Below are 461373 nucleotides of genomic sequence, written 5' to 3' on the forward strand. Positions count from 1 at the left end.
GCCCGAACACACCATGCGCCACGTCGTACAGCGGCGTCAGGAAGTGCCGGCCCAAGCCCGGAATGTAGTCGCGCTCGGAACGCGACTTAGACAGTTTTTCGGTCATGTCGTCATTCTGACCGGGCCCGGGGCTGCGGACCTGTACTGATATGCGGCTTCCATGGGACGATTCGACGGTGCGGACCGTACGAAGGGCGCCCGCCAGGGGAAGACCGCCGACATACTCGATGCTGCCGACGCCCGGCGAACTGCCCGTGACGACCTGGCGGCTGGACCACAGCTGGGAGAACACCGGCACCTTCGAGGAACACGCCCACGACTTCCCGGGCCTGGCCTACTTCCCGACCGCGGGCGGGCTGCTGCGTACCGGCCGGCGGTCCTGGCCGATCGACGCCGGCGACCTGTTCGTCATCGCGCCCGGCGATGTGATGGGCCACATCACCGCCACCGACCTGGCCCAAGCCCGCGGCTGGGGCGTCTTCTTCACCGCCGACGCCTTCGGTCCGGGCGTCCCCGGCGCCCATCTGGCCTGGCGCACGCACCCCCTGCTGTTCCCGTTCGTCCGCGGTGGGGCGATCGGCGCACTGCACCTGCGGGTGCCCGAACCGGAGCAGCCCGAGTGGACCGCCCGCATCCAGGCACTGCACAACGAATTGACGAACCGTCAGGAAGGCTTCCGGGAAGCGGCTCTGGCCCACCTGACGCTGCTGCTGATCGGCGTGTCCCGCCTCGCCGCAGACATCGTGGGCGACCTCCGTGAGAACCGGGAACCACTGCTCGCCGAGGTGTTCCAGGTCATCGAAGAGCGCTATCCGCAGCCGCTGTCCCTGCGGGACGTCGCCGCGGCGGTGAACATCTCCCCGGGCCACCTCACCTCGACGGTACGCCGCCGCACCGGGCGGACGGTACAGGAGTGGATCACCGAGCGCCGGATGGTCCAAGCCCGGCGGCTGCTTGCGGCGACGGATCTGCAGATCGGCGAGATCGGCAGGCAGGTGGGCTTCCCTGACGCCGGGTACTTCGCCCGTACCTTCGGCAAGGTGCACGGGATGAGCCCCGCCCGGTGGCGGCGGGCCGGCACCGATCCCGCAGGCAGTCCACGATCCTGAGAGCGCCGTTCCGTGCCCGTTCCCGACCGTTCCCAGGGCGCGGAAGTCCACCGGCATCTCTGCCCGCCCGCGCAACGTGCCGCACCATGTTCTCTGGCGGGCTGTCAGCGGAGAAGGGCCTTGCGCCGGGCCGCCGCGCGCACATCGGCCCACGTGCCGGGAAGCTGCCGTTCACGGGCGTCGGCCGCGGCCCTCTCCTGGCCGTAGAGCACGCCGCAGGTGAAGCCGGGCTCGCCCGCCGCGTGCGCGGAGACGGCCAGACGGCGCAGAGCGTCGCGAGCCACAACACCGTCATGCTGCGAACCGCTCACCTGCTGGGCGGCCTTGGCGCGCTTGCCGAGACGCCGCGCGTGCTTTCCCAGGGCGGGTCGTGCCGCCTCCGCGGCATAGCGCAGCCTCTTGGCGGCCTTACGGGCGTGATGGATCGCGGCGTCCCGTTCGGCGCCGGAGGGCATCGGCAACGCACGGTTCATGCGCCGGTCCAACCTGCCGTACTCCTTGAGGAGCGCCTCGGCCAGCACCTTCTCGGGCTCACGGGCCGCCTTGGCGCGCAGCGGCGGCGCATCCGTCAGGGCCTGCAACTTGTCCAGCAGAGCCAGGTAGCGGGGCGAGGCGAGCGCGTCGAGGGTGCGTCGACGGCCTTCGGCCCGCCGCGCCACATCCCAGGCCTGCATCCGTGCGGTCACCGGGCCGAGCACCAGTTCGCCGGACAGATCCCGCACGCCGGAAGCAAGCCGCTCCCGGAGCACCTCGTGATCGCGTTCCGCTCCGAGCTCCCCGGCGAGCCACCTGAGTTCCCGCCGGACAGGGTCGGTGAACTCACGGCCGAGGACAGAACGGTAGGAGCGCAGGCAGCCGCGCAGACGGCGGGCCGTGGTACGCATCCGGTGCACCGCGTCGGGCAGGTCACGACGGACGGCCGGGTCGAGGTCCATCAGGTCACCGACCAGCCGGTCCGCATAGGCGAGCACGTGAGCGCCGGCCGACCCCGGGGTGGCCTGGACGCGCGCATCCGCTGTGCGATCCAGGAGCCCCGTCGTCTCCGCCAGAGCATGCACCACCTTGGAGGGCGTCTGTGTACGGTCGACTCCGTTCTTCCGCAACACCTTCTCGATGCTGTCCAGGAGGGCGGGGCCGCCGTCGCCGGCCGGCTCCACCTCCACCTCCGTCTGCGTCCACACCCCGTGCCCACCGCCGTCGACCAGCGCGTCGGCGCGCACCGCGTCCATGCTCAGCTCGGCCAGGACGTCGCCCTCGGCGTCCAGGAGATGGCGCAGGGAGCGGGTGGAACGGATCCGCATCACCGGCCGCACCGGTGCCCCGCGAGTGCGGGAGAGGGTCAGCTCCCGCAGTTCGCCCGGGGGAACGTCCTCCGACGACAGCGGGGCCCGGATCTCCTCCCGGCTGTCGTGCGGCAGCGGCAGCTTGAGGTGCCAGCCGGCATCCGTGCCGCCCGTCCTGCGCCGCAGAGACGCCCCGGTTCGAGTCAGTCGCAGATCATCGGTGTCGTAGTAGACGGCGTCCAGCTCCTGCACCCCGCTCTCGGCGAGCGTGGCGACCGGCTGCACCGCGGTCAGATCGGGCAGCCACGAGATCTCTGCGGGCGCCGTGTACGTGCGTTCTGTCTCTCGTATCGACTGGGCCATACAGTGCCCGTAGACGAAAACCCCGGCCTCAAACCTGTACGTACGCCGCCTTTGGTCACCCTGTACGTGTGGTTTGCCATGAGTGGCGAGAACGGGCAACGGGCCGACCTCTTCGACGCCGTTCAGGACGACCCAGCCCTCGACGCCAACGGCGTCGGACGGCGTAGAGCGACACTCGGTGCCGTCTGCGCCGACCGCCCGCCCCTGACGGGGAGACCTACCCAGGTGCGCGGGAGCCGGTGCTGCCGAATCCCCCTCTTGGGGCGTCCATGGCGCGATGTCCGGCGACTGATCGTGCCGTGGCTACAACTCGCACCATTCACCCAGATCGTGAGGCTCCCCAGTTTCGGCGAAGTGCTGCATGAGGTCCCACGCATGATCGGCACTCAGGGCAAAATGCCCGGTGAACACAGCCTCCTCGTCCATGATCGGGACGTCGATCACGGCATGCGCGGCGACCGAGCCGTCTCCGACCAGAAGCGACCCCGTTTCGGCGTCCTGGAACAGATGGATGACTGCGTGATTGCCTCGGAAGCCCATGGTCAAGAGGGGAAACTTGCCGGTGGGCAGCCTGACTTCGATGTATCCCTGGCCACGCGTGCGGAGCTCCTTGTGAAGGTTCGACAGTCCCTGCACGTCCGAACACTTCCCCACTGCGGAGAATCCCGCCGATCTCGGCGACGTCGCCGCCCATTCGGCGCTGCTCATCCCTTCACGTCCCCATCTGGCTTTGGTGCTCCTGCGATTCCACACTCTGCCGAGAAATCTTTGCCGTGCCACCCCGACACCGCGCCGGGCGCACCCTTCCGGCCGACCCTCAAATGGGTCGCTGTGAAGGGAAGCGTCTGGCAGGCTCGCGCCCCATGGTCGACGAACAGTTCTCCGATTCGCGAGTCGCCGCGTTGTACGACCTCTACTATCCCTCGGACGCCCGCGGGGACTTCAAGTTCTACCTGCCCCTGGTGATGGCAGCGGCCTCCGTGCTGGACGTGGGATGCGGAACGGGCGCACTCCTGCACAAGGCGCGGGAGGAGGGACACACCGGGCGGCTGTGCAGCCTGGACCCGGCCGTCGGGATGCTGGAGGTGGCCCGGACACGCATGGATGTCGAATGGATCCTCGGGGACCTCGCCGCAGCGCCGGGCTGGGACCGCGAGTTCGATCTGGCGGTGATGACCGGGCACGCATTTCAGCAGCTCCTCCGTGATGAGGAACTGCGCATCGCGCTGACCGTGATCGCTGCCGCACTGACCGACCAAGGCGCGTTCGTGTTCGAGACGCGCAACCCCCTGGTACGCGAGTGGGAGGACTGGCATGTGCGGTACTCAAGCGAAGCGCAGGACTCCACGGGGGCCGTGGTCCGATGCGAGTGCGAAGTCGAGACGCCCGTGCGGACCGAGCTCGTCTCGTTCACCCACACCTACACCAGCCCCGCATGGGACCGGCCCCGGCGGAGCCGAAGTACCCTGCGTTTCCTCGCCCCCGACGTGCTGTCGCGGTTCCTCGCCGATGCCGGAATGGTGGTTGCGGAACAGTTCGGAGACTGGGATCGCGGCCCGCTGACGGACGTGAGTCCGGAGATCATCACCGTTGCGCGCCGCCGCTGACGTACCCCTCACCACGCCCGGAGACCGGCCGCCCCTCGGCTGGACGTGCCGGCTCAGGCCGATACACCCAGGTCGAATTGAGTACCTGTGCTCACGTGCGAGACATCCCGCGTTGCCAGTATCGATGCTGGCGCTCGACCGAGGGCGCCGGCTCGATCCAGCTGAGACAGTTACGGAGAACACGCCATGTCCCGACGTATCGCCTTGTCCGTGGCAGCCGGTGTTGTCGTCCTCGGTGGCGCCGGAGCCTTCGCCTTGGCCTACGCCGAGGAGCAGCCCCCCGCCCTGGCGCACAGCACCGCCCGCTACACGGCCCCCGAAGGCGACCGCCAAGGCTCCTTCACCTTCACCACCGAGGTGACGGCGTCGCCGGGTCTGAAGAGCCTGAAGGTTCTGGCCTGGCCGGCGGACTCGTCCCTCGCCACGACGGAGCCGACGGTCAAGGAGATGGCCGGAGCCGAGGCGGCGACCTGTGAGCCCGCCGGTGCGGACACGGTGCGATGCACCTACAAGACCGGGGTGACAGGCGCAGAGGCCGAGGCGTCTCCGCGCGGTGCCTGGCACGTCGCCGTACTCGCCACCGCCGAGGACGGCACTACGACCTTGGACGACAAGGCGGCGGGATTCACCGTCGACTGAACACGACCCTCCGGGTAACCGACCGCTCGACTTGGTTGACCGGACCCGCCCTGAATCGGGTTCTGTCCGGTAGATGACGCGACTACCAGGCTGCCACGATGGAACGCGCAACCGACGTGCCCGAGGACCTCGCCCAGCCCGCAGGCCATTCCTCGACTGCTCTGCGATACACCGTCCCGCTGCGGGCGCCACCCTGCGCGACCGCGTTCGGCGCGCGGGGCGGCGATGCGCCGATGCCGTTCATGACCGCGTCGCACACTGCCGAGTTCGGGCCGTCGACGTCCGGCTCCGACAGTCGGCGACGGTGCACTCCTTGCGGTTCTCACCCGCTGCACGACGGCCGGCAGGAGTCCGTTCACGGCAGTTCCGGCCCTGGGAGCGCAAGCGTGCCGTCTTCCCCTCCCGTGGGCGGGGTCCGAAGGAGCAGACCCGCTTGTTCTTCCAGCAGAGCCACCGCGAGCAACTCGCCGTCGGCAGGCCCGAAGTGCTGACCTGCCTGCGCATAGAGACGTCGGACCGATTCGGTCACCGTGTGGGGTGTTGAGTTGTCCCGCGCGAGTGACACCACCATCGCCAGTTGTTCCTCGATGTGGTCGAGCCGGAAGGACGTCAAGTAGTCCCCGGCGAACAGCGCAGACAGATCAGTACGGATGAACGCACTGGAAGCAGGGCTGTCGGCGAGGACGTCGCGCAGCACGCCCACATCGATCCCCATGCGGCTGCCCACCAGCAGGGCTTCCGCCGTGGCGACGGCTTGCCCGAACCACAGCAGATTGACCAGGAGTTTCGCCGTGTAGCCAGCGCCGTGACCCCCGACATGCACGATCCGGTCGGGATCGGCGACAGCCTCCAGGACTTGCCTGTGCCGCGCGAGAAGGGCGGGATCACCGCCCACGAAAAGCCGCAGGCGACCTGCCTCGGCGTCCTTCGGGCCTCCGCCCATCGGGGCCTCCAGCACATCGACCCCGCGTTTGAGGACCCGCTCCCGGACGGGCGCCGACTGCGTCGGCGAGTTGCTTGTCATGTCGATCCAGGTCGCCCCTGGTGCGAGGGCGTCCACCACGCGATCGTCCATCACAGCCGCGACGTCGGACGGACCCGGCACCACGGTGAGGAGCACGTCGGCCTCGGCGGCGGCCGCCGCCGGGGAGGGGGACCAGGTCGCGCCCCTGGCCAAGGCGGTCTCGCGTCGCCCCGGGTCGATGTCGTGGGCCACCACCTCGTACCCCGCAGCGACCAGGTTGTTGCACATGGGGGCACCCATGCGCCCCAGTCCTATGAGCCCGATTTTCGACACGCCCCGAGCCTACGGGGCGTACGGCAAATGATCACGCGACCGATGCCCTGAAGGGATCCGTGGGGATGATCTCCGCCTTGTCGAAGAGCTGTTCCAGCGCCTCGTGTCCGTGACGCCTGCGGAACTCGATCTCGGCTGTTGTCACGGGCAGGGTCCACACGATCCGGGCGTCGCCCTCGGGCAGCGGACAGTGTTCGAGGTCGGGGCCGTGCAGATAGGGCAGGGTGACCAGCAGGTGATCGCAGGTCGAACCCGGCACCCATGGTTCGCCGATCGGCATGCTGTGTTTCAGGTCGAGTTGATGCCTTCCGCAGTGGTAAAAGGCGATCATCGCCATGAGTTCGATGAACCGCTGATCGCGGGCGCCCGCGGTCATGAGGAACTCAAGTCCATGGCCGTGCTTGTTCATCGAGGCCCAGCATCCGGCGGTCACATAGGCCCAACTGTCGCTGCGAGGGCCGGGACCCACGACGAGAACTTGTAGATCGGGCACCGACTCCCGTCGCTCCGGCCCGAGATCGAAGTCGACGGCCTCCACGCTGTGTCCCGTGAAGAACGCCCGGACATGTGACTCGACGGCCTTCGCGGCCAGCAGCCTTGCCTCGCTCACCGCGCCATCATCGCAGATCCCGATCGGCTGCCGGTCGCTGACACAGCGTCATGACGGGTTGGTTATCGGCCGTGTGGACCTGGCCGGCCGCTGCGCTGATCGATCGATTTCTGCGGGCAGGCGGTTGCCCGGCCTGCGCCCACGCCGGCAGGGGGCGCCGCGGGTTCTGCCCGGCTCAGCCGGGCGGAGTGGTGTGCGGCTGTCGATCCTCCAGGTGGAGGGCGGTGATGTCGCTGAGGACGAGATCGATCCCGGCACGACGGCGCAGAGCTCGGAACGGCCGTCGTCGCGCACCCCGATGACATCGAGGCCGCGCTCATCCAGTACGAGCGGTCACTCTTCCTCCGCGGCGCCGAAGCCGCCGCCGAGGCCGCCCGCGACTTCGACCTCTGCTTCGGCGATGATGCGCCCCGCGGCCTGATCCAACTGCTTTCCGGACACGAACGGACCCGGTGAGCCGGCCGGGCGTCGTGGGGGCGCAGGGGTGTCGAGGAGCCGGCCTGCGTCCGCTGCCGGGGCCGCCGTCCTTCGGGGAGGTGGACATCCGGGCCCGCCTTGCAGGTACTGAACCGCGCCGGCGAACCGGGCGGCGCACTGGTCGGACGGCGAGCGGTGTCGAGCACCGCCGCCGCTCCGTGCCGGGCCGGGAACCTGTGCCGGGGGAGAGAGGTGCTCCACTGGTGGCTCCAGTGATGCTAAATTTGGTGTCATGAGTGCCATCACATTGCGGATCCCCGACGCCATGGACAAACAGCTGCGTGATGCTGCCGCGGACGCTCCGTCACTGAACGACTACATCCTCAGAGCGGTACGTCGGCAGATGACCCTTGACGCGGGACGCAAGCTGGCGGCCGTCGAACCTCTCGACCTCGAGGGCGAAGGCGACGCCCTGTGACCGTTCGAAAGGGCGACGTCTTTGACGTCGACACCGGCAAGGGCGTGCGCACGGTCCTCGTCGTCAGCCTCGACGGGCTCGCGGAGGCGTACGGAGCAGTGGTCGCGCTCGTCCTCCATGCCCCGGCCGCGCACCCCGACACGGCGATGAGCGTGCGGCTGACCTCCCCCCTCGAAGCCTCGGTCGTCGCCGTCAACCTGCTCCAGCTCGCCGCCTCGCGGTTCGATACCGCCACGCTGCACGGCAACGTGGGCCCCGAACAGCAGGCGCTTGTGGACAACGCACTGCGCGCAGTACTCGACCTGTAGCGCGCCAGACGCCGACAGCACCCGACGGGCTGCAACGCCCGACGGGCCACAGCACCCACGTGGCATCCCCTCGACGGCGGAGCACGCGGCGGGCCCTCACGGCACTGGGGCATCACAGAGGCGCGTATCGCCTCGTCGCTGCGCTGCCACCGCTTCAGGAGATGTTTGCCCTGGGCCTGTTCGCGGCGCCACGCGGCAGTCAACGGGACCGAGGACGGCGGCGCCGTCGGGCAGCGTCGACGGGCACTTGGGCGAGGTAGTCTGCACAAGTGACATCGGATGTTCCCTTGAATCCCGTAGAAGAACGCTTCTGGCGTGCGCTGATGCGGGTGATGGTTGCACTGCCCAAGGCCTTGGACGACGATCTCCTGAAAGCAACCGGACTGACGATGTCCGAGTATGCGGTCCTGGTGCACCTGTCCGAGGCGGCCGAACGGGAGATGCGGATGACGGATCTCGCCGCGGCAACGGCTCTCTCGGTCAGTCGTATCTCGCGAGTGGTGAATGCGATGCAGACACGCGGCTGGGTGGAGAAGCGGCGCGATGTCCACGACGCCCGGGGGAGCATGGCAAGCCTGACGGCCGAAGGTCGGCGGCGACTTTTGGCCGCCTATCCGACAAACCTGGCGAGCGCGCGCAAGCGTGTCGTCGACCATCTGGACAAGAACTCGATGGCGGCCCTGGCCGAGCAGTTCGAGAGCGTCGCCGCTCGGCTCGACTGAGCGATCGCCGCGGGACTACGCGCGGAGCCGTCGGCGGCCCATGGCGTTCCGGCGGAGTGCCGTTGCCCAACGCGTAGGCCCGCCCGCGGTCGACGACCGGGCGAACGTCAGCCCTGCGGGATCCCCCGGAGCAGACGGCACCCACGCAACGAAGGTCAGGCGGGGACGGTGAAGATGCGGTAGTGGGAAACCGTCGTGAAGCCGAAACGTCGGTACAGTGGTTCACCCGCGGGGCTCGCCACGAGCGTGGCGAGTCGCATCCCGCGCGCACGCCCCACCTGAAGCGCCGCCGCCGTCAGCGCCGCGCCGATGCCTCGCCGGCGATGGGCTTCGGCCACATGGACGAGGAAGATTCCCGCCACCTCCTGTGCCGTGATCACCACGGTGGTACCGACAACACGGCCGTCGAGCACAGCGGCGAGACGAACGATGTCCGGGTTGTCCTCGCGCTTCGACTCGATCCGCACCATGTCGGCTTCAAGCCCGAGTGGGATGCCCATGGAAGTGCGGTACGTGCGCACCAGTTCCGTCAACCGGTCCAGGTCTCCGACCTCCTCGATACGAAGGTCGGTCGGTGCGTCGCCCTGTTCGGTGGCTCGGTCGAGTGGTCGCACCATCACGGGTACAACGGTCAACTCCGCCGCACCGCACTGCTCAAGTGCGGTCGCAGTGCCTTCGGGGCTGTCGGGACCGACCCACCACCACCAGGGCACGCCGGCGAGGTGAGTCCGAGTCGTGGCCACCGCCTGTTCGATCGAGCTCGAGGAACGGACACGGACCACACCGTTGAACTGGGGAGTGGCGAGCCCGCTGCGGAACCGGTCGACTTCGCTCGCTTGGGGCTGCGCCTCGCCCCACCCTGTGAGGTACTGACGAAAGTTGGCGAATACTCGCGCCGATATGTCGTCATCCCATGTGTTCACTTCTGCATGTTTCCGTTTCTTGTCGACCAGATGGACGCCGGCCGCGGAGCCTGAGCGGCAGCCTGGGGCCGGGGTCAGCGGCGGAATGCGCGGAGCACCATGTCTCCGTAGCGGCGCCAGGTCTGCGGATCGTGCTCCCTGTACCGGACCAGTTGCAGCGCCGCGCCGCACAGCAGCACACGAAGGTCCTGCTCTTCGACATCGTCGCGAAGCTCCCCGGCAGCCCGCGCGCTCTCCATCAGGTCCACCAACTTCTCCAGGATGGAAGCGGCCGCCGGAGACGCGGCGTCCGCCAGCCGCTCCGCCAGGAGGCGGTCACCTGCGAGAGTCTCGAAGAGTTCGGTGACGTAGCGGCGGAAGCCTTCGTAGGGACCGGTCTCGCGCAGCGCTTCTGCCGTGCGCAGCTCGAACTCCTTCAGGCACAACCGCGTGATCGTCTCGACGAGGCCTTCCTTGGTGGGGAAGCTGCGGTAGACCGTCGCCTTACCGACCTGCGCCCTCGCAGCGATCTGGGGGACGGTCGCTTGAGTGCCGCATTCACGGAACACCTCGACGGCGGCGGCGATCACCCGCTCATGGTTGCGGCGAGCGTCCGCCCGTTTCGGGGACGTGGCGGTTTGTTGGGCCATGGAAGCCTTCGAAGGGTTCATCGGTCGGGCTGTCTGCGCAGGATCCCGGTGCGCCGGGCCTCGTGACCGACCGGTGGTCCCGTGCTCCGCAGGGGCGGGACGGGACCGCTGGGAGCCTGCGGGAGTCAGCCGGAAGTGCCGTTGTCGGGGGTGTCCAGTATCGGTTCGTCACCATATATTTTGGTGACCTCGACGTCCAGCACGGTGGAGATGCGGCCGAACGTCCAGTAGTACCCGATCACCTGGAGTACCTCGACCAGTTCCCGCTCGCTGAGGAACACTCGTGCGGTGTCGAAGACGTCGTCGGCGATATGCGGCTGCTGCACGATGTCGGCTGTGAAACGCAGCAGCGCGCCGTCATGGGGGGACAGTTCGGCGTCGTCGAGTTGTCTGGAGCGTATGAGTTGCCGGGTTCGTTCGTCGACACCGGCCGCTTGCGACATGGGGTTGTGCTGGGCCGCGACGAACGTGCTGTCGGTGTATTCGGCCACCGTGAGAATCACCAGCTCTCGTGAACGGGCCGACAGCTGGAGTGCGGTGAATTGTGCCTTCGCGAGCTCGATGAACGGCTTCACCGTGCCCGTCGAATGGGACAGCATTTTGACCATCGGGTCGGGCGGCAAGGAGGTGAGAAAGTCGCGGACCTCGTCCGGGAACGAGGCGGTGTTCGGATCGGTCAAGCGGGGCATGTCACTCTCCGATGGTGTAGCCGGTTTCGTCCGGGTCGATGCTGAACCCGGTCTCGCTCAGGTGTCGGAACCGTCCGTCCTCGGCGAACGTGCCGAATATGGCGACTTCCCGGTGCTGTGAGGAGCCGTCTTTCATGGTGATGTGGAATATGTGCCGTTCGGCGTAGGTGTCGCCGCTGCGCATTTCGTCGAGCACGGTCACCGTGCCCTCGGTGATCTGACCGCGGATATGGGCGACCATGTCCGCGAACTCGTCACGCTGCTGTGTTTTTCCGTCACTGCGGTGTGTGTAGTCGGGGGCGTAGTACCGGTCGAGGATCTGCTGCAGATCGAGGCCGGGCGTGGGTTCGAAGACCAGGGCCCGGAGGGCTTCGCTGATACGGGCGTGACTCATGAGAAGTACCTCGGGGGGAGTGGGTAACGGACCCCAGGGTCCGTTTCTGGTTGGATGTTACCGGACCCCAGGGTCCGGTTGAGGGGTGAGCGTCGTCACACGGCGCTGGGACCCGTCGACCCCGGAGGCGGCAGATAGTTGCTTGCGTAGGCATCTATGTATGATGGCGGCGCCCTGGAGACAGGTGGGATCACGTTGTCCATGGCGGCTCCGCATCACGTAGGCGCTGGAGCGGTCTCAGCGGTCGACCGTGTCCCGAACTTCGGGCAGGCCCGAATGGCAGTTCGCCACCGCGGCAGCGCGAGTGACGGCTCCGCCGATCTGTTGCACCGGATCCAATCGATAGGAACTTCTGTGAAGTCAGCGGTCAGCGAGCGCATGGCGGATGTGCGGGACATGTACATGGCGCACATCATGATGCGTCGGGAATTCCGGCTGCTCCCGCAGCTGGTGCGTGATGTGACATCGGGTGACGTCAGGCGGGCGGAGGTGGTCGGCGCCCATGCGGAGCTGATGTGCCTGGTCCTGCACCTGCACCACGAGGGGGAGGACGTGGTGCTGTGGCCGCTGCTGTTCGAGCGCGGCGGCCAGGAGGCCCTGTCGATCGTTCCCACCATGGAGGAGCAACACCATGCGATCGAGCTGGCGTACGCGGAGGTGACGTCCCTGCTGTCCGGTTGGCGTGCCACGGCGCAGGGAGGGGACCGACTCGCCGATGCCCTGGAAGGTCTGCTGACGGTGCTCCTGGAGCATATGGCGCTGGAGGAGAAGGAGATCCTTCCTCTGGCCGCGCAGCACGTCACCGCGGTGGAGTGGGAGCAGCTGGGGCAGCACGGAATGGCCAAGAGCCCGAAGAAGACGCTCCCGCTGGCCTTCGGCATGGTGATGTACGAGGGTGACCCCGAGGTTGTCAAGGCGGTGCTGGCCCATGCTCCGCTCCCGGCCCGCCTCCTCATGCCGATCATCGGCCCGCGACTCTACGCCTCGCATGCCAAGCGGGTCCACGGCACGTCCAATCCGCCCCGCGTGGGCGCCAACTGAGCACGCCGATCCTTCCGTCCGACGTATCACGGTGCACCCCGGCTGTGGCGCGGCTTGCCGTTGTGCCACAGCCGGGGTGAGTTCTCCGAGGGTTCGACGTACCGCGGGAGCGGTACGGACCGGACGGATCCAGGGTCCGCCGTCCGACGCGGGTCGGTAGGCTCGCGTGGACCGACCCTGAGCAGATTGCGAGCCGCAGAGTGATGCGAGACCTCTACAACGTCCGGGTGCGGCAGGTGGAAGACGCCGAGGCGTCACTCACGGAAGAAGAAGAGCGGCGCTTCCAGGCTGTGTTGTTCAGCGAACTCGGCAACAAGATCGCTGACCAGGGGTGGGCACGTTTCCCGGCGTACACCCCGGAGGACCGCCGACGGCTGGTCGAGGTCGCACACCGCCTCAGTACTTACTGGGGGCAGCAGGTGTTCGTCGAAGCCGAGGACCAGTGTCGCCTGAGGCTGTATCTCACGGGATACGAAGTGCTGTCGGAACAAGGAAACGTCGCTCCCGGGGGGTGAGTGAGCCCGCGCGGCGAGAGTCGAGGGAATCCCGGCACGACGGTCGGACAGCGTGTTCCGCTCAACGCGTGCGGTCTGGTCGCCGACCGGGCCTCCACTTCTGTCCCGGTCCAACCCGGTCGGAGCGCCAAACCGATCAGCCACTGAGCCGGATCGTCGGCGTCGTGATCAGACCAGGTTGCCGGCCGGGATCCGTATCGGAGCGAACTGCTCCTGAATCCAGTTTGGGTAGGCGATCGACGGTCGGCTGACCTCGTCGAGTTCGGTGAGATCCTGCTCGGTGAGGATGAGGTCGCTGGCGGCGATGTTGTCGGTGAGCTGTTCCAGCTTGCGGGCGCCGACGATGACGCTGGTGACAGCGCGCTGGGCGAGCAGCCAGGCGATGGCGACCCGAGCGGGGCTCACCTCGTGCCGAGCGGCGACCGTCCGCAGCGCGGCGAGCACAGTGAAGCCCTTCTCCTCATCGAAGGGTACGAAGTCGAAGCCGTTGCGGGCCCGGCGTGAGTCTTGTTCTGTGCTCACACCGCCGCGGTCGAACTTGCCGGTGAGGAATCCGCCGACGAGTGGTTGCCAGACCGTCAGACTCAGCCCGGCGTCCTCGGCCATGGGCACCAGGTCACGTTCGGCGTCGCGCGACAGCAGCGAGTAGTGCGTCTGATTGGCGACGAACTTCGCCTGGTTGTGCAGCGCGGAGATGCCCAACGCCTTGCTGATCTGCCAGGCGGCAAGGTTGGAACAGCCGATGTAGCGGACCTTGCCCTGCTGTACTGCGTCGTCGAGCGCGCTGAGCGTCTCCTCGATCGGCGTCATGTGGTCGTAGTTGTGGATCTGGTAGAGATCGATGTAGTCGGTCTTCAGCCGGCGCAGGCTGTCCTCCAGGGCCCGCATCACGTGCAGACGGGAGAGCCCCTGGTCGTTGGGTCCTGGCCCAACCGGAGCCATCAGTTTCGTTGCGAGCAGCACGTCCCGCCGGTGCTGCGCGATCGCCCGGCCGAGCAGTTCTTCGCTCTCGCCGTCGGCGTAGACGTCAGCGGTGTCGATGAAGTTGATCCCGGCGTCGAGTGCCGTGCCGACGATCCGATCCACTTCCTCCTGCCCGAGTGCCCCATGGGTGCGATACACCGGGTGCTCCTTGCCGCCGAACGTCATCGCGCCCAGGGAGATCTCGGAGACCCAGACCCCGGTACGTCCCAGCAGACGATATTTCACCAGCTACTCCTTGCTTTCAGATACACCCGATCCACCGGCAGGCGACCCGGCGTCCCACGTCTTTCCGGTCGCCATGCCCGGACATCGTGTCCGGAAATTACGCTACACGGTGTCCGGGCGAGGTGTAGTGTGACGTGCACCGCAAAGCGACGACCCCAGGATCCGGACATGCCTTCGATCACCCGACGACGCACCGCGAAGGTCGGCCGCCCTACCTCGGCCGAGGAAGACATCCTGGCCGCGACCCAGCGTCTCCTGATCAACGGCGCGAACTTCACCGAGCTCGGCGTGCAGCACATCTGCACCGAGGCCGGCGTCGCCCGCTCGACCTTCTACAGCCACTTCCGCGACAAGGTCGACCTGCTCATCCGCCTGGCCACCGAACTCATGACCTCATCCTTCGATGTCACCTCGGCATGGGACCCGTCGGACGGCGTCGAACGGCTTGCAGACGCCTTCCTGCAAGTGGTGAAGGTCTATCGGAAACACGCCGCCGTAAGACGGGCGCTCGCTGAGGTCGCCACCTACGACGAGACCGTGCGTGACTTCTGGAGTGCGGAACTCAACCAGTTCACGGACTGGACGATCGCGGTGCTCCGCGCCGAGCAGGACGCGGGCCGTACCCCGGCCGACCTGGACCCGGTGAGCGCAACTCGGGTGATCGTCATGGGCGGCGAGCGGGCCCTCGTCGACCACGTCACCGCCGGGGATCCCGCCGGCGACGCCGCGTTCGCCCGCGAGCTAGCACTGACCTGGTGGTACGGCTTCTACCGCCGCCCGGCGGGCTACGGCACTTGACGTGCTCCCCGGCCTAAAGTCCTTCTAATTGCCGCATCTATTGTTTCGTTCGAATGGCAATGATTTCGTCGCAACGTCTCCTACGGAGGCGCGGGGAACATGCCGAACATCAGGTTCGAGATCAATCCGAACCTCACCGGGGCCCCGGCCAGTACGTACTCGTCGATGGTGTGGGTGCCGGGGCCGTCCCCTGTGGTGGATCGCTGGAGCCCTTACCTGGATGCCACGACGACCGGTAGGTGGTTCCTCACGGGCACCGCCGCCACCGTGACCGGCTGCACACAAGTCGCCCTGTGCATGTTCCAGCAGCTGAAGACCGCGCTCAACGACGGCGGCCCGCAGCCGACCATCTATACCGCCGCAGTGAGCAAGGGCCGCGATTCCATGTGGATCGGGGCTGTCGATGGTCTGCGGTTCAACCGGCCGTCTACGACTTCGAAGCCGACGGCGTGAAGACTCGTCGCGTCGGCTGAGAGCGAAACCGGCGGGGCCTGAAAGTCCATGTATCCCCGTACTCGGTGGTGCACTCACGCGAGTACGGGGACGCCTGGCTTGGAAGCGATTAGGAAGCGGTCGACCTGTTACCAGCACATGCCGAGGTGGTTGAGGTGCTGCTCGGTGAGCTTGGAAGCCCTACGTAGGGTCTGGCCCGCCTGCCCCGAGCCCGACAGGCGTCCGGATTGCTGGTGACCGCTACCAGTGGCTGGCCGCGTGGCAGGGATGCGTCGCTGCCGTACGGGATGCGGCGCTTCGTGCGCGCTGAAGGCCTGGATGGACGGCACACGCTGCCCCTCCAAGGCCAACCGGGAGCGGTGTCGACGGCCCTGCCGTGGGCAATCGGGGTCGTACAGACCCGTGACGGCCTCTGGGCACAGGACGGCCCTGAGCGGCACAGGCAGGAAGGCGGCAGTGGGGTGCGCACCGCTGGAGTGGAGGAGGAGCTTCTCCTCGTGGATCCGGACACCGGTGATCCGAAGGCGCTGTCGGCTGCCTCCGCGGTCCGTAGCGCTGAGCCCCTGCGGGAGCGTCCAGCCCGCTGCCCGTTCTCAGCGATGCAGCGGGCGATGTCCGTGCACCGCATGCGCCGATGGAGGTACAGCGCGGACCGGACCTGAAGGCCGTTTTCGACGGATGGACGGCAGCGCCGCGCCGGGCTGCGGGGTGTGTGAGAGGGGAAGGGGCAGCCGGATCGCGGCGTCTTACGGCCGTACCGCCGACCGCGGCTACGGCTGGGGGAGGGCGAGTTCGCGGCCGCGGTAGAAGCCCTCCCGCTCCTCGACGACATACGGGGCCATGGCGGTACGCCGCTGGGCCTCCGGCCCGGAGGCCCGCCAGGAGTCGCACGCCTCTTGGGAGTCCCAGAACGACACCCCGGTGATTTCCTGTCCGTCCTCGGACCAGTACGCGAAGGCGCGGCGCATGCCCTGCGGGTAGGCGGCCGGGCGCCATGCACGCTCGAACTCCTCCAGCGTGCCCGACTGAAGGCGGCGCGTCGTCACCCAGACGAAGTGATCCTCCATCGCAGTCTCCTCCGCAGCGCCGTTCGGTTACCTATCCCACTCGTCCCACCACCGTAGGTCCCCAGCACCCGTTCTGCCTGGGCAGCGATCGCAGCGCTGCCGAGGACCCCTGGTACGGTTCAGGGCCGCTCCGGCCTGGGGTCGTGGGACGGCTTCCGGCCGCGGGGGTGCCGGACGGACCATGGAAGGGGACCCGAACCGCGTTCGGGCCTACCCCCGTGTCTGTTCTCGGCGGTGATGGCGATGAAGGGTTCGATCCGGATCGGGAGCGTGCGGGGGCTGGAGCTGCGGGCGCACTGGAGCGTGCCGCTGATCATGCTGCTCTTCGCGTACGGCCTGGCCAAGCGGACGCTGCCCACCTACGCGCCGGGCATGGCCCCGGTGGTGTACGCGATTGCCGCAGTCGTCGGTGCTGTGCTGTTGCTCGTGAGCCTGGTGGTGCATGAGGCGGCGCATGCGCTGACGGCCCGCCGTGCTGGGATACCCGTACGGGACGTGACTCTGTGGGCGCTGGGCGGGATGACCCGGATGGACCAGCCGACCACGGCACGGGCGGCGTTCGCGGTCGCCGTCAGCGGGCCGCTCGCCAGCCTGCTGCTCGGCGGAGCCGCCCTCGGAGGCGCGGCCGGGGCGGCCGCGGTAGTCCATTGGCGGATACCGGTTGCCGTGCTGGGCTGGCTGGGCGGCACGAACCTGCTGCTGGGCGTCTTCAATCTGCTGCCCGGCGCGCCACTGGACGGGGGCCGGGTGCTCCAGGCGGTGCTGTGGTGGCGTACGGGGGACCGGGATCGCGCCCAGCGGGCGGCCGGTCGCGGCGGGCAAGTCGTCGGCATGCTGCTGGCCGCGGTGGGATGGTGGACGTTCGTGAAGGGCATGTCGGGCGGATTGTGGCTGATGGTCATCGGCCTGTTCGTGGCGTCCACCGCCGCGGCCGAACGACGGTGGGCCCAGCTGGCCACGGCCCTGCGCGGGGTACGGGTGGCCCAGGCGATGACCCGTCCGGTGGTCACCGGTCCCGACTGGCTGACCGTGGATCGCTTCCTGGCCGAGGCGGCAGCTCAGGTAGGGCATTCGGTGCTGCCGCTGCTGGACTTCGAGGGACGCCCCAGCGGTGTCGTCCGGCTGCGCCGACTGGCTGCCGTGCCGTCCGGGCGTCGGGAGGCGCTGCGTGTACGGGAGGTGGCCACCCCGCTGTCGCAGTGCACGATCGCCGCACCGGACGAGCTTTTGACCGCCGTCCTGGAGCGCCTCGGCTCCGGGGGCGGACTGCCCATCCTGGTCATGGACGGCGGTCGGCTCGGCGGGATCGTCACCACGTACGACATCGACCGGCTCTCCAAGAGGCAGAGGAGGGGCCCGGACCAGGGTGGCGCCCCTTCCGGCGGCGGTGTCGGCCGTCACGGGGGTGATGCGTAGCCGTATCTCATCGATTGAGCACCGTGATGGGCAGCGACCCTCTTTCCTGCCCGCGCACCGCACGCCGAGCGCAGCATGGTCGGCCCGACTATGAACCCGCTCGACGGCAGCCCTGCGGACGTCTTCTCGGATCGGGATCGTTAGTCAGAGTCTGAGTGGGTCGGGGGCGTGGCCGACGGTGTGGCCGGGCGTGCCGTGTGAGCTGACGGCATGCCAATCAGCACGATCGCCGCATCGCACCTGCCGGTTGCCGGCAGTTGCCCCCAGCGAGTGGCACGGCCTGGTGCTCGCCCCCGCTCGACGTACGTCGTGTCTCCCCGCTGTCGTGGGGCGAGGCGGCCCCGCATCATCAGCATGGTTTCGAGGCCGAGTCCTGGCGGCCGAGGACAAGGAAGCGTCGGTGGTCGTATTTCCACTGTTCGGTGACGCTGAGGGCAAGGTCCTCGGCGATCCTGTGGAGTGCGGGTGCTCCCAGACGTGCCCAGGGAAACGATGGGCCCTCTTGGCCATGGATGTCTTCGAACCGGGCGGTGCAGCGTTTCTCGACATCGTCGGGGTCGACTTCGACGAGGAGAAGGCCCGCCGGAGCGGTGAGCTGGATACAGCGGCCCAGCAGGGCGCGCGGGTCGCCGCCGATTCCGATGTTGCCGTCGATCAGCAGAACGGTCTGCCAGCTTCCTTGCCGAGTGCGAAGACTCCGCGACTCAGGAGTGCCCGGCACAGCCGGCCCGGTCCACGGCCGACGTCGAGAACGGGGCCGACGCAGCGGTTGAGTACTGATTCGTCGGCCACGGTGGGATGCGCATACCAGCGATGCACCGGCATCCGGATCCGACCCCCGTCCGCCAGCCGCAGGTACACCGGCTCGTCGCCGGCCTGCAGGGCGAGCGCAAAGGGGCCTCCTTTGACGCAGGGCGGACCGTCCTCGTCGGTCGTCACGATGTGGCGTCGTGACCTGGTGCAGGTCGTTCCTCGTCGGCGCGGGCGACCCGCCGGATGCGGCGGAGTTTGAGAGCGAAGGCCATGGCGGAGGCGGCGAAGAGCACCGCGGTGACGGCCAGCCATCGGCCGAGGTAGACGTCTATGGACAACCGGGTGGCGCCTGGGTAGGGGGCCGACAAGGCGAAGATGAGGGGGAACCAGACGAGCAGCAGCACACCGGAGAGAAAGGTGGGTACGCGCAGGTAGTTGATCCACGGCGGTTGTGGCATGTGGGTGGCGCGATGCCGCAGGACAGCGTGCGCCGACAGGTCGGCGAGCGAGTACAGGGGCAGCAGGATCAGGTCGTGGAGGATCGCCGCGCCGACGAACCAGATCGCGACCTCGAGCGGACGGACAGCGAACAGCCGCACCATGGCGTAGCCGGCGATCGCGAACGAGGCGATCAGGACGAGAAGGTGGAGGGGGCCCGAGCCGTACCAGCGAATGAAGCGCACCATGTCACGTCCTGAAGGTGAGCCGGTGCACCCACTTGGTGTTGTTCACGCCGGGGTTGGCCGGGACGATGACGCGGGCCGGGTAGCCGTGGTCGAGTGAGAGGTCCGCGCCGTTGACGCGCAGGGCGAGAAGCGATCGAAGGTCGTGGATCTGATTGCCCCGCAGGACCACCGAGCTGTAGGGGCCGGGGGGTTGGACGGATTGCACCAGGACGCTTCCGGCGTCGGGAAGGCCCGCCAGGGCGGCGAGGTCGGCCAGCCGAAGGCCCCTCCACTGCTGGTTGGGAGTGGACCACCCTTCCACGCAGGCGATCGGCAGTGCGGCGGCATGCTGGGGCATCGCCAGGAGCTGTGCACGAGTGAAGACAAGCGCCCTGCGGGGGCCGTGGATCTCCAGCCGCCAGCCGGGGCCGACGTGCACGGGAGCGACGCCGACGGAAGCTGCCGTCTTGTTGATCTGGAAGCCGTTCGGGCCGCTGCCCGGAGCACGGTTGTGCGGCGCGAGAAGGGCGGTGCTGCGCAGCCAGCCACCGATGCTCTGTCCTGCGGTAACCACGAGGAGGAGCAGCGATCCGCCCCCCACCATGGCGAGAGCACCGCGCCGGGTCATCGTCGGCGGCGCGGGGGTGGTCGGAACCAGGCCGTCGGGGTCCGGGGGTTCCGGCCGCGTGTGGGCGAGGTCGGTGCGCAGTTCCACGGCCAGGCTGCGGGAGCGCAGGGCACGGATCATCCGGCCGAGTCTGAGGCTGACGTGGACGACGAAGGCGGCGATGAACACCCAGGCGCCGTAGAAGTGCAGGGTGTAGAAGGAGCCGGGAAAGACGTAGAAAAGCTGGATGTTGATGATGCCGGTGGCGAATTCGAAGATCACCCCGCCGACCAGCATCAGCAGGGACAACCGCTCCAGTCCGTGGGCGACGGAGCGGACGGGCAGCCACTCGAACAGCTTCGGGATCACTGACCACAACTTGGCCAGCAGCACGGGCACGAGGACCACGCCGAGCGTCACGTGCATGCCCTGGGTCAGCCGGTACAGCCAGTACGGATGAGTGGGCCAGGCGAAGAGGTAGAAGCCCAGCAGGCCCTTGTCCGGGGTTTGATCGTTGATGCGGTCGAGTCCCGGGTTGTAGGAGACGTAGGAGAGCATCCCGGTGACGAAGATCAGTGGGATGCCGATCAGCAGCACCAGGCCGAACACGGACGTCAGCCAGGGCCCGCGGAGGGGACTGCGCCAGAAGCCGGGACGAAACGGCCCCGGAGGCGCAGGAGTCCGTTCGACCCGCCGCACGAGGGCCCGCGTACGAGCGGTCCCCTTGGTGGCCTGCGCCGCCACGGCAGCGCGAACGCGTTGCAGGCGCCCCCGCGCATGGCCCTCGTCCGATCTCGGGCGCCGCGGCTCGCCGGAGCTGGCGGCCGGCGGCCGTCCGCCACTGCCCATATCGGCCGTCTCCTCTGTCCCAGGCCGACTCTCAAAGCGGGGGATTGAACCCCACCGAGCCACCGGTGCCCGTTAAGTCGGCAGCTACAAGTTGGCACAGACCGGGTCGGCTTTCCGTGCCTGGCGTGCATGCGGGTGTTCACTGCCAGCCGAACGGTGGAACCGGCGCTCCGCCTGGCTCGACGGGTCGCACGGTGGCCTCATGATGGCGGAGTGCGACGTCTCACCGCACAGCACAGCGCCTCCACCCGGCCGGGCCGCCCCGCACTGACCAGGGAAGTGTTCTGGTTCGTCGTGATTGGTGTTGCCTCCACAGGTGCCCAGGCCTCGCTGTACTGGGTTCTGCGCCACTGGTCGTCGCCCATTCTGGCCAATTTCGCCTCCCTTCTTGTCGTCACCGTCCTCAACACGGAGGCCAACCGCCGACTCACCTTTCGCGGGTCCGCGGTCCGGGCCCTCCAGGCACATCTCGCCGCAGGCGGCCTGTTCGTCCTGGCGTATTTGATCACCTCGGGCGCTGTCCTGCTCTTCCGCCACTTCCGGCCCACCGCCTCACCGGCAGCGGAGACCCTGGTGCTTGCGCCAAGCTTCGCCTTGGTGACCGTGGTGCGCTTCACCGTCCTGCGAATGGTCGTCTTCAGACACCGCCACCGATGACTCCCTCGCGCCGGATGCGGCCGGCATCCCTGCCCACACGCACCATTGCGCCGCTTGCTTCCGCCGCTGAGCGCCCGCCCCCGGACGGCACCCGTCTCACCGCCCACGCCGCGCCGGTGAACAGCACTTTTGTCACCTGAGGATCCGCACGCACAGACGGGTCCGCTCGTCGGTGCACGTCGGCCCCGGCCCCGATGTTCGTGTTCCGTAAGGGGCTCGGGCATTCCCGGGCGGCCTCCGGATGGCTGTGATGGGAGGTATGAGATCGCGTACGTTTCCGCCGGTGTTCCGGGGCAGGCTGCACGACCCGCGCACGGCGACTTCGATCGGCAGATGGCTGGGTCTCGCCTTCGTCGTGTGTTTCGTCACCGGCCTGATCAGCCATGTGCTGCAGCATCCGCCCAGCTGGGCCGCCGATGATCTGCCGAGCCGTCCGGTGTGGGGTTACCGGCTGACCCAAGGGCTGCACGTCGCTTCGGGTATCGCGGCGATCCCGCTGCTGTTCGCCAAGTTGTGGACGGTCTATCCGCGGCTGTTCGCCTGGCCTCCGGCGCGGTCGGTGCGGCACGCCCTGGAGCGGTTGTCGGTGGCCGTGCTGGTCGGGGCGGCCCTCTTCGAAGTGGCCACGGGCCTGCTGAACACCGCGCAGTGGTATCCGTGGCCCTTCTCCTTCGTACCGGTGCACTACGCCGCGGCCTGGCTGGTGACCGGAGCCCTGCTCCTGCACATCGCGGTCAAGGCTCCCGAGATCCGGGCCCATTGGAGTCGCCGGTCGCCGGGCACCTCGGCCCTGCCGGTGGAGGACGGTCCCGACCGCCGCTCGCTCCTCGCCGTGGTGGCGGCGGCGGTCGGCGCGGTCACCGTGACCACCGTGGGTCAGTCCTTCACCCCCCTGAAGGACCTCGACCTGCTCGCCCCGCGCCATCCGGACCACGGTCCGCAGGGCCTGCCGGTCAACCGGACCGCCGTCGCGGCCGGAGTCGGATCGATTCCGGCCGAGCGCTACCGCCTGACGGTCGCCGGGCCGAGGCCGTACACGCTGACGCTGGACGAGCTGCGCGGCCTGCCACAGCATGAGGTGGAGCTGCCGATCGCCTGTGTGGAGGGGTGGAGCAAGTCGGCGCACTGGACGGGCGTACGGGTCGTGGACCTCCTGGAGCTTGCGGGTGCCCCGCCGCATGCGCGAGTACGGGTGCTCTCGCTTCAGACCCGGGGCGGCTACCGGGTCTCCGAGATGGGGCACGAACACGCCCGCGATCCGCTGACCCTGCTGGCCCTGCACCTCAACGGCGAGGAACTGTCCCCCGACCACGGATACCCGGTGCGTCTCATCGCCCCGAACCGGCCCGGTGTGTTGCAGACCAAGTGGGTCGGCCGACTGGAGGTGCTGTCATGAGGATGAACCTGGCGCGGCTGTTGGCGTGTGCGGCCGGGCTGGTGTTGTCGGGCGTGGGCGTGCATCTGCTGCTGGACGTGCGTGACCTGGCGGGTGTCCTGGTGTGGCTCGGTGGGGCGGTGGTACTGCACGACGCGCTGATCGCACCACTGGTGCTGCTCATGGGATGGGTCCTGGTCCGTGGGGGTGTGCGCGGGCCGGTGCGTGGCGCGCTGCTGGTCGCGGGGGCCCTGACAGCGGTCGCCCTGCCGGTGCTGCTGCGCCCGGGGAAGCCGGCCAACTCCTCGGTTCTGCCTCTGGATTATCTCCGCAACTGGCTGCTCGCGCTGGTGGGGGTGGTGGCGGTGGCGGTCCTTGTGACGGCCGCGCGAGTTGTTCGTCGCAAGCGACGGAGGCCGTCTCGACAGGCCCTCCAGAACTCCGAACGATAGAGCATCCTTACAGGTGTCTTACATGCCTGCTGCAGGGCCGGCGGCGGCTCGGTGCGCTCGTACGGTGGTGCGATGCGAACCCTTCGGACGACGGCCTTGGTGACCGGCCCGCCACTCCTGCTGGCCGCGGCGGGGGCGATGCACCCGCGCCACCTGACGGCGGCGACGGCCGGTCATTGGGCCGGTCTTCACATTGTTCTGCTGCCTGCCTTCCCCTTCCTGGTCCTGGGGCTGCTGGTGCCGTTGTGGGGGAGGCCGGGCCGCGATGTCGACGGTGCTCTGACCGTACTCGCCTGGATCGGGTGCCTCGGCTATGCCGCCTACTACACGGGGCTGGACGCGGTGGCCGGCATCTCCGCAGGGACGGTGGCGGCCACACCTGCGCACGGTGGCGTGGGGCGGCTGTTCGCGACGGGTGACGCACTCGGCCGGGCAGGGGTTTACGCGTTGGCGGTCGCCGCGCTCGCCACATGTGCCGTTCTTCTGCGGCGGCACGGCGCGCGGGTGCTACCAGGTGCCATCGTCGTGTTGGCTGCCTGCTGGTCATTCGTCGACAGCCATATCTTCTGGCCGCGCGGCGTGGTCACCATGCTCGGCTTCGCCGTGGGTTTCGGCCTGTTGACCGTCGCGGCCCCTCGCCTCAGAACGCCCCGGACCGCGTCCGTAGGTCTTACGAACCTCTGACGCGCCCGCGCCGTGCGCTCGCGCCGCGGGCCTGCGACCGTACCGTCGGTGGCATGTTGATCCTGGTCACCGGAGGCGCGGGCTTCATCGGCTCGCATGTCGTCGCCGCCCTCACCGGCGCCGGGCACGAGGTGCGCGTGCTCGACGCCTTGTTGCCCACCGCGCACCGCACGCCCCCGCCGATCCCGGACGGGGCGGAGTTCCGGCACGTGGACGTCCGCGACGCGGCGGTCGTGGCCGAGGCCCTGCGGGGCGTGGACGCCGTCTGCCACCAGGCGGCGATGGTCGGACTCGGTAAGGACTTTGCCGACGCCCCCGCCTACGTGGGATGCAACGACCTGGGCACCGCGGTACTGCTGGCCGGCATGGCCGAGGCCGGGGTGCGGCGCCTGGTGCTGGCGAGTTCGATGGTGGTCTACGGAGAGGGACGCTACGAGTGCCCCAGGCACGGTGTCGTGGGGCCGGGGCCGCGCCGGGTGGCCGATCTGGAGGCCGGGTACTTCGAGCCGCCGTGTCCGAGCTGCGGTGAGTCGTTGGTCCCGGGGCTGGTGGGCGAGGACGCCCCGCTTGATCCACGCAACGTCTACGCCACGACCAAGCTCGCGCAGGAGCACCTCTCCTCCGCGTGGGCGCGTGCCGTCGGCGGGCGGACGATCGCACTGCGATACCACAACGTGTACGGCCCCGGGATGCCACGGGACACCCCTTACGCGGGTGTCGCCTCGCTGTTCCGGTCCGCGCTGGAGCGCGGTGAGGCGCCACGCGTGTTCGAGGACGGCGGGCAGAGGCGGGACTTCGTGCATGTGCGGGACGTCGTCGAGGCCAACCTCGCCGCCTTGGACGGCTTGTCCGGCCTCCCGGAAGGAAGCGCGCGGGCGTACAACGTCGGCAGCGGCGAACCGCACACGGTGGGCGAGATGGCCGCCGCGCTGGCCGAGGCGCACAGCGGGCGGCCACCGGTCGTGACGGGGGAGTACCGGCTCGGCGACGTCCGCCACATCACCGCCTCCTCGCGCCGGTTGCGCGAGGAACTCGCCTGGAAGCCGCGGGTCGCCTTCCGGGAGGGAATGGCGGAGTTCGCCACGGCCCCACTGCGCGCTGTCTGACAATCCTTTTGGGTGAACGGCCGGTTCTCGGGCCCGGCCGAACGAGGAAGGGCCCGTCCGCATCGCCGTCAGGACGGGTCCTCCTCTTGTGGGCTTTTCAGACGGCGGCGGGCAGGCGGACTTCGAAGCGGCAGCCGCCGGGGACGTTGCACACCGCTGCCCGCCCCTGGTGGGCCTCCACGATGCCCCGCACGATGGCCAGTCCGAGCCCTGCTCCGGCCGGTGGGGTGCGTGCGTTGGTGCCGCGCCAGCCGGTGTCGAAGACGCGGGGCAGGTCCTCGGGGGAGATGCCGCCGCAGCCGTCGGTGACCGACACGACGACGCTGTTCTCTTCCCGGTGGGCGGTGACGGCGACGGTGCCGTCGGTGGGCGTCCGGTGGATCGCGTTGGTGAGCAGGTTGGCCAGTACTCGGGACATCTCGCGGCCGTCGACCTCGATGGGCACGGGCTCGACCCTTTCGCCGATGATCCGTACGCCGTGCTCCCTGGCCAGGGCGTCGGCCCCCGTGAGCGCGTCGTCGACGAGGTCGTAGACGGACATCCGGGTGGTGTTGAGGGCGAGGACTCCGGCTTGGATGCGGGACAGTTCGAAGAGGTCCCCGACCATCGCGGTCATCCGTGCCACCTCCGCGCGGATGCGGGCGTGGTAGACGCTGGGGTCGTCGACCATGCCGTCCTCCAGGGCCTCGGTCATGGCCTGCAGTCCGGCGAGCGGGGTGCGCAGGTCGTGGGAGATCCAGGCGACCAGTTCGCGGCGGGAGTCCTCCAGGGCCTTCTCCCGCTCCCGGGAGGCGGCGAGCTTGACACTGGTGGCGGCGAGTTCGCGGCCGAGTTCGGCGAGTTCGGCGGTGGGTGCGGCGGCGGGCGGGGTGAAACTGCCGTCGTCGCCGAGGGCGCGGGTGGCCTCGGTCAGGGCCCGGCTGCCGCGTACGACCCCGCGGCCGAGTGCCAGGGCCACGCAGAGGGAGACGACCGCCGCGATGGAGCAGACCATGGTCACGACCCACAGGTCGTGGTCGGACAGGAGCATGGCCCAGGCCACCAGCATCGTTCCGGCGAGCATCGCCGCGACCGTGACGGCGGCCACCACCGCGAGGGACAGCGTCACCGAGCGGTTGCGCAGCAGCCGCAGGACGCCCATGCCGAGAAGCCCTGCTGCCGCAGCGCCTATGGCCGCGTAGGCCACGATGAGGAGAGTGTCACGCAGCATCGTCGGCTCCGTCCTCTTCCAGCGGAGTGTCGAAGCGGTAGCCCACGCCCCACACGGTGCTGATCAGCCGGGGGCGCGCGGGGTCGTCCTCGATCTTCTCGCGCAGGCGTCGGACGTGGACGGTGACGGTCGACAGGTCGCCGAACTCCCAGCCCCACACCCGCCGCATCAGCTCCTCGCGGCTCGTCGCCTGCCCGGGGTTGCGCAGGAAGTATTCCAGCAGGTCGAACTCCCGGATGGTCAAGGGGAGTTCGGTGCCGCGGCGGGTGACGCGGCGGGCGTCGGGGTCCAGCTCGAGGGAGCCGGTGCGCAGCCGGGACGCGGCCCCTGAGGCGGGGGCTGCGGCCAGTGCTCCGGTGCGACGCAGTACCGACTGCACCCTGAGGACGAGTTCACGGGGGCTGAAGGGTTTGGTGACGTAGTCGTCCGCTCCGACCTCCAGGCCGAGGATGCGGTCCTCCTCGTCACCGCGCGCCGTCAGCATGATCACCGGAAGAGGGCCGTTCTCGCGGATGCGGCGGCAGACCTCCAGGCCGTCCATGCCGGGCAGCATCAGGTCCAGCACCACCAGATCGGGCGGCCGGACCCGGGCATGGGTCACGGCCGTGGGGCCGTCACCGGCCATGTCCACGGCGAATCCCGCTCGATCCAGATATCCGGCGACGACCTCGGAGACGGTGGGGTCGTCGTCCACGACGAGTACGCGTTTCACGTCACTGAGTCTCGCACCAGGGTTCGACGGTGGCTGGAAGCGCGGGCGGGCGTCAGAGTTCCGTAAGATCGCCAAAGCCCTTATGTCGCTTTTGTCTCCGTAAGGTGAGGGGGGTGACCGAGACATCCCCCTCTTCGCCCGCTCCTGTGGACGTGGTGCTGCCCTGCCTCGACGAGGCCGAGGCCCTGCCCTGGGTGCTGGAGCGCGTCCCCTCGGGCTGGCGCGCGATCGTCGTCGACAACGGCTCCACCGACGGCTCGGCGGACATCGCCCGAGCCCTCGGAGCGCATGTGGTCCACGAGCCGCGACGCGGCTTCGGCGCCGCCTGCCACGCGGGTCTGACCGCCGCCACGGCCGACGTCGTGTGTTTCTGCGACTGCGACGCGTCCCTCGACCCGGCGCTGCTGCCCGCCATTGCCGGGCCCGTCCTCGACGGCGCCGCCGACCTCGTGCTGGGCCGCCGCAGACCCGTCACACGCCGTGCCTGGCCTCTGCACGCCCGCCTCGCCAATCTGGAGCTGGCCCGCCTGGTCCACCGGCGGACCGGACTGCGGCTGCACGACCTCGGCCCGATGCGCGCTGCACGCCGCGAACCGCTGCTCGCCCTGCACCTGACCGACCGGCGCTCCGGCTACCCGCTGCAGATGCTGGTCCGCGCTGCCGACGCAGGCTGGCAGGTGAAGGAGACGGACGTGCCCTACCGTCCGCGCACCGGCCGGTCGAAGGTCACCGGCACCTGGCGCGGCACCTGGCACGCCGTACAGGACATGCGCGCCGTCCTTGCCGAACCTCCCGCCACCGACCGGGTGCACACGCACACAGCCAGAGGAGCCGGACGATGAGCGGCCCCCACCCGGCCACGCTGCTGGTCATCGCCAAAGCTCCCGTTCCCGGGAGGGTCAAGACCCGGCTCACCCCGCCGTACACCCCCGAGGAGGCGGCCGCTCTCGCCGAGGCCGCTCTCGCCGACACCTTGCACACGGTGCTCACGACCCCTGCCCGGCGACGCGTCCTCGTTCTCGACGGTGCTCCCGGACCCTGGCTGCCTCCCGGCTTCGACATCGTGCCCCAGGGATCCGGCGGCCTGGACGAGCGGATCGCGGCAGCCTTCGCCCACTGCGACCGCGGTCCGGCCCTCCTCGTGGGCATGGACACCCCCCAGTTCACCGCAGACCTGCTCAGGGGCGTCGGACACGACGGCAACGACGCCTGGTTCGGCCCGGCCGCGGACGGGGGATTCTGGGCGCTCGGCCTCGCGGACCCTTCGCGCGCCGCGGCTCTGGTGCCGGGTGTGCCGATGTCCACCGACCGCACCGGGGCGGTGCAGCGGCGCCGACTGGCCGAGGCGGGGCTGGCCGTGCGCGATCTGCCGGTACTCCGAGATGTGGACACCGCCGCGGACGCCGTCGCGGTCGCCGCCTGCTGTCCCCCCGGCTCGCGCTTCGCCGCCACGCTGAACTCGCTCGCGGAGGCCGGTCGATGAGCGGTACGACGAGCGGCACGGACCCCGCCATCGCCCGATGGACGACGCAGACCGCCGCCAGGCGTAGTCAGACGGTGATGGCGAGGCCCGCCCGGCTCCCTGCGCAGCCGCATCCCGCGGCCCGCCCGAGGCCGGGCGAGCCGTGGACGGACGACCCCTACGCCCACGCCCTGCGCACCGGACGCGGCCCGCTCTTCCTGCGTCGGCTGCGGCCGGCGGCCGACAGGGGCGCCGCCGGAGGGGAAGGGGAACTGCTGCCGCTGGACGTCGAACGGTGGTGTGCCGAACCCGACGCCGCCGACACCGGTGTTCTGCACCGGTGCACCGGCCCCGTTCTCGACGTCGGCTGCGGGCCCGGACGACTGGTGGCCGCCCTGACTGCCGCGGGCGTGCGCGCGCTCGGCGTGGACGTCAGCCCGGCCGCCGTGGCCCGGACCCGACAGCGCGGGGGCGCCGCCGTGCGCCGGTCCGTGTTCGATCGCCTTCCCGGGGAAGGCCGCTGGGGCACCATCCTGTTGATGGACGGCAACCTCGGAATCGGCGGCGATCCGGTCGCCCTCTTGGCCCGCCTGCGCACCGCGGTCCCGCCCGGCGGACGCCTGCTTGTGGAAGCCGCGCCGCACGACGTCGACGAGCGGCTCACCGTCCGGGTCGAGGATGCCCACGGCCGACACGGCCGCCCCTTCCCCTGGGCACGGCTCGGCACCACCGCCCTGCTGCACACCGCCGAAGCCGTGGGCTGGATCCTGACAGGCCGGTGGGATGACGAAGGCCGCTCGTTCGTCGAACTGCACCGGCCACGGTCCAGTCGGCACGACGCGCGCGCCTCGGCCGGCGGAAGGACCGAACAGCCATGAGCGACACCGCTGCCCCGCAGCATCAATCCCCCCAGCCGATGCCCGGCCGGGCCGGAGCGCCCGTGAACCGCACAGCAGCCCGTGTCAGCGTCGCCCTCACAGCAGTCCTGCTCACCGCGCTGACCGCCGTTGTCTACGCCACCGTCCGCGCCGGCCACAACCACAGCGCCCCCGGCCGCCTGCTGGCCGGGTACGGCATCGCCTGGACACTGTTCGCCGCCGCGGTGTGGGCCGTGCGCAAGGCCCCGACGCGCCTTGCGACCGGACTGGTTCTGACCGGTGCGGCCGCCATTGCGCTGGCCGCCCTCGCCGCGCCGCCCCGCACCAGCAACGACATGTTCCGCTATGCCTGGGACGGCCGGGTCCAGGCGGCCGGCATCTCCCCGTACGCCTACCCGCCCGCCGCACCCGAACTAGCCAAGCTGCGCGACGACTGGCTGTTCCCCACCGGAGGATCGTGCCGGGGCTGGGGACTGACCCGTACGGACAGCGGCCTGTGCGTCCGCATCAACCGTCCCACCGTTCCCACCATCTATCCGCCCGTCGCCGAGGGCTGGTTCTTCGGTGTGCACGCCCTCTCGCCGTCCGGCAGCCGCCACAAGCCGCTCCAAGTCGGCGGCGCCGTCCTGGCGTTCGGCACGACCCTCGCCCTGCTCGCCGTGGGCCGCCGACGCGGCGACCCCCGCCGGGCCCCCGCCCGTGCCGCCCTGTGGGGATGGTGCCCTGCCGTCCCCTTCGAGGCGGTCAACAACGCTCACATCGACACCCTCGGCGTCCTGCTCACCGTGCTGGCTCTCGGCACCGCCACCGCGGGGACCCGCCGCGGCGCCCTCCTCGGCGCCGCGATCGCCGTGAAACTGCTGCCCGTCCTGGTATTGCCCGGCGCTTTGTCCGGCCGGCGCAGTCCTGCACAGCTGGCACGCGTGGTGTCGGCCGCGATCGCCGTGTTCGCGCTCGCCTACCTGCCCTACGTCATCGCCTCCGGGGCGGGCGTCCTCGGTTATCTGCCCGGCTACCTCCAGGAGGAGGGCTACGAAGCGGGTGACGTGCACCGCTTCGCCCTGCTGCGACTGCTGCTGCCGGACGCCGCCGCAGGGGTGACGGTGATCGTGCTGCTCATCCTGACCGCCCTGTACGTGTGGTGGCGCGGCGACCCGGCCCGACCCTGGCGCGGCGCCCTGGTGCTGACGGGTACCGCCCTGCTGCTGGTCTCACCCAACTACCCCTGGTACTCGCTGCTCGTCGTCGGCCTGGTGGCCCTCGACGGCCGGTGGGAGTGGCTGACCGTCACCATGGCCGGCACCGCCCTCTACCTCGGCGGCTCCCCCTCGCACGGCTTCCCCCTCCAGGCCTGGGCGTACGGCACGGCCGCCGTATCCGTCACTCTCGGAGCCTGCCTGCGCACTGCCCCGGCACGGCATCTTCTCGACCGCCTCTACAGCGGATTTCCGCAGGGCACATGAGACAGTAAACGGGGACTGTTGAGGTAGGCAGAGCAAAGGCGTGCTGAATTAAGATGGCCGTCGACGAGACGGAATCTGTGGTAGTCACCGACGGCCAGAGTGACCAGGAGATCACGATGGGGGTAGGCAGGATTCGCGGTTCTCCACAGCAATGGGAAGAGAGTCGATTTCGCACGCGACTGCGGTCAGGAGCCAGGTTGCTCGTGTTGGCAGTCGCCCTCATTGCAGGCGTCGGCGCTGTCGGCCAGGCTATCGGCTGGGTGCTGCTCACCACGACTATCGGCCCGACGGCGTACCTGCTGCTTGTTCATCCGCAGTCAGAATCTGCTCGGCTTCGTTGCTGCCTTCTTGGCCACGCGTGCGCGACCGCCAGCGGTTTGGTGTGCCTAGCGGCCTTTGGGTTGTGGCATCATCCGTCTGCTATCGAACTGCACCGCGACAACTGGCGCCAGATCGCCGCCCAGACCTTGGCAGTAGGGATGACAATCCTGCTGCTCGTTCTCCTGAATGCCAATCATCCGCCGGCCGCGTCCACCGCGCTGCTTATCGCATCAGGGCTAGCCCGCCCTGGGCCGCCTTTGTACGGCATGTTGACTGGGCTCGTGCTCCTCTTTGTCGGGGTCGCTGTCGTGTCCCGCTTCTCAGCCCCTCCGGCTTCTGTCGGCGACGGCTGAAGAGCGGATCAGTAGTGATTCTTGAAAAGTTGGCCCCCTCTGGGGGCGGATTCTCTCGATCGTCACAACGTTTCAGGCCCATGGCCCCAGAGCGACGGCGAGCGCTTGAGCAACTTTCGTCCCGCGCTTCCAAACGGTCATAGAGATCCCGGCGAAACGCCGACGCAGGCGACCTCATCCAGCACACGCATTCACACGGCCGTTCTGTGACACTTCGAAGCTCGACACTCCGAAGAATCACGGGCGGCCGTGCCCTTTGTCAGGCGAACAACGAACCTCATCAAGTAGTGATCTTCGCGGGGTTTCAAACACCAGGCTCAGAGGCGAACCACGATAAGCGCGATGTCGTCGTCACCGCCGTGGGTGACCTCCATACAGTCGAGCAGAGCATCGGCGGTTTGTTCGTGGCCGAGGGTGCAGCAGCGGACAAGCTCTTCGATCATCAGGGCCAGGCCCGCGTCGATGTCCCGACCGCGTCGTTCGATCAAGCCGTCGGTATACATCACCAGGGTGTCGCCCGGCCTGTAGTCGACGCTCACCTGCGGGCGCGGAAGGTGCAGAGGTGCGATACCGAGAGGCGGCCCGGTGGCCTGATCCAACAGCTCGAAGCGCCCGTCGGAATGCATCAGCACCGGCGGTGGGTGCCCAGCGACGCTGTAGATGATCCTTCGGGGGCGCGCGTCGACGAGCGCGGTGGCGACGGTGGTGTTCAGCGCGCCGTCTATGGACTCCGCGTAACGGCCCAGCACTTCCAGCGCGCCCGCCGGGCTGTGGACGGCGCGGCTCGCACCGCTGAGTGCACTGCGGAGCATGCCCATGAGTGCGGCCGCTTGCAACCCGTGTCCGACAACATCGCCGATCGCCACCGAGCACCGGTCGGGTGGCACGTCGACCACGTCGAACCAGTCTCCGCCTACGTGCAGGGACTGGACCGCGGGGATGTAGCGGACAGTGACATTGTCGTGCCGAGAAAGGTCGGGGTCCTCGAGCATGGCCTCCTGCAACGTGACCGCGACCTCGCGTTCCCGAGCATGCGCCCGGCGCAGCTGATCGTTGCACCCTTGCAGTTCGCGTGTGCGGTTGTACAGGTCCGCCTCCACGGCTTCATCCTGGATGCTGGGCAGTGCGCCATGGCGGCGGGCGAGGACGTAATCGGTGACGTCCTCGGATTGCTGGATGATCCACTGCACGGTGCCGTCCGGTCCCGGAACCGGGACATGGGCCCCGTACCACCAGCGTTCTTCGTATGTGTCCCGGCTGCCAGGGGCGAGGATGTCGTACCTCTGCAAGGTCAGCGGATCCGGTTCGCCGGAGTCAAGAACGCGAAGCAGTGAAGCCTTGACCGGGCTCACGCCGTCGATGGTCGTGTGCGCGCGGATGTCCGGGAACACATCGAAGACAGACCGACCAACCAGTTCTCCCCTGGCACGCCCAGTGACCTGTATATAAGCGCGATTGGCGTAGCCGATCACAAGGTTCCGGTCCATAACCAGGTAAGGACTCGGTGCCGCATCGAACAATGTTTCGAAATTGATCTCGGGCATCATCACCGACCACCTGCAGGCCTTATATGCCCCCCGGATTCCAATCTACAAGACTGCTACCAGCACGCCTGGCTGCCGATGCCCCACCCGCACAGGCGCAGACGCGGCCTGGCAGTGCGCCAACAACCGGTCCGATGAGCAGTTGACAGCCTGTGCATGCCCCGTCGCCCCGACTGCCTCCGGTCGGGGCCCGACTTGTGGCAGCCGGCTCGGATACGGCAGTTCGCAAGTGAACGCGGGCGAGGCCGGATCGCGCGCGTCGAGCACAATCCGCAGGTCGCTGCGTCGGCGCTCCGGGCTGACGTCGCACAGGACGCAGGCGCATTGACGTGCTCCCTGGCCTAACGTCCAGTGGTTCCGGCCTAGATCGCGTGATCCTTCCGGAGGCCTCCTGCTTCAACGCGCTGTGCGGGCAAGTGCGCCCGTCTTACCGGCACTCCACAGGCGTTTGGCATCTCCGTCCGCCCGGCGGCGACGATACGGCGTCCCTCGAACAGGACGTTGCGCGCTGCGCTGTGATCGCGGTCGTGCACGGTGCCGCACTCCCCGCACATCCACTCCCCAACGAGCAGAGGCTTGGGGCCATGTGAGCCGAAGCACGATAGCTGTCACCACCGGCATCCGCCGAACTGCGGCTTCAGTCAGGCGAAGCACAGTGATTGTCACCGATACGGCGCGCCACCTGTCACCAGCAGCACGCGGAGCAGAGCCGATGTCACCGCCTCTGCGTCCCGCAGCCGGAGGTTGGTTGGGCGGATCACAAGGGTGGACTGACCTGGCGCAGTGACCGTCACAGGGCTCCAGCGTCCCGGGCCGTCCAGACGCTCGGGTAGATCGGCCGGAAGCCGAGCTCCCGGCGGATCCGCTGGTTGGACACGATCCCGAACCACGGGTCGGGGTCCGTGAGCTCGTGGACCCCGGCGGGCACCTCGACGCCGTTGAGCTGGTACAGCTCGACCGTCGTGACGGGAGCGTCATCGGCGATGTTGTAGATCCGGCCGGCGATACCCGGCGCGTACAGCAGACGCATCAGGCCCTGGGCGACGTCCGCGTGGTGGGCCATCTGCAGGCGCTGGTGCGGCGCCCAACGGGCGGCCCAATGCAGGGAGTTGGCGAGATGCGGGTCGCCCTCGCCGTAGACGAAGGGGAGCCGCCCGATGCGTACGTCCATGCCCTTGAGCGCGAGCAGTTCGCGCTCGGCCTCGGCCTTGGACTCGGGGTAGGCGCCCCACATTGCGCCGCCCGGCCGACACTCGTCCTCCTCGGTCAGCGGGCGGCCCCGTCCGACGCCGTACACATTGTTCGTGCTGACCTGCACGAACCGCTCCACGCCGGAGGCCTGCGCGGCGCGGCCCAAGGCCACCGCGGCGTCCCGGTTGACGGCCCACGCCTCCTCGTCCGGCACCCCGCGAAAGGAGGCGGCGACGTTTACGACGGCGTCCACGCCGGCGAGCGCCTTGCCGAGTGTCTCCTCATCGCGCATATCTCCTACGGCGACCTGGGCGCCCAGCTCCGCGAAGCGCTGGCCACGGGCCGCGTCCCGCACCAGGACCCGCACCTGCTCGCCCGGCTGTCGCTGGACCAGCAGCCTCGGCACGAAGCGGCGTCCAACCTGTCCCGTCGTACCGGTCACCAAGGTCAGCATGATGTGCTCCTCACGCACTGTGTCGCCTGTCGTTGATGACCAGCCTCGGCGGATGCGGGGACGACCGGGAGAGACCTCCTCATCAGGGGATCGGGAGTCCCTGGATAAGCTGGCCGGCGTCCCGCACCCTGGAGAGGTGAACCGAGCCGAACTCGCCGACTTCCTGCGCCGCGCTCGTGCCCGCTTGGACCCCTCCGACGTGGGTCTCACGGCCGGCGCCCGCCGCCGTACGCCAGGGCTGCGCCGCGAGGAGGTGGCCCAGCTGGCCGGCATGTCCGTGGACTACTACACGCGGCTGGAACAGTCCCGGGGCCCGCGCCCGTCCCGCCAGATGCTCACCGCGCTGGCCCGCGCCCTGCGCCTGACGGAGGACGAACGCGACCACCTCTTCCACCTCACCGGTGAAGAGCCGCCGCGCCGGGAGGCGACCAGCACGCACGTGCGCCCGGGCCTGCTCCTGGTACTGGACCGGCTGCACGACACCCCGGCGATGGTAGTGACCGACTGCGGCGAGGTCCTGGCCCAAAACGCGCTGTCGCGGGCGCTGAGCGGAGACGCTCTCGCCCGCCCGCCCCGAGAACGCAACATGATCCGCCGCTTCTTCCTGGACCCGGCGGCCCAGGAGCTGTTCCCGCCCGAGGACCGCCCCGAGCGCGCCCGCGAGCAGGTCGCCGGCCTGCGAGCGGTGGCCTCGGCCCGCGCCACGGACCCCGAACCCGCCGCCCTCGTCGCCGAACTATGCGCCGCAAGCAAGGAGTTCGCCCACCTCTGGGACGAACACGAGGTCGCCGTACGCCGCGCCGCCACGAAACGCTTCCGGCACCCTGCGATCGGCATCCTCGAACTCGACTGCGAGATCCTCGTCAACTCCGACCACAACCAGCAGCTCGTCATCCACACGGCCCGCCCGGGCACAGAGTCGTACGAGCGCTTGCAGTTGCTGCGGGTGGTGGGCTTGCAGGATCTGACGCCGACGAGCTCCTGACCCGTGCGGGGCCCATAAGTGCAGAATGCGAGGCGTCTCCGCGCACTGATCACACTAGGTTTGGGCCACCCAAGGGATGATCTTCCTGCGTTCGGAGGACGACGTTGGCCATGGTGGCGACGTGGGAGCTGGTGAGCGCGGCCCCGTTCCAGACCCGTACGTCCGCGAGGTTGCCTCGGAAGAAGGAGGCGCGCACGTCGTTGGAAAGGTCGTTGCCGAGAGTGAACTTGCCGGTGAAGCCGGAGACCGCGGTGTGGGAGCCGCGGGCCACCGGCCGGTCGTCCACGTACAGCGTCATGGCTTTGCTGGTGGGGTCGTAGGTGATGGTCAGGTGGGTCCACTGGCCGATGATGGCGCTGCCGCCGGCGATGCAGTCATACCCGCGGGTGGCATCCGAGGTGGCGAGGCAGAATGACCATTCCTTGTTGGACTGGGGGATAGAGCAGGAAGCCGGAGTTGTGCACGCCGTCCTGGGAGGCGATGACGCCGCCGACGGCGGCGGGTTTGACCCAGGCCGACAGGCTGAAGGGGCTCGACAGCGACAGTGCCGCGCTTGAGGTCATAGCACTGGTGGCGCCGTCCAGGGCGAGGTTGGAGGAGAGAAGAAGTCGTTGTCGTCGGTGTCCCAGGTGGCGCCGGTGCCGCCGGTGAGGTTCAGGCCAGCGGAGGTGTCGGTGGCCGTGGTCGCCCTCTGGACAGCGGGCTGGAGCCCGCCCTCGGCATCCTGACTGGTGCGGACGCGGCGCCTGCATCTCAGCGGGATAGAACTGACGCGCCGGGGGTGCGGACCTTGCGGCTACAGGCTGCTCGTGTCCAAGTCGATTCCGAACGGAGCGGGCAATTGCAGCCTCGCGCCGAAGGGGTGCGGTCCGTCCGCCTTCGTGTAGCCGAGGCGCCCGGGATCCGAGAACAGGGTGACGCTGCGCTCCATCCGGTCGACCAGGAGGTAGAGCGGCGCCCCGTATTCAGCGTACCGACGGCGCTTCACGATACGGTCCGTGTCCGCGTTGGACTCCGACGTCACCTCGACCACGAGAAGCGTCTGATCGGGCAGTAGGGCGCCGCCACCCTTGGCGGCGTCGAGCGGCACCACGGCGATGTCGGGCACGTACCAGTTCGCCGAACCAGGAAGGTCCAGATTTCCCGAGCCGGTGACGCAGTCCAGCTCCCGCACCCGCGGCTTGATCTGGTCACGGATGGCCTCGGCTGCCGCCTCGTGATCCCAGGTAGGTGACACGGGCTCGATGGCTCCTTCGATGATCTCGACGCGGTCGCCACGCATGTGTTGAACGGCGTACTTCAGGGCCCGCTCGGGGTCAATGCCCATCTCGTAGTCGGCGGCTGCACTCATGCGACGTTCCCCCCCTCGGGGGCCTGCTTTGCCCTGTAGGCGGCGACGAGTGCGGACGCGTGCTGCGGAGTCCAGCCGAAATGCCGGGCAACGGCGGACGCCCCGCCCCGTCCCAGGCCAATAGCGACCTGCGCGGCCAAGTCAGCAAACTCCTCACGCCGGATCGCGACCCTCCTGAGGGCCTTCTCAATGGCACCCTGTGCCTGGTCGAGTCGGCGCCGTTGCACCTCGCTCAGCTCGGCGAGCGGGGCGCGTGTTCGGGGTGCGTCGGTCATGCACACAGCCTGCCGGACAGCCCGATTCATTTCAAGTCGACACTTGCACTTGGGGGCCGACCGAAAGGAATGGTCAAGGATGAAATGGCAGGTCAGAAGAGTTTTCATCATCGTCGGAGATGACGGGATGACCGCCAGTGCGCGTCCTCCTGTACCGGCAGCCAGCACGACTGGATCACTCAGATCTTCGACGATGCAGGGATGCGCTTTGAACCCGGGAGAGCGAAGGCTTCGCTCTCCAATCCAACCTGTATGAATGCTGTCATCGCGCTTTACGGAGGTGATCCGCCTCCCATAGGCAGCAAGACGTGGACGACCTCTACCGCCAATGGAGGCGACCGCACCACCGTCACCCCGCCACAGGGCGGCATTGCCACCACGACCCCGATGAACACGCTCGGCCGTACCACTGAGATCCGTCAGTACACAGGGATCCCCCCACCCCCACGGTGTCGCCCTATGTTGCCACGTTGGTGGCACGCAGCGGGGACCTCAAGGGCGAACTGGTGGCCTACGCGCACAGTCCGCGTTTTGCCCGGCGGCTGGATGCCCGGCTCGATGAGGCAGCGGACCGGCTCGGCTTCCTGGACGAGGCGACCGCCATCGACACCATCGACCACTTCGTGCTGCAGCACCCGCTCGCGGACGGCTCCAGCGTCCTCGAGCGGTTTGTGGCCCAGCAGCGGCCGCTGCTGGGCCAGGACGAGCGGGCGATGCTGCTCGGCTGGCAGGTGGAGGGAGTCTTCGAGGTGCAGGGCTCCGCACCTTGCGGGGGGACGGTCTGGGTCGCTGCCGTGACCAGTCGCGGTCGTCACCGACGCCCACGATCCCGCCGTCGACGCCACCACCCACGCCATCACGCGCCGCCATCTCGACCCCTTCGACAACCCCCGCGGCCCCCAACCCGCCGTCGGCACGCGGCTGCGTGACAAGGGATTAGCCAACGGCATCCAGGACACACCCCCACCGGCCTCACCCACCTCGGCGCCCGAGAATACGACCCCACCATCGGCCGTCAGGAGTTTTGCTCGGTCCGATAAGTGGGTGAAGGTGATGTGTTGGGTGCCAGCGCCGGCGACGGGGCTGGCGTCCATTGCCTCCGGACCGGAAGGTCCGCCTCCTGATGGCTTGCCGGGGTGTGGGAAAGTGCCAGCACGACCAGATCGTCTTGGCGTTCGCCGTCGGTCCACCGCGAGACGCTTCGCACGAGCGCGTCGACGATGTCCTTGGGGTGCGCGCTGGTGCGTCGTGCCAGCATTGCTGTGGGGTCGTAGAAGGTCCCGTGCCGGTTGCGGGCCTCGAGTACGCCGTCAGTCACCATCAGGACGGTGGCGTCAGGAGGCAGGGCGAAGGCGTCCGGGGTGCTGCCCTGAGCGGCCTCGGGCAGGCCGGTGCCGAGCGGTGGCTCGGGCGTTGCCGGCTCCAGTTGAGTGACCTTCCCAGCGTGGAGAAGGTACGCCGGGGGGTGGCCCATGGAGAGCAGCGTGACGGTGCCACCGCTGGCCGGGAATTCGACAAGCAAGGCCGTGGTGCAGCACTCGGCGCCCTCTTCATTGGCGTGGCAGTCTCGCTCGAGGGCGTGATCCAGACGTTGTGCCAGCACAGTGAGGTCGGGAGCGGATTCTGCGACCTCGCGGAAGGTGCCCAGGATGGCGGAGACGGCAGGTACGGCGCCCATGCCTTTACCAACAACATCACCCACGATGGCGCGCAGCCCGAAGGGTGTCTCCTGGACCGCGTAGAGGTCGCCGCCGAGTCTGGCCTCCGCCTGAGCAGGCTCGTAGCGGGCGGCGACGCTGAAGGACCCCACACGGCCGGGCGGCGAGGGCAAAACTGCGCGCTGTGTCGCTTCCGCGATGTCGCGCGCCACAGTCAAGTGGCCGCGCTGCCGAGACATCACGTCGCTGACCCACAGGCCGATGAAGCCGATCAGACCGACTACTCCCAGGTCCACCAGCGTCGCGGGCGGTGGACGACCGATCCATAGATCGATGGCAATGCTGGCGAGGCAGGCCGCAACAGCGACACCGATGCTTGTCCGGAAACGCATGACGACACACCCCACAAGGGGCGCGGCGGCCAGCAACGGCAAACCCATATACGGCTCGGGAGCGAAAAGATCGGCAGCCATGCCACCGAGGATCAAGAACGCGGGGAGCAGACGGGCAACCCTCAAGGCGGCGGGATCCATGGTGGCGGCAGGAACGGGGGACATGGAGGGTCACTTCCTGTGGTGGGCGGCGAGGATGGCAGACCGACTGGTTTCCCAGGACACGCAGCCACTGGTGGGAGGTGCGCTAGGCGCCGCAGCGTGGGCTGTGCCCGGGCTTCTGAACGAGATGAGGGAACGCTCCGCGGGGACGAATTGCTCGCGGAGCGGCGGTTCGGTAAGGAAAGCGGTCCGCTCGGCTCGACCCTGCTACGCATCTGATCTCGCTGTTTGCCGTCTCAGGCACAGTAACTTTTGCCCGTTTCATAGATATTTCTTCTATATCAAAACATTTGCTTACTTTTTCAAGCTTAGTGGAGTTTATCTGCCGGTTTGGTCGGGTAAAACTGTCTGCCGTCGCTCGGCACTGGCATAACGAGTTGGTGCGCGATAGCGGGTGAGGTGTGCCTGGTCTGGTTGGGGGCTGTTTGATGCGGTGACGGTGCGGTCAAAGACGAGGTCGGCGATGGCGCGGTAGGTGTTGGGCAGACGGTCGCGTCGGCGGGTCCAGCGGGCCAGTTGCTTCCAGCGTTTGTGGTCAGCCAGGGCGTGTTCGACCGTGATGCGGTCGGACGAGCGCCCGTGACGGTCACGTTCCCACTGCCAACTGCGGAGCCGTACTGCCGCAGACTCCAAGCAACGTGCAGCGACCTGTCGAAAGATCCCGGGCAGGCCGGAGCAGCAACGCCGCTGCGGGCCGTACCCGCCCGTTCAATGCTTCATGTACGAGGAGCTGTCCATGATTCCCACCGCCGCAGCGCGGTCCGCCCTCGCATTAGGGCCCACGACGCATGACTAGGCGAGCTGGCGCGAGGGCAAGCTCAGTGCGCGCGTGCCGCACTCCCGCCGTCGCCTGCTGCTGACGGCCCTGCCGGTGCGCGCGGATCAGGGGACGGCTGCTGAACATGTGGCCAGGGCCTGTGTCGCAGCCCTTGACCGCCCCGGAGAGCATGCCGTGGATGAACTGCCGTTGGAAGCACACATACAGGCCTGCGACGGGGGCCGAGATCAGCACCGCAGCTGCTGCGGGTGATCTGTGCCATGTAGCGGCCGGAGACGGCGCCCAGCCCCAGCACATCATCGGTGATGGCCCGGTCGGAGGCGAGGACCAGGGAGGGGAAGTGGTCGTTGCAGGTCCCACATGTGCTGAGCAGGACGAAGGTGAGGATCGCGGGAAGCGCCCTTCGCCGCCGTGTGTCGATCAGGCCGGCACCGGCGGTGTCAACCCGGCAGGTTCTTTACCGCTCAACGCCAGCTGGATTCTGCGCAGTTGACCGGAGACGGTAGCCCGTCACCCCGCACGCATACGGCGACCGCCCAGGCCTCTTGCTTGCCGGTCTCGGTCAGGACCTTCGATATGGTTGACGGGCCCACAGGCGTCTACCGGCGGGCTCCCTTGCCCCTGGACGCGACGGATGTGGGGACCGCGGCACAGGAATGCGCGGGTGGGCGCAGTAGGGCGTGGCCGGGGCGGGACGGTGGTAGTCCGGCAGTCCTTCCGGCGCCGGCCCTGTTTGCGTGTAGACGACCGGTCGCCTAATCTACGAGCATATCCACGCTTCGAAGGGACCATCATGAGCACCCAGACTCGGAAGGTCGCAGTCATCACTGGTGCCTCGCAGGGCATCGGAGCCGGGCTGGTCATCGCCTACCGCAAACTCGGCTACGCCGTCGTCGCCACCTCGCGGTCCATTGCAGCGCCGCTGGACCCCGAGATCCTCACCGTCCAGGGCGACATCGCCGACCGTGCCACCGCCGAGTCCATCATCGCCGCAGGCCTCGAGCATTTCGGTCGCATCGACACGCTGGTCAACAATGCCGGGATCTTCATCTCCAACGCGTTCACCGACTTCTCCAGAAACGAGTACGACGCGGTACTCGGCGTGAACCTGACCGGCTTCTTCCAGATCACCCAGCTCGCGATTCAGCAGATGCTGACCCAGGGCAGTGGTCACGTCGTACAGATCACCAGCACCCTGGCCGACCGGGCCGATTCCAACGTGACCTCCGTACTCGCAGCGCTGACCAAGGGCGGTTTGCAGTCCGCCACCAGGGCCCTTGCGATCGAGTACGCCACTCGCGGTATCCGCAGTAACGCCATCGCTCTGGGTGCCATCATGACCCCCATGACCGAGGGGTACTGGGACGCGCTCGCCGGTCTGCATCCGGTGGGGCGCATGGGCGAGGTGAGCGATGTCGTCGACGCGGCGATGTACCTCGAGCGCGCCCCGTTCGTCACCGGCGAGATCCTGCACGTCGACGGCGGCCAGATCGCTGGCCACTGACCCTAAGGCTCGCCTGTCGGCCACTCCCCGATCTACCGGGGCCACGTCCTGTTCGGAATGGCGACAAAAAACTCCCAGCGCTCGGGATGATAAGCATTCAATAGACGACCGGTCTACATTTGAAGGTGAGAACATACCCATGGATCTGAAACTCGAAGCCGTCGTGCTGCCCGTCTCCGACGTCAACCGGGCCAAGGCCTTCTACGAGAAGGCGGGATTTCGCCTGGACCTCGACAAAGCCGCCAACGAGGACTGGCGCGGCGTGCAGCTCACACCGCCCGGCTCCGAGTGCTCCATCATCTTCGGCAAGGGGGTCACCTCCGCCACACCTGGCTCAGCCCAGGGCCTGTACCTGGTCGTCTCCGACATTGAGCAGGCACGCGCAGGGCTCATCGATCGCGGCATCGAGGTGAGTGAGATCTTCCACGACGCCGACTTCTTCTACCACGGCCACGAGGACGGAGAAATCACCCATCGGCTCCAGGGGCAGCAGCGACTGGCTGGCCCCCGACCCGAGCGTGCCTCCTACGGCTCATTCGCCACCTTCAGCGACCCGGACGGCAACGGCTGGGTACTCCAGGAAATCACGCAGCGGTTGCCCGGCCGCTGATGCCACGCGAGCCACCTAAGGGCGCGACGGGTCGTGGCCAACCCGGATGGCGGCCAACCCTTCCGTCCCTCAGCGAAGCACCGCCAGAGCTAAGCGGTCAGATCCCGGCACCGAGCACAAATGCTCCTAACCCTCCAGCTGTAGATCGCGATCTTCATGCTCGAGCGGCTTGTTGCTGGTAGTGGCTGGTCTGGGATCGGGCCTGGTGGCGACGTCGCCAATGGGACCAGAGGAGCCGGTGGGCCGTGTCGTGGACGAGCCGGACGACAAGCGCGTTGAACAGGCGCTGGACAGGTGAGCGGGATCAGCTCGTCCGGCCCGGGATGGCGGGCGTGTTCGTCGGCGCGGACGACAGCGAGGAAAGCATGCGCGAGCATCGCGAGAGTGACCCAGCGGTGCCAGGACGTCCAGCGTCTGACCTGATGTTCGTCCAGTCCGGCCAGGCCCTTGCCGGACTGGAAGGTCTCCTCAACCGTCCATCTGCGTCCGGCGACCTGCACCAGGGTGGACAGCGACACGTGGGTGGCTGAATAGCAGCGGTAGAAGGCGAGTTCACCGGTGCGCCGGTTGCGGCGCACGAGCAGCTGGTGGTGGCCGGGCCGGTCGTCGGCGATGTCGGCCAGGGCCCAGTCGTAACAGCGGTGGCCCTTGGTTCCGGCGGAGAGTTTCTGCCAGGCCCCCCTCGGCAGCCTCTTGACCAGGGTGTCGGCGCGGAACTTCCCTGCGTGGGTGGCGACCTGGTGGTCACGGGCAACGGCGAGTACGTAACCGACTTGCCGTTGCTCCAGTGCGGTCCGCAGGTGCGGGTCGCCTCCGTAGACTTCGTCGCCGGCTACCCAGGACGCGGGGACGCCGGCGTCCAGGGCGCGGCCGATCATGCGAGCGGCGAGTGCGGGCTTCGTGGCAAAGCCGACAGTGTCGGGTATCCCGGCGGCCTGGCAGCGTGCCGTGTCCTCGGTCCAGGAACGGGGGACATTCAGTTCCCGGTCGATCGCCGCGTGTCCGCGCCGGGTGGAGTAGGCGAGATAGACGGCGACCTGGCTGTTCTCGATGCGTCCTGCGGTCCCGGTGTACTGGCGCTGCACACCGACCGTGGCGGTGCCCTTCTTGAGGTCACCAGTCTCGTCGACGACCAGCACCGCCGCGGTGTCGTGCAGTTCCCCGACGACGAAGAAGCCACGGATGTCGTCGCGTACCGCGTCAGCGTCCCACTTGGCCCTCGACAGCAGGTGCTGCAAGCCGTACGGGTTTGCGTCCCCAGCGTGCTCGGCGAGCGTCCAGCAGTTCTTGCGTGGCAGGTCGGACAGCAATCCGAGCACGAACGCCCGTGCCCGGCGCCGTGGTTCCACCCGGACGAACTGTCCCGTGATACGGCCCATCAGGACCTCGAACGTCTCCTGCCAGCGGCCGGGATCTATGCTGTGGCCCGCGGTCGCCGTCTGATCTTCTGTCTTCACACACCGATGATCAACGGCGGCCGTACCCGCTGTCCCGTCGCAGAGGATCTGGTCCGCGGAACCGGCTCAGACCCGGAGCGACCAGATCAAGTGAGACGCGGAGGCGCCAAGGAATCTCAGGTGATCTGGTCCGAGGAAAGTGGATGCCCGTGGCCGTCTCAGCTGATCTGGTTCAGCTGAGGCGTTTCGAACTGGTGCCACGCCTGGGTGGTCAGTACGGGCGAGGGAGACCCGCTCCAGGAGCAAGACGGCGTCGATCGCCTTCGTGCCGGCCAGTCGCAGGATGGCCGCGTAGATCGTGCGCGGGGCGATATCAACCGCGATGGTGGTTCTACACACTGGGTCGCGACGCGCCCGTTTGGGGTGGCCGCTAAGTTTTTTTCTCGGATTCCCGCCGAGGATGTCGAAAACGCCGGGCGTGCTTCTACCTACCCGTGACAGCCCCCGCCCGGGGGCGGGCACGACGAACGAGGAGCAGAACCATGAAGTACATGCTGCTGATGCAGTTCAGCGAGAAGAGCGTCGACTTCCCCAAGCTCGACGAGTGGAAGCCCGAGGAGATCCAGGCCCACATCCAGTTCATGAAGCAGACCAATGCTGGCCTGGCCGCCGCCGGTGAGCTGGTCGACGCCCAGGGCCTGGCCATGCCGGAGACCGCCCGGATCGTGCGCTCCCACAGCGGCGGCGCGCCGGTCGTCACCGAGGGCCCGTTCCCGGAATCCAAGGAGTGGGTGGCCGGCTGGTGGATCGTGGACTGCGACACCGAGCAGCGGGCGATCGAGATCGCCGCCGCCGTCTCCGCCGCTCCCGGACCGGGCGGACTGCCGCTCAACATGCCGATCGAAGTGCGCCAAGTCATGGCGGCCCCGCCCACCGAGCTGTGAACACCCCCTATGACGACCTTCGAACCAGCCGTCGACGACCTGCTGCGCACGCTCGCGCCGCAGGTCGTCGGCGTGCTCACCCGCCGCTACGGAGACTTCGCCGCCGCCGAGGACGCCGTCCAGGAATCCCTGCTGGACGCCGCCACCCAGTGGCCAGCCGAGGGTGTGCCGCGCAACCCGCGTGGCTGGCTGGTTCAGGTCGCCAGTCGCCGGATGACCGAGCAGGTCCGCAGCGAGCAGGCCCGCAGTCGGCGCGAGGAGCTGGTGGCCGGGCAGATCCCGACCGACCGGCGGTCCGCACCGGGGGCCGACGCTGGAGACGAGGGTGCGCACGACGACACCCTCACGCTGCTGTTCCTGTGCTGCCACCCTGAGCTGTCGCCGGCCTCGGCGATCGCGCTCACCCTTCGCTCGGTCGGCGGGCTGACCACGGGCGAGATCGCCCGCGCCTTCCTCGTCCCCGAGGCGACCATGGGCCAGCGGATCAGCCGGGGCAAGCAGCGGATCAAGGCCTCCGGGGTGCCGTTCCGGATGCCGGATGACGCCGAGTGGCCGGCCCGGCTGGACGCGGTGTTGCACGTCCTCTACCTGATCTTCAACGAGGGCTACGCCAGCAGCACCGGCCCCGAGCTGCGGCGCGTCGAACTCTCCCGGGAAGCGATCCGCCTGGCCCGGGCCGTCCACACGCTGCTGCCGGACAACGCCGAAGTGGCCGGCCTGCTCGCGCTGATGCTGCTCACCGAGGCGCGCGGCCCCGCCCGCACCAGCCCCGACGGCGAACTCGTCCCCCTCGCCGAGCAGGACCGCAGCCGATGGGACACAGCTGCGATCGCCGAGGGCGTCGCACTGATCACCGCCGCCCTGCCGCGCGGCCCGGTTGGCCCATACCAGGTGCAGGCGGCAATCGCGGCCGTCCACGACGAGGCGCCCACCGCTGCCGAAACGGACTGGCCGCAGATCCTCGCTCTGTACGGGGTGCTCGCCCGTATCTCCGACAACCCGCTGATCACCCTGAACCGGGCGGTCGCCGCCGCCATGGTGGACGGCCCCGCCGTCGGCCTCGCCCTGCTCGCCGACCCACCGCCCGCGCTCGCCGGCCACCACCGGCTGTACGCCGTCCGCGCCCATCTGCACGAACTCGCCGGCGAGAGGGAGGCCGCCATCGCCGACTTCCGCACCGCTGCCCACCGCACCACCAGCCTCCCGGAGCGGCACCACCTCAGCCTGCGCGCCGCCCGACTGGCCGCGCGAGCGGGAACGGGAAGGTGAGCCACCGGTCAAAGCTCGGTGAGGCAGGACAACTACTGACGTCGGCGAACCAGGTCACCTGAGATCGCAAGCGAATCGGACCAGGTCATGTGAGACAGGGACCAGATCTCTGGAGACGGGACACCCGTTCACAGACTGGCCCCGACCAGCAAGTGGTGAAGTCGGCCCGGGGCGCGGTGCTGGTCTTTCGACCGGCCCGTTTCCCCGGAGCCGCTTCCCGAACCGGGCATGCGACTTGGCACCGCACCCGGCTCTCGACAAGCCTCGGAGGGGTTCGTGGTGGTTGTTCTCATCCCGTGGCGTCCCAGGGGGTGGGAATCGTCAGGCCCCGATAGGGGTAGCGAGTGGTGCCTACCGTGATCGGGTTGAACAGTTCCCGGGTCTCCCCGGTCCACCATGATCTGCGGCCGCAGTAGCGGCTGAAGATCTTCCTCCGGCCTGTCTTGGGGTGCTTGCGCTGGACCCATCTCCAGACCGTGTGCCACATGTAGTTGCGCGGGTAGGAGAAGGTTGCGAAGGACACCCCGGGCCGGAAATAGACGCACCAGCCCCGCACTGCCGGATTGATCCGGACAAGCAGGGCATCGAGCGGCTGGTTCGTGCCGACCTCTCGGCAGAGCGTCTTGACCTTGGCCATGATGGCCCGCAGGGCCTTCTTGGCCGGGTAGGTGTAGACGTAGTGCCGGTTGGTGCCTGGTTTCCGGTGGCGCTGGATGTGCCAGCCGAGGAAGTCCAGGCCCTGCTCGATGTGGGTGATCAGAGTCTTCTCCGGCGACAGGCGAAGGCCCATCATGGTGAGGACTTCCGCGATCTCGGCGCGTAGCGTTTCGGCGTCTGCCTTGGTGCCGTGGACCATCAAGCACCAGTCGTCCGCGTACCGGACCAGCCGGTAGTTGGGCAGACCTCGGCGTCGACGCCTTCGGCGCTCGTTGAGATCAGTTGGGCGATGTGCTCGTCCAGGACCGAGAGCGCGACGTTGCTGAGCAACGGCGAGAGGATCGAGCCCTGCGGGGTGCCGGTGTCGTTGTCCCGCAGCAAGCCGTCGTCGCTGAGGATGCCCGCCTTGAGGAACGCCTTCACCAGGGCCAGGACGCGTTTGTCCCCGACGCGTGCCCGCACCCGCTCCATCAGAGCGGTGTGTGAGATCTCGTCGAAGCAGGCTTTGATGTCGCCTTCCACGATCCACTCGTACTTCTTGGACGTGAGCAGACGCACCTCTGCCACCGCGTCGTGAGCCCGGCGGTTCGGGCGGAACCCGTAGGAACACGGGAGGAAATCCGCCTCGAAGATCGGCTCCAGCACCAGCTTCAAGGATGCCTGCACCACCCGGTCGGTGATCGTCGCGATCCCCAGGCGGCGCAGCTTGCCGCCCGCCTTGGGGATCATCCGCTCCCGCACCGGCATGGGCTGGAAACTGCGGTCCTTGATCTGCGACCGCAGTACGTCGAGGAACTCCTCGACACCGACCCACAGCGCGATGGACGACGCAGTGCGTCCGTCCACCCCGGCCGTGCGTGCACCCTTGTTACCCCGCACCCGATCCCAGGCCACCAGCAGAAAGCCCGGGTCGGCAACGAGATTGAACAGGTCGTCGAACCTGCGATGAGGATCATCACGAGCCCAACGGTGCAGCTTGGTCTGGATCTTCAGTACCCGGCGCTCCGCCTCATACAAGGCACGCTCCAGCTCGTCGGTATTTACCGGCGACCCTCCCGACATTCGAGTACTTCGGCCACTGACTTGCTGGCCCCCTTTGCCCTGCGACTGGCCTTCCCGATCTCCACAACGGGTCGTTACTCCCGCGACTACTACGGGGCCTCCGCCCCACCCACGGCCATCAGTCGGCAACGGACCTGCCCACCACCGAACCGGCTGTCCGGCGGCTCGGGCGACCGCGGATGGTTCCCACGTTCACCACACAATCGATCGGTCAGGGAGACGCCCAGCTCTACTCCGGCAGCATCGCCACGCCTACGCCGCAGGCTTTCAACGTGGCCTCCCCACCGGAACAGGAAATCCGGCTTCGGAGTTGACCCGCCCGTCCGAAGACACGCAGGTCACGCGCTGCATACCGGTCCGTATCCACCAGATTTGAGCCGGCTCGCTGCTTACGGAGCTTCAACCACTGGTTCGCTTTCGCTACACCTTCTGACCTTGCTAGACGGACCCGCACCGTCCGGTAGTCCCGGCACGTCCCGCCGTTGTCGGGGCTGCTTGCCGCCCTCCCCGGCGTTCCCCGGATCAGGCTGCCCCCAGCTTCACCGGGCCGCTGCGACGGCCCGGAGGTGGTGGTCTTTCACCTCCACTCGATTGCGTAGCGCCTCGTGGCGCACTCCTGTGCCCTAGCCCTGCGAGGTGTACTGATCCCCGCGCCTGCGGGAATGGACCGGAGCACTCTGCACGCTCAATCAACTGCGCAAGCGCCCTGCGCATGCGCATCCGAGCGGCTTCGCTCTAGGGATTCCGTTGGACCAGGTGCGTGGAATGGGACCTGACCCATGGGCCCGAGAGCCGTTATCGGGGCAGCCTTGCCTTGGACACGTACGTTCGCGCGAGGGGCAGCCTGATGGCCTTCATTGAGGAATCCAGCCGGCTGCCCCAATGCTCCCGCTGCCGCGGGAACCTGCTTATCAGTGCCGTGATGCCCCAGGACGACGACCAGGGATGGCCGATCCATCTGGAACTGTGCACGTCCTGCGACTCCGGTGATGCGACGCGGCCCGCGGCCGGCATCCTCGTTCAGTTCTTCGCCGACGGCGGCGGCCATGACGAAAGCCGGTCGCAGGAAGCCGCGCAGCTGCTGACGGAGTGGACCAGGGAAGCCATGGCGGCTCACGGCTGGTACTGGCATGAGAAGCCGCCCGACCAGCCGTGAGCCCGCGGTTGTCGGGTGAGCTGTAGGACGATGCCCGCCGAAGGCGGCAGCCCTTCTGCTCATATGTGCCCCTTATGGGAAAGCTTGGCGGGACTGATGCACGCTGGATCGGCCGGGTACGTCAGGATCCGATCCCATCGGGGCTAGCAGTCGATCAGCCCCGAGGACCGGCGGTTGCGCTGGTACGCCTTCTCGGGGCTGCTGTCAGCTCAGATCGTTGGTGTGTTGTCGATGGTTTCCTTGTGCGGTTCGACGACGAACCTCCAGCCAGCGCTGGGCTCCATGAACCGCACTCGGGTGGGGTAGATGTCCAGCGCACGGCGGTCGCGGATCTGGTTGTTCGTGTTCTTCCGCCCGCGGGTCGGCTCTTCGAAGAGGTCGACCTTGACGTCCGGCACCGCGACGACTTCCTCGTTCCAGCGCTGAACGAGTCCCGCGCCGAATGCCTCTCTTGCGGCGGTGTAGAGCGATTCCAGAGATTCGTTGTCCCCGCCTGGCACGAAGAGGGCGAGGTTCAGGAGGACGCCAGCACTCTGGAGAACCTCGATTTCTTCCCCTGCCTCGTCGGCAACCCAGATCCCGCGCTCCTCGGCATTGTCTGGAAGAACGTGAACTTCCTTACCGAAGATTGTCCTTGCGGTGAAGGATCCTCCATCGAAATATTTACCCGGCTTTGTGAGGGAGGCCGGGGCGTAGCAATCGAGAGGAAGATCGTCCATCTCTGCCGAGACGAAGATGTCCTCTTGGAGGCCCAATTCTGAAACCTCCTCGATCGTAAGACGTCGGGCCGTAACCTTTTTGGTGTTCACGCTATTTCCCTTTCTTCGTAGGGCCACGGGAAGTTCAGAGAGCAGGCCGCTGCTCGTGCTAGGCCAACGGCCCACCAGCGGTCTAGTGGTGGACCCCTAGGCGAGTGCGCCGGCGGCTGGGTTGCGTCTTGAGGTCGCCGCCCCGCACAAGATCGCAGACGCGGGACCCGGGCGGCAAATCTTCGTGGGGAAAGGCGGAAGCGGCAGCATCGCGCCGGGGCGCCGTGGGCTTCCCCGACCCCCCTCTGCTCAGGCACCCGCCCGTGACCCCTTACGGGTACACGGGTTATGCAGGGGCGCTGGTACATGCTCGCTCCTGCCCTGCTCTCTGCACCTATGTGGCGGGCCTTGGAGAGGGGAATCGGGGTTGAGTCCAGACCTCCTCAAGCTGTCTCTTGACGTATCCTCAGATTGTTTTCAGCAGTGGACGTTGGTGAGTGTGCGCCTCCGTGTTCTGGCATACGTCCACCGGCAGGAATCCGGAGTGCTTGCAGTACTCTTTCAACTGCTTCCATCTGGTGCGGCCGCAAGGTTACAGGGGCATATGAACTCCTATCTAACTCTCCAGAATTGCTGCTTTCTGAGGGCGTTTTATGTGATATCCAGGCCCTGGGTGGGCCAGGTTTTCCGGGTAGGGCTTGGGCTACACCAAGGCATCTAAGAGTGGGTCAGTCTGTCCAGCGGAACCCGATCTCTAGACGCCCGGATGCACGCCGGTACCTGACGTGACGGCGGTCCAGGAGGCTCTGCTTGCAGCCCGACGCGACCTGGCGGCGGCGATCAACACCTCCAGGCGGGCAAAAGAGCCGATCCAACACATTGCCCAGCGCACCGGCTTGGATGCGGTGACGATGCGAAACATCCTGGCCGTGGCCCCGGCCCAAGCGCTGCGCGCTCGTCCTCGCCGCACACGGTAGACACGCCGCCGAGGTAGGGGTGTACAGGGTGGTAGGAGTGGAGGAAGTCGAACCTTCACGCCCGCAAGGGCACCGGGAGGTCATCCCGAGCCGGCTCCCGCTGGGAAACGGGACCCACGGCCCATCGGCCATGGGCGCGACGGAGTCCTCGTCTTCCTACTTCTCGTGCCTCCAAGCCCTAGTCCAGGCCGTTTCCCATACAGACCAGTCCTCCTCCGGGACCTCACATGCCCTCAGGTAGGCCCGGAACTGGTCCAGGCTGTGCAGCACGGCCTGCCGGGTGATGACCCGGTACGCGGTACTGCGCGGCAGAACGCTGTACCGGCCCGCCCGCTGCTCCATGGTGCGCACAGACGAAGAGCCGTCCTTCTCGTACAGGTCCTGCAGCGCGGCACTCAGGTCAGCGACGTCACGGATGAACTCGGGACGCGGGGCGGGCAGACTGCGCCCGCTCCGGCCGCTACGCGATGGTCTGCGAGAGAGTGTCAGTTGAGCATCGCTATCTGAGTGTCAGTGGCGCTGGCTCAGTGACCTGGTGGTTGGCGCTGACAGGTGCTGCGCACCTGTTGCTGTGACCGTCAACGCCGTCCCCATGCCCCTTTGCGGCCAGCATGGAGGGGTTGGCGGCGAGCGTGGCCGCGTTCCGGAGCGCACGCGGCACCCTAAAGGGAGCGTTCCAGTTCGCAAGAACAAGGACGCCGCGGCTGCGAGCAATTGTCATTCCTGAAGGGGTGGGTTTCGTCATTCCTGAAGGGGTGGGTTTCGTCAAGGGCGGTATATCTGCTGGTTGTTGATGGTTCTGGGCAGCGTTGACCGGCTCGCGGGCAACGGGTGAGGTCGGCGAGCGTGTATGTGTGCTGTGGGGTTGTGGGTGTCGCTCGTCTCCGCTGTGTGATGCAGGAGGGCAGGGCCAGGGCTCGGCTGCCGGTCATTCCTTCGCGGCGTGAGGCCGCATGGAGCGGTGCGACGTGCGGCAGGCGGGGTCAATCAAAACCGCGACCGCGCCGGGTGGGGGTCAGACAATTGCCCGACCGCGCGCCTGCCGCCACCGAGCTGCTCACGCGGCCTGGCGGGCCAGGGCGCGGATGTGCCCGTCGCGCAGCCCGTAGTAGACCAGGGTGAGCAGTTTGCGGGCCGCGGCGATCTTCGCGATGTTCTTGCCGCGGCGGGCCTCGATCCGGGCCCGATCCTCCTTGATCTTGGGGGTGGTCTTGCGCTGGATAGCCTCCACGACCGCCCAGCGGACCAGCTTGCTGCCCTGTTTGGTGACGTGTCCGCGGCGTGCGACGGTGTCGGACTCGTAGTGCCGCGGGGTCAGTCCGGACCAGGAACACAATCGGTCGGCGGAGGGGAAGCGATGCACGTCGCCGATCTCGGCGACCAGCACAGCCGCCAGTACGGGCCCGATGCCGGGCAGCCACTGGATGGCCCCGCAGCCGGCGTGACCGCGAAGCCGTTCGGCGATGCGGCGGTTGAAGAGGTCTTCCTCCGCGTCGAGGATGTCGATCAGCTTCAGCAGGGACGCCACGCGCTGGGCATAGGCGCCGGACAGAGCGGTCTGCTCGAGCTGGGCACGGCCATCGACCCCGAACAGGTCAGACACCGCGATGAGCACGCCGGCCTTCGCAAGCACGGCATGTACCTGAGCCTTCAGCCCGGAGCGGAGCGCGACCAGCTTGGCCCGGTAACGCACGAGTTCGCGCAGTTCCCGGGTCTCGGCCGGGGCGATCCATGACTCCGGCAGCCGCCCCATGCGCAGCAGGTCGGCCAGGTCCGCGGCATCGCGGACATCGTTCTTGACACGCCGATAGGCGAACCCCTTCACGCCCAGCGGGTGCGCCAGGTGAACCTGTGCTCCGGCCGCCTGGAGCACGTCGGCCGCCCAGTACCAGGCGTAAGTGGCCTCCAGGACCACGTCCGGGCGGGTCCCGGCCTGCTCGATCTGCAGGCCCAGGGCCACCGGGTCGTTGACGATTCGTACCGCGCTCAGCTGCTCGCCCTGATCGGTCTGCCGCACGATGACGGATCGCCTGCGGTGCAGGTCGATGCCGACGTATTGGTGTCCGTCATACTCGCTCACCAGGGGCCTCCTTCGCCGTGACGAACGTCAGTACCTGGGACCTACCCCAGCAGCCCGCGGGGGCGAAGGCGCCCCGCCCCTTCATCGCATCAAGACCTGTGGATCAAGCGCGTGGCGAGCCCCCAGCCTCATTGAGCGGTGTGCATCGTGAAGTCGCAGGTCACGGGTCTGGTGTGAATGGTGAATTGGGTACTCGTGCCGGTCGGCGGCCGATGATCATGGCGTAGATCATCGGGCAGGTCTGGCTCCGGCGGGATGCAGGGTTCGGCTGCGCCCACGACCGGCCCCCGCCTACGATCTGTCGGCAGGTCGACACGCCGTGAGAAGGCGGGAGGGCGCGGGGGATGCAGGAGCGGCAGTGGATCACCGCCCGCCGGAGCGAACTGGACGCTCTCGCCGATGAGTTGGTCAAGCAACTCCAGGAGGTCCAGGCCGAGCGGGATGAACTGGCGATCGCGGAGCGGGTGCTGAACCGCGGCCGCGGCGTTGGACCAGGCCGTCAAGCTCACCGGCGACAGCAAGACCGACACCACCAACCGGGCCCTGCAGATTACGCCCACCTGGAGAAAGTCATCCAAGACGGCCGCACCCTGTACACCCGGCCGGCCGGCAGCGACGAGCTCGAGCGCCTCTTCTTCGTTTGAACGCCTTACCGCGGTTCTGTGGTCACGTACCGCCTGGCCGCCACCCCGCCCCGGCGGCCTGGCTCCATCCGAGCCGGTCGCCGGGGCGTTCGCCATCGTGACGGCACAAGGACATGCTCAGCCCTGATCCGGCTGGGTGGTCACCGTGCCGTCATCGGCTCCGGTGCGTTGTGGGCGCGACGGTAGGCCAGTGGTGACGGGCCCAGGTACGTGTGGAAGTGCTTGCGCAGGGCGACGGGGTCGCCGAAGCCGCAGACGGTGGCGATCCGTGCGACGGTCAGGTCGGTGGACTCCAGCAGCAGGCGCGCGTGAGCCAGCCGCCGCTGCGCCAGCCACTTCAGCGGGCTGCTGCCCACCTCGCTGCGGAACCGCCGGGTGAAGGTGCGCACGCTCATGTGCGCGTGCCGGGCCATGTCCTCCAGTGTGATCGGCTCGGCCAGCCGGTCTAGCGCCCACTGCCGGGTCGCCGAAGTGGAACGGTCGGTGTCTTGCGGAACCGGGTGCTCGATGAACTGGGCCTGCCCGCCCTCGCGCCACGGCACCACGACGCAGCGCCGCGCGGCGGCCGAGGCCACCGCCGCCCCGTGGTCCAGACGGACCAGGTGCAGGCACAGGTCGATGCCGGCCGCTCCGCCGGCGGACGTCAGGATGCGTCCGTTGTCGACGAACAATACGTCCGGATCGACGTCGACGTCGGGGAACAGCCGCGCCAGCGCGTCACACAGCGCCCAGTGGGTGGTGGCCCGCTGGCCGTCCAGCAGACCGGCCGCCGCGAGCAGGAAGGCCGAGGTGCACAGGCTGACGATGCGGGTTTGCGGCCCTATCCGGTCCAGGGCCGCGGCGAGTTCCTCGGGTAGCGCGCCGGTCGCGAGCAGCTGCTCGCTGGGCTCCTGCGTGGCCAGAACGACGGTGTCCGCGGTCTCCAGCACCGACTCGTCGTGGTCGACGATGATCCGGTAGTCCTCGTGCGTGCGCACCGGCCGGCCACCGAGGGAACAGGTGACGACGGAGTACAGACGGGTTCCATCCGGTTTACAGGCCTCGTTGAACACCCGGGCCGGGATGCCCAGGTCCAGCGGCTGGACTCCGTCGAGGGCGAGAACGACAACACGATGTGTCATGGCCAGAATGGTACGACGGATGTCCTCCCGGCCACTCACCCGCCTCCGCGAGCACACGCCACTGTTTCTTGTGCCGGGACCGCGGTCCCGGCACAAGAAACAGTGAGACGGACATGAGCGAGGACAACATGAGCGAGCACACCATGCAGGCAGTCACCATCAGCGAGTTCGGCGGAGCGGAGGTGCTGACCGTCGAGGAGGTCGCGCGCCCCGAGCCGCTGCCGACCGAGGTGCTGGTACGGGTGCACGCCGCCGGGATCAACCCGGTGGACTGGAAGACACGCGAGGGCCAGGGCATGGCGGGGCTGCAGACGCTCCCGCTGATCCTCGGCTGGGACGTGTCCGGTGTCGTCGAGGAGGTCGGCTTCGGCGTCACCACCCTGAAGGTCGGCGACGAGGTCTACGGCATGCCGTGGTTCCCGCGCGCCGCCGGCGGCTACGCCGAGTACGTGACCGCCCCGGTCCGCCAGTGGGCCCGCAAGCCGGCCACCCTCGACCACGCGCACGCGGCCGCCGTGCCCCTGGCGGCACTGACCGCCTGGCAGACCGTGGTCGACACCGCCCACGTCCAAGCCGGCCAGCGCGTCCTGATCACGGCCGCCGCCGGCGGGGTGGGCCACTTCGCGGTCCAGTTCGCCCGGCACCTGGGCGCCCACGTGATCGCCACCGCCAGCGAAGCACGCCACCCCTGGCTCAAGGAACTCGGCGCCGACGAGACCATCGACTACACCACCACCCGCTTCGAGGACGTCGTCAAGGACATCGACGTCGTCATCGACCTGGTGGGCGACGCCCACGACCAGACCAGCACCCGCTCGCTGAAGGTCCTGCGCCCCGGCGGCCTGCTGGTCGCCATCCCGGCCGGTGTCTCCCCGGACCTGGCCCAGGCTGCCGAGGCAGCCGGCGTGCGCGTCACTGCGTACCTGGTCGAGCCGGACGGTCCCGCGCTGGCCACGATCGCAGACCTGATCGACGCCGGTGAGGTCGCCGTCGAGGTGGAGGAGACCTTCCCGCTGGAACAGGCCGGCGCGGCCCACGCCCACGTCGAGGCCGGCCGCACCCGCGGCAAGGTCGTCCTCACCGTGACCGACTGACCTTCCCTACGAGCCTGCGGCGGCCGGCCTTTCGTAACACGGCCGGAGATCCGTAGCGTTCCAGCAGCCATGTCACGGCCTGATGGTCCAGACGCGGCCCAAGGACGCGTTCCAGGCTGGGGTGGAACTGGGTGAGCAGGCCGCGGATGCGGTTGGAGGTGCGGGTGGCCTCGGCCGCCAGGTCCTGGTCGAAGCCCACCAGCACGGTCAGTTCGGCGGTGATCTGTTCGGTGAGCTCCAAAGAGTGCAGGGTGTGCGGCATCGTCCGGGCGGCGTCTGCGATCACCGCGGCGTCCTTGGCGTCGGTCTTCGCCTCGCCCAGATACAGGTCGGCGATCCGCCGCATGGCCAGGCCCGGCAGGTAGGCGACCTTGCAGCCCGCGTCCCGGGCGACCGTGAGCGGGAGGGCTCCGATCGAGGCGGGCTGGTCGACGATCACCAGTACGGTGCCGAACTTCGCGGCCAGCTTGTCGAAGACGGCCCGCAGCTTCGGCTCGCTGTTGGGCAGCTGCTTGTCGAAGACCTTCTTGCCGGCCGGGGTCAGCCCGTGGCCGTGGTGGGCACTCTTGCCGACGTCCAGGCCGAGGAAGACGCCCACGTCGTCGATGTCGTACAACCCATCCTCCCGAACGAGGTTCGTGCGGTGCTGGCCAGGGCGTTGGCGTCGTATGCGCGCATCCACGTTATGCAGACCTGCCGCCCGCGGGATGCCGGGCATTGCGCCGGGCCGGGCGGCGGCCGGACCTCTGATCAGCGTCTCCAACGGCGCCTCTCGGGCCCGGTGACACCTCCTCATGTTGTTGTCAAGCCGCAGTGGTGACGTTGGATGTTGATTGATAGATCTCTCGGTCACGGATCATGGCGAACAGGACGTTGGCGCGACGTCGGGCGAGTGCGAGGACGGCGTGCTTGTGTGGCTACTTCTCGGCCCGCTTGCGGTCGTAGAAGGCCCGGGACTCGGGGCAGGTGCGGATGCTGATCAGCGCGGAGCGGTAGAAGACGCGTTGGAGGCCGCGGTGGTAGCGGCGGGGCCGGTGCAGGTTGCCGTTAACGTTGCCGGAATCGCGGGGAACGGGCGCGACGCCCGAGAACGCGGCGAGCCGGTCTGCGCTGGGGAACCGAGACAAGTCACCGCCGGTGGCAGCGAGGAACTCGGCGCCCAGCAGCGGTCCGATACCGGGCATGCTGGAGATCACCGGCGCGAGTTCGTGCTCGCGAAATCGGGCTTCGATGAGTTTGTCCAGCTCGTGGATCTTCTCGTGGAGACCGAGCAATTCCAGCGCCAGGTCGCGGACAACGTGGGCGATCGCAGCCTCGCCGGGAAGTCGCGTGTGCTGTTGTTCCGCGGCATCAACAGCGGCGGTGGCCAGGTCTTCTGCGCTGCGGGTCCTGCGGTTGCGCAGCCATGTCGTCAGCCGCCTGCGGCCGAGACGTCGTAACGCAGCCGGCGTCTGGTAGCCGGACAGCAGCATCAGCGGGCCTATGCTCGTCAGTTCCAGAGCTTGTTCCAGGGCCGGGAAGATGCTCAGCAAGTGCGCGTGCAGACGATTGGTCTTCCGTGTCCGTTCCTTGACTAGATCGGCCCGCCGGTCGGTCATCACCCGCAGTTCGGCGGTCAGCTCGCTCTCCGGGGTCAGGACGTGGAGGTCGCGGCGCATACGTGCCTGATCAGCGATGACCCGGGCGTCCTTCGCATCGGTTTTGCCCAGGCCGCGGTAGCCGGCCGATGCCCGATTCACCGCGAGGCCGGGCAGATAGACGACGGTCTGTCCATGGTTGAGCAGGAGGTTGACCAGCAGGGAAGCCATGCCGTCGGCTACGTCGACGGACCACACGACATCCTCACCGAGCGCCAGCACCTCGCTGATGAGACGCAGCAGGTCTGCCTCGTCGTTGACCACCTTCCGGGACTGCAGCACCTCGCCATCGTTGTTCAGGACAACGGTGTGGTGGTGAGCCTTGCCGATATCAGTTCCTGCCCAGTTCCAGGCCATGGTTTCTCCGGTCATTCGACGTACTTCGTACATCCGGACGACCCCTCCAGCATGGTCCTACTCAGCGATACCCGCGGGCCCGCAGCTCCTCATCAGTGGTCGAGTCGTCGTGCGGCCCCGGGCGGCCAGGCGTCACAGGAACCATTGAAGGCAACCACCCCCAAGCCATACCCGGGGCCACTGGATCCTCCGGACCGTACGACAGACCATCCGACCCATCAACAACGTAGGACCACCCCCCAGGTCATCCGTTCGACAGGGGGCAACAGCCATGCCGGGCCCGGAGGCCAGCGGCCCTCTTGCAGGACCGCAAAGAAGATAACTGTGAGAGTTCTTCTGCGGCCCGGGATGGGTTGCTGCCAGGCTCGGCGCTCGTGATCCGGCATGACTCGCAAAATAACTGGCGTCCCGTCAGGGACTGCCGTTCCCCCGAGATGTCTGCCGGATGAGGGCGCCGGCCTGGCCCACCCGTTGGCTTGATCAGCAGCTTGTCCGCCTTCCGGCGTGACTCATCACAGTTCCGCCACGTGGTGACTCCACCCAGGCCGACGCCGACCACGGCCCGTCCGCCCGGAGGAGAACAACCGCGTGACCATGCTCGCAGAACACGTCGACGGCGTCATTGGCGTCGACACCCACCGCGACACACTCGCCGCAGCCGCCGTCAGCCCCATCGGCGCCGTCCTGGAGACCACCGACGCGCCCGCCCATGGCCGCGGCTACCAGCGCCTTCTCGACTTCGCCCGGTTGAAGGTGCCTGGCCGCCGCTGCTGGGCACTCGAAGGAACCGGCAGTTTCGGCGCCGGCCTCGCTGCCTTCCTCGAGGACGCTGGCGAACGCGTCATCGAGGTCTGCCGCCCCAAGCGCCCTCCGGTCCGCGGCGGACGCAAGACGGACATGCTCGACGCCATTCGCGCAGCCCGCGAGGCCCTGGCCACCGAGCACCTCATCCAGCCCCGCAAGCGCGGAGAACGCGAGGCCATACGCGTGCTGCTGGCCACCCGACAGGGCGCGGTGCACGCCTCCACTGCGGCCATCAACCAACTCAAGGCCCTGATCATCTCCGCACCGGACGACCTGCGCACCGACCTGCGCCGCCTCAGCCGATCACAGCAGGTCAGGCGCTGCGCTGGCCTCCGCGACCGGCCCGCGCTGCCCGCCGAGCACCGCATGACCATCCGCGCCCTGCGTTCCACCGCCCAGCGCATCCGGCACCTCCAGGCCGAGGCCCGCGAGCTGGCGGACGAGCTCCATGAGCTCGTCCGCCAACAGGCTCCCGAGCTCTTGGCCTTGCTCGGTGTCGGCCCGATCACTGCAGCTCAGATCCTGGTCAGCTGGTCGCATCGGGGCCGATTTCGCTCCGAAGCCGCCTTCGCCTCCTTCGCCGGTGTCGCGCCGATCCCGGCCTCGTCAGGTCTGACCAACAAGCACCGACTCAACCGGGGCGACGACCGCCCGCTGAACCGAGCGATGCACACGATCACCCTGATCAGGATGCGGCTGGACCCCGCCACGAAGACCTACGTCGCCCGCCGCACCGGCGAGGGCAAGAGCCCTCGCGACGCGCAGCGATGCCTCAAGCGGAACGTCTGCCGCCAGATCTTCAAGATCCTCGAACGAGGGAACCAGCCGACCCTGGAAGAGCTTGCTCAAGCGGCTTGACACGACATAGCAGCCTCGGGGGGGGGCGGCGCCGGCGTGCCGTCCGCGATGAAATGCGGTGATCAGGCGATACGCAAGGACTGTGATGGCACCATCCCGCACTGATCAAGATCTTTTCCCGCGAGGCAGGTGAGACGACGGTACAGGGCTGATCACAGATGGCGACGCATCGCCGCGATACAGATGGCCCGCACACCGTTTGATCGGACCCGGGAGTAGGGGACGGCAACGCTTTGGGAAAGGCCGTGCGCGCCGGGAGGTCGCTCAGCTCCTCCGTGAGTTGCTGCCGAACGGAGGCCGATGATTCAGGACGCCGCCGGCAGCGGGGTCGAGCCGACCGGCCCCCTGTGTGTGGGATCAGCCGATCTCAAGCCGAGCTATCGATCCGTTCCGCAGGGTGATGCGCATGGTTCCGGTGCCGCTGAAGCGGCTGCTGGTCGCCTTGAGGTGGACCGCGTAGCTGTTCTGGCCGGTCGGCTCGTACGCGATGAGCTCGAAGCGCATGCCGACTCCGATGTTGTCGGTGCGATTCCAGCTGGCGGCGCCGTCGCGGCCGGTGGGGCAAGCCAGTGACCAATGCGGGACGAACTGGGGGCATGCCCAACAGCATCGCTCTTGCTCCGGAGGACCGCCACGGCCGGTTTGCTCCGGCTCACGCTGTCCTGCGGCAGGCCGGCCAGTCAGGCTCGCGGTGCACCCGTTCACCAGGTCTTCCAGTCCGAGAGGCCACCCTTCGGTCAACGGCGCACGCTGTGCCGCTCGTCACGAAGGGTGGCCCCTTGCAGTTTTCACCGGCCAGGAAAGGCTTGGCGGGGCGGGGTTCAGGAGACGGCAGAGGTCAGGTACGTCAGGTACACCCCTCCCTCGCAGTCGGACATCTTCCGCAGGCTCCAGCGGCCCTGGACGGTCGCGGAGGAGAAGTTCGACTCGGCGTCGTCCCTTTCCACTTCGCCCTCCTTGGGGATGTAGCCGGCCTTGGGGAGCCGCTTGTGCAGGAACGCCAGGGTGGTGTCGAAGCCGCCCCGTACGACGGTGTCGACGACGAGCCGACCGCCAGTGCGATGCTCCACCGAGGTCACGACCGCGCCGTCGGGCACCGGCAGGTTCTCCGGGAAGTCCTTGGGGAGCGGCAGTGAGGCGGCAGTGGGACAGCCGCCGGGCGCGGCAACGGCTGCAGTCCCGGCCGGCGGATCGGTTGCCTGCTCCGCCGCGTACGTCGCCCCCGGATGCTCGGCGTGCTCGTTCGCCGCCGAGCATCCAGTGATCGCGGCCAGGCTGAGGACGGCTCCCACCAGTACGGCAGCCGAGGGTGATGGCTTCATCTAGTGGCTTCCTTAGGGCTTCTTGTGCTTGCCGCGGACCACGGCGTCGTACGCGCCGTACAGCGTGTTGCCGGAGGACTGGCGGGCGATGGATGCCAGCGCGTCGTAGTTCTGCGCACCGCCGCTCGCGCAGGTGCCGGTGCAGCCGTCGGCGTAGGCGACGAGCACGCGACCCTGGGCGTCGGTGGTGACGTCGATGAAGTCCAGGAGGTTGCGGTCATTGCCGCATGTAGTGCCGCCCGTACAGATCGACCCCTTCTGAACCGGGTCGGTTGGGGTGGCGTCGACGGTGACCCAAGACTGACCGCCGTCGTAGGTGGTGGCCACGTACAGGTGCCAGACGCCCGCGAAGTTGGCCGCGTCCTGATAGTTGCCGCCGGTGGTGGTGCCCAGGAAGGCGAACACGGCGCGATTGTCGTCGCCCGCGGTCACGGCCGGGAAGACGATGTTCTTGATGCCGAGGGCCGCGCCGACGTTCTGGTCGTACAGCCACGTCTTGCCCTTGTCGTGGCTGACAGCGATACGCGCCGTGCCGTCGCTGTTCTGGTAGCCCATGTAGACGGTCCCGCCGGCCCCGATCCCCACGCTCGGGTCCGACTCACCGGGGGTGCTGGACGGGTTGTGACGGACGGTCCACGTCAGCCCGTTGTCCTCGGAGACAGCCACGGCCTGGTTGCCACCGCAGCCCTTGTTGGGCACGTACACCGTGCCGTCCGGGGCGACCTTCACATGCCCGTGCAGACCGCCGCAGTCCAGCAGCGAGTACATCGGAACGGCGGGCCCGTACGTCAGACCGCCGTCCCGACTGACCGCGCAGGAGGCATCGGCGATGTCCTGGGAACAGTAGTAGACGGCGTTCGGGTACGACGTGACGGCACCCGGCACGCCTGGGGCGAAGGGGCCGCCACCGATGGTCTGGTGGTCCACACCGGAGTTGATGCCCGAGCCTCCCGTCGGCGTCCACGTGTCACCGTCCTCGTCGGTGTAGCAGGTCAGGGCGGTCTTGCCGGCGAGCTGCGACTCGAAGGTGCGGTGGGTGACCGGGTCGGTGAACAGGATCGGGTCGAGGCTGGTGGTGCTGCCCTGGGGGCAGCCGTTGGCCGCGGTCGCGCTTTTGTCCTGCCATATGGCGGTACCGGCACTGTCGTAGGTGACCTTGAGCGTCGACGTGTACGCCTGGAACATCGCGGCGCCACTCGCACGGTCGACGCCGATCGAGGGTTCACCAGCGTTGTGCGCGTCCGCGATGCCGTCGGGGGCCCAGGAGTTCGCGTACGTCGGCGGTGTGGCCGTACTCGGCGGCGGATCGACCGGAGCGGTGATCAGACTCGCGGTGCCGGTGAAGCTGTCGCCGAGCGGCGCGTACGGCACCACGCGCACGGTGTATGACGCCGACACCGCCGGGAGCAGCACGGTCTCGGGGTCGCTGGAAGAGGCCGAGGTGGCCACCTCTCGGCCGTCCGCGTCGAGGACGTACAGGTCGAAGTCGGCGGCGGAGTCCGGCCATCTGACGTCGATGCGCAGGCTGTGACCGGCGTCGTAGCCCGCGGGCACCGACACCTTCAGGGCGTAGTCGTCGCAGGGTTGCGCATTCCCGCAGCTCACCGTCCCGGTAGTGCCGGAGACATTCGGGACGGTGAAGGGGTCGGCGCTCCACGTGGTCGTGGGCGCGGCGTTGCTGACCGATCCGGAGGGCGGGGTGGCGGCATCGGCAGTCACACTCGGCAGGGTTCCGGCGACGAGTGTCAGCAACCCGACGGCGAGACGCCCCCGCGACCGCGGATGGTGGCGAAGCCGGAGTACGGAGAAGAGAGCCACAGGTACCTCGTGGGTTCGCGAGTCGGACGAAGTGGCGGTACGGGTGATGCCTTCGTCTGCTCTACGGGGAGACAGGCGGCGTCCGTCGCGAGAAACGGGCCGGACGGGTGCTGAGGGGGTCGGCAGGAGTCGGTGACGTAGTTTGCTCAGGGGTGGCGGAGCTCCCCCCGGGGCCACCACAGCTCGACCCTCGTGAAGCCCGTCATCCCATATGGGCCGCACCCCATCTCCCACGAAAAAGTGCCCCCGCGCGCCTGCGCGACGGCACTTACGCCAGGCTTGTCAGAGGGCGTCGACGCCGCTCACCTTCCAGCCGTCGGAGGTGCGGGTGAGCGTCATACGCACCCGGTTCAGGTCCAACCGGGGCTCTGGGACCTGAGTGCTCTGGGTGACCTGGTTGACGAAGAGCAGGACGACGGCCCGGTCCGGTGTGGCCGACACAACGGAGACCGCGGGGGCGCCGCCGTCGGCGGGGGTGGCCACGGTCGCCTTCACCACACCGTGGTACTTCGTCGCGGTCGGCGCGACCACCGCCTTCGTGGTCTTGCCGTACTGGTCGCGGAAGTGCCCGGTCAGCAGGGCGCGGGCCCGGGAGAAGTCCCGGTCCAAGTGCCGATAGTCGTACGACAGCACGACCGGCGCCGCCTTCCGCGCAGCCGCGAGGGCCTCGTCGCGGGCCTGCTCCGCCTGCCGCCCCTGCTGGTAATGCCAGCCGAGCACGGCGGCCGCGACCAGGGCCGCGACGAGGACGACGCCCAGCACCGCGGTGAGCACGCTCCGCCCGGCCTTGCGGAGGGGCGTGCCGTCGTCCGGCTCCTCCTCGAACGACTCGGGCTCCGGCGGGTCCTCCCAGCCGTTCGCCGGGGGCTCGACGAGCAGGGTGCGCCCGGAGCGGGTCTGCTCTTCCTGGCGGGCGCCGCGCTCGGGGGGCGCGGGCCGCCCGGCGCGCTTGGCTGCCGCGCGGGCGGCCGCGGTCATGGTGCGGCGGGCCGGTGAGCCGGTGCCGCGGGTGCGGGAGGGCGGGTTCGCCACGGTGTCTCTCCTCATCGATGGCCTCACGGCTGGGTCAGCCCACGAACGCGACGTCGGAGGTCAGCCAGCGGCCGGCCACGCGCGTGAGGTCGAGCTGGAGCCGGTAGGTGCGCGCCTGGCCCTCGGGCGCGGCGGTGTTGGTCACCTTGCTGTCGGCCACGACCAGGACCCGGGCCGAGTGCGCGTCGGATCGCACGATGCCCGCTTCCAGGACCTGCCCCTCGGACACCGACTTGTTCTGCGCGACCAGCTTCGTCAGTTGTGCGGTCTGTGCGGCGAACTCCTTCTTGAACTCGCCGGTGGCGCCCTTGAGCACATTGCTGCCGTCCCGGTCGTAGTGCCGGTAGTCGAGCGAGGTGAAGCTCAGTGCCGACTGGCGGGCAGCCGCCAGGATGTCCTGACGGCGCTGCTCCTTCGCGTGCTGGTCGGACAGCTTCCAGCCCAGCCAGACACACAGCACGGTCGTCAACACGGTCGCGGCGATCAGCCCCGCCGACAGCAGCCTCATGCGTCCGCCTCTCACGCCATCGGCCCCACGAGCAGCCATTGCCACGACTCCTTTCCGAACACGGTCTGTTCCCCGCCCGTCGAGCCGATCTCGAGGGGCGTTCCGTCCGGTCCGGTCACGGTGCCGGTCTCCGGGTCGTAGGGGGCCACGAACGCGGCCTGGCCGGCGCTGTACCGGCCGGGTGTCGCGCCGGGCGCGTTCTGTGCTCCGCGCACCGAGGTCTTGCTGCCGCGCGGCAGGGTGCAGCGCGCGTCGGTGTTCGCCGGGCGTGTGCCGGTGTCGGCGGGGTCGCGCCGCTGGGTGTTGTAGCCCTGGGTGCACGGGGGAGGGTCGTCGGCGTTCACGGTCAGCCCGAAGTGGGTGGTGCCGTCGCCGGGGATGACCGTGTAGCTGCCCGCGACAGTGAGCGGGAGCGTGACCAGAGCCTGTTCGACGCCGGGCAGCCGGGCCACGGTGATCTGGCCGCCGCTGATGAGGTTGGCCAGCAGGACCGGCACGTGCGGCCGCGTGGACTTCAGCAGGGAGTCGACCTCCTGCGCGGCGAGCCCAGTGGAGCCGATCAGCCGGCGCAGATCGCCGTCGCTCGACTTCAGCTGCTGGGTGAGCGTGGCGAGATCGCGGGAGAACGACTTGATGGCCGAGCCCTGGTCGGCCTGTGTCTTGAGCACCTTCCGCGAGTCCTCGATCAGCGACACCGTTTGGGGGAGCGACCCGGATGCCGACTCCACCAGCGCGTCACCGGAGTCCACCAGCCGGCTCAGGTTCGGTCCGGTGCCTGCGAACGCCTTGCCCAGCTCGTCGACGGTGACCCGCAGATCGTCCTTGCCGACCGAGTTGACCAGCCGGTCGAGGCTGAGGACCAGGTCGGTGACCGGCAGCGGGGTCCGGGTGCGGCTGCGCGGGATCGGGCTGCCGTCCGTGAGGTACGGCCCGCCCGACCGCTGTGGCTGGAGGTCGACGTACTGCTCGCCCACCGCCGAACGGTCGGCGACCACCGCGAGCGTGTCAGCCGGGATCTTCGGGGCACCGTCCTCGATCTTCAGCGCCACCGAGATGCCGGACCCGGTCAGCCGCAGATCGCCCACGCGGCCCACCGGCACCCCCCGATAGGTGACCTCGGCGCCCGGGAAGACGCCCCCGGACTCGGCGAAGTCGGCGCGCACGGTGTACCCGCGGTGCAAAACATCGTCCACCAGGCCCGTGTACCGGGCGCCGACGTAGGACACACCGAGGGCGGTGACCGTCGCGAAGGCGAGCAGTTGCGCCCTGACCGTACGTGTGATCACGGCAGTATCCCCTTCAGCATCAGCTCGGCGAGGCCAGGATCGACCCCCGGCGGGAGGCGACGCGAGCCGCCCTCAGTGCCGTAGGCGGCGGTGCACACCGGCGGGCACAGCAGGGTGCTGCCGTCGGGAGGCGTCGAGGGCACGGCGGGCGCGGAGGGTACGGGCGGCACGGGGGGCACGTACGGGGTGCCCGGCAGGGATGGGATAGACGGGAGAGGGGCGGGAGTGGGGACGCCGGGAAGATGCGGTGTCCCGGGGGCCGGGGACTTCCCGCCCTTGCCAGGCTTGCCGGTGACGTTGCCGTAGAGGCCGGCCAGGTCGAGGTCGGCAGTGATCTTCAGGTTGACGTAGTCGCCCTTGACGGCGTCCGTCGCGTTGCGCGGGAACGGGTACGTGGTGAGGAGTTCGAGGGAGTTGGGCAGGTCGTCGCCCGCCTTGTTCAGCTCCTGCAGGATGGGCTGGAGCTTCTTCAGGTTGGCGACGGTGTCATCGTGGGAGGCGTTCACCACCTTGGTGCCGGTCTTGCCGAGCCTGGACAGGGCGGTGAGCATCTTCGTCAGGTCCTTGCGCTGGTCGGCGAGGGCCTTCAGGGCGGGCGGCATGGTGTCGACGGCCAGGGCGATCGTCTTCTTCTCCTTCTTCAGCCGCTTTGCGAGCCGGTCGACGCCCTGCAGCGCGCGCACGATGTCCGCCCGCTGGTCATCCAGGCCGCCGAGGAAGGTGTCGAGCTGCTTCAGCAGGGACCTGACCCGGTCCTCGCGGCCGCTGATGGCCTTGTTCAACTCGACGGTGATCGTCTTCAGCTGTGCCACCCCGCCGCCGTTGAGCAGCGCGGACAGGGCCGACAGCACCTCCTCGACCTCCGGGTTGCGGCCGCTGCGGGACAGCGGGATGCGATCGCCGTCGCGGAGCCGTCCGACGGGCCGCGTGTCGGCCGGCGCGGACAGGGCGACGTACTTCTCGCCGAGCATGCTGGTCTGCCTCAGATCGGCGACCGCGTTGCCGGGCAGTTTCACCGAGTCGGCGATCCTGAGCCGCACGCGGGCGTGCCAGCCGTCCAAGTCCATCTTCTCGACCGTGCCGACGGTGACGTTGTTGACCTTGACCGCCGACTGCGGCACCAGGTCCAGGACGTCCCGGAAGTCGACGGTGACGTGGTAGGCGTGACCGTCCGAGGCGCCGCCAGGCAGCGGGACGTCGTACCAGCCGTTGAACTCGCAGCCGGTCAGCAGCAGCGAGCCGACCGTTGTCCAGGCGGCCACCCGCCCCTTGCGCCGCACGCTCATGCCGGTGCCCCCAGAATTCCGCCGAGGGTCTTGTCGACCGTGCCCGTCGACGTCGGCGCCGAGGGAATCTTGGGCAGGGAGCCGAAGAGCTTCTTCAGCCGGGCACAGTTGTCGTGGTCGTCGCCGGTCGTCTTCAGGATCGAGCAGAGAAGGGATGACGGATCCTGCGGGGCTTGCGCGTTGTTGCGGGTGTCGAGGGTGCCGGCGGCGGGATTGTAGGCGTTCTGCAGGTTCGACAGGCCCATGGGGGCGACGCTCAGCAACTCCTCCAGAGCGGCCCGTTGGGTGATCAGGACCTTGGTGACCTTGGCCAGGCCCTTCACATCTGAGGTCAGCTCCTTCTTGTTGCCCTTCACGAAGCCGGACACGTCGCCGAGTGCGGCCGCCAGGTATTTCAGCGCGGCCGCGAGATCTTTACGCTCCCCGGCGAGCTGCCCGGCCACGTCGGCGAGGTCGGTGTTGAACGACCGCACGCTGGTGTCGTCCGCCGCCAGCGCGGCCGTGAACACCTGAAGGTTCCGCACGGTCGCGAACAGGTCACCGCGCCCGTCGGACAGCGTGGTGACCGCCTGGGACAGGTCCTGCACCGTCTGGTTGAGGTTCGCGCCCTGTCCCTTGAGGTTGTCCGCGCTCACTGCGAGCAGCCGGGACAGGGCACCCTGCTTGTTGGCACCGTTCGGGCCGAGTGCCTCGGCGGTGGTGTGCAGGCTGTCGAAGATCCGGTCTAGCTCGACGGGAACAGCCGTACGGGACTCGGGGATGACGTCTCCGTCCCGCAGCACCGCGCCCTTGCGGTACACCGGCAGCAGCTGCACGTACCGGTCGCTGACCACCGAGGAGTTGACGATGGCGGCCTGGGCGTCGGCGGGGACGTTGCGGCCCCCCCCGTATTCCAGCTCCACCCGTACTCGGCCGCCCTCAGGCGTGATCTTCTTGACCTCGCCGATGCGGACGCCGAGGACGCGGACGTCAGAGCCGGGGTAGATGCCGACGGTGCGCGGGAAGTACGCCGTGACGCGGACGGGACCGGGGCCCGGCCACAGGACGACGGCGACGCCGACGACGATCGCGAGCGCGGTGAACAGGGCCAGGAGTCTGCGGGTCATCGGGTGCCTCCCGTCCGTGGCGTGACCGGGGCGGCGACCATGTTCTGGATGTAGGAGTCGAACCAGCGGCCGTTGCCGAGGGTGTTGGTGAAGAGCCGCACGTAGGGGGCGAGCAGCCGGACGCTGCGGTCGAGGCTCGCCTGGTTGCGGTCGAGCATCGTCACGAAGGTGTTGAGGTTCCTCAGTGCGGGCCCGATCTCCTTGCTGTTGTCGTCGACCAGGCCGGACAGCTCGATGCCCAGCAGCGCGGAGCTCTTGAGCAGCTTGTGGATCGCCCTGCGCCGCTTGTTGATCTCCATGAACAAGGCGTCACCGTCCTTCACCAGCGCGGAGAAGTCCTTCGTGTGACCGGCCAGCACCTCGGTGACTCCGTTCGCATGGTCGAGGAGACCGTGCAGCGCCTTGTCACGGGCGGCGACGGTCCGGGAGATCCGCGACAGCCCCTTGATCGACACCCGCACCTCCTCGGGGGAGTCCTGGAAGGTGACGGAGATCGTGTCCAGTGCCTTCGCGAGCCGGCCGGTGTCGATCTCCTCGGTGGTGGTCGTCAGGTCGCTGAAGGCCTGGACGACGTCGTACGCCGACACGGTCCGCCGAAGCGGGACCTCGCTGCCCGGCTTCAACTGGCCGGGCCCCTTCGGGTACAGGGCCAGGTACTTCGCGCCGAGGATCGTCTTGACCCGGATCGAGGCACCCGTGTCGGTGCCGAACGCCGGGCGGCCTTTCACTTTGAAGGTCACCTTGACGTGGTCGCCGTCCAGGTCGACGCCCGTGACCTTGCCGACCTTGACCCCGGCGATCCGTACTTCGTCGCCCGGCTTGAGCCCGCCGGCTTCGGAGAAGGCCGCGCTATAGGTGTCGCCGCCGCCGATCAGTGGCAGGCTGTCGGCGTTGAAGGCGGCAACGGTGAGCAGCGCGAGGACGGTGAGGCCGACAGCACCGACGACGACCGGGTTGCGTTCGCGGAAGGACTTCAGGCGTGGGCGCTTGAGCCGGATCCTGGGCAGCTTGGGCGGCAGGACGCGCACCTTCACCAGGGGTTCGGGGCGGGGTGTGCGCTTGGGCAGCAACCTGGGCAGCTTCGGCGGCAGGACCCGGACTTTGATCAGCGGCTCGGGGCGGCGGACAGTGCGCCGCCTGATGCGCAGGCTCATCCGCCACACCTCGCCCGCGCCACATGCAGCTCCGGGGTGATCACCTGCTTGGTCTTCGGCAGCACGATCCGGCCGTCGAAGTCGCAAAGGTAGAAGTTGAACCACGAGCCGTACGAGGCGGTCCCTGTCAGCTTCTCGAGCTTGTTCGGCAGCCGCTTCAGGACACCCTCCACGGTGTTCTCGTTCTCATTCAGCGTTCCGGTCAGATCGCCGAGCCCAGTGATGTCGTCCTTCAGCGGTGGGCGCGCGTCCTTCAGCAGCCCCGACGTGACGTCCGTGAGGTCGCCGATGCTCACCAGCGACTCCCCGATGGGCCGGCGGTCGGCGGACAGCCCCGCAACCACCCGGCGCAGCTGCGTGAGCAGCGCGGAGAAGCGGGAGCCGCGCTTGTCGAGCGTCTCCAGGACGGTGTTCAGGTTGTCGATCACCGATCCGATCAGCTTGTCGCGGTCGGCGAGGGTGCTGGTGAGCGACGCCGTGTGTGCGAGCAGGCTGTTCACCGTGCCGCCCTCGCCCTGCAGGGTCTGAATGATCTCGGTGGCGAGCTGGTTGACGTCGCCCGGGCTGAGCGCGGCGAACAGCGGCTTGAAGCCGTTCAGCAGGGCGTTGAGGTCCAGCGCCGGCTGGGTCCGCGACAGCGGGATGGTGCCGCCCGGCCGCAGCAGGGCGGTGACGTCGCCGGTGCCCTCAGTGAGTGCGATGTACCGCTGCCCGACCAGGTTGCGGTAGCGGACGACCGCGTGGGTCCCGGCGAGCAGCGGACGGCCGGCGCTGACAGTGAACGTGACCTCCGCCAGGGTCCGGTCCTTGATGCGGATGCCCTCGACCTGTCCCACCAGCACTCCGGCCACCCGAATGTCATCGCCGCTCTCCAGCCCGGTGACGTCGGTGAACACCGCGTGATAGGTGTCCTTGGGGGTGAAGGAGACGTTGACGATGGTGGCGGCGAGCAGCGCCGTCGCCGCGATCGTGACCAGTGCGAAGAGACTGAACTTGACCAGCGGGGCGACGGTCTGCCGGGCTCCTGAGCTGCTCATGCGACACTCACCGCCGTTCCCCGCGCGAGCGGCCCGAACAGCAGGGTCGCCACGGGTGGCACCTGGTCCGCAGCCACGCCCATGACGGGGGCCACGAGTGAGTCGACGGCCCGCTGCTCGGCCCGGGTGGCGGACACGCCGACACCTCCAGGAAGTGCGTCGCCGGAACCCCCGGCCGACGTACCGTCGTCGAGATGGGGCTTCGGCCCGGGCACCTGCGGATGCGGCAGGCCGCGGCAGTTCGGGCCGGACCGCTCGCCGTACACCGGCTCCTCACCGGGCCGGTAGGCCCCCTGCGGCCGGACGACCTCGAGGGTGATCCGCATCTCGCCACCCCGGAACGCGTCCTCGGACGCCTTCTCCTGCCGGACCAGTCCCTTGAACAGGCACGGGTACTCGGGGGAGTAGCGGGCGAACAGCTCCAGCGTGGGGTGCGATACCCGGCCCAGGGTGATCAGCCGGTTGCCGTTCTCGGAAAGGAAGTCGTTCGCTGTGCCCGCCATGGAGGTCGTCGCGCGCAGAGCCGACGCCAACTGGTCCTTCTTCTCGACGATCGTTCGGCTGGTGATGACCGTGTTGCGCAGGATCCGCATCAGGTCGGGCGCGGCGTCGCCGTACACCTCGGCGACGTCCGCGAACCGTGTGATGTCCTCCTCGAGGGAGGGCATGTGCGGGTTGAGGCGGCGCAAATAGCCCTCGACCCGGGTGAGGTTGCCGCCGATCCGGTCGCCGCGGCCCTCCAGCGCGGTCGCGAACGCCGACAGTGTGGCGTTGAGTTCACCCGGCCGGACCGTGCGCAGCAGCGGCAGCAGGTCGTTCATCAACTGCTGTACCTCGATGCCGACCTTCGTGCGGTCCTGGGTGATGACGTCGCCCGCACGGATGGGCCGGGCCGACGCGTGCGCGGCGCCGGCGGGAGCGACGAGGTCGACGTACTTCTCGCCGAACAGCGTCTTGGGCAGCAGCCGCGCGTGCACGTCCGAGGGGATGTACGACACGTACTGCGGCTTGAGCGCGATGTCGAGGGTCGCCTTCGTGCCGTCGGCGTGCACCTCGCGCACCTCGCCGACCAGCAGCCCGCGCAGCTTGACGTCGGCGCGTGGATCGAGCTGGTTGCCGAGGGTGTCGGCCTCCAGGGTGATGGGCACGATGGAGGTGAACGCCTGCTGGTAGACGGCCACCGCGAGCGACAGCAGCAGCGCGAGCACGGCGAGGAATGCGATGCCGTACAGCCTGAGTCTCGTTCTGTGCATGCGCACCGCTCTCACCCCGCTATCCGTACGGTCGTGTTGGCGCCCCAGATCGCCAGGCTGAGGAAGAAGTCCAGGACGTTGATGGCGACGATCGAGGTCCGCACCGCCCGGCCCACCGCGACGCCGACACCGGCCGGGCCGCCGCTTGCGTGGTAGCCGTAGTAGCAGTGCACCAGGATGATCAGCAGGGCGAAGACGATCACCTTGCCGAAGGACCAGAACACGTCGACAGGCGGCAGGTACTGGTGGAAGTAGTGGTCGTACGTGCCGGTCGACTGCCCGTAGTAGCCGGTGGTGATGGTGCGGGCGGCCAGGTACGAAGACAGCAGCCCGATCACGTACAGCGGGATCACCGCGACGAAGCCGGCCATCATCCGCGTCGTCACCAGGAACGGCAGCGACGGCACGCCTATCACCTCCAGCGCGTCGGTCTCCTCGCTGATCCGCATAGCGCCGAGCTGCGCGGTGAACCCGGCGCCGACTGTCGCGGACAGGGCGAGCCCGGCCACCAGTGGAGCGATCTCCCGGGTGTTGAAGTACGCCGACAGGAACGCCACGAAGTTGGAGGTGCCGAGCTGGTTGAGGGCCGCGTAGCCCTGGAGGCCGACCTCGGTGCCGGTGAAGAAGGACAGGAACGCGATCACGCCGACCGTGCCACCGACGACGGCGAGCGCGCCACGCCCGAAGCTCACCTCGGCGAGCAGCCGCAGGATCTCCTTCTTGTAGCGGCGCAGGGTGCGACCCGTCCAAGCCAAGGAGCGGCCGTAGAAGGACAGCTGGGCGCCGAGCTCTTCGAGTGAACGCAAGGGGCGATCGAGGAGTTGTCGCGGTCTCATCGGCTAACCCCTCTGCGGGACGACCTGGAAGTACACGGCAGTCATCACGAAGTTCGTCACGAACAGCAACATGAAAGTGATCACCACGGACTGGTTGACGGCATCGCCCACACCCTTCGGACCGCCCTGCGCCGTCAGCCCCTTGTACGAGGCGACGATCGCCGCGATGGCCCCGAACACCAGCGCCTTGATCTCCGCCGCCCACAAATCCGACAGCTGCGCGAGGGTGGTGAAGGACGCCATGTAGGCGCCGGGCGTGCCGTGCTGGAGGACGACGTTGAAGAAGTAGCCGCCCGCGACACCGACCACCGAGACCAGGCCGTTGAGCAGCACGGCCACGACCATCGACGCCAGCACCCGCGGTACGACGAGCCGGTGGATCGGATCGATGCCGAGCACCTGCATCGCATCGATCTCGTCCCGGATCTTGCGCGCCCCGAGATCCGCGCAGATCGCCGTGCCGCCCGCGCCCGCGATCAGCAGCGCGGTGACGATCGGCGAGGCCTCCCGCAGCACGGCGAGCACGGACGCGGCACCGGAGAAGGACTGCGCGCCCAACTGCCGGGTCAGGCTGCCGATCTGCAGCGCGATGACCGCCCCGAAGGGAATCGACACCAAAGCCGTCGGCAGGATCGTGACGCTCGCGACGAACCAGGCCTGCTGGATGAACTCCCTCGCCTGGAAGGGCCGGCGGGGCAGGGACCGGACGACGTCCAGCGCCACCGCGAAGAGGCTGCCCGAGTGCCGCAGCGCACCCGTCGGAGAGAGCCTCATGCGTCCGCCACCCCCGTCCCGTGCAGCTTGGCCTCACGTCTCGCGATCGCCTCCCAGCGGGGCGGGCGGGTGATGCCGGGGCCGGGAAGCAGGCGGGGAGTCAGAGCATCGGCCGGGCCGCCCTCGTCGATCTGAGCCAGCTCCTGCTCGAGCTGGGCCGCGTCCTTCTCCTCCGCCATGCCGATCGGCCCCTGCATCCGGCCGTTCAAAAACTGCCGTACGACGGGCTCGTCACTGGCCAGCAGCTCCTCGCGGGGCCCGAACATCACCAGCTCGCGCCGGAACAGCAGCCCGATGTTGTCCGGGACCTGGCGGGCCGAGGCGATGTCGTGGGTGACGATCAGGAAGGTCGCGTTGATCTGTGCGTTGAGGTCGACGATGAGCTGGTTGAGGTAGGCCACGCGGACCGGGTCCAGACCCGAGTCCGGCTCGTCGAACAGGATGATCTCCGGGTCGAGGACCAGGGCACGGGCGAGCCCGGCCCGCTTGCGCATACCGCCGGATATCTCACCAGGCAGTTTTCCCTCGGCGCCGATCAGCCCGACCATGTCCATCTTCTCGAGGACGATCCGCTTGATCTCGCTCTCGGACTTGCGAGTGTGCTCGCGCAGCGGGAAGGCGATGTTGTCGTACAGGTTCATCGAGCCGAACAGCGCGCCGTCCTGGAACAGCACGCCGAACAGCTTCCGCACCTCGTACAGGTCATGCTCACGCAGGCGGGTGATGTCCCGGCCCGCGACCTTCACCGAGCCCTGCTCCGGCTTCAGCAGCCCCACGAGCGTCTTGAGGAACACCGACTTACCCGTCCCCGAGGGGCCGAGCATCACCGAGACCTCCCCGGCGGGCAGCGTCAGCGAGACGTCCTGCCAGATGACCTGGCGGCCGAAGGACTTGGTCAGCCCTTCCACACAGATCTCGACACCCATCCGGTTCCATCCTTCGCCCATGGAGCAGTTCCGACATCTGCTCTACGGGGAGGACAGGGGCGTCCGTCGCGGCGGAGAAAGAATTTTCCGCGGACGCGTGTACGGGGCGCTACGGCAGCTTCGGCAACGGCGTGCGTGAAGGCGTCCTCGGGGTGGGGACGGACAGCGGAGCGGCCGGCACGGCCGAGGCCGGGGGAAGCGACGGGACCGACGAGGCCGCCGACCCCCTCGGCAGGCCGGGCACGGCAGTCGGCAAGTCCGGCACCTTGGGCACCTGCGTAACCTGCGGCACCGACAACCCCGAGAGCGCCGACGCGGATACCTCCGGCGGGGACGGCACCGACACCCTCAGCGGCACGGATGTTCCCCCAGTGGGTGAGAGCGTCCGGCCCCAAGCCCCGGATGCCGAGGGCGAGGGGGCGGGCGTCCCGGAGTTGCGCCCCCGGCCCGCGGCCTCGCCGTCCAGGATCTGCGCGTCGCTGGACACGGCGGGCCGCGGCACCGGACCGTTTCCGTCTCCGCCCCCGTCGAGCGCGTACGGCAGCACCAACCCCGCCACCACCAGGGTCGCCGCCGTCGAAGTGACCACGAGCGCCTGCACATTGCCGCCCCCGCGCAGCCGCCCGCGCCCGACCAAGAACAGCACCAGCCCGAGCGTCCCGGCCAGCGAGGCGCGCAACGTCCGCCGAGCCCGGGCCAGCAGCGACTCGACAGTCCGGTAGCTGAGTCCCATCCGCACCGCGACCTGACTCACGTCCAAGTCCTCGGACCTCAGACGAAGCGCCTCCGCCTGCCGGGCGGGCAACTCACCGCTGCGCACAGCAAGCCACTTCGCCTCGGCCCGGTCGCACACCGCCTCCTCGACGGGTACCGGGCCCGGCGCGACGAGTGTGGGGAGGCGGCCCACCTCGGCCTCGCGGTTGACCTGCCGGTACCGGTCGACACACAGCCGCATCGTCACCGTCGTCAACCAGGCGCCCAGCCGCTCGTCGTCAAGGTCCGGGCGCTCCGCGGCGCGCAGCATCGCCTCGTGAACGGCGTCCTCAGCGTCCTCCTGGCTCATGGATCGCCGCCGAGCCACCTTGAGCAGCTGCTCGCGATGGCTCCACATGCGCTGCCAACGCTCGTCGGCGGCCGCTGTGTCCGCAGGCATGTCCGTCGCCAAGAGAGCCCCTTCGCACTCACCCGCCGGTCCTGTGCTTCCGTCGGTGGCGACATTACCGCCGAGTAGTGGCAGTTGTGGAGGGGGGAGTCGCCCATCGTGTTCAGCCGTTGCCGGCGGTCAGCGACCCCGCGTCGGGCAGCACACCGCCGCCGGGCAGCGTGAGGGTCGGCTCGGGGACCGGAACCAGCGGCGTCCCAGACTCCTTCGGGACGCCGGCCTTGAGGGACGGGCTGGGAGATGGTGAGGTGGGCGACGGCAACGGCGTGCTCGAAGGACCAGAGCCCGCCTTCCGCTCGTCCGACGGCTTCGACGGCGAGGGCTTCGGCCTCTTCGGGTGGGACGGCTCCGGCCGGGCCGACCGGGATCCGTCGGACACGTCCGGCACCAGGCGGTGTCGGGTCAGGTAGTACGCGTACCACGCCTTGACGGTGCGTAGATAAGCGTCCGAGTGGTTGTAGCCCAGGATCGCCCGGTCCAGGTCGACCGGGGTCGACAGGTCCCGGCCGCCCGCGCACAGGTAGCGGCCGGCGGCGAGCGCCGCGTCGTAGACGTTGTTCGGATCCATCCGGCCATCGCCGTTGCCGTCCGCTCCCCAGCGGGCCCAGGTGGACGGGATGAACTGCATCGGGCCGACCGCGCGGTCGTACACCGCATCCCCGTCGTACGTGCCGCCGTCGGTATCCGCCACGACAGCGAAGGCGCCGCCGGTCAGCCGCGGGCCGAGGATGGGCGTCACGGTCGTACCGTCCCGGGTCACCCGTCCGCCCCGCGCCTGCCCGGACTCCACCTGGCCGATCGCGGCCAACAGCTGCCAACGCAGCCGGCAGCGTGGCGCGCTCCGCGCCAGCTCCTCCTCGGCACGCCGGTACGCGGCGAACACGCTCGCGGGCAGGGCGCCGCCGCCAGTCATTCCCTGTGCCGAGCCCTTCTTCCGCGTCCGCAGCGGGGGAAGATCGGTGCGGTACGGGGTGTCGCCGGACACGCTGAGGCCGTGCTCGGCGGGTGCCGCCCTGCGCGCGGGCTCCGCGGCCTCGGCCGAGACCGCCCTCGGCGCCTGCGACGCGGTCAGCACGGCCATCGCCGCCGCCGCGATCGCCGTACCCCTGGCACCCCTCAGTGCCCCCTTGAGTGCACGCGCTGTCATCGTGCGGTCCCCTCCGTGGGTGAATCCGTCATCTGCTCTACGCGGCCGGAGGGCAGGTCCGTCGTACGGAACCGGGGGATCGGCGGACGCCTCTACCGGAGAGGAGTACGCATGCGTGTCTGTCAAGGGGGGCTGTGATTCGGCTCGGCGGCAGCGGCCTGGGAGCCGCTGTCGCTGGTCATGCTCCAGCTGGTGACGGGCTTAGACAGGCTTAGACCATCAATGCCGTTGCGTTACGGGCTTGTGGGTTGGGGCCTTGTGATGAGGACGGCTTGAGTACCGGTGCCGGTCGGCTGCGGCCAGAGACGGTGTTCGGTTCGTTTGAGGTGGTAGTTGGACATCTTGCGTTTCACGGCGCGGAGCTGGCTGCGGAGCCGTCTGACGGGCAGGAGTCGTTCCAGGAGGTCTTGCTCCGGTATCGCCAGAGCTCGCACTCCAACGCGACCGAGGACTGATGCGCGGGAAAGACCTACGCTGCTATAGCGGGTGCCGCGTTGGCCGATGTGCCGGTCGCGGCCGTGAGCCCGCCTGCTGCAAGGGCCGCTGCTGCCAGAACCGTGATACCGCGCGAGCGGATGTGCATGTTCCCTCCCGTTTGTGTCCGCCGTGCCACCCGACGCGGAGTGCGGGTAGGCGGGGCAAGAGACAGCAGCGTGCCACCCGAAACCAAACCCCTCATGTGCAAGCAGCGCACTCTGATTAACACAGGACTGAAGTTCCCCCACGACCTTTGGACACTCGTTTCTTACGCTGCCAGGGAGTGACCTCGCTGGTGTCGCTGCCGGATCTCGAGCGGCGTGAGGTAGCCCCGCTGAGGGTGCTTTCGTAGTCGCCGGCGGTTGTAGAAGGTCTCGACGTAGGTGAAGATCGCCGCTCGGGCGGTGGTCCGGTCCGGCCAGACGCGGAGGCCGATCTCTTCCTTGAGGACGGCGAAGAAGCTCTCAGCTGCGGCGTTGTCGTAGCAGGATCCGGTGCGGCCCATGCTCTGCCGCAGGCCCAACTCACTTATCGTGCAACGGAGTTCTTCAGAGGTGTATTCGCTGCCGCGGTCCGAGTGGGCGATGCAGCCGGGCTGGAGGTCGCCCCGGCCGGCGGCCATGGTGAGCGCGTCGACGACCAGTGAGGCCCGGTGATGGTTGGCCATCGCGTATCCGACGATCTCACGGGTTGCCAGGTCCAGCCAGGTCGCCAGATAGAGCCAGCCCTGCTCGGTGGGGATGAAGGTGATGTCGCCGACCAGCTTCACTCCGGGAGCCGGTGCGGTGAAGTCCCGGCCGACCAGGTCAGGGGCGGGCATCGCCCGTTTGGCGGGACGGGTGAGCGTTCGGCGCCTGCGGCGCGTGACGCCGGTGATGCCGCGCTCACGCATGATCCGCTCCACCCGTTTGCGGTTCACGTGGCGGCCGAGCCGGGTCAGTTCGGCGTGGATGCGCGGGACGCCGTAGGTGTGCTTGGAGGCGATGTGCAGCACGGGGATCTCGTGGGCCAGGACGTCGTCGGCCTCCTGGCGGCGTCGGCGGGCAGCCTCGCCCTTGGCCCAGGCGTAGAAGGAAGAACGGGCGACCTTCAGCAGCCGGCACAGGAGAGCGACGTTGAAGGTGGTCTTCTCCGCCTCGATGAACCGGTAGACGTCGGTCATCGATCGCTCTCCTTCGCAAAGAAGACCGCCGCTTTTCGCAGGACCTCGATGGTCTTGGCCTGCTCAGCGGTCTGCTTGCGCAGCCGCTTGAGCTCCTCGCGCTCGGCCGAGGTCAACTCGCTCGGCCGGCTCTGGCCCCGGTCGGCCTTGGCCTGCCTCACCCAGCCCCGCAGACCCTCCGCACTCACGCCGAGGTCACGGGCGACCTCGGTGACCGTCTTGTCGGAGGCCAGCGCCAACTCGACGGCGTCACGCTTGAACTCCTCCGTGTACCGCTTGCTGCGGTTGCTCTTGCTCAACCTGAACTACTTCCCCTGGGACCCATCCGTCCCAGTGTCCACGTGTCCAGGTCAACGGGGGAGCTTCAGGACGCCCGCAGCCAGCGGGCTACGTTCGACGCAACTCTTCTTTTGTCGGCGCGGGTCAATGAGCCCGCTGCGGCTACACCCCAGAACGGTGAAGCGGACCTGGATAGCCACAGCCGCCCTGGGGCGCCTTCCGCTATCTCAAGCGTGACGCTGTCGACCCACCGGCGCATCATGGCCCTGCGAGCGCGCCTCCCACTTGCGGATGGCCGTCCGAAGGGCGGTGGGCGGGAGGCGCGCTCGGCCTCGACTACCTGCGACCTGAGACGAGGACGCCAGAGCGCAGGGACGAATTCATCCTGACCCGGCGGCGTCGGGGGCGCGAGCAGTGGCAGCCATGCGGGTGGTAGAGAGCTGGAAGTGTGCGGAATCGGAATTCGCGGGCGAGGCTGGAGCCTTAGCCAGGTGTCGCGTGATCACCTACCGCGCCGACCGCGCCGCGGACCACGACGAGCCAGACGAAGGAGGGCGCAGCCGCTGACAGCCCCGTCGCCACGGCCCACAGCACAATGCTGCCGCCCAGCAGCCGGCCGCGGACCAGGTCAGTCAGCACACCGACCGGCAGCGTGAAGACTGCGCCGGTCACGGAGGTGATCGAGGCGAGCACCTAGACTCGTGGGGCCGATGCCGAGCTGCATGCCGCGCGCGTTCACCGCCAGAGTGCCCTTGTCGGCCATGTCCAGGTTGATCCCAGCCCGACGGGGCCCGAGTACCGCTCGCCCCCGACCCGGTTCGCTACGCCGACATGTTCCTGCTGGGCGCGGCCTTGGCGGGCAAACTCCTTGGCTGCAGCATGTCCGATACCACTCGATGCTCCGGTGACGACGACCATCTGTTCGGACAACGGCTCTGTTCTGACCGGCACCTGCGGCTCATCCCATCCCCGCGGAGTGTTCCCGGCACATGGAGCTTGCTGATGCCGGTGTTGCTCCGAGGCCGGGCCGAGCACACCGTTGCCAGAACCGCGCTCGCTCGACAGCCCTGCAGCAGCAGCCTTGCACAGGCCGGGCATGCTGCTGGTGTCCGCCAGGTGCTGTGCTTAGCTCCCTGCTGGATGTACTGGCAGCTGTGGCGAACGCGCTGGCTTCCGCGCTGCAGCGCAAGGCTGCGCGTGAGGAGCCCTCGGAGGAGAACCTGAGCCCGCGACTGGTGTGGCACCTCTTGCACCGTCCGGTGTGGTTCGGCGGGATCGCGTCGGTGATCGCGGGATTCCTGCTGCAGGCTGTCGCTCTGGGCAATGGCCAGCTCGCCGTGGTGCAGCCGTTGCTCGCACTGGAACTGCCGGCGGCGCTGATCTTCTCCGGTTTCTTCTTCGGTAGTCGTCTGGGGCGGCGCGAGTGGGGCACGTCGGCGGTCATGGCGGTCGGTCTGGCCGGTCTGCTCATCACGCTAGTCCCAAGCGGCGGGAAGACCTCCTCTATCACCTGGTGGGAATGGGTGATCGGCTGTGGCGCCAACCTGTTGCTGGTCGCGGCGGGCATCCTCTGGGGAGGCGAAGTGCATCGGGTGCGCGCCGGGGGGCGATCCTGGGCACCGCCACCGGCTGTGTCTTCGGCCTGCCCGCGGCGGTTCCCAGCGACGTCAGCTCCCCCATGTGCGATACCAAGACGGTTTTGAGCAACCCCAGGAGTCACAGACCCTGAAGTAGATATAGGCAGGCTTGCCGTTGATCGACTCAGCAACGTTGTGGGAGTACGTCACGTGCTTGTCTACCTCAGATCCAACGAGCTTCCACTTGTCACTGACGCCCTTATAGTTGTACTCAACCCAGACCATGTATCCGTCGTGCAGATTGTCCCAGATCTCGAACTTGTCCCCATAGGGGTGGAACACCACCCCGGCATGGTTACCTGCTATTTGCGACCAGTTCTGGTTCGGGTAGCTGGCAGCGCTGGCGGCCGGGGCAAGCGCGACAGCACCGCCAAGCAGAACCGCAGATAAGGTCGCGGCGGTGATGTGCTTTCGAACGTTCATGCGTCCCCCTCAAATAAGCCAGGCTCACACGCAGCTCGGGCTACCTTGCCGAGCGCTCGTTGCCGCATAACACGAGCGTAGACGCGGCACCATGGCAGTCCGGTTCCTTGGTGCAAGAATGGCAAAATCCCGTCTCTTTACCTTTCACTTGAGCCCACCACGGCCCATCGTGCACCTTGACCGTAGGACGCCTCACAAGTACAGACCGGACCATGCCCTCGCAACGGCACCGCCGATCTGGCAGTTCTCGGTGCGGCCGGCGGTTCCGGAGTACTGGTGCTGGACCCCGGCTGAGGTGGTGCCCTTCTTGATGAACCCGGTGTCGTCGATGATCAGAACGCCGTCGGCCTCGCCGAGCTTGTCGGCGACGTACTCCTGCAGGTCGTCGCGGATGTCCTCGGGCTCCCACTTCGATCCGGCGAGGAGGTGCTGCAGGCCGTCGGGCATGGGGTGGCCGGCTTGTTCGGCCAGCTGCCAGCTGTGATTGCGGGCCACGGGGGCGAGCAGCCCGCGTACGTAGTCACGCATGCGGCGGCGGAGCTCGACCCGGCCGAAGCGGTGCCCGATGGACAGGAAGAGATCGTCCAGTTCGGTCCCACTGCGCGGCGGCATGCTCGCTGATCACCCTCGGAGGCTGCCCCGCCGCTGTCACTACCTGCGGCGTTATCGCACGATCGAGGGGCGGTCTCCGTGAGACCGTCCCGCACGATCGAACTCCCGCTACACTCCAGCAGCCCAGCGAAAACCGCAGGCCAGACAACAAAGTCCTGCTGGAGTACGAGCCTGTCCGGTCGATCATGTGTGGAGCTAGATGACGGGGCCTGCGGCGGTGACGGTGCCTAGGTAGACGTAGCTCTCTCTCCACAGCACCCCTGGGTGCTCAGGATAGATCCAGCCCGGAATCGGACATGACCGACCGGACAGGCCCCGGAGGGAGAGCACAGGCCTCAAGGCCACGAAACACGCGCCGTCGCAGAGAAGTGCAGTGCGCCGCGCCATCAACTGCTCCGATCCTCGACCGGGCACCGTAGCGGTGCCCGGCTTCAGCTGACCGCGCCGCCGGCACAGTTCACGGGACTATGGACGTGGTCTCGACGTACCGGGTGTACCGGTCGCGGGGCAGCTTGCTGAACACGAGCCGGTAGAAGGCGCGATCTGGGGCGGAGGAGTTCCCGGCGAAGAGAACGCCGGGGGCAGCGAAACCTGCTGGCATGGAGGTCCCAGGGGGAGGCCGGCGGTTCGCTCGGCCCACAACCAGCAGCGTGCTAGGAGGACTAGCTGCTAGGCGCTTTCGCTGCGCCGAGACGAGCCTCCATCGGCACTGCATGGAATGGAGGAGGCAAAAGTTGACGCAAGGACCTGGTGTGGCTGATGAGTTCGCCTGTAGCGTCTGCAAAGCGTCATCCGTGGTGTCGTTAGGGGGAGCCATGCGAGTACGCTCATGCGCCGTTGAGCCGCAGTCAGCCGCGGTTCTGGCGGCAGGGATTTAGTGCGCAGCTCCACCAATGACTGCAATCGCATTTCCGGAGCCCTGCTATGGCAGCGCCGGGAGTTAAGGCACAGCACGCTGTCGCCTGAAGCAGGATTGATCGGTCGCACGCTCCGCCTACGGCACCAGCTCTACCCACATCTGGACGCCCAGCGACGGACAGGCCGCTTCCTAAGCGTCATGCCCTTGGGTCGCAAGTCCATCCGGGACCGACTGCAGGAGGTACAACAGAATGCGAACTCGGCGTTTAATGCCATTCGCAGGTGCAATCGTAGCCTTAGTGGTGGGTACAGTACTGAACGCGCCGGCAGCTGTGGCGAGCGGCGGCGTGTGCAATCCAGGCTGCTCCGCCAATGTGGAGTTCGAGTCGTACGGCGAGATACTCACCGTTCATGACTACTCGGCGGACGGCTTATCCGCAGTCGCAGAATTCGACACGCATCGCGACGGGTCAATCTCGTACTTCATCAACAGCAACGGCTACGACGCGCCGCCGAAAGTGTTCAACCTAGATCTGCCTGAGGGCACGCTGGTCCGCTACAGGGCGTGTCTGACGAACTCCGGCAGCGGCATCTACACCAACTGCAGCGGCTGGTACAACGACGTCGCCTGAACCGTAGACGCTCAAGCCCGACCTCACCGAGAAGGCAGAATAGCGCCCCCAACCGATCCAGATAGGGGCGCTTTGCGGACCGCGAGGGAGGACTCGACCCTCCAACCTCTGGCTACGGGAACCGGTGCTCCATCCAATCGAGCTGCCCGCGAATGTGGCTGTTACACCGAGAGAGATCGTAGCAGTTGCCCTGTTTCGCCCCACTGTGCCCGTGTGTGCGGGTGATGAGGGGTGGGCGAATGGCCGGGTGCTGGGGATTAGCCTCCCCGGCCCTGTTTGGTGATCGGCCGTCAGAACAGGGCGGGCGGGTCTTCCGGCTTCGGCTTGCCAGACCGGGTCGGCACGGCCCTGACGGGGCTGGGGAGTTCGGGGATGTCCCAGCCGTACTGCTGCTGAGCCCACTCCGCGTACCAGCGGCGGTGGCACTCCTCGACGAGGTCCGCCACTGCCTCGAGGCACATTAGGCAGGCCGGGGCCGGGGTACCGGCTGGCCAGCTCCTGGAGCGCGGCGAGGATCCCTTCGTCAGCTCGTGCGGGGCGAGTGCCTGGATGCTCTCGTAGCTGTAGCGGAGGAAGCGGGGCCGTCCTTGAACGCGGGCAGACTCCTGGCCACACAGCCCGGCCTGACCATGGCCGACCCGGTGGTGGCCATCTTGGGGGGAGTACTGATCTTCCATCGATTGCAGGAGAGAGCCAGTACTCGTCAGAACACGTCCTGGCAGTCCCTTGCCGCATCCGCCTGCGGCAGGTCGCGGGGCTGGCTCTTCCGCGCTTCCGCATACCTGGGTGCCGTTTGCCAATATTTGGGTGGTCGTGCTTCTACCAGCTCAGGCGGTCGCGGTCGCGGCTTTGCCGTCCCGTCGGGCGACGACGATGGCCATGTCGTCGTTGAGGTGGCCATTGGTGTATTCCTGCAGGTCGGTGACGACTTGGTGGAGCATGGTTTCGGGTTCGTGGTGGGCCCAGTTGGTAACCCGTTCGGCGAGTGGGTAGAAGACGCCGCTTTGGTCACGGGCTTCGGTGACACCGTCGGTGTACAGCATCAGCCGATCGCCTTCGTCGAACGGGAAGGTGGCCGGGACATACAGGCTGCTGGAGATTGCGCCGAGGCCGAGGGGCGGCGCCGGCTCGGGCACCACGAGCGCGCTCGCGGCGGGGGTGTCGCGGTGCAGCAGGAGGGGCGGCGGGTGCCCGCAACTGACCAGGTGTACGACCGGCTCGTCGTCCGGGATGTCCACGATGGCGGCAGTGACGAATCGTTCAGCGACGTCGTCCTCGGACCCGGAGAATTCCGCGAGGCCCCAGCGGATGGCATCGTCCATGTGGCCGACCAGTTGAGGCAACGGGATCTGGCGGTGGGACGCGGCTCGGAAGGCGCCCAGCACGACTGCGGTGTCACTGATCGAGGCCAGGCCCTTGCCGCGGACGTCCCCGATGAGCAGCCGGGTGGAACCGGAGGTGCGGGCCACGGCATACAGGTCACCGCCGATGCGCGCGTCGGCCTCCGCGCTGCGGTAGTGCGAGGCCAGCGCGATCGGGCCGGCCCGTTCGGGCAGGGGGCGCAGTAGGACGCGCTGTGTTGCGTCGGAGATGGAGCGGCACCGGAGGAGCTTCTGCTGGCTCCGGTCCCGCAGGTGTGTGAAGAGCACCAGGGAGGCGCAGAGTGCGGTAAGGGCGCCGAGTTCGACGATGACGCTCTCTGTGTTCAGAATGCTACGTTCCGCACCTGCCACTATCAGGGATAGTACGCTCAGTGAGCCGATAAGTGCGGTGAGGCGTGGGCCGGTGCTGAGTGCGACGACCGCCACGGCGATGTCCAGCACGTGCGCAACGTGGATATCCGGCGGCAGGAACGCATCGGCCACAGGGACAGCGACAATCACGGCCAGTGGCCCGAGCAGCCACATAAAATGCGGCGCGGCCCGGCACCACACCTTGGGACCCTCAGCCACCGATCCGATGCCGGTCACAACGCTCACAATGTGCTCCCATACTCGTCCCCCTTGCAGCAACGGCCGACCAGCGACCAGTCATCCCACCTGCCGAGAAGTACCTCTGTGCCTTTCGTCAACCGGGCGGGGGGTTCTGGGTTTATCGAAGGTGCCGTGCCGGAGCATTGCGAACCACGCTGATGCGGTGGCGGGCCAGGCGGAGCAGGGCCTGGGTGTGTGTCATCCCTCGGACCCAGCATTTGTCGTAGTAGGTGCAGGAGGCAGGATCGTGCGGGGTGGCGAACGCGGGCAGAGGCATCGCGCGCTTGAGCTGCCGGTTCCCGGCCGGTGGTGCGTGTTTGCCCTGGATCGACGTTCCGGACGACTTCATGGCCGGGGCGAGGCCGGCGTAGGAAGCCTGGTGGGTGGGGGCGGGGAAGCTGGCGCCGTCGCCCGCGGTGATCAGCAAGATGGTGGTTGTCCTGACCGCGTCCTGCGGAATCGAGGTCAGGACTGGGGAACGAGGGGAAGGCCCCGATCTTCGTCCCGGTGGGCGCTGTGGCAGTCATGACCTGACCGTATGCGCTTCGCTGTCCATGCGTGCGGCCCATTTTCGAGACGGAAAGGTGGACCACTTCGCGCCGAACGGTCAGTCGGGGCACCGCGTGCCGCCTGCTAGGCCAGCGCACCGCGAAGCCGGAGTGCCACGTCGCATATTCGGGAGCGGGTGAGTACTCCAGCTCCGTAGATCGCGATCTTGTCTTGTCCGCAGAATTGGGCTGGGAATCTGTTGGAGAAATGGACCACATTTCGGGGCAAATAGGTCAGTAGCTTGCAGGTGTGAACACGAACGAAGCACACGGAAGCCTGCAGCGCCCCTCGGAGCGCACGCCTCGTCTCGACTGGGCCAGGCTCGCCCGGGAGGCAGGCCATGATCCACCCGGACACGCGTGACGGACCCCCTGTGGCTTATGCCGGTCGATCGGCATAAGCCGCGCTCGTGCCCGCCCTTTCTGGTAGCCCACATCTGTCTTTGTAGCCGCCGAGGCTGGCAGCTTCACGGTCATCATGCGCGAGGTCAGTTTTTTTTGCTTGACTCATGCCCGCCGTACGCGTTGGTGTCTTGCGTCATCGGACTGTCCGTTGCGTTGGTGAGCGCTTCTCTGCGATCTCGTAGCGGGAGCACTCGATCAACTCCGCTCGCCAATTTGGTGGTGCCGCAGTCGCCGGGCTGACCACCGACCTGCCGGATCTGTCTGGTCACTCCGATTCTGGCGACTGGCTCTTAAGGGCCTGGCTGCACCGCCTTCTCAGCAGGTGGCGACTGACGCGTGAGGCGGGGTCAGAGCACGCGGGGCGTCACCGGACGGCAGTGCGGCTGACGTCGGCGTCAGCCGACGCCCCGTTGGCCGCGCCCCGGCCCCGACATCGGTCTCGGCTGAGCACGTCTGAGGGGCCGTGACCACCGCCGCAGCCGCCGTCGGGGGCAGCGGGAATGGGCTATGGACTGCCGTGCCTGGTAGCTCGATCACACCCTGTCTTGGAGCTATCCATCCATCCGACAGCAGAGCAGTTGGGCACCGCATCACCGGGGGACGCAGAAAGGAAAAGCGATGGGCAGTTCCGTAGACGCAGCAGTCTCCGAGGCTCAGTCGGCTATCGAGACGGTCAGCCCGGCGATAGCTCTCCTCGACGCGCAGGGGACGGTCGTCGGATGGTCGCAGGCCGCTCGACGGCTCGTGGGCTACTCGGCCGCGGAGGTGGTGGGGCGGTCGGCAGGTGTCCTGTTGGTGGCCGCTGACGATCGCGTAAAGGCTGCACAGGCCGCGCAAGAAGGCACCCTCTGGGGCCGCTGGTGCGACTTCGCGCGGGTGCGCCACCGCAACGGCCGCAGCATCGACGTCATCCTGTGCGTGTCATCGCTGTCCGGGCAGGACGGTCCGGACCGGTGGGTGGTCTGGGCGACCGACAAGGCCACGCTTCCCGCGTGGCCGGCCGGGACCACAGGGGTGGCGCCGTTCCTCGCTACGCTCATGCTGCCGAGCCGCCCTCCGATCGGAGTCGGCATACAGGACCCGAACCTGCGCTGCGTCCGAGCAAACGACATCCAGGGCTCGTTGGACGGCCTTCCTCTCTCCCTGCGGCTGGGCCGCAGGCTGACGGAGGCGGCGCCTGGGACGGGAGCCGAAACAGTAGAAGCAGTGATGCACCAGGTGCTGGAGACCGGGGACTCGGCGATGGACGTGGACTACCCGGCGTTGCTGCCGGCAAACGTGCGAAGCAACCGCATATTGACAGCGTCCTTTTTCCGCCTCGACGACGCACAGGAACGCGCGCTGGGCGTGTGCATGTGCACTGTGAGCGTGGACGTCACCGAGACCCGACGGGCGCGAGAGCGTCTGGCAATCCTCGGCGAGGCCAGCAGGCGCATCGGCACCACTTTGGACGTCATGCAGACCTCGCAGGAACTGGCCGACCTCGCCGTGCCGTTCCTCGCGGACTACGCCACTGTCGACCTGGCGGAGTCCGTCCCACTCGGCGAGGAGCCCTTGGCCCATCTCGGCCCACAGGACGGCCGCATCCCCGCCTTCCGCCGTGCGGGCCTGGCCTCGATCCACCCGGGATCACCGGAGTCCCTGTTCGCTCGCGGAGAGCCGGTCTTCGTCCCGCCCACGTCGCCCTTCACCAAAGTCCTGCGTTCCGGGAAATCCCACTTCGAGCCGATACTGGACACATCCCCGGGTACATGGCTGGACCGTCACGGTGCGCTGGCGGAGAAGTTCCGCGAGCACGCCATGCACTCGTTGATGGTCGTCCCCATCCGCGCCCGGGGCGTAGTGCTGGGCGTGGCAGTTTTCGTGCGGACGGAGGACCCCAGGCCGTTCGAGGTGGACGACCTGCTCTTGGCCGAGGAACTCGTCAGCTGGGCAGCGCTGGCCCTGGACAACGCCCGCCGATACGTGCGTGAACGCTCCGTGGCTCTCGCCCTGCAGCGCCTGCTGCACCCGCACCGCCCCACGGGCGGTTCCGCAGCTGATGTGGCCTGGCGCTACCTACCGGCCGACAGCTACCACGGCATCGGGGGTGACTGGTTCGACGTGATCCCCCTCTCCGGCGCCCGCGTCGCTCTGGTCGTCGGCGATGTGGTGGGACACGGCGTCAACGCGGCGGCGAAGATGGGTCAACTCCGAACCGTCATGCACACCCTCGCGGAAATGGACATGCCTCCCGACGAAGTACTGGCCCGTCTCGACGAGCAGGTCATCCGCCTCACCGAGGCGGAAGCCGACCCCTCGCCCTCGGGCAGTACCACGATGGCCGCCACGTGCCTGTACGCCGTCTATGACCCGGTCACCAGCACCTGCACCATGGCGCGGGCCGGCCACCCCCCGCCCGCGGTCATCGACCCGCACGGCCACGTCACCTTTCCTGACCTGCCCGCCGGAGCACCGCTCGGACTCGAACTGGTTCCCTTCGAGTCCGTAACTTTGAAACTCGCTGAAGGAAGCGTGCTCGCCCTCTACACCGACGGTCTGGTCGAGGCCCGCGACCAGGACATCAACGCCGGCATGAACCGTCTGCGCGCGGCCCTCGCACGGCCTCACCACACACTGGACGATCTGTGCTCTTCCACAGTCGACACACTGCGGGCCAAGCCGCCGCGCGACGATGTCACTCTCCTCCTCGCACGGACCCACGCACTGAACACAGACCAGGTCGCTTCTTGGCAGTTCCCCAGCGATCTCGCCGCCATCAGCCGGGCCCGAACCCTTGCTACCCGGCAGCTGACCCAGTGGGGACTGGAAGACCTGGCCGACTCCACAGAGCTGATCGTCAGCGAACTGTTCACCAACTCCATCATCCACGGCAACAGCAAGGACACCATCGATCTACGCCTTATCCGGCACGGGATGCTGACGTGCGAAGTCTCCGACGCGAGCCACTGCCACCCGCTTCTGCGGCACCCCAGCACCACCGACGAAGGCGGCCGCGGTCTCTTCCTCGTCACTCAACTGTCCCGCCGTTGGGGAACCCGCCACATCCCGGACGGCAAAGTCATCTGGGTGGATCAACAACTGCCAGCCCACGCGTGAAACCACCATGAAGCCGCGCCAGCGCAGCCAGCCGTCAAGAGGCGGACCTGTGAGCAGTACGGATTCCAAGGCAGGGGAGCGTCAACTCCTGTCCTGCGTGAGGTGGTTACGTTAGCAAGGTGGAGTGCTGCTGGGAGTTTGATGTCCTCAACGAACGCGGAGCAGGTTGCCGGGTCGCCGCCCGCAGTGATGAAGCGATCGCTGAGGTCGCTTACCGGTCGACCCCGCCTACCGCAAACGTCGGGTGGACACGGAGCTCATCTCCCGCGTGCTGGACGAGATCCGGGAGAGCGGGAAGAAAAGACAATCGTCTGCCCTGTCGTCGGTGAGTTCATCCACCGCAACCCCGCGTACGCCGACATCCTTGATAGAGCTCATCCCAGTGCTGGCACCTACCCCAAGCGCGGGGTGGTGGAAGGCGGTTACGAGCGGAGCTCACCACGGTCGAGCACGACCTGACGTAGCGGGGTTCAGACGTCGTTGCTTATCACGGCGTCCAAATCGCGGGACATTTTAGTGTGCAGCATGGCTAAGAAGGTAGTGCTGTGGGTCATTCACCCTAGATCGAGGCAGCGCTTCGTCGGCTCACCATCCTTAGCAGCACCGCCCTTTCGGCGTCGTACCACGTTCACCGGCGCGGATGGCAGGGGGAGGGCGGTGCCGAACCGGTGAGATCGCGGCGCTGTTGGTAAGACGGCGCCGAGGATCGAAGCTAATCAAACGAACGGTGACACCATGCGTTACGCCTTTTTGCTCACCGGAGGTTGCATGGTGCGCCATGTTGCCCGGAGCCTTCAGGAATTATGGGTGGAACGATAGACGGGCACGGCTCGATGCCAAACGTGGTGCCGGTGATCAACTGGACTCGCCAGGCATTCTTGCCCGCGGTGATCTCGTCGGTAGCCGCGATTGCCGCGCCAACCCCGCCCGATCGACAGACCACAGCCTTGCACGCCGGCACCGCGTACACGGCACCGAAACGACAAGCCGCATGCACTGAACGCTGAAACACACAGAGAAAGAACAAGAAAGTGAACGACACCGAGCAGTCCAGCGAAGATCTGGCGATCCTCGATCAGCTTAACAAGGACTACGTCAGCTCCGACCAGGCCAGCGATGTCAAGCGCTTTAGCGAGTTCCTCGCTGAAGACTTCATTGTGCAGACCCCGGGTGTTACCCGCAACCGTGCCGAGTTCCTCGAATACATCGCTCAGCCGCGGCCCTTCAAGGATCTCGCTGTACACGACGTCAATATCCGCATCCTCAGTGACGTTGCTCTGATCCACGGCCGCGCAACTTACACCATGCTCGCCAATGGAGCGAAGCAGGAAGCTCTGTACACGGACGCGTACCAGAAGCGTGAAGGCACCTGGGTCTGCGTGTCGGCCTGCGCGATCGCTCCGGGCACCTAACCGCCCCGCGAGACTACTGGTCGCGAAGCAACCCCGCCCTTGGGTTAAGGACCGCGCCAAAGAGCAAGTCACGAGACGCCAACAAGCCGAGACCGATTGGCAGCCTCGCTTTAGTAATCAGCCAGGCGAGAAGACCACGAACGAGACCAGCGGAATAGGCGCCGTTGTAGCCTCCGACATTGGAGGCTACAACGGTGCCGTCCGTGTTCTGGTTGACCACGACCTCGTGATCCTCTCTGACATGCCCTGCTTCCACTTATAACCATGGCGCTTCCGCTGAACGTCGCCGACTGGAGCCCTCGGGACAGTGTCACGGCGTGGGCCCTCGGCGCGGCCGGGCTGGGTGCGGACACGGGCTGACGGTCGCGCTGGTGTACCGCGTCCTCAGCTTCTCGCGAGCCTGCGGGGCGCCCGGAGCGGACGGCACCGGAGCACGTCGACGCTGGTGAGCGGATCCCGGCGTGGCACGGAGCGTACCCCTATCGCGCTCTGTGCCCCCGTGCCGAACTTCCCCTACCCGCGTTCGCCTCGCGTGTCGCGGGCGGAACCGAAGATGCGTCTGGACGCGGAGTTGGCCAAACCCGGCGCCGCCCTCGGCCTCGTCCGAAGCGACCAGGGAGAAATACGCCTCGAAGGAGTCGGTGAGGGCGGCGAGTAACCTCGCGGCCTTTCGTCTCGTACCGCCTGCGCTTACCAGATAGGAACAGATCATGACAGACATTGACGGCGTGCTCGGCGGGAATGCCCACCCCTCCGGGGTCACCCGAATCGCCAACGCCCCGACCGGGGTCACCCGGGTAGTGAACGCCCCCCTGCCCACCGAATACGGTGATTTCCAGGCCGTCGGCTATCTCGATCACGACCGCGGCGAGGAACAAGTGGCGCTGGTGTACGGCGACATCGAGGAGGAGGGGATGCTGGTCCGCCTCCATTCGGAGTGCCTGACCGGGGACGCCTTCGGGTCGACGCACTGCGAATGCGGTCCCCAACTCTCCACCGCTCTGCGGGAGATCGTGGCCGAGGGCCGGGGCATCGTCGTCTATCTGCGCGGCCACGAGGGCCGCGGCATCGGCCTGCTCGGGAAGTTGCGCGCGATGAAGCTCCAGGCCGAGGGCCTGGACACGGTGGAGGCGAACCTCGCCCTGGGCCTGCCGGTGGACGCGCGCGACTACCAGGTGGCGGCGGAGATCCTCCACGATCTCGGGGTGCGGTCGGTGCGCCTGCTCTCCAACAACCCGCGCAAGCGGGAGGCGTTGCTGCGGCACGGCATCAAGGCCGACAAGCAGGTCTCGCTGCTGATACCGCCGTGCGAGAACAACATCACCTACCTGCGCACCAAGCGGGAACGGCTCGACCACTACCTGCCGCATCTGGACGCTGTGATGCACTCGTCGTGAGCGGATACGCGGCGGCCGACCGCCGCCGGTGCTCTCGTCTACATCGTCGTCTCCCGCCAGAGGCGACCGGTGGACGACACCACGTAATCACCTGAGAGCGGGGCAATGGACCCGGCGGTGCCGACCGGGCGTCCTGCGCCTCGCCCGGTTCGATCACCAACCCTTGCTGAGATCGGCCCACGTTCATTCGGCGCTCAGTCTTTACGGACCCGTCGCGGGCCAGTCCAGAAGCCGTGCCCCGATGACCGCAGTCTGGAGCATGTACCGGTGGGTCGGGTCGGCCGGATTGGCCCCGGTGAGTTTGTGGATGCGTTCCAGGCGGTAGGTCAGGGCGCGCACGCTCAGAGACAGTCGGCGGGCCGCCTCGGTGGCCACGCAGCCGGAGTCGAAGTAGGCGGACAGGGTGTCGAGGAAGGGTTCGGCGCCGCCGCGAGCGGTGACCAGCGGCCCCAAAGTGTTCTGGACGAGGCCGGCCATGGCCCGCCGGTCGCGGGTGAGGACGGGGTAGACCAGGTCTGCGGCGCGCAGGACCTGTTCGTCGAGGTCGAGGCGCTCGGCCAGTTCCAGCGCGTTGAGCGCCTCCTTGTAGGACTGGACGACGCCACAGGGGCCGGTCTGGGGGCGGCCGATTGCGACCCGTCCGCCGTCGGCGGCGGCGTGCGCCTGTTTGGCGAAGTGCACGAGCACGTCAGCCTGGTGGCCCGGCGCAATGCACAGCAGTCGGCCTTCCTTGGTGGTGAGCAGGACACTGCGGTCGCCGAACCGCGCGATGACAGCCTGTGCCACCTGTCTGGGAACCGGCTCCCTCTCCCCGTAAGCGGTGACGCCCTTGGCGACGGCGACCGCGTGCGCGTGGGACAGACGCAGGCCGAAGCGCTCGGTGCGTTCGGAGAGACGGCCCAGGTTGCTGCGGCCGTAGAGAAGGTAGTCGATGAACTCCCGACGGGCCGCCTCCTCCTGGCGTACGGCCAGCCGCTGGGTGCGCTCGAAACCCTCTGCGAAGGCGTCGATGCCCTGCTGGACGGCGGCGAGTGCCTCGTCGGCGCGGCCGGTTGTCGCGGGCCAGGCTGAGCGGGCGGCCGTGAGGTGCGCGCTGACCAGGAACCTCGAAGATCAGCCGGTGGCCGTTCATCTATGCGGGCCTCATCCCAACGCCGGAGCAACCCCCCGGATCAGGTCGAACCCGTACACCACTTCCCTGGACGCGACCCCGGAGGACACTTTCCGCGGCCTGCTAAGCCGAGTCATCGAGCACAAAACCACTCCGCGAATGAGTGAGAAGGGGGTTTTGCAGTGGGGTCCTACAGAAGGTAAGTAGGGACGCGGGGGCCGTCATGTGCGTCGGATGATCAGCACGGCCACGTCGTCGAGGTGGTTTTCCGCGACCGCGTCGTCGAGGATGAGGTCGGCGGTCTCCTCGGCGTTCAGCCCGTCGTGGACGGCTTGGGCGGCCAGTGTTCCGGCTCGCTCCAGTCCGGCATCCAGTGTCAGGGTTGGTCCTTCGACCACGCCGTCGGTGACCATGACCAGCGCGGCGTTCTTGTCCAGTGTGAAGGTTTCTTCGGGGTAGTCGGCGTCGGGCAGGACTCCCAGCACCGGGCCGCCCGGCAGCTCACGGATGCTGTGGCTGCCGTCGTCGCGTGCGTACAGCAGCGGCACATGGCCGGCGCTGGCACCGGTGACCCGTCCGTCGCCCGGGTCGATATGCAGCATGGTGCAGCTGGCGAATCGTGCTGCGTCCATCGTGACGAGGAGCTCGTTGGTGCGCGTCAGCACGGTTGCGGGATCGGGTTCGTGGGCGGCGATCGCGCGCATGGAGGCGCGCACCTGTCCCATGGCCGCGGCGGCGTCCACATCGTGCCCTTGCATGTCGCCGATCTCCAGGGCGATGGCACCGTCGGGCATCACGAAGGCGTCGTACCAGTCTCCGCCGATGTCGAGCCCGTCTCGGCTCGGGCGGTAGCGGGCGGCGACCTCCAGGCCTGGGAGGTGCTCGGGCAGCGTGGGGAGCATGGTCTGCTGGAGCGCCGCGGCCAGCTCGACTCGTGCCTCTTGCAACCGGACGCGCTTCAGCGCCTGGCCTGCAAGGTCGGCAAGAGTGCACATGAGGGCCCGCTCATCCGGAGACGACCGGTGCTCGCTGTCGTAGGTCACCAGCCAGGCTCCGAGCGGCTGCTCACCGGCCGGGCTGAGGGGGGTGATCGAGATGGCGTAGCCGGTGTCGAGCTGGTCGAAGTACGGCACCATGGCCCCGTGCGGCCAGCGACGGATGTAGTCCGCCTGGTTGCGAATGAACTGCGGCTCGCCAGTGCGGATCACGTAGGGCAGCGGACTACGGGCGTCCAGCCGCAGGCTCTGCACGGCGGCCACCGGTAGTGGGATCCCGGCATCGGTGCAGATGCACAGGCGGTCTTTCGTGACGAGCGCCAGCGCGGCGCCGCTACCACCGAAGGTCGCGGCGAGCCGGGTCAGCACGACCTGCCGTACTTCTTGCTCCGTGACTGCGGTCATCACGGCGGAGGAGAAGGCGGCGATCTCGTCGGCACGCTGACGCTCAGCACTCAGCGCGACCAATGCTCTGCGCCGGCGCGCTTCCCTCTTGCTGTCGTCACGGATCACTCCGAAGACCCGCTCAGGGCCCCCATACCCCAGCAGGACACGACGGGTCTGGCAGACCAGAAGGCGCCAACCGTCGTACTCGGTGAAGAATCGCAACCTGATCCAGGGGGACCGAGCAACCATCGAAGGCACGAGCCGTCGCAGAGCCCCGCGGTCATCGGGGTGGACTCGTCGAACCACCTCGGACAACGAGATGAAGGCTTTCGGGAACAGCGCTGCCAAGGGGGGCGCGCCACCGAGCCACTCCAGCTCACGCTCCCGGGGTGAATACATGCACAGACCGAGGTTGGCGGCCCTGGCCGCCAGACGGAACGGGATCAACAGACCGCCCCGGTCGTTTCCCGCGTCCAACGAGTGCACCCACACCAGCGGCTCGCCACCTATGGGATCGTTCACATGTCGCGCCTCGACAAGGCAGACGACAGATGCTGCACCTGGCCCGGGGAACTCCAGCACTCGCATGGCGACCGTGTTCGTCCTGGCGGCGTGAGCTACGAGACTCTCGACCGCTGCCAGCTCGCTTGCGGGCAACAGATCACCGAAGCCACGGCCCACGCATTGTTCCACTGACCTGCCCAGTGCCCTGGCCATCGCCGCGTTGAGGCGGAGGATAGCTCCGCCCAGGGTCAAAAGAGCCGACGGCGTGGGTCTCCGAAGGAGTTCGTCCCAGGCGTCCATCTGTGGCTCCCTGACATATACCAAAACAGCCTCTTCAATGATATTCGGGATGTCTTCGTAACGAATGTGCATGACTGACTGCTTTGAGTGACGACGGCAGGGAAACCGCTGGAAACGGTAGGTAGCGGGCAAGCGAAGAAGAGCGCCATTGACTGTTCGGCGGTGTCCACCGCCGAAGCCTGACGCCGTCCTGCAACCCGGCACAGGGCGGGTAGGCCGGCTACCGGCCTTTTGACCTTCGGCGACGATCTGAAGGCCATCCCGACTGAGAGCTGAGAGCAATGCTCAAGACCTAATAGCAGTGCACGGCGCCGGGTGATCCCTTCTCAAGACCTGGAGCCGGACTGCTCTCCACAGGCAGAGGGCCTCGTCGCCGTGCGCCTGCCGGAGCATGTCGCACATGTCCACGATGACGTCATGATCGTGACCTGAGCCGTCCGTACGGGTACCTCTCCCTCGCTACGCGAGCGGGCGAGCTCCTTCCAGAGACCGGGGACCGTGCGGGGAGCTGGGGCTGCGAACTGCTCATCGGATATCGGGCCATCGAGCCTTCCTATTAGGTCGCGGCGTGCCCCTGCGAAGCTCACACACCGGGTGAGGACGAAGAGAGGGAGCTTGAGGTTGACGATCACGTGCGGGAGCGACTGGACGGAAGACCATGTGCGCCACGAGGCGTCTGAAGTCGAGCGGAGGTGAGAGACCTTCGACTCCTGACCGTCGCAGCGGTCGGGTGAAGCTGAAGGCAGCCTGAACCCACCAGCTCAAATCTGGCGGACATGGGCTGGTCCCGGCGCACACCTGCTGCATTCGGGCGGTCGGGGAACTCCAGACGGGGATGTGTCGAGCCGTTTGGAGGCCACGGTGAAGCGCCAAACCCGCCAGTAGTCCCGGCGGTCAGCTGGGCGGGCTGCGACGGGTGCGCAGCGCCAGTACCAGGCAAACCGTGGTCGCGGCGATGGCGAGTGAGGCGGGCAGACGTGCCCATGAGGTGCCCGCGACCGGCGCTTGGGCGGCGAGTAGTACCACTGCGGTCGCGGCGGCGGCCGTCAGCGCGGGTGTCGCCTGCGGGCGGCCGGGCGGGGCGGTGACACCGGCTGTCCACGCATCGGTGACGAGCAGATAGGCAAGCAGCAGGGCGGCGATGCAGACGACCAGCCAGACCGGGGGGCCGGTGGCCGCGGCGACCGCGATCGCCGCCGCCGGCAGCACGGTCGTCCTGCGGCGGGCTGCCAAGGTCCGCCAGCGCATGGAGGTCAAGACGGGGCGGGCGTCGACCATTGGAGCGGCCCACCACGCGGTCGTCGCCGCCCCCAGGACCAGCATCCTGACCAGCAGTGGTGCGTGCAGGGCGGCCGGCGGGTCGCAGGCGGCGACAGCAAGGGCCGTTCCGAGCACGCGGTCCGTGATGCGGGAGGTGAGACGTCCGATGAGCAAGGCGGCTCGGCTGTGGGCCGGGCGCGGGCCTGGCCGGGCAGGGGCCGTGGTCATCGGGTCCCCCCGTGGATGCGGGTGCGGAGCAGCGGCGCAAGGGTGAGGTCGAGGGTCTCGCCGGGCCGGTGGGCGACGACCCCGATACCGCGTTCCACCAAGGCGAAGCGCATGGCGTCGCGGTCGGCCCGCCACAGCCGCAGCGCAAGTTCACCTTCGGTGTCGCCGGGTTCCAGGACCGGCTCGCCGGTGGGTATCTCGACCACGACCATCGGGTTGGCCCGTCCGCGCACCTGGTGCAGGATGTCGAAAATCCGCTGGTCGGTCAGCGGCGTGATGACGTACACCAACGCTCCTTCGGGCAACGCGGGCGGTGGGAGCAGGCTGAGTCCCTCCGTGCGGTACGCGCGGTCCTTGCGGACCTCCAGCACACTCTCGACGATGCGGTAGAAGTACCCCTGGCCGCTGCCCGGTTGCAGCCAGCGGGTTGCGCCACCAACCGACACGACGCCGACCCGGTCGTGGGTGCGCAGGTAGGCGCGGGCCAGCCCGGCAGCGCCCCGGAAGGTCTCGTCGAGCGAGGACGTACCGGTGACGGGGTCGACTACGTCGGCGAGCACGTCAAGCAGCACCACGGTGTCGGCGGTGCGCTCCGAGGCGAACTGGTGGACCTGCAGGGTGCCGCGGCGGGTGGTGGCCGGCCAGTGGATCCGCCGCTGCCGTTCGCCGAGCACATACGGGTGCACGCCGGTGACCTCGACGCCCTCGCCGCGCTGCATGGCGGTGTGCTCGCCGAGCCGTTGCGGCAGCCGGACCGGGATGGGCGTGAGGCCGGCGTGTTCGGGCAGCGGGAAGACGGCGATCTCACCGAGCTCGGCTCGCTGGGTGCGCCGGGTCAGCCCGCCGGGGTCGTAGACGTCGACGTCCACCGTGCCGAGCGTCCAGCGGCCCCAGCGCTGGGCGGTCAGGACGAGATCGACGCGGTGCGGGCCGACCGCGAGGTGGTCGAGCCGGACCCCGTGGCCGAGGGTGACGCCGGGGTCCAGGCGGGCGGGTTCACCGTCATAGGACAGCGTGATCCGCACCGTCACCTGCTCGCCTTCGAAGCACCGCCGCGGCTCCACCTCGGCCTCGGCCGTCACCGCCTCCGGGCGCGGCCCGCTCGGCAGGGCGAGGGCGAGCAGCACCAGGGGCGTGGCGGCGAGAGCGAGTACCCAGGGGCGCCCGGTGACCAGCGCGGCGGCCAGCCCGACGACGGTCAACGTGCCTAGCCGCAAGGCGCGTTCACCGGCTCGCCAGCCGGGTGGAGGTGGCGGCGGGGGTTGGGTGGTCACGTCGTGGTGGCCGTCCAGGGCCCGTTGAATGGCGGCGGCCGCTCTGCGGGCCGGCACGGGCTTCATGACGCGATCGGCGTGCGCGGCAAGGTCTGCGGGGCGTGCACGGATTGCACGATCTCGCGCATCACGTCGTCGCCGTCGATCTGCCGGACCCACAGCTCTGGCTTGAGCGTGACACGGTGCGCGAGGGCCGGCACCGCCACGGACTTGACGTCCTCCGGTGTCACGTAGTCCCGCAGGTCCAGGACGGCACGGGCGCGGGCGAGTTGCACCAGGGCCAAGCCGCCACGCGGAGAGGCGCCGACCTGGATATGAGGGTGGGCCCGGGTGGCACGGACCAGTGCGACGACGTACTCCAACAGGTCGTCGTCCACCTCGACGCGTTCGACGGCGGCCCGCATGGCCAGCACCTCGTCCGGTCCGCTGAGCGTGCGCAGCACAGCCTCGGGTGCCGCCCGATCGACACGCGCGCGCAGCATGCCTGTCTCCTCGGACGCCGCCAGATAGCCCATGCGAACCCGCAGCAGGAACCGGTCGAGCTGGGCCTCGGGCAGGGTGTACGTGCCCTCGTACTCGATGGGGTTGGCGGTGGCGACGACCACAAAGGGCTTCGGCAGCGACCGGGTACTTCCGTCGATGGACACCTGGGACTCGGCCATTGCCTCCAGCAGTGCGGCCTGGGTCTTGGGCGGGGTGCGGTTGATCTCGTCGGCGAGCAGCAGGTGCGTGAAGACCGGTCCGGGCCGGAAGACCATGTCGGCGGTCCGTTGGTCGTAGAACGGAGCTCCGGTGACATCGGAGGGCAGCAGGTCGGGAGTGAACTGGATGCGGCAAAAATCCAGGCCGAGAGTGGTGGCGAAGGAGCGTGCCAGCAACGTCTTCCCGAGTCCCGGCAGGTCCTCGATGAGGACGTGCCCGCCGGCGAGGATGCCGAGCATCACAAGTGCCAGCGGTTCCGCCTTGCCGACCACGGCAGTGCGGATCTCATCGAGCACGGCCGCAGCCCGTTCGCCCGCCTGTCGGGGAGTCAGGGTGTCGTGGTCCGGGGTGGGTTGCGGGCTGGTCACGGTTGGTTCCTCACGCGGCAGGGGTCGGGGTGCGCGGGCTGCGGGGTCGGCCGCAGCGCCACCGGTCACAGGGCTTCCAGGCGGTCGAGCAGGGAGCGCAGGACGGGCTCGGGGAGAGTGGGCTGCGGAGCGGTCGCCTCGGGATCGATCCACGGCCACAGCTCAGCTCCGACCAGTGCCCGGGCCCGCTGTGGGTTCCGGTACATCGCCACGCCGTGCCGTTCGGCCAGCCGGGCGGCGAACAGCCGCTGCAACTGCGGTCGCATGACGGTGTCGAAGTGCGCTTTGCCGTCGCCCGCGAAGGTGTTGGCCACGATGCGCTGCCATATGCCGAGGGCCGGGGCCCGGCTGTCCAGCAGGCGTACCGGCTTGCGATAGCCGCTGTCCTGGGCGGCGCCGCCCGCGGCATAGCGCCCCAGGGCCAGCGCGACTGCGGTGATGAGGGCGAGGCCGGTGGCGGCTGCGGCGGCACCGTCGGCCAGGGCGAGCAGCACTTCGGTCGCGACCGCGACGGTGCCCAGTACGGTCAGTGAGTCGCGTACCGAACCGGGCTTGCCTAGTGCGGAGTTGACGATGGCCCGTATCCGGGCGAGCGCCTTCACGAGGTACCCGTCACGGCTTCGGGCCCAGGCGTCCGCGACCCTAGGCCGTCGGCGATCTCAGCGAGCGCGGCCGCGGCCCTGTCGCGGTGGCTACCGTCCATCGTGTGCGTGGAGTAACGGGCTTCGCGGAACAGCGCGGTGAGCACGGCGGCGGCCGCCCCCGTGGGCAGGCCGCCGGCGACGGCCCGCTCCAGCAGGTCCTGCGGGCTGTCCGAGGCGCGCCGGGTTACGCCGGAGTCGGCGAGCGACTCCTCCATGGCGGCATAGCAGGCGATGACGGCTGCGCGGGCCTCGGTTGCGTCCAGTAGGGCACGGCGCCCGGAGTTTACGGCCTGGGCCAGGCGTTCCTGCTCGTCGTCGAGCGTCGCGTGCGTCGCCGGGGCCTCGGGCGCCGGCGGCCGGGTCAGATACCGCCACAGATACAGCCCGGCAATCATGACGACCACAACAAGCAGGGCGATGCCGAGACCGAGCAGGATGCGCGTCAGCCCGAAGTGCATGCTGTGGCCAGCGTGCCCGGCATGCTGTGCGGTTGGCGGGGTGGGTACCGGGTTTTGCCGTGGCCTGGGAAGCGGTAACGACTCGTGGCCGCCCCCGTGGCTGCTGCCGGACGAACCGAACTGGTGCAGGACCATGACGAGCAGTGGGACGACCAGCGTCGCGGCCCGCAGGACGCGGCTCACGCTGTCAACCATCCGCTGTTCCACCGGGTTGAGTTCCCGGGCGGCGCCAACCTGCTCCTGGTACTTCTCGCGCAGCGCCAAGCCGCCAAGGAATGACAGCAGGGCGAGGCCGACCACGAGGACAGGGTTGCCGCCGAGCGGCCCGCGGCCCTTGGCTAACAGGCCCGTGTCGGGGTGCAGCAGCAGTGCTCCCAGGGCCGCTCCGCCCATCACCAGCACCGTCAACGCGGCAGGTGCGGCGCGGATCGTGCGCCATCGCCCGCCCGCCGTACGCTCCCGCCCCACCACCACACCCCTCCCTTGGGATCGGCAGCTTCGCACACCGGTCAACGGCGTGTCAGTAGGGGGTTACCGGCGAGGCGGCCGGGCGGGACCCTCAGCGCACCATCCGCCGCGTCACGTTGTGCGTGCGCTGCGGCCCGCGCCGCGATTCCCGGCTGTCGGTTGCACCAAGTGGCGAAGTGCATACTTCAAGAGTCTGAGCTGGTGTGTAGTGGAGTTTGGCACCCTCCTCAAGCCGCACGGCATGCTGATCCGACACACTGAGCCCGCGCGGGGCACGGCAACGGAGCGTGCTGAAGGACGCGGGCATCGACGTGCACCACTTCTTCCTCAAGGTCCCCAGACGTCCTGGTGAAGCGGATCGACAGCCGGAGCTGCACCCGAATAACCCCCAGCAGGACGAGTGGGTCCGGCGCTGGTGCAAGGACAGGATCGAACTGCGGAGTCCGGCTTGCTGGGAACTGAAGGACCAGCGCCCCTGACGCTCCGGGTCCAGAACGCGGATGTCCATGAGCTGAGTGGACTGCTGCCCATAGTGGACAGTGGTCTTGGAGACGTGCTGGTAGGCGTCGCAGCGTTCCTGCAACGCTCCATTGTCGAGCGAGCAGTGATCACGCAACGTCTCGGCAAGCGCGGCTTACTGGCCCACGGTGGGCCGCATGTTCACCAAGTTCCGGCGGAACGTCTTCAACAACGAGATGCTGACGTGCTGTGCAGAGATCACGCGGAGGGTCTGCGAGGACTTCGAAGCCGACATGATTGAGCTCAACGGCGAGGGCGATCACGTGCACCTGTTGGTGCACTACCCGGCGAAAGTCGCCCTCTCGAACCTCGTCAACAGTCTTAAGGGCGTCAGCTCACGCCGGTTGCGGCAGGAGTTCATCAGCAACGTGAACCGGGCGATCATGCCGGCCGCTTCTGGTTCGGGCTCCTACTTCGTCGGCTCCTGCGGTGGCGGACCGCTCGAGGTGGTCAAGGACTATGTCGAGAACCAGAAACGGCCTGGCTGAGCGCCACACAGTAGTGGGGCATTCCGGAACGATGCTGCGACGCTCCGCGCCGCAAGGCTCAGGATCGGACTCCCTCCCCGCCTGAAGGCGGTGACTGCCTCCGAAGAAGGGAGATGCGCCCTGCCCTGGCGTACTGCCTGTGCACTCACCGTCTACCACAGGTCTACTGGTCTTCCGCAGAGCGGCTCGACAGTGGAAGCTGGCAGCCCCGCTGACGCTCGCAAGGAGGACATTCCGTGGCGCTTGGTCTGCCCGACACGGTACGAGCCTGTCTCTTCGATCTCGACGGCGTCATCACCGATACGGCTGCTGTCCATGCTGCGACATGGAAAGAGACGTTCGACACGCTCCTGCACGAGCGCGAGGGCGCCGGTTTCCGCCCCTTCACCGTGGAGACGGACTACCGCGAGCTCGTAGACGGGCGGCCGAGAGCCGACGGCGTGCGGGCTTTCCTCACTGCGCGCCGTATCAAGCTGCCCGACGGGGTCCCCGACGGTCCTTTGGGGCTGGACACCGTGCACGGCCTGGCACACTGGAAGAGCAACCTGTTCGAGGCCAGGATCCGCAGCGAGGGTGCCTCCGTCTTTCCGGACACCATGGCCTACCTCGCAGCAGCGCGCGAGCGAGGACTGCTTACCGCGGTTGTTACCTCCAGCGCCAACTGCCTCCAGGTCCTGAGGGCTGCGGACGCAGAGAGCCTCTTCGATGCGTGGGTCGACGGCCTTGTAGCCGCGAAGCGGGGGCTGCGGGGGAAGCCCTACCCGGACATGTTCCTGGCCGCGGCTCGGGACCTGGGCCAGCGCCCCTCCGAGTGTGCGGTCTTCGAGGACGCGCTGGCAGGCATGGACGCAGGGAGGTCCGGGCACTTCGGCTGGGTGGTCGGCGTCGACAGGGTGAGCCAGGCCGACGCGTTGTACGCCCACGGCGCCGACACAGTCGTCGCAGACCTCGCGACCCTCATCGAACAGTCCGGACTCCAGCGCGGTGACCGGCAGTGAAGACGCGACCGCCTGCTCGCGCTCCGGCACCGCGACCGGCCGGGCCTTCGGCCAGAAACGGGGCCCTGCCCAGCAGGTGAGGCACGGGAGCCTATCAGCACCGACTGCGTGAAGCCCCTTCGGGGCCACGACGCGAGCAGAGGGCGACATGAACCGGCATACCAGATGAGCCGACGGGCGGCGTCGAGGAGGACTGCGCCTCGAATCCGGCGCGGGAGGTCTGCCCAGCCCGGCCCGACGGGGCGAGGTGGTTGTCCACGTCTCCCAGGCACAGACACCGCGAACCACGCCACGCTCAGTATTGCCGGCCAAGAACATCATCCTCCTCGCCATGGTTCAGGAGTGCCACTGAGGGTCGGACCGGGCAGCTCAGAAGACACTCCGGCAGACCTCGCCGAACGGATTCCAGCAGGATCTGACACCAGGCTCCCCAGGCAGCTAACCGCCCGGGGAGCAAGGCCGCATGGGCGGTTCCACCATTCGAAGGCGTGGCCCGCGCCCGTCCGTTGACTGTGTGTAGACGACCCGTAGATCGGCTGTTGGTTAGCTGGTGCGCAGCAGGCAGCAGGCAGCAGGCAGCAGGCAGCAAGAGAAGAGACAACCCGGAACCGACGCCGGCCGACGGGGCCGCGCAGTCGCCCGGACACACGGAGGCGCAGCGAATGGCGGCTGAGAACCTGGGAAACAACCCGGCAGCCGAGGCTCCAACCGCCCCTCAAGCAGTGCTGGAGACATCGGAACCCGCTGCGACATTCCTCCTTGCTACCTTGGACGACGGAGGAGATGAGCAGGCTCGTCAGCTGCTCCCTAAGCTTCCCTCGCTGGTACGCGCCGTCCTCTCACGGGCTTCAGACAGCCGCCTCACCTGTGTCGCCGGGATTGGGTCCGACGCCTGGGACCGCCTGTTCGCTGGTCAGCGCCCCGTCCAGTTGCACCCCTTCCGCGAGATTGCCGGGGACGGACGACGGGCCGTCGCCACCCCTGCCGACCTCCTCTTCCACATCCGGGCGACGAGCAGCGACCTCTGCTTCGAACTAGCGGTCGAAATCGTCAGCCGCCTGAAGGGGGTCGCCACAGTCATCGACGAGGTCGTCGGCTTCAAGTACTTCGGCGAACGAGACCTCTTGGGTTTCGTTGACGGCACGGAGAACCCCACAGGGCAGGCAGCCTCCACAGCCGTCCTCGTCGGGGACGAGGACCCACGCTTCGCGGGCGGAGCTTACGTCGTGGTCCAGAAGTACCTGCACGACCTCGACCGCTGGAACGCGCTGACTGTGGAACAACAGCAGAGAATTATCGGCCGCACAAAGACGACCAACATCGAACTGGACGACGCCACCCAGGAGCCCGCCTCCCACGTGTCTCTCAACAAGGTCCTTCAACCAGACGGCTCCGAACAGCAGATCCTCCGCTTCAACATGCCTTTCGGCAGTGCCGCGAAAAGGGAGTACGGCACGTATTTCATCGGGTACACACGTGCCTCCTCGGTCATCGAGCAGATGCTGCGCAACATGTTCCTCGGTACCACCACCGTCAGCCACGACAGGATCCTCGACTTCTCCCAAGCCGTCACTGGAGCCCTCTTCTTCGCCCCCAGCCAGACCTTCCTCGACAACTTCCACGGCCAGGCTGCTCCCAGTCGGTCAGCCGCACCGCCCGCCCCCGACGGAACCGGGCACGGCTCTCTCGGCATCGGCAGCCTCGGAAAGGTCCCTTCCGTATGAACAATCTGCACCGCCAGCTCGCCCCCATGTCGGATGCAGCGTGGGCTGATCTTGAAGCCGAGGCCCGCCGAACATTCAAGGCGCACGTCGCCGGCCGGCGCCTGGTGGACGTTCCCGAAGCGGGTGGAGTCGAACTGTCCGCTGTCCCCACAGGACACAGCGAGCCTGTCAGCACACCGGACGAAACGGTCCACGCCAGACTGAGGTGCTCAAAGCCGCTCGTTGAGCTGCGGGTACCCTTCAACGTGAGTCGCCAGCAGATCGATGACGTTGAGAGGGGAGCGAAGGACGCCGACTGGCAGCCCGTGAAGGACGCAGCCAGGCGCATCGCCTTCGCCGAGGACCACATAGTCTTCGAAGGACTCTCGGCAGCCGGGATCGAGGGACTGCGTAACGGCTCCCCCCATGCACCCCTGGCGCTACCCGTCGACGCGCACGAGTACCCCGAAGCGGTCGCAAGAGCAGTCTCCGCGCTCAGGCTCTCCGGCGTCGAAGGCCCATACGCGCTCGCCCTCAGCGCGAGCGCGTACGAAGCGGTCAGCGAGACGTCCGACCACGGCCATCCCATCCGAGCACATATTGCACGCCTGGTAGAGGGCGACATCGTCTGGGCGCCCGCCGTCGCCGGCGCCTACCTCGTGACGACCCGAGGAGGCGACTTCACCCTCCGCCTTGGACAGGACCTCTCGATCGGGTACCTCTCCCACGATGCCGAGTCGGTCCAGCTCTACTTTCAGGAGACGCTCACCTTCCTCGTACACACCGCCGAGGCAGCCGTCCACCTCACCGGCAAGTGACAGACCCAGCCAGAGCTGGGTCGAAGACGGATAGCGATAAACGCCCGGAGGGCAAAAACGCCTTGCCACCGAGGAGGCTGCCCAGGCCTGAGAGGTCGGCTTATGGCCATCAAGATCTACAACACGTTGACAAGACAGAAGGAAGAGTTCGCTCCGATGAGGGACGGGGCTGTGAAGATGTTCGTCTGCGGGCCGACCGTCTACGGCCCAACCCACGTCGGACACGCCAAGACGTACACGCAGTTCGACTTCGTTGCGCGCTGCTTCCGCAGGGCCGGTTACTCCGTCACTTACGCCCAGAACATGACCGACGTCGACGACAAAATTATCCGTCGTGCTGGCAAGATCGGAACCCAGCCGTACGAGCTGGCTGCAGAGTTCGAGGCGCGCTACCTTGCCGACATGACCGCGCTGCATAACGACAGCGTCGACACGTACGCACGCGCGCACGACCATATCGACGGCATCGTGGCCCAGGTGCAGGAGCTGATCCGGCGTGGCCACGCGTACCAAGTTGACGGTAGCTGGTACTTCGACCTGGCCACATTCCCCGCCTACGGGAAGCTTTCCGGGCGGAAGACCGCACGAGGAGACGATTCCGTATCGCGGATCGACGAGGCCGTCGGCAAACGAAACCCGGGGGACTTTGCCCTGTGGAAGGCCCGAAAGCCGGGTGAGCCGTTCTGGACCACCCCCCTCGGCCAGGGGCGCCCCGGCTGGCACATCGAGGACACTGCGATCACGGAAGCGCTTTTCGGCCCCCAGTACGACATCCACGGTGGCGTAGCGGACCTGATGTTTCCCCACCACGAAGCCGAGATCGCGCAGATGGAGGCAGCTTTTGGGAAGGCGCCCCTGGCTCGATACTGGATGCACACCGGTCTGCTCAGCACCGGCGGGGAGAAGATGTCGAAGAGCACCGGCAACAGCCTGTCCGTCCAGGAAGCACTCAGGGACAACAGTTACCGCACTTTGCGGTATGCATTCCTAAGCCAGCACTACCGGTCACCGATGGAGCTCAGCGATACGACGCTCAGCAACGCCCATGGCGCTCGCCGGCGGGCTGAAAACTTCTACCGCACCGTCGACCCATGCCGGAGAGACAGCCGGATGAGCGCCACACTGGCAGAAGAGGCCAAGAACCGCTTCTACGGCAGGCTCCACGACGATTTCGATACCCCGGGCGCGCTCGCAGCCCTATTCGGCTTCATCCGGGCCCAGAACCGCAGCAAAGAGGTGCCTGGTCCCGCGGCGCAGGGGCTCATCGAAAGCGTCGAAAGGCTCTTCGACACCTTCCTGCTCGACGGCAGGCCGCGCGGCAACGACCCAGAAATTGGCAGGCTGTTGGAAAGACGTCGACAGTTGAGGCAGGAGCGGAGATACGCCGAGGCAGACACTCTCAGGGACGTACTGCGGGAGCTCGGGGTGGTCGTCGAGGATGGGCCGCGGGCCACGCGGTGGCGGAGGACGTGACTCTCAGGTCCGATGCGTCGTTCTGACGGATATCGCCAAAGGGCAAGGCCGCCAGGACAGGAACCGCCCGGCGAGCGGATCGCCGCGGATGCCTCAACGCACGTCGACTTTACGACCTGAGCACCGGAGCGTGCGGCCTTGGGGGCCACGAGAGACTTTCTGCTGCTGGCGTCTCCTTTACGGTTCGACCACAGCCACCCTCGCACCCCTGAAGGCGAGAGGGCGCGAGTTTCCGCCTGACTGTGCCTTGGAGCCGCAGTAGGGCTTCCGGGCCGGGGGCTGCGCCCACGGGCTCTCAGGCGTCGGCGCAGTCCTTCGCCGACCTCGCCGACGGCGACCACCAATGCGATGGAGGCCGCGCACGCCGCGAGGGAGGCGGGCTGGCCCAGGGCCTTGCCCAGGAGCCACAGAGCGAGGGCCAGCAGCATCCACCAGGCGGTGACCCACCAGACGGAGCCCACCGGCAGCGCATATCCGTCACGACGCCGCTTTCGAGACCGAAGGATCGCGCCAGCCGCCAGAGTGCATCCGGCAACTGCTATCACGCCAGCGACGACAGTTGCTGCCAGGGTGATCGCGGGTGGGGCGTCGGCAAGGCGCGGGACCGTGTTGAGCGGGGCTGCGGCCCACAGGCAGAGCAGGGCCCAGCCACGCGGGGGCGCCGGCGCCAGGTGGGCGTGCAGGCGTTGCGGTATCCGGCCGGTCGGCATGGCCAGCCCGGCCGGATGCAGAGTGGGGGAGAAGACGACTAGGCCGGTGAAGTGCCAGATCACGGGTGCAGGGGCCCCTGCCGTCGGGGGGCGGGGCAGGGCGGGGTGAGGTCAGCTGTGACGGCCGACGGCAGCCATGGCCAGGCCGGTCGTCACAGCGGCAAGGCCGGTGACAAGGACGGGAAAGCCGGGGCCCGCAGGACGTACATAGCGGTTCCGGCTGCTGTGAGCACGGTGCCGATGCGTCGTTCGGGCATGAGGTTCCTCATCGGTTGGGCGGGCTTGGAAGGATCAGGGGCGGTCGGCTGTCTAGTACACCAGGCCGGGTGGGTGGGGAGCGCCCCGATGAGGCGTGCCCAGGCGGTAGCGAAGCCTTTGGCTTGTCGCCGTCGTCGTCCGTGGTCACGAAGGGATAGGGCTCGGCGAGATCCCGTGCACGCATCGCCTTACCCTCAGTCTCCGCCGCCGGCGTCGTCATCTCGTGTCTCCGCCTCCCACAGGCGGCGGTAGATCCCGTTGCGGCGCTTGATCAGTAGCGCGGCCGCCGCGGCGGCGATGAGTGAGCCGAGCAGGACGGCGGCCTTGATGTGCTCGGCGTCGGCCGGGTCGGGGAAGGCAAGCTCGCCGATCAGGAGGGCGACGGTGAAGCCGATCCCGGCCAGCGTCGCCAGGGCGAGCACGTCCGCCCAGGCCAGGTCTAGGTTCAGCCGGGCGCGGGTGAACCGGGCCGCCAGATAGGTGCCAACGAAGATCCCCACCGTCTTGCCCACGACCAGGCCGAGCACCACGCCCAGCGGCTCGGGGCGGGTGAAAACCTCACCCAGCGAGACGGCCGAGATACTCACCCGGGCGGCGAACAAGGCGAACAGGGAACCGGCCACGCCGGCGGAGACCGGCCGCAGCATATGCTCCGTGCGCTCCCCGGGCGACGCCTTCTCTCCCCGGACGCGGGTGGTGCGCAGGATCAGTCCCATCGCCACACCGGCCACCGTGGCGTGCGCCCCCCGTGGTACATCAGGGCCCAGATCGCCACCCCGAGCGGCACGTACCACCACCAGCCGCGCACCCTGAACCTTTGGAGCAGGTAGAAGACCCCTAGCCCCCCTAGCCCGGCCAGCGCTCCGCCAAGCGCCAGTGGGTTCAGGTCGGCGGTGAAGAACACGGCGATCACCAGGATCGCGCCGAGGTCGTCGACCACGGCCAGGGTCAGCAGGAAGGTCCGCAGGGCGGAGGGCAGGTGGGTGGACAGCACTGCGAGAACGGCGAGCGCGAAGGCAATGTCGGTGGCCATCGGCACCGCCCACCCCGTCCGGGAGCCGCCGCCGATACTGGTAGTGGCCAGGTAGAGGGCGGCTGGCAAGGCCATCCTGCACACCGCGGCGATCACTGGCAGCGCTGCGGTGGCGGGGGTCCGCAGCTCGCCGACCGCCAGTTCGCGTTTCAGCTCGATCCCGGCGACCAGGAAGAAGACAGTCAGCAGCCCGTCCGCGGTCCAGTGCCCCACCGACAGGTCCAAACCGAGCGCGGGTATCCCGAAGTGGAAGTCGCGCATCTGCTCGTATGCTCCACCGAACGGGGCGTTCGCCCACACCAGCGCCACACCGCCGCCGCCAGCAGCGCCAGCCCGCCGACCCTCTCCGTGCGCAGAGCCCGGGCCACCTTCACGCGCTCCGGCCAGGGCAGTAGAGCGAGGAAGACGGAACGCTCACGCGGGGGCAGGCATCGGAGACCTCCGAGGCATCGACGTGTGGGCACATGGGCCCCTTGACGCCGACCAGACTTCCCGGCACACCCTGCGTCTCTTGACGCGTTCTTTACACACTATCGGTCCCAGCCCTGCCATGACCAAATGAGCCCTCCTGGAGGGCGCTGTTCAGCCTCGGCGGCAGGCCGCAGGGTCGCGCTCGGCGACGTGCTGGACCACCGCGTCAACGCCTGGACGCGCGTACCGCTCCAGGGAACGGACGAAAGCGTGCCGGGAGCGCGCGAGCAGCATGGGGATGGAGGTGCCGTCCCCGGCGTCGTGGGTCAGGGCGCTGTGGCGGAGCCGGTGTAGTGTCCAGCCGTCCAGGTCCTCCACGTGGTCCGGGGAGGCAAGCGGATTGCGCAGCAGCCGGGTGTTCTCCTCGAGGATCTCCTCGGCTCGACGGTAGGACAGCCGGGCCCGCTCGGCCGCCGGCACACGTCCAGCGTCGGAGTCCCGGCCGGTGCCCTGCGGCTGGTGAGGAACAGCGGGCCGCAGGTACGGCGGCCGATCAAGCGGGGCAGGAGTTGGGCTGTGCCGGACCGTCAGTGGATCATCGCCCAGCCTTTCGCGGTGATCTTCCCGCGCTTGTCCTGCGGGTACAGATCCTCGACGTTCAGGCACAACACCTCATCCGGCCCGGGCAGCGGACTCGTAGAGCATCTTGCAGAACATCTTCTCTTGCAGGGAGACATCAAGCCGCCACAGGGCGACGATCTGGTTCTCGGCGAGGGGGCGATCTCCTTGGGTGCCCGAGACACCCCAGCTCCGAGCTGGCACCATGGAGATTTTGTACCGCCGTCAACATCCTCCGCTGCATCTTGTTAGCCTCACAACCGCGGGGCTCCTGCTCGACACAGCGCGCAGGAGCCCCCATAAGCAGCCGGCGGCTCTCTCCCTGCGCCAGTGGGAGTCGCCGAGGCCCAAAAACGTTCCCCGGATCGACGGCCACCGAGGTCACGTGCGCTGGTGTGCTGTATCGATGGCCAATCGGTGATCTCGGTTTTGAGGCTATGCCGTGAATTCGGTCGGGAGGGCGGGGTCGCCGGCTTCTGATTCGATCGGGCAGAGTCGGGCCTTGGCCCGCAAGCCCGTATGTAGCGAGGCCTTTGTTCACTCGTCGTTCTGTTCGGCCAGGATTGCGCCGACGAGGCGGATGAGTGCGGTGCGGGCGGGGCCGTTCGGAGACCGACCGTGGAGCTCTTGAGCGAACGTTGTCAGGTCCTGACCAGGCCGTCATAGAGAGGTTGCACTCGAGCGTGGCACGGGGAGTCAGGGATTGGGGAGCCCCGAATATCTCCTACAGCGGCCTATAAGGCGCCGTCTGGCGCGCACGGCCAGCTCCGTGGAGGAGCGGCGGCCGCAGGCAATCCACGAGCAGGGCGGGCCGCGGGCGCCACGTAGGCCATAACTCTCTGCTCATGTTGTCTTGTACCACCGCATGGCGCGCTCGACGCCTGCTGCTGACCAAGTGCACCGAGTACCGGAGTCAAGTGCTACCTGCTGCGAACTGCGTCCGCCGCCTAGCCCGCCAGCGGATTTACCTATTGGCACTGGACTCTGAGGTCCAGTATCGACCCTGCCAGCCTCCGCAAGAGTAACCTGGTCAACGTGGTGGGACAGGTGCGCGATAACGACGATCCTCGGCTGACCGAGCGAGGGCGGGCGACTCGAGAACGCATCCTGAGAGCTGCCGCGGACATGATGCACGTCAAAGGTGTCGCTCACACGACCCTCGACGATGTCAGGGCGGCGAGCGGAACGAGCAAGTCACAGCTGTACCGCCACTATCCGGACAAGAACGCGTTGATGCGGGACGTTGTCGCATTCCGGGCCGCGGAAGTGCTCGATCGCCAGCACCGGCACTTGCAACGACTCAACTCCTTCCGTGGACTAGAGCGCTGGCGTGACGCACTGGTCGAGCGCAACGCCCTACGCAATGGGGCCTACGGCTGCCCGCTCGGCTCCCTGGCAAGCGAGCTGGCCGATCAGGACGAAGAGACGCGGAAGACGATAGCTCGACACTTCGCTGACTGGGAAGGCCTCCTCGAGGCAGGGCTTTCAAGAATGAGAGACTCCGCGGTCCTCCGCGCAGACGTCGACGTGAGCAGACTCGCCACCGGCCTGATGGCCGCACTGCAAGGTGGGTATCTCCTTGCCCAGACAGCACAGGACGTCGAGCCAATGCGTATCGCCCTCGACATGGCCATCGCCCACGTCAAGACGTATGCGGCACCCGCCGGGAATACGCCGTCGAAGGCTGGCGCGAGCACGCGTTAGGGGTGCTACTCCGTGTCCGTAGAGTCTGTTGATTTTACCGGTTCCCTTGCAGAAAGCCCCGGCGTTCACGCTGTGGGACGCAAGACCTGGTCCAGCGAGCGCGAGGCCACCTTGACACGTTCCGCTGGCTGCACCGCTACAACCGCCGACGCTGTCACCCCAGCCTCGGACACCGCAGCCCGATCGCCTACGAAACCGCATCCCGAACAGCACCAACTACGCTGATACCAGCCGCATCGCCCGTGTCCAAGATTCGGGGTCAAGATCCAAGGCCGGGAAGTTAGTAATCTACCCTTGTTTGCAAGGCGGTTGGTGTCCAGGTCGTGGTTGCGTAGAGACCGGGGCCGATCTTGTGGATGAGTCCGCTGTCGGCCCATCGGGAGCGTTGCCGATACATGGTGTCCAGCCGGATGTCGCCGAAGCGGGCGGCGATCTCCGCAACTCGCCACAGGCGGGTCGGGCCGTCCTGGAGCAGGGCGAGGATGCGGTGCCGACGGCGCTGGGAAGGGACGGCGTTGCGATCGTCGCGCGAGAGAGCGGGCAGCGGCGGTTGTTCGGGTCCGGGTTCGACGACGGTGACGGCAAGCTGGGTGACGGTGCGGCTGCGGTCGGGGCGGCCGTCGTCGCGTCGCTCGCTGTAGCGGGACATCTGGGACTTGACCTTGCGGGTGCTGACCCGACGCCGACGGGACGGCAGGAGCCGTCGGCCGATCAGCCCGAGGCCGCCGGCCTCGTCTAGGACGATGCCGGCGGCCGGGACGACCTGGTCGCGGGCGGTCTGGAGGGCCACGGTGAAGCAGCAGCGGTTCGGGTCGGTGCCGGGTACGGACTCGGCGGCCTCCGCCATCACCGCCCGCAACGCCTGGTAGAGCGACAGCAGCGCCCACATCTCCTGGTCAAGTCCGGCCCGATCGTTCGAGCGCATCACGTGTCCGTGCAGGATCGTGTAGCGGAGCGCGTAGTACGCGCTCTCGTGTTCCCAGCGCTCGTGGTAGAGGCCGGTGAGGGCGGTAGCGGGGTGGCGGCGGGCGTCGGTCAGGGTGGTGACCAAGCGGTAGGAGCCTGTGAACACGGTGCCGTCGTCGCAGGTCACCGTGATCTCGGCGTCGATGACGCGGACCTTCACGGTGCCGATCACCGACAGGTAGGAGCCGTCGGCAAGGCGGGTCAGGACCGGGGTGCGGCGGTTGTTGCGGAGCCGGCCCAGTACCTGCGCGCCGGTCGCGGTCACCGCCGTGAGGAAGGCTTTGCCGTCGAACCCCTTGTCCCACAGCACCAGCATGTCCGAACTCAGCAGGTGCAGCAGACGGCAGGCATAACTGGACTAGCCCTCGTCGGTGGGGACGAACACGGCGCCGATCAAAGACCTGGTCCCGGTTTCGACCAGCGTCATCAACTCCAGGGTGGGATAGCCGTGATGCGCCGTCCGTCCCAGCCAGGCCCGGTTACGCGGCGAGTCCGGTACCCGCAGCGAGCTGCCGCCGTCGAACGACACTGTCCGGTAGCCACCGAACCGCACCCTCGGCGCCATCGGACGGTCCAGCGGCCCGCCACCAGGCACTCTGGTCGGGCGAGGCGATCGGCTGGTCCCGCAAAGGGTTGACCACGAAGATTCGATCGCCTGCGACGGACCGGGTCGGCCGCTGGCACTCGGTCTCACTGCGAGCAACGTGAACGGCTGGACCTAGTTCAAGCCTGACATGGCTGACGTGCCCGTCACCCGGAGCAGACCTGACTGGCCTCCATAACTGGACTATGTGGTCTGGAAAGGGCTACGTGCGTGAAGGTCCGCCTATCGGGTGCAGGTGTGGCATCGATGCTGCCGTAGGCGAGCGGATCGATCAGATCGACGGACGCATCCGAAGCGGCGAGGGTCCCTGCCGCCTCAATCGAGCGATCTGCCGACGATGCGACGTCGTCGAACGCTGGTTCAACCGACTCAAGCGAACAAGGGCCTTTGGCGCCGGCTATGGCAAGCGAGCTCGCCACTAAAAAGCCCTGGTCACACAGCCTCCGCATACCGGCCTCGGTGCGGATACGACGATCCGGCCGCGCCCCTCGGGTTCTGGCCCGCCTTCCGGGTCTGCCTATATCGAGTTACGGGCCCGGCAGGTGAGCTGTACCTGGTCCGAGCTGGCGAACTTCAGAGTCAGATCCGGGTGCCCCGAGCTGTTCCAGAGCGGCGGCTCCAAAACCAGAGGCGTTGAAGTTCCCGCAAGGAGCGGGTGCCTCCGGCCAGGAAGGGACCATTTAGTCCGGAAAATTAGAACGACCTGAGGTACATTTGGGGTAGGTAGTCCCCCACGGACAGTCAGGCAGCCCACTCTCACAAGGCCTCAGGGCGGTAGGAGCCATGCGCGCAGGCATCCAGTTCTCAGTCCTCGGCCCGGTTCGACTGCACAAGGAAGGAGTGGAGGAGGCGGCCGGCCAGCCGAGGCAGTGCGCGGTCCTTGCTTCGCTCTTGCTCAGAGCAGGCAGGCCAGTCAGCCTTTCGACGCTGGTGGACGATGTGTGGGGGGATGAAGCCCCTCCCTCGGCCGTCGGTTCGGTGCGCACGTACGTCTACCGCCTCAGGCAGGCCCTGGGGGAGCAGAGTGACAGCTACGTCCGGCTCGTCGACGGGGGCTATCTGCTCCACATCAGGCCCGACGACTTGGACCTGAATCGCTTCAAGCGGACGGCGGCCAAGGCGCGAGAGGCCCGCAGCAGCGGAGATCTCACGCTGGCGGCGGATCTTTTGTCCGAGAGTCTGGGCATGTGGAACGGTGTCGCCCTTGCCGGTGTTCCGGGACCGTATGCCAGCATGCAGCGCAGTGTCCTTGGTGAGCTCCGCCTTGCTTGCATCGAGGAACATCTGGCGTGCGAGGTGGACAGGGGCCGCTACGCCGAGGCCGCCGCCGAACTGTCTGCCCTCCTTGTGGAGCATCCGCTGCGTGAGCGTGTCTGCGGGCTCCTCATGACCGCCCTGTACGGCGCGGGCAGGCAGTCCGAGGCGCTGACGATCTACCACACGACCAGCCACCTGCTGCGTCAGCGTCTTGGCGTCAATCCCTCGCCGGAACTGCAGCAAGTCCACGAACGCATCCTCTCCGGGCGACTCCAGCTTCCACACAGCACCAGCCGTACCGTCGCGGGGCAGCACCCCGGCTCGGCTCAGGCGCCGGCGCAGTTGCCGGCCGCCTTGCCGAGTCTTGTGGGGCGCGAGAAGGAGCAGGAGCAGGTGGAGCGTTTGGCGGACGACGCTGACGCGTCGTCCTCGGTGGCCATCTGCGTGGTCGGCGGCATGGCGGGTGTCGGCAAGACGGCCTTTGCGACTGCCACCGGCCACCGCCTGGCGGGGCGCTTTCCCGACGGGCAGCTCTTTGCAGACTTGCACGGTGCGGGGCCGGGCGCCGAACCGAGGGACCCGGCGGAGGTCCTCTCAGACTTCCTGCAGTCTCTCGGGGTGCGGCCCGAGGCCTTGCCCGAGACCACGCAGGCCCGAGGCCTGATGTTCCGAGGCCTGCTGGCCAAGCGCCGTATGCTCGTCGTACTCGACAACGCCGCGAGTACGGACCAGGTCAAGGACCTCCTCCCGGGGAGCCCGGGTTCCATGGCCCTCATCACCAGCCGTATGCAGCTGCACGCACTGGTAGCCGCTTACCAGGCGCTGCCTTTGACGCTGCTTCCGCTGTGCCAGGCCGACGCGCGCAGCTTCCTCGCCCGCCGTCTGGGAGCATCGCGGACGGCGGCTGAACCCGAGGCCGTCGATCGCATCATCCGGTTCGCCGGATGCCTCCCCCTGGCGCTGGCCAACATCGCAGCCCGCGCGGCCTACCGCCCGCAGATGCATTTGGCGAGCCTGGCCGACGAGTACGCGCCGTCCGAGCACGACGTCCTGGACGCTTTCGCCAGCGAAGAGGACCCCGTGCTCGACGTCCGCGCCTCCATAGCCCGCTCGTACCGCCGGCTCGACCCAGAAGCAGCATCCCTCTTCCGCGCCCTGAGCGCCTGGCCCGGCGCCATGTTCGCTGCGTCCGACGCCGCAAACACAGCCGCACAGCCCGAACAACGGGTCCGCCAAACGCTACCGCGGCTGATCCACGCACACCTCATCTCAGAGGTCGGCCCCGGCAGGTACAGCTGGAACAGGCTCGTTGCCGCCTTCGCCGCGGAACAGGCCAGACCGGACAGACCCGAGGCACCCGACCAAGCTCTCACAACATGACACCTGCGAACCGGCTGCGCAGCTGCTCACAGCAAGGCCGGATCAACGGATGAGGTCGACCGGCTCCCGAAGGGGCGGTACACCTGACTGCCTCGCGCCATCGTATAGGGGCGCCAATGTACGAGAAGGCGCGCTAACACTGAAGGCGTCCACACCGTCCTCCACGGAGCACCCAGCGCCGGAGGAAAGCATCACGTTGTACAAGTCGCTTCAAACGGACGGCCGTTGAAGCAGTTACTGATTTCGGCATTTCGGGGTTTGGACGTATGTCGGGAACGGTGACGTGGGTCCGTCCTGGCTGGTACGCCGGAGGCATGCGGTATCCGGACGAGGGCGGGCTAACCGCCGACCAGCGCAGGCGTCGGGAAGAGGTACGGATGCGGGCCGTTGACCTCTTTGAGGAGGGCGTGGAAGTCCCGTGCATCGCCCGGGAGTTACGGGTGAGTGACAAGGCGGTCTACCAGTGGGGCCGCGCGCTTGGAGGACGGGCGGACGCGAGGTGCTGCTTGGTGTTCACACTATCGGGATTCCTCTCCGTGAGACGGTAGTCGCGGTTGCTGCGGACCGGCGCCGTGCCGGGAGCGGTCACTTCGAGGGAGAACTGTGATGGGCCACGGCCCCTCGAGGGCCGGGCAGGCTTCTTATCAGGCCCCCGAGGTGGGCCGGGTCGACGCCGGCCGTCCGCCGCTGTCGGACAGTTCATTGGCAAGGCACCTACGGGGCCATTGTTGTCACGAGTCACGACAGCGACGAGGCGACCGATGTCAATCCTGCCAGCCAGTCCTGGACCAGTCAGGTAGAGACTCACAGATGTTGTCAAGCCATCGCGGTGACGGGGAGGTTGGCTTGGTAGCGCTGTCCGTCACGGATGAGGGCCCACAGGACATTCACGCGACGACGGGCCAGGGCGAGAACTGCCTGGGTATGCCGCTCGCCTTCAGTGCGCTTGCCTTCGTAGAAACGGCGCGAGTCCTCGCAGCTGCGGATGCTGATGAGCGCAGAGATGTAAAAGACACGTTGCAGGCCGCGATGGAAGCGCCTGGGCCGGTGCAGGTTATCGCTGATGGTGCCCGAGTCCCGTGGAGCGACTCCGGCGAGGCTGGCCAGCCGGTCGGCGGTGCCGTAGCGGCTCATGTCGCTGGCGGTGGCCGCGAGGAACTCGGCGCTCAGCAGCGGACCCTGTCGCCGAGCACGTTGCCACGGATGTGGCCGCGACGTTTCTGGACGAGCTCGGCAAGCCGCACAACCGTGGAGAGCTGCACGCGTCATGACGGTCTCGCGCGCCCGCCTCATGAGTCGGATGCTCGACTGCCGGCTAGGGCCGCCGTCGAGGATACGACGCTTCTCACGTTCGATGGGCAGTCTCAGACCGTCGGCGGCTAGCGAACCTGCAGTACGTCGGTTTCCGGAGACCTCACGAAGGTCTGCACGTAATCGATGGCTGCCTGCAACGCGTCCTTCAGCGGGGTGATGTCCCGGGCGACCTGAGCGAGGAGGCTGCCGCCTTGGAATGCGGAGAGAAGCAGATTGGCCAGCTGCGTCGGATCCGCGTCAGTGCTGATGCAGCCGAGTCGTTGCATGTGCTGGAGCCCGTCGCGGAAGATGTCCCGCCACCGATCGAACGCGCTCGCGAGCTCATCGTGAACGTCAAGGTCGGTCTTGATGATCTCGCTCGCGAGGGAGCCGAGACTGCAGCCTTCCTGGTAGGCCCGCTCATAGCCGACGTAGAAATCCGCCCACTCCCGAAACGCGTCGAGATCGTCGAAGGAGGCGAATCGCTCGTCGCGGTGGAACGTGAGGACGCGATCGGCCTGCCATGCAATGACTGCCAGGACGAGACTCTCCTTGGTCGGGAAGTAGTGGTTGAGCTGCGACCCGCTGACGCCGGCTGCGCGACGGAGCTGCTCGTTGTTCGTCGCGTGGACACCCTTCGTGTAGATGAGTTCCGCGGCATGCCTCAGGATCCGGGCACGCGTCGCCTGGCCCTTGTCCGTGAGCTTGTGAGGCACCCGTGTTTCCGTCGTGGCTTCCATACGTCACACGATACCGCAGGGTGGGCTTGACAGCCCAATCCTGGTGGTGTTCACTCTGAGAAGTGGGCTTCCAAGCCCAAAAATGCTCGGCTTGACCTGAGCTCGCCGACTACTCGCACACCTACCGGAGGCTGATTCGCTATGTCACGACTGAACGCTCCCGCTCCCGAAGATGTCCCCGCGGGCGCGCAGAGCATCCTCGACAACATTGGCGCACAGCTCGGCTTCGTCCCGAACATGTTCAAGACCCTCGCGTCGAACCCGACCGTTCTTGAAGCCGTCACGACGCTGCAGGGCACCATGAGTCGCGTTCTGGACGCGAAGACGCGGCACACCATCGCGCTCGCGGTCTCGCAGGCCAACGGTTGCGCTTACTGCCTGGCGATTCACACGTACGTATCGTCCGAAGTCAGCGGAATGTCGAGTGACGACATCGAGCTGGCTCGTGCCGGGAGTTCGGTCGACCCCAAGCGTGCCGCGGTCGCTCGCTTCGTGCAGCAGGTGGTCGAGAGCCGCGGGCGAGTCAGCGACGCGGACCTCGCGGCTGTGCGAGGCGCCGGTTACACCGACCCGCAGATCCTGGCGATCGTCACGGTGGCGGTGCAGGCCCTGCTGACCAACTTCCTCAACAACGTCAACCAGACCGACATCGAACTCCCCTCCGCCAGCTCGGTCGGTACGCCCAGTTGAGCGCCGAAACCCCCCAGAGTGAAGATATGGCGGCCAGCCTGTACCTACCGTCGGCCGGATCGAGTGAAGAGTGCAGGGGGATTCCCAATGACGTTGTCAAACGGGTTGGGTGACGCTTCGTGAGCGGGTCAGGCCGCTGCGGCAGCAGGGGTTGCTTCGAACGTGCGGTGGTCGCGGATGAGCGCCCAGAGCACGTTCAGGCGGCGTCTGGCCAGGGCGAGGACGGCCTGCTTGTGGTTCTTTCCCTCGGCTCGTTTTCGCTGGTAGAACCGCTTGGACTCGGGGCAGTGGAGAGCTGCGACCTGGGCGGACAGGTAGAACATGCGCAGGAGTCTTCGACTGTAGCGGTAGGGCCTGCGGAGGTTGCCGGAGACTTTGCCGCTGTCTCGGGGGACGGGGGCGAGTCCGGCGACGCCGGCCAGGCGGTTGGGGCTGCCGAAGGCGGCAATGTTTCCGCCGGTGGCGGCGATGAACTCGGCGCCGAGCATGTCGCCGATGCTGGGCATGGACGTGATCACTTCGGCGTCGGGATGTTCGCGAAACCGGCCCTCGATCTGGGCTTCGAGTTCAGCGATCTCCAGGTCGAGGGCCATCACCTCCCGCGCGAGGGTGTGGGCCATCTTCGCGGCGCTCTTCTCCCCAGGCACCACCGTGTGCTGGGCCTCGCCCGCCGTCACCGCCGCGTCTGCGGCGTTCTTGGCAGTGGTGATGGTGCGGACGCCGTGGTTCTTCAGCCAGGTCGCCAGCCGGGCCCGGCCGACCCGTCGCAGGGCGGCGGGGGTCTGATACTTCGTGAGCAGGATGAGCGCGGTCTTGGAGGTGCTGTAGTCGAAGGCCCGTTCCAGCGCGGGGAAGTACTCCAGCAGCTGGGCACGGAGCCGGTTGATCGCTCGGGTGCGGTCTGCGGACAGGTCCATGCGCCGGGCGGTGAGGATCTTCAGGTCGACCGCGATCTCGCTGGTGGCCTGAAGCGGCTGCAGGTCGCGGCGCATGCGGGCGGTGTCGGCGATGACGAAGGCGTCCTTCGCGTCCGTCTTGCCACTGCCTCGGTAGGCAGCGGAGGCGTGGTGGATCGTGCGGCCGGGGATGTAGAGCAGTCGCTGATCGTGCTTGACCAGCAGAGCGATCCACAGTGCGGCATCGCCGGCGTTCAGGTCGACCGCCCAGGTGACGGGCTCGCCCTCTGCCAACTCCAGGACAACCGCGAGGAGTTCCAGCAAGTCGGCCTCGTTGTTGGGGACCCGGCGGGTGAGGAACATCGTGGCGTCCTGGTCGATCACCGTGCAGTGATGCTCGGCCTTGCCCGCATCCGTTCCGGCCCACAGTTCGGGCACGTCCACCTCCGAAGTCGTTCCGTCACCGATCCCAGCAGACGACCTCGCCGACGTGTCCATACGAAGCGATGCAGTTCGCGTATCCCAATGAGTGGCCGAGTCGTCGCGGGGTCCCGGGCGGCCAATCCCCCTGAGCCACAACAGCGGCAAACCATGAACAGCCACACCCAGGACCCCTGGGTTTCCCGATCTTACGAATGACCGGAACGAACCCAGGAAGAAAGGTATGGACAACCCTGAACGCAAGCGGAGTGTCCGGACCCGATGCGGACGTCGTCCTGCTGGAGGTGCCTGAGCCGCCGGCGCCTGGTGCTGGTCAGCTTCTGCTGGAGGTGGAGACGGGCGGTGTCGGTCCGTCGGATTAGTTGCTGAACGGTGTGGGCTGGAAAGTGGGCTGCGTTCGCCGGCGGCGCTGGGTGTAGAGGGCGTGGGCCGGGTTGTGGCCGTGGGTCCTGACGTCGAGGGCTTCCCTGTCGGTGACCGGGTGCTTGTGCATGAGGCCCCGTTGCCCGGTGGCAGTGGCTTCTGGGCTGAGCGGGTGCTGATCACTGCAGCCAGTGCTGGGATCTCCCGGCGGGGCTGGATTCGGTGCAGGCGGGGGCGCTGCCTGTTGCCGGGCTCACGGCGTACCAGTCGCTGGAGGCGCTGGGGCTCGGCCGGGGTAGCGGCTTCTGATCACCAATGGTGGTGGGGCGACCGGTGTGCTGGTGTTGCAGATTGCTGCTGCTCGGGGGATCGAGGTGACGGTGACGGCGTCCGCTTCGGCTGCTGAGCGCCTGCGTGGTTTGGGTGCGTTGGAGGTTGTCGACTACCACGACCCGGATTGGGTGGTTCGGGTTCGCGGTGGGTTCGATGGTGCGCTGATCGCTGCTGGTGGTACCGCGCAGGCCGCGCTGTCGCTGGTGCGGGACGGTGGGCGTCTGGTGTGGTTGACCTCGGACGCGCCAGCGGGAGAGCGTGGTGTCACCAGTACGGATCTCTACCTCCGGCCTGATGCTGCTCAGCTTGCCCATCTGGCGGAGGCGGTTGTGGAAGGGAAGCTGAAGCAGAACGTAGAAGCGCTCCCGTTGAGTGATGGGCCGGCCGCTTTCGCCCGGGTGTCCGCCGGGCAGGCCGGTGGCAAGAAGATCGTGCTCACCCGAGCATACCGACGACGGGGCGTCGCCCGACCCTGACACCGACTCACGGCACCTGCCGCACACGGCACGGCCGCGTGCCCAGGCGTGCCCACCGGGCGAGGGCGCATCAGGCGGTCGGGCCGGTTCACGGGGCACCACCGGGGGGCGGAGGGCGCCGACCGCAGGTCGGGCTCCGGGCTCCGGGGCACGGTCCCCGGAAGGGCCGTCCGCGCGGATGCGATCATAGACCGGGGTGTCGACGGACAACGGGCGTCCAACGCGATCGGGAAGCCCGCGCAACGGTGCAGAGGGAGCGGCCGGAGCTTCGGCGGACCAGGCCATCGGCCCGCTGTGCCGCGCACTCGAAAAGGGCCGCGTTGTGACTGGCCAGGAGGGCGGGGCACGCAGACGCGGCAGGAAAGGTTGAGGAGCGACGGGAATAATCACCGAGGACATGCGGCAGATCGTCACCAGCGCCGAGCTGGCGTTCGTTGCGACGGTCTGCGAGGACGGCTCTCCGAACCTCTCCCCGAAGGGGTCCGTGCGCGTCTACGACGACGACGATCACCTGGTATTCATGAACATGGCCTGCCCAATACGGTGAGAACCTGCGGCACAATCCGCGGGTTCAGGTCAACGTGATCGGCTTCCTGCTCCTGCGGGGATACCGCTGCAAGGGAACAGCCGAGATCCGCGGGGAAGGCGACCCGGTGTACGACTGGTCCCGCCAGTGGGTGCTGAATACCCACGGCGATCACGACGAACCGGGAGTGGTCGTCGATGCCGGTGACCATCTTGCACTCCCGCCCGTCGCCCAACGGCTCCCCGCCGAGCAGGTCCATCTGCCACGGGTGCATGGGCGATTCGCGCTGCCACCGGCGTACTTGCGCGGGTTCTGCTGTTCCTGGGTGCGGACCAGGCCGTTGCGGGACAGCACACGATGGACCGTGGCCCGCGAAGGCGCCGCCTCCAGTCCGCGGGCGGTCAGTTCGTGGGAGATCCGGCGGGCGCCCCAGCGGGGATACCGGCGACGCAGTTCACAGATCTCGGCTTCAACATCCGCAGACAGGCGCGTGGGACTGTTCCACGGGCGCCGGGAGCGATCCAGCAGACCGGGCGTCTGACGCGAGGTGCCGTACCGGGCCGCGACGTCACCGATCGGGAACCCACCGAGCACCTCGCGAACAGCCCGGTTCCGGTACTCGGCCAACTGCTGAACCTCCACGTCACCGACGGAAGCAGCCCTGCAGCATCGGAGGTCGGGAGATGGCGGACGTTCAGCCGAACGTGTCAACTATGTCCAGAGCACAAACGGTCAAGCATCACCTGAGACCTCACACAGCCCGGGCTCCCCGGAAAGGCTGGAGCACAGAAGCAGCTGCACCGCTCCCGCTGCTGATCAGCCGCTACTGACGGCCACGCCGGGACTGAAGGCCACATAGCCAGAAAAGTCTCGTCCTACGACCTCTATCGCACTGGCATGAAGTTCGGGATAGCTCCAAGCCACGTCGTCCACCCGCTTGTCGCCAATCGTGGCATTGAAGTACTGGCTGCGCCCCTTCCAGGGGCACGTGTACGGAGTGTCGCTTTCGGTTAAGAGGCCCGGCATCACTGTGTTCGGGGGGAAGTAGACATTCCCCTCGATCACGATCGTCTCGTCGTCGGGTGCTTCAGCAAGCACGTGCCCGTCCATGGTGGCTTTCATAAGGGGTGCCTCTCCATACTGCGCCGTCGCCGCGTTGCCTGCGAGGGTGCTCCGTCAGCCCCGGTTATTCTGAGGGCTTCTTCTTTAGCGCTGTGGGCAGTCGTGCTCTTACCCCGGCGCGGCGCCGGGAGCCGAGTTCTTCTGTCAGCCCTTGGGGTGTGGACGGGCCCTGTCTGCCTGTGCCGCCGCCGTAGGAGGGCGACAACAGGTGCCCGTGCATGACGGCGCGGTTGATCCGCCCGGTGAACTCCTGCCGGATCCGGCAGGCGGACACACCCTTGAGGCTGTTGACCAGCTTTGAGACGGCCACCTTGGGTGGGTAGTGCACCAGGAGGTGGACGTGATCGCTTTCACCGTTGAACTCCTTCAAGTCCCCTTCGAGGTCCCCTTCTGCATGATCTCTTCGCAGCGTGTCAGCAACCCCACGCCTGTACCTGGACTTTAAGCCAGGGAGCACGTCAAAACGCTGCTCGGATAGGGTCGTGGCACATGGGCGGCGAGGACAAGCGGATAGAGGTTGTGGTAAGACGGCCTGAAAGATCGACGCTCATGAAGGTAGGAGCGGGTCGCATCTGCTGTGGCTTGTTGATCGGCGATGTCCTCGGCGCGGACACGATGGGCCGGCGCCATCTGAGACCTCGGCACCGGCACCGCATAGGGGAAGTAACACTTCAGCTGGCTGGCTGGCTGGCTGGCTGGCTGGCTGGGCGTGCCCGACCGCTGACAAGACGAACGATTAGGAGGCAGCATGGCAGGCAGTACTGAGGGCATGGTCACCCTGACCGGCGCCGGACAAGACGGTGCAGACGTGGATTCGTTGGCAATAACCACGCCCGATACGGAAGACTTCATCATCATCGACAACAGCGAGGTTGGCATCTACGAGGCCGCATTGGGGGGTCGAACCGTCGCTGGACTCGTTTACAGCAAAGCGGGTAACCACGTAACACTGATGGCGACATCCGTGTTCCCGGAATACCGGGGCAAGGGGATAGCTGCCAGACTCCTTAGAGGCGTCTTGACCGAGCTGCGGAGGCAAGGAAAGACCGCCACGGTTACGTGTCCGTTCGCGGCAGCATTCGTCCGCACCCATCCCGAGTATGCCGACATCCCGACTCGGCCGTCGCGGTCAATGTCACCACAGTGATGGGTGGTTCTGAGCGATCGTGTGGCACGGTTCGGACCTTCACGACTCACCGCTTCACCCACAGACGAGTCCAGATGCCCGCCCACTTCCACACCATCGCAAGCCTCGTCTCAGACCGCACCGCACACGGCTCTGAGAGGGTGGTTCGTAAGACCTTTGAGTGGTTCTGTCATCGCCTGATGGTATGGATGGACGCGGAATCTTCCGGCCTGCACCCGTTGGCGTGATGCCGTGACGAGGTGAGTGAACGCAAACCGTATCCAAGCGACTTGTCCGATGAGCAGTGGTCGTTGACCGAGCCAGTGATCACCGCGTGGAAGCGCCGGCGCCGCTCGGTCAGCGGTCATTGCGGCGCCTACGACATTGGGTGACGCGAACCGCTCCCTGGCTGCAAGGCGGGCCACCGTCCAACTCTGCGCAGCGAACGAGCAGTTCAACGCGGAAGGTGCAGGGGCGGCCCTGTCTCAGCATGACCTAATCCGGCTGCTTGAGTCACTACGTTCGGCGGACGGGTTCGAACTCGTCCGCGGTGTGGCCGAGCGGATGCTCCAAGAGCTGATCGAGGCCGAAGCCGCAGCCCGGATCGGCGCGGAATGGAACGAGCACACCGAGACGCGCACCGCTCTCCGCAACGGCCACCGTGATAAGACGTTGACCACACAGGCCGGCGACCTGGACGTCGCGATCCCCGAGCTGCGGTCGGGGAGCTTCTTCCATGCGCTACTGGAGCAGCGCCGCCGCATCGACCAGGTCCTGTACGCCGTCATCATGGAGGCCTACGTCCACGGCGTGTTCACACGGTCAGTCGACGACCTGGTCAAGGCCCTCGGCGCGGACAGCGGGATATCCAAGAGCGAAGTCTCGCGGATCTGCCAGGACCTGGACGGCCAGCTGACCGCATTCCGCAGCAGGCCACTTGACCACGTCCGCTTCCCGTACGTGTACCTGAACGCGACCTACTGCAAGGCCCAGGTTGAGCACCAGATCGTGTCCCGGGCCGTGGTCATCTCCACCGGGATCACCGAGGACCGCGGCCGCGAGGTACTGGGAGTGATGGTCGGCGACAGCAAGACCGAGGTGTTCTGGACCGAGTTCCTGCGGCACCTGCGCGAACGCGGTCTGACCGGGGTCTGGCTCGTCATCGGCGGCCACCACTTGGGGCTGGTCAAGGCCATCCGGAAAGTCATGCTCGGGGCCGCCTACCAGCGCTGCAGTGTTCACTTCCTGGGCAACGTGTTCAGCGTGATCAACAAGGGAGCGGCAGAGATGGTCGCCGCGACGATCCGCACGATCTTCGCCCAACCCACCGCTGACGCGGTCCGTACCCAGCTCGACACCTCACCGACATGCTCGGCAAGCAGTTCCCCAAGGTCAAAACGACGATACGGCCACCTGCCGTCACTTAGCGTGCCTGGGTCACGGAGGAATTTGAGCCAGAGCCGGTTCCAGTGCACGAAGTCATGCCCAGGCAGGCTCCTCGCGCGGGGGACTGTTTCAGCCTGCGGCGTTGAGCAGGCCGTTGGCGACCAGCCTGGCCCGCAGCTTCTTGCGCGCGTCGAACATGGTCTTGTAGAGAGCGTTCCGGTTCGTTTTCAGCTCGTCGGCCAGCGTCTCTAGGGGGACGCCCCTGACGACGAGGGCAGTGAAGACCTGTCGCTGTCGGGCGCTCAACGCTGTCTCGACAGCCTCCCGGACGGCCTCGACTAGTTCCTGGGCTTGCCAGTGGCTGACGGGGTCGATGCCAGAGTGGTCTGTCAGCTGCGCCCACTCGTCTAGATCAAACCGGGCGGTTGAGGTGCGCCAGAAGTGGCGGCCGAGTTTGCTGGAAACTTCAAGCACCACGAACCGGAAGGCCCAAGTGGTAAACCTGGCGTCGCCCCGGAAGTCGTGGATCTTATGCGTAATCCTCATCAAGGCGTCAGCCGCTGCTTGGTGGGCGAGGTCGTTCAGTTCAGGTCCCGTGATCCGATAACGGGGTCCTCGGCGGAACACATCATCCATCGCGATCCGGACCAGCAGTGCATGCAGGCGCGCGCAGGCCTGCTCGTACTGCGGGCCGCTTCCGTCCTCCAATGCGGCGACCCATGCCGCGGATTCCGGGTCCAACTGTCCCGTCGTTCTGGAAATCCCTTTTTTCCGAGCCCCGTCGCTACTTCCGGCAGCGCTGCTTGGACCCGAGTGACACATTTCTTTGGCGTCCGTAGAGTGCATAGCTCTCAATCCCCAGGTCATCTCGTGCGAACAAGCTAACCACAGGGTTATCTACACACCGTCTACGCTAAATCGTCGCTTAGAATTGGAGGTACACGCTCTTTTCGCAGGTGCCGGGCCTCTGCGCAGTCACCGAGAAATGTTTGGCACTCCGCCAGGGCCTGGCGACACATCGGCCCGGACGGGGTGGCTCTGAAGCTTACGTGCCGAAGTTCTCTAGTGTGTGCCGCTCGGGTGCGTACCAGGCGGCAAGCCATGTAGCTGCCGGCGCCCTCTGTAAATGCGAGCATCACAGTTCCCACGGAGATTCTCGTAGTCTCTGCAACTTCGCAGTAAGAGAGCCCCGGCATCTACAACGTCGGCACCGAGACGGCGAGGGGGCGGGATTTTCCGGAAGTCCGCTTCGGGGTCAGGGTACGGGAGGTGTTCCAGCGTGTCGGAGTACAAGCGCCGAGGTGCGGCAACTACGGGTCCTCGAATTCCGGCGTAGGGCACTAACGCGACGACGCTGCTGCTTACGACAGGCGTTTATGTATTGATTGGCCATGATCCTTTTACTCAGGATCGGAAATTGGTGCCTGGCCGGAACTGGTCAAATGAGGCATAGGCTCGAACGTACGCCTACCTGTACCAGGTTTTCAACGTCTGCTGGGTTGCGGATAGGGCGCCTGGCGGCGGTGTGGAGGGCGCGACTGTACTAACCTCGATCGTTCATGACGGGCCGAGCGGCTTGCTGACGGGCCCTTTGTGGTGTGACTGGTGGTGGTTTCGGGATCCAGGCAGGCGGACGGCCCGGCTGCAGCGTCGGGTGGGCTCCGGGTTCCACAGCTCCGGTGGGGTTGTCCAGGCTCGTCGGGACGGTTGGGTCCGCTGGTCAGCCGGGGTTCGGCAGGATCTGGAGCCGGTCGAGGGCGTCGGTGATCACATCGGTCCAGGGCCAGGTGTGGGCGAGCCTGAGTCGGCAGCGCCGGCCGGTAGTGACCAACTGGCCGGCGGTGGAGAACAGCCGCAGACGGAGCTTTTTGACCTCCCAGCGGCGGGCGGCACCGGTCAGCGCGAGCATCGGCATCCAGGCGAGCAGGTCCAAGGCGAGCGAGACAATCTCCAGCCAGAGCTGGTTCTGCGCGAAGTCGTGCAGCGGCAGGTTGCGCAGACCGGTCGCGCGGGCGGTCCTGATGCGGTCCTCGCAGCGAGCCCGGCGGCGGTGCCGCAACTCCAGCTCGGCCATCACACCCTCGGCGGTGTTGGTGGCGAAACAGGTGAGCCGGTTGCCGTCGACATCAGTGAAGCGCAACTGGGCTCCTGGATGAGGCCGTTCCTTGCGGACGATCAGCCTCATCCCGGACGGCCTTCCCTTGAGAACGTCCCCGGCAAGTTCAGCGACCCAGGCACCGTCACGGACCTGACCGTCCGGCTCGATGGCCGGCGTCCACACCGATGCCGGGACCGTCAGCACCGCCTGGTGGATGGCATCGGTGATCGTCATCCCGACGGAATACGACAGCCACCTCCCAGGTGTGGAGAGCCAGTTGACGAACTCGTGGGTGCCACCGCCGGAGTCGGTACGGATCAGCGTCTGCCGCCCCCGCCGCAGCAGTCTCGGCAGCTGGGCCAGGGCGATCCGGGCAGCCTCGATGTGATCGGCAACGGTGTTAGAGCCGGCGTTGCCCGCCCGCAGCAACGCGGCCACCGGCTCCCCGGACCCCTGCTGGCCGTGGTCGACGAACGCCAGCAGCGGATGGTGCCCGAAGGACTTCTTCCAGGTCGGCGCCGCGTCCTGCTTCTCCGAGTGCGCGATGACGAGCACGCCGTCGATGTCCACCGTCGCCTGCCCGTCTGCAGCCGAGCTTCTTGTCCCGGCCAACTGCCACACCCGTTCGCGGACTTCAGCCCGGGCGGAACGGATCGCGGCAAGGGCCTTCGGGCCGGACCTGGCGAGCGTGGCGATCAGCCGGGAGACGGTGGGGTCGGAGGCCACCGTCCCGAACACGTCCGGCTCGGACCTCAGCATCCCGACATCGGACAGGCAGTCCCCGCCGAGTGCCACCGCGAGCGCGACATCGAGCAGGATCTGTCCTGGATCGTGGACCGCCCGCGGCTTGCGCCACGGCGCGAGCGCCGCCGATATCGCGGTGTCAAGGCCGCACCTGCGGACCGTCTCCACCAGCAGCACGGCCCCGGCCTGGGAGACCACCCCGCGACTGCAGCCCTCGACGCGGACACGCGGGTAGCACCCGATACGCTTCTTCACCTGAGAAGTGCTTCTTTCCTCACGACTGACTGGACCCTAGACAAGTCCCATCGTTGCAGGTCAGGGGCACTTCTTGCTTTTCTGATCAAGCCTCGGACAGCTCGTGCGGTGAACGGAGGCCAAGTCGTTGCCGGTCACGCGCGCAGCCAATCACGTCGCCATGAGGGAGCTGCCTCACGCCTGGGCGAGAGGTGCGACGGGCACGGTGGCGCCGAGCGCGGAGCTCTGCAGCGCCGTAATGCGCTCGATGACGAGCCCAAGCAGCACGGCTGCCGCGATCATGAGCGCCTCCGCCACCACGAGGAAGGCCATCGACCCCGGGGCCACCCAGCCCGCCACCACGAGCACCAGCGCGTGCGTGATCCAGGCGACCCACCACAGATTCACCAGTGTCGTGTCTCGCTTCTCCTCCCACGACGCGGAGCTCGCGCGCCCGATGTCGAGGACGAACCGGCGAGGGACAAAGAAGTGGACCACCGGTATGAACCACGCGCCGATCGTCCAGGCCCGACTCGGGAGCGAGGCCCGGGGGGACAACTCCTGGGCATTGCGCCGGGACCGGGCGAGCCACACGAGGAACAGCACGACCGCGAGATTCATCAGATAGACGAAGATCATGGAGATGAAGCCCGACTTGTGCAGGGACGCATCCGTGTGGTGCAGGTAGTGATCCCGGACTGCCGCCGCGCGGAACGCGTCCGCCACGGCGGCCACCGCTATCGCCACCTGCGCGGAGCGGGCAAGGATCCAGGGAGCTTTGCGGGCGGTGCGCGTCATCGTCTTTGGCCTGTCTCGGAGGCGTGTGCGGCCGCAGCGGACGCTGGGGCGCAGTGATCATAGGGTCTGATCGCCGCACGCGCGTACGACTTTCGGGTCCTCGGTCGCGGGATGCACCTCCCCGACAGCAGATGGCCGTCAGTGCACGGGGACCGGCTGCGGGCAGCACGCCGATCAGGCGGGATGCGGTCGAATCGGAGACAACCGGCCCACCGCGCGCCGATGTCCGCAAGGCAGTCCCCGCCCAGAGCACCGCCCTGCGAAACCATTCCACGGCCATCACCCTCGACGCGGACACGCGGGTACAACCCGACACTCTTCTTCACCTGAGGAGTGCAGCTTTCCTGACGACGAACAGGACCCTGGACAAGTCCCGTCGCCCCAGGTCAGAGGCACTCCTCGCTTATTCGATCACGCCTCGGATACCCCGGCTGGTGAAAGCGCGAGGCTAAAGAGCGCCTCACACGAACCTCGCTCGGCGTTTACGGGACCCCCTTCCTGCCCAGTGGCGTTCGAGCCCCATGAGCAACGCATCACATCTACCGGTTGCAGCACGTCCTCTGGGCTGCTGCCCGACCACACAGCCGCCCCCTTCTTGCGGCTCAGGTTGGGGCGGTCGGGAAGACGCTCAGGAGTCGTCGCTGGCGTCGGGCACGACATGGATAGCTGCCTCCTCAGCTGAGGCAGCGCCGCCGTCGATTCCTACGTCCCGTGCCCAGTAGTCGTCACCGTCATATCCGGTGGCGTCGATGCCGGTATCCCAGCTGAGCAGCCGTCCAGCGCGCTCATCGCCGACTTGGTCATCGATGAGCTCGCCATCCGTGTCGACCGTGTCGCCCAGTCCGTCGCCGTCATCTGACGTGCTCAGCTCCGGCACCTCCCGCCTCAGGCGGTGTGTGAGGTCTTCGTGGGAGGCGCCTTCTCTAGCGGTCAGCCCCCACTCGTCGACGGCTATGGGCGCTTCGGCAGGCGAGTAGCCGCGGTCCACGACGTCTTCGCCGAGCTCGTCCTCGTCGAATTCCTCTTGCGAGCGCAGGAGGCTGGAGGCAGCAAGGTCCTCGAAGCCCGGAAGGTCGTCAGCTGAGGTCATCTCGGCCTCCATGCCGTAGGTGTCTGGCAACGCAGGTGCGATGCCTTTGCTGGCGCTGTGACGCCAGAGGCTGTCATTCAAGCGGCTCGATGTGAATGAGGCATCTATCCGAGATAGTCACCGGGCCTGGCCGGCTTGTGCAGAGGCCGTGCCACCCGCCTCCCGCGTTCAGCTTCGTGTGCGACCCCAGCTGGTGGCTGGAGTTGATCAGCTGCACGTAGCCGGGGTTCTCTTCCATAAAGAGTTGGGCCTTGCCCTTCAGTCGCCTCGGACTTGACGTCGCGGTGGATGAGTGCTGTAAGGCGCGTCTTCGGGGGTGGTTGCGAGCAGTAGCCCATGCCTACCTGCGGACCGCGCCGCGGGGTGCCCGGGCTGCCGCAGTCGGCCGGAACATACGCCTTGCTTCGGCGTCGAGCCGTGTTCGATTGCTAGGCGCCTGGCGCCACTGGCCTAACCTGTTGCCAGGTCTCCTGGGCGACACAGCGTCTCGTGAGGACTGTCACTGCAACACCCTCGGGCAAGGTTCGCAGATAATCGTCGGCCCGGAGCGTGGCATTCGAGGCCGTCGTCAGCCCGGGCCGTCCGACGGCTCTTCCGACACGAGGCGTGGCGCCTGGGCCAACGCTGCAGGTGTTCCCTGGGGCCATCCGTGAGGAGCCCTGGTTCTCCTCCGCTGCGGTGAGGCGCACATAGCGACACGGTCGTTGGCTGGCAAAAGACGGGCGGCGCGTGTCCCGTCGCTCCGCCGTCCAACAAGCGGCTTGCCTCCTGCTTGCCTTCGAGTAGAGAGGTAAGAAATCTGCTGCTGAAGCAGCTAAGTGTGTGAGGGCGAGTCGTCCGCGTTTGGCTGGCGCCTTGAGGCCTCTCCCCGCAATCCCCTCCGACTTGGCTTTGTTGCCAGGCGAGTGCGGCTAATGGACGGCTGCGTCACGTCTAGGGACCGGGGCCCTCAAGCTCCAGGTTGAAGCCTTGTAGACAGGGAGTGTGTTGTGGTAGCAGAACGAGAAAAGGCAGTACTGGCCGGCGGCTGCTTCTGGGGGGTGCAGGAACTATTTCGTACGCTTCCAGGCGTTGTGGAGACGCGTGTCGGCTACACCGGAGGCGAGGTCGTTAACCCAACCTACCGAAGCCATGGAAGCCACGCCGAAGGGATCGAGATCACCTACGACCCCTCCAGGACAACGTACCGTGCTCTTCTGAAGTTTTTCTTCCAGATCCATGATCCCACTACGTTGAACCGGCAAGGCAACGACATCGGTATGAGCTACAGGTCTGCCATCTTCTACCTGAACGACGAGCAGCGCCGCGTAGCGGAGACAACGATTGCCGACGTCGAGGCGTCTGGACTGTGGCCCGGCAAGGTGGTTACTGAGGTGGTGCCTGCCGGAACCTTCTGGACGGCAGAGCCCGAGCATCAGGACTACCTCCAGCGCTACCCGAACGGCTACACGTGCCACTACATTCGTGAGGGCTGGCAGCTACCCATGACCCCCGCCTGACACGGAACGAGGCTGCTCCCATCGAGGCATGACGGGAGCAGCCTATTCGAAGCCTTGAGCTGGCCATGTGCCTAAAGGAATTCCCTCAGGTCCTGCTCAAGAACGGCCTTTGGCTGGGCACCGATCACCGTCTTGACCACCTTGCCGTCTTGGTAGATGTTGAGCGTGGGGATCGACCTGATGTCGTATTCCGCTGCAGTGCGAGGACTCAGGTCGACGTTCACTTGAACCACCTCGATCTTGTCGCTGTGCTCGGCGGCCAGTTGCTCCAGCACTGGTGCCACCATGCGGCAAGGCCCGCACCACTCGGCCCAGAAGTCGACGAGAACGGGCTTGTCGCTGGTGAGCACCTCCTCGGCGAACGTTTCGTCAGTGACGTCTCTCAGGTTGCCTGACATACGGTGCCCCTCTGTACGTGGGTATGGGTGGGTAAAGTTGCGGCGCCGCCCGCCCGGAGCGGGCCAGGGTGCTCCGGGCGGGACGTAACCAGTTGACCGTGGTTAGTTCCGGCCGGCCATGACTCCTCCGTCGACGTTGAGGATGGCGCCCGTCGTCCAACTCGATGCGGGCGAGAGCAGGAAGACGATCGCGGACGCGAGGTCCTGCGGCGTGCCAACTCGGCCGAGTGGGTGCAGATCGCTCAGCTGTTCCATCGCGCCGTCCAACTGCTCAGCGGGGAAGACCTTCTCGAAAAGGGGAGTCCGGGTGACCGCGGGAGCCACGGCGTTGACACGAATGCCGTCACCCGCCAGCTCGTAGGCCAGGTTGTGCGTGAGGGCATGTAGCCCTGCCTTGGCCATTGAGTAGGCCGACGAGGGCGTCAGGCCGATGGCCTGGTGCGCCCACATGCTGCCCACGTTCACGATCGCGCCGCCCTCCCCGCCTGCGATCATGCCCCGTACCACGGTCTGGGTCAGGAAGAACGCTGCCCTGTTGAGATCGTGGTAGGCGTCGTAGTCCGCGACTTCGTAGTCGAGGAAGGCTTTCGGGATAAAGAAGCCGGCGGCGTTGACGAGGAGGGTCGCGTCGGAGTGGTCCTCCGCCAACTGCTTCTGCGCTTCGACGACCTGGTCCGGATCCGCCAGGTCCGCGGCGACCGACCACGCGGCGCCGGATTGCGAGAGGCTCGACACGGCCTCGTCTAGCTTCTGGCCCGCGCGGCCGACGAGCACTGCGCTGCCGCCTGCCGTGACCACGTTCTCCGCGGTCTTGAAACCCATACCGCTGGCGCCCCCGATCACAACGATTTTCTTGCCTTCGAAGTCCGTGGCCACGCGAATCACTCTCCAATTTAACGCTCGAAATGGCTTCTTGTTGTGCAGTCAAAGTCCACTCTGACACGATCAGGTCTACAACAGCTCTACAGCGTGTCTACGATGCACACCACGGTGCAGGCGCTGGTCATGAAACCGCATTGCCGTGCCTATTACGCCTGACTACCAAAGCATTTGGTCGCTAACCTAAGCCCCTGCGGTAGTTGCGCGTCGAAATCGATCACGCCGCAAGAGCCCTTCTGGACGCTGTACGGTCTACTCGCCGAGAGCGCCAGAAAGAGTCGCCGAGGCGCCTTCTACCAGGCACTACCGACAGGTCAGGCAGGCACCTTCACCGACCCGCGGACCAGACCCGAAAGTTAGGTGAACGCACATGCCCAATCCCCCAAGTCCGCCGCATCGTGTGAGAGTCGATGGCTCGCGCATGGAGACCGAGCGGTTCGTGATGTGACGGTGGTCGACGAACGATGCTGCAGCGGCCCTCACCGTTTACGGCGAGGATGATGTGGCCTGCTGGCTGGCCCTGGCGATGACGAGGGTGCCCGACAAGCACGCCATGGGAGGAGTGCTCCGCCAATGGATTGAGCAGTGCTCGAGCCTCGAGCCTCCGGCAGGACGTTGGGCCATCGAACTGGCGGCGTCCGGTGACCTCGTTGGTGGAGCTGCGGTCCTGCCACTGCCACCCGACGGCATTGACCTCGAGATTGGCTGGCAGCCCGCGAGACCCTTCTGGGGCCGCGGCCTGGCAACAGAAGTCGCCCACGGCGCAGCGCATTATGCGTTCACGGCGGGGGCGGACGAAGTCTTCGCAGTGTGCGCCCCCGCAACACCCGTGGAATCACGACCGCACGGCGCTTGGGCATGGAGTGGGCTGGCGAAACAGACGAGTACTACGAACTCACCTTGCAGGTTTATCAGATCCGCGAGGGGGAGCTGGACGTCCCGCCCTTTCTCGAGCACCACTTAAGAACACAGCGCGAATGATCGGATGGCCGGTCGGCTACGAAGCGCGCTGCGGGCCCTGCCAGCATGCTCCGAGAGCGTCGCTGCGCGATGTCGCCTGGCCGTCAGGCCAACGGTGGTTCGTACGACCTGAAGGCCGACGATCGTGCCGGCCACGTGAACGAATCGTCCGCGGTCGAACCGGCCCGTACGTTGATCTGAGTCCCTCCGAGGGCCACGTTACCCACCGGTCCTTGGCCGGCATCTCCCGGCCCCCTCCGACCTCCGTCACAGCGCACCGAGCGCAGGAGCGGCGCGATGCCTGACACCGTCAGCGCGATCTGGGAAGGCTCAGGCTTGTGTCTGCGTACCTGGCCCCCGCCCAGCATCGTCCTGGGTCTGAAGTTGTTACGAGTGGGGGAGCAAGGAGTGGCGAACCGTGAGCGCTGCTGAAGGCGGTGAGCAATTCTTTGATGCAGTGACCGGGTGCGCAGGCGTGCTCCCCGACGGGCGCTGCCGGGGGGGTGCCCCTATCTGTTCGGTCAAGCCGGGTGAGGATGGTCGGCATGACGGATCGGGATCGGTTGGGGCGGACGGCGGTGCACTATGCGGCTGCCGATGGGGACGCGGATGGCCTGAGGGTGCTCTTGGCCGGAGGTGCCGCCGCGGAGGCAGTCGACGATGCGGGCTGGACGCCGCTGCATTTCGCGGCTCAGGCTCAAGCCCCATCGGTTGTCGAGGTTCTCCTAGCCGCAGGTGCGGCGGTTGATACCGCGGATCGTCATAGCAATACGCCGTTGTGGAGGGCGGTGTTCTGTTCACAGGGCGAGGGCGCGACGATCCGGCTGCTGCTGGAGGCCGGTGCCGACCCTGACCGAGACAACGGCCATGGCATGAGCCCGCGGGTGTTGGCGGGACGCATCGCCAACTATGACGTGGCTGCTCACTTGCCTGCCGGAGACGCGACTTCCTCCTAGGCGCCACCGCCCGTGGTGGCGGGCTGGGGCTCGTAGAAGGTCCCGTCACGGAGCATCGCGAAGAGGACGTCGGCTCGGCGGCGGGCCAGGCAGAGCAGGGCTTGGGTGTGGTGCTTGCCCTGGGTGATCTTCTTGTCGTAGTAGGCCCGCGATGCCGGGTCACCTAGGGCCGCGAACGCGGAGAGGAAGAAAGCCCGTTTGAGCTGCTTGTTTCCCCTGCGGGAGGGCTGTTCGCCGCGGATCGATGAGCCCGAGCTTCGGGTCGCCGGGGCAAGGCCGGCGTAGGCGGCGAGGTGGCCGGCGGTCGGGAAGGTGCTGCCGTCGCCGACCTCGATGAGGATCCGTGCGCCGGTCCTGACGCCGATGCCCGGCATGGACGTCAGGACCTAATTCGTTACTGACGGATCCAGCATCACCCACCACGCATGGGGTCTTGCTGGGCCTGTTCGAACACGGGGACCGTGACATCTGTTGCCACTCCGGCTGATAGAAGCCTCCGGATAGACCGGTGCTCGGTCCTGGTGTTTGTAGTGGTGGCGAGCCTGTGGGCGTCGCAGAGAGCCGCGACGCTCGACGTCTTCACGACCGCCACCACATCAGACGTTGGCGGGCCTGTGGACTGTTGCTGGATGCCTCGTCAGGACCGGGCGCAGAATGCCTCTTCCAAGATCGGCAGCACTTACGGCCACAGGCCCGTCAACACCGTCGGCTTGATCACTCGTTGGAGTTGGTGGTGCGAGCCCTCCGCACGTTGACCTCTTGATAGACGCGAGCCCGAGCTCCTGAGTAGACCGAGGCCCGCGGGGTGAGCTGGTGCCACGAACACGGCTGATGAGGTGTCGGACCAGCCCTGGCGGCTGAGCCCTGGAATTAGGTCGCTGAGTGGCCCGCATGCGCTCGTGACCAGCGCAAACACCCGCGCCATGGGGAGGGAACAACTTGATCTACTGTGGTACCGACTGGGCCGAACGCCACCACGACGTCGCTCTGGTCGACGACAGCGGCGAGCTGCTCGCCAAACGCCGCATCACCGACGACGCTGCCGGCTACCAACTGCTGATGGACCTGCTCGCCGAGTACGGCGACACGGAAGAAGCCCCGATCCCGATCGCGATCGAGACGTCCCGCGGCCTGCTGGTCGCCGTGCTGCGGACCGGCAGGCGCCAGGTGTTCGCGATCAACCCGATGGCAGCCGCCCGCTACCGCGACCGCCACTCCGTCTCCCGCAAGAAATCCGACCCCGGCGACGCCCTAGTCCTGGCGAACATCCTCCGCACCGACATGCACGCCCACCGACCCCTGCCACAGGACAGCGATCTCGCCCGCGCCGTCGCCGTCCTGGCCCGCGCTCAGCAGGACGCCACCTGGAACCGGCAGCAGAACTCCAACCAGCTCCGATCCCTGCTGCGCGAGTACTACCCGTCCGCCCTGGACGCCGTCGCCACCCGGCAGAACGGCCTATGCCGTCCCGAGGCACGCGAACTGCTCAAGCTCGCCCCCACTCCCTCGCAGGCCGCGCGGCTGAGCCGCACACAGATTCAGGCGGCACTCCAGCGAGCCGGCCGGAAACATGGCATCGAGGCCGAGGCCGACCGGATCCGCGAGGTGTTCCGCGCCGAGTGGGCCCACCAGCCGCCAATGGTCGAGGACGCGATCGGCAAGCAGATGCTTGCCCTCCTCACCCAACTGGAAGCTGCCTGCACGGCCGCCGACGACCTCGCGAAGGCGGTGGTGGAGGTTTTCCCTCAGCACCCGGACGCTGAGGTCATCCTCAGCTTTCCCGGCCTCGGCGTCCAGCTTGGTGCCCGGGTGCTGGCCGAGATCGGAGACGACCGGAGCCGTTTCGCCGACGCCCGCGGTCTGAAGGCTTATGCCGGCGCCTCTCCGATCACCAGGGCCTCCGGCAAGAAGTCGAGCATCATCCGGCGGAGGGTGAAGAACGACCGGCTCAACCATGCCGGCTATCTGTGGGCCTTCGCGGCCCCCAACGGATCACCCGGGGCCAAGGCCCACTACCGGCGCCGACGCGACGTCCACGGAGATTGGCACGCGGCCGCCCTGCGCAACCTCTTCAACTGGATGCTCGGCCAGCTCTATCGCTGCCTCCAGGAGCACACGCCCTTCGATGAGCTGGTCGCCTTTCCGACCCCGAGCCTGGAGGCAGAGAAGGCGGCAGCCTGATCTCCAACGGTCGAGAACTCCTTCTGTCAGTACGAGGTGGCATGCTCTCCCGCCATGAACAAGGAGCAGTTCTGGGAGCTCATCGCGGCGGCCCGCGACCGGGCGATCACCCCACACGAAAGCGAAGCGGTCGCCCACGAAGCGACCTCGCTGCTGGCCGCCCGGCCGGTCGAGGACATCGTCGCCGCTGAGTAGGTGCTGTGGGACCTGATGGTTGAGTCCTACACCAACCCTCTGTGGGCCGCTGCCTACATCGCCAACGGCGGATGCTCCGACGATGGCTTCGACTACTTCCGCGGCTGGCTGATCGCCCAGGGGCGTGACGTCTTCGAGCGCGCAGTCGCTAATCCTGATGCCCTCGCAGAACTGCCCATCGTTCAAGCCGCCGCAGCAGACGGCGACGACCTGGAAGGTGAGGACATGCTGGTCATCGCCTGGAACGCACACATCACGGCGACCGGTGACCAGCTTCCCGCGGGCGGACCCACCATCCGCTACCCGCAGCTGGACCCTGCCTGGGCCTTCGACTTCGACGACTCAGACGAGATGGCTCGCCGCCTGCCGCGTCTGGCTGCCCTCTACCTGCAGTAGTTCGAACACCGCAGCCGGCGCCTTGACGAGTTAGCACCATGAGGTGTCTTGGAAAGAGGGTGAGCCCCCAGCAGTTTCTCAATCCGCCCGGCCAGCAGCTTGCGTTGGTCAAGGACGGCGCTCAGCGATCTGGCCAGGCTCGGGACGATCAATGCGGCTGCCTCGGTGCCCGGAACGACGACGGTCTGCTCGTCCAAGGCGGCGAAGATGTCCTCGACCAGCCGTTCGGCCATCCTCGGGGCCTTCGGCCGTAACAACGTGACGAGGCGGCGTCGGCCGGCCTTGCGGAGCTGGGACGGAGAGCCGAACCGCTCCAGCAGGGCCAGGACGGCCGGGTGTTGCAACCGCGGTCCCAGCACCTTTTCCAGCGACGGATGGATTTGGGTCAGCAGGCCATGCAGGCGGTTCGCGACGCGGGTCGCTTCGCCGGTCAGGTCGTCGTCGAACCCGACGATCATCTCCAGCTCGGCGATCGTCTCGTCCTCGCCGTCGATCGCCCGCAGCGTGTGCGGCATCGCGCGGGCCGCGTCCGCGATGATGAACGCGTCCTTCGCGTCCGTCTTCGCCTCACCGGGGTAGAGATCGGCGATCCGCCGCATCGTCAGGCCGGGCAGATAGGCGACGGGGCAGCCCATGTCCCGTGCGACCGCCAGCGGCAGGGCACCGATCGAGGCCGGCTGGTCCACCACGACCAGCACGGTGCCGTGCTTGGCCTGGAGTTTCGCGAAGAGCTCGCGGAGCTTGGGTTCGGTGTTGGGCAGGCGCTTGTCGAAGGCTTTCTTCCCGGCCGCGGTGACGGCAGTGGCGTGGTGTTCGCCATTGCCGACGTCCAGGCCGAGGAAGACGTCGATGTCGCCGGTGTCGATCACGGGCAGGCCCCTCCATCACGCTTTTCGTCCGGCCTGCCACGGCATCGAGCTGCCACACCCACGTTACGGAGAGCTCTTCCGACTCGGGTGATGCCGGTGCTCAAGCCCCTCATCAGTGGTCGAGTCGTCGTGCGGCCCCGGGCGGCCAGGTGTCACAGGAACCATTGAAGGCAACCACCCCCAAGCCATACCCGGGGCCACTGGATCCTCCGGACCGTACGACAGCCCATCCGACCCATCAACAACGTAGGACCACCCCCCCCCGGATCATGAAAAACAAGGGGGGAAGTCATGCCGGACCCAAAGGCCGGAGGCCCCATTGCGGAGCCACGAAGACGGTAACGGGGGGGGCGGCACGTCGGGGGTCCTCGACTTGCCACAGCGGGAAGAAGAAGGGAGGCTCCCCGTCCAGGATCTGGATGAGGCGTTTGACATCTTCCCAAGGGGCAGTGGCGGTGCCAGCGAGGAGTGCTGCAACGTGGTCTTGGTCGAGGGTGTTTCCGCTGGTAATGGCGATGGCCCAAGGCGTGGGGCTGCCGACCTGTTGGTGCAGGAACCGCAGAGCGGTAGTGAGGGAGGCGTGCCGAAGCGTGTTGTCACAGCGCGCCGCCGAGTCCTCCCAGACCCTGCGCAGCACATCGGAGTCCGCGCCGCAGGCGCGGGCGATCGCGGCAACGTTCTTCCAAGCGGGGAAGCGTTCTCCTGTCAGCAGGCGGAAGAGGAAACCGGGCGATAGATGGCAGCGGCTGGCCAGAGCTCGTAGGCTCAGCCCGGAGGCGTGCTGGAGGCTGTTGAGTACCGTGGCCAGGTCCTGGCCGACGACCGGAGTCTTGAGTGTTCCGAAGGCGGCGGAAGTGGCGCCGTGGAGCGCTGGGGAGGCACAACTGGCGTCCGTACCGTTTGAGAGGTTACGGATGGTGGCGTCGTTGCTCGGAGACATGGCTGGTCTGGTCGGCAGATGATGGCTGGCGCGTGGACGGGCGAGGACCACTCCTTGCGGGCGGCTTCCTTACTCATGCGCAGCGGTGCGGCGATCTGTTCCCAAGATGCACCCCGCCGTCTCGTCCGAGCCACCATGTCCACGGTGAGGCGCTCGGACGTGACTTGCAGGTGGACCATGGATGCCAGGAACTCCTCGGCGAGTGTGTCGGGTTGGCCGACGGTAAGGAGGATGGCACGTACGGCGCGAGTGACCTCCTGGAGCCGAAGTCGAATGGCTTCATCGAGATCCTCGGTGCCGGGCGGGGTCGCAGCAGCCTGGCACTGCCGGTGGACAGCTCGACGGCACGGGGAGCTGCAGGAGTTGCAGGGGCGGTCGGTGGCCCGAAGGTGAGGTGGCTTGCCGCTCTCCTTGCACGTGAGAGGCAAGAATGTGTTGCCCATCGCGGAGCCTTCACCGGCCCGGGGGAATCAGCGTCGACCATGGAAACTCGCGTGATGTCGCCAGCAACGGTGGGACTGCGCTTTCCTGACGTGAACAAGCTCGGACTACTGATTCGACATGTCGTTGTCAACAGCTGCCCGCCTCGTGACTGCGGGCGTGATCTCAAGTCGGACGTGACCGAGGGGTACGCGGCCCAAGACCTCCGTTACCGACACCGTCGCGCGTCGCTGAAGGAGCTGTAGAGGTCAGCAAACGTCTACGAGCGACAGGACAGCGCCCTCGTCTAAAGGTCTGCAAGCGCAGCAGTTGTGCCGGGCATGGCCGTCATGGACCGGGTGGTCTGTGATGCCCGCCGGCTCACAGTGGACCTGATGGAGGAGCTGGCCATGCATGAGCCGACCCTCGGGACGTTGAGAGAGGTATGTGATGCAACCTGCGAGCGGCCGATCGTCGCCCGAGGTTTCAGAATGTGGTGAACTGCACCGGTTGGTCTTGGTCGCCAGGACGTTTCGATTGGTTCATCTTGTTCCGAACGATTTGTGACAATGCGTGGCTCCTTTACCGCCGCCAGTTCCTGGCCGTCCGCCGCCATCATCCGGGCGACTGCATGCCGCTTGTCGGCGCCTTGTACGTGCAGCGGACTGGCGTCGCCTCACTGCTGTGCCTGGGTCCGCACGTCGCGCGGCCAAGTGTGTCTGCCCCCTCCGTGTAGATGGGCCTGGTCGAGGCCACCCGGGCCTTCCTTTGGCATGCTCTACCGACTGGGCATCCGGGACGGGGTGTTCTTCCACGCCCTCACCGTCGCGGGCACTTGGCAGAACCGGTCGACCGCCACCGACCGCGGCGACCGCGTCTCTGGTGACACTGTCAACGACTGGGTGCCCTGCCGGACGTTCGCGGTCGCGGCTGCTTCGACAATCCACTGCCACCCACACGGCCGCACCACACGAGAACAACCGCAGAATCGATCAACGCGAAGCCGCCACATCCCGCACGGCGCATTGTCCAACAGGGTCAAAGCCTAGAGGAGGTGCCTGGTATCGGGCGTCCGCGACGATGAGGATGTCGGGGCCGCCTGTATGCCTTTGCCCGGCGGTGATCAGTCGCTGAAGCAGATCGCGCAGTTGCCGGGCGGTGATGGTGTCGGTCTCGTCGCCGGGCACCAGCTGGACCGTGTCCAGCGCTGCGGTCCATGAGCTGCGGCCAGCCTCGAGCGCGCAGATGATCGAAAAGGGCCGGCCGGGGATCGGAATGTACTGATCTTTGCCTCTGCCGTAGGTGTGGCCAGGATCCGTTCCGGTGAGGTGTGGGCGTCGGGTCGCAACCAGCAGGCGACATCGACGACCAGGACCAGCCAGTCGTCGGCGGCCCGTGGCAGTGGCGGCCAGCGCCCCCGGCATCGATGCCTCCACGAGCCACCGCTGCGTAGAGCCCTCCGCGGCGGTTTTCACGCACCAGCGACAGCTCGGCCAGCGACCTCACCGGCCCGTCGCTACACAGAACAGCGTTAGCCAGCTCGAACAATGCTGGGTAGGTGGTCGGCCTGGTCGTGGCTCGGCTGTCGCGTCGAGTGGGCCACTCTCCGTTCGTGGGTGTGTCGGGGTGGTGAGGCCCGGGGAGGTGGCTCCGGGCCGGAGGTGGCGAGAGCCGGGAAAGAAAAGGACCTTGAGGTCCACTCTGAATCCTGCTAGCCTCTGTACCGGTAATCTAGCCAATGTGGCGGAACAGGCGAGCGACAAAAATAGCTCCCGGCTGACTGAGCGCGGGCGGGCGACTCGAGATCGCATTTTGAGGTCCGCCGCCGACATGATGTACGTCAAGGGCGTGTCTGCGACGACTCTCGACGAGGTCAGAGCGGCCAGCGGAACGAGTAAATCCCAGCTCTACCGTCACTACCCCGACAAGGATGCGTTGGTGCGGGACGTAGTCGCGTTGCAGGCAGCAGAATTGCTCGAACGCCAGCACCAGCTACTGCGGCGGCTCAACTCCCTCCGCGGGCTGGAGCGCTGGCGGGACGCACTGATCGAACACAACGCGCTCCGAAACGGAGCGTACGGCTGCCCGCTCGGCTCCCTTGCAAGCGAGTTGACCGACCAGGACGAAGAGGCTCGCAAGGCGATCGCCCGGTACTTCGACACCTGGGAGGGGATGCTCGCGGCCGGACTCGTGCGGATGAAGGACTCGGGAGTCCTCCGTGCCGACGCCAACGCCGGAGAGCTCGCCACTGGCCTTATGGCCGCCCTTCAAGGCGGCTACCTCCTGGCGCAGACGGCCCGAGACGTCAAACCCATGAGGATCGCCCTCGACATGGCGATCTGCCAGGTCAATTCCTACGCCCTGCCTACTGAAGACGATAATTCGCCTGAAGAGGACACGAGAGGGCGCTAAAGCCGTCGGGGGACGTTGAGGAGTCCGGGTGCGGCACCATAGAGGGTTACGTCGCGTCTTTTCTACCCGTCGGACTTGACTGTCCTGGGTAGGCGACTGAGGGCGCGGCCGCAGGAGAATGTGTTCGTCTGCACGCCCCACCCGCCTGCTGCATGCGGCCCCCACCTGCCAACGAAAGCCGCTTCAACCGAAGAGTGGACCAATTAGTCCAGGAAACCGACCGACCTGTGGCACTTTAGGTAGTAAATGTCCCCTTGTGGGTGGTTAAGCCGTCGTGGCTCACAAAAATCCCCAGAACGGCACTCATCGTGTATGCGGGCATCCGGTTTTCTCGGCACTCGGGCTCGTTCGTCTACACAAAGTCAGGGTTGAGACGGAGCTTGCATCCGAGGCGGTACGCCGTGCTTCCTCCGCGAGTGCCGAGACGGGCAGGCCTGGAAGCCTCTCGTAACTGGTGGAGGACGTGCGGGCGACGAAGCCTCGCGGTCAGCCAAAGCTCCACGCGCCCTACGTCTACAGGTCAGACAGGCGCTGCGGAGTAAAGCGACAGCTTCGCATGCTTGGTCGACGGGAACTTTCTGCAGCATGGCCAACCGGAGTCTGTGGTCCTGAACATGTTTGTAGGAGGCGGCGGCAAACGTCCGGGAGGCGCGCAGATCGGCGGCCTGGCGTCCGCGGCTAACCTGCTGGCCGGGGGCCTCGCGGGGTGGAAACGGGTAGTTTTCGCCGAGACTTCGGAGCCGTTCCCGGGCCAGCAACGCAGCGTCCTCGGCGAGTTGCCTCGCCCGTGTCAACGAGCAGCTCGCCTACGAATGGAGAGGGACAGCTACGCGGGGAGCGTCGCAGGACTGTCTACCTTCCTTGTCGAGAACCCCTTCGAGGGTATGCGACCTCCGCGTGGCCGTACTCCAGGCGCGGGTCGGCAGCCTGAGGCCCTGACCATTTACTGATCAGTCGCCTGCTGTGTCAACTCCACTCGTCACGGTGGGTTTTCCGCCTAAGGTTTATCCTCCGCTCGGCCTTTTCGCAGCGATATGCTTTTCGGCAAGCCCGGCCTGGTCAGGTGGTTTTCGAGGCAGCTTCCAGCTTTTTCGGACGTACTGACTCATGCGCGCGTCCGGATGACGCTGTAGGTAGGTCTGAATGTGCCGGCCGGAACAACCCCCGTAACCAGCTTCCCCTGCCATAGTTCAGACGTATCGGAGTCTGTGATCACCACTCCTGCGATGCGTCGTTGCGCCTCGTCCAAGTAGAAGATGGCGGACCTGAAGGTCAAGCCAATGTCGTCGCTCTCCAGCCAGCTGATCAATCTAGCCCCTGCGAACCGTGGCCGACCCGGGAGGTACGAGTTCGGCAGGACAGCCCAAGGGGCTTGTTCGCCATTTGGCGGGCCGGCCGCCCAGGCGACTATGCCGGATAGACGCCTCGTCGACATCAGGCCGCTTAAATGGACTTCTCCCGTCGTCGCCGAGGCACCAACACCGAGATGCCGCGGGACTCCGACGGCATGGAGGCCATGATGACTTCACCAGACGATTTCCCGGCCTACGAGGGCCTGACTTCCTCCACCCCCGTGCCTGCGCTCTCAGGAGGAGTACGACGAGGCGAGCTGCGGGAGGACGTCCTGGGCCGGGGCTGCTCACACGCCAATGCACCCTTCGCCGCCACCGACTGGGGTGTCACTACGAGGGAGAGCGCGTCTCCCCAGGACCTCGCACATCGGCTCAGGCGCGAGGTGCAGGAAGCTGGTACACCGGATGAGAGCCACGGGCTGTGGGATGCGATCGGCGCGGACAGAGAACGCGTCGACGCCAAGGTCGGCCATGAGCGCGCAGGACGCCTCCCCAGCCGGGGCGCGGACGCTCTCGCTGAGGAGGCGGCTGTCCACGTGGTGCCCGCACCCGAGAGGACTCCTAAGCGACCGCCTGCCCCCTGGGGCAGGGGCGAGCCCGAACTGCACATCCCAGAGGGGCTGAGCCAGGGGAGGATTCCCGGCCGTCCCAGTGTAATCAGTCGGTGGGCTGTACGTCGGTTCGCCCAGGGGCATGCGCGGCAGACGCGCTTCGCCGAACCGGTCCGACAGCAGTTGTTGGGCCACGCATGTCAAAGCAGCTCCGACAAGCGATGGGCCGCTCGGATTCGCCGCTGCACCCAGACAAACGGGACGGCTGACATCAGCCGCGGTCGGCCTGTTTGAGCGCGAAGAGAGGCAGCAACTGTGACAACGATCCATTTCCCGCCGAATCCGGGCACCAGCGGCGAGCGGGAGACCCCCGCCCAACGCCGTGCGAGATTCGAGCAGGAAGCTCTCCCACATCGCCGTACCCTCTACGCCGCCGCCTGGCGCATGACTCGCCACGCAGCAGATGCTGAGGACTTGGTCCAGGATACGTACGCGCGTGCTTACGCATCGTTCGACCAGTTCCGGCCGGGCACGAACTGCGGAGCCTGGATGAAGAGGATCATGTTTAACCAGCACATTTCTGCCCATCGCAAGCAGCAGCGTAGACCGCGCCTGTGCTTTTCCTCCGAAGTCGAAGACCCGCAACTGGCGCGTCTTGGCGCCTATGCTTCCGGAGCGCTGAAGTCAGCGGAATCGGATGCGCTGGAGCGCATCGTGAATCCCGACCTCAAAGCAGCCTTTCGTCAGATTCCCCCTCCACGCCGCCTCGCTGTGTACCTCGCTGACATCGAAGGCCTCTCCTATCGAGAGATCGCGGAAACCATGGGGACTCCAGTGGGCACAGTGATGTCGCGCCTCCACAGGGGGCGTCGGCAGCTGCGCTGCCTGCTCCCGCAATACGCACCGGAGCTACCCGCAACCTGACAGCCCGCTACTGGGAGGAGGACCGCTCACCAGGCAAGCGCGGCAGTACGGAAAACACGTCCAGACCGCCCGTGAGTCGCTAGTGTGATGCGTCGGAAATCACTGCTCTAAGTTTCTGTCAGGTATCGGTGGTTGGTGGGTTGATTTTGGTGAGGTAGTCGGCGAGTGAGTTGAGGATCTCGTCGGCGGTCTTGGTCCAGGTGAAGGGTCGTGGGTTCTCGTTCCAGGTGTCGATCCATGCGGTGATGTCCTGCTCGAGGGCCTTGACGGAGGTGTGGACACCGCGGCGGATGAGTTTGTCGGTCAGCAGGCCGAACCATCGCTCGACCTGATTCATCCAGGAGGAGCCGGTGGGGGTGAAGTGGACGTGGAAGCGGGGGTGTTTGGCCAGCCACGTCTTGATCTCGGGCGTGTTGTGGGTGGCGTAGTTGTCGCAGACCAGGTGGATGTCGAGTCCGGCGGGTACGGCCTTGTCGATGCGGATGAGGAACTTCTTGAACTCGATGGCCCGGTGGCGTCGGTGGAGTTCCGATATGACAGTGCCGTCGGCGATGTTGAACGCGGCGAACAGGCTGGTGATGCCGTGCCGGTAGTAGTCGTGGGTACGGCGTTCGGGCATGCCCGGCATCATCGGCAGGACGGGCTGGGAGCGGTCCAGCGCCTGAATCTGGGCCTTCTCGTCCACGCACAGGACCACCGCTTTCTCGGGCGGGTGGTGGTACAGGCCGACGACGTCGACGACCTTCGCGACGAACTGTGGGTCGGTGGAGAGCTTGAAGGCGTCCTGGAGGTGCGGCTTGAGGTCGAACTTCTTCCAGATCCGCCCGATGGTGGACTTCGACAGGCCGGAGTGCTGGGCCATTGAGGCCCGCGACCAGTGGGTGTCTTTGCCCGGGGTGGATTCCAAGGTCGCGGTGAGCACGTCTTCGACCTGGTCGAGCAGGATCGAGGGCGGCCGGCCGGGACGCGGTTCATCGATCAGCCCGTCCAGCCGCGAGCGGATGAACCTCGACCGCCAGCGGTTCACCGTTCCGTGCGACACACCGAGTTCAGCGGCGATCTCCTTGTTCGTCCCGCCTTCCGCGCACCGCAGTACGATCCTCGCCCGCAGCGCCAGGAACTGCGCGGTCTTCGCCCTCTTCGCCCAGCGCGTCAACTCCGCCCGCTCGGCCTCGGACAGCACCAGCTCCGGCTTGCACCGACCCGACCGCGGCTCGTCCACCAGGCCCGACATCCTCCGGTCCGCGAACCGCGAGCGCCACTTGCGCACCGTCTCCGCACTCACCCCGAAGCCCGCTGCCACAGTGGTGTTCGACGCCCCGTCCGCACAGGCCAGGACGATCCGAGCCCGCTCCGCCACGCGAGCCGAGACCGCGCCGGCCGCCCAGCGCGACAACTCCGCACGCTCCTCCACGGACAGCACGACTTCGACAGCACGAGGACCCCGAGACACCATGAAAACAGGCTACAGACTTAGAGCAGTGATTTCCGGCGCATCACACTAGTATCCTGCGCCAGAGATCCGTCGGTAGAGGCGGGTGAGCGGGTCGAGGATCTCTTCTGCTGTCTTGGTCCAGATGAACGGCTTGGGGTCTTTGTTCCAGTCTTTGACCCATGCCCGGATGTCGGCTTCCAGGGCCTGGATGTTCTTGTGTGCGCCGCGGCGGATCATCTGGTGGGCCAGGTAACCGAACCACCGCTCGACCTGATTGATCCACGAGGAACCGGTCGGGGTGAAGTGGAGCTCGAATCGCGGGTGTTTGGCCAGCCAGGCCTTGATCGCAGGGGTTTTGTGGGTGCCGTAGTTGTCCACGATCAGGTGGATCTGCAGGTGCGCGGGTACCTCCTTGTCGATCCGGATCAGGAACTTCTTGAACTCCGCGGCCCGGTGCCGGCGGTGCAAGGCAGAGATGACCTGTCCGGTGGCGACGTCGAACGCGGCAGACAGGGTGGTGAGGCCGTTGCGGACGTAGTCGTGGGTGCGACGCTCGGGCATGCCCGGCATTATCGGAAGCACTGGCTGGGACCGGTCCAGGGCCTGGATCTGCGACTTCCCGTCCACCGACAGCACTACCGCACCCTCGGGAGGGTCGAAGTACAGGCCGACGACGTCGTAGACCTTCTCCACGAACAACGGGTCCGTCGAGAGTTTGAAGGTGTCCGCCAGGTGCGGCTTGAGCTGGAACTGCCGCCAGATCCGGCCGACCGTGGACTTCGACAGACCACTGTGCTCGGCCATCGACTTCCGCGACCAGTGGGTGGCGTTCTTCGGCACCTGTTCCAGCGTGGTGACCACCACCGCCTCCACTTGATCGACGCTGATGGTGGGAGGCCGGCCCGACCGGGGCTCATCGGCGAGCCCGTCCAGCCGCTCGGCGAGGAAACGCCGCCGCCACTTGCGTACCGTGTCCGCACTCACCTGCAGATCCCGGGCGACCGCCACGATCGCCGGCACCTCCGGCCCCGCGCAGGCCAGCACAATCCGCGCCCGCAGGGCCAGAGCCTGGGCCGATGTCGCCCGACGCGTCCATCTTTCCAACACCGCCCGCTCATCATCAGACAGCAGCAACGGTTCCAGCTTCGGGCCCCGACGGGGAACTGACGCACCAGCACCAGAAGTCACACACCTACTAACGATCAACTACTGGCGCAGGACACTAGTGTGATGCGCCGGAAATCACTGCTCTAAGTCTGTAGCCTGTTTTCATGGTGTCTCGGGGTCCTCGTGCTGTCGAAGTCGTGCTGTCCGTGGAGGAGCGTGCGGAGTTGTCGCGCTGGGCGGCCGGCGCGGTCTCGGCTCGCGTGGCGGAGCGGGCTCGGATCGTCCTGGCCTGTGCGGACGGGGCGTCGAACACCACTGTGGCAGCGGGCTTCGGGGTGAGTGCGGAGACGGTGCGCAAGTGGCGCTCGCGGTTCGCGGACCGGAGGATGTCGGGCCTGGTGGACGAGCCGCGGTCGGGTCGGTGCAAGCCGGAGCTGGTGCTGTCCGAGGCCGAGCGGGCGGAGTTGACGCGCTGGGCGAAGAGGGCGAAGACCGCGCAGTTCCTGGCGCTGCGGGCGAGGATCGTACTGCGGTGCGCGGAAGGCGGGACGAACAAGGAGATCGCCGCTGAACTCGGTGTGTCGCACGGAACGGTGAACCGCTGGCGGTCGAGGTTCATCCGCTCGCGGCTGGACGGGCTGATCGATGAACCGCGTCCCGGCCGGCCGCCCTCGATCCTGCTCGACCAGGTCGAAGACGTGCTCACCGCGACCTTGGAATCCACCCCGGGCAAAGACACCCACTGGTCGCGGGCCTCAATGGCCCAGCACTCCGGCCTGTCGAAGTCCACCATCGGGCGGATCTGGAAGAAGTTCGACCTCAAGCCGCACCTCCAGGACGCCTTCAAGCTCTCCACCGACCCACAGTTCGTCGCGAAGGTCGTCGACGTCGTCGGCCTGTACCACCACCCGCCCGAGAAAGCGGTGGTCCTGTGCGTGGACGAGAAGGCCCAGATTCAGGCGCTGGACCGCTCCCAGCCCGTCCTGCCGATGATGCCGGGCATGCCCGAACGCCGTACCCACGACTACTACCGGCACGGCATCACCAGCCTGTTCGCCGCGTTCAACATCGCCGACGGCACTGTCATATCGGAACTCCACCGACGCCACCGGGCCATCGAGTTCAAGAAGTTCCTCATCCGCATCGACAAGGCCGTACCCGCCGGACTCGACATCCACCTGGTCTGCGACAACTACGCCACCCACAACACGCCCGAGATCAAGACGTGGCTGGCCAAACACCCCCGCTTCCACGTCCACTTCACCCCCACCGGCTCCTCCTGGATGAATCAGGTCGAGCGATGGTTCGGCCTGCTGACCGACAAACTCATCCGCCGCGGTGTCCACACCTCCGTCAAGGCCCTCGAGCAGGACATCACCGCATGGATCGACACCTGGAACGAGAACCCACGACCCTTCACCTGGACCAAGACCGCCGACGAGATCCTCAACTCACTCGCCGACTACCTCACCAAAATCAACCCACCAACCACCGATACCTGACAGAAACTTAGAGCAGTGATTTCCGACGCATCACACTAGTTCAGACGCGTCGGAAACCCCGTCAGTGAAATCCCGGGATGTACGCGGACGAAAGCCCCAGTTGGCAGCCAGTGGACACTTCAGCGGCGCAGGCTGGCGGTGGACGACCACATCGGACCCGACAACGCTAACCAGGGTGCGCGCATCGCGACCACACACATCCGAGGCATCGGCAACCGCCCCCACAGGGATGGGCAAGAGGGGCTGCTTGGCCAGGAGTTCACGTCTCCGGGGCGTCCTAGGTAAGAAGTCGCCTCCCCCGGGCGCTCACCTCCAAAGGGGGCCGCAAGGGCCGCACTGGACGAAAAAGGACGGCGAGCATGGCGTTCATCTCGCGCGGGTTCCACGGGCGAAGGCCGCCGGCGGGCACGAAGCTGCCGCCCGGGCAGTACGCGACGACCGGCTTCCCGGTGCTGTCTGCCGGGCCCACCCCCCGCATCCGGCAAGACGACTGGAAGCTGTCCGTAACCACGGAAGCCGGGAAGCAGCATGTATGGGACTGGGCAGGCCTGATGGCACTCCCGGCGGAGTATCCGACTGTCGACCTGCACTGCGTAACGAAGTGGTCCAAGCTAGGAACCGAGTGGCACGGAGTGTCCCTAGATGTTCTGCTCGCGGACGTGGAGACGGCCGCAGAGCACGTCTTCGTCACGTCGTACGGGGGCTACACCACGAACATCCCCCTCGCTGACCTGGTCGATGGCAAAGCGTGGATTGTCTACGGCTACGGCGGCGGTGACCTGGCGCCGGAACATGGTGGCCCCGCTCGACTGCTGGTCCCACACCTGTACCTGTGGAAGTCCGCGAAGTGGGTCAGCAAGATCGAGCTGCGCGAGAGCGACGTGCCCGGCTTCTGGGAGAGCGCCGGTTACCACAACTACGGAGATCCATGGAAAGAACAGCGGTACCAGGGAGACTAGGCGACCGGCTCCGATGGCGGACCGCGGAGGTAACGGGTCGGCGCGTAGAGTCGGCGACAGCTGTCACCCTGACACTGGATCTGCCGGACTGGCCAGGGCACCTGGCCGGCCAGCACGTGGACGTCAGGCTGACCGCGGAAGACGGCTACAGCACCCAACGCAGTTATTCGATCGCCTCGGCTCCCAACGGCCGGAGCCTCGACCTGACGGTCCAGTGCACGCCCGGCGGGGAAGTGTCACCCTATCTCGTGGACGAGCTCGTGGTCGGGGACCAACTGGAGTTGCGCGGGCCTGTCGGCGGCTGGTTCGTCTGGAGGCAGCAGCAGACGGAGCCGATTCTGCTGGTGGCGGGCGGATCGGGAGTCGTGCCTTTGATGTGTATGGTCCGCGCGCGGGAGGCAGCCGGTAGCCGAGCCCCGTTCCGGTTGCTCTACGCGGCGCGGAGCCTATCGGACGTGCTGTACCGCTCGGAGCTCCGCCGGGGAGCGCCGGGGCTGGATACGACGTACTTGTACAGCAGAAAGGCTCCTGCCGACTCACCGCGCCCCCCGGGGCGCATTGATCCTCAGGACTTGGTTCGCAGCGGCTGGCCCCCGGACTTCGAGCCGACCTGCTATGTCTGCGGCCCCACGGCGTTCGTTGAGAAGACCGCTGCCTATCTGGTGCTCCTGGGACATGCACCCGAGCGAGTACGTACCGAGCGCTTCGGCGACAGTGGAGGTTGAGATGGCGCCCATAGAGGCCAGCGGCCCAAGCGCGGACGATGTCCACGCCGGGTATGTCGATGGAAACGCGCTGGCAGGGCCCCTGTCGGAAGTCTTCGCAGTTGATGTGACGGCCGCTACGAGCCAATGCGCCACCTGCGGTTGCACCGGCCCCCTTGCTCGCCTCCATGTGTACAGGCACGTACCCGGCCTGGTCGCACGCTGCCAGCAGTGCGGGAACGTCATGGTGCGTGCGACGCGCACGAGGGACTCGGTATGGCTCGACATGAGCGGCGTGGCCTCGCTGGCAATTCCATTGGGTGGGACTTGAGTTCTGGGATACTGCCGCGGTACTGACTCCCAATGTCGTTGTCGACGCCTCGCTCGTGACTGACCACAGCTGCCTCAGCCGAGGCTGACAGCGCGGGGCGGCCAGTTGCTTTCGAAGGGGTGACCGTCGCAGAAGAGTGCTCACGGGAGGTTCAGGCGGCGGCGTGCGAGGGCGATGAGCTTGCTTATGGCTCTTCTTCTCGGCCCTCTTACGTTCGTAGAACGCTTTGGAGACAGGGCAGGATCGGGCGGCGACCTCGGCCGACATGTAGAAGACCCGCAGCAGTAGCGACGAGGGCGGGTCTGATGCAGGTTCGGGTGACAGGTGCGGTCACGCGGCCTGGAGGGCCGGTGTGGTCATGACGGTCTCGAATTCGATGGGGGTCAGCCGACCGAGCGAGGCTTGTCTGCGGCGTCGGTGGTAAGTCCGCTCGATCCAGGTCACGATCGCGATCCGCAGTTCTTCACGGGTGGCCCAGACGCGGCGGTCGAGGACGTTCTTCTGCAGCAGGCTGAAGAAGGACTCCATGGCCGCGTTGTCGCCGGCAGATCCGACCCTCCCTATCGAGCCGGCCATCCGGTGGTGGTCCAGCGCCCGGACGAACTTCCGCGAGCGGAACTGCGATCCGCGATCGCTGTGCAGAATGCAGCCGTCGACGTTTCCACGCCTGGCCACGGCGTTTTCCAGGGCGGTCACAGCCAGGCGGGACTTCATCCGCTCGTCGATGGAGTAGCCCACGATCCTGTTGCTGAAGGCGTCCTTGATCGCGCAGAGGTAGAGCTTGCCCTCACCGGTGGCGTGCTCGGTGATGTCGGCGAGCCACAGCCGGTTCGCGCAGGTCGCGCTGAAGTCACGGCGGACCAGGTCGTCGTGCACCGGCGGGCCGGCCTTCTTTCCCTTGCCGCGCTTCTTGCCGAACACGCTCCACCAGCGGTTGTCCCGGCAGATCCGTCGATCAGGCAGTGCTGGCCTCGATCGACAAGTCCACGTCGGCAACGGCAAGGAACGTCCCGTAGTAGACGGACAGATCTTTGACGTCGCTGTTTCTCCACCTGCCCTCCGGCCTGCAAACGTCGAGAAAGGAGGACTATTTGGTTCGGAGCGTAGGAGCCTGCTCAGGCTGTGTGCAACTGTCATGGCGCTGGTCCCCGACCCGGCTTCTATCGAAGAATCCCATCCCGACCAGCGGAAACGGAAAGCGTGACAGCCCGGGGGAGCTCTCGGTCGCATCAAGGTTTTCCGCTGAGGCGCCGCCGCGCCTCGGTGTCTGCCATCCCCAACAGCGGTCGGTCAGGCCGCCATCTCTCGTATATGACGTTGGCGTTCACGGGTGCCAACCTATAAGTGCCTCGAGGGCCCAACGCTTTACCGGAAGGGTTGAGCGCGCTCGAGAAAAGGTCCGGTCAACGAGCAGGGCCAGGCCCAACGGGTTGCCGCGTATTGAGGCTATGCGCTGATGCAGGCGCGGCTCACCCGGTTGCGAAGGGTCTGCACCAGGCTGGATAGTGGACCCTAGAGTCCCGTCCGAAGCCACTCGTGCCGCTTGGTTCGGCATGCCGTGGCAGGGCAGGGGATGAGGTGTTCATGTGAAGGGGTGTCATGACCGAGGTCTTGTTCGACGACAGCGCACAGTGTGTCCGGGTCGTCGACGATCCGAAGGATCGTCAGTACGCGCTCTACGTTAACGGGGCACAGGCGGGGACGATGTCGTACCGCAACGTCGGGCAGCGGCGAGTGCTGGGCCACACAGAGATCGACGAAGCCTATCGTGGCCGAGGCCTGTCCCAGGTCCTCATCCAGGCGGTCCTCGACGACATGCGGGAGAGGCAGCAGAAGGTCACGGTCTACTGTCCTGCCGTCGATCGGTTCGTCAAGCAGCGCGTAAAGTACGCCGACGTCATTGATCCCAGTCACCCAGGCATTTGGTTCGCCTGACCTCCGCCGGCCGGAGAGCGCTGGGCCACACTCCACTTACCAGCAATATGCGGGGCGTCAGGGCCTTGACCCCGAATCTTGGACACGGGCTATGCGGCTGGTATCAGCGTAGTTGGTGCTGTTCGGGACGAGGTTTCGTAGGCGATCGGGCTGCGGTGTCCGAGGCTGGAGTGACGGCGTCGGGTGTTGTAGCGGTGCAGCCAGCGGAACGTGTCGAGGTGGGCCTCGCGCTCGCTGGACCAGGTCTTGCGGCCCTGGAGCGTCTCGCGTTTGAACGTCGCGTTGAAGGACTCGGCGAGTGCGTTGTCCGCGCTGGAGCCGATCGCGCTCATGGACTGGCGAATGCCGGCTTGGCGGCAGGCGTCGGCGAAGGCCCGGCTGGTGTATTGGGCTCCGTGGTCGGTGTGCATGACCGCTCCGGCGAGGCTGCCGCGGGTGCGTTCGGCGGCGGCCAGGGCGTCGATGACGATCACGGCTGAAGCTCCTGAGGCTGGTCGAAACGTGTCTGCAACGCCGCGGCGGTGCGCCGCTGGCCCCGGCCGGTGTCGTCTAGCCGAGATTTGCTGTCAGGTGGCAGGGCGCCCTCCCGGCCCAGGAGGGCGCCCTGTTGGGCTCACGCTGCGAGCTCGGTGACCGACTGGGGCCTTACGTGCTGGGCGACCAGCCACCAGGAGCGGCGGGAAGGTACTCGTTTCCGTCGCATTCCCGCACGCGGAAGATGCCGCACCGGAGCTCCTCGAGAGTGCCGTCGCAGCGGACCTGTTGGCGAGCCAGGCGCGGCCGACCGGCTCCGGGGCAAGTGGGTACACACTCAACGGGTTGGGGGTACCCACTAGGCCACGGCCCTCACCAGCTTTTACGGGACTTCCCAATGCTGATGTCAAGCGGCTGACGCCATTGGAGGTGCGGCGTGGTAGCAATCACCGTCACGGATCATTGCCCACAAGACGTTGATGCGACGGCAGGCCAGCGCGAGGAGAGCCTGCTTGTGGCCTTTCCCCTCGCTCCGCTTCCGTTGGTAGTACGTCTTGGAGGCGGGGCGGGACTTGAGGCTGCCCGGACCGGTCAGCGCACCGTCCTTGCCGTCGCGCAGTACGGCGCGCGTACTGTTCCAGTTCTCTACGACCTGAAGTTCGCGCGGGACTCGTCCGGTAGTCGCGAGCGAAGGTGATCCGCACGGCGCGGCTGAATTCTTCGACGCAGCATAGGCGGGATGCTAGGCGCCGCCGAGCGTGAAGCGCAGCAAGATCTGTTTCGGCATCCGCCGAGGCCAGCCGGAGCGTGACGGCGTACTTCACCCGCTGATCGTACTGCTACTCGATGACTGTTCTGCGGCCGAAGTTCCCCGGTGCCAGACGCAGAGCGGGTTTCACCTTTTTCGCCAGAAGCGCTTACCTAATGTGAACAAGCCAGTGATCGATCAGCACGGATCTGACTGAACTGCCCAGCTAGGTCTCGTCGATTCGGCGGCTGAGCCGGGAGCCTGCTTACCGGGCTGCCGCCAGCATCGTGCACGCAGTGTCGGGCATCGGCTACCCACCTGGCGCCTGCGATGGTCTCGCCTCCCGGAAGTCGAGACCACCGCGGCTTGCCACCCGGAAGGCAATGCGGGTGCATGGCAGCACGAAAGAAGGCCGGTCATATGTTTAGGGAACCTCTTCATGGCGTTTAGCCGGCCAGTAGATCGAGCGGTGCTTTTATGGGATTTCTCGCCTATTAATCCCTCTATGTAGTCGCTCGGTTCAGGGGTGACTACACGCATGGAGCAATCGCAGCGCGCCGTCTGTCACGATGAGCTGAGCCCGGACCGCTTTTCTGGTCAGCTGGTCGATGGAGCCGGTTGGGGCGACCCCCGTGACCCTCGCCAGCTTTGGATGTGTAGTCATCACCGCGGAGAGAGCAGTCCACCGTGATGCCAGGTGTACGAGTCGTTGGCATGATAGGGACGCAGATCGTGTTGTGCCGTCGGCGCTCCCAGCATGGCGAGCTGTGGAGGGGCAGCGGGCCTGACGGAGGCTGGTGCATGGTGAGACCGCCCTGCTCTTAGGACACAGGGATGAGTGAAATGCTGTGGCACCCATGAGCAGTTGTTGGGGGGACCGTGAGAGACGAGAGGAGAATCCCATGACCACGCGCCCCACGACCGGCGGACTGCACTCCGGAGGGATGATCGCGACCCGGTACGGACTCGCGCTCAACCTCCTCAGTATCGGACGGCTAAAATTCGAGTCCTACGAAGTTGAAAACATCCGGCCTTTGGTTGTTTCAAGTCCGCTGATGAGGCAACCGCTGAAAAGGCTTGGCGAGAAGAAACTCGCCAGGGCCATCGGGCTTACCGAGATCGCAATCGGCGGGATGGTGTCGACCGGGCGATGGGCGCCAAAGGTCTCGGCAACCGGTAGTCTCCTCGCCGCTGGCGTGTTCGCCGTCACACTCAGTTTTCTGGTCACTACCCCAGAAGCGTGGCAGGTGCGGGAGCGGGGCCGAGAGCCCAAGCTGTCGCCCGCAGGGCAATTTCTCATCAAGGATGTAGTGCTACTAGGAGCGTCCTTGGTCACCGCTGCAGAATCGCTTAACAGCATCCGACAGCTCCGCTAGCGGGGTGATCTGGCCGTGCGATCGTGCTGTGAGACCTAGCTGCTCAGTGGGTCAGCTGGCGGCAGCCAACGGTCGTCCACAACGTTCCGAAGACGTCTTGCCGAGGCCAGCGCTCGGGCCGACGGGCGGAAAGCCTACACGGACGACGACAGTACCGGGACGCCGATGAGCTGGCGGCAGCTGATGCCGGTGCGGGCCTTTAAAGGGAACAAGGGCCACGACCAAGGCCGCGTGCGTATGCGCAACTGCTCGACAAGCGTCCAGGCCGCCCCGCGAAGGGCGTACAAGCCACGAAAGCCCACGCCCGCCGTCGCCGACAGTCGGCAGTGTCGGGTGTTCGAAGAGCGCCCACGGTCCGAACCTCTAACCAAACAGGTGAGACCACTCAGGCCGCCGCCAAAACCGCAGGAGGCGGAGGCGGTGAGGCCGCGGCGGCCTTGCGCGTACATGCGACGAGCGGGCCTCGCTACCGCACGTACCGACCGGGGACCGAGGAGGCGAGCGGTACGAGTCGGCCGGCCCGATGGCTGCCGCGGGCCTACTCCGAGGCGCTGGCTTCGGTAGGCCAGGCGGTTATTGATAGCGACCTTCGAAAAGAGTCCCACTCCCGAGGTCCGAGAACCGGAGGCCGACGACCCTTTCCTCGTCCACCATCCACTGGAGGTCGTAGGAGGCGTGGTAGGAGGGTGGCCAGAACGAGCAGAAGCGGCCGTTCTCGTCGACGGACCACGTGCCCTCCGTCTGACGTCCGCCTTCGACATAGCGGGTGGTGCCGTCGGGGTCGAAGGACTGTGTTGCGCCGTCGCTGTAGACGAGCTCGCCAGCAGTGACAGCGGCTGAAATCCGCTCGGGTGGCACAGTGGCGCCGTCTTCGGTGGATACGCCGTCAAGGTTCCTGATCACTGTGTGGTCCTCCTGCTACGCCCCGCAGATTCCACAGGGCTAGCTCGGTCGGAAGCGTGCAGCCGCACGCGGTAGGAAATGTCCAACGCTGGCACGTTCACCACCTCGCCGCTTTAGTTCTCCCGGATGCCTGCAGCGTGCCTGAAGGGATCGAGCCTCTTGCGGGAGAGTTGGCCAGAGGCGCCCGCCCATTCGACCCGGGATGAGACCCGCCCATCCGACCCGGGATGAGAAGGGGAAGCATCGCGTGAGAGGAGCGGAGGTGGATCCGGGCTGCGGTGCTGTAGCTGGCAGACCGGTCGTCAGGCTTCTGCGGTGTCCTCCTTCGGCGCCTCGAACAAGTGCAGGTATTGGCCGTAACCCTCTCGCTCGAGGTCCTCTGCAGGGACGAAGCGCAGGGATGCGGAGTTCATGCAATACCTCATCCCACCCCGGTCGCTGGGCCCGTCAGGAAACAGGTGCCCGAGGTGGCTGTCTCCGGCGGTTGGCCGAACCTCGACACGGACCATGCCGTGGCTAGAGTTGGGAATCGTGACGACGTGGTCGGAATTCAGCGGCTTCGTGAAGCTAGGCCACCCGGTCCTGCTGTCGTACTTGTCGGTGGAAGCGAACAGGAGCTCCCCGGACACGATGTCCACGTAGATTCCGGGAGCCTTGTTGTCCCAGTAGGCGTTGACGAACGCGGGCTCGGTCTCGTCCCGCTGGGTCACGCGGAACTGCTGGTCCGTGAGCTGTGAGATGTGCTCAGGGCTCTTGCGGCATGTCTGCCTCCCATTGCGCCGCCTCGTGCGGCGATCGACGTGCGCCGACGAGCACGGCCGGCGACCTGTTCAGGGTCGGGTGAGGTTCGGAGGACGGTGAGGATCGTCAGGATTACCCAGCGTTGAGGTTCCCGATCGTGTTGGTATGTGGGTTGCGTGCTGCGAGGACGATGACCAGCGTGGCGACGAGGGCAAGTCCGCCGTATCCGAGCGAGATCTGCGGTAGTGAGAAGGTGTTCGAGAGCTCCCCTGAGGTGAGACTGGGGAAGGCAGCGCCGCTATAGCAGAGGAGGTAGATCGCGCTGAAGATCGGTGCCCGGTCGGCCAGGGCGCTGTCGTGCAGCAGGCCGCGAGTCGCAGCACTGATGGCGATGCCTTGACCGGCGCCGGCGACGATGGTTGCGGCGATGAACAAAACCAGCGTTCCGGTGGCGATCGCTTCAATGATACCGATCCATCCGGCTAGGAAGATGATCATGCCGGTACGTTGGTCCGCCGCGGATGTGAACCAGCCGCCGAGGGGAGCGCCGAGACCGCTGGAAGCCATGTAGGCGGCGAACACCACTCCGAGGATGAGCGGGCTGCGTGTGTGAAGCTGATCTTCGACCAAAGCGGGCATGAAGGCTTGGTAGAAAGCCCCGGTCGCCCAGGTGGCCAGGAATACCAGAGCCGCGACTGGGAGCAGGTGCCTGACTCGCGCCGGTACGCGGACCCGGGGCAGCAGCGATCGCCAAGCGCCCGGCGACGGCTTCGTGGTTTCCGGGCTGATGGAGATGAGTGCAGCAGACAGTACGAGGAGACTGGCGCAACCCAGGTATATGAGGTGGCGTGGCCAGGGGCCGAACTGGACCAGGGCGCCCGGAGGCGATGGCGCCGAGCGTGAGGCTGAGCATGGGTCCCTGGCTGGCGGCGACGGAGGCTAGCCAGGCTGCCCTGCTGGGTGCGGCGTCGACGATGCAAGAGGTGGGGCTGCTGCTGGCCAACCTCGTACCGACGCCCATCAGGAGCTGGCCAGCAGAGTGCCGATGTCGTGCTCGTTCAGCAGCAGCAGACAGCCCACCAGGAGAAGGCCGAGGCCGGCGATCGCGGTGAGCCGTCGACCTAGATGATTGGACAGTCGTCCGAGAATCAACAGTCCGACGATAGTGCCGACGCAGTTGCTGACGACAGCCAGCGAGACAGCAGCGTTGCTGAATCCGTTCTCAGCCCGGTAGGTGTTGAACAGGGGGGTCGGTGCGGCCGATGCAGCAAACGAGGCCACCAGAGAGACCACCGCGGACAAAAATGCCAGCCGAAGCGTTTTGCCTTGGCGAGTCCGGTTGATCACTGGTACCAAGTTTTGCATCCAGCCATGCCTTTCTATCGTTCTGAACCGTTGCCGGAACTCCGGGGAGCCTGGGGCTGTGTTGCTACCCAAGGGACCCACGCCAGGCACAGCTAGACCTCAGCTAGACCGGCCCACCTGAGTCGAATGGCACGCCGCGCGACACCGCATTAGCGTCGATCCTCGGCGTCGTCTTACCAACAACATGACGATCTCGCCGGTTCCGCGTCGCCCTCCCACCGCAACCCGCACTGGTGAGGAGGCGGTACGACGCGGGAAGGGCTGTGCAGCTAAAAATGGTGAGCCGACGAGGCGCCAGGTCGATCTAGTGCGAATGCCCCGTCGGCACTCCCTGGCCGAGCTGTCGTGAACGTGTTGCGCGCGCCACACGCCGTGACAGGCGACCACATCTGAACCTCGGACCGCTACGTCAGGTCGTGCTCGACCGCGGTCAACTCCGCGTCGGGACCGCCTTCCACTGGCTCGCGCTGGGGGAAGGCGCCGACGCCGGGATGGACTTTATCGATGAGGTCGGCGTACGCGGGGTTACGGTGGATGAACTCACCGACGACCGGGCAGATGATGGTGATCTTCTTCCCGCTCTCGCGGATCTCGTCCAGCACACGGGAGACGAGTTCCGTGGCCACCCGATGTTTGCGGTAGGCGGGGTCGACCCACGTCGTCAGCAGTACAACCCGACCTCCCACGAACCGGTACGAGAGCTCAGCGATTGCTTCATCACCGAGGGCGGCGACCCACCGACCGTGCTCCGCGTCGTTGAGCACATCGAGCTCCCAACTGGACTCCACCTCGCTTAGACGTGCATCGTCCAAAGCGGCGATGAGCGCAGCGTTGTTCTCTTCCCGGGCGGACGCCTCAGCCTCGAGATTGATCGTCATGGTCACACCTTCTGCTAGGGGAGCTGGGCTTAGGACGAACGCGTGTGGCCTTTGCTTATTCCCGGATGCTTGAGGTCGATGAGGTCGGCATACACCGGGTGGTTCTCGATGAAGGTGAGCACGATCGGGCACATGATGGTGACCGTCTTCCCTTGCGCGCGCACGTCGTCAAGGACACGCCTGATCAGCTCGGTGCCTATGCCTTGCCTGCGGAACTCGGGGAACACCGAGACGGCCAGCAACACGAGGCGGCTGTCGCCAGCGACGTTGTAGGCCAGGCCGGCGACCTCGTGGTCGCCGACGATGCCCTCGTAGACGCTGGTTTCCTTGTTGTCGACGACTGCGAAGTCAAACGCGGGGACGTGAGGATCGGCGACTACCTCGTCGATGAGGACGATCTGGTCCTGACTGAGGGAGCCTCTCCCGTCGGGATAACCCGCCTCGTCGTTGGATCCGAAGGCGGAGTGGTTCGGCTCGATTGGGTTGGTCATAGCGGTATCCCTTCGTTTGTCACTGGTCTGTGTCGGTGCAGGCGGAGCGTTGCAATGGAAGCTGGTGGAGTGTGTGGAAGAGGCCGTCAGATGCCGCGCTCAGAAGTTGTTTCTTGCGGGTGAGGGCCTCAAGGTCGAACTGGAGCGGGGGCGGGGGGACGGTGAGGACGGGGCAGGTAGCGTGGGTGAGGCAATAGCGGGCGATGGGGGATCGCCAACGGCGGAGTTTGCTGTGATGTCTTCTGCCGATGACCAGCAGGTCGGTTTCTTTGTTGGCGATCTGGACGAGGGTGCGGCCCGCGGAGCCTGAGATGACGAGTCCACTGATCCGGACGGTGCCATCGGTGGCAGCGAAGACGTCATTGAGTACGCCTTTTAGCAGGCGCACGGCTGCGGTTCTGGTGCCTTTGAGGGGTGGTCGGTTGGTCCCGGGAGGCGGGTCCGTGTCGCAGGGCCGCCAGGCCAGGACCGCCAGGAGACGGCGTCCGGTGAGCCGGGCTTCGGTGCCGGCCCTCTGTAGAGCGACGAGGCTGTTGAGTGATCCGCTGACCCCGACCACGATGCGCTGCTGTGCTGGGCTGTCCATGAGGCTCCTTCTTCCGGCCCGCAGGACGCCCTCAGCGTCATCTTTTAGGACACCAAGTGGCACGGTTATCCGCCGTCAAGGTGCTGGGCCGTCACCGAGCCGGAGCGACTGCACAGGGCGTCTCCTACTTTGACGACGTAGCCATGCCGTGTGTGATGTAGCGAAATTCACACTCGGACGGAGGAATGTCTCCGGATCCGCGGGCAGCCTTCTCGACTCGCACCCCTGGCGTGCATCCGCTGGGCCCCCTACCTGCTCCCGCTGCTCAGTCCGGCCTCGCCGGGACATGTCTCCTGTGTCCTTCAAGGCAGTTTTCCTAGCTCAACGTGTTGTCGGCTCGGTTACGCTCTCCGCGGTCCGCAGTACTGTTCGCGCATGTCGGAATTCTGGGCTGCTTCAGGCATCACTCCTGATTTGATACAAGCTGGACGAGGTGCTCGCCGTGCGCTGACCGAAGTCCTGCGCGAAGCTGTCCGCACCGGCAACCTGGCCCCGGGGACACGGCTGCCCTCCTCCCGCCAACTCGCCACCGATCTCGGCCTTGCCCGCAACACCGTGGCCGACGTCTACGCCGACCTTGTCGCCGAGGGATGGTTCACCGCTCGCAGAGGCTCGGGCACACTCGTGGCGGACAGGATGATCACCTGGCCGATCTTGGCGTGCTCAGCTGCCGAGCCATCCGGCGACCCTCGCCACGACCTGATCCCTGGTAGCCCTGACTTTGCCGCTTTTCCTCGTGCAGCCTGGCTGAAGGCCACACGCCGCGTCCTGACCGCGGCCCCGGACGACGTGTTCGGCTACGGCGATCCTCGTGGTCGGCCGGAGCTGCGGGCCGCACTCGCAGACCATCTCGCTCGAGCCCGCGGCGTGTACGTGAGTCCGGAGCACATACTGATCTGCGCCGGCATCTCCCACGGCCTGCAAATCCTGAGCAGAGTCCTGGCCGGTCGGGGGGCGAGGAATATCGCCGTCGAATCCTACGGCCTAGACAGGCACTGGGGCCTGCTGGCGGCTGCGGGGCTGAAGACCCTCCCGCTTCCCCTGGATATTCATGGAACCGACCCGGTACCACCCGTCGGCACAGATGCAGTTCTGCTCACACCAGCTCATCAGTTCCCTGTGGGCACGATGCTGCAGCGCGACCGTCGGACGGCCGTCGTGGACTGGGCCAGACAGACCGGCGGGCTGGTCCTGGAGGATGACTACGACGGTGAGTTTCGGTTCGACCGCCAGTCTGTCGGAGCGCTCCAAGGACTCGACCCCAACTGCGTGGTCTACCTGGGCACCGCGAGCATGACCCTAGGTCCGGCCCTGCGGCTGGCCTGGATGGCGCTGCCTTCCAGGCTTGCTGAGGAAGCCGTGGCGACCAAGGGGCAGATCGACTCGTGCGAGGCAGTCAGCCAGCTAACGATGGCGGAATTCATTACCTCCGGCGCCTACGGCCATCACGTACGTGCTGCCCGTCGACGCTACCGCGATCGACGAGATGCTCTCGTCACCGCGTTGGCTCTACACGCCCCAAAAGCGCAAGTCATCGGGACAGCGGCTGGCCTGCACACGGTGCTCGGTCTGCCTGTCGGGACCGAGCAGCAGGTTCTTCAGTCAACAGCCCGGCAAGGCCTCAAAATGGTTGGCCTGTCTCGATACCGACATGAACGGTCCCTAAGTCCCATGGCCGATGGCCTCGTTGTCGGATACGGGGTTCCCTCTGACGCTGCGTGGCCTCAGGCGCTCTCCGCGCTCATGCAGGTCCTTTCCTGACACGCCCCGAGAAGAGTGGACATGCGGCGAGTGCGGCATCGTGCACGACCGCGATTGTCGGCGACGGCTGAATTGTGAGCCGCTGCCGACGGACGAAAAGTGACCCCCTGCGTCTTTCGATGTTGGTCATTCCCCGGCGTTCGCTGCGGGAACCCGTCCGAGGTCGCGGCCGCGCATGCGGTAGCTGTCGCCCTTGAGTGAGATGACTTCGGCATGGTGAACGAGGCGGTCGATCATGGCGGCTGCGACGGTGTCGTCGCCGAAGACCTCGCCCCATCGTCCGAAGGGTTTGTTGCTGGTCACGATCACCGAGGCCCGTTCGTAGCGGCCCGAGATGAACTGGAAGAACAGATTCGCGGCCTCGGGTTCGAAGGGGATGTAGCCGACCTCGTCCACGATGATCAGCGGGGTACGACCCAACCGCGTCAATTCATCGCTGAGCCTGCCCACTTGATGTGCTTCAGCCAGGCGGGCCACCCACTGAGCGGCGGTGGCAAAGGCCACCCGGTGGCCGGCCTGGCAGGCCCGGATGCCGAGCCCGGTGGCCAGGTGAGTCTTGCCGGTGCCAGGCGGCCCCAGGAAGATGACATTCTCCTTGCCGACGACGAAATCCAGCGTCCCCAGGTGGGCAATGACCTCGCGTTTCACAGACCGCTGGTGATCGAAGTCGAAGTCCTCCAGAGACTTGCGGGAAGGGAAGCGGGCTGCCCGGATACGTCCCTCGGCGCCATGCGAATCGCGGGCGGCGACCTCCCTCTGCAGGCAGGCAGCCAGATACTCCTCGTGGCTCCAGTCCTCGTCACGGGCCCGCTCGGCAAGCCGGATGGCCGCATCCCTCAGGGCCGGGGCCTTCAATGCCTTGGTCAGATAGACCAGTTCGGAGGAGACATCACGGCTGTTCACCGTCTGCTTGGCGGCCATCACGCGACTCCCTCGCCCCTGCTGAGGCCGCCGTCGATGACACCGAAGATCCGGTCATAGGTGTCCAGCGACCGCTCTTCGACTTCCGTGGTCATCGTCGGTGCCGCCTTCTTGCCGACGGCCGCCTTGCGGGCGGCAGCGGCAGCCGCCGCGTGATCGGGGTCGGTGATGGTCTGATGGCGGGCCCAGCTGCGGGCATGCCGGGCGACCTCGACGCCATCGCAGGTCACCAGGACCTGGTCCAGGTCCGCGGCAACCTCGATGCGGCGGCCGACGGCCAGCGGATGGACCGAGTAGTCGCAGGTGTCCAGGCGGACATAGTGATCCCGCGGCAGCCGCAGCGATGCCTTCCACCAGCCCGGCGGGGCGATCGGCGGCAGCGTGAGCATGCGGGAGCGGTCGGCCTCCAGCCGGTCCGACGGACGGGCCTGCAAGATGCGGTGGATACGCCGGTTGGCCCTGGTCAGCCAGTCGGCGAGCTGAATATTGAAGTCCGCCGGAGAGGTGAACACCCGCCCGGGCAGAAATGACGTCTCCAGATAGCCGTTGGCCCGCTCGACCAGCCCCTTGGCCTCTGGGTCGCGTGGCTTGCAGAGCAGGAACTTGATGCCCAGCAGTCCGGCGAACGCTGCGAATTCGTCGGTGAGTTGGGGGCCACCGGACCGCCATGAGCCGACGGCTCCCTCATTGTCCCAGACCAGCACCCGCGGGACGGCTCCCAGCTCGGTCAGCAGCCGCCAGTGCCCGGCGATCAGGTCGGCCGCTGACCTGGAGGGCAGCATCCGGGCGGTGATCCATCGCGAGTAGCCCGCGACCATGACCAGCACCGGCGGCCGCCCCACCTGGCCGAAGCCGAGCGGGATGTCGGCGGGCGGGAACCACAGGTCGCACTGGCCGATCTCGCCGGGCTCATAGACCGTCCGCGAGGCCGGATCCGCAGGCCGGTAGGCTGGCCGCAAGTCCCGAATACGGTCCTTGAGCACGGTCAGACCCCGGTCCCAGCCGATCCGCTCGGCGATCACCGTCGCCGGCATCTCGGGCCACTGCTCGAGTAGCTCACGGATCTGCGGCTCGACCACGTCCACGATCGAGCCCTTCGGCGCCCGCTGGTACTTCGGCGGCGCGTCGTCCGCGATGGCCCTGCGGACGGTGTTCCTCGAGATCCCCAGATTCCTCGCGATTGCTCTCACCGGCATCTGCTCGGCCCGGTGAAGCCGACGGATCTCCGCCCAATCCTCCACGCTGATCACCACTCCTCCCGGCCTGACTCAACGAGCCAGACCACTGGAGGGGGTCAACTTTCAAGCGTCGCTACTGGTCCACTTTTCAGCCGTCGCCGACACGCGATCACAACGCGGCCCGCAACGTCCTGTTCGAGGACGTCGTATCGTCGCCGCCGGACGGGTGGAGATGCTAGCTAGACGCCCGTGCAGCGTCGGTAAGACGGGCACACGTGCCTGCACAGCGCGGTGAAGCAGGAAGCCCCGGAAGGGTCAAGCGACCCAGGCCGGAATCCCTGGACCTTTAGACCACGGAGCACCGTAAGAGTAAGAATTACCTGTTCTGGGGCGCTGTCATGGCATGGACAGGGACAAGTGCACAGACCTCGAGGCGAAGGACGCGGACATGGAGACTTACGACGCGTCGCTCGGTGCGGACCGCATCGGGCACCTGGTCTATCAGCTGACTGGCGGCAAGGCCGCGATGAGCTCGACCACGGTGGAACTGGATTGCCAACATCACGGTGAGGCCGGAGAGCTGATCGTCGGCGCACGCGACGAAATTACCGGTTCCATAGGGAAGGTAACGACTCGCACGTACACGCCGGCTACGAGCGATGTAGTCCGCAGCACGGACATGGAGCACATAGGTCGGTCGTTCTTCGGGGATGGCGGCATGAACGATGAACCGTTCTCCGAGGCTGACGAAGATTCGCTGGCGACAATTTTCAACGAGCGCCAGGTCTTGCTGAATCTCGCGTTTCGGATGCTCGGATCGTCTTATGATGCCGAGGATGTCGTGCAGGAGACATATGCGCGCTGGTATGCGCTGTCCGAGGAGGTTCAGCGCAGCATCAAGTCACCGATGGGGTGGTTGGTACGTGTAGCCAGCAGGATCTGCCTCGACCAGCTCTCCTCGGCGCGAGTGCGACGCGAGCGATATGTGGGGGAGTGGCTGCCGGAGCCCCTGCCCGATACGTCGTGGGACATGGTCCGACCTGCTTACGTGGGCACTGACCCGGCAGACCAGGTGAGTTTGGACGAGTCAGTAACCATGGGAGTCCTGGTGATTCTAGACACCGTGACGCCTGCAGAGCGTGTTTCTTTTATCCTGCATGACATTTTCGGCGTTCCGTTCAACGAGATCGCCGACACCGTTGGCCGCACTCCCGCGGCGTGTCGCCAGCTTGCTGCGTCTGCGCGTCGTCGCGTCCGAACCGCCGAACCGCGCGGCATTGTGAGCGCACAACACAAGTATGTCGTATCGGCATTCAAGTATGCGTGCGAGACGGGTAACCTGGATGCATTGATCGGCTTGCTGGACGCCAACGCAGTCGCCCGGTCCGACGGCGGTGGCAGGGTCCGCACCGCTCTGAGACCGATCGTTGGCGCCGCCAGGATTGCTCGGTTTCTGAAGGGCGTCCTCCGCAAGGAACCCGGAACCAGTTTCACAGAAGAGCGGGTAAGCGGGCAGCCGGGCATTGTTGCTCGGATCAATGGAGCGACCGTCCTTGTCATGTCCTTCAACCTTGACGATGCGGGACTCATCGATCGCCTCTGGGTGATGATGCACCCGCAGAAACTACATGCCTGGCGTAGCCGAGATGTCTCTTGCAGAGCTGAACGATCTCGCCGGTGAACACGCCGCGCCGATATTTGGGTGTGAAGACCAAGTGCGCGTGAAAGGTGTAGACGGCTGTTCCACCCCTGCGAATATTGCGATTTAGAGCTTGTCTTACGTGGTGTCAGGTTGATGCGGCATGATGCTTTGCCATGGGTGTTGGGCTGTCACAGCGGTTGGTTCCTGACGAACTCTGGTCTCTGGTTGATCCGTTGCTGCCTTCGTTCTCCGCGCGCCCGCAGGGAGGAGGGACGGCTCCGGTTGACGAGCGGGCCGTGTTCACTGCCGTGGTCTACGTGCTGACCAGCGGTTGTGCATGGCGGCATCTACCGGAGAATTTCGGCGTCTCGCCGGCCACCGCACATCGCCGGTTCTCCTCGTGGACCGAGGCGGGACTATGGCGGCGACTGCACTTGGCCGTGCTGGACGAGCTCGGTACCCGAGGTGAGTTGGACTGGACCTCCGCCATCGTGGACGCGGCCTCTGTCCGTGCAAAAAGGGGGGATCGCTGACCGGGCGCAATCCGGTCGACCGAGGCAAGAAGGGCAGCAAACTGCACGTGCTGTCCGATGCCCAGGGCTTACCCCTCGCGCTCGGCGTCTCCGGCGCCAACGTCCACGACAGCCAGGCGCTACTGCCGCTGGTCCTGGGCATCCCCGCCATCCGCTCACGACGCGGCCCACGAAGGCGCCGCCCTGGCAGGATCCGCGCAGACAAGACACCCCATGCTGCTACCCGGTCAAGCGGCTGCCGTGAGTGGGGAACGCGTCGGCTGGTTGAAGGCGATGGTTTCGTCGAACTTCTGGTGACATGCCAGGCAGTGATGGAGTTGGCCGAGCATGCGGTTGAACAGGTTGCGGAGGGCTGCGTGGTAGCGATCGCCGTTGCTGCGTCGGCGGTTGTAGTGTGCGTGGGCGCCGGGTGAGGCAGTCAGCGCGGCGAACGCCCAGTGCCGACCGGTCGCGGCCAGACGGCTGTTCTTGATCCGGCGGTGAGTGACATGCCGACTCTTGCCGGACTCCCGGGTCACCGGTGCGCTTCCGGCGTAGGCCTTCAGGTCGCCGGCCTGGGCAAACCGGGTGCGGTCGTCGCCGATCTCGGCAAGTATCCGAGCGCCGGTGAGTGTGGCCAGGCCAGGGAAGCTCGTGATGATCTCGGCATCGGGATGTTGCAGGAACAGCTCCTCCGTCTCGCGCGCATGGTCGTCGCACGCATGGCAGGCCGCGTCGAACTGGGCAAGGAGAGCGAGCGTCTGCCGTCCCATCGCGCGCTCGACCAGCGGAGGCTGGCGGAGCCAGGTCCGGCGGAACACCTCCAGGATCCGATCGGTCTCAGCCTCGATGCGGCGTTGGCGTCCGGCCTGCCTGACTGCCGTCCTCAGCCGGGCGCGGGTCAGTCGGGCGGCCTCGGCTGGAGTGGGCGCGATCGCCAGGATCGCCCGTGCCTCCCGGGCCAGCAGCTGCTCGCGCTTGGTGGCGAAGGCATCGAGGATCGCGGGGTAGTACTCGCGTAGGTGGGATCGGAGCCGGTTGTGGGCGCGGGTGCGGTCCCAGACTGCGTCCTGCTGGGCTCTGGCGAGGACGGCGATCGCCTTGACCAGGTCGGAGTCTGTGGGCAGAGACCGGTGCAAAGAGGCGTCGGTCCGCAGAATGTTGGCCAGGACGACGGCGTCCTGGTGATCGGATTTCTTCCGGGAGACCGCATGCCGGTCGCGGTAGCGCGCGACGGCCATCGGGTTGATCGCGTAGACCTGGCGTCCGGAGGCCCGCAGGCAGGCCACCAGAAGGCCTCGGGAGGTCTCGATCGCGACCGGGATCGGATCGTCCGGGCTGTCGTCGTGCTCGGCAAGCAGACGCAACAGGTTCTGGAAGCCCACCGCGTCATCGCTGATCCTGAGCTTGGCGAGCAGTCCGGCATCGGCGTCGACGACCGCCACATCGTGGTGGTCCTCGGCCCAGTCGATTCCGCAGGTTGCGTGCACCACATGCTCCCTTTCCATGTCTTGCCGTCGTTGGCATCAAGCCGCGGCAGGGCCACCCGGCGACCTAATAGAAGCGCTCATGGGCGCACCACCCCATCAGCCATCCGTGGCCCGAGCCCTGTTCAGGGTCCTCGCTCTCGTGAAGAGCTCGACGGCTCCGGCTGATCGGGAGGTGATCCTGGACATGGCTCGAACCACGGCACGGTACGGCGGCCCGCAGCGATACGGCAGGGGCTGGAACACCGTCCCTCTTGTCGAAGCGCTGCGGGCGCTGCCTATATCCCAGACGTCTCCCCAGCCCCTGCCTGGATCGACCCAACGGCCAACTCACCTGCCTATTAGGCCTACCACTCCGCCGAGCGACTGGCGTGGCTGCGCAGCCGCGGCATCGTCCCGCGTATCGCCAGGCCCGGCATCGAATCCGGCGAGCACCTCGGCCGGCACCGCTGGAAGATCGAACGATCAATCTCCTGGCTCTTCGGCTACCGCAGACTCACCGTCCGGTACGAGCGAAAGGGCAGTCACTTCCTGGCCTTTCTCGGACTCGCAGCAGCCCTGACCTGCTACAAGAAGCTCGCGAAACTCACCACGTGAGACAGGCTCTTAGTCGACTTCGGTACCTCGCTCGCCCCGTCTCGATCTCCTCGAACTCGACCACGTTGCCGATGTCGTTCGTGGTCGCCATCGAGATGTTCATGACGCGCTCCAGGACCATCTTGCCCATGGCTGGCACCCGGATTGGTGCCGGGGGCGGGCTCCTTGACGCTCGAAGACGGCCGCCAGCCAAAACGGGTCGGTCACGCGGATCGCCTTGCACTTCAGACCCTCGACGGCCTTGATCTGGTCCACCCTGTAGACGGATCTGGAGTTCCCGGCGCAAGCACTACCGTGCTCACGAACGCCCCAGGCCTGATGCCATTCGAGCGTGCGCACTGCCCGCCCTGGGTCTCGGCGGCACAGCGGTCCTCCCCGTCCTGCTGGTAAGGCTAGCGAGCATCGCGCCACTAACCACAGTCGAGCCCCCCGGGGGGCATGGCGGACGGAGGTCGGTATGACGAGCGGACTCGGCGCCGAGTTGCTTGGCCCGCCACTCCCAGCGGACGCCGCGACCTACTCTATCGACCCGGTCTACAGCAATGTCAGTTTCAGTGCCCGAAACCGACCGGCCACCAGCACTCGCGGAGCGTTCCGACAGTTCGCGGGCACCCTCTTTCTCGACAGTGAGCGGCCCGAAAGGACAACGCTCGCGGTGTACGTGACGTCGTCGAGCATTGACACCGGCTGGAAGGACAGGAACGCACACATGTGCAGTGCCGGTCTCCTCGCCGCCGAGCAGTACCCGATCATGTCGTTCTGGTCCCTCTCGGCGGAGGCCCAGAGTGCAAACCTCTGCCGTCTCGCGGGGAGCCTGTGGTTTAAGGGCACAACGAGACCTCTCATCGTCGACGGCGAATACCGCGGCAGCGCATTGAGCCCGCAGGACTGCGAGCGCGTACGGTTTGTAGGGCGCGCCGTTCTGAAGCGTTCGGATTGGGGTTCCCTATGGGGCCCGGTGATGGACGCGGGCGAACGGTCCATGGGTGACGAGGTCGTGCCCCTCTTCGAGGTGTCCGCGGTCAAGCGGGTTCCCATCAGATGGTGGCCCTGACGCGACCTGGCCTGGATGCAACGTGCTCGGCGCAGTTCACCAGATTGGGCGGGGAAAGCGACGGCGCCGTATCCCCGTGGTGATGCTGGTAGCAGCGGTACGAGGGCCACGGAACACCATGCTGGGAGTCCCGCCGCGCGGGGCGGGGCAAACAACGGGATCAGCGCTCGACAGGGCTGGGGACAGGCTCATCGGACCGGCCTGCCGTTGACGGGAGAGGGGCCATCGGCAGTCGGTCGGGCGTGGACCGTCCTGCGCCCGTGTTGGGCACGTCCTCAGGACATGCCCTCCGACTGCCTTACGCCAGCAGACGCTCCGCTCCTGCTTCCTACGGGCGTCTCTTAAAGCTGCGCCACATCGCCGCCTCCTCCCGTACTCCGGGCCTCGATTGTGCTGGCGGCGACATTGCTCCCACCTTGGCTCGGGACAAAGCAAGGAGCTTCTCGATGCTGATGGCGTCGCTCGCCGCCGCGTCTGACGCGGCGGTAGACCGTCAGGACCGCCGCCGTGGAGATCTGATAGCCCGCCGTGTGCAGTGCCATTACCTCGAGGCTCGTTGACGACGCGTACTCGCACTCGGTCCTGGTGAATGGGTTGGACCAGCCGACCCACTCGATCAGCTGGACCGACACAGGGTCTGTGGCAGGGAAATGTCCGTAGGCTCCTGCATCGCGCATAGACATAGTTACTCCATGCATGTCATGGCGGAACGAGATGGTCGGCCTCGTCCGGTGCCTGGTCCCTTGCAGCACGGACGGTCGTGCTCTGAGGCCCGGGGAAAGGGGCAGCCCCCACGATCGGCTCGCTCGCGACCATGCCCGGTTGCGCGGCCGCGCAAGTCTTCCCGTGCGCGGCATCCGGCACTCCTGAGTATCTGACGGGCGCACGGCGAGTGCGTCGTCGACATCTACGCGGCGTACACGTTCCTGTCCGGTCGCTCAACCGGGCCCCTTACCGCTGCCGCGTCCCAGACCCTTCCGGGCGCAGGAGCGTCTCGAAGACCACGATGGGGAGTAGACGCAGAGTGGACGCGAATAGGTGTTACTTGGAAGCGCGGATGCGACTGCGCCCCACTGCGACAGGACGGACAGGGCGGAGGCAGGCTCGTGCGGGTTCATCCCCAACGGCATGGAAGGTCGGCATCCGCGACGGCCTTACCCCACCAGCACTGACGCCGTATCGGGACATGCAGCAGCGGTTCGTCCGCTTCGTCCAAGCGGCCTGCGACCCGCTGCGCAAGAACCAACACGACGACCGGGAGGAATTGCATGACCGACGTTGCCGAGGACTTCGACCTCATTGTTCTGGGGGGCGGGAGCGGTGGATACGCTGCTGCTCTGCGGGGAGCGCAGCTGGGCCTGCGCACTGCGATGATCGAAAAGCACAAGTTGGGCGGTACCTGTCTGCACAACGGATGCATCCCTGCCAAGGCCCTTCTGCATGCTGCAGAGATCGCCGACCAGGCCCGCGGGGCACAGCGCTTCGGCGTGATGGCCACGTTTGAGAGCGTCGATATGCCTGCAGTGCAGCGCTACAAGGATGAGACGGTCGACAGCCTCTGTAGGGGGCTGACGGGCCTGGTCAAAGCACGGGACATTACGTACATCGAGGGTGAGGGCCGTCTGTCCTCCGCGACCTCCGTCGACGTGAACGGTCAGCGGATCCAGGGCCGCCACGTCCTCCTGGCGACCGGTTCCGTGCCGAAGTCGCTGCCGGGTCTGGAGATCGACGGCAACCGCATCATCTCCTCCGACCACGCCCTCTTCCTGGACCGCGTGCCGCAGTCCGCGATCATCCTGGGCGGCGGCGTCATCGGCGTCGAGTTCGCGTCCGCGTGGAAGTCCTTCGGTGCCGACGTCACGGTCGTCGAGGGCCTCAAGCACCTCGTTCCGGTCGAGGACGAGAACTCCTCCAAGCTTCTCGAGCGCGCGTTCCGCAAGCGCGGCATCAAGTTCAACCTGGGCACCTTCTTCCAGAAGGCCGAGTACACCCAGGACGGTGTCAAGATCACCCTCGCCGACGGCAAGGAGTTCGAGGCCGAGGTCCTCCTCGTCGCCGTCGGCCGCGGCCCGGTCTCCCAGGGTCTCGGCTACGAGGAGGTCGGGGTCGCCATGGAGCGCGGTCACGTCCTCGTCGACGAGTACATGCGGACGAACGTCCCCACCATCTCCGCCGTCGGCGACCTGGTCCCGACCCTCCAGCTCGCGCACGTCGGCTTCGCCGAGGGCATCCTGGTGGCAGAGCGTCTGGCCGGTCTGAAGGTCGTTCCGATCGACTACGACGGTGTGCCGCGGGTCACCTACTGCCACCCGGAGGTCGCCTCCGTCGGCATCACCGAGGCCAAGGCCAAGGAGATCTACGGCGCGGACAAGGTCGTCGCTCTCAAGTACAACCTGGCGCCCAACGGCAAGAGCAAGATCCTCAAGACCGAAGGCGAGATCAAGCTCGTCCAGGTCAAGGACGGTGCCGTGGTCGGCGTCCACATGGTCGGCGACCGCATGGGCGAGCAGGTCGGCGAGGCGCAGCTGATCTACAACTGGGAGGCGCTGCCGGCCGAGGTGGCCCAGCTCATCCACGCCGACCCGACGCAGAACGAGGCGCTCGGCGAGGCCCACCTGGCCCTGGCCGGCAAACCCCTCCACACCTACGACTAGGTGATGGCGGAGAGGCCGGAGGTAGGCGGCGTGGTTGAGGCGGCCGTTTTTCACCCGGCGCCGGGTGATGCGCGACTTCTTGCCGTAGGCCGCGGTGATGGGTAGGGCTTCAGCGCACGCCTTCGGACCGTGTGCGTCGCCGAACCGGTTGCGGTTGTTCCCAGCGCACCTCGGCACCGAACGGAAGCCTGCCCAGATGGTGTTCCGAGATCCCAGTGAACAGGCGATGCGCAAGGCCTCCCAATCGACCATGATCGCCACGCGCTGATCATGCCACCTACCAGCGCAGACATCTCACCCGCTGTCACGCACCAACTCGTCAGCACCCAGGCGCTGAGATTACCCTCAGCATTCCTCGACTTGGTATCAGAGACGACGTTCGCGACTAGCCCTTGTGAAGACCGTCGCGGAGCCTGCTGTCCACCTTCACGACTACCTCTGTGATGGAATATGCAGTTGACATTCACTCCTGATCAGGGTGGCTTTATTTTCGACCGAATATCAACTAGTAGCGGAACGGACGGGAAGTCAGTTCATGAACGCCACCGAGAACACACCGCCGGTACAGGTTCCTGCACAGATGCAGATGATCCAACTGTTGTCGGGATTCCAGATCGCGCAGGCGTTGTACGTGGTGGCCAAGCTCGACGTCGCTACTATTTTGGAGGATGGCCCGCGGACGGTCGATCAGCTCGCCGCCGAGACGAACGCCAACGCCGACGCGCTGGGTCGGATCATCCGTTTCCTGGCAGCCCTCGACGTCTTCCGCACCCATGGTGACAAGGTGGAAAACACGGCGCTGAGCGCGACTCTGGCCGAGGACGACCCCAACTCCGTGCGGTATGCCGCGTTCTATTTGGTGGGGATGCAGTACGGGCCGTTTAGTGACCTCTTGCACACGGCACTGACCGGGGAGACCGCAGCCACGCGATACTACGGCCAGCCGTTCTTCGACTGGATCTCCACCGACGCCGAGAAAGTGGAGATCCAAAACCGAACCTTCGCGAACGTCACCAACAGCCTCCGGGCCGGCATGTTCGACGGGTACCAGCTACCGAAGGGCGCTGTCGTTGCCGACCTCGGTGGCGCTGACGGCTCGATGCTCATACAGTTGCTGGCCGACGACCAGGACCGGCGGGGCATCGTGTTTGACCGTCCAGAGGTCGTGGCCGCGGCACGGAAGAATCTGGCCACCCATGGCCTGGCCGACCGCGTCCAGAGCATAGGTGGCGACTTTTTCCAGTCGGTGCCTCCAGCAGACGTGTACGTGCTGTCCTACGTCCTCCATGACTGGGACGATGAGTTCTGCCGACGCATCCTGCACAACGTTGCGAAAACGGCCGCGCCCGGGGCCAGGGTCGTCCTCATCGAGGCGGTGAGCCCGCCCGATGACATACCGCATCTCGCGAAGGTGCTCGACCTCCAGATGCTGGCAATGGTGGGAGGGCGCGAGCGCACCGCTGAGGAGTACCAATCTCTCCTGGAGTCGTCCGGGTTCACCCTCGACCGCATCGTCCCGAGCTCGACACCGTTCTCCTTCATCGAGGCGACACTACGTTGACACTCAGCGCACACGTGGTTAAGCCCTCCCATCGGAGGACTCAGCCACGAAGCACGACCACCTCGCCCGCGCCGCGTACGGTCAGGACCCGGCGGCGCCTGGACTCCCGCATGCGGCAACGTCCTCGGCGGAGGATCGGGAAGGGGCCGGCAGGTCTGATCCGCACCGGAGGAACGCTGGTGAGTCACCTGGGTGTTGTCCTCCAGCGGGTCTGGATGGTCGGCTGCGGACAAACAACGGCAACGTGGATATCCGGGATGCAGCCGTAGCTGTCTTCAACCCGACTGAGCGGACGATCATCCGCGTTCCTCCGTAGAGGCTCAGGGACAGTGACTAGGTTGCATCAATCACCGTCACCCGTGTGGCGTGGTCACTCACGACGCTACCGAGTAGTGACGGCCGTCTCCGTGCCATGCTCAGCAAGGGCGGAGACGCTCGAAACACCGTCCTCAAACGAGTGCGCGATCTGGGCGGTGCTGTCGCTGTCGGCAGGCATCCGCACGACGGCTTGAATTCGTTCAGGAGCCATGACAGACGGGCGGTCACTGACCCGACTTGCTGACTTCTCCTGTCGGCCGAGTTCGCCCGAGTGCGGCCACACACGAAAGCGTGGAACTGGGCAAGGTCCTCGCCAAGCGCGTCGAACCCGCCCTGACCGAAGGCGCGGACGTACCCGGCCTCGACACCTCCACCCAAGCCCTCGTCGCCAAGTACCGCGAGCTCAGGAAGAAGTGAACTGACATGCAGATCGGACTCATCGGCCTTGGCAAGATGGGCGGCAACATGCGCGAGCGGATCCGCCGCGCGGGCCACACCGTCGTCGGCTACGACCGCAACCCCGAGGTCTCCGACGTCAAGCATCTGGCCGAACTGGTCGAGAAGCTCGACGCGCCCCGCGTGGTGTGGGTGATGGTCCCGGCCGGCGCCGCCACCCAGGCCGTCATCGACGAGCTCAAGGACCTGCTCAACCCCGGCGACGTCGTCGTCGACGGCGGCAACTCCCGCTGGACCGACGACGAGAAGCACGCCGCCGAACTCGGCATCAAGGGCATCGGCTTCGTCGACGCGGGTGTATCCGGCGGCGTCTGGGGGCTGCAGAACGGCTACGCCCTGATGGTCGGAGGCGACAAGGAGCACGTCGAACGCCTCCAGCCCATCTTCGAGGCGCTCAAGCCCGAAGGACCCTATGGGTACGTCCACGCCGGCCGGGTCGGCGCCGGACACTTCTCCAAGATGGTCCACAACGGCATCGAGTACGCGATGATGCAGGCCTACGCCGAGGGCTGGGAACTGCTGGAGAAGGTCAAGTCCGTGGAGAACGTCCGCGAGGTCTTCCGCTCCTGGCAGGAGGGCACCGTCATCCGCTCCTGGCTGCTCGACCTCGCGGTCAACGCCCTCGACGAGGACGAGCACCTCGACAAGCTCCGCGGCTGGGCCGACGACTCCGGCGAGGGCCGCTGGACGATCGAGGCGGCCATCAACAACGCCGTGCCCCTGCCGGCCATCACCGCCTCGCTGTTCGCCCGGTTCGCATCCCGCCAGGACGACTCTCCCCAGATGAAGATGATCGCCGCGCTGCGCAACCAGTTCGGCGGCCACGCGGTCGAGTCCGCCAAGTAGGTGACCACCGTGGGCGACCTCCTGCTGGTCCGCCACGGCGAAACCGAGTGGAGCGCTTCGGGCCGGCACACCAGCTGGACCGATCTGCCGCTCACGCAGGGTGGCGAGGAACAAGCCAAGTCCCTCGCCCCCCTGCTCGCCGGACGCACCTTCGCACTCACTCTCACCAGCCCTCTGCACCGGGCGATACGCACCGCGGAACTCGCGGGTCTGTCCGGCGCCGCGACCGAGCCCGATCTGCACGAGTGGGACTACGGCGGCTACGAGGGAATCACCACCGTCGACATCCATCGCACCAGACCCGACTGGCGGCTGTGGACGGACGGGGTGCCGCCGGGTCCGCCGGGACACCCCGGCGAGTCGCCGGACGAGGTGGCGGCACGGGCCGACCGGGTCCTGGCCCGTATCGCACCCGCGCTCGCCGAAGGCGACGTGGTCCTCGTGGCCCACGGCCACTTCCTGCGTGTCCTCACCGCCCGGCACCTCGGCCTCGGGGCCGCCGAGGGACGGCTGTTCCAGCTCCGGACGGGGACGGTCAGCCGGCTGTCCATCGAGCACGACTGGCCCGTGATCGCGGAATGGAACGCGGTGGGCACGTCCGGGACCCCCCACCGGGCGCTCTCTCCGTCGCGGTAGAAGACAGGGAGGCCGGTCCGTCCACGGAGGCGGACCGGCCTCCACCGGTCGCTCCCCGGCAGCCGGCGTCCGGGGCGGAGGCCCGAAGGCGCCGATCGGCGCACCGGGTCCTGCTCAGGCCTAGGTTCACCGGGTTGGAGCGGTGCATCCCGTGCTCCGGGCGGGCGCTCAGACGCTCACGAACGCTTGCGCGAGGGACCGGCGCTGGAGCGCAGAGGAGTCACCGGTGGTCGAATGAGCCTTGTCGTCGTGAGAGAACCAGCCTGCGTCGTAAGACGGTCGCCGCGCACGAGAGTCGTCCTGCGCGCGGTGGCGGGTGGATGCATTCCTGCGTGCTCTCGGTCATGGTGCTCCAGCCAGAGGAGGCCGACGGCGGCAACGCCCCGGGATCGGTCCCATGGACACTGCGTACCAGGGACGGACACCGCGGTGCGCAAGCTCGGTACCCGCAGGGTCCGGCCGACCCGATGGGTGCACAGCAATCCCGCGCAGTGGACCCGGTAAAGCCGCAGCCATTTGCTCAGGCGACCTCGTCGATCGCCTCGCTTACCTTGGCGCGCTCCGGGTAACCGTTCGTGACGAATGCGTCCCGGGGGTGTTGCACGGAGAACAACGACACGAGGTCCCTGCCGAAGAGGGCCGCCGTGAGCCAGATGGCGAGGACACGGACCTTTCGTTCCCAGGTGGGCACGGCCAGGACGTGGTAGCCCCGGTGCATCAGCCAGGCCGGAAGTCCCTTGATCACGATGCGCTTGTACTGGAAGATGCCGCGTCCCAGGCCCAGCGTCGCCACTGCTCCCAGGCTGTCGTGGCGGTAGGGGCGGATTCTGCCGCCCCTTAGGTCGGCCACAATGTTCTTCGCGAGCTGCTTGGCCTGTCGGACCGCGTGCTGAGCGTTCGGCACCGTGTGTGCACCCGGCACTGGTGAGGCCAGGTCGGGAACCGCCGCGTCGTCTCCGGCCGCCCACACGTCCGCGACGAGTTCGCTGTCCGTGCCGACGCGGAGATCAGCGCGGACCACGAGCAGGCCCCGCTCGTCGACTGGCAGATCCGTGTGGTTATGCACGACCGGGTTTGCGGCGTTGCCAGCGGTCCAGACGATCAGCGCCGAGTCGAACTCCTGGCCGTTGGAGAGCACGACGTGCCCGTCCTCGGCGGACACGAGCTGCGTGTTCAGGTGCACGCGGGCACCTCGCCGTTCCAGGAAGTCCACCACCCAGGCACCGGGCTTGTCCCCGACTTCCGGCAGAATGCGGCCCCGGGACTCGACCAGGTGGAAGGACAGATCATCGATGCTCAATTCCGGGTATGACCTGAGCATCGAGGTCGCGAGCGACAGCAGCTCTCCGAAGCCCTCGACTCCGGAGAACCCGCCACCTACGAAGGTGACGGTAAGCAGCTTGCGCCGCTCGGCGCCTGGAGGCAGAGATGCCGCCTGGTCGAATGCGGTCATCAACCGGTCGCGAATGGCGACCGCTTCCTCCACGTGCTTCAGGCCGATCGCCTGCTCCGCAACCCCCGGAATGGGGAACGTGCGGGTCACGGCGCCGGCCGTGATTACGAGGACGTCGTATCGCAGGGGGTGGTCGTCGCCAGCAACGGGCCGGACGGTGACCGTGCGGTCTGCGTTACGGATCTCGGTCACGGCCCCCGCGATCACTCGGGTACGGTGCAGATGCCGCCGCAACGACACAGCAGCGTGACGTGCCTCGACCGATCCGGCCGTCACCTCGGGCAGGAAGGGCTGGTAGGTCATGTAGGGGCGCGGGTCGACGACCGTGACCCGTGCCTCACCCTTGCGCAGCGACTTCTCCAGGCGCCAGGCGGTGTAGAAGCCCGCGTAGCCGCCCCCGACGATCACAATCTCACGCATGAATCCCTCTGCTCGTTAGTCGAAACTCAATACGCTCGACACGGATCGGAGCACTTTTGCTGTTGGCTGCGGACGTCCGATGGGTGGTTCGATCTCTTGGACTCCTGTCACGTCTACTTCTATGGGCCGTTTTCCAGCGCCGGCAGCCCCTCGCTCGCTCGACCCTGTGACGGGGTGACGGGTTGCTTGGCGTCTCACGAGCGTTATGGCGCAGATCCGATTCCAGTCGACCAGCGTTCGATCTACAGCCCGTCTATGTCTCATGCAGATGCCGCACCGTGTGTGCCTACGCCCAGGCCCAGGGTGTCGAACCCCGGTTGGCCGCCACTGAGGTCCGGGTCCGCTGGCCCATGGCTGGCTGCGGCGGGCGGCGTGCGTTCGTCTTGGGCAAGAGGAAGCAGAACAGGACGAAGGCCATCGTCATCGCCGATGATCGAGGCCGCACATTATGGACTGACACTCTGCGACCTGGGGTGCGTTGGCCTGGGTGATGCGAAGCCGGGACAGCACGGCCGACGTCACATACGGCAGCCCTGCCGCATGTGCTTCCTTGCGGTCCGTTCAACGACGAGACGCTGACACGCTGCGAAGAGATCACGCGGAAGGTCTGCGAGGACTTCGAAGCGGATCTGAAGGAGTGCACGGCGAACGCGATCACGTCCACCTCCTGATGCAGCACCCACCCAAGGTGGCCGTCTCAAAGCTGGTCAACAACCTCAAGGGAGTCTTGACTCGCCGGATCCGGCAGGAATTCACCGGCCAACCGCGCCGTCATGCACGGGCACCTGTGGTCGCCCCCCTACTTCTGCGCGTCGTGCGGCGGAGCACCGTTGGCGATCGTGCGCCAATACATCGAGCAGCAAAAAGGTCCGCCCAAGGTGCGCGTCAGAGCAGTCTTGAGATGCATTCATCCGCGGCGTGAACGCCGCAGCTTTCTGCAAGGAACCCGGTAAGAGTCCTGGCTCAGTCGACGCAATAGGGGCGGTGCAGTCAGAGGGTTGACCTCGCTGCTCCACGTGGAGACTGCAAGTCCGCCGTGTCCCGGACCAGAAGGTCGCGGGGGGAACGGCGGTGAGACGAGAGGAAGTGTCGTGACGACAGCATTCGAACCCATCACTATCGGAGCCACCACGGCGGCGAACCGGGTATTCATGGCCCCGATGACACGCAACCGGGCTACTCTGGACGGGCTGGCCACCGACATGATGGTCGAGTACTACACCCAGCGTTCGGATGCCGGACTGATTATCACCGAGGGCATCCAGCCGAGCCCCGTCGGACAGGGCTACATCTCGACGCCGGGTCTCCACAGCGCCGAGCAGGTCGCCGCGTGGCGGCCCGTCACCGATGCCGTGCATGCAGCGGGCAGCGCGATCTTCGCGCAGATCATGCACGCGGGCCGGATCGGCCATCCCTTCCTGACGGGGCTTACGCCCGTGGCCCCCTCTGCGGTTAAGGCCCCCGGTCACTGTTTCACCGCGGAGGGCCCTGTGGACAACATCGCCCCGCGGGAGCTCACCGACGAAGAGATGCTCCAGACCATCGAAGACCACGTCACCGCCGCCCGCAACGCCATCGAGGCTGGCTTCGACGGCGTGGAGATCCACGGCGCCAACGGCTACCTCTTGCAGCAGTTCCTCTCCGACAACGTCAACCTGCGCACGGATCGTTGGGGTGGCAGTGTCGAAAACCGCGTCCGCTTCCCCGTCGAGGTCGTTAAGGCCGTGAGCACGGCCATCGGCGCGGACCGGGTTGGGCTGCGCATCTCGCCAGGAAACAATGACTTGGACATCGTTGAGAACAACCCTGCCGAGCTGTACACCACGCTGCTGAACGCCCTGTCGGACCTGCCGCTCGCCTACGTCCACATGCGGGAGACCAAGGACGACCGTGATCTGACGCGCAAGATGCGTGCCGCCTGGTCGGGGCGGTTCGTCCTCAACCCCCTGTACGACGTGGACGCGCCGCACAAGGCCCTGACCGAGGTCCTCGGCGACGGGATAGCGGACGCCGTGGCCTTCGCTCGGCCGTTCCTGGCCAACCCGGGCCTCATCGCCCGCATCAAGGCCGAGGGCCCGTACAACACGGCCGACCCCAAGAGCTTCTACGGGGGCGGCGCCGAGGGCTACACCGACTACCCGACGGCCACCTCCGCCTGACCCCGCACCCGGGGAGAGCACCGTAGCCCTCATCCGGGCCCTCTGTGCGCTACCCGGGAGCTCCGGTGGAGCGTAGTAACTCTTCGGACGGGGCGTCCGGGTCGGGGCAGACTGCGCCCAGGACCGGGTTCACGCCAATCGGAGACACCTCGACCTTCGTTCCCGGTTACGGCGCCGGTACGAAGCAAACTGATCCGCTGGACCCAACGACGAGACAGCTGTCCGTCACCTATCAAGCCATCGCCGGATTTGTCTTGGACCGCGACGCCAAAGCCTGAACAACAGTTCCCGAACAGGCCAACACTACCCGCCCGCTGTCGCGCATGAGGTGTCGTGCCACGCAGATGGCACGATCTCGCTGTGGCGATCACGGTCAACCGGGCGGTGTTGGCGCATCGGCTGCTCGCGGGGCTCTTTCGGCGTCATCTCGCTGGCCTAGGTCAGGAGTTGGCTGTGTCGTGGCAGGCCGGCATATTCGTGACCGCCACCATTGAACTCGCGAGCGCTTCTTCGCCTTCGAGCTCGTCAACACTGACACCTTGATCACTCGCTGGTGTTGAAGGTGCGAGCCCGCCACATGGGCACTTCTTGATTCGTTCAGGCCTCTCGAGCTTCGACGTAGACCGGGGCCCGTGAGGTGCACTGGTGCCACGAACGGCTAGTGAGGTGCAGGCGCGACCGTGCGCGGCTGATGCCTGGGATTAGGTCGCTCGCGTGGCCTGTGGGTGCTAGTACGAGCCGCTGACCGCACCGAGGCCATCAACCGGATGCGAGCCCAGATGTTTGAGTTGCCGTGGATGTGACAGAGGCCGCACCCGGGCGTTCAACATAAGGTAATCACGAGGACGACGGTCCAGCATCTTGTGCCTAAGGGGCTCGCCATGCCAGGGGTACCGTAAGTCGGGACCGAGAGAGGTCGCCGGAGGTGACAAACTCTGACTCTCCGGACAAAGTGGTACTAGGCCTGTTCGATCTCGCATGCTCTGTGAAACCGTGCATGTTGCCGCGGGCGCGGACGCCTTCTAAAGATCTCCTAAAGCACCGATGGGGTCCGTCCTTCGTTCCGTTGATGCACTGACCAACGGCGATCTGTATGCCGGCATGTGCCTACGCGGAATGGGTGCGGCCAGTCTCGGTGTTACGCGCGACGCGTTGCCGGCGAGGATGGGTGGACTTGTGAGCTGAACACTACGTATGGGCGGCTTGGTGGTAACCACGAAAATGCGTTACCGCACGAGAAGATCCGGAAGCAGAGTGCCGAGCCGTATCCGGGCTCGATTCTATCGAATACCGCTTCGGTGGACTCCTGCGTGAAGTACAGCCGCTGTGCCTCGACTCCCCAAGCAGGTGCCTCCTGGGTGCCTTACACCCGAAGTGGCTCACGAGCTCGGCGTTGCGCGCCTAGGCAGTTGCGGCGTTCGAAGATGCATGGCTGACTCGGGTGGTGTCAACGGCCTAGCGGGTGTGATCGGCGCCGGCAAGGCGAACGCGGGCGACAAGAGCACGGTACCGACATCATGGCGAAAGGTTGAGTTACTGAAAGGCCGCATATGATCAGCCACCCTGTCTACACCATCGAGCCGTGGTGTTTGCGTGAGAGCGCGCTCGACCTGGACGTCCTGGCCCAGAGCGAATCCGTCTTCACGTTGTCCAACGGCCATATCGGTTGGCGCGGCAATCTCGACGAGGGCGAGCCGCACGCCTTGCCCGGCACCTACCTCAATGGTGTACACGAACTCCACCCCCTGCCTTACGCGGAAGCCGGTTATGGATACCCGGAGTCTGGGCAGACAGTTATCAACGTTACCAACGGTAAGCTCATCCGCCTGCTGGTGGACGACGAACCTTTCGATCTACGGTACGGACGGTTGCGTTCACATGAGCGCATGCTCGACCTGCGTAGCGGACTACTCCACCGTGTCTGCGAGTGGACCTCGCCCGTCGGCAAGACCATTCGCGTGCGTTCCACTCGACTGGTCTCCTTCACTCAGCGAGCCATTGCCGCGATCACCTACGAAGTGGAGCCGCTGGACGCCGAGACGACCATCGTTGTCCAGTCGGAACTCGTCACGAACGAGCAACTGCCCGTGCAGACTGGTGATCCACGTGCGGCGGCCGCCATCGAGTCTTGCCTCCAGCCTGAGGAACACATGGCCTTCGGCGCGCGGTTGCGCCTGATACACCGCACAGTCCACACCAACCTGCGTGTCGCAGCGGCAGCCGATCATGTGGTGCAGGGTCCTGACTCGACCTCGACCTCGATCTCGAGTGAGAGCAGCGATGGTGTGGGACGCCTCACCATCACCACGCTCCTCAAACCGGGACAGACCTTTCGTCTCGAGAAGTACGTCGCATATGGATGGTCCGGATTCCGCTCATTGCCAGCTGTCCGAGATCAGGTGGAAGCCGCGCTTGCCCGCGCTCGCAGTATTGGCTGGCAGGGGTTGGCCGACCAGCAGCGAGACTTCCTCAACGACTTCTGGAGGCATGCAGACATCGAGGTTGAGGGCGATGCCGAAATCCAGCAGGCAGTACGGTTCGCGCTCTTCCACGTACTGCAGTCCGCCCGGCGAGCTGAGCAGCGGGCGATCCCGGCCAAAGGCCTTACTGGCTCAGGATATGACGGGCACTCCTTCTGGGACACGGAGACCTTCGTTCTGCCCGTGCTCACCTATACCTCGCCGAACTGTGTCGCCGAGGCCTTGCGCTGGCGCCAACACACTCTGCCGGCAGCGCGTGCTCGCGCTCGACAGTTCGGGCTGCGTGGGGCGGCTTTCCCTTGGCGGACGATCGATGGCGCAGAATGTTCCGGATACTGGCCAGCTGGCGCCGCCGCTTTCCATATCAACGCCGACATTGCGGCTGCCGTCGTGCGCTACGTCTGGGCGACAGGTGATGTCGACTTCGAACGGGACACCGGTTTGGAGCTGCTGGTGGAGACGGCTCGGCTTTGGCACTCCCTTGGTCACCACGACCCCGGTGGTCGTTTCCACATCGACGGCGTCACCGGCCCCGACGAGTACAGCGCCATAGCCAACGACAACGCCTACACCAACCTCATGGCCCAGGTGAACCTGCATGCCGCCGCAGATGCGGCTGAGCGCCATCCAACGCAATCCGCAATGCTTGGCGTCGACGAGGAGGAAACCGCCAACTGGCGTGATGCAGCCCAGGCGATGGCCGTGCCCTATAACCGCGGCCTGGGCGTTCATGAGCAGTCGGCAGGGTCCACGAGCCTCGACGTCTGGAACTTCGCGGGTACGCGCTCTGATCAGTACCCCCTGATGCTGCACTTCCCCTACTTCGATCTGTACCGAAAACAGGTGGTCAAACAAGCGGACCTAGTACTGGCGATGTACTTGTGCGGTCATGCCTTTGAAGAAGACCAGAAGACGCGAAACTTCGCCTACTACGAACCGCTGACCGTCCGGGACTCTTCACTGTCGGCCTGCATCCAGTGCGTCATGGCTGCTGAAGTCGGCCATCTGAGTCTGGCTTACGACTACCTGGGGGAGGCTGCCCTGGTGGACTTGGCGGACCTGGCAAAAAATACTCGCGATGGCCTACACATTGCTTCCCTCGCAGGAGTTTGGATCGGACTGGTCGCTGGGTTCGGCGGGATGCGCGACTACGGAGACATCCTGCATTTCGCTCCCTGTTTGCCCGAAAGGCTCGGCCGCTTGGCCTTCTCGCTTCGCTTCCGGCAGCGTTGCCTGCGGATCGACATCACCCGCTCCCACGTCACCTACATATTGGTGGAAGGTGAACCTCTCCAGATCAGCCATCGTGGTGAAGCCGTAGCCCTGTCCCTGAGGCTGCCACAGACCCGACCTGTTAAGCCGCCCGCACCTACGCCCGAGCCTACCCAACCACCAAGCCGACGACCTACACCACGACGCTGAGCATTGTGAGCGGGTGGGAGGCGACGCCGTCAATTGAACCGTAGTTGGGGCCATCCCAATGATGCTCAGAATATCCGCGCAGCGCTGGTGTTGTTCTGGCCGCAGGCCTGGTCTCATGCTTGGGCCTCGCGTGCTGGCCCACAGACGGCTCGCGCCACGTTGAGCAACCGCCGTCAGGAGCTCACTGTTGGTCGGCGTCGCAGTAAAGTGCGTGGCTCACGCTCTGTCGCGCCTCCCCATATGCCCTACTTGGCCGGGTGCAGATTACGTTGAGGTCGCCCGCACCGCCCCGGCACGATCCAGGGCCTGGGCGTGGTCCACCCGCATTCACAGGAACACCGATACCGCTGCCGGATGCCCGCGGTGCGCGATTACAGCTCGCGTTGACTGTTGCGGAGAGAGGCAGTAGGCCTCAACGGCCTCGGGCTACTTCCACACTTCGAAGGGTAACCACACCACTCCTTCTTAGAGACCATCTCATTTGGCCCGTTCGATAGCCTCTGGGTGTGGAGATCGTTGTGCGGCTGGTGCCGGACGAGTTGTGGGAGTTGTTCCAGCGGGTGGTGCCGGAGGCGCCGACCCGTCCGCAAGGAGGAGGTCGGCGCCGGCACGGGGACAGGGAAGTCCTGGCTGCGATCGTGTTCGTGGCCACGTCGGGCTGCACCTGGCAGCAACTGCCCTCTGCCTCGTTCGGGCCGTCGGGAGCGACGGCTCACAGGCGCTTTACGGAATGGTCGAAGGCCAGAGTGTGGGCGAGGCTCCACCGCTTGGTCCTCGATGAGCTCGGTGCCCGCGGCGACCTGGACTGGTCCCGCTGCGCCATCGACTCGGTGAACATGCGCGCGCTGAAAAAGGGGAGCTGACGGGCCCGAATCCTGTAGACCGGGGTAAGTACGGCTCAAAGATCCATTTGATCACCGACCGGAGCGGTCTGCCCCTGTCCGTCTGCGTCTCCGCCGCGAACCTGCACGACAGTCAAGCCCTCATTCCGCTGGTGAAGGGCATACCGCCGATCCGCTCCCGACGCGGCCGCCGGCGCCGCAAGCCGGGCAAGCTCCATGGCGACAAGGTCTACGACTACGACCACCTGCGCCGATGGTTACGCGCCCGCGGCATCACGCCTCGCAACGCCCGCAAGGGCGAAGACTCCAGCCAACGCCTGGGCCGACACCGCTGGACCATCGAACGCACCATGGCCTGGCTCGCCGGATGCCGGCGTCTGCACCGCCGCTACGAGCGCAAAGCCAGCCACTTCCTGGCCTTCACCAGCATCGCCTGCACCCTCATCTGCTACCGCCGACTCACCAAATGAGATGACCTCTTAGACCGTGTCCTATGTGGTGAGGCGTCGTTGGACTGCGTATGGGGCGGGGTGCGTGGAGTTGGATTGTTCCGGACGGGCTATGGGAGATCGCGAAGCCGTTGATCCCGCCGTCGAAGGTGCGGCCGCAAGGCGGTGGAACGCAGGACACGCCTGATGAGACGCTGTTCGCGGCCATCATCTACGTGCTGGTCAGCGGCTGCGCCTGGCGGGCTCTGCCGCCTTGCTTCGGCATATCGAAGTCGACCGCCCACCGGCGGTTCCTGATCTGGTCGAGAGCCGGTGTGTGGGGCCGCCTCCATGAAGCAGTGCTGCACCGGCTCGATGACGCCGGCCTGATCGACGTCACCCGCGTCGTACTCGACTCCGCCCACGTGAGGGCAAAAAAGGGGGCGAACTCACAGGTCCGAGCCCCGTGGACCGAGGCAAGCCGGGTTCCAAGATGCACGTCCTGTCGGACGCGAACGGACTGCCCCTCCTCGTCGGCGTCTCTGCCGCCAACACCCACGACAGTGAAGCACTGAAGCCCATGGTCAAGGGTCACCAAACGAGACACGACCCTCACCGCGGCCGCTACTTCAAGCCTCAACGCCTGCACGCCGACAAGGCATATGACATCCCCCACCTGCGGAAATGGTTACGAGGCAAGCGCATCGGCGTCCGCATCGCCCGCAAAGGCATCGAGTCCAGCGAGCGATTGGGCCGCCGAAGGTGGGTGATCGAGCGGACGATGTCGTGGCTGTCTGGCTACCGCAGACTCAGTCCCCGCTACGAGCGCAACCCCCGCAACTACCTGGCGTTTCTCGGCCTTGCCGCAGCCATGTGCTGCTACAAGCGACTCGTCCGCCTCACCACATAGGACACGGTCTTATTAGGGCGCCCCGAGCCGCAGCGTGCCAGTGACGAGTGCGGCGGCGGTGAAGCACAAGTGCCGCCACGCGTGCTGGAACTGGCCCACGGTGTGACATCGTCCCTGGTACGTGCCGGTCTTTGACGAGCGGTGAGGCGGCCCCGAGTTGAGCGCAGAAGACAACTGACCTTCTTCTGATGGAGGTCTTAAGAGACGGGATGGCCTCGAGCCTTGAGAGTCGGGACCAGATCACAGGTCCGGGAAAGGTTCGGTCAAGGATGTCAGCACGTGTTCGGCCTTGGTGGCACGCAGCTCCGGAACTGTGTAGCGACCACTAGCCACTCCAATGGGGGTGGCGTTCGCCTTGATCGCTGCGTCGATGTCGCGGGGAGTATCACCCACGATGTATACCTCGCTACGGGACAGCTCCCGGCCGTGCAGCCGGGCCGCCTTAGTTATCGCTAGCCGAGCAATGTCGTCTCTGTCGGGCGAGTCCGAGCCGTAGGCACCGAACACAAAGTACCGGCCGAGCTTGCCAGGTTCCATTTTGATCCTGGCAGCTCCCTCCATCGCCCCGGACAATAGTCCGAGGGTGACGCCAGCGTCTGCCATTCGCCCCAGCGTCTCCTCGACACCGTCCAGCACCCGGTAGTCCTTAGAATTCCAGATGTCCTCGGCCAAGTGGCAAAGGTAGGCGGTGTACAAACGTCCCAGCTCGTCGCAGCTCGGCTCGCGTCCGATCACTGCACGGAACGTTTCCCGCCCGACTTGTGGATCGGTCTCTCCAGCTGAAGTGTGTTCTCCAATGTCGGCTACCACGCCATACAGGCGGTCAAATGCCCAGGTCCAGCTACGTGCCCCCGAGCCGCCGGTGTGGACGAGGGTTTCGTCTATGTCAAACAACACCGCGATTGGACGGCTCATTGTACCTTCTCCTCTAAGCCATCGTTTGGCTTCATGGGCGGGCAGCGGTCTCCTCCGATTTGGCGACAGCGTGTCGTGCTTCTGGCAGAACCGCTGGAACGGAGCCTTCATCGATAGGCCCGTGCCGTGTTGCTGCGCTACCCATTCTGCCGTCGATCCGTCGAGTGGGCGCGTGGACGAGGCAGGGTCAGCGTGAGGATCTGGGCGAGCCGCTTTGTGTCGGCTGCAGCTATCGTGAAGGCAGGCCTGGACCCAGCAGACGAAGCTGTATGCGGTATTGGACTGCGCGGAAGGTCGCTCCAGTCCGCCGCCGGAATCTATCACCGGGCACCCCCACTGATGCCACGAGCGCCATGAGGCCACGTTCCGTAGACGGCGGACATTCGCACAGGCCGACCCCAGGTTGCAGCGCGTGGGTGTTGATGTTGCCGTGGAACTAAGTGATGCCGCCGGAGGGGGACTACGGCACTGATCTGCATGATCTTCGGAACGGGAGTGCAATTATGGGCGCCACGAACACCCTGCAAGCGGATCTGCTCGTCATCGGCTTTGGCAAGGGCGGCAAGACCGTGGCCGCGAAGATGGGCCTCCTCGGAAAGCGCGTGATACTGGTCGAGCAGTCGGACCAGATGTACGGAGGCACGTGCCCGAACGTTGGATGCATTCCGACCAAGGCACTGGTCCACCACGCCCGCAAGCGCCGGCCTGAGGACGCCGCACAGGAGTGGTATGAGCAGTCCGTCGTCAAAGTCCAAGCTGTGGCGAAGATGATGCGTGACGGCAGCTATAAAGGCTTGAGCAGCATAGACAACGTGACCGTCATCACTGGCAAGGCCTCATTCACCGACCCACACACCGTGCGTGTCGTGACCGGTGACGGCCACCTGACGATTAGTGGGGAGACGATCCTGATCAACACCGGATCGGAGCCGATCGTCGTTGACATTCCCGGTCTACGGGCCAGCCAGCACACGGTGACCAGCACCGAGCTCATCCAGACCGCTGTTCTGCCCCAACGGCTTGCCATCATTGGCGGCGGGTACCTAGGCCTTGAATTCGCCTCGATCTACGGTCAGTTCGGTTCCAAAGTCACGGTATTGGAGGCAGTCCCGAAGATCCTGAAGCATTTGGACGACGACGTTGCCGCTATCGCCGAGAGAATCCTCGCTGACGAAGGCATCGAGATCATTAACAGCGCCCGAGTCACAGAGGTCCGCGACGGCGACACCGGTGCGACCATCCTTTACGAGAGGAACGGCCGGCAACACACCTTGGAAGCCGATGCCATCCTAGCCGCCACCGGCCGCGCGCCGGCCACCCGCGACCTCGCATTGGATGTCGCGGGGGTGAAAACCACCGAGCGAGGAGCCGTCGAGGTCGACGAATATCTGCGCAGCAGCCAGTCACACATCTACGCCCTCGGCGACGTAAACGGTGGGCCCCAGTTCACGTACATCTCTCTCGACGACAGTCGCATCGTGCTCGATCAGCTCGCCGGCGAGCGAAAGCGCTCCACCGCGGACCGTGTTGCCATCCCGCACACCCTGTTCATCACTCCACCGCTGGCCACCGTAGGGCTCACCGAGCAACAGGCCCGCGTAGCCGGACACAGAATCAAGATCGCGAGCCAGCCTGTCGCCGAGATCAAGTCGATGCCCCGTGCATACGCAGTAGAGGAGACACGGGGAGTCATGAAGTTCGTGATCGATGCCGAAAATGACGAGATCCTGGGTGCGGCACTGTTGTGTGTAGATGCCCAGGAGATCATCAACACCGTCGCACTCGCCATGCGGCACGGCGTCAAAGCAGCCGAACTCCGCGACGCTGTCTACAACCACCCCACCTCGACCGAGGCCTTCAACGACGCACTCGCCACGATTACCCGTACCGACTGATGCCCCGCGTCGTTCACACCCGCGGAGCTGAGGGGGAACACTGGCGCACAGGCGGTTCCTCTGCAAGCCAGTGACCACATCGCACGGTACCCAGCAGACACGGTTAGTCGAACCGCCGATCCTTCCACCGGCGCCCGCCCAACCACCAGGACCTAGCCCAGACCTAGCCCCGGACACCCCACACCTGCCCGACCTGACCGGATAGGACCAGAGCTGGTGCCGGATAAAAAGTTGAGGGTAGGCACGGGTGCTCCTAGGCTGGCAGGAGTGGGTAAGCGAAACGACTTGCACTCGGCCAGCATTCAAGCATCTTGCCTGCACAGTCGGTCCTCACCGACCCAGTGACCGGCCTCATCGCACGGCCGTGGCGTTGCTCCGGCTTCTCGGTCAGAACGGCGCAAGCCTAGACACCCCTCGCGGAGCGTGGAGGGTGAGCGATTCAAGTCGGCCGAACCGGGACCGTTCGCCCTTGCCTTTGCTGTGCTGTCGTGCTGCTGCATCTGACAGAGCTTTCCGCTGGCGTATTGGTCAACGACGCCTCACGCTCTGGGACCAGCGCGCCGGCGACCGTGGAGGCGATCATCAGTACGCACCCTCCACGCCAAACAGCTCAACAAGTTCTCGTCCACACCTGCGCGTGTCGCCCGGGCAGCACGTGACCGGGTGTCACAGGGCTAGGGGACACACGTGAAAGCAACTCAATCCCTGCACGAACTCGGGCAGAGTCTGTGGTTGGACAACATCACGCGCGGCATGCTCGACTTCGGGCAGCTCCAGGTCTACATTGAGAACTACGCAGTCACCGGCCTGACGTCGAACCCCTCGATCTTCGACAAGGCCATTTCCTCCGGTGCGTACGATGACGCGATCCGTATCAAGTCCGCATCAGGGATGGCCGATGACGAGCTCTTCTTCGAGCTGGCCATCGAGGACCTTCAGAGGGCCGCGGATCTGTTCTTGTCCATCCATGAGAGAACAGATGGTGTGGACGGCTGGGTCTCGCTGGAGGTGTCACCCCTTCTCGCCTATGACACCGCGCGGACCATCGAAGCGGTGAAGGAACTGCACTCACGAGCGGGCCGTAAAAACCTCCTCATCAAGATCCCCGGCACCGTCGAGGGACTCCCAGCGATCACCGAGTGTGTCGCCTCGGGTATACCGGTGAATGTCACGTTGTTGTTCTCGGCCGACCAATACCGGGCCGCCGCCGATGCCTATCTGAGCGGTGTGGAGCGAAGGGTGGAGCAAGCGCTCGATCCCGCGGTGGGTTCGGTCGCCTCCGTCTTCATGTCCCGCTGGGATGCGGCCGTCAGCGGTAAAGTGCCCCACGACCTGCGGGGTCGGCTCGGCCTGGCCGTCGGCCAAGACACCTACCGGACCTATCGCACACTGATGGCCGGGAGCCGCGCTCAGCGCCTGGAGAACGCCGGTGCCCGCATGCAGCGCTTGCTGTGGGCGAGTACCCGTACCAAGGACCCCGACGCGTCGGACACGCTGTACGTGCATGGACTGGCCGCCCCCTTCACGGTCAACACGATGCCTGACGAGACGCTCGAGGCCTTCTACGATCACGGCGAAGTAGGGGAGCCCCTGCCAGCCGATGGTGACGGCTGCGACGCGGTGCTCGCGCGGTTCGCCGACGCGGGGGTGGACGTCAATGGCCTGGCCGTGAAACTTCAGAGCGACGGAGCGGCGTCCTTCGTGGCCTCATGGAATGACCTCTTGGCGTGTATCTCCGCGCAACGAGAGGCCCTTGTCTGACTTAGTCCGAACTGATGCGAGGGCCGATAGATGTCCATCACCCCCCTCCGGCAACAGCCACCGTGGAAAGCGCTCGAACAACATCACTCCGAGATCGGAACCACCCATCTGCGTGAGCTGTTCGCCCAAGACCCGGGACGCGGTGAGCGTCTGAGCGCGGAAGCCGCAGGACTCTATCTGGACTACTCCAAGAACCGAGTGACCGACAAGACGATGCGACTGCTCCTTGAGCTCGCCCGAGAGTGCGGACTCGAGGAGCGCAGAGACAGGATGTTCCATGGTGAGCACATCAACGTCTCCGAGGACCGTCCGGCCCTGCACGTGGCATTGCGCATGCCGCGAGAGCGCTCGCTCGTCGTCGACGGCGTCGACGTCGTCGCGCAGGTGCATTCTGTCCTGAACCGCATGGCCACTTTGGCCCAACGCATCCGGTCGGGGCAGTGGAAAGGCCACACCGGAAAGCCCATTAGGAACATCGTCAACGTCGGCATCGGCGGTTCCGACCTCGGGCCAGTCATGGCGTACGAGGCGCTGCGCCACTACAGCCAGCGAGACCTGACGTTCCGCTTCGTCTCCAATGTCGATGCGACCGACTTCGTGGAGGCGACCCGTGACCTCTCCCCGGAGGAAACCCTATTCATCATCTCCTCCAAGACTTTCGGCACCCTGGAGACCCTGACCAACGCCCGCTCCGCACGTGACTGGCTAGCCGGTGCGCTTGGCAGTGACGAAGCGGTCGCACAGCACTTCGTCGCGGTTTCTACGAATGCCCAACGCGTGGCGGAGTTCGGTATTGACACGGACAACATGTTCGAGTTCTGGGACTGGGTCGGCGGTCGTTATTCGATGGACTCCGCCATCGGCCTGTCCACCATGATCGCGATCGGACCCGAAAACTTCTACGACATGCTCGCGGGCTTCCACGCCATGGACGAGCACTTCCGCACGACCCCCCTCGAGGCGAACCTCCCCGCGATCATGGGTCTCCTAGCTGTTTGGTACGTCGAATTCTTCGGCGTCCAAACCATCGGCGTCATGCCCTACGACCAGTATTTGAAGCGCTTCCCGGCCTACCTGCAGCAGCTCACAATGGAGTCGAATGGCAAGCACGTAACCCTGGATGGCCGCATGGTCGACTACGACACCGGATCCGTTTACTGGGGAGAGCCGGGCACCAACGGCCAGCACAGCTTCTATCAGCTCATCCACCAGGGGACCCGGCTGATTCCCGTCGATCTGATTGGCTTCGGCCAGAGCCTCAACCCACTTGGCGACCACCACGACCTGCTGTCATCGAACGTCTTCGCTCAAGCTCAAGCGCTCGCTTTCGGCAAGTCCGAGCAGCAAGTCCGAGACGAAGGCACCCCGCACGACGTCGTGCCGCACCGGGTGATGAAGGGCAACCGCCCCACCAACGTACTACTCGGCGAGGTCCTCACGCCCCGTCTGCTCGGTTCCCTGATCGCGCTGTACGAGCACAGTGTCTTCACGCAGGGAGCGGTCTGGGACGTTGACTGCTTCGACCAGTGGGGTGTGGAACTCGGCAAGGTACTCGCGGTCCAGATCACCCCCGAACTCACCTCCGCTGCGGAACCGGAACTCAATCACGACTCGTCGACGAATGCCCTCATCCGCCGCTACCGCACCCTGAAACAGCGGGGGCGCTCTTAGGAGTTGCCGTCAAATGTCACGCCCACATCAGCAGCGATGCCAGAGTGACGGCTGCTTGGTGGCACTCCGAGGCCCTGTCGTAGCGGGTTGCGATCCCTCGCCATGGTTCCAGGCAGTTGGATCGCCGTTCCACGACGTTGCGACGCTTGTAGAGCTGCTTGTCGAAGGCCGACGGTCCCCAGCCGCGGCTGGGGCGCCGTTGCCGGTTGGTGACCTGGTCGGCTCGTTCGGGGATGGTGTGACTGGTGTCGCATCGGCGCAGCCAGGTGCAGTTGGCTTTGGAGCTGTAGCCCTTGTCGTCCAAGGCATGGGGTTGCCGTCCGGGACCGACGCCGGCACCCGTATTGCTTCCAACACGGCGGTGAACTGGGGGTGCAGTGGTTGATGTTCTCGTCAGTAACGGTGAAGGCGAGCGGGCCTAGGAGCCCCGAGCGATGCGGCATTTACAGCTACCACAGGGAAAGCGGCCGTCCGGCGAAGTCCCGTTTCCTCGGTCTACGGGAGGCGCGTCCCCTCGGCGTGAGCCATCAATCCAGACCAATGGAATAACACATGATAGAGGAGAGCAGCCATGGCAACCGACACCCCGATGCAGCTCGGCATGATCGGACTTGGACGGATGGGCGCGAACATCGTCCGCAGACTCATGCGGGACGGCCATCGTTGTGTGGTGTATGACCTCAACGAACGTGCCGTGACGGAGTTGGAGGGCGAGGGTGCCATCGCTGCCGGCTCGCTCGGTGATCTGGTGGCGAAGCTGGAGCGGCCACGGGCCGTATGGCTCATGCTGCCTGCCGCCGTCGTACAGTCCACCCTCGACCAGCTGGTCGAACTGCTTGATCCGAACGATGCGGTCATCGACGGCGGCAACTCCTACTACCGGGACGACATCACCCGCGCGGCGCAGCTTGCTCCTCGCCGGATGCACTACTTGGATTGCGGTACCTCGGGCGGTGTCTGGGGTCTGGAACGCGGCTACTGCCTCATGATCGGCGGCGAGCCCGAGCCCGTCGCACGGCTCGACTCCATCTTCCGCAGCATTGCGCCCGGTGCTGGTTCCGCCGAGCCGACACAGAGCAGACACGCCGACGGGACGGCACCGAACGGCTATCTGCACTGTGGTCCGTGTGGAGCCGGGCACTTCGTGAAGATGGTCCACAACGGGGTCGAGTACGGCATGATGGCCGCGATCGCCGAGGGACTGAGCATCATCGAGCACGCCGACGCCGGACTCCGCAAGCGCACGGCCGACGCAGAGACCGCCCCGCTCCGTGAGCCAGAGGCCTACCAGTACGAGATCGACGTCGGTGAGGTCGCCGAAGTGTGGCGCCGTGGCTCGGTTGTAGGGTCCTGGCTCGTCGATCTCACAGCCGAAGCATTGGCCCGGTCACCGCAGCTGGAGGAGTTCACCGGGCGCGTCTCTGACTCCGGCGAAGGCCGGTGGACGGTGCTGGCGGCGGTCGATGAAGGTGTGCCGGCAGCCGTGATCACTACTGCGCTCACCGAGCGATTCGAATCCCGGGGCCAGGGTGAGTTCTCCGACAGGGTCCTGTCCGCCATGCGCAGCGAATTCGGCGGCCACGCCGAGAAGAGGAGCGGGTCGTGACACGCCCTGACGACCATGTGATCGTGCTCTTCGGGGCCACCGGCGACCTCGCCAAGCGCAAACTGCTCCCTGGCCTATTCAACCTCGCCAATGCAGGACTCCTCCCGGACCGCTACCGCATCGTAGGCTCGGCACCAACCCAGTTTGCGCTCAGTGACGCCGACTTCCGCAAACACGCGCGCGACGCCGTCGCCACCTTCGGACTGGCGGAGCCCTCCGGGCCGGCGTGGCAGACCTTCGAGGAAGCCCTGTCCTTCGGTGCCGCCGACCCGGAGAACTCCGAACCACTCCTCGAAGCAGTGCGAACCGCCGAGGACTCCGCGGGCAGCCAGGCACGCAGGCTCTTCCATCTGGCCATCCCACCCCCCGCCTTCCCGTCCGTCATCACCATGCTCGGCGACACCAACCTGGCACAGGAGTCCAAGGTGATCGTCGAGAAGCCCTTCGGCACCGATCTCGCCTCGGCACGAGCGCTCAACGAAACCATCCACGCTGTCTTCGCAGAATCCCAGATATTCCGTATCGACCACTTCCTCGGCAAGGAGTCGGTGGACAATATCCTCGCCCTCCGCTTCGCCAACGGCCTGTTCGAACCCATCTGGAACCGCGACCACATCACCCACGTGCAGATCGACGTCCCCGAAACGATCGGCCTGGAGGGCCGCGCCCGCTTCTACGAAGACACCGGCGCCTTCCGAGACATGATCGTCACACACCTGATCCAGGTACTCGGGATCGTGGCCATGGAACCCCCCGTCACACTCGACGCCCAGTCACTGCGGGACGAAAAGGCCAAGGTCTTCCAGGCGCTGCGCCCCATCGAACCCGGGCACGTCGTCCGCGGCCAGTACGAGGGCTACCGCGACGAACCCGGTGTCGCACCGGACTCGCAGACCGAAACCTTGGCCGCCCTGCACCTGGAGGTGGACAACTGGCGATGGGCCGGGGTGCCGTTCTACCTACGCTCCGGCAAGAACCTCGCACAGCACCGTGAGGTGATCACACTCGGCCTGCGCGAACCGCCCCTGAGGATGTTCCATCCCCACTTTTCCAAGCACGAGAGCGAGCCGGACAACAAGATCGTGATCGACTTCGGAGACCCCGGATGGATCGCCGTCGACTTCCTCGCCAAGGAACCCGGCCCCACCATGGACCTCGGACCCGCACGGATGACCTTCCGCTGCGACAACTCCTTCTGCCAGGCCCACGGACTTCAGGGCTACGAACGACTGATCCTGGACGCCATGCTCGGCGACCAGTCACTGTTCACCCGCTCGGACGGCATCGAACACATCTGGGATACATCCACCCCCTTCCTGGAGAATCCGCCACCGCCGCGACCCTACGCGCCAGGCTCCTGGGGCCCCGAGCCCGCCATCAACGAACTGATAGCCCCCCACTACTGGTACCTGCCAGACGACCGCGAAGTCTAGGGGGCGGACACGTGTAGCGCCCCGTCGGCTTCGACGAGAGGGTCTTCTGCGGGTGTGCGCGCAGGGGGTTTCTTACTCCCGATCGCTACTTCCCTCGGGACGCGGCGACTCGACGTTGCCACACGTGAGAAATACAGGCGCAGAGCGCCGACCGTCGCAAACTCTGCACCATGCGCGTGTACCTCGGCTCGGACCATGCCGGCTACGAACTCAAGGACCACCTGTCGCATGGCTCACGGCCGCGGGCCACGAGCCAGCGGACTGCGGTCCGCACATCTACGACGCTGAGGACGACTACCCGGTTATCCGCAACTCAGGGAGGACCAGTTCAACGGTCCCGGTACGGGTATCCCACTCGCGCGGGCGGTAGCCATTGCGGTGGTTGACCATCTCGATGCTGACCTGGTCCGCATTCGGCGCTGCAGATCGCGTCGGCCTCGGCGGACGTGAGTGCGTCGGAGAACGCTCTGAGCGTTGCGCACAGCAGATGGGACTCGCCGAGGCGCGGTTGTCTTCGACAAGGGCGTGCACAGGCAGCCGTACCGTGCTGATGTCCTTCGAGCCATCGACACTCGTAGATCAGCCAGTGCCCTTGTTGAACCCGGATCCTCACTTCGACGCCGGGGGCAAACGCCCGGATCTGGTGGGAGTCGGTACAGCACTTCCAGGGACGCAACCCCAGATGGTGGCGGCCCGGTAGAGCGCGGTCCTGGACCAAACGAGGGATCAGGATGCGGATCGAGCGGACCCCCGAAGGCTGCCAGAGACGTTCAGGTCGGCACGTGCGGGCATGGTCTGCTGCCGCTGTTCGCCAGGGCCTAGCCTTGAGGACTTACCCGATGATGCGGTGGAGCATCTCGCTCTCCCGGTCACAGTATGTCTTTGGGCCAGAGGCTCCTCAGTCGGAGACACCCAAGGAGGCAGCGTCGCTCGGGATCGGACCAAAACGCTTGCGTAGTGTACGAGTCCCGGTGCTAGTGCCTACCGGTGCTCGGGGTTTTCGTAGTCGCGACGGCAGCCTGCGTCCCAAGCGGTGCGCTGGTTGCCGTACGCGGGGATGCCTCCGAGGTCTTTCAGCGCGCGGGCCAGGTGTAGCAGGTTCCAGGTCATGAAGGTCGTGTTGCGGTTGGTGAAGTCGTTCTCGGGGCCGCCCGAGCCGGGGTCGAGGTATGAGGGACCGGGGCCGGCCTCGCCGATCCATCCAGCGTCCGCCTGGGGAGGGATGGTGTAGCCGAGGTGCTGGAGGCTGTAGAGCACGTTCATGGCGCAGTGTTTGACGCCGTCCTCGTTGCCTGTGATCAGGCAGCCGCCGACCCGTCCGTAGTAGGTGTACTGACCGACGTCGTTGAGCAGACTAGAGCTGGCGTAGAGACGTTCGATCACCTGCTTCATTACGGAGCTGTTGTCACCCAGCCAGATAGGTCCGGCCAGTACGAGGATGTCGGCTGCCAGTACCTGCTGGTACAACTCCGGCCAGGCGTCGTTCTGCCAGCCGTGGTCCCTCATGTCGAGCCAGACGCCGGTGGCGATGTCGTGGTCCACAGCCCGTACGACGTCAACCTGTACTCCCTGTTCATCCATGATGGCGGTGCTGCGGTCGATCAGTCCCTGGGTGTTGCTCCGCTCGGGCGACCGTTTCAATGTGCAGTTGATGACGAGAGCGCGCAGGTCGTCGTAGCGGGCCGGCGGTGCGTCGGTGGCGGACGACGAAGCGGTCACTTGCTCCTCCCAGAGGCCTGCCGCCGCACTGTGGAGGGCGGCGCGTCCTCGTCTAGCGTGCTGACCGGCCGCGACAGGCGCCAGTGCAATGCGTCCGAATGGTTCCGGTGATGTGCGAGCACGACATGGATCGGTACCTCTGCAGAGAGTCATGGCCGACGTCGTATCGGCTGCTGGTGAAGTGGCCGGGGCCGGTCGGCGTGCTTACGGTCGCCTCATGGACATCGCAGGCGCGACGGGGTCGCGAAACGCGAAGGCAGTGGAGGATGTGGCCCACCTTTTGGTGAGGTGTCTGGAGGCCGAAGGGGTGGAGTACGTCTTCGGGATCCCGGGTGAGGAGAACATCCACTTCGTCGACGCGCTGGGCGACTCTGGCATCCGTTACGTCCTGGTGCGCCACGAGCAGGCCGCCTCGTTCATGGCGGAGATCTACGGGCGACTGACCGGCCGGGCCGGGGTGTGTTCGGCCACCTTGGGTCCCGGTGCGATCAACCTACTGCTCGGCACCGCCGATGCGACGACCAACAGCACACCACTGGTGGCCCTGGCCGCACAGGGCTCCCTGCGCCGCATCCACAAGGAGTCGCACCAGGTCATCGACCTCGTCTCGATGTACGCTCCCGTAACCCAGTGGGCCGCTCAGATCGAGTGTCCCGACGCGGTGCCGGAGATGGTGCGCAAGGCGTTCAAGACCGCGCAGAGCGAACGCCCCGGTGCGGTGTTTCTGGCCGTTCCGGAGGACATCGAAGCCGAACATCCCACCGAGCCGGTCGCGCCCTTGCAGATCGACGTGGTGCGCGCGGATGCCCCGGCTCCCTCCCAGATCGCGCGGGCCGCTGAGGTGCTCACCGCCGCACGCCGCCCCGTGGTGCTGGCAGGCCACGGCGCCGCCAGAGCCAAGGCCACGACTGCCCTGGTACGGTTCGCTGAGCGACTGAACATCCCGGTAGCAACCACGTTCCACGGCAAAGGCGTCTTCCCCGACGACCACCCGGGTGCTCTCGGCGCAGTCGGCTTCATGCGGCACGACTACGGCAACTTCGGCTTCGACACGGCCGACGTGCTGGTCTGTGTCGGCTACGAGATCCAAGAGTTCGATCCGGTCAAGATCAACCCGAACGGCGACAAACGGATCGTGCACGTGCACCGTTTCCCCGCCGAGGTGGACTCCCACTACCCGGTCGCGGTGGGCGTCGAGGGCGACCCATCGCAGGCGCTGGACGCACTCATGGCCGCACTGCCCGACCACCTCAAGTACGAGTCGCGGACCGGTGAGAAGATCCGCAGACTCCTCGACGAAGAGCTGCAGTATGGACACGACAACGAAGCGTTCCCGGTGGTTCCGCAGCGCGTGGTGACCGATGTGCGCACCGCACTCAGCCGACACGACGTCGTGCTTGCCGACACAGGCGCCGGAAAGATGTGGATGGCCCGCCTGTACCCGACCTACGAGCCGGACACCTGTCTTCTCTCCAACGGCCTGTCCACCATGGGATTCGCGCTGCCGGGCGCCATCGCCGCCAAGCTTGCCCGGCCGGACCGGCGGGTCGTGGCTTTGATGGGCGATGGCTCGTTCCTGATGAACTCTCAGGAACTGGAGACCGCCGTCCGCGAACGCATCCCACTGGTTGTCCTCGTTCTGGTCGACGAGGCATACGGGCTGATCACCTGGAAGATGGAGCTCGAACTCGGCCGGCACAGCCATACCCGGTTCACCAACCCGGATCTGGTCGCCTACGCCGAGAGTTTCGGAGCACGTGGCTACGCGATCGAGGCCGCCGACCAGCTGCTGCCCGCGCTGCGCCGCGCCCTGGACGATGACACCGTTTCCGTCATCGCCTGCCCCGTCGACTACTCCGAGAACTTGCGTCTAACCGACAAACTGGGCGATCTGCACGGGCCGTTCTGATCGCCGAAACGTCTTCGAGGATACCGCTGGTCCGCAAAAGGTTCAGGCGCTTCGCGGCGCCTTGCGACGGTTGTGATGGGGGTATGAGATTGCGATCGCTTTGCCGGTGGTCAAAGGCAGGTTGCACGATGGCCGCACTGCGACCCCGATCCGGCGGTGACTGTCGATGGCGAAGCAGGTGATTCGCATGCCGTCCACGTCGGTGGTCCTCAATTGGGCCCCGGGATAGGGCCGTTCTCGCCGGGCGATGAGCCGCACGCTCCGGGGCCGGCAGGTCCCCAGTGAGTTCGGCGACCCAGACCGCGTCACGGACCTCGCCGTCCGACTCGACGGCCGCGATCCAGGCCGTAGTCGGAACCTTGAGAACGTGCTGGTGGATGGCCTCGGTGATCACCGTGTCGACCGAGTGGGACAACCACCGGCCGTGCCGGGGGAGCCAGGCCATGAACTCGTGGGTCTCGCCCGCGGAATCACAGCGGATGAGGGTCCGCCAGCCCGTCCGGTGTTTCTTGGGCAGTTGGGCCAGGGACAGCTAGGCGGCGGTGATGTGGTGGGCGGCCGTGTGAGCCTTTGAGCCTTCTTTGTGGGGCGGACGACGGTTGCGAAGGAGTCGGAAGGGTCGGATAGAAAGAAAATTGTCCAAGCGCCCGCGGAGTAAGAAGCCGCACGGGTGCCTGGACATTGGTCTTTCCGATTCGTTCGAACACGTCAGATCGAGGGCGATGACTGCTGAATAAAGTCTATTCAGGCTCGGGAAAGCAGAGCGACCCCGACGAAGAGGAGAACGAGCCCGGTCAACATGCCGTAGAGGGGCGGTCCGGGGCGGGCTAGGCCTGAAGCGATAAGCAGTGCCGTGGATGCGGCTGGCGGGTGATGGGCGTCCAGGAGAACGAGGAGCAGAAGCGTTAACGCCACCGCCAACGCCTGGGCGGCGATCTGGCGCCAGGTTCCGTGCGGCTGCTCAATGGTTGGCGGATTGTGCCACAGGCCAAAGGCCGCTAGGCACGCCAAACCGCTGACGGTTGCACATGCGTGTCCCAGAAGGCAGCAACGGAGTTGTGCGGATTCTGTTTGCGGATGAGCGAGCAGTAGGTACGCCGTTGGGCCGAGGGTTGTGGTGAGCAGCACCCAGCCAACCGACTGGCCAACAACGCCTACGCCTGCGAGCAGAGCGCCTGCCAAGACAAACAGTCTGCTTCCAGACCGCAGCCGTGCGAGGAACCAGCGCTCTTTCCCTCGCCCGGGAAACGGCCAGACCCCTCCCATCCTCCACAGAGGATGGCGTTTTGAACTGTCGGATCCATGGGCCCGATCTGCTTCCTGTCCGTCCTGGGGGATATGCCTCACTCCTCACGTGTGGCGCCCGCCGTTAATCGAAGACCCATTTAAACCTCGGCGACGGCCACTTCCAACGACGGATCGCCGAGGAACCCCGAATCGAAGCGCGGTGTCGTCTTGTGCTCCATCGTGGACGCACCGCCACTGCGAATGCACCACCGGGAGTGGGCGCCGGCGCGAAGTACCGGCTGGCTTCGACGATCTGCCCTCGGCCGCGCTCGTAAACCCCCGCCACGCACTCACGCACGGCGTGATGGCTGCTGAGTCGGTGTGGACCGTTCCGCCATCACTCGGGCCAACAGCGAGATGCGTCCGCTGCTCGTCGAGCGAGGCCATACGGACACTGCCGGACTGCGGTGACTGATGCCGCGTGTTCAGTTTGAGCAGGTCAGGTGCAGGGTGAGGAGGGCTTGCCCGCGGCTGGTGATGCGGGTGGTGGAGCAGCGAAGCTTGCGCAGGAGCCGCCAGAACTCGAGGGTGGCCAGGCCTGTTCGACGAACGCGCGGGTCTTCGCGTGCGAGTGGTTGGCGGTCTGCTGACCTGCGGATAGCTCCCGGCGCCCCCAGTAGGGGACGCGGACGGCGCCACCGGCGCCCCGGTAGCCCACGTAGTGGTGCCGACGCCGAACCCGGCGCGAACTGGGCGTAGGTATGGTCGCAGCGCAGGTGCGCCAGAACGGGCATCTCCCGCCGACTCACGCAGAGGCGGCGCCAGCGCGTCGCGCGCTGACGGAGTCGGCCCGCAGGCGTGCGGTCAGGAACCGCAAGGTGGCGCCGGACGCGTCGATGACCGGCACACGGAGCCCTGGTGGAGAAGGTTCTCTTAGTCGAAAACCCTCCTACCAGGGTTTACCTGCCTGTTGGCCCAACTTTCCAGCCCACCAGACAGGTTGGAAAGAGCTCAAGCATTGCAAGTTCAAGAAGAACGCTCCGGACTTGTACGAGGACTGCACGACGACAGCGCAAAGTGCATTCCTCGCGGCGCATCTTCGTCGAACACGGCAGCGCCGATCTGAAGAACTAGGGCGCCCTGGCCGGCCACCTCGGCCGCCCCAAGCATATGAGTGACACTGTTCAAGCCGTTGCCAGACTGCTGTCCGATCAGCACGCGGATCTGACTCTGGGACGGCAGATGTGAAGAACAGACCTGCCCCAGCCTCATTGTCTTACCGCCACCGTGCACGAGCTCGTTGAGCGCTGAGTTGTTGCTCCACGCCACGGCGACGGGGCCTGTGGGCATGCCTCCCGGGTTACCACGTCACTGCAGACGGACTCTGTTGTTCGGCACTGAAGCTCCCCCGTTGACCTGGACACGTGGACACGGGGACGGATGGGTCCCAGGGGAAGTAGTTCAGGTTGAGCAAGAGCAACCGCAGCAAGCGGTACACGGAGGAGTTCAAGCGTGACGCCGTCGAGTTGGCGCTGGCCTCCGACAAGACGGTCACCGAGGTCGCCCGTGACCTCGGCGTGAGTGCGGAGGGTCTGCGGGGCTGGGTGAAGCAGGCCAAGGCCGACCGGGGCCAGAGCCGGCCGAGCGAGTTGACCTCGGCCGAGCGCGAGGAGCTCAAGCGGCTGCGCAAGCAGACCGCTGAGCAGGCCAAGACCATCGAGGTCCTGCGAAAAGCGGCGGTCTTCTTTGCGAAGGAGAGCGATCGATGACCGACGTCTACCGGTTCATCGAGGCGGAGAAGACCACCTTCAACGTCGCTCTCCTGTGCCGGCTGCTGAAGGTCGCCCGTTCTTCCTTCTACGCCTGGGCCAAGGGCGAGGCTGCCCGCCGACGCCGCCAGGAGGCCGACGACGTCCTGGCCCACGAGATCCCCGTGCTGCACATCGCCTCCAAGCACACCTACGGCGTCCCGCGCATCCACGCCGAACTGACCCGGCTCGGCCGCCACGTGAACCGCAAACGGGTGGAGCGGATCATGCGTGAGCGCGGCATCACCGGCGTCACGCGCCGCAGGCGCCGAACGCTCACCCGTCCCGCCAAACGGGGGATGCCCGCCCCTGACCTGGTCGGCCGGGACTTCACCGCACCGGTTCCCGGAGTGAAGCTGGTCGGCGACATCACCTTCATCCCCACCGAGCAGGGCTGGCTCTATCTGGCGACCTGGCTGGACCTGGCAACCCGTGAGATCGTCGGATACGCGATGGCCAACCATCACCGGGCCTCACTGGTCGTCGACGCGCTCACCATGGCCGCCGGCCGGGGCGACCTCCAGCCCGGCTGCATCGCCCACTCGGACCGCGGCAGCGAATACACCTCTGAAGAACTCCGTTGCACGATAAGTGAGTTGGGCCTGCGGCAGAGCATGGGCCGCACCGGATCCTGCTACGACAACGCCGCAGCTGAGAGCTTCTTCGCCGTCCTCAAGGAAGAGATCGGCCTCCGCGTCTGGCCGGACCGGACCACCGCCCGAGCGGCGATCTTCACCTACGTCGAGACCTTCTACAACCGCCGGCGACTACGAAAGCACCCTCAGCGGGGCTACCTCACGCCGCTCGAGATCCGGCAGCGACACCAGCGAGGTCACTCCCTGGCAGCGTAAGAAACGAGTGTCCAAAGGTCGTGGGGGAACTTCAGCACCCCGTCGCGTACCAGCGCTTCCCGCTCAACCGGTGTTAATTCGATACGCTCAAGCAATGATCCTGTGCCGCCGTTAAGGTCGTTTAGAGCTTGTCTCACGTGGTGTCAGGTTGATGCGGCATGATGCTTTGTCATGGGTGTTGGGCTGTCACAGCGGTTGGTTCCTGACGGACTCTGGTCTCTGGTTGATCCGTTGCTGCCTTCGTTCTCCGCGCGTCCGCAGGGAGGAGGGACGGCTCCGGTTGACGAGCGGGCCGTGTTCACTGCCGTGGTCTACGTGCTGACCAGCGGTTGTGCATGGCGGCATCTACCGGAGAATTTCGGCGTCTCGCCGGCCACCGCACATCGCCGGTTCTCCTCGTGGACCGAGGCGGGACTATGGCGGCGACTGCACTTGGCCGTGCTGGACGAGCTCGGTACCCGAAGTGAGTTGGACTGGACCTCCGCCATCGTGGACGCGGCCTCTGTCCGCGCAAAAAGGGGGGATCGCTGACCGGGCGCAATCCGGTCGACCGCGGCAAGAAGGGCAGCAAACTGCACATGCTGTCAGCTGCGTCGGGCAGTACGCGTGGCGCTCCACTCAGTCGGCCGCCAGCTCCCATTCGAGGTCCCAGAGCCGGATGCCGTCGTCTCCCGCTGAGACCAAGTTGCGCAGGTCGGGGGTGAGTTCGAGGTGCCGGATATATTGTTGGTGCCCTTCGAGCACGTGCAGGCATCGGCCGGTGGCGACCTCCCACATCCGTATGTCGCGGCCGGCTGAGAAGGCGAACCGGGCGTCGGGTGTGAACCGGACGGCGGAGACCCAGCCCTCGTGCCCCGCGAACTCACGTACGGAGCGTTCGGCACCGGCGTCCCACAACCGGATGGGTTCGTCTTTGGCGCCCGAGGACATGACCTGGTGTGTGGACATGGCCAGTCGGCCGTCGGCGCTCAGGCACGCCGACAGGATCGGTTCCCGAGGGCCGGTCCAGGTCCGCAGGCAGGCTCCGGTGTCGAGATCCCGCAGCCGGAGCACACCGTTGCTGTCGCCGACCGCCGCGAGCCGTCCGTCCGCGGACGTGGAGATCACGTTGACGGGGCCGTTCCGGCTGATCGTCGCGACGCAGCGGTCGTCGTCCAGGTCCCATCGGCGAAGGACACCGTCGCCGCCACCGAGCCAGGCGTACCTTCCGTCGCAGGTGAACCTGATGGTCCGCCTCATGTCCCAGTCCGGAGTCAACCGACGGCACTCGCCGTCTGCCAGTCGCCGCCGAATGATCGCGAGCGGCTTGGTGCCCTCGTACAGGACGTACTGGCCGTCGTCGCTCAACGCCACCCCGCCCACCCTGCCCGGGTGATCGTCGAGGACGAGCGTGCACGCGCCGCTGTCCAGATCCCAGATCCGTACGGTGCCGTCGCTCTGCCCGCTGACGGCGAGCCGGACACTTGCGGCGACACCGATTGCCGTGATGGCGCCGAAGGAGAGGTGGCCAGCGTCCAGGGGCCGCGACCAGGCGGAGCGCAGCCGTATGTGGCGCGCCGAGCGGCCCAGATCGTGCCAGGCGGCCAGGACCTGGGGCGCGCGCTCGTATCCTGGTATCTCTCGTGCGCGGGTCAGCAGGCCGAGGGCTGATCGGTGCCGGCCGCTCGACATCGCTTGGCGTGCGTCGGCGAGCAGCTCCTCGGCCAGTTCGCCGAGCCGGTTGACCTCCGCGTACTCGCGCGGCTTGATCACGTACGGCTCGGCGGCGTATTCGGTCTCGGGCAACCGCCAACGATGCATGGGCAGTTCGGGATGGCCGCCGACAGAGCAGCCGAAACGGGTGTCGCTGTCCGGGAATCCGATGTGGTGCATTCCGTACGCGTGGGCGGTGAAGCTCCGCAGGCACCGGCCGCTGCCCAGCTCCCAGATCTGAACGGTGTGATCGCCGGTCGTTCCGGACATCAGCAGCCGCCCACTGTCACCGAAGGCCAGGTGACCGGCCGCGGCGGTCAGCCCCGCCAACGTGCGCAACGTACGGACCTGCCGACCGTCCCCCACATCCCACAACCGGATCACCCGGTCCTTGCCGGCCACCGCTACCATCCGCCCGTCGGGACTGAAGCACAGCGCATGCGTCGCCGAGCCGGTGGCCAGCACCCGGCACCGGCCATCGGCCACGCTCCATAGCCGCGCACCGTCCTCCTCGGCGGTGAGCACATGGCGCCCGTCGGCGCTCACCTCATACTGCGAGCCGTCTAGGGCGCCGTCCTTGAGTGCTGCCCCGAGCGACCACCGGCAGGTCCCGGTTCGCGGTTTCCAGACCTGGACGCGCCCGTCCACGCCCTGCCACACACCGACGCGCCCGTCGGCACTCAACCTGACCGGGCACCCCGTGGCGCGTGCGCCGGAGCGGATGACGCGGGTACACCTACCCGCCCTGAGATCCCAGAACTGCACCGTGCCGTCGCGGCTCGTGGACAGTGCGTACGAGCCGTCAGGGGTGAGGTCGACGCCGAGCACCTGCGTGCGGTGGCCCTTGACCGCCAACTGCTGTGTGCGGGTCGCCGTGTCCCACAGCCGGAGCACGCCGTCCCAGTGGCCGCTCAGGGCGAGGCGTGCGTCGGGAGTGAACCGTATCGGCAGGTAGCCCATCACCTCGTGCCGGGCCAGCAGTTTCACCGGCGCGAACGGCACCGCGAACGGTTCGCGAAACTCGCGGGTGCCGGTGTGGCGGGCATCGGCCACGTTTCCTGAGGCCGCCACCCGCAGTGCTGCCCGTACGTCGGTGTCGTCGGGCCGTTCGCGCGCGAGGGCGTCGAGCAGGTCGCGTGCCGACGCGAGGTCGCCGCGTTCGAGGTGGACCCGGGCCAGAAACAGCTGCACCTGCCAGGAGGACGCCCCAGACAGGCGAGGGATTGCCTCCAACTGGGCGATGAGTTCCCCATCGGTGATCGCCCCTGTACGCCACCGGAACAGGCCACCGTTGTACACGGCCCCGACGTGGTGCGGGTCGACCGCGAGCGCCTGGCCGAAGGCCTGCTCGGCGTCGGCGGCCCGGTCCAGGTCGAGGAGCGACAGACCACGGTTGTTGAGCTCGTCGGCGCGCAGTTCGGCGGCCTGGGGCGTGGGACGAGGATACGCCGAGCCGGTCGCCTGCTCGTAGATCCCGGTCAGTACATCCGCTATGTCCGCCATCGAGGCCGGCCGGTGGGCTGGGTGCCGCCGCAGGCAGCGCCGAAGCAGGTGGGCGACTTCCGGCGGCGCCGCGACCGGATTCGAGGGGTCGGCCAGGTATTCCTCCAGCGCGAGACCCGCTACCGAACCAGCCGCCCAGTGCACACCGCCGGTGAACATCTCCAGGACCGAGACCGCGAAACTGTAGACATCGCTGCGCCGCCCGACGGGCTCGCCCGCCAGCTGCTCCGGGGACGCGTAGCCGACCGTCATGCCGCCGAATGGCACCAACGCGCTGACGCCCGTCGCCACTTGGAGGTCAATCGGGGCCGTGGTGACCTTGGACCGGGCGAGACCAAAGTCGGTGATCTTCGCGGCCCCCGTGCTGTCGAGCAGAATGTTGGCCGGCTTCACGTCCTGGTGCACCATATTTTTGCTATGGGCGTGCTCGAGCCCACGGGCCGCTTGGACTGCCGTGTCGAGCACACGGGCGAGGGCCTGCCGCGCATCCCCGGCGTAGAGCCGCCCGTCGCTGATCCACTCGGCCAGGCTGCCGCCGTCGACGTACTCGGCGAACACGCGGGGGACACCGTCGATCACCCGTACGTAATGGCAGGCGCAGACGTTCGGATGGAGTCCGAGGGACACCCACGTCTCGGCCTCCCTGACGAACATCTCCTGATCGCCGGGGCTCCGGAACAGCTCGGGCCGCGAACTCTTCACCGCCATGTCGATGCCCCAGGCGAGATGCCGTACCCGGTGCACGACACCCATCCCGCCCCGGCCGAGCTCGCCGATCACCCGGTACCGGCCGTCGACGGTCTCGCCGGTCACCCAAACGGCTGACGACGTAGGTGCGTTCACTGCGATCCCCCTCGTGATAGCGGCAGAGTCGCTGTCCTGGAAGGCATGGACGCAGAAGACCCCGTGGTCAGAATTGAACAAGGATCAGTATGTGGCGCCGTCGATCCTGATGTCGATGTTTCAGGCTCCCCCCGGGGGGTGCAGGGAGCGTGCCGTTCAGTCCTTCGCCGAGATGCCTAGCAGCGGGGAGGCCACCGTGCCCCGCGTACGCGACGCGGCTGGGAGGCACCTTGTCGGTGCCTTCCAGCCACGAGGTCGAGTCGCTAGACATCGAGAAGGGAATGTTCACGCAGCCGTGACAGCAGGGCGGCGTTGTTCAGTCGGTGTGTCCGGGTTGATGCGGCTTCAGGAGCTGGGGCAGGACTGTGAGGAGGTTGATCTAGGACGTGATCAATAGCAGCTGATCGTCTGCCACGGCCTGGTTCGAGGGTTCTGGGGTGGTCCGCCCGAGGCATCTCGTAGGTTCCGCAACGGGAGGGAGGCGCATGGTGGACGTGATGACGTGGACGATCGAGCGGCGGAGTCGTATGCGCTACGGTTCCTCCGACGAAGAGCCTCAAGAAGCACCTCTTAGCGTGGACGTCGTGTTCGCCTCGCCGGTCGGCGAAGCTCGGGTACGGGACACTGCGCTCGCTCTTCTCCCGTTGGACGCCTCGGCGGACGGTAAGACTAAGGGAACCAACCCTGACTGGCTGACCGCCGCCGTCCCCATGTCCCCGAGCAGGGCCTCTCAGACCACGCGCGTGCTCCTCCCTCAGCACAACAGATCCCCCACCCTGCGCCGAACGCGGCAGGTGGCGCCCGGCTTGTTCCATGCCCAAGAGGAGTCGATCTTTGTCGTCGGCCATGACCAGGCCGCCCACGATGGCTTCGCGCATCATGTCTACGGGGTCCTTGACGCCGATGCCGCCGCGGCGCCCAGCCCGCTTCGCCATCATTCCTAATCTACGCGGATCTTGCGGACTTGCTGCGATGCTCGATGATGAACAGCGCCGCCCGTCCGAACTTCCACTAGGTCACGGGCCGGCAACGCCCGTACTTACCAGGGTTGAGAAGGTCGGGTAGCTGGATGTGACTGAGGATTTGAGGTATCCACGTAAGATGAGCAGGTTCCGGCGCCGCAGTGTTCTGTGAAGCTGTTTTTCCGCTCCCACCGAACCCAGCTCAAGACGCCGGAAGGATCTCACCGTGCCCCTAGCCGTCAGACAGATGGCCGACGCCCACTCGGGTCCCCGGTCAACCTTCGATGACGCACTGATCAGGTGCATCGAAGCATGCGTTGCCTGCTTCCAGGCCTGCGCTGCCTGTGCCGATGCCTGCATTGCAGAGCCTGACATCCTCTCGTTGGTCAAATGCACACGGGCAAGCCTCGACTGTTCTGACGTGTGCGCCGCCACAACGACCATCCTCTCGCGCCGCACTGCTTTTGACCTGACGGTCACCCGGGCGGCCGTCGAGGCCTGCCTTGCCTCTTGCGCTGCGTCTGCCGAGGAGTGTGAGCAGCATGCTGCTCACCATGAGCATTGCCGCATCTGTGCCGAGGTGTGTCGGCGGTGTGAGGAAGCGTGTCGACGACTCCTAGCGGCACTTCCGAGTTCTGGATAGTGGCGTCCTTTGAACCGAGACACAGAGAGATGACGCTGAGGCCGACTTCTCACCTCTCGTTATGTGAAACTGATCTCGGCTACGGTCTCGGCAATGGTTGAAGTCCAGTGGTGCAAATTCGAGGTGGACGCCGAACGCGAGCATGGTAAGCGTTGGCTGCAGTTCCTGGCGAAGCTAGACGGGCACCGAAGGCCGTCGATGCCTACAACGAAGCCGTGAAAATCGCCTGCGGTTTTGCACCGTTCTAGGCGAGAACCCTCTGTGAAAGCGGGCAGCAGCCGTAGACAGAGATAAGCCAACGACGGCGCAGTTGGCGGCCACGATCCGAGTAAGAAACGCAGCAGATCGCCAGGATCAGGGTAGCCGCATGGATCACCCGGACCACGAGGACATTTCCAGGCCTCCAACTGGTCCGCATATACGAGAACAAGGAGACAAGGTTTTGTCATGTGGGTGAGCTCTCTTCTCCGTGTTACAGGTTGGAACGGCCGGGGTGCCGTGCAGCCCTGGGGGGAGATCGAAGCCGAATTGGGTACTGACCTGCCGAGTGATTACAAGCAATTGTGTCAGGCGTTCGGCGTCGGCGAGTTCTCGCGGGAGGTGTCGGTCCTGTGTGCCGATGAGACGGGCGTGCTGGATCTGCCGAGGTGGTGGCGCGTTCTGTTGGAGAGCGACAGTTCGGACGGCTCGTTCGCGCCATACCGGATCCATGTGCCTGGGACGACGGGGGGCCTGATCCCATGGGGCGGGGCACGTTCGGATGATTGGTTCTTCTGGCAAGTTACGAGCGGCGCGGTGGACGAATGGCCCGTCCTCGCAATGCAGGTGGACGTCCAGGAGTGGAGCCGTTACGAGATGACTGCGACGGAGTTCCTGCACCGGATTCTCACCGATCGCGGATTCGGGCCCCACTCTGTGGGACGGTCTGCGTTTGGGCCGTTTTTCGAGCCTGTCTGAACGACTGGTGGCGCCCCCCCGCGGTAGCTCTCGGGAGCCCGGTGGATAGCTCCGCAGGAGAGGTAGCGTAAGACTGATCGTGGTCGAAGACGAGCGTGATCGCTAGGGCGGCTCCACCGTCCACCAAGTCGATGTCTCAGATCACTTCCCCAACCAGAGACCGAACGTGGCAATGAGTTCGAATAGTTTGACCTCGCCATTGGCGACGACTCAAGAGGTCACGAATTTGTCAAAGTCCTGCTAATGCAGGGGAGATCAAATGCTCACGCACAGTGGTTGCCATGGTCGGCCATCAGGGTGCACATCCAAGGGGGAAGTCTTGCTCGAAGCAATAGGGCTGGATAGGCAGTCCGAGAACGTCTACCGAGTCATTCTGGCGAACCCGATGATTCGTCCCGACGAGCTTGCTGCTCGACTTGGGGAACCTGAGGCGGCCATCAGTGCCACTCTCGACCGACTGAGTGCCCTGGCACTCATCAATGCCGACGAAGTTGGCACCGTACGAGCTGTCAGACCTGAGATCGGGATGGAACACTTGCCTGCTCCTCACCAGGCGGAACTGGCAGCAAAGCAGCAGCAGATCGAGGTCCCCCGACCGGCTGCCGCCGAACTGATCCCTGAACGTGCTGACCTAGCACGAGGCAAAGATGATCCGGGAGCCGAGCGCCTGGTGGGCATCGAGGCCATCCGGGGACGCATCGGGGAACTGACCAGTAGGCTTGCCAGCGAAATCATGACTTTCGCTCCAGGAGGTGCTCACCTCACGAGCGACCTGGCGGCAGCCAAGGTCGTTGATGAGCCCATGCTCGAACGTGGGATCGGCATGCGCACGATCTGGTTGGACAGCATCCGGAACGACGGGCCCACATTGGAGTACGCCACCTGGCTGCAGTCGCTCGGGGGACAAGCCCGCACCGTCCCCACTCTTCCAGTGCGAATGATCATTATGGATCGTAAGTACGCCATCCTGCCGGTTGACACCACTGATGCCGCAGCCGGCGCGGTAGTCCTACATGGACAGGGCACAGTCGCAGCCTTGTGTGCTTTGTTCGACACTATCTGGGAGACTGGGACACCGCTGGGTATGTCCCAGCCACAGAATGCAGAAGGCCTCACTCCCCAGGAGACGGAGTTCCTGCGCCTGCTTGGGCAAGGGCATACTGATCAAGCGATCGCAGTAAGGCTCTGTGTCTCACATAGCACTGCTCAACGCTTCGCTGCGCGCCTGATGAAGAAACTTGGTGCACGCAGTCGTTTCGAGGCGGGTTTCAAAGCAGCAGCGCGAGGTTGGCTTTCGCCTGAGCGGTGACGGCATCACGGGGGTTCGCTGAACGAGGCAACCGTACCGACGACGTCAGGACGTAAACGAGCCCTGGACGGCTGACCGTTCAGGACCTTTTGGGCGTCGCCCTGCAGGCTGTTACGGCTTGACGTGCTCCCAGGTCTAGAGTCCAGGGTTCCGGCCTGGGTCGCCTGACCCTTCCGGGGGCTTCCTGCTTCATCGCGCTGTGCGGGCACGTGTGCCCGTCTTACCGGCGCTCCAAAGGCGTTTAGCGTCTCCTCCCGCCGGCGGCGACGCTTCGGCGTCCCTCGAACATGCCGCACTCGCGCCGCATGTCCACTCCCGAACGTGCTGCGGCTTGGGGCCGTCCCGGAATCCGCAGGCCGAGCAGACGCAGTTGGGCAGCAGGATCGCGGCCCCGTCGCCCGGTTCGACCCGCCCTGTCCCATAACTGGGCCGCGACGGTAGCGGCCCGTCTCAGTACCTCGGCATGCTCGAGCCGGACGGGTCGTTCGACCCGTGCTCCTTCGCGATCTCGATGAACATCCGGGGAGGGTTTCCGCTAGCATCACGACTCCTTGGTTGGCGCCAGAGCGATGTCGTGGAGAGGTTCGTCGCCGTCGCGGAGAATTTCGGTTTCGATCCGGAGCCCGGTGACCGGGCACAGGTACTCGCGGTGACGCACGGTGTATCCAGCGCGCGCCTTGTGGGTGGCGTACTCGGGAGCGACGTCGCGCACAGGTCGTTCGAGCACGGCGCAGCCGTCCTTGTAGTTGCCTGTACGCGATGGCGTTGGAGGTGGTCCGGGGCTGGTCCGGGCGGATCGGCTGGCGAGTTACTGGTATCACGCCCATGACCCGGCCCGGGCGTTGCGGGCGGCCCTGGACGCGGGCCGCCAGGCGTGGCGAAGCAGCAGCGGCAGCCCACTGGATGCGACTGTTCCCCCAGGACACGCCCCGGAGTGCACCGGGACGGCCCGATGATCCGCCGGGCCCAGGTTCTCAGCCCGCGGGCACCAGGAACTGACTCGAAGCGCGCGCTCGACGTTCCCCCTGTCGTCAAACGACCGTTTGACGACAGGCAGCCGACGTGTCCAGTGAACCCGTGCAAACCTGGGCGTCCGCGGTTCCTCGAGGAACCTGCGACAGTTGAATACGCGAGCTCACCAGTACGGAGGCCACACCTGGCCAGGCTCCCAAGCACCAACCCTTCGCCTGGTTGCGCTGCTTGCCGCGACACGGGCCGACAACAAAACCGGCCGGGAACGCTCCGTTGAACCGCCTTGCCCCTCCTGCCCCGTGAGCGACGGGTACAGTCGGGCCGCCCTGTGCGAGCCACCCGCCTACGCCGAAAAGCACAACAGAACTGACATAATGAAGACTGACGCGAACAGGCGCGCCTCATAGACGCCATGCTAAGCCGCTTCCAAGCGTGACTCGGCAAGGATGCCCTTGCGTCGAAATTTCTAAGATCCGCGTGGTAAGGCACCGAGGTCTGATGCCGCTAAGAGTTGTAAACCCAAATTGCGGTGCACGCGACGACTGGATGCAGGGAGGTGCCGGATGAAGGCGATCGTCGTGACAGACCAGGCCGCCGGAACGGCGGGGATGAAGCTGGTGGAGCGGCCCAACCCGCAGACGGCGAGGCTTGCCAGCCTCGAGGGCGCGAGCTACGGCGATGTCGTCATTGAAGTTCATGCGTCGGGATTCACCGGGAATGAGCTGGAGTGGCCCTCGACCTGGACCGATCGCCTCGGCCGTGATCGCACGCCTTCGATCCCCGGCCACGAGGTAGCCGGAGTGGTCACCGCCCTCAGCTATGGCACTACGGGGCTGTCGGTGGGACAGCGGGTGTTCGGCCTCACGGACTGGACTCGCGATGGCTCACTGGCGGAGTATGTAGTAGTCGAGGCACGCAACCTTGCGCCGCTGCCGGGCGATATCGACTTCACGGTGGGCGCTGGCGCCGCGATGACGGGCCTGACCGCGTGGCAAGGTCTGTTCGAGCATGGCCACCTCCGAGCGGGGCAGAGCGTCCTCGTGCACGGCGCAGCCGGCGCAGTCGGTTCGATGGCGACACAGCTTGCACGTGAGGCTGGCGCCTACGTCATTGGTACTGGACGTGCTGCCCACCATCAGACGGCGCTTGACTTCGGCGCGCAGGAGTTCGTCGACCTTGAGAAGGATGCGCTGGAAGACATCGGCAGAGTTGATCTGGTGTTCGATGTGTTCGGCGGCGATATCGGAGACCGGTCCGCGGCTCTGGTTCGAGCCGGAGGGATGCTGGTGAGCGTCGCCGGGCCGCCCGAGGCACGGCCGATCGACGGCTTGGCGGTCGACTTCGTTGTCGTGTCCGATCGCGCACAGCTAGGTGAGATCGCCCGACGGGTGCGTGAGGGACGGGTACGGACGAACATTGGCCAAGTCGCGACACTCGACGATGCCGTCGCTGCCTTCAACACCACCGAGCGGATCAGCGGGAAGACGATTATCCGCGTTCGTCCGTGAGGATTCGAGGGGACAGTGACCGGTCCTTGGCCTTCTCGGCGAAGGAGAGGCATGCCTCGGGCCTCCGCGCGGACGGGCACTGGACACGGCGGACACCAGCGCCACCGACCAAGCGGTCCGCTGTATGCTCGCCGCGGTTGAGAACGCCCGGCGCCTGCGAGGACAGACCCTCGCAATCCACGACTGGATGCGGCGTCTGCGGCAGTTCCGAACAGGCATCGATCTCGAACAAATGACGGTGCTCCTCCACACCCGGCTATGCACGGTGCAAGCAGGCGCACGTATCTAGTCCAACCCACAGTTGCAATCGTTCACCTGTAGTCCCACTCCGCCGGCCGGAACACCCCAGCGCCGGCGCCTGCTCTCGCCCTGGGAGGCGCCCGCCGTGAAGACGATGCAGTTCCTACGCCAACGGGACGCAGGCTTGACCGCACTTCGCAGAGCCGCCAGGGCGGCCATCGTCGCGCCGGGACTCTTCGCCGTCAGTACCGCAATCACAGACGACGCTACCGTGCCTTTCTTCACAGCCTTCGGCTCCATCGCCATGCTGTTGTTCGTCGAGTTCAGCGGACCCATGCGGGAGCGGCTCATCGCGCAGACCGCTTTGATCGCGGCCGGCGCGGTCTTGATTTCGCTCGGTACGCTCACATCACGAGAGGCATGGCTCGCCACACTGGCAACAGCCGTCGTCAGCTTCCTCATACTGTTCTCCGGCACGGTCAGCTCCACCCTTGCCACCGCCAGTACGGCTTTGCTCATCAGTTTCATCCTGGCCGCAAGCCTTCCGGGACCCGTCCAGGCCATACCGGACCGGCTCGCAGGCTGGGCCATGGCGGGTGCCGCGTCTCTGACAGCCATCTGGCTCCTGTGGCCGACGCCCACGAGGGAGCCACTGAGAAACACCACCGCACAAGCCTGTAACGCCATAGCGGCGCGGCTCAGAGCCGAGGCCAACTGCATCCTCAGCGGCTTCGAGCCCGTGGACAAGGCAGCGCTTGAGACGATCACCCCATTGGCACAGGCAACGCTCAAAGCGCTACGGACCTCGTTCTACGCGACGCCCTACCGGCCAACAGGGCTGACGACCTCCACCCGGATTCTCATCCGCCTCGTCGACGAGGTCCTCTGGCTGGAGACAATCCTCGACCGAGTAGCCTTTACAGAAAAGGCAGGCCTCGCCGACGCTGAGGTTTGCACGGTCAAAAAAGCGGCCGCCGACTTGCTTGAAACGAGCGCCGAATTCCTAGCGGCAACCGAGCACCGAGACCTCGACGAACTGGGCCGCATCGCCAAGCGCCTCGCACAAGCCCGCACTGCGATGGAGCATGCCGCCGAGGAAGCCCGCCTGACGGACGCCGGCAGCAGCGCTCACGACCCGGCCCGCAGCGACACCGAACGCACGTCGGCCGCAAGTCGGTTCGTCAGCTCGCTTGAGCCGAGCTTCCGCGCCCAAGAGATGAGCTTCGCAATCTCCGCTATCGCAGCCAACGTGGGGCTCGTCGTCCAAGCCCGCCAACGCACCCTGTGGCAGCGGCTCAGCGGCCAGCACCCTGAAAGCATGCGCTCCACATTGGCCTCGGCCCAAGAGCGATTCAAGTCACACGTCGAACCCCACTCGGTGTGGCTCCACAACAGCGTGCGAGGCGCGATCTCCCTCGCCCTGGCCGTACTCGTAGCTGACCTCGCCGGAGTGCAGCACAGCTTTTGGGTCGCCTTCGGAACCCTGGCCGTCCTACGCTCGAGCGCACTCCTGACAGGCCAGAGCTCCTTGCGCGCGATCGCTGGCACCACAGCCGGCATCATCGTCGGCGGTGCGCTGATATACCTCGTCGGGACGAACACCGCGCTCTTGTGGACCCTGCTCCCCGCCGCCGTGCTGTTCACTGGCCTGGCACCGGCAATGATCTCTTTTGCCGCTGGGCAGGCAGGCTTCACGATCTCGATCCTCATCCTGTTCAACATCCTTGAACCCACCGGCTGGACGGTGGGCCTGGTGCGGATCGAGGACGTTGCCATCGGCTGCGCGGTGAGCGTGCTGATAGGACTCCTGTTCTGGCCCCGAGGCGCGGGGGCGGCCCTCGGCCTGGCTGTAGCAGAAGCCTTCGCCGAGAGCGTCCGTTACCTGCGCAGCGCGATCGGGTACGGCGTGACACGTTGCGACAGCCTCACCCCAACGGCCCCCCTTCCCGAAGACGAGCGCTCCCGGGCGGCCGCGGCAGCGCGCCGATTGGATGACGCGTTTCGCGGGTTCCTCGCGGAACGCGGCACAAAAAACGTGCCGTTGTCCGACGCCGCGACGCTGCTCACGACCGTAGCCGTGTTGCGCCTGACCGCAGACGCGGTACTTGACCTCTGGAGCCGAGACCAAGAAATACATGCTGAAGACAGGACCGCGGCGCGCGCAGAGATTGACCAAGCGGGGACCGCGCTTACCACTTGGTTCGAGGCGACGGCGAGTGCCCTGTCAGGATTCGGAGAGGTGCCCGACCGGGCAGACCGAGACCAGGATGCCGGAGCACGGCTCATCCACGCCGTAGAGCGAGACCTCAAAGACGACGAAGGACGCCTCTCGGCCACCGCGATTCGCGTCGTGTGGACCGCCGACCACATCGAAGCCGCCCGCAGACTTGAATCCGACGTACTGAAGCCGGCCCGAGCCGTGGCAAAGCTTCAACGCAACCACAACGCACGCATGCGCCTGTTCCGGCGCTCGCAGCCACCTCACGCTCTTCAGCGGTGAACCATGATCCCTTATGAACATCGCTCTGAGCTGAACCGGATTTTGTAGCGGCCCTGAAGCCAGGCATGATCGCCTCGGCAGATGGGAGAACACACTTCCGATGCCTGCACCACGGAAATACCCCGACGAACTGCGTGAGCGAGCCGTCCGCGAAGTCCAGACCTCCGGCCGACCCGTCGCTCATGTCGCGAAGGACCTGGGCATCCACAAGGAGGCCCTGCGCGGATGGGTCCGCCAGGCCGAGGCAGGCAAGGGTGACCGACCCGATCTGCTGACCACCGCCGAACGGAGCGAGTTGACCCAACTCCGCAAGGAAATAGCCGAATTGCGACGGGCGAACGAGATCCTGAAAGCTGCCTCGGCGTTTTTCGCGAAGGAGCTCGACCAGCCCCGCACGAGGCTGACGCGGTGATCAACCACCTCGGCGACGGCTTCGGGGTCGAGCCCGTATGCCGGGAACTGGACCTGTCGGTCTCGGCATACAACGCTTCCCGCCGGCGCCCGAAGTCCGCCCGGCGACAGCGCGACGAACAGCTCATCGAGCACATCCACCGAATCCATGATGCGTCTGGCGCGACCTATGGAGCCCGGCGCATCCACCGCCAGCTGCGGCGCGAGGGCATCATCACGGCCCGCTGCACCATCGAGCGCCTCATGCGCGAGGACGGCCTGGAAGGCGTGATCCGCGGGCAACGGCGCCGCACCACGATTCCTGAGCCGTCCGCACCCCGGCCGCCCGATCTGGTCAACCGGCACTTCACAGCGAGCCGGCCGAACCAGCTATGGGTCGCCGATTTCACTTATATCCGCACCTGGTCGGGCTGGGCCTATGTCGCCTTCGTCCTGGCCGTGTACTCACGGATGATCGTCGGATGGCAGCTCGCCACCCACATGCGAACCGATCTCCCGCTGGATGCACTGGAGATGGCCCTGTGGCGGCGAGGCATCAAGAAGGGCTCAGGTCTGATCCATCACAGCGACCGCGGCTCGCAATACGTGTCAATTCGCTACGGTGAGCGGCTGATCGAGGCCGGCGCGAGCGCCTCGGTCGGTTCCGTCGCCGACAGCTACGACAACGCGATGGCCAAGGCCCTCAACGGCTCCTTCAAGGCCGAGCTGATCGATCACCAAGGTCCCTGGCGTGACGCTGACCAGGTCGAACACGCCGTCGTCCAGTGGGTCGGCTGGTACAACACCGAACGCCTGCACTCCGCCCTCGGCTACCTCCCACCCGAGGAATTCGAGGCCCAGCACTACCGATCCCAGGCAGCCCTCACCGTCGCCTGAAACCACGAAAACCGACCGCTACGAAACTCGGGGCAGCTCACTCAGCAGACCCTGCGACTCAGAGCCTCTAACCCCACGACCCTGGACCTCGATCGTGACGCCCGCGAAACTGGAGGAGTATCTTGAGGTCCTTCCCGGCCTGGAGTCCAGCGTTTCCGGCCTGGGTCGTGTGACCCTTCCGGGGGCTTGCTGTTTCACCGTGCTGTGCGGGCAGGTGTGCCCGTCTTGCCGGCGTCCCACAGGGGCTTAGAGTCTCCGTCCGGCGGCGACGATACGGCGTCCTTCGAGCAGGACGTTGCGGGCTGCGTTGTGGTCGCGGTCGTGCACGGTGCCGCACCGCACGCGCCGCACATCCACTCACGGATGTGCAGAGGCTGGGGACCGTCCCGCAATCCGCAGGCCGAGCAGATCTGGGAGGAGGGGAAAGCCCGGTCGCCCTTGGCGAAGGTGCGGCCGTGCAGAGCTGCCCTGTACTCCAGCACGCCGACGAACGCTGACCATCCCGCGGCGTGCACGGACTTGGCGAGCCCGGTGCGCCCGAGACCTGCCACCGCAAGGTCTTCCACGAACACTGCTTGGATGCCCCTATGAGTGTCAAGCCTTCATGCCCCAGCCGGTGTGAGCTCGGTTCGTGGCAGGAGCGAGTCGCGGATGATCTGTGTGGATGCCTGGTGGTGCCAGTCCTGGCGCCAGTCCGCCACCTTGGCGTGCTGGCGTGCCACCTTGATGCGGGCCTTGGCCCACCAAAGTCGCCGACGACTTCGAGGCCTATCTCTCCAACTCGTTGTGGACCCCGAAACGGCCCAGCACAGCTGAGTCGATGTGGTCGACTGTGATGTCTCTGATCCTTGGCGGCAGACTGTCGAGGAGTGGTCGGACAAGGAGCTGACCGGTTGGCGCGCTGAACCCTGGGCAGCGGCCTGACCTTCAGTTTCTTGCGTCCCGCCAGTTGACCAGGCGGAACCGTCAAGCGGCAGCAGCGACGCGGCCGAATAGCACCGGTCACCTGGACCTACAGTACATTGCAGGTGGCTTCCGGGGCTGAGTGATGCGACTACGAAACCTGCCATCGGGTCCCCTGAAGAGGCGTGTAGGGGGCTGAACGTGACGGGACGGAAGACAGCAACTTGGTGTTGAGGGCCGCCGCCGCAGACCACCGCAGGCCGCACCCTTGCGAGCGCCGCCCTCGAGGAAGGACGCCGCTGTCCGCTCCTGGCAGCGCGGCGGCTAGCGCCGCCGTCAGGGAGACGGCCCTGTTGTGCAGCAGTCCGGGACGGTAGCTCCTTCCGGTGCGCCTAAACCGTGGTCCGTGCTGGGACTTCGCGGTCGGAATGCGGCTCAAGCCCGGCCGTGTGCCACGGCCTACGGTGTGTCGGCCTCTGCTGTCTCGGCGGCACGCGAGCAGCAACCCGCGGCGTTCGGGCCGCGCTGAGTCCCGGGCGCCCCCTGGCAGCGGCTGGACCGCGGTCAGGGGAGCCGGGTCCTCCACGGGAACGCACTCGTCGTCGCGGCGGTGCCGGGTAGCCGGCCTCTTCGGCAGGGCAGGGTCACAGCTCGGCGAGCAGTTCCTTGGCGGCTGCGTCGATGTGGCGAGCGCTGATGCCGGCAGCGTCCAGCAGTTCGGCCGTAGTGCCGGATCCGGGCATCTTCCTAACGGCCAGGTGGCTGAGGCGCAGTTGCGGCACCCGGGCGGCCAGCAGCGCGTCGGCTACCGCCGAGCCCAGCCCTCCCTCGGGATGGTGGTCCTCGGCTACGACGAGGCGCCCTTGAGTGGCGCGAGCCGCCGCCACCAGTGTGGCCGTCCACCGGTTTGACCGAGTACAGGTCGATCACTCGAGTCTGGATGCCGTCCGCGGCCAGTTGGTCGGCAGCGGCCAGGCACTGGTGCACAGTGACTCCTGCTCCGACCAGCGTCACCTGGTCGGCGTCTGAGGAGCGCAACACCTTGGAGCCGCCCACCGGAAAGCTCTCCTCAGGCTCATAGAGCACGGGGTAGCCGCCGCGGGTGGCGCGCAGGTAGCTGATGCCATGGGTGTCGGCCATGGCAAGGGTGAGGGCGACGGCGCTGGTGGCGTCGCTGGGGTAGAGGACCGTGGACCCGTGTACGGCGCGCATCATCGCGAGGTCCTCCAGCGCCATCTGGGACGGGCCGTCAGCGCCGATCTCCACCCCGGCGTGGGAGCCAACCAGCCGCAGGTCGGCCTGTGAGATAGCGGCCATGCGGATGAAGTCGTGGGCTCGGGTGAGGAAGGCGGCGAAGGTCGAGGCGAAGGGGATGTAGTGGCGCACGCTGAGCCCGACGGCGGCGGCGACCATCTGCTGCTCGGCGATGAACATCTCAAAGTATCGGCCGGAGTAGGCTTTGGCGAACTCGTCGGCGTGCGTGGAGTTGCTGACTTCGCCGTCCAGGGCCACAACCCGTGGATTGAGCCCGCCAAGGGCGAGTAGGGCATCGCCGTAGGCCTTGCGGGTGGGAACCCGCTCCCCGCAGGTGTACGCGGGAAGGGAGGGGCCGGGCTCAGCAGCCGCGGCCGGCGACACGGTGTTGCCCTGTGGCAGCGGTCCACGGACCCGCAGGTTGCGTTCGCCGCCGAGTTCGGCGACCGCGCGGGCCGCCATGTCCTCGGGGAGCGGCTTGCCGTGCCAGCCCTCACGGTCCTCGACCTCGCTGTAGCCGCGTCCCTTGACGGTGCGGGCGAGGATCACCGTCGGCCGGTCGGTGCTCCCGTCGACTGCGGTGGCCAGTGCCTGGTCGATCTGGGCCAAGTCGTGGCCGTCGATGGTGAGCACCCGGGCCCCGAAGGCCTCGGCCCGCCGGGCGTACGCCTCGAGGTTCCATCCGAGCTCGGTCGGCCCGCGTTGGCCGAGCCGGTTGACGTCGACCAGGACGACCAGATTGGAGAGTTCGTAATAGGCGGCCTTGTCCAGTGCCTCCCACATGGAGCCCTCGGCCATCTCGCTGTCCCCGCACAGGACCCATACCCGGTAGGGCAGCTTGTCGAGGTATTTGCCCGCCAGGGCGACGCCAACGCCGTCAGGCAGCCCTTGTCCGAGCGAGCCGGTGGCGACGTCGACCCATGGCAGGACCGGCGTGGGGTGGCCCTCGAGCCGGCTGCCGAAGCGCCGGTAGCCAGTCATGAGCTCCTCGTCGCTGACGACGCCAACGGCTTTGTAGACGGAGTAGAGCAGCGGCGAGGCATGGCCCTTCGAGAAGAGCAGGTGGTCATTTCCGTCCGCCTCGGGGTGGTCCCAGTCGTAGCGGAGGTGCCGTCCGACCAGCACGGCGAGCAGGTCCGCGGCCGACATGCTGGAGGTGGGGTGCCCGGAGCCTGCACTGGTGCTGGAACGAACGGAGTCGACGCGCAGTTGCGCGGCGAGTTCCTCGACCTGGCCCAGGTCGATCGAGGTTACGGGTTGACTACTCGCCATAGGGAGCTCCTTGTCTGTGTCCGGTGCGCGGGATGGCATGCCGATGCGGCACGCTGGTCGCGATGTCGTGCCGGCGTCCCCGTGGACGGTCGACGCAGCATCGTCGCACACACTTGACGGACTAAATGGTCCGATAATTCTTTGATCTGGTCTGATTCGAGCGTCATGTCGAGAGCTGAACGGACAAAACAGTCCACTGACGACTCATTGCACCACGTGATGCGGCAGTTCAGCCCGGACGCTGCCCGGACACGCAACTTGCCGGACATCCAGGACCGGTGAGCCAGTCACCGATACCGTCCATCAGGATCCTGGCCGCACGGGAGTTACTGCCTGCCGAGCACGACGTCGACGCCGGCTATGTCACCGCCACGCACATCGTCACCGCCGCCCGGAACGAGTACGGGATCAAGCTGGTGGGGCCGGTCGGACTGGACACCTGCCACGAGAACCACGAAGGCGAGCACTTCACGCAGAGTGCCTTCACCGTCGACTGGCAGGCCCGCAAGGTCACCTGCCCTGTGGGCAAGATCAGCGCCAGCTGGTCCGACCAGCGAAAGAGCAGCGGAACTCCCATCGCGCGGGTGCACTTCACGGCACAGGACTGCGCCAGTTGCCCCGTGCGCGAGAAGTGCACCAAGGCGGCGAATGGCACATGGGGCCGCAGTCTGACCCTGCTTCCCCAAGACCAGCAGGAGGCGCTGGAAGCGCGGCGCCGCGAGCAGCTGGCCGACGAGTGGCAGCAGCGGTACAACATCCGCGCCGGCGTGGAGGGCACGATCTCCCAGGCGGTCCGGCGCACCCGCACCGCCGGACCCGCTTCACCGGCCTGCCCAAGACCCACCTCGGCCACGTCTTCACCGCCATCGCCATCAACATCATCCGACTCGACGCCTGGCTCACCCAAACCCCACTCGGCCAGACCCGGACCTCTCACCTGACCCGACTAGACCTGGCCGCATAGAAGCCCACCCACACCCGGTTCACGGATTTCCCAACGGAGTCCTGAACACCGGGGCTTCCTGCAAGGAACCCGGTAAGAGGCTCTACTGACCTTTGAGGCGTGATGTCGCAGGGGGCTGACGATGTGTGATCGTCGCGGTATGCCGGTTGTGTGAGATGTCCGCAGGGTGGTGGGCTGATGCCCGAACGGCAAGCGTTTCGCGAGCGGATCCGGCTGGAGGCCGCGGAGCGATTCGCTGCCGGTGTCTCCAATGTCGAGGTCGACAGGGACTTACGGGTGAGTGTGCGCTCGGTGCAGCGATGGCGCTGGGCCTGGCACGACGCCGCACTGAGGGGCTGCGGTCTGCCGGACCCGTTTCGCGACCCAAACTGAGCGGGGCATTGTTCGCCGTGCTCGAGCAGGAACTGGCCAAGGGCTCGCGAACGGCTGGCCGGACCATACCTGGACGCTGTCGGGGACCAAGACACTGATCGGACGCCGGTTCCACAAGAACAGACGCTGTCGGCGATTGCTCAGATGTTGCACCGGCACGGCTTCAGTCACCAGGTTCCGGCCCGGCGCGCTGGAGCGTAACGAGGAGGCCGTCACCGGCTAGCTGAAGGAGACCTAGCCGCAGGTGGACGGTCTGTGGCGGCGCTCGGGGCCTGGCCGTGCTTCGAAGACGAAGCCGGGTTCTCGATGACGCCGCCCACCGTTCACACCTGGGCCAGAGGCGGACACACACCGGTACACGCGAACAGGTTCGGGCACTCGTCTGCAGCTGGCCTGCCTTCGCTGGCCCCTATCCGCAATCGACTCGGGGAGACATCGGCGGGCAAGCAGCGGGGGCTGCTACCACCGTGCTACCCCTAGTATGGCTTCTACGAAGAAGCAGACCCAGGTCCGGTTGGAGCCCGCTGTGCTCGCCGCCGGAAAAGACGCTGCGGCAGCGCGCGGTTTGGATTTCAACCGCTATGTCGAGCGTCTCATCGTCGAGGACACGACTGGGGCCAGGGCCGCTGGCATGTCAGCAGCGCAGCGACTCATCGACGAGCATGGGTCCTTCCTCGACGACCTGGAGGAGCAGCTCGAGGCCTCCTGCACCCGGCAGCCGGGCGCGGCCGCGTGATCCTTTACGTCGACGAGTCTTGGGTTTTCGAAGTCGCTGAGCGTGCTGGCCAGCGTGACCCCGCTGTCGACGATTACGGCGTACCCGTCTCCGCGGTGGCCCGTCGCCGTGGCGAGGTCCTTGATCGCCCTGTCTGCGACGGCCCCTACGCGCGAGCCGCCGTCCTCGTGCACACCCTGGGCCGGTGCCGCTGGCTGGAGCGCTCCAACCTGACGGTGGTCTGTGCGGTCGCCGTCATGTATCTCGAGGCCAGCAATATTCCTGTCAGCCCCACTCGGGAGCAACTCACAGCGCTCGCCCAGGAGCTGTGCAGTCCGCGCTGCACGGCCGCGGGCATCGCTGCCATACTGCGGACCTGGAAGCCCTGATCCTCAGCTCCACTCGATCGGTGCCCCAGACATCGCCGTGCACCTATGTAGGATCCGGACTCAGTTCGCCCACATGCTCTCTGCGCCCGCGGAGATGTCACCCGGCGGTTCCTCATCGTGGCGCGTGGCCCCCGCACATTCGGTGGTAGAAGGCGAAACTATCCGAGAACGATTACGGTGCCGGAGGAGGTTGAATCCTGCTCTGTCGTGCATCCGCCTCGCGATACGGAAGAGTGAGTCCGCTTACGGCCCTGTGTCGTGCGTGGCGACTCCTATTACGCGAAGTCGCCGGTTTTGTCCTCCTGATCAGAGGACGGGGAGGGCTGGACTCCGGGTCGCCCCGGGAGGCGATTCGGTGGCGTCGACCGTGGCTATCCCTCTCACAAGCCCGTAGTTTCGAGCACAGCGCACAACCGCTCGAGCGCGCCGGCGAAGGCGTGCTCAGGTGGTCTGCCGTAGCCGACGACCAGTGCCGGCCCAGTGCGACTGCCGAACGACGCCATACCTGTCAACGCTAGCCCTTGCTGTTGCGCGCGGGTGACCAGTTCGTCCTCGGTTGGCCCGTCTGCGGGAAGTTCCAGGACGGCATGTAGTCCGGCGGCTATCCCGGACACCCGCACGTGTGGGGCATGCTGAACTAGCGCAGTGACTAGCTGGTCCCGGCGTCGCCGATAGCGTGCGCGCATGTGCCGCACGTGTCGGTCGTACCCGCCCGAGGTGATCAGCTCGGCCAGGGTCAACTGGTCGAGGGCAGGGCAGTGGCGATCGGCCAGGTGCTTCTCGCATACGACCGGTTCTAGCAGATGGGGCGGTAGTACGAGCCAACCTAGTCGCAGCCCCGGTGCCAGGCTCTTGCTTGTTGTGCCCGCGTAGGCGACATGATGAGGGGCGAGGCCTTGTATCGCGCCCACTGGCTGTCGGTCGTAGCGGAACTCGCCGTCGTAGTCGTCCTCCACGATCACCGCGCCGTGCTTGCTGGCCCAGGCCACGGCGGCTGTCCGTCGCGCAGGTGGCATTGCCGCGCCGGTCGGGAATTGGTGCGACGGCGTGAGCAACACCGCATCCTCGTCGGCTAGCTGGTCGACGCAGGCGCCGTCGGCGTCGAGTGACAGTTGCACGGTTTCCAGCCCGGCATTGCGCAGGATTGTCGGGGGATCGGGCAAACCGGGTGCTTCCACCGCGATCTGTCGCCCGCCGATTTTGTATAGCGCCCGCCCCAGCAGCCCGATGGCTTGGACGAATCCAGAGCACACCAGGATCAGGTCTGGTGTGGTGCGTACTCCGCGTACCCGCGCCAGGTACTCGGCCAGCGACTCGCGCAAGTCCAACTGTCCGCGAGGATCGGTGTAGCCGAAAGCCTCATGGGGCGCGGCTGCCAGCGCCCGGCGGCTCGCGGTAAGCCAGACGTGACGTGGGAATGACGAGAGATCCGGTGAGCCGGGCCGCAGGTCGTAGGGGTAGTTCTGGCCGTGGGACGACTCTGTAAGCTCCGCTGTCGTGCTGACCACGGGAGCGGCCTTGCTGCGCGAGGGCTCGGCGAATGTCTCCCGCGCCACCCGGGTCCCTGATCCCTGACGAGCTGTCAACCAACCTTCTGCGACTAGCTGATCGTATACCTCCCTGACCGTGTTCCGTGCGATCCCTAGATCCTGCGCGAGTACTCGTGACGACGGTAGCTGGGTGCCCGGTGCCAGCCGTCCGTCCCGTACGGCCTGCCGCAGCGCCTGTTCAAGGCGGGTCCGTACGCCCCGCCCCGCACCAAGGTCCAGGTGCAGATCTATTCCAGGATTGGCCCAGTCAGTCACTCTTCAAGTGGACCATATGTCCGGACTGCTAGCTGCATAGGCTCGACGCCAATACGGCTGAGACCACGAGCGACCTCTGTAGAGGGTCCCGAAGTCGACGCTGCTGCCTGTGGAGGGTTTCTGGTTTGTATCTCGCGGTCGGCCGGATTGAGTGAAAGGGACAAGGATCTGCTGTGAAGGCGTGCGGAGTGTCTGGGGCGGATGGGGATGTCGTCCTGTTGGAGTTGCCGGAGCCGTCGTCTCCCGGGCCCGGTCAGATCCTGGTGGGGGTTGAGGCGGCCGGGGTCGGCCCGTGGGACCGACTGCTGAACGGCGCCGGTTGGGATGTGGGGCTGTGCCCCCCGGCGGCGCTGGGAGTGGAGGGCGCGGGCAGGGTGCTGGCCGTCGGCGTGGGAGTCACCGGGTTTGCCGTAGGCGACCGGGTGCTCGCACACGAGGCCCCGCTGCCCGGGGGAAGCGGGTTTTGGGCCGAACGGGTTCTGATCGATGCGGATCACACGGCAGCCTGCCCACCGGGGCTGGACGCCGTGCACGCGGCGGCGCTGCCGGTCAATGGACTCACTGCGTTGCAAGCCCTGGAGAAGCTGGACCTCAGTCGAGGGCAGCGGCTGCTGATCACCAACGGGGGCGGGGCCACCGGAGCCCTGGCCGTCCAGCTTGCCGCGGCCAAGGGCGTCGAGGTGACCGCGACCGCGTCTGCTGCCGCCGCGGAGCGCCTGCTCGGTCTGGGAGCGACGGAGGTCGTCGACTACCACGACCCGAACTGGTCGGCCACGGTACGCGGCGGGTTCGACGCCGCCCTTGTCATCGCCGCCGGCACGGCGGACGCCGCCCTGCCCTTGGTGCGCGACGGCGGCCGACTGTGCTCCCTGACCTCGGACGCGCCTGCAAAGGAGCGAGGCATCACGAGTTGGGACCTCTACGTCGAGCCCAACGCCACGCAGCTTGTCCAGCTGGCGGAACAGACCGCCGCAGGAACCTTGAAACTCGCACCGGAACCCCTGCCGCTGAGCGAGGGACCGGCCGCGTTCGCCCGGGTGGCTACCGGACGGGCCGGCGGAAAGAAGATCGTACTCACCCAAGCATGACCCGACCGGGCACCGCCCGACCTTGATACTCGGTCACGGTGCTCGCCGGACACGGGCGCGGCCGCATAGCGGAAACCCGGCCCGGAAGAATCACCCGCACTGTCGCCCGACAGCCACCCATGATCACACTCAAGACGCGAACCAGTCCCCGAGCGAGGCCATACGGTTACATTGCGTCATCACATTTTGGCCTCCTCCGTCCGACTCCAGTGTTCACCGGCTGGACGCCGACGCCTCCGCAACGTCATGCGACGGGCGCCGCAACGAAACAGCGGGTCATTACGGGCGAACCGCCGACACGATCACCGACCACAAGCCACCGAAGAATCTGGGTCACGTGGGATCGAGAACCCTGCATAACCAGAGCCAGCGGCAGGAAGAGCGTCGGCGGAGCCAGTCATCCACTTGCGATGCCGCACTTGAAGCGAGCTGCGTTGCGGCCCAGGAGACCGACGCCCCAACAGAGAACAACAAGGAAAGCTGGGAAACAATGGGAATCATCACCCCTGACATGAGGGAGATCGTCACCAGTGCCAAGCTGGCGTTCGTCGCTACGGTCTGCGCGGACGGCTCCCCGAACCTCTCGCCGAAGGGGTCCCTGCTGGTCTACGACGACGATCATCTGGTGTTCATGAACATGGCCTCGCCCACGACGGTGGCAAACCTGCGGCGTGAGCCTCGGCTTGAGGTGAATGTGATTGATTTCATCCGCAGGCGGGGCTACCGCTTCAAGGGAACCGCCGAGATCCGCAGCGCTGACGACCCCGTGTACGAGTGGTCCCGTCAGTGGGTACTGGACACGCATGACAAGCCTGTCTATCCGTGTCACGAGGCCGTACTGATCAAGGTGGAACGGGCGCTGCCAGTGGATTCTCCTGCCTACACATTCGGGCACGCGAAGGAGGAGGACTTGAAGCAGACATGGGCCGCCAACTATGGCCTGACCGATGTCTAACTCGACTCTGTCGCAGATCTCGAAGTAGGTCGTGGTCAGCCCCTGACGCCCGCCAGGACTGCAGCCGGGATGTGGGCTGTCCTCCGTCAAGTCCTGGAGGGCAGCCGGCGGCCAACGCCGGGGGTTACACCGGTCGGCGGCTGGACGCTGCAGCCGCCCGCCGACCAGGTGCTCGGCAGGCGGCCGCGACGCGCCGGACGAGAGTGGATGGCGGGTAGCGCGTAGGCGTCGCACATGATGGCCGCAGAGGTGGCCACATTTGTGATCACGCGCCGTCAGTCCGCAGGGTCCCGGTGAGATGGGCGAGGCAGTCCTCCCAGCGGCCTATTGCCCGCGGCGGGCGTAGCGTGTCGAGGTGTCGCAGGAGAGACAGCTCTTAAGGCTCACCGAATGGGGCCGGCGCATCTGGTGACCACCACGGACCTGCTCGCCTTACACGGCCCACGTTATTCGTACGCGCCGCACAAGCACTCGAGACACTGGACGACGGCGCACACAGATACCTCTGCTACGGCGATATCTTCGTAACGGCGCTCCAGGCTTGCCCTCGCGTCGTGCAGGTCACGGGCATGTATGAGGTGGCCAACGTGGACATGCGCAAGTACAAGACGCCGCACGCTGGTATCCAGCCCGGGACCTACGCCGGCGCGAGCGTCATCACCTGGGCATCCGAGAAGAGCCACACCGTCCAGGCCGCTTGGTGTGCAACAAGGCGGCTCGCCGACATACCTGTAGACGCAGGCGATATTCACCTGGCAGGCCGAGCCCAGCGCCCACGGTCTGCAAAAGCGACCGCTTGGTCGCACCACAGAGCCACCATCCCGCTTGACCCCGAACGATATGAAGGGTCAGGCCATCACGGTACGTGACTGGTGGCAGCGCAACGTCTTCTTGCCCTCGCTACAAACCTCGTCCGTGCAGGTCACGTCGCATGTCCCTACTCGTGCGTAATGCACGACGACACCCGATCAAGTCACTGACCTTGTGATTTCCCGCGGTGGGACAGGCGTGTGGAGGGAAGCTACGGAATCCCACTGTCGACAAATTTGCAGCTTGGCGTGATCCTGAGATCTCAAGTCGAAAAGAACCGACAGCCGGATCTACCCGAAGTGGGAGAAACCCCTGTGCTTCCATGGAGCTGCGACACCTTCGTGGCCATGGCCGACGGCGTGCCCGGAGGACACGTCCTGCTGGCCAAGAACAGCGACCGCCCGGTGTCCGACACACAACCACTGCGCTTTCTGCCGCGCCGTACCGCGCAGGCGGGCGCCACCCTGCGGCTGGCCTACGTCGAGGTTGACGACGTTGAGGAGTCCTATGCGCACCTGGGCGGTTCGCCCTACTGGTGCTGGGGACATGAAGAGGGCCTGAACGAATGGGGTGTGGCTATCGGCAATGAGGCCCTGTTCACCAGGGACTGGGCGGCCTCGGTGTCCGCGGTCAAGGGTGGCGCCGACCGGGACGGCGGCATCCTCGGCATGGAGCTGTTGCGCCTGGGTCTGGAGCGGGGCCGCACGGCCCGAGAGGCGCTCGACGTCATCTGCTCGCTGGTGCAGCGATACGGACAGTGGGGCTCCGGTGTCGTCGGGCAGCCGGCGGTCAGGGGTGGCTATGACAACTCCTTCCTCATCGCCGATGCCCGGGAAGCATGGGTGCTGGAGACCAGCGGTCACCGCTGGGTCGCCAAACAAGTCACCACGGGGATATACGCCATCTCCAATCAACCGACCATCCGCACCCAGTGGGACCGCGCCAGCGACGACCTGGTGGAACACGCGGTCGATTCCGGCTGGTGGGAGTCCGCGGCGAGGCGCTCGTTCGACTTCGCACGCGCCTATGTCGACCCTGGTACGCCGCTGCAGCTGTCGCACATCCGCCTCCAGCGCTCACGCCAACTGCTCGGCGAGGCGGTGAGCGCTGGTGGGGTGGGGCTCGGCCAGGCCAAGCGGGTGTTGCGCGACCACTACGAGGACACCTTCCTCGGCGGCCCATACTTCAACGCGGCGGTGCCCGACTTCCTGAGCCTCTGCATGCACTCCCACCCATCAGACTTCACCTGGGGCAACACCGCCGGCTCGGCGGTGTTCGTGCTGCCGAAGAGTGGGGAGGGGCTGGCTCACCTGTGGTGGACGCCAGTGACGCCATGCACCGGTGTGTACGTGCCGGTGTTCGTGGACGCCGGGAGGGTACCCGGAATCTTTTCTGCGGCGGGGACGGCCGGCGTCGAGGAGCGTCTTCCCGAGCACACGCCAGTCGACACGTATGACGAAAGGTCCTACTGGTGGCGGTTCCGTCGGCTTCTCGACCTGGTCAAGGGTGGCGAGCAGGCCTGGAGTTTCAACGAGAACCAGCCCGTGGTCCGGCGGGCCTTCGACGCCCTGGAACGACAGTGGGCCGCTGAACTCCCGCAGGTGGAGAAGGACGCCCTCGTGTTGCGCGAGCAAGGCGATCACACGGCCATGGCGGACTTCCTGGCTGGCTATACCGAATCCTGCGTGCAGCAGGCACTGGAGGTCCTTGACGACCTCGTCGCGCAGCTGTCCGGCTGACAGGAGTCCGGTCACCCGAGAAGCCTTGACAAGCCGATGTGACATACGCATGCTACCGGCTTAAGGGTCGGATCTGAGATCTCAAGAATCAATTGAAGGTGCCATGGACCGTCCGGAAACCGTTCACATCCGCAGCAATGGGCAGGTCACCCTCCCCATGCCGGTGCGGCGTGCAGCCGAACTGCACGAGGGTGACGTGATCGAGGTCGTTCTCCAGGGTGACGGAACGATTCTGCTGCGCCCCGTCGCGGTGCTTGATCGCTTGCAGGCGGACCTGATCTATCGGGTCGGAGACCGGTCCGCGCCGGAGTGCACCGAAGACGACATAAGGGAACGGGCCCGCGGGCTGGTCCGACGCCGCAGGCTTCCAGTCACCACCGGGCGCGCGCTCGACGCACTGGTGGAGCGCTACCAGCGCGGTGACCTGACCCAGCGGGCGTTCATCGGCGAGTCACTGATGCTGGGCCTCCCTTCGACATCGATCACGGCGCTGCTGGCCGGCACCGAGCCCGAACCCGTCGACGCGCCTCCCGCGCCGCCCGAGGCCGAGGAGGCGCCGCAGGCGGCCGTACGGATCGCCCAGGCCTACCACTCACTGCTGTATCTGCCGCTGTACATCGCCCATGACGTCGGCTTCTTCGCAGACGAGGGAGTGCAAGTCGAGATCACCACCGCCGGCGGAGGCACGGAGGCCTGGTCCGCGGTGGAGGCGAGCGTCGCCGACTATTCCGTCCACGATCCGGTGTTCACCGTCCGCGCTTTCGAACAAGGGATCGGAGACGCGGTTGTGGTCGGCAGCATCTGCAACGGGCAGGCCATTCTGGCTCTGGCTGCTGACTCGGAGGTGGAGGCAACCGACGACCCACGTGTTTTCAGCACGCGCACCGTCGCCGGGCGCACTGTCGCCACCCAACCTCAGCCCGACTCGCAGTGGGCTTTGCTGCGCTACCTTCAGTTCCTTTACCAGGCGGGCCCCGAGTCTTCCTACCGCGGCCTTCAGGTGACGATCGGCACTGAACCGGCGCGCGTCCTGGCCGGGCAGGCCGACATCTGCCTCGCCTTTCCGCCGCAGGCAGACGTGGCCATTTCACAAGGCCTACGCGAGGTCTTCGACTTCTCCACCTATTTCGGCCCGTATCTAATGTCGGCTCTTGCCACCCGGCGTGGCACCGTCCAGGACAAGCCCGCACAACACAAAGCGGTGGTCACCGCGCTGGAGAAAGCCTGCCAGTACGCCCATGCCTTCCCGGACGAAGCGGTCCGGGTGGCACAGTTGGAATTCCCCGATGTCGACTCAAAGGTGATCGAGAGTGCCACACGGCGCTGTTTGCGGCGCAACTTCCTGCCGCCCCACGTTGCGGTGGACCACGAGGCATGGAAGGAGAACGGCGTTCTCAACAGGTTCGTCGGCACCATTCAGCAGTACCACTCGTCGGCCGAACTAGTCGATAACGAGATGAGTCTTCACGCCTACCGCACGCTCGGCAACCTCCGCCTCGTATGGGACGGTCCCCGTCCCATCGGGAAACCGGTCGCCGCAACCGGAATATGACCAGACAGAACGTGAGGAGGGAGTCGCACGTCACGCCAGATGTCCCTACGGTCACCCTGTCCGAGGAAAGGTGCACGATGAGCGTGCTGGAAAAATTCAGAGGACCGACGACATCGATCGACGACCAGATCGAGAGCTTCGCGATCAACCGCGTCCCCGCGAATTTGCGGTGGCCCATACCCGCCATCAGCCTCGTGCTTCTCGGCAACGCCACCGCAATGTTCTTCTTCTCCTTCGGTGCCCAGCAGGCGTTCCTCGTGGGATGGCCCGGAATGCTCGGCCCGATCGCGTACTTCTTCATCGGCTCCGCGCTGATTGGCATGCTCACCATGCGCATGGCGAGCAGGGAAGGCCTGTCGCAGAACTTGCTCAGCCGGGGTCTCGGCTTCGGCAGCCGAGGCGCGGCGATCACCTCGTTCATCTACGCCGTCAACTACATCTTCTACTTCCTCTTCGAGGGAACGATCGTCTCGCACGCGATCGCGGAGTACTTCAAGGTCGACATCAACTCCATCGCCGGTATCGGCATCTTCGCCCTGGTGGGCCTGGTCACCCTGCTGCTGGTCCGGCGCGGCATGCACGCCATGTCGTTCCTCCAGTCCTGGGGCTTCCCAGTATTCGTTCTCCTGCTCGCCTGGGGCCTGTACAAGATGTTCACGCAGCACACCCCGGTCGGCGCGGACGGCTGGCACGCCACCGGCGCCACGGGCAGCGTGGCGATATGGAGCGCCTTCAGCTTGGCCAATGGCCAGATGATCTTTCAAGGTCTGATGGCGACCGACTACGGGCGTTTTGCCTCCCGCGACATCCGCTACCGCGGCACCGCCGCCATCATGCTCGGTGAGCTCATCCCGATGTTCGCCGTGATCTTCCTGGGCGCGTTCATCGGCTTCACGCTCCTGACCGGACTGCACGGACCCAATGCGCAGTCCAATGCTCAGGATCCGGGCTTCATGTTCGTGTACCTCATGGGCGGTGTGGGCGTCGTCTTCGCTATCCTCACCCAGATCCGCATCAACGTCATGAACCTGTACGGCGGTTCCATCGCACTCTCATCCGGCTTCGACGTCGCCGCCAACTTCCGCCCTGGCCGCCAATACTGGATGTACCTGGTGTGGATCCTGGGCGTGGTCTTCTACGCGTTCAACGTCATTAACCACCTGGGCACCTTCCTGGCGGTCACGGGCGTCCTCACCAACACCTGGGTGCTGATCATCCTCGCGGATTACTTTGTATGCCGCCGCTGGATGAAACTCGCCCGATCCGAGAGCATCGAGTTCGAGCCGCATGAGGTGCGGTCCTGGAACCCCTGCGGTCTGGCCTCGCTCGGACTGGCGGTGGTGGTCGGCGCGCTGGGCATCGCCGGTGTGTACCCGGTGTACTACGCGTCGTTCATCTCGATGCTGCTCGGCCCCATCCTGCACATCGCGTTCACCGCAGGAACCAGGGGGCGCTACTACAAGCCCGCCCAAGCGGAGGGGACCCCAGCACGGCCGCAGAGCGCTCTCATGTAGAAGTCCCTATGCTTCGTCAAGCCGCGGAAAGAAGACGGCAGGCCGCCAGTTGGATGTGGTGGTGAGCTCGCGGGCGGGGGACCGCATGAGGGCAGACCGAGCAGGAACTGCGACACGCAGACGGTGGCCAACTGGACGGGCGAGAGTCCGGGGCGCCCATCACGCGGGTGGGACCACGCTGTACGGGGTGGTCGGCGGGAGCCGCTCAGGAGCCGGGTGACGACCGGCGGTCGGTGATAAGTTCCATGCGGGCAAGCATGAGGAAGTGTTGGAGGTCGCCGCTCTTGAGTGCGGCGCTGTCGAGGAGGGTGGTCAGCTCGGCTGCCTGCGCGGGGTCCGGAAGGCCTAGGGTCGGCACGGGGTCCGCGTCGAAGCCGCCCCGTACGTCGATGAGGCGGACTACGATCTCGTCGCGTTGGAAGATCGTGCTGCCGCAGATGGGGCTGCGCGGGTCGTCCGCCGCCGTCTCGTCCTGCTGGGCGAGCAGCTGGGCTAGGTGTGTCCCGCAGCCCGGCCGGGCCGGGTAGTACAGCGCGTGCAGCTCCGACTCGGGGCGCTCCTGATCGCCCGTCACATGGTGTACGGCGGGGACCGCCGCCCGTGTGAAGAAGACCCGGGCCGCCTCATAGTCGTTGAGGTCCGGCTCCTCCTCCAGATAGGGGTTGATGGCCTCGTATACGGCCCGTACCTCAGGCTGCCGGGCGATGTGGCGCAGCGCCGCGAGCAGGTCGCCCTGTACCTCGATGGCCCGTACGACCCGGTTGCCGTGCATGAACAGGGAGGTGCGGCACAGCTGCGTAGTGTCGTCGACCGTCGCCTCCGGCGGGGCGTAGTTCGCGAGGATCTTGGCGACCTTCGGCTCGCTGCCCGGCTTGACGGTGAAGGTGAGCGCGTGCCGGATCTTGCCGTCGCCGATCCGAGGTGCCGCTTGGAGCCGGCGCGTGGCGGAGGCGGGCGGCGCCAGGCGCCCGGTCTCGCGGACGATGTGGAAGCGCAGCGAGCGGGTGTCCCGGACACAGCTGTGCAGCGGTCGCACCATCTGCACGTGCTCCTCGCTGTTCACCCAGTCGAGGAAGGGCGGGGCACTCTCCCACTCGCTGGTGACCAGCCATTGGGAGGGATTCTCGATGGACTGGCAGAGCTGGTCGCTGACGTGTCCGGGGACGGACGCGACCTGGCTGCACAGCTGTTCGTACGCTTCAAGGAACTGCTGCTGGGCTCCGTCGTAGACGTTCACGAGCAGCACGACACGGAGTGGAGAGCCGTCGAAGACGGACTGGGAGACGCGTTTCGACACCTGTCGCGTCAGCGGTTCTGAAACACGTTCAGACGTTGTGGTCATCCTGCGCGCTTCTCCTTCACGAGGGGGCAGTGGCAACGTCGAGCCGCGGTGACGCGACGTCAGCGTTCCCCCATCGTGTGTCGGTCGCAGGGAGTGCGCGACTCGTATGGATCATGCGAGTGACTGGGCGCACGGACCGTCAACCGGAACCAGGAACCGGACACACTGCGTCGCGGTCAACCCATGCACGAGCGGATGGGCACCCGGCGCACGCTTCCTGCCCCTCTCTGTGAGCACCGCCTCGGCCAGACACTCAGAGCGCATCTCGATACTGCCCTTGAGCGTGTCGCCAAGGGGGTAGCCGAGCAGGATCCCGCCGATCGTTCCGCAACCCCGGTGGGAGCAGCAGAGAGGCCCCGTGATCTCGGAGGGGTCAGCCCATGGCGCCCGCGTCCGGGTCGAGGGCGCCTGCGATGAACAGGCCGATGATGGTGAGGCCCAGCAGCACCCGGTATACGACGAACGGGATGAAGCTGTTGTGGGAGATGTACTTGAGGAGCCACGACACCGCCGCGTACCCGATCACGAAGGCGATACCGGTGGCCAGCAGTGTCGGACCCCAGGCCGGGAAGGACGGCCTGCGGCGTGGCTCGTACGAGCACACGGCGTTCACGTTCCTGGGGTTCACATTCCGCCAGCGCCAGATGCGGGACAAGAACGGGCGGATCAGATGGTCGTTCCGCCCCGCAGTCAGCAACGACGCCCTCAAACGACTCGGCGAGGAAGTCCGCTCCTGGCGGCTCCGCCGGCGGGTCGATCTCACCGTGGAAGTACTTGCGAAACGGATCAATCCGATCGTCGCGGGCTGGACGCAGTACTACGGCCGGTTCTACCGATCGGCCCTGTATCCGCTCTTGGTGCGCATCAACACCTACTTGGTGCGCTGGCTCCGCAACAAGTACAAGCGGTTTCGCGCAATGCGGAAGGCCATCGCGGCCTTCCAGAGGGCATCCAAGTGCCGCGCGGGATGTCCGCGCAGTGGAAGTGGACGAGTTCCCCCTCCCTGACCTGGTGATCAGGACAACAAGAGCCGTATGACGAGAGATCGTCACGTACGGACCTGTGGGAGCCGGCGGGTGCGAATCCCTCCGGCCACCCGACCTTCGATATGCCCGGAGGCAGGTGACAAACAGTGATCGTCAGTCCTGTGTTGGCGGCGAACCGGGCGAGTTCGAGCTTCCAGGCCTGGGTCCGGTAGCCGTGGATCACAAGGTCGTTGGTAAGACGAACCAGCGGATCGCCGCTAATCAACCGGACGATGACAGCATTCGTTGTGCTTTCTTGCTTTCCGGCATTGCGTGATGCAGCATTCGGCCCAGATGCCCGACCTAAACCGTCCCGGCGTCATTCCCTTGAGTCAGATAAGCAGCCCGGCACCACAGAGGCTCCACGTTTCCCACGGATCGCACACCGTCAGAAAAGACGAATCTACATGTCTGACACATCAGCCCAGGCCTGCTACGAACAGTTCGCCGAACTGCACCGTGGGCCCGATACGTTCATCATGCCCAATGTATGGGACGGCCCTTCAGCCTTGCTATTCAAGGAGGCCGGATTCAAGTCCATCGCGACTTCTTCGGCAACTCTCGCTGCCATGCTGGGCCGGATCGACGGTATCCACGCCGTCAGCCGCGACGAACACCTGGACCATGCAGTCCTGCTTACGTCAGTGAGTGGCCTACCGATCAATGGTGACTTTGAAGACGGCTACGGCGAGACTCCCGAAGATGTGCGGGCCACTGTCGACGCTGCCATTGCCCGCGGGCTCGCTGGCATCGGCATCGAGGACACTACCGGTGACCCCTCGAACCCGATTCGTGACTTCGATGATGCGGTTAGTCGCGTCGAGGCAGCAGCCTCCGCAGCGCACGGACAAATCGTCCTGACCGGCCGAACGGACAACCTTCTGTGGGGAGTTTCCGACATCGATGACACCATTCGCCGCCTCACCGCATACGCCGAGGCAGGAGCTGACGTCCTCTACGCCCCGTCCCTGCCAGACATGGCTTCTATCAGCGCCGTTATCAGGGCCGTCACCCCCAAACCCGTCAATGTCCTGATCGACCCAGCTGAGGGCCCACCGCCTACGCTCACGGAGCTCCAGGCGATCGGCGTCCGACGGATCAGCCTCGGAGTCGCAGGCTACACACATGCCCTCGGGGCTACGCGGGAGGCTGCTGCGAAACTTGCGAAGGGAGACCTGGCAGCTCCGGCATCGAATCTCAACTTCGGCCACATCATCGACCTCATCAAGGGCTAAGTTCGAGAGTTGCCGTGTCCGCGTGAGAACCGTGACGCGGCGGGCAGCCCAGTTTGTGCCTTGAACGGAGCTACGGAGCAGTGGTCGCGGTGCAGAGGCGCTATCCGGCCAATCGAGCGGCCGGCTCCTGTACACACGACGAAAACCTTTGAATAGGACAAGCGCATCGGCCTGCGCTCCGAGCCTGATCACGGCGTCCCGTCCGTCGAAGGCGCGGCCCGCCCCGACAGGAGTGTGTCCTTTGCCCCTCCTGCCCGGCGACATGGTCGCCGCCTTCGGCAGGATCTGCAGTTTCAGGGCCTCGAAGGTGCGTAGGTTGCCGGCTGGGTCGCCGGGGGTAAGGCTTCACGTGACGCATGACGATGCCTGGAGCGAGCCACGTGCCGAGAGCTTTGGTCCTTCAGGTTTCGACCAGAACACTGGGAGGGGGCTCAGGCTCCCCGTTCAGGCAGGTTGTTGCGGTATCGGGGCCTTGGGGGGTGCCTTGGTTGTGGCACCCCCCAAGGCTGTTGTTCTCATGTCACAGGGCGACGATGCCTTCGCCGCCGATGGCGCTGGGCACAATCACGGAGCCGACCTTGGTCAGTGAGCCGTTGGTGTTGACGCGAAAGGCGTCAACGCCGCCGGCTGCTCCGGTCTGGGCATACAGGAACTTGCTGTCGCTGGAGATGGACACGTCGACCGTGCCGGCGCCGGTTGCGGTCGTGCTCAGCGAAGTGAGCGCACCATCGCGGCCTACTCGCAGGCCGGTCAGAGAGCCGCTGCCGGCGTTGGCGGCGTAGACATGGTCGCCTGTGGCGGCGATCCAGCATGTTGCCGCCTGCCCCGTGGCCCGGGTATCGAGCTTGGTGAGCTGAGCGTTGCGGCTGATTGCGTAGGTGGCCACGGAGTTCGGTCCTGCCTCGGTGACCACAAGCCGTCCGGCGTGATCGAACGCGAACCCGAATGGCACGGCTCCGGGGTCCGTGGTGACGACAGGCTGTGCAGCGATGCCCAGCTGCCCGACCGGGAAGACCTCGATGCTGTTGCCGCCGGCCTTGGTGGTGACGATCAGCTTGCTGCCGTCCGGAGTGAAGCCGATCTGCCCCGGTGTGTGGGTGAACTGCGGTGCCGCGGCAGGATCCAGACCCAGGCTCCGGTGCCAGGACGGCACCTTGGCAAGGTGTCCGGCGATGTTGAGGTAGCCCTGCACACTTCCGCCGTCCAGAGCGTTCAGGACGTAGACAAGGTTGCCGTGGACGGCAACGCTGACCGGGAAGTGCCCTCCGGAGGAAATGACCTGGCGTCGTACGAGTCGGTCACCGCGTACGGAGAAGACGGTGACGGTGTCGCTGCCGGCATTGACTGCGTAGAGCAGCCGACGCGTGCGGTCGTAGGTCAGGGAGCCCTGGGATGCAAGGTTGTCCACCACGGCACCTTCGAGGATGCCTCCCCGTCCACCGGTGGCGTAGAGACCCCGCTGGGTCAGCGCTCCGCTGGGCGTGCGGTCATACGCCACGATCGTGTTGCCGTCCGCCGCGTCCGTTTGAACGAAGACCGGCATTACAGCAGCGTCGTGGTCCCGCGGACTCGCCGATGCCGGGACAACAAACAGCGTCATCGACGCCGCCGTGGCAACTGTCGTGGCGACCAACTGGCCGAGCCTCTTCTTCATAGGTATGGACTCCTCGTTCTGAACGAGCACGGTGCGGTCGCCCGTGTCTGCCTGGAGGCCACCAACTGGCCTCGCACAGACATAGGTAGCGCCCGGCCGAGGAATTCTTACTACGCCCTACCCAGCCGTCTCACCTTCGTAAGAAGTTCCCGGGCGAGCAGCCCCGCTGATGACCCCACCGACCAGCCACACAGCACAACGAGCCCCAGCCACGCGACCGGCATAGCCAAACAACACCCCTACGACTCACATCAGTTTCGTCCCCGGCGGCTGACTGCGAGTGCGACAACGCCTCCGCCGCGTTGAAGGCTCGGAGGGAAGCTTCGGCAAGGTGTCGTAATCCGCCGCGATGACACTTCACACCGAGGCAGCTCTCGTGAGGACAGTGCGCCGCTTCACCGATGATCTGCTACGACTGTGGCAGATCGGCCGTGAGGAACGAGACGCCGCCGTGCTCATCGTCGACGAACTGGCTCCTGGGCGTGGCTGTCGCCGACACTGGGTCGCGCGCCCTCCATCCGAGCGTCAGCCGTGACTGCGATTAGCGCGGACGTGGTGTGGGAATCATCGAGCACCTGGCAGACCGGGTCGAATTTCATACGGGCGATCGCCGCTAGGTGGCGTATACCTGGCTGCGAGTACAGCCCCTCCCCAGCATTCAGCGGCAGGCGGCGCACCGTGGGGAGCGCGTCGCGACCGCCAGACGCGCTGACCATGACATGCCATCACGTGTCCACCCCGGTTTGTACCGAATCCGTATCGCCCACCGAATGGTGTTCCGTAAGCCCTGTTGAGAAATGTGGCGATCCTGCTGCGGATGCTGCGAGCGCCAGCAGTGACTAACGCAGATCGTCGGTGAGCCGCACGAGGATGTCCGACTTGCTCTGGAAGTACGCGTAGAACATGGCCCGGGACACCCCCGCCTGCTCCAGGATCCGCTGAACGCTGCTCTCGGAGAAGGCATCACCTGAATCGGGCATGCGCTCACAGGCGGACATCATCTGCGCCCGGGTCGTGACGGATCGCGCGGAATGGTGGTTGGCTTGGCGTCGGGTCGCGGGTCTCATCAGGCACCTTCCAGCCCGTTTTTACGCTCGGATCGACTCCGGGCGCAAGAGGCCGCTGGCAGATGCAGAAGAGCGCGGTCACCTAGCTGGCACAGTCGATGACACCCCAAGGTTCACAGGCAGCGTCTTGTGACCATTGCCGAGGATGCTGGGCAATGGCTCGAGGTCCTCGGCGGCCACGGCAAGGCGCATGTTCGGGAAACGTGCGAACAGACGCGGTAGGGAGTTAGTGGCCTCCGCGCGAGCGACCGGCGCTCCGAGACAGAAATGGACGCCATGCCCAAAGGCGACATGCCGCTTGTCTGCGCGGGTGACGTCGAAGGTCTCAGCTGTCTGGCCGTGTATGCGGGGGTCACGGCTGGCTGCTCCGTACGAGGCGAGGATGGCGTCGCCCTTCCGGATGGTCACGGTCGGCAAAGGTATGTCCTCGACCGCGTACCGCATGGGGATGTGACTCACCGGCGCAGCGAAGCGCAGGGTCTCTTCAACTACAGCGGCCCACTCCACGGCTCCGTTCCTCACCATGCGCAGCTGGTCAGGATTGAGCAGTAGTGAGGTGACAGCAGAGTCGAGAAGGTTGATGGTGGTTTCATAACCGGCGGCGATGACAAGCAAGAGAGTGTCGGCGAGCTCCTCCTTGTGCAGGGCCGCTCCGCCACCTTCACCGTCGCGTGCGGTGATCAGCGCCGTCGTCAGGTCATCATCCGGCGATTCGTGCTTGTACGCCACGAGTTTGTGCAGCAGCGCGTACACGTCCTGAGTGGTACGAACCGCCTCCTCGCTGCTGGAGGTCGTATTCCAGATCCTGTCGATGGCGTTCCGGAACTCGGCCCGCATAGCCTGCGGGATCCCCAGCATGTCGCTGATGACAGCGACGGGAAGCTGCGCGGCGAAGGTCTCCCGGAGATCGACGACCTCCGACTGTGACTGAGCGATCTGGTCGAGCAGGAGATCGGTGTTGTCGACGATAGAAGGGATGAGTTGTGCAGTCCGCCGAGGGGAAAATGCCGGACTGACCAGACGCCGCAGGCGGCGGTGGTCACCTCCGTAGGCGGTGAACATGTTGTTCACCGCTACCTGGAGGTACAGCGGCCATTTCCCGACGATCTCGCCCGAGATGAAACGAGGCCAGTGCTGCCGGGGATCCTTGGACACACGGTCGTCGGTGAGGAGCTGCATGAGAAGTTCCTGATGGCCTATGGCCCACGCCTTCTCGCCAAGGATGTCGACGAGCACCGGCCCGTCGGCGGCGTGCAGGATTTCTTCCTCCTTCTGTCGACGCCGACCAGTGGGGTCGAGTACGAGTGAGCTCTCATGCATACGGATATCTCCTTCAAGGTGCCCCCTCGGAACCGGGACTCTTGGCATGGGGGCCAGGCCTGTGGTGAGCCGCTTCACGGCAGGTATTTCCTATTGGCGGGACTGGCTCGGGCAACGGCTCAGGGCCGCGTTATTGACGATCTGTTAGCAGGTGGATCCTTGCTCGGGGACTGAGTGGCGGCGGCATGAAGTCCTGCAGCCGACCTGTCGCTACTCGGTAGCCCACCGAGGCTTACTCGCTATCGCCGTCCAACTCGGGTAGACCAAACCTCATTGCTGCCGTCCGACGGTTGGGGGAGTCGAAGTTCATGATCGTCAGAGCATCCGAAGAGCATGTGTGCTGGTGCTGACTGGGGTTGGGCATTAACCGCCTGGTGCACGCTGAAGCGCTCCCAGCGAGAGTGGCATTAATGTTCCTTTTCGGGTTCAGAAGTTTGCATGATCCCTGTCGCCCACACTAGATCCACGAGGTGCGAGGCGGCACTTTTCGCGTATGAATTTTCTGGTGGAGTAGCCTAAATTTCGCGAATGGCTTATTTGCGTGCGCCTGCCGTATCGGCCAGGTCAAACTGTTCGGCAACGGTGTCTCCTGGCGCTCAGTCGCTCCTGGGTCCGGCAGGACCGCTCCTGTTCGTCCGGCACCGGCAAGTGCTGGTGATTGGCAGCACAAGCGTCCGGTGCCTCAATCAGTGAGATGTCCGGTCCCACGAACACCGTCACTACCTGCTCGGAGTCGACAAGGGTGACGTTCTGCCGGATTGCGATCGGTACGTCTCTCGTCGTGTTTTCAGCGAGTTGGACGAACAGGACGGCACCCGTGGATGACCGGCGTGGCGCGGGCCGCGATGCTGGTCTCGGGAGGGCACGCTACCCAGCACTTTGGTGAGGAGAGCGATGATGAAGACGCCGGACGACGTGCAGCCTGAGCCACCCGCCATCGATGCGGAGCGCCGCTGTGTCCGGGAGAAACATCTGCGGCCGAGTGGCGAGAGGCCCGCCTCGTCAGCACGCGGGCTGCATCACACGGCGCTGATCAGCGGCGATGTGGAGCGCACCATCGAGTTCTACCAGGGGGTGTTGGACTTCCCGCTAACGGAGCTGATCGAGAACCGCGACTATCCGGGGTCCTCACATTTCTTCTTCGACCTCGGCAACGGCAACCTGCTTGCCTTCTTCGACTTCCCCGGGCTCGACGTGGGCCCGTAAGCCGAAGTCCTGGGCGGCCTGCACCATGTGGCGATCTCGGTCGGGCCGGAGCGCTGGCGCGCACTGGTCGCTCGACTCGAGCAGGCTGGCGTCGAGCACGCGGTACACAGCGGGGTCTCGGTCTACTTCCGAGACCCCGACGGCGCCCGGATCGAACTCATCGCCGACCCGCTCGGTGAGATGTACGGCAAACAAGTGCTGTGAGCGCACCGCGGAGAAACGCCTACCCCGGCCGGTTTCGGCGGGGGGGGAGTCGTACGGGGTGCGTCAGGGGGAGAGGCCGGCCTTGAGCGCTGCGGCCACCTGCGCCACGTGGCGTTACGGGTTCTGGTCGCGTTCGGTGTTGCCCAGCGACACGACCAGGCCGCCGAAGCGGTGGATCGTGCTGTACGGGCCGCATGCGTGGACTCCTGGCCGCCGTGGGTGGTCGCGGTGGTGACGAACCCGCTGTAGAACTTGTTGGCTAACTCGCCCTGCACCCACAAGCGTGTGGGGTGCCATAACTCTCGTGCCTGATTCGACCTGGGAGTTCGGGACCTGCGCCTGATCACGGCATGCTCGAACGGTGCGGTGCTCCGCGTGATCTACCTCGACTTCCTCCGCATCCTCGGTCTGCTCCTCCTGCTCTCCCGTGTCCAGCGGGCTAAGGACGTCGTGCTGTTGGAGCCGCGCTACGAAGTCGCAATGCTGCGTCGCCGACTCGGCACCTGACCGGACAAGCCCGGCGCTTCCCCGCTCCGCTGCGCACGGCCCGGCCGCGACGCCAGTCATCAAAGACCTTCATCTCGGCGTAAGACGTCTCGGCCGTCCGACGCTATTGATCAGTCCTGGTGAGTTCTCAGCTTGTCGGTGGGCAGGTACACCAGGACAGCAGGGCGGCAATGGGTGCGCTGAAGCGACCGCCTTGCACGAGAAGCCCCAGTCTGTACGTCCCCCGGACCGGCTGGGGCTTCTTCGTGTCCGTTCGGGTGCACCGTCGGTGTGGCTGGACACGGTTTGGAGCGGCAGCCTCGAGGATGGCGCGAGAGGGGGGCTTACCCTATCGGCCCGCTCGAGCTCTGCCGGACCCTGGCGCTGCCCGGCCGGTGGCCGGAGAGCGTGATGGACCCCGCGGTCGGCGTGATCAGGTCGGCGGCGAGGGACAACAGCGTCGTCTTGCCGGCGCCGTCGGGTCCGACCAGGGCGCAGACGCGGCCGGCGGGCAGGCGGAACGAGGCGTCCCGCAGTCTGAGCATCCCGACGGTAAAGGCGCATGTCTCCCACATCCTGGCTAAGCTCGACCTGACCAACCGCGTCCAGATCGCCCTGCTGGTCTACCGGGCGGGCCTGATCTGACCGCTGCCGCCCCTCAGGCTTCGCGGCTGGCGAGCCATGCGGCGACACGCTGCTTCTCCTCGCGGTTTAGCTAACCGCGTTTCTGCCGAGGTTACTGTTGTGCCGCCGCCCGCTCTGCGGCCGCTCCTCGCACTCTTCTTACTGAGAACGGCTCGCTGAAGCAGCCGCGCTAGGCCCATTGTCTCTGTTCCGAACAGCCCCGCTCCGCCTTACCGGTGTCGAGCGGGACCTCGTTGAGCTGCCCGAATGGAGCGTGCACGCTCGATGTTGTGCGGGCGGTGTTGACGAGATGGGTCTCCTGGTCGTTATGCGAACACCCTTGAGAGTCACCGAGAGTCCGTCGTCGAGTTCGCGAGTCGTCTGGTCGCGATGTGGAACACCCCCGACGGACTGGAACGGCGATGGTTCCTGTTTCGTCTGCGCCGGGCGGATGCCCGTCGCAGTGCTCGGTCAGGTCCGGTGGTTGTGGGTGTGTGGGTTGATGGGCTGCTTGGACTTGGGGAGCCCGGCGACGACGAGACGGTAGGAGTCGGTGACGAGTTCCTTCACGAGCTTCTCGTCGATGGTGTCTGCGCCGTCGACCGTGATCCAGTGTGTTTTGTTCATGTGGTAGCCGGGGGTGATGCCTGTGTACTGCTCGCGCAGGGCTGCGGCGTCGTCCGGATCGGCTTTCAGGATCACGACGGGGCGTCCCGGCATGTCGGTCATGAGCATGTAGACCTTGCCGCCCACCTTGTAGAGGTCCCAGCTGGGGTCGGAACGGTGCTCGTGGTCGGTGCCGGGCAGATCCGCGGTGAAACCGTCTGCGATTTTCTGCAGTTCTTGCCCGTCCATGGTGATCAGCTCCTGTGTCGGTCCGGGTGCCTGGTGCGTGTGGTGGTTCGGATACGTGCGCGGGCCGGTGGCCTGACCGGGGCGTCGATCAGGCCTGTGACCTGCCTGTTGGGCGGTGGCCGTCCGCCTTGTTACGGCAGGACGCGGATGATGGTCTTGCCGTGGCGTCGCGTGGTCGGGTTGAGGGCGCCGACGGCGTCGTCGAGGCTCGCGATGTCGCCGATGTTGGTCCGCAGCCGTCCGTCGCGTACCCGTTGCACGATCTCGCCGAGGTCGGCGCGGTCGGCTTCGACGACGAAGTCCACTGCCAGGCCGTCGGCGGGCCGTGCTTCGACGGGGCCGACGATGGACACCAGTGTTCCGCCGGGCTTGATCAGGGCGGCGGACTGCTGTTGGACGTCGCCGCCGATGACATCGAAGACCAGGTCGACGCTCCCGACGTCTTTGAGGGCGTCGTTGTCGAGGTCGACGAACTCGTGCGCGCCGAAGTCGAGTGCCTTGGTCCGGTCGGCGGCGCGTCCGGTGCCGATGACGTAGGCGCCGGCCTCCCGTGCGAGCTGGGTCACCATCGTTCCGACTGCGCCGGCTGCGCCGTGGGCGAGGACGCTCTGGCCGGCCTGGAGGCGGCCGTGCTGGAACAGCCCCTGCCACGCGGTCAGGCCGGAGATGGGCAGGGATGCGGCTGTCGTGTAGTCGACGTCGCCGGGCAGCGGTGCGAGGTTGCGTGCTTCGATCGCCACGTACTGGGCGAGGGTGCCGTCGCGGTGCCAGTCGGCGAGGCCGAACACCCGCTGCCCGAGGGACAGGCCGGTCGTGCCGTAGCCGAGGGCGGTGACCACTCCGGCCAGCTCGTGGCCGGGGATCGACGGTGTCTTGTCGTGGCCGGCGCGATCGGTCCAGGTCGATGGCCATTCCATCTCGGTGGGGACGAAGCCCGAGGCATGGATCTGGACGATGACGTCGTTGATCGCTGCGCGTGGCTCGGGCCGCTCCGTCAGTGTCATTCCGGCTGTTCCCGCGGTCTGGTCGGTGACCACAATGGCTTTCATCGGGATGGTTCCTTTCCTCGTGTGTGGTGGGTTGTGGTTTCCGGGTGGCCTTTTTAGATGAAGGTGAACAGCTCGTCGTGGTCGAAGCGGGAGATCGGGGTGGTGTACACCTTGGCTGGGTCGGGGTAGCCGAGGGCCAGCAGTACCGTCGTGCTGTGTCCGCTCTCGCGGATCTTGAAGGCCTTGTCGACGCTGGTGGGGTCGAATCCCTCCAGCGGGGTCGCTTCGACGCCGAGTTCGGCGGCGGCCATCATGGTCAGGCCTACCGCCATGTAGGTCTGCTTCTCCATCCAGTGGTTGAGGTCCTTGTAGCCGTAGTTGCGCAGGTTGAGGAAGTCTCGGGTCATGGATTCCCACAGCTGCTGCTTTGCCGGGTCGGGGAACCGGCCGTCGGCCTTCTCCTTGGTGAACACGGCTTCGAGGTGGCTGTCGGGCACGTCTGCCCGGGTGGTGAGGATGATGGTGTGCGAGGCGTTCAGGATCTTCTCGGCGTTGTCCTGGAATCGTTCGCCCAGGTTGTCGGCGAGCTGCTTCTTTCCTTCGGGCGTGGCGAGGACGTAGAAGTGGTTGGGCTGTACGTTCACCGATGTCGGCGTGGAGCGCAGGAACCGCAGCAACTTCTGAAGGGTCTCTTCCGGAATGGTCTTGCTGGGGTCGAAGTACCTGGTGAGGTGCTTGCTCATGAGCTTGTCGAGGTTCATGTCAGTCTGCCTTCTTCTTACGATCAGTGGTTGATGGGTAGTGATTCTTAAGGGTTCGGGCTACTTCTTGCCGGCGAGCAGTGCGCCGATACGGTCGAAGCTCATGCCTGTCGTCGCGGTGGTGAGGTCACCGGCGACGAGGGCCTTGGTGGCGTGTTCGAGGGCCCCCAACGCGTTCGCGTAGAGCATCGGACCCAAGCTGATCCGCTTGACCCCGATCTTTTGCAGCTCCGGGACGGTCAGCACCTTGTCCGCCGGTGAGATGAGGACGTTGACGGGTGTCGGTGCGACGGCGGTGACGATCGCGGCGAGGGCATCGCGGTCGGGTGGGAACGGGGCGTAGAGGACATCCGCGCCGACCTCGGCGAAGGCCGTCAGACGCCGGATGGTGTCGTCGAGATCGGGCCGGCCCTGGATGAAGTTGTCGGTGCGGCCGGTGACGACGATGCGTCCCTTGGCCGCGTCGACGGCGCTGCGAACGCGGTTGACCGCGTCGTCGAAGTCCCGGATCGGTTGATCGGGATTGCCCGAGGTGTCCTCGATCCCGATCCCGGCCAGGCCGGATGCCACGGCGGCTTCCACGGTCGCAGCGACGTCCTGCGGCGTGTCGCCGTAGCCGTCCTCGAAGTCTCCGTTGACGGGCAGCCCGGTGAGCCGGCCGAGCAGCCGCGCATGCTCCAGGTGCTCCTCGCGGGTGACCTCGTGGCGCCCGTCGAGGCGGCCGAGCGTGAAGGCGAGTGCCGCCGACGATGTCGCGATCGCCTCGAAACCGGCATCGGCCAGCATCAACGCCGACAGGCCGTCCCAGGCGTTCGGCATGACGAACCCGCCATCGCGGGTGTGCAGCGCCATGAATTTCTCGTAGAGCTCAGAGCCCGGCACGTGAAGCCCTTCCTTGAAAGATCATCGGATCGGTGAGAGGGGGTGACGGGCCGCGTGCGCGGCCCGTCACGGGGGTTCGCGCGATCAGCCGGACGTAGCGACCGAGCTGGCGGCGGGGATGTCGATGTCGGTCTGGTTGACGTTGTTGATGAAGTTGGTGAGCTGCGCTGCGACCGCGACCGTCACGATCGCCAGGATCTGCGGGTCGGTGTATCCGGCGCCTCGCACAGCCGCCAGGTCGGCGTCGCTCACCTGCCCGCGAGTGGCCACCACCTGCTGCGCGAAGCGAGCAACCGCGGCGCGCTTCGGGTCGACCGAACTCCCCGCCCGGCCCAGGTCGATGTCCTCGCTCGACATACCGCCGAACTCCGATGACACGTACGAGTGCACCGCCAGGCAGTAATCACAACCGTTGGCCTGCGAGACCGCGAGCGCGATGGTGTGCCGCGTCTTCGCGTCCAGAACCCGGCTCAAAGAGCCCTGCAGCGTCATGACGACGTCGAGGACGGTCGGGTTCGACGCGAGCGTCATGAACATGTTCGGGACGAAGCCGAACTGTGCGCCGACGTTGTCCAGGATGCCTTGCGCCGCTTCGGGGGCGTCGTCGGCAGAGGGAGCGTTCAGTCGTGACATGGCGGATCAGCCTCCGGTGAGTGGGTGTCGTCAGCCCGGGTTGCGGTGCAGATTTTTGGGCTGTTCGGCCCAGTCCTGAGTGAACACTGTCCGTGACTGGGCTGTCAAGCCCAATCGAGGTATCCTCGGAAGCATGAAACCCACTACAGGAGCCCGGGACCCCCACAAGCTCACCGGCAAGGGGCAGGCGACGCGGGCCCGCATCCTGGAGCACGCCGCGCAGCTCATCTACGCCAAGGGTGTCCACGCGACGAACAACGAGCAGCTCCGCCGCGCCGCCGGCGTCAGTGGATCGCAGCTCAACCACTACTTCCCGACCAAGGAGAGCCTCGTCCTGGCCGTGATCGCCTGGCAGGCCGAGAGCGTCCTCACCTTCCACCGCAGTGAGCAGTTCGCCCGCTTCGACAGCCTCGAGGGGTTTCGGGCGTGGGCGGATTTCTACATCGGCTATGAGCACGCCTACCAGGAAGGCTGCAGCCTCGGCTCCCTGGCGAGCGAGATCATCAAGACGGACCTCGACGTCCACGACGAGCTCGCAAATGCGTTCGACCAGTGGAGGGACATCTTCCGCGAGGGAATCGAACGCATGCAGCAACTCGGCCGCATCAGCACGGAGGCAGACCCCGCACGGCTGGCCACTCTGCTCCTTGCCGCCTTCCAGGGCGGCACCCTCCTCGCCCAGGTCGCACGGAACATCACGCCGCTGAAAGATGCGCTGCAGACAGCCATCGACTACCTGCAGACCTTCGCGACGTCCCCCGACGACAGCGTCATCGCACCCGGAGTCAGCGGCGGCACGCGCGAGACCGCAGGGCGTCTTGACCGTGAGAGCGTCGGCGGTGGACATGAGCGGCTCCTCTCGCGGTAGGACCGGCGGCTGAGGACGAGGCCCGCGGTGCCGGCCAGGGCTGTGCCCGCCCCGGTACGGCGGACGGCGCGGCTTCCCTGCTCCTGCGGCTGTATGGCGGCACAGGACGCCCCCGGAAGTGAGGGAGGTCTCCTTGCCGCACCGGAATTTGGCTATACGGCGGCCATGCAGGTGGGAAAAAGTGATGAAGCCCCTCGCACGGGCGGTGATATTGCGGAGCGTGCCCGAGACGGTCTCCTCGTTCGTGCAGTAGCCGTCCGGTGCGACGGCGGCCTTGTCACTCATGCCTGTTCTCCTCAGCGGGCTCGTCGGCGCGGCGCTGGGCGGCTTGCGCTGATCGGTGAGATGAAGCAGGGCAACTGCCTCACCTTCCCGCAGCCACCCTGCCAACCTGGTGCACCCGCACGTCGGACCAAGCACCAGGACTGTTCAATAGCGCCGACCGAGTGGAGACGTCTTACGTGGTCAAGGGTCGCTGCTCGCGCAGACCCTCATCGGCGGTACCTCGTCACGAATCGATACAAGCTCCGGTCCACCAAGCAACTCTCGGGCTCGTGGCGCACAACTGGCATGTCCCGCTAGGGCGGGAAGGCCGCGGTGGGCGTGGTCGGCGACACAGCCTCGACAGGCTCGCGCGAACCACCTCATGATCGACGTGTCGAAGCGGTGGTGTCAGATCCGCAGATGAAGTGGTCGCTCCAGCGGGCGGAGGAGATCGTCGCCCTCGGCATGGGTGACTTGGACATGTGGCGATCCTGCCGCGGCGGCTGGCGGACAGCGAGTCCTCTACGTTTCTGGCGGGACCGTGCATCCACCGTGGTGGTCTGGGAGTGTCCAGGACCGGCGAGGACCGGCAGCGCCGCGCCCTCAAGCTGATCGGCGTCGGCTTCAGCCTTCTCGCCGTCTACCTGCTCGTGCAGTCCATGCGGGTGCTGGCTGCCGGTTACCATCCGCACCACTCGCCTCTGGGCATGGACTGGACTGCGACCACCGCCGCTGTGATGTTCACCCTCGCAGCCGGCAAGGCCCGCGAAGGCCCGCGCCGGTGCCGCCCTGGACAACCTCGTACTCAAGACCGAAGGCCGCGTCACCCTGATCGACCTCCACGGTGGACATCCTTCCGGGGATCAACCCCTGATCTCGGATGTCCGCCAAACCGAAGCAGCTCACATGGGCTGAACGGGGAACGTGGACCGCCGCCCCCGTTGGACGGGGGCGGCGGTCGTATCGGCAGGTCACTCGTGGATCGTCGCGGCGAACGTCCTGTCGACCGCGACGCACGGCCCGCGAGACGGGTCCTGGACCGGCACGGTCGGGGCCTTCAGCGAGAGGCGGGGGCGAGTTCAACGCCAAGCTGGCGCAGCCACTCCAGGTTGTCGTACTGGACCCACTCTTCCGCCAGCCTGCCGTCCTCGTCATAGCGGAACATGTTGATCAGCGTCAGCGTCACTTGCTTGCCGTGCGGCTGCACCGTTCCCACCGGCGTCGTATCGAACGGCTTTTCGAAAATGCCGCCCATCTCCGTCCGGCAACCGATCAGATTCCCGGTGGAGACGATCTCATATCGCTCGCAGTAGTAGTCCGTGAAGGCGTTGCGCATCTGGCTGAAGAAGCCTGACAGTTCCTCGAATCCGAGGTCGCCATCGGGGCCGTGGAACTCGAAGTCCTCACTGAAGTAAGCGCGCAGTGCGCTCGGATTCTCCTTTGAGATGGCGTCCCGGCCGATGCGGATGAGCGCGCGGGAGCGCTCGTCGTAGCGGGTGTCATCGGGGGAGATGAAATTAGCCATGTTGTTTCCTCTGGATCGTCTCGCGGATGGGTCAAGGTGCCGTGCCACGCCGAGGCGTGCCTCTGCCGAAGCTGGCGCCGCACTGTGAACCTGAAGTGGGTCAAAAGATGCTGCAGGATGGACTCGGATCATCCTTCGGGGAGGCCGCCGTAGATTTTGCTGTCACAAATGCCGCGGGCGCCGGCGACCTGGCTGACGGCCGGTCAAACGACCGGAGGCTTTCCGGCGCGCAGGTCCGCCATAGAGGCAATGGTCTCGGTGTCGAACCAGAGGATCTCGGTGTAGGCCCCGGTCACCGGGCGGGAATCGAAGTAAGCGAAATGGCTTCCGCCTGTGGAGAAGTTTCCTGCTTGCGCGGCAGGGCCGAACTTGGCGGTCAAGTCTGCAGCCGTCGCATCGAAGTCATGTACCTGGAAGCCCAGATGGTGAAGGCCGCCTCCCGGCTGCTCCTCGAGGAACTCGGTGTAGAGATTGGCGTCCCCCTCAGGGCGGGGGCTGATGACCTCGATATTGGTGTCGCCGATATAACCCAGCGCCATGTCCACCCGCAGGTCGATCGTCTTACCGCGGTAGGTCGTCTCCAGCAGAGGGGCGTCTTCCATAATCCAGAATCCCGCGAGGCCGTACACGCGCTCCAGCTCGGCGCACTTCGACTCCAGATCGGGCGTAACGACGCACCACTGAAAAAATCCCTGAGCCAACTGATTGTTTGCCGGGCGAGCGAGGTCGAACGCGGTGTTCTTCTGCACTGTTTCCTTCATGAAGACAGCGTTCCACTGCCTAAGACATTCCACCAGCGATTCATTTTCATCGCTCCCATGCGAAAAAGGCATGGCTTTGGAATGGGGCGGCGCGAGGACCCGTCCTCACGGGCCGGTTCGCCCGCTCCAGGTCCCTGAGCGCATCCCCTCGCACGCCTCGGGCACCTGCCCGCAGTCGCGTCGCCGCGTCATGTGCAGCGTGGAGGGTCGTGCTTTGCCCTGCCCCGTAATTCGCGCATATTGTCGGGCCATGCCGGAACTGACGCTGACGGGCCTGCGAGTCACGCTGGAAGTCGCTCAGCGCGGGTCCTTCACCGCGGCGGCCGAGGCGCTCGGCTACACCCAGTCCGCAGTCTCGCGCCAGATCATCGCCACGGAAGCCGCGGTGGGGGCCCCGCTGTTCGAGCGGCATGCCCGTGGAGTCCGGCCGACGCTGTCGGGGGAGGCGCTGCTGCGGTACGCGCGCCGCATGATCGCAGATGCGGAAGCGGTGGAGCTGGAGATCGCCGGGCTCCGCGACCGTCTCGCGGGCCGCCTGGCCGTCGGCGCGTACCCCACGGCGGCGGCCGTGCTGGTCCCCAGAGCCATCGCGCGCCTGCAAAAGGCGCACCCGGCCCTCACCGTGGGCCTGTGGGAGGCGGGCAGCCCCGCCCAGCTGCGCCGCCTTCGCGCGGGGCGCCTCGAGGTGGCCGTAGTGGCAATCGGGGAAGGACTCCCGGACTACGACTTCACCGGGCTACGCGTCGAGGTCGTACGCACGGGCCGCGGCATAGGGGTGGCCGTCCACACGGCCCATTCGCTGGCCTCCCGGGAGGAGGTGCACGTCGACGACCTGGCGCAGGAGGCGTGGATCGTGGGAGCCGGCGAGGAAGGCGGGCCCCGGTTCGGCGCCTGGCCCACCCTTGAAGCTCCGCGCGTGGCCTACGAGGCACACAGTTGGCAGACGCGCCTGGGGCTCGTTGCCGCAGGACTGGGGGTTTCGGTCATGCCCGGGCTGGCTGCGGACACTGTCCCGCAGGGCGTGAAGTGGCTGCGTGTCGAAGATCCCGCGCTCGTATTCAAGAGGGAGACCGTGATGGTCACGGCCACCGACGCGTCGGCACGAGCGAGAGCCATGTTCCAAGCCATGCGCGACGAGGTCGCCGGACTCGCCACGGAGCGCCAACCACCCGTGTGACGGCTCTCCCTGTTCCTACCGTGCGTTCGACCAGTTGGGCTTGATCGGTCTGGCGGACAGGGTGGTTGCGTCGGTCAGACTGTGAGACCAGCTTCGTCGTCGGTGGGGCTGCGGTAGCCGAGGCTGCTGTGCAGGCGGCGGATGTCAGCCCTCGACGTACACGAAGACCGGCCGCAGGCGCAGTGACGTGCGCCGGACCGCGACATGGGGACGCCCCCGGCCGGGGAGGGCCGGGAGCGTCCTGGTCACTGTGCTCCGGATGCCGGATTCGAGAGGTCGTCAGCTTCTGCGGTGATGCAGGGACTCGGTTACGTGGAAGGTGACCGCGACCGGCTTGTAGACGTACGGGCTGTCGGTGGTGAGGTCCAGGTCAGCCCGGTAGTTACCGGGGTCGGTGAGCACGGTAGCGTCGCCGGAGATCCGCACCCGCGCCGACTGCCCCGGAGCGAGGACGATCGAGGTCCTGTTCTCCGAGAGCCAGGAGACCTGCTCGCCGCCGCACTGGGTGTAGCCCGGCAGGGAACTGGCGAAGACCGTGCCCACGGGGATGAACCCGCGCAACGACGCCCCGCCGACCTCGGTGACGCCGCAGCCGGAGCTGCTGGAACGGAAGATCGCCGACGGGGCGTTGGGCAGGTTGCGCCATGTGTTGGTCACCGGGTCGTACTGCAGGGTCTCGTTGGTGGCGCTGGAACCCCCGCCGTTGGGCACCACGCCGCCGGCGACCTGGAGCTCGCCGTTGGCGCCGTTGGCCACACCGCCCCACAGGCTGTGCGGCAGGTCCGCGAGCCGGGTCCAAACGTCGGTGTGCGGGTTGTAGGCGTACGTGCTGCTCAGGCTGACCTGGTCCTCCGGGCTACGGGTGACGCCGCCGGCACAGACGATCTCGTGGCCTAGCCCGGCGCACGCGCTCCACTGCGCGGCCACGGGGAGGTCGGCCACCCGCGTCCACCGGTCGTACTGCGGGGAGTATCGGTAGACCACCGACTCCGGTGCCGTGCACTCCGCGGAGCAGCCGCCGATGACGTACAGCTGGCCGTCGAGCACGGCGGTGGCCGCCGAGCCCTGGACCGTGGGCAGGTCGGCCTTCCGGGACCAGGTGTTCTTCGCGGTGTCGTAGGCGTAGGTCGCCTTGACGTCCAGCGCCTTGGTGCCGTCGGGGCTGAGGGCCCAGCCGCCGGTCTCGTACAGCGTGCCGTCGACGAAGGCGGCCGAGGGGGCTGCCAGTGCCTGCGGCAGGTCGGCGATCCGGCTCCAGGCGGTGGTGGCCGGGTCGTACACGTAGGAATGCGCCGTGAGGCTGCCACCGAAGAGCTTGTCCGTGCCGCCGAGCGAGTAGGTCTTGCCCTGGTGGCCGGCGATGGCGTTGTCCATGATCTGTTCGGGGTAGTTGGGCAGGGACTGCCAGCTGTCCGGCGTCGGGACCGTGCCGCCCGCCGGGTCCGGTGCCGGGGGCGTGTGGGCGCCCGCGCCCTTGGTGATCGGGCCGGTCGGGAAGGTGCCCTTCACATACTGCCGCGGGGCGCCCTTGCCGAGGGCCGGGTCCCTCCCGTCGGGCGTGGTGTAGCCAGTGTTCTGCTCACCTAGGGTGATGTGTAGTGGAGCGAGCCCGGTGTTGGTGAGGGTGACCGTGCCGCTCGTCCTCCCGGAGTGGTCCCCGATCCGGCCGCTGAGCAGGACCGTGGCCGGGGTGACCTTCAGCTGCCCGGCGCGCAGGGTGATGTCATGGGTCGTGACCGCGTCTGCGGCGGTGGTGGCGCTGGTGGTCGCGGTGGTGTACCGGTTGGCCGCCGTGGTGTACGTGTGCTTGCCGGGGTCCTTGCGGAACATCCAGTAGAAGCCGTCGGACAGGTTCGGGTCGTTCGGGGTGGTCGCCGTGCTGACGGTGCTCTCGGCCTGGCCGACGGGGGTTACGGTCGCGCCGTCTATCGGTAGGCCGGTGTTGCCGTCGCGGACGGTGCCGGAGACCAGGCCGCCGGCGACCGGGGCGCAGGTGCCCACGGTGATGTTGTCGAGCTCCCAGATCGTCTGGCCCTTGCCCGTGAAGTGGAACCGGATCTTGACGTCGTCGTGGCCGCGTGCGGCGGTCAGCGGGAGGGAAACGTGGTCCCGGACCTCGACACCGTCGCCGCCCTGGTGCCACACCGATGCCCACGTCTCGCCGCCGTCGGTGCTGAGGGCGACATCCGCGGAGGTGTCGGCGTTCCCGAGGAACGCGGTGTCGAACTGCAGGCTCTCCGTGTTGTGCGTTAGGTCCATGGCGGGCGTGGTGAGTACCGCGTCCTCGGCCGCGCCGTCGTGGTCGAACGGGTCGGCCGCGGCGAATTTTCCGGTGCCGTCGGTGAGGTTCCACTGCTGGGAGTCGAACTCCCAGGCGTGTCCGGAGGCGCCGTTGTCGGCGGCCGTCCAGCCGTGCTGAGAAGCCGTGCCGGACCAGTTCTCGAAGTCGGCCTGGGCCGCGTAGGCGTAGCCGGGCGCGCTGCACTGCTTCAGGTCGGCGCCGAGGCTCACGTCACGCCGTACGTCGGAGGTGCCGACGGAGACCTGCGCGGTGGTCGTCTCGTAGCCCGGGTAGACCGGCGTCACGTGGAGGGTGTAGTCGGCCTGCCGCGGCAGCTCGACGGAGTAGGTGCCGGTCTTCGGGTCGGTGTAGACGGGGCCGTCCGGGTAGCCGGCGACGGTGATTTTGGCGTACAGCGGCCAGCCGTGGCCCGACCCGTCGGTGATCTTTCCGGTGATCTTCTGGCTCGGTACCTTGGCCAGGGAGACGTCCAGGCTACGGGTGCTGTTCAGGGCGATGGTCACGTCCTCGGGGCTCGAGGTGCCGTAACCGTACCGGCTCGCCGTCACACCGTAGGCGCCGGCCGCGGCCGACACATGGTAGGCGCCGGAGCTGTCCGTGGTGCCGTGGAAGGTGAGTCCGTTGTCCTTGCCGGTCAGCACGACGCTCGCTCCGGACAGCGGAGCGCCGGTGGCCTGGTCGGTGACGTGGCCGGTGACCGTGCCGTTCGGTGCCTGCTTCAGCGCCTCGACGCCGTTCGGGGTGCCGAGGCCGGTCGGGCCGTCCCAACCGGGTCCCGCGTCGCAGAGCACGGTGGCGCAGGTGCCGCTGCTGCCCCGGGTCACGTCGAAGACGTGGTTGCCCTGGTCGGCGTACGGGTACGTGACGGGGTGCGCATCCTCGGCCGGGGTGCCGGCGAGGGCGTACATGGCCGCGACGAGCGGCGAGGCCAGGCTGGTGCCGCCGACCTGGAGCCAGCCGTCCTCGCCCAGGGTGTCGTACACGGCCAGGCCGCTGGCCGGGTCGGCGTCGGCGGCGATGTCCGCGGTGGCGCGCATGGCGCAGTCGGTCGCCAGATCCGCCTGGTACGCGGGCTGCGGTTCGTACAGCGAGCAGCCGCTGCCCGCCCCGTTCCAGGCCGCCTCGGTCCAGCCCCGGTCGGTCTCCGGGGCGCGGGTGAGCCTGGTGCCGCCGACCGCGACGACGTTGGGGTCGGAGGACGGCCACAGCACCGTCCCCGCGGCGTCACCGGAGGAGGCGGTGATGACGACGCCCGGGTGGTCGTAGTAGGTCGCCCCCGTCTCCTCGGGGAACTCACCGGGGACACCGTAGGAGTTGGACACGAACTTCGCGCCGAGCCGGACGGCGGTCTCGGCAGCCTCGCCGAGATCGTCGACGCTGTTGATGTCGGCCTCCACCAGCAGGATGTGGCACTTGGGGCACGCCGAGGAGACCGCGTCGAGGTCGAGGGCGGTCTCCTCGGCCCAACCGGCGTTGTCTGTCGGGTAGTCGGTGCCGCCGCGCTGGTCGACCTTGCGGAAGCAGCCGTTCGCGGAGGTGCACTCCGGCAGCCCGAACTGTTCCCGGTAGTGGGCGAGGTCTTCCTCCGCCTTGGAGTATCCGAAGGCGTCGATCAGGGCCACGGTCTGGCCCTCGCCGCCGTCGGGGAGGCGGTAGGCGTCCCGGATGTCCTTTGGCGTCAGAGAGGTGGGCGCCGGTCCGTCGGCGTTCGCCATGACCCGATGCTCGGAGTTGGTGGCGATCATCGCCTGGCAGCGCGCGCCGTCCCCGGAGGGATCGGGTGCGTTGCAGCCGGCCGGGGTGTAGGCGGGCGGGACGGAGGCGAGTTGGGGCGGCACCGCCAGGTGGGCGGCGTCCGCCCGCTGTTGGGACGAGGCCTGGACCGTCGCGCTCTGTGCGGGAGAGGCCGCCAGGGCCGATGTTGGGCCGGCTATCAGCATGCCGAGGCCGAGACAGGCGGCCAGCAGCGCCGAGACAGGTGCGCTTGTGCGCCCACGTCTGAACATGGAGAGGAAACCCTTTCGTAGGGTGGGATCGGGCCGTGTGCCGTACAGGTGGTGGGCTGCGCGGAACTACAACGGCTCGTAGCCGTTAGTGCGTTCGCCTGTCGGTCCCGGGTCCGGCGCGGGCTCCGCTTCGCTGGGGTCCGAGGCGGACAACGGTTTGTTTGCGACGCCGGATTCGGCGGAAACCGAGTCGTCGGGGATGGAACAGGGCCGCTCTGGAGTACTCATCCACACCATTCCTCGAGGGCCCGCTGACAGGGCCGCGTCATCCGACAAACGCGAGTATCCACAAGCCGAACGCCCGTAGCGATTAGGCAGATGACCTAAAGAACTGCGAAGACGGGGCGGTTGCGGTGGGTACACCACCCCGGAACCGCCCCACCGGTCAGGTCTCCTCGGCGGTCGTCCGCTCCTGGGTGATCCGGACGGCCAGCGCCGTCCGCGTCGACACCCGGTGCTTGCGCATCGCCGAATTGAGCTGCGCCGCCACCGTCTTGGGAGAGCGCGACAGCGCGGCGGCGATCTCACGGTTGGTCAGGCCCTCGAGCATCAGTCCGACCACTTCCAGCTCGCGCGGCGACAGCTGGTCGCCGTATCCCCGTCGCCCGCCGCGCCACACGACGCGGTGCGCCACGCCGCTCGCGCGCAGCCCACGCAGCACTCGTTCGGCGTCGCGCCCGGCGCCCAGTCGGCTGAACTCCCCCCGTACGTACTCCAGCTCGCTGCCGGCCTGTTCCCGCCGGCCGGCCGCCAGCAGACACTGCGCGCGATTCTCACGGCAGCGCAGCTCCTCGTAGGGCGCGGGCAGCGCCTGCCACGCACGCGCCGCCTCCTCCCACGCAGCGGCCGCCTCCGGGAACTCTTGCCGCCCCGCGCGAACCGCCGCCCGGCACATCAGCAGCGCCGCCACCAGCCGTGGTCGGCGGCGGCCTCGCAGCCCCTCTTCGAACCCGGCGGTCAGCAGCTCCGCCTCCGCCTGCGCGCCCGTCCCGGCCAGTGCCGCGACCCGTGGCGGGACCACGTCCACGGCCCACAGCCACAGTCCCTTGCGGGTGAGGCGGGCCACCGGCTCCTCGGTGAGCGCGAGTGCCTCGTTCAGCGCGCCCGCGGTCAGCGCCAGCCTGGCCAGGGCTCCGGACGCCTCGACCGCGATGTCGGTCAGTCCGCGGCGCACGCACTCGTCGCGCACCGCCCGCAGGTCCGCCTCCACGGACGCCTGCCCCTGCCCGCGTGCGGCGCGCAGGCGGGCATGCACCAGCCGGGCGTCCACGCGAATCAGCGGCTCACCGTCCACGTCCAGCCATTCGGCGAGCCGGTCCTCAAGGCCGTCCCAGCGCCCGGCATACCAGTCCAGGTGGATCAGGGTGACGACCGCCATGTCCTTCAGGCGCTGGTAGTCGTGGCGGCCGGCGATGTCCACGGCCGCCCTGAGCCGGCGGCGTGCGTCCGCGTAGTGCCCGTATTTCATTACACCGTGGCCCGCGTTGAGCGCGCCGCGGGCAAGGTGCTGCGCGATCTGTGGATTCGACTCGTCGGTCCCCAGCCCGTCGGCGAGTGCCACTCCCCGCTCCTCGCCCAGGTCCAGCAGGGCGGTCAGCCGGTCGACCACCAAGGAGAGCCGCTCGACCGGCGTGACGGACGACTGCTCCAGGGCCCGCTCCGCGCGGTCCAGCCAACCCAGATGCACCTGCACCGGCCAGGAAGCGCCGACCGGCACACCCAGCGCGGTCATCGCCCAGATCACCGGGTACGTCCGGTCGGTCAGCTCGGGGACCACCCGTTCCAGTTCGGCCGCCGCTGCCGCGTGGTCCCCGCTGTAGATGAGCATCCTGGCGATCTGCGCCCTGAGTTCCGTGCGTTCCGGCCCGCCGAGGGTGCCGCCGTCCAGGAGAGCGCGCAGCGTGGCGGCGACCTCGTCGCGCCGGGAGTAGCCCGTGAAGGCGTGCAGCGGCATCTTCCGTACCAGCGGTGCCACGTCCGCTGCCGGGCATCCGGGGTCGGTGATCAGTGCGTGCAGCGAGGTGACGGCGGCCAGATGGTCGCCCGACGCCAAGGCCAGGTCGGCGGCCTGCTCGGCGTACCGTCGCCATCGGACGGTGTCGCCCGCCTCCCGGAAGTGGCGGGCGAGCCGGTCCACCGGTGGGCAGGCCTCCTCCGCCAGGACCTGCGCGGCCCGGCGATGCGCCCTGCGGCGTGCGGCGGCCGCCACCCTGTCGTAGACCGCCCTGGCCGCCAACCGGTGCCGGAAGGCGACCCGGCCGGAGGCGTCCTCGGTCAGCAGGCTGCTGGACAGCGCCTCCTCCAGCCCCGCCGCCGCCCGCTGCTCCGGTAGTCCGGCGACAGAGGCCAGCACGGTGTCCTCCACCGGGTCGGACAGGACGGCGGCGGCCAGCAGCACCTGCTGCGCATCGCGCCCCAGCCGTACGACGCGCTCGGCGACGGCGTCCCGGATCGTCGGCGGTACGGCGATGTCGCCGAGCGTCCGCCGCACCCACTCACCGCCCTGGCGGACGACGTCCGTGCGGTCCCTGAGTAGCCGCACGCACTCCTCCAGGGCCAGTGGCACCCCCTCGGTGCGCTCGTGCAGGAACGCCGCAAAGGCGTCGGAGACAGGTTCGTCGTCCAGCATGGACGAGACGAGTTCGGCCGTCGCTGGCACCGGCAGCCCGCCCAGGTGGATCCGCACCTGGCCGCCCGCGGGCAGCCGCGACGACAGCCGCAGCAGCAACGAGTCGGCTTCCACGTCCTCTGGACGGTACGTCAGCACCAGGGTCGGCGGCATGGGGCTGCGGGAGGCCAGCAGCACCAGGAAGTCCAGGGTGGTTTCGTCGGCCCAGTGCACGTCCTCCACGACCAGCACCTCGACCTCGAGGCCCGCCAGAAGGTCCGCTAGCGCGCTCAGCAGCCGGAACCTGGCCGCGCTGGCGTCGGCCAGCGGCTCCGGCGGCGACGGCAGAATGCCCGCCCACTCCGGGAAGAGCGGACGCAGGGTGCCCGCCAGCGCCGAGAGCCGCAGGTCGGCGAGAGAGATGCTGCCGTGGCGCAGGGCCTCCACGACCGGGCCGAGGGTCAGCGCCTCACGGAACGGTGGGCAGACGGCCGTCAGGAAACGCGGTCTGTGGATGTCCGAGGCCTTCAGCGCCTCCCGCACCAGGCGGCTCTTGCCGATTCCCGCCTCGCCCTCGACCAGGACGAGCGTCGCGGGGCCAGTCAACGCAGCGGTGAACGAGGTCAGTTCGGCCCGCCTGCCGACGAACCGCGGACTGCCGGGGGGATCACTCGCGCCGGACCCGCCCGATCCCGCAGTTCGCTGCACCCGCTCGCCTTTCCCCAGGGGCCACTCGATACTGACTACCGCCTCGCTCGTAGCCTCTCCACGACGGTCTCCCCAACCACCGCCTTCATCAGTCTTTCCACTCATCGACCCCTTTGCTTGGGCCCACATCCGCCCTCGTGTCCGGCCGCGTTAGCCCAGAGGCACCAATCCCTTGCGCGATGGCTGTCCAAGTCGCGATCACCGGTTGAGAGGCGGGCTTCAGCCGGGCGTCCAGTTGGTGCACCCAAAGCCAGCTCGCGCATTCGAGACCGGACGTTAGCGTCGGGTGGACTTCGCTTCTTACCCATGTCGTGACGCTACGGGCGATCGGGAAGGGTTGAGCGCAACGGCGTTGGCCAGCCGTGCCGAATCACCCTGGCCTACGGCTGGGTCGCCGTACTCCGCCACCAGGAGCTCGAGGCATCACGTCGTGACGCCGCGATGGGGCTCCCTCGAAGGACACCTGATTGCGGCCCGGTAATCTCAGCCACCGGCCGCCACTCGCGCCGACTCGGCAGCAGCACGATCGGAGTAGCCCGGGTGTCGGGCGTCGACCAGATCGGCATAGGCGGTCGTTCGCGAGAGGTAGTCGACCACAAAGGGGCAGATTGCGGTGATCGTGCCCCCGCGAGCGCGGATCTCGTCGAACACCCGCCGCACCAGCGCGCCCGCCATACCCTGGTGCTGATGACTCGTCTCGACCTCAGTGTGCCGAAGAGCGTACCGGTTGGGCTTCAAGCGGGTGTAGTAGAGCCAGCCGACCAGGTCGTCGTCGCGGCAGAGCTCAAAGCGGCCTTGATCGATGTTGTCGATCAGCTGCTCGGTTACCGGCACCTGCTCTTCGCTGCTCATAGCCTTACCCCTCCAATGTGTCGTCACGCCGACCATTCGAACAGGCCCACTTCGGACCTTCAAGTCCAGTATGGCGCTTCGTTACTTGCAAACGCATGGGTAAATTGGACTCGATGGTCCGTTCAGTAACTGAGGACTGCTCGGGACCACCGACCGAAGACGAACGAGGCCCGCGAACTCGCGGCCGCCCTATCCGGAAACCTGGCGCCGCTCTGTGCCATGCTTACCGCATCCTGACCAGCCACCTGGATCCGGCGGTCACGCCCGCGAAAGCCAGAGTCCGGCAACGCGCATGATCAGGGCTCGTGGTGCGCGCTGCATTGTGCGTCGACCACGGGCAGGCGGATGTCTCCTTCCACCGCCATTCCGGCGGGGACGTGCTCTTTCCTCTGCCCGTCGAAGCCTTTGGGTTCGACGGGCAGGAGACCTTCGTGGAATGGAGCGGCGGCTACCTGGCACCGGACCTGGCCGTCGTCACCCTAGGCGGTGACGGGCAGGGCGAGGCGGATCGGTTCCGCCACCACCTGACCGAACGTGCGCACGAGCCCGCTCAGCGGCAAGGCCGCCGTCGAGGTGATAAACACGCACGAACTGGTGCCCCTGGGCGATAACTTCTGGCTCACCGACGGTCCCGGCGGCAACCCTGGCCGCTGGTCGCGTACTGCACTGCCGTCCTCACCGCCACACCCGGAAGGTTGATGGGCGGTCACCAGCCTGGATCCGGATGGGCGACCGCAGCCTCGCTCATCGGTATCTCCCGTGCGACGTTCGGCCGAACGCCCGACTCGCCCCAGACAGTGATGGTCACTCATTGCTACTCTGAATCAACACAAAGTAACGTGCGTGCAGGGTCCGACACCCGGGATCTGTGACCTATGCGGCGGATGACCTCGGCTACTACATAAGGGAGAAGCCAGCATGATCTCCGCGACCTTTCCGTACCAGAAGCAGCGCCGCGGGGTTCTCGACAGCGAGATGGCGTACGTGGAGATCGGGGATGGCGACCCCATCGTTCTGCTGCACGGCAATCCCACCTCGTCGTACCTCTGGCGCAACGTTTTGCCGTACCTGCAGTCGCGAGGTCGTTGCATCGCACCCGACCTGATCGGCATGGGTGATTCCGACAAGCTGCCTGACAGCGGCCCCGGTTCGTATCGCTTCGTCGAGCACCGCCGCTATCTCGACGCCTTGCTCGAGGCTCTGGGTGTGCATGAGCAGGTCACCCTTGTCGTCCATGACTGGGGCTCTGCCCTCGGCTTCGACTGGGCCAACCGTCACCGCGAGGCGGTGAAGGGCATCGCGTACATGGAAGCGATCGTGCGGCCGCAGACCTGGGACCACTGGGACAAGATGGGAAAGCGCTCACTCTTGCAGGAACTGCGCTCCGAGGCCGGCGAGGCGATGATCCTGCGAGACAACCTCTTCATCGAGCAGGTGCTGCCACATGCCGTGCTGCGCACCCTGTCCACCGAGGAAATGGGGGAATACCGACGGCCGTTCGCCGAGCCCGGCGAGGGGCGTCGGCCGACCCTGACGTGGCCCCGGGAGATTCCCATCGACGGCGAGCCCGCCGACGTGACTGCGATCGCCGCCGCCTACGCGGACTGGCTGGCGATGAGCGATGTGCCCAAGCTGTTCCTGAAGGCCGACCCCGGTGCGATCCTCGCCAGCGACTGGTTGCTCGACTTCGTCCGCGGGTGGCCGGCGCAGACCGAGGTGACGGTCGCGGGGATCCACTTCGTCCAGGAAGACTCGCCGGACGAGATCGGGCAGGCCATCGCCGACTGGTTGGGGACCCTGGGCTGATGCCTGCCCCGCTTCAAGGCGCCGAGCGTTGCCTCCCACGAGCCGATTGGACGGCCAGCATGGCGATCATCTCGCGCGGTTTCCACGGCCGACGGCCACCCGCGGGCAGGAAGCTGCCACCCGGACAGTACGAGACCGTGGGCTTTCCGGTCCTCTCGGCCGGGCCCACGCCGCGGATAAGCACAGACAAGTGGGAGCTGTCCGTCACCACGGAGACCGGGAGGCGGCACAACTGGGACTGGACCGCCCTCATGAAGTTGCCGTCGGAGACCCCGACGGCAGACCTCCACTGCGTGACCAAGTGGTCGAAGTTCGGCACCCGGTGGCAGGGGGTGTCTCTGGACGTCCTGCTCGCCGATGTCGAAACGGCGGCCGAGTATGTCCTCGTCTCCTCCTACGGGGGCTATACCACGAACCTCCCGCTGGCGGATCTTCTAGACGGCAAGGCATGGATCGCGTACGGCTACGACGGCCAGCCACTCGCCCCCGAGCATGGCGGTCCGGCCCGATTGCTCGTCCCGCACCTCTACCTCTGGAAGTCCGCGAAATGGGTGCACGGACTGGAGTTGCGGGACAACGACACCCCGGGGTTCTGGGAGAGCGCCGGCTACCACAATTACGGAGACCCGTGGCAAGAGCAGCGGTATCGAGGAGACTAGGCGACCGGCTCCGATGGAGGGTCGCCGAGGTGACAGGACGTCGCGCTGAGTCCGCGACAGCCGTCACACTGGTGCTGGAGGTGCCAGAATGGCCCGGCCATCTGGCGGGCCAACATGTGGATATTCGGCTGACCGCGGAAGACGGCTACAGCACACAGCGCAGTTACTCCATCGCATCGGCCCAAGACGGAACGCGCCTGGAACTGACAGTACAGCGAGTCTTTGAGGGCGAGGTCTCGCCCTACCTGACCGACGAGCTCATGCCCGGTGACCAGCTGGAGCTCCGGGGACCGGTCGGAGGCTGGTTCGTCTGGCAGCCGGAACAGCAAGAACCGGTCCTGCTCGTGGCCGGCGGCTCCGGGCTGGTCCCGCTGATGTGCATGATCCGCACGCGACGTGCAGCCGACAGCCGGGTTCCCTTCCGGGCGCTCTACTCCCTGCGCTCGCCGGCCGAGCTGCTGTACGGCCCAGAGATCCGCCAAGGAACACCAGGGGTCGACCTCACGCGCATCTACACCCGGGAAGCGCCACAACAGTCCGTGCGCCCCCCGGGCCGCATCACGCCCGACGACCTGGCACGCCACGGATGGCCACCGGACTTCGCGCCCACCTGCTACGTCTGCGGGCCCACGGCATTCGTCGAGAAAGCGGCTGCCTACCTGGTGCTCCTCGGACACGACCCCGAGCGTGTCCGCACAGAGCGCTTCGGCGGAGGAGAAGACTGATGACGGCAGGCACACCGGCAGACACCGGTATCCCGCCCGGCGAAGAGGGCGGGTACATGGACGGCAACGCACTGGCCGGCCCTCTCGCCGAGCTGTTCGCCGTCGACCTGACGGTAGCGACCAGCCAGTGCACGCACTGCGGCAACACAGGGCCTGTCGCACGCCTGCGCGTATACGGCCAGGCACCGGGACTGGTAGCCCGCTGCCAGCAGTGCGGACAAGTCATGCTACGTCTGGTGCGCGCGCCAGAGACGGTCTGGCTCGACACGAGCGGCATCACAGTACTGTCGATCCCCGTGGGCGCCGACTGAGCTGCCGACGGCTCCACGGGCCAGAGGCAACCCCCCGCCAGCGCCGCAAGGAAACCACGGCCTCCTGACCGGTGGCACCCGCCACGCAACCAGACCCAGAGCAGACCACATCGAAGACCCGGAAGGATGTCGGTCATGGCTGCCCTCCCGTAAGTACCCCGAGGAACTGCGCGAGCGTGCGACGCGCCTGTGTGTCGAGGCCCGCAAGGATCCCGCGGCACGGACCGGAGCGACCAGGCGCATCGCCGACCGGCTCGACGTTCATCCCCGCGCCCTGCGCAGTTGGGTTAAGCAGGCCGAGACCGACGAGGACAGGCGGCCGGGCACCACCAGCACGGACGCGGACCGGATTGCGGAACTGGAACGCGAGGTCAAGGAGCTGCGCCGGGCGAACGCGATCCTGAAGTCCGCATCGGCTCTCTTCTCCGCGGAGCTGGACCGCCCATTGCGATGAAGGTCGCCTACATCGACCAGTACAAGGAGGAGCTCGGCGTCCAGCCGATCTGTGCGGCCCTCACGAGCACCGATGCCGAGATCGCGTCGAGTACCTACTACGCCGCCCAATCCCGCTCCGAGGCCGCCCGGACCGTCCGGGACCGGGAGCTGACCGAGGAGATCTGGGTGATCCACGAGGAGAACTATGGCGTCTATGGCGCCCGCAAGGTGCACGCCGCCCTGCTGCGGCGCGGCCAGACGGTGGCCCGCTGCACCATCGAGCGCCTGATGCGGGCCGCCGGCCTGCACGGCGTTATACGGGCCAAGAGCCTGCGCACCACCCGGCCCGCCCCGGAGACCGCCCGCCCCACCGACCTGGTCAAGCGCCAATTGACCGCATCCGCACCCAATGTGTTCTGGGTGGCCGACATCACCTACATCCGCACCTTCTCCGGCTGGGTGTACGCCGCGTTCGTCATTGACGTCTTCTCCCGGACGGTCGTCGGCTGACAGGTTGCCGCCTCGCTCTACACCGACCTCGCTCTGGACGCTCTGGAGATGGCTTTGTGGAGACGTCGCCACGCCGGAGACGATCTGTCCGGCCTGGTGCGCCACTCCGACCGCGGCGTGCAACCCGAGCCGTCCACTACACCGAGCTCTGCGAGTTCACATCCAGCAAGGGTGTTCAACGACTCCAGGTCGTCACCGGATCCGATCGGGGGATTCCATCCCCTGGACGGCTCGCCCGATTGCGGGCAAGGCGGCGGCACCTTAGTTTCAGCGCGTCGGATTCATTCCGAAAAGCGAACATAATCCCCTATGTAGGCTTCTCTGTGGCGTCGAGTGGAGCATTCATGTCGGTCATGACCGGTACCCCGCCCCTGCAGCAGTTCGGCCAGCAGTTCGGCAGCCAGCAGATGGGTGGCCCGCAGCAGCAGATCGGACAGATCGTCCAACAGACCATCCAGCAGGCGTGTCAGCAGGCGAGCCAGCAGATCGCGCAGCGCATGCAGGAGACCCTGCAGCAGATCCAGCAGGTCCAGCAGCAACTCCAGCAGCAGGGCCTGGCCCACCAGGCCCACCCCTACCTGGCCATGGCGCTGCACCACACGCTGCTCCAGGGCGTGCGCAGCGCTGTGGAGCAGTCCGTGCAGCAGGCGCTGCCGACCGCGATCGTGACTCTGCTCCAGCAGAGCCAGCAGAACACGCAACCGTGGGGCGGCGGGTACGGGCAGCAGTCGTTCGGTCAGCAGTTCCCGCAGTACCAGCAGCCCGGCTTCGGCTACGGCCAGATGGGACAGCCCTTCGGCATCGGCTGACCCCGGAGCGGTGCGCAGTGCGGTGTGCCAAGGAGCCGTTGCCCGGGCACACCGCATCACCGTGCAAGCGGGACCCGCCCGGTCGCTGGACCAGGAAGCACGAGCAGGACGGACAACACAGGCGTGGTGAAGGTGGACGTGATGGCCAAGGAAAGGCCCGGAAACAACCGCGAGAGCGAGTTGGAGGACGCGGGGACGGGCGGGGCGGGATCCGAGAGGAGGAAAACGCAACCACGCGAGAACAGCACGCCATCACCGGTCACGGTGCAGCCGCGCCGACAGCGGTACATGGTGACACCGCTGCCGCAGCATCTGCTCCCGCCGGGAGTACGCGAACTGAGCATGGACGCGGTGCGCGACCGACTGGAACAGATGCCGGAAGTCAGGGTGATCCGCCGACTCCAGCCATCGCAGAAGCTGCAGTCGGCCGGGGTGCGAACCTCTTGTCCGGAGATCGCGGTCGTCGAGGCGGCCGAGGCCCACCTGCCAGCGATGCGGACACTGCACGTCCACATCGAGCCGGACCTGCCGCTGTCCGCAACCGGATCCGCCGCCATCCCGGGCACGGGCATGCTGCCGCTGCCCGATCCGGGGCTGGTCCTGCCGCAGGAACAGCCCACGGAGATCTCGCTGCGCATCTGCGGCCCCGACGGCGAACCACTGGCCGGTGCGGCCGTGTTCCTGATCGGAGCGACCTGGCCGAGCCAAGGCATCACCGCCGCCGACGGGACGGTCACCATCCCCCTGACGGCGGACACCGAGCAGTCCGTCCAGTCTCTGTACGTCCGCCCCAGAGGCGACTACACCGACCGATGGATCCACCGCCCCGAACTCTCAGCGACCCAGCACAACCTCGTCACCGTCACCCCGCTGGCCAAGGTGTACCCGGGGCTGGAGGAGCGGCAGCACTACGGCTGGGGCCAGCAGGCCATGCGCCTGGACCGGCTGCCCCCCACCTTCCGTGGCTTCGGCATCAAGATTGCGCTCATCAGCTCCGGCGTCAGCATCGACCACCCCGACCTGAAACAAGGCGTGCGCTCCGGCATCGACCTCGTCCGCGGCACCACCGAGGGCTGGGCCCACGACCCGCTCGGCAGCGGCACCCACACGGCGGGCATCATCGCCGGTGCAGACACCGGCAAGGGCATCATCGGCATCGCCGTCGACGCCGAGATCGACGTCTGCCAGGTACTGCCCGACGGGCACTTCAGCGACCTGATCGCCGCCCTCGACCACTGCATCCAGCACGAGGCCGACATCGCCCACATCGCCGTGGCAACCCCCTACCCTTCGGCGCTCGTCTCCCGCAAACTCGCCGACGCCCATGCGGCGGGCATCGCCTGCATCGCCCCCGCGGGCGACACCGGCGGACCCATCTCCTTCCCCGCCTCGCTGCCCACCGTCTTCGCCGTGGGCGCCCTGGGCGCCTTCGGCACCTACCCGCAAGGCACCGCGCAAGCCACCCACCACGGCCCGCAACTGACACCCGAAGGACTGTTCGCCGCCCCCTTCAGCTGCTACGCCGGCGTCGACGCCGCCGCCCCCGGCGTCGCGGTCCTCTCGTGCGCGCCACAGGGCGGCTACGCGGCCCTCGACGGCACCACCACGGCCTCGGCCTACATCGCGGGCCTCGCCGCCCTCATCCTCGCCCACCACGAGGACTTCCATGGCCAGCTGCTGCCCCGCGGACCCGGCCGCGTACAGCACCTCTTCGAGATCACCGCCGCCAGCTGCCGCCCGCTCGCCGCCCCCGGCACACTGGCCGCCGCCCGCACCGGACGCGGACTGCCCGACGCGCTCATCGCCCTCGGCCTGGCCCCCGGCGTACAACTCGCACCAGCCCTGTCGTCCTACACGCCGTCGATGGCCGGATAGATCCTTACGCGCGGCGTCCGCACGCAGTGACACCCGCCGCGGAAAAGGGAAAGTGCGGTGTCGTTCGGCTTGCAGGCCAGCCCGAGATGGGATGTGGGACCTGTTCTGAGCTCGATTGAGTCTTTCGGGTGTCCGGAGGTTCGCGGCTGGTGTTCCGTGACCGACCGGGACCGAACGGCCTGCAAGATGGCCGAGCGGAGGGGCGATCCGAGCCATAAACATCCCCGGATGAGGTTGAAAGGGCTCGTCCGTCCAGCCACACCGGCTCCCAGCGATGTGGCTGGACGGTGCCCGTGCTGTGTATGCGGCAGGGAGGGCGCGGTGGATAGCGAAGGACACCAGCCCTCCCTGCGGCGCGTGATCAAGATGAAGCGGTCCCGCCCTGGTTCCAGACTGAACGCGTCACAGACGTTCGCCAGGACGGCCTGGCCCGGGGAAGTTTGGCAGTGTCACATGGTGCAGACCGACGTAATGCCACAGATCCCGCGCCACAACCCCTCGCCGTCTATGAAGAGAGAGTCCCCGCCGACGAATAGTTCACCGGACCGGTGCTCAAAGCCACTAAAGCTTTGAGCACCGGTGTGTGGCTTGACGGTGTCGCCCCGCCGCCGTGGGATCACGATGCGGTGCGGCGGTGCGGCTGCCGCAACCTGACCGACCCCCAGCGCGCGGTTGCCGAGCGCGTAGCCTTGCGGGCGGAGCTGCTGCGGGCCGAACTGGCCAGGATGGCGGTGAGGGGCTGATTGCGGCCGACGCGGCGGCCCTGGCGGCGGTGCAATTCGGCCTTCAGTTGCCCGTCTCCGACGGCTGATCAGGGCATGGCGGCGCGTAGGGCGCGGCTGAGTGCGGTCATGGTGGTGGGGGTCAGGGTGCCGACGCGTTCGTGGATCTCGTCGCGGTAGATGGTGACGATGTGGTCGGCGGAGACGTATCCGGTGAGTGGGTCTTCGTCGCCGGTCGCGACGCGGGTGGGTGAGGTGCCGCCGACAGCGAGGACGCGGGCGGCCAAGATACTGTCGAGTTCGGTGTTGCGGATGTCGTTGGAGACGACTGCCCACAGGTCGGTACGTCCGCCTGTGCGGGCCTGGATGATGTCGCCGCGGTGCGGTACCTGGGCGTCGCTCACTCGCCGGCCTCGGACGCGATCCGCGCTGCCGAGGTGTTCGCCGCGGCTCGGATCGCGCTGCTGTCGGCGTGGCCGAGTTCATCGCGCAACTGACGGTAGCCGGCGCGCAGGGCTTCCTGCTCTATGCGCTCGATGACCGTGGCGTGGGCGTAGGCCTTCATCGAGACCTGTTCGCGGCGTGCTGTCACTCGCAGCGTGGCTAGTTCTTCGTCCGTGAACGTGATCGTGAGTCCGGGCATTCCCCCATGCTACTACCAGAAATTGGTAGCGGTGATTGGTAGCGCTGCACTGGTGGCTACCTATCCCGAGGCAGGCGTAGTACGGCCGGCGGCGCGCCAGGGCGCGACGCCTCGGCCGTACTGGTCGAACGCACGGTTCCACGCCTCCTGCTGGAACTGCTCCAGACCCGGGAGCGCTGCTTGTGCGTTTCGGCGTTCGGGATCGCGCGAAGCGCGGCAGTGGCGATGAACCGCTGGCAGGGGGCGCGGTCTGTCCAGCCGGCGGCGCCGTACGACGCCGCTACGGCGACTACTGTGTAAGGGCCGGGCTGTTGCGGTAGCTGGGTGGTTGGGTGTGGGGGTTGGTGGTGGGGCGGCCGGTTGCGGGTGTGGGGTAGGTGTTCACCATGTGAGGGCGTCCGCCCGCGCGTCGTAGAGGCCGAGTTCGGTGTAGGGGACGCCGGGGGAGCCGTCCCCTTGCCATCACACCACGCGTAGTACGACGAGCGGGCGACCTTCAGCAGCCGGCACAGCAGAACGACCGGGTAGTTCGCCTTTTCCGCGTGGATGAACCGGTACAGCTCGCTCACCGGTCGTTCTCCTTCACGAAGAAGGCGGTCGCTTTTTTCAGGATCTCGATCGTCTGCTGCTGTTCGCCGACCTCCTTGCGCAGCCGCTTGAGTTCCTCGCGCTCGGCGCTGGTCAGCTCACCGGGCTCGCCCTCGCCCCGGTCCGCCTTCGCCCGGCGGGACCAGCCGCGCAGGGACTCCGAGCTGATGCCGAGTTCCCGGGCCACCGCAGTGACCGTCTTGCCCGAGGAGTCGACGAGCGCGATCGCGTCCCTCTTGAACTCCTCGGTGTACCGCTTCGTGTACTTGCTTCCCACCGAATCCCTTGGCAAGGGCGTCCCGGGAAAGCGGATGAGCCTCGGGATGTTCGAGTGGTGGCGGTGCGTGGGCACCGGAAACGGATGTCCTTTCCACCGGGTCAGTCGAGCCCCAGGATTTTCGTGGCCGCCCGCATCGTGCCCGTGCACCCCGACACCGACGCCTGGCTGATCAGCGGTAACCTCGCCGCCTACGCGCCCAGCGACGGACCGCAACTGGCACAGCTCGCCGTCCAAACGCTCGCCGCCCATCCGCAGTTGCTGTGTCGCAATCCCGAGACGCTGCGCCGGGCATGGGAGATGCAGGCCGAGGCCCGCGCCGACTTCATTGAGGTCTTCGGTACCGACATCCTCGTCCTGGCCCCCGGCGAGGCGACGATACGGATGCGGGAGTACCACCTCTACCGGCAGGACAAGGCCGTGGCCGAACTCGACGACGAGACCGCCGCGCAGGCAACACACGGAGGGCCCTCCCTCGACGAACTCAGCAGCATGCCCGAAGAATTCCGCGACGCGGACACCGTCGCCGTGATCTACGACGAGACCGAAGGGCTGTGCTACTACGCCGACTTCGGGCACCTCGACGCACTGTTCGCCGATCCCGCTCTGGCCCGCGACCGCGCCCACCTGAGCCGGCTTCGGGAGTACCTGAACGACGGCTCCGTCGCTCCCATGGTCATCCGCCGTCTGGTCCAGCGGCATCCCGAGAACGCCGATGCCGTCTTCCGTGCGCTGCTGCGCAAGCCCACGTTCGCCTGGGACCGGGACGGGGAGGAGCTGCTGCGCCGCCGCAAGGCGAAACACTTCGCCCACGAGCCCCTGCCCAGCGTCACCCCGGTCGGCAACCGCCTCGCGGAACTCTTGCGCACGCAAGGGAAGAAGCGGTGATGAGGCTGTCGACCGCCGAACTCGACGCCATGGTCGCGGAGGCGATCGTCGACGCCTACGGCGAGGACGAACAATGCGCCGCCTTCCAGACGGTCATCGAGGATTGCCTGGCCCTGCCGTGCACCACCGTCGTGCTCGGCGTCACCGTGACCGTCACCTCCATCCAGGACCGGCCCGGCAGCGGCATCACCGCCCTGTGCAGACACGACCGGCACACTCAGGCGATCGGCATCCTCGACCTGCCGCCACCCAACCCGGCACCTGAGGGATGGGCCTGGGTCGAGGCGTACCGGTACTGGGCATCCTGAACCGGCCGCGCCGGGACTCACCGTCGCACCCTTGGCGCAAGCCGCACCAGGACCCCAGCGGGCCGAAGCAGACTACTGCGGGGGGCCGCAGACAGTCGGGCCGAGCAGACCGTGAGCCGTGATCTGGCCAGGCCCATCGGTCGTGGTTTTGTGGAAGGCCTTGATGTCGGGCACGGCGCCCTCAGTCAGCGAGTCGAGGTCTGCGTAGTGTCTGGCCGGCTTGAGGCGGACCGTCGATCGATAGGCGCACTTCGCTCCATTTTGCAGGGCGGCGAGGAGGTCGTCACGGACCCGTCCTGTCGCTAGCCGGTCGTGAAGTCGCTGCGAGAGCGCCGCTGAGCAGTCGTGGGGGACTGAGCAGGCATGCGGGGCGGTGCTGCCGCGTCGACTGGCTGACCGGGCGAGGTTAAATTTGATGATGGTATGAATTCACGAGTGACTAACCCCACGAGTTTGATCTTGAGGAGTTTCTTACTTCATTGTTCGGGCCCAAAGGGGACCCTGTCAGGCGCGCCACGTTTTCCTCAGTGGTGGGGCAGGCTCACCCGGCGCCGCCCAGCAATCCGGCCCACCACCCTGGCACGGCCAAACTTCCGGACCACCCCCGTGCCACTCGATGAGGTCCGATTCGGCCACGTCCAGCTCATCCCAACCCACCAGCCCGATGCATTGCAGGAACACGGTCAGGTCGTGCAACGAATTGGCCGTGCCCAGGGTCTCGTCACCGACGCGTACGCTGCGGCCGCCAGATCCGCCGGGTGCCTCGACGATTATCGGACGCTCGACCATGACTTCAGCGTCTCCCAGGCAGATCCGGACCGCATTTCGAGGCGTGCTCTTTAAGGTAGACGGAGCTCCTACCAGGCCGATGTTGCCGACGACCCTCGGCCAGGCTTTCAGGCGATGCGGACACTGCCGGGGAAAGCCCCACACATGCATACCGGAGAGATTCGTCGGGAGGTGCCTGTGCTCTATTGCGTGCTCGAGTACGTTCTCCCGGGGCCCCTTGCTGCGTTACGCACTGCGACAGTTCGGTGTCGGCGTGCACGCACTGCCGTGCCGATGCCGTGCCCGGCTTCATGGAGTAAGCCGCCGGGTGCCGAGTGCGGCAGTCGGAGGGTGATCACGTCGAACTTCCCGTCAAAATTAACGCAAAAGCGTCTTGACTTAGAAAATATGCGGTGCATCGTGGTTACTAGGTCACAACACCGAAAGAGTTTACAAAGTCGATGAGGCGTCTGATCGACGGAGTGACTTGGACAGGATGTGGGTTAGGCCCCCGGCAAGCCGGCGCGATACCGAGGCGACAGTGACGACTGAAGTTTCAGGACACGCGCAGCACTACCGGGGACTGTTTTTTCCTCGCAGCCTTCGCGCGGGCCGGGCGTCCGATGCGAAGGCTGCGGCACGCCAACTCTCCCAGCGGGACCGAACGGCACCAGGAGCCTCCTCGCGCAGGCGAGACCCGTTCATTGACCACGCCGGGGCACGTCGTCGGGGTTCTGTCCGGGAGGACCGGCACGCGGGGCGCGGCGAAGGCAGGAGCACGGCCAGCTCGCTTGATCGCTCACGCACCAATCACGCGTGAATTGCCGCTGGAGGCAGGCGTACGCCGCACCGTTGTCCTGCACCACATCGACGAGACGTAACCCCCGCGTCGCCCGGCTTCCGGAAGAGAAGATGCGCCGTTCGTCAGCCTTGCCGCGCTCGGATCGGCCGTCGGCCGCGCAGCCCCGTCACCACGTGTGAAGCTGCGTGTCGTGTGTCGCGTCGCAGGTCGGTGTCGCCGCGGCGGACGTGAGCGGGACCTCGGTGGCGATGACGGTGACGCTGCCCGCCACGGAGCGGCGTCAGATCCGCCAGGAACGCAACATCTCGGCGACGGCATAGATCCGCAAGCGACTATCCCGAACCTTCCGCACAAGATCGGGCAGAGCACCGTAAGGCGGATCGATCCCCTCGCCGGACTGGTCCATGTACTGAGCAGTCACAAAAGCAGCAAAAAGACTGTTTCGATAAGGAAGCGGCTCAAGATTCACGATCGTATGCAAAAGAGCAGCGGCACGCCATGCAGCATCCGGATCGGACGCTTCAAGCGTCGGCATCTTGGTCTTGTGCCGCGCGGCGGCCGCCACCAGCGCCGAGTAGTCAGCCACTGTCATGTCCTCGCGCCCGAGGGCCGCCTCCTGGACATCGAGCAGCCAGGCCACATCGATATACAGAACCATCAGGCAGCCGCAGCCCCGTCGCCACGCTGGGAGGGAGGAATCTCCTCGGGGAACGCCTCGTCGAACTCGCCGCGAAGCCTGTCGGCCCAGACAGCGGCGCCGGCGACGAACTGCTTGCGATGCATCTCGCGCACGCCGAGATCATGCAGGTACTGCTTCAGACTCTTGCCCTCGGCAGCAGCGGCGGCACGCACGCCTTCCATTTCGTCATCGGAGAAGGACACGTTCAGTGATGGCATCCCCCGATGGTACCTACTTGGTACCGGTGTCGCCAGCCTCGCCTACGTTCAAGGGTGTGGCCCGGGGACACCCAGATTCAGAAGCATGTCGAAGAGAACCTCCCCACGCGACGACGAGCACGTCCGCTCGAACCAGGCTGACTCTCCGCCCAGCACCGCTTCTACTGCGCGTCGAACGCCTCTGACACGACACGCACCGACGCGACCAACCTGGCGAGTCCCACGAAGCCGGGAGGTCCCAACGCTCGGGCCTGAGCAGTCAGTTACGCTCCGCAAGCCCGGCCAGCGCCGCCTTCGTGGAACCGAGCGGCTTCATGCAGCCGTCACCAGCGCACACCGTCACCTGGGCGAGCCACACCTCAACCCGTGCGCGCTTCATGTCCAACTGATCCGGCCGACATCCCCGGCAGCGCCGATGCTCCTTCGGGTACGACCGCTCCCTCACTGCGCCGCAGCCCACGCACGTACGCGCCAGCAGTCGCTGCCGCGCTCTCTCCGCCCGCTCCCGGCACACTGATTACGGCCCGCGCAGGATCGCTTACGGCCCCTGCTGCACTCCGGGCAGGTGCGTGGCGTCACCATCGGCCGCATCAGCGCCGAGGCGGATCCCACAGGGCCGGCCACGCTGCTCCTTGCCGCCTTCCAGGGCGGCACCCTCCTCGCCCAGGTCGCACGGAACATCGCCCCGCTGAAGGATGCGCTGCAGCCGGCCATCGACTACGTGCAGACTTTCGCGACGTCTCCCGACGCCGGTGTCCTCGCACCGCAGGCCAGCGCAGGCGTGCACGAGGCCGGACAGCATCTCGATCATGAGAGAGCGCCGGTGAAGGCGCCGGCGGTGGGCAGGGGCGACTCCTCGCACGATAAGGGCGGACCGCAGCGGCGCGAGGCCGCGGGGCCGGCCAGGACCGGTCGGTTTGGCGGGGCGGACGGCGTCGCCTCGCCACTCCTGCCGCCGCTCGGGGCGGCCGAGGCCGCCCCTACAAAGGCCGCCACCACGGACTCGCCCTGGACGCCGACGGCAAGACACTGCTGTCTCGGAGGGCCACCAACGACGGCCGTCAGGTCACCTGGGCGATTGACACGACCGGCGGCGAGCCCGCGCTGCTGCCGGCCCTCCTTGAACGCGGGGTGAAGGCCATGGGGCGGGCGGTCCGTGACGGGTGCTCACGTGCGCGCCGGGCCCCGAAGGTGGCTTGGCAGCGTGGTACAAAGGGCCTTCGCCGGCTCTTGGACGCTGTTGCCCCGCCATCTTCCGGCGCGATCCGCTTCGTCGTGGCCAGGCCGTACGCGCCGGAAAACGGCAGGGTCGTGTGGGTGCAGCCCTTTGCCGCAACGGCATCTGAGGCGCTACCGCGGTAGCAAGGCCGAGACGCCCTTCGCCTCGTATCGGGGCAAGACACCTGCGGACGCCGAAGATTCCCACGGGATACGCCGTGAGCGGCTGGCTTTCCCCGGACTCCGCCTGCAGTGTCAGTGGTGGTCCGTAGGCTGAGCGGTATGGAGGGGGACGAACTGCGTAAAGAGCTGCCCGATCAGGACAGCCGCACCCAGGTGTGGGATCGGCTGAGCGCCTACGCCTACCTCAGCGCGCCTGAGCGTCGGGAGTACCTCGCGGTGATGCGGGTGTTTTGCGGCACACTGCTGGCGGACTTGGCTGTACCCGACGTGTTGGCCAAGCTGGCCCAGTCGGGTACCCCTGCAGCGGTGTTGGATGCGGAGACGCTTACCGCCAGGCTGGAGCAGCTGGTGCGCTGGGGCAATGTGCTGCGCAGCACGCACACCGTTCGTGCGGGCAGTATCGCCGAGTATCAGCGTTCCAGGTCCCGCTACCAGCTGTCCAAGCTGGGGGAGCGGGTGCAGCGGGATGCGGATGAGGTACTGGCCGGCGCGGACGCGGCACGGGAGGTCAGCGGTGAGCTGCTCACGCTCGTGGAGCGAGGCCTTGGCGAGATCGCTGCGATGGTCGCGGTGCCGGGCAGGGCGGCGAGGCCGTGGCGGTGATGGCCAGCGAGGGCATGTCCGTGCAGATGGCAACGAGAGTGCTCAACGTGTCCGAGTCCGGTTACCACGCCTGGTATTCCCGACTGCCTGCGCTTCGCTCCCTGCGGCATTCGTGGCTGATCGAGGCCATCACGACGATCCACACCGCCTCTCACGGCTCCTACGGCATCCGCCGCCTTCACGCCGAACTCAGGCTCGGACGCGGCATCTCCGTCAGCCACAGGACCGTCATGCTCCTCATGCAGCGTGCCCGCCTCAAGGGACTGCCCGGCAATCGCCGACGATGGCCGCGGCACGCCCACGGCCGCCGACCTGGACGACCGGAAGTTCGCCACGACCGCCCCGGCCAAACTGTGGGTCGCCGACATCACCGAGCACCCAATCCGAGAGGGCAAGGTGTACTGCGCGGTCGTCCTGGACACCTACTCGCGCCGGGTGGTGGGCTCCGACCTCGCGCTCTGTCCCTGTGGGACAAGGACATGCCCAAGCGTCACCAGCTCGAGCAGCACACCGGCCACCAGCCGTCCGGCGCCGGCATACTGGCGCGCAGCGCCGCGCTGAGATCAAGGACATCGCCGACCGCCTCGGCCTGCCCCCGCTCGCCCGGCCCGCCATTCACCAGATCCTGCTCGCCGCCGCGCCCTCGGCCGGCCTCACCGCCATCAAGGTGGCGCCGCCTGGCGAGCAGCCTGCGGGTTCGCGCCCGGCCGCTACTGGCTCCGCTCGACCGGATCCGGCACGGCCTTGAGGAATTCAGGGCACGAGACTTGGGCCGGTGTCATCGGTGCACCTGCCGCTGTGGGGGCCCACAGAGTGCGCCTGCTGGACCGCGTCACTCCAACGGACGCCCTCTACGCGTGGCGCGGAATCGTTGGCCAGTACGGTGGGACGGCCATCACGCCGGACCGCTTGTCACGCTTCGTCGAAGGAGACCGCTCATGAGGATTCTTCGTAAAGCCTCCGCCGCCCTTGCCGTCACAGCAGTGCTCGCGGGGCCGACCACATTGGCATCCGCGGAAGACGGCTCCCGCACGGTGAAAGCGGAGGGGCAGTTCGTGCCGTCTTCGCCATTCCATCCGTCGAAACCGGTGACGTACGACTCGAAGACAGTGCCCGTGGGCGCTCGCATTTCCGTCGTCGAGCAGGTGGGCGGTCCCGTCGGCGGCGCGGCCACCAGCGTACGACTCCAGGTGAGCGGGCTGCTCCCGAACCGCGTGTATGGAGCGCATGTGCACACCAAGCCGTGTGGCCGCACCCCGGATGCCTCGGGTCCGCACTACCAGAACGTCAAGGACCCGAACCAGCCTTCCACCGACCCTGCCTACGCGAACCCCGAGAACGAAGTGTGGCTGGACTTCAGGACCGACGCCCAGGGCCGTGCCACCGCCGAATCTCGGCATGGCTGGAGCTTCCGGCCGGGCGAGGCCCGGTCCGTGATCATCCACGAGCACGGGACGGCGACGAAGCCCGGCGAGGCAGGAATGGCCGGGGCGCGGCTCGCCTGTCTTACTGTGCCTTTCGTCGGCAGGACCGACGAGTCGGGTACCGCCAGCTAAGGCTGGCTGGCCATGGGGGCGTCCGTGGCGCCATAGCTGTTGCCCGGCCGGATTGTCGCCAGTCGTCGACGCTCCGCGTGGGCTCCCTCATGAGCGGATGCGCGTCGGCGTCCGTGGGGACCAGGAGCGCCGGCACGCGCTCACGGAGCAGGACCTCGTACTGATCCTCCTCGAACGTGACGGCGATGCTCTTGCTGTGCTGCATCTCCCAGTTCTCGGATCGTGGCGCTCCCGAGGCCTTCGCCTGGCGGCTGTTGAAGGAACGGGTGGGCGGCGAGCTGGAAGCCCAGGGGCCGGGATGCGGCCGCTTTGGAGACGCCGGCGGTTCGAACGCGCCATTCGCGCGGCCTGCAACCCGATCCTGGACGGCTTCCGCGACGAGTTCCGCGCGCAGGTTACCGAACTGGAAGACGGCCTGGGTCTGTATGCCGCAATGGCCCGTCTGCCGGAGCGCCAGTTTGATGTCATGGTGCTGCAGTTCGCCCTGGGATTCACGACCAAGCGGACCGCCCTGGTGATGGCCGTGTGCGAGGCAACGGTCCCGCTCCACCCGGCGCGCCGCCAAACGCCGCCTGGCCGCAGACCTCGGGCTTCAGGCGGGCGAGGACATCCATGATGAGGAGTGACACCCCCATGCGCCTCCACCAGCCGCGTACCCTAGACGACGTCCTGGCCCGAGCCCGCATCAACGGCGACTACACCCCTGGCCACCGCGCGGCCTCCCGCCGCCGCATCACCGACCAGCTCCTCGAACTGCGCTGGATTAACGCGCTCACCGTATCGGCCGGAACACCATCCGGCCCGGCACCGGACATGCTGTTGCACGAGCAGGCCGAGGAAGAGCTCCGGGCCGTCTCCTAAGGCGTCATCCACCAAGACGACGCCGCCCGTTGCATTGCCCGCTTCGAGACGGCCCGCGACCCCGGCGGCGCCCTCGCCTTTACATGCCTGCTCATGCTGGCCGACCGGGAGGAAGGCGCCCAGTTCTGGCACCAGTACGCCGCCAGCGGCGGCCAGGCCATCGGTGCCGTCTGTCTCTACCTCATGCACGTACGCCGCGGCGAATGGCGCGATGCCCGCTATTGGGCCAAGCAGGTCGAAGCCCTCGAGGACGAACTCTGCCAGTACGCGCTGGTGTCAACGCCCGGGTCCGGTGGAGTGGAGGTCCGCCTTGCCCTACCAGTTGCGGCTGCGATCGTGCCGGAGGACGCCGTTAGGGAGGCACTGGAGGACCTGGATGTCGACCAGGTCGACGGCCTTGGGACCATCCTGCAGCCCAGCGCGGAGCTCGCCCGTCAGCTCAACGACCTTGTCACCGCCGACCGCTGAAAGCACCCCTGCAGCCCCGGGCGTTGGATGGGGGAGTCTCTGGTGTGGCCGGGTGGGGGGAGGGGATGGTGGCCCGGCACCAGGGTGGGGGTCCGCCCCCTGCCTTACGTCGGGGGAGCGTTGAAGCAGGGGACGGGGGCTCGAGGCAGCTGCGCGGTCAGGGGCCGGGGAGGTCGTCGAGGGTGATGACGGTGTAGGCGCGGATCCTGCGCACATCTGTGAGGCGCGGAACCAGCGCAGTCCCGGATGCCCGTAAGGCAGCGCTTCGTCGGCGGCGGATAACGCCTGGAGCCTGCTGTCGCTATTTTGGTAGGGGGTGCCAATCACTCCGTACGGCGGTGCGCTTTGCGCGAGGAAGACGGTCGGCCTGCCGTCGAGGTGCGGGCACTGCTCCGCTGCGGTACGGGCGTGCTGGGGGCAGACGGGGGGTGTCGCGCGGTATGCGCCACGGCCTCCTGCGGCCGCGCCTGGCCCGGTCCGGCGAGGAAGATGATGCCGTGGCGGGTACGGGCGCTGTGGGCGCAGACTTCGCAGCGCAGTTGCTGCATGCATTCGCGCTGGCGGGAGGGGTGGACCATCCGCCAGCGCGGCCGTCCGGTGGGTAGGCCGTCGGCGTCGATCGTCTGGGACCAGCGGCCCCACAGCACGCCGCGCAGGTCGCGGTCCGTCTTGAGCGTCCCAGTAGCCCAGCTGCAGGTGCCCGTCGGGGCCGCGGTTGATGCGCAGGGACAGCAGCAGGTCGGGGTGTTCGCCGACGCGGCTGGTGATGTAGGGCACGAGCCGGCTCATGGCTAGGACGATGGACAAAGGATGCCTCCGAGGTGAGCCTTTCGGGGTTGTCGCCCGCTTCAGGATGCCCACCGGACTCCCTTCTCCCTCTCGGCAAGTGCGAGGCCAGCCTGTGATCCTGATCGGCATTGATCCGCACAAGTCGTCACACACCGCCGTCGCCGTCGACCCTGCCGGCCACCAGGTGGCCCAGCACCGGTTCGTCGTCAACGCCGGAACCTTCCGCCAGTTGATGCGCTGGTGCAAGCAGTGGCCGAGCGCCGCTTCGCCGTCGAAGGCGCCTGCGGCCTGGGCCGAACCCTTGCCCAGCAGCTGGCCGCCGCTGGCGAGAATGTGGTGGACCTTGCGATGCCGAGTTGTATTAGCGATAGGGCGAGGGCGTCGGCCACCGCTGTACTGACGTGGTCGTCTCCAGCCGTCGGAGAACCCGTGTCGCGGTTGATGACGCCCCACCCGGAGACAGACAGTGCCACCAGCGCGCGGGCATGCGGTCAGCGGCCGATCCCGAGCATGGAGAGTAGTGGGACCTCGTGCCAGGGCTTGGCCACAGCAGAGCACGTTGAGATCCAGTAACGGAATGCGGAAGAGGCTCGGCCACCCGACAGAATGTGACAAGCCTTGTCCGCGCCGCCCCGGCGCGGGTGCCGATCCCAGCGGTAGCGCCACCAGGATCGGAGCCGTGGACCCCGGCGCCCACCCGGCACCACAGCCAGGCCATCGGCCTTGCACTGACGTTCCCGCCCCGTCACCGGTGCCCCGCACGAGCCGTCACGCTTGTGCGGGGCACTGGTGTTCTGTCTGCCGGGACCGTCTTCCCGGGCCGGGTTCGTGTCACCGGTACCGGCGCGCTGAGCCTGGTCCTCGAAGGGCTCGTTGTGTGCGACAGCGGCTCAGCGCTTGGTGAGCTGGCTCGGCGCCGGGCCGGGGTCAGCGGTCACGGCGGTGCGCCGGCCGCGGCGCTCCAGGGCGGTGGACCACAAGGCGAGCCCGAGGGCGGCGGCGGCCATGAGTGCGCCGACCCAGTTGGGGGCGGTGTAACCGAAGCCGGCGGAGATGACGAGGCCGCCGAGCCACGCGGACAGAGCGTTGCCGAGGTTGAAAGCACCGACGTTGAGGGCGGAGGCCAGGGTCGGGGCTCCGTGGGCCTGGTCGAGAACACGCTTGTTCAGTGGCGGCACGGTGGCGAACCCGAACGCGCCGACGAGCATGATGGTGATCGCCGCGAGGATCTTGTTGTGTGCGGTGAAGGTGAACAAGGCCAGCACCACGGTCAGTCCGCCGAGCGCGACGTAGAGCATCGGCATCAGCGCACGGTCGGCGAGTCTGCCGCTGGCGAGGTTGCCGATGACCATGCCGATGCCGAGCAGGATCAGCAGCCAGGTCAGTGAGCCCTCGGAGAAGCCCGCGACCCAGGTCATCATCGGGGCGATGTACGTGATCGCCGCGAAGACGCCGCCGAAGCCGAGCACGGTTATCGCCATCGCGAGGGGAACCTGCGGGTTGCGCAGGGCGGCGATCTCGTGCCGCAGGTGGACGTTTTCGGGGCGGGGCATGGCGGGGACGAACTTGGCCAGCGCGAGCAGTGCGATCACGCCGAGGGCGGCGACAAGGGTGAAGGTGACGCGCCAGCCGGCGGCCTGGCCGATGTAGGTACCGAGCGGGACGCCCACGACGTTGGCGACGGTCAGGCCGGTGAGCGTGATGGCGATGGCGTTGGCCTTCTTCTCCGGGGCGACCAGTTCGGTGGCGAGGACCACGCCGATGCCGAAGTACGCGCCGTGCGCGAGCGAGGTGACGACGCGCCCGGCGAGCATCAGCCCGAAGTTGGGGGCGAGCGCGGACAGCAGGTTACCGAGGACGAACAGGGCCATCAGCAGCAGCAGTATCCGCTTGCGGGACATCTTCGTGCCGAGTGCGGTCATCAGCGGGGAGCCGAACACGACGCCGAGGGCGTAGACGGTGACCAGCAGTCCGGCGGTGGGAATGCTGATGTGGAAGTCGGTGGCGATCTGGGGCAGCAATCCCGTGGGGATGAACTCCGTGGTTCCGAGGCCGAAGGCACCGATGGCGAGAGCAAGAAGCGCCAGGGGCATGGGTTCAACCCTTCCGTGTTGCTTGAGTGAGTACTTGATGTCCAGGCCGCTTCCGGACTGCCGGGCAACAGTGCGCTGGAGATTGTGTGGGGTAGAGGGGAAGCTGAAACCGGTCAGGCCCCGCCGGCCGCGACCGCGGCCTCGGGCCTGACCGGGCGGTGAACCACGTCCTGTTCATCCGGTCCCTCGACCGTTGCGGCACGGGATCGCGCCGGTGGAGACTTTCGTGACCACCGGCGCGATCCTGTCTACGGAGCTGTTCCTTGCCGTCCGCGGGGATGGCCGTTGCTCATCCCTGGATGGTGAGAGTTACTTCTGTAGGAAGGACTGCAGTGCGGCGGTCACTTCCTTCGGCCTCTCCTCGTTCACGAAGTGGCCGGTCTTGGCCAGGACTTGTCCCTGGACGTCCTCGGCGTACTCGTGCCACTGGTTGGGGACTCCGGAACCGAAGGAGTACTCACCACCGATCGCGAGGATGGGCATCTTCAGCTTGCCCTGGGCCAGGAACTCCTTGTTCTGCTGAACATCCGTGCGGAGCCCACGGTAGACGTTCATCCAGGCCGTCGCACGGCCGGGCTCCTTCAGGAAGTGGGAGTAGTAGTCGAAGTCCGACGCCGTGAAAGGCGACTTGTCGCGGTTCACGTACTCAAGCATCATGTCGTGGACGATGACGCGCTCGTGACCGGCGATGAGCTTTTCAGCGAGAGGCATCTGGAACAGGCCGAAGTGCCACGGCGAGGGCCTGTTCGGGTCGGCGTTGAGCGCGGCGTAGGTGTAGATGCTCTGGTCCGGGACGGGAGCTTCCATCACAGCCATGCTCCGCACCTCCGAGCGGTACTGCGCCGCGTAGCCGTAGGCGACCCACATACCGATGTCGTGGGCGACCACCTGGACGCCGTTGTTGAGCTTCAGCTGTGTCAGCAGCTGATGTACGTCCTTCGACAACTGCACTGCGTCGTAGCCACTCTTGGTGACCTGGGACTGGCCGGCACCCCGCAGGTCGACGGCGATCACGGTGTGGTTCTTGGAGAGCGGAACCATCTCCTTGCGCCACTCGGACCAGTCCTCGGGGAACCCGTGGATCATCACCACAGTTGAGCCCTTACCACCCCGCACGTAGTGCATACGGAAGCCATTCACTTCCGCGAACTTGGACCGAAAACCAGCGGGTGGCTGAGACTGCGGGTAAGACGACGTCGGGCGGAGTGCCGAGGAGTCATGCTCGCGACTCTCACCCCATGCTCCGGAGCTCAAAGCCACGGAACCCACCAGGAGAGCCACCACAGCCGTAATGAGCGCGATGAGTTTGTTGATCTTCCCTGCTCCGGTATGTGGATCTTCGCTGGACAGCTTGCTGTCGCTCATCTTCTTGCTCTCTCTGTGTGTCGGAGTTCACTGCAGGCGCCGTGTACGCGGTGCTGCCGGGCTCCCGTACGGGTTGGTGCCGACGGTCGCTTTGGGCTTGTCGGCCCACTCCTGGAGTTAACGCTGTCCGGGACTGGGCTGTCAAGCCCAATCCAGGTATCGTCCGAAGCATGAAACCCACCGCAGAAGCTCGGGAGCCTCAGCGCGGTGGCGCTCTTGAGCACTCCGAGGCCATCCAGGCGGCCTGCTGATCGAAGGCGTAGGTGTCTCCGGTGCCGTGACGGGCCCAGGGCACCGCCGTCACCGTCACCCCGTGTCGGCGGCAGTCCACCCGCGGCGCGTCGGCTTCCCGGAAGACCCGCATCACCGGCTGATGGCCAGGCCCGCCCGGCCACCCGCCCATTCCTCGCCTGCCGTGGCCGCCAGCGTGAGATGGCTGATACCGAGCGGCACGTTTGGCGAGATGGTGACCGAGCCCAACAGCAAGGGACGCTTCCGCTTCTCTGCATCGATGAAGCCCGACTCGAAAGATCGCTGGAGTCCGTTCCGGCTGACGGCTGCGGAACTCCCTAGGCGCATCCTTGCCAGGCTGGTCGAGTTGGAGAAGGCGGGGGTTGAGTAGGTAAGGGGCTCAGCGGTCCAGCCCCTGGCGCTTCCAGCCTGTCAGCGAGATGGGCGCCGTGGTCGGTGGATCGCCGACCAGACGCTGGCACCTCAACGTGTGGCCTTCTCCACGGGGTTCGGCAACGACCAGCATGCATTCCACCATTCGGGCTCGAATTCGGCCTGCAACTTCGACCGCGATACGCGGACCTGCTGCAAGTGGTTGGTGTCCGTCACCGGCTCCGCGGCCGCCCGCAGCCCCTACAAGACCGAACGCGTGGTGTTTCACACTTGCCCGCACTCCTGCAGATGCACGCCGTCGACCGTGACTCGGGTCTCCTCGTCGTCGGGGCCATAGACCGCGCACATGTCGTCGTGGAGCGGCTCGAGCGTCCGCCGGGCCTCGACGAGGCGCGTGTCGAGGCCGGCAAACCGTTCGCTTCGGTGGAAGCCGAGCACGCTCTCGGCCTGCCAGTCGATGACGGCGCGCACCAGGCTCTCCTTGTTCGCGAAGTAGTGGCTCAGCTGCGAGCCGCTGACCCCCGCTGCTCTTCGCACCAGCTCGTTGTTCGTCGCGTGGACCCCCCGCGTGTAGATCAAGTCCGCGGCGTGCTCGAGGATGCGACCTCGCGTCGCCAGCCCCTTGCCGGTGCGCTCGCGAAGATCACGCGATCCATCGTTCATCTGCATGTCACCAGCCTATCTCGCAGATTGGGCTCGGCGGCCCAACGTGAACACAGATTGGGCTTGACGGCCCAGTCCACGTCGTGTTTACTGCGAGTGGGCTGAATAGCCCAGTCCCATACCGTCCGGAGGACCACCACCATGTCTCGTCTCAGCACGCCCGAGCTCACCGACGCCAAGGCGCAGGGCACGCTCGACGCCATCGCCAAGCAGTTCGGCTTCGCTCCGGGCATGTTCACAGCGCTCGCCGCCAACCCGACCGTCCTCGAGATCGTGATGGGCCTGCAGGGCAGCATCGCGAAGCTCCTCGACGCGAAGACCCGCCACACGATCGCGCTGGCCACGTCCCACTCCAACAACTGTGACTACTGCTCGGCGCTGCACGGATACATCTCCGCGAACCTCGGAGGCATGTCCACCGAGGAGATCGAGCTGGCCCGCACCGGCGGCTCCACCGATCCCAAGCGTGCCGCCGTCGCTCGCTTCTCCCAGCAGGTGATCGAGACCCGCGGTCAGGTGGGCGACGAGGACATCGCCGCGGTCCGCGAGGCCGGGTACACGGACCCCGAGATCCAGGCGATCGTGACCGTCGTGGTCGTCACGCTGCTCACGAACTACCTCAACAACGTCAACGACACCGTCGTCGACATCCCCGGTGCGGGCGCGTAACCAGCGACGTCGCGACCGCGTGGACTGGCACGGAGGTCGCCCCGATGAAAGCGATGTTCACCACGTACTGACGTGACTCCAACGCCCAGAAACCGCCTCCTGACCCGATCTCTGCGACAACGAAACGAAAGCCAATCATGGATCTCAACAATCTGATCACCAAGCACCTCACCCGCTACTTCGACCCGAACAAGAAGATCCCGGAGGAGACCTTCCAGCTCCTGCTGCGCTACCTGCGCACCTCGCCGACGACGATCAACATCCAGCCGATCCACTTCTTTGTGCTGGAGTCGCAGGCCGGCAAGGACAAGCTTGCGGACGCTCTCGTCGGCCGCTTCGAGGACAACCAGGAGAAGGTGCGGAACGCGTCGCACGCGATCGTGTTCACGACCCGCAAGACGATTCCCGACGAGCACTTGCAGGAGATCTTCGCAAAGGAGCGCGCGGACAATCGCTTCGCGGACCCGGAGATCCAAAAGGGATGGGAGGCTGGAGCGTCCCACTTCGTGGAGATCCAGTCGGAGAACTATGGCGGCGACGTGCTCCACTGGCTGGAGAAGAACACCTACCTCGTGGTCGGCGCGACCATGATGGCCGCCGCTTCTCTCGGAGTCGACGCCACCCCGTTTGAAGGGTTCGACCGCGCGGCGATCGACAAAGCGTTCGGCCTCACCGACACCGACTTCACCACAACGCTGATCATGGCGCTCGGGTACCCGGACGAGACGCGCGTCTCTCGCCAGCCGGTATCGCGCTTCGACGCCGAGAAGATCTTCACCCACATGTGACGAACTGAGCGGGTGCGCGATCGGTGCGCCTGCTCGGTTCTGGGGGACTCGACTGTCCGGCGCCCGCACCTCTCCTCGACGGACGCCGGGCAGTCGACCTCTACCGACCTTGAGTAGGCCAAGATGCATGCAGACAGGACAGTTCAGAACCGCGCGGCCGCGCTCCCGGGTTCAGAGCACACGCACCAGTTCACCGGCGACTGGGAGATGTGGAAAGGCGGCGGCAAGATGTTCATGCTGCAGACATCGATGCCTGGGGAGCCGGTCGTGATCCTCAAGGCCGATCCCTCAGATGCCGAGACGCTCTGCGCGTCGCACACGAGCATCTCTCGCGGCTACCGCATGAATAAGAAGCACTGGATCACCGTCAGACCTGGTGCGGATATCGAGCATGTCAATCCCCCCGCGCCGTGGAGATCTTTCAAGCGGCCAACTCCATGGTGGGGTCGGCCTGATGGTCTCGTTCGTAGTCGATCGGGCTCTGGTATCCGCAGACGCTGTGTAGCCGGTCGGTGTTGTAGAAGCCGGCGATCCAGGTGGCAATCTTCAACCGTGCCTCGGTGCGGGTGGCGAAGGCGTGCCGGTGGACGTACTCGACCTTGAGCACGCTGTTGAACGCCTCGCTGACGGCGTTGTCGAAACATGAGCCGACACGGCCCATGGACTGGGTCACGCCGAGCCGGCGGCAGGCCCGCCTGAAACGCCGGGACTGATATTCGCTGCCGCGGTCGGAGTGGAAGATCGGGCCCCTGACGTCGCCGCCGCGGGTGGCCGCGGCCATGTGCAGGGAGGCGACGACCAGCTCCGCGTCGTGGCGCTCGCCCATCGCATAGCCGAGCAGGCGGCGCGAGAACAGATCGATCACAGTGGCCAGGTACAGCTTGCCCTCGCTGGTCACGATCTCCGTCATGTCCCCGGCCCACACCTGGTCGGGAGTGGTGGCGCTGAAGTTGCGGCGTACGAAGTCCGCACACGCGGGCCGCTTGCCCGGCTTCGTCAGCCCCCGGCGCCTTCGGATCTTGCGTCCGGCCAGGCCGAGTTCGGCCATGAGGCGGGCGACGGTGTTCACCGACACTCTCCAGCCCTGACGCACGAGGGTGACCTAGACCTCCGGGGAACCATACGTGCCGCCCGACTCATCGAAGATCTGCCGGATCGCGTCGGCCAGCTTCCGCCGCCGCACCTCGCGAGCGGTGACGGGCTGGTTGCGCCACTTGTAGAACCAGGACTCGCTCACGCCCAGCGCGCGGCACGTCAGGGTAGGCGGAATGTCCTGCTCGGCCTTGCAGTCGCTGATCACCCCGGCCACCTGAGCCGGGTCCGCCGCAGCTACTTCACCCACAAGGCCATGCAGCGTTTGACGACATCGCGCTCCATCTCCAGCTCGCGTATAAGCGGTTCCTGCTGCGGGCTCGGACAAACACGACCTTCGTGTGGTGCCGCCCGAGTCGTTCGGCAGCTGTGGCCATGACCGGAATCGGATTGCCGAAGGAGCCCGTGATCTCCCAAAGCCCGTCCTCATGCCCCGCAGACCAGCCTGCCGCGGTGAACTCCTTGATCACCTCCGCGTATCGGTCGTCCTCCTGTGCCAGGGCAATGAGCCGTTCCACCTCGCTCCAAGGCGCGACGCGGGCGAGTGCCTGCTCCGGCGGGATCATCTACGGACGAATTGCCCGCCGAGCCGGACGGCACGGCGGCGAACAGGACGGTGCCGGTCTACCGAAACCTGGCGTGCCACATCAGAAGGTCAACGGCGCCCTGCCCCCGGGCGGCGAATCGGCTGCCCGGGGGCGCGGCGTGCGGACTGAACAGTTACGAGATGCGGCCTTCGACGATGTGCAGGGACACCGGAATCGGCGGCACCCAATACGGGGTGTCGCCCCGAAGGATCAAGGATGCCGTCCAGTCACCGGGCCGGCCGATCGCGCCCGCGTTCAGCGTCACCGTGAACGAAGCGCTCTGCCCCGGCCGCAGTATGAGCCGGTGAGGGCTCTCCGACAGCCAGGGCACGTCCGACTCGGTCTGGTCGTACCCCGGAAGCAGGTCCGCCGTGGCCACCGGAATGGGGAAGCGACTCTGGCCACTGCCGCCCACCCGGTACAGGCCAGGTGCGCCGCCGCCCCGGTAGACCGCGGTGGGGGCGTCGGGCAGCGCGCTCCAGGTGTCTGTGCCCGGGTCGTAGGCGTAGCCCTCAGCGGTGAGCACCCGGTTCACCCCGACCCGCTTGAAGCCGCCGGAGATCAGGAGCTGTCCGTTGGCGGCGGCGTAGACGCCGGCGGCCAGGCCCACCGGCATGCTGGCGATGGACTGCCAGCTGTTGGACGCCGGGTCGTAGACGTAGCCGACGCCGGTCTCGACGTAGTCGTGGTTGCCGCCCGCGCAGTACAGCTTGCCGTTGATCGCGCCGCACGAGGCCCAGCTGATCGTCTGGGGGTAGTCCGCTGCCTTGGACCACGTGCCGGAGCGCGGGTCGAAGACGTACACGGTGTTGGAGCAGTCGGTGTTGGTGCATCCGCCGACCACGTAGAGCCGCCCGTCGAGTACGGTGCCGGCCGCCCCGAAGCGCGCCTCGGGGATGTCGGGGCCCTTGGCCCAGGTGCCGCTGGCGGCGTCGTACACCTGCATGGTGCGGCTCACGACCTCGTCGGGGGCCCAGCCGCCCACGGTGTAGAGGTGGCTGCCGATGAAGCCGTGCGCGGTGGCCTGCCGCGGTTCGGGGGCACCGGGGCCCCGGGTCCAGGCGCCCGCCGACGGGTCGTAGACGTAGAGGTCGGCGGTGGGGTTGCGGCCGTCCGTTGTTCCGAGAGTGGAGTAGAGCTTGCCTCCGTAGTTCTCCACCGCGTTGTCCATGACGGGGGCGGGAAGGTCGGGCAGTCCGTGCCAGGAGGTGCCCGGGGTACCAGTGTCGGTTCCGGTGCGCTCGCCGATCCGGATCGTCGCGGGAGCGGTGCCGGTGTTCCGTACGGTCACCTTCCGCACCACCGTGCCGCGCGGTGTGGTGGTTGCCTCGATACGGGTGGTACCGAGCGACAATTGCCCCGCTTTGAGGACGAACGAACCCTTGGCGACCTGGTTCTCAGCTACGGCGGCCGTGAGAGAGGCCGTGCTGTAGGAGGGCTTGGCCGCCACGAAGGTGTGACGGCCGCCGCCAGGAACGAACAGCAGGTAGAGACCGTCGCCAACCTGCGGGTCACCGGTGGTTGCCACGGTCAGCGCCGAGGGCCCGCCGGTGGAGCCGGTGCTGACTGAGGCGCCGACCAGCCCTCGTCCGGTGTTGGCGTCGGAGACGGTACCCGTGAGCACGCCGCCGGGGACGGGCGTGAGGACCCGCTCCGCGACGGTCACGTCATCGACGGCCCACAACACGCCCGGGCCGGTGAAGTGGAAACGCACCTGCACCGCCGCCTTCCCGGCGTAGGCGGTCAACGGGATCTCCACACGGCCGCTCGCCCACAGCTGGTCCTGGTGCCACACCGTGGTCCAGGTCCGGCCGTCGTCGGCGGTGACGTCCACATCGCCGGTCTGCTCGCCGGACCCCTCATAGTCGGTGCTGAACCCCAGCTCGGGGTCGCCGGTGCGGCGGAAGTCGTAGACCGGGCTGACCAGCTGGGTGTCGAATGCCGTGTCCCAGCCGGCGTGGTCGTTGTCGGCGATGACGAACCCACCGGACCCTCCGGTGTTGTTGCCCCGGCCGCCCGGATCGTGGAAGGCCCAGCCCTGCCCGGTGCCCGGGGCGTTCACCACGCTCCAGCCCTGCGGCGCCCCGGCGGTGGAGTCGAAGGGCTGGGTGTCGAGGGTGTCCACGTCCAGGGTGTACGCCGGGTTGCCGTCGGCCCAGGTGTCGGCCGGCAGCGCCAGCCCGACGCTCTGATCCGCGGCGCCCACCGCCACCTGCCGGACCAGGGACCGGTAGTGGGTGTCGTCGCTGACGACCCGCAGGGTGTAGGTGTGGTTCTCGGGCAGGTCCAGGCGGTACGCGCCGGTGTAGGCGTCGGACCAGACGGGAGCGCCCGGCACCCCGTCCACGGTGATCTTTGCATGGAGAGGCCAGCCGTGACCCGAGCCGTCGGTGACGGTGCCGGAGACACGGTGGGTGGCGAGCCTGCGCAGGGTGAAGCCCCGGGTCACGGCGCCGCCGTCGGTGATCTGGACGTCCGGTGCCTCGCCGGACGCGTAGCCGTAGGCGGTGACCTGGACCTGGTAGCCGCCGACCGGCAGTGGCAAGGTGTAGTGGCCCCGGCTGTCGGTAGTAGAGGTGTAGATGCCAGCGGTCACCTGGGCCGCGGCGACCGGTGCGCCGGTGGCGGTGTCGGTGACGGTGCCCGAGAGGGTGCCGTGCGCCTCCATGCGGAACGCCGAGAGTCCGTCAGGGGTGCCCAGGCCGGTGGGCCCGTCGTAGCCGGTGCCCGCGGTGCACAAATACGCCGGTGAGCACTTTCCGTTCGACCCTGTCCTCACGTCGTGCAGCCCGGCGCCACCGCCGGCGTACGGGTACGCGTTGGGGTACGTCCCAGCAACCGGGGTGCCGGCGTCCGCGTACACGCCCGCGATGATCGGTGCCGACGCGCTGGTGCCGCCGGCAAGGCTCCAGCCCCCGGACTGGCCGTAGGTGTCGTAGACGGCAACACCGGTGGCCGGGTCGGCCACCGCGGAGACATCGGCGACGGTACGGCCGACGCAGCCGGTGTCCTGCTGGAAGGTTGGCTTGGGCTCGTACAGGGAGCAGCCGGAACCCGTGCCGGCGCCGTCGTGGTTCCACACCGACTCGGACCAACCGCGGGCGGCGGCAGCGTCCTTGGTGAGCGTCGTACCACCGACCGCCGTAACGTGCGGGGACGCCGCGGGGTAGGCGACGCCGTAGCGGTTGTCGCCGGAGGAGGCGACGATCGCAACGCCCGGGTGGTCGTAGTGCACGTCTGCCGACGACTCCGCGGGGTCCTCGGGGTAGAAGGCGTAGTTGGAGCCGTAGGAGTTGGAGACGTATCCCGCGCCGAGCGCCACCGCTTGGTCCACGGCGGCCCCCAGGTCGTCGATGGTGGGCTTGTCGGCCTCGACCAGCAGGATCCTCGCGTTGGGGGCGACGGCGGAGACCATGTCCAGGTCGAGCGAGATCTCGCCGGCCCAGCCGGGGTCCGGGGCGGGGTAGTCGGTTCCGCCTCGCTGGTCGACCTTCGTGAAGCAGCCGTTGGCGCTGGTGCAGGCGGGCAGCCCGTACTGTGCGCGGTAGACGCCGAGGTCGACCTCGGCGTTGGGGTTGTCGAAAGCGTCGACGATGGCGATGGTCTTGCCCGCCCCTCCGTCCGCGGGAAGGCCGTAGGCGTCGCGCAGATCGGCTGGGTCGAAGCCCTGAGGGGCGTCCTCGGCGGCCCGCAGGCCCTTGTGTGGCGTGATGTCGGTACGGCGAAGGCCGAAGCACGTGAACTCGTGCGGCTTGGGCGGCCCGCACAGCGGCTCGACATGGCCGGGCAACTCGTGGGTGGACGTGGACGACTTCGTGGACTTCTCACTCACGTTGGCCTGAGCGGGAGTCTGGACGCCGAGCGCCATCAGTACGGCGGTGCTCAGCAGAGCCGCACCGACGGCCGGCCATCTCCGCCGGCGGGGCACCGGTCTCCGGGATATGGACAAATCACAACTCCTGTGGACTTCTTGAAGGCAACGGCACACACCGTGCCCAGATCAGTAAGTTGCAGATCCATTCGGAAAAGTTCACGGGACCTACCGTTTTTTCTCCACTCCGCATGAACGGCCTGTCCGTCGCCGTCACCGAAGCCACCGGCGCCTTCCGCCCCGTGATGATCCTGCGCCGCCCGCCGCGCGAGTACTCGTGCGGAAAGTGGGCCGCCAGCGTGGAGACCGCCGAGCGGATCGCCCACACCTACAGCTACGAACTGGCCGAGCCGGCGCCCGGCTACCTGCCCGGGCGGTGCCAGATCTGCCCCGACGGCGTCGTGCGCACCGTCGAGTCCGCCACCGACAACCCGGCCACGATGATCACCTCGCTGGCGATGGACGACGGCACCACCTTCCCCGCCCGCGCCTGCCAGTTGGTCGACGCCGCCCGCATCGCCTCCGCCAAGGCGACTGCCACCCAGGCCGCCACCCAGGCGCCGCCTGGGTCGCCGACCGACCCGACCCCGACGACCTGGACTGGTGCCGGGCCCTGACCGACCTGGAAGACCTCGACTACTTGACGCACGCGGACCCGGCCGCCGCCGAGGAGCTGACTGGTGGCCGAACCCGCCGGATCACGATGGAGATCCCGCGCACCCTCGTCACCAAGGGCGACATTCTCCGCGCCTTCGGCGCCTGCCTCGCTGTCCTCGACACCGGCGTCACCAGCGACCCCGGCCAGGACGCCGCATGGTGGGCGCAGCTCGAAGGCGTCACCGTCCTGGACAAGCGGGCCACCTATCGCGAGCCGTGGACGATGAGCCTCGACCTCGGCAAGGCCATGTGGGACATCGTCACCGTCGACCGCGTCATCCCCGACATCGCCGTCTGAAAACCGCAGGCTTGTGACCTGCGGCTTTCTTAGAAATCCCTTTGCCTATTCAGAATGGCTAACTGGGTTAGGGCAAAGCGATCAGGTAAAGAGTGGAAGTAGTACTACTCACCACCCCCCAAGGAGCCCGCCAGGCGCACCACCAAGGTCACCGCCACCGAGCCCGCCCGGTGCACAAGGTGCGGACGGCGGCTGCACGTCCCCAGCCCGGACGGTTACGGCCCCAAGTGTCGGCGGATGATCTGCCGCGCCACCCGGGCCCCCGAGCTGGCCCAGTACAAGCTGCACTTGGTGGAAGCAGCCATCGAACTCCTCGAACAGGGCGGCATGGTCGTGCTCCGTAAGACCAGCAAGAACCTCGTGTTCCTCGCCGTCAGATTCGACGGCTCGACCACCTACCGCACCGCCCGGGCCGCCTGCACCTGCCCAGCCGGCCTGAAAGCCATCCACGTCTGTAAACACCGAATTGCCACGCACGCCTGGGCGCCTCGGGCTCACGCGCGTAGTGGCGGCTGCCCCAACCCGTACCTCGGCGCCGGCGGCGATGGCCTCGCGTGCTGGCTTGAACGCGCTCGTCTGGTCGGTGAGCATGGCGGCGATGTCGGGCTGACTTGGGGGCTCGTCTTCGGTGGCCGTGCCGTGACTGTAGAGGCTACCTCTGTGAACTCTGCTGTCGGCGGCGAGTGCTTGACTCGCGGGCATGGACGACGAACAGCTTCTGACCACCGTGGCCGAGATCTTGTGGCCGGACCTCCGTGACCTAACCTGCCGTGAGTACGGGCATGAGCCCGGCCATGTCTGCATTCCCGTCTCCGCTTGCGCGGACCTGGGAAACCTCGTCGAGACGCTTTCTGACCGGTACGGCGAGCCGTCCGCCGGCGCCGACCGACTGCCACCGCTGCCCTTGTCTGGGCAGGTCGACTGGAGGTATGCCTGGCCGTTCAGTAGCCGGTGGGTCGCCTTCGGCCGGACCGGTCAAGGCAAGGACGCTGGACCCGCCCTGATGATCGCCCTGCGCAGCACGCCAGTCGCAGAGCAGTTGCCCGCGGAGACCTCGTGGCTGGAAAGGCTCATGGCCGTGACCGGCTGGGTGCCGAGGAGTGCGAGTCAGGTCGACTGGGCGGCAGTCGAGTCCCGCCTGGAGACGGCACTGCCGAGCGACTACAAGGCGCTCATCGAGACTTTCGGCAATGGCATGTTCGACGGTTTCCACTACGCGTTCATGCCAGACGAGCTGATCAAGACCACCGAGTTGGCGGCGAGACTGGGCCAGGCCCCTTGGGAGCCGCATCCTCCGTTCCCGGCCCCCGGCGGGCTGGTGCCCTGGATGGGCAACGAGCACGAGCAGTCGTTCCACTGGGTCACCGAGGGCCCCGACCCCGACCGGTGGCCCGTCTACGTCACCGAAGCCGGACCGGAGGCAGGGCAGCGATTCGATTGCACGGCCACGGAGTACCTGTTCCGTCACCTCACTGACCCGCAGCATCCGATCCCGATGCCGGTGGACTTCCGCGCGCACTGGTTCATGGACTGCGCCGGGAACATGGAGCTGGAGGCGGCGATGGAATAGCGCACGCAGCGCCGCTCTTGGTTGAAGGCCGATAACTGCGTTTCAGCACAGGAGCTCGCGTGCGGATCCTGGGCGGGAGATGCGTCGTCCCAGGGGACGCGGTGTTCGTCGTCGTACCCGAACTGCCGCTCACCCCCATAGGAAGCTCGACCGGGCCACGCAGCCCGAACCCCCTGTTGACATGCCGGTTGGATAACCGCAGCCTGGCCGAGACCCTGCTGTGTGAGCTGATGGCGCAGGCCGTGGGTGTCCCGGAGATCGGTGCCGACGCCGACTTCCTGGCGTCCGCCAGCACGGCACGGAGGGCCTCGGTGACCAGCTCCAACCGGGTCGGGTGGCGCACGCAGCGCGGCCAAGACGTGGGCGGTGTTGGTGGGCTTGCGCACGAGTCCAGGCTCCTTCAGCCGCGAGTTCCAGATCTGGCCGTCCTGAATCAACCAGGAGATGCGGCCGGCCCCACCTGAGCGGGTAGTCGCGCGCGGCCTGCAGATGACGAACTTGGTCGTCGTGCACATGGGCGACTGCTGGGCCGTGCGGAAGAGCAGTCGGTGCCTGGGTGTCTCGCGAGCGCAGGCAGTCGACGCGCTGCGGCAGCAGGTGCCGGCGTGCACACACTGCCGACCACACACAGCGCTGGGAGTCCTGGATTGAACGTGCGCCATCGCGAGACGCCCCCCGTGTGAGTGGTGGTACGGGGGGCGCTGCGTTGCGCTGCATCGAGGGCGTAGCTGGCAGGCGACAGCCATGGGCATCAGCAGCCAGCGGGCTACGTCGGCGCAACACGTATTTTGTCGGCACGGGCAATGTGAGCCCGCCGCGGCACCCCAAGACGGAGAGGCTGACCTGGGAGCCTCGACCGTCCTGGGGCACTTTCCGCTAAATCAAGCGTGACGCTGTCGACGTGCCCGCGCATCTCGGCCCGGCGAGCGCGCCGCCCACGCCTTACGATGTGGCGGGACCAAGGCTGGGAGGCGTGCTCGGCCTCGACTTCCTGCGACCTGAGACGAGGAGACGCCAGGGCGCGGGGTCGGCACTATTGTGGCCCAGCAGTGTTTTGGGTTGCGAGCCGAGGCGGCCATGCGGGTGGCGCGGAACAGGGGTGCGAATCTGGTGCACGCGGGCAGGCTGGAGCTATGGCCAGGCGTCGCGTGATCGTCTACCCGCCGACCGCCACGGTGGCCGACGGGTGCGGGTGGACGGACGCATCCTCGGCACGGTCTACAGCTTGCACGATCTTCGCGCGTTCCTTTGCCGTGCGGGCATCAGTGGCTTGACCGAGGGCCGCGCTGCTGGGACACCTCAGCCTTCAGACCGCCTCCGGGTACGTCGCGGTGTTCAACGATGAGGTGGTCCGGCACTACCAGCAGTTCCTCGACAACCGGCGCCGCCTGCGGCCCGACGGCGAATACCGGGCCCCGACCAGCACCGAGTGGAGCGAGTTCGAGCAGCACTTCGACACCCGCAAGGTCGAGCTCGGCGACTGCGGCCGGCTGGCTTTGTCCACGAGATTGGACAGCAGTTGTCCAACACATCGGGCAGCACTCTGACGCGTACCTGATTCGAACATCCCGCAGTATCGGTGGGTACCGTCTGGAGGCCGGGCGGTGCATCGTTCCCCTCCAGCGCCGGGTGATTGCCTGACGTAGGAAGAGGACGTTCGGGTCCGACCGCCTACGCCTTGAGGGCTCTCTGGCGAGAAGCTTCGGCGGGGGTGAAAGACAGGCGCTGCGGGCGAGGCTCAAGGGTTGAGGAACTGCAGGAACTGGCTCTCGAACTCGCTCGGGTCCCTGCTCAGCGAAGCCTTGACCATTGCGGTGAACTCGTCGACAACGACCTCGAACGCGTCGGCCTCGACACCGTCAAGGGCGGCGTGCGCGACGTCGGCCGGGGCCATCTTGGGTACGTCGTAGCCCTTCATCATGTCGGTGTCGGCCGCCCCGAGGTGTACCGAGGTGACGAGGGTCCCCTGCCCGGCCAGCTCCTGACGCAGTGCGTTGCTCATGCTCCACACGGCGGCCTTGGACACCGCGTAGGCACTGCTGCCGGGGAAGACGAACCAGGATGCCGAGGAGGCGATGTTCAGGATGGCGCCTCCGCCGTTCCTTGCAAGGACCGGGGCAAAGGCGCGGACCATGGACAATGTTCCCCAGAAGTTGACCTCCATCGTGTTCCGGACAGCGTCGAGGTCGCCGAGTAGGGCTTTACCTCCGATGCCGGCATTGTTGACGAGCAGGTCGACGTCTCCGGCTGTCCGGGCGGCTGCTGCGACGGCCTCGGGGTCGGTGATGTCGAGTCCGAGGATCTCCACACCCTCGAGGTCGATGGATTCCGGCCGACGCGCGGTCGCGTAGACCCTCGCACCCCGCTTGACGAGCTGGGCTGCAAGATGGCGGCCGATGCCGCGATTGGCTCCGGTGACGAGCGCCGTGGCTCCGTTGATGTTCATGGGTGTACGCTAGAACCTCACGTCAGCGTGAGGTTCAAGTCCGGGCCGGCCAGGAGGCACGATGCGCATCGGCAAGGTCGCCGCACGCGCGGGGGTCAGCGTTCGCGCCCTGCGCTACTACGAGGAGCAAGGACTCGTCGTCGCCGCACGCGGCCCCGGGGACCAGCGGGAGTATTCCGAGTCCGACGTCGAGCGGGTGAAGTTCATCCAGCTCCTCTACTCGGCCGGGCTGCCCAGCAAGGCGATCCTGCACATCCTGCCGTTCATGGACACCCTGGTCGCAACCCCGGAGATGACGCAACGGCTCACAGACGAGCGCGACCGCATCCAGGCGCGGATCCACGACCTGACCAGGGCACGCGAACGCCTCGACGAGTTGATCGGCCTCGCCGCCCAGTACACGACGTCGTCACCGGCGCAGTGCCCACCGGACGCGGACACCGCACACCACGGACCGAAGAAGCCCGGCCGAGTGGTCCAATCGACACGCCCTTGACCGGTACTGCGTGAGGCGTTCCAAGGCATCTCCGCCCCCTGGACGCAGCTCGTGAATCGAACAGCCACCGCTCAGGGTGCTGTCCACTTTCGTGAACAACTGCTGTCCAATCTCGTGGACAAAGCCAGCCGGCCGTACGCCAGCGACTGCCGCCACGAACACGCCTGCATCCGCTGCCCGGTCCTGCGTGTCAACCCGCAGATGGCCTTCCGCCTGGAGGAGATCGAGACCGATCTGATCGCACGCCGGGCCCGTATCGACGCTGAAGGCTGGCTCGGCGAGATTGAGGGCATCGATCTGACCTTGAGGCTGCTTCGGCAGAAGCAGGTCGAAGCGGAGCGGCTGGCCTACGTGCCCCAAACCGTCGACCTGGGCATTCCCGTGGTAGTACCTCACAGTAGGCAGTACGAGGAGGTCAAGCGCTCAAGCACCCTCCCGGGCTGGGGGCGGAAAGGCTAACGAACGCTGGCCGTCGGCGACCCCGACCCATCGATACGCATCGACGCCACCTACACACTGGCCACCGCTGCAGACCACGACTGCGAGGTCCGTTCCTCCTTTCGTGCCCGACTCGCCGCCGAGCAGGACCCGATCGGCAGCGCTGCTTTGGTCCTCGCCACCGCCGAAGCCACCCGCACCCATCCCCACTCGCCGACCATCGCCTGGATGCGAGAGCGATGGCGGGACCGCACACAAGCGCCCGAGGTCCGGCTGGCTGCCGCGATCGGCTGGCTCTGCCTTACCGACCAACCCGTCCCCGAAGACCTGCGCGCCGCTGTCGACGACCTCGCCACTAACGAGCGCGCCCAGGCCATGGAAGCCCTGCCCCGGATGGCCGCTGCCGGCGGTCCGGCGAAACGGGACTGCGGCACTGCGTCCGAAAGATGCTTCACCCCGGCCAGCCCGATCCTGAGGATTGCGATGACCCGTGGGCCCTGCGCCGCTGACGGCGAGAGCAAGCCACCAGCGCTAGATGTTGATTCGTACGAGTGAGTTGGGCTGTGTCGGTGTCCGTGCACGTTGGCGCTGAGAAGGCGAGCGGGTGACGTGGGACTTCCTCCACTCCTCCGTCCAATCACTCACTGCACACGATCGGTAACAGTTCGCTGGGCGGGACTCCAGCTGGGCCCGGCGCTGCGTGCGTGGAGGCGGCAGCTGCGTGGGGTGCGGGCAATGATGTGCCGCGCGCAGATGCGAACGTGTGGGCGGACACGAACGGGTGCCTTCCGCCGAGCCGATCGGTGCCGATGAGGAGACTGCCGCAGGCGATTCTTGTGGGCTATGCCCCGGCTGGGCGCCAGACCGTGGTGAATGCCGCGACGGGGTCGGTGTCGGCTGGTGCCGCGGGCCACCATTCGCCGTGGTCGTCCCGGAGGTAGGGGTACCAGCGGGCGTCGGGTCCGAGGCGCAGTTGGATGCCGTGGTCGGCGAGGGTGAGGCGGTTGCGCCAGACCCTGAGGGGGATGGACGCGTTGGTCATCTCGGTGAGGGCCGTAGTCAGGGTGGCACGGGCGGTCGTCATCATCGCCGGGTCGGGGGTGTGGGGCTGTTCGGCGACGGTGATGCCGGTGGGGCCGCCGTGGCGCCATGCGCGGGCAAGTCGGGCGAGCGCGGTCGGTTTGGTGCCTGTGCTCTGGATCAGGTGGTGGAACCACTCGGGTCCGGGAGCACTTGCGGCGATGCGGACCACGTCCTGCTGTTGGGTCAGATGCAGGCTGGTGGTGTCGCCGGCCAGTAGCCGGGCGGCGCGTGTGGCGGCGTCAGTCATGAGGTGTTCGAGGTCCGTGGCGGCCAGGCCGCTGCCCGGCGGCGGGGCGACGGGTAGTGCGGCGGCGTGGGGGGACGGTTCGGGGAGGTCGGGCAGTGCGGGGGTGTGCTCAGCCAGGGCAGCCCAGGCGGTGTATGCGCTGGCGGCGGGGATGCCGGCCGGAGCGGGCGGGGTGTCCGCCGCACGGCCCGCCGTGCGGCGTGCGCGCAGCTGGGCGAAGACTTCTTCCCGTCCCCGACCCCGCAGTGCGAAGAGTACGAACGGATCGTCGTCGATGGTAGCGGCGATGGCGTAGCACAGCGCGGCGGCGTGTTTGCAGGGGTATCCCCAGTCGGGGCAGGAACATTCGGGGTCGAGCTCGGTGGGCTGTGGGAGGAGGGGGACGTCGGCCTGGTGGGCGTCGTCGACGAGGTCGGTGGGCATCTCGCCGTCGAGGAGGGCTGCGAGATGTCCGGCGCGGGCGGCGATGGTGTCGAGCAGGGTGTCCCACTGGCGGAGGGTGAGGACGGGCAAGTGGACGGCGGAGCGGTAGGGGCGGGGACGGCTGCCCTGGACGGGGGCTTTGACCTGGCCCGGGGCGATGATGATCCGGCCGACCATGCCCTTGCGGGCGTAGGTGCGTCCGCGTGAGAGACGCCCGGCGTCCAGGGTGGAATCCTCCAGGGCCGCCACCCATGCCTGGCCCCACCAGGTGGCGGCGAAGGCGCGCTTGCCGCGCACCCGTCCACGGTGGGCTGCCGGGCTCATGACTGCCTGCCCAGGGCAACGAGTTCGGCGAGGTCGGCGTCGGACAGTTCGGTCAGCGCGGCCTCGCCGGAGCCGACGACAGCGTCGGCGAGAGCGCGCTTGGCAGCGAGGAGCTGCGCGATCTTGTCCTCCACGGTTCCCTCCGCGAGGAGTTTGTGGACCTGGACGGGCTTGTCCTGGCCGATACGGTAGGCGCGGTCGGTTGCCTGGTCCTCGACGGCGGGGTTCCACCAACGGTCGTAGTGCACGACATGGGTGGCGCGGGTGAGGTTGAGTCCGGTGCCCGCGGCCTTCAACGACAGCAGGAACACCGGCACTTCACCGCGCTGGAAGCGTTCTACCATGTCCTCGCGCCGGACGACGGGGGTGCCGCCGTGCAGGAAGATGGTGGGGATTCCGCGTTCGGCGAGGTGCTTCTCCAAGAGGGCCGCCATCTGCTTGTACTGGGTGAAGACCAGCACCGATTCGTCCTCGGCGGTGATGGTGTCGAGCAGTTCGTCGAGCAGGTCGAGTTTGCCGGAGCGGCCGGTCAGTGGCGTGGACTGGCGCAGGTACTGGGCGGGGTGGTTACAGATCTGCTTCAGCGCGGTGAGCAGTTCCAGCACCAGGCCGCGCCGGGCGATGCCCTCGGACTGCTGGATCTTCGCCATGGTTTCGCGGACCACTGCTTCGTACAGGCTAGTCTGCTCGGCTGTCAGCGGCACGACGCGGTCGGTCTCCGTCTTGGCGGGGAGTTCGGGTGCGATGCCGGGGTCGGACTTCTTGCGACGTAGCAGGAAGGGGCGTACGAGCCGGGAGAGGCGCTCGGCGGCCTCGGGGTCCCCACCTGATTCGATCGCGCGGGCGTGGCGGTCGCGGAAGGCGGTGAGCGAACCGAGGAGCCCCGGGGTGGACCAATCCAGGAGTGCCCACAGCTCGGAGAGGTTGTTCTCCACGGGGGTGCCGGTCAGCGCGACGCGGGCGCGGGCGGGCAGGGCACGCAGTTCGCGAGCGGTGACGGCGTAGGGGTTCTTGACGTGCTGGGCCTCATCGGCAGCCACCAGCGACCAGGCGGTTTCGGCGAGGACGTCGCGGTCGCGGCGCAGCACGCCGTAGGTGACCAGGATGATCTCGTCGTCGGCCAGGTCCTTGAGGTGGCGGTCGCCGCCGTGGTAGCGGCGGACAGGAGTGGACGGCGCGAAACGGGCCGCCTCGCGCTGCCAGTTGCCGAGCAAAGAGGCGGGGCAGACAACCAGGGTGGGGCCCGCGGTGGCGGGGCCGGTCTGGCGGTGCAGGTGCAGGGCGAGCAGGGTGATGGTCTTGCCCAGGCCCATGTCGTCGGCGAGGCAGCCGCCGAGACCTAGTTCGCACATCTCGGCCAGCCAGGCCAGACCCCGCTTCTGGTAGTCGCGCAACGTGGCCGTCAAAGCGGCCGGTTGCGGGGCAGCAGTGCGGGATTCGGGATCGCGGATACGAGCGACCAGAGCGCCGAGCGCACCGACTGCCTCGCAGGCGAACGTCTCCCCGTCCCTCTCCGCCTCGCCGGTCAGCGCTGCGGCCAATGCCTCCATGGGCGTGAGCGAATCCATCCGACGGCGTCTGGCACGGGCCACCAGCTTCGGGTCGGCAACCACCCACTGATCACGCAGCCGGACAAGGGGGCGGCGCGCCTCGGCGAGGGCGTCCATCTCGGCCTCGGTCAGCGGCTCGCCGCCGAGCGAGACCTGCCAGCGGAAGTCCAGGAGGGCATCGGTATCAAGGAGGCCGCCCGCGCTGGAGCCGGGGGCGGTGCGCTGCCCAATCTCCGCGGTCGCAGTGAGCGCCTTGACCAGTTCGCGCGGCCAGTGCACGTCGATACCGGCCCCGCGCAGCGCGTCGGTAGCATCACCCAGCAGCTCGAACGCCTCGTCGTCGGTCAGCCGCAGCTGCTCCGGCGCCGCGTCTTTGAGTAGCCGTTCCAGTGGTGGCCAGACGCGGGCGCCGCGGCGCAGTGCGAGCAGCGTCTCGGTCTCGGCACGCGGTCCGAGCAGCCGCTCCGCCTCGGCCGTCTCGCTCCACAGCCGGGCGGCCTCGACGACGAGCGCCGGATCGGCCGCGGTGTGCAGCTGCAGGACGGCCCGGAACTGCCGCCTGCGTCCCTCGGGTACCTCCACGCGCAGCGAGATGCTTACGTCGGCGGTGAGCGCGGCGGCAGTCTCCTCGGCCCAGTCGCGCAGAGCGGGCACCGCTCGTGTCTCCCGCCAGGCGTACGGCAGCGCTCCCATGGCCAGCGGTGCGGCCGGGGTACGGACCAGCTCGTCGGCGACCGCATCGCAGAACTGACGTACCAGCGCGGCCGGTTCAGTGATCCGCAGTGGAGCCGGGCCCGGCTCGGGCAGGCAGTGGGCATGAGGTGGGAACGCGGCGGCGAGGACGTCCAGCGTCTGGCGCTGGGCCACAGTGAAGGGACCCAGCCGCCAGCTGTCGTAACCGGCAGGGGTAAGGGCCGGGTAAAGCCGGCCGTCGGCGAGCAGCCGCAGCGCGAACTGGCCCACCGTCTGCCAGGCGGCAGCGGACGGATGCGGCGGCCGCGAACCGGCCAGGGCAGCAACCGCGACAGCAACAGGAAGCGCGAAACCCTCCACCTGGCGCCGCCGGACCGAACGACCGTGCGGTAGCACCAGCTCCACAGACTCAGTCTTCACGCCCGAGGGCGCAATGCCTCCGCTGCCGGTCACCCCGGTGGGCTGCCAGAGCAGCAGCCGCCCAAAGCGGGCCGGCTCTCCGGGCAGGAACACTGCTGCCCAGCCCCCGTCGAGGTGCTCCCGTGCCCAACCCGTCGCCTCGGGCACCGCCAGCGGCGGCGCGCTCATCGCGCCTGCGCCAGGTTCTCGAACAACGACCCGTACCACTGTCTCCCGCCCCATCGCCGTCCGGGCGGTCGTCACCGCACGCGCCCACGACCCGACTTCACCACGCATCATCACCCACCGGCAAGCTCGGGCCACACCATCACGGGTGAGAACGGCGGATCCAGGCGAGGACGACGCGACCCGCTGGTTGTCCGGGTGGCGTGCCGTCGTTCGTTAGAACGGGTGCGGCTCAGCAGGCCGGGGATGGAGGCGACAGTGCGATGGCCCCCCGATTTCTATCTGTACGGTGGGATAGGTGAAGATCTCCGAGATGGATCGGGCCCGCTTGAAGAAGTGGGCAGAGCAGCGTGTTCCTGCGCGTACGAGAGCGGAAGTTGCGGTGGTGTGCGCGGTGCGGGGCAGCACGGCTGTGATCACCGAGGAGCGTGCTCCGTAGGACGCTGCGGGGCAGTGCGGCCTGTGCGGTCGCTGTTCCCGCCCACAGATGCCCGCCCGCCTCTGCGCCCATTTGCGCCGCCACACCGGTTCCTCGCCCGTGCTCGGCCCGATCCGGCTGGGCGACCTCGTGATCGACCCCGCCGCACGCCGATGCACACTCCACAGCATCGAAGTCCCCCTGCGCCTCAAGGAGTTCGACCTACTCGCCCTTCTGTGCCAGCATCCGGGCGAGGCGGTCTCGCGCGAGACTCTGATGGCCGACGTGCGGGACGAGAACTGGTTCGGCTCCACCAAGACTCTCGACGTCACCATGGCCGGCCCGCGACGCCGCCTGCCCCAGGCCGCTGACGCGCTCACCCGTCCGTGTCGCCTGCCCCGGATCACCACCGTGCGCGGGCACGGCTACCGGCTGGAAGGGGCCGTGGGAGCAAGTCGACCGATCGACGACCGCCGAGGCGGCAGTTCACGTTCAGCGTGGTGAAGGCATCGTCGTGCGTGTTCGCGACGAGTGCGATCACGGTGAGGTGCGACTTCGGTGGCGGGTTGATGGCCGTCCGGGCCGTACTACGGCGCAGCGGGCTGTGTCTCCCAGGTTGGGGGAGCGCGCCCGGCCCCGCACACAGCCGGTACACACCACAGGGCCCGCTGTTCCTCCTCCCCGGTCGGCTCGTGCCGGGAGCTGGTGACGACACAGATGCAACCTTGCTCGCACGCGGAAGCCGGGAAGCAGCGATCACACGGCCCGGCGCTGAAGACGGCTCCGGCTGCCGCCCACGCAGCGCCCGCGTGCCAACGACGATGCGGCCCGCTGTATGGCCGGGGTCGGTCTGACCGTGAACACCCGCCGCCGCGTCTGAGTGAATACGGTCTGACGGGCCGGTATCGCACCGCTCGGCGCGATACCGGCCTCGAGGGGCGGGCCCGTCAAGGCCGGCGACCGCTCGCCGTGCCTCGTCGCCGAGGGTTGCAGCGCGCCGACGGCGACGCGATCCCGGCGACGGTCAGGTCTGTCAGCGCATTTCTGTGAGGAGGGTGTTGAGTTCGGCCTCCTGCTGGGCCGGCGACATCGGCGGGTTCGGGTGGTCGATGCCGAAGGTCTTCAGGACCTGGTCCATCTGGGCGTCGATGAACGTCCAGCCGGTGTTGTCCAGCGGCTGCAACGAGGCTTGGTCGGCATCCCAGAGGTCTCGCAGCGACTGGGCGGCGGCGTGGGCCCCGGTCGCGTTCCCCGACCGTGCGTCCTTGAGCGAGGTCGATGCGAGTGCCTTCAGTGCGTCGACCTTCGCGGGCGGGAACTTCTTCACGGCCTGGCCGGGGGCGAGGTGCACGGTGGAGGTGGCGTCGGTCTCCGGCGCCGGGCCGACGTGCGGCTGGCTGTGCGCCCAGACCAGCAGGCCCCCGGTGGCGACGGCGAGGAGGCCGAAGCCCGCCAGCGCGATGCGCTCCCTGTGCGGGTTGGCGGTGACCTGCGGGGTGTGCGTAGCGTCGTAGGTCTCGGTCACGTCGGAGCGCGTCACCGTCAGGTAGATGACAGTCACCAGAATCAGGCCGAGGAAGATCAGGCTGGTGGTGAAGGTGCCCAGCGCAAGGCCGCTCGGCTCGCCCGGCTGAGCGACCTTCGGGGAGGCGAGCCAGTCGCCGATGTTGGCACCGAGCGGGCGGGTCAGGATGTAGGCGAGCCAGAAGGAGAGCACCGGGTTCGCGCCGAACTTCCACAGCAGCGTGATCGCCGAGATGAGGCCGAGCGGCAGCAGGACCGAGACTCCCGGGCTCCAGCCCGTGAGCTCGAGGGTCCAGTCGCCGGTCGCGGTGCCGAGCGCGAAGGTGACGAGAACGGCGAGCCAGTAGAACGACTCACGCGGCAGCGTCGTGACCGAGTGGATCGAGAGGGTGCGCTCGCGCAGCCACCACACGCCGAAGACCACGGCGAGCAGGACCGAGAACACCGCGGAGCTGATCCACAGCGGCACGTTGAGCTGGTCGGTCAGGATGTCGGTGTACAGCGTGCCCGTGACACTGACAACGACCACGGTCAGCCAGTACGGGAAAGGGACGTACCGCTTCAGCCGCAGCTGGGCACCCAGAACCACCACGAACACCGCGGTGAAGATCCATGCCGTGTTCACCAGGCCGACGCCCAGCTTCATGTTGATCCAGTCGGCGAAACTCTCACCGACGGTCGTGCACAGGATCTTGATCACCCAGAACCAGATGGTGACCTCGGGAACCTTGTTCAGCATCAGCCGCCCACTGCGGCGTGTGCGGGCTTCGCTCATCATCGTCATGCGACGAGGTTGACTCGGCCAACCTGCACACAACCTGACTACACAGCCACCTGGGGTGTGGGGAAGGTCACTTCGACGCGGCCGTGACCATCCGCGACCGCCCGGACTGCGACTCCTGCGGACGCGGCGAGACGCCTTACCACGGCCAGTCCCAACCCGTGCCCGTCGCCGCTGGTCACGCCGGCTTCGAAGACCCGATCAACCTCCGCCGGATCGAACCCCGGGCCATCGTCGAGGACATCGATCACGACGCCCTGGGGCTGGATGCGCGCCGTGACCCAAACGCGCGAGCTCGCATGGCGCAGGCCGTTCTCCAGCAGGGGTGACAACACAGCCACGACGAGTTCGGCTGCCACGGCGACGTCGACATTGGTCGGGACGGCGAGCTCGATGGAGCGACCGGCGATCGCCTGTCGCGCCGCCGCTCTGAGATCGCAGCGGGTACCGCCGTCGATCCGTGTGCGGGCGGCACTCAGAATCGTCGTGATCGCCTTGGTCAGACGGTCGACCTCGGTCAGAACAGACTCTGGTGCAAGATGGTGATCGGAGAGTTGCGCCAACTGTGCCTCGCCCCGCAGGGCTGTCAAGGGCGTCCGCAACTCGTGGGCGATCTCATCGGTGAGTCGGCGCTCGTCCGCGAGCGCGTTGTCTATGCGGTCAAGCAGGCGATCGAGAGTTCGCCCGAGCTCCCCGAATTCATCGCGAGGAACGCCGAGGTTGAATCGGCGCCCGGGTTCGTGATCGCCCCAGTCGTCGGCGAGAGCGGCCATGTCGTGGACCACCCGCAACGCACGACCCACCACGAGGTGTGCGACGACGCCTGCGAGCAAGATCGTGACGCCACCCAAGATGAGCGACATCGTCAGGCTGCGCTGCTCTGACGTCTCGTACGGCGTCAGATCCACCCTGACGACCGTCACGACGTGGTGGCCTTCGAGCCGGATCGGCTGGGCATACAGCAGGTATCTGCCGGTCGTGGTGGTTTGGGACTGCCCGGAGTCGGCAAGCGCCTCGACGCGGTCAAGGAGGCTGCCCGGCACGATCCCGTCAATGAGGTGCCCGTCGGCGTACACCCACGAGACCGTGTCCAGCGCTTCGTTGCCGCTCTCGATCAGCACGACGTGGCCACGGCGTACGGTTGCGTTCGCCGCCACCGCCTCTGCACGTGTATGCGCCAGAGCGTTCGCGTCGGCGTCGGTCACCTGGCTCAGCAATACGTGCGAAACCACCACCAGCACTGCGGCCACCGTTGTTGCGATCAGAACCGCAAGCGCGACGACTCTCCCGCGGAAGCCCGTCACTCCCATCGATAGCCCACCCCACGGACCGTCGCCAGGCGATCGGCCACGCCCAGCCCACCGAGTTTGGTCCGTAGCCGGCGAACGAAGGAGTCGAGGGTGTTGTCGCTGACCTGCGCGCCATGCGGCCAGCCGGCAGCGACGAGGGCGTGGCGGCGTACAGCGTCGCCCTGTGAGGCGATAAGCCTGCCCAACAGCCGAAACTCGGTCGGTGTCAGGCTCTCGCTTGCCGAACCGTAGATCACGACATGTTTCGCCGGATCGAGAACGATGCCCCTTGGTGGGGGCGTCGCGGTGGTTCTGCGTAGCAGGGCGCGGACCCTCACCAGCAACTCCGGGATGTCGAACGGCTTCGTCATGTAGTCGTCGGCTCCCGCCTCGAAGCCGCCCACCTTGTGATGCATGCCGTCCAGAGCGGTGAGCATCAGCACCGGGGCATCAACGCCACGTGCCCGCAGCGCCAAGCAGACATCGCGACCGTCAGCGTCCGGGAGTCCTAGATCCAGCACGACCAGGTCAGGGACCGGATCAAGGTTCCGCAGCAGGCTGTCCGCAGTGGAAGCTACTCCGACCCTGTGGCCGTCGTGCTCGAGTGCGCGCTTGAGTACGTCACGGACCGCCGCGTCATCCTCGCACACCACGATAAAAGCCACACGCTGACCCTAGGTACTCCAGCGAGAGTTCTCCATTCTCCCTGGTCAGTGTCCTGCTAGTGCGTGAGATCCGTAACGGCTTCAGCGCCCCAGGAACGTCCGGCCGGACACCCCCTAGCGGAACCCCTAGCGGCCCCCTAGCAGGGCCGGTGATCGAGCGGGCGCCCTCGTAGACATAGTCCATGAGCAGGCTGACCGCCCCGAACACCACCACGAACCGACACGGCGACAGGCGCCAGACAGGTCCGTCCGGCGGTGCGGACACAGTGCGGGCGGCCTTCACATGTCCTCCCCGGACGTGTCACGCGCCTGGTACGGCCAACTTGGATTACGTCCCCGTCACCATCGCTGCCCAACAGGGAGCGCACCTTCGCCCCGCGTCGCCAAGGGCTCGGTCGGGCGGGTGCGGAACTGGCTTCGGGAGCACCAGGCACGCCCTTCGCGGTCAACGTAACAGTGCCGGATGGTGCCCGGCAGGCACACCAGCCCCGGCACCCGGGCAGTGGACTCGCCCGTCACCTTGGGCGGAGGCGTGGGACGAGGATCGTTTCCGGCCCTGCGAGTACGTCTCGGACGTGACATGGTCGGTCTGCGCCGCCGTCTCGCTCAGGTGGCCGGGGCATCCGGCCGTTTCTGTCGGCTGCCGCCGAACAACCGCTGGAAGGGACGCGGCTACCGATTGGAACCGGTGGCGTCCGGTCCCGTCCGTCAGTTCGCCTCACCGCTGGGCGTGTCACGGCGCGAGGTGGCCAGATACCCGACGAAGCATACGATGGCGACCGTCCAGGCGAGGGTGACCGGCCCCAGCCCCAGCCCGAGCCCGCCACGGGTGTGCCCGAGCGCCATCCAGTCGGCGAGGGAGGCGCCGAGGGGACGGGTGATGACGTAGGCCGTCCAGAATGCGGCTACGGCGTTCAAGGTGGCGAAGCGGTGGGCGAGCGCGGGCACGCAGATCGCGGCGGCGAAGAGGACGACCGAGCCGAGGTAGCCGAAGCCGACGGTGGCGGTCAGGTCGCCGGCTGCGGTGCCGAGGGCGAAGGTGGCGAGCACCGCCGCCCAGTAGAAGGTCTCGCGACGGCGGGTCCGGATGCCGTGGATGGACAGCGTCCGCTCCGCGGCGTACCAGAGGGCGAACACGGCGGCCAGGGCCGTGAGGAAGAGCGGTGTGGACACCGTGTAAGGGATGCCGAGGCCGACGTGCAGGACGTCGGCCGCCATCGTGCCGAACACGCTGACCATGACGACGGCGGTCCAGTACACCCAGGCGACGTACTGGCGGACAGCGAACTGCACCGTCAAAGAAGCCGCCAGGGCCAGACCACCGAGCGCGACCGCTGGCACCGGGCCGAGCACCCGGGCCAGCAGGTCCGACGCGGTCTCGCCCATCCCGGTGGTGAGCACCTTGATGATCCAGAAGTAGAGGGTCGCCTCCGGCACCTTGTTCGTCATCTGCCGTATGGGGGCCAGGGGCCGGTCGTCGAGGAGGTGCTCTGTAGTCATGATCGCACGATGACATGGTGAACTCTTGGGCCCTGGACGCGTTTGCCATTGCTTTGAGGCTTCTGGAGCAGGAATTTCAAAACCGCACGGACCACCTGAACGCCTCGGCAAAACCCCTGGTCCAGATGGTTGCGCTGGTGATATGCGTGGGCATTCCCCCGGGGCACACTCACCGCCGAGCGCACTCGGAGTCGCGTAGTACCGCGGTACCACGTGCGCGGGCCGTTTCAGCCTCCGGTACCACCGAGTCGGGACCATCGGGGACTTAGCGTTGCGGGTGAGGCGTCGGATCCGACGGACGCCGAGCCCGAGAGAAAGAGCGCCCATGATCGACGCGCAGCAGCTGACCAAGAGGTACGGGGAAAAGACGGCCGTTGACGGCCTGGACTTCGTTGTGAAGCCGGGCACGGTGACCGGCTTCCTGGGGCCCAACGGAGCGGGCAAGTCCACGACGATGCGTATGGTCGTCGGGCTGGACGCCCCTACCAGCGGCTCCGTCACGGTGAACGGTCACCGCTACACCCGGCACCGGGCACCGTTGCAGGAGGTCGGCGCCCTTCTGGAGGCGAAGTCGATTCACCCGGGCCGCTCGGCCTACAACCACCTCAGGGCATTGGCGCTGACGCACGGCATCCCGCGCCGCCGAGTCGACGAGGTCATCGAACTCGCCGGGCTCGGCAGCGTGGCGAAGAAGCGGGCCGGTGCCTTCTCCCTCGGTATGGGCCAGCGACTCGGCATCGCTGCGGCGATGCTGGGCGACCCGCAGACGGTCATGCTGGACGAACCTGTCAACGGGCTGGACCCCGAAGGCGTGCTCTGGATACGCAACCTGCTGACGTCGCTCGCCGAGGAGGGACGCACGGTGTTCGTCTCCTCGCACCTGATGAGCGAGGTGGCACTGGTGGCGGACCATCTCATCATCGTGGGGCGCGGCCGGTTGCTGGCCGACACAACTGTGCGGGACCTGGTCCATGAGGCGGGGGGCGACACCGTGCAGGTGGCCACGCAGGACCCGGCCCGGCTGCGGGACGTCCTGGCCGGACCGGGCGTCGACATCACCGGACGCATCGGTTCCGAGGAACTACAGGTGACCGGGCTGACCGCACGCGAGATCGGTCTGAAGGCCGCCGAGCACGGGATCGCGCTGTTCGAACTGAGCACGCGCCAGGTGTCGCTGGAGCAGGCGTTCATGGATCTGACCAGGGATGCCGTGGAGTACCACGGCTCCACAACCGGCACCGAGACCGTCGAGCCCCTTGAGAGGACCGCATGACCACCCTCACCGCCACCGCCACCTCCACCGACACGCCTCCCGCCGCCCCCTCCCGCCCCGCCTACCGGGTGACCGGGCGGCGCGTGCTGGCCTCGGAATGGGCCAAGCTCTGGTCCCTGCGGTCAACCTGGATCACCCTAGGACTGGGACTGCTGTTCCTGATCGCGTTCGGGCTGATCGCCTCGAGCCGGTACAAGTCCGGGATCGGCTCCGGCCACATGGACCGGGACTTCGCCCGTTCGACCGCCGTGAGCCTGTCGCTCTTCGGAACGAACTTTGCCCAACTGGCGTTGGGCGTCCTCGGCGTGCTGGTCACCGCAGGCGAGTACTCGACCGGCATGATCCGCTCCACCCTGGCCGCGGTGCCGCGCCGGCTCCCGGTCCTGTGGTCTAAAGCAGCCGTGTTCGGCCTGGTCGCGCTGGCCATCGGAACGCTCGGCGTGTTCGTCGCCTTCCTCTTCGGCAGCCGCATCGTCTCCGGCACACCCGCCGCCATGGACTTCTCGCATGCCGGCGTCATACGCAGCCTGCTCGGCGCCGGTCTCTACCTCGGCCTGGTCGGCGTGATCGGTACCGCCCTGGGCGCCCTGCTGCGCTCGGTGGCCGGCGGCATCTCCGTACTCGTCGCCACGCTGATGCTGATTCCCGGCCTGGTCTCTCTGCTGCCCAGCTCCTGGCGCGACGACATCAGCCCCTATCTGCCCAGCAACGCAGGCGAGTCGATCTTCGCCCTGACCCGCGATGCCACCAGCCTGTCGCCCGGGGTCGGCCTGCTGGTCTTCCTCGGCTGGACGGCACTCGCCCTCGCCGGGGCAGCATTCCGGCTGCTGCGCAGCGACGTGTGACGCCCTGCACCATGAACACGTGACCCCCGTGACCCCCCTGACCCCCGAGGCCGCCGTGCCCACCGAAGACATCGGTGGGATGGGACCGCTGGTCGCCCGGCTCTCCCGGGCCAGCCAGCGGTTGCGGCAGGCCGACCGGGCACATCCGTGGGTGCTGGACACCGCTGTGCTGGTGTTGGTCTTCCTGATGTTCTGCCTGCCGGACCTGCTGCACGCAGGTGGCGGCGACGGCGATGGGCCCCGCCGGTTCCGGCTCGCCTTCACCCGGCTGCCGGTGGCGGGAATGCTCGCGCTGCAGGCCGGGCTCGTACTGCCCCTGCTGTGGCGCCGACGCGGCCCCGCGGTCGCTTTCGGCGCCGTGGCCGCCGTGTTCGTCCTGCAGTGGTCGCTGGGTGCCGCGCTGCGCGCGGACGTCGCCCTGTTCATCGCCTTGTACAGTCTGGCCCTGCACGGGCGGCTGCGGCAGTTGCCCTACGCCTGCGGGGTCATGGCGGCTGCGTTGGTGCTGGTCGCCGTGCGGGCATCGGCGGCGGTGTCCGTCGGGGACGCGCTGTTCTTCCTGCTGAGCACGGCGACCGCAGCCCTCGCCCTCGGTCTTGTGGTCCGGATCCGCAGGGCCCAGCTCGCGGGGCTGCGGGAACGGGCGGCCCGCCTGGAAATCGAACGAGATCAGCGCAGCCGGCTCGCCGCCGCGGCCGAGCGCGCCCGGGTGGCCCGCGAGATGCACGACATCGTCGGCCACAACCTGTCCGTCATCATCACCCTCGCCGACGCCGGGGCCTACGCCACCGCCGTCGCTCCGGAACGGGGCAGGGAAACTCTCCACCTCATCGGCGACACGGGCCGGCAGGCCCTCCGCGAACTGAGACGTGTGCTGGGCGTCCTGCGGGAGGCGTCGGACGGCCCGCAGAACGGCCCGGAACTCAGCCCGCAGCCCGGCCTCACGGACATCGACGAACTGTGCGAGGGGGTTCGAGCCGCCGGCCTGGAGGTCGTCTACCGAACCGCCGGTGACGTTGACGCCCTGGACAACGGGGTCCAGCTGACGGTTTACCGCATCGTTCAGGAAGCCCTGACGAACACACTGAAACACGCCGGAGCCGACGCACGTGTGAACCTGGCCATCGTCGTGAAGGACATGCGGCTGACCATCACGGTCCAGGACACCCGCCCGGCCGGTGCCCGCCGCCAACCTGATCCAGCGAACGATGAAGGACACGGTCTGGTGGGCATGCGAGAACGGGCGGCTCTCTACGGCGGGAGCCTCAGCGCAGGCCCTTCCGGTGGAGGATGGACGGTCGAGGCCGTCCTCGACCTCACCCCCCAAGGCGGTGCCCAGTGACCACCGTGCTCATCGTGGACGACCAGCCGCTGCAACGTTACGGCTACAGCCTGCTCCTGGACTCGGTTCCCGAGACGGAGGTCGTCGGCGAGGCCGCTCACGGCGGCGAAGCGGTCCGCAAGGCAGCCGAACTCCGCCCCGACGTCGTCCTCATGGACGTCCGCATGCCCGGCATGGACGGCATCGAGGCCACCCGCCGCATCACCGCCACGGGCGACCGCTCCCGCGTCCTGGTGCTGACCACCTTCGACCTCGACGAATACGTCCACGCGGCCCTGCGCGCCGGAGCCAGCGGCTTCCTTCTCAAGGACGTCCGCCCCGAGGAACTCCTCGCCGGTATCCGCGCCGTCGCCGTCGGCGACGCCGTCATTGCACCCGCCCTTACCCGGCGCCTCCTGCACGAGTTCGCCCACCTCGTACCACCGCGCCCCGGCGGCCCCGCCGAAGGCACACGACTGAGCTCCCTCACCGACCGCGAACGCGAGATCCTCATCGCCATCGGCAAAGGCTGGAACAACGGCGAGATCGCCACTCACTTCGTCCTGTCCGAGTCTACGGTGAAAACCCACGTCGGCCGAGTCCTGGCCAAAATCGGCGCCCGTGACCGCGTCCAAGCCGTCATCTTCGCCTACGACCACGGCTTGGCCCGCCCCCATGCCGAGTGAGCCGAGGAAGACGCTCCGACGTAGCGGCAGAAGCAGGGCCATGCCCACCCCTGATCACCCGCGGATCGAACTTCCGCCAGCGTGTGAGCCCCGCTCAGCGCCTCTCAGCTGCGTGATCCATACGGTGCAGTGGCGTTCGGCGTCCTGGGGAGCGCACGAATATTTGACTGGGCGGACAGAGCCTCCCGGAGCCGTTCGATCTCCAGATGCTGAGCGGAGATTCGGGACACGGCGCGGTGTTCGAACTCCTTGAGGGTCTCCAGTTCGGCATCGCGTTGATTCAGCCGTGTTCTGAGGGCGGCGTTGGCTTCCTTGAGCCGCTGGATCTGCGTGGCCCGGGGGTTGGGGACTGTCCCGCAGGGCAGCCAGGCGCCGCTCGAACTCCTCCGCAAGGTGCTGGTAGGGACCTGGCCGGGTAGTGGCGTCCCGGTTCTTCTTCGGATAGAAGCTGGTCCGGGTGACGCCGGATTCGAGGGCCAGGGTCTTGAGATCGCACTTGCCTCCTGGCGGGAGTTCCTCGCGCAGCATCCGGTCCATGGCCGCTCGAACGGCGTCCTCGTTGCGCGCGCGGTCGCTGTCGCTGATCCGCCCCATCAGATGCCGCCCTTCCTGGCCGCGCCTGCGGCGGCTTGGTCGATCTCGGCGAGAACCCGCTCGGCTCGGGCCAGAGGGGGGCGGGGCCTGGCGAGGCTTCCGAGTGGGTGGTGTCTCGCCTGGTGTCGGCTTCTCCGCAGCGGTGTGGGCGTCCACCTGCTGCTGGCGGGTGGCTTGTTCCGCGGCACTGACGTGGTCGGTCGGGGCCTGGGCGAGTGGTTCCCGGGAGCGGTGCAGGAACGCCTGTCTGAGCAGCCGACCCGCCGCACGAAGGCGCTCCCCGGTGCGAAATACTCTCCCGATGAGTTCACACACTTCCCCGATCAGCCAGCCGATCACGATTCGGAGGGCAGTCGCGCATGATGCCAAACGGCTCACGCGGCTCGTGCGTGGCTCAGGCGCCTACGAGGGTAGGTACGCATCCGCAGTGGCGGGCTACCGGGTCGGTCCTGATTACATCGAAGCCCACCGCGCCTTCGTAGCCGTCGGCGCCGACGAGCATGGAGGCCGGGTTCTCGGGTTCTACTCGCTCGTCCTCGCTCCGCCGGAGCTCGACCTGCTGTTCGTCGCCGACGAAGCGCAAGGACGTGGCATTGGACGGCTGCTCGTCGCGCACATGCAGTCCGAGGCTCGTGCCGCTGGGCTCGACCGTGTCAAGGTCGTGTCGCATGTTCCCGCCGAGGACTTCTACCACCGCGTCGGCGCAGTGCGGACCGGTACTGCGCTCGCGAACCCGCCCGCCGTGCCGTGGGACCGTCCCGAATTCGAGTTTCGCATTCCTTCGGAATGACGCCGTGCGCCGGTTCGCAGGGCTACCGGCTTCGCCAGCAGGGCGCGCTCCGTGTGTGCCGTCGTCTCTGCCCTGGCGGGGGATCGTCTGCGCCGGCGGCCTCTTCCCCGCATCAGGAGCGAGGCGAGGGTGCTGCTGAGCGCCTTTCGAAGGCGTCTTACGGACAGCCGCGTACGTCGTCGCCCCCGTGGCGTCAGGGTTGCTTGTGAGACCGCTCTTCCTGAACGTGGCACTCCGAGTGGATCAATATCTGTGCTTGCGAAGTGAGGCTTTGGCGGACCGCTTAGTGGGAGTTTGTGTCGCACTGAGTGGAGCGGAATTGTGTACTGTGTACGGGTCGTTCCAGTGTGCTACTGTCGATCTTGGTTGCAGTCGTGGTTCTCGAAACTTTGAGTGCCCCACTTCCGTGAGCTGCTGGAAGGCCAGAAGGTAACCTTCGACGTTGCGCAGGGCCAGAAGGGCCCGACGGCCGAGCACATCGTTCCGGCCTGACGCTGACGCACATTTTGCAGCTGGGGCCCGCATCCTTCGGGGTGCGGGCCCCAGTTGCACACATCCCCGCAGCAGTTTCAACTGCGGGATGACTCGGAGGAATCCGCAGTCTCACCTCGCGCGGCTCCTCCTTCCGTGATGCAGGAGTGTCCTGAAGAGCTGCGCCGCAGCCGACGCCCGGACCTTACGTCCCCATCGCGTCACCCATTTCAGCACCCGTACCCCCGAGTATTTCCGCCGGCCCAAATCTGTTTTTTGCCACCGGTCCATACTTGTAATTCTCCATGCCGCTCATTTCTGCGGGGATTCCTTGATATGCGCCACATCGAGGAAGGTTCCGCATGAACCGCACACGCACGAACGATCGCTTCGACCGCTCCCGTCACGGCAGAGCCGCCGCCGGAAAGGGCGGCAGTCGCACGGGCTCGCAGGCACCGCACCGTTCCGGCGGCCCTGCCCGTTCCGGCGGTTGCGGCCGCCGGCCAGCCACAGTGCAAGGTGAGTTCGCGCTGCCCAGGACGATCACGCCCGCGCTGCCTCCTGTTGAGGGCTTCGCCGAACTCGACATGCCCGAGCACCTGCTGACCGAACTCGGCAAGCAGAGTGTGACCGCACCGTTCCCGATCCAGGGAGCGACGCTGCCGAACTCCCTGGCGGGCCGTGACGTACTGAGCCGCGGGCGCACCGGTTCCGGCAAGACCCTCGTCTTCGGCCTCGCCCTGCTCGCCCGTACCGCTGGACAGCGTGCTGAACCCCGCCAGCCGCTGGGCCTGATCCTCGTACCGACGCGTGAGCTGGCACAGCAGGTGACCGACGCGCTCAGACCGTACGCCCGTTCCCTCAGGCTGCGGCTGGCCACGGTGCTGGGCGGGATGTCGATCGGCCGGCAGGCCGGCGCACTGCGCGGCGAGGCCGAGGTCGTTGTCGCGACGCCCGGGCGGCTCAAGGACCTCATCGACCGTGGCGACTGCAGGCTGAACCACGTGGCCATCACGGACGACGGTCAGGGACTCTGACCGCTCGAGCCCATCAGCGCCGGCGGGCATCGCACGCACCGTCTCGGTGTGCGACGTGATCCTTTCCTATGGTGACGCGATGTGTGGGCGTGTAACGTCTGTGTCAGCTGTCGTGGTTCGGAATTCCCTCTTGCCCACGCCTCTGGTGGGGGCGTTTTGCTGTGCTGTGCCGCAGGGACCAGGGCGATCACCTCCGTCTGCCACATGGAGTGGGAGACGTTCATCGACTGGAAGGCATAAGACATGGCAACGGGAACTGTGAAGTGGTTCAACGCGGAGAAGGGCTTCGGCTTCATCGCCCAGGACGGCGGCGGCCCGGATGTCTTCGCGCACTACTCCGCGATCAACTCCACCGGCTTTCGTGAGCTCCAGGAGGGCCAGGCCGTGACGTTCGACGTCACCCAGGGCCAGAAGGGCCCGCAGGCCGAGAACATCAACCCGGCCTGACCTCGGAGACCTGCCCGAGGGATCGCGCACGCCGCGTCCGGTGGCCGCCGCCCGTGCGGGCCCTGCCGCCCACGTGGACGAAGGCGCCTGATCTCGTGTTGGGCCGGCACAAGATCAGGGGCCGCGCAGCAATGGCTGCGCGGCCCCTGATCTGTGGAAGCCCGGGCCGGTGCACTTCGACCCGAAACTTCCTGACCTCAGTCGCTGCAAGCGTCGCCGGGCACGTGAGCCGCAGGAACTGCGGGTTTTCGCGCCTCCTGTCCTTGGGACGTGTTCCCGATGACTCATCATGTGGAGTGCGTTGCCACCCCGGCCTGCTGGGGTGGCCGCTGACTCCGTGCCCGCCTTGATGCCGGCGGGGCCAGGGCCGGAACCGGGATCGTGCTGCCGTGCTGTGGTTCAGGCGTCGATGATGATGGGGATGATGAGGGGCTTGCGGCGGTGGGTGCGGAACGCCCAGTTCGCCACGGCGCGGGCGAGGAGTTGTTCGAGTTGGCGCGCGTCCCCGACGCCTTCCTCGGCGGCGGTGGCCAGGGTCTTCTCGATGACGGGGATGACCGGCTCGAAGGTGGTGTCGTCGTGGACGAAGCCCCGGGCCAGAAAGTCGGGGGCTTCGGCGAGGGCGCCGGTGTCCGCGTCGACGATCGCCACCACCGTGACCACGCCTTCGGCTGCGAGGGTGAGGCGGTCCTTGAGGGATGCTTCGGTGGCGCCGCCGACTTCCATGCCGTCCACGTAGACGTTGCCGGCGGGGACCTTGCCGGTGATGGACGCGCGCCCGTCGACCAGGTCGACGACGACGCCGTCCTCGGCGATGACGACCCGTTCGGGGTCGACACCGGTACGGATGGCGAGGTCGGCGTTGGCCCGCAGGTGGCGCCATTCGCCGTGCACGGGCATGACGTTGCGGGGCTTGACGATGTTGTAGCAGTAGACGAGTTCGCCGGCGCTGGCGTGCCCGGAGACGTGCACCTTGGCGTTGCCCTTGTGGACCACGTGGGCGCCCCACCGGGTGAGTCCGTTGATCACCCGGTAGATGGCGTTCTCGTTGCCGGGGATGAGGGAGCTGGCGAGCAGGACGGTGTCGTCCTTGCCGATGCGGATCAGGTGGTCGCGGTTGGCCATCCGTGACAGCGCGGCCATCGGTTCGCCCTGGGAGCCGGTGCACACCAGAGTGATCTTGTGGTCCGGAAGCTTCTCCAGCTCCTTCGTGCTCATGACCAGACCGGAGGGGACCTTCAGATAGCCAAGCTCACGGGCGATGCCCATGTTGCGGACCATCGACCGGCCGACGAAGGCGACCTTGCGGCCGTGCTGGTGGGCGGCGTCCAGGACCTGCTGGATGCGGTGCACGTGGCTGGCGAAGCTGGAGACGATGACCCGGCGCGGCGCGGTGCGCATCACCTGCTCGATGGCCGGGTTCAACTCCCGCTCGGAGGTGGTGAAGCCGGGTACTTCGGCGTTGGTGGAGTCGGTGAGGAACAGGTCCACGCCCTCCTCGCCGAGGCGGGCGAAGGCGCGCAGATCGGTGATGCGGTCGTCGAGAGGGAACTGGTCCATCTTGAAGTCGCCGGTGTGCAGCACCATCCCGGCCCGGGTGCGGATCGCGACCGCGAGGCTGTCGGGGATGGAGTGGTTGACCGCGACGAACTCGCAGTCGAAGGGCCCGAAGCCACGCCGGTCGCCCTCCCGCACCCGCACTGTGCGCGGCCGGATGCCGTGTTCCTTGAGCTTGGCCTCCAGGAACGCCAGCGTCAGCTTGGAGCCGACGACCGGGATGTCGGACCGCTCGCGCAGCAGGTAGGGCACGCCGCCGATGTGGTCCTCGTGGCCGTGGGTGAGGACCACGGCCACGATGTCGTCCAGCCGGTCCCGGATCGAGGTGAAGTCCGGCAGGATCACGTCCACGCCGGGCTGGGTCTCCTCGGGGAACAGCACGCCGCAGTCGACGATGAGCAGCTTGTCCGCGTGCTCGAAGACGGTCATGTTGCGGCCGATCTCACCCAGGCCGCCCAGGGCGACGACCCGCAGCCCTCCTTCGGGAAGGGGAGGGGCGGCTTTCAGTTCGGGGTGCGGATGACTCATGCCCTGACGGTACCCGGAGAGCGGGGCAGAATGATCCATTGCCTGTGTGATCCAGCGGGCGCTCGATACGACACGCCGCCGGAGACATACTGGCGCTCAGGTCGACATCCGTCTCATCTGCCCGCTGCCCGGGCCCCAAGACAGGGGCAACCGCAGCGACCGCAGCGTGCCCCGTCGGCGAGCAAGGTGTCGAAGCACCGGGGGAGGACCCACGACTCCGAGTTGCCGGGCACTCATTGAGCAGGACAAAGCGCGAGCGCTCCAACGGCTCCGTGTAGGGGGGTTCTGCGTACCGGAATAGCTCGTATCAGCAGTTCACGGCACGCTTCACTTGTGGGTGGAAGGGCTGACTCACTGGTACGTTGGCGTGAGTCAGCGGTCCATGGTTGACCCGCGTCGGCCACTCGCCGCTCGGCAGGCCGTTCCACGCGGAAAGTTGACGAGCACTCGGGCCAGTTCGTGTGCTACGACCCTGGCCGGTGACGGCCTCGAACTCCTGAAGCCACGCCAGGGGGGAAGCAGCTATCCGTAATCAGAAGCTTTCAGTGCCCGCTCATCGTGGTCGCGGAGCATCCGCATGACGGTGGCTGCTGACGGGTGCTGGCCTTGACGAGCCGCTGGGCGATCTCCCGCAGGCTCGGTTCCTGAGCGCAGATGTGGAGCGCGACGGCGAGCATGGCGTCGTCCGTGACGGGCGGCACTGCCGATCGACTGCTGCCGCCCGATCGTCTGAGCTGTCCGGCAGAGCGCTGAGGATGTTCAGCACTACGGCAGCTTGCGGGGCCAAACCACGAATCTGTGCGATTGGCCGCCCAGGGAGCAGTCCGCGACCTGATCCGGCGACGTCGAACCTGACTCCGCGCGACGAGAAGCAGGGGCAAACGCTTCGCTGGGTTCGACGCCTTTGCGTGCGAAATAGGCCCCCACCGGGCATCCACCGGGCGGGGGCATGTCACGGCCGGACCACATCGCGGTCCGCGTTAATTGACGGTTACTGTGTTGCGGTGGCCAGTGCCGCGCGGATGGCGTCCTCGCCGACCGGTTGGCCCTTCTCGTTCGAGTACGGCCCGTATGGTGTTCCCCACACCGGTGTGCCCGTCGCCTGCTGCCAGCTGTCGGCGAGCGTTCCGGCGTCTACCACGCTGTAGCCGATGGAGTCGATGAATTCGGTCACCGCTCCCTTCGCCGGTGCGGAGTCACCGGCGATCGGCAGGTAGGAGCGGTCGGCCGCCCCTGTCGGGCGGGCGAGTGACAGCAGGTGCTTGTAGAAGATGTTGTTGAACGCCTTTACGAGCAGGGCGTCCGGGACGTACTGCAGGAGCAGCTCGCTTGAGGTGAGGGACTTGCTGTCGAGCTCGGGGATGTGCCCGTCACGCTCGGGGCCGTAGTTGCAGGTGTCGATGACCGTCTTCCCGGCCAGTTGTGCGGCGGGCACGTGGGGGAAGGCGCTGACCGGCACCGTGACCACGACAATGCCACCCGCCGTCGCGGCCTCTTCGCTCGTCGCCGCGGACGCCTGCGGCCCCAGTTCCTCGGCCGTGTCCACGAGCGTTTCGGGACCGCGCGAGTTGCTGAGCACCACCTGGTGCCCGGCCCCGACAGCGAGTCGTGCGATGGTCCTGCCGATGCTGCCGCTTCCGATGAATCCCACAGTCGTCATAATCTCAACGTCCTTCAGAAGAGCCGAACTTGCCGGTTGCCGGGCTCATTACGATCCGGGTTCCTGCCGTCAGCCGGCGGGGAAGTAATGGCCGTTGTCCAGATCGGCGAGCAGGCCTGGCTGGGCGGGTTCCCAGCCGAGGGCCCGGCGGGTGATGAGGTTGGACGCCGGGTAGCTCTGCGTGACGATATTCGTGAGGAACCCGAAGTACCCCGGCGTCATCAGGGCGTCGTTGGGAACGCTCACGGCGGGCAGGCCCAGGCGGCTGGCGATGGCCTCGGCGATCTCGCGGAACGGGATGGCCCCGTCCCCAACCGCGTGCCAGTATCTGCCAGCCGGCCCCTTCTCCAGCGCCAGGCGGAACAAGGTGGCGGCATCGCGGATGTGCACGGCGTTCCACAGGTTCGCGCCGTCGCCGTGGTAGCCGACGAACCCCTTCTCCTTCGCGAGCGCGATCAGCGTGGGGAGGAAGCCGGCACGATCGGTCGTGCTGTGCGCGATGTTGGCGATCCGCACGACCGACGACCGCACCCCCTGCTCGGCGAGGTCGACTACGGCCCTTTCCACGACGTTGCGGATCCGCAGGGTGCCTCTGTGCTCCTCGCCGGCGCGGAGGGCCGGGTCCTCCTCGGTGGCCGGCCGGCCCAGGTACTGCCCGGGTGAGCCAATGCTCCCCGCCGTGACCAGCGGCTTTCCGGTTCCCGCCAGTGCCTCGCCGTACGCGAGCATGATCGGGAGCTCCGCAGCGGCCACGGCGTCCATCCCGCCGGAGGGCAGCAGATCCTGCCTGTGGGCAACGTGGATGACGCCGTCGGAGTCCGCGGCTGCCTCCTTGAGCCCGTCGAGATCCTGAAGGCCGCCGCGACGCACCTTCGCGCCGAGCGCGGACAGGGCCGACGCGGAAGCGTCCGACCGGGCCAGGCCGGTGACCTCGTGCCCGGCCGCGATGAGGTCGGAGATGATGTACGAACCGGAATGGCCGGTCCCCCCAGCGACGAATACGCGCATCTAACTGTCCTTGTGAGGGTAGGTGCAGGGTCTTCCCGTGCCGTAAATGAACTGGCGTAATGCGGCACGAGAGATAGTTGGTAGGGGGTTTGCTCAGCCGAGAAGGGTGATGCCGAGAGAGAAATTGGCGTGCTTGACGGAGTGATTCATGAGGCCCAGCTCCAGCAGGCTGACGTTCTCCAGCGCCCGCGCCATGAACAGTGCCCCGGTGTCCCAGGGGCGCAGCCCCAGGCTCTCGACGAACGCCGACACGCGTGCCTTCACCTGCGCGTCGTCGCCGGCGATGAACACGTCCAGAGGGCGGTCCTCGGCCGGGCCGGCCTCCAGAACGTGGGAGAACACAGTGTTGAACGCCTTGACGACATGCGCGTCGTCGGGAGCCGCCTTGGCGATCTCCTGTGCGCCGGAACTGTCGTCGGGGACGACGAAGCCCTGCAGATCGCGGGCTACGGGGTTGGTGATGTCAACGATGATCTTGCCGCGCAGTGCGTCCCCATACTCCCTCACCACCGCCGCGGCACTGGCGTACGGCACGGCGAGGACAACGATGTCCCCGGCGGGAGCGGTGCCGGCCGTCCCGACAGTGGCGCCACCGAGCGCAGCGGCCAATTCCTTGGCCTTGGCCGAGTCGCGGCCGATGATCTCGACTGCGTTGCCGCCGGCGAGCGCCCGGGCGGCCAGAGCGCGGGCTACGTTCCCCAGGCCGATAATGCTGATGCTGCTCATGGAGTTCCTGCTTTCTGGAGCTGAATAGGACGCCATGCCCACCCCGTCGTTGTTAACGGTTGTGTCGTCGACGCCGTCGAATGACGCGAAGGGAGAGGCGCTCAATTCCCGATGTGCTCATTCTGGGCCTGGGCCCTCCGCCGTCGAATTCTTGTGCCGAATTCACGGACCCTTAGGTACCTATTCAGGTTGCCATTGGCCTGAGTGGGCGTCCAAGACTTCTTTAATCCGTGGTGATACCCTGAAGGCATCACCAGCTGGAAGGCGCCATGGATCTGGACCTGCGCAAACTGCGTTACTTCGTCGCCGTGGCCGACCAGTTGCACTTCGGCCGCGCCGCCGACGAGCTTCACATCGCACAGCCGGTGCTCAGCCGGCAGATCCGTGCGCTCGAGCAGGATCTCGGCGTCTCGCTGTTCACCAGGGATCGCCACGGCGTAGAGCTGACAGACGCGGGCCGGCAACTGCTGGCCGAGGCCGGTCCGCTGCTCGCCTCAACCCACGCGGTCCGCCGCCGGGTGTCCGCGGCCGCCAGCGGCAAGCGGCGGCTGATGGTCGGTTTCCGGGCCGGCGTTGCAGTCACTCCGGCGGCCCGTGCGTTCGAGGACCGGTACCCGGACGTGGTCGTGGACGTGCAGCGGATCGAAGGGGACGACCAGGCTGCGATGCTGCTCGACGGCCGCATCGACGTCGGCTATGTGCGGCTGCCCATCGACGAGGCCGGCCTGCGCGTCACCCCGCTGTACACCGAGCCGCGGGTAGCAGTACTGCCCGCCGGACACCGGTTGGCCGGCAAGGAGGAGGTCACCGAGGCCGACCTGGCCGGCGAACCACTGGTCTGGCAGGGTGACCCGAGCACGCAGCCCACCAGGCGCCCGCTCCCCAATGCCGGGTACCCGGTGCGCGGGGTGGACGAGACGCTCGAGCATGTCGCGGCCGGACGGGGCATCTCCTTCCTGGGTCGTTCGGCGTCCGTTTTCTACTCGCATCCCGACGTCGTCTATGTGCCCATCCCGGATCTGGCGCCCGACCAGGTGTGCCTCGCGGTGGCGGCATCTCACACCTCGCCGGTAGTAGATGACTTCGTCGCTGCGGCTCAGTCGACGGCCGAGATCACGGCAGAATGTGGGAACTACGAGATGTGGCAGCTTGGAGGCGATGTCGTCTCAAGACACGCCTGAGTAGTTCGGCTGACCCCCGTTCATCATGCGCTGCAGAGTGAAATGGCCTGACGGAGCGGTGCTGTTGCGGCTGCCCTCTGAGCCGGTTCCGTTCTTCGGCCGGCAGTTGTCCGAGGGGGCTGCGAAGCACCTGAGACCGCCTGCAAGTACGTGCTGCGGACGCGGCTCAAGTCGGCTGATCTCCGGCGGTCTTGCCGTTCGTACTCTCGGGAGTCGGTCCGTGGGATCCAGAACCCGACTGTGGGTTTCAGCCGGACGTGCTGGCCACCCACCCTGTTGGCCTTCGTTTCGGGCTGGCGTGGCCCAGATGGGCCGCTCACTGATGATCAGCGTGAATGGTTCAGTCGGCTCGGTCCAGAAGCCAACAGCGTGCTACCCCGCGAGGAGAGCGCCGCGCTGGAGTGGATGAGGGAGGGGCAAGTCTCCGGCTCGTAGTGGTCTGAAGATGCGGGTGGCACGCAGGCGTCGCCGGCGGGCCACCCGCGTCTTCAGAACGTCCCAGTTGCGTACGAGTTCTTCATGCGCCGCCCCGTACGGACTTATGTGATCAGCCGTCTGTTCGAACCGGCGGCGCGTCAGCGTCCTGGGCCGGGATGACGGCCTCGAACTCCTGAAGCCTTCGGGGGTCGCCGGTCTCCCCGGCGGCTTCTGCTGCGGCCTTCAGCAGGCGGCCGGCCGGTTTCGTAAAAGCCGGCAGGTCCGGGCCAGGTGCTGGGCGGCTGATGTCGCGTACCAGCGGGTGCAGCCGCGTGACCGGCAGCGCGTCCAGCCCGGCTGCACAGTGCCAAGTCAGCTTGGCACTTCCTCCCGCCGCAGGTCATCGCTGGTTGGGGCGGGGATGGCGTTGTCGATGAGGACGGCGGCGATGGCGGCGGCGGTGGGGAAGGCGTCGGCGTTGAGGACCCGGGTGCGGGCCGCGGCTCCGTCGATGAGCAGCGCGAGCTGCTCGCCGAGCTGTTCAGGGTCGGCGGCGCCGGCTTCGCGGGCGGTGTCGGCGAGCCGCGCGGCGACTGCTTTCTTGTAGTCGCGTGCGTACTGGGATGCGGGGTGCTGGGGGTCGTGGAGTTCGACGGCGGCGCCGATGTAGGGGCACAGGGGGGTGGTGGGGGGGATGTCGAAGGCGGCGAGGAGCCGTTCGCGGGGTGTGAGGTCGGTGCGGTCGAACACGCCGGACAGAACGGTGGGGTCGAACCGGCGCAGGTACTCGGCGACGAGTTCGTCCTTGCCGGTGAAGTGCTGGTAGGCCGTGCGCTTGGACACCTCGGCCACCGCACAGAGCTGGTCCATGCCGGTGCGGTTGATGCCCTGCTCGCGGAACAGCTGCTGGGACGCGCTGAGGATGCGCTCGCGGGCGCCCCGGCCGCGGCGGCGGCCCGTGGGGCCCTTCTCCAACTCCGTCATGGGTCCAGCGTACCCGAGCTGGGTAACGGCCGGTGTACATAGTTTGCGTCCCAGCTGCCTGCCCCGTACGGTACGTACACAAGGCGGTGTACATAACACCGTCGTCCCAGGTGCGCACGGCACCACCGACCCAAGGGAATGACTATGGGAAAGCTCGACGGCAAGGTCGCAGTCATCACCGGCGGCACCACCGGTATGGCGCTGGCCGGCGCGAAGCTGTTCGTCGATGAGGGAGCGCACGTCTTCATCACCGGCCGCCGACAGGACGCCCTGGACGAGGCCGTGAAGCAGATCGGCCGCAACGTCACCGGCGTCCAGGGCGACGCCGCCGACCTGGACGACCTGGACCGCCTGTACGACACCGTCAAGCGGGAGAAGGGCAGCCTCGACGTGCTGTGGGCCAGCGCCGGAGGGGGCGAGCCCGCCCCGCTCGGCGAGATCACCGAGGCCCAGTTCGACACCTGGTTCGGGCTCAATGCCCGCGGCACCCTGTTCACCGTCCAGAAGGCCCTTCCGCTCTTCAACGACGGCGGCTCCATCCTCATGACCGGCTCCAACGCCTCCCTCGGTGCCTTCCCCGGCTGGAGCGTCTACGCCGGCAGCAAGGCCGTCCAGCAGGCCTGGGCCCGCATCTGGCTCAACGAGCTCAAGGACCGCCGCATCCGCGTCAACGTCCTGACCCCCGGCCAGGTCGCCACCGCCAAGCAGGAAGAACTCTTCGACGAGGCCACCAAGCGCCAGTTCGAGTCCCTCATCCCCCGCGGCCAGATGGGCCGCCCCGACGAGATCGCCACCGCCGCCCTCTTCCTCGCCTCCGACGACTCCAGCTACGTCAACGGCATGGAACTCGTCGCCGACGGCGGCACCACCGCCATCTGAACCGGACGACCCACAACCAGGGCAGGACATCTCATGAGCAACATCAGCATCATCGGCACCGGGAACATGGCCCGCACCATCGGCGCGCGAGCGATAGCGGGCGGCAACACCGTCGAGGTCATGGGCCGCGATCAGTCCAAGGCCGCTGGCCTGGCCAAGGCTCTCGGCGGCGGCACCACGACGGGAGAATGGGGCACCGCCCCGGCCGGGGACATCGTCATCGTGGCCCTGCTGTACAACGGTGTCGTGCCGGCCGTCGCCCAGTACGGAGACGCTCTCGCGGGCAAGGTCATCGTCGACATCTGCAATCCCTTCAATTCCGCGTTCGACGGGCTGGCCCACCGCGAGGAGACCTCGATCGCGCAGGAAGTCGCCAAGGCGGCCCCGGCCAGCGCCAGCGTGGTGAAGGCGTTCAACACCGTCTTCCGCCATGTCCTGGAGAAGGGTCGGCCCGACGTCTTCCTCGCTGGCGACAATGCGCAGGCCAAGGCAAGTGTGGAGGCGTTCATCGAGACTCTTGGGCTGCGCCCGCTGGACGTCGGCGGCCTGAAAATGGCGCACTGGCTGGAAGGAGCGGGCGTGGTCACGGTGGGTCTCGCCAACCACGGGGTGGGGAACTTGGACTTCGCCCTCAGCATCACCGAACTTCCCGTATGAGTAAACGGTTGACGGATTACCGAAAGGAGAGCGCCCGCCGCGGAGGTGGCCGCCGCCGCATCACGGCGACGGGCAGTAAGCGGCACCCAGGCCATCCGAGGTAGGCCTACCTCCTGGTGATGTCGAGCCTGCTGCCCATATCGAGGTGAAACCCCCGTACGGACGTGGGACCAGAACAGCGGGGGACAGCCCGCGCCGATCTGCGGCGGTGCGCTTCCCGGCCCACTGCGGGTCGCGGAGGACCGCCTGGAGAAGCTGGGTGTTGATCAGGGCCAGGCTGGATTGCAGGAGATGGAGTACGAGCATGGGGACCCTGGCGTGCTCGCGGTCGGCGCCGGTGAGTACGCTCTCACGGCCGTAGAAGATCTTCTCGTTGGTGGAGTTCCAGCTCTCGACGACCCGCAGTCCGCCGTTGATCTCGCGCCGGGGATGCTCATCAGCGAGATAGGCGCAGGCGAAGATCGGTCCTGACCGCCGCCCGAGTTCTCGGCTTCAGGAGTTCGAGGCCGTGACCGGGGCGTGTACCGGTGGTTCTGGATATCGGTGAGGCCTCTCCGGAGCGTTGGAGGGGCCTCACCTGGTCATGCGGTCAGAACCGTACCGATTCCGTCCGTGGGGTTCGAGGCTGCCGGGGGTGTCGGTCAGGGGTCGCCTCGACGCCAGGTCTCTCAAGGGCCGGGCGGCTTGCGGGCGGCTGGGGCTGTCCGGGTGGTTCCGGAGCATCTGCGGCGATCAGCCGGCGGTTCTCGACCTTCAGCCGCTGGTTGACGTTGCGGAGTGCCTCCATGGCGGTTTCTGCTTGGCGGCCGGCTGCGAGTGCGGCGTCTCGTTGCGCGTGCAGTTCCTGAATCGCCGTGTCGCGCAGCGAGCGGGCGTTCAGGCCGTCGCGGAGGCGGGCGCCCAGTTCGTGGGCGCGTAGCGTGCGCAGCTCGTTCTGGACTTCGTGAAGGGTCCGTTGCAGGGCGGCGTTCTGTTCCAGGAGCATGCGGTTCTCGACTTCGAGGGCCGCCTCCTTGCGGGCGGTCGCTGCCGCCGCCCGCGGCCCGTCTTGGGCGAGGTGGGTGCGGACTGTCTCGGCTTCCGCTTTGAGGTCGCGGTGGCATTGAAGGTACTGCGGGTTGACGGCGGCCCGCCGGGTGATCTCCGCATCGGAGAGGGCCTGGCGGCTCTTGCGTATCGCGGCCAGGACGTCAGCGACCCGCGTGAGCCGGGCGGTCTTCGCTTCCCCACGTCTCGATGGGTTGGGTCCGCGTCGAGACGGAAGGAGGTGCGCGGCGCGTCAAGGACAAACGAATCCGGTTCGCATGCGAACAAGGTAGCCGCCTGTCAGACTCATGGATATCACCGTACGTGGAGGCAGCATCTGATGAGCGACCCCGAGGGCGTGCCCCTGGCCGACTACATCCGCGTCCTCCGCGATCAGTTGGAGACGGCACAACAGGAAGGGGCGGGCCGCGGCGTCAAATTCGGCGTCGGGGCTGTGGAGCTGGAGTTCGAGGTCACGATGACGCGGGAGGCAGGCGGGCGCGGCGGGCTGAAGCTGTGGGTGGTTGAGGCGGGAGCCGAAGGCAAGCGCAGCGGCGGCCGGACACAGCGTGTGCGGATGACTCTTACGCCCACCGACGACGCCGGCCGGCCGCTGTCGGTCACCGATCGGCTACCCGGGCTCCCGCGCTGAGGCCTGTGGCGGTGGACTCGCTCGCCGGGCGGTGCGCCGAGGTCCTGGTCGAGCGAGACGACGGCACCGGGTATGGCTCGGGGCTGCGGCTGGCGACGTCCTTGGTGGTGACGGCCGGGCATGTGGTCGAGGGCAGTGGGTCGGTCAGGGTGCGGCTGTCCGGCGGCGGCCCCGAAGAGATCATCGTCACCGGCCGGACGGTGTGGCGAGGTGCCCGGCTGGACGTCGCGCTTGTCGAACTCGCTTCGGAAGTCCACCTCGACGAGGTCACTCCGATCGCCATCGGAGTTGTACCGGACGAGGCTGACGGACGGCTTCCGTTCACCGCGATCGGCTTTCCGCGGCATCAGAGCTGGACGGACACGGACACGGCGACCTGGCGCGACAGCGACCAGATCGACGGGCTGATCCCGCTCGGGTCGAGTATGAAGCGGGGCCGTCTGCTGCTGCATCGGGCGGATGGCCGCCGCCTGGAAGCGCGTGACTGGAGCGGTTTCTCGGGTGCGGGCGTCATCTGTGAGGGGTCGGCTGTCGGCGTCGTCGTGGAGTCGGCCCACTCGGGCGGGCTGGAGGCTGTGCGGCTGGCTGCTGTGATCGGCGCGTACGAGCCGCGTGCGGAAGGTGAGCGCGAGCCCGAGTCGAGTGCCACTGCCGCACGTGAGCTGCTGGCCTCGCACAGCGTCGTGCCGGAACCCCTGCGCGGGCAGGAGCGGCGCCACCCGGCCTATGAGGCGATGCTGCGCCAATACGCAGCCCGGTGCGTCGAACTGACCGGCCGCGACCGGGAGCTCGCCGACCTTCTCGCGTTCGCGACCGGGGCAGACCCCTACCTAGTGCTCGTCGCCGGTCCCTGGGCTGGAAAAACCTCGCTGGTGACCCACTTCGCCACAGGGTCCCACCCCGGGCTGGACGTGGTGTCGTTCGTCATCTCTCGGCGCGATGGCCAGATGCGCGTCCAGCAGTTCCACCGGGCCATGTGTGACCAGCTCGCCACCCTGCTGGGCGAGTTCCCGCCCGCCGAACCGGACGCTGCCGCCTTCCTCAGCCTTTGGGAACGCGCGATGCGGATCCCTGGACGTTCCCTGCTGCTGCTCGTCGACGGTCTGGACGAGAACGACTACCGCGAGCTGGCCGAGCCCAGTATCGCCGCGCAGCTTCCGACCGCTCTTGGTCCGGCGGCACACGTCCTGGTGACGAGCCGCCATTCTGACGTGCCGCTCGACGTGGACGGCAGCCACCCGCTGCGCACCTGCCGCCGCCAGGCGCTGACACCGTTCCCCGCGGCGACGAGCCTGCTCCTGCATGCCCGCCAAGAGCTGGATCAGGTACTCGCCGAACACGTCCCGCGTACCGTCCTGACCACAATGACAGTCGCCGGCGGCGCGCTGAGCAGCAGTGACATTGCCTCGATCGCCAACGACTCCGCGCTGGCGATTCGCCGGACCCTGAAACGGGGGCTCTCCCGGGTCGTGGAGCCGCGCCCCGGTACACCGACCCGGTACACCCTCGCCCATGACACCCTGGCCGTCGCCGTCCAGGAGGACCTGGAACCCGAGGAGTTCACCCAAACCCGCAACGCTATCGACGGCTGGGCCCTCGGCTTCGCCGCGGCCGGCTGGCCCGACGACACCCCGGACTACCTGACCGAGGCGTACCCGACGCTCCTGCTCACCGAAGGCGCAGGCCAGACGCTGGCAGCCCTGGCATCCCCCGCGCGCCGCGCCCTGCTTCGCCGCCGGACCGACGGCGACCTGGCCGCGCTGTCCGAACTGTCGAACGCGGCAAGGCTCCTTGAGGCAGCCCCCGACTGTGACCTCACCCTGCTGACGCGAGTGTCGCTGCTCCGCAAGCGCATCGAGGACGACAACTTCACCATCCCCTCCACGTATCCGCTGTTGCTGGTACGCCTCGGCCGAGCCGAGCAGGGCATCCAGTTCGCCCGCGCCCTGCAGAACACCTACGTGCAGGCTGACGCGCTGCTGGCTATTGGCGAGTACCTGCTGGACAGCCAGCGGACCGAGGCGCGGAACCTCATCCACGAAGCCATGGCCGTACCAGGCAGGTTGCCCCTGGAGCAGATGGCACACACGGTGCGCGCAGCCCTCGCGCTCGCACGGCACGGCGAACCAGGCGCAGCCGACATTGCTCGCCGAGCCGTCACCGAGAGCGGCGACGAGCGAGGTTGGTTCCTCACCACCGTCGCCGACGCACTGGCCGAGATCGATCCCGAGCTGACGCGGACCCTCATCGAGGAGGCCATCGAAGGCGCCGATAGGGAGGACCGCCCCGACTTCTGCGGCCTCCTCGCGCCCGCGTTCGCTGTTCTAGGCGACCTCGACCGCCTCCTCCAGCACCTCGCCGACCTGGACCTGGACGGCAGGAAACGAGCCCTCCTCACCGCCTGCAGCGAGCACGCCGCCAAGGGAGGCCGCCGAAACGTTCCCGAGCCACTCCTTATGGCCCTGAACGATGAGTTCCCCGCTTCCGAGCTCGTGCAATCGGCCGCCTACCAGGACGAGAACCGGGCCCGCCGTCTGCTCGCCCTGCCGGCCTCGGCCTCTCCCGATCTCGATCTCGTGGAGCTCGCCTACACTGCGCTCGCCGCCCACGGCCTCGATCCCCGACAGCCCCGGGCCACGGACGAACTGCTCGCCGACGCTACGACGTCTGCCCGGGCCAATGACCACCTCTCATTGGCGCTCTCCCTGGCTCAGGACATCGCCAACCCCGGCATCCGTGCGGACCACCTCACGGAGATTGCCCTGGCGCTGCTCGACTCCAACACACCCCAGGACGCCGCTCCCGTCGTGCGCGAGACGGAGGCGGCCCTCGACGAGACCAGGAACACGCCGCCTCCCACCGTCCTTGCGGCCTTCGCCCGGGCCGCCGGCACCGCCGGACGAACGGACCTGGGCACACCGGCCCTGGCACTGGCCCTCCATACGGTGCAGCAGGCAGGCGACGACATCCGTGCCACGTGGGAGGCGCGGGCTGTGGCAAGCGCAGCCACTCGGCTCGGCCACCTCGACCACGCCCTGAGGATCGCGGCCACGTTCGAGGCAGACCAGATCCACTGTATCGACATCTTCCTGGACGCCGCGAGAGCCGTCGAAGCCCACGGTGATCACCGCTCAGCCGATCTCGACCTACTCATCGCCCAGGTGGCCGAAGGCATCGAGAAGTCGACGGACCCGAGCCTGTCCGGCTGGCGTACCCGCGTCACTCACGAGCTCATCGCCGTCCACCTCCGCGCCGGGCACGCCGACGCGGCCCTCAATTTGGCACGCAGGCTTGATAAGACCGATCTCCACGGCTGCGCACTCGAGTTCCGCGCGCACTTGCTGTCGGACGACATCCCCTCGGCGATCTCCCTGATCCGCGAAACGGCCCTGCCCATGCCAGCGAGTTCCCCGCAGGGCATCGCCCGCAGGCAGGAACAGGCAGCAGCGATGATCGTCGAGATGTGCGACGCTGGCCATCAGCCCCTGTGCCGCGACGTCACGGCTCAACTCGCCGCAACCACAGACCCAGACGTAACGCTGGACAACGGCCTGTGGGCCCGCCCCTGGCTCACCGCAGCCTGCCAGGCCACCGGCCTCACCGAGGACTTCACCCGCCTTCTGGCCACGCTACGGCACGCCGTCCTGGTCACGGGCGCCCACTATGCGACGAACACCGTGCCGCTGGAAGCAGTCGTCCGCCTGCGCCTCTGGGACCGCTACCACGCCGAAGCCCGTCGGCTGACCGGGGTTCTGGCCGACGGCGTCCTCACCGACCTGGTCAAAGCGATGCTCGACGCAGGCTTCCTGACCGAGGCCCTCCCCTTCATCGACGACCTCCAGGAGGAGCACGCCGACTGCCTGGCTCTCGCCGCAGCCGTTACCTCCCCACCCCTCGTCGACCTGGTCAAGCGCTCCCTGGCCCACGGCTTCGCCGAGGACGTCATCGCCCCACTGGCCGCCCTGGAACCAGCGTGCCTTCAAGAGATCGCAGCCCAGCTCGGGGTGATCCAGCCGCCCGCCGAACAAGTGACGCTTCGAGCTCCTGGGACCAGCTGACCGTCCACTCGGGCGAGTAGCCGGTAATGGCTCAGCCACTTTTGTCAAGGTGGACCTTCGGCCCGCTCCCGCTGCGCTGACGCCCGCCCACTGCGGATAGGCCCGGAGGTCATGAGTGGAGCACCCGACCGACGCGGCCGACGGTCACAGACGATGCCTCCGGCGGGGGATCGGCCGGCACCGGGTGGGGAGGGGCTCCGTTCCCGACCGCGGGCACATTGTGGCGAGCGTGTGGGCTCCCATCCCGTCCACCGTCGACCCAGGCAGAGCCGAGCAGTCGCGGCCCAGGGCGTCCAGGAAGCTCCTATAGATCGTCAAGCGGCCTGTGAGAGCTGTAGCTGTGGGGTATCCGTGTTGGTCAGATGCTTGTAGACCTCTCGTGCGATGAAGCGTTTGAGGCAGCGGAAGATGTCCTTCTTGGACATGCCTTCGGGAGTGCGCCGCGCGACGTAGAGCCGGGTGCGGGGGTCGTAGCACATCCGCACCAGAGCGATTGTGTGGAGTGCGTGGTTGGCCTGGCGGTCACCGCCACGGTTGAGGCGGTGGCGGTTGGTCCGGCCGGAACTGGCGGAGATGGGGGCTGCCCCGCAAAGGTGTGGGAAGGAAGCTTCGGACTTCAGCCGGTCGGGATTGTCGCCCGCGGTGATCAGGAACTGGGCGGCCGTCTCGGTGCCCACACCGATCAAATCCACCAGACCGGCAGCGGCTTGCGCGACCAGGGGCTCCTGACCGGGTGCGCGATCTGCGGCGATACCTGCCACAGCGCCGGGGTGACCGACACGGGGAGCAGCCCCCGGTGGGTCGGTCTCTGCCGAGGCCACACGCCGGGCGTACTGTCCGAATTGGCCGCGCCGACTGTGCTCGGCAGAACGGGTGCCGTTCATGGATGATGCCGGCCGCTACCGCCTCACCCTGAGCCTGGACGGCCGCTGGGTGATGGATGGCTGGTGGTGGCGCGAGGACACGGCCATCAGTCAGTTCACGGGCATCGTCGGCAAGCATGGTCGGCCCGGGGCTCGCATCATCCTCGTCGACACTGGGACCGGAGGGGAGCTACACAAGTGGCCCGACGAGGTGTAGTGGGCCTATTTGCCGTGCGGCCTTGCGTCGTGCGACCTGTGATCGAAGTCCACACGGGTGAGTGAGGCGGCAGAATGACACATCGCATCTGCACCATCGGTCATTCGACGCGCGGTTTCGCCGAAGTGCTGCAGATGCTGCGTGACCATGGCATCACCTGCCTGGTCGACGTGCGCTCCTTCCCGGTGTCCAGGAAGTACCCGCAATGGAACAAGGCCGCGATCATCGAGGCCCTGCCACCCGACATTGCATACCGTTGGATTCCAGAGCTGGGGGGCCGCCGCTACACCCCGAAGGGCGTGCCCAGTGCGAACGGCGCGTGGCACGTCAAGGCATTCCGTGACTATGCCGACTACATGGCCAGCGACGCCTTCAGTAGCGGATTACGTGAACTCCTCAAACTCGCTGAACATGAACATCCCGCGATCATGTGCAGTGAAGCGGTTCCATGGCGCTGCCATCGCAGATTGATCACCGACGCGTTGATCGTCGCGGGTGCGGTGGTCGTGCACATCCTGTCCCCTGCAAGCGCGAGACGGGCGGACTTGGACCCAAAGGCGCAGATTCAGGACGGCCACCTGCTCTACCCGCCACCGTCCTGAGCCCCACGTTGGCGCGGCACAGCCATTGCACGGCACGCGCCGGTCACGGCGTGCCATGTCCGGCTCCCTGGGGGGCTTCCTCTGCAGGGCCGCCCGCACCGGCTTTTCGAGGGCGGTGATCTCCGGGCCGTCGTCCGGACAGACGACGCCAGGGCTGGGACACCGCACTGCGCGGCATGCCGGATCAGGTCAGTGATGCGCCAGCCCGCGCGGAAGCTGTCGCCCCGAGCCTGCTCGACCTCGACATACAGGTCGGCCAGCCGCGGTCGCCGGCCGGTAGAGAGCAGCACATCAGCCCGGGCAGCGAAGACACACAGCGAGCACGAGCAGCAAGGGCCAGGGCAGATTCGCTGGCCTGTTGGTCGATGCAGCGCGCCGTACTGGCATGTCCGGTGACCCGGGCGATGGCATCCAGCGCCGGCTGGCCGCGCACGCGCTCGACGTAGCGGCCCTGTTCCCTCTGGTCCTCCAGCCGGCACCGGCCCGGACGTGCTGAGCACGCCGTCGGCGACGAGGACGACGCGGTGCGGGACAAGCCCGCCGCGCATACGAGAACCGCCTCAACGCTCCGAAGTGGTGCCGCAGCGCCGCGGCGGTCGGTTAGTCCGCTTGCGCACGCCCTTGCGCCACGCGTTGTGCCAGGGGGATGGTCAATCGGTTCGGTCCCGCAGGCTCCGCGCCAGGGTGGGGATCATCACCGACGCAGGAACGAGGTGTAGCCCGATGAGAGCGGTGGTGGTGGCGGTGTTCGCCCCGGAGAGGAGGGGCGGGACCAGCGAGATCGCGGTCAGCGACACGGCTGTCCACGCGAATCGCTGGACGGGGCGAGCGCTCCAACGAAGAACAGCGACGGCAATGACGATGCCCACCGCCGCGCAGAAGCCGGTCACCACGGCGAACCCGGGCAACGGGATCGTCTCGCCACCGTCGGGGACCTTCAAGTCGACGCCCACAGCCCGGGCAAGCGCAGCCGCGAGAGTGGTGGCCACCATCGCCGCGAGCATGGCAATGAGGCCGGTGCCGGCGAGCCTGCGGAGTCGGTGGGGGCGGCTGGTCCGGCTCGATGCCGGGTCTGCGACGACCCCGGTGTCATTCATGTTGTTCATGTCGTTCCTCCATCATTCGGTGACTGGTGGACGGGGTGTGATGACTCGCATGTGACGGTCCTTGCCTTGGGGGTGAAGATGCGCACTTCCGCCGTGCGACGGCCGGGATTGCGCAGTGCGCGGACGCCGGTGCGGCAAAGCCAGAACCCGGCGTCGCGTCCGAGGACCGGCCCGGGCTCGCCGTCGCCCAGCTCGAGCTGGATCCGCCCGCGGGTGACGACCCCGAACGCGTCACGCCATTCCGCCGCGATCACTGCGAGACGAGCGCCACCGCGCAGCGTGAGCGTCCACACCGGGACTACTCCGTGCCGTCCGCCGGCAGGCGCTCCGGCAGCCCGAGCCGCGGGAACTGGTCGGCGTGGAAGATGATGATTTCGGTGATCAGCCCGCCGGTGACGCGCAGGACGTCGAGCGTCAACGGCAGGTAGGCGCCCTCGCGCTCGTTCCAGAGGTAGAAGGCGACGGCGGGCTGCCGGTTCACCGATGTGGGGACACTGCGCAGTCCCTGCATGCCCTCAAAGCCGTCCTCGACCCAGCCTGTCACCACCGCGTCGCGGCCCAGGGACAGGCCCGGCGTGGGCGGCATCGAGCAGCGGACGTCGTCACGGAGCATGTCGGCAAGCCGGTCGACGTCCGTGGCCACGCTGGCGTCGGTGAAGCGACGTACCAGCTCGCGCGTCCCGGAATCCTCGGCGCCGCCGCTCCAGTCCTGCCGCTCGGCGGGCAGGTGCTCCCGCATGCCGGCGCGGGCCCGCTGCAGCGCGGAGTTGACGGAGTTGACGGAGTCGCCGAGGAGCCCCGCGACGTCCTTCGCCGGCCAGCCGAGGACATCGCGCAGGATGAGAACGGCGCGCGGGCGCGGCGCGAGGTGCTGGACAGCGACGAGGTACGCCAGCTCGATCGTCTCCCGCGCGACGGCGACGGTCTCCGGCTCGTCGGCGTCGGCCGCGGGCAGCTCGTCGAGCAGCCGGTCTGGGTAGGGCTGCAACCACAGCACCTCGCCGCCGGTCGCGGGCTCCGGGCGGCGCTTGGCGAGCAGGTCCAGGCAGGCATTGGTGGCGATCCGGTACAGCCAGGCTCGGAACGTCGACCGCCCCTCGAAGGTCTCTCGCCGCCGCCAGGCACGGAGGAACGTCTCCTGCACGGTGTCCTCGGCGTCCTCGAACGACCCGAGCATCCGGTAGCAGTGCACATGCAGCTCCCGACGGTGCCGCTCCGTCAGCCCCGAGAATGCCGGCTCGTCGACCTGACCAAGGCCGCTCTCGCCCAGCTCCTCGAGCCGCGTGTCCTCACTCATCACGTCATCCCTCCGTCTCTTCGTGTTCCGTCGTAGGTGTGACGGGTGCGGCCGCGACAACTCATCACCTGGGTCGGTCGGCATGGCTGAGGGTTGTCATCCTTGGCGGGATTTACTACGACTTGGGGGTGGCCACGGCACGTACGCCGCGTCAGCGGATCCGGGCGTGGGCCTTGTTCGCGGCCTTTTCCGTGCGACAGATTCGGCCGGTAGCGTTGCCGCTTGAACGGGTTACGCACAGAACCGGCGGCGCCCTGATACGCCTTGTCCACGAAAGTCAGCACGTCAGCGTTGGTCAACTCGGCGATCTTCACAACGGGCACGCCTTGCGCGGATAACAGCACCATCTGGACCCGCCGCCAGGTCACCACCGACCCGGTGCCTCTACGGACGATCCGCAGCAGCCTTCTGCCCTCGTCGTCATCGATCTCGCGAACGCGTACTCGCTCTGCCACAGGCACAACCTCGCGGTCACGAGGTACTCGGAACAAACACGAGGGCGATGCCGCACCATCGCGGGCTACCGGACTCGAACCGGCTCAGACCTCGCGGTCACGCTCGTGCATCCTCGAGTGGCTTGGCTCGCTGTCCATGGAAAAACCTTCCACGGCGGAGGAGGAACTCTGACGCATCGTAAGCGACCGTTGCCGAGCTGCGGCCTCCGTACCTCTGTCGACGCGATCGCCTCGATGCGTGCTGTCCAGCTTATGGACCTGGAGGATCGTGATGTGGGCCCGCAAGTCTTCGGCATCGTCGGCCCAGGACTCGTGGTCTTTCGCAGCCCTCGCCAGCCCAGCAACCGGTCCGTCACTGCGGCTTATGCCCTGGACGCTGGTCCAGGGACTGCCGAGCCTCGGCAGTCCCTGCAGGAGGCAGGTAGTTCAGCTACCCGATGACTTCCGGGTGGGGCACGGACCAGTTTGGCCGGACTCAAGGTGAGCCGGCGGGCGGTGAGGAAGCCGACGCCATATCCACGCGGCAGTCGTCATGACAAAGGCGGCGGCAAGGGCGCCGAGGAACTCCGGCACCGCGGCGAGCAGGAAGTGCCACAGGGCCGGCGTCTGTTCTGTTCGATGAGGGGTGTCGCTCAGTGAGAGGGCGAGGTGAGTGAGGTCGCTGATCATTTCAAGTCTCCTTACCTGGCAGTCCGTTTGCTGCCGAATGGGCATGCGGAGACAGTCGCCCATTCAAGCGTGGTCCCCACGTGGCGTGGGACCGGTCGGGACGACCAGGGACGGGTTGGGGCCACGGCTGGGACAACTCCCTTGTGGTGGTCTCGCTGAACCAGCCGAGAGCTGGAAGCATCGTGGGGCACTATGAGTCGTCCCAACACCGTCAAACGGGGAGGCAGGAGTGGGGCCCACAGACAGCCGAGGTCGGACAGCAGCTGATCTGTGGCAGGAGTTTGGTGACTTCCTGCGTCAACAGGCCGAACAGGCCGGGATGGGCTCCCGAGACGTCGAGCAGGCGTTCAGGGCGGCAGCCCAGCACGAGCAGGAGGTGCAGCGTGAGGTCGATCCGAACGGAGCACGCCCCGCCAATCGCCTGAGCGACATGGCGTTTTCCAAGTCGCACATTGACCGCATCTTCAACGCGCAGGCCAGGCCCAAGCCCCCGTTGCCATTCACCCTGCAGTTCCTGCGCATCACCAGCCAAGCAGCCGGCCTTACGCTGCAAGAACACCAAAGCCTCTGCAACCAGGCACGATCATTGGTGCAGGCCGCATTGGATGCCTCGACCACGACGCACGAGCCGCTGCCAGCTCCTCGCCCCGCTGCCCTGCAGCCGCAGCAGTCCGAGGAAACCGTCGCCGTCCTGCGCCTCGAGCGCGATCTCGCCCGCCACGCAGAGACCCTGGAGCGCGCCCGCCACACCGAGACCCGGCTGCGCTATGCCATGCGGGACGCCGAAATGCTGATGTCGACCTTGCTGCAGATCATCAGTACGCTCCGCGAGATCATCGCGGGTAACGACGTCCGTGAGCTACAGGCCCTGCGCGCAGCGGATCATGCGCGTCTCGCCCGGGTGCGTGAGGAGACCCGTCAGGCGCTGACACACAAGTCCACGGCACAGCAGGAAGCCGACCGGGTTGCGGCACGCATCGTTGTCCTGGAGGGGCTCTGGGGTCGGGCCCGCGTTGAGGTTCAGCGTTTGGCCGTGCACCCCGATGCGGCCGGGTTCCCCCTCACCGATGTCGGCCCTGAACAGCCCGCTCAGCCTCTCCTTGCCCGCGACCTGCTCACGCAGCCGGTGCTCGACGACATCGCAGTCGCCCTGGCCAAAGCACAGGACGTCAATAGCCGAGCAGAAGACATTGTCCAGGACCTGCACCACGCCATCGCCCAGGGACAGGGATTCCTCCCGCCCGAAGACGAACTTGCCGTGCTGCTGGCATCAACCCGCCTCACCGACTCAGCCGCCCGTCACGCCGCGGTCACCCGGCTGAGCACCAACTGGTCTCACGTTCCCCAGGCGCAAGAGGCTGTCCTGCGCCTGGTCGACGACCCGGACGCGGACGTCCGCTGCTATGCCGTGGAGGCACTCACGGAGGGCTGGTCAGGCAACACCGAAGTTCAAGAAGCCGTGCTGCGCTTGGCCGACGATCCGAATGCCATGGTTCGTCGGGCCGTTCCTTCTGCTCTCAGCGAGGGCTGGTCGGGTGATCGCACAGCTCGTGACGCTGTTGTGCGTTTGGCTGCTGACTACGACGCGGATGTTCGCCGTGATGCCGCCAATGCGCTGGCGCAGGGCTGGCCGGGCGGCGATCTCCAGGTGCGTGACGCCGTGCTGCACTTGGTCGACGATACTGAGCCGAACGTCCGCTACAGCGCCGTTGATGCGCTGGAGAAGGGTTGGCGGGGCGACCTCGCCGTTCGAGACGTCGTCCTGCGCCTGACTGCTGATCAGAGCGCGGACGTTCGCCGCTACACCGCCTCTGCGCTCGGCTACAGTTGGCCAGGCGACCTGCACGTACGTGACGCGGCTCTGCGCATGGTTGCCGATCACGACGCGGACGTGCGCCACTACGCTGCTGACGCGCTGGCGCAGGGCTGGCCGGGCGACCTCAAGGTACGCGAGACCGTCTTGCGTCTGGCCGACGACGTGAACGAGGACGTCCGCCGCTATGCCGCTGACACGCTGAGGCAGGGGTGGCCTGGCGATCCCGCCGTCCAGGACGCGCTCCTGCGCCTGGCCACCGATCACGCCGCAGATGTCCGCGAGTCCGCCAGCTCCGCGCTGGCGCAGGGGTGGCCCGGCGATGTTGCCGCCCGGGACGCAATCCTGCGCCTGGCCACCGATCAGAACGCGGAGGTCCGCAGGTCCGTCATCCGTGGGCTGGTACAGGGGTGGCCGGGCGAGTTCGCGGCCCGGGATGCGCTCTTGCGTCTGGCCGGAGATCAGGAATCAGCAGTGCGTCGGTCCGTCGCCGATGGGCTGGCGCGGGGCTGGCCGGGCGATGCTGATGTGTATGCCACGGTCGTGCGGCTGGCTGCGGATCAGAGCGTGGACGTCCGTGAGACTGCTGTCGACGGGCTGGCGAACGGCTGGCCGGGTGATCCCACCGCCCGGGACTGGGCTGTGCGTCTGGCGGCGGATCAGAGTGCGGAGGTTCGCCGCTCGGCTGCCTCGGCGCTGGCGCAGGGCTGGCCGGGTGAGGTCGAGGCTCGGGACGCGGTCGTGCGTCTGGCGGCGGATCAGAGTGCGGAGGTTCGCCGCTCGGCTGCCTCGGCGCTGGCGCAGGGCTGGCCGGGCGAGGTCGTGGCTCGGGACGGGGCCATACGGCTGGCCGACGATCGGGAGTCGGCGGTTCGCCGCTCCGTCGCCGAACGCCTGGGCCATGGATGGCCGGGCGATGCCATGGCCCGGGACGCGGTCGTGGGCCTGTCTGCGGATCAGAACGCGGATGTCCGTTACGCTGCCGCCGATGGGCTGGCGCAGGGCTGGCGAGGCGACCTTCCGGCCCGGGATGCGGTCATGTCTCTGGCTGCGGATCAGAGCGCGGATGTCCGTCGCTCGGCTGCTTCCGCATTGGCGAAGGGATGGCCGGGCGAGCTAGCGGCCCGGGATATGGTCGTGCGGCTCGCTGGCGATCAAGAGCCAAAGGTTCGCCGGTCCTCGGCCTCGGCGCTGGCGCAGGGCTGGCCGGGCGATGCCATCGCCCGGGATGCGGCTGTGCGCCTGGCCGCGGATCAGAGCGCGGAAGTCCGGCGCTCTGCTGCGTCCGGGCTGGCCCAGGGCTGGCCGGAGGACCTCACAACACGGGACGTTGTTCGAGGACTGGCCGGCGACGCCAGTGCCGCAGTCAGGTCAGACGCAGCCCAAGGCCTATCGCAGGGCTGGCCAGGCGATCCTGCCGCCCGGGATGCGGTCGTGCGGCTGACGGCGGATCAAAGCGCGGACGTTCGCGACACTGCCGTCTACGGACTGGCGAAGGGCTGGCCGGACGATTCCATCGCCTGCGGCGCTGCCATGCGCCTGGCAACCGATCAGAACCTGGACGTACGCCGCTCCGTCGTCTACGCCCTGGCGCACGGTTGGCCGGGGTCCTTTGCCACACGGGACGTCGCCCGTGGACTGCCCAACGCAGCCAGGATCGCACCCAAGGATGTGGCCCAGAGCCGGCCAGACCACTTTGAAGTACGTGAGGCGCTCGTGCGACTGGCTGCGGATCAGGGTGCGGACGTCCGCGAGGTTGCTGTCGAGCAACTGGCGACGGGATGGCCGCGTGATTCCGTGGCTCGGGACGCAGTCGTACATGCGACTACGGATCAGAGCGCAGACGTCCGCCGCTACGCGGCCTCCGCATTGCCACAGGGCTGGCCGGGCGATGCCATAGCCCGGGATGCGCTCCTGCGTCTGGCAGCGGATCAGAGCGCGGACGTTCGCGACACAGCCGTCAACGGACTCGCGAAGGGATGGCCGGGCGATCCCGACGCCCGCGATGCGGTCGTGCGGCTTGCTGCGGATCAGAGCACGGACATCCGCAACTCCGTTGCCTCCGCGTTGGCGCAGGGGTGGCCGGGCGATTCCATGGCCCTGGAAGCTGTCCTCCGTCTGGTTGGAGCTCCGGCGATTCGAGGGGCTGCCGCCTCCGCCTTGGCACAAGGGTGGCCTGGTGATTCCGTGGCCCAGGAGGCTGTCTTGCGGTTGACCGAAGCTCCGGACGCGGACGTGCGAGGCAAGGCGGCCGCTGGGCTGGCGGGCGGTTGGCCGGGCCCTCTTGAGGTACGGGACGCTGTGCTGCGTCTTGCTACCGACCACAACGCGGACGTCCGCCGGGCCGTCGCCGGTGCGCTGGTGCGGGGATGGGCCGGCGATCTCGATATCCGTGGCGCCGTATTGCGCCTGGCTGCCGATGAGAACGCGGACGTCCGATGGTCTGCCGCCTCCGCCCTGGCTCGGGTGTGGCCGGGCGATCGCGTAGCTCGCGACGCGCTCGTACGTCTGGCCGACGATCAATACGGCGTAGTCCGCCAGCATGCTGCGGAACTACTAGACCCCAGGCCCGCACCGGAAACCGAGGGGCCACTGCAATAGCGCCTTCGTGCCTTGTTGTCGTCTGTTGTGATGCTTGAAGCTGTGGTTCCGCATGTAGATGCCTCGTGCAGGTCACAGCTTCAGCAAGCACCGTGCGCATGGGGGGAGTTGGGGCCACACTGTGGTCTCTGCAAGCTCACCGGGGGGCGAGGATGGCAGAGACGTCGTCGGACAGCACGGATCAGTCAGAGGGGGAGGGCAGCGGGGAGCAGGCGCAGGCTGGGCATGCTCGGCGGATGAAGACGTGGGTGGCTGCCGCGGTGGCCGCTGGATTGGCGGCGGGCGTCGCCGGTGAGGCACAGGGTGTCTTCTCTGCGGTGGTGGACGAGTTCCGGGCGGTACCCCTTCCATGCCTGCTTCACCGGCTCCCGGGCCAGCAGCCGTGACGGTGATTGTCTATGCCCCCGAGGAGGAGAAGCCGGCCGAGGTCTTCTTCGACGAGACGCAGACGCTGCCGTTCGCCGTCTTGCAACACTTCGTGGCGACCGTAGCCTCACGGCTACCAGGCACGGGATCGTAGAGCCGGTCCTGCGGCACAACAAGCTCCTGAGCCGACATCACGAGTTCAAGTTCAGTACCTCAGCCGGATCGACTACGGCATCACCTCCTCCAACGTCTTCGGCAAGGCCTCCGAAAAGGTCACCTTCACCCCCGCCGAACGCTGCCTGGTGACCGGCACCGAAAACTGCTCCTCCCTCACCTCCACCACCGCCTCCCACTGGCCGGACGTGCCGTTCGACCAGATCTGCGACTCCGGCAAGGTCTGCTCCGCGACCGCTCCCACGTTCTTCTCCCGCAAGCGCCTCACGTCCGCCACCACCAGCATCTGGGACGCAAGCCTGGCCACCCCCAACTACCGGGACATCGACACCTGGACGCTCGACCAGTCCTTCCCCGACCCCGGCAACGGCACCTCCGCCGGCCTGAGGCTGACGATGCTTTGCACGTCACTCGCGTACCGGCCGTACACCGGCACTCAGGCGCTGACCGGATCCTTCGGCCGGGCCGGCGTCAACCCGGTCTGCTTCGTTCTCGGGCCGAAGACGGCCAGGACGACGGCGCCGAGCAGCCACGTGCCGGCGATGAAGAAAAAGACACTCTTGTAGCCCGAGCCGTTGTACAGGCCGGCGATGATCAGCGGTCCCACGGCGTTGGAGAGTCGGCCAAGGCCGTACGAGACGCCAGTGCCGAGCGACCTGCCGTGGGTGTCGAACAGCTCGGGCGAGTACGCGTACCCGAGCGCCGTATAGCCGCGCTCGAACAGGTTCACCAGGAACCCGAAGACGATGATCAGGACCGGGTTGAACGTCAGCCCGTACAGCAGGCCGCACACGGCGATGATCGCGCCGAAGGCCACCAGGCACCACTTGCGCTCGAACCGGTCGGTGACGAGGGCAGCGATGTACGAGCCGAGTGGCGCGCCCGCTGTGCTGAGCGCCACGTAGAAGACGGACTTCTCGACGCTGAAGCCCTCTTTCGCGAGCAGCGTCGGAGCCCAGCTGGAATAGCCGAAGAACCCGATGGTCTGGGTGACCCAGAGCACGGTCAGCAGCAGGGTCGGCAGGAGGTATTTCCTCTGGAACAGGATGCGCAGCGGCGCCTTCTTCAGGACCGGCGGGTCCGTGGGCGGCGCGGGCAACGGCAGCGGGCCCTTCTCCGCAGTGATCTGCGTTTCGAGTTCCGTCAGGATCGCATCGGCCTTGGCGTGCTCGCCCCTGCTCTCGTACCAGCGCGGGGATTCCTTGAGGTGCCGCGCGAAGAAGAGGTAGACGATGCCGAGCGCGCCCCACAGGTACACAAGCCGCCACGACCAGTCGTTGATCGGCACGACGGCGCTCGCGACGAAATTGGTGACAGGTGTGCCGCAGATGCCGATGACGATCGCGTACGCCTGGAACTTTCCGCGCAGCGCGGAGGGGAAGAGTTCGCTGACGTAGATCACGGCGACGACGGTCATTGCGGAAAGGCCCGTGGAGGTCAGCGCCCGGAAGACGCCGAGGGAGACGATGTCCCAGGAGAACGCCGAGGCCAGCGAGAAGACACTGAAGAACACGGTAGTGACGTTGAGCGCCGTCCTGCGGCCCCACCTGTCGGCCATCCAGCTCGCGACGACGGACCCGAGGAACATACAGACGAACGACAGCGAGGTGACGTACGCCACCTGATTCACGGTGACACCCCAGAGCTTGATCAGCCGGGGTGCCGTCACCGCGAAACTGTTGATGTCCGCGAATTCGAAGAAATAGGCGAAGGCCACCGCCATCAGGGTCAGCTTGTGGAATCTGGAGATCGGTAGCCGGTCGAGCCGGTTCTTCGCGTTGGAGTGCAGCATGGGGGAGCCCCTTCGTTTCGTTGTGGGTGCGGAAGGGGCTCAGGCGTTTTCGCCGGGCCAGTAGAGCCGCATCGGATTGTCCACGAGCAGCTTCTGGCGCATCGCGGCGGTTACGGCGACCTGGGGCACGTAATCGACCAGCAGTCCGTCGTCCGGCATGTGGTCCGCGAGGTTCGGGTGCGGCCAGTCGGTGCCCCACAGTACGGAATCCGGGAACTCCTCGACGACCTTCCGGCCGAAGGGCACCACGTCCGAGTAGGGCTCGCGCTCCCCGTTGAGGGCGGGGCGGCCGGTGGCGGTGAGCCGCTCGGGACAGGTCACCTTGACCCACACGTCGCCGTGTTCCACGAACCGCAGGAACCGTGCGAAGTCGGGCCCGTTCACGGGCTTTGTCACATCGGGGCGACCCATGTGGTCCACGACAAGTGGGGTTGGCAGCGCGGTGAAGAAGCTTTCGAGGTCGGCGAGATCCTCGCTCTCGAAGTAGATGACCACATGCCAGCCGAGTGGCGCGATGCGCTCGGCGATCGTGGCGAGGTCCTCCTTAGGCGCGGCGTTGACCAGGCGTTTCAGGAAGTTGAACCGCACCCCGCGCACGCCGGCCTCGTCCAGCTCCGCCAGTTCGGTGTCGGTGATGTCGGGCCGTAGGGTGGCGATGCCGCGCGCGCGGCCGCCGGACGCCCGCACGGCGTCGACCATGGCGCTGTTGTCAGCGCCGTGGCAGGTGGCCTGCACGATGACGTTGCGGCTGACGCCGAGGTGGTCGCGGAGCGCGAACAACTCGTCCTTGCCGGCGTCGCACGGCGTGTACTTGCGCTCCGGCGCGTACGGGAACTCCGCGCCCGGCCCGAAGACGTGACAGTGCGCGTCGACGGTGCCCTCGGGCAGGGTGAAGGCCGGGGCGGACGGGTTCCGGTACCAGTCGAGCCACCCGGGCGTCTTGATGAACGGTCCACTCATGCCTGTTCTCCCTGCTTGCCGCCGACGTAGCGCAGTCCTGCGGCCCGCAGGGGCTCGCGCATACCGTACATGTCGAGGCCGAGCTCACCCGCAGCGAACCGCTCCCGCTTGCCCTCCTCGTTCTCCTCCCGCTTGCGGCCGGCGGCCGCGACCTCGGCGACCTGTTCGGCCGGCACGACAACGACGCCGTCCGCGTCGGCAGCGACGACGTCCCCCGGGCGCACCAACGCGCCCGCACAGACGACGGGGATGTTGACGGAGCCGAGGGTTGCCTTGACGGTGCCCTTCGCGTTGACGGCGCGGCTGAAGACGGGGAAGTCCATCTTCTCCAGCGCGGCCACGTCCCGGCAGCCGCCGTCGATGACCAGGCCGACCGCGCCCCTGGCGCGGGCCGAGGTGGCGAGCAGCTCGCCGAAGAAGCCGTCCTCGTTCTCCGTGGTGCAGGCGGCCACGAGCACGTCGCCCGGTCCGACCTGCTCGACGGCGACGTGCAGCATCCAGTTGTCCCCGGGCTGGAGCAGCACGGTCACGGCGGTCCCGCAGAAGGCGGCGCCGTGGTAGACGGGCCGGATGTAGGGGCGCAGCAGGCCGGTGCGGCCCATTGCCTCGTGGATGGTGCTGACGCCGAGCGGCGTGAGCGTCTCGACGTCGGTGCGGGAGGCGCGGCTGATGTCCTGGTGGACGACTCCCAGTTCGTACATGGTTCTGTGCTCCCTCTGCGTCAACGGCCCTGCTGCCTGAGCAGGGTGTCGAGACGCGGGTAGACGGCGCGGACGTTGTGTTCCTGGATCTCGGCCAGGGCCGTGGCGCTCAGCCCCGCGGACTCGATGTAGCGGCGGGTGTCGTCGAAGTGGTGGCCCGAGCAGGGGTCGATGTCCCGGACGGCGCCGATCATCTCGGAGGCGAAGAGAACGTTGTGGCGGGGCACGACCTCGAGCAGCAGGTCGATGCCGGGCTGGTGGTACACGCAGGTGTCGAAGAAGACGTTGCCGAGCACGTGCTCCTCCAGCTCCGGCTTCTTGAGCGCCATCGCGAGGCCGCGGAAGCGGCCCCAGTGGTAAGGGACGGCTCCGCCGCCGTGCGGGATCACCAGGCGCAGCGTGGGGAAGTCCTTGAACAGGTCGCCCTGGATGAGCTGCATGAAGACGGTCGTGTCGGCGTTGAGGTAGTGCGCGCCCGTGGTGTGGAAGGCCGGGTTGATGCTGGTGCTGACGTGCACCATCGCCGGGAGGTCGTACTCAACGAGCTTCTCGTACAGCGGGTACCAGGACCGGTCGGTCAGCGGCGGCGCCGTCCAGTGCCCGCCCGACGGGTCCGGGTTGAGGTTGACGGCGACCGCACCGTACTCCTTGACGCACCGTTCGAGCTCGGGCACCGAGGTGGCCGGGTCGACGCCGGGTGACTGGGGGAGCATCGCGGCGGGCACGAAGCGCTCCGGGTAGAGAGCGGCGACGCGGGCGCACAGCTCGTTGCAGATGGCGGCCCAGCGGGAGGAGGTGGTGAAGTCACCGATATGGTGCGCCATGAAGGAGGCGCGGGGCGAGAACAGCGTGACGTCGATGCCGCGCTCATCCATCATCCGCAGCTGGTTCCGCTCGATGCTCTCGCGGATGTCGTCGTCGCTGATGCGCAGGTCGGCCGCGTCCGGTACGGCCGAGGGGTCGGTGAGCCCGGCGATCTGCCGCTCCCGCCAGGCGCCGAGCGCGGGCGGTGCTGTGGTGTAGTGGCCGTGGCAGTCGAGGATCATCGCTGTTCCTTGTTGGGGACCATGGCGCCACCCGCCATGATCAGACGGGCGGTGCGCAGCAGCGCGGACTTGGTGACCCGCTGCGGGTCATCGGGGTCGAGGCCCAGCGCCACGCTGAACTCGCCGGACGGGTGCTCGACGGAGACCGTGACGTCGGCGTCCGGCGCCGCCTGAACACCGGCGATCGCGTGGGCGACGCTCCCTTCGAGCACGCAGGCGGTGGCCGCCGTGACGGCCGCGAGCACGCCGATCGACTCGTGGCACACCCGCGGGATGAAGCTGCGGGTGCTCAGGGTGCCGCCGTGCGCGGGCGGCGCGACGAGCGTCATCTTGGGGTAGTTCTTCGCGGTCACGTCCCCGAGGCCCATCAGCTTCCCGCAGGTCAGCCGAAGGTCCTCGACGCGGGCCTTGAGTTCGGCGTCGGTGTTGAGCTCCGCCGCGGTCTCGTAGCCGGTGCGGCCCAGGTCGGCGGCGGCCACGATCACCAGGGGCTGGCCGTTGTCGATGCAGGTCACGTCGACGGGGCCCACGCCCGCGACCTCGACGCGGTCCCGCACCTGCCCGGTGGGCAGCAGGGACGCACAGACCGAGCCCGCGGTGTCGAGGAAGTTGATGGTGACGGGTGCCGCGGTGCCGGGGACGCCGTCGATCCTGGCGTCGCCCCCGTACGCGACGAAGCGGCGGCCGTCAGGGCCGAGCGGGGTCCTGATGGTGATCTCGGCGGTCAGCCCGGTGTTCAGTGTGAGCACGCGCGCCGTGGTCTCGTCGCCGGAGGGCGTGAGCAGCCCGGACTCGACGGCGAACGGCACGACGGCGGCGAGCATGTTGCCGCAGTTGGGCGTGGTGTCCACGAGATCGCTGTCGGGCTGCAGCTGGCAGAACAGGAACTCCAGGTCGATGCCGGCTCGCGCGCTGCGGTCCACGATCCCGGCCTTGCTGGTGAGCGGGTGTGCCCCGCCGAGCCCGTCGATCTGGCGAGGGTCGGGCGAGCCCATCACGCCCAGCAGGACCGCGTCACGGCCCGTGGTGTCGGCGGGCAGGTCGGCCGCGCGGAAGAAGGGGCCGCGCGAGGTGCCGCCGCGCAGGAACCAGCAGGGGATCGCCGTCTGCCCGCCCGGTGGCGGTGGCCGGGACACGTCCGTGTGTTGGACCGTCGTGGGTTGCGTCATTGCTCTCCCCTTCGCTGGTGATGGCCGTCAACATAACCATCGACGAAATTGTTGACAATAGTTCCGACGAAATAGTCGTCGTGTCGAAGTGTGGATAGACTGCGATGACATGCGGCCCGGAGGACGGGCCCCGGAGCGGGGAGGACGACGCGTGGCGGACAACCGGGTGACCGGTCAGGAGGGGCGCCGCCTCGTGAGTACGGCGATCCGCCGGGCGCTCTCCGCAGGCGACCTCGTGCCGGGCCAGCGCCTCGTCGAGCAGGAGCTGTCCGAGAGCCTCCACGCGACCCGCAACTGCGTCCGCGAGGCGCTCCAGGACCTCGCGGCCGAGGGCCTGGTCGAGCTGGTGCCGCGCCGCGGCGCCCGCGTCCGCGTGGTCTCCGTCGAAGAGGCCATCCAGATCACCGAGTGCCGTGCCGCCCTCGAGGGCCTGTGCGCCCGCCGCGCCGCCCAGCACGCCTCGGCGGAGCAGCGCGAGGGTCTCCGCGAGATCGGCTCCCGCATGCGGGAGGCGGTCACGGGTGGCGACCTCAACACCTACTCCGCCCTCAACCGCGAACTCCACGCCCGCATCGCGGAGATGAGCGGCCAGAAGGTCGCGGGCGGGCTGCTCGACCGACTCAAAGGCCAGATGGTCCGCTACCAGTTCCGCCTCGCCCTGCGCCCGGGCCGCCCCGCCAAGTCGCTGCCGCAGCACCTCGCCATCATCGAGGCGATCGTCACCGGAGACGGACACGCCGCGGAGGACGCAGCCCGCGCCCACCTCGACAGCGTCATCGAGGAGCTGCGAGCCACGCCCGTCACGGAGCCAACGAGGTCCGCAACTCACACTGTCCGCGCCTGAACCGCCCCGAGGCAGCCCTCCCTTCCTCGGGACGTCCCCGAGACCCGGCCCGAGAAGAGCGAAGACTCATCCGGCGATACGTTCTCGCTTCACCCGGCATGACAGTGGCGGGCGAAGCGAGAATTGTTCAGCGACCCCAACGCCGGAGCAGGAGCAACTGCCAGTTGAAGCGTCCGCGACGGAGGCGGGGAGAGGGTGCCCGCCGGGCCGGTTGGGGTCGCCTTGTTTCGAACCCCAGGCCGGTGTGTGCGCGTAACTCAGGTAGAAGAAGGGTCTGGTTTCGGGTAGTCCGCCCTCTGTCCTCTTCAGGGGTATCGTGCAGAGGTCGGTCGTGCCGGCCGCTCGGCTACCTCCGTGCGGCTGGCTGAGGCTGGACTGCGTGGCGACAGACCCAGCAGTTCCAGCGTTCGCTGTGACGCCTGCCCGAATGCCTGAATGGCCACAGGGACTTCCGCGGCGCCGTGAGGGTTAGACACAGCGCAGGCCTGAGCCTCTACCAAATCGTTCGCGAACTGCACAGACTCCGGGGCCGCTGACGGAGGGATGCTGAGCTTTCCAGGGGGGATGACGGGCTCGATCAGGGCCCACCGCTCAGCGGACAAGTTGCTCTTGTAGGGCTGGCGGTCGCTCGGCCGCCATCGGCGCGTGTTTGCCGGCCGTTCCCCGGCAAATGCTCCGCCTCCCGCCCGGCAGTTCCGGCGCGGGAAGCGGGTGGTGCCACCCCACTGCTTATTCCTGGGCGACGACACGCGGCGCCACAGTGTGGGCGCGCTTGTCCAAGGTGTACCGACGTTGCAGCGCGATGGCGATCGTCATGAACACGGCCGGCACCAAGGTGAAGCCGTAACGAACGGCCGCCAGCGCGCCGGAAGACTGCGTGGTGTGCTCGCCCGCGGTACTGGCCACGAACCCGCCCGCAGCCAGGCAGGCCGAGTACACGTACGGCCCCAGTGCGCCGCCGGTGGCCTCGGCGGCGGTCCACAAGCCGGTGTAACTGCCCGCACTGACGGTACCGGCCGACCCGGCGGCTGCGATGACGTCGGGCACCATCGACAGCGGCATCAGCTGCATTGCGGCGAACGCGACGCCCTGCATCGCCACGGCTGCGATCAGCAGGGGCAGGCCGGCCCCAGCGCCCAGGGCCAGCACCAGCGAGCCGGCCACGAAGACGGCCTGGGCGGCGAGCAGGCTGCGCTGCTTGCCGAGACGCCGGGCCACCAGTACCCACAGGGGCGTGGTCAGGACCGCCGGCGCCATGAACGCCGCGATGAGCACGGTCGTGAGCGCGGAGCGGCCCAGCTCGTACTCGGCAAAGTACGGCATGGCGGCCAGTACCAGGTTCATCGTGATCGCGACGGTCAGATATGACGCAGTCAGCGCACGGAACTGCCGGTCACGTAGCGCCACCAGCAGCCCGCCCCGGTGCCCCGGCTCGGCCGGGGTGCCCGGCGCAGCCCGGTTGAGGCGGGCGACGCCGGTGATGCCGACCAGCATCGCCGCAAGCATGGCCGCGCCGAGCAGCAGGGCCATTCTCATGTAATCGCCGACGCCCGGATCGTCGCCGGCGACCAACGGCGCGGCCACGCCGGCGAGCAGTACGCTCACGGTGATCACGACATTGCGGTAGCCCATGAGGCGTGTCCGCTCGTGGTAGCCGATGCCCAGGTCGGCCGGTGTGGCGAGGTAGGAAACCTGGTAGCACGAGTAGAGCAGGTTGCCGGCGACCAGCGCCACCGCGACCCATATCGCTGCGGTTGTCCCGTGCAGGTCCGACGGCACGGCGAACAAGGCGACGAAGGCGAGCACCACGACGCAGCCGGCCATCATCAGTTGCCGGCGGTGGCCGCCGCTGGCCAGGCCGGCATCGGAGATCCGGCCCACCCACGGGTGCACCACGATGTCGGCGACATTCGGCAGCAGCAGCGCGAGGCCGGCCACTTGCGGCGGCACGGCGAGGACGTCGGTCAGGAAATACAGCAGGAAGATACCCGGCACGGTGACCCAGATGCCCATGCCGATCGAACCGGCGGAGAACGGGATGAGTGCACGCAGGGGGAGCCGAACGTTGGTCATGAGCCGCCTTCAGGGAATCCGCCACAGGGGACTGTCGTTGCTCGCATGCGTCCTCAGAAGGCCAGGGCCAACCGGCGTACGGCTTCCCGTAGTTCTTCCGGAGTGCGGTCGCTGTAGGCGAACCGCAGGTGCCGGGCCGAAGACCGCCGCCGGGGGTCCGCCGCGAAGAACTCGCCCGGCTGGTACATCACGCCGTGGGCAGCTGCCCGCTGGAACAGTGCCGCGGGGTCCACAGCGTCGTCGGTGAGCCGCGGCCAGAGGAACAGCCCGCCTTCGGGGGCCACGATGTCGAGGGCGCCCGGGAGTTGTTCCTGTAGGGCGTCGACCAGCACGCCGGCGCGTTCCTGGTACAGCGCGGTGGCGCTGCGCACGATCCGGTCGAAGAATGGGGCGTCGTCGGTGAGCAGCCGTTCGATCATCGCCTGGGTCACCGAGGAGGTGTGCACGTCGAGGCGGTTGCGCAGCCGGATCACCGGGTCCACGAGGTGGTCCGGCAGCACCAGCCAGCCCACGCGCCAGCCGGGGCCAAGGGTCTTGGTGAAGGTGTTGACGTGGATCGCCCGATCCGACTGGTTGAAGACCGCGACGCCCTGGTCCTGGCCGCCGAAGCGCAGTTCGCGGTACGGATTGTCGACGATCACGTAGAAGCCGTACCGCTCGGCGAGCTCTATCAGTGCCTGCCGCTTCGGGGCCGAGAGACTGACCTGGGCGGGGTTGTGGAAGTCGGGCACAGTGTAGGCCGCTGCGATCCGGGCGCCAGTGGCGAGCCGCCGGGCGAGGTATTCGACATCGAAGCCGTCGGCCACGACCGGTACCGGCAGGGTCCGGGTCGTCGATACCTCCAGGGCCCACAGGAAACCGGGGAACACCGGATCGTCCACCGCGACGGTGGCACCGCGCTCGACGACGGTCAGCACCGCCAGTGCGAGACCGTGCATGCCGCCGTTCGTGACCACGATGCGGCTCGGGTCGACGTCCTCCCGTTTCGCGATCCAGTCGCACAGCGCGTCGGACCCGCGCGCCGGCGCGTACTGCAGGCACACGGCCGCGGCGTCGGGGTCCTGCCACAGCTGCGCCGATGCCCGGCCGATCGCCTCGACCGGCAAAGCCTCGGGCGCGGGGATGCCACCCAGCAACCGGATGGTTCCGGGGGGAGGGGCGGCCAGGCTGGCGTCGACGAAGCCCTTCGGCGCCGAGAGCCCACGGGCCAGGGCCGTCAGCCCGCTCTGTTCGTCAGGGCCCGCAGTCATGCGTTGCCTCCAAGTCGTGAGAGGAGTCGTTCGGCGCGTCGCGCGAACAGGTGCGCCTGGCATGCGGTGGATTGCGTGTAGGCCCGTTCGGCGGCGGCCCGGACAGCGGTGAGGGGTGCACCGCGGGCCTGCAGCAGGCGCGCCTTCAGCAGCAGGAGCAGCCCTTCGGCGTAACGCTGGCCGTAGTCCCGCATTGCCTGGTCGGCTCGGTCGAGTGCGTCGTCGGCTCGATCGGGCAGCCCGGCTGCCAGCCACATCTCGGCGATCAGTGCGTAGTGGTAGGTGATGCCCCACTGCGGCGGATCGAGCAGGTTGGCGACCAGGAGTTCCTCGGCCTCGGCCGCGGCGCCGGCCGGATCCTCGCCGGTGAGGGCACGTGCCCAGCACCAGTTCTGCCGGATGTAGTGATCGATCTGGGCGCGGAGACGGGCGAGGCCGGCGGCGGCCCACCGCTCGCCGGCTCGCCGTGCCGTTTCGGCATCCCCGGCCATGGAAGCGATCATGGTCGTGTAGTAGACCCAGACCGAGACCGCAAACGGGTCCCCCGGGGTGTCCCAGGTGTCGACGAAAGCCAGCGCCGCGTCGACATCACCGTGTAGCGCAGTCATGACCGCTCGCCAGCCGGGCCCTTCCCCGGGAATGCTGCCGTCCCGCCTGAGCGGTGTCTCTCCATCCGGGGCGACGGTGCCGCCGACAGCGGCGCCGTCCTCCTTGGTGAAGGACCGATATGCCTCGCCGATGTTGCCGATGTCCCACTGATGCAGGCCCCAGGCCAGCCGGCCGTAGCGTCGGACGACCGGATCGGAGGACACCTGACCGAGCTCGTGCATGCGGCGGGCCAACTGCCCACGGCCCTTCTCGATCGAGGTGTAGGCACCCATCAGGCGGATGAAGAGGAAGTCGGCGGCCTCCGCGTCCCGGCCGAGGGTGCGGGCCAGGTATTCGGCCCGCTCCAGCAGATCGAAGGTCGAGGCGTCGTAGCCCGCCTCTCGTCTGACGACGATGGCGAGCAGTGTGAGGGCGGAGAACTCCAGCTCCATGAGCCCGGAAGCACGGGTGACCTGTACGGCGGAGCGCAGCTGTCGACTGGCGGACTCGAAGGCGAGTTTGGCCGCCGCGCGGCGCCCGGCGCGCATGAGCGCCTCAGCGGTGCGAGCGGGTTCGGCGAGGGGGCCGGCGGCCCACAGGTGGTAGGCGAGGCGTTCGGCGACGTCCTCGTCGTCGGCATGGATCTGTTCGAGCGCGTCCGCGACGCGCAGATGCATGTGGGCGGCCTGCTGTTGCGTCGCGGTCTCGGAGACCGACTCGCGCACCAGGTCGTGTGCGAAGCGCAGCGAGGACGGGTCCTTCGGCCCGGGTTCGAGCAGCCCGAGAGTATGCAGCGGTTCCAGGCGATGGAGACAGTCCGCGACGGCCACACCGGTGGCGCGGGACAGCAGCCTGACATCGACGTCGCGGCCGATGAGCGCGGCCACCTGCAGCAGGTCGAGGGCACGGTCGTCGAGCCCGGCCATCCGATCGCGGACGACGTCATGGACGGTGGAGGGGACCCCGGCCGATGCGGACGGTTCGCTGTTGCCGATCGCACCGTCCCCGCCCAGGAGCCGGGACAGTTCGCGGACGAAGAACGGATTGCCGGAGGTACGGGCGTGGATGGCGCGGGCCACGGCGTCGCCGGGATCCTGGCCGGCCTCATGGCGGATGAGTTCGCTCACGTCGGCCAGAGCGAGCGGGCCGAGCCTGAACCTGCGGTGACCGGGCCGCCGGCTGGCAGCGGCCAGCACCCGGGACAGGCCCGGGCCGAGTGCGGGTGCGCGGTCACGTAGCGCGCCGATGATCGCGGTGCCCTGGGGCAGCCGCTCCGCCAGGTGTTGCAACAACTGCAGGGAGGTGGTGTCGGCCCATTGGAGGTCATCAAGTATCAAAAGTGTCGGCCGCCGCGCCGAGGCTTGCCCGACGAGGGCGACGACCTGTTCGAACAGCCGGAACTGGGCGTTGCCGTCGGGAAGTTCCCGGGTTGCGTCGTCCCGCGCCGCGAGGAGGCTTCCCAGCCCGCCGGTGAGCCACTGCCCGCCCGCCGGAGCGGGCAGACTGTCGAGGACCTGACTCAGGGCCTGCTCCCATGGCCACATCGCCGGTGTCCCGTCGCCCTCCAGGCAGGAGCCCCAGACGGTGAGTGCACCCAGCCGGCCGGCCACGGCGGCGGCCTCCTCCAGCAACCGGGTCTTGCCTGCGCCCGGTTCGCCTTCGACAACGCCGATCGCGGTGTCGCCGGCAAGTGCGCGCTCCACCATGCCCCGCAGCGTGGCGAGTTCCTCGGTCCGGCCGATCAGAGTGGCCGCCGTGATCCGCCCGACCTCCTCGCGCGCCTCCCGCACAAGCGGCGACGCCCGGGGCTGCGTCAGAATCCGCCGCTGCGCGTCCTCCAGCGCCGGCCCCGGGTCGATGCCGAGCTCGTCGACGAGCCGGTCGCGGGCCTGACGAAACACCGACAGCGCCTCCGCCTGGCGTCCGGTGGCGCCGAGAACGCCGACAAGAGCGGCCTGCACGGGTTCGTTGAACGGTGCCATCGATGCGGCCAGTTGCAAAGCCGCAAGCACCCGCTCCGGTCGGCCCAGCGACACCGCAAGCTCCGCCGCCGCCGTGCACGCGTCGTAGAACTCGTTGTCGAGTGCGGCGAAGACCGTCGTGGCGGTTGTCCCCTCGGCGATGCCGTCACCCGCCGAACCATGCCAGAGCCCGAGCGCTCCGACGTAACGATCGAGGGCCACATCGTGATCGTGCTGAGTCAGCGCGGCCCTGGCGCCATCGACGAGTTCTCGGAAGGCGACAAGGTCCAGCGTGGCGGGGCCGGCGGCGAAAAGGTAGGAGTTGCCGCGACGGTGGAGGAACGAACCGGCCTCGCGGACGGGCCGCAAAGGCTCGAACAGCCGTCGCAACGCGCCGATGTACTTCTGGAGAATGTTCACCGCCGACGCCGGGACGTCCTCGGCCCAGACCAGGTCGATCAACTCGCTCGTGCTGATCGGCTTGCCCGCGCGGGCGAGCAGCACCGCGAGCAGGTACGACTGCTGCCGAGGCCCGGCGTCCAGTTCGACGCCGTCCCGCCAGATCCGCAACGGACCGAGAATCTGCAGGCGCAGATGTCCGCCGGAGGAAGCCATGCCCACCCCTACCCCCACCCACAGGCCGGCCACGATCGGCTGCGGCCCAGCCACTTTACGGTTGATCCGCGGCCTGGGTCCATCCGCCGAGACGACCGCTGGGCGCTACTGACATGGCGGAACCAGGACCCCCATCGGCCGGTACCCACGCATCGGCGCCCCGCGGCCGATCCACATGCCGATCCGCTGGGCCCGGTGTGATTCGGCCTCAGCCGCTGAGGCGGTCCGGTATCGAAAAGCTACGCGCTGTTCTCGGCCATGCAAGGGCTCTTCGACGGATCGCCGAAAGGCCGGACGCGGGCGGCCCACCTCAGCGCCGATGCTCGACGCATCGGCCAAGGTCCCGTACCGCACATGGCAGCGCCATAACGGCCTCGCGCCCCAATCATCTCGGCTTCTCGGCACTGCTTCGTGACCTGCCCAACCTGACGTTGTCACAGCGAGAGCTTGGTGCACTGGCACCATCGTCAGATCCTCTGTGGCGAGTGCCAACTTCTCATTCGAGCGAGGGCGATGTCGGTCGGCGCCCTTCTCGCTGGGCGTGCGTACAGAGACGGACTTTACGGACGGTGGAGCACTGTCCACAGACGGTCCAGTCTGCGTCAAGTGGATGGCGCCAGTCTTTCGTTGTGCGGCGGCGTCAATGCCTGCCGGACTGCTTACCTCACTGACGCGATGACCTTGAATGTCCAAATCGGCTGAAAGGGCAGGACTCACCATATGAGCCCAGTGCAACCGTTCCGGAGAATTGTGACCGGCCATGACCCGTCCGACCATGCGGTGATCATGCAGGACGCACCGCCAACTCGCGTCGTGGAGATCGGCGGGCCTGGTGGCCCGATCTTCCATGAGGTGTGGAATACGCGCCAGACACCAGCCGTCATCGACCGGCAGTCGGCTGAGCCGGCGGAGGACGGTCTGGTGCTCGGACCTCCCGAGCGTGGTACTCGCATCCGGGTGATCGACTTCCCTCCAGAGGACGACCGAATACGAAACCTGACGGGGGGCGAGGCGGCCGAGAAGTTCGGGGAGATGGGCGGTGCCGACGCCGCACGGTCCGTTGCCGGCGCCCCACATCCGTTGATGCACCGCACGCAGACGATCGACTACGGGATCGTCATTGAGGGCGAGCTCACGCTGGTTCTCGACAATAGCGAGACCATCGTCCGCACCGGAGACGTCGTGATTCAGCGCGGCACCAACCACGCATGGGCGAACCGGTCGGCCGCGAACTGCCGGGTCGCCTTCGTACTCATCGACGGCCAGTACACCGACGGACTCTGAGGAGGAGCACGTATGCGTATTCGACCCATCCCACCCGACGAGCTCAACCCTCAACTCCGCGAGGTGCATGACGGCATCGCCGGCCTCGTCACCCAGGAGCAGGGCCGCGTCGTCATCCTCGACGACGACGGTGCGCTCGTCGGGCCGTTCGCGGCGATGCTGCACTTCCCCACGTTCGGGGTTCCGGCTCTGCTTCTGCAGCGGGCGGTCGCGGCCGAGGCTCGCCTCGATCCCATCGTTCGCGAGGTGGCGATCCTCACCGTTGGCGGCGCCTACGGCGCCCGGTACCTGCTGTACGCACACGAGCAGACGGCAGATGAGGTCGGCCTTGCGGTGGCACAGATCGCGACCTTGGCAGCGGGCGGGCGACCCTCCGGGCTGAGTGACGAACAGGCCGTCGCCCACGACGTCGCGATGGCGTTGACCTCCGGGCGCACCCTGTCGGACTCTACATACGACCGTGCCACGCAGTTGCTGGGCCATGACGGGGTCGGCGAGCTCGTGTTCCTCATCAGCAGCTACTGCCTCATCGCGATGGTGCTGAACTGCTTCGACGTGCCGGTCCCCGGTCGGGATCCGTCAGCCCAGCCGTGACGACGACAAGGCGTCTGCCCACGATTGCGGCGTCGCGGATCGTCACTTCGTAGTGCTCGGGGTCGAGGCGCAGAGCTGTAGGCGTCGTCGGACACGACCCGGATCCGGCCGGATGCGGAGGCAGCCTCCGCCAATCCGAGGCACGGCGACGGGTCCGGGATCGTGACGAACGCTGAGCTGTCGCAAGATGTCCATGCTCTGCGCCCCGGCTCCATCGAGCGGATCGGGTCGAGGCACTATCGGTGTGGGTGGGCGCTGTCTCTCGGGTTGGTTGCCGCATTGTCCGCCCGGTCGAGTGCCACATCGGCCTCGTCCAGTTTACCGGCCGCCAGCCACATCTCACCGAGGAGCCCGTACCAGGTGACCAGGCCCGAGCGAGGCGGGCCGGAGAGCGACGCGACGGTCAGGTCCTGCGCTTCTGCGGCGGCGCCGACCGGGTCCTCGCCAGTCACGGCACGCGCCCAGCACCGCGCCAGCCGTTGGTAGCCGCCTAGGAAGCCGAACGAGAACGCGGGGTCCACGGCGATCCCGCACTCAGCGAGCGCAGCGCCCGCGCCGGGTCACCGATCAACGCGGCGACCCTGGCGGAGTAGGTCGCCCAGGCCGTGATCACGGAGGGATCGTCTCCTGCGGCGGCCTCCATCGTGTCGAGCAGGGGCGCTCAGTCCGGCTTCTTACCGACAACCACGGTTCCCCGTCCCGAGGCCGGATCACTGCGGCTCTCGAATACCGACACATCACCGGTGCGGCCTCGCGCGCGCCGCTCATGCTCCGCCGACGCGTACCGGACGGTGCGTGAAAGGCGCGACCCCGACCGCCGTAACTGTGGTCATCGCCGATGTGCGCCGGGTTCCGGCTCAGGACAATCGTGGCCATGAACCCCTTCGATGACCCTGACGGCGAATTCCTCGTGCTGGTCAACCACGAGGGACAGCACTCGCTCTGGCCCCACTTCATCGACGTGCCCGACGGCTGGGACGTGGTCCATGGACGCGACAGCCGTTCCGCGTGCCTGGCCTACATCGAGGAGAACTGGACCGACATGCGGCCCAAGAGTCTGATCGAGGCGATGGGCGGTTAGCCGCCCGCAGCCGTCAGGTGGCCGGCCCGCGGTGAGGCATCTCCGCAGCGAGTGAGGGAAGACCGTGGAGTGCAGCATCATGTTCTTCGGCGCGGACCCGGTGGCGCAGGAGACCGAACACGCGACCAAGTACGAGGACATCGTGGCCGTCACCCGCGCGGCCGAGGAACTCGGGTTCGCCGCCGTTTGGACGCCGGAGCGGCACTTCCAGCAGGTCGGTCAGGTCTTTCCCAACCCGGCTCTCCTCAGTGCCGCCCTCGCCATGGTCACCGAGCGGATCGCGCTGCGGGGCGGCAGCGTGGTGCTCCCGCTGCACCACCCCCTGCGGGTCGTGGAGGACTGGTCGGTGGTCGACAACCTGTCCCACGGACGTGCCGGATTCTCGGTCGCCACCGGATGGCACTCCGCCGACTTCGTCCTTGCCCCCGGTCACTACGACGACCGCCGTGAGCGCGCGCTGCGGGACATCCCGCTGCTCCGCCGTCTGTGGAGCGGCGAGAGCGGCGAGTTCGCCGACGGCACCGGCCGCATGGTCGCCGTACGGCCCCAGCCCGTTCCCGTGCAGGCCGAGCTTCCGCTCTGGCTCAGCGCCTCCGGCTCCCTCGCTACGTGGGAGACGGCCGGGCGGCTGCGGACAGGGGTGCTGGGTGCCACCGTCGGACAGAACAGGCCGGGCCTCGTCGAGCGGATCGCCCGCTACCGGGCCGCCTACCGCACCGCGGAGTCCCCGCCCGCGGTGGGGCCGCACGGCGACCACGGCACCGTGACGCTCATGGCCCACACCTATGTGGGCACCGACGACGCCGAGGCGCGGCACACGGCCGAGGCTCCGCTCAAGGCATATCTCTCGTCCCACATGCGGCAGATGCAGAGCAACAGAGACGAGGGAGCACCCACCCCGCTCGACGAACGGCAGGTCGACCAGCTCACCGACTTCGCCTACCACCGCTACCTCTCCTGGGGCAGCCTGATCGGCTCGCCGGACACCTGCGCGGCCAGACTGTCCGAACTGCGAGACCTCGGCTGCGACGAAGTCGCCTGCTTCGTGGATTTCGGACTCGGTCAGGACCGTGTCCTCGCCGGCCTGCACAGACTCGCCGCCCTACGGAAGGACCTGGCATGACCACACCCGTGTCCTCTTCGGTGCTCGACCGGTTCTCGGCCCTGGACGCAGAGCAGCGGATCCGGCTGATGCGCCGGCTGGTGGAGGCCGGCCGGGTGGACCAGGTGCCGGCCGTGGTCCCGCTCCGTGACGGCGACGGACCGGTGCCGCTCAGCCCCGCACAGGAAGACCTCTGGGTCTTCGAGATGCTGCATCCCCGTACCGCGGCACTCCATCTCTGCATCGCCTACCACTTCGACGCACCAGTCGAACCGGAACAGCTCTCCGCCGCCCTCACCATGGTGCAGGACAACAACGACGTCCTGCGGGTCCGCGTCTCGGGCGACTCCACGGATCCGGGCAGCCTGCGGATGGACTTCCCGCCTACGGGTCCCTTCCCGCTGGAACGACTGGACCTGCGCGCCTGCGGCCTGACCCAGGAAGAGGTCTTCACCTCCTTCCGGGACCGTACCTTCGACATCGCGGGCGGAGAACGCCTCATCCGGGGCCTGTTCGTCACCGTCGACGACGAGCGTGCCGTCCTGCTGCTCTCCCTGCACCACATGATCACCGACTGGTGGTCGTTCGACGTCCTGCACACCCAGTTCGCCGACGCCTACCGAGCGGTGACGGCGGGCGGCGCCCCGCTGCGGCGCTCGGCGGTCCAGTACGCCGACTTCGCCGCGTGGCAGCGCGAGTTGAAGGCGGCCGGTGTCCTCGACGCGCGGCTCGGCTTCTGGGAGAGCTACCTGGCCGACCCACCCGCACCCCTGCTCGTCCCCGGAGCCCGCGCCGCGACTGAGGAGTTCGGGATCGCCCAAGTCCCCTTCGCCATGGACGCCGAGACGGCGCTGGCGGTACGGGAGTTGGCCCACAGCCGCGGCACGACCGTGTACACGGTCCTGATGGCGGTGGTCGCCGCGTTCACCGCCCGCCTCACCGGCGCCTCCGACCTGGTGCTGGGCACCCCTGTCGCCAACCGGTCGGCCAAAGGGGTGCAACAGGTCATCGGCTACGTCATGAATCTCGCGCCCACTCGCTGGCGGGTGGGCCCTGCCGACACCCTGGCCACCCTGATCGACCGCTTCGCCGGCGAACTCCCCGACCTGCTGGCCCATGCCGTCGTACCCGTCGGCAGCATCGTGGAGCGCACCTCGCCCGCCCGCACCGCCGGCAAGTCCCCGCTGTTCCGCTGGCTGTTCATCTACACCCCGCAGCAGGAGAGCGCGCGGCGGCTGCGCGAGTTCACCCTGCCGGAACGCGTGCACACCGGTGGTGAACACGATCTGGTCGCCATCGTCCAGGACTCCGACGACGGTTTCCGCGGCTTCTTCGAAGTGCGCACCGACGTCTACGACCCGGCGGATGTCCGGCATTGGGCGGACGGGTTCACCGCACTGCTGCCCACGTTGGTCAGCCGGCCGGAGACACCGGTCGCGTCGTACGACCTGCTGACGGCGGGCCGGCGACAGCAACTGCTGAGCGGGGTCGGAGAAGGCGCGGAGTGCGCGAGCCTGCCGGAACTGCTGCGTCGACAGGCCGAGCGAACCCCCGACACACTGGCGCTCGACGCCGACGGCGAGACGCTGACCTACGCCCAACTCGCCGACCGAGTACGGCACTTGGCGGGCGCGCTCGCGGCGCGAGGCGCGGGTCCCGGCACGACCGTCGCCGTGGCGTTCGGTCGTGGAGCTGCTGCCACCACCGCCGCGCTCGCCGTCCAGCACACGGGCGCGGCCCATCTGCCGCTCGATCCGGCCGGACCGGTGCATCGCCTACGCCACATGCTCGACGACGCGCATCCGGTGCTCCTGGTGACCGAGCCCGACGCGCCGACGCCCTACGCTCCCACCGGACTGCCCGTGCTCGAACTGGACGAGAGCGCCCTCGCCGCCGCGCCGGCACCGCCGCGCGTCCCAGCGCCGCAGCAGGCGGCGTACCTGCTCTACACCTCCGGCACCACCGGTCGTCCCAAGGGCGTCGTCGTCCCGCACGCGGGCCTCGCGGGCCTCGGACGGCACCTCGCCGGGCTGTACGGCCTCGCGCCGGGCAGTCGCGTGCTCCAGATCGCCTCCCCGGCCTTCGACATGTCCGTCGCCGAGACCGCGATGGTCTTCCGCTCCGGCGCCACCCTGGTCGCGGCGCCACCCGGTCCATGGGCCGGAGAGGAACTGGGCAGACTCATCGGGGAGAAGCGGATCACCGATGTGTTCGTGCCCCCTGCCCTGCTCGAGGGCGTGTCCCCCGACCAGTGCCCCGATCTGCGTACCGTCGGCCTCAGCGGCGAGGCGTGCGGCGCCGCCCTGGTCTCCCGATGGCTCACCGCCGGACGTACGGTCCTCAATCTGTACGGCCCCACGGAGACCACCGTCATCGCGACGGACACCCGCCTCACCGACGAAGACGCGCTGCCGTCGATCGGCGGACCGTTTCCCGGAACACGCGCGTACGTCCTGGATCCCGTGCTGCGCGCGCTGCCCGTCGGCGTGCAGGGCGAGCTGTACGTGGCGGGGGACGGACTGGCGCGGGGCTACCAGGGCAAACCGGCCCTGACCGCCGAACGCTTCCTGGCGGATCCGTACGGCGGACCCGGCACCCGCATGTACCGCACCGGCGACCTGGCCCGTGTCCGGCCCGACGGCGGTCTGGACTTCTTGGGCCGCGCCGACGACCAGCTGAAACTGAACGGCCTGCGCGTCGAACCCGGCGAGATCGAGGCGGTGCTCTCGGAACATCCCCTGCTCCGCCAGGCGGTGGTGGTGCTCCGGGAGGACACCCCCGGTGAGCGCCGACTGGTCGCGTACGTCGTCCCCCGTCCCGGTCACCGGGTGGACTCCAAGGAACTGCGCGCACATGCGGCATCGCGTCTCCTGCCGGGGATGGTGCCGGTCACCTACGTCGAGCTGGACACGCTGCCGCTGACCTGGAACGGCAAGATCGACAGGGGAGCGCTGCCCGTTCCGACGGCAGGCCCCGCGCGCCCGGACGCCGGTCCTCCGACACCGCGCGAGGCCGTGCTGAGAGACCTGTTCGCGCGGCTGGTGAAGCGCAAACAGGTCTCCGTCGACGACGACTTCTTCGAGTCCGGAGGCGACAGCGTGATGGCGATCCGACTCGTCGGCCTGGCCCGTGAGGCGGGCCTGCTGTTCACACCCGTGGACGTCTTCGAGGCCCGCACCCCGGCCGCCCTCGCGAGCCTGGCCCGGCCGGTCAGCGCCGACGAGGAGGCCACGACGGGGCACGCGCCCGGACGACTGCCCCTCACACGCGTCCGGAGGACGACACCGCCGGCGTAGACACCACCCTCGACACCGCCGACAACCCGTTCAGGTCGCCACCCTTCCGGGAGTTGGACATGACCCATGAGTTCCCCGTCTCACCGGCTCAGGAAGGGCTGATGGCGACGGCCCGCTCCGGCCTGTACTCCGGCCGGGCCAACGTACCCGTCGCCTTCGCCGTGCACGGTCCGTTCGAGACCGAGGCGTTCCGCCGCGCCTTGCACACGGTCGTCGCCCGCCACGAGGCGCTGCGCACGGTCGTCCGCCCGTCGGACGCCGGTCCGGTGCAACGGGTCGTGCCGGCCGACGCCGGGCACGCCGATGTCGTGGAGCACCATGTGACCGTCGGCGAGGTGCACGACCGGATGCTCACCGAGGCGGCACGCCCCTTCGACCCCGCATCAGGCCCGCTGCTGCGCGCGATCGTGTACCGCGTGGCGGACGGCAGCACCCAGGTCCTCCTCGTCGCCCACCAACTCGTGTGCGACGGCCGGTCATGGCAGCTGCTCCTGGACGAACTCTCTTCGGCCTACACCGCATTCGGTGCCGGTGCGCCGTGGGAACCGGACGAACCGGCGGTTCACTACGGCGACTTCGCGCTCTGGGACCGCGAGTGGCGTGACTCGGGCGGCTACACCGAGGCCGTGGCGTTCTGGACGGACGAGCTGCGCGGAGCCGACCCGGCTGTCCGGCTACCCACCGACCGGACGCCGCCGACACGCCGCACCGCCGACGGAGGCACGGCGGCGCTCGCCCTGAACTCCGCTCTGTGCCATCGACTTGACGAGGTATCGCATCAGCACCGCTGCACGCCGTTCATGACGCTGTTCGCCGCGTTCAGCGCATTCCTCGGCCGTCTCTGTGCGACGGACGATCTGATCGTGGGAGTACCCGCGGCCGGGCGCGAACGAAGTGAACTCCAAGACATCGTGGGCCCGTTCACCACTCTGCTCGCCGTGCGTGCGGACCTGACGGGCTCTCCGACCTTCGCCGACCTGATGCGGCGGACCCGGACCCGCATGCTCGCGGGTCAGTCCCACAGGGACGCGCCCTACGTCGACGTGGTCGACGCCTCGGCTTCCGGCAGGACCGCTCAGGAGCCGTTCGTCCACGTGGCCTTCGCCTACGAGGAAGCCCTGCCGATCTTCGAGATCGCGGGCGCCGACGTCCGCCGGATTCCCCTGCCCGCGCCCACGGCAGGTTTCGATCTGGCGATGACCGCCGAACGGACGGGCGAGGAGGTGACGGCGTACTTCTCGTACGCGGCCGACCTGCTGGACGCGGCCACCGTACGGCGGTGGAGCACCGACTTCCGCGCCCTGCTGGAGCGCCTGCTCGACGCCCCGGACACACCCTTGGCGGCCGAGCGCGTCGTGAGCGCCGACGAACAGGAACTGCTCCTGGAGACCGCGAACCGAACCGCCGAGGCGGTAGTGGGTCCGGCGGTCACGGAACTGGTCGCCGCGCGGGCCGCGGAACGGCCCGACGCGGTGGCCGTCACCGACCGGACGACGACCCTCACCTACCGGCAACTCCTCGACCGCGCCGACGGACTGGCGTCACACCTTCGGTCGCTCGGGGTCGGTCCCGAAGTGACCGTGGGCCTGTTGCTGCCCCGGTCCGCCGAGATGTGCACGGCCGCACTCGCGGTGCTCCGAGCGGGCGGCGCGTACGTTCCCCTGGACCCCGGCAATCCTCCGTCCAGGCTCGCCCACATGGCCGAGAACTCGGCGATGCGCGTGGTGCTCGCTGCCCCCGAGACCGAGGACCTCGCCGCCGAACTGGGCGTACCGGTCCTGCGGACCGACACGACAGGCCCCACGGCCTCCTTCGAGCCCACGCCTCCGGCACCCTCCCAACTCGCCTACGTCATCTACACCTCAGGTTCCACCGGCACGCCCAAGGGCATCGCGGTCGAGCACCGCGCTCTGACGAACCTCGCCCAGGCGGTGCGCGGGGACTTCGGGATCGGCCCCGACGACCGGGTGCTGCAGTACATGAACTTCGGCTTCGACCCGGCTGTCTCCGACCTCTTCTTCACCTGGACGGCCGGCGCGGAACTGCACATCGCGACCGCCGACGAACGGCTCGGCGAGGATCTGCTGGAGCGGCTGCGGCAGTCCCGCATCACCTACGTCGTACTGCCGCCGACCGCGGCGCTCTCGGTACCCGGCCCCGGTGACCGACTGCCCCGGCTGCGCACCCTCGCGGTGGGCGGGGAGCCGTGCCCCGCCGAACTGGTCTCCCGCTGGGCCGCCCCAGGGCGGAGGGTCCTCAATGTGTACGGTCCGACGGAGACGACGGTGTACTCCACCACGGCCGCACTGGTACCGGGTGAACCCGTCGTCCTCGGACGGCCGGTGGGCGGCGCGTCGGTCGTCGTACTGGACGACCGGCTGCGACCGGCGCCACGAGGGGGGACCGGCGAGATCCATGTCGCCGGCGCCAACCTGACCCGTGGGTACGTCAACGGCCCGGCCATAACGGCGGAACGCTTCGTCGCGAATCCGTACGGCCCGCCGGGATCGCGCATGTACCGCACCGGGGACCTGGGCAGATACGGCCCCGACGGGGAGCTGTACTACCTCGGGCGCGTCGACGCCCAGGTGAAGGTGCGCGGCTTCCGTGTCGAACTCGCCGAGATCGAGAGCGCGTTGGCGACCCACTCCGAGGTGGTGATGGCGGCCGTCGCGGCCGTCGGCGGTCCCGACGACCGTCGGCTGGTCGCCCACGTCGTCCACACCGCCGGCTCCCACCCCCGAGTCGGTGAACTGCGCTCCCATCTCGCGGAGCGGCTGCCCGGCTACATGGTGCCGGAGCACTTCGTGTACACCGACGCCCTGCCGTTCAACCGCTCCGGGAAGATCGACCGGGCGAGACTCCCGGACCCCTCGGTCGCCCGGCTCGCGCACGACGAACCCGCTGCCCGGCCGGTCACCGCGACCGAGCACCGGCTGGCCGGGGTGTGGTCCCGGGTGCTCGGACACGACCGGATCGGGACGCACGACAACTTCTTCGACCTCGGCGGCAACTCGCTCAGGACACTGGCCGTGCTGAGCGCCCTGCGGGCGGAACCGGCCGACGGCGACACCGAGGGCCTGGCCCTCGTGGACCTGTTCAGGTTTCCGACGGTCGCCGCACTCGCCGCCCACCTGGACGGACTGGCCGGACGCTCCGGGACCGGCCCGCCGAACGACGACGCGGACTCCGTCGCCGAGGCGCGACAGCGCGGCCTGCGCCGTCGCGCCCGTACCGCCGGGCTGCGCGACGCCCGGTCGCCCGACGAACCGAAAGGCAGTGTGTGATGACCCAGTACTCCGTGGAGGGCGCCGTCGCCGTCATCGGTCTCAGCGGACGGTTCCCCGGCGCTCCCGACCTCGACCGGTACTGGGAGAACCTGCGCGACGGCGTGTGCTCCTTGCGCGATTTCACAGCGGACGAGCTGCTGGCGGCCGGAGTGCCGCAGGAGGAGGTCCGGCGCGCGGAGTACGTACCCACCAAGGGCTGGCTCGCTGATGCCGACCGCTTCGACCATGCCCTCTTCCGCTTCAGCCGGACGGACGCCGCCGTACTGGATCCGCAGCACCGGCTGTTGCTGGAGACCGCGTGGTCCGCTCTGCTGGACGCGGGTCTCGACCCGTACGCACCACCGGCCCGGACCGGTGTGTTCGCCGGCGGCAGCATCACCGAGCACATGTTCGCGGCCCGCTCAGCGCGCCAAGTCGGCGATCCCGTTGGGGACTTGCAGACGCGCATCCTCACCGACCGGGAGTTCCTGGCCCCCTGGATCTCGTACCGGCTGGGTCTGGACGGTCCCAGCATCGGGGTGCAGACCGCCTGTTCCACCTCGCTCACCGCCGTTCACCTGGCGGTGCAGGCCCTGATCCTGGGGGAGTGCGACACCGCGTTGGCGGGCGGGGTGGCCGTGGACGCCGTGGAGCCGCGCGGCTACCACTGTCAGAAGGGCGGCATCTATGCGCCGGACGGGCGTTGCCGACCGTTCGACGAAGGGGCTTCGGGCACCGTTCCCGGCAATGGCGTCGGGCTCGTCGTGCTGCGCCGGTTGGAGGACGCCCTGGCGGACGGAGACCCGGTCCGCGCCGTGATCCGTGCCTCGGCCGTGACCAACGACGGGGCGGGCAAGGTCGGTTTCACGGCGCCCGGGGTGCAGGGCCAGACGAGGGCCATCACCGAAGCGTGGGCCGCGGCGGGCCTGGAACCGGCGCAGGCGCAGTACCTGGAGGCGCACGGCACGGGCACCGAACTGGGCGACCAGGTGGAGATCGCCGCAGCCGCGGCGGCGTTCCACGCGGCCGAAAGAGGCGGGATCGCGCTGGGCTCCGTGAAGGCGAACATCGGACACCTGGACGCGGCGGCAGGCATCGCGCAGTTGGCCAAGACGGTTCTCATGCTGGAGAACCGGCTGCTCGTGCCGAGCCCCGGCGTGACCCGTCCTCACCCGGATCTGGCGCGCTCTCCGTTCCGTCTGGTGCTGCGGACCTCCGAATGGCAGGTCCCCGCGGACGGCGTACCACTGCGCGCAGGCGTGACCTCGCTGGGGATCGGCGGTACGAACGTCCACGTGGTCCTGGAAGAGGCCCCACCGCCCCACCGCGCCACCAGGCCCCGGACGGTCCATGTCTTCACCGGCGAAGCCATGGGCGCGCTGAGACTGCCGGGGCGGACCGTGGACGGGGCGGACGGGACGGGCAACGACGGGTCGCAGGACGGCGAGAGGCAGGGGCAGGAGAAGGGCGTTTCGCTGGAGCACGCCCTGTCCGCGCTGGTCATCGACACGCTCGGTCTCAGCGGTCCCGAGGCACTCCATCAGTCGTACATCCTCGCCGGCGGCGACTCCCTGCACGCGGTGGATCTGCTGATACGGATGGGCGACCGGTTCGGCATCGACGTCCCGATCACCCGGTTCCTGGAGGACGTCCCGCTGAGCGAGCTTCTGCGGCGGATCGCGGCGGACGCCGAGGCGGACCCGCTCGGTGACCTGATCGACGAGATGGAGAGGGGTACGCCGCCTCGTTGACACGACCCGGAGGCAATCGCGTGCTGCGCTAAGCTCGCCCAAACGATCATGCGGTTCCCGCCGGAGTGTGGCCTCTCCCGCTCGGTCAGTGGTTTCTGCTTCACCCTCGGAGGTAACAGGTGATTCACCATGCAGATGCCCGCAACGGCGTTTTTGTGGGGAGGATAGCGGAACAGGACTTTCTCCTGAAGTGTGCGAACCGGGACAGTGACGACTTAGCCGTTGTCTATCTGCACGGGATGGGCGGCATAGGGAAGTCCACTCTTCTCCGGAAGCTGGCAGGTGATGCCATGGTTCAACGGGGAAAGGTGACGGAGATCGACCTTGCGATAGAGATGTTCGCTTTCTCCGATTTTCAGGCGGAGGTCCTGGAGGCGCTGGCCGTCGAGGACGCCATCCTTCTCATAGACAGTTTCGATCGCGCGCAGCAATGGGAGAGCTGGCTGCGCTTCGTGCTCCGGCCGGCGAGACTCGGCAACGCCTTGGTGGTTGTCGCGAGCCGCGTGCCACCGGACGTGAACTGGCGGACGGATCCGGAACTCAGCGGCACGCTCAAGGTCATCGAACTCAAGGAGATGACCGACGGCGAAGCCCGTACCCTGATCAAGGAGAACGGCTTTCATGACGCCGAGATCGGCGGGCTGCTCGATCTCGCCTCCGGTCACCCGCTCGCCCTGGTGCTCGCAGCGGAGATGACCCGGCGGAGGAAAGTCGGCAGCGGTCCCGTGAAGCCGGACGCCGCCTTCAACGGTGCCGTGCTCGACAAGGTTGTGGGAGATCTTCCTTCGCGCCTCCATCGGCAGGCGCTCGAAGTATGCGCCCTTGCTGAATGTGCCAACGAAGAACTGCTGAATTATATGGTCGACGGTGAAGTCGACGAGGTGTTCTCCTGGCTGCGCCGACTTCCCTATGTGGAGGCGCGTGAAAAGGGTATTCGTGTGCACAGCCTCATCCGGGAGGTCGTGTCCGAGGACCTGAGGTGGCGGGACCCCGACAGATCCACCTTGTTGCACCAGAAGATCCACAGCTATCTGTTGATGAAGGTCAGAGCAGCGGACGAGCCGGGCGCCATGGATGCGGCCAGAAACCTCGTCCATTCGTGCCGTGAGACGAGAACCGGGGCAAGTTCTCCTGTCTGTCAGGATGCGAGCCGGTTCCTGGAGACCGATTACGAACCCGAGGACTATGACAGAATAGTCGGACTTGTGGCGCAACGTGAGGGGCCGGAATCGGCCGCTGCGGTTGCCTACTGGCTCGATCGGCAGCCGTCGGACTTCCACGTCCACCGAGCGGTCGACAGTGGCGAACTGGTCGCCTTTTACGGGTTGCTGCACCTGGAAGAATCCGATCCGGACGCCGTGGCGAATGATCCCGTCGTCGCGGCGATATATGACTATGTCGACAGGCGTGGCGGAACGCGAGACGACGGCCAGATCCTCGTTTCCCGTTTCCAGATCGATCTCGGATCCCGTGTCGATCCGTCCGGAGTGGTGGACACGATGCAGATCCGCACGATCGTCGAGTGGATCCGCTCCGAGCGGATGATCTGGTCGTTCATAGCCATTCGGAACCCGCGGGTCTGGTCGCGGCGGATAGCGTCGATCGGGCATCCGTTGATCGAGGAGTTCCCGAATCTGGACGGCGCACCGCTGGCGATCCATGGGCATGACTGGATCGAAGAACCTCTCGGAGACTGGGCCGATCGCAGCATCTTCGGAAAATTGAGTGGTAAATCGTCGCGAGGCGACCAAGGGGGACGGCGGAGCGCCGGGATGTCACGCGCCGACTTCCGTGCGGCGGTCCGAGACGCGCTGAAGAACCTGGAACGTGAGGACAGTCTGGAGAGAAATCAGCTGTGCACCGCACAGGTCGCCGCGAGCGGGGCCGAGCTGAAGAGGATCTTGAGTGACGCGGTGACGACACTTTCCAGGAACCCGAGAAACCGCAAGCATTTCGACGCCCTGTATGCCACGTATTTCGTCGACACGCCGAACCAGGAAGCCTCCGCCGCGCGGCTCGGATTGCCTTTCAGTACCTACAGAAGACACCTGACCAAAGGAATCGAGGAAGTGTCGGACTGGCTGTGGCACGACCGGCTCTCATCGGGCGGCGCGGCGAGATGAAGGGGCCCGCCGACACCGCGCGTCCCTGGGTACCCCGCCGCCACGGCGATGAGGCGGCAGCGCGCGGACACACGCTCTGCCGACTCGGCTGGAGGTGCCTGGTCCTGTCCTGACGTGCGGGTGTGCACACCCGGACCGCGACCTCAACTGCCCACTGGTGATGAGCACTCATTGAACAGAGACTGATCAAGGAATGGGCTGGTGATCGCGTGGGAACGTCCATATGTTGAAAACGCCACTACGCGAGCGGAGCAGGTTCAGCGAGAGGAGCAGCCCCGATGTACGCGATCGGCTGGGGCCGGAACTGCAGGGCTTGTCAGGTGCAGGCGCAGCGGCAGCCCGCAGAGCGCTCCGTTCGGCCGTTCACGCGGCTGCTGCCCACCTGAACAACCATCGACCTGCCAACGGGCCCAAGGTCCCGGGGCGCATCCCTCCCGGTCTCACTCTCGGCCCTGCTGCCGGCCTGAGCCCCGCCCGTGGCGAAGCCACAAGGCAGTGTCCGGATCGACCTCCCCCACATTCCGGTGCCGCAGAGCGGTATGCCGGATGGCCGACCCTGAATCAGAGGTGGATGTGGTGCAACGCGCACATGAGACGGACACGGCGCTGTCGACGTCAACCGGCTCCGAACGGTGGCTAGTTGGGCGCCGAACGATCGGCTATGGACTGCTGGTCGCCGTGCCCCTGCTGGTCGGCGTCCTTCTCCTCGTCCAGGGCCTCGGCGGGCGACATGCCGCCACCGACAGCACCCTGACGTTGGACAACCACGGTGCGGCCGCACTCCTGCTCGCCATCGCGGTGGTCGTGGGAGCGGCACGCCTGGCGGGACGGCTCGCCGTGGTGCTGGGCCAGCCACAGGTGATCGGCGAGATCGTCATGGGAGTCGCTCTCGGCCCGACGCTCCTGGAGCGCCTGGTGCCCGGCACCGTCGAGTGGCTTTTCCCGCCGAATGTCCTCGGCGGCATCAACGCCCTGGCCCAACTCGGCCTGATCTTCTTCATGTTCAGCACCGGACAGGAAGCGGTACGCAGCAACCGGGACCAGGCGGGCCGTGAGGGAGTGCTCATCGCCCTCACCTCGCTCCTGGTGCCGTTCGTGGCCGGCCTGGCCGTCGGGCTCCCGCTGGCCGCCCGCTTCGCGGGCACCGCGGGCGACAGCCTGACCTTCCCTTTGTTCCTCGGCTGCGCCCTCAGCATCACCGCTTTCCCCGTGCTGGCCCGCATCCTCACGGACCTGCGCATGGAGGGCGGGCGCGTCGGACGGCTCAGCCTCTTCGCCGCGGCCTTCGGAGACGCCCTGTGCTGGGTGCTGCTGACCGTCATCCTGCTGCTGGCGCAGGGACACGGCATGGTCAGCCTCTGGCGGTCCCTGCTGCTCAGCACCGGGGTGGCGGTCGTCATTCTGTGGCCCGTACGGCTGTTGCTGGCCAAGGTGTTGCGCCGGCACGTGCGGCCCGGAACCCCGCTGGTCCTCACCATCGCGGTCGTCGGCATCGCGGCCTCCTCGGGCATCACCGCGCTCCTCGGCATCCACCAGTTGATCGGCGCCTTCCTGTTCGGCCTCGCCTGGCCGCCGGACCTGCCGTCGGAGTCGAACGTGAATCGCCCCCTCGGTGTCATGTCCCGCCTTCTGCTTCCCTGTTTCTTCGTCGGGTTCGGTCTCACCGTGGACCTCGGCGACCTGCCCTTCTCCTGGGGAACGCTCGGCACCCTGCTTACGCTGCTGGCCGTCGCGGTGGTCACGAAGGTGCTCGGTGTCACCCTGGCCGGCCTGCTGTCCGGGATGGACCGCCGGGACTCGGCGACGCTCGGTCTCCTGATGAACGCGCGCGGGCTGACGGAACTGGTCGTCCTGGGCATCGGACATGACTCCGGACTCGTCAACGATCAGATGTTCGGCATCCTCACGATCGTCACTCTGGTCACCACCCTGATGACCGGCCCGGGAGTGCGCCGGCTCGGCGCCGCGCCGGTCCACGATCCGACCGGCTGATCCGGTGACGGCGACTGGATCGCGTCCTGGCGGCACCGTGGTCCAGGGAGTTTGTTCTGCCGCTGGTCATACGGGGTGCCAATGATGGACGGATTGACGCTGAAGGCTGCGGTGAGCAGGGCGAAGTCCCGGTACGGGCACACCGCGTCCGGATCGTGCGAGGCCGTCCAAGCGCGGAGAAGTGCGAAAGGCAGATACATGGTGTCGTCACATACTGAAGTCGTATGCGAGATGTGTGAAATGCCCATTCGGTGTGCGCCTTCGTCCGATGGAGTGACTCCTCGTTCCCGCTACTGCTCGAATGCCTGCCGTCAGCGCTCCTACCGGCGCCGACAGCGGGTCACTCACGACGCGGTGCCGATCGGCTCGCCGCTGATGCACCTGAGCAGCTTCGTGGGCCGCACCGACGAGATGATCGAAGCCGGGCGCCTGCTGCAGAACGCACGCGTGCTGACGCTCACGGGGCCGGGCGGAGTCGGGAAGACCCGCATGGCACTGGAACTCGCGAGCCGGGCGCAACGCGCCAGACGGTGTGCGTCGGCCATGGTCACACTCGAACAGGTGACGGACGTGGCGGAACTGCGCCGGCGCCTGGCCGAGGCGGTGGGCGGGGCGGGCGTCTCCGGCGGCAGAGCGGGTGCCCAACTGTACGACGCCGAGCGGCTGTTGGTCCTGGATGGATGCGAGCACCTGCTCGACGACTGCGGCGACCAGCTCAGCAGACTGCTCCCGGGCCGACCTCATCTGCGGATCCTGGTGACCAGCCGTGAGCCCCTGCGGCTGCCGGGCGAAACGGTTTTCTCACTGGGCGGACTGACGATGCCCCGGCCGGACAGGGGCACCCCCCTCACCGAATGCCTGCGCTCGCATGCCGTCCTGCTCTTCCTGGACCGGGCACGCACCATCGCCTCGGACTTCCAACTCACCCAGGACAACGCGCCGTTCATAGGTGAGATATGCCGACGGCTCGAAGGCCTGCCGCTGGCGATCGAGATGGCGGCCAGGCTGGTCCGGGTGTTTCCGCTCGCCGAGGTCGTCGAACGGCTCGACGACGTCCTGGGGTTGCTCACCAGCGGGTGGCGGCTGGCGGACAGCCGTCACCAGAGTCTGCGCGCCTCGCTCCAGTGGAGCTATGACCTGCTGAGCCAGGAGGAGCGGCTGTTGTACCGGCGTCTGTCGGTACTGCCCGGAGGATTCGGGGCCGGTGCCGCGGCGGCGGTCTTCTGCCCGAGCCGGGACGGCGTGGCCGAGACGGCGGAACTCCTCATCGCCCTGGAGGCGAAGTCGCTCATCATGCCCTGCGCCGGACAGGGGGGCGCCGCCCGGTTCCGGATGCTGGAGCCCGTACGCCGGCACGGGCACGAACAGCTCGCGGCCGAGGGGGAGGAGGCGGAGACGTACGGCCAACTGCTCTCCTGGCTCACGGGGTTATGTGCTCCGCTCCATGAGAAGACCTACGTGCCGCCGGCTGCACTGCGCCGCATCGCGACGGAAGGCGAGAACATCGCCCACCTGCTGGGGCGACTGCACCACGACGACGATCGCCACGCCCTGCTGGCCGGCGCGCTGGCCACGGCGGTGCTGTCCGAGCAGGACGGTCCATATTTATCGTTTGATGTCATGGACCTGATTACGGAGGTCATGGGCCGTACGTCCGAGTCCTCCCGCTATCGCAGCGTCGCCCTGGAGGGCGCCGCCATGGGGGCAGCGGGGCAAGGTGACTTCGTCACGGCTCTCCACCACGTCACCCAGGCGATCGAACGGGAACGGAGCCTGGCCAACGACCCCTTGCTGTGCAGACTGTTGCTCCTGCGCGGAACCTTCTGCGAACTCGTCGACGAGGTCGACAGCGCGTCAGAGGATCTCCAGGAAGCCCTCGACCTCGCCCGCCGCCCCGAAGACATCGTTGTCGTGGCGCAGTGCCGGAGCGGACTGGCCCGTGCGGATCTCAGGGAGGGCGCGCTCGGTGACGCCGAGCGGGGGATAGGTGAGGCATTGCCCGTCCTGCGTGCCGCCAGGTCGCCGCGGGCGCTGCGCCCCGCCCTGATCACCGCCGGCATGCTCGCGCTGGAGAAGGGAGACCTGTCCGTCGCTGAGGGGTTCTTCACCGAGGTCATGGAGGAGAGCGCCGACCAGTCCCGGGAATTCGCGGGCGCGCTGGAAGGGCTCGCCCTGGTGGCTGCACGCACCTCCCATCACGAGGTGGGGCTCCGGCTGATCGGCGCGGTCACGGAGATCGGGCAGGACCGCCTGTGGGGCGGAGCGTGGTGGCGCACCCGGGTGCAGGCGGCCTACGCGGACGCCCTCCAGGCGCTGCCGGCCGGCCGTGCGGCGGCCGCTCTCCGCGCGGGCAAGGAGTCCAGGCGGAACCCGATCGTGGAGATCACCGTGGACCCGCGCAGGCAGGGTACGACCGCTCCGTCCGCCGCCGACCTCCTGCTGAGCGCGAGGGAGCGAGAAGTGGTCGCCCTCGTGATGGATGGCCTGACCAACCGTCAGATCGCGGCGCGGCTGCATGTGTCGGTACGGACCGTGGAGACGCACATCCGCAACATCCGTACCAGCCACGGGCTTCGGTCTCGTGCTCACATCGCCGCGTGGGCCGCGGAGCGCGGGATGAACACCGAGTAGTGCCGCGAGCGGCGCGGAGACGGAGTGCCCAGGGCGGCCTCGGGGGCCCAGCGGTCTCTCCTCGGGGAGGCCGCTGCCTCCCCGGCCGCCGCGCCTGCGGTTCCCGCGTTCGTCGGAGCCGGTCGCGGTCGATGGTCTTGAGCCGGAGGTAGAGAATGATCCCGTTGTCGTTCGCTCAGCAACGCCTGTGGTTCATCGAGCAGTTCGAAGGCGTCGGCGCGCTCTACAACATGCCGTTGCCGCTTCGCTTCGAGAGCGCGCCGGACGTGGCCGCTCTGGAAGCCGCACTGCGCGATGTGGTGGGCCGGCACGAGAGCCTGCGAACGGTCCTTCCCGAGTCGCACGGGGGTCCCGTCCAGCGGGTGCTGGACATCGACGAGGTCTCGCTCGCCCTCGAGGTGCGGGAGTGCGGCGACGAGGCGGAGCTGAGAGCGGCCGTCCGGGAGACCGCCGCCCACGGCTTCGACCTGGCGTCGGACATCCCGATACGGACCTGGCTGCTCCGCGCACCGGGCGGAGTCTGCGTCCTGGTGCTGTTGCTGCATCACATCACGGCCGACGGATGGTCGTTGGGCCCCCTGTTCGGAGATCTGTCGACCGCCTACGCGGCACGCACGAGGCAGGCAGCGCCCGACTGGGCACCGCTGCCGGTTCAGTACGCCGACTACGCGGTCTGGCAGCGGACGGTGCTGGGATCCGCCGAGGACCCGACCGGCTTGTTGGGACGGCAGTTGAGCCATTGGCGCGGCGTCCTGGAGGGACTGCCGGAGGAACTGGCCCTGCCGTACGACCGCCCACGGCCCGCGTTGCCCTCGCGTCGCGGTGGCTCCGTGCACTTCGACGTGGACTGCGAAGTGCACGCGCAACTGGTCCGGTTGGCCGCCGAGTGCCGGGTGAGCCTGTTCATGGTCGTCCAGGCCGCCGTGGCGGTGCTGTACACGCGACTGGGCGCGGGGTACGACATTCCGCTGGGAACGCCGGTGGCGGGCCGGGGCGAGGAGGCACTCGACGACCTCGTGGGATTCTTCGTCAACACACTGGTGCTGCGCGCGGACACGTCGGGCGATCCGTCGTTCGTGGAACTGCTCAAGCGGGTGCGGGCGGTCGGCCTTGAGGCGTACGCGCATCAGGAAGCACCTTTCGAAAGCATCGTCGAGCACCTGAATCCCACCCGCCTGGCAGCACGTCATCCCCTGGTGCAAACCGTGGTCACCCTCAACACCCGGGCGTCGGAACCGATCCGCATCGGAGATCTCGCCTGCCGTCTGGAGGACGTCGACCTGAACGTCGCCAAGTTCGACCTCTTGTTCGGCTTCACCGAGAGGCGGTCCGCCGACGGTGACGTGCAGGGCATCAGCGGACTGATCGAGTTCGCGGCGGACCTCTTCGAAGAGGAGACCGTGGGCACGCTCGCACGCCGGCTCGGCCGTGTCATCTCGGCCGTCGCGGCCCGGCCCGACCTGTCCCTCGGCGCGATCGACTTCCTCGAGCCCGACGAGCGGGAGCACCTGCTGGTGGACGGCAAGGGTCCGGCGTCGGACTCGCTGACCGAGCAGGGGGTGCACCGACTCTTCGAAGACCAGGTGGAAGCGAGGCCTGACGCCGTCGCCGTGACCACCGGCGAGGAGACCCTCACCTATGCGGAGCTCAACACCCGGGCGAACCGGCTGGCCCACCGGCTGATCGGCAGAGGGATCGCCTCCGAGGACTCGGTGGCGGTCCTGATGGACCGGGGCATCCGGCAGGTCGTCGCGACGCTGGCCGTCGCCAAGTCGGGCGCCACACTCGTGCCGTTGGACGGCCGCTCGCCGCTCTCCCGCCTGGAGACCGTCATCGGGGACGCGCAGGCGTCACTGCTCCTCGTCGACCCGGCTCACCGGGGCCACCCCGTCACCGGGACCGGCCGGTGCGAAGCCGTCGACACCGATGACATCGCGGATGAATCGGCCGCATTCGGCGGGAGCGTCCGGAATCCGGCGGTCGCCGTCCACCCCGATCAGCTCGTCCACGTGATGTACACCTCGGGTTCCAGCGGCACGCCCAAGGGCGTCGGCATCACCCATCGCAATGTCGTGGACCTGCTCGGCAACGGAAGGTTCTGGAAGGGCAGCCACGAGAGAGTGCTCCTTCACTCGCCGAGTGCGTTCGACGCCTCGACGACGGAATTCTGGGGTCCCCTGGTGACGGGCGGCGCGATCGTCGTCCACCCGCCGGGCCCCCTCGACGTCGCGACCTTCGTCTCCACGGTCGCCGCCCTGCGGCCCACGGTCGTCCAGGCTCCCTCCGGGCTGTTCCAACTCCTCGTGTCCGAGGACCCGAAGAGCCTCCGGGGCGTGCGCGAGGTGTGGACCGGCGGTGACGTCGTCCCCCCGGCCGCCACGCGCCGCCTGCTGCGAGCCTGCCCACGGACGGACGTCGTCGCCGTCTACGGCCCCACCGAGACGACGGCAATGAAGACCTGGCACGTCATGACGGACGCGGACGAGGTCCCAGCCGTCGTCCCCCTCGGACGACCGCTGGACAACGCCACGGTCCTGGTTCTGGACGAGCACCTCCAGCCTCTCCCGGCAGGCGTGACCGGCGAGTTGTACATCGCCGGGCCCGGCCTGGCCCGTGGCTACCTGGGCCGCCCGGCATCAACGGCCGACCGTTTCGTCGCCTGCCCGTTCGGCGGACCCGGCGCCCGCATGTACCGGACCGGCGACCGGGCCCGCCGCAAGCCCGACGGCGTCCTGGAGTTCGCCGGCCGGGCGGACGACCAGGTGAAGCTCCGCGGATTCCGCGTGGAACCGGGTGAGATCGAAACCGTCCTGGCCGAGCACCCCGCGGTGAGCCATGCCGTGGTCGTCGTGCACACCGCAGCCTCCGGCGACAGACACCTCGTCGCCTACGTGACCGGCGCCCCGCGGCCGGACGCCGACGAACTGCGCGCGTACGCCGCTCGCCACCTGCCGGAGTACATGGTCCCGTCCGTGGTGATCCCGTTGGACAGAATGCCGCTCACCGCCAACGGGAAGGTCGACCGTACATCGCTGCCCGACCCCGAACCCTCCTTCGCGAAGGGCGGTCGCGCCCCGCGCACGCCCACGGAGGAGGCCATGTGCCGCCTCTTCGCCGAGACGCTGGCGCTGGCGCTGGAGAAGGTCAGCATCGACGACGACTTCTTCCACCTCGGCGGTCACTCCTTGCTGGCCACAAGACTGGTCAGCCGTATCCGGTCCGCACTGGGCATCGAGCTGTCGGTCCGAGTTCTCTTCCAGAACGCGAACGTCGCTGCCCTGACGCATCACCTGACCGCTGCGGAGTCCTCGCGAACGGCCCTGCTGATACCTCTCCGATCCGAGGGCGGACACACCCCCCTCTTCTGCGTGCATCCGGGTGCGGGCATCGGGCGGGTGTACACCGCGCTCCTGGATCCGCTGAGGGCCCAGCAGCCCGTCTACGCGCTCCAGGCCCCCGTCTTCGGCACCGGGGACAGTGCGGCGAAGAGCGTCGAGGAGATGGCCGCCGCATACGTCGACCTGGTCCGCGCCGTGCTGCCCACCGGCCCCTACCGACTCCTCGGCTGGTCGTTCGGGGCGGTCGTCGCCCACTCCATGGCGGTGCACCTTCAGAACCTGGGTCAAGAGGTCACGCTGCTGGCTCTGTTGGACGGTTACCCGCCCCTCGGAGACACGCGCGAGGAGAGCGCCCCCGGGGACGAGGTGGCCCAGCTCCTCGTCTCCCTGGGGTACTCGAAGCCATCTGTGCGCAACGAGACGTCGGTGACGAGCGGTTCGACGCCCGTCGCCGACTTCGGTGACGGACCGCTGGCGGGTCTCGAAGAGGAGTCCGTCCGCGACCTCGCGAGGACGCTGGCCCACCACGTGGCACTGGCGGGTTCACACACCCCGAAGGTCTACCGTGGGGATGCCGTGTTCTTCACCGCACGACTGAGCCATGAGTCAGAAGCGGCGCAGGCTTGGCGGCCCTACCTGACAGGTGAGTTGGAGTGCCTCGAAGTCGACTGCGAGCACGGGGACATGATGAGCACGCGGCACGCGGCAGTGATCGGCGACATGCTCGCCCGCAGGCTGCGGGAGCCGGGGCCTTGAGGTCCCCGACCTGGTGCACCGGGCCGGGTACCGCGAGAGTCCGGCGGCGTAGAGCGTAACTGTGGCGATCACCGATGTCGTCCACGGACCTCGGGACGGATTCTGTCCCGGAGGAACCGGAGGAACCAGAGGAAGCAGGGCACCGAACCCAGAGTTGCGCTTCCCTGTGGTGCTGCCCCAGAGGCCGCAGGGCGCCCGTCGCGGCTCGGCCGGCAGGCCTGCTCCACCCGCCGCCGGCGCGGTCGGACCGTCCGCGCAGCCCCTGCGACGTCGAGCCTCGTGACACTGCCGCCGGGCCCCGAGCAAGGATCTGGAGAGGTACTCATGTCTGATTCCCAGCACGACGTACGGGCGGGCCACGACGGAGCACGTCGCGCTCAGAACGTGTCATTGGCCCTTCGCTGCGCAGGCCCCTTGGATGTGGCAGCGCTCGATCAGGCCTTCGCCGATGCCGTCGAACGACTCGAGAAGGGCTGGGCGGATCCGCCCGTTCTTCGGACGAACGAAACGCTTGGAGATCTCGACTCGGCGATACGGGACGCCCTGGCCGAACCCGTCGACCTCGCCGTCGGCCCGCCCGTGCGCGCGCACCTGTTCGCCGCGGGTCCGGAGCAGCACATGCTCGTTCTCGTGGCCCATCGCACACTGGCCGACGAACGCTCCCTGAGGCTGCTGTGGCGGGACCTCGCCCACGCGTACGAGGCGCGCACCGCCGGCTCGTCCCCCGACTGGTCCGCGATCGACGAGACGGTGCCCCGGCAGTCCCAGGGGGAACCCGAGGGCGAACACGGGACGGCGGATCATCTCGCTTACTGGAAAACCCAGTTGAACGGAGTGCCCGAGCAGCTGAGCCTTCCGGCCGACCGGCCACGCCCGACTGAGCCTTCGTACCGCGCCGACAGGATACCCGTGCGTATCGGCGCGCGTTCGCACGCCCGGCTGGCGGAGTTGGCGGAGGCCTCCGACGCGAGCCTGCTCATGGTGCTGCATGCCGGGCTTGCGGCCCTGCTGTCCCGTGTGGGGGCGGGCGACGACATAGTGATGGGTCAACCGGCGCCGGTATCCGTCCACGCATCGGACCTCTCGGCCGGAGGGCGCGGCAACGTGCTGGTGGTGCGGACCGACACCTCCGGCGACCCGTCGCTGTCCGGACTCGTGCAGCGTGTACGGGACACGACGCTGGCCGCCCGTGCGCACCAGGACGTGCCGTTCGAGTACCTCGCGGACCTGGTCGGCCCCGCCGGATCCCTCGCGCACCGTCCGCTGTTCCAGATCATGATGTCCCTGGAGCCCGCGGCGGACCGCCGCCATGTGGCCGCCGGCCTGCGGATGGACGTGGCGGACGCCCCGAGCACCGTGACGCGGTTCGACCTGCACTTCGACCTCGTCGACGAGGGGCAGGGAGCGGACGGGCACGCCGGCGTCACCGGCAGCGTCGAGTTCGCCACCGACCTGTTCGACCCGGACAGCGTGCGGGCGCTGGTCGAACGGTGGATTCTCCTGCTGGACGCCGCCGTCGACGATCCCGACCGGTCACTCGGTCTCGTGGACGTCCTGACGGCGGCCGAAAGGGACCTCGTGCTGGGGGAGTGGAGCGGCAGCGGCGAACAGGAGGGCGACGCGACGCTGCCCGACCTCTTCGCGGCACAGGTGGCGCGCACGCCGGACGCCGTGGCGGTGGTCTGCGGAGACGTCACGGTCTCGTACGCGGAACTGGACGCCCGCGCGAATCGGCTGGCGCGGTTGCTGATCCGTTCCGGCGTCCGGCCCGAGTCGCTCGTCGCGGTGATGATGGAGCGGTCCGTCGACCTCGTGGTCGCCCTGCTGGCGGTGCTGAAGGCGGGCGGAGCCTATGTCGCGGTGGACCCCGGGTATCCCGACGAACGCGTCCGGGACATCCTGGCGGACGCTCGGCCGGTTGTGGTCTTGGCGGACGGGGAGGCGAGGGACCGCTTCGCACGGTCCGACCCGGACGGCGCTGACGGCTCCGGGCCAGAGTGGATCCTGCCGGTGGAAGCGGAAGCGGGAGCACGGGACGCGACGGCGGGCCTGGACGGCCGAGCCGTCACCGACGCGGAGCGGTTGTCGCCGCTGCGGGCCGAGCATGCGGCCTACGTGATCTACACGTCAGGGTCGACCGGCAAGCCGAAGGGTGTCGTCGTCCCGCAGGCGAACGTGGGCCGTTTGTTCGCGGCCGTGTCCGATTGGTTGCAGCCCCGACCCGGGGATGCGTGGACGTGGTTCCACTCCTTCGCGTTCGACTTCTCCGTCTGGGAGTTCTGGGGAGCCCTGCTGTCCGGCGCACGGCTGGTGGTGGTGCCGCTGGAGGTGTCACGGTCGCCCCGGGAGTTCCTCGCGCTGCTGGCACGCGAAGAGGTCACCGTGCTCAGCCAGACGCCCTCGGCGTTCTACCAGCTGATGCAGGCGGAGGCCGAGGACCCGGAGCTGGGGGCACGGCTGGCGCTGCGCTGGATCGTGTTCGGCGGGGAGGCACTGGACGAGAGCCGGCTGGAGCCGTGGCACGCCCGGTACCGCGGGACCGGCCCGGCGATGGTGAACATGTACGGACCCACGGAGTTCACCGTCCACGGCAGCCGCCGTGTGCTGGACGGGACTGGGTTCGGTGGGCGCGGCGCCGGCGGCGCGAGCCTGATCGGGCGCGGTCTGCCGGGGCTGCGCACCTACGTGCTCGACGGGGCGCTGCGGCCGGTGCCGCCGGGAGTCGTCGGTGAACTCTACGTGTCCGGTGGTCAGTTGGCGCGGGGCTACCTGGGGCGGCCGGCGCTGACGGCGCAGCGGTTCGTCGCCGATCCGTACGGATCCGGGGGCGGGCGCCTGTACCGGACGGGCGATGTCGTCCGGTGGACCGCGGACGGACTGCTGGAGTACCTGGGCCGGGCCGACCAGCAGGTGAAGATCCGCGGGTTCCGCATCGAACCCGGGGAGATCGAAGCCGTCCTCCAAGGCCACCCGGGCGTGGCACGGGCCGTCGTCGTGGCCCGCGAGGACCGCCCCGGCGACAAACGGCTGGTCGCCTACGTCGTCCCGGAATCAGCCCCGGGCCACCTGGACGAGCAGGCCGAACAGGACCATGTGCACGACTGGCAGCGCCTGTACGACTCGGTGTACAGCGACGCCGCCCCAGCGCCCGTCGGCGACAACTTCACGGGCTGGAACAGCACTTATGACGGACGCCCCATCCCCCTCCCCGAGATGCGCGAATGGCGTGACGCCACCGTGGCGCGCGTCCTCGAACTCCGCCCCCGCCGCGTCCTGGAGATAGGCGTCGGCACAGGACTCCTCCTCTCGCGCATCGCTCCGCACTGCGAGGCCTACTGGGGTACGGACATCTCCGAGTCCGTGGTCGAGGAGGTACGGCACTGGGTGGCAGAGGATCCGGCGCTCGCGTCCAAGGTCGAACTGCGGACCCTGGCAGCGCACGAGACCGGGGGAATCCCGGAGGGCTACTTCGACGCGGTGATCCTCAACTCCGTCGTGCAGTACTTCCCCAGTGCCGACTACCTCCACCAGGTCCTGCGCTGGGCGGTGGGAACGCTGGCTCCGGGAGGAGCGGTGTTCGTGGGCGACGTCCGCAACCCGCGCCTGCTGCGCGCGCTGACCACCGCCGTCCACGTCGGTAGGGCACAGGACACGAGCGACGTGCCCGCACTGAGGCGTCAGGTCGAGCACGCCCTGATGACGGAGAAGGAACTGCTCGTCGATCCCGACTTCTTCCACGCACTCGCCCAGCGGGAGACGGATCTCGCCGGTGTGGATCTGCGTGTCAAGCGGGGCGCCCACCACAACGAGCTGACCAGATATCGGTACGACGTGGCGTTGCACAAACGGGGAGGCAACCTCCTCCCGATCGCCGACGTGCCGCGGGTGGACTGGTCGGAGCTCGGCACCCTCCCCGCCCTTGAGGACCGGCTCACCGCTGCGGCACCGCCCGCACTGCGGGTCACCGCGGTCCCCAACACCCGTGTGCTGCGGGAGGTGGCGCTCGCCGAGGCGGTCCGGAGCGGTCACACCCTCGACGACGACACGCGGGACGGCACCGGCACGCCCGACGACCTCGAAGCGTTCCACGACCTCGGCAGCAGGCTGGGCTACTGGGTGGGTGTCGCCTGGTCCGGCACTCCCGACGCCGTCGACGTCACCTTCGTACGCGCGGACCGGACGGCCACCGCGGCGCCCGTCGGCGCCCACCTGCCCACCCGCACGGACAGTGCCACCACCCCGCTGTCGGCATGGACGTCCGATCCGCGCAAGGCCTCGGCCGCGAGCACCCTGCCGTCGGCACTGCGGGACTTCGCCGGCGAGCGACTGCCGGCGTACATGGTGCCCGTCGCGTTCGTGGCGCTGGACCGACTGCCGCTCACCAGGAACGGCAAGCTCGACCGGGCGGCGCTCCCCGCACCCCGGTTCGACGCGTCCACGGGCCGGGGACGGACGGCGCGGACCCCGCACGAGGAGATCCTGTGCGCCATGTTCGCGGACATCCTGGGGGTGCCCGAGGTCGGCGTGGACGACGGGTTCTTCGACCTGGGAGGCCACTCGTTGCTGGCCACGCGTCTGGTCAGCCGGATCCGCACCGCCCTGGGCGTGGAAGTGCCCATACGGACCGTGTTCGACAGGCAGACCGCCGCCGACATCGCCGCCTGGCTCGCGCGGGCGGGCGTCGCACGTCCGGAGGTGACGGCGCGGTCCCACCCGCAGGACATGCCGCTGTCCTACGCCCAGCAGCGGCTCTGGTTCCTGGGCGAGCTCGAGGGCCCGAACACGACGTACAACGTGCCCGTGGCACTGCGGCTCAAGGGTGAACTGGACATCGCGGCCCTGTCGGCAGCGCTCGCCGACGTCGTCGCCCGGCACGAGAGCCTGCGCACGCTGTACCGGACCGTCGACGGGCTGCCACGGCAGCACGTCCTCGACGCGGAGACGGCGGATCCGCGGCCGGACGTCGTGGACGTCGCCCCGGAGGAGGTGGAGGAGGCCGTCCTGCGGGCCGCGTCGTACGTCTTCGACCTGACCGTGGACCTGCCCCTGCGGATGACCCTGCTCAGGGTGGGCCCCGCCGACCACGTCCTCGTCCTGCTGATGCACCACATCGCCTGCGACGGCTGGTCCCTGAAGCCGCTGTGGCGCGACCTGTCGCTCGCCTACGGGCACCGGTCCGCGGGCCGGGCGCCCGAGTGGACGCCCCTGCCCGTGCGGTACGCGGACTACGTGTTCTGGCAACGGGACCTGCTGGGCGAGGCGGACGATCCGGACAGTGTGCTCAGTCGGCAACTCTCCTACTGGACCCAGCAGTTGGCGGTCCTCCCCGACGAGCTGACCCTGCCGTCGGACCGCCCGCGGCCGGCGCTGGCGACCCACCGGGGCGCGGTGGCAGACGTGTCGGTCCCGCCCGAGCTGTACGCCCGGCTGACGAAGGTGGCGGCCGAGCACGGAGTGACCCTGTTCATGCTGCTGCAGGCCGGACTGGCGGTCCTCGTCTCCAGGCTCGGCGGGGGCGACGACATCCCCATCGGCAGCCCGATCGCGGGTCGTACCGACGAGTCCCTGGACGACCTCGTCGGGTTCTTCGTCAACACGCTGGTCCTGCGCACCGATGTCTCCGGCGATCCGACCTTCGCGGAGCTGCTCGGACGGGTCAGGGAGACCGGCCTCGCCGCGTTCGAGCACCAGGACGCGCCGTTCGAGCGGCTGGTCGAGGACCTCGCCCCGACCCGCTCGCTGGCCAGGCATCCGCTCTGCCAGGTGGTGCTGACCGTGCAGAACGCCGACCGCGCCGACCCCGAGTTCCCGGGTCTCCAGGCGGACCGCCACCCGATGGGGTTCGCGCCGGCCCAGTTCGACCTGAACTTCGAGTTCACCGAGCGGGTCGGTCCGGGTGGGCGCCCGGACGGCCTGGACGGACGCATCATCTTCGCGACCGACCTGTACGACCGGAGCACCGCGGCGGACCTGGGGGCACGCCTGCTGCGTCTGCTGGCGGCCGCGGCGAACGATCCGCACGCGCCCGTGGAACGCCTCGACCTGCTGTCGGACGCCGAGCGGGAACAGCTGCGGCTCTTCGCGAACGGGCCGCGCACTACCCTCCCTTCGGCGTCTGTGGCGCGGCTCTTCGAGGAGCAGGCGGACCGCACACCGCACGCGCCGGCGGTGGTGGACGGGGACGACTGCCTCACCTACGCCGAACTGGACGCCCGCGCGAACCGGCTCGCCCATGCGCTCAGAGAGCGGGGGGTGGGCCCCGAGCGGCCCGTCGTGATGCTGCAGGAGCGGTCGGCGGCCGTGGTGGTGTCGATCCTGGCGGTCCTGAAGGCCGGGGGCTACTACGTGCCCCTGCCCACGGCGTTCCCGGTGGCCCGCATGCGGTGGGTCCTCAACGACACGCGCGCACCGGCGCTCCTGACGGACCGGGCGCACCTGGACCATCCGCTGGTGACCGGGAGCGACGTTCCCGTGGTGACGGCCGACGACCCGCAGGCCCTGGCGGAGGTGCCGGAGCACCGCCCCGGCGTCCCGGTCCACCCCGACCAGTTGCTGTACGTGATGTACACGTCGGGTTCCACCGGAGCGCCCAAGGGAGTGGGAGTCAGCCACCGCAACGTGGCCGCCTTCGCCGCCGACCGGCAATGGCGTCCCCGCGACCGCGAGGCGACGCTGATGCACTCGCCGCACGCGTTCGATCCGTCGACGTACGAGCTGTGGCTGCCGCTGCTGTCCGGCGGGCGGGTCGAGGTGGCGCCGACCGGCATGCTGGACGCGGACGCGATGGGCGCGGCCGCCGGCCGGGTGTCGTCGGCGGTGTTCGCGGCGGCCCTGTTCAACGTGCTGGCGGAGGAGGCGACCACCGCGATGGGCCGGCTGGGGCTCGTCTGGTCCGGCGGCGACGTGATCTCCCCGGCCGGTGTGCGCAGACTCCTCGCCACCGGACCGGACGTCGTGGTCGGCAACGCCTATGGCGCGACGGAGACCACGGTCATCTCCACGTGGTACCCGATGCGGCCAGGAGACCCGGTCACCGGCACCGTGCCGGTCGGAGTGCCGATGGACGGCACACAGGTCCACGTGCTCGACCGCCGGCTCCAGCCGGTGCCCGTCGGGGTGCCGGGGGAGATCTACGTCGCCGGATCCGGCCTCGCCCGAGGCTATCTGGGCCGCCCCGACCTGACCGCGGAACGCTTCGTGGCGGGTCCCGCGGGCGAACGCATGTACCGGACCGGGGACCTGGGCCGCTGGCGCCACGACGGGAACCTGGAGTTCGTGGGCCGCGCCGACGACCAGGTCAAGGTGCGCGGATTCAGGGTCGAGCCCGCCGAGGTGACGGCGGCGCTGCTGGACCTGCCCGACGTCGGCCAGGCCACCGTCATGGTGCGCGAGGAGACCGGCCGGACCCACCTGGTGGCCTACGTCGTGCCCGAGGACGGGGCACCGATGCCCGCGCCCGACGCGGTGCGCGGCGCGCTGGCCGAGACCCTGCCCGACTACATGCTCCCCGCCGCCGTCGTCCCGCTGGACCGGCTTCCGCTGACCGGCAACGGCAAGCTCGACCGCGGCGCCCTGCCGGCCCCGGCGCTCGCGACCGTCTCGGGTGGGCGCGAGCCGCGGAACGACCGCGAGAAGGTCCTCTGCGCCCTCTTCGCCGAGATCCTGGGTGTGCCCAGGGTCAGCGTCGACGACGACTTCTTCGAGCTGGGAGGGCACTCTCTGCTCGCGACCCGGCTGGTGAGCCGTATCCGCACGGAACTCGGCGCCGAATGCGACCTGCGGGCCGTGTTCGACGCTCCCACCATCGCCCGTCTCGTCGACCGGCTCTTCACCGTGAAGGCGGCCCGGCCGGCGCTGAGGCCGCGGCCGAGGGTCCCGCACGTGTCCTGATCCCTGCGCTCTTCGCATCGATACGGTCCGCGTTCCCTCGTCGTGGCACGAGCGGAGCGCGGACCTTCTGCATGCCCCGGGCACGGCTGAAACGGTCCGCCGCACCACACGGCCCCGGCCGGTTTGCGGTCCACCGCATCGCCGCTCCCGCTGGACGACACGTAACGGCGGCGAACGCCGATGCCCGTGCGACCTGCCCGATCGAACATGAGTAGCGGAAGGACACGGGTACGCAGGAAGCCGCGGGACGGGCCGGGAGGCACCGCGCCCGGCCACCGCGTACGGGTCCTGGCCGAACGTGCCCCCTATGACCCCCTCATCTCCACCGTCGGGAGCGTCACATGAGCTGGACCGAACACAGAGACACGGCCGCAGACCTGGCCGCGTACGCGGCCTTCCTGGAGATCGCCGAGGGGCTCGGGCTGTCCTCCCTGCTGGACCGGGACGAGCCCTTCACCCTCGACGAGGTGATGTCCGCGGCGCGGCTCGCCGAGCCGGCGGCCGCCGAGTTCCTGAAGGCGCTCGTCGCGGCCGGACTGGTCCAGGAGGGCGCGCAGGAGCGGCAGTTCGCACCCTGTGCGGACATGGCGGCCAAGCGCTACGCGGCCGGCTATCTGTCCTGGTCGCTCGACGCGAACCGCCCCTACATCGACCACGCGCCCGAGATCCTGCGCGATCCCGACACCGCCCGCGCGCAGTACCGGCGAGACGGCCGTCGTGTCGCCGTCTCCTCCCGGTGGATCGGCTCCCAGGGCTTCTACCCCGGTGTCATCGAGGAGATCGTCAGCCGCAAGCCCCGCCGCATCGTGGACCTCGGCGCGGGCGCCGGCGGCCTGCTCATCCACCTGCTCGGCTCCCTGCCGGACAGCACCGCGCTCGCGCTCGACCTCAGCGCGGCGGCCTGCGACGAGGCCCGGCGCGCGGCGGAGGAGGCGGGCGTGGGCGACCGCCTGGAGATCGCCCACCGCTCCGTCGAGTCCCTCGTCGACGACGCCTCACCCGTGCGCGGAGCGGATGTCGTCCACGCCGGATTCGTCATGCACGACGTGTCGAGCACCCCCGACGTCCTCGACGGCGTCCTGCGCGCCTGCCGCACCTCTCTCGCCGACGGCGGCTGTCTCGTCGTCACCGACGCGGTGCCCTACGCCTCCGGACAGGGGGAGCGCCCCTTCAGCGCGCTGTTCACCTACCTCCACGCCGGCTCGATGGACGTCCGGCTGCCCGCCGAGGACGAATGGACCGAGGTGTTCCGCCGGGCCGGCTTCTCCGACGTGCGGTGCACCCGGCTGCCCATGCCCGGCAGCCGCGTCTTTGTCGCCAAGGCCTGAGGCCCGACCGACCCACCCCGGCCGGCGGGCGACGCCCCGTGCGATCGGACAGATCTCAACTCGGCGCACAGGCACCGGCGTTCGGGTTCCCCGACGGCTCGGGACAGGAGCGAGTGTGGACACGGCCACCGACGAGAGCACCATGAGGGCGCGCGCCCTGTACGAGGCGCGGGCCAAGGGCGTGCCCATCGCGCCCTTCACCGACACCCACCCCGCCCTCGCGGCCGAGGACGGATACGCCGTCCAGCGCGAGCTGGTCGCGCTCCTGCTCACCGACGGCGACCGGATCGTCGGCTACAAGGCGGGGCTCACCTCCATACCGATGCAGGAGATGTTCGACACCCGTACGCCCGACTACGGCCCGGTGCTGGCGTCGACCGTGCACGCCTCCGGCGCACGCCTTCCGGTCTCGGCGTTCATCGCGCCCAAGGTGGAGGCGGAGATCGTCTTCCGGCTCGGACGGCCGCTGCGCGGCCCCGGCGTCACCGTCGAGGAGGCCCGGGCGGCCGTCCGCGAGGTCATGGCCGGACTGGAGATCGTGGACTCCCGCATCCAGGATTGGCGCATCCGGCTCGCGGACACCATCGCCGACCTCGCGTCGAACGGCGCCGTCGTGCTCGCCGGACCCCGGCCCGCCGGCCCGGACCCGGACCACCGGCTCACCGGGATGGTCTTCACCCGCAACGGCGAACTGGTGGCCACCGGTGCCGGGGCCGCCGCGCTGGGCGACCCGGTGGCGGTCGTCGCCTGGCTCGCCAACACGCTCGGCGCGCGGGGCGTGACCCTGGAAGCGGGCCACCTGATCATGACCGGCGCCCTGCACGCCGCCGTGCCGATGCGGAGCGGCGACACGTTCGTCGCCGAGTTCGACCGGCTCGGCACCGTCACCCTGCACGTCGACGACAGCGACGACGCGGGACAACCTCCCTCCCCGGAAGGTCGATGAAGCGATGAAGCGACAGGGACGACCGACCGTGGCGGTACTCGGCGCCGGACTGATCGGTGTCGACCTCGCCGCCAAGATCATGCGCTCGGACCTGCTCGACTGCGGGCTCGTCGCGGGCCGAGACCAGCGCACCCCCGGCCTCCGGCTGGCCGCCGACCTCGGCATCGCCACCTCCGCGGACGGCGTCCGGTCCGTCCTGGAGGCCGAGACCCCCTTCGACATCGTCTTCGACGCGACCAACGCCATGGCCCACGCCGAGCACGCGGAACTGCTCGGCCGGTCCCGGATCCTCCTCGTCGACCTCACGCCGAGCAGGGTCGGCCGGATGATCGTGCCCAGCGTCAACGGCACGGACCTGCCGGAGTACGGAGACGTGAACATGGTCAGCTGCGGCGGCCAGGCGGCCGTACCGATCCTGCACGCGATCACCCGGCTCCACCGGGTCGACCACGTGGAGGTCGTGACCACCGCCGCCGGGTTGAGCGTCGGGCGGTCCACCCGGCTCAACCTCGACGAGTACGTCGACACCACCCAGGAGGCGGTGCGGACCTTCACCGGCGTCAAGGGCGTCAAGGCGATCCTCAACGTCAGCCCGGCCCGCCCCCCGGCCACCTTCCGCGTCGCGATGACCCTGATCGGGGACGGTCTGGACGCCGGCTCGGTGCGGGACGCCGTCGACGAGGCAGCCGCGGACGTACAGGCCTTCGCCGCGGGCTTCGCCGTGACGGCCTGCGTGGTGGCCGACGGCAGGGCCTTCGTGGCCGTCGAGGTCACCTCCCGCGGCGACCGCCTCCCCGCCTACGCGGGCAACCTCGACATCATCAACTCCGCCGCGATCCAGGTCGCCGAGCGGCACGCGGCCCAGGCGTTCACCCTCGCCGAGGAGAAGACGGCATGAACCCATCGACATTGGCCGAACAGTCCGCGGACGGCCGCGGCGACGTCCTCATCCACGACCCCTCCCTGCGCGACGGCCACCACGCGGTGCGCCACCAACTCGGCGCCGAGCAGCTGCGGGCCTACGCGGAGGCCGCCGACGCCGCCGGAGTCCCGGTAGTGGAGGTCGGACACGGAAACGGCCTCGGCGCCTCCTCCCTCCAGGCGGGACAGGCCCGTCTCAGCGACGACGAGATGCTGGCCGTCGTACGCGAGGCGCTCACCCGGAGCCGCATGGGCGTGTTCATGCTGCCCGGCTGGGGCACCACCGCGGACCTGCGCAAGGCCATCGCGCACGGCGTGGACGTCGTTCGTATCGGCACCCACTGCACCGAGAGCGACCTGGCCGAACGCCACCTCGGCTTCCTGCTCGAAGCCGGCGTCGAGGCACAGGGCGTGCTCCTCATGAGCCACATGGCCACCCCCGAGCGGCTGGCCAAGGAGTGCGCACAGCTCGTCAGCTACGGGGCGAGCGCGGTCGGCATCTTCGATTCGGCCGGCCACTACCTGCCCGACGACGTGACCGAACGCATCACCGCCATCCGCGCCGCCGTCGACGTGCCGGTGGCCTTCCACGGCCACAACAACCTCGGCATGGCGGTCGCCAACTCCGTCGCGGCCGTCGCCGCCGGCGCGGCCACCCTCGACGCCTGCGCCCGGGGCTTCGGCGCGGGAGCGGGCAACACGCAGCTGGAAGTCCTCGTACCGGTGCTGGAACGCATGGGATACCGCACGGGCATCGACCTGTACGGGCTGCTCGACGCGGCGGACATCGCCGAACGCCACCTGATGCCGGCGCCGCCCACCATCGACTCGGTGGCCGTCGTCAGCGGACTCGCCGGCGTCTTCTCCGGCTTCAAGACCCGCGTCCTGGACATCTCCCGGCGTGAGGGCGTCGACCCCCGTGACGTCTTCTTCGAACTCGGCAGGCGTCAGGCGGTGGCCGGACAGGAGGACCTGATCGTGGACGTCGCCCTCGCCCTGCGCCAAGGCCGCCTCGACTGAGTCCGCGCCCCCGGCCGCCACCCCCAGAAAGGCAGACCGTGTACGAAGTGCTCAAGGGCATCTTGGTGGACGACCTCCAGGTGCGGGAGGAGGACATCCTGCCGACCGCCACCCGCGAGGAGGTCGGGCTCGACTCGCTCGCCGCCCTCGAACTGGCGGAGGTGCTGAACGCCCGCCTCGGCATCCGGATCCAGGACTACGAACTGCTGGACACCACCACCCTCGCCGAGATGGCGCACCTCGTGGCCGAACGGAAGGAACGGGCCTGAGCCGTCCGTTCCGCGCGAACCCCCACTCGTCTGGAGCTCCATGTCCCTCCCTCGGCTGCGCGCCGTGCTCGACACCATGCCTTCGTACCAGCCGACCGAAGGCGTGTACGCGGCGGAACACCGCCCCCGCCCGCTGTCCGCGAACGAGTCGCCCGACAGCCCCCTGCCCGGCATCACCGACGCCATCGCCCGCGCCGGCGGCACGGTCAACCGCTACCCCGACCCGGGCTGCGAGGACCTCACCCGCGCCCTGGCCCGAGCGCACGGTATCGACGAGGACCGCATAGTCGTCGGCGCCGGATCCGTCTCCCTGCTCCAGATGCTCCTCCACGCGATCGCCGAACCCGGAGCCGAAGTAGTGCACGCCTGGCCGTCGTTCGAGCTCTACCCGGTGCTCGCCGAACTCGCCGGCGTGAACTCCGTCGCCGTTCCGCTCCTGGACGCGACCCACGACCTGCGCACCATGGCGGACCGGATCACCCCGCGCACCAGACTGGTGGTCGTCTGCAACCCCAACAACCCGACCGGGACGATCGCCGACCCCGACGAGATCGCTCGCTTCGTGGCCCGCGTACCGCCCACCTGCCTGCTGGCGATGGACGAGGCGTACTACGAGTATGTCCGTGCGCCGGAGGCGGCGAGCGCTCTCGGCTACGGCGCCGCCTTTCCGAACATGGTGGTCCTGCGGACCTTCTCCAAGGCCTACGGCCTGGCGGGACTGCGGGTCGGCTATCTCGTCGGCGACCCCCGGGTGGTGCGGAAATTACGCAAGGCGTGCCTGGCCTACGCCGTCAACACGGTCGCCCAGCACGCCGCGGTGGAAGCCCTCGCGCTCCGGGACCGGCTGATGGACAGGGTCGAGACGACCGTCGCCGATCGCGGGCGGGTCCACCACGCGCTGCGACGCGACGGGTGGTCCGTTCCCGCCAGCGAGGCCAACTTCCTGTGGCTGCCGCTGGGTGAGGACGCCCCGGCGTTCGGCCGCTGGTGCACCCGTCGGGGCATCGCCGTCCGGGTGTTCCCGGGCGAGGGCGTCCGCGTGACCATCGGCTCCCGGGAGGACAACGACGTCTTTCTCGCAGCCGCCGAGACCTGGCGCACCACCCGCCCGTGGGCCATGGCCCCAGGTGACCGCACAGGCTGCGGGACGGAGGACGAATGAGAACCTCGGACACGGCCATGACACTGTCGCCGTCACGCCATGTGGTGGTCACGCCCGGGATGTGCAGCGGCGGTTCGCTCCTGTTCGGCCGCATCGGCGACTGGACCTGGGACGCCGTGGCGGACGCGTGCGGGATGAACGTGCACGCGGCGCGCACACCGGCGGGCAAACCCGCCTACCTCGCCTTCTACTACTTCCACGTGCGCGGCGGTCGGACCGTCCACCCGCACGGCCTCACCTTCGGCGACGAACTCCGCGTCACCTCACGGGTTTTCCGGCTCGGCGGCAGCTCGGTGATCACCCTGCACCGGCTGGCCCCCGCGGACCTGCCCCTCCCCGACGCCCCCCTCGACCCCGCCGAGGTGTACGAGGACCCGTACCCGGACTGCCTCTACGCCCAGAACTTCAACCGTTGGGTCGCCAGGACGGAGACGGGCAACACGGGCCTCGCCCAGGTGCTGCCCACCGGGTTCGACGACGCCGACCTGCCACGCCTGCCGAACCGCTACTCACCGCGCGCCCTCGTCGGGGCGGCCCGCGCGGCCGGCGCCTTCCACCCGGCGGGCCCCCCTGGCTTCACCGAGGCCGGCGGGAGCCACACCGTCGAGTACACGCTCGACGTCGTACGCGATCTCAACGGCGCGGGCCTCATGTACTTCGCGTCCTACTTCTCCATCTTCGACACGGCGCTGCTGCGCCTGTGGCACTCGCTGGGCCGCACCGACGCCCAGTTCCTGCGCCGCAGGGTGACCGACCAGCGGATCGCCTACGTCGGCAACGCGGATCCGGGCGCGGTGTTCACCATCACCCTCCGCCGATGGCTCCACCCGGACCGTCCGGGGTCCGAGGCGGTGGACATGGCCCTGCGCGAGAAGGCGACCGACCGCCTGATCGCGGTCTGCGCCGTGGAGACCGACACCGGCTCCTAGCCCCCGCGTCCCCCGCCCCCTCAGATTTCGCCCGCCGGAGGCACCAGATGATCCCGCTGTCCTTTGCCCAGCAACGGTTGTGGTTTATCGACCAGTTCGAGGGTCCGAGCGCGCTCTACAACACGCCCGTGCTCCTGCGGCTGGACGGCTCCGTGGACGCGGCGGCGCTGGAGCAGGCCCTGCACGACGTGGTGACCCGGCACGAGAGCCTGCGCACCGTGTTCCCCGAGGTCGACGGGCAGCCCCACCAGCGGATCCTGGACGCGACGGAGATCGGACGGCTGCTCCGGCGGCAGGACTGCGCCGACCGGGCCGAGCTGGGCGAGCGGGTCCGCGAGGTGTCCGCGTCCGTCTTCGACCTCGCCGTCGACATCCCCGTCCGGACGTGGCTCCTCTCGGGGCCCGACGGGACGGACACCCTGGTTCTCCTCCTGCACCACATCGCCAGCGACGGCTGGTCCGTCACCCCCTTGCTGCGCGACCTCGGCCACGCCTACGCGGCACGCGCGCGCGGCGCCGCGCCGGACTGGGCGCCCCTGCCGGTCCAGTACGCGGACTACACCCTGTGGCAACGGGATCTGCTCGGCGCGGCCGGCGACGGCGACAGCCTGCTCGAACGCCAACTGGGCTACTGGCGCGAGACGTTGGCGGGTGTGCCGGACGAACTGGCGCTGCCCCAGGACCGTCCGCGCGACGTCGTTCCTTCGCACCGGGGCGCGCGGACGGAGTTCGCCCTCGGCCCGAAGCTGCACACGGACCTGCTGCGCCTGGCCGCCGAACACCGGGTCAGCATGTTCATGCTGATGCAGGCCGCTGTCGCGACCCTCTACACGCGGTTGGGCGCGGGCGACGACCTTCCGCTGGGCACGGTCGTGGCGGGACGCGGCGAGGAGGCGCTGGAGGACCTGGTCGGGTTCTTCGTGAACACGCTGGTGCTGCGCACGGACACCTCGGGCGATCCGACCTTCGGCGAACTGCTGCACCGGGTGCGGAAGGCGGATCTGGAGGCGTTCTCGCACCAGGAGCTCCCGTTCGACAGCCTGGTGGAGCACATGAACCCGCCCCGGGTGCCGGGGCGGCACCCCTTCGTGCAGACCGTGATCACGTTCAACGGCATGCAGGCCGTTCCCGACCGCGTCGGCGACCTCCCCTGCCACCTGGAACTCGCCGAACTGAACATGGCGAAGTTCGACCTGCTCTTCGACTTCGACGAGAAGCGGTCGGCCACCGGGGAGCCCGACGGCATCGCCTGCTCCATCGAGTTCGCCACGGATCTGTTCGACGAACCGACCGTCTCGGACCTGGCCCGGCGGCTGACCCGCGTCCTCGACACGGTTGCCGAGCAGCCGGACACAGGACTGAGCTCCATCGACATCCTCGCCCCCGCCGAACGCGCCGAACTGCTGCGGAGGGGCGTCGCCGACCCGCAGACCGGCTCGGACGTGTCGCTGGTGGAGCTGTTCGCGGCACAGGCGGAGCGGACCCCTGACGCGGTGGCTGTGGTGGACGGCGAAACGGCACTCTCCTACGGAGAACTGGACGGCCGGTCGAACCGGCTGGCGCGACTCCTGCTCGACGCCGGAGTCGGTCCCGAGTCGCTGGTCGGCGTCGTGATGGGCCGGTCCGCCGAACTCGTGGTCGCGATGCTCGCCGTACTGAAGGCCGGCGGCGCCTACGTGCCGGTGGATCCGGAGTATCCGGCGGACCGCATCCGGACGGTGCTGACGGACGCCCGGCCGGTGGTCGTCCTCACCGACGGGGAGCTGCCGGACGAGCCGAGCTGGATGTCCGTGCACGACCCGCGGATCGCGCGGATGGACAGCGGACGGCTCGGGCCGGGTGTGCGCGGGGGAGACCGGGCCGCGTATGTGATCTACACGTCGGGATCGACAGGCACTCCCAAAGGCGTGGTGGTACCGCACGGCAACGTGGTCCGGCTCTTCGAAGCCGCTCGCGGGCTGTTCGCATTCGACGGGTCGGACGTGTGGTCCTGGTTCCACTCCTTCGCGTTCGACTTCTCGGTGTGGGAGATATGGGGTGCGCTGCTGCACGGCGGACGCCTGGTGGTCGTGCCGTTCGAGGTGTCGCGCTCGCCGAAGGAGTTCCTCGCGCTGCTGGCCCGGGAGCGGGTGACGGTCCTCAACCAGACGCCCTCCGCCTTCTACCAGTTGATGCGCGCCGACGCGGAGCCTCCCGCCGCCGGCCTGGCGCTGCGGTGGGTGGTGTTCGGCGGCGAAGCACTGGACACCGGCAGGCTGGGGGAGTGGTACGCACGTCGGGGAGAGCACGGCCCGGTGCTGGTCAACATGTACGGGATCACCGAGATCACCGTGCACGGCACACACCTGCCCCTGCACGGAGGCATGACGGGCAGCGGCATCGGACGGCCGCTCCCGGGACTCGGCGTGTACGTGCTGGACGATTCCCTGTCCCCGGTGCCCGCGGGTGTGGCGGGAGAGCTGTACGTCGCCGGTGCGCAGCTCGCGCGCGGCTATCTGGGACGACCGGCCAGGACGGCGGAACGCTTCGTCGCGAACCCCTTCGGCCACGGCGGCGGCCGTCTCTACCGGACCGGTGACGTGGTCCGCTGGACCCGGGACGGCGAGCTGGTGTTCGTGGGCCGGGCCGACCAGCAGGTGAAGATCCGCGGATTCCGGATCGAGCCCGGCGAGATCGAAGCGGCGCTCCGCTCCCACGACGGCGTCGCACAGGCCGTGGTGGTCGTCCGCGAGGACGTCCCGGGAGACAAGCGCCTGGTCGGCTACGTACTCCCCGCAGCGGACCACGCCCCCGACCCCGCTGCCGTCCGCGCGTTCGTCGCCCGGCGGCTGCCCGACTACATGGTGCCGGCCGCGGTCACCGTCGTGGACGCGCTGCCCCTGACCGTGAACGGCAAGCTCGACACCGCACGGCTGCCCCGCCCGGAGTACGGGACGGCGGCCGGCTCGGGCGGCGCACCGAGGACCGGTGCGGAAGAGGCCCTGTGCGGGATCTTCGCGGACGTGCTCGGCGTCCCCGCGGTGGGAGTGGACGACGACTTCTTCGCACTGGGCGGACACTCACTGCTGGCCACCCGCCTCGTCAGCCGCATCCGGTCCGCGCTCGGCGCCGACCTGCCTATCCGGGCCGTCTTCGAGTCGCCTACGGTGACCGGGCTCGCCGGCCGCCTGGACCGTACGCCCGGGCCCCGCCCCGCACTGACCGCCGGCCCGCGACCCGAGGAGGTGCCGCTGTCCTTCGCCCAGCAACGCCTCTGGTTCGTCGAGCAGTTCGAAGGAGCCAGCGCGCTCTACAACACCCCCGTGGTGCTGCGGCTGAACGCACCGGTCGACGCCCTGGCGCTCGCCCACGCGCTCGCTGACGTCGTCGCCCGTCACGAGAGCCTGCGCACCGTCTTCCCCGCGGTGGAGGGGCGGCCCCGCCAGCAGGTGCTGGACGTGGACGAGGCACGCCCGGTCCTCGACGTGCGGGAGTTTCCCGACGAGTCCGGGCTGCGCGCCGCCGTGCGCGAGGCCGAGGGCTGGGTGTTCGACCTCTCCGTCGACATCCCGGTGCGCGCATGGCTGCTGTCGGAGCCCGGCGGGACGCGGGTGCTGGTCCTGTTGCTCCACCACATCGCGAGCGACGGAGCCTCGCTCGCCCCCTTGATCGGCGACCTGGGAACCGCCTATGCGGCCCGGGTCAGAGGTGCGGACCCCCAGTGGGCGGCTCTCGCGGTGCAGTACGCGGACTACGCCCTGCGGCAACGGGAGTTGCTGGGCTCGGCCACCGACCGGGACAGCCTGCTCGGCCGCCTGCTCGCCTACTGGAGCAAGGCCCTGGCGGACGTCCCGGAGGAGCTGGCCCTCCCGTACGACCGGCCGCGCGCCGCGGTGCCCTCGTACCGGGGCGGGCGCATCCCCTTTGAGCTGGACGCGACGACCCACGCGGCCCTGCTCCGACTGGCCGGGGAGCACGGAGCGAGCCTGTTCATGGTGGTCCAGGCGGCCGTGGCCGCGCTGTACACGCGCCTGGGCGCGGGCACCGACATCCCCCTCGGTTCGCCGGCCTCCGGGCGCGACGACGAGGCCCTGGAGAACCTGGTCGGGTTCTTCGTGAACACACTGGTGCTGCGGACCGACACCTCGGGCAATCCGTCCTTCACCGAGCTGCTGGATCGGGTGCGGTCGGTGGATCTCCAGGCGTTCTCGCATCAGGAAGCGCCGTTCGAGAGCCTGGTGGAGCACCTGAACCCGCCCCGGGTGCCGGCCCGCCATCCCTTCGTACAGACCATGATCACCTTCAGTGGCGGTCAGGACGACGTGCGGTCGGTCGGGCTGGACGGCGAACTGGAGTCCGGGGGCGAGTTCCGCGCGCAGTACGACCTCAACCTCACCTTCCAGGAGAGCCGCTCGGCCGACGGACTCCCGGCCGGTGTCGCCGCGACGGTCATCTACGCGGCCGACCTCTTCGACGAGGACACGGCCCGCGCCCTAGCCGACCGGCTCCGGCGCGTCCTGGAGACCGTCGCCGTCCGACCCGGCGCACGGCTCGGGGAGCTCGACATCCTGGCGGAGGCCGAGCGGGACCGGCTGCTCGTGCAGTGGAGCGGGGCGCGCACCGGACCCGCGGTCGAGAACCGCGCGCACCGCCTCTTCGAGGCGCGGGCCGCATCGAGCCCCGAACTCGTCGCCGTCACCGGCCACGGCACGAGCCTGACGTATGCCGAACTGAACGCCCGCGCCAACGAGCTGGCCCATCGCCTGATCGCCCGAGGGATCGCCCCCGAGGAGCCGGTGGCCATCCTCATGGACCGAGGGGTCAGCCAGATCGTGGCGACCGTGGCGGTGGCGAAAGCCGGCGGAGCCTACGTTCCCCTGGACGACCGGTACCCGCTCGCCCGGCTGGAGGGCATCCTCCAGGACACCGCCGCAGCCCTCCTCCTCGTGGACGCCGCCCACCGCGACCACCCGGTCGCGCGGATCGGCTCCTGCGCGACGATCGACCTCGACGAGGCGGGCTCCGAGCATCCGACCGCCCCCGACCCCGATGTCACCGTGCACCCCGACCAGTTGATGTACGTGATGTTCACCTCGGGATCCTCCGGAACCCCCAAGGGCGTGGGAACCACCCACCGCAACGTCGTCGACATGCTGGCCAACCGGCACTTCTGGAAGGGCAGCCACGAGCGGGTCCTGCTGCACGCGCCGAGCGCCTTCGACGCCTCCACGACGGAGATCTGGGCGCCCCTGGTCACCGGCGGCCGCATCGTGCTGACACCGGCAGGACACCTCGACGTGGCCGCGCTGGTCGCGACCGTCGCCGAGCAGCGGCCGACCGTGGTCCAGGCACCCTCAGGGCTGTTCCAGATCCTCGCCTCCGAGGCACCCGAGGTGTTCCGGGGCGTCCGCGAGGTCTGGGCGGGCGGCGACATCGTCTCACCCGCCGCGACCCGTGCCCTGCTCGCCGCGTGCCCGGGAACCGCCGTGGTCGCGGTGTACGGCCCGACCGAGACGACGGCCATCAAGACCTGGCACGTCATGCACGCGGCCGACGAGGTGCCGGCCACCGTGCCGCTCGGACACGCCCTCGACAACGCCCGACTGATGGTGCTCGACGAGTTTCTGCAGCCCGTTCCCGCCGGAGTGGCCGGAGAGCTGTACATCGGCGGTCCGGGCCTCGCCCGCGGGTACCTGGGCCGGCACGCCCTGACGGCGGAGCGGTTCGTGGCCACCCCGTTCGCGGAGCGCGGCGAGCGCATGTACCGCACCGGTGACCTCGTGCGCTGGACCGCCGACGGACTGCTGGAGTTCGTCGGCCGCGCCGACGGGCAGGTCAAGATCCGTGGCTTCCGCGTCGAACTCGGCGAGATCGAGGCCGCGTTGGCCGAGCACCCGGACGTCCGCCAGGTCGCCGTCTCCGTCCACCGGGACAGTGCGGGCGATAAACGGCTCGTCGCCCACGTCGCGACGGACGGGTCCGTGACCGCCGACGAACTGCGCCGGTTCACGGGACGACGGCTGCCCGAGTACATGATCCCCGCGGCCGTCGTCCACCTGGAGCGCCTCCCCGTCACCGCCAACGGGAAGGTCGACCACGCCGCGCTGCCCGCCCCCGACTTCACCTCCGACGGCACCGGACGGGCCCCGCGCACGCCGAGAGAGGAGATCCTCAGCGGCCTCTTCGCGGACACCCTGGGCCTGGAACGCGTCACGATCGACGACGACTTCTTCGCGCGGGGCGGCCACTCGCTGCTCGCCACCCGGCTGGTCAGCCGGATCCGCTCGGCCCTGGGCACCGAGGTCTCCGTACGGACCCTCTTCCAGCACCCGAGCGTCGCCGCGCTGGACCGCGCCCTGGACACCGGCGCCACGAACAGCACGCGTCCGGCCCTGCGCGCGACCCTCCGCCCGGACCGGCTGCCCCTGTCCTTCGCCCAGCAGCGCCTGTGGTTCCTGACGGCCATGGAGGGCCCCAGCGCCACCTACAACACCCCCCTGGCCCTGCGCCTGCGGGGCCGGGTGGACCGCACCGCCCTGGAGGCCGCGCTCCGTGACGTCGTCGAGCGCCACGAGAGCCTGCGGACGGTCTTCGGCTGGGACGAGGGCACGCTCCGCCAGCGCGTCCTGGACCCCGCGGACGTCCCGGTCGTCCTGGAGACCCGCGTCACCACGACCCCCCAGGACCTCGACGACGCCGTCCAGCGGGCCGCCCGCCACCGCTTCGACATCGCCACCGAACCGCCCCTGCGGGCACGCCTGTTCACCGTCGCCAAGGACGAGGGCGAGGGCGAGGGCGAGGGCGAGGGCGAGCACGACGACGAGCATGTGCTGGTGCTGACCCTCCATCACATCGCCGCCGACGGCTGGTCCGTCGCCCCTCTCCTGGACGACCTCGGCACCGCCTATCGTGCACGCCTCGTCGGCCGACGGCCCGAACAGCGTCCGCTTCCCGTCCAGTACGCCGACTACGCGCTGTGGCAGCGCGAGATGCTCGGGGACGAAGCCGCGCCCGACAGCCTGGCCGCGAGGCAACTCTCCTTCTGGATACAGGCGTTGGCGAACCTGCCGGAGCAACTGGACCTGCCCTACGACCGCCCGCGCCCGACGGTCGCCGGCCACCGGGGCGGCACCGTTCCGCTCGAGGTGCCCGCCGAACTCCACGCCCGGCTGAGCGATCTGGCGCGCTCCGCCCGATCCAGCGTCTTCATGGTCGTCCAGACCGCGATCGCCGTCCTGCTCGGCCGGCTCGGGGCGGGTACCGACATCCCCATCGGGACGGCGATCGCGGGCCGGACCGACGAGGCGCTGGAGGACCTGGTCGGCTTCTTCGTCAACACCCTCGTCCTGCGCACCGACCTGTCGGGCTCACCCACCTTCCGTGAACTCCTGGAACGCGTCCGGCAGATGGACCTGGCCGCCTACGACAACCAGGACATCCCCTTCGAGCGGTTGGTGGAGGTCCTCAACCCGTCCCGGTCGACGGCCAGTCACCCGCTGTTCCAGGTGATGCTGACCTTCCACAACACCACCGAGGGCGGCCTGGACCTGCCCGGACTCACCGTCCGGGAAGAACCGCTGGAGATGGGCATCGCCAAGTTCGACCTCTCCTTCGCCCTCCACGAACGCACCACCGACGGCGGGGAACCGGCCGGGCTGGAGGGAGTGCTGGAGTACTCGGCCGACCTCTTCGACCGCCGCACTGCGCAGAGCATCGTGCGGCGCCTCGTCCGGGTCCTGGAGGCCATGGCGGCCGATCCCCTCCAGCGAGCGGGAACGGTGGACCTCCTCGACGAACCGGAACGCCACCAGCTGCTGGCCGGCTGGAACGACACGGCGGTGACGGCTCCCGAGGAGAGTGTGCCCGCACTGTTCGAGGCGTGGGCCCGACGAACCCCGCAGGCCGTCGCCGTGGTCGACGGCCCCACCCGGCTGACCTACCGTGACCTCGACGTCCGCGCCGACCGCCTCGCCCGCCGTCTCCTGGCGCACGGTGCCGGCCCGGAACGGTACGTCGCCGTCGCCCTGCCCCGCACCGCCTCCACCGTGGTCACCCTGCTCGCGGTCCTCAAGGCCGGTGCCGCCTACGTCCCCCTCGATCCCGCCCAACCGCGCGAACGCCTCGCGCAGATGATGCGCTCTGCCGCGCCGCACGTATCCCTGACCACCTCCGATCTGGTGGATCGACTGCCGGACGCCGACTGGCTGCTGCTCGACGAACTCCCGCAGGACTCCGGCCCGTGGGACGACACCGGCCTGCCCGCCGAGCGGGCCCGGCCCTCGGACCCGGCCTACGTGATCCACACCTCCGGATCCACCGGGGAACCCAAGGGCGTGGTGGTCGAACACCGGTCCCTGAGCCTCTACCTCGCCTGGGCCCGCGAGGCCTACCCGGCACTCGCGGGGAGCGCCCTCGTCCACTCGCCGATCGCCTTCGACCTCACCGTGACCGGACTGTGGGGCCCGCTCACCGCAGGCGGCGAAGTGCACCTCGTCGACCTGGACGCCCTCACCGGAGCCGCCCGCGACACCACCGCCGAGGTGCGCAAGCCCACCTTCGTCAAAGCCACCCCCACCCACCTCGGGCTGTTCGCCCTGCTTCCCGACGAGTGCGCTCCCAGCGGCCAACTGGTCCTGGGCGGCGAGCTGTTGCTGGGCGCCGCGCTGGACGCATGGCGGCAGCGCAACCCCGGGGTCACGGTCGTCAACGAGTACGGCCCGACCGAGACCACCGTCGGCTGCGCCGAGTTCCGCATCGAGCCGGGCGACACGGTCACCGAGGGCGGGGTCACCATCGGCCGCCCGATCTGGAACACCCAGTGGTACGTCCTCGACGACCATCTCAATCCGGTGCCGGTGGGCGTCACCGGCGAACTGCACATCGGCGGCGGCCTGCTGGCCCGCGGCTACCTGGGCCGGCCCGGCACCACTTCCACCCGCTTCGTCGCCAACCCCTTCGGCGTCCCCGGCGAACGGATGTACCGCACCGGAGACCTGGTCCGCAGACGCCCCGACGGCCTCCTCGACTTCGTCGGACGCGCCGACGACCAGGTCAAGGTCCGCGGCTTCCGCGTCGAACTCGGCGAGATCGAGGCCGTCCTGGCGGCACAGCCCGGCATCGGCGCGGCCGCCGCCACCGTCCACTCCGGTGACCGGCTCACCGGATACGTCGTGCCCACCACGGACGACCTCGACCTGACCGGCCTGCGCACCCGGCTGACCCGCCTGCTCCCGCCGTACATGCTGCCGTCCGCCTACGTCATCCTGGACCGGCTGCCGCTCACCAAGAACGGAAAACTGGACCGCAGGGCCCTCCCCGAACCCGACCGCGCCCGAGGCTCCGGCGGTGCTCCCCGGACATCGGAGGAAGAGGCGCTCTGCGCGCTCTTCGCCGAGTTCCTCCAGGTGCCCTCCGTCGGTGTCGACGACGACTTCTTCGAACTCGGAGGCCACTCCCTGCTCGCGGCACGCCTCGTCGCGCGGGCCGAGAGCGACCACGGGCTGCGGCTGTCCCTCCAGGACCTCTTCGCCGCTCCCACCGTCGCCGCGCTCGTCGCCAGGCTCACCGGCCCCGTCGGGGACGCCACACCGGCGGACCTGCTCCCGCTGCGCGCATCCGGCTCCGGCACGCCGCTGTTCTGTGTCCACCCCGGTGCCGGCATCGGCTCGGTGTACTCCAGCCTGCTCACCGGCATCGACCCCGGCCACCCCGTCCACGCCCTCCAGGCCCGCAGCCTCACCGACGACGCGCGCACCCCCCTCAGCGTCGAGGAGATGGCCGCGGACTACGTCGACCAGATTCGGACCGTACAGCCCGCCGGCCCCTACCACCTGCTCGGCTGGTCGTTCGGCGCCGTCGTCGCCCACGCCATGGCCATCCACCTCCAGGCGCGCGGCGAGGAAGTGGCCCTGCTCGCTCTGCTCGACGGCTATCCGGCCGACGAGGGCGCCGACGACGAACTCACCCCGGCCGGCAGTCTCGCCCAACTCCTGGTGTCCCTCGGCCAGACCACCGACCTCGACCCCCAAACCCCCGTGTCCATGGACGAGTTCGTGCGCCTCGCCGCGACGGAGGACGGCCCCCTGGCCGGGCTGCCCGACGACATGGTCCGCAGACTCGGCCGGACCTTCGTCGGCCACGTACGACTCGCCGGCGCCCACACCCCCGGCGTCTTCGACGGAGACGCCGTGTTCTTCACGGCGACCCACACCTCCCAGCCCACGGCTGCCGACGTCTGGCGGACCCGACTCACCGGCCGCCTCGAACGACACCACGTGCCCTGCCGGCACGGCGACATGCTCCACCCACGGCACGCGGCACAGATCGCCGCCGTGCTCACCGAGCGCCTGCGCTAGCCCGCCGCGGCCTCCGATCCCCGTCACTTCGAACCACCTCACCGGGAGCACCCGTGCCCAGAACCGTCCAGACGCCGCTCGACGAGGGAGTCCTCGACCTCACAGCGTCCGAGTCGGCGGAGATCTGCCGAGTCAGCGAGGACCTGAGATCCGTGTCGTCCGAGATCGACGACGACGCCTGGGTGGCAGCCGCCCGCACCGCCTGGGAGATGATGCCGGCGTCCGTCCGGGTGCGCGTGCGGGAGTTCCGCAGGGCATCCGGCCCCACCGGCGTCCTGGTCGTGCGCGGACTGCCCGTCGACGAGAGCAGGCTGCCGCCCACCCCGATGGTCGCCGACTCGGTGCAGCGGGCCACCAGCGGCCCCGCGGCCCAGTTGATGGCCTTCGCCTGCGGCCTCGGCGAGCCCATGGCCTTCCGGGCCGAGAAAAGCGGCGCCCTGGTCCAGGACGTCGTGCCCGTGCCGGGGCAGGAACAGGTCCAGGGCAACGTCGGCTCGGTCGAGCTGATGATGCACAACGAGAACGCCTTCCACCGCCACCGGCCCGACTACGTACTCCTGATGTGCCTGCGCGCGGACCACGAACGCGTGGCGGGACTGAGTACCGCGTCCATCCGCGAAGCACTGCACCTGCTGCCCGAGGACGTCCGCGCCCGGCTGGCCCGGCCGGAGTACACCACGCAGGCACCGCCCTCCTTCGGCGCCGGCGAGGAGGCCGCGCCCGACCACCCCGTGCTGCACGGCGATCCGCTCGACTGCGACATCCGGGTCGACTTCGCCGCCACCACCGGACGCACGGCACAGGCCGGGGCCGCGCTCACCGCGCTGTCCGCCGCCCTCGCCTCGGTCCACCGCACCCTCCGCATGCTCCCCGGAGACCTCGCCGTCGTCGACAACCGTGTCTGCCTGCACGGCCGGACCTCCTTCCGGCCCCGCTACGACGGCGGCGACCGGTGGCTCCAACGCACCTTCGTCCAGGCGGATCTGCGCACCTCCCGCGACCACCGCCCGGACGACGGACACGTGCTGACCCGCTGAACGGACCCCCGCCGACGACGCGCGGTCCCGAAGGCCCGCACCCCTCACGAGTTAGGACCCTCCGATGAGCACCTCACAGACCCCCGACCAGTGGCACGGGCAATCGCCCACGCCCATCTCGCCCGCGGACGCTTACAACGGCTACATCGCCGCCAACGTCGTCTTCGCGCTGGACCGGATCGGCCTGCTCGATCGCATGGAGCAGGGGGAGGCCCTGTACCAGGACGACGTCGACACCCTCACCACCATGGACACCGACCGCCGTGCGGCCGTCCTGCGCGCGGCCGTCGGCTGCGGCTACCTCAAGGCGGAGGAGGGCGTGTTCCTGCCCACCGAGACCGGACGGGACATCGCCCGGTCCCGCGGCTACTTCACGTGGGCGGTGGGCGGCTACAACGAGGTCTTCGCGCACGCCGGTGCCCTGAGCACCGGCACCGCCCGCTATGACGAGGACGTCCACCGGGACGAGGCGATGGTCGCCCTCGGTTCCGGACAGGCCGACCAGTCGATGTTCGCGCGGCAGGTCCAACAAGCCTTCGAGGAAGTCGACTTCGAGACCCTCGCCGACCTCGGCAGCGGTACGTCGGCGCGCGTGCGGCGCGTCGTCTCCGAGCACCCCGGCACGCGGGGATTCGGCATCGACATCAGCGAACCCGCCACCGCCATCGCACGGCGGAACATCGCCGAAGCCGGACTCGAAGGACGGGTCGAGGCCGTCTGCGCCGACGCGCTGGACCTGCTGGCGCCGAACGGCGGCATCGGGCGCGCCGCCGACGCGGACGCGGTCATGAGCTTCCTGCTCCTCCACGACCTCCTCGCCGACCCGAGCACCCGGGCGGACATCTTTCCGCGGATGCGCGAAGCCTTCCCCCGCGCGCGGAGCTTCGTCCTCGCGGACACGATGCTCCGCCCGGTCACCGGCCTCGACGACAAACTCCCCATCTTCTCCGCCGGGTTCGAACTGGCCCACGCGATGATGGGCGTCCCGCTGCACCCCCGCGAGACCTACGAAGGACTCTTCCGCTCCGCGGGCCTGCGCATCGCGCGCAGGGAACCGATGGCGACGCCGCACACCTGGCTGTACGTCCTGAAGGCCGACTGATGGGCGACCGTCCGGAGTACCGCCTCGCGCACAACGAGAACCCCCATGCGCCGGCCGAAGAGGTCGCCGCGGCCCTCCACGCCACGATCACCGAAGTCAACCGCTATCCGGAGTTCCGCCCGGAGCGGCTCACCGGACTCCTGGCCGAGTGGCAGGACGTGCCCCCGGCCTCCGTCGCGGTGGGCCAGGGCGCGGGCGGAGTCGCGCACGACCTGTTCCGGGCACTGCTGCGACCCGGCGACAACGTGGTCTCCACCGCGCCCGGATTCGACCTCTATCCGATGCTGTGCGCGATGACGGACACGAACGCGGTCACCGTCCCGATGGACGCCGGCGGGCACAACGACCTGACCGCCCTGGCCGAGAGCATCGACGACCGCACCCGGCTTGTCATCGTGTGCAACCCGCACAACCCGTCCGGCACCCTCGCGGACTGGGCCCGCCTGACCGCCTTCTTCGAACGCGTCCCGGTGCACGTGACGATCCTCCTCGACGAGGCGTACATCGACTTCGCCCCCGACTTCGACGGCCCGAGCGCACGCGACCGGCTGGCCGCCTGGCCCAACCTGGTGATCCTGCGGACCTTCTCCAAGTCCCACGCCCTTGCCGCCCTGCGCGTCGGCTATGCCCTCGCGTCCGCAGCACTCGTGGAGAGGATCCGGCGCCATCAACTGCCCTTCGGCATGAACCAGTTCCAGCTCGACGCGGTCGGTGCCGCGCTCGGCGCCGAGCACGAGACCCGCGAGCGCATCGCCGACCTCGTCAACCAGCGCGACCGCGTGCGGACGGAACTGCTGCGCCTGGGCTGGACCGTGCCGGACAGCCGGGCCAACTTCCTCTGGCTGGCGGACGCGCAACGGGTCGAACCGGCCGTCGCCGCTCTGACGAGGGCGGGCGTCGCGGTGCGTCCGTACCCCGGTCGCGGCATCCGGCTGACAATCGGACGCAAACAGGACAACGACGCGGTGCTCGCCGCCCTCTCCGAGGTCTGAGGGGCCGGCCGTGCCAGGACTGCTCGCCCGTCGGGACTTCAGGCTCTTCATCACCGGGCAGACACTGTCCACGCTCGCCGACAACGCCGTCTTCGTGGCGCTCGGCGTCTGGGCCAAGGAACTGACGGGCAGCAGCTCCGCGGCAGGGCTGGTCCTGCTCTCCTACACGGTCCCGATGCTGCTGCTGCCGATCGGCGGATACGCCGCCGACCGCTTCCCCCGCGGCCCCCTGCTCGTCACGACGAACCTGGCGCTCGCCGCACTGTCCCTGCCTCTCCTGCTGGTCACCGGACCGTCCGGCACCTGGATCATCCACGTCGTCGCCGCGCTCTACGGCCTCGCGGCGGTCGTCCTCGGCCCCGCGCAGAGCGCTGTGCTGCGGGGGATGCTCTCCGGCGAGGCGGAACTCGGCGCGGCCATCGGCCTGAGCCAGAGCATGCGCTCCGGAACCGTCCTGCTGGCCCCCCTGCTCGGGGCGAGCCTGCTCGGCTGGGCCGGCGGACGCGTCTTCACCCTGGTCAACGTCGCCCTGCTGCTCGCCGCGGCACTCCTCTTCGTCCTCCTGCCGGGCGAGCGGAGAGCGCCCCAGGAGGAGGCGCAGACGGCGTCCGGCGTGATGGCGGGCCTGCGGCACCTGCGCGCCACCCGGGGCATCCACCGGCTGCTCGTGTCCCTGACGACCCTCCTGCTCGCCGTCGGACTGCTCCAGCCCATGCTGTACGCCCTCCTCGAACACGGACTGCACCGACCGCCCCGCTTCATGGGCGTCCTGGAGACCACGCTCGCCGTCGGCAGCCTGGCCGGATCCGTCGCCGGCGGATTCCTCATCGCACGGCTCGGATCCCGGCGCCTGATGAGGGCGGGGGCAGTCCTCTTCGGCACGGGCACCGCGCTGCTGACGGTTCCCGCACCCTCGACCGTCCTGCCCGGTCTGGTGCTCGCCGGGGCCGGCACCCCAGCCGCCGTCATCGGGCTCGCCACGGCCGCGCAGGCCGCCACCCCCGGCCATCTCATGGGACGCACCCAGGCCGTGGTGAACCTGATCCTGACCGTCCCCCAGGCCATCTCGCTCGGCGTCGGATCGGCCCTCGTCGCGGTCCTCAGCTTCCGGCAGATGGTCGCCGTCATGATCATCGGCTGCCTGGCCGTGGTCGCCCTGCTCGGCCCCCGCCGAGCCGGGGGCGCCACCGACCAACACACCCCGGAACACCAGGACGGCACCGACCGCACCACTCGCACCTGACCCCCTTGACCTGGACCGAAGAATGAGGAGAGGAACGCTGTGATCAAGAACATCGTCGTGGTGGGAGGCGGCACGTCCGGCTGGATGTCGGCCGCCTATCTCCAAGCCGCGCTCGGCGCCAACGTCGACGTCACCGTCGTCGAGTCGAAGCGCATCCAGACCATCGGCGTCGGAGAGGCCACCTTCTCCACGGTCCGCCACTTCTTCGAGTACCTCGGACTCTCCGAGCACGAGTGGATGCCCGCCTGCAACGCCACCTACAAGCTCGGGATCCGGTTCGAGAACTGGCGCCACCAGGGCCACGCCTTCTACCACCCCTTTGAGCGGCTGCGGATCGTGGACGGGTTCCCGCTCACCGACTGGTGGCTCAAGCAGCAGCCGGGGGAGCGCTTCGACCACGACGTCTTCCTCATGGCCACGCTGTGTGACGCGCAGCGCTCCCCGCGCCACATGGACGGCACGCTCTTCGAGCAGGACTTCGTCGAAGCGCCCGCCGGCGTGACGGAGCGGTCCACGCTCTCGGAACAGAAGACACAGTTCCCGTACGCGTATCATTTCGACGCCGCGCTGCTCGCCCGGTTCCTCACCAAGTACGCCACGGACCGGGGCGCCCGGCAGATCGAGGACGACGTCGTGGACGTCGCGCTCGACGAGCGGGGCTGGATCCGCCACCTCGTCACCAAGGAGCACGGCGAGATCGCCGGTGACCTCTTCATCGACTGCACCGGTTTCCGGGGCCTGCTGCTGAACCAGAAGCTCGGCGAGCCGTTCATCTCGTACCAGGACACCCTGCCGAACGACAGCGCGGTCGCCCTGCGGGTGCCAGTGGACATGGAGAAGCGCCTGATGCGCCCCTGCACCACGGCGACGGCGCAGGACGCCGGCTGGATCTGGACCATCCCCCTCTTCGGCCGGATCGGCACGGGGTACGTCTACGCGGGGGACTACATCTCGCCCGAGGAGGCCGAGCGCACCCTGCGGGAGTTCGTCGGTCCGGAGGCGGAGGACCTGGAGGCGAACCACATCCGCATGCGGATCGGCCGCAGCCGCAACTCGTGGGTCAACAACTGCGTGGCCGTGGGCCTTTCGAGCGGCTTCGTCGAACCCCTCGAATCCACCGGCATCTTCTTCATCCAGAACGCCATCGAGCAGCTGGTGAAGCACTTCCCGGACGCCGACTGGGACCCCGGTCTGCGCGACTCGTACAACAAGGCCATCGCCCATGCCATGGACGGTGTCCGCGAGTTCCTCGTCGTGCACTACCTCGCGGCGGCACGGGCCGACAACGACTACTGGCGCGATGCCAAGACCCGGCCCCTGCCCGACGGTCTCGCCGAACGCGTCGAGCAGTGGCGCTCGAAGCTGCCGACGGAGCAGACGATCTACCCGCGCTACCACGGGTTCGAGGCGTACTCCTACCACGCCATGCTGCTCGGCCTCGGAGGCATCCCGCTGAAGCCCGCGCCGGCCCTGTCCCTCATGGACGGCAGCCTGGCCGCGAAGGAACTCCAGACCGTCCAGGACCAGGCGCGCGAGCTGGTGCAGAGCCTGCCCAGCCAGTACGAGTACCTGGCGCAGATGCACTGATCGCACAGCCGGTCGTGTTCCCACCGAGGTGAAGTGATTCCATTGGAAACCGCTCAGTCACCGCGTCACCTGAGTTCCCCGGCGGACTTCCGCTCCCTCATGTCCAGTTTCCCCAGCGGTGTCGGCGTGGTCACCGCCATGGGGCGGGACCAGAAGCCCTGGGGGATGACCTGCTCGGCCGTGTGCAGCGTCAGCGTGGATCCGCCGACCCTGCTGGTGGGCATCCGTGCCGCGAGTCCCACGCTCGCGGCCGCCGTGGACAGCGGCCACTTCGCGGTCAACCTCCTGCACGCCCAGGGCCGTGAGTGCGCCGAACTGTTCGCCTCGGGCGACCCCCATCGCTTCGGCGCCGTCTCCTGGAGGCGCTCCGAGAGCGGAGGGGGACCGCACCTCGTCGACGCGGCGCACACGGTGGCCGACTGCCGGATCGTGCGGACCGTACAGGTCGGCGGACAGCAGATCGTCTTCGGAGAGGTGCTCCGGATCAGCGAACTCAGTGCCATCGAGCCGCTGTTGTACGGGTTCCGGCGCTACGCGGCATGGCCCGAACCCTCGGTCGGCGCGTCGGAAGCGGTCCCGCCGAGCCCGGACGGACGTCCCGTGCCCGGCACGTCCTGAGTCACCTCCGGGTCAGGCGGGCCACTTCGGTCACCGGCATGCGCCGGCGGCGCGCTCAGAACCTGGGTGCTCCTCCACCGCATGCCGGTGCCGGTGCGCCGTGCCGCAGGCCCGGTCGCCGTCACCGCTGTTGCGTCTGGTCGTCCTGCGGCTCCAACAGTAGGCGCGGGCCCACTCGGCCCGCGTCCGTGCGACGGCCCGCTGCCGCGAAGACGATCGTCGGCCGCGCCGACTCGTCGAGCCCCGGGAACGTACTGATGGCCGTCTCGAAGTCGCCCTTTGCATCGTCATCGTCATAGCCGACAACGACGAACCGGCAGGCCGCTCGGTGAGGAACCGCCGCTGCCCCTGCCATGGATGAGTACGGCGCGTGGCGCGGCGGCGTCGGCTCCGAGAAGGGCGCGAAGGCGAGTGGTGCCGTGCAGCGCGAGCTGGACACCGTCCTCCTCCGCGCAGCGGTCACTCATTCCTTGGTCGCGCCGGCGAGCATCCCGGACACCAGGGCGCGTTGGGAGAAGAGGAAGAGGACCAGCACCGGCAGGATGGCGATGACGATGGCGAGGGCGAGCTCCGGAATGGTGATGTCGAGACCCGCGCCTGCCACCGGGTTGAACGACGGTGTGGACGACAGCAGTTGGTTCAGACCGACCTGGATCGGGAATTCGTCGCTGTTCGGGAGCACGAGATAGGGCAGGAAGAAGTTGTTCCAGTTGCCCACGAAACTGAAGAAGGCGACGAGTCCGATGACGGGCTTGGCCAGCGGCAGAGCGATCCGGATGAACAGTTGCCATTCGGAGCAGCCGTCGATGCGGGCCGCGGCGAGCAGGTCGCGGGGCATGCTGGTGGCGAAGTAGATGTACACCAGGTACACCCCGAACGGGTAGAACGAGAACGGCAGGATCACCGACCACGCCGTGCCGATCAGGTGGAACTTGTTGAGTTCGAGGAAGATCGGCAGCACGAGCGTCGCCGATGGCATGATCATCGTGACCAGGGTGATGGCGAGCAGTGCTTTGCGGCCGCGGAACCGGGTCAGAGCGAGCGCATAGCCGGCCGGAACGCTGGTGAGCAGGGTCAGGACCAGTGAACCGCCCGCGTAGACGGCCGAGTTGCGCAGCCAGGTCAGAACGGCGCCGTTCTCGAAGGAGAACAGGTGCCGCCAGGCGTCCCCGATCCGGCCGAACGAGCCGAAGGACAGAGGATTGTCGTGGACGATCTGCCCGGCCGTCTTGCTCGGTGCGAGGAGCAGCCAGATCACGGGCAGTACGAAGAACACCAGCAGGACGGCGAGGAGCAGGCCGACGATCACGGCGGATGCGGCTCGCGAGGGCGTGGTGCGGACGCGCATGGGCGCCGGGTTCCAGGTCATTTCTCATCCAAGGTGAACATGTTCGAACGCCACACCAGCAGGCCGGCGCAGAGCAGGCCCAGCATCAGGAGGAAGACGGAGATGGCGGCGGCGCCGTTGAAGTCGCCCTGCTGGAAGGCGTAGACGTAGGCGAGCTGGTTGGGGGACCAGGTCGGGCTGACCCTGCCCAGGCTGGCGGTCTGCAGCAGTTGCGGCTCGACGAACAGCTGGGTGCCGGCGGCGAAGGCGAGAATGGTCATGTAGGTGATCCATTGCCGGATCATGGGGATCTGAATGGACCAGGCGGTGCGCCAGGGCCCCGCACCGTCGATGCGGGCGGCTTCGATCACCTCGTCGGGGATGTTGTTCAGCGCTCCGTACATCACCACCATCCAGCCTCCGGCACCGGTCCAGAAGGCGATCAACATGAAGATCACCGGGAGGTTGCCGGGGGACAGGACGGCGGCGAAGCTGTCCATCCCCAGCGCCCTGAGCAGCCAGGAGACGGGGCTGACGTCCGGGTCGAGCATGAACAGCCAGACCAGGACGCTCGCCACCCCCGCGAGGGCGCCGGGGATGTAGTAGAGGAACCGCAGGAGCGCGGAGACCGACGTGCGCAGACGGCTGCGCAGGACGACGGCCGTGAGCACCGTCAGCACGACGAGTGCCACCAGCCAGAGCAGCAGGTACACCAGGATGTGGCCGAACGCGGGCAGGAAGCGGTAGTCCTGCGCGACCCTGGTGAACTGGTTGATGCCGGTGAACTGACCGTGGTCGTTGGTGAACGCCAGGTAGAAGGCGTAACCGGTGGGGAAGACACCGAAGACGAGCAGCAGCAGGGTGTAACCGGCGACGAAGAGACAGCCCGCGGTGCCGCCCCGCCGCCGCGGCTGCACGCCGCGGCGGGGTGGGGCGGCGACGGTGACGGGCTGGGAGTCCAGCAGCGTCATCGGTCGGTCACCTTGTATCCGTTGGCCTTGGCCTGGTCGCTGATGGCCTTCTGCCAGGCCGGCAGCGTGGACGCGAGCGACTTGCCACCGGTCAGGGCGGGCAGGACGACGCTCGACCAGGAAGTGGCGTCGGAGAACTTAGTGTTGGACCAACCGGTCCACACCTCGTCGGCCGCCTGCTGGAAGGGCCCGCTGACGTCGTCGGCGAAGTAGTCGCTGTTGGCCGGGTTGGCCAGCCACGCCTTGGCGGCGGGTGCATAGGCCGGGTACGTGGGGGCCGAGGCCTGGTTCTCGTTGGACGTGGTCAGCCAGGTCACCAGGTCGGTGGACGCCTTGAGGTTGGCGCTGTGCGAGGAGACCATCCAGACTCCGCCACCGACGTTACCCGTGCTCGCGGTCGTCTCGCCCGGCCAGGTCAGGGGCGGTGCCGCCGCTATCTGCTTGGCGGGAGTGTGGAACGCGGCCTTGAACACATACTGGCCGTACCAGGACGGCCCATAGGCCATCAGGACCTTCGAGCCGCTGCTCTTGGCGAAGCCCTGGCTGAAGAAGCCCTGGGTGGTGACGGCCTTGGCGGAGATCAGCTTGTCCAGCAGTGTCGCCATCCGGGTGCACTTGGGGTCCTGGAGGTTCACCCGCAGCGTGTCCGCCTTGGTCAGGTTGAACGCCGGGCACTGGCTGGACCAGAAGTACGACTCGTGGGAGTTGGTGTCGCCCACGGAGCCGACGAGGTATCCGGGGTGCTCCTTGGCGACCTTCTGTCCCAGGGTTTCGTACTCCGCCCAGGTGGTGGGGGGCCGGTAACCCCACTTGTCCATGAGGGCCTTGTTGTACCAGAGGACGACCTGTGCGATGTCGTTGCGCATGCAGTAGGTGTGTCCGTTGAACCGGCACGGGGTCAGTGAGCCCTTGGCGAAGCCGTCCAGGGTGGTCTTGGGGACGAGTTTGTCGTCCAGTGGCGCGGCGAACGGGGTGGCGCCGGGCTTGGTGGGGGCGGAGGCCCAGGTGACGTCCGTGGGAGTGCCGAAGACGACGTCGGGCCAGCCCTCGCCGGTACGGTCGAACAACTGGACCTTCGTCTGGAGGTAGGTCGAGCCGTCGGCACCACCGTCGTAGGTGACGATCTTCATCTTCACGTCCGGGTGCGACTTCTGGTACGCCTGCACCGACGGCAGACGCGTGGAGTCGGCCCAGACGGTGATCTGTGAGCCGGTCTTCTGGGCGACGGGCTTGAACGCGGACGTGCCGCTCTTGGCGGCGGGTCCGGTGGAGGGGTCGGCGCTCGCGCATCCGGCCAGCACCGTGGCGCTGGCCACGGCGCAGGCCACGGCGACGGCGCGAACCGATGCGGCACGCCGGCCGGTTCTTGCAAAACGGGAAGACGTCATCGTCTTGCCTTTCGTGGTTCGGGATCGTGCGGAGTCGGGTGGGGCGCGGTCAGCGGGGCTGTTCCACGAACCGCTGGAGCTCGTCGCCGTAGCCGAAGTCGAGGGGCAGGGAGATGCCCGGCCCGGTGGGTGCGTGCACCAGACCCCGGTCGTCGACGTGACGCTCGCGGACGACGGTGGTGGAGGTGACCAGCGACTCGTAGAAGGTCGTGTTGGAGATGGCCATGCACAGGTGGTGGTTCGGGATGTCGGAGCCGTGCACCTCGGCGCGCAGCCGGAAGGCGTCGGCCAGATGGGCGGTGCGCATGGCACCGGTGATGCCGCCGCGCAGGGTGGTGCTGGCCCGTACTCCGAAAGTGGCGGCTCCGCTCTTGATGAAGTCGGCGGAGTTCATGTGGGCGCCGTCGGAGGTCTCGGCGACCAGCAGCGGTACGGTGACGGAGGAGGCGAGCCGCTGGTATGCGCTGATGCTGAACTCGCGCATCGGCTCCTCGTACCAGAGGTAGTCCGCCTCGGCCAGGGCGTGGCCGAGGTAGATGGCGTCCGGGAGATCGAAGCCGGCCGAGCCGTCGTACATCAGTGGGATGTCCGGTCCGACGCGGTCGCGCAGGGCCTGGCACAGTGCGGCGTCCTTGCGGGCGTCACCCCAGGCGTGCAGTTTGATGCCGCGGTAGCCCAGCTCGAGGCACTGGTCGGCGACGGAGAGGAACTCCTCGGTGGTGGCGAAGGTGGAGGTGGAGGCGTAGGCGGGAATGGCGTCGCGGAAGCCGCCGAGCAACTGCCACACGGGGCGGTTGTGCACCCGTCCCGCCAGGTCCCACAGCGCCACGTCGATCAGGCCCAGCGCGGGCAGGGGCAGTTCGTGGATGCGGTCGAGTTCCCAGACGCGGTGCCAGAGCCATTCGCGCTGAAAGGGGTCCGCTCCGAGGAGTTCGTCCCGGAAGACCCGGTCGACCAGATCCCGCAGGGTGACGGCCGCTCCCGGCCGTGCGAACACCGCCACCCCCTCGGCGCCTTCGTCGGTGCCTATGTGCAGGACCGCGCCGTCGCCCACCGGGGCGCTGCCACTGAGGCCTTGCCGCCAGAAGAAGGGCGGGTCGGCCGCGGGGACGTCGATCGGGTGGACTTCGACATGTGTGATCTTCATTGGCGCTTTCTGTTCCTGTGGTGGAGTACGACAGGCCGGGAGGAGACCGCGGTGGCCTAGAAGCCGCCGTAGGCCTGCAGCTCGTAGATGCTGCCGCCGTTCCAGCTCGAGGCCGTGACGGTCAGACGCAGGTAACGGGCGTCGACCGGCGTGTCGGCGAAGGAGTAGTTGGCCTGTGCGGCGGTGTAGCCGGCCGTGTGGTCCTCGAACGTGGACCAGTGGACACCGTCGGCCGAGTACTCCAGGAGGTACTTGTAGCCGCTGGGCTTCTCGAACGTCGTGACCACGCCTGAGACGGTGGTCACCTTGCCCAGATCGACCTGGATCCAGGACGGGTCGGGCAGGCCGAGCCCCTGGGCCCAGCGGGTGGACAGGTTGCCGTCGACGGCGAGTTCGGGGGTGTTGGGATCGGAGAAGGAGGAGACGGTGACCGGCGCCTTGAGGGCGAGGTCGGTATCGGCCGGCATGGTGATCGGCGCCCCGGGACTGGGCTCGGAGGCGTTGAGCGCGGCGTCCCTCGCCACGACCGCGAAGGTGTACTCCTTCTCGGGGGACAGGCCGCCGACCCGCACCTGCGTCTTGTCGGTGACGGCGATGCGCTTGCCGTCCTGGTAGACGGCGTAGCTGGTGACGCCCTGGTCGTCCGGTGCGGCCGACCAGCTCACGTCGGCGACGCTGGGCAGCAGGGGGGTGACACGGGGGCGCTCCGGTGCGTTCGGCGCGGTGTGATCGCCGCTCGGCGGCAGGGCGCTGCCGTACGCCTGGAGTTCGTAGATGCTGCCGCCGTTGAAGTTGGACCCGGTGACGGTGAGCCGCACGTACCGGCCGTCGGTCTCCTTGGCCGCGGCGGAGTAGTTGGTCTGCTCGGTGGTGTCACCGCCGGTGTGGTCGTCCAGGGTGGTCCAGTGCACCTCGTCGGGGGAGACCTCGATGCGGTACCTGTAGCCGCTGCTCTTCTCGAACGTGGTGATCACGCCGGAGACGTCGTACTGCGCCCCCAGGTCGACCTGGATCCAGGACGGGTCGGGCAGACCGAGGCCCTGGGCCCAGCGCGTGGACAGGTCGCCGTCCACGGCGAGTTCGGGGGTGTTGGGATCGGAGTAGGAGGAAACCGTCAACGGCTTGTGCAGCGCCAGGTCTTCGCCGGACGGCATGGTGACCGTGAGCGGCGGACTCGGCTGCGAAGCGTTGCCCGCCGCGTCCCGTGCGGTGACGGTGAAGGTGTACGTCTTGCCGGCCGTCAGGTTCGGGACGCGCACGGAAGTGCCCTTGGATGCACTGACGAGCGTGCCGTCCCGGTAGACCGCGTATCCCGTGACGGCGGTGTCGTCGGTAGCCGCCGGCCAGGTCAGGTCCGCCGCGGTGGGGAAGTCGGTGACGGCGCCGGGCTTGCCGGGGGCGGTCGGTGCCTTGCGGTCACCGGGCTCCGGATCGGGGTCGAGGTGCCGGTAACGCGGCTGAAGGCCCGCGTTGTCGACGATGGACGCGGGAAGCTGCTCGCATCCGTCGACGGTGGTGTTGTTCAGGATCGTGTCGTCGGTGCTGTTGAACTGGGCACCGAACTTCGGTGTGGTCGTGAAGTTGTAGTCGGCTGTGATGTCCATGCCGTGGTTGAGGAGCAGCCACTGGTAGGCGATGTTGCAGAAGGCATTGCCGGTGGTGTGCCAGTAGCGGCTGCCCTCGTCCTGGTAGATCGCGCCGTAGGCATGCTCGGGGATGTTCCGGATGTAGTTGCCCGAGACGATCCCGCCGGGGTTGGCGCTGAGGGTGTAGATCGCGCCGCCGTCGGCCTGCGACTTCATGATGTCGCTGATCTCGTTGTCGGTGATCTTGTTGTCCCGGGCGGTGGTCGGGGTGTCCCAGACGGGTACGCCCGAGTTGCCCGGGTAGTTGCTGTCGCCGCCCTTGTCGGTCAGCCCCCAGCCCCAGCCGACCGAGATGCCGCTGTAGGGCAGGTCGTACACCTTGTTGTGGCTGATGACGGTGTGGTCGGTGTAGCCGGCGAAGATGCCGAGCGAACCGTTGTACTGGTCGGCGACGTGGGTGACCACGTTGTTGTCGACGGTGTTGTCCTTGGTGATGTCCCGCGGGTCGTCCGGGTGGGCGTCGATGACGTCGGTGCCGCCGACCTGGATACCGGTGCCCGCGATCTGCTTGAAGACGTTGCCCCTGATCTCGGTGCGCTGGGTTCCGGTGTTGAGGTTGAGACCGGCCGCGCCGAGGTGCGTGAACGTGTTGTCCTCGAAGCCGACGTCGTGGCCGTGGCTGACGTTGACCGCGCCGGGGGTCTTGACCCACTTCAGACGGGTGGAGTCGAAGTCGGGGTTGTCGTCGCCGACGATGCGGAAGCCGGCCTGCCCCTCGATCAACCCGTCGTCGGAACTCGGCGCCAGCCAGGTCGAGTAGGAGAAGGTGATGCCCTTGAAGGAGACGTTGCCGACCGGGTGGCCCGCGGTCCCGTTCAGGTCCACGAGGTCCTGCACCCTCGGCACCGTGACGGTCGCCGTCGAGAGGTCCTGGCCCTTCTTGGGCATGTAGTAGAGGGTGCCCTCGCTCTTGTCGAGGTACCACTCACCCGGGGTGTCCATCAACTCCCGGGCGTTCTCCAGCCAGGTCGGGTTCTGGATCTCCTGACCTTCGTGGAGGTTGGCGTTGTGGAAGCAGGGCTGCTGGATGGTCATCGTGGTGCCGGATATGGACTGCACGGGGCAGCGCATCATCATCCAGCCCCACTTGCTGACGACCTCCATGTCGGACTGGTTCTTGTACGTGTCCAGGCCGGTGTCGGTGATCTTGTAGCCGGTGGACGTCTTGGAGAAGCCGGGCGGATTCTCCTGACCTCGTGCTCGCGTCTCCAACTCGCCGTCGACGTACAGCTGTCGGGTGTCGAGGTCGCCCACGTGGGCCTTGTACACCGTGTGGCCCGCGTCGACCGGGGTCCAGCCGGTGACCCGGGAGCCACCGCTGATCACCGGGTGGGCGGCCGGTGCCGCCTCGTAGACGATGCGATGGCCGTTGGTGCCCGAGTCGCGGGAGGTCAGGGTGAAGGTGTCGGACAGCCGGTAGGTGCCCGACAGCAGCTCGACATCGATGTCGCGGTGCATGTCGCGGTTGATGCCACGAACGAAGTCCCGCGCGTGTTCCAGCGTCTTGAACGGATGCTGCGCACCGCCCGTCCCGGTGTCGCGGCCGTGGTCGGGCGAGACGTAGACCTTCAGCGGGGGTGGCCCCGGGTCCGCGGCCGCCTGGGCCTGGACCGCTGTGAGCGGCAGCGCGGCAACGGCCAGCGAGAGGGCCGCGAGCGCGCTTCTTCGTCGGGAACGGCGAGGAGGGGGTGAGGACATGGACATGGGAATCCAATCGCCTGGCGAGGTGAAGGGAGTGGACGACCCGGAACTCGGCAGGGTCGTCCAGGCAATGGACGGCTCATTCCTTGGGCCCCGCCGGGGGACCTCGGTCAGGATGCGGAGGTCACCGGCGGGGTGGTCTCAGTGGGGCCGGCGCCGTCCCGGTGCTCCGAGGCGTCGGCGGCGTCGGTCCGGGAGGCGACGTTGAACAGGCGGTCGCGGATGCGGCGCTCGAACTGGTGCCGTGTGGTCGCGATGTGCTCGTCCATCAGCTCGGCGGCCCGGTCGGGGTCTCCGGAGGCGATGGCCTCTGCGACGGCCACGTGCTGGTGGCCCGCCACTTCCAGGGATCCGGGTGTGTCACCGTGGAAGAGCAGCACATCGGACTGGGCGGCCAGGCGCCGGACGTTGGCGACGCTGGATCGCAGGAAGACATTGTGGGCGGCGACACCGACGGCGTCGTGGAACTGCTTGTCGGCCGCGGCGAAGGCGTCGACGTTGTTCTCCCGGCCGGCGTCCAGGGAACGTTCGGCGCGCTCCCTGATGTCGCGCACCTCGATCGGGGTGGCCTGGGCCGCCGCCCGGCGTGCGGTCTCGGATTCGATGAGTGTGCGGTAGTCCAGGAGCATCAGCACATGCTCCATGCTGGTGGGCTGAAAGTGCGTCAGGTGGTCCTCGGCCAGACCGCCGGGTGATTCGGCGACGAAGATGCCCGCACCCCGTCGGACGCTCAGGCGTCCGAGGGCGGCCAGCACCTTGACCGCCTCGCGGGTGACGTTGCGCGAGGTGCCGAGGATCTCCGCGAGCCCGGCTTCCGTGGGCAGCCGGTCACCGGGGCGCAGGTCCTGCTCGCCGATATAGGCGAGGAGCTGCTCGGCGACCAGTTCGTATCCCGGCCGGTAACGCCCGGTCGTATCGCCGCTCTTGGCCGAGACCTTGCGCTCTTCAGACACGGGAACACCCTCCAGACCCACGATGAATCAGACTCATTTGCGGGGTCACTATGGCATCGCGTGGGCCGACCGGCAAGAGTCCTACTCATCAATGTGGCCCTGGGACCCGCCGACTTGGGGATCATGAGGAGATTTTACCGACCAAAGCGGCTGGGCGGTGTTCACTTGATTGCGCGACGAGCCCCGAGATGCTTATGGTCCGTCCGGTCCGGCCGACCCCGGATGTCAAATGAATCTGATTACTTGAGGCGTGTTCCGGTCGTCCGGCGGCGGGACGAGGCCACGCACGGCGGACCACATCACCCGGAGTCCACCGATGCCGGTCGGCCGTCGACGAAGGCACGGCCGACCTGAGGCCGCGTTCGAAAGGCTGACACATGCAACGATTCGCAGCGGTCATCCGGCTGAAGCCGGAGAAGGAAGAGGAATACCGCCGCCTGCACGCCGACTGCTGGCCGGGAGTGCGGTCAGCGCTCAAACGGGCCCACATCGGCAACTACTCGATCTTCCTGCGGGACGGACTGCTCTTCAGCTACTTGGAGTACAGCGGCGACAACTACGCCGAGGACACCGCCGTCATCGCCGACGACCCGGTCAGCCGCGACTGGTGGGCCCTCACCGACCCCTGCCAGCAACCCTTGGACAGCGCCGCCGACGGCGAGTGGTGGGCCCCGGCCGAGGAGGTCTTCCACCTCGATTGACGCGGACGCCGACCGAGCACGGGACCGGCGCACCCCGACCCCGGCCCGAGCCGGAAGGGGCGGAGCGCCGGCCGTCCACCCATCACCTGCCACGACACAAGGGGCGAGTGTGCGCATCGACGCTCATCACCACCTCTGGGACCTGGACGTACGCGACCAGCCCTGGACCCGCACGATCCCCGTGCTGCGACACAGCTTCACCATGGACGACCTTCGACCGGAACTGCACCGATCCGCCGTCGACGCCACCGTGGTCGTCCAGACCCTCCCGACCCCGGAGGAAACCCCCGAACTCCTCGCGCTCGCCGCGCGGGACCCGCACATCCGGGCCGTCGTCGGCTGGACCGACCTGACCCACCCCACGATCACCGATCACCTTTCCGAACTGCGCGCGCATCCAGGCGGAGCAGCCCTCGCCGGCATCCGCCACGGCGTCCAGGACGAGCCCGACCCGCAGTGGCTGAACCGCCCGGACGCCCGGCGCGGTCTGGCCGCCGTGGGCGCGGCCGGCCTCGCCTACGACCTGCTCGTCCGTCCGGACCAACTGCCCGCGGCCGTACGGACCGTACGTGAGATGCCCGACGTGCGCTTCGTCCTGGACCACGCAGGCAACCCCGAGATCGCACCGGACGGCCTGGAACGATGGACCGCCCTCCTGGCCGGACTCGGCCACTGCGACAACGTCGCCGTCAAACTCTCCGGGCTGGTGACCCGCGCCCCCGCACCCCATGCGCCGTCCCTGCGTCCCTACGCCGACGTACTCCTGGAGCAGTTCGGCCCCGAACGGCTGATGTTCGGATCCGACTGGCCGGTCTGCCTGCGTGCCACCGACTACGCCGGCACCGTGGCCGTCGCCGAATCACTGACAGGAGCGCTCAGCACCGACGAGAGCGCCCAGGTGTACGGCGGCACCGCGGCACGCTGGTACGGAACGGACACATGAACGCACGCACGATCGGCCGCACCCAGGTACGCATCAGCCCACTCGGCTTCGGCGCGGCCCCCCTGGGCAACCTCCACCGCGCCGTCGACGACGACGCGGCACTGACCACGATCGAGGCCGCGTGGGCGGAGGGTGTACGGCACTTCGACACGGCTCCCCACTACGGGCTCGGACTGTCCGAACGCCGACTGGGCCGGGCACTTGCACACCGGCCACGGGAAGAGTTCACCCTCTCCACCAAAGTGGGCCGGGTGCTGGAGCCCCACCCGCACCCCACCGGCTCCGACCTGCCGGCAGGCGGCTTCGCCGTGCCCGACACCTTGATCCGGCGCCCGGACTACTCCCGCGACGGTGTTCTGCGCAGTCTGGAGGCGAGTCGTGCTCGGCTCGGGCTCGACCGCATCGACATCGCCTACATCCACGATCCCGACGAGCACATGGACACCGCCGTCGCACAGGCCGTGCCCGCCCTCACCGAACTGCGCCGACAAGGAGTCATCGGTGCCGTCGGCGTGGGCATGAACACGGTCGCACCACTGATGCGCTTCGTCACCGAGACCGACGTGGACGTGGTGATGGTGGCAGGCCGCTGGACCCTCGCCGACCGGACCGCGCTGCCGCTCCTGACCGAGTGCGCCCGGCGAGGGGTGTCCGTCGTCGCCGCCGCACCCTTCAACTCCGGTCTCCTCAGCGACCCCGACCCTTCGGACGGCGCCTACTTCGACTACCGGCCGGCACCTCCCGACCTGCTGACCCGAGCCCGCGCCCTGGCACACGTCTGCCGGCGCCACGCGACGGTGCTGCCGCACGCGGCCGTCCGCTTTCCCCTGCGGCACCCCGCCGTGGCAGGCGTCGTCGCCGGATTCCGTACGCCGCAGGAAGTACGCTCCGCGGCCCGCTGGGCCGCACACGACCTTCCCTCCCGGGCCTGGGAGGAATTGGAAACCATCGCCGCCGGCCCTCCGAAATCCGCAACGGTGCACACCGGCGAGGACCCATCCCGGCAACGCCGAAAGCATGGTCGGTGACGGGCACGCCCCGAGTGCCGACCCGCGGTGCTTCGCCGGGCGCCGGGGCCGCGCCCGTCACACCCCCGTCGCGAGCGATCCGCGGCTGTCGGCCGTGGCACTCAGCGCATGGTCCATGAATCGCCGTGGAGCCGGTGGAAGGCTGCGGGAGGCAAGCCAGGCGATGCCGATGTCGCGGGCGGCGTCGACATCGGTCACCTCCAGGTAGCGGATGGGCAGCAGCGGGTTGCCTGCCGCAGCAGTGCTCTCGGACGAGGCGGGGATCAGAGAGACGCCGAGGCCGGCCGCCACCAGCCCGCGCAGGGTCTCGACCTCCTCGCCCTCGAAGCCGACGAGAGGTGCGAAGCCGGCCTGGCGGCACAAGGTCTCGGTGACGCCGCGCAGCCCGTAGCCGGTCTTGAGCACGATGAACGGTTCCTCGGCGAACTCGGCCAGACGGACCCGGCGGCGCTGAGCCATGCGGTGGCGCGCGGGGACGGCGAGCCACAGCGGTTCGACGAGCAGGCGACGCCAGGCGATCAACGGATGGCCGGGATCCTTGCTGGTGACGGTCAGGTCCGCGGTGGCGCCCAGAAGGTGCTGGGCCAGTCCGATCTCACCGTCCTGATGGAGTTCGAACCGGACCTCCGGGAAGGACTCTCGGAAGCCGGTGACCAGTCTCGGCACGAGCCATGTGCCCAATGTGTGCAGAAAGGCCACCGACACGACCCCCGCGTCGGGGTCGACGACCTCGGCGACGGCCCGCAGGCCCCGGTCGTAGCTGTCCAGCACGGAGTCGACGTACTCCTTGAACACACGTCCCGCCGGGGTGAGTTGGAGGACGCGGCCGACACGCTGGAAGAGTTCCGCGCCGGCCTCCTTCTCCAGCCGGTTCAGGGCCCGCGACAGGGCGGGCTGGGTGATGTGCGCCTCCGCCGCCGCATCGGTCACCGTCGCACCCTCGGCCACGGCCTGGAAGGAGCGCAGTACCTGGAGATCCATTTCCTCATTCTCACATCGCGTCGCTCGAAGGGACGATCACCGTGGTGTGCGCACGACCGGATGCGGCATGGAGCGAGCCCGCGGTCACGGCATCGCAGAGTTCCTCCGCAGACGTGATGACCCTCTCCCAGTCAGGCTGTTCCGCTCCCCGCAGGGTCGGCTCACGGCGGGCGTGCTCTCCCGCTCTGCGCGCGTCGGCCAGTTGCCGGTACGCGGCGCGACGCAGGGCCTGGCGTTGAACGGGGCCGACAGTGGGGGACAGGTCCCGGTAGCGGTGGGCGGCGGCCAGCGCCGCCTCGGTCCTGCTGTCGGCACGGCTGCCGGCGGAGCGGGGCCAGGCGACGAAGTGGACGACGAGCACCAGGGCGGCGGCCAGCGCGGTGTCCAGGATGCGCGCACCGTAGAGCGCACGGTGATCACCCAGCAGGTCGACGAGGACGAACACCACCGCCGTCAAGCCCGTGGTGGCAAGCGCGTAGTGGTGGCGCACCCCGACGGCCATGAGCGCACCGAAGAACGCCACCACGCCGATGAACGCGTATGTGCTGTGGACCGCCGTCGACACCGCCCCGATGGCCGCCACGCCCACCACCGTCCCGACACATCGGTGCAACGCCCGGCGGAACACCGGGCCGAAATCCGGCTTGTACACGAAGGCCACGGTCATGGGCAGCCAGAAGGCGCGAGGGCTGTGCAGGAGGCCGGCGCACACCTGCGCGGCCAGCACGCACAGGGCGAGCAGAACGGCGTACCGCAACTGTGCCTGCCGGGCCGGACGTGGAGAGGCCGGGGCGTCCAAGGCGGTGTCCACCCGATCCGCGTCGGCCGTCACGCTCAGATGCGCCAGGGCGCGCAGCCCCGCTGAGTCCGCCGTGAAGTCCGGCAGCACGGGGTCGGCCCCGTCCTTGCGGTCCGGCAGCAGCCGAGCCGACATCACCAGCGGCATCCGGGTCACGGCCGCCGGGAGCGGGCGTGCCTCCCACTGGAGCGTGGTCACCGCCTCGCCCAGCGGGACGGCGAGCCGGAACGCTCGGAGCAGCGCCTCGACCTGCGTACCCGGCGCCTGTCGCCGGGCGGCCGTCAGGTGCCGGTCCATCGCCTGGTGGGCATTGTCGAGGGCGTCCGTGAGCCGCCGCCGGGTCTCGGCGGCGCCGGGGGTACCGGCCGCCGCCAACGCCGTGGACGCGGCACGGAATACGGCGAGGAGAGCGGCACGCTCGATGTCGTGCCGGCGCCACAGCCAAGGGGCCGCCGACAGGACCAGGACGAAGCCCACGCCTGCGGACAGCGCGAGGGGCGCCTGCCACCAGGGCCCCGGCACCGGGATCCCGCTGCCGATCGTCGCGCCGAGCAGAAGGTGCATGCCCGCCACCGACCAGGTCCGCCCGCGCAGACCGATCACCCCCGCGACCAGCGCCGCCACGACCAGACAGGCCGTCACGGCCACCGACGGCCCACTGCGCAAAGCGAGTTCACCGACAGCCAGGCCCAGCGAGGCCGACAGCCCCAGCGCGACGAACCGCCGCACCCGCGACCGGTAGGGGTCCGAACCGTCCTGTCCCACGGCCCACAGGGCGCCGATGGCCGCGATCACGGAAGGGACGACCCGACCCGTCTGTACGCCGACGAGGAGCGGCGTGGCGAGCGCGACGGCCCCCCGCACCGCCGCCGCGAGCGGCAACGAGGAGAGCGGTCGGCCGACGGCACGCAGCAGTCATGCCGGCGCGGGCGTTCCCGGTGAGGGGCCGGGGCCGGTCCGCATCGCCGCTGTCATGCGGCTGTTCCACCTTTCGTGGTGCGATGGCGAAGGAGCGGCCGTGGTCTCGGTCGTGGCGACGGCATACGCCGGCAAGCGGTCCCGCTCGACCGCCCATCTGCGTGGCAGAGCGCTTCAGACAGCAATGATCGGTGGGTAGGCCGGGACCCACATGGCGGCACGCACCCGCTGCTCGATGGTGCCGTCGACGGGACGATGGGCCACACCGTCGTGCGCGGCGGCGCGTGCCACGGCCACCGCCACGGCCACCGACGTCTCGTGCAACTCGTCCATGGGGGGCAGGACGGGCGCACCGGGGCCGGTGTCGTCGATCTGTCCGGCCACGGCGTCGGCAGCCGCGGCGAGCATGTGGTCGGTGACACGATCGGCGCCGGCGACGATGGCGCCCAGCCCCAGACCGGGGAAGACAAGGGCGTTGTTGGCCTGGCCGATCCGGTAGGTGACTCCGTTGTGCTCGACCGGGTCGAAGGGGCTCCCGGTGGCGATCAGGGCGCGGCCGTCGGTCCAGGCGAGCAGGTCACCGGGGACGGCCTCGGCGAGCCGGGTGGGGTTGGACATGGGCAGGATGATCGGGCGCCGCGTGTGTGCGGCCATGGTGCGGGCGATGTCCTCGGTGAAGGCGCCGCCTTGGCCGGAGGTGCCGATCAGGACGGTCGGGCGCACCCGCCTGACCACTTCGGCGAGCGGGATTCCGCTTGGATCGTCGGCGCCCTGCCAGTCGGCCACCTCGACCGCCGGGCGGGCATAACGGGTCTGGAAGTCGCGCATGCCCTGCTGTCCTTGGGTCAGCAGACCGTATCGGTCGACGGCCCAGATGCGGGCGGCGGCCTGTTCGGGTGAGAGTCCGTGGGCGGTGAGGGCGTCGTGCAGCTGGTCGGCGACGCCGATACCGGCGGTGCCGGCGCCGAAGACGACGACGCGATGGTCCGTCAGGGGGATGCCGCTGGCCCTGACGCCGGCGAGCAGGGCGGCGAGGTTTACCGCCCCGGTGCCCTGGATGTCGTCGTTGAACGTGAAGATCGTCTCCCGGTACCGGTCAAGGACACGGCGGGCGTTGGCCGGGCCGAAGTCCTCCCAGTGCAGCATGGCGCCCGGGAAGAGCTTGGTCGCCGCGGTGACATAGGAGTCGATGAAGGCGTCGTAGGCCGCCCGGTCGACGCGTTCATGGCGGTTGCCGAGGTACAGCGGGTCCTCGAGGAGTTCCCGACGATTGGTGCCGACGTCCAGCATCACCGCCAGTGTGCGGCCCGGATCGATGCCTGCGGCGGCGGTGTAGACGGCGAGCTTGCCGACGGCGATGTCGATGCCGCCCACGCCCCAGTCGCCGATCCCGAGAACGGCCTCGCCGTCGGTGGCCACGATCAGGTCCACGTCGCCCGTACTCAGCCCCGTCGCCTTGAGCGACCGCTCGATGTCCTCGGGGGAGTCGACCGACAGATAGACGCCGGCGGGGCGCCGGTACTCGTAGCTGTAGCGCTCGATGGCGGTGCCGACGGTGGGGGTGTACACGATGGGCAGCATCTCGGCGAGGTGATCGCCGAGGAGCCGGTAGAACAGCACCTCGTTACGGTCGTGAAGTGCGGTCAGGTAGACGTTCTTCGCCAGGTCGCTGGGCTGAGCCCGGTACTGCTGGTAGGCGCGCACCGCCTGCTGGTCCTGAGTGAGGACCTGCGGTGGCATCAGCCCCACGAGATCCAGCTCCCGTCGCTCCTGCCGGGTGAACGCCGTACCGCGGTTCAGCCGGGGATCGGCCAGGACGGCACGCCCTCGGGCCTTCGTCTCCAGCCGCCCTTCCACGGCGTTCCACCTCGTCTTCATCCTCGACTCCCTGTCGGATCTCCGTATGGATGCAACCAGAGTCGACGCAGACGAAGCATGCGTCCAATGCCTGAAGCCCTCATGATTCATGCATGTGGCGCATTCCAGCACCTGACGTGCAGGTCTTCGCAGCAACACGGCCGGACCGACGGTGATCGCGGCAACCGGGACGGCAGGTCCGGGGCGAGGCACCAAGCATGGGCGTGGACGGGCCTTCCGCACGTGATCGAAGGCATCACACGCCCGCCTGTGCGGAGTCAGCGATCTCCGGAGGTGCTGTTGATGGAGGGCTCACGGGGCTCTGCCCGCATCGCTTCCCCCTCGGGCTGTCTTGCGAAGAGAGCGACTGTGATCAGAACAAGCAGGCCGAGCGCCACCACGTTGAGGATCTTGTCCATGGTGTTGTAGACCGACAGATGGCGCATGTGGAACGTGAGGTGCAGGACGTTGAACACGAGCCAGGTACAGGCCGTGATCTGCACCACCAGCATGTTGTGTGCGTACCGGATGGCGAACAGGCTCAGGACCGCCATGGCGAGGAACATGGCGCCGTCGTCCATGGCGAGATGCATGTTGTACGGGCCGAGCTGCGGGAGCCAGCTGCGCCCGAAGCCGGGGAAGTTGGCGTACCAGTTCTCCGGCGCGAAGTAGGCCCATCCTCCGGTGTAGGCGGCCACGAAGGCCAGGGCGGCCAGCAGTGTCCGTCGAAGTTTGATGCTCATACCGTTATGACGAGACGGACGGATGATTCGTGATGCGTCTGCGGACTGCCGTCAGCTCGCGGGGTGGACGACGACGGCGCCGATGCCGGCGCCGGCATCAAGGCGGCCCCCTCGGCCGGGCTGCCGTCGGTGTGGAGTCGCTCGAAGGCATACGTGCCCCCGGAGACGGCGCTCCGGCCGATGACGCAGGGGTCCTCGAGCATCTCTCTCGAAGGTCCTCATGTCCGCGATGCCCAGGCGGTGGTGGTGAGTACGACGCGCTGCCCGGGTTCCGTGGGAGCGGTCCATGCCTCCTCCATCTGCGCCAGTGGACGCGGCAGCGCGGCGACGGAAAGGGTGCCCTTGGAGAGTTCGGTCATCAGGGACGGCAGTTCGGCGATGATCCCGGCGGCGGTGACGGAACCCTGCCCGCTGCCCATGATCCGCAGATTGGCCGCGCGGAGGACGGTGGAGGGCAGGGTGATGTCCGGCCCCGCCGTGGAGCCGATCTGGATCCAGTCCAGTGGAGCGCTGCGGTCGGTCCTGCGGGTGAGCAGTGCGGGGACGGCCCGTTCGGTGGGAGCCCCCCAGGTGTAGTCGATGACGACGTCGACGTCCGCGGCGGCCTCGCCGAGCTTGCCGGCGGCCCGGGCCGGATCGCCCGCCAGTGAGACCACGTCGGTGGCGCCGAGATCGGTGAGCAGTTCCAGGCGCTTCGGGTCGCGTCCGGCGGCGACGACACGGTCCGCGCCCAGGTGGCGGGCGATCTGCACGGCCATCTGTCCGGCGTTCCCGGTCGCACCGAGCACCAGGACGCTCTGGCCGGAGCGGAACTCGATCCTGCGGCGCAACGCCACCCACGAGGACATGGCGGGGTTCATCGCGGCGGCGACGGTGACCGGATCGGCGTCGTCGGGCAGCGGCACCGAACGCCGAGGGTCGAGAAGTGCCTGTTCGGCCATCGTTCCGGGAGCGTCGCCTTCGGTCACGAAGTACACGCACCGACCGTCGGGGAGCCGGCCCACGCCGTCGACGCCGGGGATCAGGGGCAGACGCCCGTCGCTGGTGTAGTGGGTGCCGTCGGCGCCGGAGCGGACCCGGGGGTGCAGGCCGACGGCGAGCATGTCGACCAGGACCTGCCCCTCGGCAGGACGGGGGGTGGTGAATTCCTCGTAGCGGGGCGGGTTCTCGAACGAGCGCACGACTGCAGCATGCATGGTGACTCTTTCGGGGAGGGCGGGGGAAGGTGTGCCCGGAATTAGTACGTGGCACCAATCAAAGTAGTTTGTGTCACGTACTAAAGCAAGTGGTTTGTGTCGCGTACTACATCGCCTAGGATGGGGGCATGCCCGACGACCTCACCCCTGCCTCATCGCCATCATCGAGGGGCAACGACACGCCTGAGGCGGTTTCGCCCCCACCGGCGGACCGGGACGGGATCGGGGCGGCGGCACAGGTCGAGGACCTCGGGATCGTGGACAGCCTGGCCCAACTGTCGTTTCTGGTGCAGGCCGCGTTGGGCGGGGTCGCCGCCGAGCACGGACTGTCGATCATCCAACTGCGGCTGCTCGGCGTCCTGCGCGACCGCACGCCCGGGATGCAGGAACTCGCTCGTCATCTGGGGCTGGACAAGTCCAGCATGACCGGCCTCGTCGATCGCGCCGAACGTCGCGATCTGGTACGTCGTACCGCCTCGCCGCACGACGGGCGTGCCGTACTGGTAGCACTGACCCCGCAAGGGCATGAACTGGTCCGCCAGGGCGCCGCCGAGGCCGATCGGCGGATCCGCGCCCTCGCCGCGCATCTCACCGACGCGCAACGCTCCCAACTGTCCCGGCTCGCAAGCGCGCTCGTCGCCGGTCACATGGCTGTCTGACGCGCCGACGGTCGTTCGGCGAACGCTCGACGTGGTTGTGCTGGACGTCGGGGGCGTTCGTGACTCGCCTCGATCCTCACGCTCCGAACCGTGAGACGGGCCAAGGGTGCCCACCCGGCGCGCTGTCCGCCGGTCGTCCCGCCATCACGTAGTCGTGATACTCGGCCTGGACCATACCCACGTTGACCCACTTCTCGCGTAGTGCCCCCGTGACTTCTTCGGCTGCGGCGAGGGCGGCCGGAGGGCTGTCGCGCGTTGCGACGAGGCGCCCGAACTCCTCCTCGTCGTCGTCGGGGTCCAGCGGAGGGAATTCGACCACGTCGTTGAAGGTCTCGTGGCCGGCATCCTCCAGGGTGTGCAGGTAGATCTCGTAGCGGGTCCCGGCCGGTCGGACTTCGACGTAGCGGACACCGGGACGATCGTGTGACGAGGTGGGGCCGAGGAACTGCTCGATCGACCGGCCTCTTCTGAGGGCTCCCAGGGCGAAGGTCTCTGCCAGATAGCGCACGTGACAAGCGTATGGGCCCTCGCTCGCGCCGCGGCAGGCGACTCCGGCCCGATGCATTGACGTGCTCCCGGGGTGGCTCGGGGGCGGGCCCGCACGCGTCCCGCCCCTCCCGCGCAGCCTCGTCATCGGGTGCGGGGCGGGAGGGGGGCCGGGGCGTGAAATTGCCCGCCCGCACTGCGCTGACGTGCACGAACGGGTCGACATGTGACGCGTCGCGGGAGTGATTCTGCCGCCTGCCTGCGATGCTTTACTCATCTGCGACTAGTTACATAATGTACTTTATGCCGGACTTGCCCGCCCGCGGGCCCGAGGTACTCGTCCCGCTGTTCGACCAGGTGGTCGAGGAGAGCGGCGCCCATGGCGGACTGCTCATGCTGCTCCCGCCGGGCGAGCCCATGCTCTTCGCCGCGCTCCTCAGCGGCTTTCCCGCCAAGTACGCCGGCCCGTGGACCCGGATCTGGCTGCAGTCGAACTTCGCCATCGCCCGGTCCGCACGCGAGCGCCGGCAGATCTGGATGGGCCCGAACGAGCGGGCACTGCTCTACCCCGAGTCGGCCGTCGCGGCACCGTACCCGTACGCCGTCGTCGATACGCCCCTGGTCACCGGCGACACCTTGTGGGGCGTCCTCAACCTCCTCTGGCCCGGTTCCCATCCGTCCGAGCCCGATCCGGAGGAACTGAAGGTGGTCGACGCGGGAGCCCATCGACTGAGCAAACTGCTCAACCGGTGCGCCGAGGACGGGCGCCCTGTGCGGGCGCACCGCCGGCCGCTCATCGTCCCCCGGCAGGAAGCGAACCGCTACAGGGCAGACGAAGCGCGTGCGGGTGCCCAGTTCGCGGAGAGGCTCCCCGGCGGCGGTCTGGGGATGAATCTGGAGGGCGAAGTCACCTTCGTCACCGCCGCCGCCGCGGAGCTCCTCGGTACCTCGACAAGCGACTTGATCGGGGCGCTGCCCTGGGAGGCCCTGCCCTGGCTGGGCGATCTCATGTATGAGGACAGCTACCGTAGGGCTCTGTTCACCCGGCTGCCGACCTCGTTCACCGCGCTGCGACCCCCCGATGTCTGGCTGTCCTTCCGCCTCTTCCCCGGGGCCTCCGGTATCAGCGTCCGGATCCAGCGCACCGCGGCCCCCGCCGAGAATGCGATCCCGGGTATCGCGGCACGCAGGGCCGAGGCCGCGGCGCTCACGCCGTCGACGGACGAGGCACCCACCCGGGTCGGCTCTCTGTACCACCTGATGCAACTGGCAACCGTCCTCAGCGAGGCCGTCGAAGTGCAGGACATCGTCAAGATCGTGTGCAGTCCCGTGATGTCCGCTTTCGACGCCGAGGGGATCGCCCTCCTCACCGTGGACGGGGCAAGGCTGCGACTCCTCGGCCACCGGGGACTCACCGAGGAGGCCACCCGGATGATCGACGGTCGCCTGGTGGACACCACCACCCCCGCCGCCCGTTGCATTCTCGAACAGGAGGCGCTGTTCTTCTCGAGTCCGCAGGAGATGGACCACGCCTTCGCCGGCTGGTCGGACCGCAGTCGCTTGTCCGCTTTCGCACTGATGCCCCTGACAGCGTTGGGGCGCCCGGTCGGCTGTGTAGCGTTCGGCTACCGTGAGCCGCACCGGTTCGGCTCGGGCTACCGAACCCTGTTCACCTCGCTGTCGGGGCTGCTCGCGCAGGCACTCGACCGGGCCCAGCTCTACGACACCCAACATCAACTCGCCCGACGGCTCCAGGACTTGCTGCTCCCCGCGGCATTGCCCGAGATCCCGGGTCTTCAGGTCGCCGCGCGCTATCGGCCCGCGACCCGAGGAGTGGAGATCGGGGGCGACTTCTACGATCTCATCCGGCTCGACTCCGGCTGCGCGGCCGCGATCGGCGACGTCCAGGGGCACAACGTGACCGCCGCAGCCCTCATGGGTCAGGTCCGCACCGCCGTGCACGCCACCGCGGGCGCCCGCCCCGACGAGGTGCTCACCCGCGCCAACAAGCTGCTCACGGACCTGGACGCCGGGCTCTTCACCAGTTGCCTCTACGCCCACGTCGACTTCGCCGCTCACCGTGCCGTGTTGGCCACCGCAGGGCATCCACCGCCCCTGCTGCTGGATCCCGAGGGGCAGGTCACCATCCTGGACGTGCCCCCGGGACCGCTTCTCGGCATCGAGCCGGGCGCCCTCTACACCCCGATGGAGATACCTCTGCCGCCCGGCAGCGCTCTGCTGCTCTACACCGACGGACTGGTCGAGACCCCCGGGACCGACATCGACGTCTCACTGGCGGAGCTGGCCGACCACCTGCAACGAGCAGCCGGGTCGCCACCGGACGCCATAGCCGACGGACTGCTCGGCCAGGCACCCGGCTCCACCGCGGGCACCGACGACGTGGCGTTGATCCTCATCCGCCGTGAAGACGATCACCACTAGACCGAGGAGAGCGGCACCAGGAGGCGTTCGCCTTGTGCACCTCGCCGGAGATCGCTGCTCGGTCCGGCGCAGCGCGCCCGATGCATGCTCCCGGCTGTCCGCTCAGCCGTGGTCGAGCGAGCTCGGTGACCCGCGGAGTTTGCTCGCGTGCCGCTTCGGCGGGGCGCCGAACATACGGCGGTACTCCCGGTTGACGGTGCTGAAGGCAGCTCCTGAGGACGTCGACTGGTTCTACCTCGTGCCCGCGGGAGAATTCGGTGCGCACAACCCCGGCAGCCGGACTGGTCAGTACCGCGTCAGCAGCACATCCCAGGTGACCGACGGCGAAGGCCGCTGAGTGCTCGGAGTTGAGGACTATGCGTACTGAGGCATCCACGCGTTTGTCAACGACGTTCAGCGCCCCGTACCGCTGATGCACCTGGGACCGCCGCTGGCTCCGTGCCGAAGTCCGCACCGCAGCAGGCAACTTGCGCCCGGCAGATGTGTCGAGCGGGCCCCTTCGGCGCCGCCACGTGCGCCGGACTTCGGACGTATGAGGGTCCCCGATCGGTGAATGACCTGTTCGGCACCGGGCGCGAGGCAAGGGCTCAGGAACCCGTGACCGCCTGGCGGTTGATCACTACGGCTCGGTCGACATACTGCCTGGCCGACCGAGGGGGCCGGAGCAGTCGTGGAAGTCGACGATGCCGGCGTGCGCAGGCGCCCTTGGTGGGCTGCGCGGTTCACTCCCGCCGACTCGGGCAATGTGCTGTGCCGGGCCTGTCCGGCAAGAAGTTGAGCGGTCGACGTGCGGGCGTCGTGCCGGTGGGAGTCACGTTGCCCGTCGGGCACGTGCGCGCGTGGACGCCGGTGTGGTGCACCCCGCGTCCGTGCCGCGGCGACTTCCGCCGCGGCACGGACGCGATGCCTGTCGGGCCGCCGCCGCGTCAGGCGGACTGCAACAACGCGCGGAGCTGCGCGGTGTCGATGATGTGGGCCCGGGACGGGAACACCTTCTCGACCAGCACGCGGTGGATCTCGGCGTCGGGGTCGGACACACCGTCGGACAGGACGAAGACGCGATAGTCGCGGTCGGCCGCGTCGATCAGCGTGGACAGGACGACGCCGCTGGTGCTGATCCCGGCGAGTACCAGGGTGTCGATTTCCCGGTCGCCGAGCTGCCGGTGGAGGTCCGTGGTGGAACCCGAGCCGTAGCGGATCTTGCGTACGACGATGTCGCCGTCCTCCGGTGCGATCCGCTCGTCGATGTGGGTGGCAGGGTCCTCGTGGTGCATCATCTTCGCCGCAGCGACGCCGGAGAAGGTCTTGTTGGTCTCGGGGACCGCGGTCCAGTCGTCCTCGGTGAAGCCGACGCGGACGTAGCCGACGGTGCCGCCGGCGGTTCGGATGTCGGCGATGGCGCCCTTGACCCGCTCGATGAGGGCGTCCGCGTCGGGGGCGAGAGGCACGATGCCGTTCTGGAAGTCCATGGCCAGCAGGGCGGTTCGCGCGGGGATGATGCCGGGAAGGGCGGGGGTGCTCACGAGCAGGTTCTCCTTGATGGGTTTCTCGGTGGTGCCAAAGGTGCCGGTCGGTCGGTTCGTGGCGCGGTTCATCGAGCGGCGCTCGAGGACAAACGGCGGTCGAGGACGGTCAGCAGCAGGACCGCGAAGCCTGCCGCGACCAGCACGATGCCGAGGATGTGCAGACCGTGGTCGCTCGCCCCGTCGCGGAAGACGATGCCGCCGATCACGGCCGAAGTGATGGTTCCGAGGTATCCGAACGTCCGGAACAGCCCGGAGGCGGTACCGATCTGGTCGGGCGGAGCCGCGAGGTAGAGGGCGGTCTGGTTGCCGACTGTGGTGGCGGCGGACGTGATGCCGAAGACGAGGGAAACCAGCACAATCGCAATCACCGGGCTGTGCGAGGTGAGCAGCATGATGCCGGCGGAGCCGATCAGCATCGTGATCGCCGAGGCGATCAGCGGTCCGCGCACCAGATTGCGGCTGGCGAGCGGCCGGGAGAGCAGTGCCGAGACGGCTCCCATCGGCAGCAGCAGAAGTCCCGCCGTCACGGTGGACATCCCGTGGGCGGCCTCCATCCACTGGGTCATGCCGTACATCACGGAGTAGACGCCCAGCAGGGTGAGTGCCTGGCGCAGATAGGTGCGGGTGAGGGGGCCGTTGGCGGCGAGGCTGCGGAAGTCGAAGAACGGTGCGGTCCTTCGCAGTTCCCACACGACCGTCGGCGCCGCGACGAGTACGAAGGCGGCGAGCGCGATCCACTCGACCCGCGGAAGTCTCATCAGGAAGACGACCAGCGCGCTCATCGATCCTGCGAATCCGACGATGCCGAGCAGGTCGATCCGTTCGGCGACCTGACGGAAACCGGTGCGACCGTGGTCGCGCGCCGGATCCCGGGGCAGCCAGCGCACGGTCATCGCGAGGGCGATCGCGGTGACGGGGATGTTGATCAGGAACGCCCAGCGCCAACCGGCGGCCCCCACCAGCAGCCCGCCGATCGGTGGGCCGATGGCGGCGGTGGCCATCCCTGCGATCGCGATGCCGCCGAGCACCCCGCCCGGTGGAGCGTCGAGACCTGTCTCCGCGGCACGGCGCCGGATCAGGACCATCGCGCAGGGGAAGGCGGCCGAAGTGCCGATGCCGACCAGGACCCGGGCGACGGTCAGCATCGCCAGGCTCTGGCCGAGGCCGCCGATGACACCACCGAGCAGCACGAGCACGATGCCGGAGAGAAAGATCCGGCGCGCGCCGAGTACCTCCGCCAGCTTGCCCGCCGTCGGTTGTGCGACGGCGCTGGCCAGATAGAGCGAGGAGACCAGCGCGGCGGTGCTGCCCACGGAGACGTGCAGATCGGCGGCGATGGGGACCAGGGCGGTCGCGATGATGGAGCTGTTGATCGGGTTGAGGCTGGAGCCCACGTAGAGCGGGGTGGTGAACGTCCACGCGAAGGGCTTGGGGGAGTGGCCGCGCGCCTCTGTCTCGGCCCTGGTGGTGGCGGCCCTCATATGACGCCGTCAGTCAGGTCGGCCGCGGCGAGGCGTTCGAGCAACACGATGGCCTTCTCGAGGTCCTGGCGCTCCTCCGCGGCGACGACCCGGTCTATGGCCCGCGTCAGGAATGCGGCGCGCCCCGCGAGCAGGTTGTCGATCAATTGCGTGGCGGAGGGGTCGGCGCTCATCAGCTTTCGGCGGCCGTCCTGCGGGTCCGGCTTGCTGTGGACCAGCCCGGCGGCCTTGAGCACCGCCAGGCTCTGCGCGATGGACTGCGGGCTGACGTGCTCCAGCGTGGCGAGGCGGGCCGCGGTGACCGGGCCCTCCCGCACCACGCTCCCCAGCACGGCGAGCTGTGTGAGGGTCAGGCCGACCGAGTGCTGCCCGGATTCCGCGCGCAGTCGCGCGCGCAGTCGCTTCATCGCATCGCTGAGCCGCTGCGCGGTCGCTGCGGACTGCTGCGGTCCTGGGTCCGTGGTCATGGTCCTCAGCCTAGATCTCGACAAGTAACTTTGCCAAGTTACTTGTCGAGTTTGTGTCCGCCCCATAGGGATCACACGGCTTCGGGTGAGGCCACGAGTCATGGAGCGCGCGCGGGGTGCGGCGATGTGACCACGGGGGCGGCAAGGTGGTCGGACGGTCACCCGACCGGGGGCAGTACAGGACCCTTGAGCCGGCAGTTCATCAAGTGCGCCGTACGACCAGCACGGCGAGGTCGTCCGTGTGCTTCATCGCGACTGCGGCGTCGAGGATCCGGTCGGCCGCCTCCTCGGTGCTCAGCCCTTCGTGGAGGGCCTGGGCGGCCAATGTTCCGGTGCGCTCCAGTCCCGCGTCCAGCGACAGGTCCGGTCCTTCGACGACGCCGTCGGTCACCATGACCAGCGCGGTGTCCTTGTCCAGCGTGAAGGTCTCCGCCGGATAGTCCGCGTCGGGCAGGATTCCCAGCACCGGACCGCCCGGCAACCGGTGGATGTCGTGGCTGCCGTCCCGGTGCGCGGCGAGCAGGGGTACGTGCCCGGCGCTCGCGCCGGTGACCTGCCCGCTGCGCGGATCGATGCGCAGCATGGTGCAGCTGGCGAATCGCGGTGCGCCCATCGAGACGAGCAGTTGATTGGTGTGCGTCAGGACGGTTCCGGGGTCCGACTCGTGAGCGGCGATCGCGCGCAGCGAGCCCCGCACCTGCCCCATGAAGGCTGCCGCGTCCACGTCGTGCCCCTGGGCGTCGCCGATCTCCACCGCGACCGCACCGTCCGGGGTCAGGAAGGCGTCGTACCAGTCACCGCCGACGTCCAGTCCGGTACGGCAGGGCCGGTAGCGGGCGGTGACCTCAAGACCCGGCAGTCGGGCGGGCAGCGTCGGAAGCATGTGGTGTTGCACCGCCGCGGCGAGATCGAGGCAGGCCTGCTGCGATCGGATGCGTCCCAGCGCCTGTCCCGCGAGCTCGGCCAGCGTGATCATGAGGGCCTTTTCGTCCGGGGCCGGACGGGGCCTGTCGTTGTAGGTCACCACCCAGGCCCCGAGCGGCTGATCACCTGCGGAGCCGAGAGGAGTGATCGACATGGCGGCGTCGGGGCCGGGCCAGGCGAGAGGTGCTGTGTCCGTGTGCGGCCAGTTGCGGAGCAGCTCCGCCCGATCGGCGATGAACTGCGACTCACCCGTGCGGATCGCCTGGGGCAGCGGGCCCGGCTCGTGCAGCGACATGCAACGCAGAACGCCCGAGGACCAGTTGGGGAGCCCCGCATCCGAGGAGATGCAGAGATGGTCGTTGTCGACGAGCGCGAGCGCGGCGGCGGTGCCGCCGAAGGTCGCGGCGAGTCGGGTGAGTACCACCTGCTGCAGTTCCTGCTCGGTGGCGGTGCTGATGACGGCGGAGGAGAACTCGGCGACCGCGGCGGCGCGGCGTCTTTCGGCTCCCAGGGCGGCCAGCACCTTCTGTCGGTGGGCTTCGTGCCGGGTGTCGTCACGTATGACGCCGAAGACCCGCTCGGGGCCGTTGTGACCGAGCTGGATCCGACGGGTCTGGCAGGCCAGACGGTATTGATCGCCTTGGTCGGCCCGGAAGCGCAGCACGGTCCAGGAGCCCTCGCCGCCGTCGAGGTTCATGAGCCGTCGCAGGGAGTCCCGGTCGTCCCGCTGGATGTGCCGGACCAGCCAGGGCAAGGAGACCGAGGCCTCCGGAAAGAGCGCGGCCACGGAGGGCGCGCCACCCAGCCACTCGAGTTGATGCACCCGAGGCTGGTACATGCACACGCCGAGGCCTGCGGATGTGGCCGACAGCCGGAACGGGATCAGCAGAGAGGCGAGGTCGTTGTGCACGTCCAGCGCGTGCACCCACACCAGCTGCTCGCCGTGGGCGGAGGTCACCGGCCGCGCTTCGACGAGGGCGACCAAGGATGCCCTGCCCGGCCTGGGGATCTCCAGCACCCGCATCGCCACCCGCTGCTTGCTCGCGTGTGCCACGATGCGCTCGAGCACGCTCCGCTGGCTGTCGGGCAGCAGGTCCCACAGGGGGTGGCCCACACACTGCTGTGCCGGCCTGCCGAGGGTCGTGGCCATCGGGGCGTTCAAGGAGCGGATGGTGCCGCCCGGGTCCAGCAGGGCCGACGGTTCAGCCCTGCAAAGGAAGTCGTTCGAGGCGTCCACCGATGCTCCCTAGCGATCGTTGAGCGATCACCCTCACTACATAATGGTCCCATTCCGGTTATTTCGCCGCGCGGTCGGCTATCCGGCGCCTTGGGTGAGGCGATGCCTCTGACCTGCTCTTTTCGAAACGCCCACGCTCGACGTCATCGTCCCGGAACGATGGACACGAGACGCGGCCACAGGGCCGGCAGTGCGCCTCGGGCCGCAGTTGCAATGTCCGGGACAGGCCGCCTGCGCGGTCGGACAGGACATGGACGAAGTCGCGGTCGTCGCTCAGCACGGGCCCGCACCATGCGCGCCCCTGCGTGGTACAGGCTGCGGCTCGTCTCGAGCCCTTCGCCGCCCAGTTGTACCAGGCCGCGGCACTCGGGCCCGGGGGTCACATCCGCTGGGGCACGATCGCGACCGGGCAGTCCGCGTGGTGCAGCAGTCTGTGACCCACCCGGCCGAGGTGACACAAGTGGCCCTGTCCACGCCGTGCCCCGATGACCACGAGGTCCGCAGCGGCCGAGCGCTTGAGCAGCACAGATTTGGCAGGACCTTCCACTGTGCTGCGGCGCACCCGAACCTTCTGGTGGTCCGTCATCGCATCGCCGAGCAGGACGTCGAGGAGCTCGGACGCCCACTGCTCGTCGTCTCGTACCGATTTCCCGGCAGGCGCGAGGTGTTCGGCGGTCTCCCGTGCCGGGCGGCGCCAGGTACGAACGACGTCGAGGACACATCCGCGTGCCTCGGCCTCACGAAATGCGAACCGCACCGCCTCGTTCGTCGTGCCGGGTTCTCCGGCACCGAGGAGGATGCGTCCGTGCGCCCCGGCCAGCCCCGCCTTGTCACCGCGGACCACGATCACCGGACCGTGTGCACGCGAGGCGACTGCCAGGCCGACCGAGCCCAGAAGCAGCCCTTCGAACGCGGTCCGGCCGCGGGAGCCGGTGATCAGGACGTAGGCGTTGCCTTCTTCGCGCAGCAAGGCCGACGCAGCGTCTTCGGGCACCACGTGACCCGACACTTTCACCTCGGGGTTCCGCCGCCGTGCGCGCTCTGCCGCCGTCTCGATGACGTTCTGCGCCATCACCTGCTCGGACGGGCGTTCAAGGCTGCTCGGCGGGAAAACACCTTCGTAGCGTTCCCACAAGGAGGCGTGCACCAGCCGGAGCGGCAGACCGTGCCGGGCGGCTTCATCCGTTGCCCAGTCGACCGCCATGAGGCTCGAGTCCGATCCGTCGACCCCCACGACCAGGGGCAGCTCCGTCATCTTTCCCACCGCCTTTTCGCCGCACTGTGGCGCCGTGGGCTCCCCGGCCCCGGCGTCCTACGCGTGGGGGACGACCGCCAGTGGGCAGCCGACGTGATGAACCGCGGCATGAGTGACGGGGCCGAGGCGCGGGACCGTCGGCCGCTCGGCCGTACGACGGCCCAGGACGAGCAGGCTCGCCGGGGAAGCGGCCCGGGCGAGGGCGGTGGCGGCCTTGCCCTCCACCACGGTCTCCAGTACCTCGGTCTCGGGGTACTTGTCACGCCATATCTGAAGGACGGCGGACAGGAATTCCCTCCATTCCTCGCCCTGTTGGGGATTGCGCATCAGGGCGATGTCCCCGGGCCCGAGGCTGATCGCCGAAGGCGACTGCCATGCGTAGACGACACGCAGCCGGGCGTGCCGCTGCCCCGCCGCCTCGAACGCGAACTTGATCACCTCGTCGCAGGGATCCCGGAGGTCGATGCCGAGCACCACGTCCCGATAGCGGGTGTGGGTGGACGGCTTGCCGTCGTCCCCCGGGAAATGTTCGTCCTCGGCCTCCTCGTCCGCGCGTACGAGAATGACGGGACGCGTGGCCTTGGCGACCGTGCCCATGGCGACGGAGCCGACGAGAAAGCCGGTGAAACCGCTCAGCCCGCGCGAGCCCAATACGAGCAGTTCGGCTTGCTCGGTTGCCTTCACCAGGGCCTCGGTGGCAGGGCCCTCGAGTTGCTCGTCGGTGAGTTGCACGCCGGGGACGGCATTGCGGACGCGCTCCGACGCCTGGCGCAGGACGCGCCGCGCCAGGTGCCGCTGCGCGGCGTTCGCTCGGTCTCCGCCGTCCCCCTGGGCGAGATGCCAGTTCCAGGCGTGCACCATACGCAGAGGTCGCTCACGGCGTACTGCCTCGCGTGCTGCCCATTCGGCGGCGGCGAGACTCTCAGCCGATCCGTCGACTCCGACGATGACGGGCTCAAGCATGGGGAGTACCTCCTGTCTGCCGTAGTCAGGGTCTCGCCACGGCCCTCAGGTGTGTATGGGCCGCACGGTCAGCCTCGGGTCCGTTCGGCCCTGTGGTCGCCCACCGGGACGTCCATCGGCCCAGCTCGCACGGGCCCCCGGTCGGGGACCTGGACGTGTCGTGAGCCGCACGGAATGTCGTAGACCATGACGCGATCGCTGCCACGTACGGCCGCTCGTTCTCGGACCCGGCCTTCGGCGGCGACGTCCATCGACAGGGTGCTGTGAGCGGCCACGAGTACGGGTGTGTCGCCCTGGAGGCCGAGACTGAGAGCGCCGCAGCAGATCAGGATTTCGGCGCAGGTGCGTGGGGTCGAGCCAGGCCCGGTGGCGGACAGTATGGGCCAGAGACGCTGCCGCCACCTTGCGGGTCCGGGTGCGACTCGGGCGTACTGCCCCCGTGGACGCGCGTGTGCGACGGGCCCCCGGCCCGTCGCACCACGGTCGGTCAGCGCAGCCAGGAATGGTCCCGGACGATCGGAAGCCGGGCCCAGATCCTGCCCAGCCCCCATGCCGCACCCGCGCCGACAGCGGCCAGCACGATCAGCGCGACCGCGTAGATCAAGTGATAGTCGGCGAACGGATTGGACGACATGCTCGGCGACCCGTCCGACAGATGCTTGGCAGGCGGCCACTCCGCCAGCCACATCAGTGCCATCATCGCCGTACCGGCGCCGGCCGCGAGGCGCAGCGCCACACCGGTCATGACGGCGACGCCGACGCCCAGCAGCCCCAGCATGAACAGCCAGTCCGCCCATGCGTCACCGGCCCACGAGTGGAAGGTCGACTGCAGCGGACCGGCGGCCACGGAGCTGAGGAAACCCTTCGTCGGCGACCCGCCGTCGATCCATCCCTTGCCGGACGCGGTCGCGTAACCAAGGCCGAAGGTCTTGTCCAGGAACGCCCACAGGAAGACGAACCCGGTGAGGATGCGCAGGGACGCGAGGGCGTAGGCCTGCGCGGTGTGCGTGTCGAGGTGTGCCGACACGGTGGATACTGGCGCGCCCTGGTGCCGGCGGAAGGGCGGCAGGTGGATGCCCGAGCTCTGCTGGGGGTTCTCGTGCACGGCCATGGTGGTGATCCCTTCGGGGATGTGTGAGTCGCCGTCGTTCCGACATCCCTCACTCTCGTCGGTGACCGAGTGCCGGACCGGATGCCGAAGGGCCGTATCCCTTGGGCTGAACGTCCCTTTGTTCGGGGCCTGTTGGGCCGGAGACCGGGACGCCGCCGAAGGGCGGGAGAACGCGGGCGAGCCGCAAGCGAGTGCAGTCCTCAGGGAGTCGACATCCGGGCTCCGGCCGCCGTCGCGTCACACGGTGATCCGACGTCCCGTGACACTGAGGGGATTGATACGGATCCACATGTCCCGCTGCCCGCCCGGCCATGGTTCGCTGTAGGACTGCTGTCGCACCAGCCGCACGCAGTCGGGGTCTGTCACAGTGCCGGCGGGTCCGGTGACGAGGACGCTCCAGCCCTCGCTCAGCGCCACGTCGATGTGGTCGACCTCGAAAGCCACTTGGCAGCCCACCGCTTGTGCCGGTACGGCTTGGGGGCTCGTCCGGTAGACGAGGAGCCCCTCGATCACGCTGTAGTTCACGGGGACGACCACCGGGCCGGTGCGGACGGGTATCGCGAGCCTGCCCACGCCGTGGGTGGAGAGAAGGTCCCAGCATGCCTGCGGGGGCAGTTCGGTGAACTTCGGATGCCGTCCTGCCTGACCGAGGCCGGGTGGTAGATCGTTGTCGCCGCCGGTGAGGTCGCGGACGGTGGTCTGCAGTGCGCCGGCCAGCCTGAGGAGGGAGGCGGCACCCGGGGTGACGGTGGGCTGCTCCTCCAGGCACTGGAGGTAGCTGCGCGACATTCCCGCCCGATCGGCTGTCTCTCCCTGCGACAAGCCGAGTTCCACCCGCCGCTGTGTGATCCTGCGTCCGAGGTCGCCGGCAGCGTGCCCTGCAGCAGTGTGCGACGACGGCTGTGCGGCCATGATCGTCCTCTCCTTCAGAGGTTGTGCAGCCGGTCGCCGGCCACCCCGTGGGGTGACCGTCCGTCGGGTTGCGGCCGGGAGTCGTCGAAGCGGTAGTCGAGTTGGTCGATCACGGCGACCACTCCATCGATCTGCCACGTCGCCGCGACGGCGATCTCCGGCTGGCTCCTGTACTGCAATCGGCCGGTCAGGGTGACCACCCCTTCGACCACGAAGACGTCGACGGCAGTGGGTGCCAGTCGAAGTGTGCGGAGCAGCACTTCGTCGACCACCTCGTCGCGGATGTCCCTGTCGGGCCGCAAGAACACCTTGAGCAGATCTCGGCGCGTGACGATGCCGACGAGGCGGTCCTCGTCGTCCAGCACCGGCAACCGCTCCACGTCCCGCTGGGTCATGATCCGAGCCGCCTGGGCAATGGTCTCCTCGGCGTGCACCGTGATGGGCGGCACCGTCATCAGCTGCCCGGCGGTGAAGGCCCTGGACACGGCGGGCTGTCCATGGGCCGAGGACGTCGGTTCGCCGGAGGCGGAGCGGCGCTCCGGTTCGTCGGTGCCGACGTGTTCCGACTGTCGCTTCACCAGGTCCGTCTCGGATATGACGCCGATGACCTTCTCGTCCTCGTCCACGACCGGCAGCCCACTGATCCGGCCGTTTGCGAGCAGCCGTGCGACTTCCTTGAACGGTGTGGAGTAGTCGGCACGGATGACATCGCTGGTCATGACGGAGCCGACCTTGTTGTGCTTCATGTCCCTTCCTTCTGCCAGTCGCCTCCAGCCGGTGCCGCCGGGACGGGGCCGATGTCGGGCCGCGCGGACTGCGGCAGGTTGCTCGCCCTGCCGGACGGGTGCGGCAGCACCTGTTGGAGGCTTTCCGGCCGCTGAGCGGAAGAGCCGGGCCGGTACCCGGCTGCGCCGGACGAGATGCAGGGCCGTGCCGCCGTTGTCGCCGAACACGCGAGGTGCTCGCCGCCCGTGCCTGCGCGCGGACGGCACCACAGGCATCCACACCGTGCGCCCGGACGATCACGAACAGTGGCACGGCCTCCATGACGCGATGCCGCATGGGCCCCGTGCCTGCTGGGCGTGCCGTCCGTCATCACGCACCTCTTCCAGCCTCCCGACACCTCGAGCGTCCATCGGATCGAAGGTGTTCGCATGGGCCGTACGGGGGTGAGGTAGGGGGCCGGTCGGCCCCGGTACCTTCGCTCGCGAAGAGGCACGGACCGGGTTGGCGCCCGGTTCGGAGGTGTCCGTCGGTCACATCCCTTGCCGGTGTGCCGGCGGGTTGTTCTGCGCCGGTCCCACGCGGTAGGGCCGCATCATGTCGTTGTCTTCGTGTTCGAGCATGTGGCAGTGCCATACGAACTGGCCAGGCCTGTCGAACGTCGCCTTCAGCCGTGTGACGGTACCGGGGTAGGCGATGGCGGTGTCCTTGAAGCCGCGCTCCCACGGCTCCGGGGGAGAAGCGGCCTTCTGCGTGAACCTGCGCCGGTCGACGATCTCGAACTGGACCTCGTGGACGTGGATCGGGTGGGCATCGACGGTGAAGTTGTGGATTTCCCAGATCTCGGTTTCTCCCTGTGCCGGATTTTCCGTCACAGGGTCGCTCCATCCCATGGGGACCGGCTTCCCCTGTACGTCGACGGTCCCGAGAAGTGCCCGTCGGGGGCCGACGTGCGGTAGCACGGAGGATTTCTGCTCATTGAGGGAGAGCCGGCGGACACGGTCCGCCGTGCCCAGCGGCACGAGGGACGGCAGGGTCAGCTGGGAGCAGGGCACGCTCGTGTCCGGCGAGGTTTTCGACTGGATGACGAATTTCAGTACCTGCCCGGTCGTGGCCGGCTTCGCGGGCGCGAAATCGACACCCGCTTTCCCGCCCTTGAACGTGGCGTCAGGTCCCTCGTTGATGAGGTACAAGGCGGTGCCAGGACGTAGCGAGGTGAAGTCGACGATCACGTCGGCGCGCTCCGCGGGAGCGATGAGCAGTTGCTCGAGCTGTACGGGCGCGGCCAGGAAGCCCCCTTCGTTTCCCAGCTGCCAAAGGCTCAGCGCGGGGTGCGCCGGACGGCGGGCCGCAGGGTCGGCGACGACCTTCAGGATGAGGAACCGTGAATTGCACCCGTTGAGGAAGCGCAGCCGGTAGCGGCGGGGTTCGACATCGAGGACGGGCCAGGTCCGGCCGTTGACGACGATCGTGTCGCCGAAGAATTCGGGATTCCAGATCGGCGGGATATCGCTGCCCGGCACATAGGGGCCCTTGAACCCGTCGAAAGCGGCGCGTCCCGAAGGGTAGAGAAGGCTGCCGTCCGCAGCGAAGGATCTGTCCTGGATCACAAGCGGGATCTCGTGACCGCCTTGGCCCGAGGGGTCTCCGGGACGATGGGCGGGCCCGGGCAGCACACCCTCGGGCAGGTCGGCCGCTCCACCGCGCAGGAGGTAGAACCCGGCCAGTCCGGCATAGACGTTCAGGCGCGTCACGCCCAAGGCGTGATCATGGAACCAGAGGGTGGCCGCGCGCTCTTCGTTGGCGTACTGGAAGACGGCCTCTCCCGGGCCCCAGGTGACGTCGTAGGCGGCCTCGGCCTTCTGTTTGTACAGGTCGTAGAACGATCCGACCCGGGCATAGCCGGGGGAGATGTCGACAGCGTCCGGGAGGTACCAGGCTTCGGGGTATCCGTCGCTCTCCTCCGTGTTCCGGCCTCCGTGCAGATGAGTCACGAGCGGCACGGGGCCGGTGTAGGGACCCGGCGTCGACCGGAACATCGCATGCCCGTCCCGGCCCCCCGTCCCGCCCGGCGGATTCGCCCAGTGCAGTGTCGGGTCGACCGGCAGCAGATGGGGCAGATACCGGCCCGAGCGATCGAGCAACTCGTTCTTCCACCGCACCCGCACGGGCCTGCCGACCCGGGCTTCCAAAGTCGACGCAGGGTAGTGGAACGTGCCGGGGTCCTCCGTACAGCCGTATCCCCACACGGTCGTCGTCGGCAGTCCGGGGGGCAGCACCTGCTGCCGGAACTGACGGACACCGATGGAGTAGTGGTCGATGCCGTCACCCGAGCCGCGGGTGGACTGCGGCATGACCGGAGGGATGACCAGTGGCGCACGGTACTTTTTGATGCTTTCGGGATCAAGAGCGGTTCGCCCCGCCGGTGACGACAGCCGCGTCGGGCCGAACCCGGCACCGGAGGGAAGCAGAGCGAGCGCGCCTCCGGTAACGGCGGCCTGGACGACTCGACGCCTCGTGACCACGTCTGTTCTCCGTTCGCTCTGCCGGGACCGAAGACAGCCCGCGTCGCCCTCGAAGAGTGGCACACGCTGCGGCGCCCGAAGCTGCGCGCATACTCCAGACAGGTCAATCAGTACCGTCGAAGGGAGACACCGTGCGATGTGTCCGCCCCTCGATGCGGGACTCCGGCCCGTCAGGCCTGTTCCGGGCGCCTCTACTGGTGAGCCTTGACGGGAGTCGGCCGGAGACGCTGTCGTGTACACCGCGGACAGCGCAGCGGCCGAAGTCGTAGCCCCAGGTGGAACGGCCCGCCGGCGGGTCTGCGCGCCGCGTCGGCAGCGGATTTCCCGTCCGAGACGTAGGCCGGTGACCGGTGGAACCGCTCCTTGACGACACGGACCAGCAGGAGCCGATACGGGGCGGCTGGACCGCTTGCCCGGGCAGTGCGCCGAGTACGGTCGCTGTCCAGCTCCTGGGGGACTATCGCGTGGCCACGTCCACGGTGTCATCCCGGTCGAAGTCGAGCCGGTTGACGACATCGACCACGCCGTCGACCTCCTCGCACAACTGCACGGCTACGGGGAGCAGACTCTTGCGCTCCACCCTGCCGCTCAGCGTGACTCTCCCGTCGGCGACCTCGACGGTGAGCGACGAGGGCGGCAGCCCGAGCGTCCCGACGATGACGTCCTCGAGAATCTCCTCCTTGATCGCGCGATCCTGGCGGAGGAACAACTGCAGCAAGTCGCTCCGGCTGATCACACCGATCAGGTGGCCGTCGTCATCCACCACAGGAAGTCGTTTGACCTTGCTTCCTTCCATCGTGCGTGCCGCACGAACCACGTCCCACTCCGGCTTCGCGACGACGGCGGGGCTGGTCATCAATGCACCGGCGGTGATGCCGACGCCCACCGACGTCTGCTTGCGCAGCAGGTCCGCTTCGGACACCACCCCGACGGGCCGACCGATGTCGTCGACCACGGGGACGGCGGTGATGTCGTACTCGTCGAGCAGGCGTGCAATCTCCTTGAAGGTCGTGCCGGGCCGCACGCTCACGGCGGTGGGAGTCATCAAATCACCCACACTGCGGTGCCCCATCGCTCGGCGTCCCCTATCTGTGCGTCCGCAAAACGGCCCCTCTGCCAGAGCGCGGTGACCGCGTGAGGGCCTCGGCGATTTCCACGGCGCAGAGACGCCCGCGCAGCATCGGCACTCGCGTGATCACAGCACTCGCGTGATTACAGCGCGGCCTTCTCCGACGCATTTGATGTCCCCTTGCCCGACCAGTGCACCGTACGCCAGGACTACGGCGCCCGCTCGCGCTTGGTGGGACCATGGTGTTCCTCTCGCAGGACCGCAAGTCGGCGCCGGTACTCTTCCTCGTCGATCTCTCCGCGGGCGAACCGTTCAGCGAGCACCCGCTCGGGCGGCGACTGCCCCGAAGCGTGGTGCGGATACCCGGGGCCGCGGTTCATTGTGCGAACCAAGAACACGATGAGCAGGACCAGCAGCGCCCAGAACAGGATCGCGCTGACCGACGCGACGAACCAACCCCATCCATTCATGCCCCGGTGGTTCCAGTAATACATCGCGAGTCACTTCCCGGTACTTCAGGTCCCCGTGGACCGGAAGACGGGGCCCGCAGTCGACACGTGGCCCACGCCCTGAGGTACGGCGGTGTAAGGCACCTCTCAGTGTGGTGACACGGTCGTGCCGAGGGCAGAGGCCGAACGTCCCCGAGCGGGACCGACCGACCCACCGGAGCCGTGGACGCCGGCCCGGAGACGCGGGTCCACTCGGTCTCGGAAGGGTCCGGGTGGCCCTACCGCAGGAGTGCCTCCCGGTTGCAGCCTGAACACGTGGTGTTCTTCTCCTCCGTCGTGCGGGTGGTACGGCGACGAGACGATCGCACCGTCCGCACCGGCCGGGGGAAGCGCCGCCCGACCCGGAAGGGAGATTCCGGTGACCGCACCCACCCTGGACACGTCCGCCGTCACCGCATTCGTCGAGGACGCCACGGCGGCTCCGTCCCTGCACAACGCGCAGCCCTGGAAGTTCCGGTTCCATCGTGACAGTGGCATCCTGCGGCTGTACGCCGATCTTGAACGCGCACTGCCGAAGACGGATCCGGACAACCGCGGCCTGCATCTGGGCTGTGGAGCCGCACTGTTCAATCTGCGTGTCGCCGCGGTGGCGGCAGGCAGGGAACCCGCCGTTCGGTTCTTGCCCGACGATTCCGATCCGGTGCTCCTGGCCGAGGTGGACCTTACCGGCAGCGCATCCCCGGACGACCCACTCGCCCTGCTGCAGCCGGCGATCCGCCGACGTCACACCAGCCGCCATCCCTTCCTCGAGGACGACATACCGGAGGTCCTGCGGGACGGACTGTGCGTGTCGGCCCACCTCGAAGGAACCCGTCTGGTCTTCCCCGACGCCTGGCATGCGGACTCGGTACTGGATCTTGTGCACGATGCCGAATGCCGTGAGGCGTGGGCCCCCGGAGTACGTGCTGAGACGGCGCAGTGGGTCCGAACGGCGCCCTCGGGGGAGAGCTTGCCTCGGGACGGGATTCCGGCGGAGGCGCTCGGCCCCGGACAATGGGGAGCCAGTTCTCCCGTGCGTGACCTCGCCGGCGGCCGCAAGGTGGCCGGCCGTGGCTGGGCACCCTTCGAAAGGCGACCGCACATCGCCCTGCTCGGTACGGCCCAGGACCACCCGGTGGACTGGCTACGGGCGGGGCAGGCACTGGAGCGGGTCTGGCTCCAGGCCACTGCGGACGGCCTCGTCGCCTCTTTGACCTCCCAGCCCCTGGAATGGCCCGAGATCCGGTGGGCCGTACGCGACCCCACGTCAGCTATGGCGCATGTGCAGATGGTGCTCCGCCTCGGGTACGGCCCGGAGGGGCAGCCCACACCCCGACGGCCGGTGGCCGAGGTACTCGAGGTCCTCTGAAGCGCTCGGCCCGGGGCCTTGCGCAGAGGGCCCGGAACCGCGGTCGCGCACCGGGCGTGATCACGCTCCGCACCCGGCACACATGCGGGAGGACGTACCTCGGTGCAGGCAGACCCGGTGCGGAGCGCGCAAACGGCTGGGCGACTCATCACGGGCGCGGGCTACGCCCGGCCACCATGCTTCCTCCCGCGCGAGCCGGGAGGTTCGACCGGTGCTACCGCGGCCCCACGGCCAGCCCCGCCTTGCCGCCCGGCGTGGAGACCTCCAGGCGCGGGCGGTGCCTCGGCAGGACGAGCATCGAGCCGGCGCCGACCACGGCAAGGGCGGTCATCACGACGAAGCCGCTGGAGAAGCTGCCCGTGGAGCTGACGATGAAGCCCATGACGGACGGCGCGACGATGCCGGAGAGCGCGAACGCAGCGTCGGCGAAGCCTGCCGCGACGCCGGGCTGCGCGGGCATCGCGTCGATCGCCGCGACCCACCAGATGCCTCCGGTGACGAAGCCGAGACCGACACCGATCGAGATGAAGGTGACCGACACCGTGAGGGACGGTGCGACGATGATCGGGATGAGTGCGGCGCCGGAGAGCAGCAGCGCCACGCCCATGATGGTGAGGCGGGTGCGGGGGTTGCCGGTGCGGGCGAACACCTGGTCGGTGAGCACGCCCCCGAGGAGCGCGCCGGCCACGCCGGCCGCCCAGGGCGCCACGGTGAACAGCCCGACCGCGCTGATGCTGAGGTCGTACTGCGAGGACAGGTACTCGGGCAGCCAGTACATGAAGCCCCAGAACATGAACCCCCAGGCGAAGTAGCCCACGGCTATGACCCACAGGTTCCTGTTGGTGAGGACGGGCCGCCAGTGGACGCTGCCACTGGAGGAGCGCTCTTCCTCGAGTTGGCCCGCCGCGATGTGTGCGCGCTCGGCGGCCGATACCTTGCGGTGCTCGTCAGGGGTGTCCTTCAACAGGGCCCAGGCGACGGCGAACCAGAGTACGCCGAGGGCGGCGAGCACCCAGAACATTCCGCGCCAGCCCAGTCCGTCGATGAGCTGTGTCACCAGCGGTCCGCCGATCAGCAGGGAGCCGGCCACGGCCACTCCGCCGACCATCGCCAGCGCGATGCCGCGTTCCTTCTGCGGCAGCCAGCGACTGACCGTCCGGGTCGCCGCCGGGAAGCCCGGGCCCTCACCCGCGCCGAGAATCACCCGAGCCATGAACAGGCCGATGAACGAGCCCGAGACGGGGGTCACCGCCGTGACCACCGACCAGATGGCCACGCCCACGAGCAGGATGCGCCGGGCGCCGTAGCGGTCGACGAGCGGGCCGGCGAGAAAGGCGAAAACCATGTAGCCGATCGAGAAGGCGCTGCTGATCAGTCCGTACTGGGACTTGCTGATGCCGAACGCCTTGGTGAGCGGGTCGACCGCGTAGCTGATGGCGCTGCGGTCGATGTAGTTGATGACGATGAGGGCGACGATCAGTCCGAGTGTCAGCCACCGGACGTTGGAACGCGAGGAACTCATGGGTTCACCTCGGTGGAGTGATGAGGAGTCTGCGATGCGTCAGGCGCCGGTCACCGCCGACATCGCGCGGGTCAGGCGCGCGGTGTCGGGGGCTGCGGCGATGTTCCATACCTCGTCGGCCAGATCCTGCACGGCCTGTTCCGCTCCCGCGCCGCGGGCGTTGGCGAGGAACTTGGCGGTGAGTTCGGTGGCGTCGAGAGGGTCTTGCGGGCTCCCCCTGTTCACCATGACCCGCTCGGTCACGGTGGTCCCGTCGTCGAGTTCCGCGGTGAGCACGGCGGGGAACTGATGCGGAAAGACGGCGGTGCACTCCTCGTCCGCGACGCAGGTCACGCGAGCGGCGAGGGCGAGGCGAGCGGGGTCCGCCGCCGCCTCGTCGGTGAAGTCCTCGTGGAACACACCGAGTCCGTGGCCCGGTTCCCCGGGCCGGGCGAGCAGTCCTGCGGCCACCGTGTAGGGACCGCTGAACGCCGCGTGGTAGCCGGAACGCGGATGGGCCTTCTCGGCCGCCGGTTCGGCGATGGTGCGCAGCACGGGCGCGGGAACCCCGAGCGTCAGCCGCACGATGCGGTCGGGCTCGATCCCCCGGTTGCGCAGCCTCATGGCCGCGTCCACGCCCGCGTGAGTGAAGTGGTTGCAGGGGTAGGGCTTGATGAACAGCCGGGACAGTTCCCAGCGCTCACCGAGGCCTTCGGTCGTCGCGGCGACGACGGTCTTCGCGTCGAACCGGTCGCCGCAGAACGCCTGGAAGAAGCCGAAACGGCCCTCCAGAACGGTGGGCGGGCCGGTCAGGCCGAGGCGTGCCATGTCGGCGGCGACGACTCCGGCGTGGGCGGCCCAGCCGCAGTGCACGCGTTTGACGGTCCCTCCGGTGCGGTTGGCCTCGATGATGCCGGAACCCATGCTCGCGGCGATGCCGATCGCGGAGCAGATCCCGTCGGCGTCCAGGCCGCGCAGCACGGCGGCGGCGGAGGCCGCGCCGATCGCACCGCAGATCGCGGTCGCGTGCAGACCGCGGTCGAAGAACACCGAGTTGCCGAGTTCGGCGTCGTACTGCGCCATCCCGAGCCGGCAGGTGATCTCGATGCCGACGGCCGCGGCGGTCAGCAGTTGTGCACCGTCGGCGCCGACCGCCTCGGCGGTGGCGAGCGCGGCGGGCAGCACCGAGGCCGATGGATGCAGGACGGACGGCAGATGGGTGTCGTCGAAGTCGAGGCTGTGCGCGAGGGTGCCGTTGACCAGCGCCGCCGACGGGGCCGGCAGCCGGTCCGGTGAGCCGATGACGGTGGCGGCGGGGGAGCCGCCCCACTCCTCGACGAGTTCCCTGACGGCGGCGCCGGGCCGCTGGGACAGGGCGGCGAGGCTGTTGCCGAGCAGGTCGAGAAGGTGGCCGGTGACCTTGTCGCGCAGGTCCGGGCCGAGTCCACCGTCGCGTGTCGCGACGGCGAACGCGGCGAGCTGCTGGGCGGCGGTGGGCGTGGAGGGGGACGCGTCGGTCATCAGGCCACCACCGCGAGGGGGCGGATCGGGGAGCCGGTGCCGCCGACGATCCTGAGCGGGGCGACGATGAACAGGAACTCGGGTACGCCGGTGGCGGCAAGGTCCTCGAGCGCCAGGTGCTCCATGATGTAGATGCCGTGGTCGACCAGCAGCAGCCGGTGCACCGGCAGGACGCTGTGGCCCGCGCCCGGTGGGATCTGCTCACAGGCCGTCGTGTCGCAGCCGACGGCCCGCACACCGCGCTCGGCGAGCCATTCGCCCGCGTCCTCCGTGATACCGGGGACACCGGACTCCTTGCCCAGATAGGCGATCGGATCGTCGAAGTGCCGTGCCCAGCCGGTGCGGACGACGGCGACATCGCCCTTGCGCGGCTCCGCGCCGCCGAGTTCCGCCGCCTTGTCCAGGTCGGCCGCGGTCACCCCGTAGCCGCCGGGAAGGGTCTCGGTGCCGAGTGCCGCGGCCACGTCGAGCAGCACGCCGCGGGTCACCATGGCCGGGGTGTGCTCGGCGCCGTGCTGCGAGAACGAGCCGCCGGCTTGTGCTTGGGCGGCGTCGACGCCGCCGTGCAGCAGGCCGTCGTGGCTGACGTGGGAGAGTGCGTCGATATGGGTGCCGACATGACCGCCGGTGATGATCACCTCGTTGGCGGCGGAGCCCCCGTCGGGGCGGACCATGTCGCCGTGGCGGCGGGCCAACGTCATACGGAAACCGGGGTGGTTGGGCGAGCAGGGCATGCCGGTGAACAGCGGCTGGCCCAGCTCGATGATGCGGGGATGGGCGGGCAGTGCGGCGAGCAACGGGTTGGTGGTGTGCTGGACTAGGGTCATGACCTGCCTTGCCTGGGGGAGTGGGGGTGGTGGCCGGGGGCCGGCCGAGGGTGCGGCGGTCAGCCGGCGAGTTCGAGGAGCCAGCGGGCGCGGGCCACGACCGCGGGGTCGACGAGGCGTCCGCGGTCGTCGAGCCAGGCCGCGTTGCCCGCGCGTTGGGCGCGGTGCAGGGAGTCGACGAGCCGGCGGGCGTCCTCGACCTCCTCGGGCTCGGGTGTGAAGGCCGCGTTGACCGGGGGGACCTGCCGCGGATGGACGACGGATCGGCCGAAGAAGCCGTGGGCGCGGGCGCGTTCGGTGCCGGCCTTGAGGCCTTCCAGGTCGGCCACTTGCGTCCAGACGCTCTGGACCGGGCCGGAAAGTCCGGCAGCTCGGGCGGCGTTGACCGTGCGGGCGCGTGCCCAGTCGAGCGCTTCGTCGGCGCTCACCCTGAGATCTGCGGCGAGATCGGCCTCGCCGAGCGAGAGCAGGACCACCTGCGGTGCGGTGGTGGCCAGTTCGTAGGCGCGTTCCACCCCGAGGGCCGTCTCGAACAGCAGATGGAGCGGTGCGTCGACCCTCTCCAGTACGGCCTTGATGTCGTCGGGGCTCTCGCACTTGGGGAGCCTGAGTCCCTGCACGGGTGCGTCGGCGAGCGCCGCCAAGTCGTCCTGCCCGTCGGGGAGCCGTACTTGGTTGATGCGGAGCCACAGCGGTTTGGGCCAGGCGGCGGCCACCGCCTTGACCGCGTGCGCCCGCGCCTCGTCCTTGCGGTCCGGGGGCACGGAGTCCTCCAGGTCGAGGACGACGGCGTCCGCTTCGCCTGCCATCGCCTTGTCGAGGAGGTCGGGCCGGGTGGCGGGGACGTAGAGCCAGGAGCGTACGGCGCCGGACGGCCGTGGAACGCCGGTCATACGACGCCCCGTTCGGCCAGGGCGGCGAGCTCTTCGGCGCCGACGCCGTAGCGGCCGAGCACCTCCGCGGTGTCCCGGCCCTTGCGTGGACCGGGCCAGCGGACGGCCCCCGGGGTGTCGCTGAGCCGAAAGGGCACGTTCTGGAACCGGATGGTGCCGAGCTCCTCGTCCTCCACCGCGGTGATGGTGTCCAGGGCCTGGAACTGCGGGTCCTCGAAGATGTCGCTCATGTCGTAGATCGGTGCGACGGCCGCCTGGGCATCCTCGAAGGCCTCGACGACCTCGCTGCGGGTGCGGTCGGCGATCCATGAGCCGACCGCCGCGTCGAGTTCGTCCGCGTGCCGGGCACGTTCGGCGCCGGACGCGAACCACGGCTCGTCCACGTACTCGGGACGGCCGACAAGGCGCATGACCCGTTCCGCGATGGACTGGGCGCTGGTGGAGACGGCGACCCAACTGCCGTCCTTGGTCCGGTAGGTGTTGCGCGGGGCGTTGTTCACGGACCGGTTGCCGGTGCGGGGCTGGAGTTGCCCGAGCTGGTCGTAGGTGATGGCCTGCGGCCCGAGCAGTGTGATCATCGGCTCGATGATGGCCAGGTCGAGCACCTGGCCGCGCCCGGTGCGCTCGCGGGCGTGCAGCGCGGTCATGATGCCGAAGGCCGCGGTGAGCGCGGACACGCCGTCGGCGAGACCGAAAGGCGGAAGGGTCGGCGGACCGTCGGGCTGACCGGTGATGGCGGCGAAGCCGCTCATCGCTTCGGCCAGGGTGCCGAAGCCGGGGCGTTTGGCGTACGGGCCGATCTGGCCGAAGCCGGTGACGCGGGCGAGCACGATGCGGGGGTTGATCTCGGCGAGGGCCTCGTAACCGAGGCCCCAGCGCTCCAAAGTGCCCGGCCGAAAGTTCTCGATGACGACATCCGTGTCCGCGACCATGCGGCGGAAGATGTCCTGCCCCTCCGGGCTGCCCAGATAGAGGGTGACGGCCTTCTTGTTCCGGGACAGCATCTTCCACCACAGACCTACGCCGTCCTTGCTCGCGCCGTGGCTGCGCACCGGGTCGCCCTTGGGGTGTTCGACCTTGGTGACGTCGGCTCCGAAGTCGGCGAGCAGGGTGGCCGCCAGGGGCCCGGCGAAAAGGGTGGCGATGTCCAGCACCTTGATGCCGGTGAGGGCCGAGCCCCTGGCGGACGGGGCGGCGGGTGCGGAGTCGGTCATGGAGATCCTTCCGTTGTCGCGTGGGAGGAGACCCTGGATCCGGGTGCGCCGGCCGTGGGGCCGGTACCGGTCCACCCCAGCGCGGTGGAGATGTCGTGGGCCGCCGCGACCACGCGGGGTGCGCAGGCGCTGACGAACTGCGAGGTGAAGCGGGAGCGGGGGCCGCACACGGACACCGAGCCGCGGACATCGCCGTCGAGGCCGAACACGGCCGAGGCGACCGAGCCGGCGTCGGCCTGGCGCTCGCCCTGCGAGCTGGCGTATCCGAGCTCCCGGACGGCCTCCAGTTCGGCGCGGAGCGCGTCGGGGTCGGTGTGGGTGCTGCCGGTGAGGGCCGGCAGGCCACCGGCGAGGATCTCCTCGCGTCGCCCCTCCGGCAGGAAGGCCAGGATGCACTTGCCCGAACTGCCCGCGTGGAGGGGGAACCTGCGGCCGAGTTCCACGGTCATCTTCACCTCGTGAGTGCTGACGATCTGGTCGACGTAGACACGTCCGCCGGGTACGAGCGCGGTGAGGGTCACCGTCTCCCGCGTCTCCTCCTGCAGCCGCCGCAGGGTGCCCGTGGCAACGGCGCGCAGATCGAGTTCGCGCAGTGCACGGGCTCCGAGCGCGGCCGAGGTCGCGCCCAGGCGGTACAGCCGGGTCTGCGGGTCGAGCGTGACCATGCCGCGGGCGACGAGGGTCTGCAGGATGCGGTGCACCACGGCCTTGCTGAGGCCCAGTTCCCGTGCGATGCGGGAGACGCCGAGTTCGTCGGGTCCGTCGGTGAACAGCAGCAGCACGTCGATCACGCGGCCTGCGGTCTCGGTTCCGGGTTGAGTCGTCATGGGCTCATTCTCGCCTGCCCTGGGAGTGTGATCACGGGTGTGTTCCCGTGTCGGACTCTCTGTCCGTACCGCTCAATGGAACATCAGAGAAGCACTGCTTCCGATCGAGGTCAAGAGCCATTCCCCAGTAAACATCAGGTTTCTCCTGGCTTTGCTGAGAGGTATTGACGGAATCCCGAACACGCTGGAATCATCGATATACGAAAGTGTTCCGCTGAATGGAACACTTGGAGGGAGGTGGACAGGTGCCCGTCGACCCGTCCCGCAAAAAACTCCACCAGGCCGGCGATCCCAAACGCGCGGCCGCCACGAAGACCGAGGAACTCGCCCGCTGGGTCTCGCAGCTGTCCTGGCCGGACGTCCCCGAAGCCGTACGTGAGCGCTTCTCCCTGGTCCTGTTCAACACCCTCGCCGTCACGGTCGCCGGATCGCGTACCGAGGGGCAGCGGCGCATCAGGAAGTCCTGGCCCACGCCGCCGGGCGGCGCTCCCGTGCTCGGTACCGACATCCGCACCCAGCCCGACGCCGCCGCCTACCTCAATGCGACGGCACTGGTGTGCTGTGAGCTCGACGAAGGGGGCAAGTACGCCAAGGGCCATCCCGCGGGACACGCGTTCCCGGCGATCCTTGCCCTCGCCGCCTCCCTCGACAGTTCGGGCGAGGTCACCGCGCGTGCCCTGCTCGCCGGGTACGAGGTCGCCGCACGCTTCGGCCGTGCCACCGCACTCGCACACGGCGTCCACCCGCACGGCAACTGGGGCGTGACCGGAGCCGCCGCCGGCTGCGCCGTGCTGCTCGGACTGCCCGCAGAAGACGTCGCGGCCGCCGTCGACACGGCCGCGGGCCTGGCCGTGGCCGGGCACTTCGACTCGGCACTGGACGGTCACCGTGTGCGCGACGCCTGGATGGGAGCCGCCGCCATGTCCGGACTCGCCGCCGCACGGCTCGCCGCCGCGGGTGTCGTCGGCAACAGCGGTACGGCGGCCCTGTCACTCGGCAGTCTGCTCGGCTCGTTCGACCCGGCCGCTCTCACCGACGGCCTCGGGGACGACTGGCAGATAGTGCACAACTACTTCAAGCGGCACGCCTCGTGCTCGTACACCCACCCCGCCGCCGACCTGGCGCTGCGGCTGCGGAAAGGACCCCTCGCAGGCCTGACCGCCCATCAGGTCGTGGACGTCGTGACCGAGATGCGGGTGGAGACGCACGCGCTGGCCGCACCGCTGGACCGCACACACTGGGACGGCCCGCTCGGCGCGATGTTCTCCATCCCCTACGCAGTGGCCGCCGCCCTGTTGGACGGTGCGGTCGCCCCGGCCACCGCGGAAGCGACCGAGGCCGACAGACCCGAACTCTTCGCTCTCGCCGGGAAGGTCACCGTACGCGAGGACCTCAACCTGACCGCGCGGCTCCCGCACGAACGCCCCACCCGGCTCACCGCGGTACTCAAGAGCGGCGAGCACGTCGTGCTGTTCGCGCCCCACCCGGTGGGCGACAGCAGCCACCATCCCTTCACGGCCCGGACCCTGCCCGGCGTGCTCACCGGCCTGCTCGGAGACGAAGCCCTGGTGGAGTACCTGCGGCGAGCCGCGAACCACCTGCCCAAGGCCGACGACGTGGGCTCGCTGCTGCGGGACCTCACCCACCTCACGACCCCCTCGACGGCGAGTACTGGAGGCACTGCATGAAAATCCACTCCGTCACCCCGGTGCGCGTCGACGCGGCCGAGCTGACCCGGCGACGCGCCCGCTACCGGCGCCTGTCGCCGCCCGGTGTGGAAGTCGTCCTGGAGGACGGCGGCCCCGAGGCGCCCCCGCAGTTCGCCACGCGGGACGACATCGAGACCTCCACCTCCGCCGTCACCAAGGCACTTGCGAAGGCATCCGACGAGGACTACGCCGTCCGCATGCCGGACTGCGTCCTGGACCCGGCCGTCCCGGTGACCCCGGACGGCTCGGCCGTACCGACCGTCGGCATGCTGCGCCTCACCGCGGGCCATCTGGCCGCCACCGGCACGGTCTTCGGCGCCGTCACCCGCAACCACATCATCGGTGAGGCCCTCACCGAACGCATCGAGGAGTACGGCCTCGGTCCGTGGTTCGCCGGGGTCGCCGTGCTCGACCTCGACTTCGACACCATCCCCGACACCCTGCGATGGAACGAGGCAGTACGCGGCGCGCTCGACGAATTCGCCGCCCGCGGCGTGACCGCCGTGATCAACGGCTGCTCCGCCGTCGACACCGGCACCCCCCACCCGGTGCAACTGGTCGACCCCGCGGAACGCGCCCTGCGACTGCTGGCGGCAGGGGCGCAGGCATGAGCGGGGGCGTGCCGGAGGACGAAGGACAGGAGCAGGACGACCCGGTCGACCTCGTCGTGGCCGGTGCCGGCGGAGGACTCGCGGGTGCGCTCAGAGCGGCACAGGCCGGGCTGAACGTCCTCGTCGTCGATCCGGACGAACAGTTCCTGCGTGGTAACAACACCTCCATGTCCACCGCGATGATCCCCGGCGCGGGCTCGCGCTGGCAGCGCGCGGCGGGAATCGAGGACAGCCCCGCACGTTTCCTCGCCGACATCACCGCCAAGACCCACGGCACCGCGGCCCCCGCACTCTCCGCAGCCCTCGCGGGGATCAGCGCCCCACTGGTGGAGTGGCTGGCCGACGAAGCGGGACTGCCGCTGACCCTCGTCACCGACTTCAGCTATCCGGGCCACTCCGCGGACCGCCTGCACACCCTGGAGGGACGGCACGGCTCCACACTGCTACGGCACCTCTACGACCGGGTACGGTCATCGCCCCGCATCGACCTCCTGGTCCCTGCCCGCCTCACCGACGTCGAGCGCGGCACCGGCGGCGAGATCACGGGTGCGGTCCTCACCTACCCGGGCGGGCACAAGGAGACCGTCCCCGCGCGGGCCGTCCTGCTCGCCACCAACGGGTACGGCGCGGACCGCGAGCTCGTGAGCCGTCACCTGCCCGGGATCGCCAAGGCCGAGTACCATGGTGGCCAGTTCTCCAGGGGCGACGGCCTTCGCATCGGCCTGAAACACGGCGCACACGCCGCCTACCTGGACGCCTATCAGGGCCACGCAGCGCTCGCGCGCCGGTCGCGCACCCTCGTCGGCTGGGCCACCATCATGCACGGCGCCGTGATGGTCGACAGGGACGGCCGGCGGTTCGGGGACGAGACCACCGGCTATTCCGAGTACGCGGCCGCCCTCGCGGCCCGTCCCGGAGCCCGCGGATGGATCGTCCTCGACAAGCGCATCCACGATCTGTGTCTGCCGTTCACCGACTTCCGTCAGACGGTCGACGCCGGAGCACTCACATGGGCCGACGACCCGGGCGGACTCGCGGAGCGTACCGGCTGCGACGCCACCGCACTGAACGACTCCATCGCCGGCCAGGTCGCCCGGGCCCGCGGGGCGGCGGAGCCCGATCCCTACGGCCGGACGTTCTTCGAGGGGCCCCTGCGTCCCCCCTACGCGGCCGTCGAAGTGATCCCCGCCCTGTTCCACACACAGGGCGGCCTCGCGGTGGACGAACACGCCCGCGTCCTCACCGAGGACGGAACGCCGATACCCGGACTGTTCGCGTCCGGCGGAGCGGCACACGGCATCTCGGGACGCGGCGCCGACGGCTATCTCGCCGGCAACGGCCTGCTGCCGGCACTCGGTCTCGCCTGGCAGGCGGCAAACACGCTGTCCCGCACCCACGCACACGGAGAAAGGCTCAAGCACACATGACGGAACTGGACCTGCTGATCAAGAACGTGCGTCTGGTGAAGCACAACGCCGAGGACATCCCCACCACCGACATCGGCGTCAAGGACGGCGTCTTCCACCGCATCGCCCCCGGCATCCCGGCATCGGACGCCCGCGACGTCGTCGACGGCAAGGGACTGCTGGCCTTCCCCGGCGTCGTCGACGCCCACCAGCACTGGGGCATCTACAACCCGCTGTCCGACGACACCGCGACGGAGAGCCGGGCCTGCGCCCAGGGCGGCGTGACCACGGCCCTCACGTACATGAGGACCGGCCAGTACTACATGAACCGGGGCGGCAGCTACAACGAGGTCTTCCCACTGGTCCTCGAGAACGCGGAAGGCCGGTCGTACGTCGACTACGGCTTCCATCTCGCGCCGATGCAGAAGTCGCACATCGCGGAGATCCCCGAGCTGATCGCCCGCTTCGGCGTCACCTCCTTCAAGGTGTTCATGTTCTACGGCAGCCATGGCCTGCACGGCCGGTCGGCGGACCAGAACGCGTTCCTGATGATCCCGCCGGGCGAGCGCTACGACCTCGCCCACTTCGAGTTCGTCATGCGAGGGGTGCAGGCGGCCCGCGAGGCGTACCCGCAGTTCGCCGACGCCATCTCCCTGTCGTTGCACTGCGAGACGGCGGAGATCATGACGGCGTACACCAGGCTGGTGGAGGAGGAGGGCAAACTCGACGGCCTCGCCGCGTACAGCGCCTCCCGCCCGCCGCACTCGGAAGGCCTCGCCGTCACCATCGCGAGCTACCTCGCCGCCGAGACGCAGCTGCCGAACATCAACCTGCTGCACCTGTCCTCGCGCAAGGCCATCGAGGCGGCCATGCTGATGGCCAAGACGTTCCCCCAGGTGAACTTCCGGCGCGAGGTCACCATCGGCCATCTGCTCGCGAACATCGAGACCGCGTCGGGCATCGGCGGCAAGGTCAACCCGCCGCTGCGGCCGCAGGAGGACGTGGACGCGCTGTGGGAACACCTGGTTGCGGGCCACATCGACTGGGTGGTCAGCGACCATGCGTGCTGCAAGGAGGAGACGAAGTTCGGGGACCCGAAGAGCGACGTTTTCGCGGCCAAGTCGGGCTTCGGCGGCACCGAATACCTGCTCCCCGGTCTCGTCGGTGCGGCGCCGGAGCACGGCCTGCCCCTGCAGAAGGTCGCGGAACTGACCGCGTGGACTCCCGCACAGCGTTTCGGGCTCGCCACCAAGGGCGCGATCGCCGAGGGTTACGACGCGGACCTCGTACTCGTCGACCCGTCGCGATCCTGGACGGTGGACGCGGCGGACTCGGAGTCGGCGCAGGAGTACACACCGCTGCAGGGCCTCGAGATCGGCGCAAGGGTGGAGTCGACGTTCCTGCGCGGCCGGCAGGTCTACGCGGACGGCAAGGTGATCGGGGACCCCGAGGGCCGCTACCTGTCACGGCCGACCACACCCTGAGATGCGGTCCCGCCTCCGCGCGGAAACGGCGCGGAGGCGGTCGGCGCACCTCGGTGATGTGCCGTCGACGCCGGACCCCACCGGAGCGGGCCCCGAGCGTGCAGCCGAAAACCCTGTTCACCCTCAGCCGCTCGACCACTCCCCACCCGAGGTCGACGCCGGCCTGCTGAGCCGCGACCGCATTCGGCCGACGGCTCAGTCGTGCGGACGGTCCCCGTCGTCCGAGCCCGTCACGCCGCCGTGCCGTGCGGGCGCGGCGCACGGGGAGCCGGCCGCGTCCGGCCCGTGCTCGGCATCGGCGGGAAACACCGCGGCGCAGGCCACCGCGAGCTGATCGAGCAGGGCGCCCGTGCAGGGGTGGGCGTCGTGCCGTGGTGTGAGGGTGTGAATGCCGCGCGTGGGGGGATCGACGAGCGGCACCGCCGTCACATCGGCCCGCAGCGCGTACCTGAGCACTCCGGGTATCAACGCGATGGCGTGACCGGTCGCCACCAAGGCCAGTTTGCCGTGCAGGTCGGCCGCCGCGAGGTCGATGCGGGCGCTGACTCCGGCCCGAGTCGCGTGCCGCCGCAGCAGCGCCGCCGAACCGTCGTTGTCCTCGGCCCAGACCTCGTCGGCCAGTGCCCGGATGTGCACCGGGCCGCGGCCCGCCTGCGGATGGCCGACCGGCAGCACCACCATCATCTCGTCCACCGTCAGCAAACGGCGTTCCACCTGCGGGTCGTTGGGCAGCCCTGGCGGCGCGTCCGTGACGACCGCGACGTCGAGATCACCGGCGATGACGCGGCCGTGCAGTTGTGCGCTCAGTCCGGGCAGCAGGCTCCACCGGACGGGTCCGACCTGTCTCAGCAAGCCCCGGACGGCCTCGGGGACGACTCCCGCGGCGAGGGAGGGTGTCGCACCGACGGCCAGGGGCCGGTCGAACGCCCCGTCCCGTGCGTCCTGTACGGCACGAACGGCGCGGTCTGCCTCCCGGAGCGTGGCCAGGGCGTGGCGCCGGAAGACCTCGCCGGCCGGCGTCGGGCGCACCCCGCGCGCATGGCGTTCCATCAGCGGTACGCCGAGCTGCCGCTCAAGCCCGGCGATCTGCCGGGAGACGGCCGACTGCGTGTGATGGAGCTCGGTGGCCGCCGCCGACAGCGAACCGAGTCGGCACACGGTCACGAAGGTCCGCCACACGGTCAGTTCCATGCCGCCAGTATGCCCGTCAGGTATGCGGACTCCGCAGACCTGTCATGCGAAATCTGCGCTTGTCGCATTCATTGAGGTACATCACTCTGGCGGACATGACACCACCGCACACCATCGCCGTCCTCGGTCTGGGCCGCATGGGGCACACGATCGCCACCCGACTGGCCTGCCGGCACAGGGACGTCGTCGGCTGGACACGGTCCGGGCGTACATCGCCCACCGTCAGGACGACGGCCGATCCGCAGGAGGCCGTGGCGAAGGCGGACCTCGTGCTCCTCGCGCTGTTCGACGGCCCGGCGTGCCGACAGGTGCTCGACGACATCCACGACTCACTGCGAACAGACACGATCGTGCTCAACACCAGCACCATCGCTCCCGACGAAGCCGCGCACCTGGCCCGGCGACTCGGCCCGCTCTACGTCCATGCCCCGGTGCTCGGCTCTGTACCGGCCGCCGCCGACGGCACCCTGGAGATCCTCACCGCCGCCGACCCCGTCGTGTACGACCGCGTCCGGCCGGTTCTCGAAGCGCTCGGCACCGTACGCCCCGTCGAAGACGCCGCCACCGCCGCCGCGCTCAAGCTGATCGCCAACAGTTCCCTCGCAGGCAGCGTCCTCGCACTGCGCGACTCTCTGCAAGAGGCCGACGCCCTGGGGCTGTCCCGCGCCCGGGTACTGGACGTCCTCGAACTGGGCCACCTGGGCCCACTCGTCGCCCGCAAACGATCCTTTCTCTCCCACGGGCCGACCGCGCCCACGGCCCAGTTCACCGTCGGCGCACTGGCCAAGGACATGGCATTGCTGGCCGCCGCGTCGAACGTGCCCCTTCGCTGCGGGTCCGTACTCGCCGACGCCGCTGCGGACCCGGAAGCCGACATCACCGCTGCCGCCATGGCTCCGGCTACGGAGGACGCCGTGCTGGAGCCGCTGCGCGCCTACATCCGTGGTCATGCCACAGGGGACCCCGCCCATTTCCGGGCCGCGTTCCTGCCCACCGCCCACATCGAGGGAATCCGGGAAGGTGCCTTCGTCTCGTGGCGTCTGGACGACTACTGCGCCCTCTTCCCCGGCCATCCCGCCCCGGACGAACCGGCCCGAGCGCGCCGCATCGACTCCGTCGACGTGCACGGCACCGTGGCGACCGCGACCATGACGCTCCAGCATGGCCCGGACAGGTTCACCGACGTCTTCCTGCTGGTGCGGACAGGGGACGACTGGCGGATAGCCAACAAGGCCTACCACCGCCATTGCTGAGCCGCCCGGTTCACCGCAGGACCGGCAGCACCGCGCTCACGTCCCCGCGGGGGCCCGCCCGGTAGCAGGCCATCGGTGCACCTGGGCGGACAGCAGCCCGCCTCCTGGGTGGGCCGGAGTGCTCATCTCCAGGGTGAGGACGGTGATGGCCACTGCGAAGACCCCGTTACTGAAGGCTTCCACCCCGCCGGTGCAGGTGGCCCGGAAGGCACCCCGCGCGCCCGGTCGTTCGCCCTGGGTGGAGTCGGGCCGGGAGCCGGGGCCCGCGGCCATGCCGGGTCTCCCGTCCGATAACGTGCGCGGGGCCGTGCCGCACGGGGTCGACACGCGGGGGCTCTCGTGATGGTCCGCGACCCCTCACATGCGTGCCGGGCGGGTCGGTGAAGCGTCAGGGGGACGGTGGGACGGGGCGCGTCGGCGCGATGCGCCTGCGGCACGACGAGACGTGGGTCAGCTTGGGTACCAGTCGTGCAGCCAGGTGCGCATCTGCTCGACCTGAGCGTTCCGGGCAGCGACGATCTGCTGGGCCAGGGTGGTGAGCGCATCGTGTACCGCGTGGCCCGGAACGGCCGTGGAAGCGACGGCAGCCGTCTCGTGGTGGGGGATCACGGCCTGCATGAACGCCTGATCGAACCGGGGTCCCGCCGGGACGGTGGACAGACGGGCGGTCGTCGTGTCCATCCAGGTGGTCATCGGGGCCCGCGCTTGTTGGACGGCATGAGGGACCCGCGTCCTCGCCACCTCGGGAGTGAGCCCGTACCAGGTGTGCAGCCAGCCGGTCATCCGGCTGATCTCCTTGTTCTGGCTGCTGATGATGTTCTGGGCCATGGCCTTGAGCTCTGGCCGGCTGCCCCGGGCGAGTTCCTGGCGGGCCATGGCGACCGCAGCGGCGTGGTGTGGGATCATCCCGGCCAGGAAAGCCTGCTCCAGCGCCGGTCCGGGCAGGTTCGCCAGCGCGATGGCGTACTCCCGTGCCGATCGAAGCAGCAGCGTTTCGTCTTGGTCCTCCTGCGCGGTCGCGCCGGAGGAGGGAACAGGGCTACGGGTGGCTGCAGGAGTGGGGGGTGCCAGGAAGAGCGGCGCAGTGAGAGCCGCAGGTGTGAGGACAGCCGTTATCGCACGGCGCGCGGGGGACAGCATCAGGGGCACTCCCTTTCCTCACAGGCGTCCTTCTTGCCCCTCGAGTGCCTTTGACGTCACATTCTCATGGTTGCCGGCGGTCGGCAGGTCGATCCGATGCACGTCTGTGGAAACTCAGTTCGAAAACGGTGCAGGCGGGTGACGGCCGACCTGGCAACTCACTGACCTGATCGGTGTCGTCGTCGTTTTATGCGAGTCCGTGGTGCGTTCCACACATCGGCTTGCGGGCATCGACGACTCTCCACAAGCATGGTCCGAGCCACTGGCCGATGCCGGCGGATGGGTGCGGGTGGATGGGCGCTGGCGCCGTCGCGCCGGGCCAGTTCGCCGCAGTCACGGACAGCATCCGAGTACCCCGTATCGGGCGGGCCGCGCCGGTGTCCGTCCCTGGGAGCGCGGGACGACAAAGCGTACTCGTCTCGAGCCGCCCGGACCTACCCGCGAAAGCGCGGGATCCGGTGCACAACCCAGAACCCGCTGACCGGCCGGGCTACAGCAGGCGCCCCGGGAAGTCCGGCGGGCGACCTCCAGCCTTCGACCGTGAGGACCACAAGGCTCGGCACGCGGTCGAGAGCGGAAGCAACCGCTTGAAGAGGAATCGGGCGGTGGCCTGCCGTTGCGACAAACTGGCGGTCCGCTTCGAGGTCACCGTCCTCGTTGCTGCAATCAACGAAGGGCTGTGACCAACCGACTGGTACAGCCGGACCTGGTGCTCACCTTTGTGAAGCCTCGTAGGCCGCGCGGATGGCCGCAGGGACACGACCACGATCATTAACAAGACAGCCGTTGGTGCGTGCCCAGAGGCGTATCGGCTCGTCTTCCGGACGGGGATCGAGCTTACGGGGTCCAGCAGACTTGCCGGGGCCTCTCCAATCTCCCGAGGAGACCCCTTCCAGCCGGTCCGCCGCCTCTTGAAAGAAGGCGAACAACGAGGCGTATACGCCCTCCTCGGGACCGTAGGCTTCAGCCCACGTTCCGATCGTTC

368 protein-coding genes and 44 pseudogenes (2 of these 412 cut by a window edge) are annotated in these 461373 nt (G+C 67.9%); 200 read left to right on the forward strand and 212 right to left on the reverse strand.

Annotation, left to right across the window (positions count from 1 at the left end):
- On the reverse strand, window positions 1–106 hold the start of the coding sequence (locus ACSHXN_RS40480; RefSeq protein ID WP_356294171.1) for a class I SAM-dependent methyltransferase. The gene continues 575 nt to the left of window position 1, outside the view; the window shows 106 of its 681 coding nt (coding positions 1–106); the start codon lies at window positions 104–106; its stop codon lies beyond the left edge, outside the window.
- Between the two features lie 121 nt (window positions 107–227).
- Between ACSHXN_RS40480 and ACSHXN_RS40485 the strand changes: the two genes are divergently transcribed.
- Window positions 228–1109 (forward strand): helix-turn-helix transcriptional regulator, encoded by an 882-nt coding sequence (locus ACSHXN_RS40485; protein WP_438306006.1) that lies wholly within the window; start codon window positions 228–230, stop codon window positions 1107–1109.
- A 104-nt stretch (window positions 1110–1213) separates the two neighbouring features.
- Here ACSHXN_RS40485 and ACSHXN_RS40490 read toward each other — a convergent pair whose 3' ends face one another.
- Both ACSHXN_RS40490 and ACSHXN_RS40495 read right to left on the reverse strand, forming a co-directional pair.
- The gene (locus ACSHXN_RS40490; protein WP_438306008.1) at window positions 1214–2755 is read right to left on the reverse strand and encodes a CYTH and CHAD domain-containing protein; all 1542 of its coding nucleotides are present in this window, start codon (window positions 2753–2755) and stop codon (window positions 1214–1216) included.
- A gap of 303 nt (window positions 2756–3058) precedes the next feature.
- The gene (locus ACSHXN_RS40495) at window positions 3059–3463 is read right to left on the reverse strand and encodes a hypothetical protein (RefSeq protein ID WP_356294177.1); all 405 of its coding nucleotides are present in this window, start codon (window positions 3461–3463) and stop codon (window positions 3059–3061) included.
- A 155-nt stretch (window positions 3464–3618) separates the two neighbouring features.
- Between ACSHXN_RS40495 and ACSHXN_RS40500 the strand changes: the two genes are divergently transcribed.
- A complete protein-coding gene (locus tag ACSHXN_RS40500; RefSeq protein WP_438306010.1) occupies window positions 3619–4362 on the forward strand; it encodes a class I SAM-dependent methyltransferase in 744 nt (247 codons plus the stop codon).
- 186 nt (window positions 4363–4548) lie between these two features.
- Entirely contained in the window at window positions 4549–5001 is a 453-nt protein-coding gene (locus ACSHXN_RS40505) for a DUF5707 domain-containing protein (protein WP_356294180.1), read from the forward strand.
- Between the two features lie 355 nt (window positions 5002–5356).
- Here the strand turns inward: ACSHXN_RS40505 and ACSHXN_RS40510 are convergent, their stop codons facing one another.
- Window positions 5357–6298 (reverse strand): NAD(P)-dependent oxidoreductase, encoded by a 942-nt coding sequence (locus ACSHXN_RS40510; protein ID WP_356294182.1) that lies wholly within the window; start codon window positions 6296–6298, stop codon window positions 5357–5359.
- A gap of 31 nt (window positions 6299–6329) precedes the next feature.
- On the reverse strand, window positions 6330–6908 hold the full coding sequence (locus ACSHXN_RS40515; RefSeq protein WP_355141505.1) for a suppressor of fused domain protein: 579 nt from the start codon (window positions 6906–6908) through the stop codon (window positions 6330–6332).
- 709 nt (window positions 6909–7617) lie between these two features.
- Here ACSHXN_RS40515 and ACSHXN_RS40520 point away from each other — a divergent pair.
- The 3 genes from ACSHXN_RS40520 (at window position 7618) to ACSHXN_RS40530 (ending at window position 8833) form a co-directional block, all read left to right on the forward strand.
- Window positions 7618–7803 carry a hypothetical protein gene (locus ACSHXN_RS40520; protein WP_355141503.1) on the forward strand — a complete coding sequence of 62 codons (186 nt, stop codon included), beginning with the start codon at window positions 7618–7620 and terminating at the stop codon, window positions 7801–7803.
- Window positions 7800–8111, forward strand: a complete 312-nt coding sequence (locus ACSHXN_RS40525) for a hypothetical protein (protein ID WP_355141501.1) — start codon at window positions 7800–7802, stop codon at window positions 8109–8111. The genes ACSHXN_RS40520 and ACSHXN_RS40525 overlap by 4 nt, the downstream gene beginning before the upstream one ends.
- Window positions 8112–8380: 269 nt before the next feature.
- Complete coding sequence (locus tag ACSHXN_RS40530) at window positions 8381–8833, forward strand: MarR family winged helix-turn-helix transcriptional regulator (RefSeq protein WP_356294184.1); 453 nt, start codon at window positions 8381–8383, stop codon at window positions 8831–8833.
- Between the two features lie 155 nt (window positions 8834–8988).
- Here the strand turns inward: ACSHXN_RS40530 and ACSHXN_RS40535 are convergent, their stop codons facing one another.
- The 4 genes from ACSHXN_RS40535 to ACSHXN_RS40550 form a co-directional block, all read right to left on the reverse strand.
- Window positions 8989–9756, reverse strand: coding sequence for a GNAT family N-acetyltransferase (locus tag ACSHXN_RS40535; protein ID WP_438306013.1), 768 nt, complete (start codon window positions 9754–9756; stop codon window positions 8989–8991).
- A gap of 74 nt (window positions 9757–9830) precedes the next feature.
- The gene (locus tag ACSHXN_RS40540) at window positions 9831–10325 is read right to left on the reverse strand and encodes a TetR/AcrR family transcriptional regulator (RefSeq protein ID WP_355141495.1); all 495 of its coding nucleotides are present in this window, start codon (window positions 10323–10325) and stop codon (window positions 9831–9833) included.
- Between the two features lie 185 nt (window positions 10326–10510).
- Window positions 10511–11074, reverse strand: a complete 564-nt coding sequence (locus ACSHXN_RS40545) for a carboxymuconolactone decarboxylase family protein (RefSeq protein WP_355141493.1) — start codon at window positions 11072–11074, stop codon at window positions 10511–10513.
- A 1-nt stretch (window position 11075) separates the two neighbouring features.
- Window positions 11076–11468: a nuclear transport factor 2 family protein gene (locus ACSHXN_RS40550; RefSeq protein ID WP_355141491.1), complete on the reverse strand. Its 393-nt coding sequence runs from the start codon at window positions 11466–11468 to the stop codon at window positions 11076–11078.
- Between the two features lie 354 nt (window positions 11469–11822).
- On the opposite strand from ACSHXN_RS40550, the gene ACSHXN_RS40555 reads away from it, so the two are divergent.
- Window positions 11823–12509 carry a hemerythrin domain-containing protein gene (locus tag ACSHXN_RS40555; protein WP_438306015.1) on the forward strand — a complete coding sequence of 229 codons (687 nt, stop codon included), beginning with the start codon at window positions 11823–11825 and terminating at the stop codon, window positions 12507–12509.
- 236 nt (window positions 12510–12745) lie between these two features.
- The gene (locus ACSHXN_RS40560) at window positions 12746–13024 is read left to right on the forward strand and encodes a hypothetical protein (protein WP_438306017.1); all 279 of its coding nucleotides are present in this window, start codon (window positions 12746–12748) and stop codon (window positions 13022–13024) included.
- Window positions 13025–13192: 168 nt separating this feature from the next.
- Here the strand turns inward: ACSHXN_RS40560 and ACSHXN_RS40565 are convergent, their stop codons facing one another.
- Window positions 13193–14233 (reverse strand): aldo/keto reductase, encoded by a 1041-nt coding sequence (locus tag ACSHXN_RS40565; protein WP_356294192.1) that lies wholly within the window; start codon window positions 14231–14233, stop codon window positions 13193–13195.
- A gap of 168 nt (window positions 14234–14401) precedes the next feature.
- Between ACSHXN_RS40565 and ACSHXN_RS40570 the strand changes: the two genes are divergently transcribed.
- Together ACSHXN_RS40570 and ACSHXN_RS40575 are read left to right on the forward strand one after the other, a co-directional pair.
- Window positions 14402–15031: a TetR/AcrR family transcriptional regulator gene (locus tag ACSHXN_RS40570; protein ID WP_438306020.1), complete on the forward strand. Its 630-nt coding sequence runs from the start codon at window positions 14402–14404 to the stop codon at window positions 15029–15031.
- A 99-nt stretch (window positions 15032–15130) separates the two neighbouring features.
- Complete coding sequence (locus ACSHXN_RS40575) at window positions 15131–15484, forward strand: hypothetical protein (RefSeq protein WP_438306023.1); 354 nt, start codon at window positions 15131–15133, stop codon at window positions 15482–15484.
- Window positions 15485–16254: 770 nt separating this feature from the next.
- On the opposite strand, the gene ACSHXN_RS40580 is transcribed toward ACSHXN_RS40575, so the two are convergent.
- Complete coding sequence (locus ACSHXN_RS40580; protein WP_355141479.1) at window positions 16255–16551, reverse strand: hypothetical protein; 297 nt, start codon at window positions 16549–16551, stop codon at window positions 16255–16257.
- Between the two features lie 243 nt (window positions 16552–16794).
- On the opposite strand from ACSHXN_RS40580, the gene ACSHXN_RS40585 reads away from it, so the two are divergent.
- Window positions 16795–17967, forward strand: coding sequence for a site-2 protease family protein (locus ACSHXN_RS40585; RefSeq protein ID WP_356114727.1), 1173 nt, complete (start codon window positions 16795–16797; stop codon window positions 17965–17967).
- A gap of 349 nt (window positions 17968–18316) precedes the next feature.
- On the opposite strand, the gene ACSHXN_RS40590 is transcribed toward ACSHXN_RS40585, so the two are convergent.
- The 3 genes from ACSHXN_RS40590 to ACSHXN_RS40600 all read right to left on the reverse strand — a co-directional run bounded on the left by ACSHXN_RS40590 (window position 18317) and on the right by ACSHXN_RS40600 (window position 20841).
- Window positions 18317–18688, reverse strand: coding sequence for a hypothetical protein (locus ACSHXN_RS40590; RefSeq protein ID WP_438306026.1), 372 nt, complete (start codon window positions 18686–18688; stop codon window positions 18317–18319).
- 214 nt (window positions 18689–18902) lie between these two features.
- On the reverse strand, window positions 18903–19406 hold the full coding sequence (locus ACSHXN_RS40595; protein ID WP_355141474.1) for a hypothetical protein: 504 nt from the start codon (window positions 19404–19406) through the stop codon (window positions 18903–18905).
- A 1-nt stretch (window position 19407) separates the two neighbouring features.
- The gene (locus tag ACSHXN_RS40600) at window positions 19408–20841 is read right to left on the reverse strand and encodes a molybdopterin-dependent oxidoreductase (protein WP_438306029.1); all 1434 of its coding nucleotides are present in this window, start codon (window positions 20839–20841) and stop codon (window positions 19408–19410) included.
- A gap of 213 nt (window positions 20842–21054) precedes the next feature.
- Between ACSHXN_RS40600 and ACSHXN_RS40605 the strand changes: the two genes are divergently transcribed.
- From ACSHXN_RS40605 to ACSHXN_RS40625, 5 genes are all read left to right on the forward strand, one after another.
- Window positions 21055–21498, forward strand: a complete 444-nt coding sequence (locus ACSHXN_RS40605; RefSeq protein ID WP_438306031.1) for a GtrA family protein — start codon at window positions 21055–21057, stop codon at window positions 21496–21498.
- 259 nt (window positions 21499–21757) lie between these two features.
- A complete protein-coding gene (locus ACSHXN_RS40610; protein WP_438306033.1) occupies window positions 21758–22894 on the forward strand; it encodes a molybdopterin-dependent oxidoreductase in 1137 nt (378 codons plus the stop codon).
- 2 nt (window positions 22895–22896) lie between these two features.
- Window positions 22897–23325, forward strand: a complete 429-nt coding sequence (locus ACSHXN_RS40615) for a hypothetical protein (protein WP_438306536.1) — start codon at window positions 22897–22899, stop codon at window positions 23323–23325.
- A gap of 72 nt (window positions 23326–23397) precedes the next feature.
- Window positions 23398–24009, forward strand: a complete 612-nt coding sequence (locus ACSHXN_RS40620; protein WP_355141466.1) for a hypothetical protein — start codon at window positions 23398–23400, stop codon at window positions 24007–24009.
- A 53-nt stretch (window positions 24010–24062) separates the two neighbouring features.
- A complete protein-coding gene (locus tag ACSHXN_RS40625; protein WP_438306036.1) occupies window positions 24063–25115 on the forward strand; it encodes an NAD-dependent epimerase/dehydratase family protein in 1053 nt (350 codons plus the stop codon).
- 97 nt (window positions 25116–25212) lie between these two features.
- On the opposite strand, the gene ACSHXN_RS40630 is transcribed toward ACSHXN_RS40625, so the two are convergent.
- Together ACSHXN_RS40630 and ACSHXN_RS40635 are read right to left on the reverse strand one after the other, a co-directional pair.
- Complete coding sequence (locus tag ACSHXN_RS40630) at window positions 25213–26325, reverse strand: sensor histidine kinase (protein ID WP_438306038.1); 1113 nt, start codon at window positions 26323–26325, stop codon at window positions 25213–25215.
- Window positions 26315–27037, reverse strand: a complete 723-nt coding sequence (locus tag ACSHXN_RS40635; RefSeq protein WP_438306040.1) for a response regulator transcription factor — start codon at window positions 27035–27037, stop codon at window positions 26315–26317. The genes ACSHXN_RS40630 and ACSHXN_RS40635 overlap by 11 nt, the downstream gene beginning before the upstream one ends.
- Before the next feature lie 113 nt (window positions 27038–27150).
- Here ACSHXN_RS40635 and ACSHXN_RS40640 point away from each other — a divergent pair, with 113 nt between their 5' ends.
- From ACSHXN_RS40640 to ACSHXN_RS40660, 5 genes are read left to right on the forward strand one after another with little or no spacing between them, the layout of a single operon-like run.
- Complete coding sequence (locus ACSHXN_RS40640; protein WP_438306042.1) at window positions 27151–27879, forward strand: glycosyltransferase family 2 protein; 729 nt, start codon at window positions 27151–27153, stop codon at window positions 27877–27879.
- The gene (locus ACSHXN_RS40645) at window positions 27876–28520 is read left to right on the forward strand and encodes a TIGR04282 family arsenosugar biosynthesis glycosyltransferase (protein ID WP_355141782.1); all 645 of its coding nucleotides are present in this window, start codon (window positions 27876–27878) and stop codon (window positions 28518–28520) included. The genes ACSHXN_RS40640 and ACSHXN_RS40645 overlap by 4 nt, the downstream gene beginning before the upstream one ends.
- Window positions 28517–29377: a methyltransferase domain-containing protein gene (locus tag ACSHXN_RS40650; protein WP_356297235.1), complete on the forward strand. Its 861-nt coding sequence runs from the start codon at window positions 28517–28519 to the stop codon at window positions 29375–29377. Before ACSHXN_RS40645 ends, ACSHXN_RS40650 begins: the two co-directional genes overlap by 4 nt.
- Entirely contained in the window at window positions 29374–30840 is a 1467-nt protein-coding gene (locus ACSHXN_RS40655; protein WP_438306044.1) for a glycosyltransferase family 87 protein, read from the forward strand. The genes ACSHXN_RS40650 and ACSHXN_RS40655 overlap by 4 nt, the downstream gene beginning before the upstream one ends.
- A gap of 53 nt (window positions 30841–30893) precedes the next feature.
- Window positions 30894–31514 (forward strand): HPP family protein, encoded by a 621-nt coding sequence (locus tag ACSHXN_RS40660; RefSeq protein ID WP_355141776.1) that lies wholly within the window; start codon window positions 30894–30896, stop codon window positions 31512–31514.
- 317 nt (window positions 31515–31831) lie between these two features.
- On the opposite strand, the gene ACSHXN_RS40665 is transcribed toward ACSHXN_RS40660, so the two are convergent.
- On the reverse strand, window positions 31832–33061 hold the full coding sequence (locus ACSHXN_RS40665; RefSeq protein WP_356297241.1) for a PP2C family protein-serine/threonine phosphatase: 1230 nt from the start codon (window positions 33059–33061) through the stop codon (window positions 31832–31834).
- Window positions 33062–33848: 787 nt separating this feature from the next.
- Window positions 33849–34703, reverse strand: a complete 855-nt coding sequence (locus ACSHXN_RS40670; protein ID WP_356297244.1) for an NAD-dependent epimerase/dehydratase family protein — start codon at window positions 34701–34703, stop codon at window positions 33849–33851.
- Between the two features lie 136 nt (window positions 34704–34839).
- Between ACSHXN_RS40670 and ACSHXN_RS40675 the strand changes: the two genes are divergently transcribed.
- Window positions 34840–35688: a helix-turn-helix transcriptional regulator gene (locus ACSHXN_RS40675; RefSeq protein WP_356297247.1), complete on the forward strand. Its 849-nt coding sequence runs from the start codon at window positions 34840–34842 to the stop codon at window positions 35686–35688.
- 49 nt (window positions 35689–35737) lie between these two features.
- Here ACSHXN_RS40675 and ACSHXN_RS40680 read toward each other — a convergent pair whose 3' ends face one another.
- The 3 genes from ACSHXN_RS40680 to ACSHXN_RS40690 form a co-directional block, all read right to left on the reverse strand.
- On the reverse strand, window positions 35738–36127 hold the full coding sequence (locus tag ACSHXN_RS40680) for a LamG domain-containing protein (protein ID WP_356297268.1): 390 nt from the start codon (window positions 36125–36127) through the stop codon (window positions 35738–35740).
- A gap of 357 nt (window positions 36128–36484) precedes the next feature.
- Window positions 36485–37039 (reverse strand): Uma2 family endonuclease, encoded by a 555-nt coding sequence (locus ACSHXN_RS40685; RefSeq protein WP_356297249.1) that lies wholly within the window; start codon window positions 37037–37039, stop codon window positions 36485–36487.
- Window positions 37036–37314: a hypothetical protein gene (locus ACSHXN_RS40690; RefSeq protein ID WP_355141764.1), complete on the reverse strand. Its 279-nt coding sequence runs from the start codon at window positions 37312–37314 to the stop codon at window positions 37036–37038. Before ACSHXN_RS40690 ends, ACSHXN_RS40685 begins: the two co-directional genes overlap by 4 nt.
- 470 nt (window positions 37315–37784) lie before the next feature.
- On the opposite strand from ACSHXN_RS40690, the gene ACSHXN_RS40695 reads away from it, so the two are divergent.
- Window positions 37785–38243 (forward strand): hypothetical protein, encoded by a 459-nt coding sequence (locus ACSHXN_RS40695; protein ID WP_356297252.1) that lies wholly within the window; start codon window positions 37785–37787, stop codon window positions 38241–38243.
- 86 nt (window positions 38244–38329) lie between these two features.
- Here the strand turns inward: ACSHXN_RS40695 and ACSHXN_RS40700 are convergent, their stop codons facing one another.
- Entirely contained in the window at window positions 38330–39445 is a 1116-nt protein-coding gene (locus ACSHXN_RS40700) for a PP2C family protein-serine/threonine phosphatase (RefSeq protein ID WP_438306049.1), read from the reverse strand.
- Window positions 39446–41097: 1652 nt separating this feature from the next.
- Between ACSHXN_RS40700 and ACSHXN_RS40705 the strand changes: the two genes are divergently transcribed.
- Entirely contained in the window at window positions 41098–41808 is a 711-nt protein-coding gene (locus ACSHXN_RS40705; RefSeq protein WP_355141758.1) for an SDR family NAD(P)-dependent oxidoreductase, read from the forward strand.
- A 139-nt stretch (window positions 41809–41947) separates the two neighbouring features.
- Window positions 41948–42418 (forward strand): VOC family protein, encoded by a 471-nt coding sequence (locus ACSHXN_RS40710; RefSeq protein ID WP_356113708.1) that lies wholly within the window; start codon window positions 41948–41950, stop codon window positions 42416–42418.
- Between the two features lie 154 nt (window positions 42419–42572).
- Here the strand turns inward: ACSHXN_RS40710 and ACSHXN_RS40715 are convergent.
- Window positions 42573–43797, reverse strand: a pseudogene (locus tag ACSHXN_RS40715) (IS701 family transposase).
- A 560-nt stretch (window positions 43798–44357) separates the two neighbouring features.
- Between ACSHXN_RS40715 and ACSHXN_RS40720 the strand changes: the two are divergent.
- Window positions 44358–44759 (forward strand): YciI family protein, encoded by a 402-nt coding sequence (locus ACSHXN_RS40720; RefSeq protein WP_331269229.1) that lies wholly within the window; start codon window positions 44358–44360, stop codon window positions 44757–44759.
- Between the two features lie 9 nt (window positions 44760–44768).
- Window positions 44769–46028: an RNA polymerase sigma factor gene (locus tag ACSHXN_RS40725; RefSeq protein ID WP_438306053.1), complete on the forward strand. Its 1260-nt coding sequence runs from the start codon at window positions 44769–44771 to the stop codon at window positions 46026–46028.
- A gap of 289 nt (window positions 46029–46317) precedes the next feature.
- Here the strand turns inward: ACSHXN_RS40725 and ACSHXN_RS40730 are convergent, their stop codons facing one another.
- Window positions 46318–46884: a group II intron maturase-specific domain-containing protein gene (locus ACSHXN_RS40730; RefSeq protein WP_438306055.1), complete on the reverse strand. Its 567-nt coding sequence runs from the start codon at window positions 46882–46884 to the stop codon at window positions 46318–46320.
- Complete coding sequence (locus tag ACSHXN_RS40735; RefSeq protein ID WP_438306056.1) at window positions 46884–47747, reverse strand: reverse transcriptase domain-containing protein; 864 nt, start codon at window positions 47745–47747, stop codon at window positions 46884–46886. The genes ACSHXN_RS40730 and ACSHXN_RS40735 overlap by 1 nt, the downstream gene beginning before the upstream one ends.
- Before the next feature lie 760 nt (window positions 47748–48507).
- Between ACSHXN_RS40735 and ACSHXN_RS40740 the strand changes: the two genes are divergently transcribed.
- Window positions 48508–48903 carry a DUF6300 family protein gene (locus ACSHXN_RS40740; RefSeq protein WP_438306059.1) on the forward strand — a complete coding sequence of 132 codons (396 nt, stop codon included), beginning with the start codon at window positions 48508–48510 and terminating at the stop codon, window positions 48901–48903.
- Between the two features lie 209 nt (window positions 48904–49112).
- Here ACSHXN_RS40740 and ACSHXN_RS40745 read toward each other — a convergent pair whose 3' ends face one another.
- Window positions 49113–49712, reverse strand: coding sequence for a hypothetical protein (locus ACSHXN_RS40745; RefSeq protein WP_355142448.1), 600 nt, complete (start codon window positions 49710–49712; stop codon window positions 49113–49115).
- Window positions 49713–51686: 1974 nt separating this feature from the next.
- Window positions 51687–52709, reverse strand: a complete 1023-nt coding sequence (locus ACSHXN_RS40750) for an IS110 family transposase (RefSeq protein WP_438306062.1) — start codon at window positions 52707–52709, stop codon at window positions 51687–51689.
- A 344-nt stretch (window positions 52710–53053) separates the two neighbouring features.
- Between ACSHXN_RS40750 and ACSHXN_RS40755 the strand changes: the two genes are divergently transcribed.
- Window positions 53054–53353 (forward strand): hypothetical protein, encoded by a 300-nt coding sequence (locus ACSHXN_RS40755; RefSeq protein WP_438306065.1) that lies wholly within the window; start codon window positions 53054–53056, stop codon window positions 53351–53353.
- Window positions 53354–53493: 140 nt separating this feature from the next.
- On the opposite strand, the gene ACSHXN_RS40760 is transcribed toward ACSHXN_RS40755, so the two are convergent.
- Window positions 53494–54474, reverse strand: coding sequence for a GlxA family transcriptional regulator (locus ACSHXN_RS40760; protein WP_438306067.1), 981 nt, complete (start codon window positions 54472–54474; stop codon window positions 53494–53496).
- A 128-nt stretch (window positions 54475–54602) separates the two neighbouring features.
- Between ACSHXN_RS40760 and ACSHXN_RS40765 the strand changes: the two genes are divergently transcribed.
- Window positions 54603–55568, forward strand: coding sequence for an NADP-dependent oxidoreductase (locus tag ACSHXN_RS40765; protein ID WP_438306537.1), 966 nt, complete (start codon window positions 54603–54605; stop codon window positions 55566–55568).
- Window positions 55569–55575: 7 nt separating this feature from the next.
- Here the strand turns inward: ACSHXN_RS40765 and ACSHXN_RS40770 are convergent.
- Window positions 55576–56184, reverse strand: a pseudogene (locus ACSHXN_RS40770) (IS110 family transposase); the annotation flags it as partial.
- A 187-nt stretch (window positions 56185–56371) separates the two neighbouring features.
- Window positions 56372–57562 (reverse strand): annotated as a pseudogene (locus ACSHXN_RS40775) (IS110 family transposase).
- Window positions 57563–58150: 588 nt separating this feature from the next.
- Here ACSHXN_RS40775 and ACSHXN_RS40780 point away from each other — a divergent pair.
- Window positions 58151–59224, forward strand: coding sequence for an IS110 family transposase (locus tag ACSHXN_RS40780; protein WP_438306070.1), 1074 nt, complete (start codon window positions 58151–58153; stop codon window positions 59222–59224).
- A 357-nt stretch (window positions 59225–59581) separates the two neighbouring features.
- Here ACSHXN_RS40780 and ACSHXN_RS40785 read toward each other — a convergent pair whose 3' ends face one another.
- From ACSHXN_RS40785 to ACSHXN_RS40875, 19 genes are all read right to left on the reverse strand, one after another.
- Entirely contained in the window at window positions 59582–59728 is a 147-nt protein-coding gene (locus tag ACSHXN_RS40785) for a hypothetical protein (protein ID WP_355141560.1), read from the reverse strand.
- Window positions 59729–60045: 317 nt separating this feature from the next.
- The gene (locus ACSHXN_RS40790; protein WP_356113723.1) at window positions 60046–60546 is read right to left on the reverse strand and encodes a hypothetical protein; all 501 of its coding nucleotides are present in this window, start codon (window positions 60544–60546) and stop codon (window positions 60046–60048) included.
- Between the two features lie 12 nt (window positions 60547–60558).
- Window positions 60559–62265: a sialidase family protein gene (locus ACSHXN_RS40795; protein WP_438306074.1), complete on the reverse strand. Its 1707-nt coding sequence runs from the start codon at window positions 62263–62265 to the stop codon at window positions 60559–60561.
- Between the two features lie 381 nt (window positions 62266–62646).
- Window positions 62647–63396 (reverse strand): hypothetical protein, encoded by a 750-nt coding sequence (locus ACSHXN_RS40800; RefSeq protein WP_355141566.1) that lies wholly within the window; start codon window positions 63394–63396, stop codon window positions 62647–62649.
- 34 nt (window positions 63397–63430) lie between these two features.
- On the reverse strand, window positions 63431–63904 hold the full coding sequence (locus ACSHXN_RS40805) for a hypothetical protein (RefSeq protein ID WP_438306076.1): 474 nt from the start codon (window positions 63902–63904) through the stop codon (window positions 63431–63433).
- A gap of 11 nt (window positions 63905–63915) precedes the next feature.
- Complete coding sequence (locus ACSHXN_RS40810) at window positions 63916–65190, reverse strand: MCE family protein (RefSeq protein WP_438306079.1); 1275 nt, start codon at window positions 65188–65190, stop codon at window positions 63916–63918.
- Window positions 65187–66476, reverse strand: a complete 1290-nt coding sequence (locus ACSHXN_RS40815) for an MCE family protein (RefSeq protein ID WP_438306081.1) — start codon at window positions 66474–66476, stop codon at window positions 65187–65189. Before ACSHXN_RS40815 ends, ACSHXN_RS40810 begins: the two co-directional genes overlap by 4 nt.
- Window positions 66473–67582: an MCE family protein gene (locus tag ACSHXN_RS40820; RefSeq protein ID WP_438306084.1), complete on the reverse strand. Its 1110-nt coding sequence runs from the start codon at window positions 67580–67582 to the stop codon at window positions 66473–66475. Before ACSHXN_RS40820 ends, ACSHXN_RS40815 begins: the two co-directional genes overlap by 4 nt.
- Window positions 67579–68736, reverse strand: coding sequence for an MCE family protein (locus ACSHXN_RS40825; RefSeq protein WP_438306085.1), 1158 nt, complete (start codon window positions 68734–68736; stop codon window positions 67579–67581). Before ACSHXN_RS40825 ends, ACSHXN_RS40820 begins: the two co-directional genes overlap by 4 nt.
- Window positions 68733–69773, reverse strand: a complete 1041-nt coding sequence (locus ACSHXN_RS40830; protein ID WP_438306087.1) for an MCE family protein — start codon at window positions 69771–69773, stop codon at window positions 68733–68735. The genes ACSHXN_RS40825 and ACSHXN_RS40830 overlap by 4 nt, the downstream gene beginning before the upstream one ends.
- Window positions 69770–71026 (reverse strand): MCE family protein, encoded by a 1257-nt coding sequence (locus ACSHXN_RS40835; RefSeq protein WP_355141578.1) that lies wholly within the window; start codon window positions 71024–71026, stop codon window positions 69770–69772. Before ACSHXN_RS40835 ends, ACSHXN_RS40830 begins: the two co-directional genes overlap by 4 nt.
- Before the next feature lie 11 nt (window positions 71027–71037).
- Window positions 71038–71862 carry an MlaE family ABC transporter permease gene (locus tag ACSHXN_RS40840; RefSeq protein ID WP_355141580.1) on the reverse strand — a complete coding sequence of 275 codons (825 nt, stop codon included), beginning with the start codon at window positions 71860–71862 and terminating at the stop codon, window positions 71038–71040.
- A 3-nt stretch (window positions 71863–71865) separates the two neighbouring features.
- Window positions 71866–72636: an MlaE family ABC transporter permease gene (locus tag ACSHXN_RS40845; RefSeq protein ID WP_355141582.1), complete on the reverse strand. Its 771-nt coding sequence runs from the start codon at window positions 72634–72636 to the stop codon at window positions 71866–71868.
- Window positions 72633–73562 carry an ABC transporter ATP-binding protein gene (locus tag ACSHXN_RS40850; RefSeq protein WP_355141584.1) on the reverse strand — a complete coding sequence of 310 codons (930 nt, stop codon included), beginning with the start codon at window positions 73560–73562 and terminating at the stop codon, window positions 72633–72635. The genes ACSHXN_RS40845 and ACSHXN_RS40850 overlap by 4 nt, the downstream gene beginning before the upstream one ends.
- A 109-nt stretch (window positions 73563–73671) precedes the next feature.
- Window positions 73672–74715 carry an RNA polymerase sigma factor gene (locus ACSHXN_RS40855; protein ID WP_438306091.1) on the reverse strand — a complete coding sequence of 348 codons (1044 nt, stop codon included), beginning with the start codon at window positions 74713–74715 and terminating at the stop codon, window positions 73672–73674.
- 112 nt (window positions 74716–74827) lie between these two features.
- On the reverse strand, window positions 74828–75871 hold the full coding sequence (locus ACSHXN_RS40860) for a lytic transglycosylase domain-containing protein (RefSeq protein ID WP_438306094.1): 1044 nt from the start codon (window positions 75869–75871) through the stop codon (window positions 74828–74830).
- A 745-nt stretch (window positions 75872–76616) separates the two neighbouring features.
- Window positions 76617–77510: an IS3 family transposase gene (locus ACSHXN_RS40865; RefSeq protein ID WP_355141590.1), complete on the reverse strand. Its 894-nt coding sequence runs from the start codon at window positions 77508–77510 to the stop codon at window positions 76617–76619.
- Window positions 77507–77809, reverse strand: a complete 303-nt coding sequence (locus ACSHXN_RS40870) for a transposase (RefSeq protein ID WP_438306096.1) — start codon at window positions 77807–77809, stop codon at window positions 77507–77509. Before ACSHXN_RS40870 ends, ACSHXN_RS40865 begins: the two co-directional genes overlap by 4 nt.
- A gap of 463 nt (window positions 77810–78272) precedes the next feature.
- Window positions 78273–78461: a hypothetical protein gene (locus ACSHXN_RS40875; protein ID WP_438306098.1), complete on the reverse strand. Its 189-nt coding sequence runs from the start codon at window positions 78459–78461 to the stop codon at window positions 78273–78275.
- A 482-nt stretch (window positions 78462–78943) separates the two neighbouring features.
- Here ACSHXN_RS40875 and ACSHXN_RS40880 point away from each other — a divergent pair, with 482 nt between their 5' ends.
- Window positions 78944–79492 (forward strand): hypothetical protein, encoded by a 549-nt coding sequence (locus ACSHXN_RS40880; protein ID WP_438306100.1) that lies wholly within the window; start codon window positions 78944–78946, stop codon window positions 79490–79492.
- Here ACSHXN_RS40880 and ACSHXN_RS40885 read toward each other — a convergent pair.
- The 3 genes and pseudogenes from ACSHXN_RS40885 to ACSHXN_RS40895 form a co-directional block, all read right to left on the reverse strand.
- On the reverse strand, window positions 79457–79849 hold the full coding sequence (locus ACSHXN_RS40885) for a hypothetical protein (RefSeq protein WP_438306102.1): 393 nt from the start codon (window positions 79847–79849) through the stop codon (window positions 79457–79459). The genes ACSHXN_RS40880 and ACSHXN_RS40885 overlap by 36 nt on opposite strands.
- Window positions 79850–80062: 213 nt before the next feature.
- A pseudogene (locus tag ACSHXN_RS40890) lies at window positions 80063–80474 on the reverse strand (IS701 family transposase); the annotation flags it as partial.
- 444 nt (window positions 80475–80918) lie between these two features.
- Window positions 80919–81062, reverse strand: a complete 144-nt coding sequence (locus ACSHXN_RS40895; RefSeq protein WP_355142504.1) for a hypothetical protein — start codon at window positions 81060–81062, stop codon at window positions 80919–80921.
- Between the two features lie 556 nt (window positions 81063–81618).
- On the opposite strand from ACSHXN_RS40895, the gene ACSHXN_RS40900 reads away from it, so the two are divergent.
- Entirely contained in the window at window positions 81619–81951 is a 333-nt protein-coding gene (locus tag ACSHXN_RS40900; RefSeq protein ID WP_438306104.1) for a hypothetical protein, read from the forward strand.
- Window positions 81952–82241: 290 nt separating this feature from the next.
- On the opposite strand, the gene ACSHXN_RS40905 is transcribed toward ACSHXN_RS40900, so the two are convergent.
- From ACSHXN_RS40905 to ACSHXN_RS40915, 3 genes and pseudogenes are all read right to left on the reverse strand, one after another.
- Complete coding sequence (locus ACSHXN_RS40905) at window positions 82242–82628, reverse strand: hypothetical protein (RefSeq protein WP_438306106.1); 387 nt, start codon at window positions 82626–82628, stop codon at window positions 82242–82244.
- 150 nt (window positions 82629–82778) lie between these two features.
- The gene (locus ACSHXN_RS40910) at window positions 82779–83774 is read right to left on the reverse strand and encodes a PP2C family protein-serine/threonine phosphatase (RefSeq protein ID WP_438306108.1); all 996 of its coding nucleotides are present in this window, start codon (window positions 83772–83774) and stop codon (window positions 82779–82781) included.
- A 207-nt stretch (window positions 83775–83981) separates the two neighbouring features.
- Window positions 83982–84408, reverse strand: a pseudogene (locus ACSHXN_RS40915) (transposase); the annotation flags it as partial.
- A 1087-nt stretch (window positions 84409–85495) separates the two neighbouring features.
- On the opposite strand from ACSHXN_RS40915, the gene ACSHXN_RS40920 reads away from it, so the two are divergent.
- The 4 genes and pseudogenes from ACSHXN_RS40920 to ribA all read left to right on the forward strand — a co-directional run bounded on the left by ACSHXN_RS40920 (window position 85496) and on the right by ribA (window position 90785).
- A complete protein-coding gene (locus ACSHXN_RS40920) occupies window positions 85496–87976 on the forward strand; it encodes a SpoIIE family protein phosphatase (protein ID WP_438306110.1) in 2481 nt (826 codons plus the stop codon).
- A 1031-nt stretch (window positions 87977–89007) separates the two neighbouring features.
- A complete protein-coding gene (locus tag ACSHXN_RS40925) occupies window positions 89008–89388 on the forward strand; it encodes a nuclear transport factor 2 family protein (RefSeq protein ID WP_355142522.1) in 381 nt (126 codons plus the stop codon).
- A gap of 243 nt (window positions 89389–89631) precedes the next feature.
- Window positions 89632–89807 (forward strand): annotated as a pseudogene (locus tag ACSHXN_RS40930) (UPF0104 family protein); the annotation flags it as partial.
- Window positions 89808–90098: 291 nt separating this feature from the next.
- Window positions 90099–90785 (forward strand): GTP cyclohydrolase II, encoded by a 687-nt coding sequence (ribA, locus tag ACSHXN_RS40935; RefSeq protein ID WP_438306112.1) that lies wholly within the window; start codon window positions 90099–90101, stop codon window positions 90783–90785.
- A gap of 201 nt (window positions 90786–90986) precedes the next feature.
- Here the strand turns inward: ribA and ACSHXN_RS40940 are convergent.
- The 7 genes and pseudogenes from ACSHXN_RS40940 to ACSHXN_RS40970 all read right to left on the reverse strand — a co-directional run.
- Window positions 90987–91892, reverse strand: a pseudogene (locus ACSHXN_RS40940) (PucR family transcriptional regulator); the annotation flags it as partial.
- Window positions 91893–92117: 225 nt separating this feature from the next.
- Complete coding sequence (locus ACSHXN_RS40945) at window positions 92118–94154, reverse strand: SpoIIE family protein phosphatase (RefSeq protein ID WP_438306538.1); 2037 nt, start codon at window positions 94152–94154, stop codon at window positions 92118–92120.
- An 822-nt stretch (window positions 94155–94976) separates the two neighbouring features.
- Window positions 94977–95516, reverse strand: a complete 540-nt coding sequence (locus ACSHXN_RS40950; RefSeq protein WP_438306114.1) for a hypothetical protein — start codon at window positions 95514–95516, stop codon at window positions 94977–94979.
- Window positions 95517–95566: 50 nt separating this feature from the next.
- A complete protein-coding gene (locus tag ACSHXN_RS40955; RefSeq protein WP_438306116.1) occupies window positions 95567–96910 on the reverse strand; it encodes a DUF58 domain-containing protein in 1344 nt (447 codons plus the stop codon).
- Window positions 96907–97914, reverse strand: a complete 1008-nt coding sequence (locus ACSHXN_RS40960) for an AAA family ATPase (protein ID WP_438306118.1) — start codon at window positions 97912–97914, stop codon at window positions 96907–96909. The genes ACSHXN_RS40955 and ACSHXN_RS40960 overlap by 4 nt, the downstream gene beginning before the upstream one ends.
- A gap of 65 nt (window positions 97915–97979) precedes the next feature.
- The gene (locus ACSHXN_RS40965) at window positions 97980–98516 is read right to left on the reverse strand and encodes a hypothetical protein (RefSeq protein ID WP_438306120.1); all 537 of its coding nucleotides are present in this window, start codon (window positions 98514–98516) and stop codon (window positions 97980–97982) included.
- Complete coding sequence (locus ACSHXN_RS40970) at window positions 98513–99487, reverse strand: DUF4129 domain-containing protein (protein WP_438306122.1); 975 nt, start codon at window positions 99485–99487, stop codon at window positions 98513–98515. The genes ACSHXN_RS40965 and ACSHXN_RS40970 overlap by 4 nt, the downstream gene beginning before the upstream one ends.
- Before the next feature lie 284 nt (window positions 99488–99771).
- On the opposite strand from ACSHXN_RS40970, the gene ACSHXN_RS40975 reads away from it, so the two are divergent.
- Window positions 99772–99963, forward strand: coding sequence for a hypothetical protein (locus tag ACSHXN_RS40975; protein ID WP_438306555.1), 192 nt, complete (start codon window positions 99772–99774; stop codon window positions 99961–99963).
- Here the strand turns inward: ACSHXN_RS40975 and ACSHXN_RS40980 are convergent.
- Window positions 99921–100142: pseudogene (locus ACSHXN_RS40980) on the reverse strand (RNA-guided endonuclease TnpB family protein); the annotation flags it as partial. The gene ACSHXN_RS40975 and the pseudogene ACSHXN_RS40980 sit on opposite strands and share 43 nt — an antisense overlap.
- Window positions 100143–100146: 4 nt before the next feature.
- Between ACSHXN_RS40980 and tnpA the strand changes: the two are divergent.
- From tnpA to cysS, 5 genes and pseudogenes are all read left to right on the forward strand, one after another.
- Window positions 100147–100491, forward strand: a pseudogene (gene tnpA, locus ACSHXN_RS40985) (IS200/IS605 family transposase); the annotation flags it as partial.
- 236 nt (window positions 100492–100727) lie between these two features.
- The gene (locus ACSHXN_RS40990; RefSeq protein WP_438306124.1) at window positions 100728–101489 is read left to right on the forward strand and encodes an HAD family hydrolase; all 762 of its coding nucleotides are present in this window, start codon (window positions 100728–100730) and stop codon (window positions 101487–101489) included.
- 662 nt (window positions 101490–102151) lie between these two features.
- Complete coding sequence (locus tag ACSHXN_RS40995) at window positions 102152–103213, forward strand: Dyp-type peroxidase (protein ID WP_438306126.1); 1062 nt, start codon at window positions 102152–102154, stop codon at window positions 103211–103213.
- Window positions 103210–104010 (forward strand): family 1 encapsulin nanocompartment shell protein, encoded by an 801-nt coding sequence (locus ACSHXN_RS41000; RefSeq protein WP_438306128.1) that lies wholly within the window; start codon window positions 103210–103212, stop codon window positions 104008–104010. The genes ACSHXN_RS40995 and ACSHXN_RS41000 overlap by 4 nt, the downstream gene beginning before the upstream one ends.
- A 102-nt stretch (window positions 104011–104112) precedes the next feature.
- The gene (cysS, locus tag ACSHXN_RS41005; RefSeq protein WP_438306129.1) at window positions 104113–105483 is read left to right on the forward strand and encodes a cysteine--tRNA ligase; all 1371 of its coding nucleotides are present in this window, start codon (window positions 104113–104115) and stop codon (window positions 105481–105483) included.
- 1162 nt (window positions 105484–106645) lie between these two features.
- Here cysS and nhaA read toward each other — a convergent pair.
- The 4 genes and pseudogenes from nhaA to ACSHXN_RS41025 form a co-directional block, all read right to left on the reverse strand.
- Window positions 106646–107912: pseudogene (gene nhaA / locus ACSHXN_RS41010) on the reverse strand (Na+/H+ antiporter NhaA).
- 154 nt (window positions 107913–108066) lie between these two features.
- Complete coding sequence (locus ACSHXN_RS41015; RefSeq protein WP_438306131.1) at window positions 108067–108375, reverse strand: site-specific integrase; 309 nt, start codon at window positions 108373–108375, stop codon at window positions 108067–108069.
- Window positions 108376–108567: 192 nt separating this feature from the next.
- The gene (locus ACSHXN_RS41020; RefSeq protein ID WP_438306133.1) at window positions 108568–108720 is read right to left on the reverse strand and encodes a hypothetical protein; all 153 of its coding nucleotides are present in this window, start codon (window positions 108718–108720) and stop codon (window positions 108568–108570) included.
- Window positions 108721–108948: 228 nt separating this feature from the next.
- Window positions 108949–109113, reverse strand: a pseudogene (locus tag ACSHXN_RS41025) (IS256 family transposase); the annotation flags it as partial.
- 435 nt (window positions 109114–109548) lie between these two features.
- On the opposite strand from ACSHXN_RS41025, the gene ACSHXN_RS41030 reads away from it, so the two are divergent.
- On the forward strand, window positions 109549–110217 hold the full coding sequence (locus tag ACSHXN_RS41030) for a TetR/AcrR family transcriptional regulator (protein WP_355142298.1): 669 nt from the start codon (window positions 109549–109551) through the stop codon (window positions 110215–110217).
- Window positions 110218–110497: 280 nt separating this feature from the next.
- Here the strand turns inward: ACSHXN_RS41030 and ACSHXN_RS41035 are convergent, their stop codons facing one another.
- Together ACSHXN_RS41035 and ACSHXN_RS41040 are read right to left on the reverse strand one after the other, a co-directional pair.
- Window positions 110498–111523, reverse strand: coding sequence for a transposase (locus ACSHXN_RS41035; protein WP_438306539.1), 1026 nt, complete (start codon window positions 111521–111523; stop codon window positions 110498–110500).
- 18 nt (window positions 111524–111541) lie between these two features.
- Window positions 111542–111748 (reverse strand): hypothetical protein, encoded by a 207-nt coding sequence (locus ACSHXN_RS41040; RefSeq protein WP_355142300.1) that lies wholly within the window; start codon window positions 111746–111748, stop codon window positions 111542–111544.
- An 822-nt stretch (window positions 111749–112570) separates the two neighbouring features.
- On the opposite strand from ACSHXN_RS41040, the gene ACSHXN_RS41045 reads away from it, so the two are divergent.
- Both ACSHXN_RS41045 and ACSHXN_RS41050 read left to right on the forward strand, forming a co-directional pair.
- Window positions 112571–114424, forward strand: coding sequence for a BTAD domain-containing putative transcriptional regulator (locus ACSHXN_RS41045; protein WP_438306135.1), 1854 nt, complete (start codon window positions 112571–112573; stop codon window positions 114422–114424).
- 314 nt (window positions 114425–114738) lie between these two features.
- Window positions 114739–114929: pseudogene (locus ACSHXN_RS41050) on the forward strand (helix-turn-helix domain-containing protein); the annotation flags it as partial.
- 311 nt (window positions 114930–115240) lie between these two features.
- On the opposite strand, the pseudogene ACSHXN_RS41055 reads toward ACSHXN_RS41050, so the two are convergent.
- Both ACSHXN_RS41055 and ACSHXN_RS41060 read right to left on the reverse strand, forming a co-directional pair.
- Window positions 115241–115603, reverse strand: a pseudogene (locus ACSHXN_RS41055) (transposase); the annotation flags it as partial.
- Between the two features lie 200 nt (window positions 115604–115803).
- The gene (locus tag ACSHXN_RS41060) at window positions 115804–116457 is read right to left on the reverse strand and encodes a TetR/AcrR family transcriptional regulator (protein ID WP_438306137.1); all 654 of its coding nucleotides are present in this window, start codon (window positions 116455–116457) and stop codon (window positions 115804–115806) included.
- A 141-nt stretch (window positions 116458–116598) separates the two neighbouring features.
- Between ACSHXN_RS41060 and ACSHXN_RS41065 the strand changes: the two genes are divergently transcribed.
- Complete coding sequence (locus ACSHXN_RS41065; RefSeq protein WP_438306139.1) at window positions 116599–117147, forward strand: carboxymuconolactone decarboxylase family protein; 549 nt, start codon at window positions 116599–116601, stop codon at window positions 117145–117147.
- A 128-nt stretch (window positions 117148–117275) separates the two neighbouring features.
- Here ACSHXN_RS41065 and ACSHXN_RS41070 read toward each other — a convergent pair whose 3' ends face one another.
- The gene (locus ACSHXN_RS41070) at window positions 117276–118481 is read right to left on the reverse strand and encodes an IS110 family transposase (RefSeq protein WP_438306140.1); all 1206 of its coding nucleotides are present in this window, start codon (window positions 118479–118481) and stop codon (window positions 117276–117278) included.
- A 361-nt stretch (window positions 118482–118842) separates the two neighbouring features.
- A complete protein-coding gene (locus ACSHXN_RS41075; protein WP_438306556.1) occupies window positions 118843–118977 on the reverse strand; it encodes a hypothetical protein in 135 nt (44 codons plus the stop codon).
- Here ACSHXN_RS41075 and ACSHXN_RS41080 point away from each other — a divergent pair.
- The 3 genes from ACSHXN_RS41080 to ACSHXN_RS41090 all read left to right on the forward strand — a co-directional run bounded on the left by ACSHXN_RS41080 (window position 118927) and on the right by ACSHXN_RS41090 (window position 120203).
- Window positions 118927–119253, forward strand: a complete 327-nt coding sequence (locus tag ACSHXN_RS41080; protein ID WP_438306141.1) for a hypothetical protein — start codon at window positions 118927–118929, stop codon at window positions 119251–119253. The genes ACSHXN_RS41075 and ACSHXN_RS41080 overlap by 51 nt on opposite strands.
- Window positions 119183–119656 carry a zinc-binding dehydrogenase gene (locus ACSHXN_RS41085; protein WP_438306143.1) on the forward strand — a complete coding sequence of 158 codons (474 nt, stop codon included), beginning with the start codon at window positions 119183–119185 and terminating at the stop codon, window positions 119654–119656. Before ACSHXN_RS41080 ends, ACSHXN_RS41085 begins: the two co-directional genes overlap by 71 nt.
- 397 nt (window positions 119657–120053) lie before the next feature.
- Complete coding sequence (locus ACSHXN_RS41090; protein WP_438306145.1) at window positions 120054–120203, forward strand: pyridoxamine 5'-phosphate oxidase family protein; 150 nt, start codon at window positions 120054–120056, stop codon at window positions 120201–120203.
- Window positions 120204–120353: 150 nt separating this feature from the next.
- Here ACSHXN_RS41090 and ACSHXN_RS41095 read toward each other — a convergent pair whose 3' ends face one another.
- The 3 genes and pseudogenes from ACSHXN_RS41095 to ACSHXN_RS41105 all read right to left on the reverse strand — a co-directional run.
- The gene (locus ACSHXN_RS41095; protein ID WP_438306147.1) at window positions 120354–120824 is read right to left on the reverse strand and encodes a helix-turn-helix domain-containing protein; all 471 of its coding nucleotides are present in this window, start codon (window positions 120822–120824) and stop codon (window positions 120354–120356) included.
- A gap of 174 nt (window positions 120825–120998) precedes the next feature.
- A complete protein-coding gene (locus ACSHXN_RS41100) occupies window positions 120999–121304 on the reverse strand; it encodes a DUF427 domain-containing protein (protein WP_356297294.1) in 306 nt (101 codons plus the stop codon).
- A gap of 64 nt (window positions 121305–121368) precedes the next feature.
- A pseudogene (locus tag ACSHXN_RS41105) lies at window positions 121369–121674 on the reverse strand (IS200/IS605 family transposase); the annotation flags it as partial.
- A 378-nt stretch (window positions 121675–122052) separates the two neighbouring features.
- Between ACSHXN_RS41105 and ACSHXN_RS41110 the strand changes: the two are divergent.
- From ACSHXN_RS41110 to ACSHXN_RS41120, 3 genes and pseudogenes are all read left to right on the forward strand, one after another.
- The gene (locus ACSHXN_RS41110; RefSeq protein ID WP_355141388.1) at window positions 122053–122451 is read left to right on the forward strand and encodes a GNAT family N-acetyltransferase; all 399 of its coding nucleotides are present in this window, start codon (window positions 122053–122055) and stop codon (window positions 122449–122451) included.
- A 239-nt stretch (window positions 122452–122690) separates the two neighbouring features.
- Window positions 122691–122780 (forward strand): annotated as a pseudogene (locus ACSHXN_RS41115) (IS5/IS1182 family transposase); the annotation flags it as partial.
- 130 nt (window positions 122781–122910) lie between these two features.
- Window positions 122911–123827, forward strand: a pseudogene (locus tag ACSHXN_RS41120) (IS256 family transposase); the annotation flags it as partial.
- Window positions 123828–123945: 118 nt separating this feature from the next.
- Here the strand turns inward: ACSHXN_RS41120 and ACSHXN_RS41125 are convergent.
- The 5 genes and pseudogenes from ACSHXN_RS41125 to ACSHXN_RS41145 all read right to left on the reverse strand — a co-directional run bounded on the left by ACSHXN_RS41125 (window position 123946) and on the right by ACSHXN_RS41145 (window position 128780).
- Window positions 123946–124557 carry an RNA polymerase sigma factor gene (locus ACSHXN_RS41125; RefSeq protein WP_355141390.1) on the reverse strand — a complete coding sequence of 204 codons (612 nt, stop codon included), beginning with the start codon at window positions 124555–124557 and terminating at the stop codon, window positions 123946–123948.
- A gap of 979 nt (window positions 124558–125536) precedes the next feature.
- Window positions 125537–126913, reverse strand: a complete 1377-nt coding sequence (locus ACSHXN_RS41130; RefSeq protein WP_438306150.1) for an IS1380 family transposase — start codon at window positions 126911–126913, stop codon at window positions 125537–125539.
- Window positions 126914–127087: 174 nt separating this feature from the next.
- Complete coding sequence (locus ACSHXN_RS41135; RefSeq protein WP_355141394.1) at window positions 127088–127690, reverse strand: DUF4328 domain-containing protein; 603 nt, start codon at window positions 127688–127690, stop codon at window positions 127088–127090.
- A 130-nt stretch (window positions 127691–127820) separates the two neighbouring features.
- Window positions 127821–128016 (reverse strand): annotated as a pseudogene (locus ACSHXN_RS41140) (IS1380 family transposase); the annotation flags it as partial.
- A gap of 302 nt (window positions 128017–128318) precedes the next feature.
- Window positions 128319–128780, reverse strand: coding sequence for a DUF5709 domain-containing protein (locus ACSHXN_RS41145; protein ID WP_438306152.1), 462 nt, complete (start codon window positions 128778–128780; stop codon window positions 128319–128321).
- 989 nt (window positions 128781–129769) lie between these two features.
- Here ACSHXN_RS41145 and msrA point away from each other — a divergent pair.
- Window positions 129770–130279: a peptide-methionine (S)-S-oxide reductase MsrA gene (gene msrA / locus ACSHXN_RS41150; RefSeq protein ID WP_355141398.1), complete on the forward strand. Its 510-nt coding sequence runs from the start codon at window positions 129770–129772 to the stop codon at window positions 130277–130279.
- Window positions 130280–130350: 71 nt separating this feature from the next.
- Here msrA and trxA read toward each other — a convergent pair whose 3' ends face one another.
- The gene (gene trxA, locus ACSHXN_RS41155) at window positions 130351–130677 is read right to left on the reverse strand and encodes a thioredoxin (RefSeq protein WP_438306154.1); all 327 of its coding nucleotides are present in this window, start codon (window positions 130675–130677) and stop codon (window positions 130351–130353) included.
- 102 nt (window positions 130678–130779) lie between these two features.
- Entirely contained in the window at window positions 130780–131553 is a 774-nt protein-coding gene (locus ACSHXN_RS41160) for an SDR family NAD(P)-dependent oxidoreductase (protein WP_438306156.1), read from the reverse strand.
- A gap of 505 nt (window positions 131554–132058) precedes the next feature.
- Here ACSHXN_RS41160 and ACSHXN_RS41165 point away from each other — a divergent pair.
- Both ACSHXN_RS41165 and ACSHXN_RS41170 read left to right on the forward strand, forming a co-directional pair.
- The gene (locus tag ACSHXN_RS41165) at window positions 132059–132520 is read left to right on the forward strand and encodes a GNAT family N-acetyltransferase (protein ID WP_356297304.1); all 462 of its coding nucleotides are present in this window, start codon (window positions 132059–132061) and stop codon (window positions 132518–132520) included.
- A gap of 541 nt (window positions 132521–133061) precedes the next feature.
- On the forward strand, window positions 133062–133472 hold the full coding sequence (locus ACSHXN_RS41170; protein WP_438306159.1) for an ankyrin repeat domain-containing protein: 411 nt from the start codon (window positions 133062–133064) through the stop codon (window positions 133470–133472).
- On the opposite strand, the pseudogene ACSHXN_RS41175 reads toward ACSHXN_RS41170, so the two are convergent.
- Window positions 133469–133858, reverse strand: a pseudogene (locus tag ACSHXN_RS41175) (transposase); the annotation flags it as partial. The gene ACSHXN_RS41170 and the pseudogene ACSHXN_RS41175 overlap by 4 nt on opposite strands.
- A 553-nt stretch (window positions 133859–134411) precedes the next feature.
- Here ACSHXN_RS41175 and ACSHXN_RS41180 point away from each other — a divergent pair.
- Together ACSHXN_RS41180 and ACSHXN_RS41185 are read left to right on the forward strand one after the other, a co-directional pair.
- Window positions 134412–135653: an IS110 family transposase gene (locus tag ACSHXN_RS41180; protein ID WP_438306161.1), complete on the forward strand. Its 1242-nt coding sequence runs from the start codon at window positions 134412–134414 to the stop codon at window positions 135651–135653.
- Between the two features lie 54 nt (window positions 135654–135707).
- Window positions 135708–136244: pseudogene (locus ACSHXN_RS41185) on the forward strand (DUF4240 domain-containing protein).
- Between the two features lie 47 nt (window positions 136245–136291).
- Here ACSHXN_RS41185 and ACSHXN_RS41190 read toward each other — a convergent pair.
- The 3 genes and pseudogenes from ACSHXN_RS41190 to ACSHXN_RS41200 form a co-directional block, all read right to left on the reverse strand.
- Window positions 136292–137113 (reverse strand): annotated as a pseudogene (locus ACSHXN_RS41190) (IS110 family transposase); the annotation flags it as partial.
- Between the two features lie 289 nt (window positions 137114–137402).
- On the reverse strand, window positions 137403–138053 hold the full coding sequence (locus ACSHXN_RS41195; protein WP_438306163.1) for a helix-turn-helix domain-containing protein: 651 nt from the start codon (window positions 138051–138053) through the stop codon (window positions 137403–137405).
- A gap of 1460 nt (window positions 138054–139513) precedes the next feature.
- Window positions 139514–140024 (reverse strand): annotated as a pseudogene (locus ACSHXN_RS41200) (transposase); the annotation flags it as partial.
- A gap of 189 nt (window positions 140025–140213) precedes the next feature.
- Here ACSHXN_RS41200 and ACSHXN_RS41205 point away from each other — a divergent pair.
- The gene (locus ACSHXN_RS41205) at window positions 140214–140885 is read left to right on the forward strand and encodes a TetR/AcrR family transcriptional regulator (protein WP_356297313.1); all 672 of its coding nucleotides are present in this window, start codon (window positions 140214–140216) and stop codon (window positions 140883–140885) included.
- 1105 nt (window positions 140886–141990) lie between these two features.
- On the opposite strand, the gene ACSHXN_RS41210 is transcribed toward ACSHXN_RS41205, so the two are convergent.
- Window positions 141991–142320: a peptide-methionine (S)-S-oxide reductase gene (locus tag ACSHXN_RS41210; protein WP_355140490.1), complete on the reverse strand. Its 330-nt coding sequence runs from the start codon at window positions 142318–142320 to the stop codon at window positions 141991–141993.
- 783 nt (window positions 142321–143103) lie between these two features.
- Here ACSHXN_RS41210 and ACSHXN_RS41215 point away from each other — a divergent pair.
- On the forward strand, window positions 143104–143712 hold the full coding sequence (locus tag ACSHXN_RS41215) for a sigma-70 family RNA polymerase sigma factor (RefSeq protein ID WP_438306165.1): 609 nt from the start codon (window positions 143104–143106) through the stop codon (window positions 143710–143712).
- 118 nt (window positions 143713–143830) lie between these two features.
- On the opposite strand, the gene ACSHXN_RS41220 is transcribed toward ACSHXN_RS41215, so the two are convergent.
- Complete coding sequence (locus ACSHXN_RS41220) at window positions 143831–145168, reverse strand: IS630 family transposase (RefSeq protein ID WP_438302435.1); 1338 nt, start codon at window positions 145166–145168, stop codon at window positions 143831–143833.
- Between the two features lie 45 nt (window positions 145169–145213).
- Window positions 145214–146335 (reverse strand): IS630 family transposase, encoded by a 1122-nt coding sequence (locus ACSHXN_RS41225; protein WP_438306167.1) that lies wholly within the window; start codon window positions 146333–146335, stop codon window positions 145214–145216.
- Between the two features lie 83 nt (window positions 146336–146418).
- Here ACSHXN_RS41225 and ACSHXN_RS41230 point away from each other — a divergent pair, with 83 nt between their 5' ends.
- The 4 genes from ACSHXN_RS41230 to ACSHXN_RS41245 all read left to right on the forward strand — a co-directional run bounded on the left by ACSHXN_RS41230 (window position 146419) and on the right by ACSHXN_RS41245 (window position 149750).
- Window positions 146419–147756 (forward strand): IS630 family transposase, encoded by a 1338-nt coding sequence (locus ACSHXN_RS41230; RefSeq protein ID WP_438302435.1) that lies wholly within the window; start codon window positions 146419–146421, stop codon window positions 147754–147756.
- A 359-nt stretch (window positions 147757–148115) separates the two neighbouring features.
- Window positions 148116–148715, forward strand: a complete 600-nt coding sequence (locus ACSHXN_RS41235) for a molybdopterin-dependent oxidoreductase (protein ID WP_355141829.1) — start codon at window positions 148116–148118, stop codon at window positions 148713–148715.
- Window positions 148685–149440 (forward strand): ferredoxin reductase, encoded by a 756-nt coding sequence (locus tag ACSHXN_RS41240; RefSeq protein ID WP_355141827.1) that lies wholly within the window; start codon window positions 148685–148687, stop codon window positions 149438–149440. The genes ACSHXN_RS41235 and ACSHXN_RS41240 overlap by 31 nt, the downstream gene beginning before the upstream one ends.
- Window position 149441: 1 nt before the next feature.
- Window positions 149442–149750 (forward strand): DUF6510 family protein, encoded by a 309-nt coding sequence (locus tag ACSHXN_RS41245; protein WP_438306169.1) that lies wholly within the window; start codon window positions 149442–149444, stop codon window positions 149748–149750.
- A 330-nt stretch (window positions 149751–150080) separates the two neighbouring features.
- Here ACSHXN_RS41245 and ACSHXN_RS41250 read toward each other — a convergent pair.
- A pseudogene (locus tag ACSHXN_RS41250) lies at window positions 150081–150701 on the reverse strand (IS3 family transposase); the annotation flags it as partial.
- A gap of 648 nt (window positions 150702–151349) precedes the next feature.
- Between ACSHXN_RS41250 and ACSHXN_RS41255 the strand changes: the two are divergent.
- Window positions 151350–151685 carry a GNAT family N-acetyltransferase gene (locus ACSHXN_RS41255; protein WP_355141823.1) on the forward strand — a complete coding sequence of 112 codons (336 nt, stop codon included), beginning with the start codon at window positions 151350–151352 and terminating at the stop codon, window positions 151683–151685.
- 89 nt (window positions 151686–151774) lie between these two features.
- Here ACSHXN_RS41255 and ACSHXN_RS41260 read toward each other — a convergent pair whose 3' ends face one another.
- Together ACSHXN_RS41260 and ACSHXN_RS41265 are read right to left on the reverse strand one after the other, a co-directional pair.
- Entirely contained in the window at window positions 151775–152158 is a 384-nt protein-coding gene (locus ACSHXN_RS41260; RefSeq protein WP_438306171.1) for a transposase, read from the reverse strand.
- A gap of 407 nt (window positions 152159–152565) precedes the next feature.
- Window positions 152566–152709, reverse strand: a pseudogene (locus ACSHXN_RS41265) (IS110 family transposase); the annotation flags it as partial.
- Window positions 152710–153809: 1100 nt separating this feature from the next.
- On the opposite strand from ACSHXN_RS41265, the gene ACSHXN_RS41270 reads away from it, so the two are divergent.
- Window positions 153810–154283 (forward strand): DUF417 family protein, encoded by a 474-nt coding sequence (locus ACSHXN_RS41270; RefSeq protein ID WP_355141819.1) that lies wholly within the window; start codon window positions 153810–153812, stop codon window positions 154281–154283.
- Window positions 154284–154856: 573 nt separating this feature from the next.
- Here the strand turns inward: ACSHXN_RS41270 and ACSHXN_RS41275 are convergent.
- The 7 genes from ACSHXN_RS41275 to ACSHXN_RS41305 form a co-directional block, all read right to left on the reverse strand.
- A complete protein-coding gene (locus ACSHXN_RS41275) occupies window positions 154857–155186 on the reverse strand; it encodes a hypothetical protein (RefSeq protein WP_438306173.1) in 330 nt (109 codons plus the stop codon).
- 302 nt (window positions 155187–155488) lie between these two features.
- On the reverse strand, window positions 155489–155926 hold the full coding sequence (msrB, locus tag ACSHXN_RS41280) for a peptide-methionine (R)-S-oxide reductase MsrB (protein WP_438306540.1): 438 nt from the start codon (window positions 155924–155926) through the stop codon (window positions 155489–155491).
- A 133-nt stretch (window positions 155927–156059) separates the two neighbouring features.
- A complete protein-coding gene (locus ACSHXN_RS41285; RefSeq protein WP_438306175.1) occupies window positions 156060–156566 on the reverse strand; it encodes a hypothetical protein in 507 nt (168 codons plus the stop codon).
- A 381-nt stretch (window positions 156567–156947) separates the two neighbouring features.
- On the reverse strand, window positions 156948–157274 hold the full coding sequence (locus ACSHXN_RS41290; RefSeq protein ID WP_356297475.1) for an MFS transporter: 327 nt from the start codon (window positions 157272–157274) through the stop codon (window positions 156948–156950).
- A 422-nt stretch (window positions 157275–157696) separates the two neighbouring features.
- A complete protein-coding gene (locus ACSHXN_RS41295) occupies window positions 157697–158170 on the reverse strand; it encodes a GNAT family N-acetyltransferase (protein ID WP_355141812.1) in 474 nt (157 codons plus the stop codon).
- A 29-nt stretch (window positions 158171–158199) separates the two neighbouring features.
- Complete coding sequence (locus tag ACSHXN_RS41300; RefSeq protein ID WP_355141810.1) at window positions 158200–158661, reverse strand: GNAT family N-acetyltransferase; 462 nt, start codon at window positions 158659–158661, stop codon at window positions 158200–158202.
- Window positions 158662–158680: 19 nt separating this feature from the next.
- On the reverse strand, window positions 158681–159247 hold the full coding sequence (locus ACSHXN_RS41305) for a universal stress protein (RefSeq protein WP_438306178.1): 567 nt from the start codon (window positions 159245–159247) through the stop codon (window positions 158681–158683).
- 375 nt (window positions 159248–159622) lie between these two features.
- On the opposite strand from ACSHXN_RS41305, the gene ACSHXN_RS41310 reads away from it, so the two are divergent.
- Window positions 159623–161008: a PLP-dependent aminotransferase family protein gene (locus ACSHXN_RS41310; protein ID WP_438306180.1), complete on the forward strand. Its 1386-nt coding sequence runs from the start codon at window positions 159623–159625 to the stop codon at window positions 161006–161008.
- A gap of 126 nt (window positions 161009–161134) precedes the next feature.
- Here the strand turns inward: ACSHXN_RS41310 and istB are convergent, their stop codons facing one another.
- Window positions 161135–161929 carry an IS21-like element helper ATPase IstB gene (gene istB, locus ACSHXN_RS41315; RefSeq protein ID WP_355140599.1) on the reverse strand — a complete coding sequence of 265 codons (795 nt, stop codon included), beginning with the start codon at window positions 161927–161929 and terminating at the stop codon, window positions 161135–161137.
- A complete protein-coding gene (gene istA, locus ACSHXN_RS41320) occupies window positions 161929–163179 on the reverse strand; it encodes an IS21 family transposase (RefSeq protein WP_438306182.1) in 1251 nt (416 codons plus the stop codon). The genes istB and istA overlap by 1 nt, the downstream gene beginning before the upstream one ends.
- 376 nt (window positions 163180–163555) lie before the next feature.
- Between istA and sigJ the strand changes: the two genes are divergently transcribed.
- From sigJ to ACSHXN_RS41335, 3 genes and pseudogenes are all read left to right on the forward strand, one after another.
- Window positions 163556–164788 (forward strand): RNA polymerase sigma factor SigJ, encoded by a 1233-nt coding sequence (gene sigJ, locus ACSHXN_RS41325; RefSeq protein WP_355141802.1) that lies wholly within the window; start codon window positions 163556–163558, stop codon window positions 164786–164788.
- 134 nt (window positions 164789–164922) lie between these two features.
- Window positions 164923–165282 (forward strand): transposase, encoded by a 360-nt coding sequence (locus tag ACSHXN_RS41330; protein WP_438306184.1) that lies wholly within the window; start codon window positions 164923–164925, stop codon window positions 165280–165282.
- Window positions 165279–165476 (forward strand): annotated as a pseudogene (locus ACSHXN_RS41335) (transposase); the annotation flags it as partial. The gene ACSHXN_RS41330 and the pseudogene ACSHXN_RS41335, both read left to right, overlap by 4 nt.
- A gap of 33 nt (window positions 165477–165509) precedes the next feature.
- Here the strand turns inward: ACSHXN_RS41335 and ACSHXN_RS41340 are convergent.
- The gene (locus ACSHXN_RS41340) at window positions 165510–166769 is read right to left on the reverse strand and encodes an IS110 family transposase (RefSeq protein WP_438306186.1); all 1260 of its coding nucleotides are present in this window, start codon (window positions 166767–166769) and stop codon (window positions 165510–165512) included.
- Window positions 166770–167138: 369 nt separating this feature from the next.
- Here ACSHXN_RS41340 and ACSHXN_RS41345 point away from each other — a divergent pair.
- A pseudogene (locus ACSHXN_RS41345) lies at window positions 167139–167345 on the forward strand (transposase); the annotation flags it as partial.
- On the opposite strand, the gene ACSHXN_RS41350 reads toward ACSHXN_RS41345, so the two are convergent.
- Window positions 167335–167475: a hypothetical protein gene (locus ACSHXN_RS41350; protein WP_356297648.1), complete on the reverse strand. Its 141-nt coding sequence runs from the start codon at window positions 167473–167475 to the stop codon at window positions 167335–167337. The pseudogene ACSHXN_RS41345 and the gene ACSHXN_RS41350 overlap by 11 nt on opposite strands.
- Before the next feature lie 327 nt (window positions 167476–167802).
- Here ACSHXN_RS41350 and ACSHXN_RS41355 point away from each other — a divergent pair, with 327 nt between their 5' ends.
- From ACSHXN_RS41355 to ACSHXN_RS41380, 6 genes and pseudogenes are all read left to right on the forward strand, one after another.
- The gene (locus ACSHXN_RS41355) at window positions 167803–168399 is read left to right on the forward strand and encodes a YceI family protein (protein ID WP_438306188.1); all 597 of its coding nucleotides are present in this window, start codon (window positions 167803–167805) and stop codon (window positions 168397–168399) included.
- 1268 nt (window positions 168400–169667) lie between these two features.
- Window positions 169668–171053, forward strand: coding sequence for a dihydrolipoyl dehydrogenase (gene lpdA, locus ACSHXN_RS41360; protein WP_438306190.1), 1386 nt, complete (start codon window positions 169668–169670; stop codon window positions 171051–171053).
- Window positions 171054–171588: 535 nt separating this feature from the next.
- Complete coding sequence (locus ACSHXN_RS41365) at window positions 171589–172614, forward strand: methyltransferase (RefSeq protein WP_438306192.1); 1026 nt, start codon at window positions 171589–171591, stop codon at window positions 172612–172614.
- A gap of 609 nt (window positions 172615–173223) precedes the next feature.
- Window positions 173224–173349, forward strand: a pseudogene (locus tag ACSHXN_RS41370) (hypothetical protein); the annotation flags it as partial.
- Window positions 173350–173355: 6 nt separating this feature from the next.
- Window positions 173356–174234 carry a phosphogluconate dehydrogenase (NAD(+)-dependent, decarboxylating) gene (gnd, locus tag ACSHXN_RS41375; protein WP_355799156.1) on the forward strand — a complete coding sequence of 293 codons (879 nt, stop codon included), beginning with the start codon at window positions 173356–173358 and terminating at the stop codon, window positions 174232–174234.
- A 9-nt stretch (window positions 174235–174243) separates the two neighbouring features.
- Entirely contained in the window at window positions 174244–174870 is a 627-nt protein-coding gene (locus ACSHXN_RS41380; RefSeq protein WP_438306194.1) for a histidine phosphatase family protein, read from the forward strand.
- A gap of 520 nt (window positions 174871–175390) precedes the next feature.
- On the opposite strand, the gene ACSHXN_RS41385 is transcribed toward ACSHXN_RS41380, so the two are convergent.
- Complete coding sequence (locus ACSHXN_RS41385) at window positions 175391–176743, reverse strand: NAD(P)/FAD-dependent oxidoreductase (protein WP_355141374.1); 1353 nt, start codon at window positions 176741–176743, stop codon at window positions 175391–175393.
- 278 nt (window positions 176744–177021) lie between these two features.
- Between ACSHXN_RS41385 and ACSHXN_RS41390 the strand changes: the two are divergent.
- The 6 genes and pseudogenes from ACSHXN_RS41390 to ACSHXN_RS41415 all read left to right on the forward strand — a co-directional run.
- Window positions 177022–177216 (forward strand): annotated as a pseudogene (locus ACSHXN_RS41390) (transposase family protein); the annotation flags it as partial.
- 300 nt (window positions 177217–177516) lie between these two features.
- Window positions 177517–177696, forward strand: coding sequence for a transposase (locus tag ACSHXN_RS41395; protein ID WP_438306196.1), 180 nt, complete (start codon window positions 177517–177519; stop codon window positions 177694–177696).
- Window positions 177697–177834: 138 nt separating this feature from the next.
- On the forward strand, window positions 177835–178902 hold the full coding sequence (locus tag ACSHXN_RS41400; RefSeq protein ID WP_356297196.1) for an alkene reductase: 1068 nt from the start codon (window positions 177835–177837) through the stop codon (window positions 178900–178902).
- Between the two features lie 1550 nt (window positions 178903–180452).
- Window positions 180453–182804, forward strand: a complete 2352-nt coding sequence (locus ACSHXN_RS41405; RefSeq protein WP_438306199.1) for a glycoside hydrolase family 65 protein — start codon at window positions 180453–180455, stop codon at window positions 182802–182804.
- 512 nt (window positions 182805–183316) lie between these two features.
- Window positions 183317–184116 (forward strand): IS5 family transposase gene (locus ACSHXN_RS41410; RefSeq protein ID WP_438306541.1). Its coding sequence is split into 2 segments (ribosomal slippage): window positions 183317–183665 and window positions 183665–184116, totalling 801 coding nucleotides; the frame shifts between segments, so codons are not numbered across the junction.
- A gap of 50 nt (window positions 184117–184166) precedes the next feature.
- A protein-coding gene (locus tag ACSHXN_RS41415; protein WP_438306201.1) for an IS5 family transposase occupies window positions 184167–184984 on the forward strand; the annotation gives its coding sequence in 2 pieces (ribosomal slippage) (window positions 184167–184506 and window positions 184506–184984; 819 coding nt in all).
- A 240-nt stretch (window positions 184985–185224) separates the two neighbouring features.
- On the opposite strand, the gene ACSHXN_RS41420 is transcribed toward ACSHXN_RS41415, so the two are convergent.
- On the reverse strand, window positions 185225–185899 hold the full coding sequence (locus ACSHXN_RS41420) for an HAD family hydrolase (RefSeq protein WP_355141370.1): 675 nt from the start codon (window positions 185897–185899) through the stop codon (window positions 185225–185227).
- Between the two features lie 503 nt (window positions 185900–186402).
- Here ACSHXN_RS41420 and ACSHXN_RS41425 point away from each other — a divergent pair.
- The 3 genes from ACSHXN_RS41425 to pgi all read left to right on the forward strand — a co-directional run bounded on the left by ACSHXN_RS41425 (window position 186403) and on the right by pgi (window position 191226).
- Window positions 186403–187794 (forward strand): FAD-dependent oxidoreductase, encoded by a 1392-nt coding sequence (locus ACSHXN_RS41425; protein WP_438306203.1) that lies wholly within the window; start codon window positions 186403–186405, stop codon window positions 187792–187794.
- A gap of 687 nt (window positions 187795–188481) precedes the next feature.
- Window positions 188482–189555 carry a transaldolase gene (gene tal / locus ACSHXN_RS41430; protein ID WP_438306205.1) on the forward strand — a complete coding sequence of 358 codons (1074 nt, stop codon included), beginning with the start codon at window positions 188482–188484 and terminating at the stop codon, window positions 189553–189555.
- A 30-nt stretch (window positions 189556–189585) separates the two neighbouring features.
- Window positions 189586–191226, forward strand: coding sequence for a glucose-6-phosphate isomerase (pgi, locus tag ACSHXN_RS41435; RefSeq protein WP_438306207.1), 1641 nt, complete (start codon window positions 189586–189588; stop codon window positions 191224–191226).
- A 16-nt stretch (window positions 191227–191242) separates the two neighbouring features.
- Here the strand turns inward: pgi and ACSHXN_RS41440 are convergent, their stop codons facing one another.
- Window positions 191243–191530: a transposase gene (locus ACSHXN_RS41440; RefSeq protein ID WP_355141362.1), complete on the reverse strand. Its 288-nt coding sequence runs from the start codon at window positions 191528–191530 to the stop codon at window positions 191243–191245.
- Between the two features lie 267 nt (window positions 191531–191797).
- Between ACSHXN_RS41440 and gnd (ACSHXN_RS41445) the strand changes: the two genes are divergently transcribed.
- The 3 genes and pseudogenes from gnd (ACSHXN_RS41445) to ACSHXN_RS41455 all read left to right on the forward strand — a co-directional run.
- A complete protein-coding gene (gene gnd / locus ACSHXN_RS41445; protein ID WP_438306209.1) occupies window positions 191798–192832 on the forward strand; it encodes a phosphogluconate dehydrogenase (NAD(+)-dependent, decarboxylating) in 1035 nt (344 codons plus the stop codon).
- Complete coding sequence (gene zwf / locus ACSHXN_RS41450; RefSeq protein ID WP_438306211.1) at window positions 192829–194265, forward strand: glucose-6-phosphate dehydrogenase; 1437 nt, start codon at window positions 192829–192831, stop codon at window positions 194263–194265. The genes gnd (ACSHXN_RS41445) and zwf overlap by 4 nt, the downstream gene beginning before the upstream one ends.
- A gap of 170 nt (window positions 194266–194435) precedes the next feature.
- Window positions 194436–194596: pseudogene (locus ACSHXN_RS41455) on the forward strand (RpiB/LacA/LacB family sugar-phosphate isomerase); the annotation flags it as partial.
- Here ACSHXN_RS41455 and ACSHXN_RS41460 read toward each other — a convergent pair.
- Window positions 194572–194817, reverse strand: a pseudogene (locus ACSHXN_RS41460) (transposase); the annotation flags it as partial. The pseudogenes ACSHXN_RS41455 and ACSHXN_RS41460 overlap by 25 nt on opposite strands.
- A gap of 429 nt (window positions 194818–195246) precedes the next feature.
- On the reverse strand, window positions 195247–195984 hold the full coding sequence (locus tag ACSHXN_RS41465) for a flavodoxin family protein (RefSeq protein ID WP_355141358.1): 738 nt from the start codon (window positions 195982–195984) through the stop codon (window positions 195247–195249).
- A 217-nt stretch (window positions 195985–196201) separates the two neighbouring features.
- Between ACSHXN_RS41465 and ACSHXN_RS41470 the strand changes: the two genes are divergently transcribed.
- Window positions 196202–197893, forward strand: coding sequence for an acetolactate synthase large subunit (locus ACSHXN_RS41470; RefSeq protein WP_355141356.1), 1692 nt, complete (start codon window positions 196202–196204; stop codon window positions 197891–197893).
- A gap of 150 nt (window positions 197894–198043) precedes the next feature.
- Here ACSHXN_RS41470 and ACSHXN_RS41475 read toward each other — a convergent pair.
- From ACSHXN_RS41475 to ACSHXN_RS41485, 3 genes and pseudogenes are all read right to left on the reverse strand, one after another.
- Window positions 198044–198461 (reverse strand): annotated as a pseudogene (locus ACSHXN_RS41475) (transposase); the annotation flags it as partial.
- Window positions 198462–198637: 176 nt separating this feature from the next.
- A complete protein-coding gene (locus ACSHXN_RS41480) occupies window positions 198638–199159 on the reverse strand; it encodes an HPP family protein (protein ID WP_355141354.1) in 522 nt (173 codons plus the stop codon).
- Window positions 199160–199605: 446 nt separating this feature from the next.
- Window positions 199606–200027 (reverse strand): annotated as a pseudogene (locus ACSHXN_RS41485) (hypothetical protein).
- A 559-nt stretch (window positions 200028–200586) separates the two neighbouring features.
- Here ACSHXN_RS41485 and ACSHXN_RS41490 point away from each other — a divergent pair.
- The 3 genes from ACSHXN_RS41490 (at window position 200587) to ACSHXN_RS41500 (ending at window position 202310) form a co-directional block, all read left to right on the forward strand.
- Entirely contained in the window at window positions 200587–200889 is a 303-nt protein-coding gene (locus ACSHXN_RS41490; protein ID WP_355141592.1) for a transposase, read from the forward strand.
- Window positions 200886–201779 (forward strand): IS3 family transposase, encoded by an 894-nt coding sequence (locus ACSHXN_RS41495; protein WP_438306214.1) that lies wholly within the window; start codon window positions 200886–200888, stop codon window positions 201777–201779. Before ACSHXN_RS41490 ends, ACSHXN_RS41495 begins: the two co-directional genes overlap by 4 nt.
- A gap of 171 nt (window positions 201780–201950) precedes the next feature.
- The gene (locus ACSHXN_RS41500) at window positions 201951–202310 is read left to right on the forward strand and encodes a transposase (protein ID WP_438306216.1); all 360 of its coding nucleotides are present in this window, start codon (window positions 201951–201953) and stop codon (window positions 202308–202310) included.
- An 87-nt stretch (window positions 202311–202397) separates the two neighbouring features.
- On the opposite strand, the gene ACSHXN_RS41505 is transcribed toward ACSHXN_RS41500, so the two are convergent.
- A complete protein-coding gene (locus tag ACSHXN_RS41505) occupies window positions 202398–205787 on the reverse strand; it encodes a WD40 repeat domain-containing serine/threonine protein kinase (protein ID WP_355140850.1) in 3390 nt (1129 codons plus the stop codon).
- A gap of 515 nt (window positions 205788–206302) precedes the next feature.
- Here ACSHXN_RS41505 and ACSHXN_RS41510 point away from each other — a divergent pair.
- From ACSHXN_RS41510 to ACSHXN_RS41520, 3 genes are all read left to right on the forward strand, one after another.
- The gene (locus ACSHXN_RS41510) at window positions 206303–206761 is read left to right on the forward strand and encodes a hypothetical protein (RefSeq protein ID WP_355140852.1); all 459 of its coding nucleotides are present in this window, start codon (window positions 206303–206305) and stop codon (window positions 206759–206761) included.
- 1114 nt (window positions 206762–207875) lie between these two features.
- The gene (locus ACSHXN_RS41515) at window positions 207876–208379 is read left to right on the forward strand and encodes an SMI1/KNR4 family protein (RefSeq protein ID WP_438306218.1); all 504 of its coding nucleotides are present in this window, start codon (window positions 207876–207878) and stop codon (window positions 208377–208379) included.
- Window positions 208380–208698: 319 nt separating this feature from the next.
- Window positions 208699–209688 (forward strand): helix-turn-helix transcriptional regulator, encoded by a 990-nt coding sequence (locus ACSHXN_RS41520; RefSeq protein WP_355140856.1) that lies wholly within the window; start codon window positions 208699–208701, stop codon window positions 209686–209688.
- Window positions 209689–210229: 541 nt separating this feature from the next.
- On the opposite strand, the gene ACSHXN_RS41525 is transcribed toward ACSHXN_RS41520, so the two are convergent.
- A complete protein-coding gene (locus tag ACSHXN_RS41525; protein WP_438306221.1) occupies window positions 210230–210415 on the reverse strand; it encodes a hypothetical protein in 186 nt (61 codons plus the stop codon).
- Window positions 210416–211223: 808 nt separating this feature from the next.
- Here ACSHXN_RS41525 and ACSHXN_RS41530 point away from each other — a divergent pair.
- The 3 genes from ACSHXN_RS41530 to ACSHXN_RS41540 all read left to right on the forward strand — a co-directional run bounded on the left by ACSHXN_RS41530 (window position 211224) and on the right by ACSHXN_RS41540 (window position 216195).
- Window positions 211224–212168 carry an NADP-dependent oxidoreductase gene (locus ACSHXN_RS41530; protein ID WP_438306223.1) on the forward strand — a complete coding sequence of 315 codons (945 nt, stop codon included), beginning with the start codon at window positions 211224–211226 and terminating at the stop codon, window positions 212166–212168.
- 394 nt (window positions 212169–212562) lie between these two features.
- A complete protein-coding gene (locus tag ACSHXN_RS41535; protein ID WP_355140900.1) occupies window positions 212563–214908 on the forward strand; it encodes an FUSC family protein in 2346 nt (781 codons plus the stop codon).
- A gap of 100 nt (window positions 214909–215008) precedes the next feature.
- Window positions 215009–216195, forward strand: a protein-coding gene (locus ACSHXN_RS41540) for an IS3 family transposase (RefSeq protein ID WP_438306225.1) whose coding sequence is annotated in 2 segments (ribosomal slippage) — window positions 215009–215282 and window positions 215282–216195 — 1188 coding nt in all. Because the reading frame shifts where the segments join, the coding sequence is not laid out codon by codon here.
- Between the two features lie 194 nt (window positions 216196–216389).
- Here the strand turns inward: ACSHXN_RS41540 and ACSHXN_RS41545 are convergent.
- Both ACSHXN_RS41545 and ACSHXN_RS41550 read right to left on the reverse strand, forming a co-directional pair.
- The gene (locus ACSHXN_RS41545) at window positions 216390–216767 is read right to left on the reverse strand and encodes a zinc ribbon domain-containing protein (protein ID WP_438306227.1); all 378 of its coding nucleotides are present in this window, start codon (window positions 216765–216767) and stop codon (window positions 216390–216392) included.
- Window positions 216768–217742: 975 nt separating this feature from the next.
- A pseudogene (locus ACSHXN_RS41550) lies at window positions 217743–219624 on the reverse strand (transketolase).
- 278 nt (window positions 219625–219902) lie between these two features.
- Here ACSHXN_RS41550 and ACSHXN_RS41555 point away from each other — a divergent pair.
- The 4 genes from ACSHXN_RS41555 (at window position 219903) to ACSHXN_RS41570 (ending at window position 222064) form a co-directional block, all read left to right on the forward strand.
- On the forward strand, window positions 219903–220565 hold the full coding sequence (locus tag ACSHXN_RS41555; protein ID WP_438306229.1) for a transposase: 663 nt from the start codon (window positions 219903–219905) through the stop codon (window positions 220563–220565).
- A gap of 200 nt (window positions 220566–220765) precedes the next feature.
- Window positions 220766–220960 (forward strand): hypothetical protein, encoded by a 195-nt coding sequence (locus tag ACSHXN_RS41560; protein WP_438306231.1) that lies wholly within the window; start codon window positions 220766–220768, stop codon window positions 220958–220960.
- A 481-nt stretch (window positions 220961–221441) separates the two neighbouring features.
- On the forward strand, window positions 221442–221696 hold the full coding sequence (locus tag ACSHXN_RS41565; RefSeq protein WP_355140866.1) for a hypothetical protein: 255 nt from the start codon (window positions 221442–221444) through the stop codon (window positions 221694–221696).
- The gene (locus ACSHXN_RS41570) at window positions 221693–222064 is read left to right on the forward strand and encodes a fic family toxin-antitoxin system, toxin component (RefSeq protein ID WP_355140868.1); all 372 of its coding nucleotides are present in this window, start codon (window positions 221693–221695) and stop codon (window positions 222062–222064) included. Before ACSHXN_RS41565 ends, ACSHXN_RS41570 begins: the two co-directional genes overlap by 4 nt.
- A 380-nt stretch (window positions 222065–222444) precedes the next feature.
- Here the strand turns inward: ACSHXN_RS41570 and ACSHXN_RS41575 are convergent, their stop codons facing one another.
- The gene (locus ACSHXN_RS41575; RefSeq protein ID WP_438306233.1) at window positions 222445–223869 is read right to left on the reverse strand and encodes a PLP-dependent aminotransferase family protein; all 1425 of its coding nucleotides are present in this window, start codon (window positions 223867–223869) and stop codon (window positions 222445–222447) included.
- 188 nt (window positions 223870–224057) lie between these two features.
- Between ACSHXN_RS41575 and ACSHXN_RS41580 the strand changes: the two genes are divergently transcribed.
- From ACSHXN_RS41580 to ACSHXN_RS41600, 5 genes are all read left to right on the forward strand, one after another.
- Window positions 224058–224957 (forward strand): NADP-dependent oxidoreductase, encoded by a 900-nt coding sequence (locus ACSHXN_RS41580; RefSeq protein ID WP_355140872.1) that lies wholly within the window; start codon window positions 224058–224060, stop codon window positions 224955–224957.
- A gap of 337 nt (window positions 224958–225294) precedes the next feature.
- Window positions 225295–225912, forward strand: a complete 618-nt coding sequence (locus ACSHXN_RS41585) for a pyridoxamine 5'-phosphate oxidase family protein (protein ID WP_355140874.1) — start codon at window positions 225295–225297, stop codon at window positions 225910–225912.
- Between the two features lie 1157 nt (window positions 225913–227069).
- Complete coding sequence (locus ACSHXN_RS41590) at window positions 227070–228461, forward strand: C69 family dipeptidase (RefSeq protein WP_438306235.1); 1392 nt, start codon at window positions 227070–227072, stop codon at window positions 228459–228461.
- 103 nt (window positions 228462–228564) lie between these two features.
- Window positions 228565–230013, forward strand: coding sequence for an ABC transporter substrate-binding protein (locus ACSHXN_RS41595; protein ID WP_438306237.1), 1449 nt, complete (start codon window positions 228565–228567; stop codon window positions 230011–230013).
- A 77-nt stretch (window positions 230014–230090) separates the two neighbouring features.
- On the forward strand, window positions 230091–231527 hold the full coding sequence (locus ACSHXN_RS41600) for a purine-cytosine permease family protein (RefSeq protein WP_355140880.1): 1437 nt from the start codon (window positions 230091–230093) through the stop codon (window positions 231525–231527).
- Between the two features lie 205 nt (window positions 231528–231732).
- Here ACSHXN_RS41600 and ACSHXN_RS41605 read toward each other — a convergent pair whose 3' ends face one another.
- Together ACSHXN_RS41605 and ACSHXN_RS41610 are read right to left on the reverse strand one after the other, a co-directional pair.
- A complete protein-coding gene (locus ACSHXN_RS41605) occupies window positions 231733–232869 on the reverse strand; it encodes a SchA/CurD-like domain-containing protein (RefSeq protein ID WP_438306239.1) in 1137 nt (378 codons plus the stop codon).
- 373 nt (window positions 232870–233242) lie between these two features.
- The gene (locus ACSHXN_RS41610) at window positions 233243–233497 is read right to left on the reverse strand and encodes an undecaprenyl-diphosphate phosphatase (RefSeq protein ID WP_355140884.1); all 255 of its coding nucleotides are present in this window, start codon (window positions 233495–233497) and stop codon (window positions 233243–233245) included.
- A 16-nt stretch (window positions 233498–233513) separates the two neighbouring features.
- On the opposite strand from ACSHXN_RS41610, the gene ACSHXN_RS41615 reads away from it, so the two are divergent.
- Window positions 233514–233876, forward strand: coding sequence for a group II intron maturase-specific domain-containing protein (locus ACSHXN_RS41615; protein ID WP_355140886.1), 363 nt, complete (start codon window positions 233514–233516; stop codon window positions 233874–233876).
- Between the two features lie 94 nt (window positions 233877–233970).
- On the opposite strand, the pseudogene ACSHXN_RS41620 reads toward ACSHXN_RS41615, so the two are convergent.
- Window positions 233971–234072, reverse strand: a pseudogene (locus ACSHXN_RS41620) (ISAzo13-like element transposase-related protein); the annotation flags it as partial.
- Window positions 234073–234301: 229 nt separating this feature from the next.
- Between ACSHXN_RS41620 and ACSHXN_RS41625 the strand changes: the two are divergent.
- Entirely contained in the window at window positions 234302–235129 is an 828-nt protein-coding gene (locus tag ACSHXN_RS41625) for an isocitrate lyase/PEP mutase family protein (RefSeq protein ID WP_355140888.1), read from the forward strand.
- Between the two features lie 520 nt (window positions 235130–235649).
- Here the strand turns inward: ACSHXN_RS41625 and ACSHXN_RS41630 are convergent.
- The 3 genes from ACSHXN_RS41630 to ACSHXN_RS41640 all read right to left on the reverse strand — a co-directional run bounded on the left by ACSHXN_RS41630 (window position 235650) and on the right by ACSHXN_RS41640 (window position 239170).
- The gene (locus ACSHXN_RS41630; RefSeq protein WP_355140890.1) at window positions 235650–236783 is read right to left on the reverse strand and encodes a lactonase family protein; all 1134 of its coding nucleotides are present in this window, start codon (window positions 236781–236783) and stop codon (window positions 235650–235652) included.
- Between the two features lie 839 nt (window positions 236784–237622).
- Complete coding sequence (locus ACSHXN_RS41635) at window positions 237623–237850, reverse strand: helix-turn-helix domain-containing protein (protein WP_355140892.1); 228 nt, start codon at window positions 237848–237850, stop codon at window positions 237623–237625.
- 78 nt (window positions 237851–237928) lie between these two features.
- Window positions 237929–239170: a cytochrome P450 family protein gene (locus ACSHXN_RS41640; RefSeq protein ID WP_438306243.1), complete on the reverse strand. Its 1242-nt coding sequence runs from the start codon at window positions 239168–239170 to the stop codon at window positions 237929–237931.
- A gap of 894 nt (window positions 239171–240064) precedes the next feature.
- Here ACSHXN_RS41640 and ACSHXN_RS41645 point away from each other — a divergent pair.
- From ACSHXN_RS41645 to ACSHXN_RS41655, 3 genes are all read left to right on the forward strand, one after another.
- Complete coding sequence (locus tag ACSHXN_RS41645) at window positions 240065–240376, forward strand: VOC family protein (RefSeq protein WP_355140896.1); 312 nt, start codon at window positions 240065–240067, stop codon at window positions 240374–240376.
- A 27-nt stretch (window positions 240377–240403) separates the two neighbouring features.
- The gene (locus ACSHXN_RS41650; protein WP_355140898.1) at window positions 240404–240580 is read left to right on the forward strand and encodes a hypothetical protein; all 177 of its coding nucleotides are present in this window, start codon (window positions 240404–240406) and stop codon (window positions 240578–240580) included.
- 375 nt (window positions 240581–240955) lie between these two features.
- Complete coding sequence (locus ACSHXN_RS41655; RefSeq protein WP_355140406.1) at window positions 240956–241087, forward strand: hypothetical protein; 132 nt, start codon at window positions 240956–240958, stop codon at window positions 241085–241087.
- 389 nt (window positions 241088–241476) lie between these two features.
- Here the strand turns inward: ACSHXN_RS41655 and ACSHXN_RS41660 are convergent.
- Window positions 241477–241615 (reverse strand): annotated as a pseudogene (locus ACSHXN_RS41660) (ATP-binding cassette domain-containing protein); the annotation flags it as partial.
- On the opposite strand from ACSHXN_RS41660, the pseudogene ACSHXN_RS41665 reads away from it, so the two are divergent.
- Window positions 241607–241711, forward strand: a pseudogene (locus ACSHXN_RS41665) (LuxR C-terminal-related transcriptional regulator); the annotation flags it as partial. The pseudogenes ACSHXN_RS41660 and ACSHXN_RS41665 sit on opposite strands and share 9 nt — an antisense overlap.
- Window positions 241712–242161: 450 nt before the next feature.
- Here ACSHXN_RS41665 and ACSHXN_RS41670 read toward each other — a convergent pair.
- From ACSHXN_RS41670 to ACSHXN_RS41690, 5 genes are all read right to left on the reverse strand, one after another.
- Window positions 242162–242545: an MmcQ/YjbR family DNA-binding protein gene (locus ACSHXN_RS41670; protein WP_438306245.1), complete on the reverse strand. Its 384-nt coding sequence runs from the start codon at window positions 242543–242545 to the stop codon at window positions 242162–242164.
- 131 nt (window positions 242546–242676) lie between these two features.
- Window positions 242677–243594, reverse strand: coding sequence for an NADP-dependent oxidoreductase (locus tag ACSHXN_RS41675; RefSeq protein WP_438306247.1), 918 nt, complete (start codon window positions 243592–243594; stop codon window positions 242677–242679).
- 53 nt (window positions 243595–243647) lie between these two features.
- The gene (locus tag ACSHXN_RS41680; protein WP_438306249.1) at window positions 243648–244295 is read right to left on the reverse strand and encodes a nitroreductase family protein; all 648 of its coding nucleotides are present in this window, start codon (window positions 244293–244295) and stop codon (window positions 243648–243650) included.
- Window positions 244296–244355: 60 nt separating this feature from the next.
- The gene (locus ACSHXN_RS41685; RefSeq protein WP_438306251.1) at window positions 244356–245177 is read right to left on the reverse strand and encodes an isocitrate lyase/PEP mutase family protein; all 822 of its coding nucleotides are present in this window, start codon (window positions 245175–245177) and stop codon (window positions 244356–244358) included.
- A gap of 84 nt (window positions 245178–245261) precedes the next feature.
- Complete coding sequence (locus ACSHXN_RS41690) at window positions 245262–245810, reverse strand: carboxymuconolactone decarboxylase family protein (protein ID WP_438306253.1); 549 nt, start codon at window positions 245808–245810, stop codon at window positions 245262–245264.
- 133 nt (window positions 245811–245943) lie between these two features.
- Between ACSHXN_RS41690 and ACSHXN_RS41695 the strand changes: the two genes are divergently transcribed.
- Window positions 245944–246678, forward strand: coding sequence for a TetR/AcrR family transcriptional regulator (locus ACSHXN_RS41695; protein WP_438306255.1), 735 nt, complete (start codon window positions 245944–245946; stop codon window positions 246676–246678).
- A gap of 1321 nt (window positions 246679–247999) precedes the next feature.
- Here ACSHXN_RS41695 and ACSHXN_RS41700 read toward each other — a convergent pair.
- Both ACSHXN_RS41700 and ACSHXN_RS41705 read right to left on the reverse strand, forming a co-directional pair.
- Complete coding sequence (locus ACSHXN_RS41700) at window positions 248000–248467, reverse strand: ester cyclase (protein ID WP_438306257.1); 468 nt, start codon at window positions 248465–248467, stop codon at window positions 248000–248002.
- 203 nt (window positions 248468–248670) lie between these two features.
- Window positions 248671–249228 carry a VOC family protein gene (locus tag ACSHXN_RS41705; protein ID WP_438306259.1) on the reverse strand — a complete coding sequence of 186 codons (558 nt, stop codon included), beginning with the start codon at window positions 249226–249228 and terminating at the stop codon, window positions 248671–248673.
- Window positions 249229–249478: 250 nt separating this feature from the next.
- On the opposite strand from ACSHXN_RS41705, the gene ACSHXN_RS41710 reads away from it, so the two are divergent.
- Window positions 249479–250405: a LysR family transcriptional regulator gene (locus ACSHXN_RS41710; protein ID WP_438306261.1), complete on the forward strand. Its 927-nt coding sequence runs from the start codon at window positions 249479–249481 to the stop codon at window positions 250403–250405.
- Window positions 250406–250684: 279 nt separating this feature from the next.
- Here ACSHXN_RS41710 and ACSHXN_RS41715 read toward each other — a convergent pair whose 3' ends face one another.
- The 3 genes from ACSHXN_RS41715 to ACSHXN_RS41725 all read right to left on the reverse strand — a co-directional run bounded on the left by ACSHXN_RS41715 (window position 250685) and on the right by ACSHXN_RS41725 (window position 258881).
- Window positions 250685–254713, reverse strand: a complete 4029-nt coding sequence (locus ACSHXN_RS41715) for a carboxypeptidase regulatory-like domain-containing protein (protein ID WP_438306263.1) — start codon at window positions 254711–254713, stop codon at window positions 250685–250687.
- A 385-nt stretch (window positions 254714–255098) separates the two neighbouring features.
- Entirely contained in the window at window positions 255099–258029 is a 2931-nt protein-coding gene (locus tag ACSHXN_RS41720) for a helix-turn-helix transcriptional regulator (RefSeq protein WP_438306265.1), read from the reverse strand.
- Window positions 258030–258512: 483 nt separating this feature from the next.
- Entirely contained in the window at window positions 258513–258881 is a 369-nt protein-coding gene (locus tag ACSHXN_RS41725) for a GNAT family N-acetyltransferase (protein ID WP_355140439.1), read from the reverse strand.
- Between the two features lie 918 nt (window positions 258882–259799).
- Here ACSHXN_RS41725 and ACSHXN_RS41730 point away from each other — a divergent pair.
- From ACSHXN_RS41730 to ACSHXN_RS41765, 8 genes are all read left to right on the forward strand, one after another.
- The gene (locus tag ACSHXN_RS41730) at window positions 259800–260687 is read left to right on the forward strand and encodes a haloalkane dehalogenase (RefSeq protein ID WP_438306267.1); all 888 of its coding nucleotides are present in this window, start codon (window positions 259800–259802) and stop codon (window positions 260685–260687) included.
- A gap of 59 nt (window positions 260688–260746) precedes the next feature.
- The gene (locus ACSHXN_RS41735) at window positions 260747–261346 is read left to right on the forward strand and encodes a sulfite oxidase-like oxidoreductase (RefSeq protein WP_355140437.1); all 600 of its coding nucleotides are present in this window, start codon (window positions 260747–260749) and stop codon (window positions 261344–261346) included.
- On the forward strand, window positions 261316–262071 hold the full coding sequence (locus ACSHXN_RS41740) for a ferredoxin reductase (protein WP_355140436.1): 756 nt from the start codon (window positions 261316–261318) through the stop codon (window positions 262069–262071). Before ACSHXN_RS41735 ends, ACSHXN_RS41740 begins: the two co-directional genes overlap by 31 nt.
- On the forward strand, window positions 262071–262382 hold the full coding sequence (locus tag ACSHXN_RS41745) for a DUF6510 family protein (protein ID WP_355140435.1): 312 nt from the start codon (window positions 262071–262073) through the stop codon (window positions 262380–262382). Before ACSHXN_RS41740 ends, ACSHXN_RS41745 begins: the two co-directional genes overlap by 1 nt.
- A gap of 139 nt (window positions 262383–262521) precedes the next feature.
- Window positions 262522–262836, forward strand: coding sequence for a transposase (locus ACSHXN_RS41750; RefSeq protein ID WP_355140446.1), 315 nt, complete (start codon window positions 262522–262524; stop codon window positions 262834–262836).
- Entirely contained in the window at window positions 262833–263327 is a 495-nt protein-coding gene (locus ACSHXN_RS41755; protein WP_355140434.1) for an IS3 family transposase, read from the forward strand. The genes ACSHXN_RS41750 and ACSHXN_RS41755 overlap by 4 nt, the downstream gene beginning before the upstream one ends.
- Window positions 263328–263671: 344 nt before the next feature.
- Entirely contained in the window at window positions 263672–264136 is a 465-nt protein-coding gene (locus tag ACSHXN_RS41760) for a hypothetical protein (protein WP_355140433.1), read from the forward strand.
- 141 nt (window positions 264137–264277) lie between these two features.
- Window positions 264278–266011 carry a S8 family serine peptidase gene (locus tag ACSHXN_RS41765; protein WP_355140432.1) on the forward strand — a complete coding sequence of 578 codons (1734 nt, stop codon included), beginning with the start codon at window positions 264278–264280 and terminating at the stop codon, window positions 266009–266011.
- 811 nt (window positions 266012–266822) lie between these two features.
- On the opposite strand, the gene ACSHXN_RS41770 is transcribed toward ACSHXN_RS41765, so the two are convergent.
- The 3 genes from ACSHXN_RS41770 to ACSHXN_RS41780 all read right to left on the reverse strand — a co-directional run bounded on the left by ACSHXN_RS41770 (window position 266823) and on the right by ACSHXN_RS41780 (window position 268241).
- Window positions 266823–267137, reverse strand: a complete 315-nt coding sequence (locus tag ACSHXN_RS41770; RefSeq protein ID WP_355140431.1) for a type II toxin-antitoxin system PemK/MazF family toxin — start codon at window positions 267135–267137, stop codon at window positions 266823–266825.
- The gene (locus tag ACSHXN_RS41775) at window positions 267134–267376 is read right to left on the reverse strand and encodes a hypothetical protein (protein ID WP_355140430.1); all 243 of its coding nucleotides are present in this window, start codon (window positions 267374–267376) and stop codon (window positions 267134–267136) included. Before ACSHXN_RS41775 ends, ACSHXN_RS41770 begins: the two co-directional genes overlap by 4 nt.
- 565 nt (window positions 267377–267941) lie before the next feature.
- Window positions 267942–268241 (reverse strand): transposase, encoded by a 300-nt coding sequence (locus ACSHXN_RS41780; RefSeq protein WP_355140429.1) that lies wholly within the window; start codon window positions 268239–268241, stop codon window positions 267942–267944.
- A gap of 123 nt (window positions 268242–268364) precedes the next feature.
- Between ACSHXN_RS41780 and ACSHXN_RS41785 the strand changes: the two genes are divergently transcribed.
- The gene (locus ACSHXN_RS41785) at window positions 268365–269129 is read left to right on the forward strand and encodes a hypothetical protein (protein ID WP_438306268.1); all 765 of its coding nucleotides are present in this window, start codon (window positions 268365–268367) and stop codon (window positions 269127–269129) included.
- Window positions 269129–269437 (forward strand): hypothetical protein, encoded by a 309-nt coding sequence (locus ACSHXN_RS41790; protein WP_438306269.1) that lies wholly within the window; start codon window positions 269129–269131, stop codon window positions 269435–269437. Before ACSHXN_RS41785 ends, ACSHXN_RS41790 begins: the two co-directional genes overlap by 1 nt.
- 504 nt (window positions 269438–269941) lie before the next feature.
- Here ACSHXN_RS41790 and ACSHXN_RS41795 read toward each other — a convergent pair.
- From ACSHXN_RS41795 to ACSHXN_RS41810, 4 genes are all read right to left on the reverse strand, one after another.
- Window positions 269942–270226, reverse strand: coding sequence for a hypothetical protein (locus ACSHXN_RS41795; protein ID WP_355140426.1), 285 nt, complete (start codon window positions 270224–270226; stop codon window positions 269942–269944).
- A 1061-nt stretch (window positions 270227–271287) separates the two neighbouring features.
- The gene (locus tag ACSHXN_RS41800; protein ID WP_355140425.1) at window positions 271288–271665 is read right to left on the reverse strand and encodes a toxin Doc; all 378 of its coding nucleotides are present in this window, start codon (window positions 271663–271665) and stop codon (window positions 271288–271290) included.
- Window positions 271665–271904: a hypothetical protein gene (locus tag ACSHXN_RS41805; protein WP_355140424.1), complete on the reverse strand. Its 240-nt coding sequence runs from the start codon at window positions 271902–271904 to the stop codon at window positions 271665–271667. The genes ACSHXN_RS41800 and ACSHXN_RS41805 overlap by 1 nt, the downstream gene beginning before the upstream one ends.
- A gap of 538 nt (window positions 271905–272442) precedes the next feature.
- A complete protein-coding gene (locus tag ACSHXN_RS41810) occupies window positions 272443–272715 on the reverse strand; it encodes a hypothetical protein (protein WP_438306270.1) in 273 nt (90 codons plus the stop codon).
- Window positions 272716–273404: 689 nt separating this feature from the next.
- Between ACSHXN_RS41810 and ACSHXN_RS41815 the strand changes: the two genes are divergently transcribed.
- From ACSHXN_RS41815 to ACSHXN_RS41840, 6 genes and pseudogenes are all read left to right on the forward strand, one after another.
- Entirely contained in the window at window positions 273405–273908 is a 504-nt protein-coding gene (locus tag ACSHXN_RS41815) for a DUF2397 family protein (protein WP_355140422.1), read from the forward strand.
- A 26-nt stretch (window positions 273909–273934) separates the two neighbouring features.
- Window positions 273935–274168: pseudogene (locus tag ACSHXN_RS41820) on the forward strand (IS3 family transposase); the annotation flags it as partial.
- Window positions 274169–275023: 855 nt separating this feature from the next.
- Window positions 275024–275464, forward strand: coding sequence for a superoxide dismutase family protein (locus tag ACSHXN_RS41825; protein ID WP_355140445.1), 441 nt, complete (start codon window positions 275024–275026; stop codon window positions 275462–275464).
- A 298-nt stretch (window positions 275465–275762) separates the two neighbouring features.
- Window positions 275763–276080, forward strand: a complete 318-nt coding sequence (locus ACSHXN_RS41830) for a hypothetical protein (RefSeq protein ID WP_438306271.1) — start codon at window positions 275763–275765, stop codon at window positions 276078–276080.
- Between the two features lie 17 nt (window positions 276081–276097).
- Window positions 276098–276325: a hypothetical protein gene (locus ACSHXN_RS41835; RefSeq protein WP_355140420.1), complete on the forward strand. Its 228-nt coding sequence runs from the start codon at window positions 276098–276100 to the stop codon at window positions 276323–276325.
- Window positions 276326–276418: 93 nt separating this feature from the next.
- Window positions 276419–276793, forward strand: a complete 375-nt coding sequence (locus ACSHXN_RS41840) for a hypothetical protein (protein ID WP_438306272.1) — start codon at window positions 276419–276421, stop codon at window positions 276791–276793.
- Window positions 276794–278472: 1679 nt separating this feature from the next.
- Here ACSHXN_RS41840 and ACSHXN_RS41845 read toward each other — a convergent pair.
- The 3 genes and pseudogenes from ACSHXN_RS41845 to ACSHXN_RS41855 all read right to left on the reverse strand — a co-directional run.
- Window positions 278473–279675: an MFS transporter gene (locus tag ACSHXN_RS41845; protein ID WP_356294233.1), complete on the reverse strand. Its 1203-nt coding sequence runs from the start codon at window positions 279673–279675 to the stop codon at window positions 278473–278475.
- Window positions 279676–279984: 309 nt separating this feature from the next.
- Window positions 279985–280761, reverse strand: coding sequence for an alpha/beta fold hydrolase (locus ACSHXN_RS41850; protein ID WP_355140417.1), 777 nt, complete (start codon window positions 280759–280761; stop codon window positions 279985–279987).
- A 490-nt stretch (window positions 280762–281251) separates the two neighbouring features.
- Window positions 281252–281386: pseudogene (locus tag ACSHXN_RS41855) on the reverse strand (ISL3 family transposase); the annotation flags it as partial.
- On the opposite strand from ACSHXN_RS41855, the gene ACSHXN_RS41860 reads away from it, so the two are divergent.
- Window positions 281354–281662, forward strand: a complete 309-nt coding sequence (locus ACSHXN_RS41860; protein WP_356294303.1) for a hypothetical protein — start codon at window positions 281354–281356, stop codon at window positions 281660–281662. The pseudogene ACSHXN_RS41855 and the gene ACSHXN_RS41860 overlap by 33 nt on opposite strands.
- Before the next feature lie 266 nt (window positions 281663–281928).
- On the opposite strand, the gene ACSHXN_RS41865 is transcribed toward ACSHXN_RS41860, so the two are convergent.
- Window positions 281929–282333, reverse strand: a complete 405-nt coding sequence (locus tag ACSHXN_RS41865) for a TetR/AcrR family transcriptional regulator (protein WP_438306273.1) — start codon at window positions 282331–282333, stop codon at window positions 281929–281931.
- Between the two features lie 135 nt (window positions 282334–282468).
- Here ACSHXN_RS41865 and ACSHXN_RS41870 point away from each other — a divergent pair, with 135 nt between their 5' ends.
- The 3 genes and pseudogenes from ACSHXN_RS41870 to ACSHXN_RS41880 all read left to right on the forward strand — a co-directional run.
- Entirely contained in the window at window positions 282469–282996 is a 528-nt protein-coding gene (locus tag ACSHXN_RS41870) for a carboxymuconolactone decarboxylase family protein (RefSeq protein WP_355140415.1), read from the forward strand.
- A 137-nt stretch (window positions 282997–283133) separates the two neighbouring features.
- Window positions 283134–283784, forward strand: coding sequence for a nitroreductase family protein (locus tag ACSHXN_RS41875; protein WP_220297006.1), 651 nt, complete (start codon window positions 283134–283136; stop codon window positions 283782–283784).
- Between the two features lie 123 nt (window positions 283785–283907).
- Window positions 283908–284147, forward strand: a pseudogene (locus ACSHXN_RS41880) (MmcQ/YjbR family DNA-binding protein); the annotation flags it as partial.
- A 58-nt stretch (window positions 284148–284205) separates the two neighbouring features.
- Here the strand turns inward: ACSHXN_RS41880 and ACSHXN_RS41885 are convergent.
- The 3 genes from ACSHXN_RS41885 to ACSHXN_RS41895 form a co-directional block, all read right to left on the reverse strand.
- The gene (locus ACSHXN_RS41885; protein ID WP_383359385.1) at window positions 284206–284877 is read right to left on the reverse strand and encodes an IS3 family transposase; all 672 of its coding nucleotides are present in this window, start codon (window positions 284875–284877) and stop codon (window positions 284206–284208) included.
- Window positions 284878–284886: 9 nt separating this feature from the next.
- Window positions 284887–285126, reverse strand: coding sequence for a hypothetical protein (locus tag ACSHXN_RS41890; RefSeq protein ID WP_356294238.1), 240 nt, complete (start codon window positions 285124–285126; stop codon window positions 284887–284889).
- Window positions 285127–285596: 470 nt separating this feature from the next.
- Window positions 285597–289331, reverse strand: coding sequence for a Kelch repeat-containing protein (locus tag ACSHXN_RS41895; RefSeq protein WP_438306542.1), 3735 nt, complete (start codon window positions 289329–289331; stop codon window positions 285597–285599).
- Between the two features lie 194 nt (window positions 289332–289525).
- Here ACSHXN_RS41895 and ACSHXN_RS41900 point away from each other — a divergent pair, with 194 nt between their 5' ends.
- The 6 genes from ACSHXN_RS41900 (at window position 289526) to ACSHXN_RS41925 (ending at window position 293406) form a co-directional block, all read left to right on the forward strand.
- Window positions 289526–289951 (forward strand): hypothetical protein, encoded by a 426-nt coding sequence (locus tag ACSHXN_RS41900; protein ID WP_356294242.1) that lies wholly within the window; start codon window positions 289526–289528, stop codon window positions 289949–289951.
- A gap of 23 nt (window positions 289952–289974) precedes the next feature.
- The gene (locus ACSHXN_RS41905; protein ID WP_356294244.1) at window positions 289975–290289 is read left to right on the forward strand and encodes a hypothetical protein; all 315 of its coding nucleotides are present in this window, start codon (window positions 289975–289977) and stop codon (window positions 290287–290289) included.
- Between the two features lie 700 nt (window positions 290290–290989).
- On the forward strand, window positions 290990–291859 hold the full coding sequence (locus tag ACSHXN_RS41910; RefSeq protein WP_438306274.1) for an SMI1/KNR4 family protein: 870 nt from the start codon (window positions 290990–290992) through the stop codon (window positions 291857–291859).
- Between the two features lie 101 nt (window positions 291860–291960).
- Entirely contained in the window at window positions 291961–292323 is a 363-nt protein-coding gene (locus ACSHXN_RS41915; protein WP_438306557.1) for a hypothetical protein, read from the forward strand.
- Window positions 292304–292510, forward strand: coding sequence for a DUF6233 domain-containing protein (locus ACSHXN_RS41920; protein WP_356294249.1), 207 nt, complete (start codon window positions 292304–292306; stop codon window positions 292508–292510). The genes ACSHXN_RS41915 and ACSHXN_RS41920 overlap by 20 nt, the downstream gene beginning before the upstream one ends.
- 680 nt (window positions 292511–293190) lie before the next feature.
- Window positions 293191–293406, forward strand: coding sequence for a hypothetical protein (locus tag ACSHXN_RS41925; protein ID WP_356294251.1), 216 nt, complete (start codon window positions 293191–293193; stop codon window positions 293404–293406).
- 191 nt (window positions 293407–293597) lie between these two features.
- Here the strand turns inward: ACSHXN_RS41925 and ACSHXN_RS41930 are convergent, their stop codons facing one another.
- Window positions 293598–294305, reverse strand: coding sequence for an SDR family oxidoreductase (locus tag ACSHXN_RS41930; protein ID WP_356294253.1), 708 nt, complete (start codon window positions 294303–294305; stop codon window positions 293598–293600).
- A 61-nt stretch (window positions 294306–294366) separates the two neighbouring features.
- Here ACSHXN_RS41930 and ACSHXN_RS41935 point away from each other — a divergent pair, with 61 nt between their 5' ends.
- The gene (locus ACSHXN_RS41935; RefSeq protein WP_356294254.1) at window positions 294367–294801 is read left to right on the forward strand and encodes a MerR family transcriptional regulator; all 435 of its coding nucleotides are present in this window, start codon (window positions 294367–294369) and stop codon (window positions 294799–294801) included.
- A gap of 51 nt (window positions 294802–294852) precedes the next feature.
- Window positions 294853–295260, forward strand: coding sequence for a hypothetical protein (locus tag ACSHXN_RS41940; RefSeq protein WP_438306275.1), 408 nt, complete (start codon window positions 294853–294855; stop codon window positions 295258–295260).
- Window positions 295261–296080: 820 nt separating this feature from the next.
- Here ACSHXN_RS41940 and ACSHXN_RS41945 read toward each other — a convergent pair.
- Both ACSHXN_RS41945 and ACSHXN_RS41950 read right to left on the reverse strand, forming a co-directional pair.
- Window positions 296081–297316 (reverse strand): SWIM zinc finger family protein, encoded by a 1236-nt coding sequence (locus ACSHXN_RS41945; RefSeq protein WP_438306276.1) that lies wholly within the window; start codon window positions 297314–297316, stop codon window positions 296081–296083.
- Window positions 297313–300147 carry a DEAD/DEAH box helicase gene (locus ACSHXN_RS41950; RefSeq protein WP_438306277.1) on the reverse strand — a complete coding sequence of 945 codons (2835 nt, stop codon included), beginning with the start codon at window positions 300145–300147 and terminating at the stop codon, window positions 297313–297315. The genes ACSHXN_RS41945 and ACSHXN_RS41950 overlap by 4 nt, the downstream gene beginning before the upstream one ends.
- Before the next feature lie 484 nt (window positions 300148–300631).
- Here ACSHXN_RS41950 and ACSHXN_RS41955 point away from each other — a divergent pair, with 484 nt between their 5' ends.
- A complete protein-coding gene (locus tag ACSHXN_RS41955) occupies window positions 300632–301066 on the forward strand; it encodes a winged helix-turn-helix domain-containing protein (protein WP_356294260.1) in 435 nt (144 codons plus the stop codon).
- Window positions 301067–301595: 529 nt separating this feature from the next.
- Here the strand turns inward: ACSHXN_RS41955 and ACSHXN_RS41960 are convergent.
- From ACSHXN_RS41960 to ACSHXN_RS41975, 4 genes are all read right to left on the reverse strand, one after another.
- A complete protein-coding gene (locus ACSHXN_RS41960) occupies window positions 301596–302870 on the reverse strand; it encodes a COG4705 family protein (protein WP_438306278.1) in 1275 nt (424 codons plus the stop codon).
- 38 nt (window positions 302871–302908) lie between these two features.
- Window positions 302909–304177 carry a sensor histidine kinase gene (locus ACSHXN_RS41965; RefSeq protein ID WP_355140083.1) on the reverse strand — a complete coding sequence of 423 codons (1269 nt, stop codon included), beginning with the start codon at window positions 304175–304177 and terminating at the stop codon, window positions 302909–302911.
- Entirely contained in the window at window positions 304168–304821 is a 654-nt protein-coding gene (locus ACSHXN_RS41970) for a response regulator transcription factor (RefSeq protein ID WP_355140085.1), read from the reverse strand. Before ACSHXN_RS41970 ends, ACSHXN_RS41965 begins: the two co-directional genes overlap by 10 nt.
- A 708-nt stretch (window positions 304822–305529) precedes the next feature.
- Window positions 305530–306321, reverse strand: coding sequence for a COG4705 family protein (locus ACSHXN_RS41975; RefSeq protein WP_356294266.1), 792 nt, complete (start codon window positions 306319–306321; stop codon window positions 305530–305532).
- Window positions 306322–306646: 325 nt separating this feature from the next.
- On the opposite strand from ACSHXN_RS41975, the gene ACSHXN_RS41980 reads away from it, so the two are divergent.
- The 8 genes and pseudogenes from ACSHXN_RS41980 to ACSHXN_RS42015 all read left to right on the forward strand — a co-directional run bounded on the left by ACSHXN_RS41980 (window position 306647) and on the right by ACSHXN_RS42015 (window position 313785).
- On the forward strand, window positions 306647–307594 hold the full coding sequence (locus ACSHXN_RS41980) for an ABC transporter ATP-binding protein (RefSeq protein WP_355140089.1): 948 nt from the start codon (window positions 306647–306649) through the stop codon (window positions 307592–307594).
- A complete protein-coding gene (locus ACSHXN_RS41985; protein ID WP_356294269.1) occupies window positions 307591–308439 on the forward strand; it encodes an ABC transporter permease in 849 nt (282 codons plus the stop codon). Before ACSHXN_RS41980 ends, ACSHXN_RS41985 begins: the two co-directional genes overlap by 4 nt.
- Window positions 308440–308518: 79 nt before the next feature.
- A complete protein-coding gene (locus ACSHXN_RS41990) occupies window positions 308519–309781 on the forward strand; it encodes a sensor histidine kinase (RefSeq protein ID WP_356294301.1) in 1263 nt (420 codons plus the stop codon).
- The gene (locus tag ACSHXN_RS41995; protein ID WP_356294271.1) at window positions 309778–310446 is read left to right on the forward strand and encodes a response regulator transcription factor; all 669 of its coding nucleotides are present in this window, start codon (window positions 309778–309780) and stop codon (window positions 310444–310446) included. Before ACSHXN_RS41990 ends, ACSHXN_RS41995 begins: the two co-directional genes overlap by 4 nt.
- Window positions 310447–311341: 895 nt before the next feature.
- Window positions 311342–311830, forward strand: coding sequence for a GNAT family N-acetyltransferase (locus ACSHXN_RS42000; protein ID WP_438306279.1), 489 nt, complete (start codon window positions 311342–311344; stop codon window positions 311828–311830).
- A 402-nt stretch (window positions 311831–312232) separates the two neighbouring features.
- A pseudogene (locus tag ACSHXN_RS42005) lies at window positions 312233–312322 on the forward strand (cold-shock protein); the annotation flags it as partial.
- A 341-nt stretch (window positions 312323–312663) separates the two neighbouring features.
- A pseudogene (locus ACSHXN_RS42010) lies at window positions 312664–313317 on the forward strand (DEAD/DEAH box helicase); the annotation flags it as partial.
- Between the two features lie 264 nt (window positions 313318–313581).
- Window positions 313582–313785, forward strand: a complete 204-nt coding sequence (locus tag ACSHXN_RS42015) for a cold-shock protein (protein ID WP_123545149.1) — start codon at window positions 313582–313584, stop codon at window positions 313783–313785.
- 399 nt (window positions 313786–314184) lie between these two features.
- On the opposite strand, the gene ACSHXN_RS42020 is transcribed toward ACSHXN_RS42015, so the two are convergent.
- From ACSHXN_RS42020 to ACSHXN_RS42040, 5 genes are all read right to left on the reverse strand, one after another.
- Window positions 314185–315870 (reverse strand): ribonuclease J, encoded by a 1686-nt coding sequence (locus ACSHXN_RS42020; protein ID WP_438306280.1) that lies wholly within the window; start codon window positions 315868–315870, stop codon window positions 314185–314187.
- A gap of 542 nt (window positions 315871–316412) precedes the next feature.
- On the reverse strand, window positions 316413–316571 hold the full coding sequence (locus ACSHXN_RS42025) for a hypothetical protein (protein ID WP_355140099.1): 159 nt from the start codon (window positions 316569–316571) through the stop codon (window positions 316413–316415).
- A 290-nt stretch (window positions 316572–316861) separates the two neighbouring features.
- Complete coding sequence (locus ACSHXN_RS42030; RefSeq protein WP_438306543.1) at window positions 316862–317521, reverse strand: NADPH-dependent F420 reductase; 660 nt, start codon at window positions 317519–317521, stop codon at window positions 316862–316864.
- A 78-nt stretch (window positions 317522–317599) separates the two neighbouring features.
- Window positions 317600–318538 (reverse strand): SDR family oxidoreductase, encoded by a 939-nt coding sequence (locus tag ACSHXN_RS42035; RefSeq protein ID WP_438306281.1) that lies wholly within the window; start codon window positions 318536–318538, stop codon window positions 317600–317602.
- A gap of 93 nt (window positions 318539–318631) precedes the next feature.
- The gene (locus ACSHXN_RS42040) at window positions 318632–319264 is read right to left on the reverse strand and encodes an NADPH-dependent F420 reductase (RefSeq protein ID WP_355140102.1); all 633 of its coding nucleotides are present in this window, start codon (window positions 319262–319264) and stop codon (window positions 318632–318634) included.
- Between the two features lie 269 nt (window positions 319265–319533).
- On the opposite strand from ACSHXN_RS42040, the gene ACSHXN_RS42045 reads away from it, so the two are divergent.
- On the forward strand, window positions 319534–320445 hold the full coding sequence (locus ACSHXN_RS42045) for a LysR family transcriptional regulator (protein WP_355140103.1): 912 nt from the start codon (window positions 319534–319536) through the stop codon (window positions 320443–320445).
- A 789-nt stretch (window positions 320446–321234) separates the two neighbouring features.
- Here the strand turns inward: ACSHXN_RS42045 and ACSHXN_RS42050 are convergent.
- The gene (locus ACSHXN_RS42050; protein WP_356113769.1) at window positions 321235–321846 is read right to left on the reverse strand and encodes a TetR/AcrR family transcriptional regulator; all 612 of its coding nucleotides are present in this window, start codon (window positions 321844–321846) and stop codon (window positions 321235–321237) included.
- Window positions 321847–321990: 144 nt separating this feature from the next.
- On the opposite strand from ACSHXN_RS42050, the gene ACSHXN_RS42055 reads away from it, so the two are divergent.
- Both ACSHXN_RS42055 and ACSHXN_RS42060 read left to right on the forward strand, forming a co-directional pair.
- A complete protein-coding gene (locus ACSHXN_RS42055; protein ID WP_037738440.1) occupies window positions 321991–322725 on the forward strand; it encodes an SDR family NAD(P)-dependent oxidoreductase in 735 nt (244 codons plus the stop codon).
- 33 nt (window positions 322726–322758) lie between these two features.
- The gene (locus tag ACSHXN_RS42060) at window positions 322759–323382 is read left to right on the forward strand and encodes an NADPH-dependent F420 reductase (protein WP_356113771.1); all 624 of its coding nucleotides are present in this window, start codon (window positions 322759–322761) and stop codon (window positions 323380–323382) included.
- A gap of 60 nt (window positions 323383–323442) precedes the next feature.
- On the opposite strand, the gene ACSHXN_RS42065 is transcribed toward ACSHXN_RS42060, so the two are convergent.
- Both ACSHXN_RS42065 and ACSHXN_RS42070 read right to left on the reverse strand, forming a co-directional pair.
- Window positions 323443–323844: a Tn3 family transposase gene (locus ACSHXN_RS42065; RefSeq protein WP_438306544.1), complete on the reverse strand. Its 402-nt coding sequence runs from the start codon at window positions 323842–323844 to the stop codon at window positions 323443–323445.
- A 127-nt stretch (window positions 323845–323971) separates the two neighbouring features.
- Window positions 323972–324367: a hypothetical protein gene (locus ACSHXN_RS42070; RefSeq protein ID WP_438306282.1), complete on the reverse strand. Its 396-nt coding sequence runs from the start codon at window positions 324365–324367 to the stop codon at window positions 323972–323974.
- A gap of 381 nt (window positions 324368–324748) precedes the next feature.
- On the opposite strand from ACSHXN_RS42070, the gene ACSHXN_RS42075 reads away from it, so the two are divergent.
- Both ACSHXN_RS42075 and ACSHXN_RS42080 read left to right on the forward strand, forming a co-directional pair.
- Complete coding sequence (locus ACSHXN_RS42075) at window positions 324749–325060, forward strand: trypco2 family protein (protein WP_356294280.1); 312 nt, start codon at window positions 324749–324751, stop codon at window positions 325058–325060.
- A gap of 5 nt (window positions 325061–325065) precedes the next feature.
- Window positions 325066–329118 (forward strand): trypsin-like peptidase domain-containing protein, encoded by a 4053-nt coding sequence (locus ACSHXN_RS42080; RefSeq protein WP_438306283.1) that lies wholly within the window; start codon window positions 325066–325068, stop codon window positions 329116–329118.
- Window positions 329119–329432: 314 nt separating this feature from the next.
- Here ACSHXN_RS42080 and ACSHXN_RS42085 read toward each other — a convergent pair.
- Window positions 329433–329825: pseudogene (locus tag ACSHXN_RS42085) on the reverse strand (transposase); the annotation flags it as partial.
- Between the two features lie 175 nt (window positions 329826–330000).
- Here ACSHXN_RS42085 and ACSHXN_RS42090 point away from each other — a divergent pair.
- The gene (locus tag ACSHXN_RS42090) at window positions 330001–330198 is read left to right on the forward strand and encodes a hypothetical protein (protein WP_438306284.1); all 198 of its coding nucleotides are present in this window, start codon (window positions 330001–330003) and stop codon (window positions 330196–330198) included.
- 74 nt (window positions 330199–330272) lie between these two features.
- The gene (locus tag ACSHXN_RS42095; protein WP_438306285.1) at window positions 330273–330800 is read left to right on the forward strand and encodes a DUF488 domain-containing protein; all 528 of its coding nucleotides are present in this window, start codon (window positions 330273–330275) and stop codon (window positions 330798–330800) included.
- A 650-nt stretch (window positions 330801–331450) separates the two neighbouring features.
- Here ACSHXN_RS42095 and ACSHXN_RS42100 read toward each other — a convergent pair.
- From ACSHXN_RS42100 to ACSHXN_RS42115, 4 genes and pseudogenes are all read right to left on the reverse strand, one after another.
- Window positions 331451–331906 carry a DUF6069 family protein gene (locus tag ACSHXN_RS42100; RefSeq protein ID WP_438306286.1) on the reverse strand — a complete coding sequence of 152 codons (456 nt, stop codon included), beginning with the start codon at window positions 331904–331906 and terminating at the stop codon, window positions 331451–331453.
- 298 nt (window positions 331907–332204) lie between these two features.
- Entirely contained in the window at window positions 332205–333203 is a 999-nt protein-coding gene (locus ACSHXN_RS42105) for an RNA polymerase subunit sigma-70 (RefSeq protein WP_356113786.1), read from the reverse strand.
- 154 nt (window positions 333204–333357) lie between these two features.
- Window positions 333358–333487, reverse strand: a pseudogene (locus tag ACSHXN_RS42110) (IS5/IS1182 family transposase); the annotation flags it as partial.
- Window positions 333488–333496: 9 nt separating this feature from the next.
- A pseudogene (locus tag ACSHXN_RS42115) lies at window positions 333497–333658 on the reverse strand (IS630 family transposase); the annotation flags it as partial.
- A gap of 898 nt (window positions 333659–334556) precedes the next feature.
- On the opposite strand from ACSHXN_RS42115, the gene ACSHXN_RS42120 reads away from it, so the two are divergent.
- Both ACSHXN_RS42120 and ACSHXN_RS42125 read left to right on the forward strand, forming a co-directional pair.
- Window positions 334557–338741, forward strand: coding sequence for a HEAT repeat domain-containing protein (locus tag ACSHXN_RS42120; protein WP_438306287.1), 4185 nt, complete (start codon window positions 334557–334559; stop codon window positions 338739–338741).
- A 382-nt stretch (window positions 338742–339123) separates the two neighbouring features.
- The gene (locus tag ACSHXN_RS42125; protein WP_356294290.1) at window positions 339124–339261 is read left to right on the forward strand and encodes a hypothetical protein; all 138 of its coding nucleotides are present in this window, start codon (window positions 339124–339126) and stop codon (window positions 339259–339261) included.
- 72 nt (window positions 339262–339333) lie between these two features.
- Here the strand turns inward: ACSHXN_RS42125 and ACSHXN_RS42130 are convergent, their stop codons facing one another.
- The 6 genes from ACSHXN_RS42130 to ACSHXN_RS42155 form a co-directional block, all read right to left on the reverse strand.
- The gene (locus ACSHXN_RS42130) at window positions 339334–339567 is read right to left on the reverse strand and encodes a hypothetical protein (protein ID WP_356294292.1); all 234 of its coding nucleotides are present in this window, start codon (window positions 339565–339567) and stop codon (window positions 339334–339336) included.
- A 150-nt stretch (window positions 339568–339717) separates the two neighbouring features.
- On the reverse strand, window positions 339718–341073 hold the full coding sequence (locus tag ACSHXN_RS42135) for an MFS transporter (RefSeq protein ID WP_359457888.1): 1356 nt from the start codon (window positions 341071–341073) through the stop codon (window positions 339718–339720).
- Window positions 341074–341112: 39 nt separating this feature from the next.
- Window positions 341113–342033 carry an amidohydrolase family protein gene (locus ACSHXN_RS42140; protein WP_356294296.1) on the reverse strand — a complete coding sequence of 307 codons (921 nt, stop codon included), beginning with the start codon at window positions 342031–342033 and terminating at the stop codon, window positions 341113–341115.
- On the reverse strand, window positions 342030–342734 hold the full coding sequence (gene ligK / locus ACSHXN_RS42145; protein ID WP_438306288.1) for a 4-carboxy-4-hydroxy-2-oxoadipate aldolase/oxaloacetate decarboxylase: 705 nt from the start codon (window positions 342732–342734) through the stop codon (window positions 342030–342032). Before ligK ends, ACSHXN_RS42140 begins: the two co-directional genes overlap by 4 nt.
- Before the next feature lie 20 nt (window positions 342735–342754).
- Window positions 342755–343780 (reverse strand): amidohydrolase family protein, encoded by a 1026-nt coding sequence (locus ACSHXN_RS42150; RefSeq protein ID WP_438306289.1) that lies wholly within the window; start codon window positions 343778–343780, stop codon window positions 342755–342757.
- A complete protein-coding gene (locus ACSHXN_RS42155) occupies window positions 343777–344949 on the reverse strand; it encodes a 4-oxalomesaconate tautomerase (protein WP_355140126.1) in 1173 nt (390 codons plus the stop codon). The genes ACSHXN_RS42150 and ACSHXN_RS42155 overlap by 4 nt, the downstream gene beginning before the upstream one ends.
- A gap of 109 nt (window positions 344950–345058) precedes the next feature.
- On the opposite strand from ACSHXN_RS42155, the gene ACSHXN_RS42160 reads away from it, so the two are divergent.
- Complete coding sequence (locus tag ACSHXN_RS42160) at window positions 345059–345793, forward strand: GntR family transcriptional regulator (RefSeq protein ID WP_438306290.1); 735 nt, start codon at window positions 345059–345061, stop codon at window positions 345791–345793.
- Window positions 345794–346522: 729 nt separating this feature from the next.
- Here ACSHXN_RS42160 and ACSHXN_RS42165 read toward each other — a convergent pair.
- From ACSHXN_RS42165 to ACSHXN_RS42175, 3 genes are read right to left on the reverse strand one after another with little or no spacing between them, the layout of a single operon-like run.
- On the reverse strand, window positions 346523–347866 hold the full coding sequence (locus tag ACSHXN_RS42165) for an MFS transporter (protein ID WP_355140128.1): 1344 nt from the start codon (window positions 347864–347866) through the stop codon (window positions 346523–346525).
- Between the two features lie 53 nt (window positions 347867–347919).
- Window positions 347920–349116, reverse strand: a complete 1197-nt coding sequence (locus ACSHXN_RS42170; RefSeq protein ID WP_355140129.1) for a PLP-dependent aminotransferase family protein — start codon at window positions 349114–349116, stop codon at window positions 347920–347922.
- Window positions 349113–352280: a BTAD domain-containing putative transcriptional regulator gene (locus ACSHXN_RS42175; protein ID WP_438306291.1), complete on the reverse strand. Its 3168-nt coding sequence runs from the start codon at window positions 352278–352280 to the stop codon at window positions 349113–349115. Before ACSHXN_RS42175 ends, ACSHXN_RS42170 begins: the two co-directional genes overlap by 4 nt.
- An 813-nt stretch (window positions 352281–353093) precedes the next feature.
- On the opposite strand from ACSHXN_RS42175, the gene ACSHXN_RS42180 reads away from it, so the two are divergent.
- Both ACSHXN_RS42180 and ACSHXN_RS42185 read left to right on the forward strand, forming a co-directional pair.
- A complete protein-coding gene (locus tag ACSHXN_RS42180; RefSeq protein ID WP_383357508.1) occupies window positions 353094–353564 on the forward strand; it encodes a cupin domain-containing protein in 471 nt (156 codons plus the stop codon).
- Window positions 353565–353576: 12 nt separating this feature from the next.
- Complete coding sequence (locus tag ACSHXN_RS42185; RefSeq protein ID WP_438306292.1) at window positions 353577–354158, forward strand: carboxymuconolactone decarboxylase family protein; 582 nt, start codon at window positions 353577–353579, stop codon at window positions 354156–354158.
- A gap of 236 nt (window positions 354159–354394) precedes the next feature.
- On the opposite strand, the gene ACSHXN_RS42190 is transcribed toward ACSHXN_RS42185, so the two are convergent.
- Window positions 354395–354679, reverse strand: a complete 285-nt coding sequence (locus tag ACSHXN_RS42190; protein WP_356293361.1) for a hypothetical protein — start codon at window positions 354677–354679, stop codon at window positions 354395–354397.
- A 353-nt stretch (window positions 354680–355032) separates the two neighbouring features.
- Here ACSHXN_RS42190 and ACSHXN_RS42195 point away from each other — a divergent pair, with 353 nt between their 5' ends.
- The 24 genes and pseudogenes from ACSHXN_RS42195 (at window position 355033) to ACSHXN_RS42310 (ending at window position 406875) form a co-directional block, all read left to right on the forward strand.
- The gene (locus ACSHXN_RS42195; RefSeq protein ID WP_286328989.1) at window positions 355033–355239 is read left to right on the forward strand and encodes an MbtH family protein; all 207 of its coding nucleotides are present in this window, start codon (window positions 355033–355035) and stop codon (window positions 355237–355239) included.
- A 64-nt stretch (window positions 355240–355303) separates the two neighbouring features.
- Window positions 355304–356362, forward strand: a complete 1059-nt coding sequence (locus tag ACSHXN_RS42200) for a MupA/Atu3671 family FMN-dependent luciferase-like monooxygenase (protein WP_355138735.1) — start codon at window positions 355304–355306, stop codon at window positions 356360–356362.
- Complete coding sequence (locus ACSHXN_RS42205; RefSeq protein WP_355138737.1) at window positions 356359–359637, forward strand: non-ribosomal peptide synthetase; 3279 nt, start codon at window positions 356359–356361, stop codon at window positions 359635–359637. Before ACSHXN_RS42200 ends, ACSHXN_RS42205 begins: the two co-directional genes overlap by 4 nt.
- 59 nt (window positions 359638–359696) lie before the next feature.
- Entirely contained in the window at window positions 359697–362924 is a 3228-nt protein-coding gene (locus ACSHXN_RS42210) for a non-ribosomal peptide synthetase (RefSeq protein ID WP_438306293.1), read from the forward strand.
- A complete protein-coding gene (locus ACSHXN_RS42215; protein WP_355138741.1) occupies window positions 362924–364657 on the forward strand; it encodes a beta-ketoacyl synthase N-terminal-like domain-containing protein in 1734 nt (577 codons plus the stop codon). The genes ACSHXN_RS42210 and ACSHXN_RS42215 overlap by 1 nt, the downstream gene beginning before the upstream one ends.
- Before the next feature lie 308 nt (window positions 364658–364965).
- Window positions 364966–366780: a hypothetical protein gene (locus ACSHXN_RS42220; protein ID WP_355138743.1), complete on the forward strand. Its 1815-nt coding sequence runs from the start codon at window positions 364966–364968 to the stop codon at window positions 366778–366780.
- 576 nt (window positions 366781–367356) lie between these two features.
- Window positions 367357–368772, forward strand: a complete 1416-nt coding sequence (locus tag ACSHXN_RS42225; protein WP_355138745.1) for a cation:proton antiporter — start codon at window positions 367357–367359, stop codon at window positions 368770–368772.
- Window positions 368773–369045: 273 nt separating this feature from the next.
- Window positions 369046–371403, forward strand: a complete 2358-nt coding sequence (locus ACSHXN_RS42230) for an ATP-binding protein (RefSeq protein WP_355138747.1) — start codon at window positions 369046–369048, stop codon at window positions 371401–371403.
- 155 nt (window positions 371404–371558) lie between these two features.
- Window positions 371559–375497 (forward strand): non-ribosomal peptide synthetase, encoded by a 3939-nt coding sequence (locus ACSHXN_RS42235; RefSeq protein WP_355138749.1) that lies wholly within the window; start codon window positions 371559–371561, stop codon window positions 375495–375497.
- 324 nt (window positions 375498–375821) lie between these two features.
- A complete protein-coding gene (locus ACSHXN_RS42240) occupies window positions 375822–383387 on the forward strand; it encodes an amino acid adenylation domain-containing protein (protein WP_438306294.1) in 7566 nt (2521 codons plus the stop codon).
- A 341-nt stretch (window positions 383388–383728) separates the two neighbouring features.
- Window positions 383729–384715, forward strand: a complete 987-nt coding sequence (locus ACSHXN_RS42245; protein ID WP_355138751.1) for a class I SAM-dependent methyltransferase — start codon at window positions 383729–383731, stop codon at window positions 384713–384715.
- Between the two features lie 115 nt (window positions 384716–384830).
- Window positions 384831–385661: a 2-keto-4-pentenoate hydratase gene (locus ACSHXN_RS42250; RefSeq protein ID WP_355138753.1), complete on the forward strand. Its 831-nt coding sequence runs from the start codon at window positions 384831–384833 to the stop codon at window positions 385659–385661.
- 4 nt (window positions 385662–385665) lie between these two features.
- Window positions 385666–386559, forward strand: coding sequence for an acetylating acetaldehyde dehydrogenase (locus ACSHXN_RS42255; protein WP_355138755.1), 894 nt, complete (start codon window positions 385666–385668; stop codon window positions 386557–386559).
- Window positions 386556–387602: a 4-hydroxy-2-oxovalerate aldolase gene (dmpG, locus tag ACSHXN_RS42260; RefSeq protein ID WP_355138757.1), complete on the forward strand. Its 1047-nt coding sequence runs from the start codon at window positions 386556–386558 to the stop codon at window positions 387600–387602. Before ACSHXN_RS42255 ends, dmpG begins: the two co-directional genes overlap by 4 nt.
- A 38-nt stretch (window positions 387603–387640) precedes the next feature.
- Window positions 387641–387871, forward strand: coding sequence for an acyl carrier protein (locus ACSHXN_RS42265; RefSeq protein ID WP_220295281.1), 231 nt, complete (start codon window positions 387641–387643; stop codon window positions 387869–387871).
- A gap of 40 nt (window positions 387872–387911) precedes the next feature.
- Window positions 387912–389033, forward strand: coding sequence for a histidinol-phosphate transaminase (locus tag ACSHXN_RS42270; RefSeq protein ID WP_355138759.1), 1122 nt, complete (start codon window positions 387912–387914; stop codon window positions 389031–389033).
- Window positions 389030–389962 (forward strand): LnmK family bifunctional acyltransferase/decarboxylase, encoded by a 933-nt coding sequence (locus ACSHXN_RS42275; RefSeq protein ID WP_355138760.1) that lies wholly within the window; start codon window positions 389030–389032, stop codon window positions 389960–389962. Before ACSHXN_RS42270 ends, ACSHXN_RS42275 begins: the two co-directional genes overlap by 4 nt.
- Before the next feature lie 47 nt (window positions 389963–390009).
- Window positions 390010–400296, forward strand: a pseudogene (locus tag ACSHXN_RS42280) (amino acid adenylation domain-containing protein); the annotation flags it as partial.
- Window positions 400297–400349: 53 nt separating this feature from the next.
- The gene (locus tag ACSHXN_RS42285) at window positions 400350–401333 is read left to right on the forward strand and encodes a TauD/TfdA family dioxygenase (protein WP_355138764.1); all 984 of its coding nucleotides are present in this window, start codon (window positions 400350–400352) and stop codon (window positions 401331–401333) included.
- Window positions 401334–401397: 64 nt separating this feature from the next.
- Window positions 401398–402435: a methyltransferase domain-containing protein gene (locus tag ACSHXN_RS42290; protein WP_383357479.1), complete on the forward strand. Its 1038-nt coding sequence runs from the start codon at window positions 401398–401400 to the stop codon at window positions 402433–402435.
- Window positions 402435–403427 carry a pyridoxal phosphate-dependent aminotransferase gene (locus tag ACSHXN_RS42295; RefSeq protein ID WP_355138768.1) on the forward strand — a complete coding sequence of 331 codons (993 nt, stop codon included), beginning with the start codon at window positions 402435–402437 and terminating at the stop codon, window positions 403425–403427. The genes ACSHXN_RS42290 and ACSHXN_RS42295 overlap by 1 nt, the downstream gene beginning before the upstream one ends.
- A 10-nt stretch (window positions 403428–403437) precedes the next feature.
- Window positions 403438–404670, forward strand: coding sequence for an MFS transporter (locus tag ACSHXN_RS42300; RefSeq protein WP_438306295.1), 1233 nt, complete (start codon window positions 403438–403440; stop codon window positions 404668–404670).
- Window positions 404671–404709: 39 nt separating this feature from the next.
- Window positions 404710–406257: a tryptophan halogenase family protein gene (locus tag ACSHXN_RS42305; protein ID WP_355138772.1), complete on the forward strand. Its 1548-nt coding sequence runs from the start codon at window positions 404710–404712 to the stop codon at window positions 406255–406257.
- A gap of 99 nt (window positions 406258–406356) precedes the next feature.
- The gene (locus tag ACSHXN_RS42310) at window positions 406357–406875 is read left to right on the forward strand and encodes a flavin reductase family protein (RefSeq protein ID WP_355138774.1); all 519 of its coding nucleotides are present in this window, start codon (window positions 406357–406359) and stop codon (window positions 406873–406875) included.
- 463 nt (window positions 406876–407338) lie between these two features.
- Here the strand turns inward: ACSHXN_RS42310 and ACSHXN_RS42315 are convergent, their stop codons facing one another.
- From ACSHXN_RS42315 to ACSHXN_RS42340, 6 genes are all read right to left on the reverse strand, one after another.
- A complete protein-coding gene (locus ACSHXN_RS42315) occupies window positions 407339–408244 on the reverse strand; it encodes a carbohydrate ABC transporter permease (RefSeq protein ID WP_438306296.1) in 906 nt (301 codons plus the stop codon).
- On the reverse strand, window positions 408241–409173 hold the full coding sequence (locus ACSHXN_RS42320) for a carbohydrate ABC transporter permease (RefSeq protein ID WP_355138776.1): 933 nt from the start codon (window positions 409171–409173) through the stop codon (window positions 408241–408243). The genes ACSHXN_RS42315 and ACSHXN_RS42320 overlap by 4 nt, the downstream gene beginning before the upstream one ends.
- Complete coding sequence (locus ACSHXN_RS42325; RefSeq protein WP_355138778.1) at window positions 409170–410561, reverse strand: ABC transporter substrate-binding protein; 1392 nt, start codon at window positions 410559–410561, stop codon at window positions 409170–409172. Before ACSHXN_RS42325 ends, ACSHXN_RS42320 begins: the two co-directional genes overlap by 4 nt.
- A gap of 49 nt (window positions 410562–410610) precedes the next feature.
- Entirely contained in the window at window positions 410611–411708 is a 1098-nt protein-coding gene (locus ACSHXN_RS42330; RefSeq protein ID WP_355138780.1) for an enolase C-terminal domain-like protein, read from the reverse strand.
- A 56-nt stretch (window positions 411709–411764) separates the two neighbouring features.
- Window positions 411765–415052 (reverse strand): discoidin domain-containing protein, encoded by a 3288-nt coding sequence (locus ACSHXN_RS42335; RefSeq protein ID WP_355138782.1) that lies wholly within the window; start codon window positions 415050–415052, stop codon window positions 411765–411767.
- Between the two features lie 113 nt (window positions 415053–415165).
- A complete protein-coding gene (locus ACSHXN_RS42340; protein ID WP_355138784.1) occupies window positions 415166–416008 on the reverse strand; it encodes a FadR/GntR family transcriptional regulator in 843 nt (280 codons plus the stop codon).
- Between the two features lie 377 nt (window positions 416009–416385).
- On the opposite strand from ACSHXN_RS42340, the gene ACSHXN_RS42345 reads away from it, so the two are divergent.
- From ACSHXN_RS42345 to ACSHXN_RS42355, 3 genes are all read left to right on the forward strand, one after another.
- On the forward strand, window positions 416386–416709 hold the full coding sequence (locus tag ACSHXN_RS42345; RefSeq protein ID WP_438306297.1) for an L-rhamnose mutarotase: 324 nt from the start codon (window positions 416386–416388) through the stop codon (window positions 416707–416709).
- A 109-nt stretch (window positions 416710–416818) separates the two neighbouring features.
- On the forward strand, window positions 416819–417652 hold the full coding sequence (locus ACSHXN_RS42350) for an amidohydrolase family protein (RefSeq protein WP_438306298.1): 834 nt from the start codon (window positions 416819–416821) through the stop codon (window positions 417650–417652).
- Window positions 417649–418680, forward strand: coding sequence for an aldo/keto reductase (locus ACSHXN_RS42355; protein ID WP_438306299.1), 1032 nt, complete (start codon window positions 417649–417651; stop codon window positions 418678–418680). Before ACSHXN_RS42350 ends, ACSHXN_RS42355 begins: the two co-directional genes overlap by 4 nt.
- 57 nt (window positions 418681–418737) lie before the next feature.
- On the opposite strand, the gene ACSHXN_RS42360 is transcribed toward ACSHXN_RS42355, so the two are convergent.
- The 5 genes from ACSHXN_RS42360 to ACSHXN_RS42380 form a co-directional block, all read right to left on the reverse strand.
- Complete coding sequence (locus tag ACSHXN_RS42360) at window positions 418738–419661, reverse strand: LysR family transcriptional regulator (protein WP_438306300.1); 924 nt, start codon at window positions 419659–419661, stop codon at window positions 418738–418740.
- Between the two features lie 10 nt (window positions 419662–419671).
- Entirely contained in the window at window positions 419672–421342 is a 1671-nt protein-coding gene (locus tag ACSHXN_RS42365; protein ID WP_438306301.1) for an FUSC family protein, read from the reverse strand.
- A gap of 210 nt (window positions 421343–421552) precedes the next feature.
- A complete protein-coding gene (locus ACSHXN_RS42370) occupies window positions 421553–423256 on the reverse strand; it encodes an NAD-dependent malic enzyme (protein WP_438306302.1) in 1704 nt (567 codons plus the stop codon).
- A 257-nt stretch (window positions 423257–423513) separates the two neighbouring features.
- The gene (locus tag ACSHXN_RS42375) at window positions 423514–423978 is read right to left on the reverse strand and encodes a hypothetical protein (RefSeq protein ID WP_438306303.1); all 465 of its coding nucleotides are present in this window, start codon (window positions 423976–423978) and stop codon (window positions 423514–423516) included.
- A gap of 218 nt (window positions 423979–424196) precedes the next feature.
- Window positions 424197–425174, reverse strand: a complete 978-nt coding sequence (locus ACSHXN_RS42380; protein ID WP_438306304.1) for a quinone oxidoreductase family protein — start codon at window positions 425172–425174, stop codon at window positions 424197–424199.
- Window positions 425175–425302: 128 nt separating this feature from the next.
- Between ACSHXN_RS42380 and ACSHXN_RS42385 the strand changes: the two genes are divergently transcribed.
- Window positions 425303–425833: a MarR family winged helix-turn-helix transcriptional regulator gene (locus ACSHXN_RS42385; RefSeq protein WP_438306305.1), complete on the forward strand. Its 531-nt coding sequence runs from the start codon at window positions 425303–425305 to the stop codon at window positions 425831–425833.
- Between the two features lie 76 nt (window positions 425834–425909).
- Here ACSHXN_RS42385 and ACSHXN_RS42390 read toward each other — a convergent pair whose 3' ends face one another.
- Window positions 425910–426341: a hypothetical protein gene (locus ACSHXN_RS42390; RefSeq protein WP_356293334.1), complete on the reverse strand. Its 432-nt coding sequence runs from the start codon at window positions 426339–426341 to the stop codon at window positions 425910–425912.
- A gap of 281 nt (window positions 426342–426622) precedes the next feature.
- Between ACSHXN_RS42390 and ACSHXN_RS42395 the strand changes: the two genes are divergently transcribed.
- A complete protein-coding gene (locus tag ACSHXN_RS42395; protein ID WP_383357442.1) occupies window positions 426623–428761 on the forward strand; it encodes a PP2C family protein-serine/threonine phosphatase in 2139 nt (712 codons plus the stop codon).
- Between the two features lie 926 nt (window positions 428762–429687).
- Here ACSHXN_RS42395 and ACSHXN_RS42400 read toward each other — a convergent pair.
- The 12 genes from ACSHXN_RS42400 to ACSHXN_RS42455 all read right to left on the reverse strand — a co-directional run bounded on the left by ACSHXN_RS42400 (window position 429688) and on the right by ACSHXN_RS42455 (window position 443424).
- A complete protein-coding gene (locus tag ACSHXN_RS42400; protein ID WP_355139221.1) occupies window positions 429688–430284 on the reverse strand; it encodes a cysteine hydrolase family protein in 597 nt (198 codons plus the stop codon).
- Between the two features lie 68 nt (window positions 430285–430352).
- Window positions 430353–431768: an MFS transporter gene (locus ACSHXN_RS42405; protein WP_356293331.1), complete on the reverse strand. Its 1416-nt coding sequence runs from the start codon at window positions 431766–431768 to the stop codon at window positions 430353–430355.
- Window positions 431765–432235, reverse strand: a complete 471-nt coding sequence (locus tag ACSHXN_RS42410) for a MarR family winged helix-turn-helix transcriptional regulator (RefSeq protein WP_355139217.1) — start codon at window positions 432233–432235, stop codon at window positions 431765–431767. Before ACSHXN_RS42410 ends, ACSHXN_RS42405 begins: the two co-directional genes overlap by 4 nt.
- 202 nt (window positions 432236–432437) lie before the next feature.
- Window positions 432438–434396, reverse strand: coding sequence for a SpoIIE family protein phosphatase (locus tag ACSHXN_RS42415; RefSeq protein ID WP_383357438.1), 1959 nt, complete (start codon window positions 434394–434396; stop codon window positions 432438–432440).
- A 379-nt stretch (window positions 434397–434775) separates the two neighbouring features.
- On the reverse strand, window positions 434776–435651 hold the full coding sequence (locus ACSHXN_RS42420) for a universal stress protein (protein WP_438306306.1): 876 nt from the start codon (window positions 435649–435651) through the stop codon (window positions 434776–434778).
- Between the two features lie 57 nt (window positions 435652–435708).
- Window positions 435709–436614, reverse strand: a complete 906-nt coding sequence (locus ACSHXN_RS42425; RefSeq protein ID WP_438306307.1) for a universal stress protein — start codon at window positions 436612–436614, stop codon at window positions 435709–435711.
- Between the two features lie 487 nt (window positions 436615–437101).
- On the reverse strand, window positions 437102–437725 hold the full coding sequence (locus tag ACSHXN_RS42430; RefSeq protein WP_355139210.1) for a hypothetical protein: 624 nt from the start codon (window positions 437723–437725) through the stop codon (window positions 437102–437104).
- Between the two features lie 237 nt (window positions 437726–437962).
- Complete coding sequence (locus ACSHXN_RS42435; RefSeq protein WP_356111839.1) at window positions 437963–438637, reverse strand: helix-turn-helix domain-containing protein; 675 nt, start codon at window positions 438635–438637, stop codon at window positions 437963–437965.
- Between the two features lie 14 nt (window positions 438638–438651).
- Window positions 438652–439383, reverse strand: a complete 732-nt coding sequence (locus ACSHXN_RS42440; RefSeq protein ID WP_355139206.1) for a CBS domain-containing protein — start codon at window positions 439381–439383, stop codon at window positions 438652–438654.
- 510 nt (window positions 439384–439893) lie between these two features.
- Complete coding sequence (locus tag ACSHXN_RS42445; RefSeq protein WP_438306308.1) at window positions 439894–441714, reverse strand: multicopper oxidase family protein; 1821 nt, start codon at window positions 441712–441714, stop codon at window positions 439894–439896.
- Window positions 441715–442342: 628 nt separating this feature from the next.
- Window positions 442343–442957, reverse strand: coding sequence for a CBS domain-containing protein (locus ACSHXN_RS42450; RefSeq protein WP_355139202.1), 615 nt, complete (start codon window positions 442955–442957; stop codon window positions 442343–442345).
- Window positions 442958–443163: 206 nt separating this feature from the next.
- Window positions 443164–443424, reverse strand: a complete 261-nt coding sequence (locus tag ACSHXN_RS42455; RefSeq protein ID WP_438306309.1) for an SHOCT domain-containing protein — start codon at window positions 443422–443424, stop codon at window positions 443164–443166.
- 397 nt (window positions 443425–443821) lie between these two features.
- Here ACSHXN_RS42455 and ACSHXN_RS42460 point away from each other — a divergent pair, with 397 nt between their 5' ends.
- Window positions 443822–444811, forward strand: a complete 990-nt coding sequence (locus ACSHXN_RS42460) for an Acg family FMN-binding oxidoreductase (protein WP_438306310.1) — start codon at window positions 443822–443824, stop codon at window positions 444809–444811.
- Between the two features lie 214 nt (window positions 444812–445025).
- Here the strand turns inward: ACSHXN_RS42460 and ACSHXN_RS42465 are convergent, their stop codons facing one another.
- Genes ACSHXN_RS42465 through ACSHXN_RS42490 form a run of 6 tightly spaced genes read right to left on the reverse strand, consistent with a single transcriptional unit; the run spans window position 445026 to window position 451594 of the window.
- Window positions 445026–446333, reverse strand: a complete 1308-nt coding sequence (locus ACSHXN_RS42465) for an MFS transporter (protein ID WP_355139196.1) — start codon at window positions 446331–446333, stop codon at window positions 445026–445028.
- A gap of 39 nt (window positions 446334–446372) precedes the next feature.
- Window positions 446373–447833 carry an MmgE/PrpD family protein gene (locus ACSHXN_RS42470; RefSeq protein WP_356293319.1) on the reverse strand — a complete coding sequence of 487 codons (1461 nt, stop codon included), beginning with the start codon at window positions 447831–447833 and terminating at the stop codon, window positions 446373–446375.
- Window positions 447833–448660, reverse strand: a complete 828-nt coding sequence (locus ACSHXN_RS42475) for a cyclase family protein (RefSeq protein ID WP_438306311.1) — start codon at window positions 448658–448660, stop codon at window positions 447833–447835. Before ACSHXN_RS42475 ends, ACSHXN_RS42470 begins: the two co-directional genes overlap by 1 nt.
- 59 nt (window positions 448661–448719) lie before the next feature.
- A complete protein-coding gene (locus ACSHXN_RS42480) occupies window positions 448720–449553 on the reverse strand; it encodes an HpcH/HpaI aldolase/citrate lyase family protein (RefSeq protein ID WP_355139191.1) in 834 nt (277 codons plus the stop codon).
- Entirely contained in the window at window positions 449550–450767 is a 1218-nt protein-coding gene (locus ACSHXN_RS42485; RefSeq protein WP_355139189.1) for a CaiB/BaiF CoA transferase family protein, read from the reverse strand. Before ACSHXN_RS42485 ends, ACSHXN_RS42480 begins: the two co-directional genes overlap by 4 nt.
- A complete protein-coding gene (locus ACSHXN_RS42490) occupies window positions 450764–451594 on the reverse strand; it encodes an IclR family transcriptional regulator (protein WP_355139187.1) in 831 nt (276 codons plus the stop codon). Before ACSHXN_RS42490 ends, ACSHXN_RS42485 begins: the two co-directional genes overlap by 4 nt.
- A 245-nt stretch (window positions 451595–451839) precedes the next feature.
- Between ACSHXN_RS42490 and ACSHXN_RS42495 the strand changes: the two genes are divergently transcribed.
- The 4 genes from ACSHXN_RS42495 to ACSHXN_RS42510 are packed head-to-tail and all read left to right on the forward strand — an operon-like array spanning window position 451840 to window position 456804.
- Window positions 451840–453282 carry an MmgE/PrpD family protein gene (locus ACSHXN_RS42495; RefSeq protein ID WP_356293313.1) on the forward strand — a complete coding sequence of 481 codons (1443 nt, stop codon included), beginning with the start codon at window positions 451840–451842 and terminating at the stop codon, window positions 453280–453282.
- Complete coding sequence (locus ACSHXN_RS42500) at window positions 453279–453914, forward strand: aspartate/glutamate racemase family protein (RefSeq protein ID WP_438306312.1); 636 nt, start codon at window positions 453279–453281, stop codon at window positions 453912–453914. The genes ACSHXN_RS42495 and ACSHXN_RS42500 overlap by 4 nt, the downstream gene beginning before the upstream one ends.
- The gene (locus ACSHXN_RS42505; protein WP_438306313.1) at window positions 453911–455341 is read left to right on the forward strand and encodes an FAD-dependent oxidoreductase; all 1431 of its coding nucleotides are present in this window, start codon (window positions 453911–453913) and stop codon (window positions 455339–455341) included. Before ACSHXN_RS42500 ends, ACSHXN_RS42505 begins: the two co-directional genes overlap by 4 nt.
- Window positions 455338–456804 carry a dihydroorotase gene (locus tag ACSHXN_RS42510; RefSeq protein WP_355800529.1) on the forward strand — a complete coding sequence of 489 codons (1467 nt, stop codon included), beginning with the start codon at window positions 455338–455340 and terminating at the stop codon, window positions 456802–456804. Before ACSHXN_RS42505 ends, ACSHXN_RS42510 begins: the two co-directional genes overlap by 4 nt.
- A 195-nt stretch (window positions 456805–456999) precedes the next feature.
- On the opposite strand, the gene ACSHXN_RS42515 is transcribed toward ACSHXN_RS42510, so the two are convergent.
- Window positions 457000–457995, reverse strand: a complete 996-nt coding sequence (locus ACSHXN_RS42515) for a LysR family transcriptional regulator (protein ID WP_438306314.1) — start codon at window positions 457993–457995, stop codon at window positions 457000–457002.
- 95 nt (window positions 457996–458090) lie between these two features.
- Between ACSHXN_RS42515 and ACSHXN_RS42520 the strand changes: the two genes are divergently transcribed.
- Window positions 458091–459248, forward strand: a complete 1158-nt coding sequence (locus ACSHXN_RS42520) for a nuclear transport factor 2 family protein (protein WP_438306315.1) — start codon at window positions 458091–458093, stop codon at window positions 459246–459248.
- A 36-nt stretch (window positions 459249–459284) separates the two neighbouring features.
- On the opposite strand, the gene ACSHXN_RS42525 is transcribed toward ACSHXN_RS42520, so the two are convergent.
- From ACSHXN_RS42525 to ACSHXN_RS42535, 3 genes are all read right to left on the reverse strand, one after another.
- Window positions 459285–459521 (reverse strand): TMEM175 family protein, encoded by a 237-nt coding sequence (locus ACSHXN_RS42525; protein WP_438306316.1) that lies wholly within the window; start codon window positions 459519–459521, stop codon window positions 459285–459287.
- Window positions 459522–459698: 177 nt separating this feature from the next.
- Window positions 459699–460388, reverse strand: a complete 690-nt coding sequence (locus ACSHXN_RS42530; RefSeq protein ID WP_438306317.1) for a DUF305 domain-containing protein — start codon at window positions 460386–460388, stop codon at window positions 459699–459701.
- 713 nt (window positions 460389–461101) lie between these two features.
- Window positions 461102–461373, reverse strand: the 3' end of a protein-coding gene (locus ACSHXN_RS42535) for an Lsr2 family DNA-binding protein (protein WP_383357414.1). The gene runs 442 nt beyond the window's last position; only the last 272 of its 714 coding nucleotides appear in the window; its start codon lies off the right edge, out of view — the gene reads right to left on this strand; it ends in the stop codon at window positions 461102–461104.

This window comes from Streptomyces sp. HUAS TT11 (assembly GCF_051553595.1).
GTDB lineage: Bacteria > Actinomycetota > Actinomycetes > Streptomycetales > Streptomycetaceae > Streptomyces.

What these genes read in the sequence shown, in the direction of transcription:
- ACSHXN_RS41875 (WP_220297006.1), top strand. Translation starts at nt 283,134, where the DNA reads ATGGATCTCAACAATCTGATCACCAAGCACCTCACCCGCTACTTCGAC.
- ACSHXN_RS41965 (WP_355140083.1), bottom strand. Translation starts at nt 304,177, where the DNA reads ATGGGAGTGACGGGCTTCCGCGGGAGAGTCGTCGCGCTTGCGGTTCTG.
- ACSHXN_RS41605 (WP_438306239.1), bottom strand. Translation starts at nt 232,869, where the DNA reads ATGACCACAACGTCTGAACGTGTTTCAGAACCGCTGACGCGACAGGTG.
- ACSHXN_RS42520 (WP_438306315.1), top strand. Translation starts at nt 458,091, where the DNA reads ATGACACCACCGCACACCATCGCCGTCCTCGGTCTGGGCCGCATGGGG.
- ACSHXN_RS41845 (WP_356294233.1), bottom strand. Translation starts at nt 279,675, where the DNA reads ATGCCCCTGGCGCTTCTTGCTCTCGCCATCGGTGCCTTCGGCCTCGGA.
- ACSHXN_RS41330 (WP_438306184.1), top strand. Translation starts at nt 164,923, where the DNA reads ATGGGTGTTGGGCTGTCACAGCGGTTGGTTCCTGACGAACTCTGGTCT.
- ACSHXN_RS41950 (WP_438306277.1), bottom strand. Translation starts at nt 300,147, where the DNA reads ATGAGCGCGCCGCCGCTGGCGGTGCCCGAGGCGACGGGTTGGGCACGG.
- ACSHXN_RS42330 (WP_355138780.1), bottom strand. Translation starts at nt 411,708, where the DNA reads ATGAAGATCACACATGTCGAAGTCCACCCGATCGACGTCCCCGCGGCC.
- ACSHXN_RS42455 (WP_438306309.1), bottom strand. Translation starts at nt 443,424, where the DNA reads ATGAATGGATGGGGTTGGTTCGTCGCGTCGGTCAGCGCGATCCTGTTC.
- ACSHXN_RS41910 (WP_438306274.1), top strand. Translation starts at nt 290,990, where the DNA reads ATGGACGACGAACAGCTTCTGACCACCGTGGCCGAGATCTTGTGGCCG.
- ACSHXN_RS40955 (WP_438306116.1), bottom strand. Translation starts at nt 96,910, where the DNA reads ATGAAGCCCGTGCCGGCCCGCAGAGCGGCCGCCGCCATTCAACGGGCC.
- ACSHXN_RS41395 (WP_438306196.1), top strand. Translation starts at nt 177,517, where the DNA reads ATGCACGGGCACCTGTGGTCGCCCCCCTACTTCTGCGCGTCGTGCGGC.
- ACSHXN_RS41690 (WP_438306253.1), bottom strand. Translation starts at nt 245,810, where the DNA reads ATGTCACGACTGAACGCTCCCTCTGCCGACGACGCCCCCGAAGCGGCG.
- ACSHXN_RS41000 (WP_438306128.1), top strand. Translation starts at nt 103,210, where the DNA reads ATGAACAATCTGCACCGCCAGCTCGCCCCCATGTCGGATGCAGCGTGG.
- ACSHXN_RS41730 (WP_438306267.1), top strand. Translation starts at nt 259,800, where the DNA reads ATGATCTCCGCGACCTTTCCGTACCAGAAGCAGCGCCGCGGGGTTCTC.
- ACSHXN_RS42060 (WP_356113771.1), top strand. Translation starts at nt 322,759, where the DNA reads ATGAGCAACATCAGCATCATCGGCACCGGGAACATGGCCCGCACCATC.
- ACSHXN_RS42050 (WP_356113769.1), bottom strand. Translation starts at nt 321,846, where the DNA reads ATGACGGAGTTGGAGAAGGGCCCCACGGGCCGCCGCCGCGGCCGGGGC.
- ACSHXN_RS42090 (WP_438306284.1), top strand. Translation starts at nt 330,001, where the DNA reads ATGGATGATGCCGGCCGCTACCGCCTCACCCTGAGCCTGGACGGCCGC.
- ACSHXN_RS42320 (WP_355138776.1), bottom strand. Translation starts at nt 409,173, where the DNA reads ATGACGCTGCTGGACTCCCAGCCCGTCACCGTCGCCGCCCCACCCCGC.
- ACSHXN_RS40570 (WP_438306020.1), top strand. Translation starts at nt 14,402, where the DNA reads ATGCCTTCGATCACCCGACGACGCACCGCGAAGGTCGGCCGCCCTACC.
- ACSHXN_RS42445 (WP_438306308.1), bottom strand. Translation starts at nt 441,714, where the DNA reads ATGCCGCAGTCCACCCGCGGCTCGGGTGACGGCATCGACCACTACTCC.
- ACSHXN_RS42045 (WP_355140103.1), top strand. Translation starts at nt 319,534, where the DNA reads ATGGATCTGGACCTGCGCAAACTGCGTTACTTCGTCGCCGTGGCCGAC.
- lpdA (WP_438306190.1), top strand. Translation starts at nt 169,668, where the DNA reads ATGACCGACGTTGCCGAGGACTTCGACCTCATTGTTCTGGGGGGCGGG.
- ACSHXN_RS40505 (WP_356294180.1), top strand. Translation starts at nt 4,549, where the DNA reads ATGTCCCGACGTATCGCCTTGTCCGTGGCAGCCGGTGTTGTCGTCCTC.
- ACSHXN_RS41600 (WP_355140880.1), top strand. Translation starts at nt 230,091, where the DNA reads ATGAGCGTGCTGGAAAAATTCAGAGGACCGACGACATCGATCGACGAC.
- ACSHXN_RS40790 (WP_356113723.1), bottom strand. Translation starts at nt 60,546, where the DNA reads ATGAAGCCATCACCCTCGGCTGCCGTACTGGTGGGAGCCGTCCTCAGC.
- ACSHXN_RS40905 (WP_438306106.1), bottom strand. Translation starts at nt 82,628, where the DNA reads ATGGAAGATCAGTACTCCCCCCAAGATGGCCACCACCGGGTCGGCCAT.
- ACSHXN_RS42015 (WP_123545149.1), top strand. Translation starts at nt 313,582, where the DNA reads ATGGCAACGGGAACTGTGAAGTGGTTCAACGCGGAGAAGGGCTTCGGC.
- ACSHXN_RS42105 (WP_356113786.1), bottom strand. Translation starts at nt 333,203, where the DNA reads ATGAGTGAGGACACGCGGCTCGAGGAGCTGGGCGAGAGCGGCCTTGGT.
- ACSHXN_RS41810 (WP_438306270.1), bottom strand. Translation starts at nt 272,715, where the DNA reads ATGATCGAGATGCTGTCCGGCCTCGTGCACGCCTGCGCTGGCCTGCGG.
- ACSHXN_RS40625 (WP_438306036.1), top strand. Translation starts at nt 24,063, where the DNA reads ATGTTGATCCTGGTCACCGGAGGCGCGGGCTTCATCGGCTCGCATGTC.
- ACSHXN_RS40835 (WP_355141578.1), bottom strand. Translation starts at nt 71,026, where the DNA reads ATGCACAGAACGAGACTCAGGCTGTACGGCATCGCATTCCTCGCCGTG.
- ACSHXN_RS42175 (WP_438306291.1), bottom strand. Translation starts at nt 352,280, where the DNA reads ATGGCTTCCTCCGGCGGACATCTGCGCCTGCAGATTCTCGGTCCGTTG.
- ACSHXN_RS41955 (WP_356294260.1), top strand. Translation starts at nt 300,632, where the DNA reads ATGCCCGCCCGCCTCTGCGCCCATTTGCGCCGCCACACCGGTTCCTCG.
- ACSHXN_RS42295 (WP_355138768.1), top strand. Translation starts at nt 402,435, where the DNA reads ATGGGCGACCGTCCGGAGTACCGCCTCGCGCACAACGAGAACCCCCAT.
- ACSHXN_RS42335 (WP_355138782.1), bottom strand. Translation starts at nt 415,052, where the DNA reads ATGTCCTCACCCCCTCCTCGCCGTTCCCGACGAAGAAGCGCGCTCGCG.
- ACSHXN_RS42355 (WP_438306299.1), top strand. Translation starts at nt 417,649, where the DNA reads ATGAACGCACGCACGATCGGCCGCACCCAGGTACGCATCAGCCCACTC.
- ACSHXN_RS40630 (WP_438306038.1), bottom strand. Translation starts at nt 26,325, where the DNA reads ATGCTGCGTGACACTCTCCTCATCGTGGCCTACGCGGCCATAGGCGCT.
- ACSHXN_RS41355 (WP_438306188.1), top strand. Translation starts at nt 167,803, where the DNA reads ATGACGAGCGGACTCGGCGCCGAGTTGCTTGGCCCGCCACTCCCAGCG.
- ACSHXN_RS41340 (WP_438306186.1), bottom strand. Translation starts at nt 166,769, where the DNA reads ATGGAAAGGGAGCATGTGGTGCACGCAACCTGCGGAATCGACTGGGCC.
- ACSHXN_RS41145 (WP_438306152.1), bottom strand. Translation starts at nt 128,780, where the DNA reads ATGACCTCAGCTGACGACCTTCCGGGCTTCGAGGACCTTGCTGCCTCC.
- ACSHXN_RS41775 (WP_355140430.1), bottom strand. Translation starts at nt 267,376, where the DNA reads ATGCCCGGACTCACGATCACGTTCACGGACGAAGAACTAGCCACGCTG.
- ACSHXN_RS41480 (WP_355141354.1), bottom strand. Translation starts at nt 199,159, where the DNA reads ATGGGAGGGGTCTGGCCGTTTCCCGGGCGAGGGAAAGAGCGCTGGTTC.
- ACSHXN_RS41020 (WP_438306133.1), bottom strand. Translation starts at nt 108,720, where the DNA reads ATGGTGCCAGCTCGGAGCTGGGGTGTCTCGGGCACCCAAGGAGATCGC.
- ACSHXN_RS42450 (WP_355139202.1), bottom strand. Translation starts at nt 442,957, where the DNA reads ATGGGGCACCGCAGTGTGGGTGATTTGATGACTCCCACCGCCGTGAGC.
- ACSHXN_RS42325 (WP_355138778.1), bottom strand. Translation starts at nt 410,561, where the DNA reads ATGACGTCTTCCCGTTTTGCAAGAACCGGCCGGCGTGCCGCATCGGTT.
- ACSHXN_RS42430 (WP_355139210.1), bottom strand. Translation starts at nt 437,725, where the DNA reads ATGGCCGTGCACGAGAACCCCCAGCAGAGCTCGGGCATCCACCTGCCG.
- ACSHXN_RS40495 (WP_356294177.1), bottom strand. Translation starts at nt 3,463, where the DNA reads ATGAGCAGCGCCGAATGGGCGGCGACGTCGCCGAGATCGGCGGGATTC.
- ACSHXN_RS41285 (WP_438306175.1), bottom strand. Translation starts at nt 156,566, where the DNA reads ATGCCCGCTTTGGTCGAAGATCAGCTTCACACACGCAGCCCGCTCATC.
- ACSHXN_RS40490 (WP_438306008.1), bottom strand. Translation starts at nt 2,755, where the DNA reads ATGGCCCAGTCGATACGAGAGACAGAACGCACGTACACGGCGCCCGCA.
- ACSHXN_RS40550 (WP_355141491.1), bottom strand. Translation starts at nt 11,468, where the DNA reads ATGAGTCACGCCCGTATCAGCGAAGCCCTCCGGGCCCTGGTCTTCGAA.
- ACSHXN_RS41975 (WP_356294266.1), bottom strand. Translation starts at nt 306,321, where the DNA reads ATGACTACAGAGCACCTCCTCGACGACCGGCCCCTGGCCCCCATACGG.
- ACSHXN_RS41725 (WP_355140439.1), bottom strand. Translation starts at nt 258,881, where the DNA reads ATGAGCAGCGAAGAGCAGGTGCCGGTAACCGAGCAGCTGATCGACAAC.
- ACSHXN_RS41930 (WP_356294253.1), bottom strand. Translation starts at nt 294,305, where the DNA reads ATGAACATCAACGGAGCCACGGCGCTCGTCACCGGAGCCAATCGCGGC.
- ACSHXN_RS41670 (WP_438306245.1), bottom strand. Translation starts at nt 242,545, where the DNA reads ATGGACGGGCAAGAACTGCAGAAAATCGCAGACGGTTTCACCGCGGAT.
- ACSHXN_RS40885 (WP_438306102.1), bottom strand. Translation starts at nt 79,849, where the DNA reads ATGAACGTTCGAAAGCACATCACCGCCGCGACCTTATCTGCGGTTCTG.
- ACSHXN_RS40645 (WP_355141782.1), top strand. Translation starts at nt 27,876, where the DNA reads ATGAGCGGCCCCCACCCGGCCACGCTGCTGGTCATCGCCAAAGCTCCC.
- ACSHXN_RS41510 (WP_355140852.1), top strand. Translation starts at nt 206,303, where the DNA reads ATGGTGGACGTGATGACGTGGACGATCGAGCGGCGGAGTCGTATGCGC.
- ACSHXN_RS42425 (WP_438306307.1), bottom strand. Translation starts at nt 436,614, where the DNA reads ATGCTTGAGCCCGTCATCGTCGGAGTCGACGGATCGGCTGAGAGTCTC.
- ACSHXN_RS41100 (WP_356297294.1), bottom strand. Translation starts at nt 121,304, where the DNA reads ATGAAAGCCACCATGGACGGGCACGTGCTTGCTGAAGCACCCGACGAC.
- ACSHXN_RS40805 (WP_438306076.1), bottom strand. Translation starts at nt 63,904, where the DNA reads ATGAGGCTGCTGTCGGCGGGGCTGATCGCCGCGACCGTGTTGACGACC.
- ACSHXN_RS41615 (WP_355140886.1), top strand. Translation starts at nt 233,514, where the DNA reads ATGCGGGACAAGAACGGGCGGATCAGATGGTCGTTCCGCCCCGCAGTC.
- ACSHXN_RS40825 (WP_438306085.1), bottom strand. Translation starts at nt 68,736, where the DNA reads ATGAGCCTGCGCATCAGGCGGCGCACTGTCCGCCGCCCCGAGCCGCTG.
- ACSHXN_RS42480 (WP_355139191.1), bottom strand. Translation starts at nt 449,553, where the DNA reads ATGACCGGCGTTCCACGGCCGTCCGGCGCCGTACGCTCCTGGCTCTAC.
- ACSHXN_RS42490 (WP_355139187.1), bottom strand. Translation starts at nt 451,594, where the DNA reads ATGACGACTCAACCCGGAACCGAGACCGCAGGCCGCGTGATCGACGTG.
- ACSHXN_RS41210 (WP_355140490.1), bottom strand. Translation starts at nt 142,320, where the DNA reads ATGTCGACGAGGCGTCTATCCGGCATAGTCGCCTGGGCGGCCGGCCCG.
- ACSHXN_RS42205 (WP_355138737.1), top strand. Translation starts at nt 356,359, where the DNA reads ATGACCACACCCGTGTCCTCTTCGGTGCTCGACCGGTTCTCGGCCCTG.
- ACSHXN_RS40670 (WP_356297244.1), bottom strand. Translation starts at nt 34,703, where the DNA reads ATGCTGACCTTGGTGACCGGTACGACGGGACAGGTTGGACGCCGCTTC.
- ACSHXN_RS40995 (WP_438306126.1), top strand. Translation starts at nt 102,152, where the DNA reads ATGGCGGCTGAGAACCTGGGAAACAACCCGGCAGCCGAGGCTCCAACC.
- ACSHXN_RS42345 (WP_438306297.1), top strand. Translation starts at nt 416,386, where the DNA reads ATGCAACGATTCGCAGCGGTCATCCGGCTGAAGCCGGAGAAGGAAGAG.
- ACSHXN_RS41640 (WP_438306243.1), bottom strand. Translation starts at nt 239,170, where the DNA reads ATGCATGAGAGCTCACTCGTACTCGACCCCACTGGTCGGCGTCGACAG.
- ACSHXN_RS42255 (WP_355138755.1), top strand. Translation starts at nt 385,666, where the DNA reads ATGAAGCGACAGGGACGACCGACCGTGGCGGTACTCGGCGCCGGACTG.
- ACSHXN_RS41625 (WP_355140888.1), top strand. Translation starts at nt 234,302, where the DNA reads ATGTCTGACACATCAGCCCAGGCCTGCTACGAACAGTTCGCCGAACTG.
- ACSHXN_RS41170 (WP_438306159.1), top strand. Translation starts at nt 133,062, where the DNA reads ATGACGGATCGGGATCGGTTGGGGCGGACGGCGGTGCACTATGCGGCT.
- ACSHXN_RS42470 (WP_356293319.1), bottom strand. Translation starts at nt 447,833, where the DNA reads ATGACCGACGCGTCCCCCTCCACGCCCACCGCCGCCCAGCAGCTCGCC.
- ACSHXN_RS42440 (WP_355139206.1), bottom strand. Translation starts at nt 439,383, where the DNA reads ATGAAGCACAACAAGGTCGGCTCCGTCATGACCAGCGATGTCATCCGT.
- gnd (WP_355799156.1), top strand. Translation starts at nt 173,356, where the DNA reads ATGCAGATCGGACTCATCGGCCTTGGCAAGATGGGCGGCAACATGCGC.
- ACSHXN_RS41255 (WP_355141823.1), top strand. Translation starts at nt 151,350, where the DNA reads ATGACCGAGGTCTTGTTCGACGACAGCGCACAGTGTGTCCGGGTCGTC.
- ACSHXN_RS42510 (WP_355800529.1), top strand. Translation starts at nt 455,338, where the DNA reads ATGACGGAACTGGACCTGCTGATCAAGAACGTGCGTCTGGTGAAGCAC.
- ACSHXN_RS42240 (WP_438306294.1), top strand. Translation starts at nt 375,822, where the DNA reads ATGTCTGATTCCCAGCACGACGTACGGGCGGGCCACGACGGAGCACGT.
- ACSHXN_RS42485 (WP_355139189.1), bottom strand. Translation starts at nt 450,767, where the DNA reads ATGACCGACTCCGCACCCGCCGCCCCGTCCGCCAGGGGCTCGGCCCTC.
- ACSHXN_RS41830 (WP_438306271.1), top strand. Translation starts at nt 275,763, where the DNA reads ATGCGGCCGCTTTGGAGACGCCGGCGGTTCGAACGCGCCATTCGCGCG.
- ACSHXN_RS41365 (WP_438306192.1), top strand. Translation starts at nt 171,589, where the DNA reads ATGAACGCCACCGAGAACACACCGCCGGTACAGGTTCCTGCACAGATG.
- ACSHXN_RS42525 (WP_438306316.1), bottom strand. Translation starts at nt 459,521, where the DNA reads ATGGCCGCGGGCCCCGGCTCCCGGCCCGACTCCACCCAGGGCGAACGA.
- ACSHXN_RS42170 (WP_355140129.1), bottom strand. Translation starts at nt 349,116, where the DNA reads ATGACTGCGGGCCCTGACGAACAGAGCGGGCTGACGGCCCTGGCCCGT.
- ACSHXN_RS41920 (WP_356294249.1), top strand. Translation starts at nt 292,304, where the DNA reads ATGCGGCCGGCCCCACCTGAGCGGGTAGTCGCGCGCGGCCTGCAGATG.
- ACSHXN_RS40725 (WP_438306053.1), top strand. Translation starts at nt 44,769, where the DNA reads ATGACGACCTTCGAACCAGCCGTCGACGACCTGCTGCGCACGCTCGCG.
- ACSHXN_RS41075 (WP_438306556.1), bottom strand. Translation starts at nt 118,977, where the DNA reads ATGCACAAGCACCCGGTCACCGACAGGGAAGCCCTCGACGTCAGGACC.
- ACSHXN_RS40690 (WP_355141764.1), bottom strand. Translation starts at nt 37,314, where the DNA reads ATGACCGACGCACCCCGAACACGCGCCCCGCTCGCCGAGCTGAGCGAG.
- ACSHXN_RS41800 (WP_355140425.1), bottom strand. Translation starts at nt 271,665, where the DNA reads ATGGTTCTGTATATCGATGTGGCCTGGCTGCTCGATGTCCAGGAGGCG.
- ACSHXN_RS40845 (WP_355141582.1), bottom strand. Translation starts at nt 72,636, where the DNA reads ATGAGGCTCTCTCCGACGGGTGCGCTGCGGCACTCGGGCAGCCTCTTC.
- ACSHXN_RS40705 (WP_355141758.1), top strand. Translation starts at nt 41,098, where the DNA reads ATGAGCACCCAGACTCGGAAGGTCGCAGTCATCACTGGTGCCTCGCAG.
- ACSHXN_RS42435 (WP_356111839.1), bottom strand. Translation starts at nt 438,637, where the DNA reads ATGGCCGCACAGCCGTCGTCGCACACTGCTGCAGGGCACGCTGCCGGC.
- ACSHXN_RS42505 (WP_438306313.1), top strand. Translation starts at nt 453,911, where the DNA reads ATGAGCGGGGGCGTGCCGGAGGACGAAGGACAGGAGCAGGACGACCCG.
- ACSHXN_RS41745 (WP_355140435.1), top strand. Translation starts at nt 262,071, where the DNA reads ATGACGGCAGGCACACCGGCAGACACCGGTATCCCGCCCGGCGAAGAG.
- pgi (WP_438306207.1), top strand. Translation starts at nt 189,586, where the DNA reads ATGTCCATCACCCCCCTCCGGCAACAGCCACCGTGGAAAGCGCTCGAA.
- ACSHXN_RS40660 (WP_355141776.1), top strand. Translation starts at nt 30,894, where the DNA reads ATGGCCGTCGACGAGACGGAATCTGTGGTAGTCACCGACGGCCAGAGT.
- ACSHXN_RS40520 (WP_355141503.1), top strand. Translation starts at nt 7,618, where the DNA reads ATGAGTGCCATCACATTGCGGATCCCCGACGCCATGGACAAACAGCTG.
- ACSHXN_RS42380 (WP_438306304.1), bottom strand. Translation starts at nt 425,174, where the DNA reads ATGCATGCTGCAGTCGTGCGCTCGTTCGAGAACCCGCCCCGCTACGAG.
- ACSHXN_RS42420 (WP_438306306.1), bottom strand. Translation starts at nt 435,651, where the DNA reads ATGACGGAGCTGCCCCTGGTCGTGGGGGTCGACGGATCGGACTCGAGC.
- ACSHXN_RS40735 (WP_438306056.1), bottom strand. Translation starts at nt 47,747, where the DNA reads ATGTCGGGAGGGTCGCCGGTAAATACCGACGAGCTGGAGCGTGCCTTG.
- ACSHXN_RS41470 (WP_355141356.1), top strand. Translation starts at nt 196,202, where the DNA reads ATGGACATCGCAGGCGCGACGGGGTCGCGAAACGCGAAGGCAGTGGAG.
- ACSHXN_RS40580 (WP_355141479.1), bottom strand. Translation starts at nt 16,551, where the DNA reads ATGGAGGATCACTTCGTCTGGGTGACGACGCGCCGCCTTCAGTCGGGC.
- ACSHXN_RS41795 (WP_355140426.1), bottom strand. Translation starts at nt 270,226, where the DNA reads ATGGTCGAGCGTCCGATAATCGTCGAGGCACCCGGCGGATCTGGCGGC.
- ACSHXN_RS41220 (WP_438302435.1), bottom strand. Translation starts at nt 145,168, where the DNA reads ATGGTGTCTCGGGGTCCTCGTGCTGTCGAAGTCGTGCTGTCCGTGGAG.
- ACSHXN_RS41630 (WP_355140890.1), bottom strand. Translation starts at nt 236,783, where the DNA reads ATGAAGAAGAGGCTCGGCCAGTTGGTCGCCACGACAGTTGCCACGGCG.
- ACSHXN_RS41645 (WP_355140896.1), top strand. Translation starts at nt 240,065, where the DNA reads ATGATGAAGACGCCGGACGACGTGCAGCCTGAGCCACCCGCCATCGAT.
- ACSHXN_RS41850 (WP_355140417.1), bottom strand. Translation starts at nt 280,761, where the DNA reads ATGATCCACGGGTTCCCCGAGGACTGGTCCGAGTGGCGCAAGGAGATG.
- ACSHXN_RS41595 (WP_438306237.1), top strand. Translation starts at nt 228,565, where the DNA reads ATGGACCGTCCGGAAACCGTTCACATCCGCAGCAATGGGCAGGTCACC.
- ACSHXN_RS41765 (WP_355140432.1), top strand. Translation starts at nt 264,278, where the DNA reads ATGGCCAAGGAAAGGCCCGGAAACAACCGCGAGAGCGAGTTGGAGGAC.
- ACSHXN_RS42385 (WP_438306305.1), top strand. Translation starts at nt 425,303, where the DNA reads ATGCCCGACGACCTCACCCCTGCCTCATCGCCATCATCGAGGGGCAAC.
- ACSHXN_RS42020 (WP_438306280.1), bottom strand. Translation starts at nt 315,870, where the DNA reads ATGAGTCATCCGCACCCCGAACTGAAAGCCGCCCCTCCCCTTCCCGAA.
- ACSHXN_RS41535 (WP_355140900.1), top strand. Translation starts at nt 212,563, where the DNA reads ATGCAGTTCCTACGCCAACGGGACGCAGGCTTGACCGCACTTCGCAGA.
- ACSHXN_RS42165 (WP_355140128.1), bottom strand. Translation starts at nt 347,866, where the DNA reads ATGACCAACGTTCGGCTCCCCCTGCGTGCACTCATCCCGTTCTCCGCC.
- ACSHXN_RS40760 (WP_438306067.1), bottom strand. Translation starts at nt 54,474, where the DNA reads ATGACACATCGTGTTGTCGTTCTCGCCCTCGACGGAGTCCAGCCGCTG.
- ACSHXN_RS41045 (WP_438306135.1), top strand. Translation starts at nt 112,571, where the DNA reads ATGCGCGCAGGCATCCAGTTCTCAGTCCTCGGCCCGGTTCGACTGCAC.
- ACSHXN_RS41980 (WP_355140089.1), top strand. Translation starts at nt 306,647, where the DNA reads ATGATCGACGCGCAGCAGCTGACCAAGAGGTACGGGGAAAAGACGGCC.
- ACSHXN_RS40840 (WP_355141580.1), bottom strand. Translation starts at nt 71,862, where the DNA reads ATGAGACCGCGACAACTCCTCGATCGCCCCTTGCGTTCACTCGAAGAG.
- ACSHXN_RS42530 (WP_438306317.1), bottom strand. Translation starts at nt 460,388, where the DNA reads ATGCTGTCCCCCGCGCGCCGTGCGATAACGGCTGTCCTCACACCTGCG.
- ACSHXN_RS40765 (WP_438306537.1), top strand. Translation starts at nt 54,603, where the DNA reads ATGAGCGAGCACACCATGCAGGCAGTCACCATCAGCGAGTTCGGCGGA.
- ACSHXN_RS41385 (WP_355141374.1), bottom strand. Translation starts at nt 176,743, where the DNA reads ATGCGTGAGATTGTGATCGTCGGGGGCGGCTACGCGGGCTTCTACACC.
- ACSHXN_RS41935 (WP_356294254.1), top strand. Translation starts at nt 294,367, where the DNA reads ATGCGCATCGGCAAGGTCGCCGCACGCGCGGGGGTCAGCGTTCGCGCC.
- ACSHXN_RS41760 (WP_355140433.1), top strand. Translation starts at nt 263,672, where the DNA reads ATGTCGGTCATGACCGGTACCCCGCCCCTGCAGCAGTTCGGCCAGCAG.
- ACSHXN_RS40545 (WP_355141493.1), bottom strand. Translation starts at nt 11,074, where the DNA reads ATGCCCCGCTTGACCGATCCGAACACCGCCTCGTTCCCGGACGAGGTC.
- ACSHXN_RS40585 (WP_356114727.1), top strand. Translation starts at nt 16,795, where the DNA reads ATGAAGGGTTCGATCCGGATCGGGAGCGTGCGGGGGCTGGAGCTGCGG.
- ACSHXN_RS41790 (WP_438306269.1), top strand. Translation starts at nt 269,129, where the DNA reads ATGAGGCTGTCGACCGCCGAACTCGACGCCATGGTCGCGGAGGCGATC.
- trxA (WP_438306154.1), bottom strand. Translation starts at nt 130,677, where the DNA reads ATGTCAGGCAACCTGAGAGACGTCACTGACGAAACGTTCGCCGAGGAG.
- ACSHXN_RS42000 (WP_438306279.1), top strand. Translation starts at nt 311,342, where the DNA reads ATGAGTTCACACACTTCCCCGATCAGCCAGCCGATCACGATTCGGAGG.
- ACSHXN_RS41710 (WP_438306261.1), top strand. Translation starts at nt 249,479, where the DNA reads ATGCCGGAACTGACGCTGACGGGCCTGCGAGTCACGCTGGAAGTCGCT.
- ACSHXN_RS41425 (WP_438306203.1), top strand. Translation starts at nt 186,403, where the DNA reads ATGGGCGCCACGAACACCCTGCAAGCGGATCTGCTCGTCATCGGCTTT.
- ACSHXN_RS41560 (WP_438306231.1), top strand. Translation starts at nt 220,766, where the DNA reads ATGCCCGAACGGCAAGCGTTTCGCGAGCGGATCCGGCTGGAGGCCGCG.
- ACSHXN_RS42310 (WP_355138774.1), top strand. Translation starts at nt 406,357, where the DNA reads ATGTCCAGTTTCCCCAGCGGTGTCGGCGTGGTCACCGCCATGGGGCGG.
- ACSHXN_RS42215 (WP_355138741.1), top strand. Translation starts at nt 362,924, where the DNA reads ATGACCCAGTACTCCGTGGAGGGCGCCGTCGCCGTCATCGGTCTCAGC.
- ACSHXN_RS42235 (WP_355138749.1), top strand. Translation starts at nt 371,559, where the DNA reads ATGATCCCGTTGTCGTTCGCTCAGCAACGCCTGTGGTTCATCGAGCAG.
- ACSHXN_RS42055 (WP_037738440.1), top strand. Translation starts at nt 321,991, where the DNA reads ATGGGAAAGCTCGACGGCAAGGTCGCAGTCATCACCGGCGGCACCACC.
- ACSHXN_RS41040 (WP_355142300.1), bottom strand. Translation starts at nt 111,748, where the DNA reads ATGGCGCCGAGGGTGCGGTTCGGTGGCTACCGGACAGTGTCGTTCGAC.
- ACSHXN_RS41870 (WP_355140415.1), top strand. Translation starts at nt 282,469, where the DNA reads ATGTCTCGTCTCAGCACGCCCGAGCTCACCGACGCCAAGGCGCAGGGC.
- ACSHXN_RS40850 (WP_355141584.1), bottom strand. Translation starts at nt 73,562, where the DNA reads ATGGGTGTCGAGATCTGTGTGGAAGGGCTGACCAAGTCCTTCGGCCGC.
- ACSHXN_RS40620 (WP_355141466.1), top strand. Translation starts at nt 23,398, where the DNA reads ATGCGAACCCTTCGGACGACGGCCTTGGTGACCGGCCCGCCACTCCTG.
- ACSHXN_RS41705 (WP_438306259.1), bottom strand. Translation starts at nt 249,228, where the DNA reads ATGAAGGAAACAGTGCAGAAGAACACCGCGTTCGACCTCGCTCGCCCG.
- ACSHXN_RS40720 (WP_331269229.1), top strand. Translation starts at nt 44,358, where the DNA reads ATGAAGTACATGCTGCTGATGCAGTTCAGCGAGAAGAGCGTCGACTTC.
- ribA (WP_438306112.1), top strand. Translation starts at nt 90,099, where the DNA reads ATGACAGACATTGACGGCGTGCTCGGCGGGAATGCCCACCCCTCCGGG.
- ACSHXN_RS42375 (WP_438306303.1), bottom strand. Translation starts at nt 423,978, where the DNA reads ATGAGCATCAAACTTCGACGGACACTGCTGGCCGCCCTGGCCTTCGTG.
- sigJ (WP_355141802.1), top strand. Translation starts at nt 163,556, where the DNA reads ATGGAGACTTACGACGCGTCGCTCGGTGCGGACCGCATCGGGCACCTG.
- ACSHXN_RS42100 (WP_438306286.1), bottom strand. Translation starts at nt 331,906, where the DNA reads ATGAACAACATGAATGACACCGGGGTCGTCGCAGACCCGGCATCGAGC.
- istB (WP_355140599.1), bottom strand. Translation starts at nt 161,929, where the DNA reads ATGGCCGCCAAGCAGACGGTGAACAGCCGTGATGTCTCCTCCGAACTG.
- ACSHXN_RS41310 (WP_438306180.1), top strand. Translation starts at nt 159,623, where the DNA reads ATGTCGGAATTCTGGGCTGCTTCAGGCATCACTCCTGATTTGATACAA.
- ACSHXN_RS40610 (WP_438306033.1), top strand. Translation starts at nt 21,758, where the DNA reads ATGAGATCGCGTACGTTTCCGCCGGTGTTCCGGGGCAGGCTGCACGAC.
- ACSHXN_RS40865 (WP_355141590.1), bottom strand. Translation starts at nt 77,510, where the DNA reads ATGACCGACGTCTACCGGTTCATCGAGGCGGAGAAGACCACCTTCAAC.
- ACSHXN_RS42395 (WP_383357442.1), top strand. Translation starts at nt 426,623, where the DNA reads ATGCCGGACTTGCCCGCCCGCGGGCCCGAGGTACTCGTCCCGCTGTTC.
- ACSHXN_RS41230 (WP_438302435.1), top strand. Translation starts at nt 146,419, where the DNA reads ATGGTGTCTCGGGGTCCTCGTGCTGTCGAAGTCGTGCTGTCCGTGGAG.
- ACSHXN_RS40650 (WP_356297235.1), top strand. Translation starts at nt 28,517, where the DNA reads ATGAGCGGTACGACGAGCGGCACGGACCCCGCCATCGCCCGATGGACG.
- ACSHXN_RS41695 (WP_438306255.1), top strand. Translation starts at nt 245,944, where the DNA reads ATGAAACCCACTACAGGAGCCCGGGACCCCCACAAGCTCACCGGCAAG.
- ACSHXN_RS42135 (WP_359457888.1), bottom strand. Translation starts at nt 341,073, where the DNA reads ATGCTGCACTCCAACGCGAAGAACCGGCTCGACCGGCTACCGATCTCC.
- ACSHXN_RS42035 (WP_438306281.1), bottom strand. Translation starts at nt 318,538, where the DNA reads ATGCGCGTATTCGTCGCTGGGGGGACCGGCCATTCCGGTTCGTACATC.
- ACSHXN_RS40895 (WP_355142504.1), bottom strand. Translation starts at nt 81,062, where the DNA reads ATGCCAGCAGGTTTCGCTGCCCCCGGCGTTCTCTTCGCCGGGAACTCC.
- ACSHXN_RS41135 (WP_355141394.1), bottom strand. Translation starts at nt 127,690, where the DNA reads ATGACGCGCACCGCCCGCAAAGCTCCCTGGATCCTTGCCCGCTCCGCG.
- ACSHXN_RS42070 (WP_438306282.1), bottom strand. Translation starts at nt 324,367, where the DNA reads ATGCTCCTGGAACAGAACGCCGCCCTGCAACGGACCCTTCACGAAGTC.
- ACSHXN_RS41060 (WP_438306137.1), bottom strand. Translation starts at nt 116,457, where the DNA reads ATGGAAGCCACGACGGAAACACGGGTGCCTCACAAGCTCACGGACAAG.
- ACSHXN_RS41240 (WP_355141827.1), top strand. Translation starts at nt 148,685, where the DNA reads ATGGAAAGAACAGCGGTACCAGGGAGACTAGGCGACCGGCTCCGATGG.
- ACSHXN_RS40500 (WP_438306010.1), top strand. Translation starts at nt 3,619, where the DNA reads ATGGTCGACGAACAGTTCTCCGATTCGCGAGTCGCCGCGTTGTACGAC.
- ACSHXN_RS41985 (WP_356294269.1), top strand. Translation starts at nt 307,591, where the DNA reads ATGACCACCCTCACCGCCACCGCCACCTCCACCGACACGCCTCCCGCC.
- ACSHXN_RS41235 (WP_355141829.1), top strand. Translation starts at nt 148,116, where the DNA reads ATGGCGTTCATCTCGCGCGGGTTCCACGGGCGAAGGCCGCCGGCGGGC.
- ACSHXN_RS42270 (WP_355138759.1), top strand. Translation starts at nt 387,912, where the DNA reads ATGTCCCTCCCTCGGCTGCGCGCCGTGCTCGACACCATGCCTTCGTAC.
- ACSHXN_RS42290 (WP_383357479.1), top strand. Translation starts at nt 401,398, where the DNA reads ATGAGCACCTCACAGACCCCCGACCAGTGGCACGGGCAATCGCCCACG.
- ACSHXN_RS40785 (WP_355141560.1), bottom strand. Translation starts at nt 59,728, where the DNA reads ATGCGCTTCGAGCTCATCGCGTACGAGCCGACCGGCCAGAACAGCTAC.
- ACSHXN_RS40945 (WP_438306538.1), bottom strand. Translation starts at nt 94,154, where the DNA reads ATGCACATTCGTTACGAAGACATCCCGAATATCATTGAAGAGGCTGTT.
- ACSHXN_RS42095 (WP_438306285.1), top strand. Translation starts at nt 330,273, where the DNA reads ATGACACATCGCATCTGCACCATCGGTCATTCGACGCGCGGTTTCGCC.
- ACSHXN_RS42360 (WP_438306300.1), bottom strand. Translation starts at nt 419,661, where the DNA reads ATGGATCTCCAGGTACTGCGCTCCTTCCAGGCCGTGGCCGAGGGTGCG.
- ACSHXN_RS40485 (WP_438306006.1), top strand. Translation starts at nt 228, where the DNA reads ATGCTGCCGACGCCCGGCGAACTGCCCGTGACGACCTGGCGGCTGGAC.
- ACSHXN_RS42210 (WP_438306293.1), top strand. Translation starts at nt 359,697, where the DNA reads ATGACCCATGAGTTCCCCGTCTCACCGGCTCAGGAAGGGCTGATGGCG.
- ACSHXN_RS41680 (WP_438306249.1), bottom strand. Translation starts at nt 244,295, where the DNA reads ATGAACCTCGACAAGCTCATGAGCAAGCACCTCACCAGGTACTTCGAC.
- ACSHXN_RS40615 (WP_438306536.1), top strand. Translation starts at nt 22,897, where the DNA reads ATGAACCTGGCGCGGCTGTTGGCGTGTGCGGCCGGGCTGGTGTTGTCG.
- ACSHXN_RS41350 (WP_356297648.1), bottom strand. Translation starts at nt 167,475, where the DNA reads ATGGGCAAGATGGTCCTGGAGCGCGTCATGAACATCTCGATGGCGACC.
- ACSHXN_RS42130 (WP_356294292.1), bottom strand. Translation starts at nt 339,567, where the DNA reads ATGCTGGTGGTGGCGGACGTGAGGCGCTTGCGGGAGAAGAACGTGGGA.
- ACSHXN_RS41195 (WP_438306163.1), bottom strand. Translation starts at nt 138,053, where the DNA reads ATGTCTCCGAGCAACGACGCCACCATCCGTAACCTCTCAAACGGTACG.
- ACSHXN_RS41960 (WP_438306278.1), bottom strand. Translation starts at nt 302,870, where the DNA reads ATGACGATGATGAGCGAAGCCCGCACACGCCGCAGTGGGCGGCTGATG.
- ACSHXN_RS41090 (WP_438306145.1), top strand. Translation starts at nt 120,054, where the DNA reads ATGCGGCAGATCGTCACCAGCGCCGAGCTGGCGTTCGTTGCGACGGTC.
- ACSHXN_RS41295 (WP_355141812.1), bottom strand. Translation starts at nt 158,170, where the DNA reads ATGACGATCAATCTCGAGGCTGAGGCGTCCGCCCGGGAAGAGAACAAC.
- ligK (WP_438306288.1), bottom strand. Translation starts at nt 342,734, where the DNA reads ATGTACGAACTGGGAGTCGTCCACCAGGACATCAGCCGCGCCTCCCGC.
- ACSHXN_RS40820 (WP_438306084.1), bottom strand. Translation starts at nt 67,582, where the DNA reads ATGACCCGCAGACTCCTGGCCCTGTTCACCGCGCTCGCGATCGTCGTC.
- ACSHXN_RS42040 (WP_355140102.1), bottom strand. Translation starts at nt 319,264, where the DNA reads ATGAGCAGCATCAGCATTATCGGCCTGGGGAACGTAGCCCGCGCTCTG.
- ACSHXN_RS40920 (WP_438306110.1), top strand. Translation starts at nt 85,496, where the DNA reads ATGGGCAGTTCCGTAGACGCAGCAGTCTCCGAGGCTCAGTCGGCTATC.
- ACSHXN_RS42075 (WP_356294280.1), top strand. Translation starts at nt 324,749, where the DNA reads ATGAGCGACCCCGAGGGCGTGCCCCTGGCCGACTACATCCGCGTCCTC.
- ACSHXN_RS40710 (WP_356113708.1), top strand. Translation starts at nt 41,948, where the DNA reads ATGGATCTGAAACTCGAAGCCGTCGTGCTGCCCGTCTCCGACGTCAAC.
- ACSHXN_RS41900 (WP_356294242.1), top strand. Translation starts at nt 289,526, where the DNA reads ATGAACGGCCTGTCCGTCGCCGTCACCGAAGCCACCGGCGCCTTCCGC.
- ACSHXN_RS41945 (WP_438306276.1), bottom strand. Translation starts at nt 297,316, where the DNA reads ATGAGCCCGGCAGCCCACCGTGGACGGGTGCGCGGCAAGCGCGCCTTC.
- gnd (WP_438306209.1), top strand. Translation starts at nt 191,798, where the DNA reads ATGGCAACCGACACCCCGATGCAGCTCGGCATGATCGGACTTGGACGG.
- ACSHXN_RS40860 (WP_438306094.1), bottom strand. Translation starts at nt 75,871, where the DNA reads ATGACAGCGCGTGCACTCAAGGGGGCACTGAGGGGTGCCAGGGGTACG.
- ACSHXN_RS40700 (WP_438306049.1), bottom strand. Translation starts at nt 39,445, where the DNA reads ATGGCTGCCGATCTTTTCGCTCCCGAGCCGTATATGGGTTTGCCGTTG.
- ACSHXN_RS41245 (WP_438306169.1), top strand. Translation starts at nt 149,442, where the DNA reads ATGGCGCCCATAGAGGCCAGCGGCCCAAGCGCGGACGATGTCCACGCC.
- ACSHXN_RS41495 (WP_438306214.1), top strand. Translation starts at nt 200,886, where the DNA reads ATGACCGACGTCTACCGGTTCATCGAGGCGGAGAAGACCACCTTCAAC.
- ACSHXN_RS42465 (WP_355139196.1), bottom strand. Translation starts at nt 446,333, where the DNA reads ATGAGTTCCTCGCGTTCCAACGTCCGGTGGCTGACACTCGGACTGATC.
- ACSHXN_RS41715 (WP_438306263.1), bottom strand. Translation starts at nt 254,713, where the DNA reads ATGTTCAGACGTGGGCGCACAAGCGCACCTGTCTCGGCGCTGCTGGCC.
- ACSHXN_RS42315 (WP_438306296.1), bottom strand. Translation starts at nt 408,244, where the DNA reads ATGACCTGGAACCCGGCGCCCATGCGCGTCCGCACCACGCCCTCGCGA.
- ACSHXN_RS41065 (WP_438306139.1), top strand. Translation starts at nt 116,599, where the DNA reads ATGTCACGACTGAACGCTCCCGCTCCCGAAGATGTCCCCGCGGGCGCG.
- ACSHXN_RS41405 (WP_438306199.1), top strand. Translation starts at nt 180,453, where the DNA reads ATGATCAGCCACCCTGTCTACACCATCGAGCCGTGGTGTTTGCGTGAG.
- ACSHXN_RS41700 (WP_438306257.1), bottom strand. Translation starts at nt 248,467, where the DNA reads ATGGCTAATTTCATCTCCCCCGATGACACCCGCTACGACGAGCGCTCC.
- ACSHXN_RS40595 (WP_355141474.1), bottom strand. Translation starts at nt 19,406, where the DNA reads ATGGTGCGCTTCATTCGCTGGTACGGCTCGGGCCCCCTCCACCTTCTC.
- ACSHXN_RS40855 (WP_438306091.1), bottom strand. Translation starts at nt 74,715, where the DNA reads ATGCCTGCGGACACAGCGGCCGCCGACGAGCGTTGGCAGCGCATGTGG.
- ACSHXN_RS40685 (WP_356297249.1), bottom strand. Translation starts at nt 37,039, where the DNA reads ATGAGTGCAGCCGCCGACTACGAGATGGGCATTGACCCCGAGCGGGCC.
- ACSHXN_RS41805 (WP_355140424.1), bottom strand. Translation starts at nt 271,904, where the DNA reads ATGCCATCACTGAACGTGTCCTTCTCCGATGACGAAATGGAAGGCGTG.
- dmpG (WP_355138757.1), top strand. Translation starts at nt 386,556, where the DNA reads ATGAACCCATCGACATTGGCCGAACAGTCCGCGGACGGCCGCGGCGAC.
- ACSHXN_RS42155 (WP_355140126.1), bottom strand. Translation starts at nt 344,949, where the DNA reads ATGACGCAACCCACGACGGTCCAACACACGGACGTGTCCCGGCCACCG.
- ACSHXN_RS41590 (WP_438306235.1), top strand. Translation starts at nt 227,070, where the DNA reads ATGGCCGACGGCGTGCCCGGAGGACACGTCCTGCTGGCCAAGAACAGC.
- ACSHXN_RS41530 (WP_438306223.1), top strand. Translation starts at nt 211,224, where the DNA reads ATGAAGGCGATCGTCGTGACAGACCAGGCCGCCGGAACGGCGGGGATG.
- ACSHXN_RS41305 (WP_438306178.1), bottom strand. Translation starts at nt 159,247, where the DNA reads ATGGACAGCCCAGCACAGCAGCGCATCGTGGTCGGGGTCAGCGGATCA.
- ACSHXN_RS42370 (WP_438306302.1), bottom strand. Translation starts at nt 423,256, where the DNA reads ATGAAGACGAGGTGGAACGCCGTGGAAGGGCGGCTGGAGACGAAGGCC.
- ACSHXN_RS41675 (WP_438306247.1), bottom strand. Translation starts at nt 243,594, where the DNA reads ATGAAAGCCATTGTGGTCACCGACCAGACCGCGGGAACAGCCGGAATG.
- ACSHXN_RS40815 (WP_438306081.1), bottom strand. Translation starts at nt 66,476, where the DNA reads ATGAGCGTGCGGCGCAAGGGGCGGGTGGCCGCCTGGACAACGGTCGGC.
- ACSHXN_RS40665 (WP_356297241.1), bottom strand. Translation starts at nt 33,061, where the DNA reads ATGATGCCCGAGATCAATTTCGAAACATTGTTCGATGCGGCACCGAGT.
- ACSHXN_RS42475 (WP_438306311.1), bottom strand. Translation starts at nt 448,660, where the DNA reads ATGACCCTAGTCCAGCACACCACCAACCCGTTGCTCGCCGCACTGCCC.
- ACSHXN_RS42405 (WP_356293331.1), bottom strand. Translation starts at nt 431,768, where the DNA reads ATGAGGGCCGCCACCACCAGGGCCGAGACAGAGGCGCGCGGCCACTCC.
- ACSHXN_RS41735 (WP_355140437.1), top strand. Translation starts at nt 260,747, where the DNA reads ATGGCGATCATCTCGCGCGGTTTCCACGGCCGACGGCCACCCGCGGGC.
- ACSHXN_RS42150 (WP_438306289.1), bottom strand. Translation starts at nt 343,780, where the DNA reads ATGATCCTCGACTGCCACGGCCACTACACCACAGCACCGCCCGCGCTC.
- ACSHXN_RS41270 (WP_355141819.1), top strand. Translation starts at nt 153,810, where the DNA reads ATGACCACGCGCCCCACGACCGGCGGACTGCACTCCGGAGGGATGATC.
- ACSHXN_RS41565 (WP_355140866.1), top strand. Translation starts at nt 221,442, where the DNA reads ATGGCTTCTACGAAGAAGCAGACCCAGGTCCGGTTGGAGCCCGCTGTG.
- ACSHXN_RS42410 (WP_355139217.1), bottom strand. Translation starts at nt 432,235, where the DNA reads ATGACCACGGACCCAGGACCGCAGCAGTCCGCAGCGACCGCGCAGCGG.
- ACSHXN_RS42185 (WP_438306292.1), top strand. Translation starts at nt 353,577, where the DNA reads ATGCGTATTCGACCCATCCCACCCGACGAGCTCAACCCTCAACTCCGC.
- ACSHXN_RS40830 (WP_438306087.1), bottom strand. Translation starts at nt 69,773, where the DNA reads ATGAGCAGCTCAGGAGCCCGGCAGACCGTCGCCCCGCTGGTCAAGTTC.
- ACSHXN_RS40575 (WP_438306023.1), top strand. Translation starts at nt 15,131, where the DNA reads ATGCCGAACATCAGGTTCGAGATCAATCCGAACCTCACCGGGGCCCCG.
- ACSHXN_RS42515 (WP_438306314.1), bottom strand. Translation starts at nt 457,995, where the DNA reads ATGGAACTGACCGTGTGGCGGACCTTCGTGACCGTGTGCCGACTCGGT.
- ACSHXN_RS41840 (WP_438306272.1), top strand. Translation starts at nt 276,419, where the DNA reads ATGCTGGCCGACCGGGAGGAAGGCGCCCAGTTCTGGCACCAGTACGCC.
- ACSHXN_RS41835 (WP_355140420.1), top strand. Translation starts at nt 276,098, where the DNA reads ATGCGCCTCCACCAGCCGCGTACCCTAGACGACGTCCTGGCCCGAGCC.
- ACSHXN_RS41420 (WP_355141370.1), bottom strand. Translation starts at nt 185,899, where the DNA reads ATGAGCCGTCCAATCGCGGTGTTGTTTGACATAGACGAAACCCTCGTC.
- ACSHXN_RS40730 (WP_438306055.1), bottom strand. Translation starts at nt 46,884, where the DNA reads ATGGTCCACGGCACCAAGGCAGACGCCGAAACGCTACGCGCCGAGATC.
- ACSHXN_RS41500 (WP_438306216.1), top strand. Translation starts at nt 201,951, where the DNA reads ATGGGTGTTGGGCTGTCACAGCGGTTGGTTCCTGACGGACTCTGGTCT.
- ACSHXN_RS41815 (WP_355140422.1), top strand. Translation starts at nt 273,405, where the DNA reads ATGGAGGGGGACGAACTGCGTAAAGAGCTGCCCGATCAGGACAGCCGC.
- ACSHXN_RS41635 (WP_355140892.1), bottom strand. Translation starts at nt 237,850, where the DNA reads ATGAGACCCGCGACCCGACGCCAAGCCAACCACCATTCCGCGCGATCC.
- ACSHXN_RS40655 (WP_438306044.1), top strand. Translation starts at nt 29,374, where the DNA reads ATGAGCGACACCGCTGCCCCGCAGCATCAATCCCCCCAGCCGATGCCC.
- cysS (WP_438306129.1), top strand. Translation starts at nt 104,113, where the DNA reads ATGGCCATCAAGATCTACAACACGTTGACAAGACAGAAGGAAGAGTTC.
- ACSHXN_RS41755 (WP_355140434.1), top strand. Translation starts at nt 262,833, where the DNA reads ATGAAGGTCGCCTACATCGACCAGTACAAGGAGGAGCTCGGCGTCCAG.
- ACSHXN_RS40755 (WP_438306065.1), top strand. Translation starts at nt 53,054, where the DNA reads ATGCAGGAGCGGCAGTGGATCACCGCCCGCCGGAGCGAACTGGACGCT.
- ACSHXN_RS41990 (WP_356294301.1), top strand. Translation starts at nt 308,519, where the DNA reads ATGGGACCGCTGGTCGCCCGGCTCTCCCGGGCCAGCCAGCGGTTGCGG.
- ACSHXN_RS42275 (WP_355138760.1), top strand. Translation starts at nt 389,030, where the DNA reads ATGAGAACCTCGGACACGGCCATGACACTGTCGCCGTCACGCCATGTG.
- ACSHXN_RS42160 (WP_438306290.1), top strand. Translation starts at nt 345,059, where the DNA reads ATGCGGCCCGGAGGACGGGCCCCGGAGCGGGGAGGACGACGCGTGGCG.
- ACSHXN_RS42245 (WP_355138751.1), top strand. Translation starts at nt 383,729, where the DNA reads ATGAGCTGGACCGAACACAGAGACACGGCCGCAGACCTGGCCGCGTAC.
- ACSHXN_RS41895 (WP_438306542.1), bottom strand. Translation starts at nt 289,331, where the DNA reads ATGGCGCTCGGCGTCCAGACTCCCGCTCAGGCCAACGTGAGTGAGAAG.
- ACSHXN_RS40600 (WP_438306029.1), bottom strand. Translation starts at nt 20,841, where the DNA reads ATGGGCAGTGGCGGACGGCCGCCGGCCGCCAGCTCCGGCGAGCCGCGG.
- ACSHXN_RS41865 (WP_438306273.1), bottom strand. Translation starts at nt 282,333, where the DNA reads ATGCAGATGAACGATGGATCGCGTGATCTTCGCGAGCGCACCGGCAAG.
- ACSHXN_RS42140 (WP_356294296.1), bottom strand. Translation starts at nt 342,033, where the DNA reads ATGAGTGGACCGTTCATCAAGACGCCCGGGTGGCTCGACTGGTACCGG.
- ACSHXN_RS41300 (WP_355141810.1), bottom strand. Translation starts at nt 158,661, where the DNA reads ATGACCAACCCAATCGAGCCGAACCACTCCGCCTTCGGATCCAACGAC.
- ACSHXN_RS42195 (WP_286328989.1), top strand. Translation starts at nt 355,033, where the DNA reads ATGAACCCCTTCGATGACCCTGACGGCGAATTCCTCGTGCTGGTCAAC.
- ACSHXN_RS41110 (WP_355141388.1), top strand. Translation starts at nt 122,053, where the DNA reads ATGGCAGGCAGTACTGAGGGCATGGTCACCCTGACCGGCGCCGGACAA.
- ACSHXN_RS42500 (WP_438306312.1), top strand. Translation starts at nt 453,279, where the DNA reads ATGAAAATCCACTCCGTCACCCCGGTGCGCGTCGACGCGGCCGAGCTG.